Here is a 461,373-nt window from a genome sequence, read left to right as displayed (position 1 = left end):
GCAAGCCGCCCACCAGCGCCATGTCGATCAACGACAGCAGCACCAGGATCAGGTCGGACTCGGCCATGGAAAACACATTGGGAATGACGTGGAAGACTTCCTGGAAGAACTTCAATGCCAGCGCCAGCAGGCCCAGGGACAGGCCGAAGTAGATCGGCGCCAGCAGCCAGCGTGAGGCATACATTGTATTTTCGATAAAACGTTCCATTGAAATCTCGTACCTGATGTGAAAGCGGCGCCGAGTATATCAGCGCTCAAAAAGCCCATAAACCATGGCCCTACCGGTTTTTCCGGGCCGTTTTTCTGCTAGTGTCGGAACCATTCCTAGCACTCACCGACATTGGACAGGACGACTGGAAAATGGATTTGCGATTGCCTTTGGCAAGCCTTGGCTTGTGCCTGGCCGTACTGAGCAGCAGCGGCTGTTCGCCCAGCGAAGAAAAGAAAGAGGCCAATCTCAAGGACGAGGCCGCCCAGCTGGAAAAGTCCCTGGCGGCCATCCAGGACCCCAAGCTCAAGGACGCGTTCGCCGACCTCGGTGGCTCATTGCTGCTTCTGGAACGCGCCCAGCTCAAGCTCGCCAACAAGCCGATCGAGACCGAATACGCTGATGACGCGCTGGCCTTGCTCAAGCACTACCCGTCACCCCAAGCGTTGGTGGATACCTACGTCAACGGTCTGTTCGTACTGCGCAAGCAATCGAACTCGGACTACCTGACCGACCTGCAACCGGTCTTCCCGTTCAGCTTCAACATCCCGGGGCAGTTCCCCTTCCCCCATGATCTGCAATGGCAATCGGTGACCTTGAGCAACAAGAAGGTGGTTACCTTCCAACCAGAATGGTCGGAAACCGACTCGGGAATCCAGTTGAGCCCCTCCAGCGCCAACATGACCAACCCGGACGACCTGACCGTGGCCTACCCCTTTGTCGAAGGGCTGGAGATCGACAACAAGAGCCAACCGCAACCTGTCTCCCTGCAAGGCAAGCTGGAAGTGATCGCACCGGGACGGGTGTTGAATCTCGAACTGACCAAGGCCGACGTCGGCAAGCCTCGCAAGGATGGAAACATCACCCTGACCCTGCTGGCCCTGGAGAAAAACGTCGCCGAGATCGTCGTGGACAACAGCACAGCGCTTCCCGAAGAACTCAGCGATGCCTCCGCCACTCCGTTGCTGGCCCAGGCCCGCGATAGCACTGGGCAGGTTCTCTCACGCTCCGGCTCGATCAATGAAGATGCCGAGCAAATTGCCTTTTATCGACAGCAACTGGCCGAGATGCAACAACAGAAGGCCTGGAGCGATGCCTTCGAAAAACAACTGGAAGACGAACAGCAAGCCTTCGACCGAAAGCACACCCGGCACTATGCCAAGGTCTACTTCAACGGCCTGGTGGACAAACTGGAAGTCGCCGTTCTCGACTTCGCCCAGGCCCAGGTCACGCGCAAGGACCTGGACCTGCCCGTGCATCGTTTCGAGAGCAACACCACGGACAAGCTCATCCAACCATTGCCAATGCCGGTGGTGGTCTATGACGACCAGGCAGCCAGCTACCTCAAGGGCGCGCAACTGGACGAGGAATCACTGAAAAAATCAGTCAGCATCAGCCAATCGGTGGAGGATGCCAGTGCGGCTCGCATCGAATTCAACCACCCTCGCACCTTCAACGATGAGCTACTGGGCTCACAGTTCAACACTGGGGACACGCCGCTGACGTTCTTCACCCAGAACGACAAGGGCGAACGTGGCGAACCCATCGAACTGCCGGACGAGGCCATCGAGATCGACGCCATGCGCGGAGTCATCACCTACGACCTGAACCTGTTCCCGGAAACGCCAGCCTACGCCGTCGGCTCGGTTCCACTGTTTCTGGCCAGTATCGAGAAAAAGAGCATAGGCGCCGAACAATTGCCCAAGGGGCTCGAACTCAAGGGCAATGCCCTGATCGTCGACCAGAAGCTCTTTCCTTCAGACGCCTGGCGCTTCTATGCCAAGGACGCAAGCGGCCAGTACCTCAAGGAGATCCTGGCGGTCTCCCACAGCGCTCCGAATGCCGGTCCAGCGCTGTATGACGTGCACTACTTCTACGGCCAGCCAAGCCAACTGGAAACCTACAACCGCAGTGACCTGAACACCGTGGAATACGGTTTCGAGGTCAAGCTCGACAAAGTCGAGTCAGGACCTCCCGCGCCCTAGCCAAGCGACGGGACCTGTCCTTCAGTGCTCGGGGTGAAACTGGAAGTCACCGCCACTACGTCCCCGGTCCCCGTTCATCTGCCGCAACTGGGCCTGCAAGTGCAGGCACCAGATCTGTGGATCGTCGGCCAACTGGTAGCCATGGGTCGTCAGGCTTTCGACGATGGAGTCGAGGATGGACTCGGCGAGCACTGGACCACAGAACGGTCCCTGGGACTTGATTGCCGAAGGTTGTTCACCAGCCATTCCGGCCGCGAAGAGAAGGGTCCACATACCGTTGTCACCAGCCAGAGGGCGGACACTGCATTCGATACGGGTAACCAGGCCAAGGCATTGGCGAGTGAGGCAAAGGTTGCGCGACATGGCGGCGACCCTCGGTAGATCCACTATTCAGCCTTCAGCCGAAGACTGTTTCGATCCAGCGACGATTGTCGTTCTCCTTGCCCTGAGGATAGAAGAAAAGAGCGATAAACAAAGTTGCCCCATCCAACAGGCGCCGAATGGTCTATTTTGAAAAATTGGCGTCAGCGCATCGACGCCAATGGCGAGGGCACAGGCCCCCGCCATCCACTATCCTCAGGCCGGCTTGGCCTCGGACAGCGCCTCTTGCGCCGACTCCTTCTCCGCCTCCTTCAGGTCTTCCTCGCTGATCATCTCGGCGATGACCCGCAGGCGCTCCACCACTCGGGCATTGACGCTGCCCTCGGGAAACTGCCCATCGGCATCCGGCTCACCGGCAGGCTCGCCCACCAGCAGGCTCAGCGCCTCATCGGCCTGGCGCACCGCATAGACGTGGAACTGCCCATTGCGCACGGCCTGCAGGACCTTCTCGTCGAGCATCAGGGTGGCAACGTTGGCCTGGGGAATGATCGCCCCCTGCTCCCCCGTCAGGCCACGGGCCTCGCATAGGCGGAAGAAGCCTTCGATCTTCTCGTTGACCCCGCCAACCGCTTGTACTTCGCCAAACTGGTTGATCGAGCCGGTAATGGCAAAACACTGCTTGAGCGGCGTCCTCGACAACGCCGAGATCAGCGTGCAGGCCTCGCCCAGCGAAGCACTATCGCCATCCACGTAACCGTAGGACTGCTCCAGGGCGATGCTCGCGGAAATCGCCAGGGGGAACTCCTGGGCATAGCGACTACCCAGGTACCCGGTCAGGATCATCACCCCCTTGGAGTGAATCGGCTGGCCCAGGTTGACCTCGCGCTCGATATCGACGATGCCGCTGCCGCCAGGGTAGACCGTGGCGGAAATCCGCGCCGGCACCCCGAAAGCCGAGTCCCCCACCTCAAGTACGGTCAGGCCGTTGCACTTGCCCACGGCAGCCCCGTCGGTATCGATGAGGATGATGCCGGCCAGCATGTCGTCGAGAATCCGCGCCGAGACGCGCCCGGTACGAGTCGCCTTGGCCTTGAGCGCACGCTCGATATGCCCGGCATCGGTCATTTCGTCCGAGGCCAGGTGGCGGATGAAGTCGGCCTCGCTGACCAGTTGGAACAAATCACCGATTCGCGCCGACAAGCGCCCCTGGTGCTCGGCAAGGCGGGCACTGTAGGTGGCCAGGCGCGCCACCGCATCAGCGGTCAAAGGAGCCATGCCCTCTTCGGAGGTACGGGTCTTGAGCAGTTGGGCAAACTGTTCCAGGCTTTCGTCCACCATCGGGATGTCTTCATCGAAATCCACCAGCACCCGGAACATCTCCTGGAAGTCCGGGTCCAGGTCCTGCAGCGTGTAGTACAGCTGGCGGGCACCGATGATGATCACCTTGACCTGCAGCGGGATCATCTGCGGCGTCAGGGTCACCGTGGCCAGGCGGCCCATCTCCCCCAGGGGCGACTCCATCTTCAGCTTGCGCGACTGCAAGGCACGCTTGAGGGCATCCCAGACAAAGGGCTCGCTGAGCATCTTCTCGGCTTCCAGGATCAGGAAGCCGCCGTTGGCCCGATGCAGTGCCCCAGGGCGCAGCTGTCGATAGGTGGTGTAGAGCGCGCCCTGGTCGGTGCTGTACTCGATCCGCCCGAACAGGTTGTCATAGGTCGGATGGGGCTCGAACACCACTGGAGCACCGCCGCTGGCCGGATGCCCCACCACCAGGCTCGGGCAGTATTGTTCCTCCAGCAGCTTGCGCGCCACAGCGTCGGTCTTGCTGTCGTCCACCAGTTGCTCGACCACGGTCTTGAGCAGATACACCTGCATGGCCTGCAGGTAGCCGCAGACCGCTGCATTCTCCGCGTACTTCTCCGACAACGGCGACAGCAACGGTTGCAGGGCCAGGGTGATGGTCTCCTCGTTGAGCTGGCGCAGTTGGTTGCTCGATTCGCGCTTCCACTGCGGCAGGCTTGCCAGCTCTTCGTTGAGGCGCTCCTCCAGGGCGGAGATATCTTCATGGAAGCGCTCGCGGTCGGCTTCCGGCAACTGGGCGAATTCAGCTTCGTCCAGCGCCTTGCCCTCGTACATCGGCGTGAAGGCGATATTGCTGCTATCGCGGTACAGCGCCACGTCCTTCTCCAGGGCCAGGCGCTCGATCACGTCCAGGGCACGGTCATAGCGCTGGTTGAAAGCCCGATCGATGGCACTCTTTTTCTGCTGGTAGGACGGATGCTCGAATACCGCAGGGAAAGTCGCCAGCAAGTTATCGATCAGGACATTGATATCGGCGATGAAGCTGCCCGCCGCACCGGCCGGTAACTCCAGGGCCCGCGGCTCGCGCGGCTCATCGAAGTTATTGACATAGACCCAGTCCGACGGCGTCTGCAGGCGCTTGCCTTCGGCCTTGAGGTAGCGCTTGACGAACGAAAAGCGGCCAGTGCCCGGCTCGCCCATGACAAACACGTTATAGCCAGGGCGCGGCATGGCCACGCCAAACTGCAAGGCCTCTACAGCACGTTCCTGGCCAAGCACGCCGCGAAAGGGTTCCAGATCATTGGTGGTAGAGAAGCTGAACTGTTCAGCAGAAAAGGGGCGGGTCAGCGCTTCAGGCGCTAGACGCAAGCTGGCAGCAACAGGATCAGGCATCGGGCTTCCTTACATCAGGCGGGGCGGATGACGGCATTCTGGCGCCGGGTATGCCCGGCTGGCAAGGCACGCCTGGCGGCAAGGTTCAGGCCGCACAGGGACTGTCCCCCCATGCCGTGCACCCCCCGCCCCCAGGCATTGTTTTGTAAATTGTTACGGAACCCAAGGAATCTGCCTAAACTCCAACCTGTGCGGCTGGGTGATAACCGGCCCCCTGGTGCCGGTACGGACCAGTCCCCCTGTCCATTGGTATGCACACAAAGAGAACAACGCTATGAAACGGATCCTTCTCGGTACTCTTTTCACCGTCGTATCCCTCAACGCCATGGCCCAGGCCCCAGGCGGCCCGGATTGCGGCTGGGGCAACATGCTGTTCAAGGGCCAGCGCGGCACGCCGGCGCACTTCCTGGCGTCGACCACCAACGGCACCTCGGGTAACGCGACCTTCGGCATGACTTCCGGCACCAACGGTTGCTCCACCAACGCGGCACTGACCTACGGCGGTAAGTCCTGGTTCGCCATGAACGGGATGATGAACGAGCTCTCCGAAGACATGGCCAAGGGCCAGGGCGAAGCCCTGACCACCTACGCCGTAGTCCTGGGCGTGGCTCCCGAAGACCGCGCGCACTTCGCAGCGGTCACCCACGAACACTTCCAGCAGATCTTCAACAAGGCCGACGTAACGGCCGAAGACGTGCATACCAACACCCTGGCCGTCCTGAAGGGCGATTCGCGCCTGGCCAAGTACGCCACCCCGGTTTAAGTCCGGCTCGCCCGCTCCCCTTGGGAGCGGGCTTTTTTTATCGACCTTGCCCCACCTTGGGTCTTTGTATTTCCGACTTAAGTTGCCCGATATGCTCAAACGCCTTGCCTACCTGGCGCTCTGTGCCTGCGCCCCGCTGTACGCCGCGCCTCACATCGACCATCAACGTTTGCAGCAACTGGCCAACGACCCCTTCTGGATCTCCCTGGGCCACTACGAAACCGCCAAGCTGGGAGGCTGGCGCAGCTATGTCAGCGACCCGAAGTTCTTCCTGGCCGCCGACGGCGCCCATCACCCCGATGCCGAGTTGCAGGCGACCCTGGACGCCCTCTACGCGCCCGCCAGTGCCGGGGAACGACATGCCCAGTGCGTCTATCCAGCCCGTACCCGCTGGCTCAAGGCACAGCTGAAGCTGGACGACCTGCCCAAGGTCGAATGCGCCGAGTTCACCCAGTGGTTCAAGGACGTCGCGCCCCACAGCACGGTAATGATCTTTCCGGCCGCCTATCTCAACAGTCCATCGTCGATGTTCGGCCACACCCTGCTGCGTATCGACCAGGCCGACGTGCAAAGCAATCACACCGCCCTGCTCAGTTATGCCATCAACTTCGGCGCCTACATCGAAGGCTCCGACAACAGCATCCTCTATGCCTGGAAGGGCTTGATGGGTGGTTATCCCGGACTGTTCGCCCTGGTGCCCTACCAGGAAAAACTGGCGGAGTACCGCAGCCTGGAGAACCGCGACCTGTGGGAGTACCGGCTGAACCTCACCCAGGTGGAAACCGAGCGCATGGTGGAACATGTGTGGGAACTGAAGCAGATCAAGTTCGACTACTTCTTCTTCGACGAGAACTGTTCCTACCGCCTGCTGGAACTGCTGCAGGTCGCCCGCCCCAGCCTGCGCCTGACCGGCCAGTTCCCACTCACCGCGATCCCTACCGACACCGTCAAGGCGGTCAAGGACGCCGGATTGGTGGAACGAATCGACTATCGCCCATCCAGGGAGCGCGAGTTGCTCAGCCGCGCCCAGCCTTTGAACCCTGAAGAACAACAATGGGTACTCAAGGTCAGCGCCGACCAGAAACAACTGCAGGACCGCGATTTCAAGGCCCTGCCCCGGGACCGACAAGCCCTGATCGTGGACGCGGCCTATCGCCTGGAACGTTATCGAGCCAATGGCCAGGAGCGTGATGCCGAACGCTCCCAGCGCAGTTTCGAGCTGCTCAGGGCCATCAACCAGAACCCCGCTCCAGAGTTGCAGATCCAGCGGCCAGGCCTGCCGGAAGACGGCCACCAGTCCCGCACCTGGCAACTCGGGGTCGGCACACGCGACGACAAGGCCTTTGCCGAGTACGGCCTGCGCATGGCCTATCACGACCTCAATGACAACGCCGAAGGCTTCCCAATGGGCGCCCAGATCGAGATCCTGCAGATGAAGCTGCGCCAGTACGAAGGCAACCACTGGCAATTGCAGCAGCTCGACCTGGCCACCATCCGCTCCCTGACCCCACGTACGCAGTTGCTGCAACCCTGGTCCTGGCAAGTCACCGGCGGCCTGGAGCGGGTACCGGGCAAGCACGACGACGAAACCCTGGTCAGCCACGTCAATGGCGGTGCCGGCGGCACCTGGCAATTGGGCGAGGACACCCTGGGCTTTGCGCTGGGCACGGTACGGGTCGAGCACAACGCCGATTTCGCCGGTTTCATCGCTCCGGCAGCAGGCTTCAACTCCGGCCTGCTATGGAAGAATCCACTGGGCAACTTCAGCCTGGAAGCCAAGGGCGACTACTTCACCAATGGTGAAGTCCGCCGCAGCCTGAGCCTCAACCAGCAATGGGAGCTGTCGCGCAACCTGGGCCTGCGCCTGAGCGCACAGCGGGAGTTCAGCCAACTGGCCAGCCCGGCCAACGAAGTCATGCTCGAACTCAAGTGGTACCACTACTAACGGCAGCTGCGAGCGTCAAGCTGCTAGCGACAAGGTTTTCACGCGTCGCCGACAAATGCCCTTCTAGACTTCACTCATGTGAAGTCTGGGAGTTCCTCGATGTGGCGTTACGCTTGGGCATTGCTGGCACTGGCCCTGATCGGTGGCTGTGAATCAACCCACGAGCATCTGCTCGCGCAGGGCTATCCGCCAGCATTTGCCGACGGCTTCGATGCCGGCTGCGTCAGTGGCCGCCAGGCCGCGGGGTCCATCAGCGGAGAGTTTCGCAAGGACGTGCCCCGCTACCTCAAGGACCGGCAGTATGCCGAAGGCTGGGATGATGGTTTCCGCCAATGCCAGGCCATGCTGGAAAACCAGGACCGTAACGACTATCGAGGGCGGCACTGGGACGAGCGTGAGCGGGCCTGGCAACAGGAAAAGGACCGCGATGCCGCGCGGTCCTATCGCTCGCAATAGGTCGTTTTCAGCTAACTGCAGGGGGTAAAAGCCTGCAACCATGGCTCGACCCTCCAGCCAAGGAGCACACCATGAGCCGCGCTTTCGTCAACGAGGACCAGGCGGCCGCCCAGGCCGAGCAACCGATCGAGCGCCAGGTCAGCCCGCACCCCAACTATGTCACGCCCCAGGGCCTGGTGGAGCTTCAGGAGAAAGTCGCTCAGCTGCAACTCCAGCATCAGCAACAAAGTGACTTGCGCGATAGCGCCGATCCGCAGCGCCTGGCCGACCTGGAGCGAGACCTGCGTTACTTCTCCCAGCGCTTGCGCAGTGCCCAGGTGGTGACAGCCACCGCCACCGACAAAGTACAGATCGGCAGTCGGGTGACCTATGTCGATGAACAGGACGACCAGCACAGCGTGCAGTTGGTCGGCGAAGACCAGGCCGATGCCGCCCGCGGCCTGGTCAATTGGGCCTCGCCCCTGGGTCGGGCACTGTTGGGCGCGCAACCTGGGGACGAAGTTCTGTGGCAGCGACCGGCCGGGGACCGGCTGATCGAAATCATCCGTATCGAACCGGCCTGAGTCGCCTCAGACCACGCCCTGGGCGAGCATGGCATCGGCCACCTTGACGAAACCGGCGATATTCGCGCCCTTGACGTAGTTGACCCGACCGTTTTCTTCGCCGTAGTGGACGCAGGCGTGGTGGATCGACTGCATGATGGCGTGCAGCTTGCTGTCCACCTCGCCGGCGGTCCACAACAGGCGCATGGCGTTCTGCGACATCTCCAGGCCACTCACCGCTACGCCACCGGCGTTGGAAGCCTTGCCCGGGGCAAACAGGATGCCGGCGTCGATGAAGATATCCACAGCCTCCAAGGTGGTGGGCATGTTGGCCCCCTCGGCAACACAAGTGCAGCCGTTGCGCAGCAGGGTCCGGGCGGCCTCGGCGTCCAGCTCGTTCTGGGTCGCACACGGCAGGGCAATCTCGCAAGGCAGGTCCCAAGGCGTCTTGCCAGCCCGGAACTCCAGGCCGAAGCGACCAGCCAGCTCGCTGATGCGCCCGCGCTGGACGTTCTTGAGTTCCAGCACCGCTTGCCATTGTTCTTCGCTCAGGCCGGACTCGCAGTACAGGGTGCCTTCGGAGTCCGACAACGAGATCACCTTGCCCCCCAGGTCCATGACCTTGCGGGAGGCATACTGCGCGACGTTGCCGGAGCCGGAGATCGCCACGCGCTTGCCTTCGACCCGATCGCCCCGACGCTTGAGCATTTCCTCGGCGAAGTACACGCAACCAAAACCCGTGGCTTCCGGGCGGATCAGGCTGCCGCCGTAGCTGATGCCCTTGCCGGTCAGTACCGAGGTGAACTGGTTGCTCAGGCGCTTGTACTGGCCAAAGAGGAAGCCGATTTCCCGGGCACCGACACCGATGTCCCCGGCCGGTACGTCCACGTCCGCGCCGATATGCCGGTACAGCTCGCTCATGAAGGCCTGGCAGAAACGCATGACCTCGGCGTCGCTCTTGCCCTTGGGGTTGAAGTCCGAGCCGCCCTTGCCGCCGCCCATGGGCAGGGAGGTGAGGGAGTTCTTGAACGTCTGCTCGAAGGCGAGGAATTTCAGCACGCCCATGTTCACCGACGGGTGGAAACGCAGGCCGCCCTTGTACGGGCCGATGGCGCTGTTCATCTGGATACGGAAGCCGCGGTTGACCCGGACCTTGCCCTGATCGTCGACCCAGGACACGCGAAATACCACGGCGCGCTCCGGCTCGCAGATCCGTTCGAGAACACCGGAGTCCAGGTAATGCGGGTTGGCCTCGAGAAACGGCCACAGGCTACGCAATACCTCTTCCACCGCCTGGTGGAATTCGGGCTGGTCCGGATCGCGCTTTTTCAGGCGGGCGAGGAAGTCTTCGACGGATTCGATCATGGAAAGTCTCAGCAGATTTATTGTCGTTAAGGGGGAGATTTGCCAAGGACTGTATCAACTCAACCCGCACCGCGACAGCGCAAAATGTCGCAGATATGAATTTAAATGGTGCATTTAATATAAATTTGTTGATTTTACTGGGCTTGAGCGCACTGAATTGGTGACAAAAAGTCGCAGGTTTGCACTCACTTTGAACGTCATTCGCCCCACTGGATTTACCGGAAAACATCGTTCCGGGCATAAAAAAACGGAGCCCGAAGGCTCCGTTCTGTTCCAGCAGCGGCTCGATCAAGCCAGCTTCTTGTGCCGTACCCGGTGCGGTTGCGCCGCGGCTTCACCCAGGCGCTTCTTGCGATCGGCTTCGTACTCGGTGTAGTTGCCTTCGAAGAACACCGCCTGGGAGTCGTCCTCATAGGCCAGGATGTGGGTCGCCACACGGTCCAGGAACCACCGGTCGTGGGAAATCACGATGGCGGCGCCCGGGAAGTCCAGCAGGGCTTCCTCCAGGGAACGCAGGGTTTCGACGTCGAGGTCGTTGGACGGTTCGTCGAGCAGCAGGACGTTGCCGCCCTCCTTCAGGGTCAGGGCCAGGTGCAGGCGGCCACGCTCACCACCGGACAGGTCCTTGACGAACTTCTGCTGGTCGCCGCCCTTGAAGTTGAAACGACCGACATAGGTGCGCGACGGGATCTCGTAGTTGCCGATGCGAATCTGGTCGGAACCGTCGGAGATCTGCTGGAACACGGTCTTGCTGCCGTCCAGGTCCTCGCGGCTCTGGTCCACGCAGGCCAGCTGCACGGTTTCACCGATCTCGATGCTGCCCGAGTCCGGAGTCTCCTTGCCCATCAACATGCGGAACAGGGTCGACTTACCGGCGCCGTTGCCGCCGATCACGCCAACGATGGCGCCCTTGGGCATGGAGAACGACAGGTTGTCGATCAGCACGCGATCGCCATAACCCTTGGTGACGTTCTTGAACTCGATGACCTTGTCGCCCAGGCGCGGACCGGCCGGGATGTAGATCTCGTTGGTCTCGCTGCGCTTCTGGAATTCCTGGGACTGCATTTCCTCGAAACGCTGCAGACGAGCCTTGGACTTGGACTGGCGGGCCTTGGCGCCTTTGCGCACCCACTCCAGCTCTTCCTTCATGGCCTTTTCGTGGGCCGACTGCTGCTTGGACTCCTGGGCCAGGCGCGCCGACTTGGCTTCCAGCCAGCCGGAGTAGTTGCCTTCGTACGGGATGCCGGCGCCGCGGTCCAGTTCCAGGATCCAGCCGGCGACGTTGTCGAGGAAGTAACGGTCGTGCGTGATCGCAACCACGGTGCCCGGGAAGTCGTGCAGGAAGTGCTCCAGCCAGGCCACTGAGTCGGCGTCCAGGTGGTTGGTCGGTTCGTCGAGCAGCAGCATGTCGGGGGCCGACAGCAGCAGGCGGCACAGGGCCACACGACGCTTTTCACCACCGGACAGGTGCTCGACCTTGGCGTCCCAGGCTGGCAGGCGCAGGGCATCGGCGGCGACTTCCAGCTGGCGCTCCAGGTTATGGCCATCGCTGGCCTGCAGGATGGCTTCGAGCTTGGCCTGCTCGGCGGCCAGCTTGTCGAAGTCGGCATCCGGATCGGCGTAGGCAGCGTAGACCTCGTCCAGGCGCGCCTGGGCGTCCTTGATTACGCTGACCGCCTCCTCGACCACTTCACGCACGGTCTTGGCCGGGTCCAGCTGTGGTTCCTGGGGCAGGTAGCCGATGTTCAGCTCCGGCATCGGGCGGGCTTCGCCCTCGAACTCGGTGTCGACGCCGGCCATGATTTTCAGCAGCGTGGACTTACCCGAGCCGTTGAGGCCCAGTACGCCGATCTTGGCCCCGGGGAAGAATGACAGGGAGATGTTTTTCAGGATTTCCCGCTTCGGCGGAACAACCTTGCCCAGCCGATGCATGGTGAAAACGTATTGAGCCAAAATATGGACCTCGTGAAGAAGGTGAGAACAGGCCAGCTAAGCCTCATGGTGCGGTACACAGCACTCCCAACCTTCAAGGTTAACCTAACTGAGCGACGGCGGGCAGACTGCCGGGTGCTTTCAGCCCAGCTTTTTCTTGCTGTAGACCACGTAGAACAAGGTGCCCAGCAACAATCCCCAGAATGACGAAGACACATGGAAGAAACTCGGGAAATACACCGTGATCATCAAGGTGGCCACCGCCGGGTAATAAAGGTCGTGCCTGAGCGAATCCCGCAGGGCATCGGCCAGGGTGCTGAACAACGCCAGGGCCGCGAGCGCCAGGATCACCGGCGAGGGGATCAGCGACAACAGGCTCACCAGGCTGGCGGCAAATAGCGCCATGACCAGGTAACTGACACCTGCGGCACAACTGGCGATGTACCTCAGGGACTTGTCGCTGGACGCCAGCGGGCCTGCACACATCGCCGCCGTCAGCGCCGCCAGGTTGAGGTTATGGCAGCCCAGTAGCGAGGCACACGAGGTGGCCAGGCCGGTAACAAACAGCGTGCCCGGAAAATGCGTCGTGTAGCCATTGTTGCGCATGATCAGGTAGCCAGGGATGTTCTGGGAAAACAGGGTGACCACGAACAGCGGGATGGACAGGTTGATGAAGGACGAAAGCGTGAAGACCGGAACCACCCACTCGAAACGATAGGTCGACAGTTCGATGGCATATCCCGCTGGTTGCTTGAACAGGAAATAGACGAACAGCACTGCCAGGGAGGTCGGCAGGGCAAACAGCGGCTTGAAGATGAACAACAGCAACCAGACCAGCATTACCGCTCCAACGATCAGCGGATACTGCTCGAAGGCCGGCACGAAGGACTTGGCTAATGACAGCAGGACTCCCGCCAGCATCGCCGACGAAAGGCTGGCGGGAATCTTCTCGATGTACCGGGCGATCCTCGGCACCATGGCCAGTGCCAGCATCAGCATGCCGGACATACAGAACGCCCCGACCGCCTCGTCGAAGCCCCCCAGGGGCTGGCTATAGCCAAGCAGGATCGCCGATCCCGGCGTCGACCAGGCGAAGGCATAGGGCTTGCGGGTAGCCAGGGAGAACCCGATGCCCATCAGCCCCTGGAACAGGCACAACATTGCCAGCGCACTCACCGCCTGGCTGGCCGAGGCCCCAACGTTGTAGAAACCCTGCAACACGATGAAGAACGTGCTGATGAAACCGATCAGCGCAGCACTGGCCCCGGTGCTGATAAGACTCCACCACTCGCCGGACCAGCCGCCACCCGACACTCCCGCCCTGCTCAAAGCACCCATGTTGCCACCCCGTTCACAGAATCTGCGGCGAAAGAGCCAAGCCGCCTTGCATTCCCTAAAAGCTGGTGCTACAACCAATATCCATTGGATATTGGATACGCAAATTAATAGTAATGAGAAAGACTTGAAAAGCAAACGACTAAGCAACCTCGGTGAGATCCAACACAAAACAGCAAGTGAACAGATTGAACAGGTGTTAAAGCAGGCGATCCTTGAGGGGCGCCTTCCCCCCGGCGAGGTCCTGCGCCAGGAGGAGCTGGCGCAAACCTTCAATGTCAGCCGAATGCCGGTTCGCGAAGCACTGAAGAAACTGGAAGCACAGGCACTGGTGGACTTCGTTCCCTACAAGGGCGCGATCGTGACGCAGATATCCAAGGCCGACGGCCTGGACAACTACGCCATCCGGCTGGCCCTGGAACCTGCGGCCATCCGGTATTCGATTCCACACTTGACCAGTGCCGACCTGCAGCAGGCCAAGGACCTGATGCAGCAGATGAATGAAGAAACCGAGATGGACCAGCTAGGGGACCTGAACAAGCGCTTCCACATGTGTCTCTACGGGAAAACGCCCCACCTGAAATTACTGCAGTTGGTGGAGAAGCAGTTGTCCGTAGAGGACCGCTACTTGCGCTTTCACTTATCGGCCATGGGCCGTGAACACATGTCCCAGGATGAACACCTGGCGATGATCGAAGCCGCTACCGAACAGGACCTGGACCGGGCCGAAGCCCTGGTACGCAACCATTTGATAAAGGCCGCCAAGGCCCTGGAAGACTTTTTCGACCGCAAGACCTGAACGTACGCTCATCACACAAGGAGGTGGACCATGGCCCAAGTCATGTCGGCATCAGCAATCGACTCTGCACAGAACCTGGCAGGCAAATCGATTTTCCTGGAGATGGGCGCACGCCTCGGGGTCATCGACCTGCTCATGCAAGGCGAGCCTTTCGATGTCGAGCAGGTAGTGCGCATCAGCGGTGCCAACCGGCACTTCGTCGTGTCCTACCTGGCCGCCTTGTGCAAACTGGGGCTGGCGACCCAGGAGGCTCGTCCCGACCGCTACAGCGGCACGCCTGCCCTGCCGGTGGCCGTCAACAACTGTGGCTACCTGCTCTGGGCCCTGCAGTCCTGCGCCCCCTTGATCGAGCATCCGGTGCAGTTCGCCAACAACATGCCGGACGCCATCAACACCTATGTGCGCAACGGCGAACATGTGGCACGCACCTCCAAGTGGATGGGAGCCACCGACTTCTACCCCCATGCCGAACAAGAAATTCTCCAGGCCAATCCGAAGAAGATCATCGACTTCGGTTCAGGCACCTGCGGTTTGCTGATCCGACTGCTGGAGCGCCTGCCCCAGGCCACCGGGATCGGCATCGACCTGAGCGCCAGCGCCTGCCAGAAGGCCCGGGAAATCATCGAGGCAAAAGGCTTGAGCCACAGGCTCCAGGTGATTCATGCACCGGTGCAAAGCCTGATCGACGATCCGACCCTGCTCAAGGATGTCGATGTCGTCCATGCCGGATTCGTCTTCCACGATCTGGACCCCACCCAAAGCCAGGTCCTGCCGAGCCTGCTGGCCACCATCAAGGCCGCCTCGCCCCGGGCCAAGCTGGTCATCGCCGATGCCATACCCGACGATGCCCCCTGGGAAAACAACGCCTATTCATTGGCGTTCACGTTCCTGCACACCCACTTCATGGACCGCAAGTTCCCTTCGGAGGAAGGCTGGAAGGCCTTGCTCGAAAAGGCCGGGTTCATGGACGTGACCCTCTCTAAACCCGGCCTTTCCGGCAGTCGCCTGATCGTCGGTCACTAGAGCAACACCCAACTCCGAGCAGTAAGGAATCCTATGTAGCCGCCACTCATCGGGAGATCGATCATGCGCGTGGAAACCCTTGTAGAGCGTGTCAAGAACCATCGCTGCTATAGCCATCCGATTTTTCACAACTGGGCCCGGGTCAATCCCGGCACCGAAGCCATCGGCGCCCTGTTCCACCACATCCGCAGCTTTTGCGATGCCACCCGCCCAGGCTGGAACCTGCCCCAGGGGCTGAAGGAAATCGGCCTGTCCACGGAAAGCCACCTGTTGCAGGAGATCGTCGACAGCGAGGAAAACCATGGCCCTGAACTGGCGATGATGGCCGGGCACATCATCAACCGCTCGGTCCCCGGCAAGGCGATCTTCGACGACTTGAGCGACCAGATTCATATCGAATCCATGCTCAAGCGCTGCTCCGATGAATTGCTGGGCCAACTCCCCGGCTATGACTTCGCCACCGGCCTGATGCCCCAGACCAAAAGGGCTATCCACACCTTCGAGGCCCGCAAGTCGACAGCCGCCCAGGATGTCTACAAGAGCCTGGGGACCGCACTGGCCCTGGAGATCATCTCCAATCGCCAACTGATCCCCGGGGAAAAGGCCTGCCTGGTGGACAGCGGCCTGTACCGCGCCAGCTTCGACGAGCCGGCCATGCACTACCTACTGGAGCACTACGGCGAAACCGGAGCCGAATGCCAGCACGAGCAGAACGCCATCGAGGCGGTGGGCTCGGTACTCAACCCGCAGAACAGCGCCGCCATCGTCCAGGGCGCCGACGACTTCCTCGATAACCTGGAAGCCCTGTGGGACCTGCTGGACTCGACCCTGTTGCAGGCCGAGGGTGACCGCGCTGCAGCCTGACCCCTTCCCGGGCCGGGCAACCGGCCCTCTTCCCGACAACGAGGCAGGTCAATCATGAGTAGCGAAAAGCTCGACAAACTCTTCGAAGACGTCTTCCGCCGCCCGGTCGCCAATGACCAGGACATCTTCGAACTGGGCGCCAACTCGCTCACGGCCATCCAGCTGGTCAGCCAGGTGAACGAGACGTTCGGCGCGAACATCAACATGGAGCAGTTCTTCCTCAGCCCCTGCAAGCAAACCATCCTGGACCAGTTGCCCGCTGCCGCGACAGCGCGCTACGCCTGAAGAGGTGCTCCATGCACAGTCTGTTCACATCGACCTTGGATTTGCAGCGTGCCGGCAAGGTGATCTGTGTGCGGAGCCTGCCTTTTGATCCCACCCGCGAAACCCTGCTGCTGCTGGCGCCAGTGGGTACCCAGTGCTTCTACATGAAGAATGCGGCGCTGTTCCTCATCAGCCACTTCAACCTGGTCATTCTGGAAAGCGACGCCCTGCTGTCCTATGCCGCGGCAGCCGGGTTGGCGCCCAGCGAGGGCGTCGCCGACTTCGTCAGGCAACTGCACGCCGCCCTGCCCGAAGCCGTCAGCGTGGACGCCGTGGTGGGCTACTGCTCTTCGGCCCCCCTGGCGCTTCTGGCCGCCGCCCAAGGGGTGTGCAGCAAACTGCTGTTGCTCAACGGCGCTTACTTTCTCAAGGGCGACGACATCGCCAAGAGCCAGTACGAGCGCGATGTAGAACGCATGATGCAGTCGATTCCCCAGGGCAACTGGGCCCAGGTGTACGAGGCGGTCAGCCTGTTGCACGACAACAGCGGCCTGGCCCCCAGCGACTATCGCTACCAGCAGATCCGGCCCTTGCGCGAGCGACAGGCCTTTCATCAGTACCTGACCTTCCTCAACCACCTGGCGACCCTGGAAGTAGCCGCCACCGCCCAGGCCGTCGAGGCCCCGACCCTGGTCTGGTGCGGCGGCAACGACAGCTACACCGACACCGCATCCTCCCGATACGTTGCCAGATGGCTGCCCAACGGCGAGCTGGTCGAAGACCCGGCCGGGCACCACCATGACTTCGTCGATGGCCACGAACGGCTGTACCAGGCGATGATGCATTTCCTCACCCGCCATCAACCGAGGGCTGCCCGATGAATGCGCACACCTCGTCACCGACCAGGGTCTTTCGCAAGTTCCAGTCGATCTGCACGGTGACGCCCCATGCCCTGGCAGTGGTCGACAACGGCAATACGCTCACCTACCAGCAACTGCACGAGCAGGTACTGGGCTTGTCCCAGCAACTGGTCCGCCAGGGCCTGGCCGACAGTTCGTGCCTGCCGCTGGTCGCCAGTCGTTGCCTGCCCTACCTGGTCACGCTACTGGCCTGCTGCAAGCTGGGGATCGCCTATGTATCCATCGACCCGAGCACGCCAGCCCAACGCATCCTCGCGCAACTCGAACAACTCGACTGCCAGCACCTGCTGCTGATCGGCCAGGCCGAGGACCTGGAGATCGACCCGCGCCTCACCTACCTGCACCTGGACGCCAAGGGCCGCCTGCGCAGCCGGGGCCCGACCCTGCGCCGCACCAGCCAGCGGCGCCCTGCCGACGCCGACAGCCTCACCGTGATGTTCACCTCAGGGACCACCGGGGTGCCCAAAGGGGTCCGGGTGTGCCATGCCGGCCTGCTGAACCTGGTGGAAAACGTGCAAGGACAGGTCCAGGGCAAGGCCCACAACTATGTTCATCACTCCTCGATCAGCTTCGATGCCGCCTTGTTCGAAGTCTGGGTGCCACTGCTGACGGGCGCCTGCGTCACCCTCCACGCCCCGGCGTTCAACATCGAGAGCCTGGCCGACTGTGTAGGGGCGAGCCACTGCGATGTGCTGTTGCTGACCACTTCACTGTTCCACCTGGTGGCGCAACATCGCCTGCAAATGCTCGATGGCGTCCGCGTGCTGTATGTCGGCGGCGAAGTGCTCAAGCCCGCATACGCCAGGGCACTTTTGGCCGCCAACCGTGAGATCACGCTGGTCAACGGCTACGGCCCGACCGAAAACACAGTGTTTTCCACCTGGCACAGCATGAGTTCCCCCAAGGACATCGTCGGCGATGCGATCCCCATCGGCCGCCTGCTCAACCACGTGCACGCCAAGGTCGTCGATGCCCGGTTGCAGGAAGTGGAGCCCGGGGCTCCTGGCGAGCTATTGCTCGGCGGGCGCAACCTGAGCCTCGGTTACCTGGACGAAGAACTGACCCGCACGCGCTTCCTGCACCAGGCCGAGGGGGTCTACTACCGCACTGGCGACCTGGTGGTGGAAAACGAACAGGGGGTGTTCTTCTACCAGGGACGCCTGGACGAACAAGTGAAGATCCAGGGCTACCGCGTTGAAATCACCGAGGTCGAACAGGCATTGGGGCAGTTGCCCGGCATTGCCCAGGCCGTCGTACTGGCGCGCCCCATGAATGCCCTGGAAAACTGCCTGCATGCCTTCGTGGTGTTCCAGCATGGCTGGCCGGACATCGACGAAGGCAAGCTATTGAGCCTGCTGTCGGCTCGACTGCCCCACTACATGCTGCCCGCCCGTATCCACCGGTTGTTCGAATTACCGGTCACGGCCAATGGCAAGCTGGACAAACGCACCCTGCACTCCCTGGCAGGCGAGCAACCCAGGGCCCACAGGCCGTCACCACCTGCCGGTTCGGCCGTCCTGGAAGCCTGGTCAGGCATCCTCGGCACCCGCGACCTGCAATTGGAGCACTCGATCTATGCCTACGGCGCCTCATCCTTGAGCGTCGTCATGGCCCATACCCGGATCAACCAGAGTCTTGGCAAGAAAACCCCATTCGATGAAGTCGCCCGGTTGAACACCTTGCAGGAGTGGGTGCAGTACTACGTAACGCATGAAAACCTCAGTAACCTCTCGTAGGAGCCGACATGGACATCACTGACTTTTCGTTGACGGAACAGGAACTCCAGCAATTCGACCGGGACGGCTTCATCGGCCCTTTCACGCTCTACGAGCCTGAAGAAATGATGCAGATGCACAAGACCGTCCGGGCGCAACTGTTCAACCGGACCCATGCGCCCTATGACGCCCCCCTGGACGTGGCGATCACCAACTACGATCGCCACCTGGATGTCGAACTGCTGACCCGCCATGTGTTTCGCAAGGAGATCGTCCATCGGCTGCGGAGCATCCTCGGCCCGGACGTGATTTGCTGGCGCAGCGAGTTCATTCCCAAGTACCCCGGCAATGAAGGCACCGACTGGCACCAGGCCGACACGTTCGGCCATGCCTCGGGACAACCCCAGCTGGTATGGCCCCAGGACGAGGCATTCGGTGGCGCCATCAACGTCTGGACCGGCTTCACCGATGCCACCCAGGAAAACGGCTGCATGCTGTTCATCCCCGGCACCCACAAGAAGATGAACTACGACGAATCCATCGGCATGACGTTCGACCCGGTCGCCAACAAGGACGTGGTCAAGGGCCAGTACGCACGTGGTTTCAACGGCTATGACTACAGCACCCTGCAAAAGGACAAATCCTGGCGGCCGGATGAAGCCGCTGCGGTGCCGATCGTGATGAAGGCCGGGCAGTTCGTGATCTTCCGCTCGATGCTGATGCACTCCTCGCTGCCCAACTCGACATCGGACAAGACCCGCCTCGGCTATGTGGCGCGCTACGTGCCCGGGAGGGTGAAGGTCTATCCCGGCACCGACTACGTGAAAGAGTTCGGTGGTGAATATCGCCTGGACAAGTTCGGCGTGGTGCAGGTGGCCGGTACTCGCACCGACCAACAGAATCGGGTGGCGAGCCAGAGCCTTAGCGGCCTGGACCTCAAGCCCCTGGCCTGCAGCTGAGGAACGACCATGGAACAGCACTCCTACCTGGGGATCGACCACATCGCGTACGCCACGCGATCCACGCAGAAGACAGCCGCATTCTTCACGGCCCTGGGGTTCGAAGTGCTGTTCCATCGCCAACCGATCGACAAGTTCGGCGTGCTCATCACCAAGCTGCGCTCGCCGACCGGGGAGATCGTCGAGGTCGTCGAGCCCTTTCGCCCCGACAGCGTGGTCAGCCGCTTGCTGGTCAACGTCGAGGCCTGCATCTATCACGCTGCCTTCAGGGTCGACGACCTGGCGGCGACCCAGGCCTCGCTAGCCGGAATCGGGGGCGTGACGGTGACCAACGCCATGACCATTCCCTACCCCGCGACCGAGGAGCATCGCTCGCTGACCACCTCGCACATGTTCCATCCGGCGGTGGGCCTGTTCGAGATCACCGGATAGGAACCCCCCATGGCCACAGCCTCGATCACCCAGCCGCGCTGGCTCGCCCCACTGTCCACAGCCCCCTGCCGGGAGGGCCAGGACATACTGCTGTGCTTTCCCTATGGCGGCGGCGGCAGCTCGGCCTTCCACGGCCTGGAGGCGCTACGCTACGCCGGCATCACGCCCTGGGTGGTCAAGCTGCCCGGACGCGAGGAGCGAATCCAGGAGCCCGCGGCCACCTGCATCCACGGCCTCATCGATGCCATCGTCGAAGCGCTGCAGGCATTCACCCGGCCACTGGCCTTCTATGGCCACAGCTTTGGCGCGGGCCTGGCCCTGGATGTTGCCCACGCCCTGGTCGAACGTGGCTGCCAGCTTCCAACACGGCTGGTGCTGTCCGGGCGCATGCCTCCCCACACCGGGTATTCACCGCTACTGGGCGCCATGGACGACGAGCAGCTATGGCAGCACGTCTGTGCCGAAAGCGCGCTCCCCCTGCCCCGGGACGCCTCCTGCGGGTTTGCCCGGCAAGCCCTGGTCAAGCTCAAGGCCGACCTTGTACTCAATGCCCAGCTGACCTACAGGTTCATCCGCCCCCTGCCCATACCGCTGTATACCCTCAATGGCCTGGACGACCCGTTGATCGACACCCACCGCCTCGACGAGTGGCAGCGCTATAGCAGCATCCGCTACCAGGGGCAGTGCCTGCCCGGCGGGCATTTTTTCTTCGAAAAAGATTTCCAACGCTTCTACGCGACCCTCCTGACCACCCTCACAGAGCAAGACAGCTAAGCCCTATGGAACGTGCCTTCTGGAATACCCCGTATCTTTCGACCCTGGATGCCCGAGTGCTGAGCATCGAAGGTGCCGACGTCACGATCAGCCCGACGATCTTCTTCGCCGAATCCGGTGGCCAGGAATCGGACCGGGGCACCATCAACCGGATCGAGGTTGCCCAAGCCACGGTGGTCGACGACCGGATCGTCTATCGCCTGGCGACCGAGCCGGACTTCGCCGTGGGCGACCTGGTCAACGTGCAGATCGATTGGCCCCGGCGCTATGCCCTGATGCGCCTGCACTTCGCCGCCGAGATCGTCCTTGAGCTGTTCTACAAGAAATTCCCCGGGCTGGAGAAAGTCGGCGCCCACATCAGCCAGGGCAAGGCTCGCATCGACTTTGTAATGGAGGACAACGTCAGCCAGTACTTCCCTGAGATCCTCGAGCAGGTCGAGCGATTGGTGGCCGCCGACCTGCCGATCGAAAGCCGCTTCACCGATGCCGAACACCTGCGCCGCTGCTGGCACATCGAGGGGTTCTCCCAGGTGCCTTGCGGCGGCACGCACCTGCGCAAGACCGGCGAAGTCGGACGGATTCGCCTCAAGCGCAACAACATCGGGGCGCACAAGGAGCGCGTCGAGATCTATCTAGTGGACTAGCCATCGCCCGTTGATCGTGGCCCGGCGTGCTTCAGGAGACCGCCTGCATGCTGAACATCATGCCTGCACTTGGATTGTTGCTGTTGATGCCGGGACCGACCAATACACTGCTGTTGCGCTCGGGGGTGCTCAGCGGGTTCAGGCATGCCTGGCCGCTGAGCCTGCTGGAGTGCCTGGCCTACCTGCTGCAGATTTCATTCTGGGGCTACCTGCTGGGCCATATCGGCGACAACGCGCCCTGGTGCCTGAGGCTGGTGCAGTTCGCCTCGGTCTGCTACCTGGCCAAGACGTCGTACCTGCTCTGGCGCAAGCCCGACGGTAAACTGTCGCCCCCCGCGGAGGGCCGAGTGTCCAGGCTGCACTTCTTCCTGCTGACCCTGATCAATCCCAAGGGCTTGCTGGTGGTCTCGTTCATCGTTCCGGTACAGACCTTCACCGACCCTGGCCTCTACCTGCATTTTGTCGTGCAGTTCACCGCCGTGGTGATCCCGGTGGGGTGTGCCTGGGTGCTGTTCGGCGCCCGGATCAAGCGCAGCGGCCATGCCTGGCTGACGCCCCACGCCATCAACCGCACGGCCTCGGTGGTCATCTGCTGCTTCGCGGTGGCCATCCTCTCGCGACTGGCGGATTCCCTGATCAATAGCGGCCTGGCGCTGTAGTCAGCCAGGCGGGTCTGGCACTTTGCCACAACTCAAGGCATGCTAGCCGCCCTTCGGGCGTCCGGCTTATAGTGCACGTCGCGCCAGTCCAGCCAAACCGCAGGATCACAGCTTGTCCAACGTCACTTCGCCACAGCCCGCGCGCGCTAAGAACACTGCGCCGGCTTACCCTTTGCGAGGCACACTCAAAGGCGCACTGGCGACGCTGGTGCTGCTTCTCCTGGCCCTGCTGTTCTGGCAGTTGCTCGACCAACTGCAACAGAGCCGCCAGGACCAACGCCAGCATGCCATCGACTACAGCGCCGACCTGGCCGACCACTTGAGCCTGAACCTGGCACTCAATGCCCAGATCGCCCTCAATCTGCTTCCGATCGTCGAAGCCCCCCAGGACAGCCAGCAACAACAGCAATTGCTGCAAAAACTCCAGCGTTCCCTGCCAGATGTGCGCAGTTTCGCCCTGCTCGATACCCGGGGGCAGATCATCAGCGACAGTGCCACCGACAGCCAGGATGCCCTCTGGCTCGCCGACCTGATACAACGCAGCCGCTCCCAGCGCTTTTACTACAGCAACCCGGCCGATGGCTCGGTGGTGCATGTACTGCTGCACCAGGCCAGCGGCTCGACCCGCGGTTACTGGATCCTGCGGCTGGCCCCAGGCTTCCTCCAGACGCTGGTCCGCCAGAGCGAAGAAGGCAACAAGCCGAACTGGGTGATCGAGAATCGCCTGAGCCACCAGGTAATCACCCGGGACGAACACAGCACCGCGACGCCCGGCATGCTGGACCCCGACGAGATGGCCAGCAGCGTGCTGCTGGTGCCGCTGAACAACAGCGACTGGCAACTGCGCGGGTTGTTCGACCAGCGAGCGGTGATCGAACAACTGCTCCCGGCCTTCATCGGCAAGTGCCTGCTGGGCCTGGCCTTTTCCCTGCTGCCGGTGATCGCCCTGCTGAACATGCGCCGGCGCCAGCGCCAGTTGCATGAAGGCCGGCGCCGTTACCAGGATATTTTCGAAGGCACCGGTGTCGCCCTCTGTGTCCTGGATATCTCCGGTCTTCCGGGGCTGCTGGAAAAACACCATGTGCACAACAGCGATCAACTCAAGCGCTGGCAGGGCGAACACCCCCAGCAGCGGCGCCAGTTGCTCCAGGAACTGCGGATCACCGAGGTCAACCAGGTCGCCCTGCGCCTGCTCAACGTCGAGTCCAGCGAACAGGCCTGGCAACTGCTGATCGAAGGCCACCCGGACAGCAACAGCGCCATCGGCAACCAGTTGCTGCAGGCCCTGGTCAGCCAGCAGAAACAGCTGGAGCTGGAGATCAAGCTCGGCGATGCCCAAGGCAACGACCAGCACCTGTGGCTGGTCATGCGCCTGCCCGAGCAGAGCGAAGACTACGGCGCGGTGATCCTCAGCATCAGCGATATCACCAGCCGCAAGCTGATCGAGTTGTCACTGCTCGAGCGCGAGGGTTTCTGGTCGGACGTGGTGCGCACCGTGCCTGACCACCTGTACGTGCAGGATGTGATCAGCCAGCGGATGATCTTCAGCAACCACCATCTGGGGCAGACCCTGGGCTACAACAAGGCCGAACTGCAGCAGATGGGCGAATACTTCTGGGAGATCCTGCTCAACCCCGAGGACGCCGACCTCTACCACCGCCTGCGCCAGGAGCAACGGCACTCGGCCTACGCCCAACTGCTGCAATGCCAGCTGCGCTTCCGCCATCGTAGCGGCCAGTGGCGACGCTTCGAAATCCGTGAACAGGCCCTGGCCCGGGACCGCTACGACCAGGTGACGCGGATCATCGGCGTGGCCAAGGACATCACCGACCAGATCGAAGCCAGCGAATCCCTGCGCGACAGCGAGCAGCGCTACCGCATGCTCGCCGAAAGCATCAGCGACGTGATCTTCTCCACCGACAACAAGCTTTCGCTGAACTACGTCAGCCCCTCGGTGCAATCGGTGCTCGGCTACGACGTGGAGTGGGTGTTCCAGAACGGCTGGCAGTCGACCATCGCCAACCCGCACCAGCTGACCGGCATCTATGCCCTGATGGACCGGGTCAGCAAGGCCCTGGACAAGCCCGAGCAACTGGCACAACTGCGCAGCCAGGTGCAGACCCAGTTGTTCCTGTTCGACTGCCTGCGGGCCGACGGCCGCAAGATTCCCATCGAGCTGCGCCTGGTACTGGTCTGGGACGAGCACGGCGCCTTCGAAGGCGTACTCGGGGTCGGCCGCGATATCAGCCAGCAACGTCGTGCGGAAAAAGACCTGCGCATGGCGGCCACGGTATTCGAGCACTCGACCTCGGCGATCCTCATTACCGATCCGGCCGGCTACATCGTCCAGGCCAACGAGGCTTTCAGCCGGGTCAGCGGCTATGCGGTATCCCAAGTGCTGGATCAGTTGCCCAACATGCTCACCGTCGACGAGCAGCAGGAAGCCCACCTGCGCTACGTGATCAAGCAGCTGAACCAGCACAGCACCTGGGAAGGCGAGGTCTGGCTCAAGCGCCGCGATGGCGAGCACTATCCGGCCTGGGTCGGGATCACCGCGGTGCTCGATGATGAAGGCGACCTGGCCAGCTACGTGTGCTTCTTCAGCGACATCAGCGAGCGCAAGGCCAGCGAACAGCGGATCCACCGCCTGGCCTACTACGACGCCCTGACCCACCTGCCCAACCGCACGCTGTTCCAGGACCGCCTGCACACGGCCCTGCAATCGGCGGAGCGGCAGAAGTCCTGGGTGGTGCTGATGTTCCTTGATCTCGATCGCTTCAAGCCGATCAACGACTCCCTGGGCCACGCCGCCGGCGACCGCATGCTCAAGGAGATGGCCGTCCGCCTGCTCGCGTGCGTCGACGATGACGACACCGTGGCGCGCATGGGCGGCGACGAGTTCACCCTGCTGTTGCAACCGCGCGTGAGCCGGGAAATCGCCCTGAACCGGGCGATCCATGTTGCCGAGCAGATCCTTGCCAGCCTGGTCAAACCCTTCGTTCTCGAAGGCCGGGAGTTCTTCGTCACCGCCAGTATCGGCATCGCCCTGAGCCCCCAGGACGGCAACGAACTGAGCCAGCTGATGAAGAACGCCGACACCGCGATGTACCACGCCAAGGAGCGTGGCAAGAACAACTTCCAGTTCTACCAGGCGGACATGAACGCCAGCGCCCTGGAGCGCCTGGAACTGGAAAGCGACCTGCGCCACGCCCTGGAGCAGCAGGAATTCGTGCTCTATTACCAGCCGCAGTTCAGTGGCGATGGCAAGCGCCTGACCGGTGCCGAGGCGCTGTTGCGCTGGCGCCACCCACGTCGCGGGCTGGTGCCGCCGGGAGACTTCATTCCGGTGCTGGAGGAACTGGGCCTGGTGGTGGACGTCGGCGACTGGGTGATCAGCGAAGCCTGTCGCCAGCTCAAGGCCTGGCACATGGCCAAGGTGCGGGTGCCGAAGGTCTCGGTGAACATTTCCGCCCGGCAGTTCTCCGACGGCCAGTTGGGCATGCGCATTGCCACCATTCTCCGGGACACCGGCCTGCCGCCGGCATGCCTGGAGTTGGAACTGACCGAAAGCATCCTGATGCGCGAGGTCAGCGAGGCCATGCAGATCCTCGATGGCCTGAAGAACCTGGGCCTGAGCATTGCGGTAGACGACTTCGGTACCGGCTACTCGTCGCTCAACTATCTCAAGCAGTTCCCCATCGACGTGCTGAAGATCGACCGCACCTTCGTCGACGGCCTGCCGTCCGGCGAGCAGGACGCGCAGATCGCCCGCGCCATCATCGCCATGGCCCACAGCCTGAACCTGGCGGTGATCGCCGAAGGGGTGGAAACCCACGAACAGCTGGACTTCCTGCGCGAGCACGGCTGCGACGAAGTGCAGGGCTACCTGTTCGGCCGACCGATGCCGGCCAACCGCTTCGAGGCGCAATTCAGCAACGACGCCCTGTTCATGTTCGACTAGAAGCAGCGGCACGCTTCAAGCGACAAGCTGCAAGAGAAAAGCGATCCGCTTGCAGCTCGTCACTTGAAGCTGTTTTGCGTGCGACATGATGTCCTTTCATATGCCATCCAAAACCCATTGGGTTAGAATGCCTGCCTTTTCTGCCCCCGATCCTTGAGGACCGCCATGTTCAGCCGTGATTTGACTATTGCCAAGTACGACGCAGATCTCTTTGCCGCCATGGAGCAAGAAGCTCAGCGCCAGGAAGAGCACATTGAGCTGATCGCTTCGGAAAACTACACCAGCCCAGCGGTGATGGAAGCTCAAGGCTCGGTACTGACCAACAAGTACGCCGAAGGCTACCCAGGCAAGCGCTACTACGGCGGTTGCGAATACGTCGACGTGGTCGAGCAGCTTGCAATCGACAGAGCCAAGGAGCTGTTCGGCGCCGATTACGCCAACGTCCAGCCCCACGCCGGCTCCCAGGCCAACGCCGCGGTCTACCTGGCCCTGCTGCAAGGCGGCGACACCATCCTGGGCATGAGCCTGGCCCACGGCGGCCACCTGACCCACGGTGCGGCCGTTTCCTCCTCCGGCAAGCTGTACAACGCTGTCCAGTACGGCATCGATGCCAATGGCCTGATCGACTACGACGAAGTCGAGCGCCTGGCCGTCGAGCACAAGCCGAAGATGATCGTCGCCGGTTTCTCCGCCTACTCGCAGATCCTGGACTTCCCACGTTTCCGCGAAATCGCCGACAAGGTCGGTGCCTACCTGTTCGTCGACATGGCCCACGTGGCCGGTCTGGTCGCCGCTGGCGTCTACCCGAACCCGGTGCCATTCGCCGACGTGGTGACCACCACCACCCACAAGACCCTGCGCGGTCCACGTGGCGGCCTGATCCTGGCTCGCGCCAACGCCGACATCGAGAAGAAACTGAACTCCGCCGTATTCCCTGGCGCCCAGGGCGGCCCGCTGGAGCACGTGATCGCCGCCAAGGCCATCTGCTTCAAGGAAGCCCTGCAACCTGAGTTCAAGGCCTACCAGCAGCAAGTGGTGAAGAACGCCCAGGCCATGGCCGAAGTGTTCATCGAGCGCGGTTTCGACGTGGTTTCCGGCGGTACCCAGAACCACCTGTTCCTGCTGTCGCTGATCAAGCAGGACATCTCCGGTAAGGACGCCGACGCCGCTCTGGGCAAGGCCTTCATCACCGTGAACAAGAACTCCGTGCCAAACGACCCACGCTCGCCGTTCGTCACCTCGGGCCTGCGCTTCGGTACTCCAGCCGTGACCACCCGTGGTTTCAAGGAAACCGAGTGCCGCGAACTGGCCGGCTGGATCTGCGACATCCTGGCTGACCTGAACAACGAAGCGGTGATCGACGCCGTACGTGAGAAGGTCAAGGCCATCTGCAAGAAGCTGCCGGTATACGGCGCCTGATCAGCACCGCACCGCAACAGAAAAGCCCGGCCTAGTGCCGGGCTTTTTCATGTCCCCCAAAAACTTCCTCTAGCCGCTACTGCAGGCCGGCGACGCCCCTGCAAAATCCTCCAAGGCTCTGCAACGGCACTTGCACGCCCCCCCGAACGCCATCAAGCCAAAAGTCCGGGTCGACGACACAAGGTCACTGGTCAGACCGGTCAAGCCAATTTGCCCGCCCCCTCTTGTAAACCCCAAAAAACCGAGCGTAGACTGCGCCTGCACTGGACATACCGGTAAGACCACAATAATTAAGTCCGCCACCCGCTGCGCCCTCAAACGCACGGCAGGCAGGACACCGACCAGGACTCCTCCCATGCTCAGATGGTGCTCGCGTTCGATTTTTCTCCAGGTAGTGCTCGGGCTGATACTCGGCATCGTGTGCGGCCTCACCCTCCCCGAATACTCCTCGCAACTCAAACCACTGGGCGATGCCTTCATCAAACTGATCAAGATGCTGATCGGGCTCATCGTGTTCTGCGTAGTCGTCAGCGGTATCTCCGGCGCCGGCGACCTGAAGAAGGTCGGGCGCATCGGCCTGAAGTCGGTGATCTACTTCGAAATCCTCACTACCCTGGCCCTGGTGATAGGCCTGGTCATGGCCTTTGGAACAGGCATCGGCACAGGCGCCAACATCCACCTGGAGCAGCTATCCCAGGCAGACATGGGCGATATCGCCGAACGTGGCCAGCACCTGCACACCACGGCGCAGTTCCTCATGGGCCTGATCCCCTCTTCGGTCATCGGCGCCTTCGCTGAGAACAACATCCTCCAGGTCCTGCTGTTTTCGGTGCTGTTCGGCAGCGCCCTGAACCTGGTGGGCGAGGCCGCCTCGGGCATCTCACGCCTGATCAACGAACTGAGCCACGTGATCTTCCGCATCATGGGCATGATCGTACGGCTGGCCCCCATCGGGGTGTTCGGCGCCATTGCCTTCACCACCAGCAAGTACGGCCTGGACTCACTGCAGCACCTGGGCAGCCTGGTGGGGTTGTTCTACCTGACCTGCATCGCTTTCGTCGCGTTGGTCCTGGGCCTGGTGATGCGCCTGTCCGGGCTGCGCATGCTGCCTTTCCTCAAGTACCTGCGCGAGGAGCTCCTGATCGTCCTGGGCACCGCGTCATCGGACGCCGTGTTGCCGCAGATCATGCGCAAGCTGGAGCACCTGGGAGTGGGCAGCTCCACGGTGGGGCTGGTGATTCCCACTGGCTACTCGTTCAATCTCGACGGCTTCTCCATCTACCTGACACTGGCGATCGTCTTCATCGCCAATGCCACCGGCACGCCGCTGTCCATGGCGGACTTGCTGACCATCCTGCTGGTGTCGCTGATCACCTCCAAGGGTGCCCACGGTATTCCCGGGTCGGCCCTGGTGATCCTGGCGGCGACCTTGACCGCCATCCCGGCAATCCCGGTGGTCGGCCTGGTGCTGGTGCTGGCGGTGGACTGGTTTATGGGGATCGGCCGAGCCCTGACCAACCTGATTGGCAACTGCGTGGCCACCATCGCCATCGCCCGCTGGGAACAGGACATCGACCTGCAGCGCGCCGACAAGGTACTCAGCGGCCAGCAAGGCTATGCCTTCCAGGCACGCAAGACCACGGCCAGCCCCCAGCAACAGGAGTTCTGAGTACATCTTGTGCCAGCCGGCGACTGGCACAACAATCAGCGCGCAACAGCGCGCTACCTATAGCTTATGGAGTCGACAGTGATCAGCTCGTCAACGGTTGTGAACTCAGTGGTAGAAAAACTCCGCACCGCCCTGGCCCGCGGCCAATGGCGCTCGGGCGACATGCTGCCGGGGCAGCGCGAACTGGCCGAGCAGATGGGCATCAGCCGCCCCAGCCTGCGCGAGGCGGTCATCGTCCTGGAGACCCTGGGCCTGGTGCGCTCGATGCCTGGCAAAGGCGTGCTGGTACTCGACACTCCGCCAGACGAGATCCAGGGCGAGAACAGCGTGGCTGGGGCCAGCCTCGAGGACCTGCTGCAACTGCGCTATACCCTGGAGCCGTTCATCGTCGGCCTGGTGGCGCAATCCATCAGCAGCAAGGAAATCGGCCAGTTGCGCCTGACCCTGATGGACATGCGCGAGGCCCTCGAAGCCCGGGACGCCGAGGCAGGCGCCAATGCCTACATCGCCTTCCATGAGGAGCTGTTCGCCCTGACCAGCAACCCGATCTTCCAAAACGTGGTGCAACAAACCAGCAACGCCCTCAAGCAAAGCACGCAGATCCTGCGTAATTCGCCGGAACACCTGGCCGAGCGCCTGGAGGAGAACGAGGCCGTGGTACGGGCGATTCGCAACCGCAACAGTGCCCAGGCCAGCGCCGAGATGCGCCGGCATATCCTCCAGGAGGGACAACGCATGGGCATCGAGCTGAACATCCCGGACGACCACCTGGGTTAGCGCTTCTTGTAATCCCCTTTCATTCGAGCAACTGGACTGGAGACAGGCCATGGCCAGCCACGCCCTGGAAAACCCGCACTTCACCCCGGTGAGCCACCTGCCCCGGCGCCGGCGCAGCGAAAGAAAACTGTTGGTGGACGATGTTTATCCGCAGATATTCGATGCCATTCTCGAACAGCGCATCGCTCCGGGCAGCCGCTTCACCGAGGACAGCCTGGGCCAGGCATTCGGTGTCAGTCGCAGCATCATCCGCGAAGTGCTGGCACGCCTTTCACACCAGCAAGTGATCATCCTGCAGCCCCATCGTCGGCCACAGGTCGCCGCTCCGGACCTGGAGCACACCCGGCAGATCCTGCACGCCAGGCGCCTGGTGGAAGTCACCCTGGTGCGCCTGGCTTGCCAACAGCCCCGCAGCCGCCTGCAACCGCTACGACAGTGGGTGGCCCGGGAACGGGAGGCCATCGAGCACAACCAGCATGGAGCGGCGATCCGCCTGTCTGGAGAATTCCACCTGCAGCTGGCGCAGATCGCCGGCAACGCACCGCTGGGCCAGTTCCTTGGCAGCCTCGTGCCCCTGACGTCCCTGGCTATCGCCCAGTTCGCCGGGCGGGCCCGGCACCACTGCGCCTGGCAGGAACATTCGGCGCTGGTGGAAGCCTTGCAGGATGGCGATGCCAATCGGGCCGAGCAGTTGATGCAGCAGCACCTGGAACATCTGCAGCAACGCTTGCTGGATGGCTTGCAGGAGCGCCTGGAGAATCTTGCCCAGCCCCCGGGAAAACTCAGCCGGCGAGCATCCGCGCAAACCCCTCGCGGATCTTCTGCTCCGGAAGGTCATCGGCGATGAACACCATCACGCTCTCGCGTGTTTCGCCTTCGGCCCACTGGCTGTCCCAGTCAAAGCCGTACAATTTGAGTACCCCCTGGAACACCATGCGCCGGGGCTCGTCGATGACGTTCAGCACCCCCTTGTAACGCAACAGCTGCTTGCCATGGTCTTCCAGCAACTCGTTCATGAACTCGCTCAAGCGGTCCAGGTCCAGGGGCTGTTCGGTGCGCAGCACCAGGCTGGCGATACGGTCCACCGACGGTGCCTTGCTCACCGGGCGCAGGCTGATGCCGCCGCCCAGGTCGGCGTTGAGGTTGAAACCGCGCACATCGAGCAACTGCGAAAGCTCGATATTGCCGTGGTCCACCCCATGGATCGATGCCCGGCGGTTGATCCGCGTCAGGCGCTGGCAGAGTGCCTCGAAGGTGTCCTGGTCCACCAGGTCGCGCTTGCTCACCAGCAATCGATCGGCAAAACCGACCTGGGCCTGGGCGATGGTCTGGGTCAGGTGGAACTCGGCGTGCTTGGCATCCACCAGGGTGATGATGCCGTCGAGGATATAACGCTCGCGCAGTTCTTCATCGATGAAAAAGGCCTGCGCCACGGGTGCCGGGTCGGCCAGGCCGGTGCATTCGATCACCAGCCGGTCGAAGGCGATCTCACCGCTGTCCAGGCGCTCCAGCAACAGGTACAGGGCCTTGTTCAGGTCGGTGTGGATGGTGCAGCAGACACAACCATTGGACAGGGTCATGACTTGGACCGGTTCGTCCCCCAACAACTGGCTATCGATACCGGCATCACTGAATTCGTTTTCGATCACGGCGATCTTCAAGCCGTGCTCGGCCTTGAGCAGGTGACGCAGCAAGGTGGTCTTGCCGGCACCGAGAAAACCGCTGAGGACGGTGACGGGAACGGGATTGTGCAAAACGGGATCTCCCACGCCTGAAAGCGCAAGAGCCGGCGGGCCGGCTCTTGCATGGAGTGTTATCTAATCATCGTGCTTCAACAGCACTTCGGACCACCCTTGCCGCCATAGCGTGCCTCCTGGCGTTCGCGAAAGAACGCCTCGTAGGACATCACCGGCTTGTCCGGGTGCTTGGTCTGCATATGCTCGACGTAGTTGTCGTAGTCGGGCATGCCGACCATCAGGCGTGCGGCCTGACCGAGGTATTTACCGAGGCGACTCAAGTCATTGAACATCGCTGCATTCCTCTATTACGCGTCCGGTACCGCCTGGTATGGCGATTCCTTGTCCGTGCGTTCCTTGTTGCCCCAGGCGGCGACACCGACCTTGAGCGCATAGAACAGGATGCTGAATACCACCAGCAGGAACAAGGCCGTCAGGGTCGCATTGGTGTAGGCGTTGAAGATCACGTGCTGCATCTGCGTGATGTCCTTGGCCGGAGCGAGGATCTGGCCGGCGGCCAGGGCATCGTTGTACTTCTTGGCCAGCGACAGGAAGCCAATCGCCGGGCTTGGGTCGAACAGCTTGATGAAGCCTGCGGTAGTGGTGCAGATCAACAACCATACAGCCGGCAGCAGGGTGACCCAGATGTAGCGCTGGCGCTTCATCTTGATCAGGACCACGGTGCCCAGCATCAAGGCAATACCGGCCAGCATCTGGTTGGAGATACCGAACAGCGGCCACAAGGTATTGATGCCACCCAGCGGATCGATCACGCCCTGGTACAGCAGGTAGCCCCAGAGTGCCACGCAGCCGGCGGTCGCGATCAGGTTGGCAGTCCAGGACTCGGTGCGCTTGAGCGCCGGGACGAAGGAGCCCAACAGATCCTGGAGCATGAAGCGCCCGGCCCGGGTCCCGGCATCCACTGCGGTGAGGATGAACAGGGCTTCGAACAGGATCGCGAAGTGGTACCAGAACGCCATGGTGTTTTCGCCCGGCAGTACGTGGTGCAGGATCTGCGCGATCCCCACCGCCAGGGTCGGCGCACCGCCGGCACGGGCCAGGATGGTGTTCTCACCGATGTCCTTGGCCACGGCCTGCAGTTGTTCAGGGCTGATGACGAACCCCCAGCTGCTGACGGTCTGGGCCACGGATGCTACATCACCGCCGACGATCGCCGCCGGGCTGTTCATGGCGAAGTACACGCCCGGCTCGATTACCGAAGCGGCGACCATGGCCATGATGGCCACGAAGGATTCCATGAGCATGCCGCCGTAGCCGATGTAGCGGGCGTTGGTCTCGTTATCCAGCAACTTGGGCGTGGTGCCCGAGGAGATCAGCGCATGGAAGCCGGACACCGCGCCACAGGCAATGGTGATGAACAGGAATGGGAACAGGCCACCCTTCCAGACCGGGCCGGTACCATCGGTGAACTGGGTCAGGGCCGGCATCTTCAGCTCGGGCATGGTGATCAGGATGCCGATCGCCAGGGCGATGATGGTGCCGATCTTGAGGAAGGTCGACAGGTAGTCGCGCGGTGCCAGGATCAGCCACACCGGCAGCACTGCCGCGACGAATCCGTAGCCGATCAGCATCCAGGTGATCTGCACGCCGGTGAAGGTGAACATCTTGCCCCAGACCGGGTCGGCGGCCACCTGGCCCCCCAGCCAGATGGAGCCGAGCAACAGGACCACGCCGATCAGCGAGATCTCACCGATGCGCCCCGGGCGGATGTAGCGCATGTAAACGCCCATGAACACCGCGATCGGGATGGTCGCCATTACCGTGAAGATGCCCCAGGGGCTCTCGGCCAGGGCCTTGACCACGATCAGCGCCAGCACCGCGAGGATGATGATCATGATCAGGAAGCAGCCGAACAGCGCGATGGTGCCGGGGATCCGGCCCATCTCTTCGCGAACCATGTCGCCCAGGGAGCGACCGTTACGCCGGGTGGACAGGAACAGCACCATGAAGTCCTGCACGGCACCGGCCAGCACCACCCCGGCGATCAGCCACAGGGTTCCGGGCAAATAGCCCATCTGTGCCGCCAGGACGGGCCCCACCAGGGGACCTGCGCCGGCGATGGCTGCGAAATGGTGACCGAAAAGAATGTGCTTGTTGGTCGGCACGTAGTCCAGACCGTCATTATTGAGCACGGCGGGAGTGGCCCGGCGCGCGTCCAGTTGCATCACGTTATTGGCGATGAACAGGCTGTAGTAGCGGTAGGCCACCAGATAGATGGCTACGGCGGCGACCACGATCCACAGGGCGTTGATCGCCTCGCCTCGACGCAATGCAACGACGCCAAGGGCGCAGGCTCCGACTATCGCCAACAGCAACCAGGGTAGGTGGCGTAGCGGGCTATTATTGTTTTTCATTTTTATATTCCAGCCAGGGTGGACAGAAAGATAGCGTTTCGAGTTTAGCGCTACTGCACCCAAAGACCAGCCCCCACGTTGGTCTAGAGCCTTCTTTATAGCGACTCGAGGTGGCCCCGGGCTGCAACCAGGAGCGTGCTTGCCCTCGTCACGCCCCATTTGCCCATGCCCGCCATGCGCCCGCGTTGCGGCGACTGCTTCGCAACCTGCGGCACAGGCTGTAGCGGCAGTCATGCAGCGGGGTCTATAGTCAGTGCACCATGCAGAGGGCCAGCCCATGAGCGAGCAACACGACGACCGCCGACGCTTCAAACGTATCGCCTTCGATGCCAGGACCGAGCTCAGCCAAGGCACCTACCGCTGGCCAGTCCAGTTGCTGGACCTGTCCCTCAAGGGCTTGCTGATCGAACGCCCCACACCCTGGATGGGTGACCCCAAGCGCCCTTTCGAGGCCGACATCCACCTGGGCCAGGACGCCGACGTGCGCATGGATGTGCAATTGGCCCATGACAACAATGGCCAACTGGGCTTCGTCTGCCTGCACATCGGCCTGGAATCCATCGAGCACCTGCGGCGCCTGATCGAGCTGAACCTGGGCGACCCCGAGGAGCTGGAGCGCGAGCTGGGCGCGCTGATCGATATCTGACCAGCCGTACCAAATCAGGGAAACAGCGCGGGCTCGGGGAAGTCGTGCTCCATGTCCCAGTAGCCCGGCTGTTGTCGGGAAACCGCCGTCCACTGTCCATCGACATAACGGAAGGTGCGATAGGTGGTGATGAACTCATCGTCCACCATGGTCGAGGCCGACGAGACCTGCTGGATGGTTTCGGTCCCGCCGCCGCTGGCGGGCACTATCTGCCAGGCCGCCTTGCCGGTATGGCTGAACATCAGCGGCCGCTTCTCGCCACTCTCATCCTGGCACGGCACCGGGTCCAGGCGGTTCTGCGCCGGCACCAGGACCTCGGTGAGCGGACCACTGTAGCTGCCCAGGGGCGCGGTCTGGTCGATGGACAAAAAGAAGGTCGGCGATGGCAGGCCGCTGAGCGGAGCCTTCTTCACATTGGCCAGGGGATAACCCAGGGCCCGCTGCGCCAGCACCTGGCCACTGTCCGAAACCAGGCGCGCCTGGGCTTCCAACGGCTCCGCCGGCTGGCCGTCCGCAGCCTCTGGGAGATTGTCCGCGTCCATGCCGCTGCCCCAGTTTTCGTCATGGACCTCCTGGGTGATGCGTTGGTCTTCCAGCACCTGCAGCGTCGTGCCATCCCCCACCGGCAGTTGTTGCGCGATCCAGTAGCCTGGCGGCGCCTCGGCCTGCTGCGCCAGGGCCAGGCTGCAGCCACAGAGCAAGCCGATCCCCAGCAACCAGTCCTTCATGTGTGTCATGCCCATGTCGTGTGCGTCCCTTCAGTAACAGCCCGAGTTATTCGAAAAGTGCATCCAATGCCTGCTCCAGGCGGGTCACGGCGATGATCTTCAGCCCTGCCGGCGGCTCCTTCGGCGCATTGCCCTTGGGCACGATGGCCCGCTTGAAGCCGTGCTTGGCCGCTTCCTTCAAGCGCTCCTGGCCACTGGGCACCGGACGCACCTCGCCGGACAGGCCCACCTCGCCGAACACCAGCAGGTCATGGGGCAACGGCCGGTTGCGCAGGCTCGACATCACCGCCGCCATCAACGCCAGGTCGGACGCGGTCTCCAGGACCTTGACCCCGCCCACCACGTTGAGGAACACATCCTGGTCGTGGGTCGGGATACCGCCGTGGCGGTGCAATACTGCCAGCAGCATGGACAAGCGGTTCTGGTCCAGGCCCAGGGTCACCCGGCGCGGGTTGGCCAGGTGGCTGTCATCCACCAGCGCCTGGACCTCCACCAGCATAGGCCGGGTGCCTTCCCAAGTGGCCATGACCACGCTGCCCGGCACCTCCTCCTGGGCCCGGGTGAGGAAGATCGCCGATGGGTTGGAGACCTCCTTCAAGCCACGATCGGTCATGCCGAACACGCCAAGCTCGTTGACCGCGCCGAAGCGGTTCTTCACCGCCCGCAACAGGCGCAGGCGCCCATCGGACTCGCCTTCGAAATACAGCACCGTATCCACCATGTGCTCCAGCACCCGCGGACCGGCCAGGGCGCCTTCCTTGGTCACGTGGCCGACCAGGAAGATCGCCGTGCCGCTCTGCTTGGCATAACGCACCAGCAAGGCAGCACTCTCGCGTACCTGGGATACACCGCCCGGGGCCGATTGCAGCTGTTCGGTGAAGATGGTCTGGATGGAGTCGATCACCATCACCTTGGGCTTCTCTACCCGGGCCGTGGCAATGATGGTCTCGATGCAGGTTTCGGTCATCACCCGCAGCTGGTCCTGGGGCAGGCCCAGGCGCCGGGCGCGCATCGCCACCTGCTGCTGGGATTCCTCGCCAGTGACATACAGCGCCGGCATGCGCATAGCGATGTTGCACAAGGTCTGCAGGAGGATGGTCGACTTGCCGATCCCCGGATCACCGCCGATCAGCACCACCGAGCCATCCACCAGGCCGCCGCCGAGCACCCGGTCGAGTTCGCCGGATGCAGTGGAGAAACGCGGGATTTCCTCGACGCTGACCTCGGCCAGGGTCTTGATCTGCGCCTGCTGCCCGGCCCAGCCCGTACGCCCAGCGGGAGCCGCGGCACCGCCGCTTTCGATCATGGTCTCGGTCAGGGTGTTCCAGGCACCGCATTCACCGCATTGCCCGGCCCATTTGGGAAAGGTGGAACCGCACTCGGTGCAGCCGTACATGCGCTTGGCCTTGGCCATCTGAACCCCCGGCAAAAACCGCGATGATAGCTCAGCTGACGCCGATCAGCGCGGCGTAGCCGTGCGGATCTGCCCACTGGCCAGGCGCGTGGCGCTGTTGCCCAGCGGATCCTCGGCCTCAAGATCGGCGCCCTTGGCCGCCAGGGCCTGGAGCAGTTCGGTGCGCTTGAACAGGCCGGCATACATGGCTGCCGTCTGGCCCGCAGCGTTACGCTGGTCGGGGCTGCAATCGGCTGCCATCAGGCGCCGGGCAATCCGCACCTCACCCTTGAAGATCGCCCCCATCAGGGCGGTGTTGCCACGCAGGTCCTGGGCGCAAGCGTCGGCACCGGCGGCCAGCAGGCGCTCCACCGCCGCTCCCTGGCCGTGATAGGCGGCCAGGATCAACGCGGTATAACCCTTCTCGTCACGGGTATCGAGGGAGTAACCGGCCTGGATGAAGGTATCGAGGATCTCGACATCGCCGCGGCGAGCGGCATCGAAATAGTAGCTGGCCAGCTGGACCTTGACCGCTACCGGGTCGGCGGGGCCCGGTTGTTCCGCATAAGCCCCCAGGGAGCAGGCGGCCAGCAGCAGTGAAATGAACAGGCGCATGGTGCGACTCCCTTTGTTTCAAGAAACACCTACAAAGAAGGTGCGTCACGCCCGGGGCGTGACGCGGGTCGAGGTCAGTCCACCAGTTTGGCGGCCAGGGCCTTGACGCGGGCCAGATCGCCCTTGGCCACCTTGGCCACGCCAGTGCCGTACTCCGGATCGGCCTTATAAAGGAACGACAGCATGATGTGCTTGCTCTCGTCGTCGGTGTCGGCCAAGGACTGGCCAAAGCTCTCGATCAGGTCCTGGCGCTCCTTCTTGCTGTAGGAACGGTACAAGTCGCCGGCCTGCTTGAAGTTCTGCTCACGCTGGATCTTCGCCTGCTGGGTGCTGCCCGCCAGCGCTAGCTGGCTGTAGCGCGCGTCCTGTGGCTCTTCGCGAGGCAGCAGGCGGCTGGGCTGGTAGTTGACTCCACTGCTGGTGTGCCCCAGGTTCATGGCACCGTCCTGGTTGCCATTGTTCACCGCCACCTTCGGTGCGTTGATCGGCAGTTGCAGGGCATTGGCTCCCAACCGGTACATCTGGGTATCGGCATAGGAGAACACCCGGCCTTGCAGCAGGCGATCTTCCGAAGGCTCGATACCCGGTACCAGGTTGGCCGGAGCCATGGCGACCTGCTCGGTCTCCTGGAAGACATTGGCCGGATTACGATTGAGCACCATCTGCCCGACCTTGCGCTCGGCGATGCCGGGCCAGATCTTGGTAGCATCAAGCGGGTCGAAGTCGAACTTGGCCAAGTCTTCGGGTTTCACTACCTGGACATACAAGTCCCACTTGGGAAAGTCCCCTTTATTAATGTGGGATACCAAGTCATGGGTCATATGACTGTAATCGCGCCCTTGTACCTCGACCACTTGTTCAGGATCGAGATTCTTCACCCCTTGCAGACTCTTCCAATGGAACTTCACGTAGTGCACTTCGCCCTTGGCATTGACCAACTTGTAGGCATGCACGCCATTACCGTCCATTTCTCGATAACTGGCCGGGGTCCCGGAATTTGAATACAGCTCGGTCAAAGTGCGAGTGGCTTCGGGAACATGGGAGAAGAAATCGAAACGTCGCGAGTCATCGTCCAGGTTGGTACGCGGATCAGGCTTGAATGCATGGACCATGTCCGGGAACTTGATGGCATCACGAATGAAGAAGGTCGGGAAGTTGTTGCCCACCAGGTCCCAGTTGCCGTCCGCCGTGTAGAACTTGGTGGCAAAACCCCGTGGGTCACGCAGGGTTTCCGGTGAATGGTTGCCATGCACCACCGCCGAGAAACGCACGAACACCGGAGTCACCTCGCCAGCGGCGAACACCTTGGCCCGGGTCAGGTCGCTGAGGTTGTCAGTGACGGTGAAAGTGCCATGGGCGCCGGTACCGCGAGCATGCACCACCCGCTCGGGAATACGCTCGCGGTCGAAGCGCTGGAGCTTCTGGATCAGCTGAACATCCTGCAACAGCACCGGCCCAGTGGCGCCTGCGGTCTGCGAGTTCTGGTTGTCGCCCACCGCCGCGCCATTGTCGCGGGTCAGCGTGGCGGCCTGTACGGAAAGGGACAGCATACTGGCGGCGAGTACGCCCAGTACGCTTCGCTGGGAAAGACTCCCGAGGCCAAGAGAAGCAGTCATGTTGAATTCCTCTAGTTATATAAGGCGTATCTCGATACGCCTGCTAGAGGCTAGTGGCTAAACATTTGAAAGCTAAATAGAAAGCCCGCAAGCGCTTGATTGAGAGAATGTTCTGGTTATATCCCCGATGCCGGGGTATATGCGCGCGAAAATGATGGCACTTTGATTAAACTCTTGACCGATATATGGGTCATACCCGCGAGCTGTAGAAAGTTGAGTCGGCAAAATGCTTTTTGCTGACTTACACTGCTGTAACCAATCTCATCCGTAACAAGGGAATAACCTATGGGCGTGTTAAGTGAGTTCAAGGCCTTCGCGGTCAAAGGTAATGTGGTCGATATGGCCGTCGGTATCATCATCGGCGCCGCATTCGGCAAGATCGTCTCCTCCTTTGTCGGTGACGTGGTCATGCCACCCATCGGGCTGCTGGTCGGAGGGGTGAATTTCGCCGACCTGGCCGTCACCCTCAAGGCGGCCGCAGGCGATGCACCGGCGGTCGTTCTGGCCTACGGCAAATTCATCCAGAGCATCATCGACTTCATCATCATCGCCTTTGCCATCTTCATGGGCGTGAAGGTGATCAACCGCCTGAAGCGCGAAGAAGCCGTGGCACCAGCGGAGCCGCCGGTTCCGACCCAGGAAGAGGTCCTGCTGACCGAGATCCGTGACCTGCTCAAGGCCCAGAACGACAAGTCCTGAGGCACGCCGTAGCGACCCGTGGCCGCTCGAAGCAGCGGCCACGGGGGGGGCCTACCAATAGGTTTCCACTGCCACCTGTCCCGGGCGTCGGCTCAGGCTCAGGTTCATGCCCCGCTGCTTGAGCAGGGCCCGGGTGTCGTCGATCATCTGTGGGTTGCCGCAGAGCATCACCCGAGAGTGTTCAGGACTCAGTTCCAGACCCGCCGCACGCTCCAACTCACCGTTCTCGATCAACTGGGTAATGCGCCCGTTGAGGCTGCCCGGATGCTGTTCGCGGGTAACGGTGCTGATGAACTGCAGCTTGTGGGCAACTTCAGCCAGGTACTCGCGCTGGGGCAACTCGGCGAGCAGTTGCTGGTAGGCCAGCTCCTTGGCCTCGCGCACGCTGTAGACCAGGATGATCCGCTCGAATTTCTCCCAGACTTCGAAGTCCTGCAGGATCGACAGGAATGGCGCAATACCAGTGCCTGTGGATAACAGCCAGAGGTCACGCCCATCGACGAAACGGTCCAGGGTCAGGTAACCGAAGGCCTGGCGATCCACCATCAGTCTGTCGCCCACTTCCAGGCGACTCAATTCACTGGTGAACTCCCCACCGGGTACCACGATGGAAAAGAACTCGAGAAACTCATCGAACGGCGAAGACACCATGGAGTAGGCGCGCCACACCGTAGTGCCATCGGCCTTGGCCACCCCGAGGCGGGCGAACTGGCCGGAACGGAAGCGAAAACCCGGGTCCCGGGTGGTGCGCAGGGTGAACAGGCTGGGGGTCAACGGCTGGACATCGAGCAGGGTCTGGCGGGTGTACTTTTCTTCACTGGCAGTCATGACGAACTCCACAAAACCGATGCTCCTAGTGTCCCGCAAAGCGCCTTGCAGAAACACCGGCGGTTTGTAGTGGCATAGACCACGGGCAATCCTCGGCGAAAAACCGTAAAATCGCCGCACCTCACACAGCCGCCTGCGCTGCCCAACAGCGCTGTCCAAAGGCTCCTGTCAGCCTCCATGTCGCGCCGACAGGTTTTCACCGCTTATCCAGAGTTTGCCCCATGCCCCTGCTTGCCAGCCCCTTCGCCCAGCTCGACCTGATCCGCCAGCCCGAACAGCAGAACGAGCCGCTGCAAGCCTTCGACGCGGCAGACGAATACCTGCTCAACCACCTGGCCGAGCAGCAACCGGCCGAGGAGAGCCGCGTGCTGGTGCTCAACGACAGCTTCGGGGCCCTGGCCGCGAGCCTGCTGGGCAAGGTCCGGGTCACCAGCAGCGGTGATTCCTACCTCGGGGCCCTGGCACTGGAGAAGAACCTGGCACGCAATGGCCTGTCCTTCGATGCCCTGCGCGTGGTACCGGCCAGCGAGCCGCTGAATGGTCCTTTCGACCGGGTCCTGATCCGCGTGCCCAAGACCCTGGCGCTGCTGGAAGAACAACTGATCCGCCTGCAAGGCCAACTGGCGCCCGGGGCACAGGTGGTCGCCGCAGCCATGATCAAGCACCTGCCGCGGGCTGCCGGCGATCTGCTGGAGCGCTACGTCGGCCCGGTCCAGGCGTCGCTGGCGGTGAAGAAAGCCCGCCTGCTGATCGCCACCGTTGAGGCCAGGACGCCGCTGGCATCGCCCTACCCAACCCGCTATCGCCTGGACAAGCCGGCCATCGAGCTGCTCAACCACGCCAACGTGTTCTGCCGCGAAGGCCTGGATATCGGTACCCGCGCCTTCCTCCCGCACCTGCCACAGAACCTGGGCAATGCCCGGGTCGCTGACCTGGGCTGCGGTAACGGCGTACTGGCCATCGCCAGCGCCCTGGACAATCCACAAGCCCGCTACACCCTGGTGGATGAGTCGTTCATGGCCGTGCAGTCGGCCCGGGAGAACTGGCAGGCGCTGCTTGGCGAGCGCGAAGCCGTGATCCGTCCCGGCGACGGCCTGGCCGGCCAGGAGCCGCAATCCCTGGACGTGGTGCTGTGCAACCCGCCGTTCCACCAGCAGCAGGTGGTGGGCGACTTCCTTGCCTGGCGTATGTTCCAGCAAGCCCGGGAAGCCCTGGTGGTGGGCGGTGCGCTGTACATCGTCGGCAACCGCCACCTGGGCTATCACAGCAAGCTGGCCCGCTTGTTCCGCGGTGTTGAACAGGTGGCGGCCACACCCAAGTTCGTGATCCTCAAGGCCCGCAAGTAACCCCACCCTTCCCCGTGTAGGGGCGAAGCTTGCTCGCGATGAAGCCCCGCGAAATGCCTGCAGCACCGCGTTCTCGCTCATCGCGAGCCGAGCGGCTGCTCCTGTACAGAAAAGATGCAGCAAGCCCAGGTCAAAAAAAACCCTCCAATGGAGGGTTATAAACCGCGCCGCAAGACACGGGATGGGATGAGCGGTGATGAAAATCAGTGCGTGGTCAGGCCCGCGGCGTTCATGAACATGCGCATCAGGCTGGCCACCAGGAACAGGGCCAGGACGCTACCGCCCCAGATCATGGCCAGCCAACCCAGGCGCTGCCAGAGCGGCTTCTTCTCGGCTTCTTCGATTTCCTGCAATGAATGTTTACCAGCCATCATCGAATGCTCCTTTCAAAAGGGAGTCGATGGCGCCTGCAAGGGCGCCATCGCGAGCAAGCTTCGCTCCTCTCGAGGAGCGGTGCCTGGCTAGTGATAGCCGTCCTCGTGGGTGACCTTGCCGCGGAACACGTAGTAGCTCCAGAAGGTGTATCCCAGGATGAACGGAATGATGAACAAGGTGCCCACCAGCATGAAGCCCTGGCTCTGCGGCGGTGCGGCGGCGTCCCAGATGGAGATCGACGGCGGCACGATGTTCGGCCACAAGCTGATGCCCAGGCCGCTGTAGCCGAGGAAGATCAGTACCAGGGTCAGCAGGAACGGCGTGTAGTGAGCGTTGCGCGCCACGGCCCGGAGCAGCCCGTACAGGGTCACCAGCACCAGGATCGGCACCGGCAGGAACCAGAACAGGTTCGGCAGGGTGAACCAGCGCGCGGCGATCTCGGCATGGGCCAGGGGCGTCCAGATACTGACCACGCCGATCACCGCCAGCAGGACGAAGGCCAACGGCCGCGCCAGGTCGTGCATCTGCAGCTGCAGCTTGCCTTCGGTCTTCATGATCAGCCAGGTGCAACCGAGCAAGGCATAGGCCACCACCAGCGCCAGGCCGCAGAACAGGGTGAAGGGCGTCAGCCAGTCCATCGAGCCGCCGGCGAACTGGCGGTTGACCACTGGCAGGCCATCGATGAAAGCCCCCAGGGCCACGCCCTGGAAGAAGGTGGCCGCCGCGGAGCCGCCGATAAAGGCCTTGTCCCAGATATGGCGCTTGGCTTCCTTGGCCTTGAAGCGGAACTCGAAAGCCACGCCACGGAAGATCAGCCCCACCAGCATCAGGATCAGCGGCATGTACAGCGCCGAGAGCACCACCGAGTAGGCCAGCGGGAAGGCGCCGAACAGCGCCGCCCCGCCCAGTACCAGCCAGGTCTCGTTGCCGTCCCAGACCGGGGCGACGGTGTTCATCATTACGTCACGGTCGCGGCTGTCCTTGACGAACGGGAAGAGAATCCCGATCCCCAGGTCGAACCCGTCCATGACCACGTACATCATGATGCCGAAGATGATAATCACGGCCCAGAGCAGCGGAAGATCGATACCCATGACTCAATTCCCCTTGTTCAGGCTGGTGCTGTGGTCGTCATCGTCGGCCGCGGAGAGCGGACGGGCCGGCGTGCGTTTGCGGCCAGGGCCACCGTGGCTGGTCTCGGCGCCTTCGTTGGTCACAGGTCCCTTGCGTACCAGGCGCATCATGTAGCCGATACCCACGCCGAACAGCGCGAAATACACCACCACGAACAACGCCAGGGTGATGCTCATCTGCACCAGGCTATGCCCGGAAGATGCATCGGCGGTGCGCATCAGGCCGTAGACCACCCAGGGCTGGCGACCGATCTCGGTGGTGAACCAGCCCGCGAGGATCGCGATCAGGCCGGACGGTCCCATCCACAACGCCAGGTACAGGAACGGCCGCGAGGTGTAGAGGTTGTCACGCTTACGCAGCCAGAGGCTCCACAGGCCGGTGAAGATCATCAGCATGCCCAGGCCGACCATGATCCGGAACGACCAGAAGACGATGGTCGAGTTGGGCCGGTCCTCGGGCGGGAACTCCTTGAGCGCCGGCACCTGCTTGTCCAGGGAGTGGGTGAGGATCAGGCTGCCCAGGTAAGGGATTTCCACGGCGAACTTGGTTTTCTCGGCCCTCATGTCCGGCCAGCCGAAGAGAATCAGCGGGGTCGGCTCATTGCCGACGTTTTCCCAGTGGCCTTCGATGGCGGCAATCTTCGCAGGCTGGTGCTTGAGGGTGTTGAGGCCATGGAAGTCGCCGATCACAGCCTGTACCGGAGCCACGATCAGGGCCATCCACATGGCCATGGAGAGCATGCGCCGGATCGCCGGGTTGTCCCGCCCGCGCAGCAAGTGCCAGGCCGCCGAGGAGCCGACGAAGAACGCCGTGGCCACGAACGCGGCAACGGCCATGTGCGCCAGGCGATAGGGGAAGGACGGGTTGAAGATCACTGCCAGCCAATCCACCGGGATCACCTGGCCATTGACGATTTCATAGCCCTGTGGAGTCTGCATCCAGCTGTTGGACGAGAGGATCCAGAAAGTCGAGATCAGGGTGCCGATAGCCACCATGACCGTGGAGAAGAAGTGCAGCTTGCGCCCGACCTTGTTCCAGCCGAACAGCATTACCCCAAGGAAGCCGGCCTCCAGGAAGAACGCCGTCAGCACCTCGTAGGTGAGCAAGGGGCCGGTGACAGACCCGGCAAAATCGGAGAATCGACTCCAGTTGGTGCCGAACTGGTAGGCCATCACCAGGCCGGACACCACGCCCATGCCGAAGTTGACGGCGAAGATCTTCGACCAGAAGTGGTAGAGATCGCGGTAGGTATCGTCGTGGGTCTTGAGCCACAAGCCCTCGAGCACCGCCAGGTAGCTCGCCAGGCCGATGGTGATCGCCGGGAACAGGATGTGGAACGAGATGGTGAATGCGAACTGGATTCGGGCGAGATCAAGAGCCTCTAAACCGAACATAAGCTTTCCTCTGTCAGGTAATACCGGCTGCCGGCCAGAGGCCTGCACCCACTGCCCCCACGGATATGGAGTGCGGCGAATTCGGATTCGTTCTTTTTAAACCATCGCTACGCAGGGATTCTGGCCTCGCGGCCGCCACACCAATCCTCGAAAAAGGCCTTGATCTGGATCAATCAACGTTAAAAGAGTAGTCCTAAATTCGCTGCGCAACTGTGTGGTTATTTGCCGCGTGACAGCTTGCCTCACCCTCTCAAGACCGGGGTTTCCCGACGCTTCTCCAGCACACATCATCCCTGTAGCCGCTGCTGAGCCCGCGAAGCTGCGACAAGGTCCGCAGGACCTTCGGCGTCCAACCGATCAGCCGGAACCTGCACCGTGGCAACAGGGACTCTCATCGAAAAAAGGAGCCAGGAACGAGATAGATGCGCGGCTAACGATTTCCCCTAGACCGCAACTATTGGTTACATCTTGATGGTAACCTCGCTGCACTCCCCGCTCAGATTTACCTGCCGATGCCCAGCCCAGAACCTTTGCTGCTCCGTCACCACCGCCCGTTCATCGCTTTCTGGATAGCCCGGATCTTCACCGCCAGTGGCTTCCAGATGCTCACCGTGGCCATTGGCTGGAATCTCTACCAACTGACCGGGAACGTCCTCGACCTGGGCCTGGTGGGGCTGGTGGAGTTCGCCCCACGGGTGCTGTTCATGCTGCACACCGGGCACGTGGCCGACCGCTACGACCGGCGCCGCGTGGCCGCCATCTGCCAGTCGCTGCAAGCCTTGATCGCCCTGTCCCTGGCCATCGGCAGCCTGACCGACAGCGTCACCCGGGAAATGATCTTCATCCTGGCCTTCCTGCTCGGGGGCGCGCGCTCCTTCGAGATGCCCACCACCCAGGCCCTGCTGCCAAGCATCGTGCCCGCCGCGCTGTTTCCCAGGGCAGTGGCCGCCGCGCAATCCGCCCAACAGTCGGCCACCATCGTCGCCCCGGCCCTGGGCGGCTTGCTCTATGCCTTCGGCAGCGCCTGGGTCTATGGCCCGACCGTGATCCTGTACGTGATCGCCTGCCTGTTGATGCTCAACCTGCCTGCCCGCCAGGCCGCCCTGAACAAAAGCAAGGCCACCCTCGACTCGCTGCTGGCAGGCATTCGCTTCATCCGCAGCCGCCCGGATATCCTCGGGGCCATTTCCCTGGACCTGTTCGCCGTATTGCTCGGTGGCGCCACCGCGCTGTTGCCGGTATTCGCCAAGGACATCCTGCTGACCGGCCCCTGGGGCCTGGGCCTGCTGCGTTCGGCGCCGGCGGTGGGTGCCTTGCTGATGTCGCTGTGGCTGGCGCGCTTCAGTGTCGAGCGCAAGGTCGGGCGGGTGATGTTCACCGCCGTCGGGGTGTTCGGCGTGGCAACCATCGCCTTCGGCCTGTCCACCTCGTTCTGGTTCTCTTTGGCAGTGCTGGTGGTATTGGGCGCGGCGGACATGATCAGCATGGTGATCCGCGCCTCCTTCGTACAACTGGAAACCCCGGATGAAATGCGCGGTCGGGTCAGCGCGGTGAACGGCCTGTTCATCGGCGCCTCGAACCAGCTGGGGGAGTTCGAGTCCGGGCTAACGGCCCACTGGTTCGGCACCGTGCCGGCGGTGGTGCTGGGCGGGGTCGGTACGCTGGTGGTGACCGGGACCTGGATCAAGCTGTTCCCGACCCTGGCCAGGCGCGACCGGATGCACGAGCCGCAAACGGAGCCAACCCGGGCGGGTTAGGTGACTGAGCCAGCCGATCTGAACCTGCCCGGCTGGAGTACGCCGGAACAGGCAAAGCCCGGATCGGGTTGGCAGCCAAGGCCAAATGCAATACCTGGAGCCAACCATCGAGCCCGTCGTCGGCTGCGACCTACTTGATGTAGATCTGCGCACTCATGGTGTTGCCCGGCGCATTGATCGAGGTGTTGGTGAAACGGAAGGTGCCTTCCTGCTTGTCGGCCAGGTCGAAGATATAGAGGTAGCCGGCGGTGATCCCACCGGTCTCGCAGGGCACATAGGTGGAGCCGTCTTCGCACACCGGGGTCCGGGTCCCGTCGACCTCCAGGCCGTCCAGGGTCACGTAGGGCTCGCGGCCGTAGCCGATCTCCAGCACGTAGACCTTGATGCCCGGCCCGTGATGCTCGCACTGGGTCCGCTCGCGACCGTCGGAGACATCCTCCAGCCCGCAGGCTGGCGACAGCACCTTGAGGATTTCCACCTGGCTCAAGGGCGGAGCCGAGCGGGCCATGGCCGAGCTGGCGAACCAACAGGCCGCGGCTCCCAGCAGCGCCAAGGCGGTCATTTTCACTGTACTGCGCATAAATCCCCCTCGAAATCAGGCCGCAGTATGCGCTACTTGCCAGCCCGGCAAAACATCGACGACGATCGCAGCCATTGGCCCACGCTGCTGGTATGATGCGCGGCTTTTCCCGACCCAAGGCAAATCCACAGGCGCATCAGGCAGTCTGTGCTTTGCTGTTGGAGTCGATACATTCACGGCGCCTGGCGGCGCCACGGGGAGCAGACATGCTGGAAAGGCTGTTTCAACTCAAGGCACACAACACCAACGTGCGCACCGAGATACTTGCGGGCGTTACCACCTTCCTGGCCATGGCCTACATTCTTTTCGTCAACCCGAGCATCCTCGGCGAGACCGGCATGGACAAAGGCGCGGTGTTCGTTGCCACCTGCCTGGCGGCGGCCATCGGCTCCACCGTCATGGGCGTGATCGCCAACTACCCGATCGCCCTGGCACCCGGCATGGGCCTGAACGCCTTCTTCACCTACACCGTGGTCCTGCACATGGGCCATACCTGGCAAGTGGCGCTGGGTGCGGTGTTCATCTCGGCGGTGCTGTTCTTCCTGTTGTCGATCTTCCGCATCCGCGAATGGATCATCAACAGCATCCCCCTGCCCCTGCGCTCGGCGATTGCCGCCGGTATCGGCCTGTTCCTGGCGCTGATCGCCCTGCATAACGCGCAGATCGTGGTGGGCAACGAGTCGACCCTGGTCGGCCTGGGCGACCTGAGCAAACCGGCCCCTATCCTCGCGGCCCTGGGTTTTGCCCTGATCGTCGCCCTGGAAGCCCTGAAAGTGCGTGGCGCGGTGCTGATCGGCATCCTCGCGGTGACCGTGGTGTCCATCCTGCTGGGCGTTACTCCGTTCGGCGGAGTGACCTCGATGCCTCCGTCCCTGGCCCCAACCTTCCTGCAACTGGACATCAAGGGCGCCCTGGACATCGGCCTGATCAGCGTGATCTTCGCCTTCCTGTTCGTCGACCTGTTCGACAACTCCGGCACCCTGATCGGCGTGGCCAAGCGCGCCGGCCTGATGGGCAAGGACGGCCACATGCCGAAAATGGGCCGGGCCCTGATCGCCGACAGCACCGCGGCCATGGCCGGTTCCCTGCTGGGCACCTCGACCACCACCAGCTACATCGAATCCGCAGCAGGCGTGAGCGCTGGCGGCCGCACCGGCCTGACCGCCATCGTGGTGGCGATCATGTTCCTGCTGGCACTGTTCTTCTCGCCGCTGGCGGCCAGCGTTCCAGCCTTCGCCACCGCACCGGCACTGCTGTTCGTCGCCGTGCTGATGACCTCGGGCCTGGCGGAAATCGACTGGGAAGACATCACGGTCGCCGCTCCCGTGGTGGTCACCGCCCTGGCCATGCCGTTCACCTATTCCATCGCCAATGGCATCGCCTTCGGTTTCATTGCCTGGACCGTGATCAAGCTACTGTCGGGCCGTGCCCGTGAGCTGAACGCGCCCCTGGTGATCCTGTCGATCCTGTTCGTGATCAAGCTGGGCTACCCCGCATGACTTTCGACGCCGCAAGCTACAACACCCAGTTGCAGGAAAAGGTCACGCGCTTGCGTGGCCTGCTGGCCCCCTTCGATGCGCCCGAGCCCCAGGTCTTCGACTCGCCGCTGCAGAACTTCCGCCTGCGCGCCGAGTTCCGCCTGTGGCGCGAAGCGGGCGAGCGCCACTACGCGATGTTCTCCCAGGAGGACAAGCGCACGCCGATCCTGATCGAGCAGTTCCCCATCGCCAGCCAGCGCATCAACCAGTTGATGCCGCAGCTCAAGGCCGCCTGGCAAGCCAGCCACGCCCTGAGCCACAAGCTGTTCCAGGTGGAGTTCCTCACCACCCTGGCCGGCGATGCGATGATCACCCTGTGCTACCACCGCCCGCTGGACGAGCACTGGCACCAGGCCGCGAGCCAGCTGGCCGCCGAGCTGAAAGTCAGCGTGATCGGCCGCTCCAAGGGCAAGCGTGAAGTCATCGGCCAGGACTACGTGGTGGAACGCCTGGAAGTCGGTGGTCGCAGCTTCAGCTACCGCCAGCCCGAAGGCGCCTTCACCCAGCCCAACGGCACGGTGAACCAGAAGATGCTCGACTGGGCCTACGCCGCCCTGGGCGAACGCCAGGATGACCTGCTGGAGCTGTACTGCGGCAACGGCAACTTCACCCTGCCCCTGGCCACCCGGGTGCGCAAGGTGCTGGCCACCGAGATCAGCAAGACCTCGGTCAACGCCGCCCTGAGCAACCTCAGCGAAAACGCCGTGGACAACGTCACCCTGGTGCGCCTGTCCGCCGAGGAGTTGACCGAGGCCCTCAATGAAGTGCGGCCGTTCCGCCGCCTGCAAGGGGTGGACCTGAAGAGCTACGCGTTCGGCAGCGTGTTCGTCGACCCACCACGGGCCGGCATGGACCCGGACACCTGCGAGCTGACCCGGCGCTTCGACAACATCCTGTACATCTCCTGCAACCCGGAAACCCTGGCGGCTAACATTGCCCAGTTGCACGACACCCACCGGATCGAGCGCTGCGCGCTGTTCGACCAGTTCCCCTGGACCCACCACATGGAATCCGGGGTCCTGCTGACCCGCCGCTGATCCATAGCCCCACCAACGGCCGTCCTCGTGACGGCCGTTTTCATTCTGTCAGCGGCCGTCATTGAAGGCCCTGCGGGCCTTGTCGCAGCCTCGCGGGCTCGACAGCGGCTACAGGGTCGGGTGGAAGTAGTCGGCCAGTTGCACCATGTCCTGCTCGTTGAGCAGGCCAGCCTGGTACTTGAGCTGGATACGCGCCAGCAGGTAGGCATGCCGGGCATCGGCCAGGTCGCGGCGGGCGCTGAACAGTTGCTGCTCGGCGTCCAGCACATCGAGGTTGACCCGTTCACCACCGCGCACGCTTTTCTGGGTCGCGGCCACCAGGGCCTGGGCCGAGTCCACCGCCATCTCATAGGCCTGGACCCTCGCTGCGGCACTGGTATTGAGGTTGAACTGCTTGCGCAGTTCGTTAAGGGTAGTGGCCGTCTGCGCATCCAGCTCGTACTGCGCCTGGGACAGCTGGCTGGCCGCCTGGCGGGTCGAGGCCGACACCGAGCCTCCGGCGAACAGCGGCAGGCTGACCTGGATACCGACCGTGTTGGTGTCGTACTGCTGGTTGTAGGAGCTCTCGGAGTCGGAGCGGGTCTGGCGGCTGCTGGCGTACAGGCTGACCTTGGGCAGGTGCCCGGCACGCTTGCGCTCCACCTCATACTCGGCCGCCCGCAGGGCCTGCTGCTGGGAGGCCAGCTGCGGGTTGTTGGCCATGGCCAGCTCACGCCAGGTCTCGAAGCGGTTGGGCAGCAACGGCCGGATCTGGAACTGGCGGACCAGTGGGTCCAGCTCATCGATCTGCAACGGCTCGCCAACGATGGCCTGCAACTCGCGCAGGGCGGCATCCTGCTGGTCCCGCGCCTCGATTTCCTCGGCCAGTGCCAGGCTCAGGCGGGCCTGGGTTTCCAGCGCATCGGTCCGGGTACCTTCACCACTCTTGAGCAACCGTTGGTTGAGCTGCAAGCGCTCGGCAAAGGCGCGCTTCTGCGCGCCACTCAACTCGATACGCTCCTGGGCCAGCAATGCCTGGCTATAGGCACCCAGCAGGCGTACGGCCAACTCCTGGCTCTTGCTACGAAAGCGCTCGTCGGCGAACAGTGCCTGGGCCGCGCCCTGACGAAAGCGCGCATAGGCTTCGTAGTCCAGCAAGGGTTGCTGCAAGGTCAGCGTCGAAGCGTAGCTGCGATAGTCACGGTTGCTGGTGAGATCACCACGCAGGGTTTCCTGGGTCACCTGCGAGCGGTTGCGCGAATTGTTGTAGTTCCAGGACAGGCTCGGCAGCAGCCCGGCCCGACCAATGGCGCGATTCTCCTCCCCGGCATCGCGCTCCTTGATCGCCGCCTGGAAGGTCGGGTCATTGCGCAAGGCCAGGTCGTAGGCTGCCAGCAGCCCCAGCGCCCGGACTTCAGGCGCCAGCAGCAGCCCCAGCAGGAGCAGGTATCGTCCAGCGCGGCTCATTCTTCCACCAGCGCCATGTGGCTACGGTCCAGCAAGGGCTTGAACAGGTAGTTGAGCATCGAGCGTTCGCCGGTACGGACAAAGGCTTCCACCGGCATCCCCGGGCGAACCTGCAGGCCTTGCAACTGCTGCATGCCCTGGCTGCTGACCGTGGCGCGCAAGGTGTAGTAAGGCTCCTCGGTACGCTCATCCACCTGGCGATCGGCGGACACCAGGGTCACCTCCCCCGCCACCCTTGGCGTGGTGCTCTGGTTGAACGCCGGGAACATCAATTCCACCGCCAGCCCCGGATGCACCTTATCGATCAGTTGCACCGGTACCCGCGCCTCCACCAGCAGCGGTTCGTCCTGGGGCACGATGTCCATCAACGGCTGGCCCGGCTTGATCACCCCGCCCTCGGTATACACCTCAAGGCCCACCACTACACCGGCAGCCGGCGCCCGGACCAGGCTGTTGGCCAGGTCGAACTCCGCGGAGGCCAGCCGATTGCGCAAGTCCTCGGTGCGGATACGGGTATCGGCCAACTGGCTGCGCAGGTCTTTCTGGAAGTCCTCGCCGACCTGGCGGATGCGCAGGCGCAGTTCGAGGATCTGGCGCTGCAGCAAACCGATCCGGCCAAAGTCTTCTGCAATCGCCCCCTCGACCTGGGCATACAAACGCTCGCTGTCCAGCAGCCGGTTACGCGGGATATAGCCATCCCGGGCCAGCTCGCGCAAACCTTGCAGCTGCTCGTTCAAGGCTTGGCGCTGCTGCACCTTGCTGGCCTGGGAATCCCGGGTACCGCGCAGCTGCGCCTCGGAGCCGGCGATGGTTTCGGCAATCCCCTGCTGCTCCATGGCCAGGGCCTGGCGCCGGCTGTCGAACAACTGCCGTTGCAGGGTCAGGCTGGCGGCTACTTCCGGCTCGCCCGCCAAGGCCAGTAGCTGGGGGTCGAAGGTGATCTGGGGCGTACCCTCGCGCTCGGCGTTGAGGCGCGCCTCGCTGGCCAGGGACCCCAGGTACTGGCTGCGCAAGGACTGCATCTGGGCACGCAACGGGGTTTCGTTGAGCCGCAGCAGGACTTGCCCGGCACCGACCCGCTGCCCCTCCTTGACCTCGATGCGCTCGACGATCCCGCCGCTCTGGTGCTGTACGGTCTTGCGATGCCCCGAGACCATGACCTTGCCCGACACCGCCACCCCCTTGTCCAGGGGCGCCAGTGCGGCCCAGCCGAGGAAACCGACGAAACCGGCCAGCACCAACAGCCAACCCAGCCGGGAGTATTTCCTGTCGTCCAGCACCAGCACCTTGCCGGCCACCAAGGGTTCGCCTGCGCTGGCATGGCCTGTGGATAACGCTGCCTTCATGCTTTTCTACCTTCCCCGCCGGCCATGCCCAGGCGATAACTCATGTTCAGATTGGCCACCGGATTGCTCACAGGTGACGCCGGTGGGGCGGCCTTGGCCTTGTGGCTGGCTTCCAGCACCCGGGCGGTAGGGCCGAATGCTTGCAACTGCCCCTCGCGCAGGATCATCAACTGGTCGGTCAGGGTCAGCACATTGGGTTTATGGGTGATCAGCACCAGGGTCCGGCGCAACTGCTTGAGCTGGGCGATGGCTTGCAACAGTGCCTGCTCGCCGGCCTCATCCAGATTGGAGTTGGGCTCATCGAGCACGATCAATGCCGGCAAGCCGTACAAGGCACGGGCCAGGCCGATACGCTGGCGCTGCCCCCCGGACAGGCCGGCTCCCCCTTCACCCAAACGCGTGTCGTAGCCCTGGGGCATCTGCAGGATCAGTTCATGCACCCCGGCCATCTGCGCCGCTTGCAGTACCTGGTCCGAGTCCACCTGGGCAAACCGTGCGATGTTTTCGGCAATGCTGCCGGCGAACAGCTGGATGTCCTGGGGCAGGTAGCCGATATGCGGGCCCAGTTGCCGCTTGTCCCATTGAGCGAGGTCCGCACCATCCAGGCGCACCTTGCCGGTCAGCGGCGTCCAGGCCCCGACCAGCAAGCGGGCCAACGTGGATTTACCGCAACCAGAGGGGCCGATCACCCCCAGGACCTGGCCTGCCTCCAGGGTGAACCCGAGGTTGGCCAGGGCCGGGCGCCGTCGCCCCGGGGCACAGGCGCTCAACTGCTCGATATCCAGTTGCCCCTTGGGTGCCGGCAGGCTCATGCGCACGGGGCGCGGCGGATTTTCCTGCAGCAACTGCGCCAACCGTTCGTAGGCCAAGCGCGCCGAGCTCCACTGCTTCCATACCGCAATCAACTGATCGATGGGGCTGAGCACCCGGCCCATCAGGATCGAGCCGGCGATCATCATCCCCGGAGTGATCTGCCCCTGCACCGCCAGCCAGGCACCCAGGCCCAGGACCAGGGATTGCAAGGCCATGCGCACGCCCTTGGACCAGGCACTGATGGTCGCGGTCTTGGCGCTGGCCAGGTTCTGCTGGGCAAGAAACGCCTGGTGCCCGGCAAACCAGCGCTCGCGCAAGGCCGCGAGCATCCCCATGGCCTCGATGGCATCGGCGTTGCGCAGGTTGGCCGAAGCCTGCTGGCTGGTCAGGATGGACAACTGGCTGGCCTCGGCCAACGGTGCCTGGCAGATACGCTGGTTGATCCAGGCCAGCGCCACCAGCAGCAGCGCGCCGCCCAGGGCCAGCAACCCGAGCCAGGGATGAAACAGGAAGATCACCAGCAGGTACACCGGGAACCACGGGGCATCGAAGAAGGCGAACAAGGCGTTGCCGGTGGCGAATTGGCGCAGCGCCGTCAGGTCGTTCAGCGCCTGCCCGGCCGCCTGCGGGCTGCCCTTGAGCTGGGCCTCGAACGCCGCGTCGTACACCCGCTGGTTCAAGCGCATGTCCATCTGCGTACCGAGGTGGATCACCACCTGGCTGCGCACCCACTCCAACGCCCCCATCAAGCCGAACAGGCCGAGGATCATCAGCGTCAGCATCAGCAGGGTCATCTGGTTGCCCGAAGCCAATACCCGGTCATAGACCTGCAGCATGTACAGGGCCGGCGCCAGCATCAGCAGGTTGATCACTGCCGAGAACAGGCCAATGTTGAAAAAGCCGCTCTTGTAGGCCGCCAGGGCCGCCAGCGTCTCGGAAGCGGCAAGTGAGTTCGGCCTGCTCATCCAGATGTCCTGTGGAAAGTTAAAGGAGAGGTGGCCCTCCACCCCGACAGGATGGAGCGGCAAGAGGCGCGCCCGGTACGTTGACAGGCACCGCGGCGCTCCCCAGAATTTGCCACCGCCGTCGCCCTGGCCTTCGAAAACTCGGGCGACGACGGTGAGTTGAAACAGCGAATGGAGGAGCGATCCTGCATTCGCTTTTTTATTGCCTCAGGCCTGCACTCAGGCCGCCAGCGCCCAGTCGTGGGCCACATCCTGTACGCCCACCAGGCCGATATCGGCGGCAGCAGGTAGCGGATTGGCGTGGGCAACACCGGCCGCTGCCAGGTCGTCGAACGTCGAGTTCACCGACAGGTTCGGGTTGATCGCCTTGAGCAGCGCATCGATTTCGCCTGCCAGTGCCGAGCTGTCGCCGCTCATCAGGCCATAGACCACCTTGTGCACCTCACCCGCACGGCCCTCTTCGCGCAGGCTGTTCAGGCCCAGGTTGGCGAAGCTGACTTCCTGGCTGACCAGGCTGTAGTTGCTGCCCGAGCCACCGGCGAGGGTGTCGCCCAGGGAGACTTTATCCAGCGAGCCCCACAGGGTATGGCTCGGGTTGTTGAACAGGGTGTAGTGCAGGTTGCCATCGGCCACGAAGGCGGCATCGCTGGCCGTGCTCTTGATGGCGTATTGGGTGCCGTCGAACGGCCCCGGATTGAAGCCTCCGGTGTTGGTGCCGTCCACCACCTGGCCCGGACGATGGTTGACGTCGCCGAAGTAGGCCGACCAGTCGTTCAGGTATTGCGCGACAGTGTTACCGCCATAGGTAGCGCTGTAAGAGATCGAAATGCTCATGCAAAACTCCAATACATAGGTGGGTCATGTCCGCAGCACGCCTGTGCCTGCTGCGGTTTTGCCCGTCACTGGGCAAAAGCGGTCAGAACTGATATTCCACGGTGCCTTGCAGGGTCCGGCCACGGCCGAGGGTGAAGGCCAGGACATCGCCAAGGGGAACCAGGTAGGCGCGATCGGTGACGTTCTCCATGGCCAGGCGCAAGGTCAGCTCCTGGGTGGCCCGGTAGCTGCCATAGAGGTCGTAGACGGTGTAGGGCTTCCAGTCGGCCGGATAGACGCCCGACTGGCTGACCGTCATGTTGGCCGAGTCGGAGATCGAGTAGCCGGCGCTGTATCGGGCGCGGGCGCCGATATCCAGCCTGCGGTCGAAAAAGCGCGCGCCCAGGGTCAAGGTGCCGCGATCCATGGGCATATGCTCGGCCGAACCCAGGATGGCAGCCTTGCATTGGGTGGCGTTGTTGGCGGCGTCATCGGGGCGCATGCCGGTAACGACCGCCCGGCGCCCGGTACCGCTCTTCACCGGCTGGGTCACGCCGCCCAGCCATGCGGTCTTCATGCAGAAATCGTTGTCGCCGATCATGCGGGTGTAGTTCAACTGGCCATAGGCCCCGCCGGTGTCATAGTCGAGTTGGTATTCGATGCCCTTGAACCGGGTGCCGCTCATGTCGTTGACATAGGCGCTGTTGCCGATACCGGCCATGCCATAGCCCGGAGGCTGGACGCCCATGGCCATGTAGATGAAGTCATCGACCCGGGTATCGAAGTAGGCCACCTTGACCCCGAGGCGGTCGTCGTCGAACCAGAGGTTTTCCTTGAAGATGTTGAACCCCGCCTCCCAGGTGGTGGAACGCTCAGGCTTGAGGAACGGATTGGGGTACATGCTTTCCGAGCCACCGCCATGGGGGCGACCGGTGATCATGGTTTCGGTCACCGCTGGCGGACGCCAGCCCTTGCCGTAACTGGCGAACAATTGCAGCCATTCCACCCCTGGCTTGACCGACAGGCCGAAGGTCGGCGAGAACCGCCCTTCCTGGTCGTCGATGTCGTAGGCCACGGGCACCGAGACTTGCTGCGGCGTCTTGCCAATCACGAAGGTCCGGGTATTGATCCCGGTTTCACCGCGCAACCGATAACGGTCATAGCGCAAACCCGCGTTGAGGTTCAGCCAACCGTCATAGTCGTAGTCCAGGCGGGTGAACAGGCTGCCCAGGGCCCGGTCGCCCTCGGGCGTCATGCTGGCCGCGGGCGAGGCACTGACCGCCGAGCCCTTGGGGACTGGCTGGCTGGAGTCCGGGCGAACCTTGTCGTAGAAGAACTCCAGGCCGTAGTTGGCCTTGACCGTGGAGCGCTCGCTCAGGGCGAAGGTCGAGGTGTTCTGTGCCTGGGCGCCATAGGTATCGGTCTGGTAGGTGATCGAGTAGCCAGGATTGATACCGCGCTGCAAGGTGCTCTGGTCGTTGCGATTATCGACGTAGTACAACTTGGCCTTGAAGTCGATCAGCGGGTTGTCCGGCGCGTAGCTGTAGTCGAGGCCAAAGTTCTGCGAGCGCACGTCGCTGCTGCCGAGCTTCTCCCACAGCTGGCCGGTTTTCTCGACGTTCATCATGTTGGCATCGTCGTAGTCGACCTGGGTGCTCAGGTAGCTCAGTTGCAGGCGCTGGTCCTCGGGCAGGTTGAGTCCCAGCTTGGCCAGGCGCGAGCGCATCACCGAGCCGGAGTAGGCAACCGGGGAGTTCTTGACCCGCTCGCTGACCGCCGGGTTCTTCGCGGCGCCGGTGCGCAACTCGCCGATACCGCCCTTGGTTCCAGGATCGTAATCACCCAGGTGGCGTTCGCTGGCCGCCAGCAGCATGTCCCAGGCCTGCGTGCCGATGGCGAAGGCCGAGCTGCCAATGAAGTGAGTACCGTTGCGGCGTCCACCCAGGCCGCTGGTCACACGGATCCGACCGCCGATTTCCTGGCCGGGCTTGAGCAGGTCACGGGCATCGAGGGTGCGAAAGTTGGCGACCCCGCCGATCACCCCGGCACCGCCCATGGTCGAAGTGGCGCCCTTCTCCACCACGACTTCGGACAACAGCTCAGGGTCGATGTAGAGGGTGCCGTTGCGTTGCTGGTGGCCGCTTTGCTGATAGTTCTGGCGCATGCCGTCCACCGACATGTTGACCCGGCCGTAGTCCTGGATCCCGCGGATGTTCACCGACAACCCCGGATCCTGCTGGCTGACTGCCGAGTACACGCCGGAGGTCTCCTCCAGCATGTCGGCCGCGTGCCGGGGCGGGTTGCGATCGAGTTGTTCGCGGGTGACCTGGCTCACCGAGCGTGGCGCGGTATAGGTCCAGTCGCGCGGGTGGCCTTCGAGGTGGCCGGAGATCGTCGTGGGAGACAGGGCCAGGGCGCCATCCTGCAAGGTCTCGACCCGGGTCAGGGTTACCTGGCGCTCACTGGTGAAGCGATACGTTACTGGCGCACTGCCCAGCAACCTCGCCAAACCGTCCTCGGCGCTGTAGCGCCCCTTGAGCGACGAACTCTGCAAGCCATGCAGGCGCTGGCTGTCGAACAATACTTGCACCCCTGCCTGCTCGGCAAAGGCCAGTACGGCGGTACCGAGGGCCTGGGCGGGAATATCGAAATCCAGCCCATGCTGGCGCTGCGTACCCTGCGCAACGGCGCCCACGACTTCCGCCGCCTGCAACACGCCGCTACCCGCCAACAGTCCCGCCACACCCAGGTGAATGGCCAGGGCCAAACGACTTGCGGCGTGAACTCCAGTGCGACTGCCTACCCTCATGTCCGTCATTCCTGCGCTGGCTATTTTTATTGATGCGAATGCATCTCAGTTAGCTAGACGTGCCACGCAGGAAAACTCAGTAAGGTTTTTTCCAAAAAATTTCAGAAATGTCAGGAAAGCTCCGCCAGCCCTAGTAAATCAGGCTGACGCCGGGCAGATCCAAACGCTGCATTTTCAGCTCCTGGGTCAGGCTGGCCAGGGCCGCATCCAGCATGTCCAGGTGGAATACCCCGCTGACCTGACGCTGGGCCAGGGCATCGTTGGCCAGTACCACCCGCCCGGGACGATAGTGGTTGAGGCGCTCGATCACCGCCGCCAGGGGCTGTCGGTCGAATACCAGGAACCCACGACGCCAACTGGTGGCCCGTTGCAGGTCGAGTCCGTCCAGGGCCACCACTCCCGAGTTCGAATCGTAGCGAGCACTCTGCCCCTCCTGCAGCACCTGCTCGCGGGCCCCTTGCCGCGCGGGATCATCCAGGCTCACCGCGACACTGTGCTGCAAGACGCCGACCCAGGCCTGCCCCGGGCCTTCCCGACCGACCACAAAGCGGGTGCCCAGGGCCCGGGCCTGACCACCTGAACTGCGCACCACAAAGGGACGTGTCTCGTCACCAGCCATCGGTGCGACATCGAATATCGCAGACCCTGCCAGCAGAACGACTTGCCGTTGGCTGGTGCTGAAATCAACCCGAATGGCACTGGTGGAGTCCAGTTCTACCTGGCTGCCGTCGGCCAATCGCACCGTACGCACCTCACCTTTGCCAGTCAGGTAGTCAGCCTCGAGGTACAGCAAGGCCTGGGGACCTTGTAGCCAGCCCAGGGCCAACGCCATGACCAGCATCGCGGCACTGGCGGCCCTCAGGATTCTGCGACGACGCGGCGGTCGCCGTGCAGCGCCTTTCGCTTGCCTGGCCCGGTGCAGCAATGGCGCGGTGCCCGTCGGCGCAGGCTCCAGGTGCAACGCTCCAAGGGCGTCCCACGTGCGCTGGGCGAACGCCAGGGCTTCGGGATGGCGAGGGTCGGCGGCCTGCCAGCGGGCAAGCTCGACCTGCTCGGCAGCGCTGAGCTCGCGCGCCTGCAAACGCACGGCCCAGTCGGCGGCGGCCTCGGTAATACTGTGCTCTTGCGAACCCTGGCTATTCACGTGTGAATCTCGATTTCTCGTTATGTATAAGCAGTGACGTCTGACCCCGGGATTTACGGTAATTCACTCGTCGGCTGGCCGCTCGTCATTGGCCTGCAGGCGCTGCATCACATAGGCCAAGGCCTTGGACAGGTGCTTTTGCACCGAGCTGTCGGAAATATCCAGGTGCCGGGCCACCTCGGCGTGGGTCATGCCTTCCATGCGGTTCAGGCGAAAGATTTCCCGAGTGCGTTCGGGCAATTCGGCCACTGCCTGTTTCAATGCCTTGCGCTGCTGCTGCGCCATCGCCTGAGCCTCCAGCCCGAGGCTTTCATCTTCGATCTCGGCCAGCATTTCATGAGGTACGGTTTCGGTCTTGCGCCGCGCCTCCTGCCGGACATGGTCGATCAGAAGATTGTTCGCCGTGCGGTAGAGATACCCCTGGGAGTTGTCGATGGGTTCGCCACGCGTCTGCTCAGCCAGCCGCAGGAAGCTCTCCTGCACCAGGTCAGCCGCCAACTGAGGGTCCCGTACTCGACGCGCCAGATAACCACGCAAGGTGGCGGCATGCTTGAGGAACAGTCCCTTGAGATCCACGTCCGACAAACCGACTCCCTGGAACATGAAGGAAATTTCCGGGCATCTTACGGCTAGTCGAGAATGATTTTCAATTAACAAGCGCGTTGTCGCCGCCCTGCACCCAGGGTACGAGCGACGACAGCGGCTACCGGCTCATTCGCCCTTGAGTTGCAAACGCGACAGCAGGCCGATCAGCAATACGTTGAAGAGGATCATCAGCAGGCTGCCGAAAATGCCTATCACGTTGATCACCTGGGTCGGCAACCAATCGAACAGACTCACGCCGGCAAGGGACAGCAGGCGTTCGCCAAACCAGAATGAGTCGACCACGATCATCAGGATCAGGATGATTTTCAGCGTTGGGACGGGGTTGCCCATGGTGCCTTCCTTGTCGAGGGAGAATGTCGCAGGAGCCGGTTGGATTCGGCTCGCGATGGCGATCTTAAGGGGCTTGCCATCGGCCTGCCAGCCCCTGCTGCCGAGTCAGGCTTGCAGGTAGCGCAGCACCGATTCGCAGATCATTTCCCGATGCCGTTGCTTGACGGTTTCATCGGGCAGATCGACCTGGAAGATCTCGCCAAAGGTGTGGCGATTCGAAACCCGATAAAAACAGAACGAACTGATCAACAGGTGGACATCCAGGGAGTCCAGGCCAGGGCGGAACAGCCCCTGTTTCACACCGCGCTCGAGGATCTCGTCCAGGGTGTGGAGGACGTTGTCTTTCATCGCCCTGATCACGCCGGACTGCTTCACGTACTCGGCGTTGTGGATATTCTCGATGCTGACGATCCGCACGAAATCGCCGTGGAGATCGAGATGATCGAAGGTGAATTCCACCAGGCGGCGAATAGCTTCCCGAGGGCCCAGTTCTGCCAGGTTCAAGCGACTCTCGATGTGGCGGATGTCGCCGTAGATTTTTTCCAGGACCTCGACATACAGCTGTTCCTTGCTGCCGAAGTAGTAATAGATCATGCGTTTGGAGGTGTGGGTACGCTCGGCGATAGCGTCTACTCGTGCTCCGGACAATCCCTGCTGCACGAACTCGACGATGGCCTCTTGCAGGATGTTCTCGCGGGTTTTTTCCGGGTTGTTCTTGCGACTCTTGCGTGGCTCGAAAACAGGCTCGCCAGGGGCGATTGAGCATTCATTGGTTATTGTCATTCTAGGTTCACGGCCGTCACTCACAAGCGGCCGATTATGGGCCGCTGCCTGTCGCGAAGAAAGCGCAGAGGAGGCCGTTAGTGCCCTCGGTTACAGATCTTCTACAACTTGGGGCACCTGGCTTGCCAAGGGCTCTCATCGATCGCCGGGAGCGGCTCGTGGCCGTGGCGGTAACAGCCAATCAGGCCAGCCTAGAAATCGAAGAACACCGTCTCGCCTTCGCCCTGGATGCGGATATCGAATCGATAGGCTCGCCCCCCCTCCACCTCACAGGGCTGGGCCAGCAGGGTCTCCCGGCGTTGTGGCTGCTCGATCAGGCCCAGCACTGGACACAGGCTGTTGGCCTGCGCTTCATCGGCGAAGTACAGCCGGGTCTGCAAATGGATATTGATCCCCCGGGCGAACAGCGCCAGGTTGATGTGCGGTGCCATGGGCAGGCCGGCGGCATTGTTCACCACCCCAGGCTTGATCGTGTGCACGGTCCACTCCCCGGTATCCAAGGCAGTGGCAGAGCGACCGAAGCAATTGAAGGTTTTTTCCGTATCCACCAGCGAATCGTAGAAGCCTTCGTGGTTGGCCTGCCAGAACTCCAGGAACGCATCGCGTACCAGGTGCCCGTTGCCATCGTAGACACGACCAAACAGCAGGATGTGTTCACCGGGGGCGTCGGGCCGAGCCATCCGCTCGCTGATTTCCTCGGGCCGTACGGGATTGCCCGCAGCCGCCAGGGCCAGGCCGATATGCACATAGGGACCGGCGGTTTGCGAAGGGGTTTCAGGCAGCAGTTGAACAGGCATGGCAGGCTCCTCAGCAGTTCTCGAAATGGGTCCGGCGCTGGCCGCGCAACACGATGTCGAAGCGATAGGCCAGGCAATCCATGGGGTTGGCAGCGCCCATGTCCAGGCGTGCGATCAGGCTCTGCACAGCCGCCGGATCGGCGATGGACTTGACGATGGGGCACAGCGGGATCAACGGGTCCCCCTCGAAATACAGTTGGGTAACCAGCCGCGTGGCGATTGACGGCCCGCTGATGGAAAAGTGGATGTGCGCCGGGCGCCAGTCGTTGGGACCATTGCGCCATGGATAGGGGCCGGGCTTGATGGTGCGAAAGCTGTAGTAGCCGTCTCGGTCGGTGAGCGTACGCCCAACGCCACCGAAGTTCGGGTCCAGGGGCGCCAGGTAGCGGTCGTTCTTGTGCCGATAGCGGCCTCCGGCATTGGCCTGCCACATTTCCACCAGGGTATGGGGCACCGGCTGGCCGTGTTGGTCGCAGACCCGCCCGGCGACGATGATCCGCTCCCCCACCGGCAAGCCGCCGTTGTCGAAGTTGCGCAGCAAGTCGTTGTCCAGGCGAGCGATACGCAGGTGAGAGAAATCCGGCCCCGTGGTTTCACTCAGCGATTGGGGAATGCTCACCAGCGCCTGGCGTGGCGAACGGGCAACCGAGGTCTTGTAGTCGGGCGTCAAGGCCTTGGGGTGCCAGTTACGGTCGCGAATCACGAAGCGACGGCTGTCATCGGACATGTCGGTCTCCTGTTGTTTGAATGTGTGGAGCGCAGCCCACGAAGTTTCAAACAGGCCAGGAGGATGGAAAACTGAAAAACCACCCCACATCCATAACCATATGGTTAAGGATAATGCCCCTCGCGATAGGCCTGCCCCACTTCTCGCAGCACCTCCACCGTCCATTGCGCCGCCAGGGGCAAGGCCAGGCTGGCATTGCTGGATATTCCCACCGAGCCACCGGGTTCGCGCAGTCCCAGGTCCAGTTCCAGCAAGTCACCGCTGGCCAGGTCCAGGCGCACGGCATCCAGCGGCGCGATCCACAGGGCATCACTGGACAGGGTGTAGCGCCGGCTCAAGGCCAGCGACAAAGTCTCCAGGCGCTGTTGTGCCTGGCGGATGCCGCACTGCACGAACAGGCTGTCGGCGTGCTTGCGGATGCTGGTGCCAGCCAGCGGCAGGACCAGGGGATAGGCGCTGACCGTGGCCCGATCCAGAGCCTTCGCCGCCAGGGGGTGCCCGGGCCGGGCCACCAGGGTCATGGATTCACTGTACAGGTGCTCGAAGCTCAGGCCCTGGATCTCCGGGCTCTCGGTCATGCGCCCCACCACCAGGTCCAGGTCGCCGACCCGCAACTGCGAAAGCAGATAGGCGCTGGGGCCCGTCACTACGCTGATCGTCAATGCAGCATGCCGCTGGTGCAGGCGGCGCAGCACCTCAGGCAACAGCAGGCTTTCCACGGTGGACAGCACCCCGATGCGCACTACCTTTGCTGCGTGCTCGCCACCGCGCAAGCTGCTCACCCCTTCGCGCAAGGCCTGCACCGAAGGCCCGGCGTACCGCAGGAAGGCCCTCCCGGCGTCAGTCAGGCTGAGCCCGGCCTTGCTGCGGACAAACAGTTGGGTGTCCAGCAGCACCTCCAGCTCCTTGAGGGTCTTGGACATCGCGGGCTGACTCACCGCCAGCACATCGGCGGCCCGAGCCAGGCTGCCCTGGCGAGCCATTTCAAGAAAACCCACCAGGTGACGGAATTTGATGCGGGTATCGATGTTCAATAGGGAGCCCCAAATGGTGTCTGGAACGAATCGGTCCGGCACCAGGCCATGGTAGCGTGGGCAAAAATCCCTGACGACCGGACTGGCGCCGGCTCGAGCCACCAGCAACACTGACCAGCAGAAAGAACGAGGACTCCCCCATGCTTTGGAAAAAAGGCCGGCGCAGCGACAACGTCGTGGATGTACGAGATGACAGCAGCGGCGGTGGAGGCGGCGGTGGCTTGCGCTTCGGTGGTGGCAAGGGATTGAGCCTGACGGCGATCGTGCTGATCGTCGGCATCGGCTGGGCCACCGGCCAGGACCCCATGCAGATCCTCGGGCAACTGCTCAGCCAGGGCGGTGGCCAGGTCTCGGCGCCGGCCACCACCCAGCAACGCAAGGCGCCACCGGCCAACGACGAACAGGCGGAGTTCGTCCGTGCGATCCTCGGCGACACCGAAGACACCTGGGGCCAGATCTTCCAGCAGGCCGGCCGCCAGTACCAGGCGCCCAAGCTGATCCTGTTCCGGGGCCGGGTCAACTCCGCCTGCGGCTCCGCGACCTCCGCCAGCGGCCCCTTCTACTGCCCTGCCGATCGCCAGGTGTACCTGGACATGGACTTCTTCCGGGAGATGGCCCAGCGTTTTTCCGCCGCGGGCGACTTTGCCCAGGCCTACGTGATCGCCCATGAGGTGGGCCACCACGTACAGACGCTGCTCGGGGTCTCGGCCAAGATGCAGGCGGCCCGCCAGCAGGGTCGGCAGATGGAAGGTGATGGCGGCCTGCTGGTACGCCAGGAACTGCAGGCCGACTGCCTGGCCGGGGTCTGGGCCTACCACGCCCAGAAACGCCTGAACTGGCTGGAACCCGGCGACGTGGAGGAAGCCCTGAACGCCGCCAACGCCATCGGCGACGACCGCCTGCAGCAGCAGGGCCAGGGCCGCGTGGTACCGGATTCCTTCACCCACGGCACCTCGGCCCAGCGAGTGCGCTGGTTCAAGACTGGCTTCAGCCAGGGCCAGGTCGGCCAGTGCGACACCTTCGCCGCCAAGAGCCTGTAGATGCGCCGCCTGCTCGCTGCACTGCTGTGCCTGGGTAGCCTCGGCGCCCAGGCCGGCGAGCATGGGGTCAAGGTCATCAGCCCCGGACGACTGGAACTGCCAGCCGGTGAGCTGGCCCTGGGCCTGAGCCAGGACTGGCGCCAGCCACTGCCGCAAGTGCAGCGGGTGCTGATCATCGTCCATGGCCGGCTGCGCAATGCCCAGACTTATCTGCACAGTGGCGAGACCGCCGCCAGGCAGGCCGGCAAAGACACCACGACGCTGGTGATCGCGCCGCAGTTCCTCAATCAGGATGACATTGCCCGCCATCACCTTCCCGACAGCCTGCTGCGCTGGCAAGGCAACGCCTGGATGGCGGGCGAACCTGCCGTCGGTCCCCATGCCTTGAGCTCCTATGCCGCGCTGGACGCCATCCTCCTGCGCCTGGGCGAGCGCCAGCGCTTTCCCGCCCTCAAGGAAATCGTGGTTGCCGGTCATTCCGGCGGTGCCCAAGTAGTACAGCGCTATGCCCTGACCTCAGGCAAACATGCCGAACTGCAACAGGCAGGGGTCGGACTGCGCTTCGTGATCGCCAACCCTTCGTCCTATGCCTACTTCGATGCCTGGCGCCCGGTTGCCTTCGACCCCGCCACCTGCCCGGGCTTCAATCGCTGGAAATATGGCCTGGAGCAGCGCCCCGCCTACGCCGCCCGACCATCATCGCAACAGTTGGAACGCAACTATGCCAAGCGCGACATTACCTATCTGTTGGGGCAACAGGACACCGATCCCCAGCACCCGGCCCTGGACAAGAGTTGCGCCGCCCAGGCCCAGGGAGCCTATCGACTGGTGCGCGGGCACAATTACTTCGACTACCTGCGCAAGCGCCATCCCCAGGGCTTGCACCAGCGCCTGGTAGAAGTGCCCGGGGTCGGGCATGACGGGGACAAGATGTTCACCTCTGCCGAAGGCCAGGCGGCGCTGTTCAGGTAGAACGGCTACCGCCTGCGGCACCAGGCATTCAGGGCTGGAGCAGGCGATGCAAGTGCGCGCAATCGCGTGCATGCCAGTCGGTCAGTTCCGGCCAGGGGTTGTCCGGCAGGTTCACCAGCACTGTGCGGGTACCGGCTGCGCGCCCACAGTCCAGGTCGAAACGATAGTCGCCGACCATCACCATGCGCTGCGGAGCCACGTTCCAGGCCTGGGCGAGCTTGAGCAAGCCACCGGGATGGGGTTTGGGCGCAGCTTCGTCGCGACCCAGCACATCGGCCTCGGCAAAGCAGTCGGCCAGGCCGATGGCCTGCAACGTCACATGGGCCAGCTCCCGGGCATTGCGGGTGAGAATGCCCAGGCGATAACCACGCCCGGCCAGGTCCCGCACCAGCTCCACCGCGCCCGGCGCCGGACGCGAACCCAGGGCCAATTCCCGCTCATGCTCCAGCAGCCAGGCATGCTTGGCGGCGGACTCATCCGCTGGCAGGGCTGCCAGATGCGTGAGGATGTCCGCGTCTGCCGGGATCGACAACGCCTGGCGGATCGCCGCGAAGTCATGCACGGCAATGGTCAGGGTGCCGTCCATGTCGAACACCCAATGCTCGATATCCGAAAGGCTCATGCCCAGTCCTTGCGATGCCGGATCAACCCTTCCTGGGTCACCGAGGCGACCAACTGGCCGGCGCGGTTGAACACGCTGCCGCGCGAAAAGCCCCGGGAGTTGCCAGCCCACGGGCTATCCATGACGTACAGCAGCCAATCGTCGGCCCGCAGGTCGGCATGGAACCACAGGGCGTGATCGAGGCTGGCCACCTGCATGTCCTTCTGCCAGACCGACTTGCCATGGGGCAGCAACGAAGTGACCAGCAGGCCGAAGTCCGAGGCATAGGCCAGCAGGTATTTATGCAACGCCGGGTTGTCGGCCAGGGTGCCGTCGGCGCGGAACCAGACGTACTTCACCGGGTCCATCGGCTGTGGGTTGTAGGGGTCCCTCTCGGTCACCGGGCGCACTTCGATGGGCTTGGGGCACAGCAGCTTTTCACGCATGTGCTCGGGAATCAGGTGCGCGCGCTGGGTGGCGATCTCCAGCTCCGAGGGCAGGTTTTCCGGGCCGACCACCTGGGGCATGCTGCTCTGGTGCTCGAAGCCCTGCTCGTCGTACTGGAACGAAGCGCTGCAGGTGAAGATTGGATGGCCCTTCTGGATCGCCGTCACCCGCCGGGTGCTGAAGCTGCCGCCATCGCGGACCCGGTCTACCTGGTAGACCACCGGCAGAGCAGCATCTCCCGGACGCAGGAAGTAGCCGTGCATGGAATGTACGTGGCGCGCCTCCTCTACCGTCTGGCTGGCGGCGGACAAGGATTGGCCAAGTACCTGGCCACCGAACAGCTGGCGAAAACCCAGGTCCTGGCTACGACCGCGAAACAGGTTTTCCTCGATCGGTTCCAGGGTCAAAAGATCGACCAGATCATCCAGCACATGACTCATTCAGACTCTCCTCACACAGAGCAAAACCGCGCAATCTCGGCTGCGGCGGTCAAATCAATCGGGGGCAAGCAACCTCATCGGCACATTCTAAACGTGCACGATTGCTATCCATGCAAGGTTTCCAACCATTGTTCACGGGTGATGCGGTACAGCACATGCTCGCGCAATGGGTGATCGGCGGCGAGCTTGGGATGTTCGAAATCCCCCTGGACGGCGTGCTGCATGCCGATGGCCTGCATCACTTTCTGCGACGGCAGGTTGGTCCGGGTGGTGAAGGCTACCACCTCGTCCAGGGCCAGGTGCTCGAAGGCGCAGCGTAAGGCTGTCCAGGCCGCCTCACTGGCATAACCCAGCCCCCAATGCTCACGGGCCAGGCGCCAGCCGATCTCCACCGCCGGAGTGAAAGGCGCGTCGAAACCCACCACGCCCAGGCCGGTAAAACCGATGAAGGCGCCGTTGTCCTTGCGCTCCAGGGCCCAGGTGCCAAAACCATGCTCGGCAAAATGCCCACGTATGCGGCCGATCAGGGCGGCACTTTCCAGGCGGCTCAAGGGCGCCGGAAAATAACGCATGACCTGGGGATCGGCACACATCGCCGCAAAAGCCTGCAAGTCATCGTCACGCCATTGGCGCAGCAACAGGCGCGCGCTTTCCAGTTGCAGTATCGGCTCCATCGGTGCCCTCCGTTTTCATGGGTGCAAGTCTACATCGCTGGTAGGATCCTTCACGGGTTCCTCTAAGAAAATGCCATGACACTGCCGCTGATCTACCACGACGACTACAGCCCGGAATTTCCCCCAGAACATCGCTTTCCCATGGACAAGTTCCGTCTGCTGCGCGACCACCTGGTGGACAGCGGCCTGGCTCGCGACGCCGATCTGCTACGGCCGCAGTTGTGCCCGGCCGAGGTGCTGGCCCTGGCCCACGACCGCAGCTACATCGAACGCTACATGAATGGCGAGTTGTCCCGGGAAGACCAGCGCCGCCTGGGCCTGCCGTGGAGCGAAGCCCTGGCCCGACGCACCGTGCGCGCTGTCGGCGGGTCGCTGCTGGCTGCCGAGCAGGCGCTGGAACATGGCCTGGCCTGCCACCTGGCGGGCGGCACCCACCACGCCCACTACGACTATCCAGCAGGGTTCTGCATCTTCAATGACCTGGCGGTGATCAGCCATTACCTGCTGGAAAGTGGACGCGTGGGCCGAGTGCTGATTTTCGACTGCGACGTCCACCAGGGCGACGGCACCGCGCGGATCCTGCGGCATACCACCGATGCAGTAACGGTCTCGCTGCACTGCGAAAAAAACTTCCCCGTACGCAAGGCCCAAAGCGACTGGGACATTCCCCTGGCCATGGGCATGGGCGATGCCGAGTACCTGGAGGTGGTGGACGATGCCCTGAACTACCTGCTGCCGCTCTACCAACCCGACCTGGTGCTGTATGACGCCGGGGTCGACGTGCATCAGGACGATGCCCTGGGCTACCTCAAGCTCACCGATGCTGGCGTCGCCGAGCGCGATGAGCGAGTCATGCGCCATTGCCTGGGTCGCGACATTCCGGTGATGGGCGTGATCGGTGGCGGCTACAGCAAGGACCGCCAGGCCCTGGCCCGGCGCCATGGCATCCTGCATCACAGCGCCCAGCGAGTCTGGGAGTCGTCCGGCTGCTACTGAGCCCCTGGCCTGATTACCCACATCCACTGTGGAACCGCTTGTGGATAACCTGGGAGAAAGCCTCTGCAGCCCTTGTGCCACGAGGGCTACGGCCTATCGTCTGTTTTTTGACCATTGACATCGGGGTGTCATGTTGCTGTGGATCGCTTACCCCCAATAGCTGTGGAATGGCTTGTGGATAACCTGCGCGAAACTCTCTACAGCCCTTTACTTTAAAGGGCTACAGCGCGATGTCTGTTTTTTGAGCAGCATTCGACAGCGCTCAGCCGGCGATCCGGTGTTTACCCCCAATCGCTGTGGAACCGCCTGTGGACAACCTGCGTGAAAGTCTCTGAAGCCCTTGCAGTCAAAGGCCTCCAGACAATCGGACATTTTTTGACCAGGTTCATCATGGCGTCATTTTCCCATGGGTCGCTTACCCCCAATCGCTGTGGAGCCGCCTGTGGACAACCTGCGCGAAAGTCCATCCAGCCCACGGTTTATAAGGCCCGCAGCCCCATGCTCAGTTTTTGACCAGGCATCATCGGGTCAGCAAGGCACTCGCGCCTCGGGTAGAATGCCCGGCCTATTCCTCCAGCCCATCCTTGCCATGACCTCATCGACCTCCCCCACGCCCCACCACGTCGCGATTATCGGCGGTGGCCCTGCCGGCCTGATGGCCGCCGAGGTCCTGAGTCAGGCAGGCGTGCGGGTCGATCTGTACGATGGCATGCCATCAGTGGGGCGAAAATTCCTCCTGGCCGGGGTCGGAGGCATGAACATCACCCACTCCGAGGCCTATCCGGCCTTCCTCTCCCGCTACGCGGAACGGGCACCGCAAATCGCCCCGCTGCTGCGCGAGTTCGGCGCCGAGGCGCTGTGCCAATGGATTCACGGGTTGGGTATCGACACCTTTGTCGGCAGCTCCGGCCGGGTCTTCCCCACGGATATGAAAGCCGCCCCACTGCTGCGTGCCTGGCTCAAGCGCCTGCGCGATGCTGGAGTGGTTATCCACACCCGTCATCGCTGGCTGGGCTGGAATGCCGATGGCAGCCTGCGCATCCAGCACCCGGCGGGTGAAAGTACGGTCCAGGCCGACGCGACCTTGCTGGCGCTGGGCGGTGGCAGTTGGGCACGCCTGGGGTCAGATGGCGCCTGGTTGCCGCTACTGGAACAACACGGGGTCCGGGTAGCGCCCCTGCAGCCGAGCAATTGCGGTTTCGAAGTCAGTGCCTGGAGCGAGTTGCTGCGCAGCAAGTTCGCCGGTGCGCCATTGAAGAACGTAGCCATCGGCCTGGACGACGACGTACCAAGGCTGGGGGAATGCGTAATCACCGCCAGTGGCATCGAGGGCAGCCTGGTCTACGCCCTCTCGGCATCGATCCGCGAAGCGATCAACCAGCACGGCCAGGGCACGATCCATATCGACCTGTTGCCCGGCAAGCCCCGGGACAAGGTCCAGGCGGCGCTGGCCAAGCCACGCGGGTCACGCTCCATGGCCAAGCACTTGCAGGGCCAACTGGGCATCGAGGGCGTAAAGGCTGCTCTGCTGCGAGAGCTGGCGCCCGCCGAGGCCTTCGACGACCCGGCCCGCCTGGCCGCCGCGATCAAGGCCCTGCCGCTGGTGCTGGTGAAGGCCCGTCCACTGGACGAAGCCATCAGCAGCGCCGGTGGCGTGTGCTTCGAGGCATTGGATGAGCGGCTGATGATCCAGCAGCGACCGGGGCTGTTCTGTGCCGGAGAGATGCTCGACTGGGAAGCGCCCACCGGTGGCTACTTGCTCACCGCCTGCTTCGCCAGCGGACGCCGGGCCGGGCGCGGCATCCTCCAATGGCTCGCCGAACGCCGCCAGTCCTAGGCCGGATACCAGGAGCGGCCAGGTTGAACCGGCCGCTCGCAACGTGTCGTGGTGCTTATGGCTTGCGCTTGCGCGGCCCGGTATTGAAGGCCGGTACCTTGCGCACCGGTTTCACCGCAGGCTCTGCGGCCACTTCCCCGCTATCGACCCAACGTCCCAGGTTGCGCTTGCCGGCGCCACCGGCGGCCTTGGGCTTCTTCGGTTTCTTCGGCTTCTTCACCACCTGGCCACTGGCGTCGGTCTCGGGCACTCGGTGCTCGGGCTCGAAATCCTGCTCTTCATGGCGCTTGAGGGTCTGGCGGGTCAGCATTTCGATTGCCGAGAGCAGGTTGACCTCGTCGGCGCAGACCAGGGAAATCGCCTCGCCGGTGGAACCGGCACGCCCGGTGCGGCCGATGCGGTGGACATAGTCCTCGGCCACGATTGGCAAGTCGAAGTTGACCACCAGCGGCAGGTCCTCGATGTCCAGGCCGCGGGCCGCCACGTCAGTGGCCACCAGGATCTGGACCTCGCCCAGCTTGAACCGATCCAGGGCGCGCTGACGCGTGGCTTGGGGTTTGTCGCCGTGGATACCGTCGGCATTCACGCCCTGGCCCTGGAGCTTCTCGACCAGGGCATCCACGCCGTTGCGGGTCTTGGCGAACACCAGCACCTGCTTCCAGCGGTTCTTGCGCAGCAGGTGGCTGAACAGCTCCGGCTTGCGCTTCTTGTCCACTGGCACCACCCATTGCTTGACCGTGCTGGCGGCAACGTTGCGCGGGCTGACTTCGATGCTCAATGGGTCGTTGAGCATCTGCCCGGCCAACAGGCGGATGGCATCGGAAAAGGTTGCGGAAAACAGCAAGGTCTGGCGCTTTTTCGGCAGGGCGGCGTAGATGCTCTTGAGCTCCTCGGAGAACCCCAGGTCGAGCATGCGATCGGCCTCATCCAACACCAGTGTCTGCAACTGGCTGAACTTCACCGCGTTCTGCCGGAACAGGTCCAGCAGGCGGCCAGGGGTCGCCACCAGCAGGTCGACACCCTTGCGCAGCTTCATCATCTGCGGGTTGATGCTGACTCCGCCATACACCGCGTAGGTGCGCAGCGGCAGGTGCTCGGCGTACTGGCGCACGCTGTCATGGACCTGCTCGGCCAGCTCGCGGGTCGGCACCAGGATCAGTGCCCGCACCGAGTTGCTGTCGACCTTCGGGCCTTCCAGGGTCAGCAATTGCAGCAGCGGCAGGGCGAAACCGGCGGTCTTGCCGGTGCCGGTCTGGGCTGCGGCCATCAGGTCGCGACCGGCCAGCACCGCCGGAACCGCCTGGGCCTGCACCGGGGTCGGGGTCTGGTAGCCAAGGGGTTCAAGGGCGCGCAGCAAGGGTTCGATCAGGCCGAGAGTGGCGAATGTCATGGGGATACCGTAGGAAAAAGTCAGCACAGGAATGCAATGGGCGGCAGTTTACCCTAATTCACAGCCCCACTTACGGACCATGCCCGCCGGCCCGGGAGCGTGTATGCTCGCCCCCAGCTGGCCCAAAAGAATGCACCGTGCGCCCCGCACCGGGTATCTTCACGGCCTTCCCCCCCTCAAGGAGTCTCACCTCGTATGGACCACGAAAATCCGTTCCAGCCCCCCGCTGCCGAACTGCGGACCGCACCGACCGCCGATCAGAACCTGCGCCTCTACAGTGTCGCGGCCATCGGCCTGAGCACCTTCATCGGCACCTCCATGGCGGGTGCCTATTTCATCAGCCAAAACCTCAAGGCACTGGGGCGCGAGGCCGAGGTGAAGAAGGTCTGGGGCATGGGTATCGGCGTCTTCCTGGCCATGACCCTGGCAGGTTTTTTCCTTCCAGAGAACATTCCCGCCGTAGTCTTCATCCTGCCGCAGATCTATGGGATGAACGCCTATGCACGCCAACTGTTCGGCCCCCAGGTGATAGAGCACAAGACCAACGGGGGGCCCTTCGTTTCGTTATGGCGCGTGGCGGGAATCAGCCTGCTGTTTGCCCTGGCCCTGGCGGCGGTGTTCTTGATAGTAGCGCTGCTTATCGGCCTCGAGTGATGCTCTCACGCTGAAACCACTACGCCGGGCAATGTCCGGCGTTCTTTGTCCATGGAGTCCCAATGCGCAATATTGCCCTGTCCGCACGGATGCTCGCGGGCCTGTTGCTGACCCTGTTCCTCCCCCTTGCCGGTGCCGCCGAACTCACCGCTTTGCGTGAAATCACTGTGACGGATGCCAGCGGCCAACGCCCCCTGCATGTCGCCCTCTGGTACCCCACCGAAACAACGGCTCCGCTGCTGATATCCGCAGAGAACCCGGTCTTCCAGGGCCTGCCCGCCATCAAGGATGCCTCGCCTACCGCCGTGGCCCACCCATTGGTGGTCCTGTCCCACGGCTATCGGGGCAGCTGGCGCAACCTCAGCTGGCTGGTACCGAGCCTGGTCAGCCGGGGATACGTGGTCGCAGCTCCTGACCACCCTGGCACCACGACCTTCGACCGACGCCCGGCAGAAGCGGCGAAGCTCTGGGAGCGTCCCCACGATGTAAGCCGGGTCATAGATGCGCTGAGCGCAGACCCGTCCCTGGCGGGCACGGTCGACCCACAACGTATCGCCGCCATCGGCCATTCCCTGGGTGGCTGGACAGTCACCGCGCTGGCCGGCGGGCGCTACAGTCCGCAACGCTTCCTCGAGCAGTGCCGGCAGCATCCCAACCCACGCCTGTGCGGGCTGGCTCCGGAACTGGGCATCGCAACGGACAACCAAGGTCCGCTAAGTGCCGATCTGCGAGACCCGCGAATCAAGGCCGTGGTGTCACTGGACCCGGGGCTGGTCCGCGGATTTACCCCAGAGAGCCTGGCAGCGGTGCAAACGCCGACCTTGATCCTGGGCGCCGGGGTGAACATTGCCGGCATGCCGGTGGAACAGGAATCGGGTTATCTGCAAGCCCACCTGCCGCCGGCCACCTCCAGCCTGTTGGTGATCGCCGATGCCAGCCATTTCAGCTTCATGCAACTCTGCAAGCCAGGAGCCACGGCCTTGCTCAGGGAGGATGACCCCGAGGATGAAATCATCTGCCGGGACGGTGACAAGCGCAGCCGTGAAGCGATCCACCAGCAAGCGGCCCAGGTCATCGACGGTTTTCTCGAGCGCAACCTGGCCAGCCAGGCACCGGGAAGCTGATCAGGCAGCCTCTTTCTGGACTACAGCCTTAGGCTTGCGCCATTGCGGCAGGCCGATCAACACCACGGCGCTGATGATCACCAGCATCGCCAGCGCCTCTTCCAAGCCGATGCTCTCGCCGACGAAGACGATACCCAGCAACACCGCCACCGCGGGGTTGACGTAGGCATAGCTGGTGGCCGCCGCCGGGCGTACGTGCTTGAGCAGGTACATATAGGCATTGAAGGCGATGATCGAACCAAAGCCTGCCAGGTAGGCCAGCGCCAGCCAGCCCTCCAGGGCCGGCATGGCTTCCAGGCGCTCGCCGCGCAGCAGGCTGCCCAGCAGCAGCACCACACCACCGACGAGCATTTCCGCGGCGCTGGCCATGGCGCCCTGGGGCAGAGGCAAGTGCTTGCTCCAGACCGAACCGAAGGCCCAGGCCGCTGCGGCGAACAACAGCAGGGCCGCGCCCAAGGGACTCGATTGCAGGTTGGACCCCAGGTTGAGCATGCCGATGCCGATCATCCCGAGGATGATGCCGGCCCACTCCAGGCGGGTGTTGCGGGTGCCCCAGAAGTAACCGCAGAGCAAGGTGAACAACGGCACCGTGGCCACCGCCAGGGCCGCGACTCCGGAAGCCACGCCCAGGTGCTCGGCGACCGTCACCGCACCGTTGCCGAAACTCAGCAGCAGGATGCCGATGATCCCGGCGGCCTTCCATTGTGCCCAGGTGGGCGCCGGGACCCCACGCCAGCGCAGGAAGGCATACATCAGGCTGCCGGCGAGCACGAAGCGGATACCGGCAAGCATCAAGGGTGGCCAGTATTCGACACCGATACGGATCACCAGGTAGGTCGACCCCCAGATCACGTAGAGGGCAAAGAATGCGGCGATCAACGGCAAAGGAAAGCGGCTTTGGCCAGGCATGGGGTACGACTCAGGAGGCAGGCAGGGAAGGCCCATTGTAGAAAGTCGAACGGGGTAAGCTTAAGTTACAAAACCTGTTTTTAAGAGCAGTACACTTTCAATAAAGTGGAGTTTTTACCTATATACCTTGCTTTCGAAAGCCAGGTTGTTTTGGAGCCTTCCATGGACAAGTATGACCGCATGCTCCTGGCCCAGCTGCTGGAAAACGGCCGGGCGAGTTATGCCGAGCTCGCGCGCAAGGTCAACCTCTCGGCACCTGCCGTGGCCGAGCGAGTCGCCAAGCTTGAAGCCAGCGGCGTGATCACCGGCTACCAGGCCAAGGTCGACATGAACAAGCTGGGGTTGCCGATCCAGTGCGTCATCGAGCTGCGCCTGGCCCAGCACGGCAACCAGAAAAGCTATGAAGAACTGATCAAGATCCCACAACTCACCGAATGCCATCGGGTCACGGGGGATCCCTGCGTGATCATGCAGGCGGCCGTGGGCTCGATGCAGGAGCTGGAAGAGTTGATCAACCGCGTCGCCCAGTTCGGCTTCAGCAAGACCTCCATCGTGCTCTCCAGTGCCATCGAACGACGCCTGCCCCTGGGGCACCTGGACAGCAACGGTAAACCGTCCATCTGATCCACCAACATCTGCGTGAAAACCCACGGGGCCTTGCTTGAAGACTCCCCAGGCCCTGTCCGATGGCGCCCGCGGCGTGTCAGCGATGGCGCCGCAAGTGCTCGGGCACCTTGGCCGCGGGAACCTTCTGCAACTTGCACAAAAAATCGTGGGACAGCCGGTGCAGGCCGTGGGTATCGCGCAGTTCGCCCGCCAAGTGCACCAGCAGGTTGGCCGCCATCTCGGCGTCGGCCATGGCTCGGTGAGCCTGGCCGGTATGCGGCAGGCCGGCATAGGTGGTCAGGGTGCCGAGCTTGTGGTTCGGCGCAGCGGGCATCAGGCGCCGGGCCAACAGCAGGGAGCAGGCGAAGTTCTGCAACCGGGTGCGCCGGATCCGCCCCAATTCGAAATCCCAGAACTTCTGGTCGAAAGCCGCGTTGTGCGCCACCAGCGGTGTAGTGCCAACGAACTCGTTGACCTCGTTCATCACCTGCTCGGCCGGTGGTGCGCTACGCAGCATGGCATTGCTGATGCCCGTCAGTTGCTCGATGAAGGCCGGTACCCGCACGCCCGCGTTCATCAGGCTCTGGTAACGCTCGACGATGCGTCCCTGCTCGAGGATCACCACGGCGATCTCCGTGGCCCGACAACTGCTGCTCGGGGAAATCCCGGTGGTTTCAAAGTCGATGACGGCAATGCGTTCCAAACCTGTTTTGCTCCGTATGAATCTGTTTTCAGCTTTTGAGCAGCAAGGTGCCTTCGATCGGCACATAGCGAGTGGCGGCACGAATCAGCGAGTTGGCCGTCAATCCAGGCACCCCATAGGCCACCGCACTGACACCGTGCTTGTGGATGATGCGCTCGAGCAACAGGTCGAAATCGCCATCACCGGAAGCCAGCACCACTTCATCCACCTGCGCAGCGGCGTCCATGATGTCGATGGTGATGCCCACGTCCCAATCGCCTTTGGCCGAGCCGTCGCTGCGCTGGATATAGGGTTTGAGTTTTACCGTGAAGCCCAGGTTGCGCAGGATCTGCTGGAACTGCTGCTGCTTGCTGTCACCACGATCGATGGCATAGGCATAGGCCTGGACGATCTGCCCCTGCTTGCTGACATCCGCCCACAGGGCGGCGTAGTTGAAGTGGCAACCATAAGCCTGGCGCACGGTGTAGTAGAGATTCTGGACATCGGCGAACACAGCGATTTTTTTCACCGCTAATCCTCATGGCACAGCAGCGTGGGAGCTCGATCGGCACTCAGGGCCGCAAAAGTGGCCCAGTATGCCAGCGCCAGGGATTGTTCCGCGAATTATCGGCCCGGGGCGGGTCTGCGCCCCAGGTCGATGATGGATTAGACGAAGGAATCGTCGTCGGAGAAGAACGAGCTGTCGTCGTTGTCGTAGCCCGCGTCGCTGAAGCCGCCCTGGTCGTTGCCACCCCAGGAGTCGTTGTTGGCATAACGCTGCTCATCGTTGCCCCAGCCGCTGTTGTCACTGGCCGGTGCCGGCTCTTCCTTGATGACCTCGACGACTTCCTGAGGCTGCTGGTTGCTGTGGAACAGGCTGCTGATACCTTGGGCCAGCATCACGCCGCCGGCGACGCCCGCTGCGGTTTTCAGCGCCCCCCCGAGGAAACTGCTGCCCGCTGCTGGCGCCTGTTGCGGGGCATAGTTCTGCTGGGGCGCAGCGCCGAACCCTTGCTGGGGTGCACCGAAGTTCTGCTGGGGTGCACCAAAGCCTGGCCGTGGCGGCTCGCGCCAGCCGCCACCGGAGGCGGGTGCCGGGTTCGCGGCCGGCGCCGGGGCCGGCTGCGACTCGCGGGAGCCCCCGAAGATACTCGACAGGAAGCCACCGCTGGATGCGGGGGCCGGGGCTGCCTGGGACTTGGCCTGCTGCAAGTCGGCCTGCAGTTGCTGTACCTGCTGGGTCAATTGCTTGTTCTGTTCATCGAGGCTCTTGAGGGCAGCCTCCTGCACCAGGATCGCCTGGGTCATGAAATACCCGGCCGCAGGCTGGCGGGTCAGATGCTCCTTGATCCGCGCCTCGGCCTGGGCATCACGCGGGGCTGAATCCGTTTCGGCTTGCTGCAACCGTGAAAACAGTCCATCGATCAGGGTTTGCTCTTCGTTATTCATGGCGACCTCTTTAGATTGCCGGTAAAAATCCGCTCTACCGCCGGATGAGACGGCGTTACGCACCAGTTATGGGGCTGGCGCGCAGACTTTCAATGGTCTTTACGCAAGGTTTACGTTTGCTCCGCAGGGGGCGTGATCGGTTAAAGTGTCCAACCGCTTCGCCACTGCGACCCCATCGATGAATCCGTTAGATGTCCTGCGTGACTCCCTGTATTTCTTTCGACGCAACCTGGGGCGCATTGCCCAGTTGTGCCTGCCCCTGGTGATATTCGAGGCCTTGTTGCAGCAAGGCGTGGGACAGATCCTGGGCCCGAATGCCTTTCCCGGATACAGCGTGATCGTCGGCCTGCTGGTGTATCCGCTGTACACCGGCGCGCTGATCCTGCTCCTCGATGCCCGTACCCGTGGCGAATCGCCACGTACCCGTGACCTGCTAGCCATGAGCCTGAGCCTGTGGCCACGCTTCGCCCTGCTGACGGCGGTCAGCACCCTGCTGATCCTGCTGGGGCTGTCGCTGTATTTCCTGCCGGGCCTGTGGCTGATGGTGGTCCTGGCCTTCGCCGAGTACCTGCTGGTACTCAAGGGGGCATCGCCGCTGAATGCCATCACCGAAAGCTTTCGCCTGAGCCGCGGGCATTTCCTGCGCATCCTGGCGTGCATCCTGTGCGTGATGACCCCGCTCTGGCTGCTCAAGGGCATGAGCGAGGCCGCCTATCCAGACCCGACGCCGCTGCTATCGCTGACGCTCGACAGCGCCTACAGCTTCCTCCAGCTATTCACAAGCGTGGTGCTGTTTCGCCTGTTCATGCTGATCAGCCAGCAACCGGACAAACACTGAAGCCCCGGCGCGCCGCTCTACCCCTTGGGGGACGGCTGCGCACTCGGTTATGCTCGGACCCCATCCTGCAACGCCATAAGCCGAGCCGATGACCCGTCTATTGCGCATCACCCTGTTGAGCCTGCTGCTGATCAGCCTGGTGCTGGCCAGCCTGATCTACAGCCTGACCTGGCGTCCCGAGGCCAAGGAGACCCTGGCGGTATCCTGCAGCGCCAAGGCTGCGCCGCTGGTACCGGGGCAGGCGCTGAAGGTGATGACCTGGAACCTGCAATACCTGGCGGGCAAGCGCTACGTGTTCTGGAACGACCAGGCCCACGGCGAGGATGAGCGCCCGACCCAGGAAGACATGGCCTTCAGCCTGGATGAAGTCGCCCGGATCATTCGCGACGAACAACCGGACCTGGTCCTGCTCCAGGAAGTGGATGACAACGCCAAGGCCAGTGCCTACCAGGACCAGCTCAAGCTCCTGCAGGAGCGTCTCGCCGACCTCTATCCCTGCAGCACCCAGGCCTATGACTGGAAGGCCGACTTCGTCCCCTCCCCGCACATCTTCGGCAGCGTCGGCCGAAAGCTGGCAACGCTCAGCCGCTACCAGATCGAACACGCCGAGCGCCTGCAATTGCCGCTACCGGCCAGCAACTTCATCAGCCGCCAGTTCCAACCCAGGGATGCCATGCTGCTGAGCTACCTCCCCCTGAGCGACGGCGGGCAAATGGCCGTGCTCAATACGCACCTGGAGCGTGCCGAACACCCTGGCGACACCCAGCCAAGGCAGGTCGCGGCCATTGCCAAGGTACTGGACAAGCTGGAGGGCCGCGGCACGCCGTGGCTGATCGGTGGCGACTTCAACCTGCTCCCCCTGGGCCAATACCGGCGCCTGGATGAAAACCAGCGCGCGCCCTACAGCGCCGACAGCCCGCTACACCTGCTGTGGGACAAATACCCGATGATTCCCAGCAATCCCCAGGCCAGTGGCATCGATCGCGCGCACTGGTTGACCCACTACCCCAACGATCCCACTCTCGACGGCCCGGATCGTACCGTCGACTACCTGTTCCACAGCCCGCGCCTGAAGCGGGTCGAGTCCCGGGTCCGCCAGGACGACACCCTGCGCATCTCCGACCACCTGCCGGTGCTCGCACGCTTCCTGTTGCCGGCCCAGTAGATGGCCGCTCTGGGGCTTGGCGATGATGGTGAAAGTCAGGGTGTTGCTGTAGATACCGCCCTTGGCGGTCTGGGCGGTGGAGACATCAAAGGTCGTGCCCCCTGGCCGCTTTCCGGTCGATAGTGACAGTTACAGTACGGATGCCATTGCCGCTGTCGATATAGGAACAACCGCTCTAGCCATTGCTCAAGGGATCAAGGTCCAGGGCGGCAGAAGCCTGGTTGGCGAAGAAGCAGGCCGACATCGCAACCATTGCCACCAGACACGCGCAACCTGTTCAGGACTCGCGAAGGCGACAGGTACATGATTACTCCCCAGCGTCTGGCAGGTACTATCGAAGACAGGCCCATTGAGGTCGGAACCCGTGGGGTGAACCGAGCGGTATCGATTTTCCCCTTCGCTTCTTCACCGAAAACAAGACGAACAGTCAATAACTCTTCTGGTTTCAGACAAAGCGACACCCGGCATCAGAACAGCTTCACCAACCGCAGATTCAGCCGCCCGCGTTCCTTGAAGCCTTGCTCCACCGCCATGTCGCGACCCAATTGCACCTGGACCTGCACGTCAGGCACCAGAAAGTGAGTCAGGGTCAGGCGTGCATAGGAGGTCCTGAGCTCATCGCCCTGGTCATCACCGGCCACCGAGCTACGCGCCCCCGTGACATATCCGCCGCCTATGCCCAGGCTGGTGGCCGGTGCCCACTGGTAGCGCAGGAAAGTCTGGTATTCGTAACGGGCCTTCTGCCTCTGCGTCGAGCCGTTCGGACCGAAGTCATCATTGCGGCTGAACCCGCTGACATCGGCCACCGTATCCAGCGACCAGCGCTCATCGAAGTGATGCACGTAGGCGCCTTGCAGCACCAGGCGCCAGCGATTTTCCCCCAGGTTCAGGGCATCGTCCCGGTCGTAGCTCCCGGTGGGCGCCTGGACAAACACCCCCAGGCCCAGCATGTCGCCATGGCGGGTGGGCAGGCGGATCTTGACCACCGACCCCAGGTTCAAGTCCCCCACCCCCGACTCATTCCCCAGTACCCGGGCATCGCCCCCTGTACGCAAGTGGCCGAAAGGCAGGATCGCCTGGGGCTCCCAATAGAGCCCGTCGCTCAACGGCACCGACTGCACCAGGCGCAGCAGGCCCATGTCGGAGCGCAGGCGGAAATCGTCCGAAACTCGATGACCAGAACGGTAGAACGACGCGCTCCGGGCATGCTGGTAGTACATCAACAAGGCCGTCTTGCCGGCAGGCACCGGCTCATAATCGCCTGGCGCGGTCTCCAGGGCGCAGGTCGCGTCAACGAAGGCGAATGGCAGGCAGAACCCCGCCGCAATGGACTTTTTCATAGCGCGCTCCCGCCCGAAGTTCAGCCACGTAGCAGGCCTGTCTGGCCATGGCAGTTGATGTACTCGAACCACTGGGCGCTGGCAGGAATGACTGCCACCTCGTGGTACAGCCGCAACGCGATCTGGAAATCGAGCGCCTGGGTGTAGCGCATGAAGCGTCCGAAGATGGCGAGGTGTGTCGGATGGGACCTGGCCCAGGTTTCGAGCCGGGCCAGGTCCTCGAAATGCACAAGCCCGAAGCTCTTCTCCAGCGGGGCACCGGAGCAGGCATCCAGCACCTGCATCAGACGGCAGCTGCGACAGCCGATGCTGCGCCCCTCGTCCCTCAGGAAATCCATCCCGGCACGCAACACCGGCTGGATATCGCTCACGTAGAGCTCCCGCTCCTGCTGCGAGGTGGCCGACCAATCCTGGCCGGAGCGGATCAGGCACAGGTTCTCTCGTCCTGGCACCCGAACCCGAGCGCCGGCCTCGACCGCTGACGGCACTTCGCCACACTCCCCGAGCAACTTGTCCACCTGGGCCCGAGGCAGCCGATCCCGGGCGCTGCCCCAATAGCCGTGCTCACGGACCACACCACTCATTCCACTGGCGAGATGGGCAATACCCTCGACGCCATCTGGCGAAGAAAACAGCGTCTCGAACCATTCCTGGCCCGGTGTCACGATCTCGACGAACCGGCCAATGGCCTCGGTCTCCCGCTCCGGCGCCTGCCACCACTGATCGAATCCGCTGTTGCTCCGCCAACGCTCGAAAGCGGCCACATCGGCCCAATAGGCGATGGCCACCAGGTTATGCGCGCCCGTTGCGTCCTGGCATTGCGCCGGGTCCCAGTACAACGGTCCATCCGCCAGGGCAAACCGCTTGGTATACGGTGCCAGGCTCTCCAACCCCAGGATCGTAGGAGCCTGGACGCCAAAACAGGCCATCACCACCTGCTTCACCAGGGGGGTGAAACGAGCGGTCCAGGCCGGAAACGGTGCCTGGTAATCGCGCGGGGTACTGACCGGTTCAAGGCGCGGGCACACCAGGTGCTCGGGAATAGCCGATTCGATACTCACAAGACTTCCTCCGCTGCCTGACCCAGAACCTCGCCAAGGGTGCTGGCGTCACACTCCACCACGGGGGTATAGGCATTGCGGTTGAACAGCAGCCGGGTCACATCGGGCCGCGAGTAATGCCCCACCGGATCGGCCGCGAGCTTGGCGCCGACGAGCGCGGCCGGATCCAGCGTCGCATACAGAATGCCTTCTTCATGCTCGCCCAGGGGACTCGCCAGGTCCGCACCGTCGGGGCCGAAGATTCGTGCATGACCACCACCCGCTTCCAGCAGCGCGCGCTGCTCGTCGGTGGCGCAGAGCAGGTCGAGCATGTCCGGGGTCACCACGGCGCAGGACGCCAGCACGAAACACTGGCCTTCGGCGGCGTACAGCCGGGAAGCCGCCAGGTTGACCTCCGGCCCCAGTGCCGCGGTGCCACGCCGATAGAGGCTAAAGCTCGGCCAGGCGGCGACATGAATCTGCTCGTGCTGGGCGTACATCGCATAACGGCTGAGTGGTTGCAGGTGCTCCCAGCAGCACAACGCCCCCAGCTTGCCCAGTTGGCTGTCGAAGGTGGCCAGGGAGGAACCATCGCTTTCCCCGAACAGCACCCGCTCCACATGGGTGGCCTTGAGCTTGCGCCGGATACCGAGAGTGTGTCCCTGATCATCGATCAACCATTGGCCGATGTAGAGCGAGCCGTGATCACGCTCGCTGTAGCCCAGCACCACGTGGATGGCGTGCTGGCGCGCCGCTGCGCTGATCCGTCTGGCCTGCTCGCTGTCCAGTACCAGGGAGTTCTGGTGGTAGCGCTGCACCAGCGGCATGTAGTGGGCCGGCGCCTGCAACCACAGGAACCAGGGATAGCCGGGGATCCAGGTTTCTGGAAAGGCGATGAGCCGAGCACCCTGGCTGGCCGCTTCCTCGATCAGCGCCAGGGTCTTGTCCACCGTACCTTGCAGATCGAGAAAAACCGGGGCCGCCTGGACACAGGCAACCTTGATCTTCGCTTGCATGAGGCTTGACCTCCATTGAGTGATGGCCAGAGGTTAAGCGCCGCCCCAAGTGCAGTATTAGGACCTCAGGGAAGCAATGCTTGACTGCGAGGGAACTGCCATTTTTGGCCTTCGAATTGCATTCCAGCTCCAAGTTCTCCCTTGCCGCGTGACATCAAGCCATGCTCACTCGATTCGATACCGGCGATATCAGGCCCCATGAGCGCCAAGCCTTCTGGCAGGAAGTGGTGTGCGCGACCTTCGTGCCGCTGGAGTGCCAGATTGGTGCGGGGGTGGATTTCGATGGGCAGTTGCAAGCCCATGATCTGGATGGACTGACCGTGGTCGATATTCGCGCCAGCAGCCAGCAGGTGCGTCGCAATCAACATTGCATTGCACGCAGCCCGGATGAATATGTGCTGATCAACCTGGCACAGGAGGGGCACTCGCAGGTTATCCAGGACGGTCGCGAGGCCTTCCTGGAACAAGGGGACTTCGCGATCTACGACACTCGCCAGCCTTATGAGCTGCGTTTCTGCGGGGACTTTCGCCAGACCGTACTGCAAATTCCCTATCAGGCCCTGCGCGAGCGCATCAGTAACATCAAGCAATTGACCGCCCTGTCGCTGTCACGAAAAGACCCAGTGGCCCGATTGGCCTTCGACTACCTGACCGGTTTGGCCGGGATCGATGACAGCATCGATGTCGAAACCAGGCGCCGGTTGACCCATCAGGGCCTGGACCTACTGGCCACGGTCCTGGCCGAACGCGGCAAGGGGATCGTCCAGCCCTCCGCGCGACGTACGTCCCTGCTCTATCGCATCAAGAATCATGTCAGGGCCAACCTCGCGGACAGCGATCTGTCCCTGGCCGGTGTCGCTGGTGCCTTCGGCGTCACGTCGCGCTACATCAACAGCCTGTTCCAGGATGAGCGGACCTCATTCGGGCGCTTCCTGCTCAGTACCCGCCTGCAAGCCTGTGCCGACCAGCTACGCAGCCACTCTCAGCAAGGCGCCTTGATCAGCACGTTGGCCTATCGCTCGGGTTTCACCGACATGACCTATTTCAGCCGAGTGTTCAAGGCACGCTTCGGTTGCAGCGCCAGGGACTTCCGACATGCCGCCATGCTCGGCATCGACACGCCCCTGGGCTGACTCATGGGTAGCAACTGGAAATGGAGCTACCGAAAAAAGACTATCCAGCCTGCACCGGAACCGGCAGCGGCGCATCGTCGTTCCAGGCCGTCGTCGGCCGGCTGAACAGATTCTCGGTCTGGAAGTGAGCGATCCGCCAATGCCCCTCCTCCAGGGCGAAGCACACCGTCAACCTGGCTGCATTCAAGTGCGAGGCGCCCTCGGCGAAGGTACTGGCTTGCAACATCATCCAGCTACCACGCCCCTCATCACCCTCCACCTCAATGACCTCACTGGCCAGGAAATGTGCGTTCAAGGCAAAGTGCGCCGGGGTCCTCATATAGGTGGCGAACATTGCGCGGATTGCCTCGCGACCACGGTAACCACCGAAGCTTGTGGCGTACCGGACACCCTTGCCTTCCCAGACCGCCTCACGGGTGAACAGGCCAGCCAGCTCATCCAGGGGGGTATCGGCATCGAGGCTGTCGCACAACGTCATGTAGCGATTGATGCAGGCCCTGATCGCCTGCTGGTTTTCGAAGAACTGCAGCCGGGCCTGCAACTGGGAAATATCAGGCATGTTGACCTCGTAATCAGTACCAGGAATGCAACGCAGCAGGATCAAAGCCCACTGGCGTCATGGATGCCGAGCAACAGGCGCTGCGCCACCGCTAGCAGCTTGGCGTCCGCGCCCTTGGCCGCCACCAATTGCAAGCCCACCGGCAAGCCTTGCGCGCTGCCCAACGGAATGCTCAGCGCCGGATGCCCGGACAGGTTGAATGGCCGTACCAACGAAGTCATGCCCAGCACCGCCCGGGTATCGGCGGCCTCCTCCACGCGCAAGGGAAAGTCGGGCATGGTCGGCAGTGCCAGCACATCGCAGCTAGCCAACGCCTGGTCGACCTCGGCGGTAAAGCGCCGACGCACCTCCTCGGCCTCGGCGAGAGCGTGATCGCTGGTCTGACCCGCGACAGCCAGTCGGTCGGCAACGTCCGTGCCCACCTGGCCACTGGCCAACAGATGGCCACAGCCTTCGAAGGTCTCGCGATTGATAACCACCAGGCCGGCATCATAGGCCGCGGTGAAATACTCGAGCTCGACATCTAGCAGGGTCAGGCCGCTGGCCACCAGCGTATGCTGGACCACCTCGAGGATCGCCGGCGCAGCAGGAACGGGCAATACCCCGACCCGGGCCTGGAAGGGTACCTGGGCGGCGGCGAACGTCGGATCGATCATGCCCATGGCGCGAATCAGCATGGGTAGGCTCGCGGCCAAAGGGCCGACACAATCCAGGCTGCTGCGCGCCGGCATCACGCCGTGGCGGCTGACCCGGCCGAAGGTCGGCTTGAGGCCGAATACCCCGCAACAACAGGCCGGGACCCGAATCGAGCCACCGGTATCAGTGCCCAGGCTGAAATCTGCCAGGCCGGCGGCCACTGCGGCGGCCGAACCGCTGGAAGAGCCGCCGGGGATACGCCCCGGGAACCGCGGATTGGCCGCCGTCCCTAAGTAGCGGTTGATGCCAGTGGTACCAAACGCCAATTCATGCAGGCTCACCTTGGCGGTCAGGCGAGCGCCAGCGGCCAACAGGTGATTGACTACTTCGGCATGCTGCTCGGCCAGCGGCGCCTGCTCCAGAGCCCGGCTGGATGCACGGGTGGCGGTGCCGGCGACATCGATGGTGTCCTTGAGCATGACCCGGGGGCCGCTGCCGCCCAGGTCCAGTGACTCAACTATGATGGTCATTTTCACCCCCCTTTTTTCAGGATCGGCCTGCAGCCCCTTAGCCACAGGATCGCCTGACAACTAGTTGAACAATCAACTGAATATTCCAGTAAAATCGTCGCATTCCCCAGCCCTATACCAGGCTGTTCGCGCCATATGGCGCAGAACCTCGAACTGGCTATGATGGCGTGACCCTCCACGGACAAGCAGCGAATCGATGAGCAACTCGAAGAACACCGGTCAGCTCCACCACGACCCTGCCAGCAGCGACTTTCGCAAGGAAGACTTCCCTTTCTACTGGCTGGCCCGGACCCATGGCCGCTATACCCAGAACATGGAACGCCTGCTCAAGAAGGTCGATCTCGACGTGCCGCGCTGGCGCGTGTTGTGGATCCTCAAGGAAAACGGCGAATCGAGCATTTCCGAGATTTCCACTCATGCCATCGCCAAGCTGTCGACTATCACCAAGATCGTCTACCGCATGAAGGACGATGGCCTGGTGGACACCGCTCCCAGCCCTGAGGATGGTCGCGTCACCCAGGTACGCATCACCGAGACCGGCCAGCGCGCCGTCGAACGCATGCAGGACATCACCCACGAGTTGTTCCAGCGCAGCTTCAAGGGCCTGACCCAGGCCCAGGTGCAGCGGCTGAACCAGATGCTGGAAGTGGTGTTCCACAATCTGGAGAGCCTGTAGCTACCGTCAGCGCACAACGCACCCAAGACTCAGCAGGCCTTGGACGCCTCGCACACCCGGTGATAAGCCCGGTTGAAGTACACCAGTCCATCATCTCCGGCACCGTGACGGATGCCCTGGATCTGACAGTAGAAAATGCTGTGGGACCCCACCTCGTGCACTTGGGCGATAAGGCAATCGAAGTTCACCAGGGCCTCCTGCATCACCGGCGCGCCGCTTTCCAGCACCGTCCAGTCGGTGGCGGCAAAGCGCTCCTCCATGCTCAGTGCTTTGTTAGCGAAAGCCCCCGACAGTGCCTGGTGGGCACCGCCCAGGACATTCACGCACAACGCGCCGTTGGCCTTGAACTGGGCATTGGAGTACGAAGAACGGTTCATGCATACCAGCAAGGTGGGTGGTACGTCGGTCACACTGCATACCGCCGATGCCGTGAAGCCGAAGCGGCCAGCAGGACCATCGGTGGTGATGACGGTCACCGCACCACCGAGCAGGGCCATCGCATTGCGAAATTGGTTGATCTCTACCATGGTCATTGCCCTCAGATATCCAGCACCAGTTTTTTCGATCGAGCCCGTGAACAGCACACCAGGATCTGGTCGTTGGCGGCTTTTTCTTCATCGGTCAGGTACACATCGCGGTGATCGGGCTCGCCTTCGAGCACCTCGCACAAGCAGGTTCCGCATACCCCCTGCTCACAGGAAATCTCGATCTTGATCCCCACTTGGACCAAGGCATCGAGGATGCTCTGACCGGCAGCCACCCGGACACTCTTGTTGCTGCGGGCAGCGACCACCTCGAAGCCCTCGCCACGGGTATCCACTTCCACCTGGAAATACTCCTTGTGGATATGGTCCTCGGTATAACCCTGCCCCTGGGCACCAGCGATCACCCAATCCATGAAGCCCGCCGGGCCACAGACATACAGGTGGGTGCCGACCGCGCCAGGCCCCAGCACCCGCGTCAGATCCAGGCGCTGCTCCAGGCCCTCGTCATCGAAATGAGTCTGTACGCGATCGGCGAACGGCGCGCTGGCCAGTTCCGCGAGGAAGGCACTGCGGCTGCGCGAGCGACCGCAGTAGTGCAGTTCAAAGTCGGCTCCTTGTAGATAAAGGGTGTGGGCCATGGCAATCATCGGCGTGATGCCGATCCCGCCCCCCAGCAGGACACTGCGCCCGGCACCCGGTGCCAGCGGGAACAAGTTGCGCGGCACGCTGATCTGCACTTCGCGTCCCTCGAGCAGAATTTCGTGCACGCCTTGCGAACCACCCCGGGAAGCCGGGTCCTTCAGTATCCCCAGGCGATACACCGCGCCATCGGCCGGATCGCCGCACAGCGAATACTGGCGCACCAGGCCGGGAGCGATATGGATATCGACATGGGCACCCGCCTCGAATGCCGGCAACGCCGCACCATCGACACGTCCCAGGTCGAGGACGACTACATCGTGCCCCTGGATCTCGCGCTTACGCACGACGACCTTCAGTAACTGTTCATTCATGACCGCATTCCTCATCACGACAAGGCGAACTGGCGCCCCGGAAAATCAACGCATGAACAGGCCGCCGTTCACGTCCCAGGTGGCGCCAGTGGTGAAGTAGGCCTCGGGCCGCGCCAACTGCGCGATCAGGTCGCCGACGAAGTCCGCATCCCCCAGGCGCTGCACCGGGACACCAGCCAGCAGGCCGGCGATGCGTTCGGCCGGAATCGCCGCGTGCACCGCCGGCGAATCGATGGGCCCTGGGGCAATGGCGTTGACGGTGACCCCACGGGCGGCGAATTCCTTGGCGAAGATCTTGGTCAAGGTAATGATCGCGCCCTTGCTAGCCGCGTAATGCGCGCCCGTGGCGGTACCGCCGTTCTGCCCGGCCAGGGAAGCCATGTTGATGATCCGGCCGTAGCCGGCCTCGGCCAGGTACGCACCGAACACCTGGCAACCGAGGAACACGCTGCGCAGGTTGAGCCCAACCACGGCATCGAACTCCTCGGGGCTGATCTGCATCAGTGGTGTGGTCCTGGTCACGGCGGCGTTGTTGACCACCACCTGCAAGGCGCCAAAATGCTCCAGCACCCGGGCCAGGCCCCGCTGGAAGTCGGCCTTGCTGCCGACATCCAGCTCAAGTGCCAGCAGCCGTCCGCCCGCCCCTTGCAACTTTGCGACGCTAGCCTTGGCGAGTTCCAGGTCGCGGTCGCTGACCACCACATCGAAGCCCGCCGCCAACAGGCGCGCGCAGGTGCGCTGGCCCAGCCCCTGGCCTGCACCGGTTACCAATGCGACTTGGTTCATGGTCGACTCCTCAAAGGATGTAGCCGATACCGGCGAGAGTATCGTCGCTGTTGATCAGGCTGATCACCTTGCGCTGGATGCGCCATCCGCCCTCGGCCCTGACCAGGGTGTAGGTCAGGTCGGCGCTGTAGTGCTTGAGCGTGTCCTTGCGGAACTCCCGCAGGTTCTGCGCACAGCGCACCGTGACCTGGTCGCCGTCATCGTCAAGCACCCGAAAGCGCGAAAGCGTGCGCACCGTGCGTGGCCGCGGGCTGGTGGAGATCGACTCGCCGCCGACCAGGCGCTGCACCCGCAGGCCGCGCATGTGGTGGTCGTCATAGGCATAGTTGAGGCTGTTCTCGTAGTCGCCTTCCCCGGGCCTGATCGGAATGATGTAGGTGCCTTTTTCCGTCCATTGCGCCAGCCAGGCTTCGTATTCGCCATGGTCGAGCATGTCGCCTTCCTGCCAGATGAAAGCGCTCACTTCTTGCAGCAGTTGCAGATTCATGGGGTTCTCCAGGTTCAGGCCGACATCAGTTTTTTCCATTGCCGGTAGGCAGCGCGCATACCGGTCTCGGCGCTCACGTCCGAAACCAGGCCATCGGCGCTGGGTCTCTCGCCCGGCAGGCCACGGTTGAGCATGATCCACAGGTCTTCGCCGGCGCTGGCGCCCTTCTGCACACGCTCCCAGGCTTCGGAGTCGTCCGGAGTGCCGAAGCCCAGCGGCCCCTGGAAGTGCTCATGCAGGCGCAGGCGATAACGGTTGGCCGAGGCCGGTCCACCGTCCATGGTGATCACGGCATGGTGGATCTCGGTCTCGGTCACCGAGATCGGCTGCAGCACCCGGAAAAAAGCCATCGAGCAGGCAATGTTGGGAAACAGGTTGAGGTTGAAACCCGAGCCGCCCACGGCTCGAACGATGCGGCGCACCTGGGGTTCGTCGATGCCCTCGTCACGCAGCTCGGCGGCCAGGCCCGCGAAGCGCTCGGGGATGGGTTTGTCGAGGTCGGCCTCCAGATCCACCAAATCGGGAATCATCACCATCACGCTGTGCCCGTTGCCCAGGTCCTCGACGTAGCCCGGGCCTTCGGCGAAGTCGAACAGTTTCAGGGTCTGCTCGTCGACCGAGGACAAAAAACTCTTGTGCACCAGGGGGAAGTGATAGGCGTCGGTAGTGTTTTCCAGCTGGATTTTCCAGTTGCCGGGAAAACGGAAACGATGCTCACCGGGTACCTTGATGCCATAGCCGGCACCTTGCTTCATGAACAGGTCCATCCATTTCTTCGCCGCACCGAGGAAGTCCTCCAGCGGCTCAATGCCATCCTTGAAAGTGGCGAAGACCATGCCGGCATAACTCTCCACCCGTAGGCTGACCAGCGGTAGTTCGGACTTGTCCAGGCATTCGCCATAGCTCTCTGGCTGAGGAATGCCCCGCAGTGAGCCATCAAGGGCATAACCCCAGCCGTGATAGGGGCAGACGAAGCTGTTGGTCTTGCCCTTCTTGTGTTCACAGACCGTGGCCCCGCGATGCCGGCAGCGATTGAGCAGGACGTGAATGGCCTGCTTGCGATCCCGCACCACGATCACTGGTTGCTTGCCGATGTAGGTGCTCTTGTAGCTGCCGGCGTCCGGAATTTCGCTTTCATGGGCGACCCAGACCCAGGTGCTGTAGAAGATCTTTTCCAGTTCGGCATCGAACAACGCCGGATCGGTGTACATGGAGGTATGGACGCGGTCGTCCTGCACCAACCCGGCAGGATCGAGCGCCAGGTTGACGGCTGGAATCAGGTTGTTCACGGCGTACTCCTTGCCAGCGTCGAAGGCTGGGCATTCTCGTTGTAGAGGGGCTCGGGGGACTTCAGGCACGCTGGATCACCAACTCGCGACCGATTCGCGCCTCGACTTTGGCGTAGCGCCACAGCTTGTAGGGTCCCTGGCCCACTGAGGTGGTGCGAAACAGGTTGCAGGCGTCGTGCACGGTCTCGATATCCGGGACATCGGCCAACAGGTAGGTGGTCCAGGGATAACCGTCGGACGGCCCGACCATGCCCTGGTCGTCATCCATGTTGCCCAGTACCTTCACTCCAGGCAGATCGTGGATACCGTTCCACATCGCGCTGAAGGCCGCCCATACCTGGAGCTGCTCTTCGCGCGGCGCATCGAAGAAGTTCTGGTTGATGCCCATGCAGAACAGCACGCGCAAGGTCTTCCGGTTGCTCATGGGATTTCTCCTCGATGGTTACAGGTAGCCCGGCAGGGGCTGCTTGCCGAAGAACATCGCTCCGGCGTTCTGATAGGTGACATCGCCCATGAAGGCGTGCTGGGTGACCACCTGGGCGTCGTTGACGCAGCGAGCCAGGGGGCTGTCGTGGTAGATGCCGGTCATACCGGAGAGCATCTGTGCGTTGCGCGCCACCTCAGCGGCGATGCGCGTGGCATGGGTAGAAGACAGGCGCAGCAGGTTGGTGGCCTCCTGCGGCACAGGATCACCAGCCAGCACATGGTCCCAGGCGCGCTCGATGGATTCGTAGAAGAAGGCCCGGGCCGAACGCAGCGCCGCCTCGGCCTTGGCCACGTCTACCTGGGCCAGCGGACGGTCGGCCAGCGCAGGGGCCCCAGTCACCGATATTCGCCCGCTGGCCATGGCCGACAACTCGTCCAGGGCGGCACGGGCGACTCCCAGGCCGACCACCGACAGTACCTGTGTGGCGAAGGCCAGCGATGGATAACGAAAAAATGCCTCGTCCAGGTTGGGCAGGCCGCCACGGACGAATGTCCAGTCCTCGTCCACCCGCACGTCCTCCACCACCAGGTCATGACTGCCCGTGCCCAGCAAGCCCACGGTGTCCCAGGTTTCCTCGATACGTGCCTGAGCTTTGGGCAGCACGGCCAGGCGCGGCAGGTCGAGCTTGTCGCCGTGGCACGGAGCGATACCGACACCGACGATATCGGCGCCCAGCGAACCGCTGGAATACTTCCAGCGCCCGTTAACCCTGAAGCCGCCCGCCACCACTTCAGCCGGTTGCGGTGGAAAGATACCTCCGGCAAATACCGTATCGGGGTTGTCGCCATAGATTCGGGCGATGGTCGCCAGGGGCAGCGCCGCCAGGTACACCGGGCTCATGCCGAAGCTGGCCACCCAGCCCGCCGAACCATCGGCGTGGGAGATACGCTCGATCATCTGGCAGAACTCCCCGGGCGAGCATTCCAACCCGCCGAATCGACGGGGCACTAGGGCACGGTAGACACCGTGGGCCTTGAAGCCGTCGATCACGTCTCGGGAGATATGGCGCTGACGATCGAACTCTCCCAGGCGGGCACGATCACGAATAGTCTCAAGCAAGGCCTCGAAGGCCGGTCCGGAGGCCAGCGCCGAAGCAGGCGCCGAATGCAGGCAAAGCGAATCCATGGACTTTCTCCGTCTCAGGTGCGGTTGAGTACTAGATGGCAGGAGGGAAAACGCCGCTTGCGCAGCAAGGATGGGCACCAGCGAAAACCGCTGGAGAGATGTCAGGGCTGGCCGAAGGCAAGCGCCAGGCGTGCGCAGGGGCATGGATCGAGCAAGGCGGCATGGGCTGTCTCTCTTGTTATGGGTGCCGATGGCCAAGAATCGTGATTTTTTACATGAAATGTCAATTGAATATTCACGGTAAAAGTACCGAAAAATATTTTCAAGATAACCACCAGGATCACGGCAAATACTTATCCAATTGATTTAAATCAAATTAATTGACCCTTCCACGTTCAAAAATCGCATAAAAAGCTTAAAACAAATTCCTAAATGTTATTTATTCACAAGCAAATAAACATGAAATATCCATTAAATTCCAAGCAAAATCCTCCTTGTCGATAGCCGTGAGCCGCGGACAATCAGGATGTTTTCCAGGTGACCCAGCGGATATCGAGGCGAAACACCGCCGCAGGTAATCGTGCGCAACGATCACCTTTAAAGGCATTGGTAAAAAACAGGCAGCACGAACCGCTCCCGCTGTCGACGGGAGGAGGCCAGGCAGTGACGAAAAATGGCTGGGCAGGACGGCTTGCGGTGCCCCCGCTGTTCGGCGGAGGCTTCGGGGCGGCCTGTCAGGTCCCCCTGGGCTTGGCCCGGGCGGTGGCTTCGGCGATCAGCGGATCATCCGGCCAGTAGTGCTTGGGGTAGCGCCCCTTGAGGTCCTTCTTGACCTCGGCGTAGGTGCTGCGCCAGAAGTTCGCCAGGTCCTGGGTCACCTGCACCGGGCGGCGGGCGGGGGACAGCAAGTGCAACTTGACCGCCTGGCGGCCGTCGGCGATGCGTGGGGTTTCGGCCAGGCCGAACAACTCTTGCAGGCGCACCGCGAGAATCGGCGGCTGCTCGCTGTAGTCCAGGCGGATCGAAGAGCCGGATGGCACCTTCAGGTGCTGCGGGGCCAGCTCGTCCAGGCGCTGGGGCAAGGGCCAGGGCAGCAAGCCGAGCAGGATGCCGGCCAGGTCCAGGTTGGCGAAGTGGGCCAGGCGCGAGACCTTGCCCAGGTACGGCGCCAACCAGTGTTCCAGCCCCTCAAGCAAGGCCGCATCGCTGACATCCGGCCACTGGCTTTCAGCCTTGGCGGCCAGTTCCAGCTGGCGCAACAGGGCCACCCGGGCCTGCCACTGGCGCAGCTCGGCGGTCCAGGGCAACAGCTCCAGGCCCTTGCGCCGCACCAGCTGGACCAGGGCCAGGCAGCGGGCGCTTTCATCCAGGCCCGGCAGCGGCTCGCGGCTGAGCACCAGTTCGCCCACCTTGCGTTGCCTTTCTGCCCGCAACAGGCCTTCACGCTCGTCCCAGTCCAACTGGTCGACGTTACGCACCTGCTCGGCCAGCACCGTTTCGAACAGCGCTGGATCGAAATCCGCAGCCAGGTAGATCCGCTCCTCACGCTGGCCCTGGCGGCTGCCCAGGTCGGCGATCACCAGCCAGGGTTGTTTCATCAGGTTGTCGGGCTCGCTGAACAGGGCCGCACGGCCATTGGCCAGGCGGTACTCGGCGCCACCCGGGCGCCGTTGCTGGGCCACCCGGTCGGGATAGGCCAGGGCCAGCAAGGCACCGAGCCAGCGTGGATGCTCGGGATCGGCTACCGCCGCATCGGCTTGGCCGCGCAGGTAGCCGCGGTATTGGCGCGCCAGTTGCCGGGCCCGCTGCACGCCACCCTGGGCGCCACGGGCAGCCCGCGCCTCACCCGAGAGCAGCACCAGGCGGCTGTGCAGGTCGGCGTCGGCTCCCCGCAGGATGTCCCGCTCGCCAAGCAAGGCCGCAACATCGCAAGCCATCGGCGCCAGCCCCAGGGATTGGCCGCGCAGCAACAGATGGGCGATCCGCGGGTGGGCCGGCAACTCGGCCATGGCCTGGCCGTGACGGGTCAGGTTGCCTTCCCCGTCGAGCGCGCCCAGGCGCATCAACAGGTCCTGGGCCTGGGCGTAGGCGGCGCTGGGCGGCGCATCCAGCCAGGCCAACTGGTCTGGCGCCACGCCCCAACGCGCCAGTTGCAACGCCAGGCCGGCCAGATCGGCCTGGAGTATCTCCGGGCTGGCGTGGGCGGCCAGTTGTTCTTGCTGGTCCGCCGACCACAGCCGGTAGCACACCCCTGGCTCCAGCCGCCCGGCGCGACCGGCACGCTGGGTGGCACTGGCCCGGGAGATGCGTTGGGTATCGAGGCGGGTCATGCCGCTGCCGGGATCGAAGCGCGGCACCCGCGCCAGCCCGGCATCCACCACCACCCGCACCCCGTCGATGGTCAGGCTGGTTTCGGCGATGTTGGTGGCCAGCACCACCTTGCGTTTGCCCGGCGGCGCCGGATCGATGGCGGCACGCTGGGCGGCAAGCTCCAGTTCGCCGTGCAACGGGCACAGCAGGATCTCGTCACGCTCGCCCAAGGCCTCGCTCAATTGCTGGTGCACCCGGCGAATCTCCGCCTGGCCCGGGAGGAACACCAGCAGGCTGCCGCTCTCGTCATGGATCGCCTCCAGGACCGCCTGCACCACCCGCGGCTCGATGAACTCACCAGGCTGGAACGGCCGGCCCCAGCGCTGGGCCACCGGAAACATGCGCCCCTCGCTGCGCAGGATCGGCGCAGCGTCCAGCAACGCCGACAGGCGCTCGCCCTCCAGGGTCGCCGACATCAGCAGGATCTTCAGCGGTTGCTCGTCACGGAACAGTTCGCGGCCATTGAGGCTCAGGGCCAGGGCCAGGTCGGCATCCAGGCTGCGCTCGTGGAACTCGTCGAAGATCAGCAGGCCGACACCCTCCAGGGCCGGGTCGTCCTGCAGGCGCCGGGTGAGAATGCCTTCGGTGACCACTTCGATACGGGTACGCGGACCGACCTTGCTGTCCAGGCGGATGCGATAGCCCACGGTTTCCCCGACCTTTTCCCCCAGTTCGCTGGCCAGGCGCTCGGCGGCGGCACGGGCGGCCAGGCGCCGGGGTTCGAGCATGAGGATGGTTTGCCCGGCCAGCCAATCCTGGTCCAGCAACGCCAGGGGCACGCGGGTGGTCTTGCCGGCGCCGGGCGGGGCTTCGAGCACCGCTTCGTGGCGCGTCGCCAAGGCGTCACGCAGTGCAGGCAAAACTTCATCGATCGGCAAGGATTTCATGCTGGCTCCAAAACAGAGGCGCGAGTATAACGGCGAACTGCCCGGGGCTGATCATGGTCTGAGTGCTGATCGACAAGACTCGCCCCACCGCACCATTTGTCCGGGCCTTCATGCCTGTTAGGAGATATCCATGCGTATTCCCCACCGTGTCATCGGCGGCATCCTGGTGACCACCCTGCTGACCCAGCTCACCGCCTGTGGCTCGATCTTCTTCCCCGACCGGCGCGGCCAGATCGACGGCAAGATCGATCCGGTGATCGTGGCGCTGGATGCCGTGGGCCTGCTGTTCTACGTGATCCCGGGGCTGATCGCCTTCGGTGTCGATTTCGCCACTGGCGCCATCTACCTGGAGCCGGGCAAGACCGCACAGGTCGCACCGGAGAAACTCCAGCAGGCCATCGGCGCCGACGGTACAGTCGACAAGCGCAAGTTGCAGGCCATCCTCGAACAGGAACTGGGGGGCCACTTCCCACTGGACGATCCACGCCTGATCCAGCACAAGGGCAGCGTGCAACAACTGGCCCTGTACGGACTGCAACCGGCCGCTTGAACGCGCCACACAAGGAAACCCCATGATCGGTAGCCCGGAACACGCTCGCCTCCTGCGCCTAGCCACCCGCGCCTCGGTCACCGTGGCCGGTATCCTGATCCTGACCAAGGCCGTGGCCTGGTGGCTCAGCGGCTCGGTGAGCATGCTCGCCGGCCTGACCGACTCGGTGCTCGACGGCTTCACCTCGCTGCTCAACCTGCTGGCCGTGCACTACGCCCTGCGCCCGGCCGACGATGACCATCGCTATGGCCATGGCAAGGCCGAATCCCTGGCGGGCATGGCCCAGGCCCTGTTCATCGCGGGCAGCGCGGTACTGATCGCCTTCCAGGCGGTCGAGCGCCTGCACCACCCGGAACCGGTCGGGGCGCCCTGGCTGAGCATCGGGGTGATCGTCCTGTCGCTGGTGCTGACCAGCGCCTTGCTGGTGTTGCAGCATCGGGTGATCCGGGCCACCGGCTCCAACGCGGTACGGGCGGACTCACTGCACTATCGCTCCGACCTGATGCTCAACGGCAGCATCCTCCTGGCCCTGGCCCTGGCGGCCTTCGGCTGGCAGCAGGTGGACGCCTGGTTCGGCTTGGGGATCGCCGTGTACATCCTCTGGAGCGCGATCCAGATCGCCCGGGAAAGCTTCTCGGTGCTGATGGACGAAGAACTCCCTCCCGAGGTCAGCCAGCGCATGCTGGAACTGGCCTGCGCAGTACCTGGAGTGTTGGGCGCGCATGATTTGCGGACGCGGATTTCCGGCAGCCGCTGGTTCGTCCAACTGCACCTGGAGCTACCCGGCGACCTGACTCTGAGGGTGGCCCACGGCATCAGCGACCAGGCCGCCGATGCGATCCACGCCGCCTATCCACGGGCCGAAGTGCTGGTGCACGCCGACCCGCAGGAAGTGGTCAAGGCCGCCAGGGCTCAGTAGGTCACCTGGTAGCCCCGTGAGCTCAGGCAATTGCCCTGGGCCTGGCGATAGGCCTGGACCACTTCGGGCGCCGGCTGGTAGGTCACACTGGCCGGATCGAAACCACTCTGCTGCACCGCCCAGCGATAACAGTCATAGCGGTCCTGATCGACCTGCTGCGGCGGCTGGCCGTTGACCGGATAGGCCATGACGTCATAGCCATTGCCAACCGGTTGCGGCGCAGGTGGCGCGACGCCTGCCGGCGGCTCCACCACCACGTACTCCTGGGTGTTGGCCTCATAGGTGTAGTAGGCACCGGCGGCAAGGAAGAACAGCGCGCTGCCGATCCACACTTCACGCGCGTAATCGGGCAGGTAGCCCACGCGGATGCCATAGGGCGGGGTCACCACCACATAGCGCGTGCCCTGGGGGCGATACCAGTAGCCACCCGAGAAGAAGTAGTCGTGGCCACGATACGGCACGCGAAAATTGCGCTCGGGAAAACGGTCGATCACATAACCCGGGCGGTATTGCGGCCCCGGGCCCCAACCGTTGCCACGACCGTCAGGACGACCCGGCCAGCGATTGTCATTGGGGTGGCGATTGTCTGGGCGCCAACCCGGATTGCCGGCCTGCCAATGCGGGTTGTAATCGTTGCGCCGGGGGATGTCCTGGTAATAGCCACGTTGTGGCTCCTGGGTCTGGCGCACAGTATCCGGGCGCGGCTGGATCGGCAGGTTCGGGGCCGGTTGTGGCGCTGGCCGCCCCTGCTGCTCGGCCTCATGGCGGGGGCGTTCCTGCCACTGCCCTTCCTGATGTTGAGGGCTGCGCTCGAACTGACGGCTGTTGTCGCCACGGATGATTTCGTTCTGCACACGGGGTTGCTGCGGGGGCTGCTGGTACGCCGGATGGCCCTGGTTGTTCTCCCTGCGGCCTTCAGGAGCATGTTCGCGCTGGCCCCCGGCCTGCTCTCCCTGCTGGGGAGGGCGCCTCTCGTCTCGCTCATCGGCGAACACCTGCGCGCTGACGCTCACGCACAACACACCAACACCTGCCATACGCCAGATGCGCGACTTCATGCTATTCCTCACTGCGAATTGGGGGACCTGAACATAAGACTGGCAAAAGCCCAGGGCGGTTCTGCTAGAGATTATCAGTCACGAAACTTATTTCGCAGGCAATAAAAAAGGGCGGCCCGTCGGCCACCCCTTGAGATTTTGTCCGTGCTCGGCGCTTGTGGCACCGGCTCACCTCACTCCGTCTTCTGGACAGGGTGCAGCCCGGGGGCCTGCCCAACCCTGTGGGGTTGGCGGCCGCGGCAGGCCTGATTCGGCGGGCCGCAGTGGACTCTATGTCCGGGCAGTGATTCTGGTGATAAGCATAGGCTTGGGCCTGCGACAGGGGATTGCGAAGATTGCTTTCAAAAACAACTCTTGCGCAATTTTTAACCCAAGATAGATAATTCGACGCAATAGTTAAGACAAAGGCCTGAACAATGAGCAAACTCGACCGCTACGACCTGAGCATTTTGGCGGAATTGCAACGCGACGCCCGCATCTCCAACCAGGAACTGGCCGAACGCATCGGCCTGTCGCCTTCGCCTTGCTCGCGCCGGGTCAAGCAGCTGGAAGACGACGGCTACATCTCGCGCCAGGTCGCGCTCCTGGACCGCAAGATGCTCGGCCTGAGCCTGACGGCCTATGTGCTGATCGGCATGGACCGGCACACCCCGGAACGCTTCGAGAATTTCGAAGCGGCGATCCGCAACCTGCCCCAGGTGCTCGAGTGCAGCCTGGTCACCGGGATCGACGCCGACTACCAGCTCAAGGTCGTGGTACCGGACATGGATCACTACCAGAAGCTGCTGCTGGGCCACCTCACCCGCATCGAAGGGGTCACCAGCGTCCGCTCCAGCTTCGTGCTCAACCAGGTGCTCAATAGCACCGAATTGCCCCTGACCCACCTGCGCAACTGACGACCCCCTGCGGATTCGGCCAGGCTCTGCGCCCGATTGTCGCTGTGGCGACGTAACGCATGCAGATCAATGCCTGGCCCAGGTCGCTTGGCGTATACTCGCCCGGCTTTTTTATCCTGCCTGCACTGGAGATGATCGATGGATCCAGCAGTATTCGAAGAATGGATGATGACTGGCCTGGTCAGCATCCTGATCATTTTCATGGGTTTCATCGTCTGGGACCTGGCCAAGAAATCCAAGGCCGGACGTTTCGGCTCGTTCATCCTGTTCTTCGTCCTGGGTCTTGGCGTGGCCGCGTTCATCATCAAGAGCGTGGTGATCGGCCTGATCGAAACCGGCGCCCTATAGCCGCGCTGGCACTTCCTTCCACTGGCCTTGATCGAGGCCATCCAGGGTCCAGTCACCGATCCGCACCCGTACCAGGCGCAAGGTCGGCAAGCCCACTGCCGCCGTCATGCGCCGTACCTGGCGATTGCGCCCTTCGCGGATCACCAGCTCCAGCCAGCTGGTCGGTACGCTCTTGCGAAAACGCACCGGCGGATTGCGCGGCCACAATTGCGGTTCTTCGAGTTGGCGAGCCTGGGCCGGCAAGGTCATGCCGTCGTTAAGCTCCACGCCGTCGCACAAGCGCTGCAACTGCTCGGCGCTGGGCTCGCCTTCCACCTGCACCCAATAGGTCTTGGCCAGCTTGTGCTTGGGATCGGCGATGCGCGCCTGCAACTGGCCGTCGTTGGTCAGCAGCAACAGGCCCTCGCTGTCGCGGTCCAGGCGCCCGGCGGGATAGACCCCGGGGATGGCGATGAAATCCTTGAGCGTCGCCCGGCCCTCGCCGTCGCTGAACTGGGTCAGCACGTCGAACGGCTTGTTGAACAGGATCAACCGTGGCTCGGCGGGCGGCGCCTTGGCCACGCGCTTGGCGGGGGATGCAGAAAACGGCTTCGCGCCGGGGCGGCGGGAAGCAGGACGAGGCGGACGAGACATAGAGACGGGAACATTCAGCGATCAGGACCGACCATGCTAGTGGCCTGATCGCCAAATGACCATGGGCGAGGTGTCAGCGGAACGGCGGCTCGTCGAAGCTGCGCAGTTTGCGCGAGTGCAGGGAGTTGAGCTCGCTGCGCAGCAGGTCCACGGCCTCGATGCCGATCTTCAGGTGCTGGCTGACTGCGCGCTCATAGAAAGCGTTGGCCGATCCCGGCAGCTTGATCTCGCTGTGCAGGGGCTTGTCCGAAACACACAACAAGGTGCCGTAAGGCACCCGCAGGCGATAGCCCTGGGCAGCGATGGTGCCGCTTTCCATGTCCACCGCCACAGCCCGGGACAGGTTGATCAGCGGCCGCTCCTCGGCCCAGCGCAATTCCCAGTTGCGGTCGTCGTAGGTCAGCACGGTGCCGGTGCGCAGGCGCTTCTTGAGTTGCTCGCCCTTCTCCCCCGTGACATTGGCCGCCGCTTGTTGCAGCGCCAGCTGGACCTCGGCCAGGGCTGGAATCGGGATATTCGGCGGCACCACGCGATCGAGAATGCCGTCGCGGCGCATGTAGGCGTGGGCCAGCACGTAGTCGCCAATGGTCTGGGACTGCCGCAGGCCGCCGCAGTGGCCAATCATCAGCCAGCAATGAGGACGCAGTACTGCCAGGTGGTCGGTGATGTTCTTGGCATTGGACGGACCGACCCCGATGTTCACCAGGGTCACGCCGTGGCCATCGCTGGCCTGCAGGTGGTAGGCCGGCATCTGGTAGCGGTGCCAGACCACGCCGGCGGCAATGGCCGAGGCCTCGCCGTGGTCCATGCCCTTCTCGATGATCACGTTGCCCGGCAAGACCATGCGCACGAAACGCGGGTCGCTGCGCAGTTGCTCCAGGCCATGGACGATGAACTGGTCGACATAGCGGTGGTAGTTGGTCAGCAGGATCCACGGCTGCACATGGCGCCAGTCGCTGCCGGTGTAGTGCACCAGGCGACGCAGGGAAAAATCCACCCGTGCGGCATCGAACAGCGCCAGGGGCAGTGGATCGGTGTTTTCCCAGTCGTAGAGCCCATCGGCGATGCCATCGGTGGCGGCCGACAGGTCGGTGCTCGGGAAGACCCGGGCCAGGGCCGCGGCAGTTACACCGGAGCCAGCCAGCTCATCGCCCTGCTCGACGACATAGGGATAGGGAATGTTCTGCTCGCTGACACCCACTTCCACCGTCACGGTGAAATCGTGCATCAACGGCACCAGCTGCTCGAGCAGGTAATTGCGAAAGGCCGCAGGGTGAGTGACGGTGACACTGTAGGTACCCGGCAGCTGGACCTTGGCATAGGCCCGGGTGGTCTGGGGTACTTCGCCCTGGCAGTGATAGGTCAGGCGCAGCTCGGGGTAGCGGAACAACGCTCGTTGTTCGGCATCCGGTTCGACGCGGTCCTTAAGGTAACGCTTGAGCGCCTGGCTCAGCGCCGTGGTGGCCCGCTCGTGCAGAGCAGCCAGCCGGTCCACGGCTTGTTCGGCGGATTGAACGACAATAAAAGCTTCGGTCACGATGAGCACCCTGTGTTCTGATCTTGCAGGCATCCATCTTGCCTGCAACCTCGTCCCACGGGAACAGTGGCATCACAGTCGGGGCCGGCGAACCGACCCCGGCCACGCCTCAGAAGCCCTGTGGAGTGGAGCGGGCAACGATGGCGGCTACGTCCAGCCCGCGCGGCAGGGTGCCGTAGACCCGCCCGGACTGGCCACCCAGGCGACTGGCGATGAAGGCATCGGCGACCACCTGGTTGCCGGCCTCCAGCAATAGCTTGGCCTGCAGGCCCAGGGCAATGTCCTCGGTCAGCTGGCGAGCGCGGTACTGGATGTCATCGGTGTCCTTGAAACCCGCCTTCAGCCCGGCGATATGGGCGGCCAGGTGCTTGTCGCCATGGCCATCGCCCAACTCGGCGAACAATGCATCGAGCACGCCTGGCTCCTTCGACAGGGCCCGCAGCACATCCAGGCACTGGACGTTGCCGGAACCTTCCCAGGTGGAATTCACCGGCGCCTCGCGGTACAGCCGCGGCAGGATGCTGTCCTCGACATAACCGGCGCCGCCCATGCATTCGGCGGCTTCGTTGATCATGGCCGGGGCCCGCTTGCAGATCCAGTACTTGCCCACCGCCGTCACCAGGCGCGAGAACTTCGCTTCCTGGGCATCGTCCTGGTGATCCAGGGCCCGGCCCATGCGCATGCTCAGGGCCAGGGCGGCCTCGCTCTCCAGGGCCAGGTCGGCCAGCACGTTCTGCATCAGCCGCTGCTCGCCGAGCACCCGGCCACCGACGCTGCGATGGGCACAATGATGGCTGGCCTGGGTCAGGGCCTGGCGCATCAGCGAGCTGGAACCGACCATGCAGTCGAAGCGGGTCATGGCCACCATCTCGATGATGGTCGGCACCCCTCGCCCCTCCTCTCCCACCATCCAGGCCAGGGCGCCGCGAAACTCCACTTCGCTGGAAGCGTTGGATTGGTTGCCCAGCTTGTTCTTCAGGCGCTGGATATAGAACTGGTTGCGACTGTCATCTGGGCGATGGCGCGGCAGCAGGAAACAGGTCAGGCCCTTGTCGGTCTGGGCCAGGGTCAGGAAGGCATCGCACATCGGCGCCGAGCAGAACCACTTGTGCCCGACCAGCTCATAGGCCTGCCCCGGCCCTGTGGCCCCTACCGGGTAGGCCCGGGTGGTGTTAGCGCGCACATCGGTGCCGCCCTGTTTCTCGGTCATGGCCATGCCGATGGTCAACCCGGCCTTGTGCTGCATGCCGACGTTGCGCGGGTCGTACTCGGTGGCGAGGATCTTCGGCAACCACTGCTCGGCGATATCCGGCTGTAGCTTCAAGGCCGGTACACAGGCGAAGGTCATGGTCAGCGGGCAGCCGCTGCCGGCCTCGGCCTGGCTGTGCAGGTAGGTCATGGCGGCCCGCGCTACGTGGGCGCCAGGCTGGGGATGGGTCCAGGGCAAGGACGTGAGGCCGCCCTCGATCGCCGCCTGCATCAACTGATGGTAGGCCGGGTGGAACTCCACCAGGTCGACCCGGTGGCCGAAGCGATCATGGCTGTTGAACACCGGCTTGTTCTGGTTGGCCAGGAACCCCGCTTCCATCAACGGACCACCCGCCAGGGCCCCGTAGGCCTCGACCCGGGACTCGGCCCAGCCGGCATCGAACCGGCGCATCCATTGCTGCAACGGCAGGTCGATCCGATAGAGGTTGGCGCCATCCAGGGCAGGCGGCTGGTTGGTCACTTCGTGGGTTTCAGCGAACTGGTGGAGGTTCATCACAGGGCTCCTTCAGGGTGTGCCAAGCCCCCAGTTAAGCACCCACCCCAGCCCGAACAAAGTGGCATATACGCCTAAATGTCGGCGCTTTCGCCCTGTTCCACGCGCAATACGCATGTGGCCAGCACAGCCTGCAACTCCTCGAACTTCACCGGTTTGCCCAGGTAATCGATGGCGGGGCCCGCGGCACATCCCTCGGAGCCTGGCGTACAGGCCAAGAGAATCGGCAGGTGTGCATAACCCGGTAACGCCTGGACCTGAAGACGAAATGCGCCCAGCTGGGCAGTGCTGATATCGCCATCCACCAGCACCCCGCTGATAGCCTCGCGCCCCAGGGCCTGCAAGGCATCCGTGGGCCCGGCAACGGTACGCACCCGGTACCCCAACTTGAGCAGCATGCCTCGCAGTACCAACTGATTGACGTCGTTGTCATCCACCAGCAGCACGGTGCAATCCTGGGGGCGGCGTCGCTGGGCAATCTCAGGAGCGCGAGCCAGTGGCTCCTGGGAGTCCAGCTCCACATGCAGGCGGAAACAACTGCCCTGGCCAGGGCTGGACTCATGGGTCAACTGCCCGCCCAGCAGTTCCACCAATTGCCGGCAGATCGCCAGGCCGATGCCCAGGCCACCGTACTCACGGGTCATGGTGCCATCGAGCTGGAAGAAGCGTTGGTACAAGGTGGCCTCGTCCAGATTGACGAAACCTATCCCGCTGTCGACCACCTCGAAGATCAGGCTCACTCGACCTGCCCGTGCAGGCCTGCTGATCACTCGCAAGGTCACGCCACCGCTAGGGGTGAACTTGACCGCGTTTTCCAGCAGGCACTCCAGGCAATGGCTGAGCTTGCAGCGGTCTCCCAGGAGGCGGTCAGGCATGTTCGCACCCAGGTCGACCTGGAAAGACAGGGACTTGTTGGCGGCACTGGCCCCGAACTGGGTCTGCAGGGTGCTCAACAGCGAGCGCAGGCTGAATGGCTGGAGTTGGGCTGTGAGCTTGCCGGCCTGCAGCTCGGTCAGGGTCAGAATGCCATTGACCATGCGCATCATGTCCCGTGCAGAGCCGGCGGCGGTCTGCTGGTATTGCTCAAGCTCCGGGTCCAACTCCAGGGTCTGCATCAACTCCAGGGAGCCGATGACCCCGTTCATCGGGGTCCGCAGTTCATGGGTCAAGGTGGCCAGGAACTCATCCTTGAGCCGGTTGCTGTGGGCCAGTTGCTGGTTCAGCACTTCCAGTTTCTGTCCGGTCTCCAACAGGGTCTGGGCCTGTTGCTCGCGCATCGAGTTGATGCGGTCGGCCAGGGCCAGGGAGAGCAGTGCCACCTCGATCGCCGAGCCGATCTGACTGGCATACATGGTCAGGAATACGTTGGGCAGATAGCCCAGCACCATCAGCGTGTTGATCACGCCTCCGAACAGGAAGGCCGACCAGGCGATGATGAAGTAGCGCGCCACCCGCAAGCCACGGCACCAGGCGACGATTCCCGCCACATAGATCACCACGGTGAAGACCAGGGCCAGGGTCGTGGCCAGGCGCAGCGCCAGGGCATAGCTGGTCATCAGCGACAGGGCCATGACCACGGCCCCGAAGGCCATCAACGCCAGCAAGACACGATCGACCCAGGGGCTATGCCGGGCCGTTTGCAGGAAACTACGGGCGAACTGGCTGCCGAACAGGCCGGCAGAACCGATGAAGAAAGGTGTCGCGGCGTTGGCCCACCAGGGGTTGTCGGGCCAGAAGTACTCCACCGCAGCACCATTGACCGATAACTGGTAGAGACCGAAAGAAGCGATATAGACGATGTAGTAGAGGTAGCTGGTGTCGCGGACGCTGAGGTAGATGAACAGGTTGTATACCAGCATGCCCAGCAACACCCCGTAGATCAGCCCGAGCACGTACAACCGCATGGGCTGTGCCTCGAGATAAGCGGTGCTGGACCAGAGGCTCACCGGCGCCTGGATCGACCCCTCACTGGCCAGGCGCAGGTAGACGGTCTTGTGTTCGTGGGGCGAGAAATTCAGATGGAACAGGTAGTTGTTCTGGCGAATCTGCCGACTGTCGAAGGGCAAGGCATCGCCGGTGTGCCCGGCCAGGCGATAACCGCCAGCTTCGTCGGGAAGATACAGGTCCAGGCGATCCAGCGGCGGATAGGCCAGCTCCAGCAACCAGCTGCGTTGCGCTGCGGGGTTCGCGGGGCGATAGTCCAGATCGATCTTCAGCCAGAACGCCGAACGCGAATAGCCGGCATTGAGGGTGTCTTTTTCGTGGGGCTTGAATAGTGCGGCCAGGGGGCCTGAGCTGACATCGGCGATCGTGGCCTCGCCACCGGCATCCTCCAAGACTTGCATCACTCGGCCCAGGGGCAGGTGCGAAGTGAACTCGTCGAACTCGACGGCACCAGCCAGCATCGGCAAGCTCAACAGCAACATCAGCAAATAGCGCATTAAAGCCCCGGCGTGGCTTGTCCGGTTGTGTCAGGAAGTCCCCCATATCCCTTTGAGTAGACGTCAACCAGCATGACCTGTTATTGGTTTGAATCCACTCTAGCATAGCCGCTGATGGCCATTGAGCACCATTGAAAATTTTAGGCTAAAGGCTCTAGGACGGGCGTTTCAGCGCAATCGCGCGAGCTAGAGCTGTTGCATCGGTCAGGATCGTGATCCATATCGCCAGCGCCACGCCAAGCACCGCGCTCCAAAGCGTTTGGTGGTAAGCTCGCCGCCCATGAATATCTATAGCTCCCGCCCCGTTGTCCTCTGTCTCTCCGGCCACGACCCCAGTGGCGGCGCCGGCTTGCAGGCAGATATCGAAGCCCTGCTGGCCCAGGGTTGTCATGCAGCTCCGGCTGTCACCGCCCTGACCGTGCAGGACACGGTCAACGTCAGCGATTTCCGCGTCCTGGATCGCGAGTGGGTATTGGCCCAGGCCAATGCCGTGCTCAACGACTCCACCGTCGCCGCGGTCAAGCTGGGCATGCTCGGTTCCCTGGAGATGGTCGACACCGTGGTCGAACTGCTCCAGGCGCACCCGCACCTGCCACTGGTCTGCGATCCGGTGTTGCGCGCCGGCGGCGGTGGCCGCCTGGGCAAGGATGAAGTGGGCTACGCCATGCGCGAGCGCTTGTTGCCCCTGGCGACCATTGCTACCCCCAACCTCCCTGAAGCCCGGATCCTGGCGGAACTGCCCGAAGGCACCGCCGACCAATGCGCCGAAAAACTCCTGCCCTACATCAAGTACCTGCTGATCACCGGCGGCCACGGCGACGAACACGAAGTGCACAACCGCCTGTACGGCCGCGACGGCCTGCGCGCAACCTATACCTGCCAGCGCCTGCCCGGCAGCTACCACGGCTCCGGTTGTACCCTGGCCAGCGCCCTCGCCGGTCGCCTGGCCCAGGGCGAGCATCTGGCCAGCGCGGTACAGACAGCCCTGGACTACACCTGGCGTACCCTGCGCGACGCCGAACAACTGGGCCGCGGTCAATTCGTCCCGCGCCGCTTGCCATTGGATTTCTGCTCGTAATGCCCTGAGGCCCGCCCAATGAAGCTACGTGGTCTATACGCCATCACCGACAGCCAGCTGATGGCTGGCAAGCTCCTGGAATACGTGGAGGCCGCGCTCGATGGTGGCGTCACCCTGTTGCAGTATCGCGACAAGAGTACCGATCAAGCCCGACGTCTGCGGGAGGCCGAGGCCCTGCTCGGCCTCTGCGAGCGCTACAAGACCCGCCTGATCATCAACGATGACGCCGAGCTGGCCGCGCGCATCGGTGCCGGCGTGCACCTGGGCCAGACCGACGGCCCGCTGACCCCGGCGCGGTCCCTGCTGGGACGCCAGGCGATCATCGGCGCCACCTGCCACAGCCAGTTGGAGCTGGCCGAGCAAGCGGCCAGCGAAGGTGCCAGTTACGTCGCCTTCGGCCGCTTCTTCAATTCCACCACCAAACCGGGCGCACCTGCTGCCAGCCTCGAGCTGTTGGACCAGGCCCGGGCCAGCCTGCAACTGCCGATCTGCGCGATCGGCGGCATCACCCTGGATAACGCCGCACCGCTGGTCAGCCATGGCGCCGACCTGCTGGCCGTGGTCCACGGGCTGTTCGGCGCCGACAGCGCCGAGCAGGTGACCCGTCGTGCCCGCGCCTTCAATGCCTTGTTCGATCTTTGAAACTTTTTGAGAGCCCTGCCATGTCTCGTTCCGAAACATTGTTCGCCAACGCCCAGAAACACATCCCCGGTGGCGTCAACTCGCCGGTCCGCGCTTTTCGCAGCGTGGGTGGCACCCCGCTGTTCTTCAAGCACGCCGAAGGTGCCTACGTCACCGACGAAGATGACAAGCGCTATGTCGACTACGTCGGCTCCTGGGGCCCGATGATCCTCGGCCACAGCCACCCGCAAGTGCTGGACGCCGTTCGCGAGCAGCTGGTGCACGGCCTGTCCTACGGCGCGCCGACCGCCATGGAGACCGAGATGGCCGACCTGGTGTGCTCCATCGTGCCGTCCATGGAGATGGTGCGCATGGTCAGCTCGGGCACCGAGGCCACCATGAGCGCCATTCGCCTGGCCCGTGGCTACACCGGCCGCGACGCCATCATCAAGTTCGAAGGCTGCTACCACGGTCACTCCGATAGCCTGCTGGTCAAGGCCGGCTCCGGCCTGCTGACCCAGGGCGTACCAAGCTCGGCCGGGGTACCGGCCGACTTCGCCAAGCACACCCTGACCCTGCCGTTCAACGACATCGCCGCCGTCGAGAAGACCCTCGCCGAAGTCGGCCAGACCGTGGCCTGCATCATCGTCGAGCCAGTGGCTGGCAACATGAACTGCGTACCACCCGCGCCAGGCTTCCTCGAAGGCCTGCGCGAGCAGTGCGACAAACACGGCGTGGTGCTGATCTTCGACGAAGTGATGACCGGTTTTCGCGTCGCGCTCGGTGGCGCCCAGGGCCACTACGGCATCACCCCCGACCTGTCGACCTTCGGCAAGATCGTCGGCGGTGGCATGCCGGTAGGCTGCTTCGGTGGCAAGCGCGAGATCATGGGTTGCATCGCCCCACTGGGCCCGGTCTACCAGGCCGGCACCCTGTCGGGTAACCCACTGGCCATGGCCGCCGGCCTGACCACGCTGAAACTGATCAGCCGCCCGGGCTTCCACGCCGAGCTGAGCGACTACACCAGCCGCCTGCTCGAAGGCCTGCAACAACGCGCCGATGCCGCCGGCATCCCGTTCGTCACCACCCAGGCAGGCGGCATGTTCGGCCTGTACTTCAGCGGCGCTGACGACATCGTCACCTTCGACGATGTGATGGCCAGCGACGCCGATCTGTTCAAGCGTTTCTTCCACCTGATGCTCGAAGGTGGCGTGTACCTGGCGCCAAGCGCCTTCGAAGCCGGCTTCACCTCGATTGCCCACGGCGAGACCGAGCTGAAGCTGACCCTGGATGCCGCGGAACGCGCATTTGCCGCGCTCAAGTAAGCGCTAGCCGGCGGGCGCAGCCATCGACTGTGCCCGTCGCTGCCTTTACACAGGCATTGCCCCGGTCAATCCGGGATATGCTGGACAAACCAGCAGATATCACGCCCATGCAGCAGAAAAACGAGTAAAGACTTTGTAAGGTGGGCCCTGCTTATTTCATAATGCGCGCTTATTGGGCCCCACGCTGGGCCGCGCGCCCCTCAGAGGTAAGTCGATTCCCATGAACCGCACCGGCCGCGCCCTGACACTGGGCTGCCTGTTGCTCCTTCAACCCCTGCTCGCGCATGCACAAGCAGGCGGCAACTCGTTGTTGATCCCTGCGCTGGGGCGCTGCACTCTCGATCCCCAGGCCCAGGAACAAGCCGAGGCGCTCGCTGCGTGCCAGAAAGCCGCCGATGAAGGGGATGCACAGGCGCAATACGAGCTGGGCGAGTTCTACTACGAAGGCAAAGCCACGCCGCGCGACCTCAACCAGGCCCTGAGCTACTTCGAGAAAGCCTCGCTGCAAGGCCACGCCCAGGCACAGTTCAAGCTGGGCACCATGTTCTTCCATGGCGAAGGCGTACCGGCCAACAACGTCCAGGCCTACATCGTCTTGAAGATGGCGGCAGTCAATGGCGCCGAGGATGCCCTGGATACTGCCGATGAAGTCGCCGAGCACATGCAGCGCGACGAGCTGGAAGTCGCCACCCAGGTATTGGGTCAGATCTTTCGCAAATACCTGCTCGAACTGCAGAGCGCCGATGGGCGTTCGCCCTTCTCCCCCCTGCCCTGACAACCCTTGCCAGCCATTGGCCGGCAAAGAAAGACAGGCGCTTGCGCAAGCGCTATCGAACGACGTTACTTCTCGGGCATCGGCATCGGGAATGGCATGACGTTGCTCACGCCCCGGGCTTCACTGATCTTTGGCGTACCCAGGCGCTCCACTTCGTCGATACGCACGATCGAATGCATCGGCACGAAACTGCGCACCACGCCTTCGAACTGCGCCTTGAGCTTCTCTTCGCTGGGATCGACCACCACCTGCGTACGCTCGCCAAAGACGAACTCCTCAACCTCCAGGAAGCCCCACAGATCGCTCTGATAGATCTGCTTGGCGTACATCTCGAACACCTGGCCCTGGTTGAGGAAAATCACCTTGTAGATTGGAGCTTCGCGTTTGGTCATGGTTGGCCGGTAGTACATCGGGGGATAAAAAAGGGGCGCGAACTATAGCATAGCTACCCGATGCACAACCCTAGGAACCTGTAGGCATGGCCCCTATAATGCGCGGTTCTTTGAATCACGTGATGACCCGTCCATGGCCAAGAAGCTTTACATCGAAACCCACGGTTGCCAGATGAACGAGTACGACAGCTCGCGCATGGTGGATCTGCTGGGTGAACACCAGGCCCTGGAAGTCACGGCTCGCGCCGAAGACGCGGACGTCATCCTGCTCAACACCTGCTCCATCCGCGAACGCGCCCAGGACCGGGTCTACTCCCAACTGGGGCGTTGGCGCGAGCTGAAACTGGCCAACCCGGAAATGGTGATCGCCGTGGGCGGGTGCGTAGCCAGCCAGGAAGGCGCGGCCATTCGCGATCGGGCGCCGTACGTTGACGTGGTCTTCGGCCCACAGACCCTGCACCGCCTGCCGGAAATGATCGATATCGCCCGCGTCACCAAGCTACCGCAGGTGGATGTCTCGTTCCCTGAGATCGAGAAGTTCGACCACTTGCCCGAGCCACGGATCGACGGCCCCAGTGCCTATGTCTCGGTGATGGAAGGTTGCAGCAAATACTGCACCTTCTGCGTGGTGCCCTACACCCGTGGCGAGGAAGTCAGCCGGCCCTTCGACGACGTGATCGCCGAGATCATCCACCTGGCGGAAAACGGCGTCCGCGAGGTCACCCTGCTGGGCCAGAACGTCAATGGCTACCGCGGCCAGACCCATGAAGGGCGTACAGCGGACCTGGCCGAACTGATCCGCGTGGTGGCCGCCGTCGATGGCATCGAGCGGATCCGCTACACCACCTCGCACCCCCTGGAGTTCTCCGACAGCCTGATCCAGGCCCACGCCGAAGTGCCGGAACTGGTGAAACACCTGCACCTGCCGGTCCAGTCGGGCTCCGACCGTATCCTGGCGGCGATGAAACGCAACCATACCGCCCTGGAGTACAAGTCCAAGTTGCGCAAGCTGCGCGCTGCGGTACCGGGGATCTGCATCAGCTCGGACTTCATCGTCGGCTTCCCCGGCGAGACCGAGAAGGACTTCCAGCAGACCATGAAGCTCATCGAAGATGTGGGCTTCGATTTTTCCTACTCCTTCGTCTACAGCCAGCGCCCGGGGACTCCGGCCGCCGACCTGGCGGACGATACTCCCGAGGCACTGAAGAAAGAGCGCCTCAATGCCTTGCAGCACCGACTGAACCAGCAGGGGTTTGAAATCAGCCGACAGATGGTCGGCTCCACCCAGCGCATCCTGGTAACCGACTACTCGAAGAAGGACCCGGGTGAACTGCAGGGGCGGACCGAGAACAATCGAATCGTCAACTTCCGCTGCGATGATCCCAAGCTGATCGGCCAGTTCGCCGATGTCCACATCGACTCGGCGCAGCCTCACTCACTGCGTGGCTCGCTGCTATCGTAAAACCATGACCCCGACCCTGGACGGAGCTGGCTCTCCAGTGCACGCACTCTTCGAGACACCAGGCTCCATCGGTCGAACACAGGAGAAAGACGCCAGCAACCACCCCGGCGCATAAGAGCTTTCGCACCCAGGCTGCTGGCGTTATCCTTGAATTCATCTTAATTGCCGTTGGGCGGCTAAAAACGACCTTGAACGCACCCATAGAACCTCATCGTTTCATCCTCGAGCCTTTCGAGGCTCGCCGCTTCGCCAATCTGTGCGGGCAGTTCGACGAGCATTTGCGCTTGATCGAGCAGCGCCTGACGATCGAGATCCGCAATCGCGGCAACCAGTTCGAACTGATCGGCGAACCCAAGCACACCACCTCCGCGGAAAACCTCCTGCGCCGCCTGTACCGGGAAACCAAGGGTACCGAGCTGTCGCCGGACCTGGTGCACCTGTTCCTCCAGGAGTCGGCCGTGGAACAGCTGGACAATCCTTCGGTGGCCGATGCCGCGGTGGCCCTGCGCACTCGCAAGGGCATGATCCGTCCCCGTGGCCTGAACCAGCAGCGCTACGTCAAGGAAATCCTGGCCAACGACATCAACTTCGGCATCGGCCCAGCTGGCACCGGCAAGACCTACCTGGCGGTAGCCTGTGCAGTGGATGCCCTGGAGCGCGAGCAGGTGCGCCGCATCCTGCTGGTCCGCCCGGCGGTGGAAGCTGGCGAGAAACTGGGCTTTCTGCCGGGCGACCTGGCACAGAAGATCGACCCGTATCTGCGCCCCCTGTACGACGCGCTGTATGAAATGCTCGGTTTCGAGCATGTGGCCAAGCTGATCGAGCGCCAGGTCATCGAGATCGCGCCCTTGGCCTACATGCGCGGCCGTACCCTGAACAACAGCTTCATCATCCTCGACGAAAGCCAGAACACCACCGTGGAACAAATGAAGATGTTCCTCACCCGGATCGGCTTCGGCTCCACCGCGGTGATCACCGGCGACATCACCCAGGTCGACCTGCCCAAGGGCACCAAGTCTGGCCTGGCCCATGTGATCAAGGTGCTTGGCGACGTACCGGGAATCAGCTTCACTCATTTCATGCCCAAGGACGTGGTGCGCCATCCACTGGTGCAACGCATCGTCGAAGCCTACGAGCGCTTTGAACTGCTCAGTGCCGACGAAGCCGCCAAGACCGCTGCCGACAGGGGCAACCGCCACGATGCTTGAGCTCGACCTGCAGCGCGCCAGCCAACAGCCGGCCCCCAGCGATGAACAGTTTCGCCAGTGGTGCGAGCTGGCCCTGCGCCAACGCACCGCTGATTCGGAACTGACCATCCGCCTGGTGGACGAAGCCGAAGGCCGCGAGCTGAACCACACCTGGCGTCATAAAGATTACGCCACCAATGTGCTGTCATTTCCCGCGGAAGTGCCGGATGAACTGCTGGATATCCCACTGCTGGGAGACCTGGTGATCTGCATCCCGGTGGTCGAGCGCGAAGCGGCCGAGCAAGGCAAGGCACTCGAGGCCCATTGGGCCCACCTGGTGATCCACGGCTGCTTGCATCTGCTGGGCTACGACCACATAGATGACGAAGAAGCCGAGGAAATGGAAGCACTGGAACGAACGTTGCTTGCAGAATTGGGTCATCCCGACCCTTATGCCGATGACGAAGACTGATCAACATCCACTTGTAACAACCTAAGGATTCAGAGCAATCGCTATGAGCGAAGATCGATCGAGCAACGGGCAAAAGTCATGGCTGGGCAAACTGACCCAGGCTTTTGCCCATGAGCCGAAAAACCGCCAGGAGCTGCTGGAGCTGCTGCGCGAAGCCCATCAGAACAAATTGCTGGACAGCGAAGCGCTGGCCATCGTCGAAGGCGCCATCCAGGTGGCTGACCTGCAAGTCAGGGACATCATGGTCCCGCGCTCGCAGATGATCAGCATCAAGGCGACCCAGACCCCTCGGGAGTTCCTGCCCGCGGTCATCGACTCTGCGCACTCGCGCTACCCGGTGATCGGCGAAAGCCATGACGACGTGATGGGCGTCCTCCTGGCCAAGGACCTGCTGCCGCTGATCCTCAAGGAGAACGGCGACAGCTTCAACATCAAGGACCTGCTGCGCCCGGCCACCTTCGTGCCGGAGTCCAAGCGCCTGAACGTGCTGCTGCGCGAGTTCCGCGCCAACCATAACCACATGGCCATCGTCATCGACGAATACGGCGGCGTGGCGGGCCTGGTGACCATCGAGGACGTGCTGGAGCAGATCGTCGGCGACATCGAGGACGAGCATGACGTCGAGGAAGACAGCTACATCAAGCCCCTGCCCAGCGGCGACTTCCTGATCAAGGCGCTGACACCGATCGAGAACTTCAACGAGTTTTTCGACAGTGACTTCTCCGATGACGAGTTCGATACCGTGGGCGGCCTGGTAATGAGTGCCTTCGGCCACTTGCCAAAACGCAACGAAATCACTGAAATCGGCGCCTATCGCTTCCGCGTACTCAATGCCGATAGCCGACGGATCCATCTGCTGCGCCTGACCCCCGTTTCCCGCTGAGGAACAGAGGTCACCGACCTGCCCCGCATGGACCAGCGCCCCAAGCCCGAAAAACCGGTCTTGGGGTGCTGATCTTGCGGGGCAGGTCGGTCGTGGAGTGCTGCGTGTCTCGACGCTCATCCGAATCAACCCGAACCCACTCCTCGCGCCATGCCCGACGCGACACAGGAAAGAGCTGATGAAACGCCTCTTGCAGCGCTCGACACGCCCCGGCTGGCCCGGCAACCTACTGGCCATGGTAGCTGGCGCGATTACCACCCTGGCCCTGGCCCCCTACGATATCTGGCCGCTGGCACTGCTGGCGGTCGGCTTGTTCTACGCCGGCCTGCGGGAACTGACTCCGCGCCAGGCGCTGGGTCGAGGCTGGTGCTTCGGCTTCGGCCTGTTCGGCGCGGGCACCAGCTGGATCTACGTCAGCATTCATACCTACGGTGGCGCTTCAGCCTTGCTTGCCGGCCTGCTGATGCTGGCGTTCATCGCCGCCATTGCCTGGTTCTTCGCCCTGCCCGCCTGGCTCTGGGCCCGCTGGCTACGGCGCAACGAAGCGCCTCTGGCCGACGCCCTGGCATTCGCCGCCCTATGGGTGGGGCAGGAAGCCTTCCGCGGCTGGTTCCTCACCGGTTTCCCCTGGCTCTACTCTGGTTACAGCCAGCTCGACGGCCCGCTGGCTGGATTGGCGCCCCTGGGCGGCATCTGGCTGATTTCCTTTGCCCTGGCCCTGACTGCCGCGCTGCTCTACAACCTGCCACGCCTGGCCAGGAATGGGCGTAAAGGGTTCATCGCCGCCGGCCTGGTGCTGCTGGCAGCACCCTGGGCAATCGGCCTGGCGCTCAAGGGCCATGCCTGGACCAGCCCATCGGGAGACCCGCTGTCGGTAGCGGCCATCCAGGGCAATATCGAGCAAAGCATGAAGTGGGACCCGGCGCAGCTCAACGCCCAGCTGGCGCTGTACCGCGACATGAGCATGAGCAGCAAGCGCGTGGATCTGCTGGTCTGGCCGGAAACCGCCGTGCCCGTGCTCAAGGAGTCCGCCGAAGGCTACCTGGCGATGATGGGCAACTTTGCCGCCGATCGTCACTCCGCGCTGATTACCGGGGTTCCGGTACGCCAGCTGGTGCACCATGAGAAACGCTTTTTCAATGGCATCACCGTCACCGGCGAAGGTGATGGCACCTACCTCAAGCAAAAACTGGTGCCCTTCGGCGAGTACGTACCGCTACAAGAGGTGCTGCGTGGGCTGATCGACTTCTTCGACCTGCCCATGTCCGACTTCGCCCGCGGTCCAGCCGACCAGCCATTGCTGCAGGCCAAGGGCTATCAGATTGCGCCATTCATCTGCTACGAAGTGGTCTATCCCGAGTTCGCCGCTGGCCTGTCGGCTCGCAGCGACCTGTTGCTGACCATCAGCAACGACACTTGGTTCGGCACCTCCATCGGCCCCTTGCAACATCTGCAAATGGCCCAGATGCGGGCCTTGGAGGCTGGTCGCTGGATGATCCGCGCTACCAATAACGGCGTTACCGGCCTGATCGATCCATTCGGCAGGATCACCGCGCAGATCCCCCAGTTCGAACGCGGCATCCTCTACGGCGAAGTCGTGCCCATGCACAACCTGACGCCCTACCTGCATTGGCGTTCGTGGCCACTGATCGTGCTGTGCGCCCTGCTGTTTGGCTGGGCGCTGCTGGCCAGCCGCATCGCCAAGACCGTCTGATACCTTTGATCCAGCCGGCTCCTGGGGAGCCGGCCCTCAACGGTAGAAAAGCCGGTAACCCAATTGGCCCGCCGCTTCATTGAGCAACTGGCCACTTTGCCAGATGGACTTGAACTCCGGCATCCAGCCGCCCAGTGGCCGGGCATTGTCCACTCCCAGGAAACCCACCGGCGCCGGCACCACCACGAACCCCGCACGCTCGAAACTCCAGGCCGAGCGCGGCATATGCCAGGCCTGGGTCACCACCACCACGCGCTTGATCCCCAGGGGCTGCAAGACTTCGGCAGTGAACTGGGCATTCTCCCAGGTCGTGCGGCTACGCCCCTCTTGCCAGCGCACTGTCACCCCAAAATCATTGAGCAATGACTCTGCCATGAGTGCCGCTTCGGTAGGTGGCGTGCCGTAGTGCAGGCCGCCACTGGTCAGCACCGGCAGGCCTGAGGCCTTGGCCAGGCGCGCAGCATAACGCTCACGCTCCAGGCCCACGCCGGTAGGCTGGTCGCTACCCCAGGCCGGGTCACCGCGCTCGCGACCGGAGCCCAGGACCACGATTGCATCTGCCTGCCCGGCCAGGCTGGCCCACTGGCTCTGTGGCAACGCAGGCAATTGCTCCAGGGCACGAGCCCCCCACTCCACCATCACTGGCAGGCTCATCAGCCAGAAACCACCCAGCCCCAGGACAAAGCAGCAGCGCGCCAGCCGCGGCCTGGAGCGGCGCAATAGCCAGGCGAGCAGAAGCAGAAGCAGGAGAATACCGGGGGGCAGCAGTAACTGTTTGATGAAATAGCGAAAAGGCATCGAGCATCTCCAAAAGATGCCCGAAGCCTATAGGGGATGCCTGTCCGGCAACAACCAATACCAACCACTTTCGCTTGCAAGGTCCTCGACAACGACCTTTATCGCCCAATGAAGGGCCCATGGGGCCTACTTGAACTGCCGGGACCGGACTTTCAGCGGATCCCGTACCGGCGCCTGGTCCTTCAGCCAGATGATCTCGGCCGAACGGGGCGCGCCCTGTTGCTGCAGACTGCCCAAAGCATTGATCTGCATGTCACGTTGACTGCGAGCCAGATAGGCCTTGATCAGTTCGAGCTCCGCAGGGCTCAAGCCCCGCAATTCCAACTCGACGGCGCGCTCGTCGCGCAACCGATCCGCGGTTCTTGCCGCGTCCAGGGCCAGAGCCAATCGATTCAGCAGCCGTTCGTACACCTCCGTATCTGTTGCTTTGCGCTGCGACTCAAGCATCCGTTCACCTCATTGAAGATAAGACTCACTCCCCTTTTTGAGCTTAGTCGGGCAGCCGCAGGCAACGCGCTGCCGCGACCAACGGCCCGCCTGCGTAATCAGGGTTTCCCTCGGTAGAGCACGGTCATGTATGCTACGACGCTTCCTGTAACTCCACTTCCAGCTCAATCGGGCAGTGAAAAACGCCTTATCCCGGCGCCTTCATCACCCGACGTTGCGTTGAAGAGGATTAGGCCACCCTTATCCAATACATAAAGTAGCCATGCACGAACATTACCAACCCCGTGAAATCGAAGCCGCCGCCCAGTCGTTCTGGGACGCGCAAAAGTCGTTTGAAGTCAGCGAACAGCCAGGCCAGGAGACTTACTACTGCCTATCGATGTTCCCGTACCCGAGCGGCAAGCTACACATGGGGCACGTGCGCAACTACACCATCGGCGACGTGATCGCCCGCTACCAGCGCATGCTCGGCAAGAACGTCCTGCAACCCATGGGTTGGGATGCTTTCGGCATGCCGGCGGAAAACGCCGCGATGAAGAACAACGTCGCTCCGGCCAAATGGACCTACGAAAACATCGCCTACATGAAGAGCCAGCTGCGTAGCCTGGGTCTGGCGGTGGACTGGTCCCGGGAAGTCACTACCTGCAAGCCGGACTACTACCGCTGGGAGCAGTGGCTGTTCACGCGCCTGTTCGAAAAGGGCGTGATCTACCGCAAGAACGGGACCGTGAACTGGGACCCGGCCGACCAGACCGTACTGGCCAACGAGCAAGTCATCGACGGCCGCGGCTGGCGTTCCGGCGCGCTGATCGAGAAGCGCGAAATCCCGATGTACTACTTCCGCATCACCGACTATGCCGAAGAACTGCTGCAAAGCCTCGACGACCTGCCCGGCTGGCCCGAGCAGGTCAAGACCATGCAGCGCAACTGGATCGGCAAGTCCCGCGGCATGGAAGTGCAGTTCCCCTATGACCAGGCCAGCATCGGTCACGAAGGCACACTGAAAGTCTTCACCACCCGCCCTGACACCCTGATGGGTGCAACCTACGTTGCCGTGGCCGCGGAGCACCCGCTGGCCACCCAGGCAGCCCAGGGCAACCCTGCATTGCAGGCGTTCATCGAAGAATGCAAGAACGGCAGCGTTGCCGAAGCCGACATGGCCACCCAGGAAAAGAAAGGCATGGCCACTTCCCTGCTGGTCGAGCACCCGCTGACCGGTGAAAAACTGCCGGTCTGGGTCGCCAACTACGTGTTGATGCACTACGGCGACGGCGCGGTGATGGCTGTTCCGGCGCACGACGAGCGTGATTTCGAGTTTGCCCAGAAGTACCAGCTGCCGATCAAGGCCGTGGTGCGCACCAGCGCTGGTGATGAAGTCGGCAGCGAGTGGCAGGCCGCCTATGGCGAGCACGGCCAGTTGATCAACTCCGGCGAGTTCGATGGCCTGGATTTCGCCGGCGCATTCGACGCCATCGAGGCCGCGCTGATCCGCAAGGAACTGGGCAAGTCTCGCACCCAGTTCCGCCTGCGCGACTGGGGCATCAGCCGCCAGCGCTACTGGGGCTGCCCGATCCCGATCATCCATTGCCCATCCTGTGGCGACGTCCCGGTACCGGAAGACCAACTGCCGGTCAAGCTGCCGGAAGACGTGGTGCCGGACGGCGCTGGTTCGCCGCTGGCGCGCATGCCCGAATTCTACGAATGCAGCTGCCCGAAATGCGGTACTGCGGCCAAGCGCGAAACCGACACCATGGACACCTTCGTCGAGTCGTCCTGGTACTTCGCCCGCTACGCCTCGCCCAACTACGAAGGTGGCATGGTCGATCCGAAGGCCGCCAACCATTGGCTGCCGGTCGACCAGTACATCGGCGGCATCGAACACGCGATCCTGCACCTGTTGTACGCACGCTTCTTCCATAAGCTGATGCGCGATGAGGGCCTGGTTACCTCCAACGAGCCCTTCAAGAACCTGTTGACCCAGGGCATGGTGGTCGCCGAGACCTACTACCGCGTGGCCAGCAATGGCGGCAAGGACTGGTTCAATCCGGCCGACGTCGAAATCGAGCGCGATGCCAAGGCCAAGATCATCGGCGCACGCCTGAAGACCGACGGCTTGCCGGTGGAGATCGGTGGCACCGAGAAGATGTCCAAGTCCAAGAACAATGGCGTTGATCCTCAGGCGATGATCGACCAGTACGGCGCCGACACCTGCCGCCTGTTCATGATGTTCGCCTCGCCGCCTGACATGAGCCTGGAGTGGTCCGATTCCGGCGTCGAGGGGGCAAGCCGCTTCCTGCGTCGCGTCTGGCGCCTGGCACAAAACCATGTTGGCCAGGGCCTGCCGGGCAAGCTGGATGTCGCCGCACTGGACGACGCACAGAAGGTCATCCGGCGTGCTATCCACGCTGCGATCAAGCAAGCCAGCACCGATGTAGGCCAGTTCCACAAGTTCAACACTGCCATCGCCCAGGTGATGACGTTGATGAACGTGCTGGAGAAAGCCCCGCAAGCTACTGAACAGGACCGCGCCCTGCTGCAGGAAGGCCTGGAAGCCGTCACCCTGCTGCTGGCTCCGATCACGCCACACATCAGCCACGAACTGTGGACCGAGCTGGGTCAGGCCGGCGCGGTCATCGACGCCGGTTGGCCAGCCGTGGACGAAAGCGCCCTGGTCCAGGACAGCCTGCAACTGGTGATTCAAGTCAACGGCAAGCTGCGCGGCCAGATCGAGATGCCGGCCAGCGCCAGCCGTGAAGAGGTCGAGGCCGCCGCACGCGCCAACGAGAACGTGCTGCGCTTCACCGATGGACTGACCATCCGCAAGGTCATCGTGGTGCCAGGCAAACTGGTCAACATCGTCGCCAGCTAATTGGATCAGGCACCCGGTCCGGGACCGGGTGCCGAACAAGACCTTCCGGGCCGCAAGGCGGGCCCACATGGTTTCAAGGGGAGCAAGACATGATCAAACGTAACCTTCTGGTGATGGGCATGGCCCTGGTGCTGAGCGCCTGTGGCTTCCATCTGCGTGGCACAGGAACCCAGGAGCTGACCCTCAAGGAGCTCGACCTGAGCGCTCGGGACGCCTATGGCCCGACCGTGAAATTGCTGCAACAGCAACTGGAAAACAGTGGCGTCCAGGTCCATTCCGGCGCACCTTACAAATTGGCACTGGTGAACGAACAAAACTCCCAGCGCATCCTGAGCTATAGCGGCGGTGGCAACTCTGCCGAATATGAAATCAGTACCAAACTGAGCTACGAAATCCTGACTCACGACAACCTGTCCCTGCTGAGCGACAAGCTGGAAGTACAGAAAGTCTTCGTTCATGACGGCAACAACATCACCGGTTCAGGCCAGGAGTCGTCCCAGACCTACCAGGAAATGCGCCGCGACCTGGTCCAGCGCATGCTGATCCGCCTGCAGTTGCTGACGCCTGATCAGTTGGCCAAGCTCCAGGCCACCGCCGAAGCCAAAGCCAAGGCAGAAGCCCAGGCCCTGGAAGCGGCACGCAAGGCTGAAGCGGAAACCCCGCAACAGTCGCCGATGGAACTGCCCAACCAGTAAGCCTTGTGGGGCGCTTCGGCGCCCCACCGACCCACGCCTATGAAACTCGCCCCCGCCCAACTCGGCAAACACCTGCAAGGCACCCTCGCTCCGGTCTATGTGATCAGTGGCGACGACCCACTGCTGTGCCAGGAAGCCGCCGACGCCATTCGCTCCGCCGTGCGCCAGCAGGGCTTCGATGAGCGCCAGGTATTCAGTGCCGACGCCAACTTCGACTGGGGCAGCCTGCTGCAAGCCGGTGCCAGCATGTCGCTGTTTGCGCAAAAACGCCTGCTTGAACTGCGCCTGCCTTCGGGCAAGCCCGGGGATAAAGGCGCCGCTGCGCTGATCGAGTACTGCTCGCGCCCCGCCGAAGACACGGTGCTGTTGATCAGCCTGCCCAAGCTCGACGGTAGCGCACAGAAAACCAAGTGGGGCAAAGCCCTGGTCGAAGGAAACCAGACCCAGTTCATCCAGATCTGGCCCGTGGATGCCAACCAGCTACCACAGTGGATCCGCCAACGCCTGTCGCAAGCAGGGTTATCGGCCAGCCAGGATGCAGTGGAACTGATTGCCGCCCGGGTCGAAGGCAACCTGTTGGCCGCAGCCCAGGAAATAGAAAAACTCAAGCTGATGGCCGAAGGCGGGCAGATCACCGTTGAAACGGTCCAGGCTGCCGTGGCCGATAGCGCACGCTTCGATGTGTTCGGCCTGGTCGATGCGATCCTCAATGGTGAAGCCGCTCATGCCTTGCGCATGCTCGAAGGACTCAAGGGCGAAGGCGTGGAACCTCCAGTGATTCTCTGGGCCTTGTCCCGGGAGTTGCGATTGCTGGCCAACCTGGCGCTGCAATTCAGCCAGGGAGTGCCGTTGGACAAGGTTTTCAGCCAAGCCCGGCCTCCTGTCTGGGACAAGCGCAAGCCGCTGATGAGCAAAGCTCTGCAACGCTACTCTGCGCAGCGCTGGGGGCAGTTGCTACTCGATGCACAGCGCATCGATGCCCAGATCAAGGGCCAGGCCAGTGGTTCTGCCTGGAGCAGCCTGAGCCGCCTGTCGCTCCTGATGGCCGGCCAGCGCCTGGCCTTGCCTGCCGAGTAAGCAGGCCGGCAAGGCCTGTTGACCTCGCCCCGAACTAAAGAGCACTGGACAGCGGCAGCGCTCTGGCCGATGATCTGCGCCGCACAACCCACCCAGCCAGCGAGGCTCTCCATGAGCAAGCCATCCAAGCATGGTCCCAACAAGGCCAAATCCATCATTGCCCAACCACTGTTCCGCAGCCGCCAGGAACGCCCGGCCAAGGGCAAAGGCAGCTACCGCCGCGAAGCCTTCCAGTCTAAAAGCTGGGAGGCTTCTTACTTTCTGGCTGCTTGAAGCCCCGGACCCCATTGGCATGATAAGGTCTGCACCTGATTGTTATTCACTCTGGACCTGTGCATGCCCTCTTGTATTCCCCGTCGTTGGCACTTGCGCCAACTGATCGCTGCCTCCAGCCTGATTCTGTTGGTCGCCTGCGCGGAAAAACCCACCGCCGCCGACGCCCAGCCGCTGCCCACCCTCCAGGCAGCTCCCATTGCGGCACCTGCCACTGTCGCGCCACTGAGCGTCGACAACCTGGATATCCAGCCCCCCCAGACGTTCGATGAATGGCTCAGAGCCTTTCGCATCGAGGCCTTGAACGCCGGGATCCGTGCCGAAGTATTCGACCGCGCCTTTGCTGGCATCACCCCGGACATGAGCGTGATCAAGGCCGATCGCAGCCAACCCGAGTTCACTCGCCCAGTATGGGAGTACCTCGATGGAGCCCTCTCCGCAGTACGAGTACGCAAGGGCCAGGCACTGCTGGTCCAGTACAGTGACATCCTGCAACGGATCGAACAGCGCTATGGAGTGGACCGCCAGGCCCTCGTGGCCGTCTGGGGCATGGAAAGCAACTTCGGTGACTTCCAGGGCAACAAATCGGTGATCCGCTCGTTGGCCACCCTGGCCTATGAAGGCCGGCGCCCAGCCTTTGCCAATAGCCAGCTGATCGCCGCCCTGCAGATCATCCAGCACGGCGACATCCAACCCGAGAAAATGCTGGGGTCCTGGGCCGGCGCCATGGGCCAGACGCAGTTCATCCCCACCACCTATAACACCCATGCCGTGGATTTCGACGGCGATGGCCGCCGGGATATCTGGAACAGCCCCGCCGACGCCCTGGCTTCGACCGCCCATTACCTGCAAAGCTCAGGCTGGCAGAAGGGACAACCCTGGGGGCTGGAGGTCAAGCTCAACAGTGGATTCGACTATGCCCTGGCCGATGCCTCCACACGCAAGAGCGTTGCCGAGTGGATGCGCCTGGGGATGCGGCCAGTCAATGGCCAGGCATTGCCCTACGGCTCAGAACAGCTATCGGCTTCACTGCTGCTGCCCGCGGGCTATCGGGGCCCTGCCTTCCTGATCCTGGATAACTTCCGCGCCGTGCTCAAGTACAACAACTCATCGTCCTATGCCTTGGCGGTGAACCTGTTGTCCGAACGCTTCAACGGTACCGGGCTGATCAGTGGCAGCTGGCCCAAAGACGAATTGCCATTGAGTCGCTCCGAGCGTATCGACCTGCAAACCCTGCTCAGCGCCAGGAACTATGATGCTGGCAATCCTGACGGCATCATCGGCGCCAACACCCGCAAGGCCATTCGCAGTGCCCAGCAAGCCTTGGGCTGGCCCGCAGATGGCTATCCGACCCGCAAGCTGCTGGACAGCCTGCGCAATCCTTGAGCAGCAACCTGGCGCCAGGGACAGCCCCTGCGCCAAGCCTTGGCTACTTGAAGACCACGTCCTGGGCCAGGGTCAACGTCCTGGCCCCTGCGTCGAGCTTGACCAGGGCGCCCATGGGCAAGGTCAAGTTAGGATCGCAATGACCACTGCGCCACCCAGCCAGCACGGGAATCCGAAATGGCTCGAAGGTCTGCTTGAGCAGCCCGCAGAGCGCGCTGAAATCCACTCCGGCCACATCTCCCACCAACACCCCTCGTAGCTTGTCGAGCTTGCCCGCCAGGCGCAGGTGATTGAGCAAGCGGTCAATGCGGTACAACGGTTCGTTGACATCCTCGATGAACAGAATGGTGCCATCGGTAACGATTTCGTAAGGGGTACCCAGGGTGCTGGCGATCATCGATAGGTTGCCTCCCAGCAGCGGGCCCTGCGCGATGCCCGGCTCGATGGTCGTCAGCGCAAAGGCCACCGGATGAGGCAGCGGACTGCCCGCCCTGACCTGTCCCCTGAGCAGATTGAAGAGGGACGCCTCGGTCGGTGGCTGCTTGCCGCCCAGCAGATCGGCATTGAGCATCGGCCCGTGGAAACTGACAAAACCCGCATAACGATTTATCGCCAGATGCAGCGCCGTGATATCGCTGTAGCCGATGAAAGGCTTGGGATGTCGGCGCAGCAGGTCGAAATCGATCTTGTCCAGCAGTCGCGGGCTGCCATACCCTCCACGCAAGCACAAGATCGCGTCGACTTCGGTATCGGCGAAGGCTGCATGCAGGTCGTGCAGGCGCACCTCATCACTACCGGCCAAATAGCCATCCTGCTGCCCAACCCCGGGAAAGATTCGCAGCCCATACCCTCTGGAGCGCATCCATTGAAGGGCTTTTTCAGTATCCAGCGCCGCCGGGCCAGCCGGCGCGATAAGGCCGATGACGCCTTCGGCTGCCAATGCCGGAACTGGCAGATGGGCATGAAGAGCAGCAGTCGGTTGAGTGGGCATGCAGAGTCTCCCTGTGTGAGTTCACTCAAGCACAGTAGCCATGAATGCCAGGAAACAGAAGGGGAAATCGCCCGCCAGAGACACAAAGGAGGGGGATTGGTAGACCGCCCGCAAGAATCAGCTCTTGCGGGCGGAACGAATCAGGAAACCAGGCCTTCTTTGGCCAGCTTCGCTTGTTCGTCGGCGTGGTACGAGGAACGCACCAGCGGGCCGGATGCCACGTTCTTGAAGCCCATCCGATAGCCTTCCTCGGCGAACCAGGCGAAGGTGTCCGGGTGCACGAAACGCTGCACCGGCAGGTGGTTACGCGACGGCTGCAGGTACTGGCCAAGGGTCAGCATGTCGATGTCATGCTCGCGCATGCGCTTCATCACTTCGATGACTTCGTCGTCGGTCTCACCCAGGCCCAGCATCAAGCCTGACTTGGTCGGCACGTGGGGTACCAGCTGCTTGAACTTCTGCAGCAGGGTCAACGACCACTGGTAATCCGAACCCGGGCGCGCGGCCTTGTACAGGCGCGGTACGGTTTCCAGGTTGTGGTTGAACACATCCGGTGGAGTGGCCGCGGTAATTTCCAGGGCAATGTCCATGCGGCCGCGATAGTCGGGGACCAGGGTTTCCAATTGCACATTTGGCGACAGCTTGCGGATTTCGCGGATGCAGTCGGCAAAGTGCTGGGCACCGCCGTCGCGCAGGTCGTCGCGGTCCACAGAGGTGATTACCACATACTTCAGGCGCAGGTCGGCGATGGCCACGGCCAGGTTCACCGGCTCATCGACATCCAGGGGTTTTGGACGACCATGGCCAACATCACAGAAGGGGCAACGGCGGGTGCAGATATCGCCCATGATCATGAACGTCGCGGTACCACCAGAGAAACACTCACCCAGGTTCGGGCAGGATGCCTCTTCGCAGACGCTATGCAGCTTGTGCTTGCGCAGCAACTGCTTGATCCGATCGACCTCTGGCGATACCGGGATCCGCACGCGGATCCAGTCCGGCTTCTTCGGCAACTCGGTGGTCGGGATGATCTTCACCGGAATACGCGCGACCTTCTCTGCACCGCGCAACTTGACGCCGGTTTCAACTTTCGCACGGGCCGGCCGCTCGGAAACATCCAGCGTCGGGATCAGGGTTTGAACAGCGTCTTGTTGCGCAGTAGTCATATCAGTCGATTCCGCCCGTTAGGGTCGTCTGCTCAGCATAGTCGAGGTGTTTGACGAGCTGCGCACGCAGCCGGGCACTTACCTCGGCAAATTCAATCGGTCCTGCATGGTCGCTCAGCTGGGTCATTGCCAACCCGGCGTAACCACAGGGGTTAATCCGTCGGAACGGCTGCAAGTCCATGTCCACGTTCAATGCCAGGCCATGGAAGGAGCAGCCGTGGCGAATACGCAAGCCCAGGGAGGCGATTTTCGCCCCGTCTACATAGACGCCTGGCGCATCGGGCTTGGCCGCCGCCGAAACGCCGTAGCTGGCCAGTAAATCGATCAGGCAACGCTCCATGCGGCTGACCAGTTCACGTACGCCGAAACCCAGCCTGCGCACATCCAGCAAGAGATAAGCCACCAACTGGCCAGGCCCGTGATAAGTCACCTGGCCACCACGATCAGCCTGCACCACGGGAATATCGCCCGGCACCAGCAGATGCTCGGCCTTGCCGGCCTGCCCCTGGGTAAAGACCGGAGGATGCTGCACCAGCCAGACTTCGTCCGGTGCCTCGGTACCGCGTTGGTTGGTGAAGCGCTGCATGGCCTGCCAGACCGGCTCATAGGCCATCAGGCCAAGCTCACGAAAGCCCAGCGTCTGCGACATCACAGCACCATGTGGACGACACCGGTAGCACGCAGGGCACTATTGATATCACGCAGTTGGTCTTCACCGGTGGCGGTGATGTGCAGTTGTACAGTGGTGTACTTGCCATTGCTGCTCTGGCGCTCGGCCAGGGACTTGATGTCCAGGGTGGCGTACTTGGCAAGGATCTCGATCACGGTGTCCTTGAAGCCGACGACCGTGTCACCGATCACCTTGATCGGATAGTCATCGACGGGGAATTCAATCTTGTGCGACTTAACGTCAGTGTCTGTCATGGCAGTAACGGCCTCGTAAGCCGTGGCGACGGACATGGCCCCCGCACCACTAGGGAGCGAGGGCCATGCAGGTCGACAATATCAGTTGAACAAGCCGTAGAAGAATAGACGGATGCTATCCCACATGCGACGGAAGATACCACCTTCCTCGACCGCGTCCAGAGCGATCAGGTCGGCGCTGTGCACCACTTTATCGTCCAGTTTCACTTCGACCTTACCGATCACGTCACCCTTGGCGATCGGAGCGACCAGCTGCGGGTTCATGGTCATGCTGGCTGCCAGCTTCTTCAGCTGGCCCTTGGGCATGGTCATGGTCAGGTCTTCGGCCAGGCCGGCCTTGACTTGATGGGTCGTGCCCTTCCAGACCGGCGCCTGGGCCAGTTCGGTGCCCTTCTGGTAGAAGGTCTGGGTTTCGAAGAAGCGGAAACCGTAGGTCAGAAGCTTCTGGGTCTCGGCTGCGCGGGCCTGTTCGCTGTTGGTACCGAATACCACGGCGATCAGGCGCATGCCATCACGTACCGCCGAGGACACCATGCAATAGCCCGCTTCGTCCGTGTGGCCGGTCTTCAGGCCATCGACGGTCTTGTCACGCCACAGCAACAGGTTGCGGTTAGGCTGCTTGATACCGTTCCAGAAGAACTCCTTCTGCGAGTAGATCGCATAGTGAGCCGGGTCTTCATGGATGATCGCGCGGGCCAGCAACGCCATGTCATGGGCCGACGAGTAATGCTCGGGGTTCGGCAGGCCGGTCGGGTTCATGAAGTGGCTGTTGCTCATGCCCAGGTCGCCGGCAGTCTTGTTCATCATGTCGGCGAAGGCGTCTTCGCTACCGGCGATATGCTCGGAAATCGCCACGCTGGCGTCGTTGCCCGACTGGATGATGATGCCGTGCAGCAGGTCGCTGACGGAGACTTGCGACCCCACCTTGATGAACATCCGCGAACCGCCGGTACGCCAGGCGTTTTCACTGACGGTCACTGGATCGTTCTCGCCGATCTGGCCACGGCGGATTTCCAGGGTGGCGATATAGGCGGTCATCAGCTTGGTCAAGCTGGCCGGCGGCAGGCGCTGGTCACCGTTGTTCTCCACCAGCACGTTTCCGCTGCTGGCATCCATGAGCACATAGGATTTGGCGGCCAGCTGCGGTGGCGACGGCATCGCCTCTACCGCCCAGGCGGCGGGCGTGATGATCAGCGGGACAAGCAGGCACAGGCGTTTGGCAAAGGTGGTGATGTTCATCCGTCTCTCGAAGTCGCTAATGGAAACTTGCCCCAGGGGCAAAATTATTTCAGACAGCCATCTAAAGGGCTGTCGCGTGTAACGTTGTTCACTCACTGACCCTTGCCGGGCTTTTGTTGTACGACGAGCCAACAACCAGGATCGCCCCCCAGTACCGCAAGCGAACCATCATTTCTCAGCGTCCCTACTCTGCAGTGACCACGCTCGCCTGACCCAGGTTGGCCAGGCGCACGCTATTCTGCGCTTGCTGGGTTTCTCCCGGCGATCCGAACGGCCCCAGGCGTACCCGGTGCAGCGTCTGCTGATTACGTACGATCGAACTGATGAACACCGGGGCGCTCACCATTGAACTCAACTTCGACCTCAACAGCTCGGCCGCATCCGGATTGGCGAAGGCACCTACCTGCAGGTACTGGCCGGAGGCGGCCGCAGAACCGCTCTTGACCTGTACAGGAACCACCGCGGCCGCATGTTGCTGCGGTGGCGGAGTCCACTGCTCGACCGTACCGGCCGAACTGGTGATCACCGGCGCGCTATTCTGCGCCACTTGCGGCTCGTTGAGCATCAAAGGCGCCGGACGGCCACGCTGGGCCCACCATTGCTGAGGATCGATGCCCTCGACCTTGACTCGGGCAGTCCCGGTCTCGGCATAACCGAGCTTCTTGGCCGCCGCATAAGACAGGTCGATGATCCGGTCGGAATAGAACGGCCCCCGGTCGTTGACCCGCAGGATCACGCTGCGGTTGTTGTCCAGGTTGGTCACCCGTACATAGCTGGGCAATGGCAGTGTCTTGTGCGCGGCACTCATGCCGTACAAATCATAGACCTCGCCATTGGCGGTGTTCTGGCCGTGGAACTTGGTGCCGTACCAGGAAGCCGTGCCCGACGCCACGTAGTTCTTGGACTCCTGGATCGGGAAGTAGGTCTTGCCCAGTACCGTATAGGGATTGGCCTTGTACGGGCCGGTGTGCAGGGTTGGCGTGGCATCGGGAATGCGCGATACATCGACATCCCACCAGGGCGCGCCATCCTTGTGGGCGCGATTGATATCCAGGCCCGGCATCGAACGCACGGTATTGGTGGGTTTCTGCTGTGGCGCGCGGCTCGTCGAGCAACTGGCCACCAACAGCGACAATGCGGCAAAAGCCAGCAGCTTCAGGGGTTTGCAGATTGGCATTGCCAGCATTACTTGACGCCCCGTGCTTGGACCAGCTGTTCAGACAGCTGATGTACGGCCATGGCATACATCACGCTGCGATTATAGCGAGTGATCGCGTAGAAGTTCTTCAGGCCCATCCAGTATTCCGGACCGTTATCACCCTCCAGGCGGAAAGCAGTAACCGGCATATCATCGCGCAGCGCATCATGACTCGACCAGCCCAGGGCTCGCAACTCCCCGACGGTCTTCGTCGGCTCGATCCCGGTGGTCAGGCCCTCATCTACACGATCGCCGCGCACGTCGGCGCGACTGACCACCGGCTCGCCGGCGACCCAACCATGGCGCTTGAAGTAGCTGGCCACGCTGCCGATGGCATCGTCCGGATTGGTCCAGATATTGATGTGCCCATCGCCATCGAAATCCACGGCATAGGCCCGGAAGCTGCTCGGCATGAACTGCGGCAGCCCCATGGCACCGGCGTAGGAGCCCTTGAGACTCAGCGGATCCAGTTGTTCTTCGCGCGCCAACAGCAGGAACTCGCGCAGCTCCTTGCGGAAGAATTCAGCCCGCGGCGGATAATCGAAGCCCAGGGTCGACAAGGCATCGATCACCCGATAATTGCCCGTATTACGCCCGAAAAAGGTCTCGACGCCGATGATCGACACGATGACCTGGGCCGGTACTCCGTACTCCTGTTCAGCCCGGGCCAACACCGCCTCGTGCTGGCGCCAGAAGTCCACACCGCGGGCAATGCGCGCGTCGGTGATGAACATCGGGCGGTATTCCTTCCACTGCTTGACCCGCTCGGCAGGTCGCGAAATGGCATCAAGAATTGCTTGCTTGCGCTCGGCTTCGCGGAACACGCTCATGAGCTGCTCACCGGCAAAACCGTAGTCCCGGGTCATTTCCCCGACGAATTCGGCAACCTGGGGCGAGCCTTCGTAGGCACCAGCCGAAGCAGGTTCCACGGCCCCCAGGATGCTCGCCAGACCGACCCATGGAGCATACCGAGCGGTCCAGCCACGCATTACTTGCATTGAATTCTTCACCTTAATCAAACCTGTGCGATCCACTTGCGATGGGTATGGATCGACATCAAAACCCCAAACGCTGACAGTAGCGTCACCAACGAAGTTCCTCCGTAGCTAATGAAGGGCAACGGAACTCCCACCACCGGCAACAAGCCACTGACCATACCGATGTTGACGAAAACGTAAACAAAAAACGTCATGGTCAGGCTGCCTGCCAGCAACTTGCCGAACAGTGTCTGGGCCTGCGCCGTGATCACCAGGCCGCGCCCGATCAGCAGCAGGTAGATCAGCAACAATGCGCAGATCCCCACCAGGCCGAACTCCTCGCCCAGGACCGCGATAATAAAGTCGGTGTGGCTCTCGGGCAAAAAGTCCAGGTGCGATTGGGTGCCCAGCAACCAGCCCTTGCCGAACACGCCGCCGGAGCCGATGGCCGCCTTGGACTGGATGATGTTCCAGCCGGTACCCAAAGGATCGCTTTCCGGGTCGAGGAAGGTCAGGATCCGCTGCTTCTGGTAGTCGTGCATGATGAACATCCACATGGCAATCGCCACCGGCACCGCGGCCGCCAGCACACCGATGATCCAGCGCCAGCGCAAACCGCCCATGAACAGCACGAAGGTGCCCCCGGCCAGGATCAGCAAGGCCGTACCCAGGTCGGGTTGGCGCACGATCAGCATGAACGGCAAGCCGATCAGGATGAGGCTGATCGCCACGTGCTTGAGGTGCGGCGGCAAGGTGCGCTTGGACAGGTACCAGGCGATGGTCGCCGGCATGATGATCTTCATGAACTCCGAAGGCTGGAAGCGGATGACCCCGGGGACATTGATCCAACGGGTCGCCCCCATGGCGTTATGCCCCATCACGTCCACCACCACCAGCAGCACCACGCCGAACACATAGCCCAGCGGTACCCAGCGCGCCATGAAGCGCGGCTCGAACTGGGCGATGACAATCATCGACACCAGGCCGATACCGAAGGACGTGGCTTGCTTGGCCAACAGGTCCCAGCTCTTGCCGCTGGCCGAATACAGCACGAACAGGCTGCCGGCGGCCAGGGTCAGCAGCAGGATCAACAAAGGGCCATCGATATGCAGGCGTTGCAATAGCGTCGCCCGACGCCGCATCACATCCTCGCTGGACAGAATGCGGTCAAAATTACTCTTCACGGGCCGTAGCCTCCGTGCTGATAGGGCTGGCGAATTCTGGCTTGAGCTGGCCATCCGGGCCCAGGAGCCAGGCATCCATGACCTGGCGCACTACAGGTGCGGCGACACCGGAGCCCGACTCACCGTTCTCCACCATCACCGACACCACGATCTTCGGATTCTCGGCAGGCGCGAACCCCACGAACAAGGCGTGGTCGCGGTGGCGCTCCTGGACCTTGGAGCGGTCGTACTTCTCGCCCTGCTTGATCGCTACCACCTGGGCCGTACCACTCTTGCCGGCGATGCGATACGGCGAGCCGACCGCAGCCTTGCGTGCGGTACCCCGGGCACCGTGCATCACCTGTTGCATGCCATGGTTGACCCGCGTCCAGTCCGCGGGGTCGCGCAGCACGATATCCGGCATCGGATTGTGATCCACGGGTTTTTCGCCCTCGATGCTCTTGGCCAGATGCGGCCGGTTCCAGCGCCCCTTGCTGGCCACCAGGGCGGTAGCCTGGGCCAGCTGCAGCGGTGTCGACTGCATGTAGCCCTGGCCGATTCCGAGAATCAGGGTTTCCCCCGGGAACCAGGCCTGGCGCCGGGTCGCACGCTTCCACTCGCGGGTAGGCATCAGCCCTGGCGACTCCTCGAACATATCCAGGGAGACCTTCTGGCCGATACCGAACTTGCTCATGTAGGCCGAGAGCCGATCGACTCCCAGCTTGTGGGCCAGGTCGTAGAAGTAGGTGTCGTTGGACCGCATGATCGCCGTATCCAGGTCAACGAAGCCGTCGCCGGTGCGGTTCCAGTTACGGTATTTGTGATCGTAGTTGGGCAATTGGTAGTAGCCGGGGTCATAAACCCGGGTCGCCGCCGTGACGACCCCGGCATCCAGTCCGGCAATCGCCACCGCCGGCTTGATGGTCGAGCCTGGCGGGTAGAGTCCGCGCAGCACCCGATTGAACAGCGGCCGGTCGATGGAGTCGCGCAATTCGGCATAGGCCTTGAAGCTGATACCGGTCACGAACAGGTTGGGGTCGAAGCTTGGCTGGCTGACCATCGCCAGTACTTCACCAGTGTTCGGGTCCAATGCCACCACCGCGCCCCGTCGACCGCCCAGGGCCGCCTCTGCCGCTTCCTGCAACTTGATATCCAGGCTCAGGACAATGTCCTTGCCTGGAATCGGATCGGTACGCTTGAGCACGCGCAACACACGATTTCGAGCATTGGTCTCGACCTCTTCGTAACCGACCTGCCCGTGCAGTTCCGCCTCGTAGAAGCGCTCGATACCGGTCTTGCCGATATGGTGCGTGCCGCTGTAGTTCACCTTGTCCAGGGTCTTCTGTTCTTTTTCGTTGATCCGCCCCACATAGCCCACGGAATGGGCGAAGTGTGCTCCCTGTGGGTAATGCCGGACCAACTGGGCAACCACTTCCACGCCTGGCAGGCGGAACTGGTTCACTGCGATGCGGGCTATCTGTTCTTCCGTCAGCTCGAACAGGATCGGTACCGGTTCGAATGCCCGCGGCCCCTGCTTGACGCGCTTTTCGAACAGCACGCGGTCTTCGGGCGTCAGCTCCAGCACTTCGACGACCACATCGAGCACCTGCCGCCAGTCACCGGAACGCTCGCGCGTCATGCTCAGGCTGAAGCTGGGCCGGTTGTCAGCCACCACCACGCCATTACGGTCATAGATCAGGCCCCGGCTCGGAGGAATGGACTGGACGTGAACCCGGTTACTCTCCGACTTGGTCGAGTGAATTTCGTACTGGATCACCTGCAGGTAGTACAGGCGGGCAATCAGCACGCCGATCAGACAGACCACCAGAATGGCGCCGAACACCACCCGGTTACGCACCAGGCGGGCGTCTTTTTCATGGTCCTTGATACGGATCGGCTGAGACATGAGGGGCGTGGGCTACTTGTGGTAGGGGTGGCCAGACAGCACGGTCCAGGCACGATACAGCTGTTCGCCGATGAGAATCCGCACCAGGGGGTGCGGCAGGGTCAGGGGCGACAACGACCAACGCTGGTCGGCCCGCGCACAGACCTCCGGTGCCAGCCCTTCCGGGCCACCGACCATGAAGTTCACAGTACGCGAGTCGAGGCGCCAGCGATCCAGCTCCACCGCCAACTGCTCGGTGCTCCAGGGCTTGCCGTGCACCTCGAGGGTGACGATGCGCTCGTTATGCCCGACCTTGGCCAGCATGGCCTCGCCTTCCTGACGGATAAAGCGGGCCACGTCGGCATTCTTGCCTCGGGTATTGAGCGGTATTTCCACCAGTTCAAGCGCCAACTCGGACGGCAGACGCTTGGCATACTCATGCCAACCCTCTTCCACCCATTTGGGCATGCGTGAACCGACAGCGATCAGACGCAGGCGCACAGCCGTCCCTTATTGCTGGTCTTTGTTGAGCTTGGCGAAGTGCTCATGGGTGTTTTCCGGGCTGTGGTGCTTGCCGTCGGCCGCACGACTCTGCTCAGCGCCCTGCCACAGGCGCTCCAGGTCATAGAACTGGCGGGCAGAGGCGGTCATCATGTGCACGATCACGTCGTCCAGGTCCAGCAGGACCCAGTCGCTGTCGCCCTTGCCTTCTTCACCCAGAGGGCGTACGCCCTGGGCCTTGACCATCTCGCGGACCTTTTCCAGCATCGCGCCGATCTGGCGGTTGGAGGTACCGGTGGCGATCACCATGTAGTCGGTGATGCTCTGCTTGTCGCGCACATCGATCACCAGGATGTCCTGGGCCTTGACGTCTTCCAGCGCGGCAACAGCCACCTTGACCAGATCTTCGCCTTTCATTACTTGGTTAGTCATATAAAACTCGTTCAGCTCGTATGTACGGAACGCCGCACGGCCTGGGCCGGCAGCATTCCTTCAGTTCGGCGCACGGTAAAGTCCGTGAGCATCGATATAGGCCAGGACCGCGTCAGGCACCAGGAAACGTACCGACTTACCGCTGGCCAGCAGTTGACGGATCTGGGTGGCAGACACCGCGAGCGGTGTCTGCCAGACGAATGCAATATGTCCCCCCGGCCCTGCCAGGGCCAGCGGATCGCTCACCGAGCGGGCCGCCAACAGGTTGCGCAGGGCATCCGGCGGCTCGCTATCGGCATCCGGGCGTTGCAGCACCAGGATGTGGCAATGCTGGAGCAACTCCTCCCAGCGATGCCAGGTGGGCAGGCCGCAAAATGCGTCCCAGCCCAACAGCAGGAACAACTGGTCGTCAGCAGCCAGTTCGGCACGCATCTGCTCCAGTGTGTCTATGGTGTAGGACGGTTTGTCCCGTTTCAGCTCACGGTCGTCCACCACCAGGGGTGAGACGCCCGCCACCGCACGCTCGACCATCGCCAGACGATCGAGCGCCGACACCTGCGGTGTATCCCGATGAGGCGGCCTGGCACTGGGTGCCAGGCGCAGCTCGTCGAGTCGCATGGATTCGGCCACTTCCAGTGCGCCACGCAGGTGGCCGATATGCACTGGATCGAAGGTGCCACCCAGCAGGCCGATACGTTTGCCCATCAAGTACGCACGTGACCGTCGCCGAACACCACATACTTCTCGCTGGTCAGGCCTTCCAGGCCCACAGGACCACGGGCGTGCAGCTTGTCGGTGGAAATGCCGATCTCCGCGCCCAGGCCATACTCGAAACCATCGGCGAAACGCGTCGAGGCATTGACCATCACCGAACTGGAGTCCACCTCGTTGAGGAAGCGCCGGGCATCGGTGAAGTTCTCGGTGACGATGGAGTCGGTATGGTGCGAACCATAGGTATTGATGTGCTCGATGGCCTGCTCCAGGCCATCCACTACACGAATAGAAAGGATCGGCGCGGTGTACTCGGTACGCCAGTCTTCTTCGGTGGCTTCCAGTACATCGGCCCCAAGGATCGACCGCGTCTGCTCGCAGCCTCGCAGCTCGACCCCCTTGTCGCGATAGATCGCGGCCAAAGGCGGCAGGACGCGCTCGGCGATGGCCCCGTGAACCAGCAGCGTCTCCATGGTGTTGCACGGAGCGTAGCGCTGGGTCTTGGCGTTGTCGGCGATACGAATGGCCTTGTCCAGGTCCGCTGCCACATCGATGAATACGTGGCAGACCCCATCCAGATGCTTGATCACCGGCACCCTGGCATCGCGGCTGACCCGTTCGATCAGGCTCTTGCCGCCACGAGGCACGATCACGTCGACGAACTCGGGCATGGTGATCAACGCGCCGACCGCTGCGCGGTCGGTGGTTTCCACCACCTGCACCACATGGGCTGGCAGCTCGGCCGCCGCCAACCCCTGCTGGATGCAGGTGGCGATGGCGCGATTGGAATGAATGGCTTCGGAGCCACCACGCAGGATGGTGGCGTTACCGGACTTCAGGCACAGGGCCGCCGCGTCGATGGTCACGTTGGGACGCGATTCGTAGATGATGCCGATCACACCCAACGGCACACGCATCTTGCCCACCTGGATCCCTGAAGGCAGGTAGCGCATGTCACGGATTTCACCGATGGGGTCAGGCAGCTTGGCCACCTGGCGCAAGCCTTCGATCATCTCGTCGATGCGCGCGGGAGTCAGTGCCAGGCGGTCCAGCAGGGCCGGCTCCAGACCATTGGCCCGACCATTGGCCAGGTCCTGTTCGTTGGCCGCGGCCAGTTCCGGTCGCGCGGCGTCCAGCGCATCGGCGGCCGCCAGCAGCGCACGGTTCTTCTGCGCGGTGGTGGCACGGGCGATGACCCGGGAAGCTTGGCGGGCAGCGCGACCCAAACGGGTCATGTAGTCAAGAACGGACTCAGTCATGGTCTGGTGTGGTCTTGGCAAAGAGGAAAGCGGCTGATTATAGCTGTCGCGCCCGCCCACGGACAGCGGTCACGGGCGGATGGTCGAAATACTCGCAGTTCAGCCTGAATTAAGCCTGGAGTTGTTATCATCCCGGCACTTTTCTGACCACATCTCATCACCACCATGTCCATCCTGACCTCTGCGAAACTGCCCAAAGCCCTGCCTGATGGCTTTTTCGACCGTGATGCTCAGCTCCTGGCCCGTGAGCTGCTGGGCAAGGTCATCCGCCATAAAGTCGGCGACCTGTGGTTGTCCGTGCGCATTATCGAGACTGAAGCCTATTACTGCGAGGAAAAAGGCAGCCATGCCTCCCTCGGCTTCACAGAAAAACGTAAGGCGTTGTTTCTGGATGGCGGCCACATCTATATGTACTACGCCCGGGGCGGCGACTCACTGAACTTCAGCGCCCAAGGCCCGGGCAACGCCGTGCTGATCAAGTCCGCCTACCCCTGGGTCGACGAGATTTCCGGCCCTGCCAGCCTGGCGCAAATGCAACTGAACAACCCGGACGCCAGCGGCCAGCCGCGCCCCTCGCAGAAGCTCTGCGCCGGCCAGACCCTGCTATGCAAGGCCCTCGGCCTGAAAGTCCCAGTATGGGATGCGAAACGCTTCGATCACGAAGCCCTCTTTGTCGAGGATGTCGGTGCCGCCGTACCGCAGATCATCCAAAGCACCCGCCTGGGCATACCCAAGGGCCGCGATGAACACCTGATGTACCGTTTCGTCGACGCTGCCTACGCGCCGTACTGCACCCGGAACCCGTTGCGCCGGGGCCAGGTCGAGGGCCGCGACTACCTCATCCTCGGCTGACCCCATCACCGCTCGATACTGACAATGGAGTTGAATCTATGGGCCCATGGCTCGACAGCGTGACCGCCTGGCTAAGCGGCAACCCACAGTGGCTGGCAGCCGCGGTATTTATCGTCGCGTTCGTGGAGTGCCTGGCCATCGCCGGCCTGATCGTCCCCGGCACCGTACTGTTGTTCGCTATCGCGGTATTGGCAGGCAATGGCGCCTTGTCGTTGGGCGAGACCCTGCTGCTGGGCTTCGCCGCCGGCATCCTGGGCGATGTCACGTCCTACCTGCTGGGACGTCGCTTCCACCAGCGCATCCGCCGCTTGCCAGGGCTGCGCCAGCACCCTGAATGGATCAACGGCGCCGAAGCCTATTTCCAGCGCTATGGCATTGCCAGCCTGCTGGTTGGACGCTTCATCGGCCCCCTGCGCCCAATGCTGCCGATGGTGGCGGGCATGTTCGACATGCCGTTCCCGCGGTTCTTCGCCGTCAGCCTGCTGGCTGCGGCAGGCTGGTCGGTGGCCTACCTGCTGCCCGGCTGGGCCACCGGCGCAGCCATTCGCCTGCCTCTGCCCGAAGGGTTCTGGCCCCAGGCCGGCGTGGTCATCGGCAGCCTCGCGGTATTGATCGGCCTGAGCGTCAACAGCAGCCTGCGTCGCCATCGCCGGGCGACCCTGTTGATGTCCGGCCTGAGCCTGGCGCTACTGCTGGGGCTATTCATCGGTTACCCCCACCTGGCCCAGTTCGACCAGGGGCTGATAGCCCTGGTGCAGGAACACCGCGACCCGGCACTGGACAGGATCATGGTGATGGTCACCCAGATCGGCGAGTTTCGCGCCATGTTCATCATCAGCGCGGCCCTGACCCTGTTGCTGGTGCTGCTGCGCCAGTGGCGCCATGCGTTGTTCGCCGGCGCCACGCTGCTGTGCACTGCACTGGCCAATACCGCCGGCAAGTGGTTCTTCGCCCGGATACGCCCGGAAGTGCTGAGCGAGCCGCTGGCCAGCTTCAGCATGCCCAGCGGTCACGCCTCCGGATCCTTTGCCCTGTTCCTGACCCTCGCGGTGCTGGCTGGCCGCGGTCAACCGCCGCGGATGCGCTTGACCTGGCTGCTGCTGGGCTGCCTGCCGGCAATGTCGATCGCCCTGTCACGGGTTTATCTGGGAGCTCATTGGCCGACCGACATTTTTGCCGGGGCAATGCTCGCAGCCTGCGTCTGTGCCGCCAGCCTGACCCTGGTCCAGTGGCAGGCCCCGCTCAAGCCGATGCCGGCCAAGGCCTGGTGGCTGGTGCTGCCAGTGATGGTGCTGCTGTGTGCCTTCATGTCGATGCGACATTTGCCGCAAGCGCTGCTGCGCTACGCCTATTGAGTCGCCGGGAAAGTGTGGCTCAGGCGAAGAGCTCACCTTGCAACTCATCCAATAGCAGTTGAATGGCATCCAGACGCTGCTGTGGATCGTCCAGTTGCAGCAGATCGATCTTGTCCAGTTCGGAAAAGGGCAACAGGTACGCCAGTTGATTGGCCAGTGACTGTTGCCCTGCGGCCTCGACGCCCATGTCCAGGGCCTCGACCATCGGATGCTCGGCCAGGGCCTTGAGCAGCGCCACCAGGTCGGCGTCGTCTTCCTTCAATGGCTGCTCCGCTGCCTCATCCAGCCAGCGGACCTGGGCCACGACCAACTGATCCTTCTGCACCTCGCTACCAAGGACACGAAAGCGCCGCCCGCCCTTGACCCGAATGCCCAGCAAGCCATTGTCCTGCTGGTGGAAGTCGGTAATCAGTGCCTCGCAACCTACCTGGGCATAACCTGGGGCAGCCACACCAGTTTCCGCGCCCTCCAGGATGCACACCACACCGAACCCGCTCCCCTGCTTCATGCAGCGGCCGATCATGTCCAGGTAGCGAGCTTCGAAGATCTGCAAGTCCAGAATGCAGTCGGGAAACAGCACGGTATTCAAGGGGAACAGCGGCAGACTCATGACATCCATCCTCAAACCAGCAACGACACCGCCAATGGCAGCAGGACTGCCGTGGCCACGCCCATCAGACTCATCGCCAGCGCGGCAAAGGCGCCGCACTCCTCACTTTCTTGCAGGGCCACCGACGTGCCCACGGCGTGTGCCGTCATGCCCAGCGCCATGCCCCGGGCCTCGGGTGCCCGGACTCCCAGGCGATCGAGCAGGCCGGGGCCGAAAATCGCACCAATCACGCCCGTGATCAGCACGAACACCGCGGCCAGTGCCGCTACCCCGCCGATCTGCTCGGCCACCAGCATGGCGATCGGTGAGGTAACCGACTTGGGTGCCATGGTCATGAGGATCATGTGCTCGGCACCGAACCACCACCCAAGCAACACGCCCAGGCTAGTGGCCAGAACCCCACCCACCACCAGCGTAGTAAATATCGGCCAGAACAACTGGCGGATACGTCGCAGGTTGAGGTACAGCGGCACCGCCAGGGCGACTGTAGCCGGCCCCAGGAGAATGCTCAGGATCTCGGTGCTCTTGCGGTACTCGGCATAGCTCAACCCACAACCGAGCAGTACCCCGATCACCAGCAGCATCGATACCAGCACCGGCTGCAGGAACATCCAGCGAGTCTTTTCGAATGCCGCCAGCACCAGTTGATAGGCCCCGAGGGTGATACCGATGCCAAACAGCGGATGGTGGATGACCGCGGCCCAGGCCCCCTGCCAATCGAAACTCATGGGCGCTCCTCCCGGCGAGCCTGGCGCTTGACCAGGCGCTGCATCAGCACTCCGGCAAAGGCCATGGAAAGCACCAGCGACAGCACCAGCGCCCCGGCGATGGCCCAGAAGTCCGCAGCGATATCCCGGGCGTAGACCATCACCCCGACAGCAGGCGGTACCAGCAACAGTGGTAGATAACGCAACAGACTGCCGGCCGCCTGGTTCAACGGCTCGCCCACTTCACCGCGCACGACCAGGAACACCAGCAGCAATAGCAGGCCGATGATCGGCCCCGGCAATACGGGCAACAGCAGATGATTGAGCGCCGTCCCGAGCAGTTGGAACAGCACCAGCCATGTCAAACCGCGTAACAACATACCGCCCTCTCCAGCCAGATCCCGTCGCGCATTATAAGCACGCAGGCGCGATGAACCGGCATTCGCCAAAAGCATGGATCTTTACCGAGCCGGATCACCATGATGATCTACAGTGGAAGTTTCGGACCGTGAAACACCGCATCGATCACCAAAAATCGTTGAACCAAGGAGAGTGTCAATGCCCTATGTTCCTGTTGCAGAGCTCAAGGATTATGTTGGAAAGGAACTGGGTCGTTCCGCATGGCTCACTATCGACCAGGAGCGTATCAACCTGTTTGCCGAAGCCACCGGTGACTTCCAGTTCATTCACGTCGACCCGGCCAAGGCCGCACAGACGCCATTTGGCAGCACCATCGCCCACGGTTTCCTGACCCTGTCGCTGATTCCGAAGCTGATGGAGGACATCCTGGTACTGCCCCAGGGGCTGAAAATGGCGATCAACTATGGCCTGGACAGCGTGCGTTTCATCCAGCCGGTGAAGGTCGACTCCAAGGTGCGGCTCAAGGTCGACCTGGTGGACGCGACCGAGAAGAAACCCGGCCAATGGCTGCTCAAGGCCAGCGTCACCCTGGAAATCGAAGGCCAGGAAAAACCGGCCTATATCGCTGAGCCCCTGTCACTCTGCTTCGTCTGATGCACCCCTGAGCGAAACGCATCACGCTGTTTCGCTCAGGCTCTCTATATATAAGGCACACGGCTACGGCATACTCGGACCCCTAATCATCCGGAACCCGTTATGCGCCCATTTGTCCCCCTGGTTTTGACCCTCCTGCTCAGCGCTTGCGGTGATGGCGAATCACTGTTGCCGCCCGATGCCCGCCTACCGGATGGCGGACGCTATCGTGGCGACCTGGTCAACGGTCTGTTGCAGGGCCAGGGCCGCATCGACTACCCCAATGGCAGCTGGTATGCCGGTCAGTTCGACAAGGGGCAATGGCACGGGCAAGGGGAATGGCACGGTAGCAACGGCGAAGTCTATCGAGGCCTGTTCCAGCAGGGGTTGTTCCATGGGCAAGGCACCCTGACCACCAAGAACAGCAGCTACAGTGGCGGCTTCAAGCTCGGGCGCCGTGACGGCGAAGGCACCCTCAAAGAAGACGGCATGACCTATCGGGGCGAGTTCAAGGCCGACCTGTATTCGGGCCTGGGGCGCCTGGAACTGGACGACGGCAGCCAGTACCAGGGCCAGTTCGCCAAGGGCAAGCCCAATGGCGAAGGCCAGCGCAGCGACTCCAGCGGCAACCAGTTCAGCGGCCACTTCGTCGACGGTCAACTCGAAGGCAATGGCACGTTCAACAGTGCCGAAGGCGATATCTACGTCGGCGGTTTCAAGCACAACCAGCTCAATGGCAAAGGCCGCTATGAAAACTCCGACGGCGATGTATGGATCGGTCAGTTCAAGGACGGAGCCTTGGGCGGCAAGGGTGAGCTGATCGGCGCCGATGGCAGCCACTACCTCGGTACCTTCAGCGACTGGCGTTTCAGCGGCGAGGGGCGCCTGAACCTCAGCGATGGCAGCTTCTATGTCGGTGGATTCGACAGCGACAACTATCAGGGGCACGGGGTCCTGGTGCTACGCGACGGCAGCGTGCAAAGCGGTGTGTGGAACAACGGCCTGCGGGTTCGCGATGCCGATGGCAAGCTGCTCCCCGACCCCCTGGAAACGGCCCTGCTGAACCAGGGCCGCCTACTCAAGGAAGCCCTCGATGCCGTGCCGGCCTCGACCCCAGCCATCGAGCTCTACAGCCTGACCCTGGCCGGCGATGGCAAGCAGAGCGTATTCCTGCGTGAAGCCGACTATGTCAGCAACATGCTCGCCAGCCGTTTCGGCGCCTATGGCCAGATCCGCCTGGTGAACCACCGCGACCACATGATGAACCGCCCCATGGCCACCCGGGAAAACCTGCGCCGCGCGGCCCAGGTCCTGGCCGAACGCAGCGGGCCCGAAGACCTGGTATTCATCTACCTCACCAGCCACGGCACCAGCGAACATGAACTGGTGCTCGACCAACCACGCCTGGAGCTGGCCGACCTGCCCGCCGACGAGCTGGCCAATGCCCTGGCGCCCTTGAAGAATCGCGACAAGATCGTGGTCATCTCGGCTTGCTACTCTGGCGGTTTCATCCCGGCCCTCAAGGATGAACGAACCCTGGTCATGACCGCCTCAAAGGCGGACCGGGTATCCTTCGGCTGCTCGGAAGAAGCCGACTTCACCTACTTCGGAGACGCCCTGTTCGCCCAGGCGCTGAACCAGACCGATGACCTGGAGCACGCCTTCATGCTGGCCAAGGCGAGCGTGGCCGAGCGCGAGCAGGCGGACAACTTCGACCCGTCCGAGCCACAGATCTGGGCCCCCAAGGGGGTCATCGCCCACTGGCAGCAACTACGCAAGCAGCAGGCACGAAAAGCCCTGCAGAGTGTCTCTATCAGCAGCAAGGAAGCACAAGGCAACTAAGCTGGAAAGTATCAAGGGGGAATGACTATGTACTTGACGCCACAGCACATCCTGCTCGCCGGCGCCTCTGGCCTGACCGGGGAGCAATTGCTCGACCGCCTGCTCAACGAGCCCACCATCAGCCGGGTCCTGGCCCCCAGCAGGCGCCCGTTGAGCGAGCACCCACGACTGGAAAACCCGGTCGGCGACCCTGCAACCGTCCTGCCGCAGCTGACCGGCAAGGTGGAAATCGCCTTTTGCTGCCTGGGCACCACCATCAAGCAAGCCGGCTCCGAAGCCGCCTTTCGCGCCGTGGACCTGGACCTGGTCGTGACTTTCGCCAAGCGCGCCCTGGAAATGGGTGCGCGACACCTGGTTGTGGTCAGCGCCCTGGGCGCCGATCCCAAGTCGTCGATTTTCTACAACCGGGTCAAGGGCGAGATGGAAGAGGCGCTGAAGCGCCAGGGCTGGCCGCAATTGACCATCTGCCGGCCTTCCCTATTGCTCGGAGACCGGGTCGAACCGCGTCTTGGCGAGCAGTTGGTCGGTCCACTATCGCGGCTGATCCCGGGCAAATATCGCGGCATCGAAGCCTGCCAGTTGGCTCGAGCCATGTGGCGCCTGGCCCTGGAAGAACAGAGTGGCACCCGGGTGGTGGAGTCCGACGAGTTGCGCAAGCTGGGCAAATGATCGGCTGCGCCAGGCAAGCTCCGCAGGAGGCGGCCTGGCAACTCCCCCTACAACCCGCCGGTAGCCCTGAACCCCACGCCCAACACCGTCAGCACCGACAGCGGCAAGAGCAACGTATCGAGCACAGCGCTGGCCGGCAGGTCCAGGCCCGGATACCTCGGCGCCTCGGCACCAAAGCGATCCTGGGGACAGCATCCGCCCTGCAGGGCATACAGATCCAGGCGCGTCCCCGAGTACACCACCGCAGCCCCGGGCTTCGCCGCATCCAGGGTCCGGGCCGTGGCGCAGCCGCCCAACTGCAGGGCGGCCAGCAACAGCAGCAGGGCTCTACTCATCACTGCTCAAGTGATGTTCGCCCCAGCGGGGCAGCATGTCCTGGGGAATATTCAGCAGGTTGAGAATCCGCGCCACCACGAAGTCCACCAGGTCATCGATGGTCTGGGGCTGGTGATAGAAACCCGGCGAGGCCGGCAGGATGGTCACGCCCAGGTTCGACAGCTTGAGCATGTGCTCCAGGTGAATACTGGAGTACGGCGCCTCGCGCGGCACCAGGATCAGCTGACGGCGCTCCTTGAGCGTAACGTCCGCAGCCCGTTCGATCAGGTTGTTGCAGGCGCCGGTGGCAATCGCCGACAGGGTGCCGGTAGAGCAAGGCACCACCACCATCGCGGCCGGTGAGCCGGAGCCCGAAGCCACCGGCGACATCCAGTCCTCCTTGCCGTAGACCCGGATCTGCCCCGCCGCCGCCCCGGTGTACTCGGTCAGGAACGCCTGCATCAGCTGCGGCTTGGCCGGTAGGGTGACATCGGTCTCGGTGGCCATCACCAATTGCGCGGCCTTGGAGATCAGGAAATGCACCTCTCGGTCCTCGCGCACCAGGCAGTCGAGCAGGCGCAGGCCATACTGGGCACCAGAGGCGCCAGTCATGGCCAGGGTGATGCGTTCCGGGCCGTTGCTCATTGCAGCGCCTCGGCCAGCTTGCCGTGCAGGCCGCCAAAGCCGCCATTGCTCATGATCACCACCTGGGTCCCGGGCTTGGCCTGGCTCTTCACTCGCTCGATGATGCCGTCCAGCGAATCGCTGACGATCGACGGCACCGTGCACTGGGCCGCCGTGGCCGCCAGGTCCCAGCCCAGGTTGGGTGGCGCGTACCAGATCACCTGGTCGGCCTGGTTGACGCTTTCCGGCAGGCCATCACGGTGGGCGCCCAACTTCATGGAGTTGGAGCGCGGCTCGATGATGGCGATCACCGGCGCCTCGCCGACGCGCTTGCGCAAGCCATCCAGGGTGGTGGCGATGGCCGTCGGGTGGTGGGCGAAGTCATCGTAGATGGTCACGCCATGCACCTGGGCGACTTTCTCCATACGCCGCTTCACACTCTTGAAAGCGCTCAGCGCAGCGATGCCCATGGCCGGCACCACGCCCACATGACGGGCCGCGGCCAGGGTCGCCAAGGCGTTGGCGACGTTATGCTGGCCGGTCAGTTCCCACTCGACCACACCCTGGCTCACACCCTCGAACAGCACTTCGAAGGCCGAGCCGTCTTCGCTGTGCAGCTTGACCTGCCACTGGCCGCCGGCGCCGGTGGTCTGCACCGGGGTCCAGCAACCCATCTCGATCACCCGCTGCAAGGCGGGCTCGGTGGTGGGATGGATCACCAGGCCTTCGCTGGGGATAGTCCGCACCAAGTGGTGGAACTGCCGCTCGATGGCCGCCAGGTCCGGGAAGATGTCCGCATGGTCGAATTCGAGGTTGTTGAGGATGGCTGTGCGCGGACGGTAATGGACGAATTTCGAGCGCTTGTCGAAGAAGGCGCTGTCGTACTCGTCGGCCTCGATCACGAAGAACGGTGTGCCGCCCAGGCGGGCCGAGACCGCGAAGTTCTGCGGCACGCCGCCGATCAAAAAGCCCGGGCTCATCCCGGCATGCTCCAGCACCCAGGCCAGCATGCTGCTGGTAGTGGTCTTGCCATGGGTGCCGGCCACCGCCAGTACCCAACGCCCTTGCAGCACATGGTCCGCCAGCCATTGCGGGCCGGACACATAGGGCAAGCCCTTGTTCAACACATATTCCACCGCCGGGTTGCCCCGGGACATGGCGTTGCCGATCACCACCAGGTCCGGTGCGGGGTCCAGCTGGGCCGGATCATAACCCTGGGTCAGCTCGATGCCCTGGGCTTGCAGCTGGGTGCTCATCGGCGGATAGACGTTGGCGTCGGAGCCGGTGACGTGGTGGCCGAGTTCTTTGGCCAGAACCGCCATCGACCCCATGAAAGTGCCGCAGATACCGAGAATATGGATGTGCATAGTCGACCTCATAAAACATCGGCGCAGGGTAGCCTAGAGGGCTGCAATTCGCACCCTTTAGCTGACGGGGAGATCCAGCCACGGCCTGACGCCATGGCTGGTCGGAAACAAGCGAAGGCTCAGCGCGCGATACTGTGCTTGCGCAGCTTTCTATACAGGGTGTTGCGGCTGATCCCCAACTGCTCGGCGGTGTGGGTCATGTGCCAGCGCTGCTGCTCCAGCGCTGCCAGCAGGGCCACCCGTTCGGCATCCTCAAGAGGCCGCTCCGGCTGATCATCGAGGGGTTCGCTGGGCGCTATCGGGCGGTTGCCCTGGCGAATCAGCGGTGGCAGGTCCTGCACACCGATCCGACCGTCCTCGCACAGCGCCGCCAAGGTCCGCAGTACGTTTCGCAATTGCCGCACGTTACCCGGCCAGGAGTAGGCCAGCAGGTTCTGGCGCGCCGCCTCGTCCAGCACCACCGGTTGCGAGCCCGCCTCTTCGGCCAGGAGAAAATCCAGCAACTGGGACTTGTCGCTGCGCTCGCGCAAGGCTGGCAGGGCAATCTCCAGGCCATTGAGCCGGTAGTACAGGTCTTCGCGAAAACTACCGTCGCCGACTCGCTCCAGCAGGTTGCGGTGGGTGGCGCTGATGATCCGGACATTGACCGATTGCGGCTCGCCTCCAATCGGCACCACCAGTCGATCCTCCAGCACCCTCAGCAAACGAGTCTGCAAGGCCAGGGGCATGTCACCGATTTCATCGAGGAACAAGGTACCGCCATCGGCCTGCTGCAACTTGCCGCGCATGCCTTCCTTGCGTGCCCCGGTGAAACTGCCACCGCGATAACCGAACAGTTCGCTCTCGATCAGGCTCTCCGGAATGGCCGCGCAGTTGAGGGCGACGAAGGCCTTGTCCGCCCGGGCACTGGCCTGGTGCACGGCCTTGGCGAAGGCCTCCTTGCCCGAGCCGGTCTCACCATTGATCAGCAGCGGCACGTCGCGCTCGAAGACCCGCGATGCCCGGCGAAAATCGCCTTGCAGGCCAGCATCGCCAAGGCAGATGCCCGAAGCCTTAGGCACCGCCACATTCACCGGGGCTCGCAGCATGGGTTGTACAACGGCAGGTGGCGCGCCTCGCAGCAGGGCGAACAAATGCCGCCCATCCCGGGTGCGTAATGGCCAACTGGCACTGGCGTTCAGGCTGGCGCGCCCGAACAGCTCGTCCAGGGAGCACTCGAAGAAACTGTCCACCGGCTTGCCCAACAGGCCGCCGCGGATATGCCCCAGCAGGTTCAGCGCACTCTGGTTCACCGCGCAGATCCGTCCTTCGCCGTCGAAGGCCAGCAGCCCCTCGCTGAACAGGCCCACCGATTCGGCCTGCAAATGAAAGCGCAGCAACCACTGGTTCTCGAAGTAACGCAGGAAGTAGCAACTCTCGATCATCTTCGCCGAGAGGTTGACCATGGCCATGGTGTGGAACTGGCTCTGGCGGGAAACATCCTGGCGAGCCGACGACACATCCAGCACCGCCAGCAACTCGCCATGGGGATCGAACACCGGACTGGCCGAACAGGTCAGGCCGGTGTGCCGGCCACGAAAATGCTCGCCCTGATGAATCGTCAGCGACTGGCGCTCGACCAGGCAGGTACCGATACCGTTGGTGCCCTCCCGGGCCTCGCTCCAGTCAGCCCCCAGCCACAACCCGGCATGTTCGAAGATCTTGCGCTCGCTGGGAGCGGTGATGCAGTTGAGGATCACCCCACGGGCATCGGTCAGCAGTACCGCATGGCCAGCGCCAGACAACTGCTGGTGCAGGTTGGCCATTTCGGTGCCGGCGATCTGCAGGACATCCTTCAAGCGCTCCCGGCTCTCCAGCAGGCGACCGTGCTCGAGCACCGTGGGGGCCATGGAAAGAGCCGGGTCGAGGTGATAGTCCTCCAGGCAGCGCAACCAGGAGCGGGCGATGGAAGGATCGCTGCCGGGCCCCTGCAGATGAGCCTTGCCCCGGGCTACCGTCAGCACTTGCTGGGCATGGCGGGTGAGATGATTACTGCTGTGCATTTCTTATTGTTCTCCTGCTGTGCTGTCACACGCGGGCGCGATCCTGCGCCACCGAAGGTCTGGAGATCAGGGTCCATCGACGAAAACACCGATGGGCCGACGGATTTGTCCGACAGGATTCGACATTCGAGCCAGCATCCTCCAGGCGTCGTCGCATTGCAACGCCAGCTTGTCCCCTGAGCCACAGCTTGTGCCATCCAGGTTACAAACTGTCACTCAATGCTGCGCCAGATTTGTCACACGCCAGGGGCCGACAGCCCCTGCTACCTGCGCAAACGCTTGATTCACATGGCTCGCGCTACGCTGGCCCGGGCTTTGCTCTACGCTTGCCATGCGCTACAGCGCGTCCTCCCCCATAAGCATAAAAGCCAGGAGATACCCCATGCGTTACGCACACCCCGGTACTGAAGGCGCTATCGTTTCGTTCAAGAGCAAGTACGGTAACTACATCAACGGCGAATTCGTCGCGCCCATCAAAGGCCAGTACTTCACCAACACCTCGCCGGTGAACGGCAAGCCGATTGCCGAATTCCCGCGCTCCACTGCCGAAGACATCGAAAAAGCCCTGGACGCCGCCCATGCCGCCGCCGATGCCTGGGGCGCGACCTCGGTCCAGGCCCGTTCGCTGATCCTGCTGAAGATCGCCGACCGCATCGAGCAGAACCTCGAACTGCTGGCCATCACCGAAACCTGGGACAACGGCAAGGCCGTACGCGAGACCCTGAACGCCGACATCCCCCTGGCCGCCGACCATTTCCGCTACTTCGCTGGCTGCCTGCGGGCCCAGGAAGGCAGTGCCGCCGAGATCGACGGCAACACCGTGGCTTACCACATCCATGAGCCACTGGGCGTGGTCGGCCAGATCATCCCGTGGAACTTCCCGATCCTGATGGCCGCCTGGAAACTGGCCCCGGCCCTGGCCGCCGGCAACTGCGTGGTGCTCAAGCCCGCCGAGCAGACCCCGTTGGGCATCACCGTGCTCATGGAAGTGATCGGCGACCTGCTGCCAAAAGGCGTGCTCAACGTGGTGCAAGGTTTTGGCCGCGAAGCCGGCGAGGCCCTGGCCACCAGCAAGCGCATCGCCAAGATCGCCTTCACCGGCTCGACCCCGGTGGGCTCGCACATCATGAAATGCGCCGCCGAGAACATCATCCCGTCCACCGTGGAGCTGGGCGGCAAGTCGCCGAACATCTTCTTCGAAGACATCATGCAGGCCGAGCCGAAGTTCATCGAGAAGGCCGCCGAAGGCCTGGTGCTGGCGTTCTTCAACCAGGGTGAAGTCTGCACCTGCCCATCCCGCGCCCTGGTGCAGGAGTCGATCTACGACGAATTCATGCAGGCGGTGATGAAGAAGATCGAGCAGATCAAGCGTGGCGACCCGCTGGACACCGACACCATGGTCGGCGCCCAGGCTTCCGAACAGCAGTTCGACAAGATCCTGTCCTACCTCGACATCGCCAAGAACGAAGGTGCGCAGCTGCTCACCGGCGGCAAGGTGGAGAAACTCGAAGGCGACCTGGCAACCGGCTACTACATCCAGCCGACCCTGCTCAAGGGCACCAACAAGATGCGCGTATTCCAGGAAGAAATCTTCGGCCCAGTGGTGAGCATCACCACCTTCAAGGACGAAGCCGAGGCCCTGGCGATCGCCAACGACACCGAGTTCGGCCTGGGGGCCGGGGTCTGGACCCGCGACATCAACCGCGCCTACCGCATGGGCCGTGGGATCAAGGCCGGTCGCGTGTGGACCAACTGCTACCACCTGTACCCGGCGCACGCCGCGTTCGGTGGCTACAAGAAATCCGGCGTGGGCCGCGAGACCCACAAGATGATGCTCGACCACTACCAGCAGACCAAGAACCTGCTGGTGAGCTACGACATCAATCCGCTGGGCTTCTTCTGATCGACCCTCCCGGCGGCCCCAGGGTCGCCGGGAGTTTTTTCGCGGCCCTGCCGCACATCTATACCTTCGTGGTCCGGTGCCACTGGCTTGCCGGACGGGACGCTGCTGTCGGAAGTTCTGAGTCAACGACCTCGCGCGCACAGCCCCGGGCTCGAACAAGAGCCTTGAAAAACAATAAGACAAGGGAGCAAAGCAATGGACCAGATCGGCAACTACGTGCTCTACCTCATCATGCTCTGTGCCGTGCTCGGCGCCCTCGCTGCCATCTATGACAGCGATCGCGGGCTGGGCAAGGAGTTCATGGAAGGCATCCACGCCACGGGCTACATCTTCGTGCCGGCGGCAGGGATCATGGCTTCCATCCCCTATCTCACCGTATTGATCGAATCGGTCTTCGGGCCCTTCTTCGAATCCCTGGGCGCCGACCCGGCCCTGGCGGCGACGATGATCATCGCCTCGGACATGGGCGGCTACCACCTGGCCTCGGCCCTGGCGGCCAGCAAGGAAGCGCTGGTGATGGCGTTGATCACCGGCTTCATGGGTGGCGCCACCATCGTCTTCTCGATTCCCATGGGCCTGGCGATGCTCGACAAGCGCGACCACAAGTACATGGCCCTGGGGATCATGTCCGGCATCCTGACCATCCCGGTCGGGGTGATGGTGGCCAGCCTGATCCTGGCCTTCAGCAACCCGATGGTCCGCGAACTGGTCAGCACCAACTCCGAGGCCAGCTACCAACTGGCCCTGGCCGTGGGAGGCCTGTTCGCCAACCTGCTGCCGATCCTGATCTTCGTCGTGGCCCTGGCCCTGGGCCTGCGGTTCCTGCCGGACCTGATGATCAAGGGCTTCATCATCTTCGGCCGGACCCTGGACGCAGTGATCAAGCTGGTACTGGTGGCCTCGATCGTCCAGCACTTCACCGGCGTGTTCACCACGGTCTTCGGCAGCTGGGGCTTCCACCCGATCATCGCCGACGCCGAGGACCAGACCCGCGCGCTGGAGACTGCCGGCTACATCGGCATCATGCTGGCCGGGGCCTTCCCCATGGTCTACCTGCTGCGCAAATACCTGGGCAAACCCCTGGAGAGCCTGGGTGGCAAGGTCGGCCTGAGCGCTGTGGGCAGCGCCGGCATGCTGGCCACCATCGCCAACATCCTGGCGATGTTCCGCCTGGTGCGCTACATGCCGCCAAAGGACAAGGTGATCAACATTGCCTTCGGCGTCTGCGCGGCGTTCCTGCTGGGCGACCACCTGTCCTTCACCGCCAACTTCCAGCCGACCATCATCCTGCCGGTGCTGATCGGCAAGCTCAGCGCCGGTTTCGTCGCGGTAGGCCTGGCCTACTGGCTGTCGGTGCCCAAGGCCCTGCAACTGGAAGCCCAGGACCGTGCGGCCGGGATCATCGCCGAGGGCGAGTACCTGGGCGATAGCGTGCAGGAAGCGCCAGTAGGGCCCGGGCAAAAGGCCACAGCCTAAGCCCGGCACGACAAGGAACGCCTGCATGCCAGCCATCACGGGCGGCGCACCGGTATTGCTGCTGGGGCTGGACTTCGGTTCCACCACCAGCAGCGCGCTGATCGCCCAGGCCAGCCTCAGCAGCCAGTGCGTCACCGGACGCATGGCCCTCAATGAACCCCGCGTGCTGTTTCGCGGCGACCCGGTGTTCACGCCGTTCAAGGACGACATCATCGACACCGGGGCCATCGGCGACTTGATCGAAGGCTGGCTGGAACAGGCCGGAGTCCGCCCGCAGCAGCTGTTTTCCGGCGGGGTGATCATCACCGGCCTGGCCGCTCGGCGACACAATGCCCAGGCCCTGGCGCACCAGGTAGGGCAACTGCTCGGCAACGCCCTGGTGACCCGGGCCGACGACGGCGGCCTGGAATCCTGGCTGGCCTTCATGGGCAGTTGCTCGGCCCTGAGCCGTTTCCATCGCCAGCAGCCACTGCTCAACCTGGACATTGGCGGCGGTACCACCAACGCCGCCTGGGGCCTGGATGGCAATGTCCTGGCCACTGGCTGCCACTTCATCGGCGCCCGGCACCTGCAATTCGAGCCCGGTAGCTATCGGCTCAGGGAGCTCTCGGCGTTCGGCCGGGCCCTGCTCCAGCACCTGGGCATCGCCAGGGAGCCCGGCCAGGAGCTGATGCCCCTGGAGCGGGACGCTGTGCTCGCCTGGTACATCGCGGCGTTGCTGGCGATCGCCGAGGGCGACCGGGCGTTCTTCGCCACTGCGCTGGGCCGGCTGGTCGAGCAATTGCCGTTGCTCTTGCCCCAAGGCCATGCAAGCGCCGCACTGACCTTTTCCGGCGGCGTCGGCGAGCTGCTCTATCGCCACCTGCAAGGCGAAACGCTGCCCGGCACCACCTTCTATGGCGACCTGGGCATCGACCTGGCCCTGGCCATCGCTCGCCAGCCCCGGCTGGTGGGGGATGCCAACCGACTGCTGCCGGAAAACCGCGGGCGAGCCACGGTCTATGGCCTGACCCTGCACAACACCGAGATTTCCGGCAGCACCCTGTTCTTGCCACGACCGCAGGCGCTGCCGCTCAAGGACCTGCCCATCGTCGCGCGCCTGCCCATCGATGCCAGCGAGCGCCAACTGGGCGACGCCCTGGACCTGGCCCTGGGCAGCCGCGACGGGGCCTGCCTGCAATTGCTCGATGGCGGCCAGGTTCCCCGGCTGGAGCAGGTCCGCCAACTGGGCACGCGCCTGGCCCAGGCCCTGCAAGCGGCGGCGCCGCAGCCGCAGTGGCCTCTGGTGCTGCTGCTGGAAAGCAACATCGGCAAGGTCCTGGGCAACTACGCCACGGACTGGGGGCGCAGTGCTTGCAACCTGATCGTCATCGACGAGGTACGCGAGCGCTCGGCGCACTTCATCAACCTGGGAAAACCCCATCAGCACATCGTGCCCGTCGCCTTCTACGGCGTGCACTGAGGCGATGCGAACCAAGGAGAGTCCTGCCATGCCACTCACCGAACTCCAGCACATCCGCCTGCCCGAGGTGCCCGCCGAGCGCAGCTACGGCACCCGGGTCCTGGATCGCGAGATCCACTTCGCCAACCTCAAGGCGGTGCTCGGCGCCGCCGACATCAGCAAGGCCGGGGACCGCGTGGCTGGCCTGGCGGCGGCCGACGAAATCACTCGCGAAGCGGCCCGCAAGGTGCTCTCGGAGCTGACCCTGGGCCACTACTTCGAGCACCCTCTCACCGACCGCCATGGCCGTATCGACAGCGTCATGCAGGTCAACTACGACATCGACCACCAGGTGTTCGCCGAGATATCCGGGTTGACCCTGGGCGCCCTCAAGGACCGCCTGCTGCGCAGCCACGGCACGCAGATCCGTCGCATCGGCACGGGCCTGACCGGAGTGATGGTCGCCGCCCTGGCCAAGCTCCTGGACGTGCACGAGCTGATCCTGCTGTCCAAGAAGCTCAAGAGCGGTGCGGCCGCCAAGGCCCGGACCCTGGTGGGCCTGCCTGGCACCCTGTCGTCACGCTTGCAGCCCAACCACCCCACCGACAACCTCAGCGGCATCACCCTGCTGGTGTACACCGGGCTGAGCATGGGCTCGGGCGACGCGCTGATCGGCCTCAACCCGGCCATCGACACCGTGGACAACATCAGCGCCACCCTGCGCCACCTGGACAAGCTGCGCCGGGAAACCGGGGCCCCCACGCAGATCTGCGTGCTGTCGCACATCAAGACCCAACTGGCCTGCCTGGACCAGGGCGCGCCGGTGGAAATCATGTTCCAGAGCCTGGCTGGCACCGAGCGCACCCTGACCGACGAGTTCGACGTCACCGTGCAACTGCTCGACCAGGCCTGGCAGGCCATGGCCGAGCGGGGCCCGCTCAGGGACGTGGCGGAAAACTTCATGTACTTCGAGACCGGCCAGGGCAGCGAGCTGACCTACGGCAAGCACGAAGGCATCGACATGACCACCTGCGAGGCGCTGTGCTACGGCCTGGCCCGGCGCTATCGGCCGTACATGGTCAACAACGTCACCGGGTTCATCGGCCCGGAAACCCACCTCGACAACTTCGAGATGACCTACGCCTGCCTGCAGGACCAGTTCATGGGCAAGCTGCTGGGCCTGCCCATGGGCATGGCGCCCTGCTACACCCTGCACTCCCAGGTGACCCTGGAAGGCCAGCAGATGGCCACCGAGCTGCTGACCGCGGCCGGCGCCAACTTCTTCATGGACGTGTACCTGAGCACCGACCGCATGCTCGCCTACTTCGATACCAGCGCCCACGACAACCAGACCCTGCGCGAAGTCCACGACCTGGCCCCAGCGCCGGAGTACCTGCGCTGGGCCCTGGCCAAGGGGATCTTCCAGGAGGATGCCCATGGCAACGTCGAGCGTGGGCCGAACTGGGGCAACCCGCGGATCTTCTGCGAGTCGGACATCGACTTCCAGCGCCTGCTGGAGTCCACCCCGGCCACCTACGGCTTCGATAACGCCGGGCCGCGCCCGGCCAACACTGTCTCGCGCATCGTTCGGGCCAACCTGGCGGTAGCCCGGGAGGCGATCTACGTCGACCTGCGACCGGCCGAGATCGGCGAGATTCCCCTGCGCGAGCTGCGCACCGCCGCCCCGGACAAGCTGGCCCACCTGCAGGACCCGGAACTGGGGGCACGCCTGACCGAAGAGGTACTGCGCCAACTGCAACCGGAACACAACGACGTGCAGATCGTGATTTCCGATGGCCTCAGTGCCGAGGCCATCCATCACAACATTCCCGAGCTGCTCCCGGTGCTGATGGACGGCCTGCGCAGCCGCCAGCTGCGTATCGGCCAACCGATCCTCGCGCCCTACGGCCGGGTCAAGCTGGCGGAGTCGGTGGGTGAGGCGCTGCAACCGCAGCTGATCATCGTGTTGATCGGCGAACGCCCCGGTGGCGATGCCCTGGCCTCGCGCAGCATGTCCGCCTACCTGGGCTACCGCCTGCCGGACGACCAGGCCCGGCGCGCCGCCGCTCAGTTCAGCGGCAACCCGGATATCGGCTACGAATACACCGTGATCTCGAACATCTACAGCGGTGGCCTGCCGCCGCTGGAAGGCGGCAGCCTGGTGGCGGAAAAGGCCTTTGCCATCCTCCAGCACCGGGCTGCCGGCAACCGTCTGGAAAACCTGCTGAAGAAGGTGGCATCCTGATGATCCGCCAGCACTCGGCAACGCCCCTACATCGTTGAAACGGAGACTGAGATGGCCCAATTTTCCCACAGCGTAGGTACTCAGACCTATCGCTTCGACAGCCTCAAGGAAGTCATGGCCAAGGCCAGCCCGGCCCGCTCCGGGGACTTCCTGGCCGGAGTCGCCGCCCTCAACGACGGCGAGCGGGTGGCCGCGCAGATGACCCTGGCGGACATCCCCCTCAAGCACTTCCTCGAAGAGGTGCTGATCCCCTACGAATCCGACGAAGTTACCCGGTTGATCATCGACAGCCACGACAAGGCGGCCTTCGCCCCGGTCAGCCACCTGACCGTCGGTGGTTTTCGCGACTGGCTGCTCAGTGACGCTGCCGACGAGCAGAGCCTGCGCGACCTGGCCCCGGGCCTGACCCCGGAAATGGCCGCCGCGGTATCGAAGATCATGCGCCTGCAAGACCTGGTGCTGGTGGCGCAGAAGATCCGCGTGGTGACCAAGTTCCGCGGCACCCTGGGCCTGCGTGGGCGCCTGTCCACCCGCCTGCAGCCCAACCACCCCACCGACGAGCCGGCCGGTATCGCCGCGAGCATTCTCGACGGCCTGCTGTACGGCAACGGTGACGCCATGATCGGCATCAACCCGGCCACCGACAGCATTGCCTCGATCTGCGCCATGCTGGAAATGCTCGATGCCATCATCCAGCGCTACGAGATCCCCACCCAGGCCTGCGTGCTGACCCACGTCACCACCTCCATCGAGGCGATCAACCGTGGCGTGCCCCTGGACCTGGTGTTCCAGTCGATCGCCGGCACCGAAGCGGCCAACGCCAGCTTCGGCATCAACCTCAACATCCTCAAGGAAGGCTACGAAGCGGGGCTGAGCCTGAACCGCGGCACCTTGGGACAGAACCTGATGTACTTCGAGACCGGCCAGGGCAGCGCGCTGTCGGCCAACGCCCACTTCGGCGTCGACCAGCAGACCTGCGAGACCCGCGCCTACGCCGTGGCGCGGCACTTCAAGCCGTTCCTGGTGAACACCGTGGTCGGTTTCATCGGGCCGGAGTACCTGTACAACGGCAAGCAGATCATCCGCGCCGGCCTGGAGGATCATTTCTGCGGCAAGCTGCTGGGCGTGCCCATGGGTTGCGACATCTGCTACACCAACCACGCCGAGGCCGACCAGGACGACATGGACAACCTGCTGACCCTGCTGGGGGTGGCCGGGATCAACTTCATCATGGGCATCCCGGGGTCCGACGACATCATGCTCAACTACCAGACCACGTCCTTCCACGACGCCCTCTACGCCCGCCAGACCCTGGGCCTGAAGCCCGCGCCCGAATTCGAGCAATGGCTGGCGCGGACCGGGATCTTCACCCAGGCCGACGGCAAGGTGCATTTCGGCAACAACCTGCCTCCGGCCTTCCGCCAGGCACTGGCCCAGTTGGGATAAGGAACAGGCTCATGCAAAAACACCCGAGCGACTCACAAAACCCCTGGCTGGAACTGCGCCGCCTGACCCCGGCGCGTATCGCCCTGGGCCGCACCGGCACCAGCCTGCCCACTGGCGCCCAGCTGGATTTCCAGTTCGCCCATGCCCAGGCCCGGGATGCCGTGCACCTGCCGTTCGACCATGCCGGACTCAGCGCCCAGCTGGCCGAGCGGGGCCGCGACAGCCTGCTGCTGCACAGCGCCGCCACCGACCGCCACAGCTACCTGCAACGCCCTGACCTGGGGCGCCGGCTCAGCGACGAGTCGGCCCAGGCCCTGCGTGAGTACGCCCAGGCCCACCCCGGCGGGGTCGACCTGGCGGTCGTGGTGGCCGATGGCTTGTCGGCGCTGGCCGTGCATCGCCACACCCTGCCGTTCCTGGCGCGCATGGAAGAACAGACCGCCGCCGAAGGCTGGTCGCTGTCGCCAGTGGTCCTGGTGGAACAGGGCCGAGTGGCGGTGGCCGACGAAATCGGCCAGCTGCTGGGCGCCAAGATGACAGTCATCCTGATCGGCGAACGCCCGGGGCTCAGCTCTCCCGACAGTCTGGGGCTATATTTCACCTACCAGCCGAAGGTCGGGCTCACCGATGCCTACCGCAACTGCATCTCCAACGTACGCCTGGAGGGCCTGAGCTACGGCATGGCCGCCCATCGGCTGCTGTACCTGATGCGCGAAGCCTGCCGCCGGCAATTGTCGGGGGTGAACCTCAAGGACGAGGCGCAGGTCCAGACCCTGGACAGCGACTCGCCCGCGGACATGAAGGGCAACTTCCTCCTGGGCCCGCCCCAAGTGTGATTTTGCAAGACGATTGCGCTTTTTAACCGCTTTGGGCAGCATCGCAACGCGGCTGCCCCGAGTCATCCAACTTGTGCCGTCACATCCACTTGAAGTTGAGAGCCATCATGCGGATTACTCAAGCAACCCTCGAGCACCTGGATCTGTTGACCCCGCTATTCGTCAAGTACCGCGAGTTCTATGGCGCCCTGCCTTACCCGGACTCTTCCCGGGCGTTCCTGGAAAAGCGCCTGCGGCGCAAGGAGTCGGTGATCTACCTGGCCCTGGCCGATGATGACAACAGCAAGTTGCTGGGTTTCTGCCAGCTCTATCCGAGCTTTTCGTCCCTGTCCCTCAAGCGGGTCTGGATTCTCAACGACATCTACGTCGCCGAGGACGCCCGACGCCAGCTGGTGGCCGACAACCTGATGCGCACTGCGAAGAAGATGGCCAAGGAAACCAATGCCGTGCGCATGCGGGTTTCCACCAGCAGCGACAACGAAGTGGCGCGCAAGACCTATGAATCCATGGGATTTCGCGAAGATACCGAGTTCAAGAACTACATCCTGCCTATCAGCGAAGACTGAAAGCGCCCCCGGGCCTAATGCCAATCAGTCAAGCGAGGTGATTCTCTGTAGGAGCAACCGGTCGATGCTCGTTAACGGTAGCGCGTATCGACTGGATAAACGCAGCGCTCTGAAGTCCCTCGCGCCTACCCTGTCCTTAACTGATCGGCATTAGTCCCCGATCCCAGACTGCGGAGTCTGTCAGCGTGCCGACAGGTTGCGGATCGACATGTGCCGCTACAATCTGAACACGCATTTCACCTCCCAGCCTTTATAATGCCGACCTTTTCCGCTTCCCAGAAAAGTCGCACACCCTTTAAGTCCTTTTCTCAAAGCTATCGCACAGGCCTGCCGAGCCAGGCCACCACTACAGGTGCCTCAATGGATTTCAACCCGATCGACCTAATCCTTCATCTCGACGTCTATCTCGACATGTTGGTGACCAACTACGGGCCCTGGATCTACGCCATCTTGTTCATGGTGATTTTTTGCGAGACAGGACTGGTGGTCACTCCCTTCCTGCCAGGGGATTCACTGCTGTTCATCGCCGGTGCGGTAGCGGCCGGTGGCGGCATGGACCCGGTATTGCTGGGCGGGCTGCTGATGCTTGCGGCGATCCTGGGCGACAGCACCAACTATGTGATCGGACGAACGGCTGGGGAGCGTTTGTTCAGCAACCCCAATTCGAAGATCTTCCGTCGCGACTACCTGCAGAAAACCCACGATTTCTATGAAAAACACGGTGGCAAGACCGTAACCCTGGCGCGCTTCCTGCCCATCATCCGGACTTTTGCGCCCTTCGTTGCCGGCGTCGCCAGAATGCCTTATGCACGTTTCTTCGCCTTCAGCGTGGCCGGCACCATCCTCTGGGTCGGCGGCCTGGTGACCCTGGGTTATTTCTTCGGCAACGTACCGTTCATCAAGAAAAACCTGTCGCTGCTGGTGGTAGCCATCATCCTCCTGTCCCTGGTACCGATGATCATCGGTGTGTTGCGCAGCCGTTTCGGCCGTAACGCGGAAAAAGCCGAGACCCGCTGACCAGCATGTGGTCCTTGAGCGCCTGGCGCCGCAAGCGCCGCCTGGCCAAACATCCGGTCAGCGACCAGACCTGGCAGCAGGTCCGCCAGCAATTGCCCTTCCTCGACGGCATCAGTGCCGCCGAGGACCAGTGGTTGCGCGAAGCCAGCGTGCTGTTCCTGGACGACAAGCACCTGACAGCCCTGCCGGGAGTCGAGCTGCACCAGGAACAGCGCCTGCTGCTGGCCGCCCAGGCCCAACTGCCGTTGCTGCACCTGGGCGACCTGAACTGGTACCAGGGTTTCCACGAAATCATCCTCTACCCCGACGATTTCCTCAGCCCCCAGCGCCATCGCGATGCCAGCGGTATCGAGCACGAATGGGACGGCGAACACAGCGGCGAAGCCTGGCAACAGGGGCCGGTCATCCTGGCGTGGCCCGGGGTTCTGGCCAGCGGTGGCTGGGAGGCCTACAACCTGGTCATCCACGAACTGGCCCACAAGCTGGACATGCTCAATGGCGATGCCAACGGCCTGCCGCCGCTGCACAGCGACATGCGGGTCAGCGACTGGGCCCAGGTCATGCAAAGTGCCTACGACGACCTCAATCGCCAGCTCGATCATGATCCGGACGTCGAAACCGCCATCGATCCCTATGCCGCGGAAAACCCGGCGGAGTTCTTCGCCGTGACCAGCGAGTACTTCTTCAGCGCCCCGGACCTGCTGGTGGCGGCTTATCCGAAAGTCTACGAGCAACTGCAGCTGTTCTATCGGCAAAATCCACTGGCCAGGCTGCAGCAACTTCAGGCGCATGATCCGGTCTATCAAGCGCAACACTAATGTCTTGCCGGGCCATTACGTTGTTCATCTGAAGACGTGCCAGCAAGACACTGCAACCGGGGACCTACGACCCCTGGTACGTGGCATCGGTAGCGGAGTGTGTCTATAATCGCCGCCACTTTTTGGTCAATCCGGCCAAGTCATTTGGTCAACTAACGGGGGCAATGCCCAATGAGCTACAGCAAGATTCCGGCGGGCAAAGACCTGCCGAACGACATCTACGTCGCGATCGAAATCCCGGCCAACCACGCGCCGATCAAGTACGAAATCGACAAAGACAGCGACTGCCTGTTCGTTGACCGTTTCATGGCCACCCCGATGTTCTACCCGGCCAACTACGGCTTCATCCCCAACACCCTGGCTGACGACGGCGATCCCCTGGATGTGCTGGTCGTGACCCCATACCCAGTGGCTCCAGGCTCGGTGATCCGTGCTCGTCCGGTCGGCATCCTGAACATGACCGACGACGGCGGCGGCGACGCCAAAGTGATCGCGGTTCCTCACGACAAGCTGTCCCAGCTGTACGTGGACGTGAAGGAATACACCGATCTGCCACCGCTGCTGCTGGAGCAGATCAAGCACTTCTTCGAGAACTACAAGGACCTCGAAAAAGGCAAGTGGGTGAAGATCGACGGTTGGGGCAACGCTGATGCGGCCCGTGCCGAGATCCTGAAGTCGGTTGCTGCCTACAAAGGCTAAGAAGCCGCTACAAGCTTCGAGCGACAAGCTTCAAGAAAAGCCCCGAGTGATCGGGGCTTTTTTGTATCTGCCAGCACCCACACGGGTCGCTTGTCGGTGAAGAGGCCCACCCGGCCATGCATCCTGCAACAGCCTCCTGGGCACTATTTTCGCCCTCAAGGCCTCTGGATCGCGCTTCGCACTGGGAATTCCCGGCGAACATGCGTATGCTGCGCCCCATCTTTGCGCATCGGCCCTCCAGCGGCCAGATCGCCCGGCAAAGCGGATGATTTTCCCGCCTAGCCCCACAGCCAGCCGCAAGAGCTGGGTGTACGTTTTGCAGGCTGGTGCGGTTTACCAAAAATAAGCCAAGCCAGTCCCCGAGAAGCCGGCCACAAGCCGGCTTTTTAATACCTGGAATCCAGGTAGCGCTCCCCCAGACGACAGGTGCAGGATGCACGACCCACGCAAATGCTCTTCCCCTCGCAATCCCAAGTACCTGGGCTCGGCCACTATCAAAGGCCTGCTTTGCACATTGATCGTCCTCGGACTGTCCGGTTGTGTCGGCGCCTGGGTAGATATGCCTGAGAAGCAGGAATCGACGACAGTGGCTTACCAGCAGCTCGTCAAGAACGGGACTCCCCCCGTAATCACCCACACGGAGAAGACCTCGCCCCAACGCCGATGGTGCGGCACCACGATCTGGGCGGTCATTCTTCCCATCCCCTTGAAACTACCGGTTTGCGAGTCCTACGACAGCGCCATTTCCTACGGTAATGATGCGCACGGGACACCAACCCCGTTACTGCGCTCCAGCCAGACCCTGGGCTCGACGTTCCATGCCTGTGGCCCATTGATGTTCATGGCTCCCATCCTCCACGGCTACCAGGGCAATGCGCTCTGCGGGACATTCAGATAAGCCCCTGCCACTCGCGGCATTCCCGCCATGCAAGGCCAGCCATGACCGAACTCACCAACTGGCCTGCACCGTATCTGCGGGTGATTTTCAGTTCTTGCACCAACGTTCCACAGTTCTCGTACAATCCCGCCCATTAATGGCAATTTGCCGCAACCGGCTCACGAGAACTCAGGACATGGCTCTGCACATCCCCACTTTGCTCGTGGTGTCTGTGTTCATCTTCTCCTTGATGGGGCTGCTGACGTTTCATGCCTGGCTGCGTGAGCGCCGCGAACGGCCACTGGCCTACCTGGGCGGCATGATGTTACTGGCGGCGATTGGCATGGTGCTGGTGAGTTGGCGCGACCAGGGGGTGGACTTCGTGCCGAAGATCCTCGGCAACATGGTCCTGCTACTGAGCGCGGCGCTCAACTGGACGGCGATGCGGGTCTTCGCCGGGCGTGCGCCCCATGCACTCGGCCTGCTGGCCGGCGCCGGCCTCTGGCTGGCACTGTGCATGATTCCGGCTTTCTACCACTCGATGACAGTGCGCGTTACCGTGTACTCGCTCCTGGTCGGTGGCTATGGCGCGGTGACAGTGCTGGAGTTCTGGCGCAGCCGGCAAAGCCTCGAGGTAGCCTGCACCCCAGCTCTGGTGCTGACGGTGCTGCACACCGTTTTCTATATCGTGCGCAGCATCACGGACCAGGGCGTGGGTATGTCCCAGGCCCTGAAAGGCCAGGGCGTGGGGGTTCCGTTTTTCTCGTTCATGCTGTTCGAAGCGATGGTCTACGTGATCGGCATTGCCTACGTGACCCTGGCCATGGTCAAGGAGCGTGTCGAGCTGCGCTTCAAGGCGGCGGCGTTCTGCGATGCCTTGACCGGCATCGGCAATCGGCGGGCCTTCATGGTCCATGGCGATCACCTGCTGCTCAAGGGCCGGGACCAAGACAAACCGGTCGCCCTGCTGCTGTGCGACCTGGACAACTTCAAGCGCCTTAACGATGCCTTTGGCCATCAGACAGGCGACCAGGCCTTGATTGCCTTCAGCCAAGTGCTATCGCAGACCCTGCGCAAAGACGATGTGTTCGCTCGCATCGGTGGGGAAGAGTTCGCCTGCCTGTTGATCGATACCGATGAAGAAGAAGCGGTACAGGCGGCCGAGCGGATCCGTGAGTCCTTCGCCCACCTGCCACTGCTGGCTCCGGGGCTGCTCAGCGTCAGCATCGGGGTCGTGACCAGCCAGGCCCTGGGCTATGACCTGTCGCGCCTGCTGTCCCAAGCCGACGAGGCGTTGTATGACGCCAAGGACAAGGGGCGCAATCGAGTGCATACCCGGTCCTGGCGGGCCCCTGCGCGACAGTTGGGCTGAGGCTTCGTAGTCCCCCGCAACGCCCGCCCAAGATCTGTGAACCACCGCCCAAAGCCCAGCAACAAGGCATTTCGCCAGTATTTCCGAGCCGCTTCGGCACGCATAAAATCGCCGCTCTCAGGACTCTCGGATGACAAGGAATGTGGAATAAAGAAGCCGCTATCAGTCACTTGAACAACCACGCCCACGCCGGTAGTACCGGACGCTGTGCGGCCTACACGCGCCAGGCGATCGAAGCCGGCGGTGGTGGCGTGATCCTGCACCGCAGGCACTCGGCCAAGGACTTTGGCTCATCGTTGACCGCCGTGGGTTTTGTCGAGCAACCAGCCGGCCAGGCGCCACAAGCTGGCGACGTGGTGATCATCCAGCCCATCCCCGGCCACCCTCACGGCCACATGGCGATGTTCAACGGCAAGCTCTGGGTGTCAGACTTCAAGCAGATGCACGGTTTCTACCCTGGGCACTCCTATCGGGTACAGAAACCTGAATACAAAATCTACCGTCATCCGTAAGGGGCTCACCATGAGAATGCTCTTCTGTTCGCTGCTCGCGGCCATGGCGCTGCACCAGCCCTTGGCACTGGCCGATTGCGCCAGCTCGCCCAAGCCGGCAACCCAGGCGTTTTACAGCTGGTACCTGCAAACCTACAGCCAGGACAAGGACCCGGTGACCGACAATGCCGCCGAGATGAAGAAGTACGTCTCGGAGTCGCTGGTCGCCAAGATCAAGAAACAGATGGCCAGCCCCGATGGCCTGGAAGAGGACTATTTCCTCAAGGCCCAGGACTACATGGATGAGTGGCTGACCCAGATCCAGGTCAGCGAACCGCAGATCCAGGGCTCCACCGCCAAGGAGCAAGTGACCCTGGGCAGCACCCCCGACACCACCCAGGTCGTCGATGTGCGCATGGTCAAGGACAAAGGCTGCTGGAAGATCGACGAAGTACTCTCCACCGCCGACCAGAGCGACTGATCCACCCTCCCCTCATCGCCTGGCCAGCATCATCGCTGGCCGGACATGACCGCGGCCCCAGTGGCTATTTCCCTGCCGATGAACGCTGGTTCATGGCAGGGATCGATCACGGATAGCTGAAGCTGCGTACCAGGGTCAGTTCCCCTGGGGCACGCATCGGCACGATGAACGATTCACTCTTCTCATTCGCCGTCCCCTCCTCGGTGATCACCGTCACCTGGGCGCTGGTCAGGGGCTGCACGGCGTTATCCTGGCCGCCATCCCCGTCGTCGTCCGAGCGATAACCGCCACCGTAGTAGTTCACATACACCAGGTACTGGCCCTTGAGCGGTGCAGGCATGGAGAAGATCTCCGGGCCATAGCCGGTGGTCACGTCCACGTCCAGCGCCGCGCCATTGGGAGCCACTCGGTCGCCGTACCAGATATGCGCACCATCCGGAGTCACCAAGTGCAGGTCCAGGTCAGTGTTGTCGCTGTCCCAGGACAACAGCACCCGCAGCTTGGGCGGCGTGGTGCCACCACCGGTATTGAGGAACTGCACGCGCTTGCGCTGCTGGCCATCGGGGCTGCGTACTTCGACGCTATTGCTACCGTTGGGAAACGAATAGGGTCGGTCGAAACCGCCATCCTCGTCGACCTTGAGCGGCATGCTGATGCCATTGATGATGAGCTTGCCCGGCTGCGAAGCCTTGGGCGAACCCTTGATCTGGCCACGGATACGCGCGGTATCGGCCTGGCCTTGCGGGGTGTTCACCGACGAGGCCGGATAATTGACGCTCTGGCGATACTGCTCGCCGTCGTCGGCGCGGGTGCGCCACCCGCCTTTGGGGGTGTCGAGCTGGATGCCGCTGTCGGCCAGGGCCGCGGGCAGGCTGAACATTCCACAAAGGAACAGGAGCACAGGGGTAGCAGGAAATTTCATGGCCTATTCCAATAAAAGATGGCGGGCAAGCCCTTCGATGTAGGTTTCATCCTGGCCATTGGGATGGGCTTCAAAGGCCAGGTGCAGGTATTCATGGGTCAGGTCGAGGCGGTCCTGCAGCGACAGCACGCCACGCACGTAGATCCGTTGCCGTTCGCGGTCCACATAGGGCCGACCGAAGCCCAGGCGACAAACCGCGAACTGGCTGATTTCGTTGTAGCCCACCTCTTGCTCCAGCGGTTGGCGCCAGCGCCGCCGCTGCTTCATCAACCAGTCCTGGGCCGCTGGCAAGGGCTCGCAGGACGCCACCGGGTTGTCCCAGCGACTGAGGCTGGCACGTGGGTAGGCATGCAACAGGATGGCGTCGTAGCGTTGGCCAGCGCCGGCCTGCTCCACGGCCTGCTGCCAGGACAGCTTGTCCGGTGCCTGCAAGTCCGAGTGATAGGTGACCTGGGTCCCCGCCAGCACCAGCCCATCGGTCCAGGCGGCAACCGCCCGGGCCTCGGTGGTCGCCGGACGCGGGGCGACCCGCTGGCGGCTGCTGCTGTCGTCGATGCTCAGGCATTCGCCACTGCGCTCGGCGTTCTGCAGCAGGTAGGTACGGATCGCCACCGCCAGGGCCTTGGCCGCTTCCCGTGGCTCGCTGCTGGCTTCGCGCTGCAATACCCGGGCTACGTACTCTTCACGGTCCAGGCGCGCCACCAACCGTTGCGCCAAGCCCTCCTGTTGCAGGAACAGCTCGCCGGCGCTGTGGATATCCAACTGGTTGCCGTTGGCAAACACCACCCGGTAATCCCCTTGCAGGGCACCGGGCCCGACCGGCTGGCCATTGCGGCTGACGCTTTTCAGCGGGTAACGGGAGAACAGGCTGACTTGCACGCAACGATCCTTGTCCACAGGCGGATTGTCCGGCAGCACCTGGTCCAAGGCCTGCGCGTAGTCCTTCAACACCCGCTGGCTGGTGCCACGTCCGCCGACCCACAGCGGTGTACCGTCCACCAGCCAGCCGGCAAAGCCGCCTTGGCGCGACTGCGGATCATGCTCCGCCAGCCAGCTCCAGGTCTTGACCCGCAACCGCCCGCCGAGGGCGCCCACCACACTGCCGTCACCGGCGTTGAGCACCACATCCAGCAGTACCCGGCGAGCGGTGTCCTGGGCCGGTAGTTGGGCAAGCACCTGCAGCAGTTGCGCAACGGGCACCCGGGTTTGGGGTTGCAGTCGGTCCAGGTCTTGCAGCCAGTCGGGGGCCTGTCGTGCCTGCCAGTAATCGCGCCATTGCCCAGCCGACAGCTGCAGGCGCGCAGGCTCGAAGTACAGGCCGCAGGAACGTACCAATGCCTGATCCCGGGCAATGCTGCCGCCTGCCGAGCAACAGTACACCTCGTCCCTGGACTTGCCCTGGCAGGCGTACGCCGGCTCCTGGGCGCCGGTGTCCACCAGCCAGGCATAAACGAAGAGTTTCCAGATGCTGCCCAGGGGCGCCTGCAGTTCTGGCGACAGGGGCTCACGCGCCACAACCTGGGTCCTGGAAAGACTCACCAGCTCACTGTCCGGAGCGGTTTTCCAGGCCAGGTGCAGAGGCTCGTCCTGGGCCGTCGCCAGCCCAGGAAGCAAACACAAACACAGCCAGGTCCAACGTCGCAGCATGTTACTTGACCGAAACCTGGCCCAAGGCCGGAGTACGCTCCTGGGCCTGATGCTCCGGTGCATAGACCTGGTAGAAGCGTGCCGGCGGCAGGTTGAACTGGCCTTTCTGGGAGAAACGGACCAGATGGCGCAGGCGTACTTCGCTGCTGTCGTTCAGCGCATCCAGCGGCACCCGGTAGCTCATCTGCCCCGGCTCGGCACGGGCCTTCTCCAGCGATGCAGCTTCGCTGCCCGCAGGGCCGGCCAGCTTGATACCCCAGGTAGTGCGCTCCACGTCGGCGCCCGGCGGCAGCGGTACCTCCAGCATGCCGTACAGCAGCGGCCGCTTGCCTTCGTTGGCGATGATCACCTCATCCAGGTACAGGCCATCGCTGGCGATCGGCTTGTTGCCCACCGGTTCCAGCTTGAAGGTGAAGGCCTCGTCTCCTGGCACCAGGCGCAGCAGGCGCCGAGTGATATTCACCGGCGCAGGCGTGCCACCCTCGACCTTGCTCAGGTAGCTCAGCGACGCTTGCAGTGGACGCTCCGGTACGGCATTCAATGCCAGCACCGCAGGCGGTTGCGCGCCCTGCCACTGCCAGTAGCTTTCGCCGCTGGCGCCCTGGCGCTGCTTCCAGCCCTGCCCCGGGTTCAACGCCACGGCCGGAGCCGATTGAGCCACGCTGCGTTGCAGCCAGGTCAGGGCCAAGGCCCGTTCCAGGGTCGATTGCGATGGCAGCAGGCGTTGCAGCAAGGCCCGCGCAGCCGCTTGATCGAATGGCTTGAGCGACAGGTTCAAGGCTTGGGCGAACGGCTGGGAACTGAGCTCCACTTGCTGTTGTGCCGATTCCAGCTGGGCGACGAACGCCGGCGGTGGCGTGACCTTGGCATCCCGTGCCAGGGCCGCCGCCAGCACCCGGGCACTGGCCAGGCCCAGGGCGGAATCAGGATCATCCATCACCAGGCTGGCGCTATCGTCATCCTGCACGCTGGCTTGCGCACCCTCCCCGGCCTTGGCCAGGTCGTCCATCAGGCCGCTGACCAGGGTATTGATCGGCAGTTTCATCTCACGGGCGAAAGACAGGATCAGCGCCCGTTGCAGCAATGGCGTATTCCCGGCCTGCTTGGCGTAGACCTCCAGGACCCGCTGCCAGTGCTCCGGTGGCAGGTTCAGGTCCATGACCTTGCTGGCGTTCCAGTCGGCGTAATAGGCATAGGCCGTGAGGAAGGCATCCGGGTCGGCGTCCTCGCCCCACCAGGTGAATGCCGCTTCCGGCCCGGCCATGTGCACCAGGCGCAGGCGGCTGTTCTGCATCATCAGGCGCAGGCGATCACGGATCTGCGGATTGCCCGCCAGTGCCGGATAGGCAACGCTCAGCGGCAACAACTGGCTGGCCGTCTGCTCAACACCGCCATAGGGGTACTCCAGCAGATCGTCCAGGGCCGTACGGAACAACGCCTGTGGGCTGTCATCCAGGCGCAGGCGGATCTCCCCGGCATCGGCCGGCAGGCCCAGTGGCGTGCTGGTGGTCACCACATCCAGGCTCTGGGTCTGCACGGTCTGCCAGCCAGCGGCGTTGCTTGCCAGGCGCACGGCCAGGGTGTCGACGGTCTTGCCGCCCTGCACCAGCTCGGCGCTCCAATCGCCATTGCCCGGGGCAATGGCCGGCAGGGCCACGTAGTTGATGCCGTTATTGAGGGTCACCGGCAGGCGCTGGGACTCACCGGCGTAGTGCACCACCAGCTCGGCCTTGACCGGCTGCTCGGCCTGGCTGAACGCAAAGACCCCGAGGTCCGGTTTGTCGCCATTGCGGAAACGGGTCGGGCCGCTCCACTTCAGGTACAGGGCCTTGTCGGAACGCACGAACTGCTTCTTCTGGCCCACCTGGCCATCGTCGGCGATGGCCCGGGCGGTGATGCGCCAGCGGGTCAGCGAGTCGGGCATGCGGAAGGTGAAACGTGCCTTGCCGCTGCCGTCGGTCACCAACTCCGGCTGCCAGGCAGCGGTGTCGACGTCTTCGCGGCGCGGACGCTCCAGGACCTTGACCCCACGCTCGCTGCGATTGGCCTTGCCCGGCGCCGTCGGGCTGCCCGGCAGGGCCACGTCGTAGCTGATGAACGACAGGCTGGCACTGGTGCGCACGTTGTTGCGCCGTGGATGGTAGAAGAACTGATCGATGCTCGGCGCCACTTCCGGCTGCAGCGCGTAGACCATTTCGTCCACCACGCTGACCGTCAGGTGGGCCGGCACCGGCTTGCCGGCGAACTGGGTGGAGAGGTCCACGGTGACGGTGTCACCCGGCTGGTATTTCTCCTTGTCGGTCTGGATGGCCACGTCGATCTGCGGCGTCAGCACCTTGATCCCAGCGTTCTGGAAGCTGTATTCGCCACCCTTGGTGTAGAGCACGGAGAAGGTCAGGTTCGGCGCGAAGCTGTCCTTGACCGGCACTCGGGCGCGGTACTGGGTCGGGCTGAGTTTTTCCACCTTCAGCCAATCACCACCCTGGGACAGCAGTGCCGTGCCCTCGACCTTGTCACGCTCCAGCGACAGCAGCGCGTCGTTGATCGGCTCGGGGAAGGTGATCAGCGCCAGGGCTTCATCGCCAGCCTTGTACTCGGGCTTGTCGAGGACGATCTCCACGGTACCCGGCACGGCCTTGACCCCTTCGCCTGTAACCGAATGGCTGGTGCCCCCCACGACCCGGTCATGCTCGTCGCGCAGGGTCAGGTTGTAGGTACCGGGACGTTCGAAGGCCAGGGCGAAGCCGCTGTCGCCAGCGGCCAGCTTGCCCTCGCCGGTGGACTGGTCTTCCATGCGCACCCAGCTGTAGCGGCTGGGCAAGACGTTCTTGCTCTGCTCGCTGGTGTTCTGGTTGGCGTAGCTGAACTGCACCTTGTCGCCCACCGCGCTGAAGCGCTGCGGGGCGCTGAGGCTGAAGCTCGCGGCGCCACGCTCGATGAGGATTTCCTTGGTGGTCTTGACCCGATAGGCGGCGCCATCGCTGGCGAACACGGTGAGCATGTAGCGGCTGGGCTTGTCCGCCGCCGGCAGATCGAGGCTCGCGCTACCCTTGGAGTCGGTGGTCAGTTCGGCGCTGGTCAGTTCCACCGGGAACTGGCCCATGTACTGCAGTTCGTTGTCCACCATGGACAGCTGCTGGGCCCGCAGGCTCAGTTGCAGGCGCGCATTGGCCACCGGCTTGCCATCAGGATAGAGCAGCACCAGGTTGCCCTTGACCGCCTCGCCGGTCTTGAAGTCCGGCTTGGCCAGGCTCAGGGACACCTCGAAGTGCGGCTTGATGTACTCGGCTACGCGAAAGGCGCTGCTGTAGACCTGGTCCTTGTAGCGCAGGCGCAACTCATAACCGCCCGCCACCGCATTCTCCGGCAGCTGGAAGCGGCCCTGGGTACCGGACTTGGAGTCCAGGTTCAGGGTCAGGTTCTGCAGGGCGGTGCCTGCGGCATCCAGCACACTGACATTCACCGTACCGGCACCGGGCAACACCGAGTCCCGGGCGTTCTTGAACTCGCGACCGACGACCTTCAGCGATACCCAGTCGCCCGGACGGTACAGCGGCCGGTCGGTGAAGGCATAGAGCTTGGTGTCGTAGATCTCGCTGTCGTAGTAGAAGTTCTCGGAGACGAACACCCCGCCTTCCTGGTCTTCACCGATCACATAGGAACGCTCGGGGCTGACGTGCTTCAAGCGCACCAGGCCCTGCTCATCGGTGGCGCCGCTGTTCATCACGCCCAGGCCGTCGGTCCACAGCACATTGACCTTGGGCACCGAGTTGCCTTCATGCTTGCCCGCTGCCCAGACCAGCAGCTCGTCACCGGCAATCTTGCTCACCGCCACGGTATTGGAGACGAACACCATGGTGGTGGCGCGGTACTTGCCCACCAGGGCTTCGACCAGGTACAGGCCTGGCTTGAGCTGCCCCAGGGGAATGTAGACGTTGCCCGGGGCGACGTTGATGAAGTCACTGGAAGACCCGGCCAGGTTGACCCCGGCCGGCGGCTGGATCGGCTTGGCCTGCCACAGCGGATAGCGGAACTGGGTCACCAGCGGCAAGCCCGGGACCAGGCCAAACTGCGGCTGGGCGTCATAGGGCGTCGGCGCCAGCAACGAGTTGCCGACCTTCAGCTCCGGAACCTCTTCGGTCACCTGCTTGCGCGACTCGTAGGAGAAGGCGCGTTGCATCACCCGGCGCGACTTGCGATACCAGTTGTCCCAGAGGTAGGCCAGGGTGTTGGACAACCCTTCGCCCTTGAACTGGCCATCGCTGACCACCCGATGCAGGTTCTTCTGGCGCTTGAGGAAGTCCAGCGGCTGGTTGATCCGGTAGACCCGGATGTCCGCGCCGCCATAGGGCTCCATGCGAAAACGCCGATAGTCGCGACCCGGGGCCTCGAGGCGCACCATGGCCTGCTCGTCGCTGGCAAAACTGCTGTCGGACAGCAGGAAGAAACTCTCCCCGGCGACCGCTGCGTAATCGCTGGCGGGCACGGAGTCCTCGGCGTTGACCAGGGCCACGGGAGCCACCAGGGTCAAGGCCAGGGTCAGGCGAAACAGAAAACGGGACATACGCGATTCGCTCATTGGGTGAGGAAGTTCAGTCGATAGATGCCGATGAAGTTCGGGTTGGCGGGGTCGGGTATCCATCGGGTGTCCTTCCATGTCATCAGTTGCTGCACGCTGGCCGAGCGCATGCCGTTATCGGTGGGGGTGGTGGTGCCGGTGTGATAGGCAATGTTGCGGCCCATCCAGATCATCAAGTGCTGGTCGTCGCCCTGGTCGAAGAACAACAGGTCGCCGGGGCGCGCCTGGCCCAGGTCGCGGCTCACCAGATGGCTGTTGAACTGGATCAGCTTGATCGCATTGACGTAGGGGCCGACCTTGCCGCCGCCCTGCTGCCACTGCTGGGCCAGGGCGCGCTGGCCTTCGCTCAGTTGCAGCTCCGGGGGCAGGTAGCGGTTGGACAGGCCATTGGCCCGCAGCCATTTGCTGTCGTGGTTCTTGAGCGCTTCATTGGCGGCAAAACGCACCAGCCCCGCGCAGTCCTGCTGGTACCAGCGCGGGCTCGGGCCCTGGCTCAACTGCTCCTGGGCGATGCGCACGAACCAGGCACGAAACACCTGGGACTGCTGCACATCCAGCGGCGCAACCGTGGTCGCGCCCACTGCACTGCTGAGCAGCAGGGCCAGCAGGCCAAGACGGTTCAGGCCATGGCGCAAGGCGTTCACAGGGCTTGCCATTGCAGCGGCAGCCATTGCCAATGGCCATTGGGCTCGCTGCCTTCGGGCAGGGTCAGGGCGTATTTGCCATAACCGCCGAGGGTGCGCAGCTTGGGCACCAGGTAGGTCTGCGCGGCGTTGTTGAATACCGGCTCCATGTCCTGGGGCAGGCTGTCGAAGGTTTCCTGCTGGATCAACTGCGCCAGGGACTGAGGCCCCAGGTAGATCGGCATCAGGGCATTCTTCGGCGCCACGTCGGCCAGGGGCGGGAAGCGCTTGTCCAGGGTGCCCAGGGCCTTGGTCACCAGCTTGTCATCCAGGGAGAACACCAGGGTCGAGCCATGGCGGGCCAGGCTGACCTGCATGAAGGCGCGGCCAGTGATGGCTTGCGGGTCCTTGGCCTGCTTGGCCGGGTACGGGCCGAAGTTCGAGCTGACCTGGCGCTGCCACTGGTGCACGTTGCCGTCCTGCTGCTCGACCACCGGGAAGATCCGCTGCGCCACCTTGCTCTCGCGGGAACCCACCATGGAGCCGAACAGTTTGCCCAGGTCGGCGTCGAGCTTGGCGCTGTCCTTGTCCTTGAGGCTGGCCACCAGCAACGGCGTGTACAACCGCGAGTCGGCGTACCAGCACAGTCCGGCGCTGCCGGACATGTGTTCGGTCAGGGCCTGGGCCACCGACTCCTCGGCGCCGAGCTTGACCAGCAACGGCTTCTGTTGCTGCGCCGCCAGGGGCAGCGCCACGCAGGCACTGGCACCCATGGGCATGGCCTGCCAGATCGGCTTGAAGTCGAAGTCCGGTTGGTCTTCTTGTTCTTCCATGGCCAGGTAGCTGTGCCAGCCCTTGTCGTCCATGTCGAAGCGCAGGCCAGCGAAGTTGGGGATAAAGCGCTGGTAACCCATGGCCAGGACGCTGGAGTTGACCGCCAGGCGCTGCTGCACCTCAGGCTTGCGCGCCTCCAGGCCAAAGGCCTCGGGAAACAGCTTGTCGCCGTTGAGCAGCGCCTCCAGGGCCTTGGTGGAAACCGCGCCATGTACATCGCTGACGCCAGAGTCCAGGTCATACAGCTGGGTCGGGTTGGACAGCACCACCAGCTTGTCGCCATGGGAAGCGAAGGCCAGGGACTTGTTGGCGTTGAAGTTCAGTTGGTACAGGGTCACCGCATCGCCGCCGACCTTGAGCTCCGCCAGCTTGCTCAGCTGGCTGTCATCCAGGGCAGCCTTGGCCAGGGGCTCGAGCAGCTTGGCCAGGCCGCCACGGTCCATCACCAGCAGGAAGTCCTTGAGCCGGCCGTCGACGCCGCGCCACAGGGCGATGTCCGCTGGCTGGTCGAGCAGTTGCTCGATCAGGTTGTCCTGCAGCTTCAGGTCATGCTCGTAGATGATTCGCCGCAGGCTGCCGATCAGGCCCAGGCGGTCGGCATGGGCCTGGTAATAGAAGACGAAGTCCTCGGTCAGGGTTTCACGCAGGAACGGTACGGCCAGCAGGTCCTTGGGCAACTGCGCCAGGGAGTGGGTCTCCAGCAGGCCATCGGGGCGGCTCAGGCCCAGCTTGTCGCCGGGCAGCTCGGCCACCGAGGTCTTGGGCTTGCAGCCCACGCCGGTGGCGACGGCCGCCGCCAGGCACAGGCCCATGACCAGGGCTGGCCAGCGCCGCTGGCTGCCGGGTTGTTCAGTGCCGGGGACGCCGGCCGCCGGGGATGCTGTGTTTTCGCTCATGATTCACAAAGCCCAATTCATCCGTGGTGCGGGATGTTCAATAGTTGAAAGACTTGACCAGCAACAGGTCGCCGATGGCCCGCATGGGCACGATAAAGGTCTCGCGTTTCTCATCGACGGTGTTTTCGTTAAGGATCAGGTTGATCTGCGAGGTGATCACTTCGTTCTGGTTGCTGCCTTCGTCGAAGTTGTAGCCACCACTGCCGAAGTTGCCCCAGTAGTTGACGTAGATCAGGTAGGTACCGCGCAGCGGCGCGGTCATGGTGAACATCTCCGGCCCCGGGCCATCGACCCCGTCCGGGTCCAGGCCACCGCCATTGGTCAGGCCCGGATGGCCGAAGTACGCATGCTGGCCATCGGGCGTGATGATGTGCATGTCCAGCTCGGCCTTGGGGTCGTCCCAGCCGAGCACCACGCGGATACGTGGCGGGGTCTTGTTCGGGTTGGATTCGTAGAACTGCACGCGCTTGAGCGACTTGCCCTCGGAGCTGCGCACTTCGACGCTGTTGGAGCCAGCACCAAAGGCATAGGGACGACCGAAGCGCCCCTGTTCGTCGGTGTAGAGATTGAGCGGATTACCGTTGACCGACAGGCTGTGGGGTTGGCGCAAATGGCCAATGGCCTTGAGCTGGCCCTCGATCATGGTGCGGTTGCGCTGGATGCCGCGATCGATGGGCGGTGTCGGATAGGCCACGCGGTCCTGTTCGGTGCGGTCGAGCAACCCGGAATAGCGCCAGCCGCCCAGGGGCTCCTGCAGCTCGGCCGAAGGTTCGGCCCGTGCGCCAACGGACACCAGCAGGGTCAACAAAAGGAAGGATAGAGCGCGCATGTAGTGCGTCCTGCCATGCATGGGAAAACCCTGGCGCCAGATCCTCGGCGCGGCTGCGAAACATTCGGAAGGTCGCCCAATGATGATGGGCGCTCAAAGGGCGCAGATTATCGATTTGCCGTCTGTTGCACAATTGGGGAAAAGGGATTTTGCGAGGGAGTCGGCATCGGCCTGGAAGCCACGCCAGCCGTGCCATTACGGTGACATCACCCTTCAAGAGCAAGGGGGTAAACACCTCAATATTTGCGTCACTTCGCCTTCGCTCCCGGATGCTGCCCGCCCTCGTATCCGGCCCATCCCGCAAGGTTTCATCCTGCCGCTCGGCAGCGGATTTTCATCCTGTGCGCACTGGCCTGCCCAGCGTGCCAGCGAGCGCTTCTCATTTGCCCGAAACCCCAGTGTCTGCTAGTGTCGCGCCGGTTTAACGTCACCCGGGATAGCCGCCATGGCCCGCAAAAAAGCTGCCTTAGATTTCGAACAATCCCTCGCCGACCTGCAAACCCTGGTCGAGCGTCTGGAGAACGGCGAGCTGTCGCTGGAAGACTCGTTGACCGCCTTCGAACAAGGCATCGGCCTGACCCGTGATTGCCAGGCCGCCCTGGCCCAGGCCGAGCAGAAGGTGCAAATCCTGCTGGAGCGCGATGGCGAGCTGGCCGAGCAACCCTTTTCGGCGGAACAACCAGAATGATCGCCACCTACCAGGCCAACTGCCAGGCCCGTGTCGATGCGGCGATGCAGTCGCTGTTCAGCGCGCCCAGTCCCGAACTTGCCCGCCTCTATGAGGCCATGCGCTACAGCGTGATGAATGGCGGCAAGCGCGTCCGCCCACTGCTGGCCTACGCCGCTTGCCAGAGCCTGGGCGGCAAGCCGGAGCAGGCCAACGGTGCGGCCTGCGCGGTGGAGCTGATCCACGCCTATTCCCTGGTGCACGACGACCTGCCGGCCATGGACGACGACGATCTGCGCCGCGGCCAGCCCACTACCCACAAGGCGTTCGATGAGGCCTGCGCGATCCTCGCCGGCGATGGCCTGCAGAGCCTGGCCTTCAGCGCCCTGCTGGACCCGCGCCTGAGCGATGCCAGCGCCGAGATCCGCCTGCACATGGTCACCACCCTGGCCCAGGCCGCAGGCCCGGCGGGCATGGTCGGCGGCCAGGCCATCGACCTTGGTTCGGTGGGGCTCAAGCTCGACCAGAAGGCCCTGGAATACATGCACCGGCACAAGACCGGCGCGCTGATCGAAGCCAGCGTCATCCTCGGTGCCTTGGCCAGCGGCCGGGCCGAAAAGGATGAACTCAAGGCCCTGCAAACCTATGCCCAAGCCATCGGCCTGGCGTTCCAGGTCCAGGACGACATCCTCGACGTCGAGAGCGATACCGCTACCCTGGGCAAGCGCCAGGGTGCCGATATCGCCCGGGACAAGCCGACCTACCCGGCGCTGCTGGGCCTGGCAGCGGCCAAGGAGTACGCCCTGGAACTGCGAGACCAGGCCTTGCATGCCCTGCGTCCGTTTGACGCGGCAGCCGAACCCTTGCGGGAGCTGGCGCGGTATATCGTCGAACGCCGCAACTGATCGAAGGCCGGGCAAAGGACCGCATATCGGCCAAGTTCAGTGCTCTGCGTGGGCAGCTTGCGATGCATAAGGTAAACTGCCGCCTCTTTCTACACCTATAACGATTCGCCTGATGCCCACGACGTTTCATGAGATTCCCCGCAAGCGCCCGACCACGCCATTGCTCGACCGTGCCCAGACGCCGGACGGCCTGCGCCGGTTAGGCGAAGCCGAGCTGGAAACCCTGGCCGATGAATTGCGCCTGGAATTGCTCTATACGGTCGGCCAGACCGGTGGGCATTTCGGTGCCGGCCTCGGCGTCATCGAGCTGACCATCGCCCTGCACTACGTGTTCGATACCCCGGACGACCGGCTGGTATGGGACGTGGGCCACCAGGCGTATCCGCACAAGATCCTCACCGGTCGCCGCGAGCAGATGGCCACCCTGCGCCAGAAAGACGGCCTGGCTGCCTTCCCCCGGCGCTCGGAGAGCGAATACGACACCTTCGGCGTCGGTCATTCCAGCACCTCCATCAGCGCCGCCCTGGGCATGGCCATCGCCGCCCGCCTGCAGAACAGCGAGCGCAAGGCCATCGCCGTGATCGGCGACGGCGCCCTGACCGCGGGCATGGCCTTCGAGGCCCTGAACCACGCGCCGGAAGTGGACGCCAACATGCTGGTGATCCTCAACGACAACGACATGTCGATCTCGCGCAATGTCGGCGGCCTGTCCAACTACCTGGCCAAGATCCTCTCCAGCCGCACCTACGCCAGCATGCGCGAAGGCAGCAAGAAAGTGCTGTCGCGCCTGCCCGGTGCCTGGGAAATCGCCCGCCGCACCGAAGAGTACGCCAAGGGCATGCTGGTGCCCGGCACCCTGTTCGAAGAGCTGGGCTGGAACTACATCGGCCCGATCGACGGCCACGACCTGCCGACCCTGATCGCCACCCTGCGCAACATGCGCGACCTCAAGGGCCCGCAGTTCCTGCACGTGGTGACCAAGAAGGGCAAGGGCTTCGCCCCGGCGGAAGTCGACCCCATCGGCTACCACGCCATCACCAAGCTCGAACCCCTGGACGCTCCGGCAGCCGCACCGAAAAAAGCCGGCGGGCCGAAGTATTCCGGCGTGTTCGGTGAGTGGCTGTGCGACATGGCCGCCGCCGATTCGCGCCTGGTGGGCATCACCCCGGCCATGAAGGAAGGCTCGGACCTGGTGGCCTTCAGCGAACGCTTCCCGCTGCGCTACTTCGACGTGGCGATTGCCGAGCAGCACGCCGTGACCCTGGCAGCCGGCATGGCCTGCGAAGGCGCCAAGCCGGTGGTGGCGATCTACTCCACCTTCCTGCAACGCGGCTACGACCAGCTGGTCCACGACGTGGCGGTGCAGAACCTCGACGTCCTGTTCGCCATCGATCGCGCTGGCCTGGTGGGCGAAGACGGCCCGACCCACGCCGGCAGCTTCGACTTGTCCTACCTGCGCTGCATTCCCGGCATGGTGGTGATGACCCCCAGCGACGAGAACGAACTGCGCAAGATGCTCACCACCGGCCACCTGTACAACGGCCCGGCAGCGGTGCGCTATCCACGTGGCACCGGCCCCAACGCACCGATCGACAAGGACCTGGAGCCGATCGAGATCGGCAAGGGCGTGATCCGTCGCCAGGGCAAGCAAGTGGCGCTGCTGGTATTCGGCGTGCAACTGGCCGAAGCCCTGAAGGTGGCCGAGAAGCTCGACGCCACCGTGGTCGACATGCGTTTCGTCAAACCCCTGGACGAAGCCCTGGTGCGCGAGATCGCCGGCAGCCACGAGCTGCTGGTGACCATCGAGGAAAACGCCATCATGGGCGGCGCCGGCAGTGCCGTCGGCGAGTTCCTGACCCAGGAAGGCATTCTCAAGCAGCTCCTGCACCTGGGCCTGCCGGATGCCTACGTCGAACACGCCAAGCCAGCGCAGATGCTCGCCGAGTGCGGCCTCGACGAAGCCGGCATCGAAGCCTCGGTGCGCCAGCGTCTGCAGCTGCTAGGCCTGGCGTGACTCACAGCGGCTCGCTGTAGCCGCTGCAACAGGTTGTGAGCGCCCGCCCTGCGGGCGTTCCTGCATCTGGCGCCCTGGCCGCGCGCCCCCCAACGGACTGGACCTGCCATGAAACACTCTCGCCTCGCCCTGCTCCTCCTGCTCCCGGCTAGCGACTTGCTGGCCGACACTGCCAGCCGTGACCAGGCATTGAAACTGCCGGATACCCTGATCAGCGCCAACCGCCAGGTTGAAGCCCGCAACGACAGCAGCGCAGCCAACACGGTGTTCACCCGGGAGGACATCGATCGCCTGCAACCCACCAGCCTGACCGACCTGCTGCAACGGGTGCCGGGAGTGCAGATCGCCCAGACGGGGGGCCGCTCAAGCCTGCCAGGCGTGTACATTCGCGGCACCAATTCGTCACAAAGCCTGGTCCTGGTGGACGGCCAACGCATCGGCAGTTCATCCAGCGGCGACAGCAACCTGCAATTCATCAATATCGAACAGATCGAACGCGTAGAGGTGCTGCGCGGCTCACGCTCGGCGATCTATGGCAGCGACGCCATTGGCGGAGTGATCCAGATCTTCACCCGGCGTGGCGCCCAGCAGGGACTGCAAGGCAGGATGCACCTGGGCTTTGGCAGCAACCAGACCTGGCAACGCAGCCTGGGACTGTCCGGCGGCGATCAGCAGACCCGCTTCAGCCTCGGCGCCAGCCTGGATGAAACTGCCGGGATCAATTCGACCCGGACGTCCTTTCCCAGCGACAACGACCATGATGCCTACCGGAACCAGTCCCTGAGCCTGAGCTTGAGCCATGCCTTCGACGACAACCTGGAAGCTGGCCTGAACCTGCTGGATAACCGTGGTCGCAGCCAGTACGACAGCCCTTTTGGCTATTTCGACATGGCCACTAACAATACCTATCAACAGCAGCCCTATACCGACTTCACGGTCAGCAGCATCAGCAGCTTCATCGATGCCCGTCTCAATGACAGCTGGAAGTCACGCCTGGAACTTGGCCATGCCGAAAATCGGGACGCCAAACGCGACAAGCTCACCGTGGAACGCAGCACCTTCAATACCTATCGCGACACGCTGAACTGGCAGAACGACCTGAGCCTGGACGAACGCAACAGCCTGATCCTCGGTGGCGACTGGTATGAGGATCGACTCAACACCAGCGCGGCCTACGGTGAGGACAGCCGCTGGAATCGTGCAGCGTTCATCCAGCACCGCTTTCATGGCGATAACTTCTCCACTGAGTTGGGCCTGCGCCATGACCGTAACCAGCAATTCGGCAGCCAGAACACCTGGAGCGGCAGCCTCACCGTGCCGGTGAACCCGGACAACGACCTGCTGTTGTCCTACAGCGAAGGCTTTCGGGCTCCGACCTTCACGGATCTGTATTACCCAAACAGCAGCAACCCGCAGCTCAAACCGGAGCACTCCAAGAGCTATGAACTGCAGTGGCGTAGCCAACTGACCCCAGATAGCCGCCTGGAAACTTCTCTTTATCGCATCGATCTCAAGGACGCGATCATCTACAACACCAGTGCACGGCGACCAGAAAACATCGGTTCGGCACGGATCAATGGCCTGGAAACGGCCCTGAAACAGGAATGGTTCGGCTGGCAGACCAGCGCAGGTGTCGCCATCATCGATCCACGTAATCGCCAGAGCGGGGAGCAACTACCACGCCGGGCCAAGCGCACCCTGAACCTGGACCTGGACCGTCAGTTCGAGCGGCTGGCATTCGGTGCCAGCTGGCAACTGGTGAGCAGCAGCCGTGAAAATCGCTTCGGACAGAAGCAGGCACAGCTTGGCGGTTATGGGCTGCTCGGCCTGCGCAGCAGTTGGGCAGTCAACCAGGAGCTCAAGCTGGACCTGAAGCTCGACAATGTCTTCGACAAGTCCTATTCCCGTGCGCTCTACAGCCACCAGGGCAGCGACTACGGCTACCGCGAAGAAGGTCGGACCTGGATGCTCGGGGTGACCTGGACCCCTGAGCTGTAAAGCTTGCTCAGCGCTCGGGCGCAATCAAGCCGCACAGCTTGGCCACTGCGCCGACCATCTGCCCGCTGGGCCGCTCCAGGCCCTTGTCCGTCACCAGCAACAAACGCCCCTGCTTGACCGCGGCAATCTGCGGCCAGGCCTTCCAGGCATCCAATTGCCCCTGGGCCGTGGCGAGGATCGCCTGCGGGTTGCGCTGCAACACCGCCTCGATACTGACCTGGGGCGCCGGCAGCGGTTGATCGGCAAATACATTGCGCGCCCCGCAGACCGCCAGGGCGTCGCTGATGATCTGGCCACCACCCACCGTGTATAGCGGACGATCCCAGACCTGGTAGAACACCGGCAGGGGCAACTCGCGGCGATAGCGCTGACGCAGTTGCGCAAGTTGTTGGTCCAGCTGGGTCGCCAATGCCTGGCCGGCTTGCGCTCGCCCCAGGCGCTGGCCGATCTCAGCGATCTGGGCGGTCAGCTGCGCAAGGTCATGGGGTTCGGCAACCAGGGTGGGAATGCCCAGGCGCGCCAATTGCTCCTTCTGGGCCGGTCCGACACTGCCCGGCCAGAGCAGCAGCAAGTCCGGCCGCAGGCTCAGCAAGCGCTCGATATCCAGCTGGCCGTAGCGCCCTACCGAAGGCAGGTCCTTGAGGGGCACCGGGCGCTCACCGGCATCCAGCACGCCCACCAGCAGGTCGGCGGCGCCCAGTTCGACGACAATTTCCGAGAGCGATGGCGCCAGGCTGACGACCCGCTCGGCGGCCAGCGCCTGGCCGCACAGAGCCAGCAGCAAGACGGCCAGCCAGCGCTGCATCAACCGAGTTGGCGTGGGATGCGGTAGAGGTAGAACAACACCGCCGTGGACAGGGCCAGGAGCATCAGCGGCACGGCCTCAAGGCCGACGAACACCGCCAGGGCACCGATCCAGGCTGGCAACGCTGCCACCAGCAGGGCCGTGCGCCGCCGCGCTGCCAGGTCGATCCAGGCCGCTGGTTCTTCTGGGGTATCGAGGGCTTTCTGGGTGGCGATCAAGCCGTGCTTGTAGGCGCCGAAAAAGCGCAGGCTGACGAACATCGACGCCACCCCGGCAATGAAGAACGGCATCGCCAGCACCGGCAGGATCGGCTCGCCCTGGCCGAATACGGCGTTGAGCACGAACAGCGGCAGCACCGCCAACGCCAAGTACTGCCACCAGCTGACGGCCAGGCGCCGCCTCACTTGGCCCCGGGTCACGCGCGGTCGACCTCGCCCTGGTGCTCGTTACCCATCATGTGGTCGAGCTTGCTGGCCTTGGTCGCCAGGTAGAGTTTGTTGTGCGGGTTATGGCCGGTATGCAGAGGTACGCGCTCGGCGACCTGGATGCCCATCTCGGTCAGGGCCTTGACCTTGCGCGGGTTGTTGGTCATCAGGCGCAGGGCCTTGACGCCCAGGTGCTCGAGCATCGGCAGGCACATGGCGTAGTCGCGCTGGTCGGCGGCGAAACCCAGGCGCTCGTTGGCCTCCACGGTATCGGCACCGCCATCTTGCAGTTCATAGGCGCGGATCTTGTTCAGCAGGCCGATACCCCGACCTTCCTGACGCAGGTACAGCAGCACCCCACGGCCTTCACGGGCGATGGCCCGCAGGGCGGCTTCGAGCTGCGAACCGCAGTCGCAACGCTGGCTGAACAGGGCATCGCCGGTCAGGCATTCGGAGTGCAGGCGACCGAGCACCGGCGCGCCGTCGGCGATATCGCCCAGGCTGAGCACCACGTGCTCGCGACCGGTGGCTTCGTCGAGGAAACCGTGCATGGTGAATTGCGCAAAGGGGGTGGGCAGCTTGGAAGCGGCAACAAAAACAACGGGCACTGTTGTGCTCCTGATCTGTATGGGGACTGGAGATTCGCAGAGGCGGCATTGTAACAGCAGCCTCCACTGGACGCTTAGGCTGAATTATCGTGGATAAAGATCGATAAGTTTGATCACCGGACCACCGGCTAGCGCTTCTCGTCAAAGGGATAAGGTTGCTTCCAGCGCTGGAAGATCGGCCGCAGGCCACCACTCTTCACCAGTTGTTCCATGCGTTGGTCATACAACGAAAGCAGGGCGCGCCCGCGCGCGGTATCGGCAAAGCCCAGGTACAGGGGCAATTCCACCAGGTGCGAACGCTTGAAGCGGGAAGGGTCTTCGGCCTGCCCAAGCACGTAGTCGACTTCGGTCTGGCCATCGATGTAAAAGTCGGCGCGGTGGTACAGCAGCATCGGCAGGATCCCGACACGACGCCGGATCTCGTTGTAGATACCGATGTTGGGCAGGTAGTCCTGGTACTTGTAGCCACGCACCCAGACCAGCCGGTAGCTGGCCAGGTTGGCAAGGCTCAATTCGGGACCGCCGGCCAGGCCCAGGGCGTAGATATGGTCGTTGTCGTAGTTCCAGCGCGGATAGAGCACGCCAGGCGATTCATTGTGGTAGGCACCGGCCTGGGCATCCACCTCGCCACGTTGCACCAGCCCGACCGAACGGGTGTAGGGCACGCTGCTGCGCTCGACCTTTACCCCCTGGGGCTCGAAGACCTCTCGCAGGATGTCCCAGGACAAGCCTTGGCCGTCGGCCTCGCTGTACTGGTCCCACTCCTCGCTGGCAATGCGAATCTGCCTGGGCAACGACGCTTGTTCGCCGGCCCATGCGTTACAACAGTTCCAGAGGACCAGCAACGCCAGTAGCCCGCGACAGACACCCATGCCTTGCCCCTCAGCTGAAACACCACACCAGCCCTTGCATCGCGAGCCAGGCGAAAACCCCGGCCAGGACATCATCGAGCATGATGCCGACACCGCCATGGACATGCCGGTCGACCCAACGGATGGGCCAGGGCTTGAGAATATCGAAGAAGCGGAACATCAGGAATCCCGCCAGCAACCACTGCCAACCGGCGGGCACCAACCACAAGGTGATCCACATGCCGACCATCTCATCCCAGACGATGCCTTCATGGTCATGCACCCGCAGATCGTCGGCTACCTTGCCGCACAGCCAGAAGCCGAACAGCATGGTGATGCCGAGCATCAGCCAGTAGCCCCAGTCCGGCAACATCTGCCAAAACGGAATGAAGGGTAGCGCAACCAGCGAACCCCAGGTGCCCGGGGCCTTGGGCAGGGTGCCCGAGCCAAAACCGAACGCGAGGAAATGCCAGGGGTTACGCCAGACCGACGGGGGTACGAACTCCGCCGGAACCTGATTGGGATGATCTGTCACGGTGTCTCCGGAAAGTGTTGGTAGCCCCGGATGCCCGGGGTGATGTCCTGCCCTGCGGCATCCAGCAAGGCCACGCCCTGCCCCGCCACCACCTGCCCCACCACATGCACGGGCCAACCCGCGGCCTGCAATGGCGTCAAGTCGGCAGGTGGCAGGGTGAAGGCCAGCACATAGTCGTCACCGCCACTCAAGGCCGCAGCACGAGCGCCCTCCAGGCCGAGAAAGTCCACCAGGGGCCTGGACAGGGGCAGCGTGTCCAGCACCACTTGCAACCCGACCGATGACGCCGCGGCGATATGCCCGCAATCGGCCAACAGCCCATCGGAGATATCCAGGGCTGCCGTGGCCTTGCCACGCAACGCCTGGCCCAGGGCCAACTGCGGTTGCGGCGACCAGTAGCGGGCCAGCAACGGCTCGGCCACTGCCGGCGCGGCCTGGCGCTGGCCTAGCACCAGTGGCAGGGCGCCAGCGGCATCGCCCAGCGGACCGCCGACACACAGCAGGTCACCAGGCCGCGCGCCGCTGCGGGTCAGGGCCCGGCCTGCGGGTACGCGGCCGAACACCGTCATGGTCAAGGTCAGGGGGCCCCGGGTGGTATCGCCGCCGATCAAGCGCACGGCGCAATCCTGGGCCATGGCATTCAAGCCACGGGCATAGGCGGCGAGCCAATCGGTGGCTACCGTTGGCAAGGTCAGGGCAAGGGTAAAGGCCAGCGGTGTGGCGCCCATGGCGGCCAGGTCGCTGACAGCCACCGCCAGGGAGCGTTGGCCAAGAAGGAAGGGATCGCAGGGATCGGCGAAATGCACACCCGCCACCAGGGTGTCGGTGGAAATCGCCAATTGCTCGCCAGGAGCAACTGCCAGCAAGGCACAATCATCGCCGATCCCCAGGGCAACGCCCTCGCCGCCCTGCGCACAAGGCGCGGCAGCGAAGAAGTTACGGATCAGTTCAAACTCGCCCATGGCAGCTACAAGCGCGGATCAGCGCTTGAACGCCTTCACTTCTGCTGCACGCAGGCGTGGGGCCAGCTTGTCGAGTACGCCATTGACGAACTTGTGGCCATCGGTGGAACCGAAGACCTTGGCCAGTTCGATACCCTCGTTGATCACCACGCGGTATGGCACGTCGACACGCTTGAGCAGTTCCCAGGTGGACAGGCGCAGGACGGCCAGTTCTACCGGGTCCAGCTCATCGATGGCCAGGTCCAGGCAAGGCACGAGCGCATTGTCGATCTCGTTCTTGTTGGCCGGGACCCCGTGCAGGATTTCACGGAAGTAGGCGCCGTCGATGTCGGTGAAATCGTTGTCGACCCGAAACTGCGCTTCGATCTCGTTCAGCGAATGCTTGGCCATGTGCCATTGGTACAGCGCCTGGGTCGCGAGCTGACGGGCTTCGCGACGCTTGGCGCTCTTGGATGGCTTGCCGGCACTGGCAGGCTTGGGATCGCGCGGGTTGAAACGATCGCTATCGTCGCTAATCACTTGGCCTCCAACTGCGCCAGCAGGCTGACCATTTCCAGGGCGGACAAGGCAGCTTCAGCCCCTTTGTTGCCGGCCTTGGTGCCGGAACGCTCGATGGCTTGTTCGATCGAGTCGACGGTCAGCACGCCAAAGGCTACCGGCACGCCAAACTCCATGGACACCTGGGCCAGGCCCTTGGTGCATTCGCCAGCAACGTATTCGAAGTGCGGGGTACCGCCACGAATGACCGCGCCCAGGGCGATGATCGCCGCGTATTCACCCTTCTGCGCGACCTTCTGGGTCACCAGGGGAATCTCGAAGGCGCCGGGAGCGCGGATGATGGTGATGTCGCTTTCGCTCACGCCATGGCGAACCAGGGCGTCAACCGCGCCGCTGACCAGGCTTTCGACGACGAAGCTGTTGAAGCGGCCGACCACCAGGGCATAGCGGCCTTTAGGGGCGATGAAGGTACCTTCGATGGTCTTCAGGGTCATTCGACAAATCTCTTAAAGAGCCGGAGCGTGTCTAGTACACGCTCCTGAGTGATATTTGAACCGCGAATTTCAAGCTGGCAGCGGCCGGCTTTTATTCGGAGGGCACGTATTCTACAACTTCCAGGTCGAAACCGGATATCGCATTAAACTTCATCGGTGCGCTCATCAGGCGCATCTTGCGCACGCCCAGGTCACGCAGGATCTGCGAGCCGGCGCCCACGATGCTGTAGGTGGTCGGCTTCTTCGCAGGCGCGTGCTCGGCGGTTTCCCGGATGTGCGCCAGCAATACGTCGCCATCCAGCGGATGACCCAGCAACAGCACCACGCCACTGCCGGCCTCGGCCACGGTAGCCATGGCCGCGCGCAGGCTCCAGCGCCCCGGTTGCTTGACCATCAGCAGGTCGCGCAGCGGGTCCATGTTGTGGACCCGCACCAGGGTCGGCTCCTCGGCACAGATCTCGCCCAGGGTCAGGGCCATGTGCACGTCGCCTTCCACGGAATCACGATAGGTCACCAGGTTGAACTGGCCCAGTTCGCTGTCCAGGGGCTGCTCGGCAATCCGCTGAACGGTACGTTCGTGGATCATCCGGTAGTGGATCAGGTCGGCGATGGTGCCGATCTTGATGCCGTGCTCGGTGGCAAACGCCTCGAGTTCGGTGCGCCGGGACATGGTGCCGTCGTCGTTCATGACCTCGCAGATCACGCCACTGGGCTCGAAGCCCGCCATGCGCGCCAGGTCACAGGCTGCCTCGGTGTGGCCGGCACGGGCCAGGGTACCGCCGGGCTGTGCCATCAGTGGGAAGATATGGCCTGGGCTGACGATGTCCTCGGCCTTGGCGTCCTTGGCCGCGGCGGCCTGCACGGTACGCGCCCGGTCGGCAGCGGAGATGCCGGTGGTCACGCCTTCGGTGGCCTCGATGGACACGGTGAACTTGGTACCGAAGCCACTACCGTTGCGGGGCGACATCAGTGGCAGCTTGAGCATTTCGCAACGCTCGCGGCTCATGGGCATGCAGATCAGGCCACGGGCGTGCTTGGCCATGAAGTTGATGTGCGCAGCCGTGCAGCACTCGGCGGCCATGATCAGGTCGCCTTCGTTCTCGCGGTCTTCGTCATCCATGAGGATGACCATCTTGCCTTGGCGGATGTCTTCGACCAGTTCTTCGATGCTGTTGAGCGCCACTCGGCACCCCCCTTCTTTCAAAATTTGAGGTTCAGGATTTGAGATAGCCGTTAGCGGCCAGGAAGCTTTCGGTAATGGTGCTGCCCGAGGCCTCGGCGGCCTTGTCACCCAGCAGCAAGCGCTCCAGGTAGCGCGCCAGCAGGTCGACCTCGAGGTTGACCTGACGGCCCGGCCGGTAGTCGGCCATGATGGTTTCCGCCAGCGTGTGGGGCACGATGGTCAATTCGAACTCGGCGCCATTCACCGCGTTGACCGTCAGGCTGGTGCCGTCGACGGTGATCGAGCCTTTATGGGCGATGTACTTGGCCAGCTCCTTGGGAGCACGGATGCGGAACTGGATGGCCCGGGCATTCTCTTCCCGGCCCACGACCTCGCCGACACCATCGACGTGACCGCTGACCAGATGGCCGCCCAGGCGAGTGGTCGGGGTCAGGGCCTTCTCCAGGTTGACCCGGCTGCCGGCCTTCAACTGGTTGAAGGCGGTGCAATCCAGGGTCTCGCGACTGACATCGGCCCAGAAACCATCGCCGGGCAATTCGACGGCGGTCAGGCAGACGCCGTTCACCGCAATGCTGTCGCCCAGCTTGACGTCGGCCAGGTCGAGCTTGCCGGTTTCTACATAAACCCGCACATCTCCGCCTTTTGGGCTCAATGCGCGAATGCTGCCGATGGATTCGATGATGCCGGTGAACATGGAGTCCTCCTCGAGAACAGGGCCGCCGGATAGGCGAAAGTCGGGAATTATACGCTCGCTGGCGGGGCCGGGATGGCAGTGACTCGCCAGTCATCGCCCACTGCGCGCATTTCGATGATCTTGAGCAATGGCGCCTCGCTCATCCGCGCCAGGGGCCAGTCCAGCAAAGGCCGGGCCGTGGACCCCAGGAACTTGCCAGCGACGAAGATCTGGTACTCATCCACCAGCCCTTGCCGGGCGAACGCTCCAGCCAGGCGCGGGCCGGCTTCCACCAGCACCTCGTTGACGCCGCGAGCGGCCAGCTCCTGGAGCAGGCGGCGCAAGTCCACCTGGCCATCGGCGCCAGGTACATTCAGGCACTCGGGACCATTGGCATGTTGCTCCTCGACAGCCGCACAGGTGGCTACCAGGGCGGGCCCGGCCTTGAAGAACGGAGCCCCCAGCGGCACTCGCAGGCGACCATCGACCAGGACTCGCAGCGGCGGCCGGCTCATGGCCAAGGCCGTCTGCTCGGGGTCCAGGCCCAGTTCGGCAGCGCGTACAGTCAACCGGGCATCGTCTGCCAGCACCGTGTCGGCACCGGTCAAGACCACGCTGGACTCGGCCCGCAGGCGTTGCACCGCCGAGCGTGCCGCGGCTCCGGTGATCCACTGGCTTTCGCCGCTGTCCATGGCAGTACGACCATCCAGGCTCATGGCCAGCTTGACTCGCACATAAGGCAAGCCATGCTCCATGCGCTTGAGGAAGCCCTTGTTGATCGCTCGCGCCTCACTCTCCAGCACACCGCTCTGGACGGCAATGCCGGCCTCGGCCAGGCGTCGCATGCCACGACCGGCGACTTGCGGGTTGGGGTCTTGCATCGCCGCGACCACCCGCGCAACCCCGGCACCGACCAGGGCATCGGCACAAGGCGGGGTACGACCGTGGTGGCTGCAGGGTTCGAGGGTCACGTAGGCGGTGGCGCCACGGGCCTTTTCCCCGGCGGCGCGCAAGGCATGCACCTCAGCGTGAGGTTCACCGGCCCGCACATGCCAGCCTTCGCCCACCACTTCGCCGTCGCGCACGATGATGCAACCGACACGAGGATTGGGATGGGTGGTGTACAAGCCCTTGCGCGCCAGTTCCAGCGCGCGGGCCATGTAGTGGGCGTCGAGGATCGCTTGTTCCGCTGGCTGGCTCATTGCTTGGCCGGCTCACGGGCAAGGCGATCGATCTCTTCGCGGAATTCGTCGAGGTCCTGGAAGCGCCGGTATACCGAGGCGAAGCGGATGTAGGCGACTTCGTCGAGCTTTTGCAGCTCGCCCATCACCAGTTCACCCACGACCAGGGACTTCACCTCGCGTTCGCCAGTGGCACGCAGCTTGTGCTTGATATGGGCCAGCGCCGCTTCCAGGCGCTCGACGCTCACCGGGCGTTTTTCCAGGGCGCGCTGCATGCCCGCGCGTAGTTTGTCTTCGTCGAAGGGCTGGCGGCTGCCATCGGTCTTGATCAGACGCGGCATCACCAGTTCGGCAGTTTCGAAAGTAGTGAAACGTTCACCACAGGCCAGGCATTCACGCCGGCGACGAACCTGTTCGCCCTCGGCGACCAGACGCGAGTCGATGACCTTGGTGTCGTTGGCACCGCAGAAGGGACAGTGCATGGTGGCAGGCAACAAAAAAAGGGAGGGCCATGGTAGCGCATCCCACTGGCAAGACAAGCCATAGCCTTTACGGTATACAGACCGACTATTATGTTTCGCACATGGAAACCTGCCTTGTTGGAGCTTCAAATGCCGCTCAGACCGCTTGTTCTGCTCAGTCTTGTCAGCCTGCTGGTCGCTTGCAGCAGCGATGCCCCGAAACCCGCGGCGCCCACTTCCTCGCAGCAACAGTCGGTGAAAAAGAACCAGGAACCTGTCGATCTCGGCCCCTTGCCGGCCTATCAGCGCGAGTTGAGCGGCAGCCTTGACGGCGTACCAGCCGGCGCCGATGTCGAGCTGGCCCTGCTGGTGATCGATGAGCGCGGGCGTCCGCAACGCCTGCTGGCCAGTAGCAACCTCACCGGCACCAGCCAACCCCTGCCATTTCGCCTGCGCTTCGCTCCCGAGGCCTTTCCGGCCGGCGCCAGGGTCGAGCTGCGTGGCCGTGCCAGCCAATCCGGGCAGTTGATCCTGCACCTGCCGGCACGCCGCATCGACCAACCCACCACCCAGGCCCTGGGGCAATTGCAGCTCGTCAAAGCCCCATGAACGTACCGCTCGACCTGCAAGACGCCCTCGGCGAGCTGCTGGGTGACGCACGATTGGTAGCTTGCGAATTGCCCGAGACCGAGCTCCGGCTCTGGCTGATCGATGCCCAGAACATGGACCGCGCCTTCACCCCCGAGGAGACCCGGCGCATCCTTCACGAACCGCCCTACTGGAGCTTCTGCTGGGCCAGCGGCCTGGCCCTGGCCCGCTACCTGGCGGCCCACCCGCATTGGGTGCAAGGCAAGCGGGTGCTGGACTTCGGTAGCGGCTCCGGCGTAGCGGCAATCGCCGCGGCCAAGGCTGGCGCGCTGGAAGTGGTGGCTTGCGATCTCGACCCCCTGGCCATTGCCGCCTGCCGGGCCAATGCCGAGCTCAATGAGGTGGTACTGGGCTACAGCACCGACTTTTTCAACGAAGCCGATCGCTTCGACCTGATCCTGGTGGCCGACGTGCTCTACGATCGCGCCAACCTGCCCCTGCTGGATGAATTCCTCAGTCGTGGCCGTGAGGCCCTGGTGGCGGACTCCCGGGTCAGGGACTTCCAGCATCCGCTGTACCAACGCCTGGAAATGCTCAATGCCCTGACCCTGCCGGACCTGGCCGAGCCCTGGGAATTTCGCAATGTGAGCCTGTACCACGCACAACGGCCATTGGCCCGGGCAACGGTCGCGCCAGCGATGGCGATCACCCCCGAGCACGCTTTATAGTGGCGCCATAACCGCATATTCGAGAGACCCAATGAGTCAGGACACGCCGTACATCTTCGATGCCCATACCGCTGATTTCGACCAGTCGGTGATCGAGAACTCCTTCCACAAGCCGGTCCTGGTGGACTTCTGGGCCGAGTGGTGTGCGCCCTGCAAAGCGCTGATGCCGATGCTGCAGCAAATCGCCGAGAGCTATCAGGGCGAACTGCTGCTGGCGAAGGTCAACTGCGACATCGAGCAGGACATCGTCGCCCGCTTCGGCATCCGCAGCCTGCCCACCGTGGTGCTGTTCAAGGATGGCCAGCCAGTGGATGGTTTTGCCGGTGCCCAGCCCGAATCGGCGGTCCGGGCCATGCTCGAGCCTCATGTGCAGATGCCCCCACCGGCGGCGGCCGATCCGCTAGAACAGGCCGAGATCCTGTTCAGCGAGGGCCGTATCGGCGACGCCGAAGCCCTGCTCAAGGCACTGTTGAGCGAAGACAACAGCAATGCCAAGGCCCTGATCCTCTACGCCCGCTGCCTGGCCGAGCGCGGGGAGCTGGGCGAAGCCCAGACCGTGCTCGATGCGGTCAAGAGCGATGAGCACAAGGCCGCCCTGGCCGGGGCCAAGGCGCAGATCACCTTCCTCAAGCAGGCCGCAAGCCTGCCGGATGCCGCCGACCTCAAGGCACGCCTGGCCAAGGACCCTCAAGACGACGAAGCGGCCTACCAACTGGCCATCCAGCAACTGGCCCGCCAACAGTACGAGGCCGCCCTGGAAGCCCTGCTCAAGCTGTTCATGCGTAACCGCAGCTACAGCGAAGGCATTGCCCACAAGACCTTGCTGCAAGTCTTCGACCTGCTGGGCAACGATCACCCGCTGGTGACCACCTACCGGCGCAAGCTGTTCGCCGCGCTGTATTGATCCTGCCGGGGCCGACCGGCCAGCTGAAAGGCCTGGCCGGCCCGGTAATCCATACCCTTAGGGTACCCAATGGTAGATCGGGGTATCCGCGCCGCTGATCACCTTCACCTGGGCACAGTGGCGCAGGCGTACCAGCAAACGCTTGCCTGCCGCCGCGCTGCCAGTCAGCCCCTCCAGTTGCTCCAACAACTCCGGCCCGCTCATCTGGCCGGCCTGGCACAGCAGGTCCTTGGCGGTCTGCCACAGGGTGTCATCCTGGCTCGCAGGCTTGCTGGCCATGCCAGTGGCCACCGGTTGGGCCGCACCGCCGGCCTGCAATTGCCCTCCCAACTGCCCGGCCAGTCGCGCCCAGTCGTCCTCGTCCAGCTCCAGGGTCAAATCCACCGGCCAGTCGCCGATGCTTCCGTGAATCCGCACCATCGCTGTGCTCCCAAAATTTTCTGACGAGCATGCTCCCACGCGTCTTGCGCAACGCCAAGCGGGCAGTCAAACTCTGCCGGCAATATCGTTATAAGATTACATAACATTTATTTCATCTTCGCCTCGGAGACTCGCCATGCGCCGCCTGCTACTCGCCTTGCCGTTCGCCCTGTTGCCACTGGTCGCTGCCCAGGCCGCGCAAGCCCATGAACACGAGCATGAACACGGCAGCCTCGGAACCCACGAACATGGCGTGGCTCGCTTGAACGCAGTACTCGACGGCCAAGCCCTGGAGCTGGAACTGGAAAGCCCGGCGATGAACCTGGTGGGTTTCGAACACGCCCCGAGCACCGACGCCGACAAGGCCAAGGTGGCCGCCGCTCGCAAGCAACTGGAACAACCGCTGGCCCTGTTCAACCTGCCCTCCGCAGCCAGTTGCAGTGTGGCCAAGCAGGAGCTGGAAAGCCCGTTGTTCGGCGACCAGCCCGCCGCCGATCATGATGATGACGAGCACGAAGAAACCAACGACGGCCACGCTCATCACCATGAACACAGTGAGATCCACGCCCATTACCAGTTCACCTGCACCCAGCCGGGAGCCCTGAAGGACCTCGACCTGGCACAGGTCTTCAAGACCTTCCCCGCCACCCAGAAAATCCAGGTACAACTGATTTCGCCAAGCGGCCAGCAGGGGGTCGAAGCTACCGCCAAGGCCGCTACGCTGAAGTTCTGAGCGCCACTCCCGGCGATATCCACTTGCTGATCGGCTGAACATGACCCAAGCACTCATCGAACTGTCCGACCTGGGCTTCAACTGGCCCGGGCATCCACCACTGCTGGATATCCCGGCCTTTGCCCTGGAGGTCGGCGAAACGCTGTTTCTCAAGGGCCCCAGCGGGAGCGGCAAGACCACCTTGCTGGGCCTGCTCGGTGGCGTGCAGAAACCCAGCCGGGGCAGCATTCGCCTGCTGGGCCAGGAGTTGACCGAACTGTCCGCCGGCGCCCGCGACCGCTTTCGTGTCGATCACACCGGCTACATCTTCCAACAATTCAATCTGCTGCCCTTCCTTTCGGTGCGCGAGAACGTCGAGTTGCCCTGCCACTTCTCCAAGCTGCGGGCCAGCCGCGCCGTGCAGCGCCACGGCAGTGTCGACCAGGCCGCAGCCACCCTGCTGGCCCACCTGGGCCTGAGCGATCCTGGCCTGCTCGGCCGCCGCGCCGATTCGTTGTCCATCGGCCAGCAGCAACGGGTCGCGGCGGCCCGGGCATTGATCGGCCAGCCAGAACTGGTGATCGCCGACGAACCCACCTCGGCACTGGACCATGACGCCCGCGAGGCCTTCATCCAGTTGCTGTTCACCGAATGCCGCGAGGCCGGCGCCAGCCTGCTGTTCGTCAGCCACGACCAGAGCCTGGCTCCCCTGTTCGATCGCAACCTGTCGCTGGCCGAACTCAATCGCGCCGCCAAGCCCGCCGAGGTCTGAGATGTATCTGTTCCGCCTAGCCATGGCCAGCCTGGCTAACCGCCGTTTCACCGCATTCCTCACGGCCTTCGCCATCGCCCTTTCAGTCTGCTTGCTGCTGGCGGTAGAACGGGTGCGCACCGAAGCCCGGGCCAGCTTCGCCAGTACCATCAGCGGTACCGACCTGATCGTCGGCGCCCGCTCGGGCTCGGTGAACCTGCTGCTGTACTCGGTGTTTCGTATCGGCAACGCCACCAACAACATCCGCTGGGACAGCTTCGAGCACTTCGCCAGCAACCCGAAGGTGAAATGGGCAATCCCGATTTCCCTGGGCGATTCCCATCGCGGCTATCGGGTCATGGGGACCACCGAAGCCTACTTCCAGCACTACCAGTACGGCCACCAGCAGAACCTGCAACTGGCGGTGGGCCGGGCCTTCGCCAGCGATCCATTCGAGGTGGTGCTGGGAGCCGAAGTCGCCGAGGCGCTGCACTACAAGCTGGGGGACCAGCTGGTACTGGCCCATGGCGTAGCGGCCATCAGCCTGGTCAAGCACGATGACAAGCCCTTTACCGTCGTGGGCATCCTCAAGCGCACCGGCACCCCCGTGGACCGTACCCTGCACATCAGCCTGGGCGGCATGGAGGCCATCCACATCGACTGGCACAACGGCGTGCCCGCTCGCGGCGAAGGACGCATCAGTGCCGACCAGGCTCGTAACATGGACCTCACGCCCCAGGCCATCACCGCGTTCATGCTTGGCCTGAACAGCAAGATCTCGACCTTCGCCCTGCAACGCGAGATCAATGAGTTTCGTGGCGAACCCATGCTGGCGATTCTCCCCGGCGTGGCCCTGCAGGAACTCTGGAGCCTGATGGGGACCGCCGAGAAGGCCTTGTTCGTGGTCTCGCTGTTCGTGGTTCTCACGGGCCTGATCGGCATGCTCACGGCGATCCTCACCAGCCTCAACGAACGCCGTCGGGAAATGGCCATCCTGCGCTCGGTGGGCGCCCGCCCCTGGCATATCGCGACCCTGCTGGTACTGGAAGCCTTTGCCCTGGCGCTGGCAGGCGTGCTGGCCGGGCTGGGCTTGCTCTACCTGGGCATCGCCCTTGCCCAGGGCTACGTGCAGTCGAACTACGGCCTGTACCTGCCGCTCTCGTGGCCGACCCAGTATGAGTGGACGCTACTGGGCGCTATCCTGATCGCCGCGCTGCTGATGGGTTGCGTGCCGGCATGGCGCGCCTACCGGCAATCCCTGGCCGATGGCCTGTCGATTCGTTTGTGAGCACCGATTGATGAAGAACCAACGCCTGTCGGGCCTGCTGCTTGCCCTGTCCTTGCTGGTCAGCCCACTGCTATGGGCAGGCGCCCCGCGGGACCTGACCTGGGTGGAAATGATCCCGGCCGACGCCCCGCCGGAAGTACCGAACATGAAGCCCCTGCATGACCTGTCCCAGATGAGCGATGCGCTGTCTGCCGAGTCGGCGCCCGCCGCCAAGCAGGAGTTGCCCGACGCCCCGGTGGTCAAGAGCCTCGATGGCCAGTCAGTGCGCCTGCCCGGCTACATCGTGCCCCTGGAGGTGAACGAAGAAGGCCGCACCACGGACTTCCTGCTGGTGCCGTACTTCGGTGCCTGCATCCATGTACCACCGCCCCCGTCGAACCAGATCGTCCACGTCACCAGCGAACTGGGGGTCAAGCTCGATGAGCTGTACCAGCCTTACTGGATCGAAGGCGCCATGCAGGTCAAACCCTCCACCAGTGAACTGGCGGATGCCGGTTACCAGATGGCGGCACAGAAAATCTACGTCTACGAACTTCCGGAGTGACTACAACGGCGTCAAGGGCGAACGGCAAAAGAGTGCGGGGCAAAAGAATAGTTCAGGCGCTGGCTGGGGGTTCGCAATTTCATTGAGCTGAGTCAAGGCGATCAACTTGACGGTCCTTACCATTGGACATAGCCAATTTGAATCGTCCTTTGGAGCTCCCATGCACAAGTCACTGCTTAGCGCTTCCCTGATTGCGCTCGCACTCGCCGCCCCGATTGCCAACGCCCACGATGCTGGTGACATCATCGTTCGTGCCGGTGCGATCACCGTCAATCCAAAAGCCAACAGTTCCGACGTCAAGGTCGACAGCGGTCCCCTGGCCGGTGCCAACCTGGGCGGCAAGGCGACCATGAGCAGCGACACCCAGCTGGGTCTCAACTTCGCCTACATGGTGACCAACAACATCGGTATCGAACTGCTGGCCGCGACTCCGTTCGAACATGACGTGAAAATCAAGGACACTTCCCTGGCCCCGGCCAACGGCAAGCTCGGTACCCTCAAGCACCTGCCACCTACCTTGAGCGTGGTGTACTACCCACTGGACCACAAGTCGGCGTTCCAGCCTTATGTCGGTGCCGGTATCAACTACACCTGGATCTATGACGAACACGTCGGCAGCCGTGCCCAATCCGCAGGCTTCGACAACTTCCGCGCCAAGAACTCCTGGGGCCTGGCCTGGCAGGTCGGTGCCGACTACATGCTGACCGACAACATCATGCTCAACGCCCAGGTGCGCTACATCGATATCGATACCCGGGCCTATGTGGATAACAATGCCCTGGCCGCCGGCACTCGTGCCAAAGTCAACGTCGATGTCGACCCTTGGGTCTACATGGTGGGCCTGGGCTACAAGTTCTAAGCCCGCCAGACACAAAAAAGGCGCCTTTGCAGGCGCCTTTTTCATGACTGCGAAAAACCTCAGCGCCCGAGCAAGCGGGCCAGGCCGACCTTCATCGGAGTGGGCTCGGCAAAGGTAAAGCGCTGTAGCAACCGTTGGTTGTTGGCTCGCGAATGCCGAATATCGCCGGAGCGGGCCGGACCGTAGCTGATCGGGGGCAGCTCACCCACGACCTCGGCCAGGGCCGCGAGCATCTGCTTGAGGCTCAGCGCCTGGTTCAAGCCGACGTTGACGGCCCCCACTTCCAGCCGCGGAGCCTCGATGGCCTGCACCAGTACATCCACCAGGTCACCCACATAGACAAAGTCCCGGGTCTGCTCGCCATCGCCGAACACGGTGATCGGCAGGCCCTGCTCGGCCCGTTCGCTGAAGATGCTGATCACCCCGGAATACGGCGACGATGGGTCCTGGCGCGGGCCAAAGATATTGAAGAAACGGAAGACCGCAGGCTCCAGGCCGTGTTGGCGCCGGTAGAAGTCGAAGTAGTGCTCACTGGCCAGCTTGTCCGAAGCATAAGGCGTCAACGGTGCCTTGGGCGTGTCTTCATCGATGGACTGGCCTTCGCCATTGTTGCCATAGACCGCCGCGCTGGAAGCGAACAACACCCGTTTCACACCATGCTGGCGCATGGCCTCGCACACATTCAGGGTGCCGATGAAGTTGCTCTGGTGAGTCTGTACCGGATCGTCCACCGAAGCCTGTACCGAAGCCACGGCAGCCAGGTGGGCCACCGCACTGCAGCCCTGCATGGCCCGGTTCACCAGGGCCGCATCGGCGACATCGCCTTCGATCAGTTCAACCCGCGGGTTATCCAGCGGCAAGTTGCTTGGTTTGCCAGTGGACAAGTCGTCCAGCACCCGCACCCGATAACCCTTGGCCAACAGGGCGTCGGTCAGGTGCGAACCAATGAAGCCGGCACCGCCGGTGATCAATACAAGGCCATCAGCCATGACGATAGAACCTATCCAGTAAACTCGGGAGCGCGGCACGCCAGGCCCGCGGCTTGATTCCGAAAGTGTGAAGAATCTTCTTGCAGGCCAGCACCGCATGCTGCGGCTCTTCGGCAGCATCGGCGAACGCGGCGTGGGCCTGCGCGGTGGGCGCCTCCACAGCCAGCGGACGCAATTGCCGTGCCTCGCTGAGCACCGCCTGGCCCAAGGCCAGGGGCGTGGTCGCTTCCTGGCCCGCGTAGTGGTAGGTGCCCCACAGAGGCGCAGCGCAGTCGAGTTGCTTGAGCACCGAAATGATCACCCTCGCAGCGTCGTCCACCGGCGTCGGATTGCCCCGGCGGTCATCGGCCATGGGCAACGCCTGCGGCGACTCGGCCAGGGCCAGGAAACGCCCGAGGATACCCTCGGCACTGTCATCCAGCAGCCAGCCGAAACGCAGCAGTACATGCTGCGGGCAGGTGGCGCGCACGCTTTGCTCGATGCGCCACAAGGCCTGGCCGTGCAACCCCAGGGGTACGGGCTCGTCCTTCTCGCTATAGGCCGTGGCCCGGGAACCATCGAATACCCGGTAGCTGGAAGGCTGCACAAGGATGATGTTGTGATGCTGGCAAAGCTCGGCCAGCCGTTCGACCGCCCGTTCCTGGCCGCCCAGGCGCTCCTCGCTCACGGCCTCCGCCTGAAACCAGTCGAAGTAGTAAGCCAGGTTGATCAAGGCATCCGGGCGGGTGTCATCGAGCAGTTGCGTGAGACTCGCGGCGTCCCAACCGTCTTGCGGGGGACGAGGCGCGAGGAAGTTGATGTCTTCCTCCGCACCCAGGCGAATCAGCGCCTGCCCAAGGGCATTTCCGCCGCCCAGTAACATAAGGCGCATTCGCATAGAGTCAGCAGGCCCAGTCTGTTCAGAACGATGGTTTGGATTGGCCGATCTTAGGGGATCGGCCGTCAAGAATTGCCAGAATCGTTGCATTTTGCGGGTTTGTGGCGCAACCGTCACTGAGAATGTGTCGATGCCTCCCAACGGCGATAGCCGCCGCTTGCAAGTTGCCCTGGACGGCCGCATAACTTCTGCCATGAACCTTGCCGAATCCGCGAACCTGGCACTGGACGGTTTTCACCCGGCCGTGCGTGCCTGGTTCCAGCATACTTTCGCCGCCGTGACCACGGCCCAGGCCCAGGCCTGGCCGCTGATCGCCCAACGGCGCTCGACCCTGATCGCCGCACCGACCGGCTCGGGCAAGACCCTGACCGCCTTTCTCGCGGTCATCGACGAGCTGGTGCGCCAAGGCCTGGACGCGGGCGGCCAACTGCCGGATGCCACCCTGGTGGTCTACGTCTCGCCGCTCAAGGCCCTGAGCAACGATATCCAGGTCAACCTGCAAGCGCCCCTGGCCGGGATCACCGAACAACTGCGCCTGATGGACCTGCCACAACTGGCCATTCGCACTGCCGTACGCACCGGCGACACCCCGCAGAAAGAGCGCAGCGCGATGCGCAAGAAGGCTCCGCAGATCCTCGTCACGACCCCCGAATCCCTCTATGTCCTGCTGGGCTCGGACTCCGGACGACAGATGCTGGCCACTACTCGCACCGTGATCGTCGATGAGATCCACGCGCTGGCCGACAGCAAGCGCGGCAGCCATCTGGCCCTGAGTCTGGAGCGCTTGCAGGCGCTCTGTAGCGAACCCTTGTTGCGCATTGGCCTGTCTGCCACGCAAAAACCCATCGAGGCAGTCTCGCGCTTTCTCGCCGGCCAGGGGCGACCCTGCGAAATCGTCGATATCGGCCATGCCCGTCCCCGGGACCTGGCGATCGAAGTACCACCGGTGCCGCTATCGGCGGTAATGGCCAACGATGTCTGGGAGCTGGTCTACGAGCGCCTGTGCAGCCTGGCCCGGGCACATCGCACCACCTTGATCTTCGTCAACACCCGGCGCCTGGCCGAACGCCTGGCCCGACACCTGAGCGAGCGCCTGGGCAAGCAGGCGGTAGCCGCGCACCACGGTAGCCTGGCCAAGGAACAGCGCCTGGAAGCCGAGCAACGGCTCAAGTCTGGAGACCTGCAAGTGTTGGTCGCCACGGCCTCCCTGGAACTGGGCATCGACATCGGCGATGTCGACCTGGTGTGCCAGATCGGTTCGCCGGGCTCGATTTCGGCGTTCCTGCAACGGGTCGGGCGCTCCGGGCACCAGGTAGGCGGCACGCCCAAGGGCCGCCTGTTCGCCCTGACCCGGGACGACCTGGTCGAATGCACCGCCCTGCTCGATTGCGTGCGCCGGGCAGAACTGGACAGCCTGTCGATCCCCCGGGCGCCGCTGGACGTACTGGCCCAGCAAATCGTCGCCGAGGTCAGTTGCCAGGAATGGCCGGAAGCCGCCCTGCTGGACATGCTGCGCCGAGCCACGCCCTACGCCGACCTGGACGCGCAGCACTACCAGGCGCTGCTGCGGATGCTCGCCGAAGGCTTCAATGCCCGCCAGGGCCTGCGCAGCGCCTACTTGCATCGCGATGCCCGGGCCCGGACCCTGCGGGGCCGTCGAGGCGCCAGGCTGACCGCCGTCACCAGCGGCGGGACCATCCCCGACAATGCCGACTACAGCGTCTTGCTCGAACCCCAGGGCCTGAACATCGGCAGCGTCAACGAGGACTTCGCGGTAGAAAGCAGTGCCGGCGATGTGTTCCAGCTGGGCAATACCTCCTATCGCATCCTGCGGGTGGAATCCGGCAAGGTGCGGGTCGAGGACGCCCATGGGCTGCCACCGAACATCCCATTCTGGCTGGGCGAGGCACCAGGGCGCAGCGCCGAACTGTCCAGTGCCGTGGCGCGCCTGCTGGCCAAGCTGGACGCCCTGCTCGACGCGACCCCAGGCCAGTTGCAGGGAGCCATCGACTGGCTACGCGGCGAACCTGGGCTGGACCCTGCCAGCGCCGAGCAACTGGTGGATTACCTGGCCCAGGCGCGCCAGGCCCTGGGCGCCCTGCCCTCCCAGGACACCTTGATCATGGAGCGGTTCTTCGATGAGTCCGGCGGTACCCAGCTGGTGATCCACAGCCCCTTCGGCAGCCGGATCAACCGCGCCTGGGGCCTGGCCCTGCGCAAGCGCTTCTGCCGCACCTTCAATTTCGAACTGCAAGCGGCCGCCAGCGAAGACGCGATTGTCCTGTCGCTGTCCACCAGCCACAGCTTCGCCCTGGACGAGGTCTGGCGCTATTTGCACAGCAATAGCGCCGAGCACATCCTGGTCCAGGCACTCCTGGATGCCCCGCTGTTCGGCGTGCGCTGGCGCTGGAATGCCGGTGTAGCCCTGGCCCTGCCGCGCTTCAGCGGCGGACGCAAGGTGGCGCCGCAGATCCAGCGGATGAAAAGCGAAGACCTGATCGCCAGCGTGTTTCCCGACCAGATCGCCTGCCTGGAAAACCTCGCCGGCGAACGACAGATTCCCGACCATCCGCTGGTGGAGCAAACCCTGGACGACTGCCTGCACCAGGCCATGGACTGTGAAGGCTGGCTCGGACTCCTGCGTCGCATGGAACAGGGCCAGGTCCGCCTGCTCAGCCGCGAACTGCCTGCTCCTTCGCCGCTGGCGGCCGAGATTCTCAACGCCAAGCCCTATACCTTTCTCGACGACGCCCCTCTGGAAGAACGCCGGACCCAGGCTGTGCTGGCGCGGCGCTGGAGCGATCCACAAGCCAGCGACGACCTCGGCGCCCTGGATGCCGACGCGATCAAGGCCGTGGCCGCCGAGGCCTGGCCGACACCAGGCAGTGCCGATGAAATGCACGAAGCCCTGATGAGCCTGGGTTGCATCAGCGCCACCGAGGTCCAGGCCAACCCCGGTTGGAGCCAGTGGCTGGAAAGCCTGGCCAGCCAGGGCCGCGCCTGCGCCCTGCAACCGGACCCCGAGCACAGGCTATGGCTGGCCCTGGAGCGCATCAACTGCCTGCAAGCGGTCTATCCAGGGCTCCCTGTGCAACCGTCACTGCAACCGCTAGCGGGTTTCGACCAGGCCTGGGACGCGCAAGACGCGCTGGTGGAGGTGGTCCGCGCGCGGCTCAGTGGCTTCGCCCCACTGACCCTGGAGCAGATCGCCACGCCCCTGGGCCTGGCAGCCGGGGAAATCAGCCAGGCCCTGGTCCAGCTCGAGACTGAAGGCTATGTGCTGCGCGGTCGCTTCAACCCCGGCAGTCGCCAGGAACAATGGTGCGAGCGGCACCTGCTGGCGAGGATCCACCGCTATACGGTGAAGCGCCTGCGCCGGGAGATCGAGCCCGTGGCCCTGCAAGACTTCATGCGGTTTCTGTTCGACTGGCAACGCCTGTCCCCGCACACCCAGGGCCAGGGCAGCGCCATGCTGGCCGAAGTGGTCGGCCAGCTCGAAGGCTATCCGGCCGCTGCCTCGGCCTGGGACAGCGACCTGCTGCCCATGCGCCTGAAGGACTACAGCAGCCGTTGGCTGGATGAGCTGTGTCGCAACGGCAAAGTGGCCTGGAGCCGGATCAACGCCAGTGGCAAGCCTGCCAGTGCGGCCTTGCGCAGCACGCCGATCGTGCTCCTGCCCCGGGCCCAGGCGCCTCTCTGGAACAGCCTGGCCAACCCCACCGGCGCCACGCTGTCGGCCAAGGCACAAAAGGTTCACGACGTGCTCGGCCAGCAGGGCGCGCTGTTCTTCGATGAACTGCTGCATGAAAGCCACTTGTTGCGCAGTGAACTGGAAAACGTGCTGCAGGAGCTGGTGGGCGCAGGCCTGGTCAACGCCGATAGCTTCGCCGGCCTGCGGGCCTTGATCACGCCCGCGAGCAAACGCCAGAGCCGCAGCGGCCGGCGTGGCCGTGGAGCCTTGATCGGCGGCATGGACGATGCCGGGCGCTGGGCGCTGCTACGCCGCTCATCGAACCAGGACCCGGCGATCACCCTCGAGCATGTGGCCATGACCCTGTTGCGGCGCTACGGCGTGGTGTTCTGGCGCCTGCTGGAGCGCGAGGCCGATTGGCTGCCCACCTGGCGCGAACTGCTGCGCACCCTGCATCGCCTGGAGGCCCGGGGAGAAATCCGCGGCGGGCGTTTCGTCAGTGGCCTGGCCGGCGAACAGTTCGCCCTGCCAGAGGCCATTCCAGTGCTGCGCCAAGTACGCCACCGCCCCCACGATGGCAGCCTGGTAGCGGTGTGCGGCGTGGACCCGCTGAACCTGGCCGGGACCCTGCTGCCGGGCCCCAAGGTCCCGGCCTTGAGCGGCAACCGCCTGGTGTACCGCGATGGCCTGCCGGCCGCTGCCGAGATCGCCGGAACCCAGCACTTCTGGCTGGAACTGCCCCCCCAGGACGCCCAGGCCCTGCGCAACAAGCTGGTACGGCACGCCCTGTAGCCTCACCACCAACGGGGGCCAGGGCTCACTGCGGACGCGGTGCCTCGGGCAACAGCAGGGCCGACTCCTCCTGCTCCGGTTCATCCTCATGGCTGCGTCGCGCTGGCAACATCACCTGCTGTGGATAAGTCTGGGCGAAATGCACCCAGGGCGAGTTATCCACAAGCTTCTTCAAGCGCTGGTTGAACGCCCGGGTCACCGCGTACTGGCCGCCGGACACCGTACGAAACTGCGCCGTCAGCACCACGCCGTTGAGGTCCATCTTGTCCACCCCGAACACGTCCAGGCCGCCTTGCAGGCTGTACTTGAGGAATGGATCGTCGCTGATGGAGCGGCCAGCCTCGCGGATCAGCTCGATGGCCTTGTCGACATCGGAGTCGTAGGTGAACTGCACCGAGAAGAAGGCGAAGGCGAACTGCCGCGATTGATTGGTGACCGCCTTGATCTGACCGAACGGCACCGAGTGCACGAAGCCCTTGCCATCGCGCAGGCGCAGCGTTCGGATGGTCAGGCCCTCCACCGTACCGGCATGGCCGGAATCCAGCACCACCCAATCACCGATGGACAGCGTGTCCTCGATGATGATGAACAGGCCGGTGATCACGTCCTGTACCAATTGCTGGGAACCGAAGCCAATGGCCAGGCCGACCACCCCGGCACCGGCCAGCAATGGCGCCACGTTGATCCCCACATTGGCCATGGTGGTGATCGCGCAGATCACCACCAGGATGATTTTGATCGCGTTGCGCAGCAACGGCAGGATGGTCTTGACCCGGGTGCTGGGCTGGCGCGCGGCGCGTTTGTTGAGGGGCGGCTTGAGGGCCTCCTGGATCGCGGTATCCAGCACCACCCACAAAAGCCAGGTCACCAGGAAGATCAGGCCGATGCTGCTCAACGAGTCGCTGATGGCGCGGCCCACGGCGTTGCGTTGGGCGAACTCGAACAGCGAGAGCCCCCAGATGCGCCCGAGTATTTCAATGAAGGCAATCGCCATGACGATCCTGAGCAAGGCGTGTAGCAGGCTGAGGAAGCGCTCCTTGTAGGCGCTGCTGCGCTGGATCGCCGCGGCACTGCGCGACTTGAACACGTGTTGCAGCAGGGTGCTGAGAAAGACCGTGGCAATCAGCAAGGCGGTGGTCAGCAAGGCGCAGCGCAAGGTCTCCTGGCTGTCCTCTCCGGCGCCGATCAAATTGACCGCCGAGACCAGCACCATCAGCAGGATCGGCCAGTACCAGAGCCCGGAAAAGATCCGCAGCGACTCCTGCAATGCAGGTTGGCCAAGACGCTGGGACAGCGGACGGTTGCGAATCAGCTGCGCCACCGGTCGGCGCAAGCGGACCACCAGCATGGCGAAGAACACCGAAGCCAGGAGGCCGGTGGCCACCGCCACGCTGCTGGTGATGTTGCCGCCCAGTTGGCGAGCGATCTGTGGACTGGCCAGGGCATCGCTGAGGGCCGCAAGGAACCCCATGAGAAACAGCGGCTTGGGACAGTAGCCGCGGATCACCCGGACCGCCGGGCGCTTGTGCCCCACGTTGAACAGCACGATCAGGCACAACAGCACCGAGGTGGAGACGATCCCGCTGCTGGTGGCATAGGCCAGGCACAGCGCCAGGGCGCGCCCCACCGAACCTGCCAGTGAATGGCTGGCGTACAGCGTCAACGGCAGGCTGATCAACGCCGGCAAGGTGTAGGGCAACAGGTACTCCAGCAAGGCCCGGCCCCGTGGGCGCGCCAACAGCCAGTGCTGCTGCGCCAGCCGTCGTACCAGCCATCCTCCCGACAGGGTGAGCAGGGCGAAACTGGCCAGCCAGGCTCCGGACAGCACCAGGAAATCCCAGGCCACGCTCCAGCCCGAGCGGTCCGATGGCTGGCTGACCAGGCGCCCCACCTCATCGGCGGCACGGTCGGCCCGCAAACGCCAGGCATCGATCAGGTTCTGGTTGAGATCGAGCTTGTCCTGGACTTCATCGATGCTCGAACTGATGGCCCCCAACAGCCCGCCCTCCACCAGCAGCTCCGGCTTCTGCGGGGCTGGTACCGGGTCGGTTGCCGCAGGAGCGGCATCCAGCTCGCTGCTGCCCAGCAAGAGCAGCACCCCGAGCAGAATCGCGGTCTTGAAATTCAACACGACGCGGGGCTCCTTCAGCAGGGTCTGTAAGGAGCTGATCAAGAAATGGCCAGCAAGTTCGCATTTTTTTGCCCGGCCAAGTTCACCCCGGCATCACCGCCCCAGGGAAATACTTGATCAAGACGCAAATATCTTGTGCTGATAGGGCTATTTTTCCGCACGAGTCAAAACCGGACACTGCGCGCCATTCAACTTCAACCGGAGTCGCAGTGATGCCCATTGCCTTGCTCGCGCTGACCCTCAGCGCATTCGCCATCGGAACGACCGAGTTCGTCATCGTTGGCCTGTTACCCACTATCGGCGCCGACCTTGGGGTCAGCCTGCCATCCGCCGGGCTGCTGGTGAGCCTCTACGCCCTGGGAGTGGCCATCGGCGCCCCGGTGCTCACCGCGCTGAGCGGCAAGGTTGCGCGCAAGCTCCTGCTGCTGTCGCTGATGGTGCTCTTCACCCTTGGCAACCTGTTGGCCTGGAAAGCCCCCAGCTATGAATCCCTGGTGCTGGCGCGCATCGTCACAGGCCTGGCCCATGGGGTGTTCTTCTCCATCGGCTCGACCATCGCCACCAGCCTGGTGTCCAAGGAAAAGGCCGCCAGCGCCATTGCCATCATGTTCACCGGGCTGACGGTGGCCCTGGTCACCGGTGTGCCCCTGGGCACCTTTATCGGCCAGCACTTTGGCTGGCGCGAAACCTTCCTCGCCGTTTCCGCCCTGGGGGTGATCGCCTTTGTCGGCAGCCTGCTGTACGTGCCGAAGAACATTGCCCACAGCCGCCCGGCCTCGTTGGTGCAGCAGTTGCAAGTACTGAAACAGCCACGCCTGCTGCTGGTGTATGCCATGACGGCGGTGGGCTACGGCGGTTCGTTCATCGCCTTCACCTTCCTGGCGCCGATCCTCCAGGACATCTCCGGCTTCAGCGCCAGCACCGTCAGCCTGGTGCTCCTGATCTACGGTGTCTCGGTAGCGGCAGGCAATATCTGGGGCGGCAAGCTGGCCGACCGTCGCGGTCCGATCGGCGCGCTGAAGATCATCTTCACCCTCTTGGCCGGCGTATTGCTGTTACTCACCTTCACCGCCGGCAACCCGTGGCTGGCGCTGCTCACCGTGCTGGTATGGGGGGCAGTGGCCTTCGGCAACGTGCCTGGCTTGCAAGTCTATGTCGTGCGCCAGGCCGAGCATCACACGCCGCAAGCGGTGGACGTGGCCTCGGGCTTGAACATCGCGGCCTTCAACCTGGGGATCGCTGGCGGTGCCTGGCTGGGTGGCCTGATCGTCGCCCACCTGGGACTGATCCATACCGCCTGGATCGGCGCACTGGTGGTACTGGCGGCCCTGGCCCTCACCGCCCTGAGCGGGCGCCTGGATCGCCAGGACCCGGCATTCACCGCAACCGCCGACAACGCCCGGGGCCTGGCCAGTCACTGAGGCTGCAGGCCGGTCACTGGCCCCGGCTGGCGCCGAAGCGATTGCGGTATTCGCTGGGCGCCAGGCCGGTGATCTTCTTGAACAGACTGCGAAAGGTCGCCGGGTCCTGGTAACCCACGGTCCAGGCGATATGGTCGATAGTACCGTTGCTGAACTCGAGCATTTCCCGCGCCTTGCCCACCCGCAGGTGCTGGCAGTACTGGGTGGGCTTGAGGCCAGTGGCGGTGCGGAAACGCCGCAGCAGGGTGCGCTCTTCAAGTCCCGCCTCCCGGGCCATCGCCGCCAGCGAAACATCCACCGCACCGTTGGCCTGCAACCAGTGCTGCAGCTTGAGAATGGCGGCATCGCCATGGTTGAGGATCGGGGCGAAGTTGCTACCGCACTGGCTGGCGCTGTCGCTGTGCTCCATCACCAGAAAACGCGCCGTGGCCCTGGCCACACCCGGACCCAACAGGCGATCCACCAGGCGCAACCCCAACTCCGCCCAGGCCATCAGCCCGGCCGTAGTGATCAGGTCGCCATCGTCGACTATGGGTTGGTCAGCCTCCAGCCGCACCTGTGGATAACGCTCGGCAAAAGCCTTGGCCGAGGTCCAGTGGGTGGTGGCGCTGCGCCCGTCGAGCAGGCCGCTTTCGGCCAGCAGGATCGAGCCCACGCACACGCCGCCCAAGGTCGCCCCGGCGGCATGTTGCTGGCGCAGCCAGGTGGCCAGCCCCACGCCGGACTGGCTGGTGCAAAAGCCGCCCAGCGAAGGAGGAATCACGACCGCCAGCAGACTTCCAGGAGGATGCACCAGGCTATCGTAGACCCGTACCGGAGCGTGCTCGCCGTCGGCCTGCCAATGGCTGACCCGCAACCTCGGCAATGGTGCCTCGGCTTGTTCGGCGGCCACGCGATTGGCCACTTCGAACAGATCGGTCAAGCCATGCACCGCCGCCATTTGCACACCTGGATAAAGCAGTACGCCCAGTTCGGCGACCGTACCGTGAATGCCCACTGTCAGTTTTCCCCCTGTTTATGTCGGTGCGGCCAATCCTCGAAGCCACACGAGGTGCCGATACTGGCCTCCACATCGAACACTCACTTGGAGGCAACATCCATGGCCAGACAGGCGCTCATCGTAATCGATATCCAGAACGACTACTTCGCCGGCGGCAAATGGCCGCTGGTCGGGGTCGAGGCGGCGGCGGACAACGCCGCCCGGCTGATCCAGGCCTTCCGGCACAGGAGCACACCGGTGGTGCATATCCGCCACGAGTTCGGCTCCGACGACGCGGCCTTTTTCACCCCCGGCTCCGTGGGGGCGCAATTGCATGCCAAGGTCCGCAACCAGGGAGATGAGCCGGTGGTGCTCAAGCATTTCGTCAACGCGTTTCGCGAGACCGAACTGCAAGCGATCCTCCAGCAAAGGGAAATCGAGGAACTGGTGATCGTCGGCAACATGAGCCACATGTGCGTGGAGGGGACCGCCCGGGCCGCCGCCGACCTTGGCTACCCGGTCCGGGTGATCCATGACGCCTGTGCCACCCTGGACCTGGAGTTCAATGGGCAACGAGTACCGGCGGCCCAGGTCCAGGGCGCCGTGATGTCGGCCCTGGCCTTTGCCTATGCCAGCGTCCAGTCCACCGAGGAATTCCTCGCAGCGAATTGAACCGGCACGTCCTGCCGCTCAACTTGCCACACGCTTCGAAGGTTGCCTGGTAGTCGACGGGCAACCTGGCTCGAACACTCTCCCAACGCTCCTTGAACCGTCACTGGTCTAATGCTCATTGAACGCGCGATCAACTAACCGCAAACATTGCGAATGCTTCGCATTTATTTGAAGTGCAACTATAAACCAACATATTAGTTGGCAAATGTTTTCCAAAAAAATCAATCGAATAGAGTAAATACAAACAACAAACTCAATAGCCGACTAATAGTTAGTTAGGCCTTAATTCGCTATTTTAAAACTATCATTTGAATTCACTCCCCTCTGCCAAGCCAACAGGCCCAAGGCACTTGTAACACTGGTGATACACTTTCCCAACAGGCCAGAAAAGTGCATTACGAGCCAGGTAGCGTGGCTCACTTGCAAAACCCGATGCCTTGACTAACTTGATAGCTACTCGCCACTGAAGTGCTCTTCAGCCGCCAGAAAACCAATAAAAAAACAGTCGAGGGCTCAACTAACCACACGCCTATCCGCCTTACTACGCTGACACCGACACGGAACTTGTCATATCAATCAAGAGGGATACTTGATGAAGCGCAGTGCGTTGCTTCGTGCCTTTTCGTTGAAGGGTACAGCCGAGAACTATTGGCTCTCGTTATTATTATTTACAGCACTGGTCATCAGCAGTTTCCTGCTGTTCGAACAACAGATCCAACAGTTGCTCGAACACTTGGCCAACTTCCTTCCCAGCGATCCCCTGCAACGCACCAGCCTGGCCTTGCTCCTGGTCACTTTGTTGGCACTGGATGTACTGCTGCCAGTGCCATCCAGCCTGGTGGCCTTGCTGGCCGTCGCCGCCCTGGGTGCCGTTGGAGGTTATCTGGTGATCTTCGTCGGCCTGTGCCTGGGTGCCATCCTGGGCTATTGGCTGGGGGCCGGGTACTTCCGCTTGCTGTCCAACTGGCTCGGCCTGCGGAGTTGGCAACCCGGGCAGCTGGCTTATCGCCTCAGCACCCTGTCGCTGATCTGCCTGCGTGGTGTTCCGGTCCTGGCGGAAACCTCGGTGCTGGCCGCCGGCATGCAGCGCTATCCACTGCGCCAGTTCCTGTTGGTCACCACCCTGGCCAATGCCGGTCTGGCCCTGGCCTACGCGGCCATCGGCAGTCTTTTGGTGGAACAGGACGCCCTGCTGGCAACCCTCCTGGCGAGCATGGTGCTACCGGGGTTGTTCCTCGGTGCCCGCAGCCTGCTCAAGCCTCGCGCCGCACGCCTCTGCGCCGACCAGACACAGGCACTGCAGGGGCGCTTCGAAGTCAGCTACCACTACCCGGTGCTGTTCACTGAGCACATTTTCCAAGTCGATAACCCCTGCCTGTATCGCCAACTCCTGCAGCCCTCCGGGCAGGCCACGGTGCTGGTCTTCGCCGATGAGCAACTGCTGCTCTGCTGCCCACAATTGTCCCAACAGATCGACGACTACTTCGCCGCCCATGCTGGCGAGCTGCACCTGAAGGCAGCGCCGATCCCGGTTCCGGCGGGCGAGCTGAGCAAGACTCCCGAGGTGCTCCAGCAACTGTATGCACAGATGCTCGAACACGGCCTGGATCGCCACTGCCATGTCCTGGCCCTGGGGGGAGGCGCCGTGCTCGATGCCGTGGGTTATGCCTGTGCCACCTTCCACCGGGGCATGCGCCTGATCCGCATCCCCAGCACGGTCCTGGCGCAAAACGACGCGGGCATCGGGGTGAAGAACGGCATCAACGCCTTCGCCCAGAAGAACCTGCTGGGAGCCTTCTACCCAGCCACCGCCGTGATCAACGACTTCCAACTGCTGCGCAGCCTGGGGCAACGCGACCAGATTGCCGGCCTGGCCGAAGCGGTGAAGGTCGCGGTGATCAAGGACGTAGACTTCTTCCAGTGGATGGAGCAACACGCCACCGCCCTGGCAAGCTTCGAACATGAGGCCAGCCGCTACGCCATCCACCGCTGCGCCGAGTTGCACCTGGGCCATATCACCGGGGCCGGCGACCCCTTCGAACGCGGTAATGGCCGCCCCCTGGACTACGGCCATTGGGCCGCCCACAAACTGGAGAATCTCAGCCAGCACCGGTTGCGCCACGGCGAGGCGGTAGCCGTGGGCATGGCCCTGGATGCGCTCTACGCCAACGCCATCGGCCTGCTGAGCGACGGTGAGGCCCAGCGCCTGCTGCGACTGCTCGAACGACTGGGCTTCAACCTGTGTCCTCCGGAACTGGGCCTGCGGGACACCCAGGGTCGCTCGCTGGTCCTGCAAGGGCTGGAGGAGTTCCGCCAGCACCTGGGAGGGCAACTATCGATCCCGATGCTCAAGCGCCTGGGGCAATCCATCGACCTGCACCAGATCGAGTTGCCAGTGATGGAGCAGGCGTTGCTGCGCCTGGCCAGTTTCGGCGGGCCGGATTTCATCTGGACCCAGGAGTGCGCGCGATGAGCCATGCCTCGCTGAACACCTGGCTAACCCTGGGACGGGTCTCCAACTTGCCGACGGTGTGGACCAATGCCATCGCCGCCGCCCTGCTGGCCAGCAGCGCCACCACCCTGGCACCGCCCTCTCCGCTGGTCTGGACCCTGCTGCTGGTAGCACTCTCGGCGTTGTACCTGGCGGGCATGTTGCTCAACGACCTGCTGGACGCCGATTGGGATCGACGCCATCAGAATCCACGCCCCATCGTGCTGGGCCTGGTCAGCCATGCCCAGGTACGCCTTGCCACCCTGGCCCTGCTGTTGCTGGCGAGCCTGTCGGTGCTCGGGCTCAGCCAGTTGATCAGCCAGCCCCACTGGTTGCTGGCCAGCGCCGGGTTGCTGTTGCTGTTCATCCTGGCCTACGACCTGCTGCACAAGAAGTACCCCCACAGCGTATGGCTGATGGGTGGCTGCCGCTCCGCCCTGTACCTGACCGCCGCCGCCAGCCTGGCCATGCCGCCCCAGCCGCTGTGGCTGTGCGCCGCCTTGTTGGGCACCTACATCGCCGGCCTGACCTACCTGGCCCGGCTCGAGCATCGCAATCAATTGCTCAGCCGCTTGCCGCTGCTGCTGATGCTCAGCCCACTGGCCCTGGCCGCCTATGCCGACAACGGCGCGTTCTGGCTGGTGCTGCTGCTTTGGCTGGGCTGGCTGGGCTGGCACTACCAGCGCCACCTGGCCAACCCGCGGGAACGGCAGATCCGCGCCTTCATCGGGGCAGGCCTGGCGGCCCTGCCGTTGTTCGACGCCCTGGTGCTGGCCCTGGCCAACCAACCGCTGGGCAGCCTGCTGTGCGTACTGGTGTTCTTCCTGCTTCCCCACCTTCAACGCTGGATCAAGCCGACATGACCATGGACGTCACCGCCCCCTCGCCAACCCTCGTCATTCGCCATGAGGCCTTTGCCGAGCGTCGCCGGCTGCTGGAGCAGCCGTTGGACACCGATACCCGCGCCTGGTGGCAGCAGGCTCTGGAGCAACTGGCCGCCCAGCCATCGGCCAATACCCTGGTACTGCTCAGCAGCCAGTGCCGGCGCCGCCTTGGCGATATCCCTGTCAGCCCCGGCTGGAACCGCACCCAGCTGGCTCGCGCGGTACTGCTGGCCGAACTGCTGGAACACCAAGAGGTTGCCGGGCAACAGCCGCTGCTGCGCCAGCTGTTCCTGTGGGGCGACGATCAGGAAAAGTGCGTCCTGCTCAAGGTCCTGGACGACCTCGACAGCCAGGGCTGCTGCCTGGAGCTGGCTTTGCAGGCCGGGCGCACCAACAACCGCGAGGTGTTCGCCGCCATCGCCCTGGACAACCCCTTCGTCGCGCACCACTACCAGGACCGGGCCTTCCACCAACTGCTGCTCAAGACCCTGGGCATGGGCCTGGACTGCGGCCGCATCGCCGGCCTGGAGCAGCGGCTGAGCGTCGACCTCAACCAACTGGCCCTGGAACACATGGAAGAGCACCTGGCAGCAGGGCGCAGCGTCAGCGACAGCCTGCCCCAGGCCATCGCCTTCGATTTGCTGAGCCAGGCCCAGCACCAGCGCCTGCGCGGGTTGTGCCAGCAACAACGCTTGCCGGCGCACTGGCTCGGGCATCTGCAACCCGGCACTTGAAACGCTCGCACCCGCGTTCAACGACATTCCACTACCACTAGCGCAAGGACTCACCATGGCGAAGTACTTCGATCCGCATATCCATATGGTCAGCCGTACCACCGACGACTACCAGAACATGGCCGCCGCCGGAATCACCGGTGTAATCGAGCCCGCCTTCTGGCAGGGCCAGGCGCGTACCAGCGTTGGCAGCTTCATCGATTACTTCGACACGCTGCTGGGCTGGGAGCGCTTTCGCGCCAGCATGTTCGGCATCCACCATTTCTGCACCATTGGCCTGAACCCCAAGGAAGCCAATGACCTGTCGGTGGCCAACGAGGTGCTGGAGATCCTGCCGCGCTATCTGGTCAAGGACGGCGTGGTGGCGGTTGGGGAAATCGGCTACGACGACATCACCCCGGAAGAGGACCGTTTCCTCGCCGCACAGCTGGAGCTGGCCAGGCAATTCAACCTGCCGGTACTGGTGCATACCCCGCACCGCGACAAGATCGGCGGCACCAAGCGCACCCTGGCGGTGATCCGCGAGGTAGGCATCGCCGAACACCTGGTGATCATCGATCACCTCAACGAACTGACCTTGCCGCTGGTACTGGACAGCGACTGCTGGCGCGGACACTCCATCTACCCCAACACCAAGATGTCCGAGCAGCGCATGGTGGCCCTGCTGCAGCAGTACGGCACCGAGAAGATGGTGGTCAACAGCGCCGCCGACTGGGGCATCAGCGACCCGCTGAAGGTGCCCAAGACCGGGCAGGCGATGCTCGCGGCGGGCTTCAGCGAAGCCCAGGTGGAACAGGTGCTGTTCCATAACCCGGTGGACTTCTTCGCCCAGAGCGGACAGTTGGACAAGCAACTGGTAGGCACTGCGCTGCCCATCGACCAGCGCCGCCAGTGGCAGGACAACTCGGCCCTGCGCGGCCAGGAACCGGTGGTCAAATGAGTCCCCAGGCTGGCTGGAGCGCCGCACAACTGGGCTACTGCGGCAACGTGCACCCGGCCCGGGACGTAGCGGCACTGCGCGCCTCGATCCAGGAGCAGTTCCAGGCCGTGCGCCGCCAGCGTGGGCTGGCGGTCCAGGACAGCGGCCTGTGGATCAGTGCCCAGGCGGCCGCCGAGTTGCAGCAGCCGGAGGTCCGCGAGGACTTCCTCGATCTGCTGCACGATTGCGGGTTGCGCCTGACGTCCCTCAATGGCTTTCCCTATGGCCAGTTCCATGAGGGCGCGGTCAAGGCCGAGGTCTACCGACCAACCTGGGCCGAACCACAGCGCCTGGAATACAGCCTGCAATTGGCACATCTCTTGGCCGCGGCCCTGCCCCTGGACTGCCACCAGGGGGTGATCTCCAGCGTGCCCCTGGGGTATGCCGCCACCTGGGATTCGACCCAGCAGCGGCTGGCCGAGGAGCAGCTGCGCCAACTGACTGCACAGCTTGCCAGCCTGCACCAGCAGACCGGCAAGAAGATCCAGGTGTGCCTGGAGATGGAGCCGGATTGCGTGCTGGAGAATACCGCGCAGGCCATCGCCTTTTTCAAGCACTGGCGAGCCAGCGATCCCCACCACGGCTACCTGGCCTTGTGCTTCGATGTCTGCCACCAGGCCGTCATGTTCGAGGACTGTTTCCAGTCCCTGAAACAACTGCTGGAAGCCCGGGTCCCGGTGGGCAAGATCCAGCTGTCCAACGCCCTGATCTGCCAGTTGCCATTCGCCGACCGCCAGCGCCGCCGGCAGGTGCTGCAAGCATTGGGCACCTTCGCCGAGGCCACCTACCTGCATCAGGTCAAGGCCCTGGATGCCCAGGGCCGGTTGCAGGCCTGGGACGACCTGCCCACGGCGCTGATGGCCGTGCAGGAGCACTGCGCCGAACTGCGGATCCACTTCCATGTGCCGCTGTTCAGCGAACAGTTCCTCCTGGACGAACTCAGCGGCAGCCAGCAGGCGCTGCTGCAAACCTTCGACTTCCTGGCCAGGCACCGGTACTTCCAGCCAGTGCTGGAGGTCGAGACCTATAGCTGGAACGTGCTACCCGGCAACCTGCGTCCGGACACCCAGCAAGCCCTGCTGCGGGGGATCGCCGCCGAGCTGCAGTGGGTCGAGGAACAGTTGCGCCAGCGCCATTTGCTGCGCACGCAGAACACCACCCTGGAGGCGTCTGCCCATGTCTACTAGGACCGTGCGCCAACCGTTGCTGCTGATCAACGTGGTCGGCCTGACCCCCAGCCTGCTGGGAGAGGCCACGCCGCGAATCAACGCCCTGCTGCAACGGGCGCAGATGGCCAGGCTGCTGCCGGTGTTCCCGGCCGTGACCTCGACGGTACAGGCCTCGATCCTCACTGGATTGCCGCCTTCGCAGCATGGCATCGTCGGCAATGGCTGGTACTTTCGCGACCAGGCCGAGGTGCGCTTCTGGCTGCAACCCAATGCCCTGGTCCAGGGTGAGAAAGTCTGGCAAACCCTGCAGCGAGAAATCCCCGGCCTGCGCTGCAGCCAGTTGTTCTGGTGGTTCAACATGTACGCCGGGGTGGACGCAGCGATCACTCCGCGCCCCCACTACCCGGCCGACGGTCGCAAGCTGTTCGGCCTGTACTCCTCCCCCGCGGACCTGCACCAGCGCATCGAACAGCAGATCGGCGAATTCCCCTTCCCGGGCTTCTGGGGACCGGCCGCCGGGATCGCCTCCAGCCGCTGGATCGTCGACTGCGCCATGGCCGAGTTCCAGATCACCCGCCCCGACCTGCAACTGGTCTACCTGCCGCACCTGGACTACAGCCTGCAACGGGTAGGCCCCGAACATCCGTCCATCGCCGATGAAGTACGGGCCATCGACCATGAGGTCGGGCGTTTGCTGGACTTCGCCCAGGCCCAGGATGCGGCAGTGATGCTGATCTCCGAATACGGCATCGAGGCGGTGCAGCAGTCGATCTCCATCAATCGGGTGCTGCGCGAGGAAGGCTTGCTGCAAGTGCGCCACTCCGTGGCCTGGGAGCTGCTGGACCCCGGCGCCAGCGCCGCCTTTGCCGTGGCCGACCACCAGGTCGCCCATGTGTATGTCCGCCGTCCCGAAGACGTGGCCCGGGTCAAGGCCCTGCTCCAGCGCCAGCACGGTATCGAGCAGGTCCTGGACAAGACCGAACAACGGGCCTGGCAGCTCGACCACCCGCGCAGCGGCGAGCTGGTGGCGGTGGCCGCAGCGGGGTTCTGGTTCGATTACTACTACTGGTTCGACGACCGCCTGGCTCCCGACTTCGCCCGCACCGTGGATATCCACCGCAAGCCGGGCTACGACCCGCTGGAGCTGTTCGTCGATCCGGCAATCCGTTTTCCCAAGCTGCGAGTGGCGCGCCGCCTGCTGCAGAAGAAGCTCGGCTTTCGCTACTACATGGACCTGATTCCCCTGGACACCGGACTGATTCGCGGCAGCCATGGACGCTTGCCGAGCCACGCGCAGGTCGGGCCCCTGTTGATCACCGATTGCGATTTACCACTGCCGGAGCAGTTACCGGCCACTGCGGTAAAGCACCTGCTCCTAGCGCATTTCCTAGGGCGCCTCTATGACGATACGGCTCAGGCCAAGGAGATTCCATGCGGCGAACCATCCCTATAGCAGTGCTCGGTATGTTGGGTTGCCTTGCGCAAACCCAGGCAGCGAGCGCCTTCGACTGCAACGACTTCCTCAACTTCTCAGGTGACACGGCGGGCACCTACAAGAGCTTCCAGCAGAACCCGGACGCCATGGCCTGGAACTGGTTTGTATGCCTCAACAAACCCAATCCGTCGAAGAGCTCGCAAGTGGTCTGGGAGTCCTTCAAGCCGTCCGATGAGGTGTACCTGAGCAACGGCGGGCCACCCCTGCCGTACAACATGCCTGCCACCGTCCCGATCCAGGTGACCCAGGCAGCCCAGGGCATCCCTGGAATGGACCCCAATGGGCTGTTCCTGAACCTGGGCGACGACCGCGACGGCAGCACCAACAACGGTGTCCAGCAGGTCGATGGCCTGGCTCTCCACATGGGCAACAAGGTGCCGCCGGCACAGAATGGCCAGCCGGTGCGCTTTCACTTGTTGATGGGCGAGCAGACCTACGACTACATCCTCAAACAGAAGGTCTACAACCGTAACGGCCTCTCCGAGCTGACCCACGAACTGAGGTTCCCCGACACCGCTTGGGAGCTGAAGACCTCCTGGTTGTGGATCGGTAGCGACGCCGCCTTCAAGCAGCAGTTGATCGACCAGGGTTACTACATTGCCCAGGGCTATTACATCGACAAGGACAACAACTATCACACGGGGTTTGCCGGGCTCAGCGGCATGCATGTGATCAACCGGCTGACCGAAGGCTGGGTTTGGACCACCTTCGAAAACCGCCACAACCCCGACTACACCGTGACCAACCAGCCCAAGCCCCAGCCGATGACCAACAGCACCGGTCCGACCGAGGCCGCCAGCAAGGTGAACCCGCAGTTCCAACAGCAGAATCCGACCCTGGCCAACTACGAGCTCATCGGTGTGCAGTACAACCCTGACCAGCCAGCGCCCAAGCTGCTGGCCAACTCGCAGTTGGAATCGGCGTTCCAGGACAGTTCGTCGTGCCTGGCCTGCCACAACACCGCGGCCTATTCGCCGAAGAGCAACAGGTTCTTCTCCTTCAACCTCGATCAAAACGGCGGAATCCTTTACCCCACCACCGTACTGCCGGAATCCAACTTCATCGGTTATCAGAAACTGGACTACGTCTGGTCGCTCAAACGCGCCCAGTGGAAACGCTAAGGAGAGCAGATCATGAGCGTCTTGAACTTTCCCCGGATCTACCTCAACGGGTTCATGTACTGGAACCCACCGACCTTCAACAACAACGATTTACTGCCGCTGTACGACGCGGTGCAGATGCAGATGAACTGGCGCTTCCTGAACAAGTACGGGATCAACGAGCTCAATGCCTCCGAGACATTGATGCCGTGGGCCATCACCCCACTGGCCTATGACCAGATCCCGGACTATGTGCTACAGGTGCCGACCAACGGCAAGAAAGGCAACTTCCCCATGTTTCCCGCCGAATGGGACCTGTTCGGCGACAACTCCTGCGGCACCATCAACTACCAGCAGGCCCGCTCGGTGATCATTGGCGGTGAGACCACGGTCAACAGCTACATCGACACTGATCCACTGGTGAACAAGACCTACCAATTGCTGGGCAATCCGTTCGGCAACCCGGCCCCCACTCCGGCACGCTTTGTCGATATAAGCCCCTGGCAGAACAACTTCACCGCGCTGTACTTCGACAAGATAGTGCTGGGCGATGCCGCCTGCGGCGTGACCCTGAAAAACGGCTGTCGCATGCTCAACCGCTTCCTGGACTTCAACTGGGCGGCGACATTCCACGGCCTGGTCTATGTAACGTGCACCTGGCAGTCCTGCTTTACCAAGGACCAGGTGGACTGGGTGATTGGCGGCTCACAGTTGCTGCAGAGCCTGCAGGATGAAATGAACAGTAATCCGGATGCCCAGGGGCTGATGCTCAGGTTCACCACTTACCTGACCGTCTATGACAAGAACGGTGTGTTCAATGACTACAAGGTGGTCGATAGCCACTCCCAGGCGCCCTGGGACATGTCCAGGCTGCAGATGCTGTACCAGATGGGCCTGGATAAGCCGACCGAGATTTTCTACAACCCGGCCCATAGCCGTACCTCCGGCATCCTGGGCCTGTGGCTGAAAAACGAGTTCCCCACTGCGCCAGCCGGCCAGCGCCTTGCGCCCAACAAGGATGTGAAGGTGCCGTACTGCAAGGTGAAACAGGGAGACATGGGGGGGACTCCCGACAATCCGGCCACGGTCAACCTGGGAGTACTCAGCGCCGAGCTGCATGGCAATACCCTGTCCCTGGACCTGGGCAATACCTTTCCGATCTACCCGACGCCCCATGACGGGGCGGTCGACCCTGATCCGCAACGGTTGAACACCGGCCTTCCGGTGGCGGGCAAATTCAACGTTGGCGACTATGAACTGGGCGTACTGGCCTCGGACGACAAAACGTTCACCCCCCTTGCCCGCTTCGGCTTCGAGCAGTATCAGCAGACGGCGTTCGACAAACGTTCCGGCCTGCTGGACCTGCCCCTGGACGCCGCGGCCCAGGCCAAGCTGCAACAGGGCAACCTGGCGCTGCGCCTGCAAGACACCGACACCATCGCCGCCAAGCAGCAGCTGTGGACCGCTGAAGTGATGGAAAGCGGCAGCTTCATCGATGTGGGTGACAGCCGCACGCTGAACATCATGGTGCAGAAAAATGGCCAGCCCGCCCCGGCCGGGACCACCTTGTGGGTCGCTGAGTACAACAACGCCTACATGCTGACCACCAGCGACTATTACCTGGCGTTCAGCAACAAGGCGGACTTCTACCTGTTCAAAAACTATCCGGAGGACATGGGGCTGAACGAGTCGATCAAGCCGCAGTTCGTCGGAGCCCCACCGCAGGCCAATGTGCATCGGGTGGGCAGCGGCCGGACCCTGAACACCATCACCCGGAACCTTGCAAAGGCAGACCCACCGGGCATGGAGCCTGTCAGCTACCAAAGCTACCTGTCATGTGCGGCGGCGGTGAATCTGCGACCCTGCCTGGCGTTCGATCAGGCCCAGGACAAGATCGGCAAGATCAATGACGATCTGGGCAGTACCGTCAGCTACACCGTGACCAGCATCCAGACCAACGCCGCCGGCATCGCCCAACTCACGGTGAGGGCGGTGGCGGCAGGTTTCCCCACCGTGCGTTTCTTCATCCAGGAAAACTCGCAGAACCCACCGCCCATTCCGTTCAGCTTCTCCTACACCGACGCCTTCACCGACTTCCTGTCGCCATTGCGGGTGCTGCCGCAGGATCCGCTGATACTTGCGGACTTCATCAGGACCTGGAACCAGATGTGCAAGGAAACTAACGCCAGTACGCGGATCTGGAACGAGTTCATCTTCCCGAAAATCCTCCGGCCCTTCTATTACCTCTACCCGATCATGAACAAGTTCATGCCGCTCGATTCCCTGCTACGCATCGAGGGCGCCATCGGACAGTTCATCACCCTGATCAGCAAGGAATACCAGGAGGCCAGCACCCTGGCCATGCCCATCACCCGGGACCTGCCACAGAGCCGTCGGCAAGTACTGGAGATCTGGGCCAAGGACCTGGTGAGTGCTGGTTACCCACCCATGCCGCTGGATATCAACAACTACTCACACAGTTGAGCAACCGCCCTGTAACGGCACGCCGGACGCCCCATGGCGCCCGGCTTTGGCCAAGGAGAGTCAGATGAACGCCAGTTTCCTCAAGCGCCTGCTGCTATCGGCCCTGCTGCTGTGCAGCAGCCAGGTACTGTGGGCCGACCAGAACAGCGACAACGTGTATTTCACCATGGGCGTGCACAACGACAAGGGGTGCACCATCGCCAACAACTATTGCGTCGCCAAGCGCAAGACCGGCGAGCCTAGCGATCCGTCGTTCCCGGCCACCTGGATCAGCGACTGGACCATGTACCGGGTCTTCAACAACTACAAGGACAATCCACCGCCCTACAGCAACCCGCCCAGTACCCTGAAGCCGGCCGACTACACCGTGTCCAAGGGCAGCACCTACTACGACATCAACTATGTGCCCAAGGACGGCGACGGCCAGGGCGCGATGATGGAGCACTACGAGAAGTATTGCCTGCCGATCTTCCCGATCAAGGACAACAACTACACCTGCTCCTTCGTCTCCCTGGGCAACAAGGCCTACTTCCTGACCTATCCCGAGGACCGTCCGAAGGACATGCCCGCCTGCTGTATGTTCTCGCCCATGAACCATCCGCCAGCCCAGGACTTCATCAGGCACCTGCCCTACGACGCCCGCCGCAGCCAGAACATCGGCGCCAGCGTGCAGGCCTATGCACTGGAGATCCCGGCCAAGAACAGTGCCCCCGTCCTGTTCGGCTATGCCTTCAACAAGCAGGCCACCAGCGACGGTTCCGGCCAGCCGGCGTTCCGCCACCCGCAGTCGTTCTATTTCTCCGGCGATGTCAGCGATGCCAATGCGCCGATCATCAGCCAGAACTACGTGAACTTCCGTGTCGCTAAGCCAGACCCGGCGACGACCTGGGACCAGGTGGCACAGATGTGCCCGAACAATCCCCCGCCCTGCAAGTTGTTCAACCCACCTTCCTCGCTGAGCAACGGCAAACGCGCCCAGTGGAACCAACTCACGCCCGAGGGCAAGTGACAGGAGCCTCCTCATGAAGAACTGGAGCCGTTGCACCGCCCTGTTGCTATTGGGTGCGGCCAGCTTGCCGGCCATTGCCCTGCAACCCACGGCAGCGACCTCGCAGACCGTCGGCCAATGCCCACCGCTCCCAATGGTCCCTGCGGCCGGAGCGTCGCAGCAGGCCTTCGATCAATACAGCTGGCAGATGTTCATCGCCTTGAACTGGCCGGCCCTGGCCGGGCAGCGCGGCTCCCCGGATTGCAACAAGCCCTTGGGCAGCGCTGGCGATACCGTGTGGCAGAGCTACAAGAGCATCGCCGAGACCTTCCTGCCCGAGGGCCAGGACCCAGGCCCCTGGAACACTCCGTCCAAGACCCGGAACCTGAGCCTGATCAACATCGCCGCGGTGAAGAACAACCAGGTGGTGCAATCGGACCTGCAGGCCGTGGGCGGCTGGCTGATCGACCAGCGCCAGAACCCGACCTACTACGACATCGCCACCAACCAGGTGTCCTACAGCTACATCGTCGACAACCAGTTCTACAACGCCGATATCGTCGAGGCGGCCCAGAGCATCAAGTTCCCCAGCAACGCCACGGAGGTCAAGTCCAGCTGGCGCATCATGACCGCCAACGACGACACCAGCCGCTACCTGACGATGCAGGCCCAGGTCACGAAGTTCGACGACCAGGGCAAGCCCATTGGCGTGATGGACGCCAACCTGGGGCTGGTGGGGCTGCACATCATCACCAAGGTGGATGGCTTCCCGCAGTGGGTCTGGTCGACCTTCGAGCAAGTCGACAACGTGCCGCCCAAGGTCCAGCAAGGGAACCAGTGGGTGGATCAGCCGGCAGCCGGCGTCTTCTACTCCTACTACGATGCTTCGGCCCCGGCGGACAAGGTCAACCAGTCGCCCTGCAATTGGCAACCGGTGAGCTCGGGCATGGTGTGCCAGCCCAAGCCCGGCGCCAGCTTCAAGACCCCGGACCCGCTGAACCGCTACACCCCGATCACCGCTGATACCCAGCAGGTCAACGGCCAGTTCCAGAGCAGCCCGCCTGTGCAGTCCAGCGTGTTCAAGCACTACCAGCTGATCACTACCCAACGGCCGCAGCAGCCCAACAACCCGGGTAACCCGCAGGGCTCACCGACGCCGTCGCTGTCGGCCAACGTCACCATGGAGGCCTATATCCAGCCCAGCAGCAGTTGCATGAACTGCCACACCATGGCGACGCCGCTGAACAGCCTCAGCAAGAGCGATTTCTCCTACGTGTTCCGTTTCGCCAAAGCCCCTGCAACCGCCAGCCACCAGGCCAAGGAATAGACCATGAGCATATTGAACGGACCCCGGCTGAACTTCTGGGGCGGCATTTCCACCGATGTCAGCGTGCCCAACAACTCACCGACGTTGCCCACCGGCGCGACCAGCACGATGGATCTGTTCGACCTCACGACCTCGATCATGTCCCCCGCCGCCAAGGACTACAGTGACGATCAGTTGTATGCGTTGATCAACGCCCCCGATCCCGAGATCGGTCCCCAGAGCCGCTACACCGCGGGCGGCTGGAATCACTACGGCGACCATGTGGTGAGCCTGCAGAATGCACGGATCAGCTCCCAGGGCACCCCGGGCAACATCGAGCCCAGCGGCGACCTGGTCGGCCAACCGGTGTACCTGCTCGGCTCCCTGGTCCCCGGCACCGGGCAAGGCCCCTACTCGGGGCCGATGATGGTCGACCTGGACCCGACGGCGACCACCACCACGCAGATTTTCGTCGGTGGCCTGCAGATCGGCGATGGCGACACCCCTCAACTGCTGATTCGCTGGGACAGCGTGTGCAGCAGCTTCGACGTCAACACCCGGGTACTGCTGCCGCGAACCATGGACTCGCCCGGCTCCTTCCATGGCAGCGGCACCTTCCAGCTGACGTTCCCCCTGAGCAGCATCGTCAGCTACAACCACGCCAGCCCCGGGCTCAAGGCGCTGATCGAGGATCCACGCGCCACCGGCCTGGTCCTGCGCTTCGTGATGTTCGAAATGTGCCCGACCTTGACCACCGCGCAACTGAACGCCGACTACGCGGCCAATCAGTTCAGCCCCAACCCGAGCATTGGCCGGGTCATCGGCACGCTGGCCACCGCCTATGCCAACGAGCCGCAGATCTGCCCGCCAGGCCGGCAACTGGTCAATGCCGATGAGAACATCGGCAGCGTCGCCTATGCCGAGGTCGCCAACGACCTGCTGAGCCTGGACATGGTCAACCTGATCCCCAAGCAGACCTTCAGGGCCCGACGCGACGACATCACCAGCCCCATAGGTCCCAATGTCAACTACGGCACCGTCACCATCGCGGCGGGCAACACTTCCCTGGCCATCTACCAGCCCGATGATCCAATGCTGCTCGACTACTACCTGTACGGGGGCATCATCGACGTGCCCCTGAACGCCACCTTGTTGCAGCAGGTCCAGAGCAATCCCTTGAACATCTCTGCCCCCGGGACGGCCGGCAGTGGAGCGCTGTCCGCCCCCGAGATTGCCTATCGGGTCTACACCGATCAGCGCAACAGCTACTTCGATCCCAACGACCGCAGCATCCAGGTCACCTTGCAAGCCCGCTATCTTGGCGGCCCGATGCCGGAGGACATTCAGATCGGCATCACGGCGGCGGCGACCAACACTTACCAGGGCAAGCGGTACTGGGATTTCCTGCAGTTCCCGAATTCGTTGACGGTTCCGGCTGGCCAGTCCTCGGTGAGCTTTAACATCAGTCCACAGAGCGGCTCCAGCGGCCTGGCCGGCTTCACCACGCTGACCTACATCATCAACAACGACACCACCTATCCGACCTACAGCAACTTTCGCAAATACTCGCGCACCGATTTCGGCATCCCGGCCGGCAGCCAGGTCACCTGGGACCAGGTGTACGAAAACGTACTGCGCTTCCATTACCTGGCCTTCCCGGCCATGTCGCGCTACATCCAGCTCAACCAGCCCGACGCGGTAATGGGGGCCAAGCAGGCGATCCTCGCGCGGATCTCTCCCGACTACCAGAACACCACGCTGTACATGTCGGTGGTGCGCTCGATGTCGCCGAGCCAGCGCGCGTTGCTCACCGCCTGGCTCAACGGCACCCCATGGCAGCCTTGAAGGAGAAGACGCCCATGCCCGTTGCCCTGCATATCCCCGCACAGCCGGAACAGCATCTGCGCCCCAGCCGCATCGTGGCCCAAGGCCTGCTCAACCCTCGTGGCGCCTGCCTGCAGAAAGATGGCAGCCTGCTGCTGGCCGAAGCCGGCTCGGGGTTGCCCGAGCAGCCCTTCAGCGGTCGAATCAGCCGTCTGCGCCCGAACCCGCAAGCTCCCGGCGAATACTTGCCACCCGAGATCCTGGCCCAGGGCTTTCGCTCGATGAACATGCAATCGCGCATGTTGCGCGATGAAATCATGGGCATGTCGGACATCGCCCTCGGAGCCGGCCGCTGCCTGGCCAGCCAGACCGACTACGTCGCCGGCTCGAAGCTCATCGACCTGCAATACAGTCCGCCCGAGCCACTGTTCCACAGTCGCGGCAACCTCAACTCACTGTGTTATCACCCCGGCCGCCAGAGCTGGCTGTCGGTCAAGCCCGATACCAACCAACTGGTGGAGTTCGCCGGTGATGGCGAACAGGTACTGGCCCAATTGCCCGACCTGGACCAGGGCCAGGAAGCGGTGCCTGTGACCCTGGTGTACGAACCACAGACCGGGGCGGTACTGATCAGCCTGTTTTCCGGTGAACTGCGCCGCGATCCGGCACGCCAGGGGATCGAGTTCGCCGACAAGGCCGGCCAGGTGATCCGGGTATGGCCTGAAAACGGGCGGATCGAGGTGCTGGTACGCGGGCTGCAACTGCCCACCGGCCTGGCCCTAGACCCACAGGGACGGGTCCTGGTACTGGAGTTGTGCGACCGGTTGTTGCAGCCATTGCAGCCCGACTGGGCAGGCGAGGCCTTGCATGGCGGGTTCGCCCGTTTCAGTGGGCGCCTGCTGCGCTGCGACCTGCGACAGCGCAGCGTGCAGGTACTGGCCAGCGGCCTGGATACACCCTCCAACCTGTGTTGTGTCGAGGGCGCGGTGCTGGTCAGCGAAGGCATGGGACTGAGTGGGCGGGCGATTCCCACGCCGGACCAGCGGGTGGTCGCACTGGATGGGCGCCTGCGGCGGGTGGCGTTATAGGGGCCCGGTCGGGCACCCGGGCTGGCCAAAGCCGTAAGCTGGCTGTGCGCTACGGTCGTCTTCAGGGGACCGTAGCGCACAACGCATCAACAAACTCCAGCGGCGATGGTCATCGCCCGTCGGCGTCAATCCACGAACGCCTTGGGGTAGAGGTCGCTGTAGGCATTCCTGATCTGTTCATCACTCATGCCCAGCACCCGGACCAGTGCCCCACTGAACAGGCAGGGCATGACGGCCAGGATGATCAGCAAGCCGAGCAATGCCATGGCGGTGCTCGCGCCCAGCAGGCCGGAGAATGTGCCACCGACCAGGGCACCAAAGGGAATGACCATGCCGGAAATGAACGAGGTGGCCGCACCGATGCGGTTTCGATAGTGATCCGGCGTGGCCAGCATGCGCACCGTGGAAGTATTGACCGTGACCATGACCAGGCCCGTACCACCGATGAGCAACAAGGGCAGCGTCAGGCAGGCGAACCACCCTGGCTGCAGCTCGAAAAAATGCGTGAGCAGTCCACAGCCCGACATGCTGGCCCCCAGCAGCAGGAATCCCGCGAAGACCACCACCGCCCGCCCCCAGCGTCGGTTGGCGCGCTTGACCAGCAGCAGGCTGCCCAGCAGCAGCCCAATGGCAAAGGCCCCTTCGGTCACCGCCAGCAGCCATGCAGCTTTCGGGTAGTGGCGATTGATCAGCACTGGGAGCAAAACCGCGAACAAGGGATACAACGCAAAGTTGACGATGAACGCCAGCAGGCTCAGGTGCCATTCGGGCTTGATCCGGTACAGCGCGGTGAAACCCGCTCGGGTGCGCCAGTACCAGGTGGCGAGGTCGCGAGGTCGCGGTCCATCCGCATTACGCGGCGAAACCGGGCTGCGCACCAGCGCGGTCAGGATCAAGGCCAGGATCACGGCGACGGCATTGAGCCAGAGCGTGCCCAGTACACCGAGCGGCCCCAACAGGGTGCCGGCGGCCAGCGGTCCGATCAGTGCCGAGGAGGAGCCGACGATGCTTCTCAGGCGCACGGCATCCGTGATTCGTTCAGCGGCGACCAGGCCGGGGGTCAGGCTCATCTGGACCGGCTCGCGAATACCGATGCTGATACCGGAAATCGCCAGGCAGATACCGATCGCCAAGGGCTGGTAGAGATCCAGCGTCCCCAGGCCTGCCAGCACCAGCGTCACGGCCGTGCTGACGGCGTAACAGCCAACCAGCAGGCGCTGGCGGTCATACTCATCGCCCAGCCAGCCGCACAAGGCCCGGGACAACACATCGGCGAAGGTGGCAATGGCAACGAAGACAGAGAACAGCAGCGGATCGCCCGTCTTGTCCAGGACCCACCAGGCAATCGCCAACTGGCCGCAACGGGCCCCCACGGCATTCAGCAAGGCCGCGAGCTGGAGCAAATAGAAGCTGCGCCCCAGGCCACTGAACGACGACGCGGTCATCGCGCCTGGCGTCCGAGGGCGATACCGGTGTCCAGGCCAATCGCCAGATGGTGGCCTGACGGCCCACCCACGATGCCCCCAGGCAGCCGCTTGCAGCGCCTCATGTAAGGCCTCCATCCATAGTGTCTTGCTCAAGCCCCCGGAACACCTTGCCAGGTGCCGCAGGTTGTATATCGGGCAGAAATGAAAACCCCCGCGAGGCGGGGGTTTCGTAGGAGACTTCAGTGAGAAGTTCCGGGGAGCGGCTTAGAACGGAATATCGTCATCAAAGCTGTCGAAGTCCGGTGCTGGCTGCGGCGCAGGCTGTTGTGGCGCTGGACGCTGTGGAGCCTGTTGCGGGCGTGGCGCCTGCTGGCGAGGTGCGGACTGCTGGTAGTTGTTGCCGCCGCCCTGTTGGTCGCCCTGTTGAGGACGGCCGCCCAGCAGCTGCATGGTGCCCTGCATGTCGACGATGATTTCAGTGGTGTAGCGCTTGATGCCGTCTTTTTCCCACTCGCGGGTCTGCAGCTTGCCTTCGATGTAGACCTGGGAACCCTTGCGCAGGTACTCGCCGGCGATCTCCGCGACCTTGCCGAACATCGACACGCGGTGCCATTCGGTGCGCTCGACCTTCTGGCCGGTTTGCTTGTCGGTCCACTGCTCGCTGGTGGCCAGGCTCAGGTTGGTCACCGCGTTACCGTTAGGCAGGTAGCGAACTTCGGGATCCTGGCCGCAAGTGCCGACCAATATGACTTTGTTAACCCCACGGGCCATAACGTTCTCCTAGGCTTCGCGCGGCGACGGAGCTGAATTGACCAGCTGCTCGAGGGTCGCGCGATCCAATAATTCGGTATCCAATTTGATGTAAATGGCAGCCTCTTCGGCCACCACCACGGCATCTGTTACTCCAACGACGGCCTTCAGGCGCTCGACCAGGCCGGCTTCGCGGATCGCTTCGGGCGATAACGGCAAGCGCAGGCTCGTCACATACGGAGGCTCGCGCATGGTAACAGCAAAGGTTAGCCAGAGTGCAGCCAGAGCTGCGCATCCGAGGAACACAACCGACAAACCGCCATGCTGGAACAACCAACCGCCGAGGATGCCGCCCAGCGCGGAACCCAGGAACTGGCTGGTGGAATACACCCCCATCGCCGTGCCCTTGCCGCCTGCCGGCGAAACCTTGCTGATCAGCGACGGCAGGGAGGCCTCCAACAGGTTGAAGGCGGTGAAGAACACCACCGTGCCGATCACCAGCGCCTGCAAGCTGTTGCCGAACTCCCAGAAGAATAGCTCGGTGAGCAGCAGCGTACTGACCGCACCCAGCAGAACTCGTTTCATTTTGCGTTTCTTCTCGCCATAGATGATGAACGGGATCATGGCGAAGAAGGAAATCAGCAGCGCGGTCAGGTACACCCACCAGTGCTGGTCCTTGGGCAGGCCGGCTTTCTCCACCAGGGCCAGGGGCAAGGCGACGAAGCTCGACATCAGCATCGCGTGGAGCACGAAGATGCCCAGGTCCAGGCGCAGCAGGTCGGGGTGCTTGAGGGTAGGCAGCAAGGCCTGGCGGGCCACGCCGGACTCTCGATGCTGCAACGTACCGGTAGAGCGCGGAACCATGAAGGCGATGATCAGGATGCCCACCAGGGCCATGGCCCCCGTGGCCAGGAACAATCCAGAGAGACCGAAGCTACGGGTCAGCAGTGGACCGACCACCATCGCCACCGCGAAGGACAAGCCGATGGTCATGCCGATCATCGCCATGGCCTTGGTCCGGTGCTGCTCGCGCGTCAGGTCCGACAACAGCGCCATCACCGCCGCGGAAATGGCTCCTGCCCCCTGCAGGATACGTCCGGCAATCACGCCCCAGATCGAATCGGCGTTGGCCGCCAGCACGCTACCCAGGGCGAACACGATCAGCCCGAGGTAAATGACCGGGCGCCGACCGATGCGGTCGGAAATGATCCCGAAGGGAATCTGGAACAGCGCCTGGGTCAGGCCGTAGGCGCCAATCGCCAACCCGATCAGGGCCGGGGTCGCTCCTGCGAGATCCATTCCATAGGTTGCCAGGACCGGCAGGACCATAAACATGCCAAGCATACGGAAGGCGAACACCAGGGCCAGACCGCTTGCTGCGCGGGTCTCGCTACCGCTCATGCGTTCGCTGTGGGGATCGTGCATGGAAAAACCTCGTGTGAACCGGCGGCGATTCTACCAGTCCCATCGATAGAGGGGATATATGGCGACGCTTTGCCGCGCAGCCCCTTCCAGTGATCGAAAAAGCACCGCCAATAGTGTGCATCCATCCAGTATTTAGTTTTATACTCCTGCCTTTACGCCCGCCGATCGAGGCCTCTTTTGGACAAGATTCTGATTCGTGGGGCCCGTACCCACAACCTGAAGAACATCGACCTGACCCTGCCCCGGGACAAGTTGATCGTCATCACCGGGCTGTCTGGGTCCGGCAAGTCGTCCCTGGCCTTCGACACGCTCTATGCCGAGGGCCAGCGCCGCTATGTCGAGTCGCTATCGGCCTATGCCCGACAGTTCCTGTCGATGATGGAAAAGCCCGATGTAGACACCATCGAAGGGCTCTCTCCGGCGATTTCCATCGAGCAGAAATCCACCTCCCACAACCCTCGCTCCACTGTCGGCACCATCACCGAGATCTACGACTACCTGCGCCTGCTCTATGCCCGCGTCGGTACTCCACGTTGCCCGGACCACGACATCCCACTGGAGGCGCAGACCGTCAGCCAGATGGTCGATCTGGTATTGGCCCAGCCCGAGGGTAGCAAGCTGATGCTGCTGGCGCCGGTGATTCGCGAACGCAAGGGTGAGCATCTCTCGGTATTCGAAGAACTGCGCGCCCAAGGCTTCGTTCGTGCACGGGTCGACGGCAAGTTGTTCGAGCTGGATGAAGTGCCGAAGCTGGATAAGCAGAAGAAGCACTCGATCGATGTCGTGGTCGATCGCTTCAAGGTCAGGGCCGACTTGCAGCAGCGCCTGGCCGAATCCTTCGAGACGGCGCTGGGCCTGGCCGACGGTATCGCCCTGGTGGCGCCGATGGATGATGAACCTGGGGAGGAGATGATCTTCTCTGCGCGCTTTGCCTGCCCGATCTGCGGTCACGCCATCAGCGAGCTGGAACCCAAGCTGTTCTCCTTCAACAACCCTGCCGGCGCCTGCCCGACCTGCGATGGCCTGGGGGTCAAGCAGTTCTTCGACGTCAAGCGCCTGGTCAATGGCGAGCTGACCCTGGCCGAAGGCGCGATCCGAGGCTGGGACAGGCGCAACGTCTATTACTTCCAGATGCTCGGGTCACTGGCCGCCCACTACGGCTTCAGCCTGGAAGTGCCGTTCAACCAGCTACCTGCCGACCAGCAGAAGGTCGTCCTCAACGGCAGCGGCACGCAGAATGTCGACTTCAAGTACCTGAACGACCGGGGCGATATCGTCAAGCGCTCCCATCCGTTCGAAGGCATAGTGCCGAACCTTGAGCGCCGCTATCGGGAAACCGAGTCGGCTACCGTGCGCGAGGAGTTGGCCAAGTTCCTCAGCACCCAGCCTTGCCCGGATTGCCGTGGGACTCGCCTGCGGCGTGAGTCGCGACATGTCTGGGTCGGGGAGAAAACCCTGCCGGCGGTCACCAGCCTGCCCATCGGCGACGCCACCGATTACTTCGCCACCCTCAAGCTCACCGGGCGCCGTGGCGAGATCGCCGACAAGATCCTCAAGGAAATTTGCGAGCGCCTGCAGTTCCTGGTCAATGTCGGGCTCGACTACCTGACCCTGGACCGCAGTGCCGACACCCTCTCCGGCGGCGAGGCCCAGCGGATTCGCCTGGCCAGCCAGATCGGTGCCGGCCTGGTAGGGGTGATGTACATCCTCGACGAGCCTTCCATCGGCCTGCACCAGCGAGACAACGATCGCCTGCTGGGAACGCTCAAGCACCTGCGTGACATCGGCAACACCGTGATCGTGGTCGAGCACGACGAGGATGCCATCCGACTTGCCGACTACGTGGTGGATATCGGCCCGGGCGCCGGCGTGCACGGCGGCCAGATCGTCGCCGAAGGTACTGCCGCCGAAGTCATGGAGCATCCCGATTCCCTGACTGGCAAGTACCTGTCGGGCCGGGTGAAGATCGTGGTCCCGGCCAAGCGCACGCCACGCAACAAGAAGCTGTCCCTGACCCTCAAGGGTGCGCGCGGCAACAACCTGCGCAATGTCGACCTGGAGATTCCGATCGGCTTGCTGACCTGCGTCACCGGGGTCTCGGGCTCGGGTAAATCGACGTTGATCAACAACACCCTGTTCCCGTTGAGTGCCACTGCGCTGAACGGCGCCACCACCTTGGAGGCGGCTGCACACGACAGCATCAATGGGTTGCAACACCTGGACAAAGTGGTGGACATCGACCAAAGCCCGATCGGTCGTACGCCTCGCTCCAACCCAGCCACCTATACCGGGCTCTTCACGCCTATTCGCGAGCTGTTCGCCGGGGTACCGGAATCGCGCTCCCGTGGTTATGGCCCGGGGCGCTTCTCCTTCAACGTCAAGGGTGGTCGTTGCGAAGCTTGCCAGGGCGACGGCCTGATCAAGGTGGAGATGCACTTCCTGCCGGACATCTACGTGCCTTGCGACGTCTGCAAGAGCAAGCGCTACAACCGCGAAACCCTGGAGATCAAGTACAAGGGCAAGAGCATCCACGAGGTCCTGGAAATGACCATCGAGGAAGCGCGTGAGTTCTTCGATCCGGTACCGGCCCTGGCGCGTAAGCTGCAGACGCTGATGGATGTGGGCCTGTCCTACATCAAGCTCGGCCAATCGGCCACGACCTTGTCCGGCGGTGAGGCACAACGGGTCAAGCTGTCCCGCGAGCTGTCCAAGCGAGACACTGGCAAGACCCTGTATATCCTCGATGAGCCGACCACCGGCCTGCATTTTGCGGATATCCAGCAGTTGCTGGACGTCCTGCATCGACTGCGCGACCACGGCAACACCGTGGTGGTGATCGAGCACAACCTGGATGTGATCAAGACCGCCGACTGGCTGGTGGACCTGGGGCCGGAAGGCGGCTCCAAAGGCGGCCAAATCATTGCGGTAGGGACACCGGAACAAGTGGCTGAGATGCCTCAGTCGCACACCGGGCATTATCTCAAGCCATTGCTGATCCGCGATCGGGCCTGACGGCCATGAAAAAGCCCCTGGTACCGTATGGCGCCAGGGGCTTTTTTGTTTCTGGCATCCGTTGGGGATTCGCCAATGCGGCCTGCGATCAGAACTGCGATTGCAGGTAGTTCTCAAGGCCGATGGACTTGATCAGGCCCAGCTGCTTCTCCAGCCAGTACGTATGGTCTTCCTCGGTGTCCGCCAGCTGGACCCGCAGGATGTCACGGCTGATGTAGTCCTTGTGTAGCTCGCACAGCTCAATGCCCTTGCACAGTGCGGCACGCACCTTGTATTCCAAGCGCAGGTCACTGGCCAACATGTCAGGCACCGTGGTGCCAGTATCCAGATCATCAGGGCGCATGCGCGGCGTACCTTCGAGCATCAGGATACGTCGAATCAAGGCGTCGGCGTGTTGCGCCTCTTCCTCCATCTCGTGGTTGATACGCTCATAGAGCTTGGTGAAGCCCCAATCTTCGTACATCCGCGAATGAATGAAATATTGGTCACGTGCTGCCAGTTCGCCCGTCAGCAACGTGTTGAGGTAATCGATTACGTCCGGGTGACCTTGCATCGCCCTACATCTCCCTGCTTGAAAGTGGATAGTTTGAACCAAGCTGACTCGCAGGTCACTTAAAAACAGCATGAAAAGTGAAGATTATCTGAGAAAAGCAGTACAAATAACGCAAAAACCGCCCAAATGAGGGCGGTTCTGCTTCTTATTTAGACTTAGTTGATCGATACACCCAAGGCCTTGGCGATACCTTCGCCATAAGCTGGGTCCGCCTTGACGAAGTGCTGCAACTGGCGCTGCACCACATCGGCGGTCACCCCGGCCATGGCGCCGGCGATATTGCTGATCAGCAGGGCCTTTTGCTCATCGTTCATCAGGCGAAACAGGGCTCCGGCATGGCTGTAGTAATCGCTGTCTTCACGATGGTCATAGCGATCGGCTGCGCCACTGAGGGCCAAGGCCGGCTCGGCGTAGCGTGGCGCCTGCTTTGGTGCATCGCTGTAGCTGTTGGGTTCATAGTTCGGAGCTGCACCACCATTGGCACCAAAGGCCATCGCACCGTCTCGCTGATAGCTGTTCACCGGGCTCAGCGGGGCGTTCACCGGCAATTGCTGGTGATTGGTACCAACGCGGTAGCGATGAGCATCGGCATAGGCAAATACCCGGCCCTGCAGCATACGGTCGGGCGACAGACCCACACCCGGAACCATATTGCTTGGACCAAATGCCGCCTGCTCGACCTCGGCGAAATAGTTCAGCGGGTTGCGGTTCAATTCCAGCTCACCAACCTCGATCAGTGGGAACTCTTTTTGCGACCAGGTCTTGGTCACATCGAAGGGGTTCTCGTAATGCGCTGCAGCCTGAGCCTCGGTCATGACCTGAATGCAAACGCTCCACTTGGGGAAGTCGCCACGCTCGATGGCACTGAACAGATCGCGCTGGGCATAGTCCGGATCGGTACCAGCCAGACGAGCAGCCTCTGCCGGAGCCAGGTTCTTGATCCCTTGCTTGGTCTTGTAGTGCCATTTGACCCAGTGCCGCTCGCCCTTGGCATTGATCAGGCTGTAGGTGTGGCTGCCGAAGCCGTGCATATGACGGTAGCCATCTGGAATACCCCGATCAGAGAAGAGGATGGTGACCTGGTGCAGGGCTTCTGGCGAATGCGACCAGAAGTCCCACATTGCCTGGGCGCTCTTCAGGTTGCTCTGAGGGAGACGCTTCTGGGTGTGGATAAAATCCGGAAACTTCAGCGGGTCGCGAATGAAGAACACCGGTGTGTTATTACCGACGATGTCCCAGTTGCCTTCCTCGGTATAGAACTTGAGAGCAAAGCCACGAGGATCGCGCTCGGTATCAGCCGAACCCCGTTCACCACCCACAGTAGAGAAGCGCAAGAAGGTAGGAGTCTTTTTACCTACTGACTCGAACAGCTTGGCACTGGTGTACTGCGTGATGTCTCGGGAAACCGTGAAGGTGCCATAGGCACCCGAGCCCTTGGCGTGTACACGGCGCTCAGGAATGTTTTCGCGGTTGAAATGGGCAAGCTTTTCGATCAGGTGGAAATCATCGAGAAGCAGCGGGCCACGTGGGCCGGCAGAGCGGGAATTCTGGTTGTCAGCGACAGGAGCGCCACTTGCGGTCGTAAGAATTTTGGTCTGGCTCATGCTCAATATTCCTCTGTCAGTCTGGGAACTGCCGGCTAATCGGCTGACAAAGAGTATTGACCATCAACATTACAACATCCAATGCATTACATTTCGAAACTCAATAGAAATTAGCAATGGATATAGAAACAAAAAACCGGGCACTAGGCCCGGTTCTTTGTTTCAGACTGACGTCTTACTCAGCGGATACAGCTTCGCCGCCGACAGCACGATCAACCAGTTCAACGTACGCCATAGGAGCGTTGTCACCAGCGCGGAAACCGCACTTGAGGATGCGCAGGTAGCCACCCTCACGGGTAGCGTAACGCTTGCCCAGGTCGTTGAAGAGCTTGCCAACGATAGCTTTCGAACGAGTACGGTCGAAAGCCAGACGACGGTTAGCAACGCTGTCTGTCTTGGCCAGAGTGATCAGCGGCTCGGCAACGCGGCGCAGTTCTTTGGCTTTTGGCAGAGTAGTTTTGATCAGCTCGTGCTCGAACAGCGACACCGCCATGTTCTGGAACATGGCCTTGCGGTGCGAGCTGGTGCGGCTCAGGTGACGCCCACTTTTACGATGACGCATGGTTCATTCCTTACCAAACACAACGTTCGGTGATTACGACGATCAGGCAGTCGCCTTGTCGTCCTTCTTAAGACTTGCAGGCGGCCAGTTATCGAGGCGCATGCCGAGGGACAGACCGCGGGAGGCCAGAACATCCTTGATTTCAGTCAGGGATTTCTTGCCCAGGTTCGGAGTCTTCAACAGTTCTACTTCGGTACGCTGAATCAGGTCGCCGATGTAGTAAATGTTTTCCGCCTTAAGGCAGTTAGCCGAACGTACAGTCAGTTCCAGATCGTCAACCGGGCGAAGAAGGATCGGATCGATCTCGTCTTCCTGCTCGACTACCACTGGCTCACTGTCACCTTTGAGGTCGACGAACGCAGCCAACTGCTGTTGCAGGATGGTTGCAGCACGACGGATAGCCTCTTCAGGATCCAGGGTACCGTTGGTTTCCAGATCAATAACCAGCTTGTCCAGGTTGGTACGCTGCTCGACACGGGCGTTTTCCACCACGTAGGCGATACGGCGAACCGGGCTGAACGAAGAGTCAAGCTGCAAGCGACCAATGCTGCGGCTTTCGTCTTCATCGCTTTGACGCGAGTCGGCCGGCTCATAACCACGACCACGAGCTACTACGAGCTTCATGTTCAGAGCGCCGTTAGACGCCAGGTTAGCGATTACGTGATCGGGGTTAACGATCTCGACATCATGATCCAGCTGAATATCGGCAGCGGTAACCACCCCCGAACCCTTCTTCGACAAGGTCAGCGTAACTTCGTCACGGCCGTGCAGCTTGATAGCCAGACCTTTAAGGTTCAACAGGATTTCAATTACGTCTTCCTGTACACCTTCGATGGCGCTGTACTCGTGGAGCACACCGTCAATCTCGGCCTCGACTACTGCACAGCCGGGCATTGAGGACAACAGGATGCGGCGCAGCGCGTTGCCCAGGGTGTGGCCAAAACCACGCTCGAGAGGCTCGAGGGTGATCTTGGCGCGGGTTGGACTGACAACCTGCACATCAATATGGCGGGGTGTCAGGAACTCATTTACCGAAATCTGCATGGATGCACCTATTTTCTAGCCCTTACTTGGAGTAGAGCTCGACAATCAGGCTTTCGTTGATGTCGGCGGACAGATCACTGCGAGCTGGAACGTTCTTGAAAACGCCCGACTTCTTCTCAGTGTCTACTTCTACCCATTCTACGCGGCCACGTTGGGCACACAGATCGAGAGCTTGGACAATGCGAAGTTGGTTTTTTGCTTTCTCGCGAACAGCAACCACGTCACCAGCACGAACCTGGTAGGACGGAACGTTAACGGTCTGACCGTTTACGCTGATCGACTTGTGCGATACCAGCTGACGGGATTCGGCACGAGTAGAACCGAAGCCCATGCGGTACACAACGTTGTCCAGACGGCATTCAAGCAGTTGCAACAGGTTTTCGCCGGTTGCGCCTTTCTTGCCAGCTGCTTGCTTGTAGTAGCCGCTGAATTGACGCTCCAGAACGCCGTAGATACGACGAACTTTTTGCTTTTCACGCAGCTGGGTACCGTAGTCGGATTGACGACCACGACGCTGGCCGTGGATGCCAGGAGCTGCTTCGATGTTGCACTTGGATTCGATAGCGCGCACGCCGCTCTTCAGGAAGAGATCGGTGCCTTCGCGACGAGCCAGTTTGCATTTTGGACCAATGTAACGAGCCATTCTTTACAATCTCCTGGATTACACGCGGCGCTTCTTCGGCGGACGGCACCCGTTGTGCGGGATTGGCGTCACGTCGGTGATGCTGGCGATCTTGTAGCCACAGCCGTTCAAAGCGCGGACTGCGGATTCACGACCTGGACCTGGACCCTTGACGTTAACGTCGAGGTTCTTCAGGCCATATTCCAGCGCAGCTTGGCCAGCACGCTCAGCAGCTACTTGAGCAGCGAACGGGGTGGACTTACGAGAACCGCGGAAACCCGAACCACCGGAGGTTGCCCAGGAAAGAGCGTTACCTTGACGGTCGGTGATGGTCACGATGGTGTTGTTGAAAGACGCGTGGATATGGGCGATGCCATCAACCACTGTCTTTTTGATTTTCTTACGAGGACGAGCAGCAGGTTTTGCCATGACTAAATTCCTGTCGATTCGCTGGTGCGATTACTTGCGGATCGGCTTACGCGGACCTTTGCGAGTACGCGCGTTGGTCTTGGTACGCTGACCGCGTACTGGCAGACCACGACGATGGCGCAGACCGCGGTAGCAGCCCAGATCCATCAAGCGCTTGATTTTCATGTTGTTTTCGCGACGCAGATCACCTTCAGTGGTGAACTTCGCCACTTCGCCACGCAGCTGTTCAATTTGCTCGTCGCTCAGATCCTTGATCTTCGCAGCTGGGTTTACCCCAGTCACTGCACAGATTTTGTGTGCAGTAGTGCGACCAACACCATAGATGTAGGTCAGCGAGATAACAGTATGCTTGTTATCTGGAATGTTAACGCCTGCAATACGGGCCATTCAGTGGGACTCCAATTGACAGCTACCTACGCCCCGGAAGCCAAGAAATAGGGCGCGAGATAATATCGCTGTAATAACAAATAATCAACCCGGCAGCGCACTAGCTGCCGGGCTTGAAGCACAATCACACTCAGCCTTGGCGCTGCTTGTGACGTGGTTCCGCGCTGCAAATTACTCGAACAACACCTTCGCGGCGAATAATCTTGCAGTTACGGCACAGCTTTTTCACCGATGCACGAACTTTCATCACCAACTCCTCGAACCTTATGGATTAACGCAGCATGCCGCTACCGTAACCCTTCAGGTTGGCTTTCTTCATCAGGGATTCGTACTGGTGGGAAACGAGGTGCGATTGTACTTGCGACATGAAGTCCATAACAACCACGACCACGATCAGCAACGAGGTCCCGCCAAGGTAGAACGGAACGTTTGCAGCAACCACCAGGAACTGTGGCAACAGGCAGACGGCCGTCATATATAGAGCACCGAACATGGTCAAGCGGGTCAGAACGCCATCAATGTAGCGCGCCGACTGCTCACCTGGACGGATACCCGGAATAAAGGCACCGGACTTCTTCAGGTTTTCCGCTACGTCTTTCGGATTGAACATCAACGCCGTATAGAAGAAGCAGAAGAAAATAATCCCTGCACTAAACAGCAGAATATTCAACGGCTGACCAGGAGCGATCGACTGCGAGATGTCCTGCAACCAGCCCATACCTTCAGACTGACCGAACCAGGCACCCAACGAAGCCGGAAACAGCAAAATGCTGCTCGCGAAAATAGCAGGAATAACACCGGCCATATTCACTTTCAGCGGCAAGTGGCTGGTCTGCGCAGCAAACACCTTACGGCCCTGCTGACGCTTGGCGTAGTGAACAGCAATACGACGCTGGCCACGCTCAATGAACACCACAAAACCGATAATCGCTACTGCCAGCAAACCGATCGCAACCAGGGCAAAGATATTGATATCACCCTGACGTGCAGACTCGAAAGACTGCCCGATCGCTCTCGGAAGACCGGCGACGATACCTGCGAAAATCAACATCGAGATACCGTTGCCAACACCACGCTCAGTAATCTGCTCACCCAGCCACATCATGAACATCGCACCAGCCACAAAAGTGGATACCGCGACGAAATGGAAGCCAAAGTCACCAGTGAACGCAACGCCCTGCCCTGCCAGACCAACGGACATGCCGATGGCCTGAACCAGAGCTAGGACGACAGTGCCGTAGCGGGTGTACTGGCTAATCTTACGACGGCCAGATTCACCTTCCTTCTTCAACTGCTCCAGCTGTGGGCTGACAGCGGTCATGAGCTGCATGATGATCGATGCCGAAATGTACGGCATGATCCCCAATGCAAAAATACTCATGCGCTCCAGCGCACCGCCGGAAAACATGTTGAACAAGCTAAGAATGGTCCCCTCACTCTGTCGAAACAGGTCTGCGAGTCGATCAGGGTTGATACCTGGAACCGGGATGTGTGCGCCAATCCGATAGACGATAATCGCCATGAACAGAAAACGCAGACGAGCCCAGAGTTCAGACATACCGCCTTTGCCGAGCGCAGAGAGAGCACCTTGCTTAGCCATTTATTCCTCGAACTTGCCGCCAGCTGCTTCGATAGCCGCACGCGCACCTTTGGTGGCTGCGATGCCCTTGATGGTCACAGCGCGAGTAACTTCGCCGGACAGCATGATTTTCACACGCTGAACGTTCTGGTTAATCACGTTGGCATCTTTCAGGGACTGCACGGTAACGATGTCGCCTTCCACTTTAGCCAGCTCGGACAGACGCACTTCTGCGCGATCCATGGCTTTCAGGGAAACGAAACCGAACTTCGGCAGGCGACGATGCAGCGGCTGTTGACCGCCTTCAAAGCCTGGAGCAATGGTGCCACCGGAGCGGGAAGTTTGACCTTTGTGACCACGGCCACCAGTCTTACCCAAACCACTACCGATACCACGGCCCGGACGATGCTTTTCGCGACGGGAACCCGGCGCTGGACTCAGATCATTGAGTTTCATCGATTAACCCTCGACACGCAGCATGTAGTAAGCCTTGTTGATCATCCCGCGGTTCTCGGGAGTATCCTGGACTTCTACAGTGTGACCGATGCGACGCAGGCCCAGACCCTTAACGCACAGCTTGTGGTTAGGGATACGGCCGGTCATGCTTTTGATCAGCGTTACTTTAACGGTAGCCATGATCAGATGATCTCCTGGACGCTTTTGCCACGCTTGGCGGCAATGGATTCAGGGGACTGCATTGCTTTCAAACCCTTGAAAGTGGCGTGAACCACGTTTACTGGGTTAGTCGAGCCGTAGCACTTGGCCAGAACGTTCTGAACGCCAGCAACTTCGAGAACAGCACGCATAGCGCCGCCAGCGATGATACCGGTACCTTCAGAAGCAGGCTGCATGTACACCTTCGAAGCGCCATGAGCGGACTTCATTGCGTACTGCAGAGTAGTGCCATCCAGATCAACCTGGATCATGTTGCGACGAGCAGCTTCCATTGCCTTCTGGATCGCAGCAGGCACTTCACGCGACTTGCCACGGCCGAAGCCAACACGGCCCTTACCATCACCAACCACGGTCAACGCGGTGAAAGTGAAGATACGGCCGCCTTTAACGGTTTTGGCTACGCGGTTAACTTGAACCAGCTTCTCGATGTAGCCTTCGTCGCGCTTTTGGTCGTTATTGGACATAACTTAGAACTCCAGCCCAGCTTCACGAGCAGCCTCAGCCAGCGCCTTGACGCGGCCGTGGTACTTGAAGCCAGAGCGGTCGAAAGCCACCTGCGAGACGCCAGCGGCTTTTGCACGCGTAGCGACCAGCTGGCCAACCTTAGTGGCCGCGTCGATGTTGCCGGTGGCACCATCACGCAGTTCTTTATCCAAAGTCGAGGCACTTGCCAGGACTTTGTTGCCGTCGGCCGAAATGACCTGGGCGTAGATGTGCTGCGAAGAGCGGAACACGCAGAGACGCACGACTTCGAGTTCGTGCATTTTCAGGCGTGCTTTGCGAGCGCGACGCAGTCGAGTAACTTTTTTGTCGGTCATTTGCTATGCCCTACTTCTTCTTGGCTTCTTTACGACGGACGACTTCGTCCGCGTAGCGCACACCTTTACCTTTATAAGGCTCTGGTGGACGGAAGTCGCGGATCTCAGCGGCCACTTGACCTACCAGCTGCTTATCGATGCCCTTGATCAGGATATCGGTCTGGCTAGGAGTCTCAGCGGTAATGCCTGCCGGCAGTTCGTAATCCACTGGATGCGAGAAGCCGAGGGCCAGGTTCAGCACTGTGCCTTTTGCTTGTGCCTTGTAACCAACACCGACCAGCTGGAGCTTACGCTCGAAGCCTTGGCTTACGCCTTGGACCATGTTGTTTACCAGTGCACGGGTAGTACCGGCCATTGCGCGAGTTTGTTGGTCGCCGTTGCGAGCAGCGAAACGCAGCTCACCAGCTTCCTGAACAATTTCAACGGAGGCGTGTACGTTCAGTTCGAGAGTACCCTTGGCACCCTTCACCGAAAGCTGTTGGCCGGCGAATTTTACTTCGACGCCAGCTGGCAGCTTAACGGGGTTCTTAGCGACGCGAGACATGCTTATCCCCCCTTAGAACACAGTGCAAAGAACTTCGCCGCCGACACCGGCAGCGCGCGCAGCACGATCAGTCATCACACCTTTGTTGGTGGAGACGATAGACACGCCAAGGCCGCCACGTACTTTCGGCAGCTCTTCAACGGACTTGTACTGACGCAGGCCTGGACGGCTAACGCGCTTCACTTCCTCGATGACCGGACGGCCTTCGAAGTACTTCAGCTCGATGGACAGCAGAGGTTTGATTTCGCTGCTGATCTGATAACCCGCGATGTAACCTTCGTCCTTCAGGACTTTTGCTACAGCCACCTTCAGCGTGGAAGACGGCATGCTTACGACGGACTTTTCAGCCATCTGGGCATTACGGATTCGAGTTAGCATGTCCGCTAACGGGTCCTGCATACTCATGGGCTAGATGCTCCTGATACAAAAAGAATTAGCCTTGCGGCTACAACTATCGCCGAGAAATCCCGGGCAAAAAACACGGGCTCAGGCGAGCCGGTCATTCTAGACACACCCCAGAAATGAATCAAGCCCCATAAGGGGCTTGATTCACACTCAAGACCACCGGCGATCGGGTTCTCTCGACCCCGACCACGGCAGCTTTGATGTCATTACCAGCTGGCTTTGACCAGACCTGGTACGTCACCACGCATGGCAGCTTCACGCAGCTTGTTACGGCCCAGGCCGAACTTGCGGTAAACGCCGTGCGGACGACCGGTCAGGCGGCAGCGGTTACGCATGCGCGATGCGCTAGCGTCACGTGGCTGCTTCTGCAGAGCGACAGTAGCTTCCCAACGGGCTTCTGGACTTGCGTTCAGATCCACGATGATAGCTTTCAGCGCTGCACGCTTGGCGGCGTACTTGGCAACGGTGAGCTGACGCTTCAGCTCACGGTTCTTCATGCTCTTCTTGGCCATTTTCCTACTCCAATCAGTTGCGGAACGGGAATTTGAAAGCACGCAGCAGAGCGCGGCCTTCGTCATCGTTCTTGGCAGTGGTGGTCAGGGTAATGTCCAGACCGCGGAGAGCATCGATCTTGTCGTAATCGATTTCCGGGAAAATGATCTGCTCTTTCACGCCCATGCTGTAGTTGCCACGACCGTCGAAGGACTTGGCATTCAGGCCGCGGAAGTCGCGAACCCGAGGCAGGGAGATCGACAGCAGACGATCCAGGAACTCGTACATACGCTCACGACGCAGGGTCACTTTGACACCGATCGGCCAGCCTTCGCGGACTTTAAAGCCAGCGATGGATTTACGAGCGTGAGTCACAACGACTTTCTGGCCGGTGATCTTTTCCAGGTCAGCAACAGCGTGTTCGATGACTTTTTTGTCGCCGATCGCTTCGCCCAGACCCATGTTCAAGGTGATCTTGGTAACGCGCGGAACTTCCATCACGTTCGAAAGCTTAAGTTCTTCCTTAAGTTTCGGAGCGATTTCCTTCCGGTAAATCTCTTGTAGTCGTGCCATGGTCTTCTACCTAGCAGTGTTCAAGCATCAACCGCTTTTTGGGTCGACTTGAAGACACGAATTTTTTTGCCATCTTCTACTTTGAAACCAACGCGGTCAGCCTTGTTGGTTTCGCTGTTGAAAATAGCGACGTTGGAAGCGTGCAGTGGCGCTTCTTTCTCGACGATACCGCCCTGTACGCCCGACATCGGGTTAGGCTTGGTATGGCGCTTGACCAGGTTCAGGCCACCAACGACCAGACGGTCGTCAGCCAGAACCTTAAGCACTTTACCGCGCTTACCTTTGTCTTTGCCGGCGATCACGATGATCTCGTCGTCACGACGAATCTTTTGCATGTCGGATCTCCTTACAGCACTTCTGGGGCGAGCGAGACGATCTTCATGAACTTCTCAGTACGAAGTTCACGGGTCACTGGCCCAAAGATACGGGTGCCGATCGGTTCTTGCTTGTTGTTCAGCAGAACAGCAGCGTTGCCATCAAAGCGGATGATCGAGCCATCTGCACGGCGAACGCCGTGACGAGTGCGGACTACGACAGCAGTCATCACTTGGCCTTTTTTCACCTTACCGCGAGGAATTGCTTCCTTGACGGTAACCTTGATGATGTCACCGATACCAGCGTAACGACGATGGGAGCCACCCAGCACCTTGATGCACATAACGCGGCGAGCGCCGCTGTTATCGGCCACATCGAGCATGGATTGAGTCTGAATCATATAATTTCTCCGACCCCTAGCCCTTAGACTTCCACAGCGCGTTCGAGAACATCAACCAGGGCCCAGGACTTGGTCTTGGCCATCGGACGAGTTTCACGAATAGTGACCTTGTCGCCGATGTGGCACTGGTTGGTTTCGTCGTGCGCGTGCAGCTTAGTCGAACGCTTAACGTATTTACCGTAGATAGGGTGCTTAACGCGACGCTCGATCAGAACGGTGATGGTCTTGTCCATCTTGTCGCTGACAACACGGCCAGTCAGCGTACGGACAGTTTTTTCGGCTTCAGCCATGATTACTTACCTGCCTGCTGGTTGAGCACAGTCTTCACGCGAGCGATGTCACGCTTAACTTGCGAGAGCAGATGAGACTGCCCCAACTGGCCAGTTGCTTTCTGCATACGCAGATTGAACTGGTCGCGCAGCAGGCCGAGCAGTTGCTCGTTCAGCTGCTGTGCGGATTTTTCACGAAGTTCATTCGCTTTCATCACATCACCGTCCGCTTAACAAAGGAGGTGGCGAGCGGCAGCTTTGCAGCAGCCAGGGCGAAAGCCTCACGCGCCAGCTCTTCAGAAACACCCTCGATTTCATACAGGACTTTGCCTGGCTGAATCTGGGCAACCCAGTATTCGACGTTACCCTTACCTTTACCCATCCGAACTTCGAGTGGCTTCTTGGAAATAGGCTTGTCCGGGAATACACGGATCCAGATCTTACCGCCACGCTTTACGTGACGGGTCAGGGCACGACGTGCCGACTCGATCTGACGAGCGGTGAGACGACCACGAGCAACAGACTTCAGCGCGAACTCGCCGAAGCTGACTTTGCTACCGCGCAGCGCCAGACCACGGTTGTGGCCGGTCATTTGCTTGCGGAACTTCGTACGCTTTGGTTGCAACATTTGGCGTACCCCTTACTTAGCAGCTTTTTTACGAGGCGCTGGTGCTTGTGGCTTCAGCTCTTCTTGGCGACCACCAATTACTTCGCCTTTGAAGATCCAAACCTTCACACCGATCACACCGTAGGTGGTGTGAGCTTCGTAGGTGGCATAGTCGATATCGGCACGCAGGGTGTGCAGTGGCACACGACCTTCGCGATACCATTCAGTACGTGCGATTTCAGCACCGCCGAGACGACCGCTCACTTGGATTTTGATGCCTTTGGCACCAATGCGCATGGCGTTCTGTACGGCGCGCTTCATAGCGCGACGGAACATTACACGACGCTCCAGCTGCTGAGCTACGCTCTGGGCAACCAGCATACCGTCGAGCTCCGGCTTGCGGATCTCTTCGATATTGATGTGCACAGGCACACCCATTTGCTTGGTCAGGTCCTGACGCAGTTTTTCAACATCTTCACCTTTCTTGCCGATCACGATGCCGGGACGAGCGGTGTGGATGGTGATGCGTGCAGTTTGAGCCGGACGATGAATATCGATACGGCTTACGGACGCGCTTTTTAGTTTGTCTTGGAGATACTCACGCACATTCAGATCTGCGAGCAAATAGTCCGCATAAGTCCGACCGTCTGCGTACCAGACGGAGGTGTGCTCCTTGACGATTCCCAGGCGAATGCCAATGGGATGTACTTTCTGACCCATCTCTTCGACTCCGTTACTTGTCAGCAACCTTGACAGTGATATGGCAAGACCGCTTGACGATGCGATCAGCACGGCCTTTGGCACGTGGCATGATGCGCTTCAGCGAACGCCCTTCGTTGACGAAAACGGTGGAGACCTTCAGGTCATCAACGTCTGCGCCTTCGTTATGCTCGGCGTTGGCTACGGCCGACTCCAGCACTTTCTTCATGATCTCGGCGGCTTTCTTACTGCTGAAAGCCAGCAGGTTGAGCGCATCGCCCACCTTCTTCCCGCGGATCTGGTCGGCGACCAAGCGGGCTTTCTGGGCGGAGATTCGAGCGCCCGACAACTTAGCGGCTACTTCCATCGTTCCTTACCCCTTAACGCTTGGCTTTCTTGTCAGCCACGTGCCCGCGATATGTACGGGTACCGGCGAACTCGCCCAGTTTGTGGCCGACCATGTCTTCGTTCACGAGAACTGGAACATGCTGACGACCGTTATGCACAGCAATGGTCAGACCGACCATTTGTGGCAGGATCATGGAACGGCGCGACCAGGTCTTAACTGGTTTGCGATCGTTCTTTTCCGCCGCCACTTCGATCTTCTTCAGTAGGTGAAGATCAATAAAAGGACCTTTTTTCAGAGAACGTGGCACTGTCGTATCCCTCTATTTACTTGCGACGACGGACGATCATTTTGTCGGTACGCTTATTACCACGAGTCTTCGCGCCCTTAGTCGGGAAGCCCCATGGCGATACCGGATGACGACCACCGGAGGTACGACCTTCACCACCACCATGTGGGTGGTCAACCGGGTTCATGGCAACACCACGAACGGTTGGGCGAACGCCACGCCAGCGTTTGGCACCAGCTTTACCCAGCGAACGCAGGCTGTGCTCGGAGTTCGAGACTTCGCCCAGGGTCGCGCGGCACTCAGCCAGCACTTTACGCATTTCACCAGAGCGCAGACGCAGGGTCACATAGACACCCTCGCGAGCGACCAGCTGAGCCGAAGCACCAGCGGAACGAGCGATTTGCGCGCCTTTACCCGGCTTCAGCTCGATGCCGTGTACGGTGCTACCAACTGGAATGTTACGCAGCTGCAGAGCGTTGCCCGGCTTGATCGGTGCCAGAGCACCTGCGATCAGCTGGTCGCCAGCGCTCACGCCTTTAGGGGCGATGATGTAGCGACGCTCGCCATCTGCATAGCACAGCAGGGCGATGTGAGCAGTACGGTTTGGATCGTATTCGATACGCTCGACGGTGGCAGCGATGCCATCCTTATCGTTGCGACGGAAGTCGACCAGACGGTAATGCTGCTTATGACCACCACCAACGTGACGAGTAGTGATACGGCCATTGTTGTTACGACCACCAGACTTCGATTTTTTCTCGATCAGCGGTGCGTGAGGAGCGCCTTTATGCAGCTCCTGGTTGACCACCTTGACCACAAAACGGCGGCCAGGGGAAGTCGGTTTGCATTTAACGATTGCCATGATGCGCCCCTTCCTTACTCAGCACTGCTGCTGAAATCGAGATCTTGGCCTGGCTGAAGGGAGATAACTGCCTTCTTCCAGTCATTACGCTTGCCCAGACCGCGAGCGGTACGCTTGCTCTTACCCAGAACATTCAGGGTAGTAACGCGTTCCACTTTCACGCTGAACAGGCTTTCGACGGCCTTCTTGATTTCCAGCTTGGTTGCATCGGTAGCAACCTTGAAAACGAACTGGCCTTTCTTGTCTGCCAGAACCGTAGCCTTCTCGGAAACGTGCGGGCCAAGCAGAACTTTAAATACGCGTTCCTGGTTCATCCCAGCAGCTCCTCGAATTTCTTCACGGCCGACACAGTGATCAACACTTTGTCGTATGCGATCAGACTAACTGGATCGGAACCTTGCACATCACGAACATCAACGTGCGGCAGGTTGCGAGCAGCCAGGTACAGGTTCTGATCAACAGCGTCAGACACGATCAGAACGTCGGTCAGACTCATGCCGTTCAGTTTGCCCAGCAGATCTTTGGTTTTTGGAGTTTCAACAGCGAAATCCTGAACCACGACCAGACGATCAGTACGCACCAGCTCAGCAAGGATGGAACGCATTGCTGCGCGATACATCTTCTTGTTCAGCTTCTGGGAGTGATCCTGTGGACGAGCTGCGAAAGTGGTACCGCCGCCACGCCAGATTGGGCTACGGATAGTACCGGCACGAGCACGGCCAGTACCTTTCTGACGCCATGGGCGCTTGCCGCCACCGGAAACGTCGGAACGGGTCTTTTGCTGCTTGCTACCCTGACGGCCGCCGGCCATGTAGGCCACGACTGCTTGGTGAACCAGCGTCTCGTTGAATTCGCCGCCAAATGTCAGTTCGGAAACTTCGATCGCTTGAGCGTCATTTACATTTAATTGCATGTCAGCTTCCCCTTAACCGCGAGCCTTGGCAGCCGGACGCACAACCAGATTGCCGCCAGTAGCGCCAGGAACGGCACCCTTGACCAACAACAGATTGCGTTCAGCGTCGACGCGCACTACTTCCAGGGACTGTACGGTCACGCGCTCAGCGCCCATGTGACCGGACATTTTCTTGCCCTTGAATACACGACCAGGAGTCTGGCACTGGCCAATAGAACCCGGGACGCGGTGGGAAACGGAGTTACCGTGGGTGTTATCTTGACCGCGGAAATTCCAACGCTTGATGGTACCGGCGAAGCCTTTACCTTTCGACTGACCGGTAACATCTACCAGTTGGCCAGCAGCGAAGATTTCTGCATTGATCAGATCGCCAGCTTGGTACTCGCCTTCTTCAAGACGGAATTCCCAAACGCCACGACCGGCAGCAACGTTCGCTTTAGCGAAGTGACCTGCTTGAGCAGCAGTCACGCGCGAAGCACGACGCTCACCTACAGTGACTTGCACTGCACGATAGCCATCGGTTTCTTCAGTTTTGAACTGGGTGACGCGATTCGGCTCGATCTCAATGACCGTGACCGGAATGGAGACACCTTCTTCGGTGAAAATACGGGTCATACCGCATTTACGACCGACTACACCAATAGTCATGTTGTAAACCTCATGAGTGTACGGGGCTTTCACCCGCTATGGCCGCCCATTTCAGAGCGTTACACGACTAAGACCGAGTCTTAGCCGAGGCTGATCTGCACTTCCACACCTGCCGCAAGATCAAGCTTCATAAGAGCATCAACGGTTTTATCCGTTGGCTGGACGATGTCCAGTACACGCTTATGAGTACGGATCTCGTACTGGTCGCGCGCGTCTTTGTTGACGTGCGGAGAAACCAGAACGGTGAACCGCTCTTTACGAGTAGGCAGTGGAATTGGACCACGCACTTGAGCACCAGTACGTTTCGCGGTTTCCACGATTTCCTGGGTGGATTGGTCGATCAGGCGATGGTCAAAAGCCTTCAACCTGATACGGATTTGCTGATTTTGCATTGGATTTCAGACTCCAGGCTGCTATTCCCACCGGGCGCAATACGCCCGTTAAAAGGAGGCGCAATTCTATAGACGGCCCCACAGAGTGTCAACCCAATAAAAAAGCCCCCGCAAGCGGGGGCTTCTTTATGAGTCGTCGATTACTCGATGACTTTGGCTACGACGCCAGCGCCGACGGTACGACCGCCTTCACGGATAGCGAAACGCAGACCATCTTCCATCGCGATGGTTTTGATCAGAGTGACAGTCATCTGGATGTTGTCACCTGGCATTACCATTTCAACGCCTTCTGGCAGTTCGCAGTTACCGGTCACGTCAGTAGTACGGAAGTAGAACTGTGGACGGTAGCCTTTGAAGAACGGAGTATGACGGCCGCCTTCTTCTTTGCTCAGAACGTAAACTTCAGCGGTGAACTTGGTGTGCGGCTTAACGGTGCCTGGCTTAACCAGAACCTGGCCACGCTCAACGTCGTCACGCTTGGTGCCACGCAGCAGAACGCCACAGTTCTCACCAGCACGACCTTCGTCCAGCAGCTTACGGAACATCTCAACGCCGGTGCAGGTAGTTTTCTGAGTATCGCGCAGACCAACGATCTCAACTTCTTCCTGGATGCGAACGATACCACGCTCAACACGGCCAGTTACCACGGTGCCACGACCGGAGATCGAGAACACGTCTTCGATTGGCATCAGGAACGGCTTGTCGATAGCACGCTCTGGCTCTGGGATGTAGGTGTCCAGAGTTTCTACCAGACGCTTAACAGCGGTGGTACCCATTTCGTTGTCGTCTTGGCCGTTCAGAGCCATCAGAGCCGAACCGATGATGATCGGAGTGTCGTCACCTGGGAAGTCGTAAGTGCTCAGCAGGTCGCGCACTTCCATCTCAACCAGTTCCAGCAGCTCAGCGTCGTCAACCATGTCAGCCTTGTTCAGGAAGACAACGATGTACGGAACGCCTACCTGACGGGACAGCAGGATGTGCTCACGAGTTTGTGGCATCGGACCATCGGCAGCCGAGCAAACCAGGATCGCGCCGTCCATCTGGGCAGCACCAGTGATCATGTTTTTTACGTAGTCGGCGTGACCTGGGCAGTCAACGTGCGCGTAGTGACGAATGTTCGAATCGTACTCTACGTGCGCAGTGTTGATGGTGATACCACGAGCCTTTTCTTCTGGGGCGCTGTCGATCTTGTCGAAGTCAACACGAGCCGAACCGAAAACTTCGGAGCAAACGCGAGTCAGAGCAGCGGTCAGAGTGGTTTTACCGTGGTCAACGTGACCGATGGTGCCAACGTTGACGTGCGGTTTGTTACGTTCAAATTTTTCTTTAGCCACGACAATTAACTCCTAGCCTAAAGGGGAGGCTGAATCAGCCTTGTTTTTTAACGAGAGCTTCGACGATGTTCGACGGAGCTTCGGCGTATTTGGAGAATTCCATGGAGTAGCTCGCGCGACCCTGAGACATGGAACGAACGTCGGTTGCATAACCGAACATCTCACCCAGTGGCACTTCGGCACGAATCACCTTGCCGGACACCGAGTCATCCATACCCTGGATCAGACCACGACGACGGTTCAGGTCACCCATCACGTCACCCATGTAGTCCTCTGGGGTTACTACTTCAACCTTCATGATCGGCTCAAGCACAACACCGCCACCCTTCTGGGCCAGCTGCTTGGTCGCCATGGAGGCCGCTACCTTGAACGCCATCTCGTTGGAGTCGACGTCGTGGTAGGAACCATCAAACACGGTAGCCTTCAGGCCGATCAGCGGATAGCCGGCAACGACGCCGTTCTTCATCTGCTCTTCGATACCCTTCTGGATAGCCGGGATGTATTCCTTAGGAACCACACCACCAACAACTTCGTTGGTGAAGACCAGGCCTTCGGTAATGTTGCCGTTCGCATCGACGTCTGGCTCCGAGAAACGGATCCAGCAGTGACCGAACTGACCGCGACCGCCGGACTGACGAACGAACTTGCCTTCGATCTCAACGTTGCTCTTGCTGATCTTCTCGCGGTACGAAACCTGCGGCTTGCCGATGTTGGCCTCGACGTTGAACTCGCGCTTCATGCGGTCAACGAGGATGTCCAGGTGCAGCTCACCCATACCCGAGATGATGGTTTGACCAGTCTCTTCGTCAGTCTTGACGCGGAACGACGGGTCTTCCTGAGCCAGCTTGCCCAGTGCAATACCCATCTTCTCCTGGTCCTGCTTGGTTTTCGGCTCTACAGCTACCGAAATCACAGGCTCAGGGAAGTCCATACGCTCAAGGATGATCTGCTTATCGAGATCGCACAGAGTGTCACCGGTGGTGACGTCCTTCATGCCGATCAGAGCAGCGATATCGCCTGCACGTACTTCCTTGATCTCTTCGCGTTGGTTGGCGTGCATCTGCACCATACGACCAACGCGCTCTTTCTTGCCCTTGACCGAGTTGATCACGGAGTCGCCCGAGCTCAGGAAGCCCGAGTAAACGCGCACGAAAGTCAGAGTACCAACGAACGGGTCAGTGGCAATCTTGAACGCCAGAGCAGAGAACGGCTCAGCATCGTCTGCGTGACGCTCGTCGTAATCCGCGTCAACCAGCTCGTCCTTCGGCTTCTCAATGAGGTCCGGATGGATACCTTTGATCGCAGGGATCTCGGTAGGAGCAGGCAGGAAGTCGATGACAGCGTCGAGAACCAGGGGAACACCCTTGTTCTTGAACGAAGAACCGCAGACAGCAGGAACGATCTCGCTGGCCAGGGTACGAGCACGCAGACCGGCCTTGATTTCTTCGGCGGTCAGGTCACCTTCTTCAAGGTACTTGTTCATCAGCTCTTCGTTGGCTTCGGCAGCAGCTTCAACCATGTTGGAGCGCCACTCGTTGGCCAGGTCCAGCATATCGGCAGGAATTTCTTCCTCGCGATAGGTAGTACCCTTGTCGTCGTCGTTCCAGTAGATCGCCTTCATCTTGATCAGGTCGACCTGACCCTGGAAGTTATCTTCCGAGCCAATAGCCAACTGAACCGGAACCGGGGTGTGACCCAGGCGGTTCTTGATCTGGCCAACTACACGCAGGAAGTTGGCACCGGCGCGGTCCATCTTGTTCACGTAAACAACACGTGGAACACCGTACTTGTTGGCTTGACGCCATACGGTTTCAGACTGAGGCTCAACACCGGAAGTACCACAGAACACAACGACCGCGCCGTCGAGTACGCGCAGAGAGCGCTCTACTTCAATGGTGAAGTCTACGTGACCAGGGGTATCGATAACGTTTACACGATAGTTATCGTATTGGCCGCGCGACCCTTTCCAGAAGGTAGTAACAGCAGCGGAGGTAATGGTAATACCACGCTCCTGCTCCTGTACCATCCAGTCTGTAGTAGCCGCGCCGTCATGCACCTCACCCATCTTGTGGCTGAGACCTGTGTAAAACAGGATCCGCTCGGTAGTGGTAGTCTTGCCCGCGTCAACGTGGGCACAGATACCGATGTTACGGTAGCGGTTGATTGCTGTAGTACGAGCCATAAAGCCCTCGCAAATTGAATGATGCCGATATTAGAAGCGGTAGTGCGAGAAAGCCTTGTTGGCTTCAGCCATACGGTGAACGTCTTCACGCTTCTTAACTGCAGCACCTTTGCCTTCGGCAGCGTCCAGCAGTTCGCCAGCCAAACGCAGAGCCATAGACTTCTCGCCGCGCTTGCGCGCGAAGTCTACCAACCAGCGCATTGCCAGAGCGTTACGACGGGACGGACGAACTTCGACCGGAACCTGGTAAGTAGCACCGCCTACACGGCGCGACTTCACTTCGACCAGCGGAGCGATGGCGTCGAGAGCTTTCTCGAAGATTTCCAGGGGATCGCTGTTCTTGCGTTCTTTAACTTTTTCCAGCGCGCCATAAACGATACGCTCGGCAACGGCTTTCTTGCCGCTTTCCATTACGTGGTTCATGAACTTGGCGAGGATCTGGCTTCCGTATTTCGGATCGTCCAGAATCTCACGCTTGGCTGCTACGCGACGTCTTGGCATTGATAAGCCCTCAAACGGTCTTCAGGTTAGCTCGGGACAGCTACCAACAAAGGAGACGTGCCCGACCTTACTCTTATCGACTCAATATAAATAAAATCTGCAAAACGACCGATTACTTCGGACGTTTGGTACCGTACTTCGAACGACCCTGGTTACGACCTTTAACGCCGGAGGTATCCAGAGAGCCGCGAACGGTGTGGTAACGAACACCTGGCAAGTCTTTTACACGGCCGCCGCGAATCAGTACGACGCTGTGCTCTTGCAGGTTGTGGCCTTCACCACCGATGTACGAGGAAACCTCGAAACCGTTGGTCAGACGCACACGGCATACTTTACGCAGTGCCGAGTTAGGTTTTTTCGGCGTAGTGGTGTACACGCGAGTGCACACGCCACGACGCTGCGGGCAGTTCTGCAGCGCAGGCACGTCGGATTTCTCGACGATGCGCTTACGCGGCTGACGTACCAGCTGGTTGATAGTTGCCATCTACTAGCTCCACTGTTGTCTTTCGACATAAACAAAATGGCGAAGCATACACTCCACCAATTTTAGGGGTACAAGAGTCTAAAGAGGATCTTACCCCCAGTCAAGACAAGGCCCCGAACTCCCCGATCAGTGAACCTCAACAAGAATGTCGAGGTTCTCAGTCGGAGAAATCGGGGCCTAGTCTCAATCTATTACTGGCATCAGCTACCGCTGGAGTTCAGCGCTTCTGTCAGTGCTGCTTCGACTTCACTTGCACTTACGCGCAGAGGTTTGTCGGCATCACGACGACGCTTACGCTCGCTGTGGTAAGCCAAACCAGTACCGGCCGGAATCAAGCGACCCACGACCACGTTTTCTTTCAAGCCGCGCAGATAGTCACGCTTGCCAGTTACCGCTGCTTCAGTCAGTACACGCGTGGTCTCTTGGAAAGAGGCCGCCGAGATGAACGACTCGGTAGACAAGGACGCCTTGGTAATACCCAGCAACACGCGGGTGAACTTGGCGATGAACTTGTCTTCGGTGCTCAGGCGCTCGTTTTCTACCAGTACCTGAGTCAGCTCCATCTGGTCGCCCTTGATGAAGCTGGAATCGCCAGATTCAGCGATCTCAACTTTACGCAACATCTGACGCAGAATCGTCTCGATGTGCTTATCGTTGATCTTCACGCCTTGCAGACGGTAAACGTCCTGGATCTCGTTAACGATGTACTTGGCCAGCGCACTGACACCCAACAGACGCAGGATATCGTGCGGATCGCTTGGACCGTCGGAGATAACTTCGCCGCGGTTCACTTGTTCGCCTTCGAAGACGTTCAGGTGGCGCCACTTTGGAATCAGCTCTTCATACGGATCGCTACCGTCGTTCGGGGTAATGACCAAGCGGCGCTTGCCCTTGGTTTCTTTACCGAACGCGATGGTACCGCTGACTTCTGCCAGGATCGACGCCTCTTTCGGACGACGAGCCTCGAACAAGTCGGCAACACGCGGCAGACCACCGGTGATGTCACGGGTCTTCGAGGTTTCTTGCGGGATACGAGCGATAACATCACCGATCGCAATCTGCGCACCGTCGGCAACACCAACCAGGGCGTTAGCCGGCAGGAAGTACTGGGCCGGTACATCGGTACCTGGCAGCAGCAGATCCTTGCCATCCATGCCAACCATCTTCACAGCAGGACGAATGTCCTTACCGGCAGCTGGGCGGTCTTTGACATCGAGCACTTCGATGTTGGTCATACCGGTCAATTCGTCGGTCTGACGCTTGATCGTGATGCCTTCTTCCATGCCCACGTAGGTCACGGTACCTTTCATTTCGGTAACGATTGGGTGAGTGTGCGGATCCCACTTGGCGACGATGGCGCCAGCGTCGACCTTGTCACCCTCTTTAACCGAAATAACAGCACCGTATGGCAGTTTGTAACGCTCACGCTCACGACCGAAGTCGTCGGCGATCGCCAGTTCACCGGAACGGGACACCGCAACCAGGTGACCGTCGACACGCTCTACGTGCTTCAGGTTATGCAGGCGCACAGTACCGCCGTTCTTCACCTGGACGCTGTCGGCCGCCGAGGTCCGGCTTGCCGCACCACCGATGTGGAACGTACGCATGGTCAGCTGGGTACCCGGCTCACCGATGGACTGGGCAGCGATAACGCCGACCGCTTCACCGATGTTCACCTGATGACCACGAGCCAGGTCACGGCCGTAGCACTTGGCGCAGATGCCATAGCGAGTTTCGCAGCTGATCGGCGAACGCACGATCACTTCGTCGATGCTGTTGAGTTCGATGAACTCGACCCACTTCTCGTCTACCAGGGTGCCGGCAGGAACGATGACGTCCTCGGTACCTGGCTTGAATACGTCACGGGCGATAACACGACCCAATACGCGCTCACCCAGAGGTTCTACTACGTCACCGCCTTCAATGTGCGGAGTCATCAGCAGACCGTGTTCGGTGCCGCAATCGATCTCGGTTACAACCAGGTCTTGCGCTACGTCTACCAGACGACGAGTCAGGTAACCGGAGTTCGCAGTTTTCAACGCGGTATCCGCCAGACCTTTACGAGCACCGTGAGTCGAGATGAAGTACTGGAGTACGCTCAAACCTTCACGGAAGTTCGCAGTAATCGGCGTTTCGATGATGGAGCCGTCTGGCTTGGCCATCAGACCACGCATACCGGCCAGCTGACGGATCTGTGCTGCGGAACCCCGCGCACCCGAGTCGGCCATCATGTACATCGAGTTGAAGGACTCTTGGTCGACTTCGTCGCCATTGCGGTCGATGACCTTCTCTTTCGAGAGGTTGGCCATCATCGCCTTGGATACTTCGTCGTTGGCCTTCGACCAAAGGTCGATCACTTTGTTGTACTTCTCGCCCTGGGTTACCAGGCCGGAGGCGTACTGGCTCTCGATCTCTTTCACTTCGTCGGTGGCAGCACCGATGATGCGGGCTTTTTCATCCGGGATAACGAAGTCGTTAACACCGATGGAAACGCCGGAAATGGTCGAATAAGCGAAACCGGTGTACATCAACTGGTCAGCGAAGATAACGGTCTCTTTCAGACCAACCACGCGGTAGCACTGGTTGATCAGCTTGGAGATCGCCTTCTTCTTCATCGGCAGGTTGACGACGTCGAACGACAGACCCTTCGGTACAACCTGGAACAGCAGCGCACGACCGACAGTGGTGTCGACGATACGGGTGGCGCTCACGCTGCCACCATCACGATCGTTGACGGTTTCGCTGATACGAACCTTGATCTTGGCGTGCAGAGCAGCTTCGCCGGCGCGGAATACGCGGTCGACTTCCTGCAGGTCCGCGAACACACGACCTTCGCCCTTGGCGTTGATCGCTTCACGAGTCATGTAGTACAGACCCAGTACAACGTCCTGCGACGGAACGATGATTGGCTCACCGTTGGCTGGCGACAGGATGTTGTTGGTCGACATCATCAACGCACGCGCTTCCAGCTGGGCTTCCAGCGTCAGCGGTACGTGCACGGCCATTTGGTCGCCGTCGAAGTCGGCGTTGTACGCAGCACAGACCAGAGGGTGCAGCTGGATAGCCTTACCTTCGATCAGTACCGGTTCAAACGCCTGGATGCCCAGACGGTGAAGGGTCGGTGCACGGTTGAGCAGCACGGGGTGTTCGCGAATCACTTCAGCAAGAACGTCCCAAACTTCCGGCAGCTCGCGCTCGACCATCTTCTTGGCGGCTTTGATGGTGGTGGCCAGGCCACGCATTTCCAACTTACCGAAGATGAACGGTTTGAACAGCTCGAGAGCCATCTTCTTCGGCAGACCGCACTGATGCAGGCGCAGGGTCGGGCCTACGGTAATTACCGAACGACCAGAGTAGTCAACACGCTTACCGAGCAAGTTCTGACGGAAACGACCCTGCTTACCCTTGATCATGTCAGCCAGGGATTTCAGAGGACGCTTGTTCGAACCGGTGATAGCACGGCCACGACGGCCGTTGTCGAGCAATGCGTCGACAGCTTCCTGCAACATACGCTTTTCGTTGCGCACGATGATGTCCGGAGCGGACAGGTCCAGCAGGCGCTTCAAACGGTTGTTACGGTTGATCACTCGACGATACAGATCGTTGAGGTCGGAAGTCGCGAAACGACCGCCATCCAGCGGAACCAGTGGACGCAGATCTGGCGGCAGAACCGGCAGAACGGTCAGCACCATCCACTCTGGCAAGTTGCCGGAACCCTGGAAGGCTTCCATCAACTTCAGGCGCTTGGACAGCTTCTTGATCTTGGTTTCCGAGTTGGTTTGCGGAATCTCTTCACGCAGACGGCCAATCTCGTGCTCCAGGTCGATAGCGTGCAGCAGCTCGCGGACAGCCTCGGCACCCATACGGGCGTCGAAATCATCACCGAACTCTTCCAGCGCTTCGAAGTACTGCTCGTCGTTCAGCAGCTGGCCCTTTTCCAGGGTGGTCATGCCTGGATCGATAACGACATAGCTCTCGAAGTAGAGAACGCGTTCGATATCACGCAGGGTCATGTCCATCAGCAGGCCGATGCGGGACGGCAGCGATTTCAGGAACCAGATGTGGGCAACCGGCGAAGCCAGTTCGATGTGCGCCATGCGCTCACGACGAACCTTGGCCAGTGCGACTTCAACGCCGCACTTCTCGCAGATCACGCCGCGATGCTTCAAGCGCTTGTACTTACCGCACAGGCACTCGTAATCCTTTACTGGGCCAAAGATCTTGGCGCAGAACAGGCCGTCACGCTCAGGCTTGAACGTACGGTAGTTGATGGTTTCCGGCTTTTTAACTTCACCGAACGACCACGAACGGATCATCTCAGGCGAGGCCAATCCGATACGGATGGCGTCGAACTCTTCGACTTGACCCTGGTTTTTCAGCAAATTCAGTAGGTCTTTCAAGGCCTTTCCTCCTGGCGGAGCAGGAAGCGGGCAATACCTGCCCCGCTCCCCTTCGCGTCACGTGTTATTCGGTTTCCAGATCGATATCGATGCCGAGGGAACGAATTTCCTTGATCAACACGTTGAAGGACTCGGGCATGCCCGGCTCCATACGGTGATCGCCATCCACGATGTTCTTGTACATCTTGGTACGGCCGTTCACGTCGTCCGACTTCACTGTGAGCATTTCTTGCAGAGTGTATGCAGCACCGTATGCTTCCAGTGCCCAGACCTCCATCTCCCCGAAACGCTGACCACCGAACTGCGCCTTACCACCCAGCGGCTGCTGGGTAACCAGGCTGTACGAACCGGTAGAACGGGCGTGCATCTTGTCGTCTACCAAGTGGTTCAGTTTCAGCATGTACATGTAGCCAACGGTAACTGGACGCTCGAACTTGTTGCCGGTACGACCGTCGGTCAGCTGCATCTGGCCGCTTTCTGGCAGGTCCGCCAGTTTGAGCATGGCCTTGATTTCGCTTTCCTTGGCACCGTCGAACACCGGAGTGGCCATTGGCACACCGCCGCGCAGGTTGTTCGCCAGGTCCAGGATCTCCTGGTCGGAGAAGCTGTCCAGATCTTCGTTACGACCGCCGATCTGGTTGTAGATCTCGTCCAGGAAGGTACGCAGTTCAGCAACCTTGCGCTGCTCTTCGACCATACGGTTGATCTTCTCGCCCAGACCTTTGGCCGCCAGGCCCAGGTGAGTTTCGAGAATCTGACCAACGTTCATACGCGAAGGTACGCCCAGCGGGTTGAGGACCACATCGACCGGGGTGCCATTGGCATCGTGCGGCATGTCTTCAACCGGCATGATCACGGAGACCACACCCTTGTTACCGTGACGACCGGCCATCTTGTCGCCCGGCTGGATGCGGCGACGGATTGCCAGGTAGACCTTGACGATTTTCAGCACGCCTGGAGCCAGGTCATCGCCCTGCTGCAGTTTGCGCTTCTTGTCTTCAAACTTGTCGTCCAGCAGGCGACGGCGATCAACGATATAGGCCTGGGCCTTCTCGAGCTGCTCGTTCAGAGCATCTTCAGCCATGCGCAGCTTGAACCACTGCCCATGCTCAAGACCATCGAGCACTTCATCGGTGATTTCCTGACCTTTCTTCAGGCCGGCACCGCCTTCCACCTTATGACCGACCAGAGCGGAACGCAGACGTTCGAAGGTTGCACCTTCAACGATACGGAACTCTTCGTTCAGATCCTTGCGGATCTCGTCCAACTGGCTCTTCTCGATCGACAGGGCACGCGAGTCACGCTCTACGCCGTCACGGGTGAATACCTGTACGTCGATGACAGTACCTTTGGTGCCGGTTGGCACGCGCAGGGAGGTGTCCTTAACGTCGCTGGCCTTCTCACCGAAGATTGCGCGCAGCAGCTTTTCTTCCGGAGTCAGCTGGGTTTCGCCTTTTGGCGTGACCTTGCCGACCAGGATGTCGCCAGCACCAACTTCAGCACCTACGTAAACGATACCGGCTTCGTCCAGCTTGTTCAGTGCAGCTTCACCCACGTTCGGGATGTCCGCAGTGATTTCCTCTGGGCCAAGCTTGGTGTCACGCGCCACACAGGTCAGTTCCTGGATGTGGATGGTGGTGAAGCGGTCTTCCTGAACCACACGCTCGGAGAGGCAGATGGAGTCTTCGAAGTTGAAGCCGTTCCACGCCATGAACGCGATGCGCATGTTCTGACCCAGTGCCAGTTCACCCATGTCGGTGGACGGGCCGTCGGCCATGATGTCGCCACGCTGGACCTTGTCACCCTTGCTCACCAGCGGACGCTGGTTGATGCAGGTGTTCTGGTTCGAACGGGTGTATTTGGTCAGGTTGTAGATGTCGACACCAGCTTCGCCGGTTTCAACTTCATCATCAGCAACCCGAACAACGATACGGCTGGCATCGACGGAGTCGATCACACCACCACGGCGAGCCACGACGCACACGCCGGAGTCACGAGCAACGTTGCGCTCCATGCCGGTACCCACCAGCGGCTTATCGGCACGCAGAGTTGGTACAGCCTGACGCTGCATGTTGGAACCCATCAACGCACGGTTGGCGTCGTCGTGCTCGAGGAACGGAATCAGCGACGCTGCAACCGACACTACCTGCTTCGGCGAAACGTCCATCAAGGTGACGTCTTCCGGCGCCTTGACGGTGAATTCGTTCAGATGACGTACAGCTACCAGCTCGTCGATCAGCTGACCCTTGTCGTTCATGGTCGCCGAAGCCTGGGCGATCACGTGGTCAGCTTCTTCGATGGCGGACAGGAACACGATCTCATCGGTTACCAGGCCTTCTTTCACCACACGATACGGGCTCTCCAGGAAACCGTACTGGTTGGTGCGAGCGTAGGCAGCCAAGGAGTTGATCAGACCAATGTTCGGACCTTCAGGCGTTTCAATCGGGCATACACGGCCGTAGTGAGTCGGGTGTACGTCACGAACTTCGAAGCCTGCGCGCTCACGAGTCAGACCACCTGGGCCCAGTGCAGACACACGGCGCTTGTGGGTAATCTCGGACAGCGGGTTGTTCTGGTCCATGAACTGGGACAGCTGGCTGGAGCCAAAGAACTCCTTCACTGCCGCAGCCACGGGCTTGGCGTTGATCAGGTCCTGCGGCATCAAGCCTTCGCTTTCAGCCATCGACAGACGTTCCTTGACCGCGCGCTCTACACGCACCAGGCCCACACGGAACTGGTTCTCGGCCATCTCGCCTACGCAACGTACGCGACGGTTACCCAGGTGGTCGATGTCATCGACGATGCCCTTACCGTTACGGATGTCGACCAGGGTCTTCAGAACAGCAACGATGTCTTCTTTGCACAGCACGCCCGAACCTTCGATCTCGGTACGACCGATACGACGGTTGAACTTCATCCGGCCAACGGCGGACAAGTCATAGCGCTCTGGGCTGAAGAACAAGTTGTTGAACAGGGTCTCGGCAGCATCCTTGGTTGGCGGCTCGCCAGGACGCATCATGCGATAGATCTCGACCAGAGCTTCCAGTTGGTTGCTAGTGGAGTCGATCTTCAGCGTGTCGGAAACGAATGGACCACAGTCAATGTCGTTGGTGTACAGAGTTTCAATGCGAACAACCTGGGCCTTGGCGATTTTTGCCAGCAGCTCGGTGTTCAGCTCGGTGTTGCACTCTGCCAGGATTTCACCAGTCGCTGGATGCACGATAGCCTTGGCGGTAGTGCGACCCAGAACATAGTCCAGAGGCACATCCAGCTCTTTGATACCGGCTTTTTCCAGCTGATTGATATGACGAGCAGTAATACGACGTCCTTGCTCGACAATAACCTTGCCCTTGTCATCCTGGATATCCAGAACGGCAACTTCACCGCGCAGGCGCTGAGGCACCAGCTCCAGGCTCAGGCTCTCGCCCTTCACGTGGAATACGTTGGTGGTATAGAACGCGTCCAGTACTTCCTCGGTGGTGTAACCCAGGGCGCGCAGCAGAACCGACGCTGGAAGTTTGCGACGACGGTCGATACGGACGAATACACAGTCTTTCGGGTCGAACTCGAAGTCCAACCACGAACCGCGGTAAGGAATGATGCGCGCGGAGTACAGGAGCTTACCGGAGCTGTGCGTCTTGCCACGGTCGTGGTCGAAGAATACGCCAGGGGAACGGTGCAACTGGGAAACGATTACACGTTCGGTACCATTGATTACGAAGGTACCGTTCTCAGTCATCAGGGGAATTTCACCCATGTAGACTTCTTGCTCTTTGATGTCCTTGATCGCTTTATTCGACGACTCTTTGTCGAAAATGATCAGACGAACTTTTACCCGCAAAGGTACGGCGTAAGTCACGCCACGCAACACGCATTCTTTGACATCAAACGCCGGTTCGCCCAGGCGATAACCGACATACTCCAACGCAGCATTGCCGGAGTAGCTGATGATCGGGAAAACGGATTTGAAGGCCGCATGCAGGCCCACGTCGCGGAACTGATCTTTAGTCGCTCCCGCTTGCAAGAATTCACGATACGAATCCAGCTGGATGGCCAGGAGGTACGGCACATCCATGACGTCCGGCAACTTGCTAAAGTCCTTGCGGATACGTTTTTTCTCAGTGTATGAGTAAGCCATCAGCGTTCCCCAGCTTGGTCACCTGCTTATTCGGCTCCTCCCGACGGGAGCAGCCAGAAAATCGTGCAAACCCTTTGGTTTGCGCCACCACTCAGGGTGGATTACAGCACGTTAAAGACGCCGACTCGATCGGTCGCCAATAACGGAAAAAGGCCGGTGGCAAAAGCCACCAGCCATCAGCCGTTCGCTCAACGCTTGGGCTGGAGACACAAAGTCGATGCTTACTTGAGCTCGACTTTAGCGCCTGCTTCTTCCAGAGCGGCTTTGGCTTTGTCAGCGGCTTCTTTAGCAACGCCTTCCAGAACCATGCCAGGAGCGCCGTCAACTACTGCCTTGGCTTCTTTCAGGCCCAGACCGGTCAGTTCACGTACTGCCTTGATCACGTTCACTTTCTTATCGCCAGCGTCAGCCAGGATAACGTTGAACTCGGTTTGCTCTTCAGCAACAGCAGCAACAGCAGCTGGGCCAGCAGCGGCAACAGCAGCGGTAACGCCGAAGGTTTCTTCCATCGCTTTGATCAGCTCAACAACTTCCAGAACGGTTTTCTGGCCGATAGCTTCGATGATTTGCTCGTTAGTCAGAGACATGACTATGAATTCCTGTATTGGGGTGACAGCTTACGCAGCCATCAAATTAAACATATGATTTTGAAAGGGCTTGCGGTGCCTTAGGCAGCAGCAGCTTCTTTCTGGTCGCGAATAGCCGCCAGAGTACGAGCCAGCTTGCTGGTAGCGCCTTGAATCACGCTCATCAGCTTCGCAATAGCTTCGTCGCGAGTTGGCAGCGAAGCCAACACGTCGATCTCGTTTGCTGCGAGGTACTTGCCCTCGAACGCAGCTGCCTTGATCTCGAACTTGTCCTGACCCTTTGCGAATTCCTTGAAAATACGAGCAGCAGCGCCCGGATGTTCTTTGGAGAATGCAATCAGGGTAGGGCCGACGAACGCGTCGTTGAGCACGTCATATTGAGTGCCTTCAACTGCGCGCTTGAGCAGAGTGTTACGTACGACACGTACATAAACACCAGCTTCGCGGGCCTCTTTACGGAGTCCGGTCATAGCGCCTACTGTCACACCACGGGCATCAGCCACAACAGCGGACAGGGCAACTTTGGCAGCCTCGTTGACTTCAGCGACGATGGCCTTCTTGTCTTCGAGTTTAATTGCCACGGGTTTAACTCCTGCTTGTTACCGTTTCATCCAACCTAGGCTGGATGTCGTTTTGGTGTCTGATTCGGTAAGGAACCGGGAGCACCATCTGCGTAGGCTTGTGGTTTAAGACTTACGTCGCCTACGGTCTTGGATAGCCCCCGCCAGGCAGGGACCCCAATTTTTTCAACAGGCGCAATTGCTTGCGCCCGCTCATGCTTATACGTCCAGCGAACCCTGGTCGATAACCAGACCTGGGCCCATGGTGGTGCTCAGGGTAACGCGCTTGACGTAGATACCTTTCGAAGAAGCAGGCTTGATACGCTTCAGATCAGCGATCAGGGCTTCAACGTTTTCCTTCAGCTTGACGGCATCGAAGCCGACCTTGCCAACGGAGGTGTGGATAATGCCGTTCTTGTCGGTACGATAGCGAACCTGACCAGCCTTGGCGTTCTTAACTGCCGAGGCTACGTCTGGAGTCACGGTACCAACCTTCGGGTTAGGCATCAGGCCACGAGGACCCAGCACCTGACCCAGCTGACCTACAACGCGCATTGCATCCGGAGAAGCAATAACAACGTCATAGTTCAGATCGCCGCCTTTCATTTCGGCAGCCAGATCGTCCATGCCTACGCGGTCTGCACCGGCAGCCAGGGCAGCTTCAGCAGCTGGGCCTTGGGTAAACACGGCCACGCGAACGGTCTTGCCAGTGCCATGCGGCAGCACGGTAGCGCTACGAACGACCTGGTCAGATTTACGTGGGTCTACGCCAAGGTTTACAGCAACGTCTACGGACTCGCTGAACTTAACGGTCGACAGCTCGGTCAGGAGAGCAGCGGCTTCTACGAAGTTGTAGGCTTTGCCTGCTTCAATCTTGCCGGCGATAGCCTTTTGGCGCTTGGTCAGCTTAGCCATTACACACCCTCCACGTTAAGGCCCATGCTACGAGCAGAACCGGCGATAGTACGCACGGCTGCATCCATATCAGCTGCAGTCAGATCCGCGTTTTTGGTTTTCGCGATCTCTTCCAGCTGAGCACGGGTAACGGTGCCAACCTTAACGGTGTTCGGACGAGCGGAACCGCTAGTCAAACCAGCAGCCTTCTTCAGCAGAACCGAAGCAGGGGTGCTCTTGGTTTCAAAAGTGAAGCTACGGTCGCTGTAAACAGTGATGATCACAGGAGTCGGCAGACCTGGTTCAAGACCCTGGGTACGGGCGTTGAAAGCCTTGCAGAATTCCATGATGTTCACACCGTGCTGACCCAGAGCTGGACCAACGGGCGGGCTTGGGTTGGCCTGGGCGGCCTTAACTTGCAGCTTGATGTAAGCAGTAATTTTCTTAGCCATGAGGCACTCCAATTACGGGTTCAGACGCCTAAAAAGGCTCCCCGGTTACTTGCGCGTTTATCCCAGTGACGACAAAACCCCACAGCCTAAGGCTGCGGGGTTGGGATCTTCGTCCAGTTATGCCTTCTCGACCTGACTGAACTCTAGCTCTACAGGCGTAGAGCGACCGAAAATAAGCACGGCCACTTGGATCCGGCTCTTTTCGTAGTTAACTTCTTCGACCGTACCGTTAAAGTCAGCAAATGGACCATCAGTAACACGGACCACTTCACCCGGCTCAAACAGCGTCTTAGGCTTGGGCTTGTCACTACCATCAGCGACCCGACGCAGAATCGCTTCTGCTTCCTTATCAGTGATAGGTGCCGGCTTATCAGCAGTACCACCAATGAAACCCATGACTCGAGGGGTATCCTTGACCAAGTGCCAAGTACCCTCATTCATATCCATCTGAACCAGCACATAGCCTGGAAAGAATTTACGCTCACTCTTGCGCTTCTGGCCGTTACGCATCTCAACCACTTCTTCAGTGGGGACCAGAATTTCGCCGAAGCCATCTTCCATGCCTGCCAGCTTCACACGCTCGATCAACGAGCGCATTACATGCTTCTCGTAACCCGAGTAAGCATGCACAACGTACCAACGCTTAGCCACGGGACACCCTTAGCCAACAATCAAGGAAACAAGCCAACCGAGCAGGGAATCTAGCCCCCACAGCAGCAATGCCATAACCAGGACCACAGCAACAACGATCAGCGTGGTTTGAGTGGTCTCTTGGCGAGTCGGCCATACGACTTTACGAATCTCAGTACGAGCTTCCTTCACCAGCCCGAAGAACGACTTGCCCTTTGCAGTCTGCAAGCCAACAAAGGCAGCAACAGCAGCAATAACAAGCAACGCCAACACGCGATACAGGATCGGCAAACCAGAGTAATACTGATTACCAACAACACCAACAACCACCAACGCGACCACAACGAGCCACTTCAGCAGATCGAAGCGAGAACCTTGAGCTTCAGCCTTAGGAGTCATCTATGAAGATCCTGTGAAAAGAAAGCCAGATACATTGAGAGAATCTGGCAGGTCAGGAGGGAATCGAACCCCCAACCTACGGTTTTGGAGACCGTCGCTCTGCCAATTGAGCTACTGACCTAAAACAAAATCAGGCCGACCATTATGCCGGCCCGATGGAGATATTGCAAGAACTTACTCGATGACTTTGGCTACGACGCCAGCGCCGACGGTACGACCGCCTTCACGGATAGCGAAACGCAGACCATCTTCCATCGCGATGGTTTTGATCAGAGTGACAGTCATCTGGATGTTGTCACCTGGCATTACCATTTCAACGCCTTCTGGCAGTTCGCAGTTACCGGTCACGTCAGTAGTACGGAAGTAGAACTGTGGACGGTAGCCTTTGAAGAACGGAGTATGACGGCCGCCTTCTTCTTTGCTCAGAACGTAAACTTCAGCGGTGAACTTGGTGTGCGGCTTAACGGTGCCTGGCTTAACCAGAACCTGGCCACGCTCAACGTCGTCACGCTTGGTGCCACGCAGCAGAACGCCACAGTTCTCACCAGCACGACCTTCGTCCAGCAGCTTACGGAACATCTCAACGCCGGTGCAGGTAGTTTTCTGAGTATCGCGCAGACCAACGATCTCAACTTCTTCCTGGATGCGAACGATACCACGCTCAACACGGCCAGTTACCACGGTGCCACGACCGGAGATCGAGAACACGTCTTCGATTGGCATCAGGAACGGCTTGTCGATAGCACGCTCTGGCTCTGGGATGTAGGTGTCCAGAGTTTCTACCAGACGCTTAACAGCGGTGGTACCCATTTCGTTGTCGTCTTGGCCGTTCAGAGCCATCAGAGCCGAACCGATGATGATCGGAGTGTCGTCACCTGGGAAGTCGTAAGTGCTCAGCAGGTCGCGCACTTCCATCTCAACCAGTTCCAGCAGCTCAGCGTCGTCAACCATGTCAGCCTTGTTCAGGAAGACAACGATGTACGGAACGCCTACCTGACGGGACAGCAGGATGTGCTCACGAGTTTGTGGCATCGGACCATCGGCAGCCGAGCAAACCAGGATCGCGCCGTCCATCTGGGCAGCACCAGTGATCATGTTTTTTACGTAGTCGGCGTGACCTGGGCAGTCAACGTGCGCGTAGTGACGAATGTTCGAATCGTACTCTACGTGTGCAGTGTTGATGGTGATACCACGAGCCTTTTCTTCTGGGGCGCTGTCGATCTTGTCGAAGTCAACACGAGCCGAACCGAAAACTTCGGAGCAAACGCGAGTCAGAGCAGCGGTCAGAGTGGTTTTACCGTGGTCAACGTGACCGATGGTACCAACGTTGACGTGCGGCTTATTACGTTCGAACTTTTCCTTAGCCATCGAAATCACCCCTAGGAGAAGAATTAAGCAAGTCACCCAAGCCATTAAAACAAAGGCAGATATTTTCATATCTGCCTTGTTATATGGAGCTCTTGAGCGGATTTGAACCGCTGACCTCACCCTTACCAAGGGTGTGCTCTACCAACTGAGCTACAAGAGCGTAACACTTTGCAAAACCTGCAAACTTGGAGCGGGTAGCGGGAATCGAACCCGCATCATCAGCTTGGAAGGCTGAGGTTCTACCACTAAACTATACCCGCGGAGCCTGCAGCTCTCGCTAAATCTGGTGGAGGGGGAAGGATTCGAACCTTCGAAGTCGTAGACGTCAGATTTACAGTCTGATCCCTTTGGCCGCTCGGGAACCCCTCCTAAGCGAGGCAGCATTTTATACTAAGCTACCCTTCTGTCAAGCATTTTCTCAATTAAATCTTGAGGTTAGCTGCATGACGCTGCTCTTTCACTTTGACTTCAAGAAGTCTTCGCTTCGGAGCGGGCGCCATTCTATGCAACCTAATCACCAGTTGCAACCCCCTCACAGGGCATTATTTTATGTTTTAACTCATTGAATTCCTTAGCAAGGTTTTGAAGCTGAACATCATCCAGTAAATGCCTGCTTTCAGGAGATATGCGCAACCAAAAACCGGGGGCTGATCCCGCACCCAAAGATTGCAACCGCGTCTCGACCCCGCTTCCCTTTAGCCGCTGCTCAAGCTGCTGAGCGACCTCTCGACGCAGGAAGCCTCCTAAATAGATACAACTAGCCTCAGTCTCCTCACCAACGGCGGCGATATCACGCCTTGCCACGGACTCAACGGACTCGCTCAATAAACGAATATCCTGCTGGGAACCACGATAGAGCGACAAAGGCATCACCTCTTTCGCGCGAAGCGGCGCTTCTTGCTGATGCCAGACATAATAGAAACCATTGAGAACCAACAACAAAAGAAACAGCCAGCGCATATTCACCTCAGCACAGGGACAAGCCAGAGATAGCCAAACGAAGGCCAGACCAGGAACAATCCGCATCCGCAGCAACATCATTCCAGCAGGCAGGCCAGCGCTTCCCTTCGGTTATGAGGGAAGGCATGCCCCGCTCCCGATGGATATTCATCACCCTTAATTGAATCGTGAAGCAATACTCCACGGCCTCAGTAACGATCGCGGGCTACTCAGCAGGGAGCCTATAGCTCACTGGCCAAGCAACTGCGCGTAATGCCGCCTGAAGCTCCTATCTAAACTGTTACCACCCCAGGGGGGGGCTTTGACCGTCACAGCCGCGACATCGAGAAATAACCGGGCAAAAACCGCCCACACAGCTTCAGCCACCACCTAAACAGCACCACAACTCACCTGAACGAAAGCACCCACAGCTGCCCTGGACAGCCCCCTAGATCAACAGCCGCTCTCCTCACTCAGGATCATTGCGCAACCTCAGGCTGAGCTCGCCGCCGCTGTATACCTTTTCCTCACCATCGACGCTCAGGCGCAATGCCCCTCGATGATCAATGCCCAATACCACTCCATCAATATTGCTCGCACCCGCAATCAAGGAGACTGCACACCCCTGCCAAAGATGACTCTCCTCCCATTCTTTTTGGATAGCAGAGAATCCTTGCAGGCGATGACGCTCCAGATAGAAAGCCAGGCAGTCATTGAGACGCGCAATCAACTGGTTGCGATCAACTGACTTACCGGATTCCAGCCTTACAGAGGTCCATGCCTGGTCGACTTCTTCGGAAGTTTGCATGTTTACGTTGATCCCAATACCGAGAACCACATGGCATACATCTGCAGGATCACCCACCAACTCCAACAGGATTCCTGCAATCTTCTTCTGAGCGACCAGAACGTCATTTGGCCATTTCAGCCCCGCTCCAGGAACGCCACTCTCCCTGAGAGCACGCATAACGGACAGACCTACCACCAGACTAAGCCCCTCCAACTGGCGCATGCCACCGTCTATGCGTAGGACTAGGCTGTAGTAGATATTCTCCGCGAAAGGACTGGTCCACTTGCGACCTCGCCGACCACGCCCTGATGTTTGGCGCTCCGCCAAAACAAGAAGCGGGATAGAGGATCCACGCTCAACGGAGCGCAAGGCTTCGGCATTAGTCGAATCAATCGAGTCGTGGACCTGGATAAGCCAGGTCTTCTCAGATGACTGTCGGGCAATCTCTGCAGCATCCAATAAGGCAATAGGGGCAGCCAATTGATATCCACGCCCCCGAACCTTGTGAATGACCAGCCCCAGGTCAGCCTCAAGAAGCTGTAGCTGCTTCCAAACGGCACTACGACTGATACCCAGGATCTCCCCGAGGGCTTGCCCCGAGTGAAATCGTCCATCTTTAAGAAGCTCTAACAACGCTGACATGCTGATTCCGCCTCACAATGAGGCAGGAATGATAGCCATGCCCAGAGTCATTGCATAGAAACCGGCATGTATGACTACAAAGGCAGCTCCGAGCAAAAAGCTCAATGTTTTCGCCAGCGCAAAGACAAAACCCCAACTGCTTTCGCAATTGGGGTTTCGGAATTTAATCTTGACGATGACCTACTCTCACATGGGGAAACCCCACACTACCATCGGCGATGCATCGTTTCACTGCTGAGTTCGGGATGGGATCAGGTGGTTCCAATGCTCTATGGTCGTCAAGAAATTCTGTAGCTGAGCCGTTGTTTGGGCAACGTTCCAGCGAATGGGTATGTAATAGGTTTGTGTGCTGCAAACTTTCGGTTCGTGCGTCTTCACACACCGCAACTCGCTCTTAAGCAAATTGCTTGGGTGTTATATGGTCAAGCCTCACGGGCAATTAGTATTGGTTAGCTCAACGCCTCACAGCGCTTACACACCCAACCTATCAACGTCGTAGTCTTCGACGGCCCTTTAGGGGATTCAAGATCCCAGTGAGATCTCATCTTGAGGCAAGTTTCCCGCTTAGATGCTTTCAGCGGTTATCTTTTCCGAACATAGCTACCCGGCAATGCCACTGGCGTGACAACCGGAACACCAGAGGTTCGTCCACTCCGGTCCTCTCGTACTAGGAGCAGCCCCTCTCAAATCTCAAACGTCCACGGCAGATAGGGACCGAACTGTCTCACGACGTTCTAAACCCAGCTCGCGTACCACTTTAAATGGCGAACAGCCATACCCTTGGGACCGGCTTCAGCCCCAGGATGTGATGAGCCGACATCGAGGTGCCAAACACCGCCGTCGATATGAACTCTTGGGCGGTATCAGCCTGTTATCCCCGGAGTACCTTTTATCCGTTGAGCGATGGCCCTTCCATACAGAACCACCGGATCACTAAGACCTACTTTCGTACCTGCTCGACGTGTTTGTCTCGCAGTCAAGCGCGCTTTTGCCTTTATACTCTACGACCGATTTCCGACCGGTCTGAGCGCACCTTCGTACTCCTCCGTTACTCTTTAGGAGGAGACCGCCCCAGTCAAACTACCCACCATACACTGTCCTCGATCCGGATAACGGACCTGAGTTAGAACCTCAAAGTTGCCAGGGTGGTATTTCAAGGATGGCTCCACGCAGACTGGCGTCCACGCTTCAAAGCCTCCCACCTATCCTACACAAGCAAATTCAAAGTCCAGTGCAAAGCTATAGTAAAGGTTCACGGGGTCTTTCCGTCTAGCCGCGGATACACTGCATCTTCACAGCGATTTCAATTTCACTGAGTCTCGGGTGGAGACAGCGCCGCCATCGTTACGCCATTCGTGCAGGTCGGAACTTACCCGACAAGGAATTTCGCTACCTTAGGACCGTTATAGTTACGGCCGCCGTTTACCGGGGCTTCGATCAAGAGCTTCGCTTGCGCTAACCCCATCAATTAACCTTCCGGCACCGGGCAGGCGTCACACCCTATACGTCCACTTTCGTGTTTGCAGAGTGCTGTGTTTTTAATAAACAGTCGCAGCGGCCTGGTATCTTCGACCGGCATGGGCTTACGGAGCAAGTCCTTCACCCTCACCGGCGCACCTTCTCCCGAAGTTACGGTGCCATTTTGCCTAGTTCCTTCACCCGAGTTCTCTCAAGCGCCTTGGTATTCTCTACCCAACCACCTGTGTCGGTTTGGGGTACGGTTCCTAGTTATCTGAAGCTTAGAAGCTTTTCTTGGAAGCATGGCATCAACCACTTCGTCACCTAAAAGGTAACTCGTCATCAGCTCTCGGCCTTAAGATCCCGGATTTACCTAAGATCTCAGCCTACCACCTTAAACTTGGACAACCAACGCCAAGCTGGCCTAGCCTTCTCCGTCCCTCCATCGCAATAACTAGAAGTACAGGAATATTAACCTGTTTTCCATCGACTACGCTTTTCAGCCTCGCCTTAGGGACCGACTAACCCTGCGTCGATTAACGTTGCGCAGGAAACCTTGGTCTTTCGGCGTGCGAGTTTTTCACTCGCATTGTCGTTACTCATGTCAGCATTCGCACTTCTGATACCTCCAGCAAGCTTCTCAACTCACCTTCACAGGCTTACAGAACGCTCCTCTACCGCATCACTTACGTGATACCCGTAGCTTCGGTGTATGGTTTGAGCCCCGTTACATCTTCCGCGCAGGCCGACTCGACTAGTGAGCTATTACGCTTTCTTTAAAGGGTGGCTGCTTCTAAGCCAACCTCCTAGCTGTCTAAGCCTTCCCACATCGTTTCCCACTTAACCATAACTTTGGGACCTTAGCTGACGGTCTGGGTTGTTTCCCTTTTCACGACGGACGTTAGCACCCGCCGTGTGTCTCCCATGCTCGGCACTTGTAGGTATTCGGAGTTTGCATCGGTTTGGTAAGTCGGGATGACCCCCTAGCCGAAACAGTGCTCTACCCCCTACAGTGATACATGAGGCGCTACCTAAATAGCTTTCGAGGAGAACCAGCTATCTCCGAGCTTGATTAGCCTTTCACTCCGATCCACAGGTCATCCGCTAACTTTTCAACGGTAGTCGGTTCGGTCCTCCAGTCAGTGTTACCTAACCTTCAACCTGCCCATGGATAGATCGCCCGGTTTCGGGTCTATACCCAGCGACTAAACGCCCTATTAAGACTCGCTTTCGCTACGCCTCCCCTATTCGGTTAAGCTTGCCACTGAATATAAGTCGCTGACCCATTATACAAAAGGTACGCAGTCACAGAACAAAGTCTGCTCCCACTGCTTGTACGCATACGGTTTCAGGATCTATTTCACTCCCCTCTCCGGGGTTCTTTTCGCCTTTCCCTCACGGTACTAGTTCACTATCGGTCAGTCAGTAGTATTTAGCCTTGGAGGATGGTCCCCCCATATTCAGACAAGGTTTCTCGTGCCCCGTCCTACTCGATTTCACTTCTAAGATCCTTTCGCGTACAGGGCTATCACCCACTATGGCCGCACTTTCCAGAGCGTTCCGCTAAAATCAAAGAAGCTTAAGGGCTAGTCCCCGTTCGCTCGCCACTACTAAGGGAATCTCGGTTGATTTCTTTTCCTCAGGGTACTTAGATGTTTCAGTTCCCCTGGTTCGCCTCTTACACCTATGTATTCAGTGTAAGATAACCATCTTATGATGGCTGGGTTCCCCCATTCAGAGATCTCCGGATCAAAGTCTGTTTGCCGACTCCCCGAAGCTTATCGCAGGCTACCACGTCTTTCATCGCCTCTGACTGCCAAGGCATCCACCGTATGCGCTTCTTCACTTGACCATATAACCCCAAGCAATCTGGTTATACTGTGAAGACGACATTCGCCGAAAGTTTGCAATTATTCACAAACTTTACCTTAGCCTGATCCACTACCAGTGAAAGTAGTGTTCAGTCTATCTTTCTATCACATACCCAAATTTTTAAAGAACGATCTAATCAAAAGACTAGAAATCAACATTCGATTTGAATGCTCATTTCTAAGCTTTCAGAAGCAGTTTATGGTGGAGCCAAGCGGGATCGAACCGCTGACCTCCTGCGTGCAAGGCAGGCGCTCTCCCAGCTGAGCTATGGCCCCATAACAAAATTGGTGGGTCTGGGCAGATTCGAACTGCCGACCTCACCCTTATCAGGGGTGCGCTCTAACCAACTGAGCTACAGACCCAATTTCGAGCTTGTAACTGTTAGCTTGGAGCTATCAGCTTGGAGCTTAAAGCTGCTTCTATCGTCTTCTTCAATGAATCAAGCAATTCGTGTGGGAGCTTATGAAGCAGCTGATGTCGTCGATTAAGGAGGTGATCCAGCCGCAGGTTCCCCTACGGCTACCTTGTTACGACTTCACCCCAGTCATGAATCACACCGTGGTAACCGTCCTCCCGAAGGTTAGACTAGCTACTTCTGGTGCAACCCACTCCCATGGTGTGACGGGCGGTGTGTACAAGGCCCGGGAACGTATTCACCGCGACATTCTGATTCGCGATTACTAGCGATTCCGACTTCACGCAGTCGAGTTGCAGACTGCGATCCGGACTACGATCGGTTTTGTGGGATTAGCTCCACCTCGCGGCTTGGCAACCCTCTGTACCGACCATTGTAGCACGTGTGTAGCCCAGGCCGTAAGGGCCATGATGACTTGACGTCATCCCCACCTTCCTCCGGTTTGTCACCGGCAGTCTCCTTAGAGTGCCCACCATAACGTGCTGGTAACTAAGGACAAGGGTTGCGCTCGTTACGGGACTTAACCCAACATCTCACGACACGAGCTGACGACAGCCATGCAGCACCTGTGTCAGAGTTCCCGAAGGCACCAATCCATCTCTGGAAAGTTCTCTGCATGTCAAGGCCTGGTAAGGTTCTTCGCGTTGCTTCGAATTAAACCACATGCTCCACCGCTTGTGCGGGCCCCCGTCAATTCATTTGAGTTTTAACCTTGCGGCCGTACTCCCCAGGCGGTCAACTTAATGCGTTAGCTGCGCCACTAAAGTCTCAAGGACCCCAACGGCTAGTTGACATCGTTTACGGCGTGGACTACCAGGGTATCTAATCCTGTTTGCTCCCCACGCTTTCGCACCTCAGTGTCAGTATCAGTCCAGGTGGTCGCCTTCGCCACTGGTGTTCCTTCCTATATCTACGCATTTCACCGCTACACAGGAAATTCCACCACCCTCTACCATACTCTAGCTTGCCAGTTTTGGATGCAGTTCCCAGGTTGAGCCCGGGGCTTTCACATCCAACTTAACAAACCACCTACGCGCGCTTTACGCCCAGTAATTCCGATTAACGCTTGCACCCTCTGTATTACCGCGGCTGCTGGCACAGAGTTAGCCGGTGCTTATTCTGTCGGTAACGTCAAAACAGCAAGATATTAGCTTACTGCCCTTCCTCCCAACTTAAAGTGCTTTACAATCCGAAGACCTTCTTCACACACGCGGCATGGCTGGATCAGGCTTTCGCCCATTGTCCAATATTCCCCACTGCTGCCTCCCGTAGGAGTCTGGACCGTGTCTCAGTTCCAGTGTGACTGATCATCCTCTCAGACCAGTTACGGATCGTAGCCTTGGTGAGCCATTACCTCACCAACTAGCTAATCCGACCTAGGCTCATCTGATAGCGCAAGGCCCGAAGGTCCCCTGCTTTCTCCCGTAGGACGTATGCGGTATTAGCGCTCCTTTCGAAACGTTATCCCCCACTACCAGGCAGATTCCTAGGCATTACTCACCCGTCCGCCGCTGAATCCATGAGCAAGCTCACTTCATCCGCTCGACTTGCATGTGTTAGGCCTGCCGCCAGCGTTCAATCTGAGCCATGATCAAACTCTTCAGTTCAATACTGCTTGGGTTTTTAAGAAACCCTAAACTTGGCTCAGCAATCTCAAATGACTATTTGATTTCTCGAATGGTCACTTGTGATGCTGATAATCTTTTTGACTATCAGTCTAACTACACAAGCACCCACACGAATTGCTTGATTCAGTTTTTAAAGAGCGGTTGGTTAAGATCTTTCGTCTCAACCGAGGCGCGCATTCTACAGCAGCCTCATTTGCTGTCAAGTGATTTTTTTAAGAAGTTTTCAAAGTTTCCTTTGTAACTTCAACCACTTGCGCTTTCGATCTCTCGTTAGCGGGAGGCGAATTCTACAGCGTTACACGCTGCTGTCAACACCTCTTTTTAACCGCTTTCGATCGAGAGGATCGAAACGCTAACAAGGCCACTTTCGCTGCCTTATCAGCTCCTTTCGGGCTTCGATGAACTGAAGCGTGACCGCTGTCGAAATCCTGGTAACTCATTGAATCTCAAGGAGTTTTCCGTTTCGACTGCGCCGGAAGTGGGGCGAATTATAGAGACATTAAACTCGCCGTCAACACTTATTTTCAGTTTTATTCGGCCTTAAGCGTAATGCGTGCAAAAGCCTTCTTGCCGGCCTGGCAAACATAGGTCGAACCCACTGTACATATAAAGGCACGATCTACTACCTGAGCATCAACACGCACACCACCAGAGCTCAGAAGGTCTCGAGCCACTGCCGAGTTCTTCACCAACCCTGCCTTATTAAGAACTGCAGCGATGGGCATGTCCTCGGCAACAACCAACTCGACCTCTGGCAGATCATCCGGCAACTCACCTTCCTTCATACGGTTGCCCGCAGCACGATGAGCATTCGCAGCAGCCTCTTCACCATGGAAACGAGCCACGATCTCTTCGGCCAGCTTGATCTTGATATCGCGCGGATTCGCTCCCGCCTCTACATCAGCCCTGAAGGCATTGATCTCGTCCATCGAGCGGAAGCTGAGCAACTCGAAGTAACGCCACATCAGAGCATCAGGGATAGACACCAGCTTGCTGTACATCACCCCCGGGGCTTCCTGAATACCAACGTAGTTACCCAGGGACTTGGACATCTTCTTGACACCATCCAGCCCTTCGAGCAGAGGCATGGTCAAGATGCACTGAGCCTCCTGGCCATAACCACGCTGCAGTTCACGCCCCATCAGCAGGTTGAACTTCTGATCAGTCCCTCCCAGCTCAACATCCGCATGCAGAGCGACCGAGTCATAACCCTGCACCAGCGGATAGAGGAACTCATGGATCGCGATCGGCTGGTTGGTAGAGTAGCGCTTGTCGAAGTCATCTCGCTCCAACATGCGCGCAACGGTGTACTGGGAAGTCAGGCGAATGAAGTCTGCCGGCCCCATTTTGTCCATCCAGGTGGAGTTGAACGCCACCTCGGTCTTGGCCGGGTCCAGGATCTTGAAGACTTGACTCTTGTAGGTTTCGGCGTTGTCCAGGACCTGCTCACGAGTCAGCGGCGGGCGCGTAGCACTCTTGCCACTGGGATCACCGATCATGCCGGTGAAATCGCCAATCAGGAAGATGACCTGGTGCCCCAGGTCCTGGAACTGACGCAGCTTATTAATAAGCACGGTATGCCCGAGGTGCAGATCCGGCGCAGTCGGATCGAAGCCCGCCTTGATACGCAGCGGCTCGCCGCGCTTGAGCTTCTCGATCAGCTCGGATTCGACCAACAACTCTTCCGCACCACGTTTGATCAGCGCTAGCTGTTCTTCAACCGACTTCATAACAGACCCGTAAGGCTCAGACTCAAAAAGGAACCAACCATACAAGATCACGCACTAATTACAAGTTTTGCCCGGCGTACGGAAACGACAGGGGAAGGGAGCGACCGCGCGCTTGCGTCACAGATGATTTGGTTATATTTTATACAGTTATTTCATCTTCATCATGTCATTCATCTTTTCCATTTCATCTTTTTCAAAGTCAAATTACCTATGAGCACCGAACCGCCTAAAGCGCCACCGCTTTATCCGAAGAGCCACCTGCTCGCCGCAAGTGGCATCGCCGCCCTTCTCAGCCTGGCCTTGCTGGTATTTCCCTCCAGCGATGTAGAGGCCAAAAAAACGACATTGAGTCTTGATCTGGAAAGTCCGATCGAACAACTGCGACAAGATCAAGACGCCGCATCTACCGAACAAGCCACAAATGAAGCGGTTGCCCCGCCATTCGCTCAGATCGATGACGCAACCCCAGCGCCTACAGAAAAAGCAGAGGTCGAATCGACTCCTGCCGTCGCAGAAGAGCCCAAGGCTCCAGGTCATCGTGAAGTCCTTGTCGCCAAGGGCGATACTCTCTCGACGCTGTTCGAAAAAGTTGGCCTGCCAGCAACCGCCGTCCACGAAGTACTGGCCAGCGACAAGCAGGCCAAGCAGTTTTCTCAGCTAAAGCATGGCCAGAAGCTCGAATTCGAACTGACCCCCGATGGCCAGCTGAACAAACTCCACAGCAAGGTCAGCGACCTTGAGACCATTACCCTCACCAAGGGCCCGAAAGGCTTCGCTTTCGCCAAGGTCACCACCAAGCCGGTGGTCCGCTCCGCCTATGTCCACGGGGTCATCAACAGCTCCTTGTCACAATCGGCCGCTCGCGCAGGGCTCTCCCACAGCCTGACCATGGATATGGCGAACGTCTTCGGCTACGACATCGACTTCGCCCAGGATATTCGCCAGGGTGACGAGTTTGACGTGATCTACGAGCAGAAGGTCGCCAATGGCAAGGTAGTAGGTACCGGCAACATCCTTTCTGCACGCTTCACCAACCGCGGCAAGACCTACACCGCCGTACGCTATACCAACAAACAAGGCTCCAGCAGCTACTACACCGCTGATGGCAACAGCATGCGCAAGGCGTTCATCCGTACCCCGGTAGACTTCGCCCGCATCAGTTCGCGTTTTTCGGCCGGTCGCAAACACCCGATCCTGAACAAGATCCGCGCCCACAAAGGCGTCGACTATGCGGCCCCACGGGGCACGCCGATCAAGGCAGCCGGCGATGGCAAAGTCCTGTTGGCAGGTCGTCGCGGCGGTTATGGCAACACCGTGATCATTCAGCACGGCAACACCTATCGCACTCTCTACGGCCATATGCAGGGCTTCGCCAAGGGCGTCAAGACAGGTGGTTCGGTGAAGCAGGGCCAGGTGATCGGCTACATCGGCACCACCGGCTTGTCCACCGGACCGCACCTGCACTATGAATTCCAGGTCAACGGCGTCCATGTCGACCCGCTGGGTCAGAAACTGCCAATGGCCGACCCGATCGCCAAGGCAGAGCGCCCACGCTTCCTCCAGCAGAGCCAGCCATTAATGGCCCGGATGGACCAGGAAAAGGCCACCATGCTGGCCTCGAGCAAGCGCTAAGCCATGGCGCTCTATATAGGCGTGATGTCCGGGACCAGTCTTGATGGGCTGGACATCGCCCTGATCGAGCAAAGCCCGGCGATCAAGTTGGTCGCCACCCACTACATCCCCATGCCCTCATCCCTGCGCGCCGAGCTCCTGAGCTTGTGCGCCAGCGGCCCCGATGAGATCGCTCGCTCTGCCATTGCCCAGCAACATTGGGTCCGACTGGCAGCCGAAGGTATCCACAGCCTCCTGCAACGCCAGCACCTACAAGCCCGTGATATCCGCGCCATTGGTAGCCACGGGCAGACCGTACGCCACGAGCCGAGCCGTGGTTTCACGGTGCAGATAGGCAACCCGGCACTGCTCACCGAACTCACGGAAATCACTGTCGTCAGTGATTTCCGTAGTCGCGACGTAGCCGCAGGCGGACAAGGCGCCCCCCTGGTTCCTGCATTTCACGAAGCGCTGTTCGAACAACGCCCCGGCAACCGTGCGGTGTTGAATGTCGGAGGCTTCAGCAACCTGAGCCTGATCGAGACTGCCAAGCCAGTCGCAGGCTTCGACTGCGGCCCGGGCAACGTCTTGCTCGATGCCTGGATCCAGTTGCAACGAGGGGAAAGCTTCGATCGTGACGGTCAATGGGCGGCCAGCGGCCAAGTTGATGCCCCGCTACTGAAGACCCTGCTCAACGATCCGTTCTTCGCGACCCAGGGCCCCAAAAGTACCGGACGCGAAGTCTTCAATCTCCAGTGGCTGCAACAACATCTGGTACGGCACCCGGCAGTTCCGGCCGCGAACGTACAAGCCACCCTACTGGAGTTGACGGCCTTGACCATCGTCGAATCCCTACAGGCAGCCCAGGCCGAAACACAGGAACTGCTGGTGTGTGGCGGCGGGGCCCACAACGCAGCCCTGATGCAGCGCCTGGCGGCGCTATTGCCTGGAGCCCAGGTCAGCAGTACGGCGCTCTATGGTGTCGATCCAGACTGGGTCGAAGCCATGGCATTCGCCTGGCTAGCCCATTGCTGCCTGGAAGGCATAGCAGGCAATCGCCCCAGCGTTACTGGAGCCCGGGGCCCACGTATCTTGGGCGCGATCTATCCAGCTTGAGTGCCAGACAGCAAAACGCCGCAGGACCCTGGGTCCTGCGGCGCTAGAGAAAGCTTTTGCTGCCTGACTAGATCGAGAACGAAGACCCGCAACCACAAGTAGTCGTGGCGTTAGGATTCTTGATCACGAAACGCGAGCCTTCCAGGCCTTCCTGATAATCCACCTCGGCACCTGCCAGGTACTGGAAACTCATCGGGTCGACAACCAGGCTCACACCTTCGCGCTCAACGATGGTGTCATCCTCGGCTACTTCTTCATCGAAGGTGAAACCGTACTGGAACCCCGAACAACCGCCGCCCGTAACGAATACGCGCAGCTTCAAGCGATCATTCCCCTCTTCATCGACCAGGGTCTTCACCTTGTGCGCTGCACCTTGAGTGAATTGCAAAGCCGTGGGGGTGAAGGATTCAACGCTCATGCTGACTATCTCCCGGCGTTACGCCGCCATACTGCGTGATGACGCGCATTATCCGCTTCTCCCAGAAAAGCGGTCAACTATTGTTACGGTATATCAATAGTCGTACAGCAATGCCCATGACGCAAAAAGGCCCGTCAAACGGGCCTTTTTTCCAGCGCAACAGCAACCTTAAGGCAGCATGCCCGCATGGGACAGCCCCAGGCGCTCATCCAGGCCGAACAGGATGTTGAGGTTCTGCACCGCCTGGCCAGAAGCTCCCTTGACCAGGTTATCGATCACCGACAGCACCACTACCAGGTCGTCACCCTGCGGCCGGTGCACGGCAATACGGCAGACATTGGCACCCCGCACGCTACGGGTCTCCGGGTGGCTGCCCGCGGGCATGACATCGACGAACGGTTCATTGGCGTAGCGCTTCTCGAACAGGGCTTGCAGATCGACCGACTTGTCCACGACGGTGGCATAAAGCGTGGAGTGGATACCACGGATCATGGGTGTCAGGTGCGGCACGAAGGTCAGGCCGACATCCTTCCCCGCCGCACGGCGCAGGCCCTGGCGGATTTCCGGCAGATGGCGATGCCCTTTGACGGCATAGGCCTTCATGCTCTCGGAGGTTTCGGAATACAGTGAGCCCACGCTGGCACCACGACCTGCTCCGCTGACACCCGACTTGCAGTCGGCGATCAGGCGGGACGTATCAGCCAGGCCGGCTTCCAGCAGAGGCAGGAAACCCAGTTGGGTCGCCGTTGGATAGCAACCCGGCACCGCAATCAGGCGCGCCTGCTTGATCTTTTCGCGATTGACTTCCGGCAACCCATAGACCGCCTCGTCCAGCAGCTCGGGAGCGCCATGAGGCTGGCCATACCACTTGGCCCACTCATCGGCGTCTTGCAGGCGAAAGTCTGCCGACAGGTCGATGACCTTGGTTCCCGCCGCCAGCAGCTCGCCAGCCAAGGCATGGGCGACACCGTGGGGGGTGGCGAAAAACACCACGTCACAAGCGCCCAGGGTCTTGATATCCGGCACGCTGAAGGCCAGGCCGTCATAGTGACCGCGCAGGTTCGGGTACATGTCGGCAACGGCCAGGCCCGCTTCGGATCGCGAGGTGATGACCTCTACCCGTGCCTGTGGGTGTTGTGCCAACAGACGCAACAACTCGACCCCGGTGTAACCCGTGCCGCCGACGATACCGACCTTGACCATAAACCTTGCCCTCAACGAACCCACTGGAAAGCTGCCGATAATAGGGGCGGTAACCCCCTGCGACAACCGTCAAGGTGACGTATGGACGCTCTAGCCTCTACTATCGCGCCACCGTGAATCTGGGGGATAACCAAAAATGCTCTATCTATGGCTCAAGGCCTTTCATATCGTCAGCGTGGTCTGCTGGTTTGCCGGCCTGTTCTACCTGCCGCGCCTGTTCGTCTATCACGCCCAAAGCGAGGACAGCATCAGCCGCGAGCGTTTCTGCGTCATGGAGCGCAAGCTCTATCGCTTCATCATGGGCCCGGCAATGATCGCGGCACTGGTCTTCGGCATCGGGCTGATCAGCCTCAACCCCGGAGCCTATTTCAGCCAAGGCGGCTGGATGCACGCCAAGCTCACCCTGGTCGTGATCCTGATCGGCTACCACCACATGTGCGGCGCGCAGGTTAAGCGCTTCGCCCGTGGCGAAAACGCCCGCAGCCATGTCTTTTATCGCTGGTTCAATGAAGTACCGGTTCTGCTATTGCTGGCTATTGTAATTCTGGTCGTCGTCAGACCGTTCTAACTCTATCTAGCTGCTTTCCCGGGGGTATACCGATGTCTCTGCCCGCTTTGCTCGAACAACGCTTGCGCCTGCCCGTGGTGGCGGCTCCGATGTTCCTGATCTCCAATCCGGAACTGGTCCTGGCCTGCTGTCGCAACGGCGTGGTCGGTAGCTTCCCGGCACTCAACCAACGCGAAAGCAGCGGTTTCAAGGCCTGGCTGGAGGAGATCGAAGCGGGCCTGGCCATCCTGGAGAATCCCGCGCCCTATGCCGTGAACCTGATCGTGCACAACAGCAACCCACGGCTGCAGGCAGATCTGGAAATCTGCATCGAGCACAAGGTACCAATCGTCATCACCAGCCTCGGGGCAGTCAAGGAGGTGGTGGATGCCGTACATAGCTACGGTGGCCTGGTATTCCATGACGTCACCACTCGCCGCCATGCCGAGAAGGCCGCACAGGCCGGAGTCGATGGTCTGATCGCCGTAGCCGCCGGTGCCGGTGGCCACGCCGGAACCTGGAGCCCATTCTCGCTGGTGGCCGAGATCCGCCAGTTTTTCGATAAAACCCTGCTACTGGCCGGCTGCCTGAACCACGGCCACGAGATTCTCGCCGCCCAGGTCCTCGGCGCCGACCTGGCCTACCTCGGTACCCGCTTCATCGCCACCACCGAGAGCCACGCCCCCCAAGGCTACAAGGACATGCTGTTGGGCTCACAAGCCGCCGATATCGTGCACACCGCCGCAGTCTCCGGGGTGCCCGCCAGCTTCATGCGTCAAAGCCTGGAGAACGCCGGCTTCGATATGGCCGCACTGCAAGGCAAGGGTGAAATCAACTTCGGTTCCAAGCTCAAGCCCATCAGCGATGAAGCCAAGGCCTGGAAAACCGTTTGGTCAGCCGGCCAAGGCGTCGGTGAAATCGGCGACCTGCCCAGCGTCGACCAGTTGATCCAGCGGCTGGACAAGGAATATCGCAACGCCCTGGAACGCTCGGCACAGCTACCCAAACGCTGGCCACGATAACCAGTTCTCATAGTTTTTTGGCCAGCCAGGGGGCGCTGGCCTTAAACTACGTGTCTTTGCTGTAAGCCTTCATTTCAAGTGACAGGGATGCCCCCATGAGCGAAACCCGCTACAAAATCGTCTTCGACGGCACATTGTTGCCAGGTGTCGAAAAAACCACGGCACAACTGAACCTCGCCGAGCTGTTCAAAACCGACACGGCCGCAGTGGAACGCCTGTTCAACGGGCAACCGGTAGAGCTCAAGCGCGACCTGACCCAGGCCGATGCACAGCGCTATCTGGAAGCCCTGAAAAACGCAGGGCTCGATGCCCGGATCGAAGCCGAACCGACCCTGGAGCTGAGCCTGGAAGCGGTCACCCCGGCAGCTCCTCGTCCAGCCACCGTGGCGGACTCGCCTTATGCACCACCACAAGCCTCGGTCGGCGATGCCATCCCTCAATACGCGATGCTCAACGTCTTCAGTTTCGAAGGGCGCATCGGTCGCCTGCGCTACCTGGCCTGGACCCTGGTACTGACCGTCGCCTTGCTGGCCGTGATCGGGGTCGGCGCGCTGTTCGGAGCGATCACCGCGACCCTGCTCAACTCCACGCTGCTCATGGGGCTGGGCATTTTCGCCGGGGTAATCGTATTCATCGGTTTCATCGTCGTCAGCATCCAGATCAGCGTTCAACGCCTGCATGACCTGGGCTGGTCGGGCTGGCTGTGGCTGCTGAACTTCGTTCCCATCGTCGGCAGCATCTTCCCTCTGGTACTGATGGTCAGCCCCGGCAGCAACGTGGCCAACCGCTATGGTGCCCCGCCGCCGCCCAACACCACGGCAGTGAAAGTCCTGTCCTGGATGTGGGTAGTACTGCTGCTGGTGATCATCCTCGGCATGGTGGCCGGCGGCCTGAGCTCCCTGGAAGACCGCTATAGCGAAACCAGCTACAGCGAGTCCTACGACTCCAGCAGTGACGAGGCCGAAAGCGCTGCGACTGATGCAGCAGCGGCCGCCGCAGAAGCCGCCGAGGCCGCGAGCCCTGTAGAATCCGACGAAGAATAGACGCGTCCAAGCCTGCGACCCTCCCTGTCGCGGGCCGTCGGCCGTTGCGATGGAGAACTGCATGACCCGTTACGCTCTGATCACTGGCGCTTCCAGCGGCATAGGCCTGGCCATGGCCGAAGCCCTGGCCCGGCGCGGCCGCAACCTGCTCCTGGTGGCCCGCCAGCGTGATCAGCTGGAAAGTATTGCCCTGGAACTGACCCAGCGCTTCGGCGTCGAGGTTCTGTTCCGCGCCTGCGACCTGGGCGAACCCCTGAGGCTGTCCGGCTTCCTGCTGGAACTGGAAGAAGGCGACCGGCAGATAGACCTGCTGGTCAACTGCGCAGGCATAGGTACCAGCGGCCCGTTCCTGGCCCAGGACTGGATGACCGAGCAGGACCTGATCGAGGTCAACATCCTAGCCCTCACCCGCCTCTGCCATGCGTTGGGCAACAGCATGGCACTGCTGGGCGGTGGCCAGATCCTCAACGTCGCCTCGGTCGCGGCCTTCCATCCGGGCCCCTGGATGAGTACGTACTACGCCAGCAAGGCCTACGTCCTGCATTTCTCCGAAGGACTGCGTGAAGAACTGAAAAAGTGCGCGGTAAAGGTATCGGTGCTCTGCCCTGGGCCGACCCGCACTGGCTTTTTTCATAACGCGCACATGGATACCCAGAAGCTCAAAGACAGCAAATTGCTCATGAGCCCCGAGGAAGTCGCGCTGTATGCAGTACGAGCCCTGGAAAAGGATCGCGCCATCATTATCCCGGGGCGCTTGAACCGCTGGATGAGCCTGGCCAACCGCCTGAGCTCGCGCTGGCTGACCCGCAAGATCGTCGGCTACGTCAACCGGGCCTACTGCCCACGCTAGAGACCATCCGGGCTGGGCGCAGGGCTTGCGCCTGAGTAAACTCAGCCCGGACCAACCCAATGGAGAAACAGCTGTGGATACTCTGTTCACCAAGATCATCAACAGAGAAATACCCGCGAAGATCATCTACGAGGATGACCAGGTTCTGGCCTTCCACGACATCGCCCCGCAAGCGCCGGTGCATTTCCTGGTCATCCCGAAGAAACCCATCCGCACCCTCAACGACCTCACCGAGGACGACAAGGCCCTGGCCGGACATATCCTGTTCACCGCACAGCGCCTGGCCAAGGAGCAAGGTTGCGAGGACGGCTTCCGAGTGGTGATGAACTGCAATGAAATGGGCGGCCAGACCGTCTATCACATTCATATGCACGTCCTGGGTCAACGCCAGATGAGCTGGCCTCCGGGCTGATCGACCCTTCCGGCGCCCTTTCGCCCAACCGAGGCGAAGGTGCGCTGATCCAGCGCAGGTTTCACCCCATCGATTGGAGTAAACTGGCCGCCGTAATACTTCCCGGAGATAAGCATGACTACCCAACGTCACTACTCGCCGATTGACCGCCTGCTGCTGCAGGCCGACATGGCCATGCGTACGCTGCTGCCGTTCAGTGGCCAACCTTATCGCCCGTCGCCGGCCATCGTGCAGCCGGAAGCGCAGATGAGTGACGAGGATACCCGGCACGTCGCCGGCCTGATGCGCATCAATCACACCGGGGAAGTCTGTGCCCAGGCGCTTTACCAGGGCCAGGCCCTGACTGCCAAACTGCCGCAGGTGCGCCAGGCCATGGAACATGCCGCCGAGGAAGAAATCGACCACCTGGCTTGGTGCGAACAACGCATTCGCCAATTGGGCAGTCATCCCAGCGTGCTCAACCCGCTGTTCTACGGTCTCTCATTCGGGATCGGCGCTGCCGCCGGCCTGATCAGCGACAAGGTCAGCCTGGGGTTCGTCGCCGCCACCGAGGATCAGGTCTGCAAGCACCTGAACGATCACCTGGAGCAATTGCCTGCGGAAGATGAAAAGTCCCGGGCCATCCTCGAGCAAATGCGCATCGACGAGGAACACCACGCCGAAACGGCCCTTGAGGCTGGCGGCTTCCGCTTCCCGGCACCGGTGAAGTTCGGCATGAGCCTGCTGGCCAAGGTCATGACCAAGAGTACCTACCGCATCTGAAGCCGCACTCCGGACACAAAAAAGGGCGCTTGAGCGCCCTTTTATTTTGTCCACGAAACCTGCCGGCGCTCAGCCCAGCTCGACAATCTCGTAATCGTGGGTAATGGCGACGCCCGCAGCACCAAGCATGATCGAGGCCGAGCAGTACTTCTCGGCGGACAGCTCAACGGCGCGCTTGACCTGGGCCTCTTTCAAGCCACGGCCCTTGACCACGAAATGCAAGTGGATCTTGGTAAAGACCTTCGGATCCTCGGTGGCACGCTCGGCCTCGAGGAAGGCCTCGCAGCTTTCAACTGCCTGGCGCGACTTCTTCAGGATGCTGACCACATCGAAGTTGCTGCAACCACCTACGCCCAGCAGAAGCATCTCCATCGGACGAACACCCAGGTTACGCCCACCGGCTTCGGGCGGGCCATCCATGACTACCACATGGCCACTGCCCGACTCCCCGAGGAACATGGCTTCGCCAGCCCATTGGATGCGTGCCTTCATCGCCCAGACTCCACTGCTTTAAAAAAGGGTCGCCAGCTTAGCACAGGGTTTTGCACTGGCTGTGAGCTCCATCGTGATGCCAAAAGCAGCCCACATGTAAGAAAATTCTTAAATCTGCATGGGATGTGTCTGTTAAGCTGACGCCAAATGAATGGCGCATCGCCAGCTTTCGACGCCGATGCTTTCCGCCCCATAAGAAAACCACCCATACCGTGCAGGCTTTCCGGGATACAACCATGGTTGCCATTACCCCTACTCCCAAGATTAAAAATCTCGACAAGCTGCTGATGCATTGCCAGCGCCGTCGGTATCAGGCCAAAAGCAACATCATCTGCGCCGGTGATGTGGCCGACAGCCTGTACTTCATCATCAAGGGGTCGGTGACCATCCTCATCGAGGACGATGACGGTCGGGAAATGATCATCGCCTATCTCAACGCCGGGGACTTCTTCGGAGAGTTGGGGCTGTTCGAAGATCCCGGGCATGAACAGCTGCGCAGTGCCTGGGTGCGAGCCAAGGTGGAATGCGAAGTCGCCGAGATCAGCTACGCCAAGTTCCGCGAGCTGTCACAGAACGACCCCGACATTCTCTACGTCCTCAGCGGGCAGATTGCCCAGCGCCTGCGCAATACCACGCGCAAGGTCGGTGATCTGGCCTTCTTCGATGTAACTGGGCGAGTCGCCCGTTGCCTGCTGGAATTGTGCAAGCAACCGGACGCCATGACTCACCCGGACGGCATGCAGATCAAGGTCACCCGCCAGGAGATCGGCCGGATCGTCGGCTGCTCTCGGGAAATGGTCGGTCGCGTCCTCAAGGACCTGGAAGAACGCAACCTGGTACACGTCAAGGGCAAGACCATGGTGGTCTTCGGCACCCGCTAAACCGGCAGGAAGCCCCTGAGCATTTGCCGGTAGAGGCTGTCCAGGCGTGCGATCGCATCCGGGGCGGCAAAAGCCTCATGCAAAGCGATATGACTCTCGGCCCGACAACGCTGCTCCAGGCCGTAAGCCTGATTGAATGTATTGACAGCGCCCACCATCGACTCGCGCTCGTTCTCCAGCAGCAGCGCACCATGCACCAGGCCCACCGGCCTCTGGCCACCTTTGCTCTGGCGCCAGCGCTGGGCTGTACCGACCATCTTGCGGCCATCGAGATTGACGTTGAAGCGTCCGTCACAGAAGGCGCCGTCTACCTCTCCCAGCGAGGGGGTACCGCCCAGCTCACTGAGCAGGTCGCAGATCGGCTGGCACAAGCGGCGATAAGCGGTTTCGATCCGGCCCTGGTCCCCCTCGCTACGAGGCGGGGCATAGACCAATGCGATGTTCACCGTGGCGGCTGACTGAGGCACAGGCTCACCGCCGGTCTCGCGTAGCAAAACCGGCCAACCGTTAGCCTCCGAGGCCAGGCAGGCCTGTTCGAAACCGGTCAAGCGACTCAGGCGTCGAGGCATGACCAGCGCCCGATCGATAGGCTGCCAGAACAGCAGGCCGAACTCCTGTTCGCCGGCACATACCTGGGCCAGCAGATCCTGCTCGGCCTGCAGGCCGGCTTCGACGCTAAGGGCAGTGGGTTGGATCATGGCAATGCAGATTCCTTGGCAATGGATATGAAAAAGCCGGCATCGCCGGCTCATTCATCGTCACAGTTTCAGTCCAGGGTCGACCCCGTGACCGGCAAACCACGCTCCGGGAAAAACAGGCGCTGCAACTCAGTGCCCGGGTTCTCGGCACGCATGAAGGCTTCGCCGACCAGGAACGAATAGACATCGCTGATTTCCATCAGCTCGACATCGGCCCGGTTGAGAATACCGCTCTCGGTGATCACCAAGCGGTCGCGAGGAATCCGCGGCAGCAGGTCGAGAGTGGTTTCCAGATCGACATCGAAGGTGTGCAAGTTGCGGTTGTTGATCCCGACCAGCGGCGTATCCAGGGTTTTCAAGGCCCGTTCCAGCTCATCGCCATCATGTACTTCCACCAGTACGTCCAGGCCAACGCCCTTGGCTACTGCCGCCAGCTCCGCCATCCGCACATCGTCCAGCGCAGCAACGATCAGCAGCACGCAGTCGGCACCCAGCGCCCGGGCCTCGACAATCTGGTACGGATCGATCATGAAGTCCTTGCGGATCACTGGCAGCTTGCATGCCGCCCGAGCCTGCTGCAGATAGCTATCAGCGCCCTGGAAGTAGTCCACATCGGTAAGCACCGACAAACAGGTGGCGCCGCCCTTCTCGTAGCTCCTGGCGATCTCGGCGGGAACGAAGTCCTCACGGATCACGCCCTTGCTCGGCGAGGCTTTCTTGATCTCGGCGATCACCGCAGGGTGCTTGAGCCTGGCCTGCTCTTGCAGGGCCCTGGCAAAACCTCGCGGGGCATCGGCCGCCCGCGCCAGGCTCTCCAGTTCGGCCAGGGTAGTGCGCGCGCTGCGCTCGGCAACCTCTTCGACCTTGCGGGCGAGGATCTTTTCCAGAACTGTCGGCACACTCATCCTTCATTCTCCTGCTTGAACACCGCGGTAAAGGCGCCCAGTTCCTCGAGCTTTTCCCGGGCCAGACCGGTGTGCAAAGCGTCGTGGGCCAGGGCGACCCCTTCTTTGAGGCTACTGGCATGGTCCGCCGCATACAGGGCGGCGCCGGCATTGAGTACGATCATTTCAGCGGCCTTCTGGCCATGCTCGGTCTTGCGCCGCCCCAGGGCATCACGAATCAGCTCCAGGGACGCCGCCGGGCTTTCCACCACCAGGCCGAACAGGCTCTGGCTCTTGATGCCCAGGTCTTCCGGCTGCACCCAATACTCGGTGATCTGGTCGTTTTTCAGCTCCGCGACATAAGTCGGCGCCGCCAGGCTGAACTCATCCAGGCCATCCTGGGAATGCACCACCAGTACATGCTTGCTGCCCATGCGCTGCAACACTTCGGCCAACGGCCGGCACAGGGCTTGGGTGAACACGCCCACCACCTGGTGCTTCACACCGGCCGGATTCGTAAGCGGGCCGAGCATGTTGAACAGCGTGCGCAGGCCCAGGTCCCGGCGCGGGCCGGCGGCATACTTCATGGCGCCATGGTGGGATTGGGCGAACATGAAGCCGATGCCGACGTTATCGATGCAGCGTGCCACCTGCACGGGCGTCAGGTTCAAATAGACCCCGGCCGACTCCAGCAAGTCGGCGCTGCCACTCTTGCCGGATACGGCACGGTTGCCGTGCTTGGCAACGGTGCAGCCCGCGGCCGACACCACGAAGGCCGACGCGGTGGAAACGTTGAAGATGTTGGCACCGTCGCCACCGGTACCGACCACATCCACCACACCGTCGAGGGTCTTGAGCTCGACCTTGTCGGCCAGCTCGCGCATCACCGATACGGCACCGACGATCTCGTCGATGCTTTCGCTCTTCATGCGCATGGCCATCATGAAAGCGCCGATCTGTGCATCGGTGCATTGACCGGTCATGATCTGGCGCATGACATCGCGCATCTCATCGGTACTCAGGTCCAGGTGGCCGACGATACGGCTCAGGGCAGTCTTGATATCCATGAAAAGTCCTTAGCGCGTGCCGCCGCTCTGTTTGAGGAAGTTGGCGAACAGCTCGTGGCCCTGCTCGGTGAGGATAGATTCAGGGTGGAATTGCACACCCTCGATATTCAGTGTCTTGTGGCGCAGGCCCATGATTTCGTCGACCGAACCATCTTCCAGCTGGGTCCAGGCAGTGACTTCAAGGCACTCGGGCAAGGTCTCGCGCTTGACCACCAGGGAATGGTAGCGAGTCACGGTCAACGGCATGTTCAGGCCACCGAACACGCCCAGGTCGCGATGGAATACCGGGCTGGTCTTGCCATGCATCACTTGCCGGGCCCGCACCACCTGGCCACCGAAGGCCTGGCCGATGGACTGGTGGCCCAGGCAAACGCCCAGGATCGGCAGCTTGCCGGCGAAATACTTGATCGCCTCGAGGGAAACGCCAGCCTCGGTCGGCGTGCAAGGGCCAGGCGAAACCACGATGCGCTCGGGCTTGAGCGCTTCGATCTCGGCCACGGTCAGCTCATCATTGCGCACCACCTTCACCTCGGCTCCCAGCTCGCCCAGGTACTGCACGACGTTGTAGGTAAAGGAGTCGTAGTTATCGATCATCAGCAACATAAGTGGAAACTCCTCAAGCCTTGGATGCGGGGGATTGTTCAGCCAGTGCCACGGCACGGAACATTGCTCGACGCTTGTTCAGCGTCTCTTCCCACTCCAGGGTCGGTACCGAGTCGGCGACGATGCCGCCACCGGCCTGCACATGCAGCTCGCCATCCTTGATCACTGCCGTACGGATGGCGATGGCGGTGTCCATGTTGCCGTTCCAGGCAAAGTAACCCACGGCACCGCCGTAGACCCCGCGCTTGACCGGTTCCAGCTCATCGATGATTTCCATGGCGCGGATCTTCGGCGCGCCGGACAGAGTGCCCGCCGGCAGGATCGCCCGTAGTGCGTCCATCGCCGTCAGGCCTTCCTTCATTTGACCGGTGACGTTGGAGACGATGTGCATCACGTTGGAATAACGCTCGATGACCATCTTCTCGGTGAGTTTCACCGAACCGATCTCGGAGACCCGCCCGGTGTCATTGCGGCCCAGGTCGATCAGCATCAGGTGCTCGGCGATTTCCTTGGCATCCGACAGCAGATCCTGCTCCAGGGCCTGGTCGGCTTCTTCGGTAGCACCCCGCGGGCGAGTACCGGCGATCGGGCGCACGGTGATCAGGTTGTCCTCGACCCTGACCAGTACCTCCGGCGAACTGCCCACAACGTGGAAGTCGCCGAAGTTGAAGAAATACATGTACGGCGTCGGGTTGAAGCAGCGCAGGGCCCGGTACAGGTCGATGGGCGCGGCCGTGAAGTCGATGGACATGCGCTGGGAGGGCACCACCTGCATGCAGTCACCAGCCAGGATGTATTCCTTGATGGCCTCCACCGCACGCTCGTAGTCGTCCTGGGTGAAACTGGAGCGAAACACCGGTTCGCCGGCAGGCGGTCGGTCCAGGTCCAGCCCACGGCGCGGCGCGATTGGCTGGCGCAGCTGCTCGAGCAGTTCTTGCAGGCGTGCCTGGCCAGACTCAAAGGCATCGTCCTGGCTCGGGTCGGCCAGCACGATCGTGTGCATCTTGCCCGCGAGGTTGTCGAACACCACCACGGCATCGGAGACCATCAGCAGGATATCCGGCACGCCAAGCGGATCAGGGTTCGGGCACTGGCCCAGGCGCGGCTCCACATAGCGCACGCAGTCATAACCGAAATACCCCACCAGGCCGCCATTGAAGCGTGGCAGGCCGGCGATGGTCGGTACGTTGTAGCGCGCCTTGAATTCTTCGACGAAGGCCAGCGGATCAGCTACTTCGCGGCTTTCGATCTCGACGCCATCATGGGTCACGCTGATCCGGTAGCCGTGCACCCGCAGCACGGTGCGGCACGGCAGGCCGATAATCGAATAACGCCCCCATTTCTCGCCCCCCTGCACCGACTCCAGGAGATAGGAGTTGGGCTGGTCGGCCAGTTTCAGGTAGATCGACAACGGGGTGTCGAAGTCGGCAAGGGTTTCGCAGGCCAGCGGGATACGGTTGTAGCCGGCTGCTGCCAGGCGCAGGAATTCTTCGCGAATCATGGGATGCCTCGTGGCTGAGGGTCTAACAGTCAGGTATGCAAACGTGCCGGCAGGGCCGGCCAGACAAAAATCAGGCGCGCCAACGCCAACGGGCCAAGGCCTTGATGACTTTCATCCAGAGTTTGCGAGTGACCACCACGATGGAATTTCCAGAAGGGGATGGAACAGCGTCGGGCAACGTTATCTCAGCGGCAGGTTCTAAGCAACCGGGGATCAGCGCCCGCAGATCGTCGATCACCAGAGCCGGCGACTCCTCGGCGATAGGCCGCCCGTGGTTGTAGCCGTAGCTCAGGGCCACGCACTTGACCCCAGCCGCCTTGGCCGCCAATACATCACTGCGCGAGTCGCCGACGAACAGCGATTGCGAAGCCGGGATACTGGCCATTTTCATGACGAAAAACAGCGCCGCCGGGTCGGGCTTCTTCTGTGGCAGCGTATCGCCGCCGATGATCCAGCGGAAATAGCGACCGATGCGCATCTGATCCAGCAAGGGCGCGACGAAGCGCTCCGGCTTGTTGGTGATCAGCGCCAGCTCGACCCCTTGCTTGTACAGCCACTTGAGGGTTTCCCGGGCACCGGGATAGACCACCGTCAGCTCGTGGCTCCCCTCATAAGCTGCATTGAACAGCTCCAGGGCATGCTCGGCCTCAGCATCATCGATCCCCTGGGGGTCCAGGCTATTGGCCAAGGCCCGGCGGACCAGCATCGGAGCACCGTTGCCGACCCAGTTGCGCACGGCCTCGACTCCCGCCGGAGGCCGCCCCAGCTTGAGCAGCATCTGATCCACGGCGGCAGCCAGGTCAGGCACCGAGTCGACCAGGGTGCCATCCAGGTCGAACATCACCAGCCGTGGCAGGTTCCCGCAGAACAGCTGCTCGAATGCACTCATGATCGAGCCAGCGCCAGCTCGGCGCGCATTTTCTCGATCACTTCCTGGTAGTTGGGCGCATTGAAGATCGCCGAACCGGCGACGAAGGTGTCCGCGCCGGCTGCGGCGATCTCGCGAATGTTGCCGACATTCACGCCGCCGTCGATTTCCAGGCGGATATCCCGACCGGAGGCATCGATCAGCGCTCGCGCTTCACGCAGCTTGTCCAGGGTGCCAGGGATGAACTTCTGCCCGCCAAAGCCCGGGTTCACGCTCATCAACAAGACCATGTCGACCTTGTCCATCACATACTTGAGTACATCCAGCGGAGTCGCCGGGTTGAACACCAGGCCGGCCTTGCAACCGCCTTCGCGGATCATTTGCAGGGAACGATCCACATGCAGCGTGGCCTCCGGGTGGAAGGTAATGTAGGTGGCGCCCGCCTCGATGAAGTCGCCAATGATGCGATCCACCGGACTCACCATCAGGTGCGCATCGATAGGGGCGGTGATCCCATACTTGCGCAATGCCGCACAGACCATCGGGCCGATGGTCAGGTTCGGCACGTAATGGTTGTCCATGACATCGAAGTGGACGATATCGGCCCCGGCGGCCAGGACATTGTCCACTTCCTCGCCCAGGCGGGCGAAGTCGGCGGAAAGAATCGACGGAGCAATAGCGAAGGGCTGCATGACGCACCTTTGTTGAGCAGAATCACGATGGCGCGCATTGTATACCTCATGCTTTGGAGCGCACACCGTAACCTCGATGATCAGTAGGCCGATCGATAGATCTGCTCGATATCGGCGGGACTCAGCTTGCGCGGGTTATTGCGCATCAGCCGCTCGATACCCGCAGCCTCCTGGGCCATGCTCGCAAGTGCCTCCTCGGGCACGCCGAAACTACGCAAGCCCCTGGGTATCTCCACCGCGGCACACAGGGCACTCATCGCCTCCACCGCCCGGTCAGCCGCCTCGCTGGCACTCAAGCGCGCTGTACGCACCCCCATGGCTGCGGCGATATCCTGCATGCGCTCGACACAAGCCACCTTGTTCCAGGTCATGACATAGGGCAGCAGCAAGGCGTTGCTGACCCCATGGGACACGTGAAAACGCCCGCCCAGGGGATAGGCCAGGGCATGCACCGCGCCCACTCCAGCATTTCCGAAGGCCATGCCGGCCATCAAGCTGGCGGTCGCCATGTCTTCCCGAGCCTGCAGGTTGGAAGGATTGGCAAAAGCCTTGGGCAGGGCCTTGGCGATCAAGCGAATGGCGCCGATGGCCAGGGAGTCGGTGATCGACGAAGCATTGAGTGAAAGGTATGCCTCGACAGCATGCACCAGGGCATCGACACCACTGGCTGCGGTCACGCTGCGCGGGCAGGTCAGGGTCATCTGCGGGCTGACCAGGGCCACGTCCGGCAGCAGATAGTCACTGACGATGCCCTTTTTCAACTGCGCGGCCTTGTCCGAGAGGATCGCCACGTTGGTCACCTCCGAGCCGGTGCCGGCCGTGGTGGGAATGGCGATCAGCGGCGGCCCCTTGCGTGGCACCTGGTCGACCCCGAACAGATCCTGCAAGGCGCCGTGATACCCGGCATAGGCCGCGACACTCTTGGCGATATCGATGGCGCTACCGCCCCCCAGGCCGATCAGGCCGTCATGTCCCCCTTCGCGATAGACCTGCATGCAGTCCTCGACGATGGCGATTTCCGGATCAGGCCGCACCCGGTCGAAAATCTCGTAGTCACGCCCTCCCAGGTGCGCCAGCGCCAGCCCCACCGTGCCGGACTCAAGCAGGATGGCATCGGTGACGATCAAGGGGTTATCCACATCCAGGCGGGTCAGTTCGGCGCCCAACTGTTCAATGGCGGTACTGCCGGTGAGCAGCTTATGGGCAATCTTGAAAGAGGAAATACTCATGTGCGCAGCCTCTTATATAAAGATGAAAGCTGGCACAAGCGTAGCTGGGGATTGCAAAACCGGGTCGCCGTGATGCCCGATCGGCATCACGACAGGGAAAGCCGGTGGTTCCTCGCTACGGCACGAGCCCTCACCATGGTCGGGCTGGAATGCCCCGCGCCCTTGCAGGCATCAGGCAATCCAGGTCCTTGGATGGAGCCATTGTGGTTTTCGGCGGCAACCAAACCCTTGCCGCAGATCAGGTTATCGCTCGGCCCAGGACTCAAACCTGGGCCGTACGCAGTTTTTCGCTGCGCCCACGCAGCCACTCCAGGGTCAGCAGCAGGATCACCGAGAAGGCGATCAGCAGCGTGGCCGCGGCGGCGATGGTGGGGCTGAGGTTCTCGCGAATACCACTGAACATCTGCCGGGGCAGCGTCGCCTGCTCGGGGCCGGCGAGGAACAGGGTCACCACCACTTCATCGAACGAGGTGGCGAAGGCGAACAACGCGCCACTGATCACCCCCGGGGCGATCAACGGCAGGGTCACCCGGCGGAAAGTGGTCAGCGGCGAGGCGCCCAGGCTGGCTGCCGCCCGCACCAGGTTGTGGTTGAAGCCCTGCAAGGTCGCCGAGACGGTGATGATCACGAACGGCACCCCGAGCACCGCGTGCACGATGATCAGCGACAAGAAGCTGTTACCCATGCCCAGCGGGGCGAAGAACAGGTAGCTGGCGACCCCGATGATCACCACCGGCACCACCATCGGCGAGATCACCAGGGCCATGACCAGCGACTTGCCGGGAAAATCGCCACGGGTCAGGCCGATGGCCGCCAGGGTGCCGAAGACCATGGCCAGCACTGTGGCCGCCGGGGCCACGATGATGCTGTTCTTCAGGGCGCGCATCCATTCGGCGGAAGCGAAGAAGTCCTGGTACCAGTGCAGCGAGAAGCCCTGCAGCGGATACACCAGGAAGCTGCCCGAGTTGAACGACAACGGGATGATCACCAGCACCGGCAGCACCAGGAACAACAGGATCAAGCCGCAGAGGATCCGCAAGCTGTAGAACCAGACCCGCTCGACGGGCGACATGTAGGGGCTCAGCATTTCGATTCTCTCCTTAGCTCAGGCGCAGGCGACTGGCGCCCACCAGCCAGCTGTAGATCAGGTACAGCACGATGGTCGCCAGCAACAGCAGGCCGCCCAAGGCAGTGGCCATGCCCCAGTTGATGCTGGTGTTGGTGTAGAAGGCCACGAAGTAGCTGACCATCTGGTCGTTCGGGCTGCCCAGCAGGGCCGGGGTGATGTAGTAGCCGATGGCCAGGATGAACACCAGCAGGCAACCGGCGCCGACCCCGGCATAGGTTTGCGGGAAGTACACCCGCCAGAAGCTGGCGAACGGATGGCAGCCCAGGGAAATCGCCGCGCGCATGTAGGTCGGCGAGATGCTCTTCATCACGCTGTAGATCGGCAGGATCATGAACGGCAGCAGGATGTGCACCATGGAGATGTAGACCCCGGTGCGGTTGAACACCAGCTCCAGGGGCTTGTCGATCACGCCCATGGCCAGCAAGGCGCTGTTGATCAGGCCGCCGGACTGCAGGAGCACGATCCAGGCCGCCACCCGCACCAGGATCGAAGTCCAGAACGGCAGCAAAACCAGGATCATCAGCAGGTTGCTCTTGCGCGCCGGCAGGTTGGCCAGCAGGTACGCCAGGGGATAGGCCAGCACCAGGCAGATGGCAGTGATCACCAGGCCCATCCAGAAGGTCCGGGCGAAGATATCCAGGTAAATGGACTGGTCCGGGGTCGCCGGGGCCAGCTCGCCCAGGTCGTCGATCCGGTGGTCCAGCGCCGCCAGCAGGTAGTAGGGGGTCAGGTTGCTGGTATTGCGCCGGATCGCCTGCCAGTAGGCCGGGTCGCCCCAACGCTCGTCCACCCCTTCCATGGCTTCTTTGTAGGATTCGGGCTCGGCCTTGAACGGCAAGGCGCGGGCAGTCTTGGTCAGTAGGCTGCGATAGCCGGCCAGTTCCATGTTCAGGCGCTTGGACAGGTCGCCCAGGCCCTGGTTCTTGCGAGCCTCGGCCAGGTCTTCGCTCAAGGCCTTGTAGGCGGCCTCGCCGGGCAGGCCACGGCCGTCCCAGGCATTCACGGCCACCACCGTGCGCGGCATACCGCCGACCACTTCCGGGTTGCCGACGCTCTTGTACAGCAGCGCCACGATCGGTACCAGGAACACCAGCAGCAGGAACAGCACCAGCGGCGCGATCAGGGCCTGGGCCTTCCAGCGGTTGACCCGCTCGGCACGGGCCAGTCGCTGCTTGAGGGTCGGGCCGGCGACCGCGTCCAGGGGAACGGTGATGGTCATGACAAACTCCGCGAATCGATCTTTCGAATACACCACCGACAGGAGCGGGCCAGCCCGCCCCTGCCACTAGCGATGGTTACTTGGCCGCCCAGGCGTTGAAGCGCTGTTCCAGCTGCTCGCCGTTGTCAGCCCAGAAGCTGACGTCGATCTGCACCTGGTTGGCGATGTTCTCCGGAGTGGTCGGCATATCCTTGAGGATGTCCTTGGCCAGCAACGGCACGGCCTGGGTGTTGGCCGGGCCATAGGCGATGTTTTCCGAGTAGGTCTTCTGCTGCTGCGGTTGCACCGAGTAGGCGATGAACTTCTTCGCCGCTTCGGCACGGGCCTTGTCCAGGCCCTTGGGGATGGCCCAGGCATCGAAGTCGTAGATGCCGCCGTTCCACACCACCTTCAGGTTGCTCTCCTTTTGCACCGCGGCGATCCGGCCGTTGTAGGCCGAGCTCATGACCACGTCGCCCGAAGCCAGGTACTGCGGCGGCTGGGCGCCGGCTTCCCACCACTGGATGTTGGGCTTGAGCTCATCGAGCTTCTTGAAGGCACGGTCCTGGCCATCCTTGCTCGCCAGCACCTTGTACACATCCTTGGGCGCGACGCCGTCGGCCATCAGGGCGAACTCCAGGGTGTACTTGGCCCCCTTGCGAAGGCCGCGCTTGCCCGGGAATTTCTGGGTGTCCCAGAAGTCAGCCCAGCTGCCTGGCGGCGCCTTGAGCTTGTCGGCGTTGTAGGCCAGCACCGTGGACCAGACGAAGAAGCCCACGCCACACGGCTGGATGGCGCCCTTGACGTAGTCTTCGCCCTTGCCGAACAGCGCCGGGTCGAGGGGTTCGAACAGGTCCTCGTCGCAACCGCGGGACAGCTCGGGGGACTCTACTTCCACCAGGTCCCAGGACACGCTCTTGGTGTCGACCATGGCCTTGACCTTGGCCATCTCGCCGTTGTATTCGCCGGCGACGATCTTGCCGTTGCCCGCCGCTTCCCACGGAGCGTAGAAGGCTTTGACCTGGGCCGCCTTGTTCGCCCCACCAAAGGACACCACGGTCAGGTCCGGTCCCGCCGCCAGGGCGTGCGCCGCCCCCAGCATGCCCAGCGTCAGGGCTGTGAGTTTCAGGGATCTCAGCATTTTATTGTGTTCTCCACGTGCAGGTTGGTGTTGCAGGGGGGCGATCAATTCGCCTCTAGAAGCGGGTCGAGCGCACGAACGTGCTCGACTTGCCAGCCAAGCGGTACCACGTCACCCACCGCCAGCGCGGGATCGAGCTCGGCGATCGGCTGTTTCACGAAGAAGTCGCTCTTGCCGCAGACTTCCAGGCGTACCCGGACGTGGTCGCCCAGGTAGATGAACTCCGCCACCCGCCCGGAAAAGCGGTTGGCGCAGTGTTCGCTGGAACCGTTGAGGCTCACCCGCTCCGGGCGGATGGACAGGGTCACCGGGCCGCCGACCTGGCCGACGTTGACCGCCAATGCCTCGACTTTCTCGCCACGCCCCAGCTCCACCAAGCAGCGCTCGCCGTCGTGGCTGTGCAGGCGGCCGCTGAGGCGGTTGTTCTCGCCGATGAAGTTGGCGACGAAGGTGTTCTTCGGTTCTTCGTAGAGGGTCCGCGGCGGGGCGATCTGCTGGATCTCGCCCTGGTGGAACACCGCCACCCGGTCGGACATGGTCAAGGCTTCGCCCTGGTCGTGGGTCACGTAGACCACGGTCACGCCCAGGCGCTGGTGCAGGTGCTTGATCTCCATCTGCATGTGCTCGCGCAGCTGTTTGTCCAGCGCCCCCAGGGGCTCGTCCATCAGCACCAGCTGCGGCTCGAACACCAGGGCCCTGGCCAGGGCCACCCGCTGCTGCTGGCCACCGGACAACTGCGCCGGATAGCGCTGGGCGAAGGAGTCCAGCTGGACCATGCTCAGCACGCGCTTGACCCGCTCGCTGATGTCGGTCTTGCCCAGGCCCCGTACCGACAGCGGGAACGCCAGGTTCTCGGCCACGGTCATGTGCGGGAACAGCGCGTAGTTCTGGAACACCATGCCGATATCGCGCTTGTGCGGCGGCACATTGTTGATCGAGCGTCCGGCCAGCTGGATCTCGCCGGCAGTCGGGGTCTCGAAACCGGCCAGCATCATCAGGCTGGTGGTCTTGCCGGAGCCGGACGGCCCGAGCAGGGTGAGGAACTCGCCCTTGCGAATTTCCAGGTTGAGGTCTTTGACGATCAGGTTTTCGCCGTCGTAGCTCTTTTGCACACCACGAAAGCTGACCAGAACATCATTGGCCCCAGCGCTTGAATCGACCTCGCTCATACCCGCACCTTTTTGTTTTAGACGGCTGTAGGGCAAGCCTAGTGCAGCCCACAAGGCCCGGAAATCGGGGGGTAGGAGAGATTCGCCTCAGCCGCCTGGAAGGTCGCCTGTAGGGATTGCCCTACAAGAATGGCGGAAACAGACAAGAGCAGAGGCCAGCTTGAAGCAACAAGCCGCAAGAACAGGCAAAGGCCGGGAAGTGGCGATGTCGTAAACGGATATGCCCCGCCAATGCCTTGGCCAGGACCATCGAGCTCGAGGCGTATCCATTGTGGCGGGGGAGCTGGCTCAGAGCAGCTTGTGCTCCATGGCGTACTTCACCAGTTCGGCCAGGGAGGTGACGTTGAGCTTTTGCATCAGCCGCGCCTTGTGGGTGCTGATGGTCTTGTTGCTCAAGGCCAGTTGCTGGGCGATGTCATTGACATTGGCACCCTGGGCCAAGCGCTCGAACACCGAGAACTCGCGCTCGGACAACAGCGAATGCAGTGGCCGGGCATCGGTGAGGCCGACCTCGAAGACCATGCGGTCCGCCAGTTCCGGATCGATGTAGCGCCCACCGGCGGCGACCTTGCGGATTGCAGTCAGCAGCAACGAAGGATCACTGTCCTTGGTGGCGTAGCCAGCGGCGCCGATCTTCAGGGCTCGGGCGGCCATCTGCGCCTCGTCATGCATCGACAGCACCAGGATCGCCGGCGGATCGCTCAGGGCGCGGATCCGTGGGATAGCTTCCAGGCCGTTCACCCCGGGCATGGAGATATCCAGCAGCACCACCTCGCAAGGCACCTGGCGCAGGGTCTCCAGCAGTTGCTCGCCATTGCTCGCCTCCCCCACGACCGTCAGGTCCTTGGCCAGGCCGATCAGTTGCTTGATGCCTTCGCGGACAATGGTGTGGTCTTCGGCTACCAGTACACGAATCACGCGGTTCTCCTCGTTATTGTTGTAGGTCCAGGGGCACACGGACGGTCAGGCTGGTGCCCTCCCCCGGCTCGCTGTGCAGCGCCAGGCTACCGCCCATGATCAGCACCCGCTCGCGCATGCCCACCAGGCCAAAGGAGGTCGGGCGCGTGGCCTTGGTATCGAACCCCAGGCCATCGTCGCTGATGCTCATGCACAACTGAGGTCCGTCCAGCACCAGGGACAGCTCCACAGTATGCGCCTGGGCATGGCGCATAACGTTGGTCAGGGCTTCCTGGAGAATCCGGAACAGGCCGATGGCCTTGGCGTCGCTCAGGCGCGGCAGGTTCTCCGGCACGTCCACCAGGCATGGAATCTGCGTGCGCGCCTCGAAACGCCGGGCCTGCCATTCAATGGCCGAGGCGATGCCGGCATCCAGGATCGGCGGGCGCAAGGCCGTGGCCACGTCCCGCACCAGTTGGAACAGTTGGGTGATCAGGCGCTTCATGCTGTTGAGGCGCTCATTCAGCCCAGGGTCGAGCTGGGCGTAGGCCAGCTCGCACATGGAGGTCTCCAGCTTGAGCACAGTGAGCATCTGCCCCAGTTCGTCATGGACCTCCCTGGCAATGCGGGCCTTTTCCTCTTCCCGCACGCTCTCCAGGTGCGCCGACAGCTCACGCAGCTGCTCGCGGGAACTGGCCAGCTCCAATTCGATGCGCTTGCTCTCGCTGATGTCCCAGACAATGCCGTCCCAGACGTAAGTGCCGTCATCCAGTTGCCGGGTGATCGCCTTGATCTCGGCCCAGCGCTGCTGGCCCTGGCGGGTGAGGATGCGCCCCTGCCAGGACCAGTCACTGTCGGTGTCCAGGGCCTGGTCCTGGGTCTGGTGGTAACTGGCCTTGTCGTCCGGGTGCACCAGGCTGCGCAAGCCCTTGTCCCGGTGGGCCAGCACCGCAGGCGAATAGCCCACCAGAGTCTGGCTGCCCTCGCTGATGTAGGCGAAGTCGATCTGCCCGCTGACCGGCGCCCGCTCCAGGCGGAACACCAGGCCCGGTACGTTGGCCGCGATGCCCTGCAGGCGCGCTTCGCTCTCACGCAACGCGGCCAGGGCGCGACGGCGCTCGGTGACGTCGGTGAGATAGACCACCAGGTACTCGCTCTGGCGAAAACGCAGGAAGCTCAGGGACACATCCGTCGGCAGGATGCTGCCGTCGGCCCGCACGCATTGAGTCTCGAAACTCTGAGCACCCTCCGCGCTGGCCCGGGCACGCCTCCAGAGATTGAGCCAACGGTCCATGTGCAGGTTGGGCTCGAAATCGATCAGTGGCCGGTCGATCACCGCCCCCGGCGGATAACCGAGCATCTCCTCGGCGGCGCGATTGGCGTAGCGTATGTGGCTGTCCCAATTGACCCAGAGAATGCCCACGGTGCTCTGGTCGATGGAAAACTGGGTCAGGCGCAGCGCCTCTTCACTGGCCGCACGCAGGGCAATGTCTTCGCGCGCGGCCAACAGCCGTTGCTCCAGCCCGCGCTGCTGGCGCCGCTGCCAGAACACCGCCGCCAGGCTGGCCAACAGGCACAACGCCAGCAACAGGCTGAGACTACGCCAGTTGCCTGGAGACTCGCCCAGGCGCGAGTACTTGGGCTGCAACCAACGGTTATGCACCTGCTCCAGCTCCTTGGCCGGAATCGTCCGCAGGGCGATTTGCACGATGCTGGCCAGCTCCGGCCAATCGCGACGGGTGGCGACCCGCAGCAACTGCGGCAGGCCGATATCCCCTACGACCGTCAACCCGGCGAACTCCGCTTGTGCCGATAAACGGCTGAGCTGGGCCTCATCCACCACCGCATAGCGGGCCTGCTGGCTGAACAGCAACTGCAACGCCTGGCGCTCCTGGGGCACGCCCTGCAAATTCAGGTTGGGGTAGGTCAGGCGCAGATAGTCAGCCACTGCACTGGGCATGCGCACCGCTACCCGGGCCTGGGCGTCGAGTTTTTCCAGCTCCACCGCACCGGAACCCTTCTGCTCCCCCACCACCAACTGCGGGACGCGCATGTAGGGATCGCTGAATAACCACAGGCGCAGCCCCGCCGGGGTCTGGGTCAAGCCCGGGGCCATATCGATCTCGCCATCGTGCAGGGCTTGTTCCAGCTGGGCCTGGTCGGGAAAGTTACGCCAGCTCAGCTCGATGCCCAGGGTCCGGGCCAGGGCCTGCATCAGTTCGACGTTGGCCCCGGACAACCGCTGCAGGCGCCGGTCGTATTGGGCGAAAGGCGCTTGCAGCACCAAGCCGACACGCAACTCGGGGTGCTGTTCCAGCCACTGGCGCAGCTCGTGGCCAAGCGGCGCGGTCGGCCCATGGGGCGCGGGTGCGGCCTTGCCTATCAAGGGAAGGCACAGGCAGCCGATAAGCAAAAGGCAGCGAAAGCGCATCATCCGAAGTCTCACACCCTGACAAATACTGACCAACCCATTAGGCTGCCGGAATTAATTCTGGCCTGGAATATCCGATGTCCCTTGTCCACCGCTCGGCACTGTCCGCATTGTGCCTGTCGCTGATCCTGCCTTGGACCTTTTCTGCACAAGCCGCCGATCCGGCTGAGCAGGCCAAGCCCACCGAGCCACAACCCGAGCAGCGCCAGCCGTTGCCCGAACGCAGCCTGGAAGAGGCCGCAGCCCTGGAACGCCAGCTACCGGCCCAGGAACAACAGCAGTTGCAGGCTGGCGCCAGCAGCTTCCTGGCACTCTGGAAACCGGCCAATACCAGCGAACCCAAGGGCGTGGTGATCATCATTCCCGGGGCCGGCGAAAGCGCAGACTGGCCGCAAGTCATTGCGCCGTTGCGCAACAAGTTGCCGGATACCGACTGGGGCAGCCTGAGCCTGACCCTGCCGGACATGCAAAGCGAAGCAGCCCAGCCACGGATCGTCGAGACGACGCCTGCGCCGGTCGATACAGCCAATACCGCCAAGGACGCCAGCACCGAAGCCAAACCCATCGAGCAAGTCGCCGGCGGTGAAGCCGAGGTGGCCGATCATCCGGTCGCCGAAACCACCGAGGAGCAGGTCAAGGCCGACGCCGAGCGTATCTTCGCCCGGGTCGACGCGGCCCTGGCCTTCGCCGAACAGCAGAATGCCCGCAGCATCGTGCTGCTGGGGCATGGCACCGGTGCCTACTGGGCCGCTCGCTACTTGAGCGAAAAACAACCGTCCCAAGTGCAAAAGCTGGTGATGGTGGCCGCACAGTCACCGGCCAATGGCAAACCGCAACTGGTGGAGCTGACCCAGACCTTGAAGTTGGCCACCGCCGACTTTTTCTATGTCGACCAGGCCTCCGCGCGCAAAGCGGCCCTGGAGCGCCTGCAGGCCAGCAAGCGCCTGAAGCACTCGAACTTCAGCCAGATTGCCCTCAAGGCCCTGCCTGGCAACAACAGCGCCCAGCAAGAACAGCTGTTCCGCCGGGTGCGTGGCTGGCTCAACCCACAAAACAGCGAGAGCTGAAGACGCCGGGCCGCTGCCGGACAGGCAGCGACCCTGGTGCATCGACCCTCAGCGAAAATCCCGGCGCTGGCGTACCAGCGCATAGGCGCTGTGCAGCTCCCGGGTCTTCTCCGTAGCCTCCCGTACCTGCTCCGGCGTAGCACCGCTGCCGGCGACCTTGTCGGGGTGGTGGCGGCTGAGCAACCGCCGGTAGGCACGCTTGATCTGCGCAGGCTCGGTGGTCGCCGCGACACCCAGCAGGCGTAGCGCCTCTTGGTAAGTCATGGCGCTTTCGACCGGATGTCTCCTGGCGGGACCATAGTCCTGGGCCAATGCCTGGATCTGCTCGCTGGTCCAACCCAGCCATTTGCCCCAGAGCTGGATCAGCTCGCGCTCCGCCGTACCCACTCGACCGTCGGCCCAGACCATGCGCCAGCAAGCACGCAACACGCCTTCGGCGGCATGGGGCTGCTCTCCCAGGCGACGCAAATAACCGCGCAGGCGGTCATTGCCCGACTTGCCCCGATTGAATGCAGCAATCGCCCGGCGTTGCGCGACTTCGCTCATCTCCAGCGAGCGCATCTCCTGGCGCGCCTGCTGGATATGCCCGTCGCCCACTCGGCCGTCGCTTTTCGCCAGGCGCCCAAGCAGTACGAACAGCAATTCATCGTTGCGCAGCGCCGGTCGACCACCCAGGCGCTCGCGTACATGGGCCCAGTTGTACAGTTGCAGGCGCCGATCCAGCGCCTGCCCCAATAACGCACCGAGCATGGCCCCCGGAATGCTGGCAATGGCAAAGCCCGCCCCGGCTCCTATCAGAGTCCCTGGCCACCACATATCAGCGCCCCGCTTGCAGCAGGTCTTCGACCTGCGCCAGGCGCTCGACGGTTCCTACATCGATCCATTGGCCGTGCATGTGCTCGCCGCTGACCTGGCCCTGGGCCATGGCTTCACGCAGCAGGGGCGCCAGCTTGAAAGCACCGCCAGCGCAATCCCGGAACAGTTGAGGATGCAGTACCGATATACCGCTGTAGGTCAGGGTCGCCGCTCCTGGCTGGCCATCGTGCAGCAGGCCGTTCTCCAGGCAGAAGTCGCCCCCCGTAGGGTGATGCGCCGGGTTGTCCACCATGACCAGATGGGCCAGGCCGACCAGGGGGCGACGCAGGGTGGCGAAGTCATAATCGGTCCAGATGTCGCCATTGACCACCAGGAAAGGCTCCTCGCCCAACAACGGCAACGCCTGGAAGATCCCGCCGCCGGTCTCCAGCGGCTGGCCTTCGGCCGAGTAACGGATGCTCAAGCCCCAGCGCTGGCCGTCGCCAAGAGCCGCCTCGATCTGCTCGCCGAGCCAGGCGTGATTGATGACGACCTCGCGAAAGCCCGCGGCCGCCAGGGCCCGCAGGTGATACTCGATCAGCGGTACGCCCGCCACCGGCAGCAAGGGCTTGGGCGTGGTCAGGGTCAAAGGGCGCATGCGCTCGCCCTTTCCAGCGGCCAGGATCATTGCCTTCATGCTTGCCCCCCCCTTGGCTGCTCCAGGCTGCGCAGCAGTTGCCCCAACTCCGCCAGCTCGGGGCGACGGGCCAGAACAGCCTCTATATAAGCCAGGAAGCGGGGAACATCGGCCAGGTAGCGGGGCTTGCCGTCACGGTGGCAGATCCGCGAGAAAATACCGATCACCTTCAGGTGACGCTGCACCCCCATCAGGTCGCTGGCCCGCAGGAACTCCTCGAAGTCTTCCTGGACCGGGATACCCGCTCCCCGCGCCTGGCTCCAGTAGGTGTCCAGCCAGCCGCGCACACGAGGTTCCGGCCAGCTGAGGAATGCATCCTTGAACAGGCAGGTGATGTCGTAGGTGACCGGGCCGTAGACCGCGTCCTGGAAGTCCAGCACCCCTGGGTTCGGCTGGCTGAGCATGAGGTTGCGCGGCATATAGTCACGGTGTACCAGCACCTTGGGCTGGGCCAGGGCGCTGTCGATCAGCAGGTCGCTGGCTCGCTGCCACTGCTGGCGCTGTTGCTCATCCATGACAATCCCCAGCTCACGGCCGACATACCATTCGGGGAACAGCTCCAGTTCGCGGCGCAGCAGGGCGACATCGTAGCTGGGCAGTGGCGCGCTCATGGGCAACTGCTGAAACGCCAGCAACGCCTGCAATGCATCCTCGAACAACCCATCGGCATTGTGCTCGTCGATCACATCCAGATAGGTCTGGTTGCCCAGATCGTTGAGCAGAAGGAACCCGCGCGTCAGGTCCTGTGCATAAATTTTCGGCACGTTGATGCCGGAACTCGCCAGCAAACCGGCGATATCGACGAAGGGCTTGCAGTTTTCCTGGGGGGGCGGAGCGTCCATCACCACAAAGCTGCGGTCAGCGCCCTGCCAACGGAAATAACGGCGGAAACTCGCGTCGCTGCTGGCCGCGACCAATGTAGCCGGGGGGACTTCACCCCAGCCCTGTGCTGCATAAACGATCGCCAACTGCTCATCGAGCCAAACTTTCAGGTGTTGCAAGCGTACATCTTGGTCAGGCATTACAAGGGTCTCCGACGGCCCTAGCCGTCAAGCGGGTCATGCTTTATTATCCAGCATCTTTTTCAGACCATCGAGAGGCGTGCGGCCCACACCGCGGGCAGATGGCACGCAGGAAGCCCGGACTAATAAGATGGCATTGAAATCCCCCGCGTTTCGTAAAAAATTCCCGTTGCTGGTTACCGGCAGTTTGCTGGCCCTGCAACCTCTAGCCACTTCCTTCGTGGTCGCCGCGGAACAGTATGACTGCTCGGTCTCTGCGTCCGGCGGCTGGGCCTGTGCGCCAAAAACCAGTGCAGCCCAACTGCCTCCGCGCCCGGTCCATGACGCCAATGCCATCAGCTCCAGCGAAAGCGGGACTGCAGGCGAGGTTGCCGGCGACAAGCCGGTCCTGGTGACCGAAGCCAAGGGCCGCGGCCTGAAGTCCCGCAGCGCGGACTACAGCCACCTCGACTGGGTACCGCGCGAGAAGCTCACCGCAGCGCAACTGGCCGAGACCGGTCCTTACTGCTCTGGTGCCTATATCGAACCAATTCGTCCTGGCATGAATGATTCGACGAAGAAAAGTGATGCTCCGACCTTCATCGGCGCCAAGGCTTCGCGTTACCAGCAGGAGCAGCAGGTGGCGACCCTGGCCGGCGACGTGGTCATGCGCCAGGGCAGCATGCAGGTCGAGGCCGACGAGGCCAACCTGTACCAGGCGGAGAACCGTGGCGAGCTGAGCGGCAACGTACGCATCCGCGACAACGGTACGCTGATGGTCGGCGACCACGCCAACGTGCAGCTGGACACCGGTGAGGCCAAGGTCGACAACGCCGAATACGTGATGCACAAGTCGCGGGTACGCGGTAGCGCGCTGTACGCCAAGCGTGCGGAAAACGCCATCATCCGCCTCAAGGACGGTACGTACACCACTTGCGAACCGAACAGTAACGCCTGGCAGCTCAAGGGCAACAACATCACCTTGAACCCGGCCACCGGCTTCGGTACCGCGACCAACGTGACACTGCGAGTCAAGGACTTCCCGGTCCTCTACACCCCGTACATCTATTTCCCGATCGACAATCGTCGTCAATCCGGCTTCCTGCCACCAAGCTTCAGTAGCGACAGCGATAACGGCTTCACCCTGGTGACTCCGTATTACTTCAACCTGGCACCAAACTACGATGCCACGTTGTACCCACGCTACATGGCCAAGCGCGGCATGTTGATGGAAGGCGAGTTCCGCTACTTGACCAAAAACAGCGAAGGCCAGTTCGGCGCGGCCTACCTGAACGACGACAACGACGATCGGAGGAAGCAGACCGACTCCGAAAAAACCCGCTACATGCTCAACTGGCAGCATAAGGGCGGCCTCGATTCGCGCCTGATGACCGAAGTCGACTACACCAAGATCAGCGACCCGTACTACTTCCAGGACCTGCAGACCGACCAGATCGGCGTGAAGTCCGCCGACTACGTCAACCAGCAAGGCGCCGTGACCTATCGTGGCGACAGCTACGTTGCACGCCTGAATGTGCAGGCGTATCAGTTGGCTAGCGTCTCCAACATCACACCGTACGATCGGTTGCCACAAATCACCTTCAGTGGCGCCCTGCCTTACCATCCCCAAGGCCTGGACTTCACTTATGAAACCGAAGCGGTACGCTTTGAGCGGGACCTGCTCAAAGGCAGGTACTTCGACAAGGATGGCGGTCCGTTTGACGCAGCTGGAAATCCAATAGGCGCTGCCCGCCTGGACGAAAACGTAACCGGTCTGGCTCGAGCCAATGGCAACCGCCTGACCCTCAAGCCTGGCGTCAGCCTGCCGCTGAACTGGAGCTATGGCTACCTGACGCCGTCCCTCAAGTACATGTACTCCCAGTACGACCTAGACTTGGACAGCCAGGGCAAACAAGGCATTGTCGCCGCGCGTACCGAAGCAGCCCGAACCGGAGCTCGCTATGTCGGTGGAGACTACAGTCGCAACCAGAACCGCGGCGTACCGATCGCCAGCATCGATGGAGGCTTGTACTTCGACCGCACGACCCAATGGTTTGGCAAGAACTACAACCAGACCTTGGAACCGCGCCTGTTCTATCTCTATGTTCCAGAGAAGAACCAAGAAGACATTCCGGTATTCGATACTGGCGAATACACCTTCAACTATGCATCGCTGTTCCGCGACAACCGTTTCTCCGGCGCCGACCGCGTCGGCGACGAGAACAAGTTGTCCCTGGGCGTGACCAGCCGCTGGATCGAAGACAACGGCTTCCAGCGCCAGCGCATCAGCGTGGGCCAGGCCCTGTACTTCAAGGACCGTACCGTTCAATTGCCAGGTGTGGACTATCGCACCCGCGACGATGCCACTGCGAACGTTTCGCCCTACGCACTCGAGTATGAATATCGCTATAACCGCGACTGGCGCACCACTGCCGAATACAATTGGGATCCGGACAGCCGCAGCCCACGTTCCGGTAGTGCCATGCTCCATTACCAGCCGGAGGACAACCCGAACAAGGTGGTCAACGTCGGTTATCGCTATCGCAACGACCAGGTTCGTTACAACCAGAACACCGGCAAATGGGAAATGGGCGGTGACTACGGAACCCCAGGCCAACCTGGCTACGTGAAGGACTACTACAAGATTCAACAGCACGACTTCTCGGTGATCTGGCCGATCGTGCCGCAGTGGAACGTCATCAGCCGCTGGCAGTACGACTACAACCGCAACCGCACGCTTGAGGCCTTCGGTGGCTTCGAGTACGACAACTGCTGCTGGAAACTGCGCCTGATCAACCGTTACTGGGTCAAGTACGACGAGTTCAGTCAGAACGCTCCACAAAACGAAAGTGGCGACCGCGGCATCTTCCTCCAAATTGTCCTGAAGGGTCTGGGCGGCGTCATGGGCTCCCAAGTAGAGACCTTCCTCGACAAAGGCATCCAAGGTTATCGTAAACGTGAAGACCAAGCTTTCTGATTGTCTGCGCCCGCTGATGCTGGGCGCGCTGTTCCTGAGCATGAGCACTGCGGCCAGCGCTGCGGTGCAGTCCATCGACAAGGTGGTGGCGATCGTCGACAACGATGTCGTCATGCAGAGCCAGCTGGATCAACGGGTGCATGAAGTCCAGCAGACCATCGCCAAGCGTGGCGGTGGTGTGCCGCCTACCAGCGTCCTGGAACAGCAGGTCCTGGAGCGCCTGATCGTCGAGAACCTGCAATTGCAGATTGGCGAGCGCTCCGGCATCCGCATCACCGACGAAGAGCTGAACCAGGCCATCGGCACCATTGCCCAGCGCAACAGCATGAGCATCGAGCAGTTCCGCGCCGCCCTGGCCCATGATGGCTTGTCCTATGACGACGCCCGTGACCAGGTCCGCCGCGAGATGATCATCAGCCGTGTGCGCCAGCGCCGTGTGGCCGAACGCATCCAGGTATCGGAACAGGAAGTGAAGAACTTCCTGGCCTCGGACCTGGGCAAGATGCAGCTCTCCGAAGAACTGCACCTGGCCAACATCCTGATCCCGACCCCGGAGAGCGCCAGCTCCGAAGCGATCCAGAGTGCTGCCCGCCAGGCCATGGAGGTGTACCAGCAGCTCAAGCAGGGAGCCGACTTCGGCCAGCTGGCAATCGCCCGCTCCGGTAGCGACAACGCCCTGGAGGGCGGTGACATGGGCTGGCGTAAAGCCGCGCAACTGCCACCGCCCTTCGACCGCGAACTGAGTGCCATGGCCGTGGGTGACATTACTCAGCCAGCCCGTACTCCAGGCGGTTTCATCATCCTCAAGCTGCTGGACAAGCGTGGTGGCGGCAATCAGGTGCGCGATGAAGTGCACGTACGCCATATCCTGATCAAGCCAAGCGAGATTCGCAGCGAAGAAGAGACCAAGCGCCTGGCGCAGAAACTCTACGACCGCATCAGCTCCGGTGAAGATTTCGCCGAACTGGCCAAGAGCTACTCGGAAGACCCGGGCTCGGCGCTCAACGGTGGCGACCTCAACTGGATCGATCCGAACGCCCTGGTGCCGGAGTTCCGCGAAGTGATGGCCAAGACTCCACAAGGCCAGCTGTCCAAGCCGTTCAAGAGTCCTTACGGCTGGCACGTCCTGGAAGTCCTTGGCCGTCGCGCTACCGACAGCACCAGCCAGGCTCGTGAACAGCAAGCCATGACCGTCCTGCGTAACCGCAAGTACGACGAAGAGCTGCAGACCTGGTTGCGGCAGATCCGCGACGAGGCCTACGTCGAGATCAAGCTGCCTGGCGCTGAACAGGCCGCGCAGTGAACCCCAGACGTTTTGCCCTGACACCCGGCGAACCGGCGGGTATAGGCCCTGACCTATGCCTGCTGCTCGCCTCGCAACCCCAGCCGCACCCCCTGATTGCCATTACCAGCCGCGACCTGCTCACCGAGCGGGCCGCGCAACTGGGAGTGGCCGTCAACCTGCTACCGGTGGACCCGAACCATCTACCGGATGCCCCCGCTCCGGCAGGCAGCCTGTACGTCTGGGATACCCCACTGGGCAAGCCGGTGGTCAGCGGCCAGCTGGACCAGGCCAATGCGGCCTTCGTCCTGCAGACCCTGACCCGTGCCGGCCAGGGCTGCCTGGAAGGGCACTTTGCCGGAATGATCACCGCGCCAGTACACAAGGGCGTGATCAATGATTCCGGGATCGCCTTCTCCGGGCACACCGAGTTTCTCGCGGACCTGACCCACACCCAGCAAGTGGTCATGATGCTGGCCACCCGAGGCCTGCGCGTCGCCCTGGTGACGACTCACCTGCCGCTGCGGGACATCGCCGATGCGATCACCAGCGAGCGCCTGGAACGGGTCACGCGGATCCTGCATGCCGACCTGCAGCAAAAATTCGGCATCGCCCAACCGCGCATCCTGGTCTGCGGGCTCAACCCCCATGCCGGCGAAGGCGGCCACCTGGGCCGCGAAGAAATCGACATCATCGAACCCACCCTGGAGCGTCTGCGCCAAGAAGGCATGGACCTGCGCGGTCCGCTGCCGGCCGACACTCTGTTTACCCCCAAATATCTGGAGCATTGCGACGCAGTGCTGGCGATGTACCACGACCAGGGCCTGCCTGTACTGAAGTACAAAGGCTTCGGCGCGGCCGTCAATGTGACGCTCGGGCTGCCGATCATCCGCACCTCGGTCGACCATGGCACTGCCCTGGACCTGGCCGGCAGCGGCAGGATCGATACCGGCAGCCTGCAGGTCGCCCTGGAAACCGCCTACCAGATGGCCGAGAACCGTATATGACCGAGCAATACCAGCACCGGGCGCGCAAGCGCTTCGGCCAGAACTTCCTGCACGACGCCGGCGTCATCGACCGCATCCTGCGGGCCATCAACGCCAAGCCCCTGGACCGCATGCTGGAGATCGGCCCGGGCCAGGGCGCCCTGACCGAAGGCCTGCTGGGCAGCGGTGCACAACTGGACGTGGTGGAACTGGACAAGGACCTGGTGCCCATCCTCAACCAGCAGTTCGCTGGCCGGGACAACTTCAAGCTGCACCAGGGCGATGCCCTGAAGTTCGACTTCAACACCCTGGGTGCCGCTCCCGGCAGCCTGCGGGTGGTGGGCAACCTGCCCTACAACATCTCCACCCCGCTGATCTTCCACCTGCTGCATAACGCCGGCCTGATCCGCGACATGCACTTCATGCTGCAGAAGGAAGTAGTCGAGCGCCTGGCCGCCGGACCGGGCGGTGGCGATTGGGGCCGCCTGTCGATCATGGTCCAGTACCACTGCCGCGTGGAACATCTGTTCAACGTCGGCCCTGGCGCCTTCAATCCGCCCCCGAAAGTCGACTCGGCCATCGTGCGCCTGGTGCCCCATGCAGTGCTGCCGCATCCCGCCAAGGACCACAAGCTGCTGGAGCGTATCGTCCGCGAAGCCTTCAACCAGCGTCGCAAGACCCTGCGCAACACCCTCAAGGCGCTCCTGAGCAGCGCCGAAATCGAGGCCGCCGGCGTCGATGGCAGCCTGCGTCCCGAGCAGCTCGACCTGGCAGCCTTCGTGCGCCTGGCCGACCAGTTGGCCGATCAGGTCAAGCCCGCCGCCAACTGACAATTACCGGCAAGCGACAGCGGGCAGAACGCCAGCCAGGATGGCTGGTCTACTACCCGCTACTTGACCTAGACTGACCGGCGTCAGCTTCTATCCCGCGTCCGCTTTGCTCTAAAGGCCCTTTGCATGTCCGATCCTCGCTATCAGGTCGACGTCAGCGTCGTCACCCACTTTCTGGCCGACCAATCGCAACCCGAACAGAATCGCTTCGCCTTCGCCTACACCATCACCGTCCAGAACAACGGCTCGCTACCCGCCAAGCTGCTGTCCCGGCACTGGGTGATCACCGATGGCGACGGCCATGTGGAAGAAGTGCGCGGCGCCGGCGTGGTCGGCCAACAGCCACTGATCGCCGCCGGCAAGAGCCACACCTACAGCAGCGGCACGGTGATGACCACCCAGGTTGGCAATATGCAGGGCAGCTATCAAATGCTGGCCGAGGACGGCAAGCAATTCGACGCCATCATCGCGCCGTTCCGCCTCGCGGTCCCCGGAGCGCTGCACTGATGGCCACCTACGCCGTTGGCGACCTGCAAGGCTGCCTGGAACCGCTGCAGTGCCTGCTTGAGCAGGTGGCGTTCGACCCTGCTCGGGATCGGTTGTGGCTGGTCGGGGATCTGGTCAATCGCGGCCCGCAGTCCCTGGAAACCCTGCGCTACCTGTACTCCATCCGCGACTCGCTGGTTTGCGTGCTGGGCAACCACGACCTGCATCTGCTGGCCGCCTGGCGCAATGTCGAGCGCCTGAAAAAGTCCGACACCCTGCGAGAAATCCTCGAAGCCCCGGACTGCGAGGAGCTGCTGCAATGGTTGCGCCAGCAAAAGCTGATGCACTACGACGAAGCACGCAAGACCGCCCTGGTACACGCCGGCATCGCCCCCCAGTGGTCACTGAAGAAAGCACAGAAATACGCCACCGAGGTCGAGCTCGCCCTGCAGGACGACAGCCTGTTCGAACCCTTCCTGGAGGGCATGTACGGCAACGACCCGGCGAAGTGGGACAACGACCTCAAGGGCATCACCCGCCTGCGAGTCATCACCAACTATTTCACTCGCATGCGCTTCTGCACCAGCGAAGGCAAACTCGACCTCAAGACCAAGGAAGGCCTGGACACGGCACCACCGGGCTACGCCCCCTGGTTCAGCCACAAGGAGCGCAAGACCCGGGAGATCAGGATCATCTTCGGTCACTGGGCAGCCCTCGAAGGCCAGAGCAACGAACCCGGGATCATTGCCCTGGATAGCGGCTGCGTCTGGGGCGGCTCCATGACCTTGATGAACGTCGACACCGGACTGCGCCTGAACTGCGACTGCGACGCCCATGGCCATGTGGCGCCCGCCTCCACCCAATCCCTGCCCGTCTGCTAGACGGAGCCGACCGACAAACCAGGAGTCCGCCATGAGCGAATTCAAACGTATCCCCCCCGAACAGGCCCAGGCACTGCGCGAACAAGGCGCCGTTGTAGTGGATATCCGCGACCCGCAAACCTATGCCCTGAACCACATCAGCGGCTCGGTGCACCTGGACAACCACTCCATTTCCGATTTCATTCGCGCAGCCGACCTGGATGCACCGCTAGTGGTCGTGTGCTACCACGGCAACTCCAGCCAGAGCGCCGCAGCCTACCTGGTCAGCCAGGGTTTCTCAGACGTTTACAGCCTCGATGGAGGCTTCGAACTGTGGCGCAACATCTACCCGGCCGAAATCGCCCAGGGCAACGCCGAATAATTTTTTTCTACCGCTCTAGCCCGTGATCTACGCGGGCTGACGCAACACCAGACGAACGGTAGCGCGCAACTAATCCGCCATCCGCCCTTGACCTCTGCGATTCCGAACTATCCTTAGCCACAGGCCATCCAAATCAGGGGAGAGCCGGTACACCGGCGAGCGGGTCATCGGTACTAGCTTTCAAGCTCGATAGCTTTGAAAGTGTTCTGGGGGGTAAACAGCAACTGGAACTTCATCAGTTGCATGCCAGCACTTGACTGACTGATCCGTAGCCGGCTCCACGTATCGAGCGAGGTGACGTCATGAGTATTTTTAGCCACTTCCAACAACGCTTCGAATCCACGCGCCAGGAAGAGTTTTCCCTGCAGGAATACCTCGAACTGTGCAAGAAGGACCGCAGCGCCTATGCCTCGGCCGCAGAGCGCCTGCTATTGGCCATTGGCGAACCCGAACTGCTGGACACCTCGACCAACTCGAGGCTGTCGCGAATCTTTTCCAACAAGGTGATCCGGCGCTACCCGGCCTTTGAAGACTTCCATGGCATGGAAGAGTGCATCGACCAGATCGTTTCCTACTTCCGCCATGCCGCCCAGGGCCTGGAAGAGAAGAAACAGATCCTCTACCTGCTGGGCCCGGTGGGTGGCGGTAAATCGTCCCTGGCCGAAAAACTCAAGCAGCTCATCGAGAAAGTCCCCTTCTATGCCATCAAGGGCTCACCCGTCTTCGAATCGCCACTGGGGCTGTTCAACGCCACGGAAGATGGCGCCATCCTCGAGGAAGACTTCGGCATTCCCCGGCGCTACCTGAACACCATCATGTCGCCCTGGGCGACCAAGCGCCTGTCGGAGTTCGGTGGCGACATCAGCCAGTTCCGGGTGGTGAAGCTGTATCCGTCGATCCTCAACCAGATCGCGGTGGCCAAGACCGAACCTGGCGACGAGAACAACCAGGACATCTCGGCCCTGGTGGGCAAGGTGGATATCCGCAAGCTCGAGGAATTCCCGCAAAACGACGCTGACGCCTACAGCTATTCCGGGGCACTGTGCCGGGCCAACCAGGGCCTGATGGAGTTCGTCGAGATGTTCAAGGCGCCGATCAAGGTGCTGCACCCATTGCTGACCGCAACCCAGGAAGGCAACTACAACAGCACCGAGGGCCTGGGGGCGATCCCGTTCACTGGCATCCTGCTGGCCCACTCCAACGAATCGGAGTGGCACACCTTCCGCAACAACAAGAACAACGAGGCCTTCATCGACCGGATCTATATCGTCAAGGTGCCGTACTGCCTGCGCGTGACCGACGAAGTGAAGATCTACGACAAGCTGTTGTTCAACAGCTCCCTGGCCAAGGCCCATTGCGCCCCGGATACCTTGAAGATGCTGGCGCAATTCACCGTGCTCTCGCGCCTCAAGGAGCCGGAGAACTCCAACATCTACTCCAAGATGCGCGTCTATGACGGGGAGAACCTCAAGGACACCGATCCGAAGGCCAAGTCGATCCAGGAGTACCGCGACAGCGCCGGGGTCGATGAAGGCATGAACGGCCTCTCGACCCGCTTTGCCTTCAAGATCCTGTCCAAGGTCTTCAACTTCGACCCCCATGAAGTGGCGGCCAACCCGGTACACCTGCTGTACGTACTGGAACAACAGATCGAACAGGAGCAGTTCCAGGCCGAAACCCGCGAGCGCTACCTGCGCTTCCTCAAGGAATACCTGGCACCGCGCTACATCGAGTTCATCGGCAAGGAAATCCAGACGGCCTACCTGGAGTCCTACAGCGAGTACGGCCAGAACATCTTCGACCGCTACGTGCTGTACGCGGACTTCTGGATCCAGGACCAGGAATACCGCGATCCGGAAACCGGCGAGATCCTCAACCGCGTGGCGCTCAACGAAGAACTGGAAAAGATCGAAAAACCGGCGGGCATCAGCAACCCGAAAGACTTCCGCAACGAGATCGTCAATTTCGTGCTGCGCGCCCGGGCCAACAACAACGGCAAGAACCCCACCTGGCTCAGCTACGAGAAGCTGCGGGTGGTGATCGAGAAGAAGATGTTCTCCAACACCGAGGACCTGTTGCCGGTCATCAGCTTCAACGCCAAGGCCAGCAAGGAGGATCAACAGAAACACAACGACTTCGTCACCCGGATGGTGGAGCGTGGCTACACCGACAAGCAGGTACGCTTGCTGTCGGAATGGTACCTGCGGGTCAGGAAATCGCAGTAAAGCAGCTGCAAGCTTCTAGCTACAAGCTGCAGGAGAAAGGCCGTGAGCCTCGACTCGGGGATCTGACGGTGCTTTCACTTGCAGCTTGAAGCTTACGACTTGAAGCTCCCCGGAGGGGTCTATGAGCTACGTAATCGACCGACGCTTGAACGGTAAGAACAAGAGCACCGTGAACCGCCAGCGGTTCCTGCGGCGCTATCGCGACCACATCAAGAAAGCCGTCGAAGAAGCCGTCAGCCGGCGCTCCATTACCGACATGGAGCATGGCGAGCAGATCAGCATTCCCGGGCGCGATATCGACGAGCCGGTGCTGCATCACGGCCGCGGCGGCAAGCAGACCGTGGTCCATCCAGGCAACAAGGAGTTCACCGCCGGCGAACATATCGCCAGGCCCCAAGGCGGTGGAGGGGGTGGAAGTGGTCGCGGCAAGGCCGGCAACTCCGGCGAGGGCATGGATGAATTCGTCTTCCAGATCACCCAGGAGGAGTTTCTCGAGTTCATGTTCGAGGACCTGGAGCTGCCCAACCTGGTCAAGCGCAACCTGACGGGCACCGATACCTTCAAGACAGTGCGGGCCGGGATCAGCAACGAAGGCAACCCATCGCGGATCAACATCATCCGCACCCTGCGCTCTGCCCATGCGCGACGCATCGCCCTGTCCGGCAGCAGCCGCGCCAAACTGCGCGAGGCCAAGGAGGAGCTGGCTCGCCTGAAACGCGAAGAACCGGACAACTTCGGCGACATACAAGAACTTGAAACAGAAATCGAACGCCTGAGCGCGCGAATTCATCGCGTGCCATTCCTCGACACCTTCGATCTGAAGTACAACCTGCTGGTCAAGCAACCTAATCCCAGCTCCAAGGCAGTGATGTTCTGCCTGATGGACGTTTCCGGCTCCATGACCCAGGCCACCAAGGACATCGCCAAGCGCTTCTTCATCCTTTTGTACCTGTTCCTCAAGCGCAACTACGACAAGATCGACGTGGTCTTCATCCGCCATCACACCAGCGCCCGGGAAGTGGACGAGGAAGAATTCTTCTACTCGCGGGAAACCGGCGGGACCATCGTCTCCAGCGCCCTGAAGCTGATGCAGGAGATCATGGCCGAGCGTTACCCGAGCAATGAATGGAACATCTATTCCGCCCAGGCCTCCGATGGCGACAACTGGAATGACGACTCACCCATCTGCCGCGATATCCTGATCAACCAGATCATGCCGTTCGTGCAGTACTACACCTACGTCGAGATCACGCCTCGGGAACACCAGGCCCTGTGGTTCGAGTACGAACGTATCGCCGAAGCCTTTCCCGAGACGTTTGCCCAGCAACAACTGGTTTCGGCCGGAGATATCTATCCGGTCTTCCGTGAACTCTTCCAGCGCAGGTTAGTGACATGACCGCCAGAGAGCAGAAGCGCCAGCCCATCTCCACCGGCTCGGAATGGACCTTCGAGCTGATCCAGGCCTACGACCGCGAAATCAGCCGTATCGCGGCTCGCTATGCCCTGGACACCTACCCCAACCAGATCGAAGTGATCACCGCCGAGCAGATGATGGACGCCTATGCCTCGGTGGGCATGCCGCTGGGCTACCACCATTGGTCCTATGGCAAGCACTTCCTCAGCACAGAAAAATCCTACAGCCGTGGCCAGATGGGCCTGGCCTACGAGATCGTCATCAACTCAGACCCCTGCATCGCCTACCTGATGGAGGAAAACACCATCTGCATGCAGGCCCTGGTGGTGGCCCATGCCTGCTATGGCCATAACAGCTTCTTCAAGGGTAACTACCTGTTCCGCACCTGGACCGACGCCAGTTCGATCATCGACTACCTGGTGTTTGCCAAGCAGTACATTTCCCAATGCGAGGAACGCCACGGCATCGACGCCGTGGAGGATCTGCTCGACTCCTGCCATGCCTTGATGAACTACGGCGTCGACCGCTACAAGCGCCCTTATCCGATCTCCGCCGAAGAGGAACGGCGCCGGCAGAAGGATCGCGAAGAGCACCTGCAGAAGCAGATCAACGATCTGTGGCGCACCATTCCCAAGGGTGCGGACAAAAATAGCGACAAGGACAATGCGCGGTTCCCGGCAGAGCCCCAGGAAAACATCCTCTATTTCATCGAGAAACACGCTCCGCTGCTCGAGCCCTGGCAACGGGAGATCGTGCGGATCGTGCGCAAGATCGCCCAGTATTTCTATCCACAACGCCAGACCCAGGTAATGAACGAAGGCTGGGCCACCTTTTGGCACTACACGCTGATGAACGACCTGTACGACGAAGGCCTGGTCACCGACGGCTTCATGATGGAGTTCCTGGCCTCCCATACCAGCGTGGTGTTCCAGCCGGGATTCGATAGCCCCTACTACAACGGCATCAACCCCTACGCCCTGGGCTTTGCCATGTACCGGGACATCCGCCGCATGTGCGAAGAGCCCACTGAGGAAGACCGCCGCTGGTTCCCGGAACTGGCCGGCACCGACTGGCTGTCGAGCATCAAGTTCGCCATGAGCAGCTTCAAGGACGAGAGTTTCATCCTGCAGTACCTCTCGCCCAAGGTGATCCGTGACCTCAAGCTGTTCAGCATCATGGACGACGATCAGAAGGACGACCTGCTGGTCCCGGCCATCCATGACGAAAGCGGCTACCGCGTCATCCGCGAGACCCTGGCCGCTCAATACAACCTGGGCAACCGTGAACCCAACGTGCAGATCTGGAGCATCGACCGGCGCGGCGACCGCTCGCTGACCCTGCGCCACCAGCAACACGACCGCAAACCACTGGGAGAATCCACCGACGAGGTACTCAAGCACCTGCATCGGCTATGGGGCTTCGACATCCACCTGGAAACCCTGCAAGGCGACCAGGTGATGAAGACCCACCACGTGCCGCCCAAGAACGACCACGGGGAAAACGACTACGGGCGCCTGGACCTGGCAGTCATCCACCTCTAGGCGGTCCCACAAGCCTCCGTTAGGCCGCCACAAGGGGTATCCTGTCGCGCTAACGGAGGTTTTTTATGCGGATTTACAAAGTCGGCGGTGCGGTACGTGATCGCTTGCTCGGCAGGCCGGTTACCGATATCGACTGGGTCGTGGTCGGTGCGAGCGCCGAGGAAATGATCGACAAGGGCTTTCGCCCGGTCGGTGCGGACTTCCCGGTGTTCCTGCATCCCAAAAGTGGCGAGGAATATGCCCTGGCCCGGACCGAGCGCAAGAGTGGGCGCGGTTACGGCGGGTTCACCTTCCATGCCAGTCCCGAGGTCACCCTGGAAGAGGACCTGATCCGCCGCGACCTGACCATCAACGCCATGGCCGAGGACGAGCAGCAGGCCATCACTGACCCCTACAACGGCCAGAAGGATCTAGAAGACCGACTGCTGCGGCATGTTTCCCCGGCGTTCGCCGAAGACCCCCTGCGGGTTCTACGGGTTGCCCGCTTTGCTGCGCGCTATGCCGGGCTGGGTTTTCGCGTCGCGCCAGAGACCCTCGAACTGATGCACCAGCTCAGTCGTTCAGGCGAATTGCAGGCCCTGACGGCAGAGCGCAGCTGGAAAGAGATCTCCCGCGCCCTGATGGAGGATCAGCCCCAGGTCTTTATCCAGGTCCTGCATGATTGCAGTGCCCTGGCAGAACTGATGCCAGAGATCGATGCACTATTCGGGGTTCCCCAGCCGGCGCTTCACCACCCGGAGATCGACACCGGGCTGCACACCCTGAGCGTCCTGCAACAAGCGGCCCTGCACCGGCAACCGCTGAGCGTGCGCTGGGCCTGCCTGCTGCACGATCTGGGCAAGGGTGTTACGCCGCAGGAAGAATGGCCGCGGCACATCGGTCATGAGCAGGCCGGCCTGGAGCTGATCAAGGCAATCAACAAACGCTTCAAGGTGCCCAGGGAATGCCAGGAGCTGGCAATGCTGGTGGGCCAATACCACACCCACGCTCACCGCGCCCAGGAACTCAAGGCCTCGACGCTGCTGGAGCTGCTGCAAAGCTTCGACGTCTTCCGACGCCCGCAACGCTTCGAGGAGTTCGTTGCCGCTTGCGAGATGGACGCACGTGGCCGGCTCGGCCTCGAATCCCGCCCCTACCCGCAAGCCGACTACCTGCGTGGCGCAGCCAGCGCCGCTCGTGCGGTAGCGGTGCAGCCCTTGTTGGAACAAGGCTTCAAAGGGCCACAATTGGGAGAAGCACTGCGACTGGAGCGCCTGAAAGCACTCAAGGCCTACAAAGAGCAGTTCGCCTCTTGAAGACATGCGGACAAGGTTGCCTTGTCCGCATGGAATAAACCCCGGCCTAGAGGTCTGCCGGAGTCAATTGCACGCCACGCCACTCAAAAGCCACAGGCGCCAACACCTGGTCGATCTGCGCCTCTTCCCAGAGAGCCCCCAGGCTCTTGCCTGCTAGGGGATGCACTCGCTCTGGGGCCATCAGCGACAAAGGCCACAGCACAAAGGCGTTCTTCAGGATTTCCGCACGCGGCAAGACCAAGCCATCGAAGTTGCCGGTCAGGTCACCGTAGAGCAGCACATCGATATCCAGCGGCAGCCCCTTGCGATCGGGGGCGTAGCGCCCGTTATCGGCCTCGATGAACTTCAAGCGACGATCCAGTTCGATCAGGGGCAGGTCGGTAAAAGCCGAGACCACCAGATTGAAGAATGGCCCGCTCTTGATTCCGACCGGTTGGCTTTCGAACACGGCCGAACAACGCATGTCCACCAGGAAGCCAGCCAATGCATCGAGTCCGGCCCGCAAATGGACTTCACGCTCGATATTGCTACCAAGTCCTAGAAATACCTGAGTCAGCGACATCCGCGCTCGATCTCCACGCCAACGCCCTTGGCGGCCGGGACGGCGCCGGGCTTGGTCAGCTTCAAATGCAGCCAGGGAATATTGAATTCGCCCATCAGCACCTCGGCCAGGCGCTCGGCAAAGGTTTCCACCAACTGATACTGGGCCTGCTCGGCAAACGCCTGGATCCGGGCCGATACGCTGGCGTAGTCCAGGGCCAGCGTCAGGTCGTCGCCAGCGGCGGCCGGGCGATTGTCCCAGGCAAAACTCAAGTCAAGGCGCAGGCATTGGCGAATGCCGCGCTCCCAGTCGTAGGCGCCAATCACGGTGTCGACTTCCAGTCCCTCGATAAACACTCTGTCCAAGCACTCTTCTCCGCAGCACGACAAGGGCGCAATGCGCCGTTAGAATCAGGGCGTCCTCGCCCGGAATAGTTAGCATGTTTTGGTCACTGGCGATTCTCGCCTACCTGCTCGGCTCTCTGTCCTTCGCTATCTTGCTCAGCCGCGTCACGGGCAATCCCGATCCGCGCATGAGCGGCTCCGGTAATGCCGGCGCCACCAACATGCTACGCCTGGCCGGCAAGAAGCTCGCGATCCTGACCCTGCTGGGGGACCTGTGCAAAGGCCTGGTCCCCGTGCTGATCGCCCATCTTGCCGGGCTGTCACTGCAACAACAGGCCTGGATCGGGCTCTACGCCGTGCTCGGGCACCTGTTCCCGCTGTACTTCCGCTTTCGTGGCGGCAAGGGTGTCGCCACCGCCGCCGGCATGCTGCTGGGGCTCTATCCCCCGGCCGCCCTGCTGGCCATCGCCGCCTGGGGACTGACCTTCTACCTGACCCGCACCAGCTCATTGGCCGCCTTGATCGCTACGCCCCTGACCCTGCCACTGCTGGCTTGGCAGGAACCCGAGGCGCTGTTGCCGATGAGCGTACTCACGCTGCTGATCGTCTGGCGCCACCGCGGCAATCTACGCGACCTGTTCGCCGGGCGCGAACGGCATTTTTGAATCCCACCAATGAAACGCTTCAGCGGGCGACCTCGGCGCTGGGCCCTCACAAGGCCGACAATTGCTCCATGGGCCAGCGAGCCTGGACGCTGATCGCCAAGTCTTCCTTTTGCCCCGCCTGCAACCGCTGGCAGCCAGCGTAGGCAATCATCGCCCCGTTGTCGGTACAAAACTCCGGCCGGGCGTAGAACACATGACCCTTCATCTCGGCGAGCATGTTTTCCAGGGAAGCCCGCAAGGCCTTGTTGGCACTCACGCCACCGGCGATCACCAGGCTCTTGAGGCCAGTCTGCTTCAGGGCACGCTTGCACTTGATGGTCAGAGTGTCCACAACCGCCTGCTGGAAGGCGAGAGAGATGTCGCAACGGGTTTGCTCACCGTCGTCTCCAGCGCTGACACATTGCTGCCAGGTGTTCAAGGCAAACGTCTTCAGGCCGCTGAAACTGAACTCCAGGCCTGGGCGGTCGGTCATCGGGCGCGGGAAGACAAAACGCCCCGGCACGCCCTGGGTCGCCAGGCGCGCGATCTCGGGACCGCCAGGGTAATTAAGGCCGATCAGCTTGGCGGTCTTGTCAAAAGCCTCGCCAGCAGCATCGTCCAGGCTCTCGCCCAACAGTTCGTATTGGCCGATACCGTCGACCCTGACCAGCTGGGTATGTCCACCGGACACCAACAAAGCGACGAACGGAAACTGTGGCGGTTGTGCCTCCAGCATCGGCGCCAGCAAATGCCCCTCCATGTGGTGCACCCCCAGGGCCGGAATCCCCCAGGCAAAGGCCAGTGCCTGGGCACAGGAGGCACCTACCAGCAGGGCCCCCACCAGACCGGGACCGGCGGTGTAGGCGATGGCATCGATCTCTGTGGGCACGCAGTCGGCTTGCGCCAGGACCTGGCGAATCAGGGGCAGCATGCGCTTGACGTGGTCACGGGACGCCAGTTCCGGCACCACGCCGCCATAGACGCGATGCAGGTCGATCTGGCTGAATAGCGCATCGGCCAACAGGCCTCGCTCGCTGTCGTAAAGCGCGACGCCGGTTTCGTCGCAGGAAGTTTCTAATCCCAGTACTAGCATGGGTTTGCGCCTTGCAGGGGCTGAATTCGAAGGCGCGCATGATAGTCGCCACTCCCTCGCCCGACCAGCGGTTTTCGATCAGAGGCTTTGCATTCCTGGCGGCGAGGGGTTAACATCCGCAACCCTTAAAAACCGACGATCTTAGCCGCGATTTTTTCACGACGAGAACGTTGACCCCGGTAATGAATGAAGGTAGCTCTGGATGCCAGCCGTCAAAGTTAAAGAGAACGAACCCTTCGACGTAGCTCTGCGTCGTTTCAAGCGCTCCTGCGAAAAAGCCGGTGTTCTGGCTGAAGTTCGTAGCCGCGAATTTTACGAGAAGCCGACTTCCGAGCGTAAGCGCAAAGCAGCTGCTGCTGTTAAGCGTCACGCCAAGAAAGTTCAGCGCGAACAGCGCCGCGCCGTACGCCTGTACTAATACACAGACGTTCGCTGCAAGCTTCTGCCAAGCCCGGCCTTCAGCCGGGCTAATGGCATTTGCGGATCACGCTTGATGCTTCACTGCCAAAGTCACCCTGGTGACCCAGGCAAATCTGCTTCATCACGTCAGACCTGGCTCTTGCCAGCGGTGCACGTCTTTTCTGACGAGCCTTCCAAGGCTACTGACGAGCACGCCCTTACTGAGTTCCTGCGCCCAAGGCGCCCTCCCCGGTACTGGCCTGGTGAGCTTTGAAGCCCACTCGACGCTTGCTGCCGGAGCAACATCTTTCAGATACTCGAATACTGATTGAAGCTAACGTCAGTGGACGTTCGGCAGATACACTTCCCGACTGCGACCACGCCGAAGAACCGGGTCGAACCGCGCACTCCTCACGCCTCGCCCTAGATCTTTCGACGACATCGCCAGGGCTATTTTTCCCCGCAGTGATGACGAGAACGCCATGGCCGGGCTTATTCCCCAGAGCTTTATTGACGACCTTCTGAACCGCACCGACATCGTCGATGTCGTCAGCTCGCGCCTGCAGATCAAGAAGGCTGGCAAGAACTACACCGCCTGCTGCCCGTTCCACAAGGAAAAGACCCCCTCCTTCAGCGTCAGCCCCGACAAGCAGTTCTATTACTGCTTTGGTTGCGGCGCCGGCGGCAACGCCCTCGGCTTTATCATGGACCACGACAACCTGGACTTTCCCCAGGCCGTCGAGGAACTGGCGAAAGCCGCCGGCATGGAAGTGCCGCGCGAGGAAAGCGGCCGTGGCCAGCGCAAGCCTCGCCAACCCACCGACTCGCCCCTGTACCCACTGCTCACCGCCGCCGCCGACTACTATCGCCAGGCCCTGAAAAGCCACCCCGCACGCAAGGCAGCAGTGGATTACCTGAAGGGACGCGGGCTCACCGGCGAGATCGCCCGGGATTTCGGCCTGGGCTTTGCCCCTCCCGGCTGGGACAACCTGTTCAAGCACCTGAGCAGCGACACCCTACAACAGAAAGCCATGATCGATGCTGGCCTGCTGATCGAGAATGCCGAGACCGGTAAACGCTACGACCGTTTTCGCGACCGGGTCATGTTCCCGATCCGCGATACTCGCGGCCGGATCATCGCCTTCGGCGGCCGCGTGCTTGGAGACGACAAGCCCAAGTACCTGAACTCCCCGGAAACCCCGGTGTTTCACAAGGGACAGGAACTCTACGGCCTGTTCGAGGCCCGCAAGAACAATCGCAACCTCGACGAAATCATCGTCGTCGAGGGCTACATGGACGTGATCGCCCTGGCCCAGCAGGGCCTGCGCAATGCCGTCGCGACCCTGGGCACCGCCACCAGCGAAGAACACCTCAAGCGCCTGTTCCGCATCGTGCCCAATGTGCTGTTCTGCTTCGACGGCGACCAAGCTGGGCGCAAGGCCGCCTGGCGTGCCCTGGAGGCCACGCTATCCTGCCTGCAGGACGGACGTCGGGCGCGCTTCCTGTTCCTTCCGGAAGGAGAAGACCCCGATACCCTGGTTCGCTCGGAAGGCACCGACGCGTTCCTTGCCCGGATCAACCAGCACGCACAACCGCTGGCCGACTATTTCTTCCAGCAACTGATCGAGGAAGCCGATCCACGCTCGCTGGAAGGCAAGGCTCACCTGGCAACGCTGGCAGCACCGCTGATCGAAAAGATTCCAGGGGCCAACCTGCGCATCCTGATGCGCCAGCGCCTCACCGAGATCACGGGTCTTAGCAACGAGACAGTCAATCAACTGGCTCACAATCCCGTGCCGCAAGCCTCGCCGAACTACGACGCAGGCATCGACTACGACGGCATGCCGGACTACGCCGACTACAATGAGCCGCACCAGGAAGCGTACGTCCCACAGCAGGAGTGGACGCCGAAGAAGAGCGGCGGCAAGAAATGGGAAAACAAGCCCTGGGACAAGAACGGCAAGGGCAAGCGCCAGGGCGATCGCGACCAACCCCGCGGCCCGCGAACGCCTGCAACAGTGGAGCCGCCCATCCAGTCAGCCCTGCGAACCTTGCTGCACCATCCTCAGCTGGCAAAAAAAGTTGAAGATGCCGGGCACTTTGCCGATGACGACAACACCAATACACAGTTGCTGGTAGCCCTGATCGAAGCCGTGCAGAAAAATCCTCAGCTACGCTCTATTCATCAGCTGATGGCGCGCTGGCACGGCACCTCGCAAGGAAATCTACTTAACGCACTGGCGGAAAAAGAGTGGTTAATCGACGGAGATAACCTTGAACAACAGTTTTTCGACACCATTAACAGCTTGTCAGCTCGCCAACGCGAGCGTGTTTTAGACCAACTTCTCAGGAAATCGCGTCAAAGCGAGCTCAGCAGCGATGAGAAAAAACAGCTGGTTGAGCTTCTAAAACGCAATGTTCCCGCATCAAACCCGACCTCAACTGGCGCGTGAGGTCATAGCTCGGGTATAATCCTCGGCTTGTTTTTTGCCCGCCAAGACCTTCAGTGGATAGGGTGTTATGTCCGGAAAAGCGCAACAGCAGTCTCGCCTCAAAGAGTTGATCAGCCGTGGACGTGAGCAGGGTTACCTGACTTACGCGGAGGTCAACGACCACCTGCCGGAGGATATTTCAGATCCGGAACAGGTGGAAGACATCATCCGCATGATCAACGACATGGGGATCAACGTATTCGAGAGTGCTCCGGATGCGGATGCCCTTTTGTTGGCCGAAGCCGATACCGATGAAGCAGCAGCTGAAGAAGCCGCCGCTGCGTTGGCGGCTGTGGAAACCGACATTGGTCGCACTACCGACCCAGTGCGCATGTACATGCGCGAAATGGGTACCGTAGAGCTGCTCACACGTGAAGGCGAAATCGAAATCGCCAAGCGTATCGAAGAAGGCATCCGTGAAGTGATGGGCGCGATCGCGCACTTCCCTGGCACGGTAGACCATATCCTCGCCGAATACGCTCGCGTCACCAGCGAAGGTGGCCGCCTGTCTGACGTCCTCAGCGGTTATATCGACCCGGACGACGGCATTACCCCGCCCGCTGCCGAGATTCCTCCACCTGTCGACACCAAGTCGGCGAAAGAGGACGACGACAGCGAAGACGAAGACGGTGAAGCTTCCGAAGACGAAGAAGAAGCCGAAAGCGGTCCGGATCCGGTCGTCGCCGCACAGCGTTTCGGCGCCGTCGCCGATCAGCTGGAAGTCACTCGCAAGGCCCTGAAGAAGCATGGCCGCGAGAACAAGCAGTCTATCGACGAAATGCTGGCCCTGGCCGAGCTGTTCATGCCGATCAAGCTGGTACCGAAGCAATTCGAAGGCCTGGTCGAGCGCGTACGCAGCGCCCTGGATCGTCTGCGCCAGCAGGAACGCGCCATCATGCAGCTTTGCGTGCGTGATGCCCGCATGCCGCGTGCCGACTTCCTGCGCCAGTTCCCCGGCAACGAAGTGGATGAAAGCTGGACCGAGGCCCTGGCCAAAGGCAAGAGCAAGTACGCCGAAGCCATTGCCCGCCTGCAGCCGGACATCGTCCGTTGCCAGCAGAAGTTGACTGCGCTTGAGACCGAAACCGGCCTTAAGGTCGCCGAGATCAAGGAAATCAACCGTCGCATGTCGATCGGCGAGGCCAAGGCCCGTCGCGCGAAGAAAGAGATGGTTGAAGCCAACTTGCGTCTGGTGATCTCCATCGCCAAGAAGTACACCAACCGCGGCTTGCAGTTCCTCGACCTGATCCAGGAAGGCAACATCGGCTTGATGAAAGCGGTGGACAAGTTCGAATACCGTCGCGGCTACAAGTTCTCGACCTATGCCACCTGGTGGATTCGCCAGGCGATCACCCGTTCGATCGCCGACCAGGCTCGCACCATCCGTATCCCGGTGCACATGATCGAGACGATCAACAAGCTCAACCGTATTTCCCGGCAGATGCTCCAGGAAATGGGTCGCGAACCGACCCCGGAAGAGCTGGGCGAGCGCATGGAAATGCCTGAGGACAAGATCCGCAAGGTATTGAAGATCGCCAAAGAGCCGATCTCCATGGAAACCCCGATCGGTGATGACGAAGACTCCCATCTGGGCGACTTCATCGAAGACTCGACCATGCAGTCGCCAATCGATGTCGCCACCGTGGAAAGCCTCAAGGAAGCGACACGCGAAGTACTCTCCGGCCTCACCGCTCGTGAAGCCAAGGTATTGCGCATGCGCTTCGGCATCGACATGAATACCGACCACACCCTCGAGGAAGTTGGTAAGCAGTTCGACGTCACCCGTGAGCGGATTCGCCAGATCGAAGCCAAGGCGCTGCGCAAGCTGCGCCACCCGACGCGAAGCGAGCATCTGCGCTCCTTCCTCGACGAGTAAGCCCAAGACCCCCAGCCCTGCTGGGGGTTTTGCTTTTTGCCGCCCCTTCACCTTTCCCCGCCAAATACCCCGTCTACACTCGAAGCATTCATCCGCTCCATAACGAGACGGTTATGCCCAGACTGTCGGCCATGCTCCTGCTGGCGCTGCTTACCTGGACCGCAACGGCTGGCGCACTGACTCTCACCGACGAAGAACGTAGCTGGCTCAAGACTCACCCGGAACTGCGCCTGGGCGTGGATGCCTCCTGGCCACCTTTTGAGTTTCGCGACGAAGAAGGCCGCTACCAGGGCCTGGCGGCCGACTATATCCAGCTGATCCAGGAACGCCTGTCCATCAGCCTCAAGCCTATAGAACCTGCCAGCTGGACCGCCGTTCTCGAAGACGCCAAGCAAGGCAAGCTGGACCTGCTACCGGGGATCATGTCGATCCCCGAACGCCAGAGCTACATGGCCTTCACCCGCCCCTACCTCGACTTCCCCATCGTGATCCTGGCCCACAAAGGCGGGGCACAGCCCCGAAATCTCGATGACCTGTACGGCCTCAAGATTGCCGTAGTGGAGAACTACGCCCCTCACGAGCTGTTGCGCTCCCATCACCCGGACCTGAACCTGGTGGCCATGCCGAACGTCAGCTCGACCCTGCAAGCCCTGGCCACCGACAAGGTCGATGCCGTGGTCGGCGACCTTGCCTCCAGTGTCTGGAGCCTGCGCCAGCTCAAGCTCGAAGGCCTCTACGTCAGCGGCGAGACGCCCTACCGCTACCAGCTGGCCATGGGCGTGCCTCGGGACAGCAAGATCCTGGTAGGCATTCTCGATAAGGTCCTGGCCGATCTCAGCCCGGACGAAATCAGCACGATCCAGCAACGCTGGGTGGGCAGTGTGCTCGATCACCGGACATTCTGGCGGGACGTACTGGTCTATGGCCTGCCTGGCCTACTGCTGCTGGTCACCGTGCTGGCCGTGGTCATTCGTATCAACCGTCGCCTGAGCTCGGAAATCTCCCGCCGAGTCGCCCTGGAGCAGGAGTTGCGCAGCAGCGAATACCACTACCGCAGCCTGGTCGAAAGCCTCTCTGCCATCGCTTGGGAAGCCAATATCAGCGACTTCACCTACAGCTACGTCTCGCCCCACGCCGAGCCGCTGCTGGGTTACCCCCTGGCCCATTGGTTGATCCCCGGGTTCTGGCGCAACATCATCCACCCCGCCGACCTGACCCGCGCCCAGGCGTTTTGCGATCTGGCGGTACAATCCGGACGCGACCACAGCCTCGATTACCGGGTGATCACCGCCGATGGCCGCTGCCTGTGGGTCCGCGACATCGTCAGCCTGATCGAGCACGGCCATGAGCCGGTAATGCGCGGCCTGATGATCGATATCAGCGAAGCCAAGCACACCGAAGAGGCCCTGCGCCTGTCCGAACAAAAGTTCGCCTCGGTGTTCCAGCAGTGCCCGGACATCCTGGTCATCGCCCGCTTGTCCGATGGCTGCCTGCTGGAGGTCAACAAGGCATTCGAGGAACAGATCGGCCTAAGCGCCGCCCAGGTGATCGGCCAGACAGCCACCCAGCTCAATATCTGGGGCATCCCGGACGTCGGCCCCAGCCTGTTGCAGCGCCTGCAAGCCGGGAGTATCCGCAACCTGGAAATGTCCTTTCGGCGCCACAACGGCCAATTGTTCACCGGGCTGATTTCCGCCGAACCTTTCGACCTGGACACCACGGCGGCGCTGGTGGTGGTGGTCCGGGACATCAGCCAACTCAAGGAAACCCAGCAGCGGCTGCAGACCTCGGAAGAAAAGTTCGCCAAAGCCTTCCACGCATCGCCGGACGGACTGCTCCTGAGCCGGCAGCAAGATGGCCTGCTGCTGGAGGTCAACGAGGGCTTCGGGCGCATCACCGGCTTCAACAGCGTCATGTCCCTGGACCGCTCGACCCTCGACCTGGGAATCTGGGTCAACCTCAACGAACGCAAGCGCATGCTCGAACTCTTGCAGCGGGACGGTTTCGTGCGTGACTTCACCTGCCATATCCGCCGCAGCGATGGCCAGATCCGCCTTTGCGAGCTCTCCAGCCGGCCGCTTCCCATCGGCGATGACGACTGCATGCTGACCATCGCCCGGGACATTACCGATCGCCAGCTGATGCAGGAGAAACTGCAACTGGCTGCCACCGTCTTCGAAAGCACCGCCGAAGGCGTCATGATCACCGACACCCAGCAACGCATCAGTGCAGTCAACCGAGCCTTCAGTGAAATCACCGGCTACAGCGAGAAAGAGGCCCTGGGACATACTCCGCGCCTGCTGGCGTCAGGGCTGCATGACAGCGCCTTCTATGCGGCGATGTGGCACCAGCTGACCCTGGAAGGACACTGGCAGGGGGAGATCTCCAACCGGCGCAAGAACGGCGAACTCTATCCCAACTGGCTGACGATCAACGCCGTGCGCAACCAGGAACAGCAGATCACCCACTTCGTCGCGGTGTTCGCCGATATCTCCAGCCTCAAGCACGCACAGGCAAGGCTCGACTACCAGGCCCACCACGATCCGTTAACGGGCCTGCCCAACCGCACCCTGTTCGAAAGCCGGTTGCTGGCCGCACTCAATAACCAACAGGACAACGGTGGCCAGGGTGCGGTGCTGTTCCTCGACCTGGACCGCTTCAAGCACATCAACGACAGCCTTGGCCACCCCGTGGGGGACCTGCTGCTCAAGGGCATTGCCGTACGCCTCAAGGAGCAGCTGCGTGACATCGACACGGTGGCCCGGCTGGGCGGGGACGAGTTCATCATCCTGCTGCCAGGCCTGCACCAAGCCAGCGACGCCGACCACATCGCCGGCAAGCTGCTGAACTGCTTCAACGCACCGTTCCAGGCCGGGGAGCACGAGTTCTTCATCAGTGCCAGCATCGGCACCAGCCTTTACCCCAAGGACGGCAGCGATGTCGCCACCCTGATCAAGAACGCCGATGCCGCGATGTACCGCTCCAAGGCCAAGGGGCGCAACCGCGTGGAACGCTACACCCGCGACCTGACCGCCCAAGCCAGCGAGCGCGTGGCCCTGGAACATGAACTGCGCCGGGCGATCGAGCGCAATGAACTGACCTTGTACTTCCAGCCCAAGATCAGCCTCCTCAACCACGAGCTGGTGGGCGCCGAAGCACTGATCCGCTGGCGCCACCCCAGCTTCGGCGAAGTACCGCCGGAACACTTCATCCCCCTGGCCGAAGAAAACGGCATGATCCTGCCAATCGGCGACTGGGTCCTGGAGCAGGCCTGCCAATACCTGCACGACTGGAACCAGCGCTACGAGAACTTCGGACCGCTGTCGGTGAACCTGGCCGGCGCACAACTGCGCCAACCCAACCTGCTGGGGCGCATCGAGCAATTGCTGGACGACTACGACCTGCAACCTGGCCTGCTGCAACTGGAAATCACCGAAAACTTCATCATGAGCCAGGCCGAGGAAGCCCTGGAGGTCCTGCATCAGCTCAAGCGCCTGGGCGTGCAACTGGCCATCGACGACTTCGGCACCGGCTACTCGTCCCTGAGCTACCTCAAGCGCCTGCCCCTGGATTTCCTCAAGATCGACCAATCCTTCGTCCGCGGCCTGCCGGACGACCCCCACGACGTGGCGATCGTGCGCGCCATCATCGCCCTGGGCCGCAGCATGCAATTCACGGTGATCGCCGAAGGCGTGGAAAACCAGGAACAACAGACCTTCCTCACCCTGGAAGGCTGCGAACAGATCCAGGGCTACATCGTCAGCCTGCCCCTGGAAGCGGAGGAGTTCTGCGCCAGCTTCCTGCAGATCCGCGTTTCCGATTTTTCGGATAGCACAGCCGAGAAACCATCGTTATAATCCGCCGCCTACTGAGGGCCTATAGCTCAGTTGGTTAGAGCAGAGGACTCATAATCCTTTGGTCCACGGTTCAAGTCCGTGTGGGCCCACCATCTTCGAAGCCGCGCATTGCGCGGTTTTTTCATGCCTGAAATCTGCCTGCTTCACCCATGGCCATTGAATTGCCAGCTTAAATCCCGCTGTTTTCCCGCCGTCATATCGATGTCCAACCAGGACAAAAGACGCCTCGGGGTCTTTCACGATAAGAAAGGGATTTATCGATGGTTGAGATTACGCGCCGATCACTCATGGGGCTGGCATCCGCCCTGCCGCTGCTGTCACTGCCAGGCTGGAGCCAGGCTGCCGAACCCGCCCCATCGTCGGTATCGCCACCGGCCACCGATGTCCTGATCAACTTCAACGAGAGCCCCTGGGGCCCCTCTCCTGCCAGCCGCCAGGCCATGCAGCAAGGCATCGCCCTCAGCGGTCGCTATCCCTACAAGATCCAGTACCGGCTCAACGCGCTGTTCGCCCGCCAGCAGGGCATTCCCGAGGATCATGTGCAGAGCTTCTGCGGCTCCAAGGCCGCATTGCAGCACGCGGTCGTGGCTTTCACCCAGGATGCGAGCCTGGTCATGGCCACCCCCTCCTACGAGGCTCCCAGGGAAGCTGCCGAGGGGCGCCAGGCCAAGGTGCATGAGGTGCCTCTGGACGCCAACCACGCCCACGACCTGCAAACGATGCTCGCCGTCGACCCGGCGCCGGGCCTGATCTACCTGTGCAACCCCAACAACCCCACCGGCACCCTGACGCCACGCCAGGCCATCGAGCAGGCCCTGGCGCGCCTGCCCAAGGGGGCGGTCATGCTGATCGACGAGGCCTACATCGACTTCTCCACGGCCAGCACCTGCATCCCGCTGGTCAAGGAGCACCCGCAGCTACTGGTGCTGCGCACCTTCTCCAAGATCTACGGCATGGCCGGGGCTCGCTTGGGGCTAGCCGTGGGCCAGCCGGCGCTGCTCGAGCGCCTGGAAACCTACGGCGGCTACAACGTGCCGGCGGCGTCGACCTTGCTGGGAGGGCTAGCCAGCCTGGAAGACCCGCACCTGCTGGCCGAGCGCAAGCGACACAACCAACAATTGCGCGACGCGACCATCGCCTGGTTGCAGCAACGCGGGTTCAACTGCACCGCCTCCCAGGCCAACTGCTTCATGGTCGATGTCCAGCGCCCGGCCCAGGACGTGGTGGATGCCCTGGCGGCACGCCAAGTGAAGATCGGTCGGGTCTGGGACAGCTGGCCGAACTGGGCACGGGTCAGCATCGGCGACGAGCAGGACATGCAGCGCTTTCGCCACGCCTTCGCCCAGGTCATTCCCGCCTGAGCCCGCGTCGCCCAAAGGCAGCTCCCGGCGACGAGCGGCGGGCCGTGGGAGGCGCTAACATGTGCGCTCCCCGACCACCGCGCTGGAGCCCATCTTGTCCGATAGCCGTCCTCCCGTTCTCGACGAAGTCGACCGTCAGCTGATCGCCGCCCTGCAAATCAACGCACGCGAAAGCGTGGCGATGCTGGCCCGGCAACTGGGCATCGCCCGTACCACCGTGACCTCGCGCCTGGCGCGCCTGGAAAAGGCCCGGGTCATTACCGGCTATGGCGTACGCCTGGGCCAGCGGGTGATCGATGGCGGGTTGCAGGCCTATGTCGGCATCAAGGTCCAACCGCGCTCCGGCAAGGAAGTCCTGCGCCGCTTGAGTGGCATGGCCCAGGTCCAGCAACTGTGCGCGGTCAGTGGCGAATTCGACTACGTGGCCTGGCTGCGCACCGAATCCCCGGAACAGCTGGATCAACTGCTGGACCAGATCGGCAGTGTCGACGGCGTGGAAAAGACCACCACCTCGATCATCCTCAGCAGCAAGATCGATCGCGGGCATGCGCTCTAGGGCCTGGCAAGATTTCGTCAACATGCTCGAATAATTCGTCATATTGATAAATAACAATGCATAACGACGACAATTTGCGTCTTATTTACGAGCACACCCCTCTCTAGAATGGCTGCCACCTTTTCCTATACTCAGCATTTCGCTGAGCCGCCCGCCAAGGTCAGCCATGAACAAGAACAATCGCCATCCTGCAGACGGCAAGAAACCGATCACCATCTTCGGCCCGGATTTCCCTTTCGCCTTCGATGACTGGATCGAGCACCCCGCCGGCCTGGGCAGCATTCCCAAGGCCCAGCACGGCGCCGAAGTGGCGATCGTCGGCGCCGGCATCTCCGGGCTGGTTGCAGCCTATGAATTGATGAAGATGGGCCTCAAGCCAGTGGTCTACGAAGCATCGAAAATGGGCGGCCGCCTGCGTTCGGAAACCTTCGAAGGCGCCGACGGCATCATCGCCGAGCTGGGTGGCATGCGCTTCCCGGTGTCCAGCACCGCCTTCTACCACTACGTCGACAAGCTCGGCCTGGAAACCCGTCCTTTCCCCAACCCGCTGACGCCAGCCTCGGGCAGCACCGTGGTCGACCTGGAAGGCACCAGCCACTACGCCGAGAAGATGGACGATCTGCCGGAAATCTTCCGCGAAGTGGCCCGGGCCTGGGCCGATGCCCTGGAAGACGGTGCACGCTTCTCACAGATCCAGGACGCCATCCGCGAGCGCGACACGCTCAAGCTCAAGGCCCTGTGGGACGAGCTGGTGCCCAAGTGGGACGACCGCACCTTCTATGACTTCGTCGCCACCTCCAAGGCGTTCTCGCAGTTGTCCTACCGCCACCGCGAAATCTTCGGCCAAGTAGGCTTCGGCACCGGCGGCTGGGACTCGGACTTCCCCAACTCCATGCTGGAAATCTTCCGCGTGGTGATGACCAACTGCGACGACCACCAGCACCTGGTGGTGGGCGGCGTCGAACAAGTGCCCCGCGGCATCTGGAGCCACATCCCGGAACAATGCGCCCACTGGCCGGCCGGTACCTCCCTGGCCAAGCTGCACAACGGCGCACCGCGCCCCGGCGTGAAGAAGATCGCCCGCGCCGCCGATGGCACCTTCGCCGTTACCGACTACTGGGGCGATACTCGCCACTACGCGGCGGTATTGGCCACTTGCCAGACCTGGCTGCTGACCACCCAGATCGAGTGCGAGGAAGCGCTGTTCTCGCAGAAGATGTGGATGGCCCTGGACCGCACCCGCTACATGCAATCGTCGAAGACCTTCGTCATGGTCGACCGGCCATTCTGGAAGGACAAGGACCCGCAGACCGGTCGCGACGTGATGAGCATGACCCTCACCGATCGCCTGACTCGCGGTACCTACCTGTTCGACAACGGCGACGACAAGCCAGGGGTGATCTGCCTGTCCTACTCCTGGATGAGCGATGCCATGAAGATGCTGCCGCACCCGGTGGAAAAACGTGTGCAGCTTGCGCTGGACGCATTGAAGAAGGTCTACCCGAAGGTGGACATCGCCGGCCACGTCATCGGCAACCCGATCACCGTCTCCTGGGAGGCCGACCCGCACTTCCTCGGTGCCTTCAAGGGCGCGCTGCCGGGCCACTACCGCTACAACCAGCGGATGTATGCACACTTCATGCAGGACGACATGCCGGCCGAGCAGCGCGGTATCTTCATCGCTGGCGACGATGTGTCCTGGACCCCAGCCTGGGTCGAAGGTGCGGTACAGACCTCCCTCAATGCGGTGTGGGGCATCATGAAACACTTCGGCGGCGCCTCCCATCCGGAGAATCCGGGACCGGGCGATGTGTTCAACGAGATAGGCCCTATTGCCCTGGCCGATTGAGCCACACCGGGGCCGGCCGACCCGGCACCTGCAAAGGCGCCAAACGGGCTTGGCCCGAGCCTGTGGTAGCGGCGAAGATAGCCGCCACCGCAAGTCAGAGGAGTGAAGAACATGCGTGTCGCCCTGTATCAGTGCCCTCCACAGCCGCTGGACGTAGCCGCTAACCTGCATCGGCTGCAGCAGGTGGCCACGCAGGCCAGCGCAGTCGACCTGCTGGTGCTGCCGGAAATGTTCCTCAGCGGCTACAACATCGGCCTGGAGGCCGTCAGTGCGCTGGCCGAGCCCCAGGACGGCCCGGCGGCCCAACGTATCGCCGCCATCGCCCAGTCCACCGGGATGGCCATTCTCTACGGTTATCCGGAGCGCAGCGCCGATGGCCAGATCTACAACTCCGTGCAATTGATCGACGCCAGCGGCCAGCGCCTGTGCAACTACCGCAAGACCCATCTGTTCGGCGACCTGGACCATTCGATGTTCAGCGCCGGCGCAGACGACTTCCCCCTGGTGGAGCTCAACGGCTGGAAGCTCGGCTTCCTGATCTGCTACGACATCGAGTTCCCGGAGAACGCCCGGCGCCTGGCCCTGGCCGGCGCCGAACTGATCCTGGTGCCGACGGCGAACATGATTCCCTACGATTTCGTCGCTGATGTCACGATCCGTGCCCGGGCCTTCGAGAACCAGTGCTACGTGGCCTATGCCAACTACTGCGGCCAGGAAGACCAGATCCGCTACTGTGGCCAGAGCAGCATCGCGGCCCCGGATGGCAGCCGCATCGCCCTGGCCGGGTTGGACGAGGCCCTGATCATCGGCACCCTGGACCGAGCACTGATGAACGAATCCCGGGCGCTGAATCGCTACCTGGCCGACCGTCGTCCCGAGCTTTACACGGCGCTGGGCAAGCGCTGATCCCGGGATATCCGCTAGCATGGGCACCTCTCTGTCCTGGATGTGCCCATGCCCGCGCCGAACCACCCCCTGCCCCACCTGGAAACCCTGGCCAACGGCCTGCAGGTTTCCGTGCGCCATGCCCCTCACCTCAAGCGTTGCGCCGCAACGTTGCGGGTCGCCGCTGGCAGTCATGACGTACCACCGGCCTGGCCGGGCCTGGCGCACTTCCTGGAGCACCTGCTGTTTCTCGGCACCGAGCGGTTTCCTGCCGATCAGGGGTTGATGGCCTATGTTCGCGCCCAGGGCGGGCAACTGAACGCCAAGACCTGCGAGCGCAGCACCGAGTTCTTTTTCGAACTGCCGGCCAATGCCTTCGCCGCAGGACTGGAGCGCCTGTGCGACATGCTCGCCCGGCCCCGCCTGGACCTCGCCGAACAACGGCGCGAGCGCGAGGTGCTCCATGCGGAATTCCTCGCTTGGTCCCGCGATGCCACGGCCCAACGCCAGTTCGCCTTGTTCGACGGCCTGTCCGCGGCCCATCCGCTGCGGGCCTTCCATGCGGGCAATCGCTACAGCCTGAACCTGGCCAGCCCCGCCTTCCAGCAAGGCCTGCGGCAATTCCATGATGATTTCTACCAGGCCGGGCAGATGACCTTGAGCCTGGCCGGGCCACAGCCTGTGGCCGAACTCAGGGCCCTGGCCGAACGCTACGGCGCTGGCTTGCCAGCGGGCCAACGCCGGGAGCAAGCGCCCCCACCGCCTTTGCTGGCCACTGGACCCAACCCTTATCAACGATTGGACGGCCAGCGCCTGGACCTGGTGTTCGCCCTTGAAGAGTTGCCGCAGGGCGCCGATACGGCGCTGGACTTCCTCTGTACCTGGCTGCAATCGGGCAAACCCGGCGGATTGCTCGCCAAGCTCCAACAACAGTCACTGGCCCACAGCCTCAAGGCCCAGGCGCTGTATCAGTTTGCCGGCCAGGGGCTGCTGCACCTGGAATTGCAGTTGAACCAGGCAAGCCGCGAAGCGCAGCAACAGGTTCGCCAATTGTTGCTGGACTGGCTGGGGTTCTTCACCGCCCAGGGCGACTGGCCGCCATTGCGCGAGGAGTACGCCCTGTTGCAACAACGTCGCGTGCAGGTCGGCAGCGCCCTGGAACTGGCACGCCGGGATAGCGGCCATACCGCCCAGGACCTGGACGACTGCGGGCTTGCAGCCCTCCAGGCCTTGCTGCGGCAATTGCAGCCCCAGGCTGTGGACAGTTTCAGTGGCGATTGGCAGCTGCCACCTGCCAACCCCTTCCTGCGCAGCCCCACAGAGGCGCCCCCGGCGGGCCTGATTCGCGGACAGAGCAGTAAACACCGCGGGTTGCGCACCTTCGCCCAGGACCGTAGCCGGGGCCGACGCGAGCACTCGGCCCTGAGCTACAGCCAGGCATTGCCCGCCGATAGCGGCGAAGGGCAATTACTGTTGCGCTGGCGCCTGGCCACAGCAATCCCGAGCGGCTGGCACCAGCGCTTGCAGCGCAGCCTGGGGGCTCTGGCCGACGATGCCCGGCAAGCCGGGGTGGAGCTGAGCTTCACAGCCTCTGGCACAGACTGGCTACTGCAACTGCGCGGCCTGCACCAGCCCATGCCCGCAGTGCTGCAACAGGCCTTGCAGCAGTTGGCACAACCCGCGCCGGCGTTCTGGCAAGCAGGCCAAGGCAACGAAGAGGCGCCGCCAATGCCCCTGCGCCAACTGCTCAAGGCCTTCGCCGAACAACCCCTGCCCGACAGGGGCGAAGCCTTGACCGCCGAGGCCCTGCAAGCACTGTGGGACCAGACCCGCTGGGACGGATTGGCGGTCGCCGTGCCGGCCCACATGCAAGATGCACTGGCCCGATCTCTACAACGAATGCCCGGCACCGCGGATACCCAGCTGAGCCAGGCGCTGCTGGCGCAAACCGGCCATGCCTGGCAGACGGTGTCCATGGACAGCGCAGAGCAGGCACTGCTGCTGTTCTGCCAAAGCCCATCGAGCCTGCTGGCCGACGAAGCGGCCTGGCGCCTGCTGGGGCAACTCTGCCAGACCCCGTTCTACCAGCGCCTGCGGGTCGAGCTGCAACTGGGCTACGGCGTCTTCAGCGCGGTGCGTCAACGCGATGGCCGCACCGGCCTGCTGTTCGGCGTGCAGTCGCCCAACAGCAGTCTCGTCGAGATCCTGGGCCACCTGGAACAGTTCCTCCAGCAATTGCCCGAACGCCTGCAGGCTCTCGATGCCCAGGCCTGGGTCGAACAGCGCCAGGCCCTGGCCCAGCAGTTGCAGCCAGCCCAGCTGCCCCTGGAACAGGCGGCACAACTGCTGTGGCAAGCACGCCTGGCTGGCCATCCGTCGGACTATCTGCAACAACTGCAGGCCAGCATCGAAGCCCTGACGCCCACCGCGGTGATCCGGGCCGCCCAGCAATTGCAGCAGGCGGCCGGAGGCTGGAGGGCCCTGGCCAACGGCCCTTGCCCGGGTTCGCCCTGGCAAGCGGCAACATGATCATTACCGGCGTTGCAATAAGCTTTCTTGAAGAATTGCGGACAACCCATTATGGGAATTTAGTAAGATAGCCGCCTAAGCATCTGAACATCTCCGCCCGGAGGTGGACTATATGTATAGGCAGCACCCGTCCCACCCACCTCAATGGAGCACTTTCATGACTTGGTCCAAACCTGCTTACACTGATCTGCGCATCGGCTTCGAAGTCACCATGTACTTCGCCAGCCGCTGATTTCTGACCTCGGTCGGAACATCCAGCGCAACGCCTCGGCCCGTCCGGGGCGTTTTCATTTTCAGTCGTCCACAATCTTCAAGTCACAGCCCAGGGAGCGTCCATGTTTGTCCAGATTCTAGGTTCCGCCGCCGGCGGTGGTTTTCCGCAGTGGAACTGCAACTGCGTGAACTGCGCGGGATTTCGCGACGGCAGCCTGCGCGCCCAGGCCCGTACCCAGTCGTCCATTGCAATCTCCGATGACGGGGTGAATTGGGTGCTGTGCAACGCCTCCCCGGATATTCGCGCCCAACTGCAGGGCTTTGCCCCCATGCAACCCGGCCGAGCCCTGCGTGATACCGGGATCAGCGCCATCATCCTCATGGACAGCCAGATCGACCACACCACCGGCCTGCTCAGCCTGCGCGAAGGCTGCCCGCATCAGGTCTGGTGCACCGACATGGTCCACGAGGACCTGAGCACCGGCTTCCCGCTGTTCAAGATGCTCAGCCACTGGAACGGCGGCCTGCAATGGAACCGCATCGAACTGGACCAGAGCTTCAGCGTGCCTGCCTGCCCCAACCTGCGCTTCACCCCGCTGCCCCTGCGCAGCGCCGCACCGCCCTACTCGCCCCATCGCTTCGACCCGCACCCGGGCGACAACATCGGCCTGGTCGTCGAGGACCTGCGCACCGGCGGCAAGCTGTTCTACGCACCGGGCCTGGGCAAGGTGGACGCGCCGCTGCTGCAGATCATGGCCGCCAGCGACTGCCTGCTGGTGGACGGCACCTTGTGGGAAGACGACGAAATGCAGCGCCGTGGCGTCGGCACCCGTACCGGCCGGGAGATGGGCCACCTGGCGCAGAACGGCCCCGGCGGCATGCTCGAAGTGCTGGAACAGCTGCCACGCCAGCGCAAGGTGCTTATCCACATCAACAACACCAACCCGATCCTCGACGAAGACTCCGCCGAACGTGCCGAACTGGTACGCCGAAAGGTGGAAGTGGCTTACGACGGAATGAGTATTGAGCTGTAGGGCCGATCCCATACAAGCTCGGCCCCAGCGCCCTGGGGCCGTTTGCGCAACCGCGGGCCCGCCCGCGACCAGGCCAAGCCCCGGAGAACCCAGATGACCGACACCCCGCTGTCCCCCGCCGAATTCGAACAGGCCCTGCGCGCCAAGGGCGCCTATTACCACATCCATCACCCCTACCACGTGGCGATGTACGAAGGCCGGGCCAGCCGCGAGCAGATCCAGGGCTGGGTCGCCAACCGCTTCTACTACCAGGTGAACATCCCCATGAAGGATGCGGCGATCCTCGCCAACTGCCCGGACCGGGAAGTACGCCGCGAGTGGATCCAGCGCCTGCTGGACCATGACGGCGCCCCCGGCGAGGACGGTGGCATCGAGGCCTGGCTGCGCCTGGGCCAGGCCGTGGGCCTGGACCCGGACCAGTTGCGCTCCCAGGAGCTGGTATTGCCGGGGGTGCGCTTCGCCGTGGATGCCTACGTCAACTTCGCCCGGCGCGCCAGTTGGCAGGAAGCCGCCAGCAGCTCCCTGACCGAACTGTTCGCCCCGCAGATCCACCAGTCGCGCCTGGACAGCTGGCCCCAGCACTATCCGTGGATCGACCCGGCCGGCTACCAGTACTTCCGCACGCGCCTGGGCCAGGCCCGGCGAGACGTGGAGCACGGCCTGGCCATTACCCTGCAGCACTACACCACCCGCGCGGGCCAGGAGCGCATGCTGGAAATTCTCCAGTTCAAACTGGACATTCTTTGGAGCATGCTCGATGCCATGAGCATGGCCTATGAACTGAACCGCCCGCCTTATCACAGCGTCACCGAGCAGCGGGTCTGGCACAAAGGGATCACCTTATGAGTTTCGATCGCAGCAAAACCCCACGCTGGCGCCCCGGCTACCGCTTCCAGTACGAGCCGGCGCAAAAGGGCCATGTCCTGCTGTACCCCGAGGGCATGATCAAGCTCAACGACAGCGCCGCCCTGATCGGCGGCTTGATCGATGGCGAGCGCGACGTGGCAGCGATCATCGGCGAACTGCAGGTGCAGTTCCCCGGGGTCGCCGAGCTCGGTGACGATATCGAGCAATTCATGGAGGTCGCCCGTGCCCAGCACTGGATCGAACTCGGCTGATTCCAACGTGCCCGCCAAGCCGGAGATCGGCCTGCCGCTGTGGCTGCTGGCCGAGCTGACCTATCGCTGCCCGCTGCAATGCCCGTACTGCTCCAACCCGCTGGACTTCGCGGCACAGGGCAAGGAGCTCGATACTGCCCAGTGGCTCAAGGTGTTTCGCGAGGCCCGGGAGATGGGCGCCGCGCAGCTGGGCTTTTCCGGCGGCGAACCGCTGGTGCGCCAGGATCTGGCCGAACTGATCGGTGAGGCACGCAAGCTGGGGTTCTACACCAACCTGATCACCTCCGGCATCGGCCTCACCGAGCAGAAGATCAGCGACTTCAAGAAGGCTGGCCTGGACCATATCCAGATCAGCTTCCAGGCCAGCGACGAGCAGGTGAACAACCTGCTGGCCGGCTCCAAGAAGGCCTTCGCGCAGAAGCTGGAGATGGCCCGAGCGGTGAAGGCCCACGGCTACCCGATGGTGCTGAACTTCGTCACCCATCGGCACAACATCGACAAGATCGACCGCATCATCGAACTGTGCATCGCCCTGGAAGCCGACTTCGTCGAATTGGCCACCTGCCAGTTCTATGGCTGGGCCCAGCTCAATCGTGTTGGCCTGCTGCCGACTCAGGAGCAACTGGTGCGCGCCGAGCGCATCACCAACGAATACCGCGCCAAGCTGGAGGCCCAGGGGCATCCGTGCAAACTGATCTTCGTCACTCCGGACTACTACGAAGAACGCCCCAAGGCCTGCATGAACGGCTGGGGTAGCCTGTTCCTCACCGTGACCCCGGACGGTACGGCCCTGCCGTGCCATGGTGCTCGCCAGCTGCCGGTGCAATTTCCCAATGTGCGCGAGCACAGCATGCAGCACATCTGGTATGAATCCTTCGGCTTCAACCGCTTTCGCGGCTACGACTGGATGCCCGAACCGTGCCGCTCCTGCGACGAAAAGGAACAGGACTTCGGCGGCTGCCGTTGCCAGGCCTTCATGCTGACCGGCGACGCCAGCAATGCCGACCCGGTATGCAGCAAGTCGCCGCACCACGGAATGATCCTCAAGGCCCGGGAAGAGTCCGAAACCGCCACCCAGACCATCGAGCAATTGGCATTTCGCAATGAACGAAACTCACGCCTCATCGCCAAGGGTTGAACCCTTCAGTGCCAGCCAGGCCACCGCCGCTGGCGTCGACTTCGCCGAACTGCAACTGACGCCCCAGGGCCTGTTCTGGAACGAATATCGCCCAGAAGATGCCAGTTGCCGGATCTGGCACTGGCATCAGGGCCAGGCTCGTTGCCTGATCCCACCCGGCTTCAGTGCCCGCAGCCGGGTCTACGAATACGGCGGTGGTGCCTTCTGCATCGGCGCCGACAGCCTGCTGTTCGTCAACGACGAGGACCAGCAGCTGTATCGCCAGCCGTTGGCCGGTGGCACTCCCGTGGCGCTGACCCGGGGCGACTGCCGCTATGGAGATGTCCAGCATTACGCCGGCCAGGTCCTGGCCGTGGAGGAATGCGATGACCGCCATCGCTTGCTGGCCATCGATATCGAAACCGGGCACCAGCAGCTGCTGGCCGCCGGTGCCGATTTTTATGCCGCGCCCACCCTGAGCCCCAATGGCCAGCGCCTGGCCTGGATCGAATGGGACCGCCCCCATCAGCCCTGGACCAGCACTCGCCTGATGCTCGCCGAACGCCAGGCCGACGGTCGCTGGGGGGCGCCGCGTTGCATGGCGGGTGACAACGCCCAGGAGTCGTTGCAGCAACCGCGCTTCGACCGCGATGACCGACTGTGCTGCCTCACCGATCGCCAGGGCTTCTGGCAACCCTGGATCGAGTCGGGCAACGGCCTGCGAGCCTTGCCCTGTGCAGCGGCGGACCATGCCCCGGCCCCGTGGCAATTGGGTGGCTGTACCTGGCTGCCCCTCGGCGAAGAGACCTGGCTGGCCAGCTGGACCGAAGCAGGCTTCGGCCGCCTCGGCCTGCACCAAGCGGATGGCTCGCACGATGACTTCACTGGCGACTACAGCCGTTTTCGCAGCCTGGCGGTGGATGCACACCACATCTATTGCATCGCTGCCTCGCCCATCAGTCCCTCGGCGGTGATCGCCATCGACCGCGAGACTCACCAGGTCCAGGTGCTGGCCGGAGGCGTCGCCCCCTTACCGGCACACAGCATCAGTCGGCCGCAAACACTGTGCTACGCCAGTGGCGATGGCCAGGCCCATGGTTTCTTCTATCCGGCCATGAATGGCGTACAGCGCCCACCCCTGGTGGTGTTCATCCACGGTGGCCCGACGTCGGCCTGCTATCCGATGCTCGACCCTCGTATCCAGTTCTGGACCCAGCGTGGCTTTGCCGTAGCCGACCTGAATTACCGGGGCAGCACGGGTTATGGCCGTGCCTACCGCCAGGCGCTGCACCTGCGCTGGGGCGAAGTGGACGTGGAAGATGCCTGCGCCGTGGTAGCTCACCTGGCCGAGCAGGGCCTGATCGATCCGCGGCAGGCATTCATTCGTGGCGGCAGCGCCGGGGGCTATACCACCCTCTGCGCCCTGGCCTCGCGCCAGGTCTTCTGTGGCGGCGCCAGCTTGTATGGCGTCAGCGATCCCCTGGCCCTGGCCCGCACCACCCATAAGTTCGAAGGCGACTACCTGGACTGGTTGATCGGTGATCCCGAGCAGGATCGCGAGCGCTACCTGGCGCGTACGCCGTTGCTGCACGCCGGTCAGATCCGGGTGCCCGTCGTGTTCTTCCAGGGCGAGCTGGACGCCGTGGTGGTCCCCGAACAAACCCGGGTCATGCTCAAGGCCCTGCAAGAGCAGGGGCTTGCCGCCGAGGCCCATTACTACCCGGAAGAACGCCACGGTTTTCGCAAGGCCGCAAACCAGGCCCACGCCCTGGAACAGGAGTGGCTGTTCTACCGCAAGGTGTTGCAGGCGCAGCACTGAATATCAGGCCCGCCTGGAGCGGGCCTGATGCTTTCTAGCGCTTGGCGATGATGTACACCGCATGCACGATACCGGGGATGTATCCGCACAAGGTCAACAGGATGTTCAACCAGAAGGCGCCGCCGAATCCCACTTGCAGGAACACGCCAAGGGGCGGCAACAGGATGGCGAAGATAATGCGGATCAGATCCATGGATGACTCCTGACAGAAATGGCTCGGATGAGCCCTACCTGCAATCGACCCTGGCCTCTGGCCAGGGTTCAGCCCAATTGCCAACCGGCCTATGGCCCGCTCAAGCGAGGATCTCGACTCCGTGTTTGTGCACGGTGCCCAGCAGCTTGAGGGCCAGGCCGCTGGGGTGTTTATTGCCATTCAGGTCTGGAAAAAACAGAGACAAAAAAACGCCCCGTGCGAAAGATCGGACACGGGGCGATGCGTTATACCGCGAGACGGTTCAGGAATGCTGTTAGCGCAGGGTTGGGTGAGGTCCGGACAAATAGTCCAGCACCCGGAATAACGTCGGGGCCAGGCCGCTGCAATGAGGGATGCCAGCGAGGATCGCCTGGCGATCTTCGACACTCTCGGGGCCTGCATCCTGTTCGGCGCTCAACCACCCCTTGGGGCGCGACTGCAAGAGCGCCTCGATGCTTTGCAGGTCGCTCTGCAGCAAGCATTGCAAGCCAATGGCGCGCTCCTGCCAGATGAACCCCTGGTTGGCACAAGCCGCAGAGCGATACAGCGGCAAGGCGCCCTTGGGCAGATCGAAGCTCTCACCATGCCAATGGAACGCCATCAAGCGTTCCGGCAACGCCAGTCCCAGGGGCGAGTCCTGGGCGCTGGGGTACTTCTCCACGGGCCACCAGCCAATCTCGCTAGCAGCGCAGGGGCGGACCTGGGCGCCCAGGGCCTGGGCCAGGAGCTGGCCACCCAGGCCGATGCCCAGCACCCGTTTGCCGGCAGACAATGCCTTGCGCAGCAGGCGCTTTTCCGCAGCCAGCCAGGGCGCCTTCACCTCGTCATGGACACTCATGGGGCCACCCAGGAGGATCAGCAGGTCGAAGCTGTCCAGTCGCGGCAAACGGGCATGGGCATGCAGGTGGCAGATGTGTACCGCCGTGGCTCGCTCCAGCAGCCACTGACTGATACGGCCCGGGCCAGCGGCCGGGGAATGCTGCAGGATCAGTACACGCATCAGACGGCCACTCCCTTGCGACATTGCAATTGTGCGGTGCGGACCCGGGCAAAGGCCCTGGACAGGCGCAGCAGCATCTCGTCGATATTGCCCTTGCTCACGGTCAGCGCCGGAGTGAAACGCAGGCAGTCCGGTTGCACGGCGTTGAGCAGCAGCCCTTCCTGCAATGCAGCCTTGACCACCGCCTGCGCCGAATCGTCTGCCAGGCTCATGCCCCAGAGCAGTCCCTGGCCACGGACCTGACCCTGGGCGTAACGGCTGGCCAGGCGAGCCAGCCCCTGCCCCAGATACTGGCCATGGCTGCGTACCTGTTGCAGGAACCCCTGCTCCTGGAGGCAATCGAGCACCGCCAGGCCGGCCGAAGTCATCAGGGCATTACCGTGATGGGTGCCGTCGAGTTCGCCATGTTCGAAACAGCAGGCCTTGCCCCGGGCCAGCAGTGCCGCCAGCGGCACTCCACCGCCCAGGCCCTTGCCCAGGGCGATAATGTCGGCACGCACGCCATACAACTGCTCGGCGAGCAAGGTGCCGCAACGGCCGATACCGGTCTGGACTTCGTCGAAGATCAACAGGATGCCCAGCTCACGGCACAGCCGCTCCACGCCCTTGAGGTAATGCTCGGTGGCCGGTACGACCCCGGCCTCGCCCTGGATCGGTTCGAGCATGATCGCCACGGTTTGTGCGTCCACCGCCGCATGCAGGGCTGGCAGGTCATTGAACGGCACCTGGCTGAAACCCGGCAGGCGCGGTTCGAAACGATTACCCGCGGCGCCACCGCCTGCCGCCGACAGCGCGGCAAAACCTCGACCATGGCAGGCCTGGCTGGCCGTGATGATCCCCGCCGCTCCACCACGATGGAGCTGGCCCCACTTGCGGGCCAGCTTGATCGCCGCCTCGCAGGCCTCGCTACCACTGCCCAGCAGATAGGCCTGGTCGCTGCCGGTGCTGCGGCACAAGCGAGCGGCCAGCTTGAGCATGCCGCGGTTGTAGAACCCGGAGCCCGGGTTGATCAACGATTGCGCCTGGGCCGTCAGCGCATTGACCAGCACCGACGGGCTGTGGCCAAGGCTGTTGGCGGCTCCGGCCTGGGTGAAGTCCAGGTAGGTACGATCGTCGCTGTCCCAGAGCCAGGACCCCTGCCCCCGGACAAATACCGGCTGGGGGCGCTGGACGCTGGGCATCAGGCAATCGCTGGACAAGCTGTCGGCCATGGCGGCCGGGCTGGGGGCGATGGCCAGGTCGTCCAGGCTGGGCGGGGAACGGCGCAGGCTGAACAGGTTCATGCCGGCAGCCCCTGGAGCCACATCCCAGGTCGGCTGGCAACTGGACGTTTGTCGCGGTTACCGAGCTGAGCACGGCCCGTATTTTTTGCCTTGCCTATGTAAATGCCATCGACCCGAACGGTACTCATCGCCTTGCGCGGCCCTGTAAGCCTTGTGAATAGGCGCTAGACTAGGCTTCCACGGGGCTTCGGGCCATTTCGATTTTTAAGCTTTTTCGATAAGAAATACTTATGGATTTTAAGCAACTGCGTTACTTCGTCGCGGTGTATGAAGAAGGCCATGTAGGGCGTGCCGCCGAGCGTCTTTCGATCTCCCAACCGGCGCTCTCCCAGCAGATCCGCCAGCTGGAACAGCACCTGGATGTCAGTCTGTTCGAACGCAGTAGCAAGCGCCTGTTGCCGACCCTCGCCGCCCATACCCTGTACAATCACGCGCTGCCCCTGCTCGATGGCCTGCAACAGGCTCGCGAGGCCCTGCGCAACTTCAAGGGCCAGGCCCTGCGCACCCTGGCCATCGGCGTGCTGCAAACCGTGCACAGCAGCCTGGTACCACAAATGCTGGAACGGGTGCGCAAGGCCCAGCCACACCTGGTGGTGCAGATCTACGAATTGACCGGGCTGGAAATCGAACGGCGCCTGCTCAACGGTTCGCTGGACATCGGCATCAGCTATCTGCCACCGCGGCAACCGGGGCTGCATGGCGTTGCACTGTACGAAGACGAGCTGACCCTGGTCATCCCCGAGCAGCATCCCCTGCGCGAATTCAAGAAAGTATCCATGAGCCAGGCGGCCGAGCTACCGATGCTGTTGCTCGGGGAGGAATTCCAGATCCGCCAGATCTGGCAGGCACAACTGGCCAACCTGGGACGGCGTCCGCAGGTGCAAGCGGAATTGAATAATATGGCGGGGATTCTCGACAGCCTGCCTCATACCCGGCTGGCCACGGTCTTGCCGGGACGCTCCCAGCAGCAGCACGGCAACCGGGAATTGCTCTGGAAGCCCTTGAGCGAGCCCAGGGTGCCGCTGAAAGTCGGATTGGTGTGCCGTGACCTGCAGCGTCAGCAAGGAACGCTGGAATTGCTGCGTACGCTATTGGAGGACCCGCTGCATACCCAGGACGGACGCCTGAGTGGCCCGGTGCTGCCGGAAACCCTGGGCTGAAACAGCGAGAGGAAAAAATCCGGGCAAAAGAAAACCCCGCCGAAGCGGGGCTTTGCAGACTGTTTCCCTGACATCCATTTCACTCCACCATCCTGGCGGAATCCTACGTGTCCGTGTTGTTGCTTTGCGCTTCCTGCGCGACGTCCATGTAACGTAGATTAGCTGTACCCCTTATCCACCGATATGGGCGAACTGCAGCACGTGATGTAAGAGATGACTTACAGGCACTTTGCCCGATCAAAACTGCTCCGCAGGCAACAGGAACAGTGATTCGCTACCGGCCTTGACCGAAGCGCTCAGGGAATGAATACGCGGCAGCAGGCGAGCGAAGTAGAAACGCGCCGTTCCCAGCTTGCTGGCATAAAAATCATCGTTCTGCTCCTTGCCCAGGGCCGCCTTGGCCATCAGTGCCCACATGTAGGCATAGGCCGTGTAGCCGAATACCTGCAGGTACTCCACGGACGCTGCGCCAATCTCGTTGGAATTGGTCGCCGCGCGATCCAGCACCCAGGTGGTCAGCTCATCCAGGTTGTCCAGTGCCGCATTGAGCGGACGGACGAACTCACCCAGCGTGGCATCGGCGGTCGCGGTGAAGTGGCGGATCTCCTCGGCAAACAGCTTGTAGAACGCACCGCCGCTACCAACGATCTTGCGCCCTACCAGGTCCAGGGCCTGGATACCGTTGGTGCCCTCATAGATCTGGGTAATGCGCACGTCACGCACCAGTTGTTCCTGACCCCACTCGCGGATGTAACCGTGGCCACCAAAGATCTGCTGGCCATGGACCGTGGTTTCCAGGCCCAGGTCCGTAAGGAATGCCTTGGCGACGGGGGTCAGCAGGGCCACCAGGCTCTCCGCACGCTTGCGGGTGTCGGTATCCTCGCTGAACTTGGCGGTATCCAGTTGCATCGCCACATAAGTGGAGAATGCCCGACCGCCTTCGTTGGCCGCTTTCATGGTCAGCAGCATGCGGCGCACGTCCGGGTGGACAATGATCGGATCGGCAGGCTTGTCCTTGGCTTGCGGGCCGGTCGGTGCACGGCTCTGCAGGCGGTCACGGGCGTACTCCACCGCGTTCTGGTAGGAACGCTCGCCAGTGGCCAGGCCCTGGATGCCCACCCCCAGGCGCTCGTAGTTCATCATGGTGAACATGGCCGCCAGGCCCTTGTTCGGCTCGCCCACCAGGTAACCCAGAGCCTGGTCGAAGTTCATCACACAGGTAGCGGAAGCCTGGATGCCCATCTTGTGCTCGATCGAACCGCAGCTCACCAGGTTGCGCTCGCCCAGGCTGCCATCGGCGTTGACCATGAACTTGGGCACCAGGAACAGCGAGATGCCCTTGGGACCAGCCGGTGCATCCGGCAGCTTGGCCAGCACCAGATGGATGATGTTTTCCGTCAGGTCGTGTTCGCCACCCGTGATGAAGATCTTGGTCCCGGTGATCGCATAGGCGCCATCGGCCCGTGGCTCGGCCTTGGTGCGGATGATCCCCAGGTCGGTGCCGGCGTGAGGCTCGGTCAGGCACATGGAACCGGCCCAGACACCGGCATACATGTTCGGCAGGTAAGTGGCCTTGAGCTCTTCGCTGGCGTGGGCGTTGATCGATAGGCACGCCCCGGCAGTCAGCATCGGGTACAGGCCGAACGCGAGGCTGGCGGAGTTGACCATTTCCTCGACCTGGGCCGATACCACCTTGGGCATGCCCATGCCACCGAACTCGGGATCACCACCGACCCCGACCCAGCCGCCCTCGGCGTAAGTCTGGTAGGCCTGTGGAAAACCTTCTGGAGTGGTGACCGCAGTATCGTTCCAGCGGCAGCCCTCTTCATCGCCACTGCGGCTCAGCGGGCCGATGCTCCTGGCGGTGACTTTGCCCGCTTCTTCCAGGATCGCCTCGACGGTCTCGGCATCCACCGTTTCTGCCAGCGCCGGCAACTGGCCCCAGAGTTTGTCGACCTCGAAGACTTCATTGAGGACGAAGCGCATATCGCGCAGGGGCGCTTTGTAGTCAGCCATGGCAAACCTCGCAAGATCTAAAGACAAGCGGGCCGGAGTGGGCCCATTTACGGAGAGTCGAGTGTACCCGAACAACTTTTGAGACACATAGGGTCATCTGGTGACCGTTTTGTAATTTTTAGTCAATAACTGGCAATAGCATGACAAGGCCGGCCGAGAGCGGGGCTTTTGACAGATGTGACCGTTTGTCTAACCGCTGAAAAGTGCTACCGGCAGACGGACCTTGGCCCCTGGCAGCAGTCGATGGAAATCAAGAAACGTGGGGGCCGGCCTGGCCAGCGCACGGTGGTGCTGGGCGCACCGGCATCGGCGTTTGCGGCAACAGGTCATTGCAACCTACTGCCGCCATCCAGGCCTGCCAATGATCGTACGGGCGCTGAATACGCCGCCATCACCTAACCTGCGGCCGCGTCCATCCGCACTGCGCCGCGTCGGTTCTGCCCAAAGGCCATCACGCAGTTACGCCCCGCGCCCTTGGCGCTATAGAGCGCCTGGTCGGCAGACTTGAGCACTTCCTCGGGAGTCCGGTGCTCCATCAGCCGCTCGGCAACGCCGATACTGATGGTCACCGACACGCTGGAAGCCCCTGCGGCGCCACGGCGCTGGCGACCTTGCTGGTCGTCCTGGGGACGATTTTCCTGGTTGCGCAACTGGATGTTATAGCCGGCGATGATCTCGCGGATCATCTCCAGGTGCGGCATGCATTCATCCAGGCTCTTGCCGGCGAACACCACGGCGAACTCCTCGCCACCATAACGATAGGCCCGGCCGCCACCGGTGACCTTCGACAACTTGCTGGCCACCAGGCGCAGCACCTGGTCACCCACGTCATGGCCATGGGTGTCGTTGAATTTCTTGAAGTGGTCGACGTCGGTCATGGCCAGCACGTAGTTGCGCCCCAGCCGCTGCATGCGTTCGTTCAGGGCACGGCGCCCCGGCAGCCCGGTCAACTCATCGCGAAAGGCCATCTGGTAGGCCTCGTGGGCCACCGCAGAGGCAATCATCAACATCACCTGGCTGCACATGATGTTCAGGGTGAAGGGCAGGATGAACGTCTTGGGCAGCATCCAGAACAGCCCGAGCAAGCCCACCAGTTGTGCCGCATGCAGCGGCCGTGGGCTGCGCCAGTACTGGATCGCCAACAGCAGGAAGGCGGCGAAGAACACCGGATAGGACAACTGGATCAGGCTCATCCAGCTGCCATGCAGGGCTGGCCAGCGAATCTCTGCCAGCCAGGCCAGCAGCGCCTGGGGATAACTTTGCTCCAGGCCCAGGGCCACGCTGCCGAAGGCGAGCAACACGGCGAAGCGCGCCACCATGTCCTGGAACAGATGCGTGCGCTCCTGCCAGGCAGCGAACAAACCGAACAGCAAGGGCAGCAACAGGCAGCACAGGTGGAATACCACCGCGGCATCCTCACGGACCCGGCCATTGTCCCGGTAGAAGTCGGTCTGGGTATCGAGCAGGAAGTAGGCGATGTACACCGTGACCATCAGGAACAGCTCGCGCTGGCGTCGATACACCGCGCAATACGCCCCGCCGAGCAACAGCACCAGGGTCGGCAGCACGTTGAACAGCGAAGTGAAGAATACGTTGAGGTCCTTGACGTAGGCGGCCGCCAGCCCAGCAAGCAGAAGCAGTAAAGACGGAAGAAAGTGACTGAAACGTACAGCGGAAGAACGCGGCAAGGGTAAAACTCCAACCCGGCTTATCAGTAGATGGCATTGTGCCTTCATTGCAGAAGTTAAGCACATGCGATGTGACAGGCGTCACATTGCCACCTCTGTAACGGCAGGGAATCGCTTCAGCTTAGCGTTTTAGTCGGGAATTTTTACCGAAGGTCCGCAGATGCAAAAAAGCCGCTCGCCCCGAGGGGCGAGCGGCTTCGCAGTGGAGCCGGACAGGCTTAGTAAGCCAGGCCGAAATCCTCTTCCTTCATGTCCATCAGGTTGTTGGCGCCCGACAGCATGGTGGCGACATGAGTGCGAGTACGCGGCAGGATGCGCTGGAAGTAGAAGCGCGCGGTCTGCAGCTTGGCGGTGTAGAAGGCCTCTTCGGTGGTGCCGGCAGCCAGCTTCTCGGCCGCCAGGCGTGCCATGTCGGCCCAGAAGTAGGCCAGGCAGGCATAACCGGAGTACATCAGGTAGTCCACCGAAGCAGCACCGACTTCTTCACGGTCCTTCATCGCGGCCATGCCCACTTTCATGGTCAGCTCGCCCCATTCCTTGTTCAGTGCCGCCAGCGGTGCCACGAATTCCTTCACGGCTTCGTTGCCTTCGTTGTTCTGGCAGAACTTGTGGACGATCTTGGTGAACCCCTTCAGCGCCTCGCCCTGGGTCATCAGCACCTTGCGGCCCAGCAGGTCCAGGGCCTGGATACCGGTGGTGCCTTCGTACAGCATCGAGATACGGCTGTCGCGAACGTTCTGCTCCATGCCCCACTCGGCGATGAAACCGTGGCCACCGTAGATCTGCACGCCGTGGTTGGCGGATTCGAAGCCCACCTCGGTCATGAAGGCCTTGGCGATCGGGGTCATGAAGGCCAGCAGGGCATCGGCCTTCTTCTTCTCTTCTTCATCCACACCGTACTTGACGATGTCCACCTGCTTGGCGGTGAAGTAGACCATGGCGCGGTTGCCTTCGGCGAACGCCTTCATGGTCAGCAGCATGCGACGCACGTCCGGGTGCACGATGATCGGGTCGGCAGCCTTGTCCGGTGCTTTCGGGCCGGTCAGCGAGCGCATTTGCAGGCGGTCGCGAGCGTATTTCAGGCCACCCTGGAAACCGATCTCGGCGTGGGCCAGGCCTTGCAGCGCAGTACCCAGGCGAGCGGTGTTCATGAAGGTGAACATGCAGTTCAGGCCTTTGTTCGCCGGGCCGATCAGGAAACCGGTGGCCGCGTCGAAGTTCATCACGCAGGTGGCGTTGCCGTGGATACCCATCTTGTGTTCCAGGGAACCGCAGCTCACGGCGTTACGCTGGCCGACAGAGCCATCGGCGTTGGGCAGGAACTTGGGCACGATGAACAGCGAGATACCCTTGGTGCCGGCCGGGGCGTCCGGCAGGCGAGCCAGTACGATGTGGACGATGTTGTCGGCCATATCGTGTTCACCGGCGGAGATGAAGATCTTGGTACCGGTGACTTTGTAGGAACCGTCGGCCTGAGGCTCGGCCTTGGTGCGCAGCATGCCCAGGTCGGTGCCGCAATGTGGCTCGGTCAGGCACATGGTGCCGGTCCACTCGCCGGTCACCAGCTTGGTCAGGTAGGCGTCTTGCTGCTCAGGCGTACCGTGGGCGGAAATGGTGTTCATCGCGCCATGGGACAGGCCTGGGTACATGCCCCACGACCAGTTGGCCTCACCGACCATTTCGCTGACCGCCAGGCCCAGCGACTCAGGCAGGCCCTGGCCGCCGTGTTCGACGTCGTGGGCCAGGCTTGGCCAGCCGCCTTCGACGAACTGCTTGTAGGCTTCCTTGAAGCCGGTTGGGGTCTTAACGCCGGATTCACTCCAGGTGCAACCTTCCAGGTCGCCTACACGGTTCAGCGGCGCCAGCACCTGCTCACAAAACTTCGCACCTTCCTCGAGAATGGCGTCAACCATGTCCGGAGTGGCGTCCTGGCAAGCCGGGAGGCTCTGATAGTGCGCCTCATAACCAAGCAGCTCGTCACGAACGAAGCGAATATCACGCAAGGGGGCCTTGTAGTCAGGCATAGCGATAAACCTCTGCTGATGTAACCGGGAATGAACAACCGCGTTGAGTTTTTATAGCGGTCAAACAGTTGTTTGAAACATACGTTTACGCCCAAATCTTGTCAAGCGTCGGACAAATACCTTTCGTCATCGCCATGTAACACCCGCGTAGGCCAAGGCCCACGGCACTGCCATGAAGTGTAGAAGCCGGCTAGTCGGCAATCAGTCAGCGCAAGAATTCAGCCGAGGACATGGCATAAAGACAGGCATGAAAAAGCCCGGCCCCCGAAAACGGGGGCCGGGCTTCGACGAAAGGACAATCAGGCGTAGGTGTCGATCAGCGTACCGAGGGCTTCATCCGAGGCCTTGGCGACCTTGACGCCCAGTTCCACCTGGAACTTGCCGGCGGACATTTCCACCACGCTGCTGGCCACGTCCGACTCCTGGCTGCGGTCCACACCGCGCAGGCGGTTGACCTGAAGCTCCGACGACTGACTGCCCGCGGAGCGGTCGACAGCGGTGCTGGCAATCTGGCCAGCGGCTTGATCGACACGATTCTGCCCGGCCTGAATCGCGTTCAGCCCGGCGTAGAAAGCGCTGTTCCCGGAAATTTCCATGAGAGAACTCGACCTGGAAAATGAATGACGGGTGTCATTGAAGCAGACCCGTCAAGAAAACGCCCGTCAAAAACACTAATGGCCAAATGCCCTGCCATAGGCAAAATCTAGTCCAGCAGATCCAGTTGCAGGTGTTCGGCCACTGCCTCGGCCCCAGCCAGCCGGAGCCAGGGCACCTTACCCAGGCACGGCGCAGGAAGACGCTCGGCCAGGGTCGCCAGGTTCTCTTCCAGACGAGAGGTCTTCGGATCGACGATATTGGCCACCCAACCCGCCAGTTGCAGGCCATCCCGGGCAATGGCTTCGGCAGTCAGCAAGGCATGGTTGATGCACCCCAGCCGCACCCCCACCACCAGGATCACCGGCAACCCCAGGGCCATGGCCAGGTCCGAGAGATTGTCCTGGCCCGCCAGGGGTACGCGCCAACCACCTGCACCTTCGATCAGGGTGAAATCCGCGCCCTTGGCCAGGATGTGGCGCATGGGCAGCAGCAACGACTGCACCGTCAATGCCACGCCCGCCTCGCGTGCGGCCAGGTGCGGAGCGATGGCCGGCTCGAAGGCGATCGGGTTGACCTCCTCATAGCTCAGTGGCAACGACGCCTGCGCTTGCAACGCCAAGGCATCGGCATTGCGCAGGCCCTTGGCCGTCAGCTCGCAACCGGACGCCACCGGCTTGCCCGCCGCCGTGCTCAGCCCGGCCAGGCGCGCGGCATGCAGCAGGCCAGCGGCGATGGTGGTCTTGCCCACCTCGGTGTCGGTGCCGGTGATGAAATAGGCAGGACTCATAGTGGTTTCTCCAATACGGCATGGACTACCTGGTAAGTCGCCGGCAACCCCTTGGCCTGGCGAAAGCCCTCATAGGCCGCGATCAACCCTGCGATCCGTGCCCGCCCAGTCAGGCCACCAGGGCGACCAGGATTGAGGTTGTGCGCGCCCAGGGCCTTGAGTTCATGGGTCAGGCTGCGCACGTCCGGGTAGTGCAGGACATGGGGTACCCGCTCCAGGCTCCGCACTCGCAAACCGCTGGCGTCGCACAATTGGCGATAGCGCTCGAACTCGCGAAAGCGATTGACGTGCACCTGCCCATCCACCTGTGCCCAGCTCTCGCGCAGCTCGTGCAAGGTGCCCACGCACAGGCTGGCGAAGGCCAGCACACCACCGGGCTTGAGGACTCGTCGCGCCTCCCTGAGCACCGCGGCGAAATCAGCGCACCACTGCACCGCCAGGCTGGAAAAGATCAACTCACAGCTGTCCACCCGCAACGGCAGGCGCTCGGCGTCTCCCGCTATAAAATGCTCAGCGCCGCCCAAGGGCCTGGCATGCTCGAGCATACCCTCGGCAATATCCAGGGCCAGGCCCTGGCCATCAGGAAAGCGTGCGCCCAACGCCCGGCTGAAGTGCCCGGTGCCGCACCCCATGTCCAGCCAGCGTGCAGGGGCCCAGCCAGTGGGCAAGCGCTCCAGCAATTGCTGGCCAACCGCTCGTTGCAACTCGGCAACGCTGTCATAGCTGGCGGCGGCACGGGAGAACGAGGCCGCAACCCGGCGCTTGTCAGGCAGGCCTGTAGGTGGGACGGGAACAGACAGGTCAGTCATCGCCGGACTCATGCAAGAAAGCCTGGATCGCACCCGCCACTCCATGGGGGTCCTCCAGGAGAAAACCATGGCTGGCCTGTTCAATCAGGCCAACCTCTACATCCGGCAACAATGCCAGCAACTCACTCGCCGCCTCGGCAGGCACCAGGCCATCGAGCCCGGCGAACAGATGCAACTGCGGCCCACGAAAACCCTGCAAGGCCTCACGGGTGTCGAGCTGCGCCAGCAACTCCAGGCCAGCCATCAACACCTCGGGCTGGGTGACCGGCGCGCCACCGAGCAGCAACCGGGACAAACCTCGCGGGTCGCCAGCACCCTGGGCGCAAAGCAGCGAGAAGCGCTTGAGGGTGGCACGCGGGTCGCCAGCGCAGCCCGCCAGGAACCCATCGAAGGTCTCCCCGGCCATCGCGCTGGCCCAGTGCTCATGGGCGACAAAACTGGGATTGCTGGCCAGGGTCAGCAGGCCGCAACAACGCTCGCCACGCCGTGCCGCCAACTCCGAGGCGAGCATGCCTCCCAAGGACCAGCCGCCCAGCCAGGCGTTATCGGGCAGGGCGTCATCGAGTTCATCCAGCCAGTCCGCCGGATCGCTGGATACCAGTTCCGGCAACGGCTCGATCTCCACCCTCAGGTGCTCATCCAATCCTTGCAATGCCGCCGCCAGGGGCTCCAGGGGTGACACGCCCAGGCCCCAGCCGGGCAACAGAATCAGTCGATCACGCATGGCTTGGTCCCGCCTGCCGTTCACTGAAGCAATCTGCCAATACGTCTAACAATAGCTGTACCTGACTTTCGCTGTGAGCGGCGGACAAGGTCACGCGCAACCGCGCGCTGCCGGCCGGGACCGTCGGCGGGCGAATGGCGGTGACCAGGATCCCGCGCTCGCGCAGGCTCTGTGACAGGCGCATGGCCCGGGCGCTGTCGCCGACCAGGATGGGCTGGATCGGAGTGAAGCTGTCCATCAGCGCCAGGCCGATCTGCTCGGCGCCCCGGCGGAACTGGCGGACCAGGCTTGCCAGGTGCTCGCGGCGCCAGTGTTCGCTGCGCAGTAGCTCCAGGCTCTTCAAGGTGGCACAGGCCAACGCTGGCGGCTGGCTGGTGGTATAGATGTAGGGCCGGGCGAACTGGATCAGGCTCTCGATCAATTCCTCGCTCCCTGCGACAAAGGCCCCAGCGGTTCCGAAAGCCTTGCCCAGGGTCCCCACCAGCACCGGCACCTCATCCAGGCCCAGGCCGTAATGTTCTACCAGGCCCGCGCCGTTGGCACCCAGGGGACCGAAGCCATGGGCGTCGTCCACCATCAGCCAGGCGCCTCGGGCCTTGGTTTCACGGGCCAGGGCCGGCAGATCGGCCACATCGCCATCCATGCTGAATACCCCGTCGGTGACCACCAGGGTATTGCCGGTAGCCTTTTCCAGGCGCTTGGCCAGGCTGGCCGGATCGTTGTGCAGGTAGCGGTTGAAACGCGCGCCACTGAGCAGCCCGGCATCCAGCAGCGAAGCATGGTTGAGACGGTCTTCCAGCACCGTGTCGCCCTGCCCCACCAGGGCCGTGACCGCCCCGAGATTGGCCATGTAGCCGGTACTGAACAGCAACGCCCGAGGGCGGCCGGTGAGTTCTGCCAAGGCCTCTTCGAGGGCGTGATGCGGGCCGCTATGGCCCACCACCAAGTGCGAGGCGCCACCGCCCACGCCCCAGCGACTGGCACCGGCGCGCCAGGCTTCGATCACTTGCGGATGATTGGCCAGGCCCAGGTAGTCGTTGTTGCAGAACGCCAGCAATGGCTGGCCGTCAACCACCACTTGCGGCCCCTGGGGGCTGTCGAGCAGGGGACGCTGGCGATACAGATGTTCGGCACGGCGCGCAGCGAGGCGCGCGGCAAGATCAAAAGACATGCAGGCCTCGATGATCAAAAGATGAGCCGTCGCCTCTGCCCCTGGCCGCGACAGGTGTACGAGATCGGGATGCACTCCTGATCCTCGCCCCCTTTCGGGTCGGTCGCGGCCTGTGGCAGCGGGCTACGGGTGGTCGGTCGCTCAGACGACAGCGTTGTAGAACTGCTCGCTGCTCTTTTGCTCCACCAGGGCCTGTTCGATGGCCGCCTGGTGCACTTCATCGGCATGCTCTTCGCGCGCTTCGGGCTGGATGCCCAGGCGGGCGAACAGCTGCATGTCCTTGTCGGCCTGCGGATTGGCGGTGGTCAGCAACTTGTCGCCATAGAAAATCGAGTTGGCGCCGGCGAAGAAGGCCAGGGCCTGCATCTGCTCGTTCATGGCCTCACGACCAGCGGAGAGGCGCACATGGGATTGCGGCATGAGAATCCGCGCCACGGCGAGCATGCGGATGAAGTCGAACGGGTCAACGTCATCGGCATTTTCCAGCGGCGTACCGGCCACTTTCACCAGCATGTTGATCGGCACCGACTCCGGGTGCTCGGGCAGGTTGGCCAGCTGGATCAACAGCCCGGCACGGTCGTCCAGGGACTCGCCCATGCCCAGGATGCCGCCGGAACAGATCTTCATCCCGGCATCGCGCACATAGGCCAGGGTCTGCAGGCGTTCGCTATAGGTGCGGGTGGTGATGATGCTGCCGTAGAACTCCGGCGAGGTGTCCAGGTTGTGGTTGTAGTAGTCCAGGCCAGCCTGGGCCAGGGCCTCGGTCTGCTCCTGGTCGAGCTTGCCCAGGGTCATGCAGGTCTCCAGGCCCATGGCCTTGACCCCTTTGACCATCTCCAGCACGTAGGGCATGTCCTTGGCGGAAGGATGCTTCCAAGCCGCGCCCATGCAAAAACGCGTGGAGCCGATGGCCTTGGCCCGGGCAGCCTCTTCCAGGACCTTCTGCACTTCCAGGAGTTTTTCCTTTTCCAGGCCGGTGTTGTAGTGACCGGACTGCGGACAATATTTGCAATCTTCCGGGCAAGCGCCGGTCTTGATCGACAGCAGGGTGGAAACCTGGACCCGATTGGCATCGAAATGCGCGCGGTGCACCGTCTGCGCCTGGAACAGCAAGTCGTTGAACGGCTGGGTGAACAGGGCTTTGACTTCAGCCAAAGTCCAGTCATGACGCAAGGTGGCGGTGGTGCTGGCGCTCATGGGCGGTTCCTTGATTATGCTTGGCAGGCGGTGCGGGACAGGGAAAGTCCACAGCCGCAACACGGATGTTCGGCATATTTAAGGAAGCCGCCATGCACTGTCAACCAGAAAGAAAAATACCGGTTTACATCTGGCTAAAAAACAAACAACCCTGTTTGCTCTGCGACGAACCCAGCGATTCAGCCATGGCCCTGTGCACGCCCTGCTTGCACGACCTGCCCTGGCTCGGGGCCCAGTGCCCGGTCTGCGCCCTGCCGTTGCCGGTCGCGGGATCGACCTGCGGCCAATGCCTGCAACGACCTCCGGCGTTCACCAAGGTCATCGCCCCTTGGCGCTACGACTTCCCGATAGACAGCCTGGTCAGCCGCTTCAAACACCATGAAAAGTGGCCTTTTGGCCGCCTGATGGCCGAGCTTCTCGGGCAGTTCCTGCATTATCGTTTCGACGAGGGGTTACCCCGGCCGGACTGCCTGGTGCCGGTGCCACTGTCCCGGCGCCGCCTGCGCCAGCGCGGTTTCAACCAGGCCGGCATGCTGGCCCACTGGTTGGGTCGGCAACTGCAACTACCGGTCGAGCCACAGTGGGTCCGGCGCACCCAGGACACGCCTGCACAACAAGGCCTGGGGGCACGGGCTCGCCAGGGTAACTTGCGCCGGGCGTTCACCCTGGCAAGCGATGCCCAGGTCAGGGGCCGGCACCTGGCGCTGGTGGACGACGTCCTGACCACCGGCGCCACCGCCCAGGCCCTGGCTCGCCTGCTACTGGCAGCCGGAGCCCGCCAGGTGGACGTCTATTGCCTGGCCCGTACTCCCAGGCCCAAGGCCCCGGACTGACTTGACTCTCGTCGCTCAAGCCGCAAACTCCCAGTCCATCTTCCGTGCCCGAAGCGTCCCAGCCATGTCCCTGCCCACCCTGTTGACCCAACACATCGCCCGTCGCCCGCAGCGCATCGCGCTGTTGCAGCACATCGCCGAGCAGGGCTCCATCACCCGTGCAGCGAAAAGTGCCGGCCTGAGCTACAAGGCGGCCTGGGACGCCATCGACGAGCTCAACAACCTGGCCCAGAACCCGCTGGTGGAGCGCAGCGTTGGCGGCAAGGGCGGTGGCGGCGCCAGGCTGTCCGCCGAAGGTGAACGGGTCTTGCGCCTCTATCAGCGCCTGCAGGTGCTGCAGGCCCAGGTATTGGAAGCGGCTGAAGACGCCAGCGATTTCGACCTGCTGGGGCGCTTGATGCTACGCACCAGTGCGCGCAACCAGTTGCACGGCAAGGTCCATGAAATTGTCCCGCAGGGTTGCAACGACCTGCTCAGCCTGGAACTGCCCGACGGGGTCCAGCTCAAGGCGCAGATCACCCACGACAGCACCCAGCGCCTGGAACTGGCCCCCGGCACCGAGGTCGTGGCCCTGATCAAGGCGGGATGGCTGGACGTGCAGGCCGTCGGGGCCCCGGTAACAACTGGACACAATTGCCTCACAGGCACCATCGAGCGAATTCTCGATGCCGAGGACGGCCCTTGCGAAGTCCGGATCGCCCTGCCCAATGGCCAGGTTCTCTGTGCCCTGGCCGAGCCGCTGCTGTTGAAAACCCTGGGGCTGGCGCAAGACCGGCCGGTCCAGGTGCAGTTCTCCCCCTCCCATGTGCTCCTGGGAACTCCGCTCTGACCCTGGCCCCAAGCTCCCGGACGCCCCTTTTCAAGGTCTTGGGCCTGCAACAAATTCGTCATCGGTGCTCATTAAGGTGGCTGCAAAAACCCGCAGGGAGCCTGATATGAGCCTGTTAGAAGAAGACCAACCCACCGACCTGGAACAGATCGTCGGCCTCAGCCGCCGGGGCTTCATCGGTGCCGGCGCCCTGTGCGGCGCAGCCCTGTTCCTGGGCGGCAGCCTGCTGAGCCGCAGCGCCCTGGCTGCCGGTGTCAGCGCCGGCAACGGCCAACTGCTGGGTTTTGCCAGCATCCCCAGTGCCACCAGCGACACCATCACCCTGCCGCCGGGCTACAAGTCCTCGGTGCTGATCAGCTGGGGCCAGCCGTTGCACAAGAACGGCCCGGCCTTCGACCCGAGTGGCAATGGCACCGCCCAGGCCCAAGAAGTGCAATTTGGCGACAACAACGACGGCATGAGCCTGTTCGCCTTCCCGGATGACCGCAACCGGGCCCTGATGGCGATCAACAACGAATACACCAACTACCGCTACCTCTTCCCCCACGGCGGCCTGCCACAGTCGGCCGAGGACGCACGCAAGGCCCAGGCCAGCGAAGGCGTTTCAGTGATCGAGGTGCAACGCAAGAACGGCCAGTGGCAGTTCGTCCAGGGCTCGCGCTACAACCGGCGTATCCACGGCAACACGCCGATCCGCCTCAGCGGCCCCGCCGCCGGCCACGCGCTGCTCAAGACCAGCGCCGACCCCAAGGGCAAGAAAGTCCTCGGCACCTTCCAGAACTGCGCCAATGGCAAGACCCCGTGGGGCACCTACCTGACCTGCGAAGAGAACTTCACCGACTGCTTCGGCAGCAGCAACGCCGAGCACAAGTTCGACGCCGCCCAGAAGCGCTATGGCGCCTCGGTGGCCAGCCGCGACATCAACTGGCACCTGCACGATCCGCGCTTCGACCTGGCCAAGAACCCCAACGAGCTCAACCGCCACGGCTGGGTGGTGGAGATCGACCCTTTCGATCCGCAATCGACCCCGATCAAGCGCACCGCCCTGGGCCGCTTCAAGCATGAGAACGCCGCCCTGGCGCAAACCCGCGATGGCCGCGCCGTGGTCTACATGGGCGACGACGAACGCGGTGAGTTCATCTACAAATTCATCAGCCGCGACCGCATCAACCACCGTCATCCCAAGGCCAACCGCGACCTGCTGGACCACGGCACGCTGTATGTGGCGCGTTTCGATGCAGGCGATGGCAACCCGGACCACCCCAAGGGCCAGGGCCAGTGGATCGAGCTGACCCATGGCAAGAACGGCATCGACGCCAGCAGCGGTTTCGCCGACCAGGCCCAGGTGCTGATCCAGGCTCGCCTGGCCGCCAGCGTGGTCCAGGCCACACGCATGGACCGTCCCGAGTGGATCGTGGTCAGCCCCAAGGATGGCCAGGTGTATTGCACCCTGACCAACAACTCCAAGCGCGGTGAAGACGGCATGCCGGTGGGCGGCCCCAACCCGCGGGAGAAAAACGTCTATGGGCAGATCCTGCGCTGGCGCACCGGTGGCGACGACCATGGCTCGCTGAACTTCTCCTGGGACCTGTTCGTGGTCGCCGGCAACCCTGGCGTGCACGCCGGCAAGCCCAAGGGCGGCTCCTCCAACATCACCCCGCAGAACATGTTCAACAGCCCCGATGGCCTGGGTTTCGACAAGGCCGGGCGCCTGTGGATCCTCACCGACGGCGACTACAGCAACAGCGGCGACTTCGCCGGCATGGGCAACAACCAGATGCTCTGCGCCGATCCCGACAGCGGCGAGATCCGCCGTTTCATGGTCGGACCGGTGGGCTGCGAAGTCACCGGGATCGCCTTCGCCCCGGACCACAAGACCCTGTTCGTGGGCATCCAGCACCCGGGGGAAAACGGCGGTTCGACCTTCCCTGAGCACTTGCCCAACGGCAAGCCGCGGTCCTCGGTGATGGCCATTACCCGGGAAGATGGCGGCATCATCGGCGCTTGATCCAAGCGCGTGCCGAGCCGGCGCCTGCCTCTGGCCGAGGCAGGCGCCATAGCGCCCTCCACCGGCCTGCCCGTCTGCGTTACCATGCTGGGCCGGACGCGGCAGCCTGCTGCGCGCAGGAGTAAGCATGTCGCACCCGTTTGATACCCTCACCCCCGACCTGGTCCTGGACGCCGTGGAAAGCATCGGCTTTCTCAGTGATGCCCGGGTCCTGGCCCTCAACAGCTACGAGAACCGCGTCTACCAGGTCGGCATCGACCAGGGCGAGCCGCTGGTGGCCAAGTTCTACCGCCCCCAGCGCTGGAACGACGAGGCCATCCTCGAAGAACACAGCTTCACCTTCGAACTGGCTGAGTGCGAGGTGCCGGTGGTGGCGCCGATCGTCCATGAAGGGCGCAGCCTGTTCGAGCATGCGGGATTTCGTTTCGCCCTGTTCCCAAGGCGTGGTGGCCGCGCCCCGGAACCGGGCAACCTCGACCAGCTCTATCGCCTCGGGCAACTGCTGGGCCGCCTGCACGCCGTCGGTGCCAGCCGCCCGTTCAGCCACCGCGAGGCCTTGGGCGTACAGAACTTCGGCCACGACTCCCTGGCGACTCTGCTGCAAGGCAACTTCATTCCCAAGAGCCTGTTGCCGGCCTATGAGTCCGTCGCCCGCGACCTGCTCAAGCGCGTGGAAGCCCTCTATCAGTCCACTACGCACCAGAACATCCGCCTGCATGGCGACTGCCACCCGGGCAACATGATGTGCCGCGACGAGGTGTTCCATATCGTCGACCTCGACGACTGTCGCATGGGCCCTGCGGTGCAGGACCTGTGGATGATGCTCGCGGGGGACCGCCAGGAACGCCTCGGCCAGTTGTCCGAGTTGATGGACGGCTACAGCGAGTTTCACGATTTCAACCCTCGCGAACTGGCACTGATCGAGCCGCTGCGGGCCCTGCGCCTGATGCACTACAGCGCCTGGCTGGCCCGGCGCTGGGATGACCCGGCGTTCCCCCGCAGCTTCTCCTGGTTCGGTAGCGAACGTTATTGGGGCGACCAGGTACTGGCCCTGCGCGAACAATTGGCGGCGCTCGACGAAGAACCCCTGCGGCTGTTCTGAAGCCCCGGACGGGAACGGCAGGCCATGCACGGAAAAGCCAGGACAGGTATAGACAATTATCCTTACAATCGCGCCTTTGATAGTTGCCTAAGCAAGGATTCTCCATGCAAGCCGCCAACCCGCGCCGCGGGTACATCCTGGGCCTGACCGCCTACATCATCTGGGGTCTGTTTCCGCTCTATTTCAAAGCCATCGCCAGCGTGCCCGCCGTGGAAATCATCGTCCACCGGGTGCTCTGGTCAGCGCTGTTCGGCGGCCTGCTGCTGGTGGTCTGGAAGCACCCCGGCTGGTGGCGGGAACTGCGGGACAACCCACGGCGCCTGGCGATCCTGGCCCTGAGCGGCACCCTGATCGCCGCCAACTGGCTGACCTATGTCTGGTCGGTAAACAACGGGCGCATGGTCGAGGCCAGCCTGGGCTACTACATCAACCCGCTGATCAACGTACTGATGGGCATGCTGATCCTCGGCGAGCGCCTGCGCCGCCTGCAGTGGCTGGCGGTGCTGCTGGCGGCGGTCGGGGTGGCCCAGCAGGTCTGGCAGTTGGGTAGCCTGCCCTGGGTCTCGCTGGCCCTGGCGCTGAGCTTCGGTTTCTATGGCCTGATCCGCAAGCAGGCTCCAGTGAAGGCCTTGCCGGGACTGGTGGTGGAAACCTGGATGCTGGTGCCCATCGCAATGGCCTGGTTGCTGTTGCACCCGGACGCCAGCAGCGCCCATGCGGCCTTCTGGACCAGCTCAGAAGCCTGGTGGCTGGTGGCGGCCGGCCCGGTGACGCTGATCCCGCTGGTGTGCTTCAACGCCGCCGCCCGGGACCTGCCCTACACCACCCTGGGGTTCCTGCAATACCTGGCCCCGACCCTGGTGCTGCTCCAGGCCGTGCTGCTGTTCGGTGAGCAACTCTCTTCCAGCACCCTGGTGGCTTTCATGTTCATCTGGGCGGGCCTGGCGGTGTACAGCGTGGATGCCTGGCTGAGCCTGCGCGGACGTAACTGATCAATAAACAATCAATCATCTGCAGGCCACGTCCCCTGTGGCCTGCGGCGGTTCTTCCCAAGCTTATCCACAGGCTGGTCCCCGCCGTTTGTGCACAAGCCCTTGAAATTGCCGGTTTTTTGATCAATTCACGGGAAGCCGCGACATCCCTGGGCCAGCGACGGGTCTCTACAGGTTATCCACAGGCGCATGCACGCTTTACTGGGATAACCCATCCAACGGCCCTCAGCCTTCGCTGCGTAGCACCAACTCCACCATCAGGTCGTCCGCCAGGGTTTCCAGGCGTGCCTGCAAGACCTCAAGGGACAGGGTCAGGGGCACTGCCAGGATGGCCTCGGCATGGAACAGCGGCTCGCTGCTCATGGGCGCCGGCCGCACTTCCGTCACCAGCCGCTCCAGATTGACCCCCTGCTCCGCCAGCAAGCGGGTGATGTCCCGGACAATCCCCGGTCGGTCGTTACCCACCAGTTCCATGGCAATGGGTTTCCAGGTGCAAGATTGCTCGATGCCGCTTTGCGCGATCAACACGCGGATGCCCTGGGCCGAAAGCCCCTGCAAGGCGTCCACCAGCTCATCGTAGGCTTCGGCCGGCACCGCCACCCGGAGAATGCCGGCGAACTGCCCGGCCATGCGCGACAGGCGGCTTTCCAGCCAGTTGCCACCGTGGGCGGCGATGCACTGGGCAATGCGTTCGACCTGCCCGGCCTTGTCCGCAGCGAATACCGTGAGAACGAGATGGTCCATGGCACAGCCCTCTTTTACGGGTGGAAGAGCAATTATAGGCAGCCTCGCCAGCAGCGCCCGGTGCCCCTGGTCGAGGCCAGGCAAATGGGCCGGTAGCCCAAAAATACAAATCGTGTACAACTTTTTGTATTTATATGGAACAATCCATCGGCTTTTTGCGAACACCAAGCTTCCCAGCGTGACCGCACTGCATTATTGAGTCGCGAAACGACGTATTTAGTCTAATTTTCACAACCGCAATTCATCATGTAGTATGCCGCAGCGCGCACTACATAATGTTGGAACGATGTCTGCCAAGGCTTGATCACAACCCCCGCAATCCCCGTCAGCAAGGCTCCGCCGTTGATTGGAAGCACCCAGCCGCCAGCGATGGCATGTACTGGTGATCAGGGTTGTGCTTTAAATGGCCGCCGGCTTCATTGTTAATTTGAAGAGCTGAAAAGCGAAATAGCTGAGCAGAGTGAGGCAAGCAATGACTGAACACGTTCAAGTCGGTGGCCTGCAGGTCGCCAGAGTCCTGTTCGACTTCGTGAACAACGAAGCCATTCCCGGTACCGGCCTCACCGCCGACGCGTTCTGGGCCGGTGCCGACAAGGTCATCCACGACCTGGCCCCGAAGAACAAAGCCCTACTCGCCAAGCGCGACGACTTCCAGGCCCGGATCGATGCCTGGCACCAGTCTCGTGCCGGCCAGGCGCATGACGCCGTGGCTTACAAAGCCTTCTTGCAAGACATCGGTTACCTGCTGCCAGAAGCAGCGGATTTCCAGGCGACGACCCAAAACGTCGATGAAGAGATCGCCCGCATGGCCGGCCCGCAGCTGGTAGTGCCGGTGATGAACGCCCGCTTCGCCCTCAACGCCTCCAACGCCCGCTGGGGCTCGCTGTACGACGCGCTGTACGGCACCGACGCCATCAGCGAAGCCGATGGGGCGCAAAAGGGCAAAGGCTACAACAAGGTCCGCGGCGACAAGGTCATCGCCTTCGCCCGCGCCTTCCTCGATGAATCCGCCCCCTTGACCGCTGGCTCCCACGTGGATTCGGTGAGCTACAAGATCGTTGGCGGCAAGCTGGTGGCAGGCCTCAAGGGCGGCAGCAACATCGGCCTGCGCAACGATGCCCAACTGATCGGCTACCAGGGCGATGCCGCGGCACCGACCGCGATCCTGCTCAAGCACAACGGCCTGCACTTCGAGATCCAGATCGACGCCGCAAGCCCCGTCGGCCAGACCGACGCCGCCGGGGTCAAGGACCTGCTGATGGAAGCGGCCCTGACCACCATCATGGACTGCGAAGACTCAGTCGCCGCGGTCGATGCCGACGACAAGGTAGTGATCTACCGCAACTGGCTGGGCCTGATGAAAGGCGACTTGGCCGAAGAAGTGGCCAAGGGCGGCAAGACCTTCACCCGCACCATGAACGACGACCGCGAGTACACCGGCGCCGACGGCAAGTCCGTGAAGCTGCATGGTCGCTCGCTGCTGTTCGTGCGTAACGTCGGCCACCTGATGACCATCGACGCGATCCTCGACCAGCACGGCAACGAAGTGCCGGAAGGCATCCTCGACGGCCTGGTCACCAGCCTCGCGGCGATCCACAACCTCAACGGCAACACCTCGCGCAAGAACAGCCGCACCGGCTCGGTGTACATCGTCAAGCCGAAGATGCACGGCCCTGAAGAAGCCGCGTTCACCAACGAGCTGTTCGGCCGCATCGAAGAGGTGCTGAACCTGCCGCGCAACACCCTGAAAGTCGGGATCATGGACGAGGAGCGCCGTACCACGGTCAACCTCAAGGCTTGCATCAAGGCGGCCAGCGAGCGCGTGGTGTTCATCAACACCGGCTTCCTCGACCGCACCGGCGACGAGATCCACACCTCCATGGAAGCCGGCGCCATGGTGCGCAAGGCCGACATGAAGGCCGAGAAATGGATCGGCGCCTACGAGAACTGGAACGTCGATATCGGTCTGAGCACCGGCCTGCAAGGTCGTGCGCAAATCGGTAAAGGCATGTGGGCGATGCCCGACCTGATGGCAGCGATGCTCGAACAGAAAATCGCCCACCCGCTGGCCGGTGCCAATACTGCCTGGGTGCCGTCGCCGACTGCCGCCGCCCTGCACGTGCTGCACTACCACAAGGTCGACGTATTCGCCCGCCAGGCCGAACTGGCCAAGCGCGCCCGTGCTTCGGTGGATGACATCCTGACCATCCCGCTGGCAGTCAACCCGAGCTGGACGCCGGAGCAGATCAAGAACGAACTGGACAACAACGCCCAGGGCATCCTTGGTTACGTGGTGCGCTGGATCGACCAGGGCGTGGGCTGTTCCAAGGTGCCGGACATCAACGATGTCGGCCTCATGGAAGACCGCGCCACCCTGCGGATCTCCAGCCAGCACATCGCCAACTGGCTGCGCCATGGCGTGGTGACCCAGGAGCAGGTGCTCGAAAGCCTCAAGCGCATGGCTCCAGTCGTTGACCGGCAGAACGCCGGCGACTCGCTGTACCGCCCACTGGCCCCGAACTTCGACAGCAACATCGCCTTCCAGGCTGCCCTGGAACTGGTGATCGAAGGCACCAAGCAGCCCAACGGCTACACCGAGCCGGTCCTGCACCGTCGGCGCCGTGAGTTCAAGGCCAAGAACGGCCTGTAACGGCGCAGCACCAGCAACAAAAAAGCCCCGGTCCATGACCGGGGCTTTTTCATTTCGGCTCGCTGCCCCCTTGGCGCTACAGCACCACGCCCAGCTCGTGCTTGACCAACGCCAACAGCTTGCCGGTGTCGATGGGCTTGAGCAGGAAGTCCACCACGCTCAGGTGCATGGCGGCGATGGCGTCGCGCACATCGGCATCGCCGGAAATGATGATGATCGGCAACGCCGCCCGTTCCGATTCACGCACCTGGCGAATCAGGTCCAGGCCACTGCAAGGTGCCATGCGCAGGTCAGTGATCAACAGGCCGATGGACTTGTTCGACTCGAGCATTTCCAACGCAGCCTTGCCACTGGCCGCGGTCATGCAACGAATGCCATCAAGACCGAGGATCTCCGAAAGCAATTCGCGGGCATCCTTGTCGTCATCGGCGATCAACACCCGCTGCGCCGGCAGATCGGGCTCCAGCATGACGGCACTCAGCGCCTCGCGCTCGGCATCGCTCAAGATATCGTGGTCGGACATACAGTTCTCTACAGGATCGAATCACCTAGCACAGTGGTCAGACATCGCCAGGCAGGCCTCCAATGTGCACTTCGTCGGAAAAATTGCCAAGAGTCTTGATCAGAGCTTTTTTGCATCGATGGCCTGTGGCTCAAAGCCAAATGTCCGGCCCCCGGTAGCCGAACCGGCCAAGCCCGAAGCAACGCGACCCAAGAGCACGGCAATAGCGAGGCGCCTCCTAGACTTACGTCCAATGGGCACCTGCCAGTCCCTGGGCCGACCATTGCCCTGATCCGAACACAACAAATCCAAAAAGCTTGCGGTAATCGTCATGAGTAAAGCGGACGCCTTCATCCAGGCAGGGAAGACCGCGGTGTTGCAGAACATCCAGGGCACTGTGCAGTTCCTGCAACGTTTCCCCCCTTTCAACCAGATGGAAAACCTGCACCTGGCCTATCTGGTAGAACAGTGCCAACTGCGCTTCTACGGCCCCGGCGACAGCATCATCAAGCCCGCCGACGGCCCGGTGGAGCACTTCTACATCGTCAAGCAGGGCCGTGTGGTGGGTGAGCGCACCCACGCCGCCAAGGGCAGCACCGAAACCACCTTCGAGATCACCACCGGTGAGTGCTTCCCCTTGGCCGCGCTGCTGGGCGAACGCGCCACCCGTACCGAACACCGGGCCGCCGAAGACACCTTCTGCCTGCAATTAAACAAGGACGCCTTCATCAAGCTATTCGCCCTCTCGGCGGAGTTTCGCGACTTCGCCCTGCGTGGGGTCAGCAGCCTGCTCGACCAGGTCAACCAGCAGGTCAAGCGCAAGGCTGTCGAAACCCTCGGCACCCAATACTCGCTGAACACCCGCCTGGGTGAGCTTGCCATGCGCCACCCCGTGACGTGCTCCCCGGCCACGCCGCTGCGCGAAGCCGTGGCGCAGATGCATGAACAACAGGTAGGCAGCATCGTGGTGGTGGACGAACGCAAGGCGCCCCTGGGGATCTTCACCCTGCGCGACCTGCGCCAGGTGGTGGCCGACGGCAGCCAGGACCTCAACCAGCCTATCGAACGCCACATGACCCAGGCGCCGTTCTTCCTCAGCCCGGACCACAGCGCCTTCGACGCCGCCATCGCCATGACCGAGCGCCATATCGCCCACGTCTGCCTGGTCAAGGAGCAACGCCTGTGCGGCGTGGTGTCCGAGCGCGACCTGTTTTCCCTGCAACGGGTCGACCTGGTGCACCTGGCACGCACCATCCGCAACGCGCCGCGAGTGGAACACCTGGTGGCGCTGCGCGGCGAGATCGGCCAACTGGTGGAACGCATGCTGGCCCATGGCGCCTCATCGACCCAGATCACTCACATCATCACTCTGCTCAACGATCACACCGTGTGCCGGGTGATCGAGCTGACCCTGGCCGACAAGGGCGACCCCGGCGTGCCCTTCAGCTGGCTGTGCTTCGGCAGCGAAGGCCGGCGCGAACAGACCCTGCACACCGACCAGGACAACGGCATCCTGTTCGAGGCCCGGGACGCGGCCCACGCCGCCGAGATCCGCGGCAAGCTGCTGCCCATCGCCCAGCAGATCAACCAGAGCCTGGCTCTGTGCGGCTTCACCCTGTGCAAGGGCAACATCATGGCCGGCAACCCCGAGCTGTGCCTGTCCCGAGCCGAATGGGCCCGGCGCTTCGCCGCCTTCATCCGCGAGGCGACCCCGGAGAACCTGCTGGGCTCGAGCATCTATTTCGATTTGCGGGTGGTCTGGGGCGACGAGCAAGGTGCCGAGCAGTTGCGCCGCGGCATCCTCGACCAGGTGGCCGACAATCGCCTGTTCCAGCGCATGCTGGCAGAAAACGCCCTGCGCCAGCGCCCGCCGGTGGGGCGCTTTCGCGAGTTCGTACTGGCCAAAAAGAACGGCGAGAAAGCCACCCTCGACCTCAAGGTCCAGGGCCTCACGCCCTTCGTCGACGGTGCCCGGCTGCTGGCCCTGGCCAACGGCATCGGCGCCATCAACACCTTGGAGCGCCTGCGCCAACTGGTGTCCAAGCAAGTCATCGAGCCGCTGGACGGCGCCGCCTATGAAGAGGCCTACCACTTCATCCAGCAAACCCGCATGCAACAGCACCAGCGCCAGACCCGGGACAACCAGCCCTACTCCAACCGGCTCGACCCGGACAGCCTCAACCACCTGGACCGGCGCATCCTGCGCGAGTCCCTGCGCCAGGCCCAGCGCCTGCAGAGCAGCCTGGCCCTGCGGTACCAGCTATGAGCCTGTTCAACTGGTTTCGCCCTGCCGCCAGCGTCCTGGACAGCACCCAGCAACAGCGCCGCGATCGCCTGCCGGCATTCACCCCGCTGGATGAGCGCAGCCTGCGCGAACAACGCTGGGTGGTGGTGGACGTCGAGACCAGCGGCCTGAACCTCAATCGCGACCAGGTGCTGTCCATCGGGGCCGTAGTGATCGAGGACGGGGCCATCGACTTCAGCCAGCAGTTCGAACGCACCCTGCAGCGCGAGGGGCACAAGCTCAGCCCCAGCGTACTGATCCACGGCCTGGGCCCCAGCGCCATCGCGGCCGGCAGCGATCCGCTGGAGGCCCTGCTGGACTTCATGGAGTTCGTTGGCGACAGCCCGCTGCTGGCCTTCCACGCCCCGTTCGACCAGCACATGCTTGGCCGCGCACTGAAGGACAGCCTGGGCTACCGCTTGCAGCACGACTTCCTCGATGTGGCGGACATGGCCCCGCTGCTCTGCCCACAAGCGCCTATCCGCGAGGCCGGCCTGGATGACTGGGTCGACTGGTTCAAGCTACAGGTGGTGGAACGCCACCATGCCGCGGCCGATGCCCTGGCCACTGCCGAACTGGCGCTGATCCTGTTCAACCGCGCGCAACAGCAACAAATCCACAGCCCCTTGAGCCTGCAACAGCGCCTGGGCCAGTGGAGACGCCGCCGGCAGGCTCCCTCCTTCTAGGTTTCGCGGGTGAGGGAGCTCGCTACCTCACCGCAACCGGCCCCACCCCATGGATCGATTGCCGACCAGCGTCAATTGCGCCACTGTTTCGCCTCTGCCACAATCGCGAATAATTCTCGTTATTTGAAACTTCCCCCTGGTGATTCCCGTTGTCGTCAGTCCAAAGTCCCCGCAATGAGCTGGTTGATACCCTGTATCGCGACCATCGTGGCTGGCTGCTGGCCTGGCTACGGCGCAACGTGGCCTGTGCACAACGGGCCGAAGACCTGAGCCAGGACACCTTCGTGCGCCTGCTGGGGCGCGATGAACTCAAGGCCCCCCGTGAGCCCCGGGCCTTCCTGGCGGCCATCGCCAAGGGCCTGCTGTTCGATCATTTCCGCCGTGCCGCCCTGGAGCAGGCCTACCTCAACGAGTTGCTGCTGATCCCCGAGGCCGAACAACCCTCGCCGGAAGAACAGCAAATGATCCTCGAAGACCTCAAGACTATCGACCGCCTGCTCGATAAACTGTCGAGCAAGGCCCGCGCGGCCTTTCTCTACAACCGCCTCGATGGCCTGGGCCACGCCGAGATCGCCACCCGCCTGGGGGTCTCCGTACCCCGGGTCCGCCAGTACCTGGCCCAGGGCATCCGCCAATGCTACATCGCCCTCTACGGGGAGCCGACATGACCCCCATCAGTTCCAAGCCGGTGTCCGCCCGGGTGCTGGACGCCGCCATCGCCTGGCAACTGTCGCTGGACGGCGGCGCCAGCGCCCTGGAGCACGAAGAGTTCGCCAAGTGGCACTGCGCCCATGAAGAACACGCCCGTGCCTGGCGCCAGCTGGGCATGCTCGACCAACGCTTCAACCTGGCTCCGGGCCCGGCCCGCAATGCCCTGGTGCAATCGCGCGAAGGCCTGCGCCGGCGCGTGCGCAAGCTGGGCCGCGGGATCGCCAGCGTGGTGCTGGTGGGGGGCCTGGGGCTGTTCCTCGAGCAGCACTACCTGCCGCTGGACTATTGGCTGGCCGACCAGCGCACCGGCACCGGCGAGCAACTCATGCTGCGCCTGTCCGACGGCACCCTGATCAACCTCAATACCCACAGCGCGCTGGACGTACGCTTCGACGACAAGCAGCGGCGCCTCATCCTGCAGGAAGGCGAAGTCCTGATCGAGACCGGACACGGCGACAGTCGCCCGTTCATCGTCGAGACCCGCGACGGCCGGCTACGGGCCCTGGGTACGCGGTTCCTGGTCAAGCGCGAGGACCAGGGCACGCGCCTGGGCGTGCTGCAGTCGGCGGTGGCGGCGCGGCCCCAGGAAGGCCAGGACGAAAAAGTCTTCAAGGAAGGCCAGCAGGTGCTGATGCAGCGCGATGGCCTGCAAGCGCCGCAGGCCCTGGCCATGGGTGCCGATGCCTGGAGCCTGGGCATGCTGGTGGTGGACAACGCCCGCCTGGGCGACCTGATCAAGGAACTGGGCCGCTATCGCCACGGCTACCTGGGTGTCGCCCCCGAAGTGGCCGACCTGCGCATCACCGGCAGCTTCCCGCTGCACAACACCGACCTGGCGCTCGACGCCCTGCTGCCGACCCTGCCAGTGCAGATCGAGCGGCGTACCGACTGGTGGGTCAACGTCGTCGCCAAGGCCGATCCCAAGCCCTGACATCCCCTTTCCCCGCCGACTCCAACCTGCCTTGGAGCCGGCGGGCGACTGCCCTTCTTTCGCAAATCTAAATTATTTTCAATTCGCCCTATCACTTTTCGAATCTCATCCGGCTCATAGGCAATTGCGAAACATTTCCATCCAGGAGCCGCCGTATGTCCCGCCCGCTAGACACCCTGTTGCGCCCCAGCCTGCTGGCCATTGCCATTGCCCTGAGCGCCCCCCTGGCCAGCCCGTTGCTGATGGCGGCCGAGCAGTCCTCCAGCGTGCGCGCCTACAACCTGCCGGCGGCGCCCCTGGCCAGCACCCTGAACCAGATCGCCAGCCAGGCCGGCCTGGCCCTGAGCCTGAATCCGTCCCTGGCCGCCGGCAAGACCTCGGCCCCGGTCCAGGGCCAGTTCGACGCCGCCGGCGCCCTGCGCGAAGCCCTGCGCGGTACTGGCCTGCAACTGGAGCACAGCGGCGCCGGCACCTACAGCCTGGTGGCTGCACCGGACGGCGTCGTGGCCCTGCCGGAAACCAATATCAGTGGCCAGCAGGCCTATGAAAGTGCCTGGGGACCGGTGGAAGGCTATGTCGCTACCCGTACTGCCGCTGGCACCAAGACCGATACCTCGCTAGTAGAGGCGCCGCGTTCGATTTCCGTTGCTACCCGCCAGCAGATGGAGGACCGCAACGTCCAGAACCTCGACGACGCGGTGCGCTACATGCCCGGCATCGTCTCCGCCAGCTACGGCAGTGACACCCGTTACGACTGGATGCTGGTGCGCGGCTTCGAACCCACCCAGTTCCTCGACGGCCTGCCACTGCCACGGGGCGTGTACGCCAACCCGAAAGCCGAGACCTGGAACCTAGACCGCCTGGCCTTGCTGCGCGGCCCGGCATCCTCGGTCTATGGCCAGACGCCTCCGGGCGGCTTGCTGGACATGGTCAGCCGGCGCCCCAGTGCCGAAGCCAGCCACTCCATCCAGTTGCAATACGGCAGCGACAACTATCGCCAGCTCAACTTCGCCAGCACCGGCAAGATCGATGACGAAGGCCGGTTCCTGTATGGGCTCAGCGGTGTCATCCGCGATGCCGGGACCCAGGTCGACCACATCGATAACAAGCGCTACAACATCGCTCCCAGCCTGACCTGGAACATCGACACCGACACCAAGCTGACCCTGCTGTCGCAGTTCACCCGCGACGATACCGGCGCCACCAGCCAGTTCATGCCGATCCAGGGCACCAAGATCAAGTCACCGCTGGGCAAGGTCTCCCACCACAAGAACCTGGGCGATCCGGACTACGAGTTCTACGACCGTACCTACTACGCCTTGGGCTACGCCTTTGAACATCGCATCAACGATGTCTGGCAGTTCCGCCAGAACCTGCGCTACACCAAGTCGGAGCTGTCCTTCCAGCAACTGACCGTGGGCTCCTACGCCTACTCGCCAGCCGACGCGGCGGGCAACATCAGCCGGATCTCGACCAACGTCAACGAGGACATCGGCCAGTTCGCCGTGGATAACAACTTCCAGGCCGACTTCACCACCGGCGATATCAGCCACACCGTCCTGCTCGGGCTGGACCACCAGCGCTCCGACACCTCTTATCTGTCGATCTACGGCGACGGCGGCAAAACCAACATCTTCAACCCGATCTACGGCCAGCCGATCGTGCGCCCGGCGCGCTCCGGCGCCTATTACGACTACAACCAGAAAACCGTCCAGACCGGCCTCTACGTGCAGGACCAGATGGCCCTGGACAACTGGCGCCTGAGCCTCGGGGGGCGTGAAGACTGGGTTCACCAGGGCACCACCTACTTCAACAAGAAAGACGTGACCAACACGGATCGCAGCAAGAACTTCAGCGGCAACGCGGCGCTCAGTTATGTATTCGATTCAGGTTTCGTGCCGTACCTGTCCTATGCCGAATCCTTCCAGCCGGCGAGCAATGCCAGCGCCGACCCGCTCGAGTCGTACAAACCTACCGAAGGCAAGCAGTGGGAGCTGGGCATCAAGTATCAGCCGCCAGGCTCGAACACCCTGCTGAGCGCAGCGGTCTATGACCTGACCCAGAAGAACGTCCAGGTAACCAGTATCGGGGCAGGTGGCGAGTCGATCACCAGCCAGACCGGTGAAGTGAAGGTCAAGGGCCTGGAGCTGGAGGCGGTCTCCGACGTGACCGACAACCTCAAGGTCATCGCCGCCTATAGCCTGGCCAAGTCCGAGATACAAAAAGGCATCTACAAGGGCAACCGCCTGCAACGGGTACCGAACCAGCAAGCCTCGCTGTGGGCCGACTACACCTGGCACGACGGCGTACTGGATGGCTTCGGCATCGGTGCCGGTGCGCGCTATACCGGCAATACCTACGGCGACCAGGAAAACACCTGGCTGGGCAAGGCCAACGCCTACACCGTGTTCGATGCCGCCGTGCACTACGACCTCGGCCGCCTGGACAAGAGCCTGAAAGGGGCGTCGTTGAAACTCAACGCCACCAACCTGTTCGACAAGGACTACATCTCCACTTGCGATGGGTCGTACTGCTACTTCGGCGATCAGCGCAGCGTGGTCGCCAGCGCCACCTACCAGTGGTAACCCGCTGAGTTAACGACCGGGCCGTCCACCAGGACGGCCTTCGCGTGTCTGAAGGCTAATGAATGAAAAGCACAACCATCCGCCGCTGGTCCTTCATCCACACCTGGACCAGCCTGATCTGCACGGTGTTCCTGCTGATGCTGGCGCTCACCGGGCTGCCGCTGATCTTCCACCACGAGATCGACCACCTGCTGGGCAATGCCCCCGAGTTGCGGGAGATGCCCGCCGATACGCCGCGCCTGGACTTGCAGCAACTGGTCAAGGCCGCCGAGGCCCATCGGCCGGGCGAGGTCCTGCAGTACTTCGGCTGGGAAGATGACGAGCCCAACGGCGTGACCACCATCATGGCCAAGACCGCCGGCACCGACCCCAACCTCTCCTATACCTTCATGCTCGACGCCCGTACCGGCGAGGCACTGGAGACGCCCTCGGCCAACGACGGCCTGATGATGTTCATCCTGCGCCTGCACGTGGACATGCTCGCCGAGTTGCCGGGCAAGTTGCTGCTGGCCTTCATGGGCGTGCTGTTCGTGCTGGCGATCGTCTCCGGCACCGTGCTCTACCTGCCGTTCATGCGCCGCCTGAAATTCGCCACCGTGCGCCAGGACAAGTCCCGCCGCCTGCGCTGGCTCGACCTGCACAACCTGATCGGCGTGGTGACCCTGACCTGGGCCCTGGTGGTGGGAGTGACGGGGGTGATCAGCGCCTGTGCCGACCTGATCATCGCCGCCTGGCGCAACGACAGCCTCGCGGCGATGGTCGCGCCCTATCGCGATGCGCCGCCGCTGCAAACGCTGGCGCCGGCCAGTCGCCTGCTGGACATCGCCCGGGACGCAGTCCCAGGCATGCAACCGGACTTCATCGCCTTCCCCGGCACGCGCTTCTCCAGCGAGCATCACTATGCAGTGTTCCTCAAGGGCGACAGCCACCTGACCTCGCACCTGCTGACCCCGGTGCTGATCGACGCCAGCACCCTGAAAGTCACTGCCGTGGCCGGCCGTCCCTGGTACATGGATGCCATGGGCATGTCGCAACCGCTGCACTTCGGTGACTACGGCGGCATGCCGATGAAGGTGCTGTGGGCCGTAATGGACGTGCTGACCATCATCGTCCTGGGCAGCGGCCTGTACCTGTGGATCGTCCGCCGTCGAGCCGCCAGGCCGTTACCGGAGGCGCGCCCATGAAACGCCGTCAAGCGAGCTTCTGGAAGGTCTTCGCCGCGCCCCTGGCCATCGGCCTGCTCAGCGCCGCCGGGCTGTTCGCGGCATTGTTGGGCGACGGCCTGTGGGACAGCCTGAGCTGGATCGGCCTGGGCCTGCCGGCGCTGATCGCCCTGCGTGGCCTGTTCAAGCGCCAGGGCGCGGCTTGACCCCGGCAGCCGGGAAACCGCGCCACAGGTACATGGACAGCACCAGGCCGACCAGCATCACCGGGATGAACCCGTGGTTTTCCTGCAGCGCCTCGATGGCCACCAGCACGCTGAACAGCGCCAGCCCCAGCAACGGTACATAACTGGCCGCCAGGCCCCAGCGCCAGGGGCGGGTCACCCGGGCCGGGCCGCGCAGGCCCAGCAGGGCACAGCCCAGGGCCGGCAGCGTCAGCGCCGGCAAGGCCCAGTACCAGGCCATGTAGGCGAATGCCATGATCAGCTCCGGTTCGCCCTCGCCCTTGCGGCGAAACTCGTACTGCAGGGCCAGGTACACCGCCAGGGCCCCTAGCAAGGTCAGGGCCAGGCTGATCAGCCCGTGCCGAAGATAAGACCTGCGCATCCACTACTCCTTGTCCATAGCCCATGCACACCTGTGGCCTGTGCCACCGGCTGCGCTAAGATCCTCGGGCGAGAGCCTGTGCTCCCCTATCCACGAGGAATATTCATGTCCACCCCAAGCATGACGCTGTTCCACAACCCGGCATCACCCTATGTACGCAAAGTCATGGTGCTGCTGCATGAAACCGGGCAGTTGGATCGAGTCGCCCTGCACGACTGCCAGCTGACCCCGGTCAAGCCCGATGCCACGCTGAACCAGGACAACCCCCTGGGCAAGATCCCCGCCCTGCGCCTGGCCGACGGCCAAGTGCTGTACGACAGCCGGGTGATCCTCGACTACCTCGACCAGCAGCACGTCGGCAACCCGCTGATCCCCCGCGAGGGCTCGGCCCGCTGGCGGCGCCTGACCCTCGCGGCCCTGGCCGACGGCATCATGGATGCTTCGCTGCTGGTGCGCTACGAACTGATCCTGCGTGCGCCCGAACAGCAGTGGGAGCCATGGATCGAGGGCCAGCGCGACAAGATCCGTCGGGGCCTGGCAGAGCTCGAGGCCCACGCCATTGCCGAGCTGGCCAGCCACTTCGACATCGCCGCCATCAGCGTCGCCTGTGCCCTGGGCTACCTGGACTTCCGCCACCCCGACCTGGAGTGGCGCCAGGCCCAGCCCCGGCTCGCCGCCTGGTACGCCGAGGTCAGCGAACGCGCCTCGATGCTCGACAGCCAGCCGCGCTAATCGGTCAACCGGTCCGAACGGTAGCGGTGCCTTGCCATACGCACCGCCGGTTTGCCTAAGCCTGCCTGCTGGCGCTCCAGCCAGCAGGCATCCGGTACGAACAGGCCGGCAATCCGCAGCGCCAGGGTCTGCCCCAGGCGCTGGTCCTCACGCAAACCCAGCGACCTACTCACGGATCACCCCCAGGTCGAAGTGCAGCGGTTGCGCCTCCTTGCGCTGGCCAACGCCATACCAGTCCAGCTTGCGGGTCAGCACCATGAACACCCCCAGCAGGCCGAACAGCAGCAACGAGCCCATCAGCAGCGCGTAGTCCTCGGCGCTCAGCAAGCCGTAGAGCAGGCCGTACAAGGCAGCCAGGGCGCCTGCGAACATCGCGCCGTTACGCCAACTGCGCAGCACATGGCTGACATAGAAACCGATCAACCCCACACAGGCCGCAGCCGACACGCCATAGGCCAGCTCGAAGCCCAGGTGCTCGGACAACGACAGCAGCAACAGGTAGAAGAACGCCAGCGCCACGCCCACCAGGCCGTACTGTATCGGGTGCACCGCCAGGCTCTTGAGCACTTCGAAGAGGAAGAAGCCGGCGAAGGTCAGGCCGATGAACAGCAAGGCGTATTTGATCGCCCGGTCGCTCTTGAGGTACTGGTCCACCGGATCGATGAAACTCACGCCGAAGCTGCGGCTGTTGAAACCCTGGCACTGCGTGCCGGATGCGCAACGCTCCATGGCCTGTTCCAGGTTGGTGGAGAAGAACGAGGTCTGCCAGATGGCCGAGAAGCCTTTCTCGGTGACTTCCCGACGTACCGGCAGGTAGTTGCCGATGAAACTCGGGTGCGGCCAGTTGGCCGTCAGCAGGACCTTGCTGGTCTTGCCCACCGGCAGCACCGTCAACTGGCCGGTACCCTGCAGGCGCAGGTCGAAGGCGAAGTCCAGGCGACTGGCCTTTCTCAGGTCCAGGGGCGGCAGCATCACATGCACCCCTTCATCCAGCCAATTGACGAAAGTGCCCGGGGCAAAGTCCAGGACCTGGCCGTTGAGTTGCAGTTGCAGGGCATTCTCGATCCCACGGATATCACTGATGCCCACGGCCAGGAATGGCTGGTCGAACTGGTAGTCGGCAAAATCCTCCTTGATCCCGTATTGCTCGGGCACCACGAACTGGCCGCTGATGTGGTTGTCGGCGTGGAACAGCCGCGCCTCGTAGATACCCCGGGCGCGCAGCTCGGTCTGGACCTTGCCGTCCAGCTCGAACTGCTCCGGCAGGAAGAACAGGCGCCCCTGCTCTTCGCCCACCTCCTGATAGCGCTTCTTGGTCTTTTCGTCGGTCTTCCAGGTGCGCACGGTCTTGCGATAGTCCACCACCAGCACCGGCCCGCGAAGCTGCTGCTGGGTGCTGGAACTGCGGGCGATATCCTCGAGCACGCCATCGCGCAATTGCTGGCGTTCGCTGATCAGCCCGCTGATCATCAGCAGCGGTATCAGCAACAGCATGATCAAGAGGCCGATGGCCCCGAGCTTGAAAGTCAGATTGCGGTTCATGGGGCTCTCCGTGTGTGAATGCAGGAGAGTCTGGGCCCCCACCATGGGGGTTTTATGGAGCCCGTGTGGAGACTCTGTGGAGAATCCCCAAGGCCTTTGTGGCAAGAGGGCTTGCTCCCTCGCCACATCCGCAGGTCAAGGCAGGCGCAACGTCACCTGGACACCACCGGGCACGTTGTCGATCCGTAGCTGGCCGCCATGCAGCTGCACCACCTCGTCGACGAAGTTCAGCCCCAGGCCCGTGCTCTTGCGCCCGCTGTCCGGGCGCGGCAGGGAGTAAAAGCGCTCGCACAACCGTGGCAGGGCGTAGTCAGGAATCGGCTCGCCCTGGTTGAACAGCACCAGCTCCACACCCTCCTCCGTGTGCCGGGCCGCAAAGCGCAACACACCCTGGGCCGGGCTGAAGTCCAGGGCGTTGGCCAGCAGGTTGCCCAGGGCCTGGCGCAGCAGGAAGGGTTCGCCGGACCAGGCCAGGTCCGCCGGCACCTGTTGCTCCACCTGCAACTGCTTGCCTTCGATACGCCCGTGCTGGCTGTCGAGCAAGTCCTGGACCAGGGGCGCCAGCGGCACCTTGACCCGCTCCTCCAGGCCCTGGCGTTGCTCCACCTGGGCCAGGTTCAGCAGGCGCTCGATCAATTGCTGCATGCGTGCGCTTTCGCTATCGATATTGCCGACGAAGCGCTGGCGCTGGGCCTGGGGCATGTCTTCCTGGAGCAGTTCCGCCGCGCCACGGATCGCCGCCAGCGGGCTTTTCAGTTCATGGGTCAGGGTGTGCACGTAGCGCTCGACGTAGGCCTTGCCCTCCAGCTGGGTGCGCATGCGCTCCACCGCCGTGGCCAGTTGCTCCATCTCGCCGCCGCGATAATGCGGCAACTCGGCCCGCCGCCCTTCGCTTACCGCCAGCGCATAACCGGTCATGCGCCGCAGCGCAGCACTCAACCACCACGACAGCAAAGCACCGAACAACAGGCCCATGGCGATCAGCCCGGCGCCGTACCACAGCAAGCGCCGCTCGGTACGGTCGACATAGGGCTGCAACGAACTGTTGGGCTTGGCCACCGTCACCACGCCGATGATCTGGCCGTTGTCGCGAATCGGCGCGCCCACGTGCATCACCGAAGAATTCGGGTCATCGGCCACCGCCCGTGACGAACGTGCGCCGTACTGCCCGCGCAGGGTCAGGTAGACGTCGTTCCAGCGTGAATAGTCCTGGCCCACCGCCAGGCCGCTGGAGTCCAGGACCACGATGCCCCGGGCATCGGTCACGTAGATCCGGTGGTTGACCTGGTTCTTCGGCAGGCCCCAGATGGTCGCCGCCGGCTGGCGCTCGCCGTAGGCCCGCAGCAGTTGCGGCCAGCGATTCTCGCTGAGGGTGCCGGCCTTGAAGTCGTCGCGCAGGATCTCCGCCAGCAGGTTGGCGGTGTCCACCAGGGTTTCCTCGGTGGATTGGCGCACCCCGGGACGGATCTCCTTCATCACCGTACTCAGCACGAAATAACCGGTGAAGCTGATGAACAGCAGGTAGACCAGGAAGATCCGCAGGCCCAGGGTCATCAGGCGTGACTCGGGCTGTAGCTGTAGCCCAGGCCGCGATGGGTCTGGATCGGTTCGGCCTGGGGCGCCACCAGGCGCAGCTTGGCCCGCAGGCTCTTCACATGACTGTCGATGTTGCGCTCGTAACCCACGTCCGCCATCACCCCCAGGGCATCGAGCAGTTGCTCGCGGCTGAACACCCGCTCGGGTTGCTCCAGCAGGCATTGCAACAGGCGGAACTCATGCCGGGTCAGGCTCAGGGCCTGGCCGCGATAGCTGATCTGCACCCGCTCGGGATCGATGGTGAACAAGGCCGCCGCTTCCGGCTCCGGTGCCGGGCGCGGCGCCATGCGCTTGAGGATGGCCTTGACCCGGGCCGCCACTTCCCGCGGGCTGAAGGGCTTGACCACGTAGTCGTCGGCGCCGATCTCCAGGCCCACCACCCGGTCGATCTCGCCGTCCCGGGCGCTGAGGAACATCACCGGCACTTCGCTGAAGCGCCGCAGTTGCTTGCAGGTTTCGAAGCCGCTGATATCCGGTAGGCCGATGTCGAGGATGATCAGGTCCGCCGGGGTCGCCTGCTGGTACTCCAGGGCGGCCTGCCCAAGGCTCAGCCAGGTGGTGCTGAAGCCTTCGCCCTGCAGGGCAAAAACCAGGGTGTCGGCAATCGCCGCTTCGTCTTCGACAATCAGGATATGGGGCATGGCATCCAAGCACGCAAATTCAATGGGCGAACGGTGCCGGATGCCTTATGGACAGTCAATCGGAGCTTGCACCGCCGCGCGCGGCAGCCCCATCAGCAGTCAGGCTTGTCGGCGGTGTAGCGCCGTGCCGGGTTCACTGCCGCGCCGAATTCACGCAGGGCCTTGGCGCCGATCAGCAGCGGATAGTTGAAGCTGCTGCGGTCGGTGAGGTTGACCTCCACCGTGCGCTTGACGTTGCCCAGGCACATTTCCAACTCCACCACCGGGCGCTTGGCCGCCTGGGGCTCCTCACGCTCGTCGTCTTCGTCGGAGCGGCTCTTGATCTTGCTGATCCGCGCCACCTTGTGTTCGTAGACCTTGTCGCCGGCATCCTTGGTGGCCAGGCGGAAGCGCACCCATGTCTGGCCATCGCGGGTGAAGGTCTGGATGTCCCTGGCCGACAGCGACGCAGTCAGGGCCCCGGTATCCATCTTGGCCTGCAAGGTTTCGCCGATCTCCGGCAAACGGATGTTTTCGTAGCGACCGTACAGGGTCGGTTCGGCGGCCAGGACCGGCAACGCCACCAGAGACAGCAGAGCAAGGACGGATTTCACGACGCAGGATTCCTCGAGGAAAGGGACAGCGGGATTTTAGACCGCCGCCAAGTAATTGGTTCGCACGATATCGCGCTATCGCGGCAAACGTCTGTAGCCCCAGCCTGGGACTCTGCGGACAACGACTCCCCACCCACCGGATAGCCCGTCCCCCACCCCCGGCGCACCATTGACTGGCGCCGGCCAGCGCGTCCCGCTGCCTCGCCCACTCAATCGCAAAGGAGCGACACCATGCAGACCGTGCACCTGAACGATGTCCTGATGACCTATACCGAAACCGGCGACTCCGAAGCCCCGAGCCTGTTGCTGCTCAGCGGCTGGTGCCAGGATCGCCGGCTGTTCAAGAGCCTGGCGCCACTGCTGGCCGAGCGCTTTCATGTGATGTGCCTGGACTGGCGCGGCCACGACCCGAAGCAGACAGACGGCGGCGACTTCAGCGCCCTGGACCTGGCCGACGACTTGCTGGCCTTCATTGACTTCAAGGGCCTGGACTCAGTGCGCCTGGTCTCCACGTCCCACGGCTGCTGGGTCAACCTGGAGGTCTGCGAACGCCTGGGTAGCAAACGCCTCCCCAAGACCGTGGTGGTCGACTGGCTGATGCATCCCCATGAGGGCTTCTGGCAGCAGCTCGCCCAAGGCCAGCACCCCACCGACTATGCCACCGGTCGCCAGAGCTTCTTCGACGAGTGGGCCGCCAGCACCGACAACGCCGATGTGCTCCAGCACCTGCGCCACGAAATGCCCTGGTTCGACGGCACCATGTGGCGCCGCGCCTGCCGCGAGATCGAGATCTGCTACCGGCGCTGGGGCAGCCCGCTGGAGCGCATGTCGAGCATCGCTGACAAGCCCCTGGTGCGGCATATCTATTCGCAACCGCTGGACCCGGGCTACCGGCGCATGCAGCAGGACTTCGCCGCCGAACACAGCTGGTTCGACCCCTGCCACATCCCCGGCAATACCCACTTCCCGACTCTGGAGAACCCCCAGGCCGTGGCCCGGGCCATCGATGATTTCTTCTGCGCTTGAATAGGAGCGATCCCATGAACAAGGGTTTCAACGCGATCATCGCCGGCGGAGGTTTCGGTGGCCTCGCCGCCGCCACAGCCCTGGCGCAGCGAGGTTGGTCGGTGACCATTTACGAACGCCAGGCCGAACTGCGGGCCCAGGGTTCGGGCATCTACATCTGGGAAAACGGCCTGCGTATCCTCGAGGCCCTGGGCGTTAAGGCGATTGCCGCCGATGCCTTCCATGGCCGGGCCATGGAGCAGCGCGACGGTGCCGGACGAATACTCGAGGCAGGCCAGCTACCGTCCGGGATACGCCTGGTGACAGTGGCCCGTAGCGCCTTGCTGGCGGGCCTGAGGGACGCGGCACTGGCCGCCGGGGTAAATATCCGCACCGGCTGCGAAGTGCTCGGCGCCAGCGCTGCTGGCGAATTGTTGTTCGCCGGTGCCCGACACGAGCAAGCGGACCTGGCCATCGGTGCCGATGGCGTGTGGTCGGTGGTACGACGAACGCTGGGGCTGGAACAGTTCCACCAGCAGACCGACGAAGGCGCCCTGCGCGCCATCATTCCCGGTACCCAGCAGGAGCTCGGCCCGGACGGCCAGGGCAAGTACCTCGAGTGCTGGAGCGGCAACCGCCGCCTGCTGATCACCCCGCTGGACGGAAAACGCATCTACCTGGCGTTGACCTGCCAGAAGGACGACATCCGGGGCAAGGCCTCGCCGCTGGATCATGCGACCTGGTGCGAGGCCTTTCCGACCTGGGCGCACCTGATCGAACGGGTGGACGAAGTGCTGCCCTGGGCGCAATACAGCATCGTCAAGGTCCGAGCCTGGTCGGCGGGGCACACGGCGCTGATCGGCGATGCCGCCCATGCCCAGCCACCGCACCTGGGCCAGGGCGGCGGCATGTCGATGCAAACCGGGCTGGCCCTGGCCCATTACCTGGAAGGCTTGCAGGATCGCCGCGATATCCCGGCGCGCCTGGCGGCCTGGGAAGCCGGCGAGCGGGAGCTGGCCGAGCACTGCCAGCGCTGGTCGTGCCTGTACGGCGAGGTCTCGACCCTACCGGACGAAGCCCGGCAACGGGTGCTGCAACATGGCATGGGGGATGAGTGGGTACGCCGGCAGTTCCTGCGGGCCGCGTGCAGCCAGCCAACGGGCACCCCGAGCTAGAAGCCCATCTGCCAGCGCGGCGCGGCGTTAGTGGCCGCCCCGCCGCGCCACCAGGCGTTGCAAGGTCGCGCTGGGCGTCTCGCCGAACAGCTTGCGGTACTCGCCAGAAAACCGCCCCAGGTGGAAAAATCCCCAAGACATGGCAATCGCCGAGATATTGCCCGGGCAACCGTCCTCCAATAGTTGCTCGCGCACGCCATTCAAGCGATAGCGCTTGAGGTAGATCATCGGCGGTACCCCCAGGTACCGGCCAAAACACTCGAACAACTTGGAGCGCGACACCCCAGCGGCCGCTTCGATCGCGTCCAGGTCCAACGCCTCCCGGGCATGGGCATGGATGAACTCCCGGGCCCGTACCAGGTAATGCGGCAGGTGGCGCTCCTGATCCTGGCGTAACCTGGCGCTGTAGTTGTTCGGCTGGGCCAGGAGCAGGCCCTTGATCAATGCATGCTCCAGGTCCCGGGTGAACCCGGGCTGGTCATACAGGGCGATGCTGGTGCGCAGGTCCTGTACCAGATGCTCGACCATGCGCCACCAACTGCCGGAGGCGCCCTGCACGGCATCGATCGAAGGCTCGAAGCGCAGCGGCTCCTGCATCGGTCGCTGCAGCAGATGCTCCAGGCCCTGCTCCATGGCCTGGCGCGGGATCGCTATGTGCAACTGCAGGCAATTGGCGGCGATATCCAGTTGCTGGGCCCCATAGGGCGAAAGAATTACCCCACGGTTGCGATCCGAGCCCAGGGTGCATCCGCCGACATTGACCTGCTGCTCGCCGCTCAAGGGCAGGCTCAGGCTGTAGCAGTCCAGGCCCACGCCATCTTCGATGCTGACACTGACCTCGGCACCGTGGTGCATCAGGCCCAAGGTCATGGCCGTCGAGCGCAGTACCGTACCGCGATGGCTGAAGCGCACCTGGCCGGGACCACGAGAGCTCAACTCATGGGGCCCGCAAATGGCGGTCATCCAATGCTGGGCGTAGGCAAGGTCGCGGCCCTCAGTGCAAATGTCTCGAATGGAATTGATGGTGTTCATCGCACGGCACCTTGGAATGCAAGATCGGACGCACGCTCTTGTGGCGTACTCCAGGTCGCTGAGGCACGCTCCATGCCAGCTTGGCCGGCACCCGTCGGCCAGGGCAGCCGGTGGATAACATTGGCGGTTTTTCCGGATAACTCGCGGGCGGGCAGCCCGCCTGCCGCCCCTGGCTCCAGTCACCCGGCGTTACCGCCGGCAACGGGTGTTACCGCACGTCCAGCCCCATGAGCCGGCACAGCGCCTGGTAAAGTGGTGTACCGGGCTGGCCCAGTTCGAGCACCACATCGAAGTGGTTCTTATCGGGCGCCGGTACCATCCGCCCGGTAAATCCGCTATCCCTCCAGGCCTTGAGAAAGCTTGCGGACTGCCAGGCGAACTCCGCGCTTTCCAGGCCCCCGTGGCTGATCACCAGCTCCCCTGCACCACTGCTTGGCAAATGGAACAGCGGGCTGTTGCGCCGGGCATCCTCGACGCTCAACTGCATCCACTCATTGATATGGGTACTGCGCAGCGGCTCCAGGTCGAACAGCCCGCTGATCGGCAGCGCACCACGCAGCACATCGTCCGGTACGCCCAGGCCAGCCTGCCAGCCTCCGGCCATCAGCATGCCCACCAGATGGCCACCCGCCGAACTGCCACTGGCATAGAGCCGCTGAGGATCGCCACCGAATTCGCTGGCGTGCCGGTAGAGCCAGGCCAATGCACGGCGGGCCTGGTCGACGATCTGGTCCAGGGTCACGGCGGGCGCCAGGTCGTAGTCCAGCACCACCACACAGGCCCCGGCAGCGGTGAGTGCCGGAGCCATGAACGCCGAGTCGGCCTTCGACAGCGCGCGCCAGTAACCGCCATGGATGAACAGCAGCACCGGTGCCCCGCTCTGCGCTGCCGGAAAGATATCCAGTCGCTCGTTGGCTCCACTGCCGTAGGCCACATCGCGATGACAAGGTGTACGGGCATGGGCGGCGTCCGATAGCGCTCGGTACAGGCGCGGGTACTGGGCATAATCGGCGACGCTGGCCCGGGCGTTGTATTGGCTATCGAAATAGGCCGCCAGGGCGGCTGGGTCCAGGGGGCGGTTCATGGGACAGGCTCCGATTGAGGGTATCGGCCGATTAGGCGCCTGTGGCGAAACAGGGAAAATCCGTAAAGTCGGCAAAGGCTATCCGCTTCCTCGGGCACGATCGGCCCGTTCCGAGCGTTACTGTAAAAAGCTTGTCATAGCGCAGGTGAAACATTCGCCAGCACACTAGAATTTGGCCTGCTCGCCGAAGCTGCTTATCATTACGCGCCCCAAAAATTGTAAAGAGTGCCTTATGCGCCGACTGCTCACCGGCTGTCTCGTCACCCTGCTGCTTCTGCTCAACACCCTGGTGCTGTTCGGGCCCCTGATGGTGTTCGCCCTGCTCAAGCTGGTCCTGCCGGGCCGCCTGCGGGACTATGCCTCCGGCGCGGTGATGTGGATCGCCGAGACCTGGGCCGAGATCGACAAGCTGATCTTCGCCTCCTGCATCCCCACCCGCTGGGACATTCGCGGTGGCGAAGGCCTGCGTGAAGACACCTCGTACCTAGTGGTCAGCAACCACCAATCCTGGGTCGACATCCCGGCCCTGATCCAGACCCTCAACCGGCGCACGCCGTTCTTCAAGTTCTTCCTCAAGAAGGAACTGATCTGGGTGCCGTTCCTGGGCCTGGCCTGGTGGGCGCTGGACTACCCCTTCATGAAGCGCTACAGCAAGGCCTTCCTGGCCAGGCACCCGGAACTGCAAGGCAAGGACCTGGAGATCACCAAGGCCGCCTGCGAGCTGTTCAAGCGCCAGCCGGTGACCGTGGTCAACTACCTGGAAGGCACCCGCTTCACCCCGGCCAAGCGCGAGCAGCAAGCCTCGCCCTTGCGCCACCTGCTCAAGCCCAAGGCCGGCGGCGTGGCCTTCGTCCTGGCCGCCATGGGCGAACAGCTGGACGCCATGCTGGACGTCACCGTGGTCTACCCCCAGGAACGCATTCCCGGCTTCTGGGACTTGATCAGCGGCAACGTGCCCAAGGTGATCATCGATATCCGCACCCGTGAGCTGGACCCGGCTCTGTGGCACGGCGACTACGAGAACGACCCGGCGTTCCGCCAGCAGGTCCAGGACTGGGTCAACCAGCTGTGGACCGACAAGGACCAGCGTATCGACGCGTTGCTGGCCGGGGCCGACTGAGCCCCATCCCGCTACCCTGGGGGCGCCGCCCCTAGGGCTTGAGCACCTGCCCGAGGATCAACAGCCCGGGAATCCAGCCGGTACCGATCGCGCACACCAGGGTCAACAACGCCACCTGGCGCTGGATCTTGCGCGACAGCCCCAGCAGCAGGAAGAAGGTGAACCACAGCAGGGTCCAGGCCAGCCAGTTGAGCGCGTTCCACACCCCGAAAGCCCCGCCCAGATCGCCCAGCGCCTGGATCGCCACCGTGGCCGCGGTGAGGCTGACGAATAGGCAGAACCAGCCTAGCCCCCGACCGTCGTTGCCCAGCCACTGGTTGGCCGCCACCCACAGGTAGGTGAACGCGAACAGCAGGGTCAGCGCCCCGCCCCGCACCTCGCCGGCGAGAAAGATCATGTACAGGGCCACCAGCAGGCTCAGGCTGCCGACCAGGGCATTGATCACCGCGACCTCCCTGCCACTGATGCGCTCCATCAGCCAGATGCCGTTGACGAACAGCACGGCGCCCACGTACAGCAGAATCAATCCAAGCAGCATGACGATACCCTCGCGTTATTGTTGTTCTTGGTTCATTTGTCCGGGTGCTGGCGCAGCAGGTCCTGGGCGACCTTGAGAATCGGCTCCCGGGTCTTCATCGCCTCCTGGCAGAGGAATCCATGGGCCTGGCCTTCCTCCCAGCCGTGCAGTTGCATCAACAGCACCTTGGCCCGGTTGATATCCACCTGGCTGGCCAGGCGTTCCTGCAACTGCGCGTGCTTCTGCTTGAGCTTGAACAGCTCTTCGCTGACCCGGCGCGCGGCGACCAGCGCCGGCAGGATCTTGTGCGCGTCCAATAGCTGGAGGATCACCCCGTGGCACTCCAGCTCGATGATCTGCGACAGCACCGCCGGGCTCTCGTACTCCACCAGGGCCACCACGGTGGTGCGCGGCGAGCCGCTGCCGACCAGCGCACTGATCTGCTCGTGGTGATGGTTCTGGAAGATACCGGTGAAGATCACATCCACCGGCACGTCGAAGTGCTTGGGTGGCGGCCAGATCTGGCGCACCGAACAACCGATGCGGATCAGCTGCAACACCAGGGCATCGCTCAAGGCCCCGGGCGGGTTCAGCACCATCACCTGCAGCTCGCGCAGGGAACCGAGGATCGAGTTGGCGCTCATCGGTGCGAGCCCTCGCCCATGCTGGCGGACCAGTCGTCCAGGTTGTGCACCACCACGTAGGGGTCCGGCCGGATGGGCTCGGGGGATTGCCAGCGCACCTGGAACGTCCCGCGTGAATCGATCTCGGCGATGCGCGAGGTCAGGTGGCTGTGGTTGTTCTGCTGCTCCACCCAGATCGGTCCCTGGGGGGCGTCCAGGCGCTGGCGGTAAAGCTCGGGCTGCACCTGCTCCACCCGCCAGCCCTGGGCCGCCTGCATGGCCCGGCCGAGCATCAGGGTCTGGCAGTAGGCCGCCTCGGTCCACGCGGTGATGCTGACGTCCTCGGGAAAGAAGGCATTGCAGGCGCGGACGAACTCGCGGCTGGCCGGGGTATCGATGCTGGAGAAATACGGCGCGACCACCACATGCCCCTCGGCCACCTCGCTGCCCATCTTGGCGATCTCCGCCTCGCTGGTGGTCAGGCTGGCGATCCGGGGCCGGGGCGCGTCGCCATAGCGCCGGGCAATGGCCCGGTACAGCTCGGCGGTGCCGGTGCCCACCACGGTGGAGAACACCACGTCGGCCTGGGCCTTGACGATCAGGTCCACGGCTCGCGCCAGGTCCTCGTCCGAGGGATACAGCGGGATGTAGATCTCCTCCAGCACTGTGCCGCCATGCTGGCGGTACAGGTGGCGCATCACATGGTTGCTCTCCCGGGGGTAGATGTAGTCCGAGCCGATGAACACCACCCGTTCCCCATAGTGGCGGATCAGGTAGGCCGCCAGCGGCGCGCTGTTCTGGTTCGGGGCCGGGCCGCCGTAGATGATGTTCGGCGAATATTCGAAACCCTCGTAGGGCGTCGGGTAGCAGAGCAGCGCGTCGGTGCGCTCCACCACCGGCATCACCGCCTTGCGCGTGTGGGACATGTAGCAGCCCACCAGCAGGCGTATCCCGTGGTTGCGGATGAACTCATCGGCGTACAGCCGATAGCGGTCCGGGTCGCCGCCGGGGTCCCGCGCCAGTGCCTGGATCGGCTGGCCGGCCACGCCGCCCTGGCGGTTCAGTTGCTCGATAGCCAGCAAGGCGCCGTAGCGCTGCGAACGCTCGATGTCGGCGGTGACGCCGGTCTCGGAAAACAGCAGCCCGATCTGGGGCTGGTCCGGATGTGAAACCATGAATGACATCTCCTAATTCAACGCAGCTACTGGCGGCTGAACCCGATCCTGCCCTGCGCCATGTGCGCCGCATAGACCACCGGCGGCTCGCCCATGACCGGAGCGTGGTACTCCAGGAGGAATTCGGCCAGGGGCACTTCCAGATGCTGGCGCACGCTGCGGCGCAACGCACGGGCGCCGAACTGCCGGTCGAAACCGGCACGGGCCACATGGGCCAGCACCTGGGGCGTGGCCACCAGGCTGCAGCGGTGTTTCTCCAGGCGCCGGTTGAGCCGCTGCACCTCAAGCGCCACCAACTGCTCCACCAGGCCGCGCTCGATCCAGTTGAAGGTAATGATGTTGTCGATACGGTTGACGAACTCCGGGGCGAAAGCCTTGAGCAAGCGGGCCCTGACCAGCTTCTCCACCGCCCGATGCCGTGAAGCCGCGGTGGAGGGCAACAACCAGCCCAGCCAGCCCTTGCGGCGCTGGTCGTAGCCCTGGATCTCCCGGGCCGCGAGGTTGCTGGTCATGAAGATCAGGCTGTTGCGAAAACTGTAGCTGCGCTCGCCCGAGGCCACCGTGAGCATGCCGTTGTCCAGCACGTTGAGCAGGGCCTGGACCACCTGCGGGCTGGCCTTTTCCAGCTCGTCGAAGAGCACGATGCCGGGGCGCCCGAGGCTGCCGTCGAGCTTGTCCTGGTCGAACAGGGTGTTGCCCTCCTTCGCCCCCACGTAGCCGGGCGGCGCCCCGGTGAGCGCGGCGGCATAGTGCTCCTGGGACAGGGTGTTCATGTCGATGCGGCAGAAGGCATCGGCATCGCCATGCAGGGCCCTGGCCAGGGCCCGCACGATCTCGGTCTTGCCCACCCCGGTGGGCCCCAGGAACAACGCGGTGTAGAGCGGGCGGCGTGGATCGGTGATGTCTGCGCGCACCACCCGGAGCATGTCCTGGACACTGCGCAAGGCTTGGTCCTGGCCGAGGATCTCGGCGCGCAAACTGGCCATGATGGCCTCGATATCGAAACGGTAACGGCTGTGCAGCGCCGCCTGGCTGGCCAGGTGGGCCTGGGCCAGCGGCGCATCGGCGCGGTTCTCGCTGGCCAGGGCCTGGTCCTGGGCCTGGCGACGCTGCGACTGCTCCAGCATGTCGGTCAGGAAGGGCATGGGAATGACTCCATCTTGCGCTGGGAAGAAAAGGACGCGGGCCGCCCGGCAGCAGCCCGCCGCTCAACCTGCAGCGCAGGTCAGGCCTCTTTCTCCAGCCCCTCGTAGGGCAGCCGCCCCACCGGGCACTGCGCAACGCCCGAGGTCGAGCGAGTGATCTTCTCGACGTTTTCCCGGGCCTTCTCGGCGTCGGTCACCCAGGTCTTGTAGAACTCGAAGGGGCACTCGGCCAGGCCACGATCGCCCTCGCCGGAGTTGTTCAAGCCGGTGTAGCCGCGATGGAGAATCTTATACAGGTGGTTCTGCGACTGGTCGTTGGCCCGGGCATCGCGGATCTGCGAGATCGACAGCTGGGCGTACTGGATGCCCATTTCCTCCTCGCCGCATTCGCCGAGGGTACGGCCATCGAAGCCGATGATCGCCGAGTGGCCGAAGTAGGAATAGACGCCATCGAAGCCTGCGGCATTGGCCACCGCCACGTAGGTGTTGTTGGCCCAGGCCATGGCCTTGGCCATCAGCACCTGCTGCTCCTTGGCCGGGTACATGTAGCCCTGGCAGCGCACGATCAGCTCGGCGCCCTTCATCGCGCAATCGCGCCAGATCTCCGGGTAGTTGCCGTCGTCGCAGATGATCATGCTGATCTGCATGCCCTTGGGCCCTGTGCTGACGAAAGTCTGGCCGCCGGGGTACCAGCCCTCGATCGGGCACCAGGGGATGATCTTGCGGTACTTCTGGACCACCTCGCCCTTGTTGTCGATCAGCACCAGGGTGTTGTACGGCGCCTTGTTCGGGTGTTCTTCGTGGCGCTCGCCGGTCAGCGAGAACACCCCCCAGACGTTGGCCTTGCGACAAGCCCGGGCCAGCAGCTCGGTCTCGTCGCCGGGGATGGCGACCGCCGTCTCCATCATTTGTGCCGGGTCGTACATGATCCCCTGGAGGCTGTACTCAGGGAAAATCACCAGGTCCATGCCCGGCAGGCCCTGCTTCATGCCGACCACCATGTCGGCGATCTTCTGCGCGTTGGCCAGGACCTCGGCGCGGGTGTGCAGACGTGGCATCTTGTAGTTCACCACTGCGACGCCAACGGTATCGTTGCTACTGGAAATATCGCCATGACGCATATCTGATACCTCTATTTTTATTTTTTGCGGACGAAAAAAAGCCCTCCCGGGGATAACCCCGGGAGAGCTCATTTGCTCTTTGGCATGTACGACCTGGGTGGATCGGCGACATCGACGCTGATGCGCTTTTCCTGATGGGGCTTATCTAAGCGCCGCGCCAGAAACCTTGTCAAGCACCGCGCAACCCCCGGCGCGCCAGCAGGATCGGCCCATGCCAAAAAGAGCCCTCTAGCCCGGCACTTGCAGCGCCAGGCTTAGCGGGGATTTTTTGTAAGCGACGACACGTCCCCTGCGAGGCGGTATCGGACAGGGTTCAGTCGAGGATCACATGGGGCAGGAAACGGCTGCTGTCCTTGGTGATCGGCGAATTGTCCTCGCGAATGCCGATCCCCGCCGGCCGGTCGCCGATCACCCAGCTACCGATCACGGTGTGGTTGCCGGCGAAGTTCGGCAACGGCTGGAACTGCTGGCGAATGCTCGGGCCCGCGCCGTAGGGCCCGGCCTCGCTCAACCGTTCGCCAGCGTTTGTACGGATCTGCACATTGGCGCCCTCCCGGGAAAAGAACGGCTTGCGTACCCAGCCCGGTTGCAGGTCGCCGGTCGGCTGCTCGTCGATGAACGCCGGCAACAGGTTCGGATGCCCCGGATGACGCTCCCAGAGCAGGGCCATGGCGCCCTTGTTGGAGAGGATCGCCTTCCATGGCGGCTCGACGAAGCCGGTGCGGCTAGCGGCGATGGCCCGGCCATAGTCTTCGTTGAACATCTGCTCCCACGGATAGAGCTTGAACAGGTTGTCGATGGGCGTGCCCTGCAGGTCGACGAAACGCCCGCCAGCATCGAGGCCGATGTCCTCGATATCGATCATCCGCGTGCGCAGGCCAGCCTGGCGGGCGATGTCGCGCAGGTATTCGACGGTGCCCCGGTCTTCCACCGAGCCACGGACCGAGGAGAAGTACAACGGCGAGCCGAAGCCACCCTGCACGAAGGCTTGCAGCAGCTTGTCCTCGATGCTGTTGAACTGGTCGCAACCCGCCGGCAGTTGGCCACGCTGCATCTGCTGCTCGAGCCAGACGTACTGGAAGAAGCTCGCCTCGTACAGCGAGGTCGGGGTGTCGTAGTTGGTCTCCAGCAACTTGGCCGGGCCGTGGCCGTCGTAGCACAGGTCCATGCGTCCATAGAGGTGCGGATCGCGGCGCTTCCACGAGCTGCGGACCAGCTCGTGGAACGCCTCGGGAATGGCCAGGCGCTGCAGCAGCTCCTCGCTCTCCACCACCTCGGCCACCAGCTCCATGCACAACTCATGCAGCGCCTGGGTCGGGTCCTCCAGGTGCTCCTCGATCTGTCGCAGGCTGAGCTGATAGTAGGCCGACTCGTCCCAATAGGGCTCGCCATCGAAAGTGTGGAAGCCGAACCCCAGTCGCTGCGCCGTGGCCTGCCAGTCCGGGCGCGGCGTGCTGTGGACCCGCTTCAAGAACCGAACCCCCAGCTGCTGTGGCCGGAGCTGGAGCTGGAGCCGAAGCCGCCGCGACTGACCACCTCATGGGCACCGGAAAAGGAGCTGCCTGTGCTGGTGAAGTGCTCGGGGCTGGAGATAGCGAAACGGCCGCTGCTGGCGCCGGGGAAGCTCTTGCCGCCCTCGACCTGCTGGCCGAGGGTACTCAGGCGTTCACCGCCCTGGGCGTCACGCTCCTTGTACAGGCCTTCGGTGAAGTAGCGTGGCTCAGGCGTCGAGTCCAGGCCGATCCAGCGCCAGAAACTCGAACCCGAGGAGCTCGAACTGTGACCACCACCACCACCACCACCACCACCACTGACCGAGCTACTGCCACTACTGGAACCGGTGCTACTGGAGCTGCTGCTGGAACTATCGGTCGCCGCCTGCTGCTCTTCCTCTGGAGTAACCGGCACCGTGCGATCAGTGGTCAGGGCGAACCCGTAGAACATCGGCACATAGGCCCGGCCATCGCTGGAGAGGGTGCAAGCGCCCGGCAGGAAATCCGCCTCGCAACGCTTCAGGTCCCAATAACGCGGGCCGTCCTCTTGGCCATATGCCCAGGCATCGTGACGAGCGTCCAGGCAGATATCCATGGGAACCTGCGCCTGGGCGCACTCCTCTGGGGTGCTGAAATGCTGGACCTGGCGCACGACCCGGGTCGCCTGGGGTTGCCCATCACAGGCCGCCAGGGCGAACGGCACACTGCCCAGCAGAACCAGGCGCACGCTTCTACTGCGTTTCATCGCTGCGCCCTCAGGTCGATGGGGTCATGCAGGCCGCATTCAGCAGGCCGACACCGACGGAAACCGCAGCCACCAGGATCGCCGCGGCGTTCTCCTGGTCGACGATGCGCTGGGACAAGCCCTTGAGCGTCAGGCTCACGGCCAATAGCGCCAGCAGTTGCACCACGGCGGCAATCGCCGCCCAGAGCAGGAAGTCGATGATCGAGATGGAGTGGGAAATGGCGCTGGCCACCGGGATCGCGAAGCCCAGCAAGGCACCGGCCAGGGCGATAGCCGCCGCACTGTTGCCCTGGCGGATCAGGGCGAATTCGTTATGGGGCGTCAGGCGGGTGTAGATGAAGGCGTAGAGGGCGAAGACCAGGGCCGCGCCCAGCATGTAGAGGGTAAAACCAAGCACCGCATTGGCGGGCAGAGACATCTTCAGTGCATCCATGAACATCGCGTTCGGGCTTCCTTGGAAAACGGGGCGCGAGATATATCACAGGCCCGATTCGCCGAACACTGGAGGATTGGCCCCGGCGCGCTGGCACCGGGGCCCGTCGCCTTACTTGGCCACGCCCCAGATGCTGCTCAGGCTTTGCAGCAGCGAGCCGCCCACCCCTTGCTGGCCCAGGTACTGCAGGATCACCGGGGCGAATTGCCCGACCATGCCGCTGTCCATGCCCAGGGCGCCGAACGCATTGTTCAGGTCACTGGTGTTCTTGACGTTACCCAGTGCGCTGTCCAGGCCGGAGTTCTGCCCCGAAGACTGGCCGAGCACACCGCTCAAGGCCCCCAGGCTGCCCAGCGCATTGCTGCCCGACAGCTTGTCCAGGCCCGGGACGCTCTTGCTCAATTGCGAGTAGTCCGAGCCGCTCAGTTGATTCTTCGCCAGGCCGAGCATGGCGCCGGTACCACCGATGGCTTGTTGGGGCGTGACATTGAGCTGCGAGCCCAGGGCCCCCAGCAGGCCGGCGGTCTGCGAGGTTGGCGCCGTGGCGGCGGCCTTGTCGCCGCCTTGCATGCTGGAAATGGCATTGGCCGCATCATTCAGGCTGAAACCGCCGGCAAAAGCCGAACCGGCTGCCAGGGTCATCAGGGTAGCCAGGGCGAAACCGCGTGGAATATTCATCGAAACAACCTCATGGGGCGAGAAACCACCCGGAATCGAGTGGCGGGAAAACAGCCGTTGGACTCAGTGCAGCCACGAATGTTCCAAGCGACTTCAAGATCCATGGCTGCTTGAAATCTAGTCGAAAAAAGCTGCATCCAAGTGCCGGTGGTCTGCGTATACCCCACACGGGCAGAAATTGTCTGGCCGTACTCTCACAAGGATCACCATCATGAAGCGCCACTCGATCAAAGCCCCATTGATTGCCAGCCTGTTGAGCCTGACCTTGGGCACCGCCATGGGCCTGGCCAGCGTCCAGGCCGCCGAAATGAACCACGACACCGTCATGGTTGGCGGCCAGGCCATGCTGCCGACCAAGGACATCATCGACAATGCGGTCAATTCCGCCGATCACACCACCCTGGTAGCAGCGGTGAAAGCGGCCGGGCTGGTCCAGACCTTGAAGGGCAAAGGTCCGTTCACCGTGTTCGCCCCAGTCAATTCAGCCTTCGCCGCGCTTCCTGCCGGCACTGTCGACACCCTGCTCAAGCCAGAGAACAAGGCAGCCCTGACCCACGTGCTCACCTACCACGTGGTCGCCGGCAAGCTGGACATGATGGAGCTGTCCAAGCGGATCCAGGCGGGCGGCGGCAAGGCCGAACTGACCACCGTGTCCGGTGGCAAGCTGTGGCTGATGATGAATGGCCCGCACAACATCCAGATCAAGGATGAAAAAGGGGGTGTCGCCGACATCACCACCTATGACGTCAACCAGTCCAACGGCGTGATCCAGGTGATCGACAGGGTGCTCTTGCCCAAAGGCTGAGTCCCGAGTACCGGCCACGTCCGTCGGGACCGGTACAGCCATGAGGTGGACGAAGGTGAATGGAACAACGACCGACCCTGGACTAACCTCAGGCTGCATGCCCTGTCGTCGGTCGTCATTTGCCCTCTTCCCGCTTGTCTGGAGAACCGCCATTTCCAGCCTCGATCCTGATCCTCTCAGACACTTGCTGGCCCAGTGTTCACTGGGAGACCGCCACGCTTTCGAGACGCTGTACCACAGCGTTGCTCCGCGCCTGCATGGCATTGCGCTGCACTTCATGGGGCGGCGGGACCTGGCCGAGGAGGTTCTTCAGGAAAGCTTCGTACGCATCTGGAACAACGCCACCCACTATCAGCCGCACCTGTCGGCCCCCATGACCTGGATGATCAACATCACTCGCAACCAGGCCATCGACCAGCTGCGTAAACAACGTGAACGCCCCTTGCAGGATCACGAAGAACAACAGTTGCTGGACGAGACGGCCTCGGCCCTCGACCAACTGGACAGTGCCCGACAAGCCAAGGCCCTGAACCGCTGCCTGGAAAGCCTAGAGGGGATGCAGCGCCAGTCCATTACCGTGGCCTATTTCCGGGGCCTGTCCAGCTCGGAGCTGGCCGAGTACCTGGCTGCGCCCCTGGGCTCGGTGAAGTCCTGGATTCGCCGTGGCATGGAACGCCTGCGCCGGTGCCTGGAATCATGAACTACCAAACCCCTGAGCGACGTCGCGCCCTGGCTGGCGACTACGCCATCGGCCTGATGCGGGGCGCTGCCCGGCGGCGTTTCGAGACGCTGTTGCTGGACGGTCCGGCACTGCGCCAAGAGCTGGCGCAATGGCAGGAGAGCCTGGGCACGCTAACGGACGCCTTACCGGAGAAGGATGTGCCGGAGCGTGTGTGGCACAACATCCAGGCACGCATCGAACCACAAGTGCTGCACCTGCCGAAAAAGAATCCATTGTGGATGCGCCTGCGCCTGGCTCTTGCCGCCTGTGCCGTGCTGGCAACCTTGTACATCGGCTTTATCCAGCAGCACGACCAGGTGCGCTACAGCGCCACGTTGCTCAGTGCCGAGCAGCAACCGGCATTGCGCATCCTGGCCCACGCCCAGTACCTGCAAGTCGAGCCATTGACCCTCCCGGCGCTGGGTCTGGATCGTAGCCTGGAGCTGTGGGCGATTACCGCCGACGGCAAGCCAATCTCCCTTGGCGTGGTGCCGGTCGGAGGCAAGGGCAGGATCAACCTGAGCCAAGCCCAGCGCACTCTGCTGGGCGCGCCGATTGCCCTGGCCGTGAGCCTTGAGCCCTCAGGTGGCTCGCCGACCGGGCAACCGACTGGACCGGTGCTGTACCAGGGGCAGTTGGCAGCGCTCTGACGTGCCCCTGTACCGGCAGGGCCCCTTGTTGCATCCGGCTTGCCAGCAAAACGGCGCACGGTACACTTCGCACGCCAAAACCAGGGCCATGGTTCCATGTGCCTGGTTCCAGACTGGCCAACGCCGCACGGAAGCGCCCAATGAAACCCATGCTCTATTGCTGCACCCTGCTAGCCCTCACGGCCTGCGTGGCCATCTGGCGCATCGGCACCCCGGTCGATAGCGCCTCATGCCCGGGATCGCCCGTGGCCTCCGGCCCCTTGAGCGGCTTCATCGACCAGCATGTCAACGACAGCCAGGGCGCCGACTGGCGAGACGACGGCGGCCCCTTGGGCATTCTTCAAGACCCGGCGGCCCAGGCGATCGTCCAGCATCCCGAGGCCTATTACTGCGAAGCGCTGGCGCTGCTGGCCGATCCGCAGCGCAGCGAGACGCAAAAGGTGCATGCCACGGCCTTGATGCTCTCGCTGCCCATCGATCACTACCTGGGCTGGATGGACGCCACCCACGGGCTGTACCAGCGCGGCGCCATCGACCAGGCCGTCATGCAGCTGGTGGTGTTCCCAAGGAGTACGGCGCTCGACTATTGGTGGTTGCCGCAATGGCGTTCGCGTTTCCAGCGCGATGCGCCGGGCTTGTATGACCCGGCCTTCGTCAGCCAGGCGCTCAACGGACAACACTGGTTCAGCTATCCCGGCCAAGGCTATTGATCCTGTGGCCGGAATGAACTGGCGATAACCTCGCTTCGTGTAGCCGCTGCCGCAGGCTGCGCACGGGCCGCCAGGCCTGAGTCCAGGGTGTGACTGATGCAACGCGGGGGATGGTTGGCGGGCGCTGCGCACTCGTACGCAGCCTCGCTGGTGCTCGACAGCGGCGACAGGGTTCGGCAACGACAAAGGGCGACCGAGGGTCGCCCTTTGTCGCTATCGCAGGGTTCAGGCGGCGCTGAACAGCTTGTGCGGATCGATGACAAATTTCTTCGGCACGCCGGCATCGAACTCGCCGTAGCCACGTGGCGCGTCGTCGAGGCTGATGACCTGCACGCCCACCACTTCGGCGATGTTGATCCGGTCCCACATGATGGCTTGCATCAACTGGCGGTTGTACTTCATCACCGGGGTCTGGCCGGTATGAAAGCTATGGGACTTGGCCCAGCCCAGGCCGAAGCGAATGCTCAGGCTGCCCAGCTTGGCGGCGGCATCCACCGCGCCCGGATCTTCGGTGACGTACAGCCCGGGAATACCGATCTTGCCCGCCACCCGCACCACGCCCATCAGCGAGTTGAGCACGGTGGCCGGGGCCTCGTGCTGGGCACCGGCATGGCCATGGCCGCGGGCTTCGAAGCCCACCGCATCCACCGCGCAATCCACTTCCGGCTCGCCCAGCAAGGCGGCGATCTGCTCGTGCAGCGGGGTGTCCTTGGACAGGTCGGCGATCTCGAAACCCTGGGCCTTGGCATGGGCCAGGCGCACTGGGTTGACGTCACCGACGATCACCACTGCCGCTCCCAGCAGGCGCGCGGAAGCCGCCGCTGCCAGGCCCACCGGGCCAGCACCGGCCACATACACAGTGCTACCGGGGCCGACACCGGCGGTCACCGCGCCGTGGTAGCCGGTAGGCAGGATGTCGGACAGGCAGGTCAGGTCGCGGATCTTCTCCATGGCCTTGTCGCGGTCCGGCAGCTTCAGCAGGTTGAAGTCGGCATAAGGCACCAGTACGTACTCGGCCTGGCCACCGGTCCAGTCGCCCATGTCGACGTAGCCATAGGCACCGCCGGCGCGGGCCGGGTTGACGGTCAGGCAGACCCCGGTGTGCTGCTCCTTGCAGGAACGGCAGCGCCCGCAAGCCACGTTGAACGGCACCGAGACCAGGTCACCGATCTTCAGGTTCTCGACGTCGCTGCCCTTCTCGATCACCTCGCCGGTGATCTCATGGCCCAGCACCAGGCCGACCTGGGCGGTGGTACGGCCACGGACCATGTGCTGGTCCGAACCGCAGATGTTGGTGGAAACCACGCGCAGGATGACACCGTGCTCGATCTTCCTGCCGCGTGGGTCCTGCATTTTCGGATAGTCGATCTTCTGTACCTCGACCTTGCCGCTGCCCAGATACACCACACCACGATTACCAGACATGCTTGTCACCTCTGTAGTTGTTGTTGTGACGAAAGTGGAGCCAGCTTCAAGCGGCAAGCTTCGAGCCGCAAGAAGAGTACACACCGCGTTCTTGCGGCTTGGAGCGTGTCGCTTTTTTGCTTGTCGCCTCTCGCTTGCAGCTTGAGGCTTGCAGCTTGAGGCTTGTCGCTTGAAGCTTGTCGCTTGCTTCAAAGCACTACCGTGCGGTTGCCGTTGAGGAACACCCGGCGCTCGATGTGGTAACCCACCGCCCGGGCCAGGGTCAGGCATTCGATATCGCGGCCCTTGGCGATCAGGTCCTCGGGGTAGTAGCTGTGGTCCACCACCTCCACGCCCTGGGCGATGATCGGGCCCTCGTCCAGGTCATTGTTGATGTAGTGGGCGGTGGCCCCCACCAGCTTCACGCCCTTGTTGTAGGCCTGGTGGTAGGGCTTGGCGCCCTTGAACCCCGGCAACAGCGAGTGGTGGATGTTGATCGCCTTGCCGTCGAGCTTGCGGCACAGGTCCGGCGACAGCACCTGCATGTAGCGGGCGAGGATCACCAGCTCGGCGCCGGACGCCTCGATCACCTGCCACACCTGGCGCTCCTGGCCCGGCTTGTCGTTGGGGTCGAGGGGGAAATGGTGGTAGGGAATCTGGTGCCAGTCGGCCAGGGGCTTGAGGTCCGGGTGGTTGGACACCACCGCCACCACGTCCATGGGCAACTGGCCGATGCGCTGGCGATAGAGCAGGTCGTTGAGGCAGTGATCGGCCTTGGAGACCATGATCACCACCTTTGGCCGGTAATGCGGGGCTGTCAGCTCGAAGTTCATCTCAAAGGCCCTGGCGCGCTCGGCCAGACCCTCGCGAAAGCCCTCCTCGTCGAGGCCATCGGGCTGGCGGAACTCCACGCGAATGAAGAACCGCCCCGAGAGCCGGTCGTCGAAGGAGTGGTGCTCGGTGACGTAGCAGCCCTGCTCGAACAGGAAGCGGGTCACCGCGTCCACCGTGCCGAGCACGCTGGGGCAGTCGGCGGTCAAGATCCATGTGTCGGGGGCGCGGCTCATGCTGGACAACTCCTGTTCTTGATAGGCAACCGCTACGCGGTCGAATCGCGGGCAGCCTCGCTCCTACAATCCCGACGCAGGCGCGAGGCATGCTGGCGACAAGGGTTCAGGCCTGAACGCTGAGGCCGTATTCGGCCGCGGCATCCTGCAACCACAGCCACCAGTAGTCGGAGAAGCTGCGGCGCACCAGCAGCTCCCAGGTTTCCTCGCCGGTACGGCGGATCACCAGCTGCGACTTGGCGAACACCGTGCCCACAGCCTTGCCCACCGGGAAGTTGCTGGGGTGCACGTCGTAACTGGTGGATTTCATCAGCACCCGGCGCACATCGGGGCCGGACAGCTCGAGGATCTGCTGGCCACCGCTGACGTTGACGATCTGGATATGCAACTCGCCCAGGGCCTCGCGCAGCTTCTGCTCGGCAGCGAACTCCTCGCCACCGGGCACGATCAACAGCCACTCGTCCGGCCCCAGCCATTGCAGGCTGGTCTCGCCCTTGCTCACCAGGGTCAAGGCGGCCGGCAGTTCCAGGCCCAGGGCCTTGTGCACCCCCGCGGCGAAGGCCGGGTCATGGCCATCGCCACGCAGGGTCAGGTGACCGAGGAGTTTTTTCTCGCGCAGGATCACCCCGGCGTTCTTGCGGCCCTTGCCCACCAGGCTCGGCAGGTCGGCGTGGTGCAATGGCGATTGCGCCTTGGCTTCGTCGTTCGGGCGCTGTTGGTAAACGTTGACTGCGGTCATAGAGCACCTGTCTTCAAATTCTTGCATCACACCCGTAGGAGCGGAGCTTGCCAGCGATGAGCACAACGCGCTCTGGCTGAGGCGCTGCGCCTATCGTTTCGCGGGCAAGCCTCGCTCCTACGGGATCTGGTTAGACGTTCTGCCGATCGCCCTTGGGATCGAAGAACACCGAAGAAACGATTTCCGCCTCGATCACCCGGCCATCGGCCAGGGGCGCGAAGACCCGCTCGCCCAAGCGCTTGAGGCCACCCTTGACCACCGCCAGGGCAAAGGAATACCCCAGGGAGTTGTGGGCGTAGCTGGAGGTCACGTGACCGACCATGCTCATGGGGATCGCCTGCTTGGGGTTGAACACCAGCTGCGCGCCCTCGGGCAGCCACTGGGTCGGGTCCAGCGGCTTGAGGCCCACCAGTTGCTTGCGTTCCTCGCGCACGCAGTCCTCGCGGTTCATCCCGCGCCAGCCGATCCACGAGAACGGCTTGGTACGGCCCACGCACCAGCCCATGTTCAGGTCATCCGGGGTCATGGAGCCGTCGGTGTCCTGGCCGACGATGATGAAACCCTTCTCGGCCCGTAGCACGTGCATGGTCTCGGTGCCGTAAGGGGTCAGGTTGTACTTCTTGCCCGCCTCGACGATCTGCTCCAGCACGCCCATGGCGTAGTTGGCCTGGACGTTGACCTCGTAGGACAGCTCGCCAGTGAACGAAATCCGGAACACCCGGGCCGGCACGCCGCCCACCAGGCCTTCCTTCCAGGTCATGAACGGGAAACCGTCCTTGTCCAGGTCGATGTCGGTCACTTCGCTGAGCAGCTTGCGGCTGTTGGGGCCGGACAAGGTCAGGGTGGCCCAGTGGTCGGTGACCGAGGTGAAGTACACCTTCAGGTCCGGCCATTCGGTCTGCTGGTAGATCTCCAGCCATTGCAGCACCCGGGCCGCGCCACCGGTGGTGGTGGTCATCAGGAAGTGGTTGTCGGCCAGGCAGGCGGTGACGCCGTCGTCGAAGACCATGCCGTCTTCCTTGCACATCAGGCCGTAGCGGGCCTTGCCCACGTCGAGCTTGGTCCAGGCATTGGTGTAGATGCGGTTGAGGAACTCACGGGCATCCGGCCCCTGGATATCGATCTTGCCCAAGGTCGAGGCGTCCAGCAGGCCGACGCTGTCGCGCACGGCCTGGCATTCGCGCTTGACCGCGGCATGCAGGTCTTCGCCGTTCTTCGGGAAGTACCAGGGACGCTTCCACTGGCCGACGTCCTCGAACTCGGCGCCGTTCTGCACATGCCAGGCATGCAGCGCGGTAAAGCGCACCGGCTCGAAGATATGCCCGCAATGACGACCGGCCACGGCGCCAAAGGTGATCGGCGTGTAGTTCGGGCGGAACATCGTGGTGCCCATCTGCGGGATGCTGACGTTCAGCGAACGGGCGGCGATGGCCAGGCCGTTGACGTTGCCCAGCTTGCCCTGGTCGGTACCGAAGCCCAGGGCGGTGTAGCGCTTGACGTGCTCCACCGACTCGAAGCCCTCGCGGGTCGCCAGTTCGATGGCGGCAGCGGTGACGTCGTTCTGCAGGTCGACGAACTGCTTGGGCGCCCGTGCGGTGCCTTTTTCATGGGGCACCTGGAACAGCGCCAGGGTGGGCTCTTCATGCCGGGCCAGGGCCTTGGGCAACACACCCTCGACTACCTGGAACCCAGCCTCGCTGGCCGCGCGCACGCCGCCTTCGAAACCATCGGCCAGGGAGTCGCCCAGGCTGTAGACACCATTGATGCCGCCCACGCACACGCGTTTCTGCGGCGCTTCGCCCGGTACGAAACCGAGGATGTCTTCGCGCCATACCGGCTTGCCGCCCAGGTGCGAAGCCAGGTGCACCACCGGGCTGTAGCCGCCGGAGCTGGCGATCAGGTCGCAGTCGAGCCACTCGCCGGGGCTGGTGACCTTGTGCGCCTTGACGTCGATGGCCGCCACCCGGGCGCCGGTCACGTGCTTGCTGCCGCGGGCCTCGATCACCGCGCTGGACGTCAGGATACGAATGCCCTTGGCCCGTGCTTCCTCCACCAGGGCACCACGGGGGTTGTGCCGGGCATCGGCGATGGCCACCACGTTCAGGCTGGCGTCGAGCCAGTCCAGGGCCACGCGATAGGCATGGTCGTTGTTGGTGGACAGCACCAGTTTCTTGCCCGGGGCCACGCCGTAGCGACGCACGTAGGTGGAAACCGCGCCCGCGAGCATGTTGCCCGGTACGTCGTTGTTGCCGTATACCAGCGGCCGCTCGTGGGCGCCGGTGGCCAGCACCACACGCTTGGCCCGCACCCGGTGGATGCGCTGGCGCACCTGGCCGATGGGCGCACGGTCCCCCAGGTGGTCGGTGAGGCGTTCGTGAATGGTCAGGAAGTTGTGGTCGTGATAGCCGTTGACCGTGGCCCGCGGCAGCAGGATCACTTCCGGCAGGGCCTTGAGCTCGGCCAGGGCGCTGGCCACCCACTCGGCGGCAGGCTTGCCGTCCAGGCTCTCGCGGCTGTCCAGCAGGCTGCCGCCGAACTCTTCCTGCTCATCGGCGAGGATCACCCGCGCACCGCTGCGAGCGGCAGCCAGGGCGGCGGCCAGGCCCGCAGGCCCGGCACCGACCACCAGCACGTCGCAGTGGTGGTTCATGTTGTCGTAGCTGTCCGGATCGTTCTCGGTGGGCGAGCGGCCCAGGCCTGCGGCCTTGCGGATGTACTTCTCGTAGGTCATCCAGAACGACTGCGGATACATGAAGGTCTTGTAGTAGAAGCCCGGCGGCATCAGCTTGCCGCCGACCTTGCCGAGAATCCCCATCATGTCGTTGTTGACGCTGGGCCAGCCGTTGGTGCTGGTGGCCACCAGGCCCTGGTACAGCGCCTGCTGGGTGGCCCGCACGTTGGGGACCTGGGTCGCTTCGGTGGCGCCGATCTGCAGCACCGCGTTGGGCTCCTCGCAACCGGCGGCGAAGATGCCCCGGGGCCGCGAGTACTTGAAGCTGCGGCCGATGATATCGACCCCGTTGGCCAGCAGCGCCGAGGCCAGGGTGTCGCCCTCGAAGCCCTTGTAGCTCTGGCCGTTGAAGGTGAAGGTCAGGACCTTGTTGCGGTCGATGCGTCCGCCGTTGGACAGGCGATTGGTCTGGCTCATACCTTCTCTCCCGCAGCCTTGGCGGTGAATTGCGGCTTGGTACCGATCTTGTAGGTTTCGAGGATTTCGTAGGTCACGGTGTCGCGGGTGGCGTTGAAGTACTGGCGGCACCCGGCGGCGTGGATCCACAGCTCGTGGTGCAGGCCACGGGGGTTGTCACGGAAGAACATGTAGTCGCCCCACTGCTCGTCGGTGCAGGCATTGGGGTCCAGCGGCCGAGGGATATGGGCCTGGCCGGACGAATGGAATTCCTCTTCGGAGCGCAGCTCGCCGCAGTGAGGACAGAAGATATGCAACATGGGATTTTCTCCTCGGACCGCTGATTAGTGGGCGACGGCCGCAGCGCCATGTTCGTCAATGAGGGCGCCGTTGTGGAAACGGTCGATGGAGAACGGCGCGGCCAGCGGGTGCATCTCGCCCTTGGCCAGGCTGGCGGCAAAGACGTTGCCCGAGCCCGGGGTGGCCTTGAAGCCGCCGGTACCCCAGCCGCAGTTGAAGAACATGTTCGGCACCGGGGTCTTGGAAATGATCGGGCAGGCATCCGGGCTGGTATCGACGATGCCGCCCCACTGGCGGTTCATGCGCACCCGGGAAAGGATCGGGAACATCTCGACGATGGCCTGGATGGTGTGCTCGATCACCGGATAGGAACCGCGCTGGCCATAACCGACCCAACCGTCGATGCCCGCACCGATCACCAGGTCGCCCTTGTCGGACTGGCTGATGTAGCCGTGCACTGCGTTGGACATGATCACGCTGTCGATGATCGGCTTGATCGGCTCCGATACCAGCGCTTGCAGCGGGTGCGACTCGATCGGCAGGCGAAAGCCCGCCAGCTTGGCCATGTGCCCGGAGTTACCGGCGGTGACCACGCCCACGCGCTTGGCCCCGATGAAGCCCTTGGTGGTCTCGACGCCGATGCAGGCGCCGTTTTCCTTGCGAAAGCCGATCACTTCGGTCTGCTGGATCAGGTCCACGCCCAGGGCGTCGGCGGCCCGGGCGAAACCCCAGGCCACGGCATCGTGCCGGGCCACGCCGCCACGGCGCTGGACGGTAGCGCCGAGGATCGGATAACGGGTGTTCTTCGAGCAGTCCAGGTAGGGAATCTCGTCCGCCACCTGCTGGGTGTTGAGCAGCTCGCCATCGATGCCGTTGAGGCGGTTGGCGCTGACCCGGCGCTCGGAGTCACGGATGTCCTGCAGGGTGTGGCACAGGTTGTAGACCCCGCGCTGGGAGAACATCACGTTGTAGTTCAGGTCCTGGGACAGGCCTTCCCAGAGCTTCATCGCATGCTCGTAGAGCTGCGCCGACTCGTCCCACAGGTAGTTGGAACGCACGATGGTGGTATTGCGCGCGGTGTTGCCGCCGCCCAGCCAGCCCTTCTCCACCACCGCGACGTTGGTGATGCCGTGTTCCTTGGCCAGGTAATAGGCCGTGGCCAGGCCATGGCCGCCACCGCCGACGATGACCACGTCGTAGACCTTCTTCGGGGTCGGCGTGCGCCACATGCGCTGCCAGTTTTCATGGTGGCTCAGAGAGTGCTTGAAGAGGCCGAAGCCCGAGTAGCGTTGCATAGTCATTGCTCCAATGGCGGCTCTCAGCGGTAGACCGGGAAATCGGCGCACAGGGTCGTCACCTGGCGGGCGACATTGGCCTCGACATCGGCATCGCCGAGGTGATCGAGAATGTCGCAGATCCAGCCGGCCAGCTCGGTGCACTGGGCGACCTTGAAGCCACGGGTGGTGACCGCCGGGGTACCGATGCGCAGGCCGGAGGTGACGAACGGCGACTGCGGGTCGTTGGGCACGGCGTTCTTGTTCACGGTGATATGGGCGCGGCCCAGGGCGGCATCGGCATCCTTGCCGGTCAGGCCCTGGCGGATCAGGCTGACCAGGAACAGATGGTTATCGGTGCCGCCGGACACTACATCGTAGCCACGTTTGACGAACACGCCGGCCATGGCCTGGGCGTTGTCGATCACCTGCTTCTGGTAGGCCTTGAAGCCAGGCTCCAGGGCCTCTTTGAAACACACCGCCTTGGCCGCGATCACATGCATCAGCGGGCCGCCCTGGGCGCCGGGGAACACCGCGGCGTTGAGCTTCTTCTCGATCTCTTCGTTGGCCTTGGCCAGGATCAGCCCGCCACGGGGACCGCGCAGGGTCTTGTGGGTGGTGGTGGTGACCACGTCGGCGAACGGGATCGGGTTGGGGTACAAGCCGGCCGCCACCAGCCCGGCAACGTGGGCCATGTCGACGAACAGCAGCGCCCCGACCTTGTCGGCGATCTGCCGGAAGCGCGGGAAATCCAGGGTCTTGGAATAGGCCGAGAAGCCGGCGACGATCATCTTCGGCTGGTGCTCCACGGCCAGGCGCTCGACCTCGTCGTAGTCGATCAGCCCGGTGTTGGTGTCGATCCCGTATTGCACCGCGTTGTACAGCTTGCCCGAGGACGACACCTTGGCCCCGTGGGTCAAGTGCCCGCCGTGGGCCAGGCTCATGCCGAGGATGGTGTCGCCAGCCTGCAGCAAGGCCAGGTACACGGCGCTGTTGGCCGACGAACCGGAATGCGGCTGAACGTTGGCGTAGTCGGCACCGAACAACTGCTTGGCCCTCTCGATGGCCAGGGCCTCGACCTTGTCCACATGCTCACAACCGCCGTAGTAGCGCTTGCCCGGGTACCCTTCGGCGTACTTGTTGGTCAAGCCGCTGCCCTGGGCCTGCATCACTCGCTTGCTGGTGTAGTTCTCCGACGCAATCAGCTCGATGTGGTCTTCCTGGCGCTGCTCCTCGGCATTGATCGCCGCCAGCAGTGCATCGTCGTAGCCCTGGATCTGGTCTTGCTTGCTGAACATCACGTCTCTCCCAGCGGCGGCGCTGCGCCTTTCGTCTCGGTGAGGCCAGCCCTGAAGCTGCGCCCTTTGGATGCGATGGTATGACCGCCACGCAGAGCCCAGATGCCTATGGACGCCACGCAAAGATGCGTTTACGACATACCCCGGCGCCCACAGACAAATGCACCGGACAAAGGCTCTAGCCCCAGCCTCCCACCCCCACACCCCACGGCCACTACGCGCCCGTACGCAGCCTTCGGCAGCGGCTACACGAAGCGATGCCAAACACGCACACCCCACCCGCGATGCGCCGCCCGGTAGGGCGCGCCGTACGCTAGTGATCTTGATTCACCCGCCCCCTGGGAAGGCCGAGTGCAGGTGCTTATCAGGGGAATGGCGCGCAGCGCCCCTCGACGCAGTCGAGGACATCGCTGGAAGCGATGCCCCCTGAGAAGTACCGGAACGAGGGAACCCGAGCGCAGCGAGTGGCCGGACGTGGGGGCAAGCGTTTTTGGTTACTTTTTTGGCGTTTGAAAAAAGTGACCCGCCGTAAGGGCGGAACCATAAGCAAGCCACCCCACCGCCAACGGATATGTACTCCATCCCCAGGGCACCTGGCCGGCTACCAGGCCGCCAAGCCCCAAGGCCGATCCTACAAAACTTGCAGAACCGTCTGGCTTGCCGCCCACACCCCCTCCCCCCATGCTCCCCATTCGCCCAAACGGCGACCGGGTTTGGCGACCTGGAACTCAGCTAAGAGCAGACATGCTTGCACCGCTTACCGTCGAGCCTCTATGGTCGCGGCGATGTGTTATGGCGGCTGTACGCGGGAGATCTCCGGATCTGCCGATCCTACTGCTCGTAGCTGAGTCGGTTCGCCAACCCGCGTACAGCTGCCACCTTTTCGTTTGAAGACGACTGGGCAGCTCCTCTTATCTACGACGGAGCCTTCGCCATGACTCATCAATACATCCCCATCACCGGCATCGACTGCACCATCCCCTGCCTGTTCATCGACAAAACCGCCCCACTGGACGTCCTCCACGCCAACGGCACCACCCGCCTGCTGGCCATCACCCAGCTGTTCGAAAGCCTCTCGCGCACCGAGCTGAAACACGCCGACCACACCGACCTGCAACACATCGCCCACGTCGCCGCTATCCTCCTGCGCGACAGTTGCGACCTGCTAGGCGTGATGGGCTGGCGGCTCCAGGCCTGAACCGAATACGCTCCGCCCCCGACAGGGTGCGGAGCATCCTCATGGCGCAACGCCCTCCAACACCTGCCTCACCCCCAACAACAACAAAAAATGCCCCGGATACAACCAATAGGCCCACCGCCGCATCGCCGGCACCCACCCTCCACCACGCATCCCCCGCAACAGCCACATCCCCAGCCCCGGCGCCAGCAGACAAGCGACCAACCCCCAACCCGCCAGCGGATTACCCAGGCGCGCCGCCGCAAACAGCACCTCCCACTGATTGCCCGCCAGGCACACCACCCCCGTCAGCACGGCGAAATACCAACGCCGGCGCAACACCAACAGCAAGGCCAATGGCAGCAGCACCCCGAACGCACCGAACATCAGCCACCGCGAAAACCCCACCGCCAGCCCCAGGGCTACCACCCCCAAAACCAGGTCAAGACCACTACGCCGCTGCCAGCCCCGCGCCACCAGCAACCCCAGGGCCAGGGTCGGCAGCACGTTCAGGGTGTCGGGCTCGGGAACGAACAACCGGTAGGGAATTTCACTGAGCCCGCTGAAGGCCAGCAGCCAACCCAGGTAGCGCCACTGCCCGGGCCGCCGCGCAGCGCCAACGCGCCAAAGATTGGCCGCCATCGCCAGGCAGAACCAGGGAAACGCCAGGCGTCCGGGCACATACAGCCAGTCCAGCTCCAGGCCCACATAGCGCAAGTGGTCCAGGACCATGCTCAACAGCGCCAGCCACTTCAGCGCATCCAGTGCGCCGTCGCGGTTCGGGGGAACAGGGGTCAATATCGCGTCACGCATAAATCCTCATGTGCCATGCATTATTACGCGCTAACAGAGCGTGTGCGGGGCCGTTATTCTTGGGTAAAGTGCGCACCATAATCGACCACGGAACCCTCTCATACGGAAGCCGGCCATGACCGACAAGAGCCAACAATTCGCCAGCGACAACTACTCCGGTATCTGCCCCGAGGCCTGGGCCGCCATGGAACAGGCCAACCATGGCCACGACCGCGCCTACGGCGACGACCAGTGGACCGCCCGCGCGGCGGATCATTTCCGCCGCCTGTTCGAGACCGACTGCGAAGTGTTCTTCGCCTTCAACGGCACCGCCGCCAACTCCCTGGCCCTGTCGTCGCTGTGCCAGAGCTATCACAGCGTGATCTGCTCGGAAACCGCCCACGTCGAGACCGACGAATGCGGCGCCCCGGAATTTTTCTCCAACGGTTCCAAGCTGCTGATCGCCGGCACCGAGAACGGCAAGATCACCCCGGCTTCGATCCGCGAAGTGGCCCTCAAGCGCCAGGACATCCACTACCCCAAGCCCCGGGTCGTGACCCTGACCCAGGCCACCGAGGTCGGCAGCGTCTACACCCCGCAAGAAGTACGCGCCATCAGCGACACCTGCAAGGAACTGGGCCTGAACCTGCACATGGACGGCGCGCGGTTCTCCAACGCCTGCGCCTTCCTCGGCTGCTCGCCCGCAGAGCTGACCTGGAAGGCCGGGGTCGATGTGCTGTGCTTCGGCGGCACCAAGAACGGCATGGCAGTGGGTGAGGCGATCCTGTTCTTCAACCACAAGCTGGCCGAAGACTTCGACTACCGCTGCAAGCAGGCTGGCCAGCTGGCCTCGAAGATGCGCTTCCTCTCGGCGCCCTGGGTCGGCCTGCTGGAGAACGATGCCTGGCTCAAGTACGGCCACCACGCCAACCACTGCGCGCAACTGCTGGCCAAGCTGGTGGAAGACATCCCCGGCGTGGAACTGATGTTCCCGGTGCAGGCCAACGGCGTGTTCCTGCAACTCTCGGAGCCGGCCCTGGCCGCGCTGACCGCCCGGGGCTGGCGCTTCTACACCTTCATCGGCAAGGGCGGCGCGCGCTTCATGTGCTCCTGGGACACCGAGGAAGAGCGCGTGCGCGAGCTGGCGGCGGACATCCGCACCGTGATGAGCGCCTGACCCACGCGCCTGGCGAGGCAGCCCGCGCCTCGCTCAAAAGCCGGCCCCTGCGCGGGGCCGGCCATCAGTTCACAAATTCCTGAACTGATTATTTGCCTTCACTGATTCAACATCCGCGTCCTATATCAGAGACTCCGGGGTCGTCCTATAAAAACAAAGGCACCGCCCCATGACGACCACCTCCTGCGCTACCGCGAAAGCCCCGCCTGCGTCCCTCAAGATCGAAACCCGCTCCATCGACTATGTGCCGCGCAACGAGCGCCACGGCAAGGTCTGGCACCAGGGTCCGTTCTGGTTCACCGGCAACTTCGTACTCACCACCATGGTCACCGGCTTCACCGGCGCGGCCCTGGGCCTGGCCCTGCAATACGCGATCCTGGCCATCGTCATCGGCGTCTGCCTGGGCACCTTCTGCATGGCCTTCCATGCCAACCAGGGGCCACGCATGGGCCTGCCGCAGATGATCCAGTCCCGCGCCCAGTTCGGCCTGCGCGGCGCCATCGTGCCCTTCACCGCCGTGGTGTTCGTCTACATCGGCTTCAACGTGTTCAACGTGATCCTGGCCACCGATGCCATCAACACCGTGATCCCCGGCGCACGAGCGCCCTGGTACTCGCTGATGATCGCCATCGCGGTGCTGATCGCGGTGGTCGGCCACGACCTGCTGCACAGCGTGCAGCGCTGGCTGACCTACGTGATGATCAGCGTGTTCGCGGTGCTCACCGTCAGCGCCCTGATGACCCTGCAAGCCGACTCGGCGGTGGCCGATGCGCACTTTTCCTGGTCGGCATTCCTGATCCAGCTGTCGGCCGCCGCCGGCTACCAGATCAGCTATTCGGTGTACGTCTCCGACTACTCGCGCTACCTGCCGCACCAGACTCCGTCGCGCCAGGTGATCTTCTGGACCTACCTGGGCGCCGCCGGCTCGGCCCTGTGGCTGATGTCCCTGGGCGCGTTCCTGGCCTCGGCCCTGCCCTCGCCGGACGCCATCGCCAGCGTGCGCGACGTCGGCAACCGGTTGATCCCGGGCTTCGGCACCTTCACCGTGCTGATCGCGGTGCCGGCGCTGGTGGGCATCATGGCGGTCAACTGCTACGGCGCCATGCTCACCGGCATCAGCGCCATCGACGGCTTCAAGTCGATCAAGCCCGACCTCAAGAGCCGGGTCGCCGGAATCCTGCTGGTGGCGGCGGTGATCTTCCTGATCGCCCTGAACATTCCCGAGAGCTACCTGGGCAGCTTCAACACCTTCGTGCTGCTGATGCTGTACTTCCTGGTGCCCTGGACCGCCGTGAACCTGGCGGACTTCTACCTGGTACGCAAAGGCCACTACGCCATCAGCGACATCTTCAACCCCGCCGGCATCTACGGCCGCTGGTCCGCCGCCGGGCTCACCGCGTACTTCCTCGGCCTGCTGGCGATGGTGCCGTTCATGTCCCTGAGCTTCTACCAGGGCCCGCTGGCCCTGGCCCTGGGCGGCGCCGACATCGCCTTCGTGATCGGCCTGGCGGTGGCCGGGCTGATCTACTGGGCCCTGACCCGCAACCTGGACCTGGCCGCTGAAGAACGCGCCATCCAGGCCAGCGAACAAACCCTGGAAGGAGCGGCCCGATGAATACCCCGAGCACCTTGAAAGTAGCCTGCCAGCAACTGGCGCCACGCATCGGCGAGCTGGACTACAACCGCGAGCTCGGCGCCACGGCGATCCGCCAGGCCGCCGCCCGGGGCGCCCAGGTGGTGGTGCTGCCGGAGCTGGTGCAGAGCGGCTACCTGTTCCACGACCGGCAGGAGGCCCTGGCCCTCTCGGAGACCCTGGACGGCCCCACCCTTAGCCTGTGGAAGGCGTTGGCCGAAGAGCTGCAGGTGGTGATCGTCGGTGGCTTCTGCGAGCGCCTGGAGCAAGGCCAGGTGGCCAACAGCGCGGCCCTGGTCGAGCCGGAAGGGGCTGTCACCCTTTACCGCAAAGCCCACCTGTGGGATGGCGAGAACCTGATCTTCACCCCTGGCAACGAGCCACCGCCGGTGGTGGCCACGCGCTTTGGGCCGATCGCCGTGATGATCTGCTACGACCTGGAGTTTCCCGAGTGGGTGCGCCTGCCGGCCCTGGCCGGGGCGGCGCTGCTGTGCGCGCCGGTGAACTGGCCCAACGGGCCGCGACCGGCCGGCGAACGCCCGGCGGAGATGGTCCGGGTGCAGGCCAATGCGGCGGTCAACCGGATGTTCATCGCCGCCTGCGACCGCTGTGGCGAGGAACGTGGAGTGGATTGGGTCGGCGGCTCGACCATCGTCGACGCCGATGGCTATCCGCTGGCCGGCCGCGAGCGCCAAGCCAGTGCACAGTTGCTGCTGGCGGAGCTGGACCTGGGCCAGGCCTGGCACAAGTCCATCAGCGAGCACAACCATGTGCACCTGGACCGCCGCCCGGCGTTGTATTGAGCGCAAGGCCTGGTTGCGAGAGCAAGCTGCCTGTGGCGAGGCAGCTTGCTCCCGCGCCACGAAAGCCGATCAGAACTCCACGCGCACATCGCCCTTGGGCACGCTGCAGCACGACAGGATGTAGCCTTCGGCTTCGTCTTCCTCGGTGATCCCGCCGTTGTGCTCCATTTCCACCTCGCCCCCCAGCTTGAGCACCTTGCAGGTGCCGCAGATGCCCATGCCGCAGGCCTTGGGGATCATCAGGCCAAGCTTGGCCGCCGCCGCGTGCACGGTCTCCCCCGGGGCCACGCGGATGCTCTTGCCCGAGGCGGTGAACTCCACCTGGTGCAGGTCGGCGGCATCCACCTCCGGTGCCTCGGCGGCCTGTTCGGCCTGCTCCACCGCATCGGCCCGGGCATCGGCCGGCGTCGCGCCGAACGACTCCTCGTGGTAGCGGGTCATGTCGAAGCCGGCGGCCTCCAGCAGGCGCTTGACCGCGTGCATGTAGGGCGTGGGACCGCAGCAGAACACCTCCCGCTCGAGGAAGTCCGGCGCCATCAGCTCCAGCATCTTGTGGTTGAGATAGCCGCGATAACCGGCCCAGGGCTCGCCCAGGCCGTGGCGTTCGCAGATCAGGTGCAGGCTGAAGTTGTCGATCCGCGAGGCCATGTGCTCCAGCTCGCGGTGGTAGATGATGTCCTTGGGCGAGCGGGCGCTGTGGATGAACACCATGTCGACATTGGCGTTGGTGTCGTAGAACCAGCGCGCCATGGACATCACCGGAGTGATGCCGACCCCGCCGCTGAGGTAGAGGATCTTAGGGTTGGGGAAGTCGATGGCGTTGAACAACCCCACCGGCCCGTGTACCGCCAGCTCCTGGCCCTCGTGAAGGGTGTCGTGCAGGTGGTTGGAGACCTTGCCGCCGGGCACGCGCTTGATGGTCACCGAGAAGCTGTAGGGCACCGACGGCGAACTGGAGATGGTGTAGGAGCGCATCACCGGCTGGCCTTCGATCTCCAGCTCCAGGGTGACGAACTGCCCCGGCTTGAAGAAGAACATGATCGGCTGGTCGGCCATGAAGCAGAAGGTCCGTACGTCCCAGGTTTCCTGGATGACTTTGACGCAACGGACGATGTGACGACCATTGGCCCAGGTCTGGGTGGTTACCGGGTTGAGGAAGGTGTTGGACATGCTGTTCTCCACGGCCGACTGTCGGCGTCTTGCCAGCGATTCTGCGTAAGGCGCCCAGGGCCTGTTTACCTATCCGCGACATTCACATGCTTATCGCGACCAGGCCCCGGCTACAGGGCCTACGGCGTCGGGAACAGATTGGGCCATGTCGCCCATGGATAAGGTTCGCGGCGCCTGCGGACCCACACTCGGCCCCACGACAACAGCTGCTTTTTTCGTGACTTGCGTAGCACCGACCGTAGCCACTCCCTAATACGCCGGCCGCACCGAACGGCCATGAGGACCTGAACGATGGACGTCACCACCCTGAGCCTGGGCGATCCACTGGAACCCGCACGCAAGGCCACCGCGCAGATGCTGCAGGAACGCGAGCGGACCTTCTCCCTGCCGCAACCCTTCTACTGCGACCAAAGGCTGTTCGAAATCGACATGCAGGAGATCTTCCACAAGGAATGGCTGATCGCCGGCATGACCTCGGAGATTCCCACCAAGGGCAACTTCATCACCCTGCAAATCGGCAAGAACCCGATCATCGTCATCCGCGGCGCCGACGGCGTGGTCCACGCCTTCCACAACGTCTGCCGGCACCGTGGCTCGCGCTTGTGCACCAGCGACAAGGGCAAGGTGGCCAAGCTGGTCTGCCCCTACCACCAGTGGACCTACGAAGTGGACGGCCGCCTGCTGTTCGCCGGCACCGAGATGGGCGCCGACTTCGACATGAAGCAGTACAGCCTCAAGCCGGTGCAGGTGAAGACCGCCGGTGGCTACATCTTCATCTCGCTGGCCGAGAACCCGCCGGCCATCGATGACTTCCTGGCGACCCTGGCCCACTACATGGAGCCCTACGACATGGAGAACACCAAGGTGGCGATTACCACCACCTTGATGGAAAAGGCCAACTGGAAACTGGTGCTGGAGAACAACCGCGAGTGCTACCACTGCAATGCCTCGCACCCGGAGTTGCTCAAAACCCTGCTGGAATGGGACGACGTCACCGACCCACGGGCCGACCAGGCCTTCAAGGACCACGTAGCCGCCTCCGCCGCTGCCTGGGAAGCCGAGAAGATCCCCTACGCCCACGCCAGCTTCGGCCTGCGCAACCGTATCGTGCGCATGCCGCTGCTCAAGGGCACCGTGTCCATGACCCTGGACGGCAAGCAGGGCTGCAAGAAACTCATGGGCCGGATCAAGAACCCGGACCTGGGTTCGATGCGCATCCTGCACCTGCCCCATTCGTGGAACCACTGCATGGGCGACCACATCATCGTGTTCACGGTGTGGCCGATCAGTGCCCAGGAAACCATGGTCACCACCAAGTGGCTGGTGCACAAGGACGCCGTGGAAGGCGTGGACTACGACGTGGAGCGCATGCGCCAGGTGTGGGACGCCACCAACGACCAGGACCGGCGCCTGGCCGAAGAGAACCAGCGCGGCATCAACTCCACCGCCTACCAGCCCGGGCCCTACTCCAAGACCTACGAGTTCGGCGTGGTCAACTTCATCGACTGGTACAGCGAGCGCCTGCTCAACAACCTCGGCGCCGAACCGGCGCCCTACCTCAAGGGCGTACCGGTCACCGGCTGAACTGCACCCGAGCGCAGATCCTGACGGCCTGGCAAGCTCGGCAGCGGCTACATGAAACCCATCGGTAGCCGCTGCTGAGCACCAGTGAAGCTGCGCACGACCGCAACGCGGGCGCCAACCCGCGATGTCAGGCCTTGGGCTTGAGCTTGGGCCAGGGCACCCCACCCTTCTCGTTCACGAACTGCTCGGTGATCTGCGCCCCCAGCAGCCTCACCCGGGCATAACCGTTGAACACCCGTAACGGATAGTTGGCATCGCCGGCTCTCTGGGTTTCCGACCACAACACCCCGGGCGCGCCATCCAGCTCGCTGGCATCGCCATAGGGGATCGCCCCGTGGCCGACGCAACGCCCATTCATCACCCCCATGCCCTGGGGATCGGTCTTGGGCGCGTAGAAAATACCGTTGTGCAGGTGCCCCCAGTACCAATAGTCCGGCACGCGATTGCCCAGGGCCTTGCACACCTGGCCGTACAGCGCGGTCGGGGTCTTGCCGGTGATGTCCAGGCCCTGGTGATGGCTGAGCAGGATGATCTTGCGGCCCTGGCCGTGGCTGGCCATCAGGTCGCTGAGCCATTGTTCCTGGACGGCATTGAGGTTGCCGTCCATGTACAGCTGCATCTCATCGGAGGCGTAGGCGCTGTCCAGGCCGATGATCAGCCAGTGGGTGTTGAACAGGGCGAAGTAGCTGGTGTTCTGCTGGTCCGGGAACAGCGTCTGGATCTCGTCGAAGTAGCCATGGGCGCCGCTGTACATCTCATGGTTGGAGTTGAGACTGAACGAGGCCTTGCTGCCCATGGGCCAGGACGCCAGGTTGTTTCTCTCGTCACTGTCGGTACCGGCGTAGTACACATCGCCCAGGTGGATGGTCACGTGCGGCTGGTCCGCAGTGATCAGGTCGGCCACCCGCTGCGCCGCCGACTGGGGCTCGAAGTAGCCGGTGCCCCAATCCCCGGCCAGGTCCAGCAGGACCTCATCGGGGATCTGCAGCAACGCCGGGGTGGTGCCGAAGGTGGCGTGATCGCGCAGGTTCTCGATCCAGGCCACCAGGGCTTCGCTCCACTTCAGGTCCAGCAGTTCCCACTTGCGACAGCCCAGCAGGCTGCCGTCCTTGAGCACCTGGGTCGCCAGCTGGTCCACCGATTGCGGCAGGGGCTGGGCCGTGCCCAGGTGCAGCACCGACATGCCATGGGCCAGCTCCCAGGGCACCGGGGGCTGGCCCGGCGGCAAGTCGCCGTGGGCGATGGTGTATTGCGCCTGGTCGTGGGCGCGCTGTACCAGGTCGAGAATGGCTTGCAGCTCCTTGGGCTCGAGTTGGTTGCGCAGATTCTTCCAGGCCAGGTCGAACCGGGCGATCAGGCCATCGACCCGGGCTTTCACCCGGCCGAATTCCTCTTCCACACTACTTGCCAGTGACATAGCGGTGTCCCTCCTGATAGTCCTGCGGCGGCACGGGTTGCTCGCCTCACAGGGTCTTCATGTATTCGATCAACTGCCATTTCTGCTGCTCGGAAAGCTGCGTGCCATACAGGTGGCCGCCATTGCCGTTGCCTTCTTGGCGGGTGTCGTACTTGAAGTAGGCCGGCCCCTTGGGTGCCGGGCCGTTGGTGATGAACCCGACCTTCTGCGGGTCGTAGATATCCGAGCCGGTGTAGAACACCTGGGGCCGTTGCTCCGGCACCTGCAGCAGGTCCCACAGGCTGGGCACCGAGCCGTTGTGCAGGTAGGGCGCGCGCAGCCAGATGCCATCGGTGGGGGTGTTGCTGTAGCTCTGGGTCTTGCGATAGGCGCCAAAGTCGAAGGGCGGTTTCTTGAAGCCGTGGAAGGCCTGGACCAACCCGGTGGTGAAGGAGTCCAGGCGATGCGGGTCGGTGCCCAAGACCTGGATATCGGTGGTCACCTGGCCGGTGTCGGCCTTGCCGAAATCATGGCAGCCGGCGCAATTGGCCTCCCACAGCGGTTTGCCCTGGGCCACCTTGGCCTGGTCGATGGCGAAGGGCCAAGCCGGCGGCTTGTGCCCCAGCAGCCAGTTGGTGACCCGGTTGAAGCTTGCCGGCAACACCGACTCCGGCGTCGCCCCCACGGCCATCGCCGCGGCGTAGTTGCGCTCGCGGATCTGGTTGTTGTTGCCATCCCAGTGCAGGTACATCGACTCCCGGGGCTTCTGGTTCCAGATCTGCGGCAGGTCCACGGTGCCGATGGTGGAGTCGTCGGGGAAACCGAACACCACCATCTTGGTCGGGTTGAAGGTGTCGGTGCGCCCCGGCCCCTGCGCCGGCCGCAGCTTCTGCCAGGCATAGGCCTGTTTCTGCTTGAGCAGCGCGCTCTTGGCCATGGGCATGATCAGGTAGCGGTTGTACAGGCGCTCGACCAGGCCCAGCTGGAACTTGGCGTTGATCGCGTTCATCAGCGCATCGATGGTGAATTTCGGATCGCTGGCGCAATCGTAGGCGAACCACTGGAAGGCCTGGAGCTGCATCAGGTTGGCCGGGGCGGTGGGCACTACCTGGGACACATCGCCGGCACTGGCCCGGTAGGCCCCGGTATGGCACAGGGCGCAATTGGGCTCCACCGTCGGATAGCCCAGCTGCCGCTTGGCCATGCCCACCGGCAGGTCGCGGCCATGTTCATAGAGGAAGCCGAAAACCTCGTAGCCACCGGGCCGGGGCATCTTCTCCGGGCACAGCTGCGGCAGCACGGCGAACAGGTAGTAGGGAATCCGCGCCTCGATCCCCAGGCCGATGGCCGCGTACTTGAAGTGATCCTCGTCGGAGGCTTCCGGCGGTTGCGGCACCTCACGCAGCATGTTGACCCAGGTTGCATAACCCACCAGCCCCAGGGCCAGCAGCACCACCAAGGTCGCCACGCGAAAGCCCTGCCGCCGCCACCGACTCTCCCAGCCCTGGCACCCGGCGTGCAGCCCGGCCTTGAGCAGGGCCCAGGGCCGATTGGCCGGGGCACTGCCCAGGTACAGCAAGATGCCCAGCACCAGGAACATGCCCAGGTCGCCCATGAGCATGGGCACGAACACCTGGGACTGGTTGCTGGTGTCGATCAGGTAGATCCAGAACACCACCGCCACCAGCCTCGACAATACGCAGAGCCAGGAATGCACCACGTAGCGCGGCGCATTGAAGCCCGAGGGCATGTAGAACAGGCTGATGCCCACCAGCAGCATGCCGGCGTTCTCCAGCCAGGGATCGGACAGCACCGGCGGCAGGCCGACCACGGCAGTCAGCAAGGCCGGGGCGAACAGCGCTGGCAGGGCGAACACCATGTTCATGGCGATGCCCAGCCAGATGAAGCGTTGGAACCAGCGGATATATGCGTTCATCCCTCTCACCCTCGCCTGGATATCCCTGAAGCTGCCGTTGCCGAGCGTGCCGGGAGGCTCAACCCAGGGCGGTCTTCTCCAGGTGCGCGAGGATCAGCGGGTACACATCCACCACCGCGTTCTGGCCGAAGATGCAGTCGATATGCCCGTAGCCCGGCACCACATGCCGGCTGAACAGCTCGGGGCCATGCAGTTGGCACAGGCGCTCGTAGGTCTTCTGGGTACTCAGCGGCAGGTAGCACTGGTTGTCGGCGCCGCTGATGAAGCAGATCGGCAGCTTCAGCCGATCGAAATGCGGCATGTAGACGTCCTGTCCCTTGAAGTCCACCAGGTGGCCCTTGCGGCAGATCAGCGCCAGGTGCTCGAAGGTCTGGATATTGGACTCGCCGAACAGCTCGTGCAGGTTGTCGTGCAGGTTCTGGTTGAGGGTGTCGTGACGATACAACGAGGCGTACATGAAGGTGATGCGATGGCACACCGGGTTGGTGCAGTAGCCCTGGGCCTCGATCCGCGCATAACCGTTGAGCGCCTTGTCGTAGAGCTTGTTGAACCAGCTTTCCTTGCTGTCGGCATAGGCCGTCAGCGACTTGATGCCGATGGCGTCGAGCATGCCCGGCAAGTGCAACCCGGCCTTGATCCCGGTGGCGGTGGCCACCACGGTGTCGGCGGCGATCTGCGAGCAGACCACCGAGCGCACATGCTCCAGGCCCGCCAACAGCGACATGAAGAAGGTGGTGGCGCCATAGCAGTGCACCACGCATTGCACGTCCCGGGCGCCGGTGGCCTGGCGAACCTGGGCGATGGCGGCCTTGAAGTCGTAGGCGGCGATCTGGTCGCCATTGCATTCCTGCTTGCTGGCCGGCAACAGGATGCTGACCCGGAAATCCAGGAGCCAGACGTCATAGCCGTACTTGCACAGGTACTCCAGCAGGTTGGTCTGGATGGTGTCGGTGGAGAAGATGTTGGAACCCACGCCCAGGCCATGGACCAGCATCACCGGGCCCTTGCCGCCGGCCCGATAGCGGGTCAGGCGCAGTTGCACGTGGTCTTCGGTCTCGAAGAACTGCACGCTCGGCACCGGCGCAGCCAGCGGCCGCTTGACCCGCGGCGGAGCGTCGGGATTGAAGTAGATATCGCCGGCGAACACCCCGCCGTAGCTTTCCCAGAGAATCCCGGCGAAGAACTGGCCGAAACGCGCCAGGGCCTCGATGCGCTCACGCTCGTTGCGGGCGTTGAGCACCTTCATGGTGGTCATCTGCCGGGCGAAATCCGCGGGCTGGATGTGCATCACTCCCGAGCCCAGCACCGGCCCGCTCTTGTCCTGGCCCCGGTACAGGGTCACGTAGAGGGTGCTGGTATCGGGCCAGATGTTCAGCACGCCGTGGTCCTCGGGCACGGTCTTGAAGGCGCTGAAGTAGTAGTCGCTACCGTCCTCGGCGCAAAGGCGCATGTCGTAGTTCATGTGCCGCACGCCCACTTGCTGCTGGTATTGCTCGAACAGGTTGAACACCCCATGGCTGGCCACCAAAGGCTGAGGCGACAGCATCGGCGCCTCCAGGGTGCCCACCAGGGTCGCGGCGTGCTCGGGTTCCTTGATCATCCGGTTGAGATCGGCCGCGGTGATGGTCAGGGTGAACTCGATGGACGAGTTCTGTTCTTCGCCGCGCTTGGCCGCTGCTTGATAGAGCGCCAGGTCGGTGCCCTGGGGCTGGGTGAAGGCCGTGGAGAAGAAACCCTTCATGGTCTCGGTGAACTGCACGCCCAGGGTCGGCGCCGCAGCCGGCTTGCCAGGGGCCGAGGGCAGGCGGTAGTCGATCTTCCAGCCGCGATCCTCGGCCAGCAGTTGCATGGTGCGCTCGCTCACCGCCGAGATGGTCAGCAGTGGATTGACCGCCAGGGAGGTAGGGATCACCGCGCCATCGGCCACATAGAGCCCGGGATAGACATCGGTGCCCTGGGTGCCGCTGAACACCTGGCCCTTGTGGTTGACCACGCCCTGGCCCGCGTCCTCGCCCATCACGCAGCCGCCCAGGGGATGGACCGAGACGATGCTGTGCTTGAGCAGCTTGGTCCAGATCGGGTTCTCCACCCAGACCCCGCCCAGGGCCCGGGTGCTCTGGTGCAGGCGCTCGTTGCCCAGCACCACGTTGGGTTGCTCGCCCACCCCCGGCCAGTCGATGCGCAACTGGTCCTGGGCGTCCAGCAGCATGCGCCCGCGACCGTTGTCGTGGCTCATGATCAGGTAGGTCTGCATGTTGTGCAGGGCGCCATGGTAGGGCCCGCGCAGGAAGCTTTCGGCCTCGCGTTCCTTGTAGCCCAGCTTGCCGCTCAAGCTGTTGTCGGTGGCCTGGCCCAGGGTGCTGGCGAACAGCGCCATGCTCGGCACCATGGCCTGGCCAAGGGCGCCGGGGATCGAGCCCTCCTCGATGACCATGCGGCTGGTGCGGTCGCCTTCGGTGCGCATGTCGATCACCGAGGTGATGCATGGGCCCACGGGTTTCAACTCGCTGGCCGGATGAGTGCCGAAGCCGATGCCGTTGATCGGTTGCTCGCAGTTGTGACCAAAACCGAGGATGTCGCCGTTGCCGCTCATGTGCTCGCCCAGTTGGGCCGAAGTGGCCAGGCCCTTGGCCCGCGAACGCAGGAGGATCTCGGTGGAGCCCAGGGTGCCGGCGGACAGCACGACGATATCGGCCTTGACGAACAGGGTCGGCGCCGAGAACTTCTCGCGACCGCTGTCCAGGTACTGGAAGTGCACGATCCAGCCGTCGCCGTCGCGCTCCAGGTGGCGCACCTGGGCCTGGCAGAAAATCTCGGCGCCGTGGTTGCAGGCGTCGGGCAGGTAGTTCATCAAGGTGGTGTTCTTGGCCTTGTTGTTACAGCCCGAGACACAGTCGCCGCATTGGTTGCAGGGCAGTTGCTCGACCCCGACATGGTTGAGGTTGTTGGGCAGCTTGTCGAAGGTCACGTTGATCGGCGGCTTGTAGAAATGCGCGCCCTGCTTGAGGTAGTCCGCGGACTTGCGGTGGGCCTTGAGCTTGTCCAGGGCCGGCGCCGAATCGGGATAGGGATTGGGCTTGAGCATCTCCCGGGCCAGGGCGAAGCCCTGCTTGAGCAAGGTATCGCGGTGGTCGCGCACCGCCTGGGGCCAGCGTGGGTCGTCGAACACCCCGGGCTCGGGCTCCAGGGCGACGTTGGCGTTGATCAGCGAGGTGCCGCCCAAACCGCAACCCACCACCACGTTCTGCTGGGCGTTGACGTGCAGGTCGAACAGGCCGGTGCGCGAACCGATATGCCCATCGGGATCGTGCACCTGCAATTCCTCGGTGGCGCTGACCAGGGTGTTGGGAAACTCCCCGGGGCGAATCTCCCGCCCACGCTCCAGCAGGCACACCCGGCGCCCGGCCCGGGACAACCGCGAAGCGGCGATGCCGCCGCCATAGCCGGAGCCGATGACGACGACGTCGTAGTGTTCCTGGATCTCGCTGATGGGGGTGGCGATCCGAGTCATGGCGGGGTTCCTCTCAGGCAGATGGGGCGACTCTCATGGCCGCTTCCTTCAGGTGAAGCCGATCACGCAGGCAGCCGCACGGGCCGGCCGCTGCGCCAGAAACGCAAACCGTGGAAATCAGGGTCGGGATCGAACAGCCGCTGGGGCTATAGGCGTGCGCGCTGGTTGGCGGCACGGCGGCGGGTGCGCCGGGGGAAGGTCCCGCGGCTGGAAGCCTGTGATGAACGACAATCCATTGCCTGCGCTCCCTGGACCGGATGTGGATAAGTGACGAACCGGTCCCAGTGGAATCAGTCAAGTCAGGCCGCTTACCACTGTCAAGGCGGACATTAGAACTGTATGAAATTTGATCTATTGCCGTACACGCTATGAATTACAAGGCCTGTAGCGGTTGGCGAACAACTTATCCACATCTTGGCCCACAGCAATTGTGGGCAAGTGCACTGGGGATGGGGATATTACCCCGGGGATTCCCAGGAAAATCCGCGGGTTAGGCAAAAACAGCCGTTTGACGCGCGCTTGATCAATTATTGAACAAAACCCTGCAAGCCTTGCTACACATGGCCTACAGCGCGAGGCGAACACCTTATCCACAGATCGGCCAACAGACTTTGGGGGCAACTGCAGCCGCTACCCGCGGTTTCTGTGGAAAAGCCCTCCAGGCCAGGAAAATTCCGCCTTGCAAGCGCCCGGACAGCGCCAGAAGCAAGATTTGGGTGTTTTTTGATCAGATCGCGCCAAGCCTTGTCCTGCAAGGGCTACAGCCCTGAGCGAACATCTTATCCACAAAAGCGCCAACAGACTTTGGGGGCAACTGCTGTGCACAACTGCCCCCTTGAGGAGTTCGACACCGCGGAAAAAAGCCAGGAAAAACCACAAGTTAGCCTGATCAAATTTCGTACAGATGGCTACAGGCCTTGTTCTGCATGGGTTGGAGCAAGGCGCGAACATCTTATCCACAGAGCCGCGCACAGGGATTGTGAGTAACCGTGCAAACAGGACTGCAAGCCAGGCTCCCGCAGGAGCAGTCGGTCGACGCTCGATTGCTCGCGATAGCACTAGTACGACGGGGGCGGCTCTAGCGGAGCACCCCCTCCTCCACCAACAACTTGAAGATGGCCTCGGCCCCGGCTTGCGCGCTGACGTCCTTGAGCACCTGGCCGGTGCCGCCGCTGGCCTTGGCGGTGGCGGCCTTCATGCGGTCGGCGCCGCTCTTGGCCTTGATCACCTTCAAGCGCTTGGGCCGTGGCCTGGCCGGCTGCAGGCTGGCGCCGGTGAACAGCTCGTCCTCCACCACCATGACCTGGTCGGCGCGCAACATCCCGCGCCGGGCCGGGCCATAGGCACTCTGGCGGGGCTTGGGCGCAGCGTTATCCACAGTGGCCAGGAACGGCAGGCGCATCTTGAGCCGGCGCCGCTGGCCCCGGGGCAAGGCTTGCAGCACATGGGCCACGCCATCTTCCAGGGATTCCACCTCGGCCAGCCCCACCACCAGCGGCCAACCCAGGTTCTCGGCCAGCAGGAACGGCAGCATGCCCGAGCCTTCGCCGGTTTCCGCCTGGCTGCCGGTCAACACCACCTGGGCCCCGGCATGGCGCAGGTACTGGGCCAAGGCTGGCAAGGCATCGGCGCCGGCTGGCTGCTCCAGCACATGCAGTTGCTCCAGGCCCATGCCCAGGTAGGCGCGCAGGGCCGGCTCGGCGGCATCGCCGGCGTGCAGCACCTGCAGTTGTCCACCGGCCAGTTGCAGGCCCAGTTCCACGGCCCGGGCGTCCTGTTCGGCACGCCGTGGCCGACCGGAGGTCGGATGCGCGCCGATGGAGACCAGGCTGATTACATGACTGTTCATGAGTGCTCCCTCAAGCTGCATCGCGCTTGGCGGCGCTGCGGTAGGCTTCGACGGCGGCGATCAGCGCCTCGAGGATCGCGGCGCTGTCGCCGATCACCGCCAGGTCGGCGCGCTTGATCATGTCGCAGCCCGGGTCCATGTTGATCGCCACCACCTTGTCGCAGGCACCGATGCCCTGCAGGTGCTGGATCGCTCCGGAGATCCCCACCGCCACGTAGACCCGCGCGGTCACCCAGGTGCCGGTGGCGCCCACCTGGCGGTCGCGGGGCATGAAGCCGTCGTCCACCGCCACCCGCGAGGCGCCCTCGGTGGCCCCCAGGGCCTGGGCCGCGCGATGGAACAGCGCCCAGTCCTTGACCCCGTTGCCCCCGGACAGGATGAACTCGGCCTCGGCCATGGGAATCGCCGCCGGGTCCACCGCCACCGCGCCCAGATCCTCGATTCGTGCCAGGCTGCGGGCCACGCTTGTGGATAACTCCACCGGCAAGGCTTCGTGGCGGGTTTCGCTGACCGGCTCGGCACATTCGGCCGCCGCCAGGATCAGCCGTGGCAGAGGCCGTGCCAGATCCTCCAGGCCCGCACCGGCGCGGCCGATGCATTGCCCTTCCTTGACCTGCCAGACCCGGGTCGCCGGGCGTTCGCCCAGGGCCGCGGCAAAGCGCCGACCCAATTCGCCACCGCCGCTGCGGCTGTCGGGCAGCAGCCAATGGCGCGGGCTGAACTGGTTATCCACAGCCCGCAGGCCCTGGACCCGCTGCTCCGGTGCATAACCGTCGAACTCGCTGCCCGGCAGCACCAGCAGACGGTCGACCCCCGCCGTGGCGAAATTCGATTCCTTGTGCTCGCCGAACACCACCGCCAGCACCGCGCCGTCCTGGCCGGCCAGTTGCCGGGCCAGGCCCAGCAAGTCGCGGTCGTGGCTGCTCAGGCGACCACCGACCATGTCCGGCACCACGTTGATGTAGAACGTTGGCTGCGCCAGCTGGTGCAGCGGCAATTGCACCTCGACCGCCGCCGTGCGCTTGTGGCTGCTGCCACCTTGCTGGGCGCCGCTGCGATCGATGCGCTTGAGCCCGTTGGGACCGACAAAGCCCATGCCGTGGGGGTTCTTGCGCACCAGGCCATTGGGGCCCATCCAGCTGTGCTGCGCCGGTTGCATGGCCGCATGCAGCGGGTGCAGGCGGTTGCGGGCGATCCATTCGGCGCGGGGATCGCGGCGGATAATCTCGCTCATCAGTGCACCTCCGCAGGTTCGGCTTTCACCACTGGCGCCTTGCTCGGGGCCGCGCTTTCCAACAGGGCCTCGGCCACCAGTTCGGCGATGTCCTTGATCATCGGTCGGGGCTCCACCACCCCTTCGAGCATTGCCGTGCATTGCGGACAACCCACCGCCACCAGCTCGGCGCCGGTCTCGCGGATGTCTTCCATGCGCATGTCGGGAATCCGCTGCTTGCCGGGAATGTCGGTGATCGGCGCACCACCGCCACCGCCACAGCAGCGGGAGCGGAACCCTGCGCGCTGCATTTCCTTGACCTCGATCCCCAGGGCGCGCAGCACCTGGCGCGGGGCTTCGTACTCACCGTTGTAGCGGCCCAGGTAGCAGGGGTCGTGATAGGTCACGCTGCCACCCTTGTGCCGGCCAAGATCGAGTTGGCCGGCGGCGATCAGCTCGGCGATGTAGGTGCTGTGGTGCTGCACCTGGTAGTCACCGCCCAGGGCGCCGTATTCGTTTTTCAGCACATGGAAGCTGTGGGGATCGCAGGTGACGATGCGCTGGAACTGGTACTTGGCCAGGGTCTGGATATTGCGCCGGGCCAGTTGCTGGAAGGTCGCCTCGTCACCCAGGCGCCGGGCCACGTCGCCACTGTCGCGTTCTTCCAGGCCCAGCACGGCGAAATCCACGCCCGCGGCCTTCAGCACCTTGACGAAGGCCCGCAGGGTACGCTGGTTGCGCATGTCGAAGGCGCCGTCGCCGACCCAGAACAGCACCTCGGTGCTCTTCACTTCAGGCAGCAGCTTGAGGTTGAGGTCGGCCGCCCAGTTCATCCGCCCCCCGGGGTTGAAACCGCCCGGGTTGTCGGTGGCGATCAGGTTCTCCAGCACCTCGGCGCCCTTGTTCGGCGTGGCGCCTTTTTCCAGGGTCAGGTGGCGGCGCATGTCGACGATGGCATCGACGTGCTCGATCATCATCGGGCATTCCTCGACGCAGGCCCGGCAGGTGGTGCACGACCACAGAGTCTCGGCATCCACCAGGGCCTTGCCCTGCAGCGCGACGATCGGCAGGTGCGGGCCGCCGTGGTGTTCGCCCAGCGGCTGGCCGCGACCGTCGAGGGACGGATAGGGGCTGCCGGCGAAGTGGGCATCGCTGCCACCGGCCAGGCCGACGACCATGTCCTGGATCAGCTTCTTGGGGTTCAGCGGCTGGCCGGCGGCGAAGGCCGGGCAAGCCGCCTCGCACTTGCCGCACTGCACGCAGGCATCGAAGCCCAGCAGTTGGTTCCAGGTGAAGTCCACGGGTTTTTCCACGCCCAGGGGCGCGCTGGGGTCTTCCAGGTCCAGCGGCTTGAGGCCGGTGGAGCGGCCGCCGCCGAAGCGTTCGGCGCGGCGGTGCCAGGCCAGGTGCAGGGCACCGGCGAAGGCGTGTTTCATCGGTCCGCCCCAGGTCATGCCGAGGAACAGCTCCGACACGCCCCAGAGCACGCCCAGCGCGAGGATCGCCGCCAGCAGCCAGCCACCGAACTGCTCCGGGAGGATCCCGGCCACCGGCAGGGTCACCAGGAAGAAGCTCGCGGAAAACGCCAGCAGGCTCTTGGGCAGGCGCATCCACGGGCCCTTGGACAAGCGCGACGGCGGATTGCGCCGGCGCCGGTAGACGAAGATCGCCCCCACGAACATCAGCGCCGACATCAACAGCAAGGCATAGGCCAGCACGCGGTTGTGCAGGCCGAAGCCGTGCACCAGCAGCGCCAGGACGATGGAAGCCACCGCACCACCGGCGGTGGCCACGTGGGTGTTGGCGATGTACTTGTCGCGGGCCACCACATGGTGCAGGTCCACCATGTAGCGCCGGGGCATGGCCAGCAGGCCGCCGACCAGGTCGACCTTGGAGGCTCGCCCCCGGCGCCACATGGCCGCGCGCCGCAACGCGCCGAGGACCGCCAGGCCCAGGGCAGCGAACAGCAGGATGGGAAGAAGGGTATTCAACATCACAGTCACCTTAAGGTCAGCTGCAAGCGGCTAGCTTCAAGCGGCAAGAAAAAACAAGGCTGAGCATTCGCTCTCACTGGCCGCTCAAAACCTGCAACGGCGGCTAAAAGTCCTTACAGAACGCCAGGGGCAAGCGACAAGCAAAAGCACTGCCGAACACCTGCTTCAACTTGCCGCTTGCAGCTTGAAACTTGTCGCTGCCGTCAAAAGTCCTTGCACAGGCGCAGGGCGTCGTAGATCGCGGCATGGGTGTTGCGCTGGGACACGCAATCGCCGATGCGGAACAGCAGGTAGCCGTCGCCCGCTTCGCCCAGGCAAGGCTGCGGCTTGATCGCGAACAGCGCCTCGACGTCGATCTGGCCCTTGTTGCGCGAGCCGTCCTTGAGCCCGTAGTACAGCGCCTCGTCGGGACGCACGCCGTTCTCCACCACCACCTGGTCCACCACCCGCTCCTCGCGGGCGCCGGTGTATTCGTTCTCCAGTACCGCCACCAGCTTGTCGCCCTCGCGGTAGACCTTCTCCAGGGTCAGGTCCCCGGTCATGATCACTTCCTTGGGGTACAGGCTGCGGTAGTAGGTGGGGAACGAGGTGCCGCCGATGGCGATGCCGGGCTTGATGTCATCGGTGACGATCTCCACCTGCGAGCCCTTGTCGGCCAGGTAGTCGGCGACCGACATCCCGGTGAATTCGCAGATGGTGTCGTACACCAGCACGTTCTTGCCCGGGGCGACCCGGCCATCGAGGATGTCCCAGCTGCTGACCACCAACCCTTCGGCGGCGCCCCAGTGTTCGTTCTGCTCGATGAACGGATGGCCGCCCACCGCCAGCACCACCACGTCGGGACGCAGGTCGAGGATGGTCGCCGCGTCCGCCGCGGTGCCCAGGCGCAGGTCGACCTTCAGCCGCGCCAGCTCCAGTTGGTACCAGCGGGTGATGCCGGCGATCTGGTCGCGCTGCGGAGCCTTGGAGGCGGTGGTGATCTGTCCGCCGATCGCCTCTTTCTTCTCGAACAGGGTCACATCGTGGCCGCGCTCGGCCGCCACCCGGGCAGCCTCCATGCCCGCAGGACCGGCGCCGACTACCACCACCTTGCGCTTGGCGCCGGTGGTCTTCTCGATGATGTGCGGCACGCCCATGTATTCACGGGAAGTGGCGGCGTTCTGGATGCACAGCACGTCCAGGCCCTGGTACTGGCGGTCGATGCAGTAGTTGGCACCGACGCACTGCTTGATCTGGTCGATCTGGCCCATCTTGATCTTGGCGATCAGGTGCGGGTCGGCCATGTGCGCGCGGGTCATGCCGACCATGTCGACGTAGCCGCCCTCGAGGATGCGCGTGGCCTGGTTCGGGTCCTTGATGTTCTGTGCGTGCAGCACCGGGACCTTGACCACTTCCTTGATGCCTGCCGCCAGGTGCAGGAACGGCTCCGGCGGGAAGCTCATGTTGGGGATGACGTTGGCCAGGGTGTTGTGGGTGTCGCAACCGGAACCGACCACGCCGAGGAAGTCGAGCATGCCGGTGTCGTCGTAGTACTTGGCGATCTGCTTCATGTCCTCGTGGGACAGGCCATCGGGATGGAATTCGTCGCCGCAGATGCGCATGCCGACGCAGAAATCGTCGCCGACCTCGGCGCGCACCGCCTTGAGCACCTCCAGGCCGAAGCGCATGCGCTTCTCGAAGGTGCCGCCCCATTCGTCGGTCCGCTTGTTGACCCGCGGGCTCCAGAACTGGTCGATCATGTGCTGGTGCACCGCCGACAGCTCCACGCCGTCCAGGCCACCTTCCTTGGCGCGACGGGCGGCTTGGGCGTAGTTGCCGATCACCCGCCAGATTTCTTCCACCTCGATGGTCTTGCAGGTGGCGCGGTGCACCGGCTCACGGACCCCGGACGGCGACATCAGGGTCGGCCAGTTGAAGCCATCCCAGCGCGAGCGCCGGCCCATGTGGGTAATCTGGATCATGATCTTGGCGCCGTGCTTGTGCATGGCGTCGGAGAGGTTCTGGAAGTGCGGGATGATGCGGTCGGTGGACAGGTTCACCGAGCTCCACCATTCCTGGGGACTGTCGATGGCCACCACCGAGGAGCCGCCGCAAATCGCCAGGCCGATGCCGCCCTTGGCCTTTTCCTCGTAGTACTTCACGTAGCGCTCGGTGGTCATGCCGCCGTCGGTGGCGTAGACCTCGGCGTGGGCGGTACTGAGCACGCGGTTGCGGATGGTCAGTTTGCCGATCTGGATCGGCTGGAACATCGCTTCGAAAGCCATTGTCTTGAACTCCGCTTACAACGCTTTGACGACGAACAGGCCGTCGTCGTGCCCTTCTTCGGAACCACCGTAGACCTGCTCTGCCACGGTGCGGATCTTGCTGCCACGGGCCGCCAGGATCTGGTCCATGGCGCCGGCGAACCAGCCGGTGAACATGTAGTCCACCTTGCGCCCGCACTTGCCGTAGACGTAGACGAAGGCCGAGTGCTCGAGCTTGACGCTGGCGGTGCCCTGGTCGAGGTCGATGTCCTGGATCTTGAACAGGCCCCAGCCGCGCTGGGAGAGGCGCTTCATGTAGTGCTCGAACACCGCCACGCCTTCCAGGCCATGGCATTGGGCTTCTTTCTCGCACCAGTGCCAGGCGGACTTGTAGCCGGCCTTGTAGAGGATCTCGGCATAGGCGTCGGCGCCCAGCACTTCCTCGATGCCCATGTGGTTGTTGACGAAGAAATGCCGCGGCACGTACAGCATCGGCAGGGCATCGGACGTCCAGACGCCGGTCTCGCTGTCGACTTCGATGGGCAGTTGCGGGGCGATCTTGGCCATGGAAACTTGACTCCAGAAATTCATTCTTGGCTTGGCAAAGCCTTGGCTTTGCATGGAAAAAATTCGCGTGAATACCGCTGGAGCCGTCGCGAGCACACCGAGAGCAAGGAGACCCGCAGCGACAGGCGAGAGCAGTACGCATGTACGGCGAGCCTGTCGCGAGGACGCGACGCAGCTATCGGTGGGCGCAGCAGGCTCCGGGGATGTTCATCACTCGCCCCAGACGTCCTTGAGCACATTCACCCAGTTCTCGCCCATGATCTTGCGCACCACGCGCTCGGAGTGGCCGCGCCCCAGCAGGGTCTGGGTGAGGTTGGGGAATTCGCCCACGGTGCGGATGCCCAGCGGGTTGATGATCTTGCCGAAGTTGGTCAGGCGCCGGGCGTAGCCCTTGTCGTGGGTCAGGTACTCGAAGAAATCCTGGCCGTGGCCCTGGGTGAAGTCGGTGCCGATGCCGATGGCGTCTTCACCGACGATGTTCATGGTGTACTCGATGGCCTCGGCATAGTCGTCGATGGTCGAGTCGATGCCCTTGGCCAGGAACGGCGCGAACATGGTCACGCCGACGAAGCCGCCGTGGTCGGCGATGAACTTCAGTTCGGCATCGGACTTGTTGCGCGGGTGTTCTTTGAGGCCCGAAGGCAGGCAATGGGAGTAGCAGACCGGCTTCTTCGATTCGAGGATGACTTCCTCGCTGGTCTTGGAACCGACGTGGGACAGGTCGCACATGATGCCGACGCGGTTCATCTCGGCGACGATCTCGCGGCCGAAGCCCGACAGCCCGCCGTCGCGCTCGTAGCAGCCGGTGCCCACCAGGTTCTGGGTGTTGTAGCACATCTGCACGATGCCCACGCCCAGCTGCTTGAACACGTCCACATAACCGATCTGGTCCTCGAAGGCATGGGCGTTCTGGAAGCCGAAGAGGATGCCGGTCTTGCCCAGTTCCTTGGCTCGGCGGATGTCGGCGGTGGTGCGCACCGGCATCACCAGGTCGCTGTTCTCGCGGATCAGCTTCTGGCTGGCGGCGATCTGGTCGACCGTGGCCTTGAAGCCTTCCCAGACCGACACCGTGCAGTTGGCCGCGGTCAGGCCGCCCTTGCGCATGTCCTCGAACAGCTCGCGGTTCCATTTGGCAATGATCAGGCCGTCGATAACGATGCTGTCGGCGTGTAGTTCGGCTGGGCTCATCAGGCTGTCCCCTTTTATCTGGCGATTCCTGCGCCGAATCGTCTGCCGGCGCTTTGGGGCCAGCATATGCCTGAGGGCCAGGGCGCCCCGATGCAAAAACGACAGGGGGTTTGCCGAAAGCGTCAAGCGCCGACAAAGCAGCGGATAGAGGGTTATCCGGGCCTCTGTTCTTTACCGGGGCCTTGCGCCAGAATTCGCCGCTTCAACGAAAGCTTCATTGGATTTGGGGGCAGCGCTGCAATGAAGAAACCGATCTTCCTGGCCTTGGTACTCTTGGCGAGCGGCGCACAGGCGGCCGAAGAAACCGACAACTCTCCCTGCGATGGCGTCGAAAACGACGTGCAGACCCTGGAGTGCGCGACCTATAACAGGACCACCGCCGAGCAGTTGCTCAATGACAATGTGCAGAGCCTGCTGGAACGCCTGGGCACCGTGTATGGCAACGACAAGGCTCAGCTGGGCGACATCACCGCCAAGGTCAAGAACGCCCAGCAGCTGTGGCAGAAGCAGCGCGACGCCGACTGCGCCGTGGAATCCTTCCCGGCCAAGCCCGGCAGCAAGGCCTACAACATCGCCAGCAACGACTGCCTGGCGCGCATGAGCGACGAGCGTTCGGAGTTCATCGAGTCCATCGCCCAGGAGTGATCCACCCCTGGCGCCGATCCGGGGGCGAGCCCTCGCCCCCCTCCCCCATGGGCCGCCAAGGCTCGCCAGCCTGTGCTTGACTACCCTGCTAAGCCCGGCTGGCCATCGTTCTCAATGGTGGACCGGGTCACTTTGCCCAGGGATTGGGGGACGCCATGGATTTTTCGCTGGATCAATTGCAGATGTTCGTACAGGCCGCGCGGACCGGCTCGTTCTCGGCCGCCGCGCGTCGGCTGGGCAAGACCCAGTCCACCGTCAGCCTGGCCATCGCCAACCTGGAAGACGACCTGAAGGTGGAGCTGTTCGATCGCAGCACCCGCAGCCCGGCGTTGACCGCCACTGGTCGGAAAATCCTGCTGCAGGCCGAGGCAGTACTGGAACGCTGCCAGGACCTGCAAGCCAGCGCCGATGGCTTGTCCCAGGAGCCGGAGCCGCAACTGACGCTGGTGATCCAGGCACCGTACGGTCCGCTGCTGCCGCTGTTGCATGAGTTCGAACAGGCTTTCCCCCAGGTCGACCTGTTGCTGCGCCAGCCTCACTCCAGCAGTGCCAGCGAACTGGTAGCCCGGGGTGAGGCGGTTCTCGGCCTGGCCCCCTCAGCGCCTGGTTACCCCCAGGCGCTGGAGTTCCAGCAAGTGGGCCGCTTGCACCTGGTGCATGCCTGCCGCCCGGACCATCCCCTGGCGCAGCGCAACCCTCTGAGCGCCGACGACTTGCAGCAGCACCGGCGCCTGTGCGCCTCCAGCCTGCCCAGCCAGCAGCCCCCCAGCAGCGAGTACCTGCGTTGCCTGCGGCTGTGGCAGGTACAGGACCAACACGCACTGCTGGAGATGCTGCGTGCCGGGCTCGGCTGGGCCGCCCTGCCCCGACAACTGGTCCAGCGCGAGCTGGCCAGGGGCGAACTGGTGGAACTGCACCTGGCCGACCCGTTCCACGGCGACTGGCAGGTCGGCATCGACCTGCTCTGGGCACGCCAAAACACCTTGGGCCAGGCCGGTACCTGGCTCAAGGAACGCCTGCTGCACAGCCGGGTGTACGAAATGGACCGTCGCGGACCGCCGCCCGCCCGCTAGTGAGAGGGGCAACAAAGGGACAAGCTTCTGTCGTGGAGGAAATACAAGTCTCGGTCGCGCCGCGGCATTCGGCATTCGGCATTCGGCATTCGCGCCGACCAGCTGGAGCTGTAAGCTGCGCACCAGCCAACGACTTTCACAAGGATTCCCCATGAGCATTTGCGGTATCGAGATCAAGGGCAGCGAAGCCATCTTCGCCCTCGCCTCCCTGCAAGGCGGCACGCTTGAACACCAGGCCATCGCCGTGAAGAAGATCGCCCTGGAAGACGACGATGAAGCAGCCAACGTGCGCACCTTCGCCGCCCAGGTGCGAGATTTTGTTCGCGAGCAGGGCATCACCCGGATCGCCATCAAGAAGCGCAGCAAGAAAGGCGAGTTCGCCGGTGGCCCTACCACCTTCAAGATCGAGGGCGTGTTCCAGTTGCTGGAGAATTGCGAGGTGACCCTGCTGTCGCCCCAGACCCTCACCGCCCAGCACAAGAAGCACGGCTACGAGCTGCCAGCGAGCCTCAACAAGTACCAGCACGAGGCGTACAAGGCGGCCTGCGCGGCGCTGCTGAAAAAGTAGTCCGCGTATCTGTAGGAGCGAGCGGGCGGCGATCCGACTGGCCCGCGAGGCGTACGGCCTGACCCTATGGGTTGCCTGCAGCGCGAGCCAGTTTCGCTCCCACCAATAGGGCAGCTCAGAGCCTGCTCACGGTCTAGCGAGCGACGTTCAGGCCAGGCAAAAATGGCTGAGAAAGCGCAATTCAGGGTCCTGAATGAGCATTTCGAAGCCTTTTTTAACGCCCCATGGGCTAAGCGCAGCAGATCGTGAACAGGCTCTCAGGCCTTCTGGCTGTGTTGCCGATCCTCCCGTGGGCAGCGAGTGAACCGCGCGCGGTAGCTGCGGGTGAAATAGGACGGCGATTCGAAACCGCAGGCGATGCTCACTTCCAGCACGCTCAGGTCGCTCTGGCGCAATAGCTGGCGGGCCTTGTCCAGGCGCAGCCCGAGGTAGAAATTGCTCGGCGTGTCGTTGAGGTGCAGGCGAAACAGGCGCTCCAACTGGCGTCGGGTGATGTTGACCGACTCGGCCAGGGCCAGGGTGCTCAGGGGCGGCTCGCTGTGCTGCTCCATCTCGCCGATCACCTGCACCAGTTTCTTGTTGTTGATGCCGTAGCGGCTGGCGACCTCCATGCGCTGGTGGTCCTTGCGCGGACGGATGCGCCCCAGCACGAACTGCTCGCTGACCTGGATCGCCAGCTGCGGGCCGTGGGCCTGGCCGATCAGGTCGAGCATCATGTCGATGGACGCCGTGCCACCGGCCGAGCTGATGCGCCGCCGGTCGATCTCGAACAGTTCCTGGGTGACGCTCAGCTGTGGATAAGACTCCTTGAAGGCGTCGATCGCTTCCCAGTGCAGGGCCACCCGGTGCCCTTCCAGCAGGCCGGCCTCGGCCAGCACCACGCTACCGGTGTCGATCCCGCCCAGGGTCACCCCGTCCCCATCCAGGCGCCGCAGCCAGTGCTCCAGGGCCGCTCCGAAGGAGCGCAGCGGCTCGAACCCGGCCACCACCAGCAAGGTGGTGCCCTTCTTCAGCGGCTCCAGCGCGGCATCGGCGTTGACCGACATGCCGTTGCTGGCCAGCACCGCCCCGCCATCCACACTCAATACATGCCAGCGATACAGCCCGCCGCGAAAGCGGTTGGCCACCCGCAAAGGCTCGATGGCCGAGATGAAGCCGATGGCCGAGAACCCCGGCAGCAGCAAGAAGTAGAAATCCTGGGACATGGGACGCACTCGGAGGACGGGCGGCGTGGCCATTGTGATACGCCGTTTCCCGGGCGGCTTCAAGACACGAGGTCGCTGCAGTGCAAGAGCCGGTCGCCGCTGTGCGTTTTCGCAACCCGCCAGCTGCGTAACGTGGCATCACCGGCGCACGAAGACACCGGGCCCACAATAACGACCTGCCGAGGAAACCCTCATGAAACGACTGATCAGCCGTTGCGTCCTGGCTCTTAGCGGTACCCTCCTGTTCAGCTCCGGGGCCATGGCCGCCGATGCCGCCAGTTGCCAGAACGTGCGCCTGGGCGTGGTCAACTGGACCGACGTGATCGCCACCAGCGCCATGGCCCAGGTCCTGCTCGACGGCCTCGGCTACAAGACCAAGCAGACCAGCGCCTCGCAGCAGATCATCTTCGCCGGCATCCGCGACCAGCGCCTGGACCTGTTCCTGGGCTACTGGAACCCGCTGATGACCCAGACCATCACCCCGTTCGTCGAGGCCGGCCAGGTCAAGGTCCTCGACCAGCCCAGCCTGAAAGACGCCCGCGCCACCCTCGCCGTGCCCACTTACCTGGCGGACAAGGGCCTGAAGAGCTTCGCCGACATCGCCCGGTTCGAGAAGGAGCTGGGCGGCAAGATCTACGGCATCGAGCCCGGCTCCGGCGCCAATACCCAGATCAAGGCGATGATCGCCAAGAACCAGTTCGGCCTCGGCAAGTTCCAGCTGGTGGAGTCCAGCGAGGCCGGCATGCTCGCCGCGGTGGACCGCGCGGTACGGCGCAAGGAGGCGGTGGTGTTCTTCGGCTGGGCGCCACACCCGATGAACGTCAACGTGCAGATGACCTACCTCTCCGGCAGCGACAACGCCCTGGGGCCCGATGAAGGCCGGGCCACGGTCTGGACGGTCACCGCCCCCAGCTACGCCCAGCAGTGCCCCAATGTCAGCCGGCTGCTGGCCAACCTGACCTTCAGCGCCGAGGACGAGAGCCGCATGATGCAGCCGCTGCTGGACCACAAGGACGCCCTGGAATCCGCCCGGCAGTGGCTCAAGGATCACCCGCAAGACCAGCAGCGCTGGCTCGACGGGGTGACAACCTTCGACGGCAAGCCGGCCATCGAGCACCTGCAACTGACCCGCCAATAACCTGAATACCTGTGCCGTCGCGCCGCCCGCCAGGGTCGCGCACGGCAGCGCCACGCCCCCAGCAAACACGCCTGTAAGGAAATTGCACCATGAACCACGATGTCATCATCACTTGCGCACTCACCGGGGCCGGCGATACCACCGCCAAGAGTCCCCATGTACCCATCACCCCCAAGCAGATCGCCGCCGCCGCGGTAGAAGCCGCCAAGGCCGGGGCCACCGTGGTCCACTGCCACGTCCGCGATCCGCAGACCGGCAAGTTCAGCCGCGACGTGGCGCTGTACCGCGAAGTCATGGAGCGCATCCGCGAGGCCGACGTCGACATCATCGTCAACCTCACTGCCGGCATGGGCGGCGACCTGGAAATCGGCCCGGGGGAACGCCCCACCGAGTTCGGCCCCAATACCGACCTGGTCGGCCCGCTGGCGCGCCTGGCCCACGTCGAGGCGCTGCTGCCGGAGATCTGCACCCTGGACTGCGGCACCCTGAATTTCGGCGACGGCGACACCATCTACGTCTCGACCCCGGCCCAACTGCGGGCCGGCGCCAAGCGCATCCAGGAACTGGGGGTGAAGGCCGAGCTGGAGATCTTCGATACCGGCCACCTGTGGTTCGCCAAGCAGATGATCAAGGAAGGCCTGCTGGACGACCCGCTGTTCCAGCTGTGCCTGGGCATTCCCTGGGGCGCCCCGGCCGATACCACCACCATGAAGGCCATGGTCGACAACCTGCCGCCGGACGTGGTCTGGGCCGGCTTCGGCATCGGCCGCATGCAGATGCCGATGGCCGCCCAGGCCGTGCTGCTGGGCGGCAACGTACGGGTCGGCCTGGAAGACAACCTGTGGCTGGACAAGGGCGTGCTGGCCACCAACGGCCAGTTGGTGGAGCGCGCCAGCGAGATCCTCAGCCGCCTGGGAGCACGGGTCCTGACCCCGGCCGAGGGCCGCCAGAAGATGGGCCTGAACAAACGCGGATAACCACTCCGGCCTTGTACGAGGCTGCGCACGGCGGCAACACAGCCGCCACGACAGCAACCATGGGTTACCTGGCACACCGCGCCGTCCGGCTTCACGACGGCTACGCCGCCGGACGCAGCCTCGCAGGCTCGGCAGCGGCTACAGATACCTCCATTTTTTGACCATCAGGACATTGCCATGCGTTTTATCACCGACATCAAGACCTTCGCTGCCCTGGGCAGTGGCGTGATCGGCAGCGGCTGGGTAGCCCGCGCCCTGGCCCATGGCCTGGACGTGGTGGCCTGGGACCCGGCTCCAGGCGCCGAGGCGGCGTTGCGCCAGCGGGTGGCCAATGCCTGGGGCGCACTGCAGAAGAACGGCCTGGCACCCGGTGCCTCCCAGGACCGCCTGCGCTTCGTGGCGACCATCGAGGAATGCGTGCGTGACGCGGACTTTATCCAGGAAAGCGCCCCGGAACGCCTGGAACTCAAGCTGGAGCTGCACAGCAAGATCAGTGCGGCGGCCAAGCCCGACGCGCTGATCGGCTCCAGCACCTCGGGGCTGCTGCCCAGCGAATTCTACGAAGGCTCGACCCACCCGGAACGCTGCGTGGTGGGCCACCCGTTCAACCCGGTGTACCTGCTGCCGCTGGTGGAGGTGGTGGGCGGCAAGCGCACCGCGCCAGAGGCCGTGCAAGCGGCGATCCAGGTCTACCAATCCCTGGGCATGCGCCCGTTGCACGTGCGCAAGGAAGTCCCGGGGTTCATCGCCGATCGTCTTCTCGAAGCGCTGTGGCGCGAGGCCCTGCACCTGGTCAACGACGGCGTGGCGACCACCGGGGAAATCGACGATGCGATCCGCTTTGGCGCCGGCCTGCGCTGGTCGTTCATGGGCACCTTTCTCACCTACACCCTGGCGGGCGGCGACGCTGGCATGCGCCACTTCATGGCCCAGTTCGGCCCGGCGCTGCAACTGCCCTGGACCTACCTGCCAGCCCCGGAGCTGACCGACAAGCTGATCGACGACGTGGTCGAAGGCACCGCCGAGCAGTTGGGCACGCACAGCATTGCGGCCCTGGAGCGCTATCGCGACGACTGCCTGCTGGCGGTGCTGGAGGCGGTGAAAACCACCAAGGCCAGGCACGGCATGAGTTTCAGCGAATAACGCCTCCTGCAAGCCACTGCCGGGCGCCTTGGGGCCTTCGGCAGCGGCCCCGGGATTCCACTGCCCCTTGCCCGAGCCCCTGCCATGCCTGCACTGACTACCTACAACACCCGCATCGTCAGCGACTGGGTCGATTACAACGGCCATCTGCGCGATGCCTTCTACCTGCTGATCTTCAGCTACGCCACCGATGCCCTGATGGACTGCCTGGGGCTGGACAGCGACAACCGCGAAGCCAGCGGTCACTCGCTGTTCACCCTGGAGCTGCACCTGAATTACCTGCACGAAGTGAAGCTCGACACCGAGGTGCAAGTACGCACCCAGATCATCGGCCACGACCACAAGCGCCTGCACCTGTACCACAGCCTGCACCAGGTCGGTGATGCCCGGGAGCTGGCCGGCAACGAACAGATGCTGCTCCACGTCGACCTCGCCGGGCCGCATTCGGCGCCGTTCACCGACGCCGTGCGGCAACGGCTTGCGGCCCTGCAAGCCGCACAGGCGGACCTGCCACCTCCGGCCTGGATCGGCCGGGTGATCGGCCTGCCCGCGCAGAAGTAATCCCCAACCCGAAAAGGAGATCGCCGTGCACACCGCCGCCTTTGCCGACTACCGCAGCTATCCGTTGATCAGCGCGCTGGCCACCGTCCAGGCCTTGCCGGACCAGGTCCTGGTGCAGTGGGCGGACGGTCGCTGGAGTCCCTTCCACCACCCCTGGCTGCGGGACAACTGCTCCTGCCCCCAATGCGTCTATCCGGTGACCCGCGAGCAGGTGCTGGAGATCCTCGATGTGCCCGAGGACCTGGCGTGCTCCAGCGCGCAAATCGACCACCAGGGTTGCCTGCAAGTGATCTGGCAGGACGGCCACCAGAGCCGTTTCGACCCAGGCTGGTTGCGGGCCCACGCCTATGACCCGCAGTCGCGCGAGGAGCGCCGCGTGGCCAGGGCCCACAGCCGGTTATGGGACAGCAGCCTGCAACTGCCGGTCTTCGAATACCAGGCGGTGATGGACGATCCCCAGGCGTTGTTGCAATGGCTGCTGGCGGTGCGCGATATCGGCCTGACCCAGGTCCGGGGAGCACCGACCGAACCCGGCGCGCTGGCAGCGATCGCCCGGCGGATCTCGTTCATCCGCGAAAGCAACTTCGGTGTGCTGTTCAACGTGCAATCCAAGGCCGATGCCGACAGCAATGCCTACACCGCCTTCAACCTGCCGCTGCACAGCGACCTGCCCACTCGCGAATTGCAACCGGGCTTGCAGTTCCTGCACTGCCTGGTGAACGACGCGGCCGGCGGCGAGAGCATCTTCGTCGACGGTTTCGCCATCGCCGATGCCCTGCGCCGGGAAGACCCCGAGGCGTTTCGCACCCTGTGCGAAATCCCCGTGGAGTTTCGCAACAAGGACCGCCACAGCGACTACCGCTGCCTGGCGCCGATCATCGCCCTGGACGCCCTGGGCCAGGTGGCGGAGATCCGCATGGCCAACTTCCTGCGCGGCCCCTTCGACGCACCGCCAGAACAGATGCCGCCCCTGTACCACGCCTATCGAAGCCTGATCGCCCTGACTCGCCAGGCGCGCTTTCGCCTGGTGCGGCGCCTGGAACCGGGGCAGCTGTGGTGCTTCGACAATCGGCGCACCCTGCATGCGCGCAATGCCTTCGATCCGGCCAGCGGCGCTCGGCACTTCCAGGGCTGCTACATCGACCGCGACGAACTGCTCTCCAGAATCCTGGTGCTACAGCGCTGATCCTCACCCCTCCCGCCCCGGCTCCGCCGTAGGAGCCGGCTTGCCGGCTTGCCGGCGAAGCTTGCCGGAGAGCTTTCCACAGGCAAAAAAAAGCCCCGATCAAGCCGTGACAGGATCGAGGCAGGGACTACTTCTGAGGAGCTGCGGTGAGAAGGTGACCAAACCGACACGACGCGAGCTGGTTTCAGTCTGCCCACTCTGCCTTCCCGCGAGTTAGCCAAGAGCGACCTGCTCATAGGTAATAGGGCCACAGCCACGCCTTCAGATGTCCTCGGTATACAGCACCACCGTCACATAGAAATAGCCGATCTTGTGCCAATCCTGGCGCTGGTTGTAGGGCGTCTCTTCAGAGCCCATGCCAATCTGGTAATTACGCCCGGTCTTTTTATCCCTATAGGAAATGAAACCCTTCGTTTCCCAGCCGCAGCAGACAAACCTGAGCCCCTCCTGAACCCCCAACTCCCGCTGCAGATAGCGCTCTACCTCATGGGCATCCTTACCTTTGACCCGGTAACTGGCGGTCAGCGGTGCGCCCTGATCCTGGGGCTTCGACTCACAACGGAAAAACTCCAGGGACTTCGGTGGATCGGTCATGGCCTTCAGAAAATCGCCACACTCGGGAGCTGCCAGAGCAGCGCTGGAAACCATCAACAACAAACAGGCGAACCCCATTCTGAACATCACTTTCATCCACTCCAGCTCCATGGTTTGCCACTCGGCGGCCATCCTACCGAACACCCAGCGCTTGCACAGAGTGTCTTTGCGCGACAGGAGCGCTCATTACCCCACCCTTCAGGCAAGCCCGAAGCCTCACAAGCAAGCGCCGCAAGACTTGATTGCGCCGCCTTTTCCCAACGCTGTGGCAACCGGCCATGGTCATCGACTTAGCCGAAAACGACCTGTTCATAGGTAAACGGGCCATCGCGACAATCTGCCCTTGCCGCCATCGGGACGGCCTACCAGAATCGGCTGGCGACCCCACTCCCTGAACAAGGATAAGCGCCATGATGCACGCGGATTTGATTGACCAGGACGACCTGCTGGGGCAACTCCGGGCCCTGGGTTTCGAGATGCCCGCAGGCGCCAGTGCCGAGCAGGCCTGCGAATGCGCAGTCAGGGGCCTGAGCGATGCCCGGGCCAAGGCACTCAAGGGCATGGTCGAGCAGATGCTCACCGGCAACGCGACCATTCTTCCTGCCGTGCGCCAGGCCCTCGACCGCCAGCTGTTGCCGGCATTGGCCGAGTACCAGCAGCAAAAACGCGCCTGAATCGCCCCGGTGCCATGGGCCGGTTGCTAGAGTACGCACCTCTTTGTACTGCACAGGCGACCGCCCATGATCCGTATCCTGCCCGGCCAAGCCGCCGATCCCGGCCATTGGCTGCAATTGCGCCTGGGCCTGTGGCCCCACTGCCCCCCCGAGGAACACCGGGAAGAAATCCGCCAGATGCTCGCCGAGCCCGCTCGCTACGGCTGCTGGCTGGCCCAGGCCGCCAGTGGTGAAACGCTGGGCCTGGCCGAGGCGTCGTTGCGCCACGACTACGTCAATGGCACCGACAGCTCGCCGGTGGTGTTTCTGGAAGGTATCTACGTCGCTCCCGAACACCGGCGCCAGGGCATAGCCCAGCGCCTGATCGAACAGGTCAGCCAGTGGGGGCGGCAGCAGGGCTGCGTGGAGATCGCCTCGGACGCCAGCCTGGACAACCTGGTCAGCCACGCCCTGCACCACGCGCTCGGCTTCGAGGAAACCGAGCGCGTGGTGTATTTCAAGAAGGCGCTGTGACCGGGGCGGCCTGCGACCGCGCCTAGAGACGCACGCTGGCGAAGGTGGATTCGTTGCGCGCCTGGCTCAGGGCCGACAGTGGCCCGGACAGTGGCGCCAGGACCATGGCCTGGGGCAGCGGCATCATCGCCACCTGCTGGGTGGTGTTGGAACCGATGCGCTCGTCCCGTGGCGGAATGCCGAAATACTCGCGGTAGCACTTGGAGAAGTGCGGGGTGGAGACGAAACCGCAGACCGAGGCCACTTCGATGATCGACATCGGCGTCTGCTTGAGCAGTTGCCGGGCGCGGATCAAGCGCAGCTTGAGGTAGTAGCGCGATGGCGAGCAGTGCAGGTACTTCTGGAACAGGCGCTCCAGTTGCCGGCGCGATACCGCGACGTACACCGCCAGTTCGTCGAGGTCGATCGGCTCCTCCAGGTTGGCTTCCATCAGCGCGACGATTTCCTGCAGCTTGGGCTGGTTGGTGCCCAGCATGTGCTTGAGCGGTACGCGCTGGTGGTCCTGCTCGTTGCGGATGCGCTCGTAGACGAACATCTCCGAGATCGCCGCCGACAGCTCGCGGCCGTGATCGCGGCTGATCAGGTGCAGCATCATGTCCAGCGGCGCGGTGCCTCCGGAGCTGGTGAAGCGGTTGCGATCGAGGGTGAACAGGCGGGTGCTCATGGCCACCCGGGGGAAGGCTTCCTGCATCGCCGCCAGGCACTCCCAGTGCACGCTGCAATCGAAGCCGTCCAGCAGGCCGGCGCAGGCCAGCGCCCAGCTGCCGGTGCACACGGCGCCAAGGCGTCGGGACTGACGGGCCTGGCTCTGCAACCAGGACACATGCTCACGGGTCACGGTGCGCTGGATGCCGATACCGCCGCAGACGATCACGGTATCCAGGCTGGGGGCTTTGTGCATGGAAGCGTCGGGAGTGATTTGCAGGCCATCACTGGCCCAGACCTGGCCGCCATCGACGCTGAGGGTGGTCCAGCGATACAGCTCGCGGCCGGACAGTTGGTTGGCCATGCGCAGGGGTTCGACTGCGGAGGCCAGGGAAATCAGCGTGAAATTGTCCAGCAGCAAAAAGCCGATGGATTGAGGCGCACGGTTCTGGGGCTGGGCCCCGGAGTTGAACGACGTCATCGCGATATCTCCTCACACAAAGCGGGTGATGGCCTCAGGCGGAGGCTCTTTTTATTGGTGCCCTGTCACTCGAGGGAAACGGGCTTGGTCATCACAGAGCAATTGCCATGCCTAAAGTTGAATGGGCATTCAATAACTCCTGAAAACGACGTCGCGAAGCCTCTACATAGCCCTTGCCTGTGTGCGGATTAAAGACATGCAGAACGAAAGTCGCCGGCGGGCGCCGGCGAGGGTGAGCAGTTAGGTAGCACTCGTAGAGCCGTCGCGCGTGCAGGCCACAGCCGAGTGTCACTCAAAGCGCAACGCAGCGACGAACGGGAATGCCCGTCGGCTCCGTGGGCCACTTGTCTAATCACGACGCGCTAAAAGGTGGCGTCCTCCCGCGCCGATGGGCCGTTTGCGCGCAGCGGCGGGCGGCTCAGCATTCCACGGCGCTTACGGCCAGGCCGCCGCGGGAAGTTTCCTTGTATTTGTCATGCATGTCGGCCCCGGTATCGCGCATGGTGCGAATCACCCGGTCCAGGGAGATGAAGTGCTGGCCATCGCCACGCAGGGCCATCTGCGCGGCATTGATCGCCTTCACCGCGGCGATGGCGTTGCGCTCGATGCAGGGCACCTGGACCAGGCCGCCCACCGGGTCGCAGGTCAGTCCAAGGTTGTGTTCCAGGCCGATCTCCGCAGCGTTGCACAATTGTTCCGGGGTAGCACCGAGGATCTCCGCCAGTCCCGCCGCCGCCATGGCGCAGGCCGAGCCGACCTCGCCCTGGCAACCGACCTCGGCACCGGAGATGGAGGCATTCTTTTTACACAGGATGCCGATGGCCGCCGCACCGAGGAAGAAGTCCACCACATTGGCGTCGGTCACCTCCTCGCTGAACTTCATGAAGTAGTGCAGCACCGCCGGGATGATCCCCGCCGCACCGTTGGTGGGCGCGGTGACCATGCGCCCGCCGGCGGCATTCTCTTCGTTGACCGCCAGGGCATAGAGGTTGACCCACTCCATGGCGCTCAGGGTCGAGCCGATCACATTGGGCTTGTTCAGCTCCTGCAGGCTGCGGTGCAGCTTGGCCGCCCGGCGCCGTACATGGAGCCCGCCCGGCAGCGTGCCCTCGTGCTTGAGACCTTGTTCCACGCAGTCCTGCATGGCGCGCCAGAGCGCCATCAGCCCACTGCGGATTTCTTCCTCCGAGCGCCAGGTCTTCTCGTTGGCCAGCATCAGCTCGGCCACCCGCAGGTTGTGCCTGCGGCACAGATCCAGCAACTCCACCGCACTGGAGAAATCGTAGGGCAGCTCGCTGCGATCCAGGTCCGCCACGCCACTGTCGGCCTGGGCCTGGTCGACGACAAAACCGCCGCCGACCGAATAATAGGTGTCGCGATGCAGTTCCCCGCCCTCGCCTTCGGCCACCAGGGTCATGGCATTGGGGTGGAACGGCAGGTTCTCGTCGAGCAGGCGCATGTCCCGGGACCAGATGAACGGCACCGGCAGGCGCCCGTCCAGCAACAAGGTAGAGGTCTGTCGCAGCAGGTCGATGCGGGTGCCGATCAACGAGGGGTCGATCGCATCGGGCCACTCGCCCATCAGCCCCATGATCACCGCGTTGTCGCTGCCATGGCCGATACCGGTGGCCGACAGCGAGCCATAGAGCTGGACCTCGATCCGGCGCACCTGATCCAGCAGCTGTTTTTCACCCAGCGCCTGGGCGAACAGCGCGGCTGCGCGCATGGGGCCGACGGTGTGGGAACTGGAGGGGCCGATACCGATTTTGAACAAGTCGAAAACACTGATAGCCATGCCTGGGTGACTCCTCGATGAGCACAGTCCGGACGCCGAAAACGCCCACTGACGGAGCTGCTACGCTCAAGCTGCAATCCGCCGAGAAGGGCGCATCATCAGGCTTTTGCCGGGTTTGCCGACGTCTGACACCGACTCGTTCATGTCCACCAACGCCGCTTGGCGACAGGGCCTGATTCCGGGCGTTTTTTGCGCCCCGGATGAAGGAAAAATTGCGGAAAAACGCTGTAAGCGACGTCACCGACACTGGATGCGACCCTCCCTGTACTGGATACGACGCACCCCGTAGGCGACAGATTTTCACTGGTACATGATCAGTCTCGACTCGATTGCAAGGGGCTGTTGACGTTTGGTGGCAGGCCGCGACGGCGGTCCACTTGGCAAACGTCAACAGCCCCTGGGGTGGTAGAGCTGTTCCCGACACACCAACCGCCACACTTAATAAGCGCGGTCCAAACGCCGCCAAGAAGAACATCCAGGAGTCTCCCCTCTATGAAAGGTTCCCCCTCGTTGTTGCTGGCCGCCATGCTGGGTCTGCCGCTTCTGGCACACGCTGCAGAACCGGCACAGTGCGGTACCGTGAACTTCTCCGATGTCGGCTGGACCGACATCACCGTGACCACCGCCACCACCAGCGTCGTGCTCAACGCCCTGGGCTACAAGACCAAGACCACGATGATTTCCGTGCCGGTGACCTACAAGTCCCTGGCCGACGGCAAGAACATGGACGTCTTCCTGGGTAACTGGATGCCGACCATGGAAAACGACATCAAGGCCTATCGCGAGGCCGGTACCGTGGAGACCGTGCGCGCCAACCTGGAGAACGCCAAGTACACCCTGGCCGTTCCCGAGGCCTTGTATGACAAGGGCCTCAAGGACTTCGCCGACATCGTCAAGTTCAAGAAGGAACTGGACGGCAAGATCTATGGCATCGAGCCGGGCAACGACGGCAACCGCACCATCCAGAGCATGATCGACAAGAATGCCTTCGGCCTGAAGGACGCCGGTTTCAAAGTGGTGGAATCCAGCGAGGCGGGCATGCTCAGCCAGGTGGAGCGCGCCCAGCGCCGCGACACCGCGGTGGTGTTCCTGGGCTGGGAACCGCACCCGATGAACACCCGCTTCAAGATGAAGTACCTGACCGGCGGCGACGAGTTCTTCGGCCCCAACTTCGGCCAGGCGACCATCTACACCAACACTCGCAAGGGCTACGCCCAGGAGTGCAGCAACGTCGGCCAACTGCTGAAGAACCTGTCGTTTACCCTGAACATGGAAAGCACCCTGATGGGGAACGTGCTGGACGACAAGATGAAGCCCGACGCGGCCGCCAAGGCCTGGCTGAAGAACAATCCTCAAGTGCTCGATACCTGGCTCGCCGGAGTCACCACCATCGATGGCAAACCAGGCCTGGAGGCCGTCAAAGCCAAGCTGGCCCAGTAAGTTGCTTACGCCGGGCGGGTTCGCCTGCCCGGGCTGTTTTTCCATTGCATGCGGACGTTCAATACCATGCTCACTGATCAGAAAATCCCCCTGGGCCAGTACATCGCGGCCTTTGTAGAGTGGCTGACGAAACACGGCGCCAACATCTTCGATGCGATCGCCACCAGCCTGGAAGCCATGATTCACGGCGTGACGTTCGCGCTGACCTGGTTCAACCCCCTGGCCCTGATCGGCCTGATCGCCCTGCTGGCCCACATGATCCAGCGCAAATGGGGCCTGACCGTATTCGTCATCCTGTCCTTCCTGCTGATCCTCAACCTGGGGTACTGGCAGGAGACCATGGAGACCCTGGCCCAGGTGACCTTCGCCACTCTGGTCTGCGTGGTCATCGGCGTGCCGCTGGGCATCCTCGCCGCGCACAAGCCGATGTTCTATACCGCCATGCGCCCGGTGCTGGACCTGATGCAGACCGTGCCGACCTTCGTCTACCTGATCCCAACCCTGACTCTGTTCGGCCTGGGCGTGGTCCCGGGGCTGATTTCCACCGTGGTGTTCGCCATCGCCGCGCCGATCCGCCTGACTTACCTGGGTATCTGCGACGTGCCACAGGAGCTGCTGGATGCCGGCAAGGCCTTTGGTTGTTCACGCCGCCAGTTGCTGACCCGTATCGAATTGCCGCACGCGATGCCGAGCATCGCCGCCGGCGTGACCCAGTGCATCATGCTGTCGTTGTCGATGGTGGTGATCGCGGCCCTGGTGGGCGCCGATGGCCTGGGCAAACCCGTGGTCAACGCACTGAACACCGCCGATATCTCCCTGGGCTTCGAAGCAGGCCTGGCGATCGTGTTGCTGGCAATCATGCTCGACCGTATCTGCAAGCAGCCGGAACTGCCGGCAAGGGGTGAGGCATGAGCATCATTCGTTTCGAAGACGTCGACGTCATCTTCTCCAACAAGCCGCGCGAGGCCCTGGCACTGCTGGACAAGGGCCAGACCCGCGAGCAGATCCTCAAGCAGACCGGCCTGGTGGTCGGTGTGGAAAAGGCCAACCTGGACATCAACAAGGGCGAGATCTGCGTGCTGATGGGCCTGTCCGGTTCGGGCAAGTCGAGCCTGCTGCGCTGCATCAACGGCCTCAATACCGTGAGCCGCGGCAAGCTGTTCGTCGAGCATGAAGGCAAGCACATCGATATCGCCCACTGCTCCCCGGCCGAGCTGAAGATGATGCGCACCAAGCGCATCGCCATGGTGTTCCAGAAGTTCGCCCTGATGCCCTGGCTGACAGTGCGCGAGAACATCAGCTTCGGCCTGGAGATGCAGGGCCGCCCGGAGAAGGAGCGGCGCAAGCTGGTGGACGACAAGCTGGAGCTGGTGGGCCTGACCCAGTGGCGCAACAAGAAGCCGGACGAGCTGTCCGGTGGCATGCAGCAACGCGTGGGCCTGGCCCGTGCCCTGGCCATGGACGCCGACATCCTGCTGATGGACGAGCCCTTCTCGGCCCTCGACCCGCTGATTCGCCAGGGCCTGCAGGACGAGTTGCTGGAGCTGCAGCGCAAGCTGAACAAGACCATCGTGTTCGTCAGCCACGACCTGGACGAAGCCCTGAAACTGGGCAGCCGCATCGCCATCATGAAGGACGGGCGGATCATCCAGTACAGCAAGCCCGAAGAGATCGTGCTCAACCCGGCGGACGACTACGTGCGGACCTTCGTCGCCCATACCAACCCGTTGAACGTACTGTGCGGGCGCAGCCTGATGCGCAGCCTGGACAACTGCAAGCGGGTCAACGGTTCGGTGTGCCTGGACCCGGGTGGCGACTCCTGGCTGGACCTGGCCGAAGGCAACACCATCAAGGGTGCCCGACGCAACGGCTCGCAGCTGGACCTGCAGAACTGGGTGCCCGGACAGTCGGTGGAAGAGCTGGGCCGGCGCCCGACCCTGGTGGATTCCAATATCGGCATGCGCGAAGCCCTGCAGATCCGCTACCAGACCGGCAACAAGCTGGTGCTCCACGATAACCACAAGGTGGTGGGGATCCTTGGCGACAGCGAGCTCTACCACGCACTGCTCGGCAAGAACCTGGGCTGATGGACACAAACGACAACGCCGCGACCTGGGTCGCGGCGTTGTCGTTTGAGCGGGAATAGAGGTGCGAATTGCACCTGTTGCAGGAGCGGATGTGGCGGTACGCCACACATCGCTTCGCGGGCGACGCGGTACCCGGTGAGCCCGGGCCCGCGTCTACTTCAGGACTTAGCTATAAACCCGGCCCAGGAGCTGCCGATGGCTTTCGAACTGATCGAGCACGTCACGGGTGATCTGCTCTTGGGTGAAGCCCATCAAGTCGTATTCCTGGCTGCCGTTGTGCAGGTAGACCTCGGCGCGGTAGTAGCGTGCGCGCTCCTCCGGTGCATCGGCCGACTCGCTCGGCGCCGCCAGGTAACCGTCCAGGCTCACTTCATAGACGAAAGGGTTGCCCTCTTCCATCTCGATCCGCACACCCATGCAGCGCTTGGACTTGCCCAGCAGGGTTTGCACGTCCAGCCCCTGGTTGCGCAACTGGGTCGCGGCCTCTTCCAGGGCCGGGGTCACGTGCTTGTCCATGAAGCGCTGGACCACTGCCTGGGTCGGCTGCAGGTCCAGTTGGGTCAGGCGCTCGCTGAAACCGCGACGGCCACGGGCCGCCAGTTCCGCTTGTTCCTGCTCGACCCGGGTGTCCTGGGCCATGGCCTTGTACAGGCCGAACATGAAGCACACCAGCACCACCGAGAATGGCAGGCCAGCCAGCACCACCATGGTCTGCATGGCCTGGAAGTTACCGGCGAACAGCAGGCCGACGGTCACCAGGGTGATCACGACCGACCAGAAGATCCGCAGCCAGTGCGGGGCGTCTTCGTCGACGTTACCGCCCTTGCAGGACAGGTTGGCCATCATCACCGCGCCGGAGTCGGCCGGGGTCAGGAACAATACGAAGCCCACGAAGATCGACACACCGATGACGATCTTCGACGCCGGGTAATGCTCGAGCAATTGGTAGATCGCCATGGACGGCTGTTCCAGGGCGGTCTTGCCCAGTTCCACCGCGCCCTGGTTGAGCACCAGATCCAGCGCCGAGTTGCCGAAGATCGACAGCCAGGCCAGGGTGAAGCCCAGCGGGATCAGCAGTACGCCAGCCACCAGCTCGCGCACGGTACGACCACGGGAAATACGAGCGATGAACATGCCCACGAAAGGTGCCCAGGAAATCCACCAGGCCCAGTAGAACAGGGTCCACAGGCCCAGCCAGCGATCGGATTTGGCGCTGTCGCCTTCGTACACATAGAGGTCGAACGTCTTGAGCACCACGCCGTTGAGGTAGTCGCCGATGTTCTGCACGAAGCCGTTGAGCAGGTGCAGGGTCGGGCCGAACAGCAGGACGAAGATCAGCAAGCCGCTGAACAGCACGATGTTCAGGTTGGACAGGCGGCGAATGCCGTTCTCCACCCCGGACACCGCGGCGATGGTGGCCACCGTGCTCATGACGATGATCACGATCAGCAGGTTGGTGTTGCTGTGTTCCATGCCAAACAGGTTTTCCAGGCCGGACGATACCTGCATCGAGCCGATGCCCAGGTTGGTCACCAGGCCCAGCAGGGTCACGAACATGCCGAAACCGTCCACCGCGTGGCCGGCCGCGCCCTTGACCCAGCGCTCGCCCACCAATGGGTACAGCGCCGAGCGCAGTGCCAATGGCTGGTTATGCCGGTAGGCGAAGTACGCCACCGCCAGGCCCACCAGGGCATAGATCGCCCAACCGTGCAGGCCCCAGTGCAGGAACGTCAGTTGCAGCGCCTGGCGCGCGGCCTGGTTGCTGGCTGGCACGCCTTCGGGCGGATTGAAGTAGTGGTCCAGGGGCTCGGACGCACCGAAGTACAGCAGCGAGATGCCGATGCCGGACGAGAACAGCATCCCGGCCCAGGCGCCATAGCTGAAGTCCGGGGTGTCTTGCTTGGTCCCCAGCTTGAGCTTGCCGTAGGAAGAGAACGCCAGGCCCACCACGAACACCAGGTAGGCGGCGATCACCAGCATGTAGTACCAGCCGAAACTGCGGGACAACCAGGCCTGGGCAACGTCCAGCATTTTGCCGGCCTCTTGCGGGGCGATGATCAGGATCGCAGTCAACAACAGGATCAGCGCGGTCGAGGTGTAGAACACCCAACCGTTGACCCGCACCTTTTCCGGCGGGGTCTTTATAAGAGAGGCAGAACTCATTGCACAGATGCTCCAGGCAGTGCGAGAGAAGGACACAAGGCAACACGGCACCCGACCAATCGGTTAGTTGGCAGCCGATCGTCGGGTGATATAAAGACACCCCGAAAAAAGCCCGGACCCACGGCGGCTGCGTTGCGAACCAGCGTCCCCGACCTCGGCTCGAACCCATGGTTCGGCGTCAGGCCTGAAGCGTCTTGCCCATTCAACACGTCCGTCCTTACCGGTTCACGCCATGCCATCCCTGGGGTGCGGTCTTTTTCGGAGGTCGTTTTCCGCCGTCTACATGCGGGACGAATCCGTAGGCAGCGACGATTTGTCGCAGATCTTATTCTTTGTTGATTGAACGTTCAATCAAAACAAAATAGACTGGCCCGCAAGCCGACAGCCGTCATGCGTCTGCCGGCGGGCCTAAGGAGAGGTATCAGATGCCCAAGGTCGGTATGCAACCCATACGCCGCCAGCAGTTGATCGAAGCCACGCTACAAGCGGTCGATCAGGTCGGAATGGGGGACGCCAGCATTGCGCTGATCGCCCGTTTGGCCGGAGTGTCGAACGGCATCATCAGTCACTACTTTCGGGACAAGAACGGCCTGATCGCAGCGACGATGGGTTACATCATGAGCATGCTCAACGAAGGCGTCAGAGCACGCCGTCAGGCCCTGACGGACGACAGCCCGCGCGCTCACCTGAAAGTGATCATCGAGGGCAACTTCGATGCCAGCCAGGTGAACGGCCCGGCAATGAAAACCTGGTTGGCCTTCTGGGCTTCCAGCATGCACCAGCCCGATTTGCACAGGTTGCAGCGGATCAACGACCACCGCTTGTATTCCAACCTGTGTTGCCAGTTCCGCCGCGCCCTGCCGCTCTACCATGCGCGCAAGGCAGCCCGCGGCCTGGCGGCTTTGATCGACGGTTTGTGGCTGCGTGGCGCCCTGTCGGGTGATGCGTTCGACACCGACCAGGCGATACGGATCGCTTACGAATACATGGATTTACAACTGGCTAAGCAGGAGCGCTAGAGCACAACCAAGACGCTCGGCCTCTGCACGCCACTGATCAGCGTGCCCGAATCCAAGGGCACGCCCGGTGGACAAGCCCATTACTCAATGCACTTGCGAGGACACTATGGCCCGTTTTGAACTGCAAAAACTCTACATCGACGGCGGCTACACCGATGCCGGCAGCGACGCCACTTTCGATGCCATCAACCCGGCCAACGGTGAAGTTCTCGCACAAGTGCAGCGTGCGACCAAGGAAGACGTGGAACGCGCCGTGGTCAGCGCCGAGAAAGGCCAGAAGATCTGGGCCGCCATGACCGCCATGGAGCGTTCGCGCATCCTGCGTCGCGCCGTGGACATCCTGCGTGAGCGCAACGACGAGCTGGCCGCCCTGGAAACCCTGGATACCGGCAAGGCCTACTCCGAAACCAAGTATGTCGACATCGTCACCGGCGCCGACGTGCTGGAATACTACGCAGGCCTGGTACCGGCCATCGAAGGCGAGCAGATCCCACTGCGCGACACTTCCTTCGTCTACACCCGCCGCGAGCCACTGGGCGTGGTCGCCGGTATCGGCGCCTGGAACTACCCGATCCAGATCGCCCTGTGGAAATCCGCCCCGGCCCTGGCCGCTGGCAACGCGATGATCTTCAAGCCAAGCGAAGTGACTTCGCTGACCACCCTGAAACTGGCCGAGATCTACACCGAGGCTGGCGTACCGGCTGGCGTGTTCAACGTCCTGACCGGCAGTGGCCGTGAAGTCGGCACCTGGCTGACCGAGCACCCGCGCATCGAGAAAGTCTCCTTCACCGGCGGCACCGACACCGGCAAGAAAGTCATGGCCAGCGCTTCGAGCTCCTCGCTCAAGGAAGTGACCATGGAACTGGGCGGCAAGTCGCCGCTGATCATCTGCGACGACGCCGACCTGGATCGCGCCGCCGACACCGCGATGATGGCCAACTTCTACAGCTCGGGCCAGGTCTGCACCAACGGCACTCGCGTGTTCGTACCGAGCCACCTGAAGGCCGCCTTCGAAGCCAAGATCGTCGAGCGCGTTGCCCGCATCCGCGTTGGCAACCCAGAGAACGAGAACACCAACTTCGGTCCGCTGGTGAGCTTGGCCCACATGGAGAACGTGCTGGGCTACATCGCCAAGGGCAAGGAAGAAGGTGCCCGCGTACTGTGCGGCGGCGATCGCCTGACCGACGGCGAATTCGCCAAGGGCGCTTTCGTGGCACCGACCGTGTTCACCGACTGCACCGACGACATGACCATCGTGCGTGAAGAAATCTTCGGCCCAGTGATGAGCATCCTCACCTACGAGACCGAAGAAGAAGTGATCCGTCGTGCCAACGACACCGACTTCGGCCTGGCCGCCGGTATCGTCACTCGCGATCTGAACCGCGCTCACCGCATCATCCACCAGCTCGAAGCCGGTATCTGCTGGATCAACGCCTGGGGCGAATCCGACGCCAAGATGCCAGTCGGCGGCTACAAGCAGTCGGGCGTGGGCCGTGAGAACGGCATCAGCTCGCTGAACAACTTCACCCGCATCAAGTCGGTGCAGGTCGAGCTGGGCGACTACAGCTCAGTATTCTGAGCAGCGGCAAGTAGCTAGCTATCAGCGGCAAGCCAAGGCATTAGCCCGGCTTGCCGCCTGCCCCTCATTCAATGCCAAGCCCGCTTCGCTGCCTTTTCTCGCAGCTTGAAGCTTGAGGCTTGCAGCTCTCCACGGAGGCTCTAATGGCCCAAGAATACGACTACATCATCGTTGGTGCCGGCTCTGCCGGTAACACCCTGGCGACCCGTCTGACCGAAGACGAAGGCGTCACCGTCCTGCTGCTGGAAGCCGGCGGCCCGGACTACCGTTTCGATTTCCGTACCCAGATGCCTGCGGCACTGGCGTTCCCCCTGCAAGGCCGTCGCTACAACTGGGCCTATGAGACCGATCCAGAGCCGCACATGGACGGCCGCCGCATGGAATGTGGCCGTGGCAAGGGCCTGGGCGGCTCCTCGCTGATCAACGGCATGTGCTACATCCGCGGCAACGCCATGGACTACGACGGCTGGGCCAAGCTGCCAGGCCTGGAAGACTGGTCGTACCTGGACTGCCTGCCATACTTCCGCAAGGCCGAAACCCGCGACATCGGCCCTAACGACTACCACGGTGGCGAAGGCCCGGTACGAGTGACCACGCCCAAGGCTGGCAACAACCCGCTGTTCCACGCCATGGTCGAGGCCGGCGTACAGGCCGGTTACCCGCGTACCGAAGACCTCAACGGCTACCAGCAGGAAGGCTTCGGTCCGATGGACCGCACCGTGACCCCTGAAGGCCGTCGCTCCAGCACCGCCCGCGGTTACCTGGACGTGTCCAAGAAGCGCTCCACCCTGACCATCGTCACCCACGCCCTGACCGACAAGGTCCTGTTCGAAGGCAAGCGCGCCGTAGGCGTGAGCTACCTGCAAGGCAGCACCGAAGAACGCGTGGAAGCCCGTGCGCGCAAGGAAGTCATCGTCAGCTCCGGCGCCATCGCCTCGCCACAGCTGCTGCAACGCTCCGGCGTCGGCCCGCGTGCCCTGCTGGAAAGCCTGGACATCCCGGTGGTCCACGACCTGCCGGGCGTCGGTGAGAACCTGCAGGACCACCTGGAGCTGTACCTGCAATACGCGTGCACCCAGCCGGTATCGCTGTACCCATCGCTGCTGTGGTGGAACCAGCCGGCCATCGGCGCGCAGTGGCTGTTCAAGGGCACCGGCATCGGCGCCAGCAACCAGTTCGAAGCCGGTGGTTTCATCCGTACTCGCGAAGAGTTCGAATGGCCGAACATCCAGTACCACTTCCTGCCGGTAGCGATTAACTACAACGGCTCCAACGGCGTGAAGGAACACGGCTTCCAGGCCCACATGGGTTCCATGCGTTCGCCAAGCCGTGGCCGCGTGCAGGCCAAGTCGAAAGACCCGCGCCAGCACCCGAGCATCCTGTTCAACTACATGGCCACCGAGCAGGACTGGCAGGAATTCCGCGACGGCATCCGCCTGACCCGCGAAATCATGCAGCAGCCGGCACTGGACGCCTACCGCGGTCGCGAGATCAGCCCGGGCATCGAAGTGCAGACCGATGAGCAGCTGGACACCTTCATCCGCGAGCACGCCGAGACTGCGTTCCACCCATCCTGCTCGTGCAAGATGGGCACCGACGACATGGCCGTGGTCGATGGCCAGGGTCGCGTGCACGGCATGCAGGGCCTGCGTGTGGTGGATGCCTCGATCATGCCGATCATCACCACCGGCAACCTCAACGCGCCGACGATCATGATGGCCGAGAAAATCGCCGACAAGATCCGTGGCCGCCAGCCGCTGCCACGCAGCAAGGCCGCCTACTACGTGGCCGGCGAAGCTCCGGTACGTGGCAAGCCGGTACGCGACGTAGCCGCGAACGCGCAGTAAGCACCATTGGCGCCGACCGCAAGGGTCGGCGCCATTTCCACGATTCCCCCCGCCTCTCTTCTCTCCTCGACATTGCCTCCACGGCGTCCTTGATCGCAGTCGCAGGCTGCGGCTAAAGTTTCATCCGCCTTACCCCCTTCGCTCCACGGACTTTATCCCGAGCCCTGCGCGACCTATACCTGTAGGAGCCGGCCCGCCGTCGATAAGACCTGCAAGCCCCAGCTCTTCACACAAGGAGGTCATTCATGTTCGACTTTCACCCCCAGCTCAAGCAGCGCTTCGCTGCCTTGCGCACGGGCGCCGAATTCTTTTCCCTGCGTTATGTGCGCGAGTCCGACCAGTACCTGTCGGTGCGCAAGAACATTGCCGAGCCACCCTGCCTGGGCCGTGACGAAGGCGCGATGCTGACCGTACGGGTGCGTGGCGTGGAAACCTACGCCGCCACCAACGACCTGTCGCAAAGCGGCTTGCAGGCGGCCCTCGACCGCGCCGAACGGCAGGCCCGGGTGATCGCCGCCCACTCCCTGCTGGACCTGCGCGAGCAGCCGGTCTCCAGCCATCGCGCCGACTACCTGTCGCCCAACCTCGAACACGCCTTCCCATCCCTGAGCGACTGCTACCAGCTGCTGGGTGACGAATCGGCCTCGGTGCCCAAGGACGAGCGCCTGGTGAACTGGCAAGTGGGCATCGGCGTGACCCAGGTCGAGCAGATCTACCTCAACAGCGCCGGGGCCGAGCTGCGCCAGGCCCAGCGCTTCGTCTACCCGGGCCTGGACGTCACCGCCTACGACGGCAGCGACAGCCAGACCCGCAGCCTGGGCCGAGAGAATTTCGGCCAGCAAGGCGCCGGCGACGTGATCAGCCGCTGTGGCCTGCTGGGTGCCGCACCGCGGGTCGCCGACCAGGCCCTGCAACTGCTGCTGGCTCCCAATACGCCCCAAGGCCAGCGGGACCTGCTGCTGATGCCGGACCAGATGATGCTGCAGATCCACGAGTCCATCGGTCACCCGCTGGAGCTGGACCGCATCCTCGGCGACGAACGCAACTATGCCGGTACCAGCTTCGTCAAACAGGCGGACTTCGGCCATCTGCAATACGGCTCGCGGCTGCTCAACGTGACCTTCGACCCGGACATTCCCGAGGAGCTGGCCAGCTATGGCCATGACGACGAGGGCACCGCCGCCAGCAAGCAGTTCCTGATCCGCGAAGGGTTGCTGGTACGCCCCCTGGGCGGTGCCCTGTCGCAGTACCGCAGCGGCCTGGACGGCGTTGCCAACAGCCGCGCCAGCAGCTGGAACCGCGCGCCCATCGACCGCATGGCCAACCTCAACATCGAGCCGGGCGAGCAGTCCCTGGAACAACTGATCGGCGGCATCGAACACGGCATCCTGATGTCCACCAACCGCTCCTGGTCCATCGACGATGCGCGCAATAAGTTCCAGTTCGGCTGCGAATGGGGCCAACTGATCGAGAACGGCGAACTCAAGGGCGTGGTCAAGAACCCCAACTACCGGGGCATTTCCGCGCAGTTCTGGCGCAACCTCTGCGCCGTCGGCAACCGTGGCACCTTCCAGGTCCTGGGCACGCCCAATTGCGGCAAGGGCGAACCCAACCAGGTGATCCGGGTTGGCCACGCCTCGCCAGCCTGTGTCTTCAGCAAGATCGATGTATTCGGAGGAGATGCCTGATGACCAGGACGACCGATCAGGCCCAGCCATTCAAGGCGCTGGTGCAGTGGCTCAAGGACGAGATCCGCGAGTCGGAACAATTCACCCTCAGCTACGCCGCCGAATCTTCGGAATTCATCCGCTTCAACCACGCCAAGGTGCGCCAGGCCGGGCAGGTGCAGCAGGCCAGCCTGAGCTTCAAGCTGATCGACGACGGGCGCCACGCCGACCTCGGGATCACCCTGAGCAACGATCCCGAGGTGGATCGCCAGCGCCTGGCCGAAGGCTTGCAACAGCTGCGCGAAACCCTGCCGTTGCTGCCGGCCGACCCCTACCTGATGCTCAACCACACCCACTGGCAATCCCAGAGTGTGCAAGAACACCCGCTGCCGGACAGCGAACAGGTAGTGAATGAGATCGGCCACGCGGCCAGCGGCCTGGACCTGGTGGGCATCTATGCCGCCGGTTCCATCAGCCGCGGCTTCGCCAGCTCCAGCGGGGCGTTCGGCTGGCATCAGGCCAACAGTTTCAACTTCGATTTCAGCCTGTTCCACGACAATGGCGAAGCGGTGAAGGCCAGCTATGCCGGGCATGCCTGGAGCAGCGAAGCCTTCGCCCAGCGCTTCGACCAAGCCCGCCAGCAACTGGAGTTCCTCGGCAGGCCGCTGCGCACCCTGGCCCCCGGGCAGTACCGCGCCTACCTGGCCCCCGCGGCCCTGGAGGAAATCATGAGCATGCTGGCCTGGGGCGGGTTCTCGGCCCAGTCCATCGCCAGCAAGCACAGCGCCCTGCAGAAGCTCTATGCCGGCGACGCCGCCCTCAGCCCGTTAGTGTCCCTGCGCGAGCAGGTCAGCGGCTCGCTCAGCCCGGCGTTCTCCGACGAGGGCTACCCGCGCAGCGACCTGGCGCTGATCACCGCCGGCAACGCCGACGCCCGCCTGATCAACTCCCGCAGCGCCGCCGAGTATGGACTGGCCACCAATGGCGCCGGCAGCAGCGAGTACCCCAGCGCCTTGAACATGGCCGGCGGCCAGTTGGCCCAGCAGGACATCCTCAAGCAACTGGGCACCGGCCTGTACATCAGTAACCTGTGGTACCTGAACTACTCGGACCTGCCGGCAGCACGCCTGACCGGCATGACCCGCTTTGCCACCTTCTGGGTGGAAAACGGCGAGATCCAGGCACCGGTGAACACCATGCGCTTCGATGACAGTGTCTACAGCCTGCTGGGTTCGCAACTGGAGGCACTCACCGAGCAGCGCGAACTGCTGCTTTCGGCCAGTACCTACGGCCAGCGCCAGACGGCCTCGATGCATCTGCCCGGGGCCTTGGTCAGCCGCCTGACGCTGACCTTGTAAACCGGCCTCAAGTTGCGAGCCTGGAGCTTGCAACTTTCCGCTGCCCTTGTTGAGGTCCCATGCCCGAACGCACGCCACTCGACGCTACCACCACCCGCTGGCTGCCCTGGGTGGTGGCCATCGCCTTCTTCATGCAGTCCCTGGACGGCACCATCCTCAATACGGCGCTGCCGGCCATGGCCCAAGACCTGGCGGAAGACCCATTGCGCATGCAAGGCGTGGTCATTGCCTACATGCTCACCGTGGCGCTGCTGATCCCGGCTTCGGGCTGGATCGCCGATCGCTTCGGCACCAAGAAGATCTTCTTCGGGGCCATCCTGCTGTTCAGCATCGGTTCACTGTTGTGCGCCCTGTCCAGCTCGCTGGGCATGCTGGTCGGCGCACGGGTGATCCAGGGCCTGGGCGGCGCCTTGATGCTGCCAGTGGGACGCCTGGTGGTGCTGCGCGCCTACCCCCGCTCGGAGCTGGTACGGATCATGGGTTTCATCACCATTCCCGGACTGCTGGGCCCGTTGATCGGCCCGACCATGGGCGGCTGGATGGTGCAGTACCTGACCTGGCACTGGATCTTCCTGATCAACCTGCCGGTGGGGGCCATAGGCTGCTACGCGGTCTGGCGCTTCATCCCCGACCTGCGGGGCAGCGAGCGCACGCGCTTCGATGGCCTGGGCTTTTTGCTGTTCGGCGCGGCGATGGTGCTGATCACCATCGCCATGGAGGGCCTGGGCGAGCTGCACCTGCCGCACTTGCGGGTGATGTTGCTGCTGTTCGGCGGGCTGGCGTGCCTGGCGGCCTACTGGCTGCGAGCCGGGCACATCGACAACCCGCTGTTCGCCCCTTCGCTGTTCAAGGTACGGACCTTCGCCGTGGGCATCCTCGGCAACCTGTTCGCCCGCCTGGGCAGCGGTGCCCTGCCATTCTTGGTGCCACTGCTGCTGCAGGTCGCCCTGGGCTACTCACCGTCCCAGGCCGGGATGAGCATGCTGCCCCTGGCGGCGGCCGCCATGCTGGCCAAGTCCATTGCCCGGCCATTGATCGAACGCCTGGGCTATCGCATCGTGCTCACCGGCAACACCCTGGCCCTGGGCATCATGCTGGCAAGCATGGGCCTGGTCAGCGAGCAGACGCCTTATCCGCTGCTGCTGTGCATGCTGGCAGTGCTGGGGGCCATCAACTCATTGCAGTTCACCGCCATGAATACCGTGACCCTGATCGATCTGGACGATGCGGCCGCCAGCAGTGGCAACAGCCTGTTGTCGGTGGTGGCGCAACTGTCCCTGAGCCTCGGGGTCGCTTGCGCTGGCGCCTTGTTGGGCGGCTTCACCGCCTCCGTGGGCAACGACGGGGTCGACACGGTACTCGGCGCCTTCCAGCTGACATTCCTCACGGTCGGGATCATGGCGATGCTGGCAGCGGCGATCTTCCTCCAGCTGTCGCCCAACGATGGCCGCCGGGCGAGCAAGGTCGAGGAGCATATCGAGCACTGACTGAACATCTCCTACGTGGGGACTGGGAGATCCCTGGCGACTTTTCGTCCAGAAATTGCAGGAAGAGGAAGCGGGGCTGATACACTGCGCGACATTTTGTTTTGCAGGCCCGTCCCGTGACCACCATCGCCACCGCTTTCAACACCCTGCCCTTGTCCGCCGCCATGCTGGCCAACCTCGACTCCCTCGGGTATGCCCAGATGACGCCGATCCAGGCGCAAAGCTTGCCGGTGATCCTCAAGGGCCTGGACCTGATCGCCCAGGCCAAGACCGGCAGCGGCAAGACCGCCGCCTTCGGCATCGGCCTGTTGAACCCGATCAACCCGCGCTACTTCGGCTGCCAGGCCCTGGTGATGTGCCCGACCCGCGAACTGGCCGACCAGGTCGCCAAGGAGCTGCGTCGCCTGGCTCGCGCCGAGGACAACATCAAGGTCCTGACCCTGTGCGGCGGCGTGCCCTTCGGCCCGCAGATCGCTTCCCTGGAGCACGGTGCCCATATCATCGTCGGCACCCCGGGCCGCATCTCCCAGCACCTGGACAAGGGCACGCTGAAACTCGACGGCCTCAACACCCTGGTGCTCGACGAAGCCGACCGCATGCTCGACATGGGCTTCTACGATGCCATCGAGGCCATCATCGGCCAGACCCCGGCACGCCGGCAGACCCTGCTGTTCTCCGCCACCTACCCGGCGGGCATCAAGCAGTTGGCGTCGAAGTTCATGCGCGATCCGCAGCAGGTAAAAGTCGAGACGCTGCACAGCGACAGCCAGATCGAGCAGCACTTCTACGAAATCTCTCCGGAAGATCGCATGGATGCGGTGGTCAAGGTGCTCAACCACTTCCGCCCGCAGTCTTGCGTGGCCTTCTGCTTCACCAAGCAGCAGGTGCAGGAAACCGTCGACCACCTGACCGCCAAGGGCATGTCCGCAGTGGGCCTGCACGGTGACCTGGAACAGCGCGACCGCGACCAGGTGCTGGCGATGTTCGCCAACCGCAGTACGTCTGTGCTGGTAGCCACCGATGTCGCCGCCCGGGGCCTGGATATCGACGCCCTGGACATGGTGATCAACGTCGAGCTGGCGCGAGATTCGGAAATCCACATCCACCGGGTCGGCCGTACCGGTCGCGCCGGCGAGAAAGGCATCGCCATCAGCCTGGTGTCGCCGTCCGAGGCCCACCGTGCCCAGGCCATCGAGCAGTTGCAGAAAGCTCCGCTGAACTGGGAGCAGATCGACGGCCTGAAGAGCCAGGGCGGCGGCCCGCTGCTGCCAGCCATGAGCACCCTGTGCATCGCCGCCGGGCGCAAGGACAAGGTGCGGCCGGGCGATATTCTCGGCGCGCTGACCGGCGAGGCCGGCATCCCCGGCGCCCAGGTCGGCAAGATCGCGATCTTCGACTTCCAGGCCTACGTGGCCGTGGAGCGCGGCATCGCCAAACAGGCCCTGCAACGCCTCAACAGCGGCAAGATCAAGGGCCGTTCGCTGCGCGTACGTATCCTGTAACCCACCCGCTCGATCTGTAGCCGCTGCCGCAGGCTGCGAACGTCTCCGAAGGAGGCGCCGCTCTTGAGGCCGTGAAGCCCCTGGGGGCTTGTCGCAGCCTTCGGCAGCGGCTACAGGTTCATTTGCCTGCACTCTCGAGGACACCGTTTTGCGCTCTACCGAAGTCGTGATCATCGGCGCCGGCGCCGCCGGCTTGATGTGCGCCCTGACCGCCGCCGGCCGTGGGCGCCAGGTGCTGTTGCTGGACCATGCCAACAAGGCCGGGAAGAAGATCCTGATGTCCGGTGGCGGGCGCTGCAACTTCACCAACATGTACACCGAGCCGGCCAACTTCCTCTCGCAGAACCCGCACTTCTGCAAGTCGGCCCTGGCCCGCTACACCCAGTGGGACTTCATCGGCCTGGTGGCCAAGCACGGCGTGCCGTATCACGAGAAGAAGCTCGGCCAGCTGTTTTGCGACAACAAGTCCAGCGACATCCTCGCCATGCTCCTGGCCGAATGCGACCAGGTCGGGGTCGAACTGCGCCTGGACACCTCGATCCAGCAGATCGAGAAACTGGAGTCGGGCTACCTGCTGCAGACCACCCTGGGCCAGGTGCGCTGCCAGTCCCTGGTGATCGCCACCGGCGGCCTGTCGATCCCGACCCTGGGCGCCACCGGCTTCGGCTACCAGGTGGCCAGGCAGTTCGGCCATGAACTGCTGCCGACCCGTGCCGGGCTGGTGCCCTTCACCATCACCGACCAGCTCAAGGAACTGTGCGGCGAGCTGTCCGGGACCTCGGTGGACTGCCTGGTGAGCTGCAACGGCCAGAGCTTTCGCGAGAACATCCTGTTCACCCACCGTGGCCTCAGTGGCCCGGCGATCCTGCAGATTTCTTCCTACTGGCAGCCCGGCGACAGCGTCGAGATCAACCTGCTGCCGGACCACGACGCCCTGGGCTGGCTGCACCAGCAACAGGCCGAGCGCCCCAACAGCGAGCTCAAGACCCTGCTGGGGGAGATCTTCACCAAGAAGATGGCTGGCCTGCTGGCCGACCACTGGTTCGTCTCCAAGCCGATGAAGCAGTACACCCCCGCGGAATTGGCGGACGTCGCCGACAAGCTCGGCAACTGGCAACTGGTGCCGGCGGGCACCGAGGGCTACCGCACCGCCGAAGTGACCCTGGGCGGGGTCGACACCCGCGAAGTCTCGTCCAAGACCATGGAGTCGCTGAAAAGCCCGGGCTTGTATTTCATTGGCGAGGTGCTGGATGTCACCGGCCACCTGGGCGGTTTCAATTTCCAATGGGCCTGGGCCTCGGGCTACGCCGCCGCGCAATACGCCTGAAGCGGCGGCGCACCCACGGCGGATCGCCCCCTTGGCGGAACGACGGCACATGCCGATGAGCCTCGCCGGGAATAGAATTTGCTGTCGGATGTGACGGCGGCATTGCGCCGTCGTCAATACTGGCTCAATTTAGCTGCATCGCCCGGAAGGCTCGCCCCAATCCATGTCATCGACCTCTTTTCGCCAGTCCCTGCGTCGCCTCTGGGCGCTGGACAAGTTCAGCTACAGCGTGCGGGTGTTCGTCGCCCTGACCGGCAGCATGGCGCTGTGCTGGTACCAGGACGAAATGAGCCTGCTGATCCCATTATTCCTCGGCATCATCGCCAGCGCCCTGGCGGAAACCGACGACAGCTGGCAGGGCCGCCTCAATGCCCTGGCAGTGACCCTGGTGTGCTTCAGCATCGCCGCGCTGTCGGTGGAACTGCTGTTCCCCTACCCCTGGATCTTCGCCATCGCCCTGGCCCTGGCCAGCTTCGGCCTGACCATGCTCGGAGCCCTGGGCGAGCGCTACGGCGCCATCGCCTCGGCGACCCTGATCCTTTCGGTCTACACCATGATCGGCGTCGACCAGCGCGGCGGCGCGGTGATCGACTTCTGGCACGAACCGGTGCTGCTGGTGGCAGGGGCTGCCTGGTATGGCCTGCTCTCGGTGCTCTGGCAGGCGTTGTTCTCCAACCAGCCGGTGCAGCAGAGCCTGGCACGGCTGTTTCGCGAACTGGGCTATTACCTCAAGCTCAAGTCGTCGCTGTTCGAACCAATTCGCCAGCTGGACGTGGAAGCCCGGCGCCTGGAACTGGCACGGCAGAACGGCAAGGTGGTGGCCGCGCTCAACAGCGCCAAGGAGATCATCCTGCACCGAGTCGGCAACGGCCGCCCGGGGTCGAAGGTCAGCCGCTACCTGAAGCTGTACTTCCTGGCCCAGGACATCCACGAGCGCGCCAGCTCCTCGCACTACCCCTACAACGCCCTGGCCGATGCCTTCTTCCACAGCGACGTGCTGTTCCGCTGCCAGCGCCTGCTGCGCCAACAGGGCAAGGCCTGCCGGGCCCTGGGGGAATCGATCCAGTTGCGCCAGCCGTTCGTCTACGACACCGGGTTCACCGAGGCCCTGGGCGACCTGGAAGCCTCCCTTGAACACCTGCGTATCCAGAGCAACCCCGCCTGGCGTGGGCTCTTGCGCTCGCTGCGGGCACTGGCGGCCAACCTCAGCACCCTCGATCGCCTGCTCAGCGATGCCAGCAATCCCGATGCCCTGGCCGATGCTACCGATAGCAGCCTGCTGGACCGCTCGCCACGCAATCTCAAGGATGTCTGGACCCGCCTGCGCACCCAGCTGACGCCCACCTCGCTGCTGTTCCGCCACGCCCTGCGCCTGCCCCTGGCGCTGAGCATCGGCTATGGCATGGTGCACCTGATCCACCCCTCCCAGGGCTACTGGATCATCCTCACCACGCTGTTCGTCTGCCAACCCAACTATGGCGCCACCCGGCGCAAGCTGGGCCAGCGGATCGTCGGCACGGCCATCGGCCTGACCATCGCCTGGGCGCTGTTCGACCTGTTCCCCAGCCCGCTGGTGCAATCGCTGTTCGCCATCGCCGCAGGCGTGGTGTTCTTCACCAACCGCACCACCCGCTACACCCTGGCCACTGCCGCCATCACCCTGATGGTGCTGTTCTGCTTCAACCAGGTAGGCGACGGTTATGGCCTATTCCTGCCGCGACTGTTCGATACCCTGCTGGGCAGCCTGATCGCCGGCCTGGCGGTGTTCCTGTTCCTTCCCGACTGGCAAGGGCGGCGCCTGAACCAGGTACTGGCCAACACCCTGGCGTGCAACAGCATCTACCTGCGCCAGATCATGCAGCAGTACGCCGCCGGCAAGAGCGACGACCTGGCCTACCGCCTGGCCCGGCGCAATGCCCATAACGCCGATGCGGCGCTGTCCACCACTCTGGCCAACATGCTCATGGAACCTGGGCACTTTCGTAAGGAAGCGGACGTGGGCTTTCGCTTCCTGGTGCTGTCCCACACCCTGCTCAGTTACCTCTCGGGCCTGGGCGCGCACCGTGGCACCCAGCTGCCGGACGAGGTGCGCGAGCACCTGATCGGTGGCGCCGGCACCAGCCTCGCGGCCAGCATCGACGAGATCGCCCAGGGCCTGGCCAACAAGACTCCGATCGTCATCCACAGCGATGCCGAGGAGGCCTTGGCCAACGAGCTGGAGCAGATGCCGGACGAGATCGATGAGGGACAGCGCCTGGTGCAGACCCAACTGGGGCTGATCTGCCGCCAGCTGGGCCCCTTGCGAACCCTGGCGGCCCACCTGATCAAAGGGACCGAACAGCCGCAAGCCTAGCTTGCCGCTGCCCCTCCTACATGCCGTGCTGGCGCAGCAGCCGGGCGTAGCTGCCGTCGGCCTTCATGGCGGCGATCTCCCGATCGAACCTGGCGACGATCTGCGCATGCTCGGGATTCTTCAGGCTCACCAGGATATGCAGGCTGTTCTCGCTCAAGGGCTTGGGCAGGAACTCCACCGCATTGCGCACCCTGGGCGACTCCCGGGCCAGGTAGTAGCGGGCGACGTATTCATCCTCCAGGGTCAGCTTGACCCGGTCCGCCGCCAGCATGCGCACGGCCATGGCGAAGTTGTGCACCGGCACCTTCTGCAAGTCCGAGTCGTTGTCGAATTCAGAGGAGTAGGCGTAGCCGCGTACCACGGCAATCGGATACTCATGCAACTGCTTGAGGTTGTGGTACTCCAGGGGCGCGTCCTTGCGCTTGAGGAAGCGGATACGGTTGACCAGGTACTCGGAGGAGAACTGCCCAAGCCGGGTACGTTCATCGTTGTACCAGGCGTTGACCAGCACGTCGTAGCGCCCTTCGCCGATTCCCAGCAGCGCCCGGGCCCAGGGCACCTGCTCGAACTCACTGGCGTAGCCGGCGCGGGCCAGTGCGGTACTGACGATATCGGTGGCCACGCCGCCATTGACCAGGGTTGCGTCGGTAAACGGAGGCCAGGCATCAGCGACCAGCCGCAACTTCTCTGCAGAAGCGCCCTGGCCCAGCAACAGCAATCCGATCAAAGCCAAAGCCCGATGCAGTCGCAGCATGCTTAAAGATCCTTAGCGGGCACAGGGCCCAGCGCGTTCCAG

419 protein-coding genes, 7 tRNA genes and 3 rRNA genes (1 of these 429 only partly in view) are annotated in these 461,373 nt (G+C 62.6%); 191 read left to right on the top strand and 238 right to left on the bottom strand.

From position 1 onward, the window contains the following. Positions 1-208, bottom strand: the beginning of a protein-coding gene (locus C4K39_RS21360) for a TIGR00645 family protein (RefSeq protein WP_068581005.1). It extends 281 nt beyond the left edge of the window; only the first 208 of its 489 coding nucleotides appear in the window; it begins with the start codon at positions 206-208; its stop codon lies off the left edge, out of view. 152 nt (positions 209-360) lie between these two features. Here C4K39_RS21360 and C4K39_RS21355 point away from each other — a divergent pair, with 152 nt between their 5' ends. Further along, positions 361-2,193, top strand: coding sequence for a hypothetical protein (locus C4K39_RS21355; RefSeq protein WP_124347349.1), 1,833 nt, complete (start codon positions 361-363; stop codon positions 2,191-2,193). A gap of 21 nt (positions 2,194-2,214) precedes the next feature. On the opposite strand, the gene C4K39_RS21350 is transcribed toward C4K39_RS21355, so the two are convergent. Together C4K39_RS21350 and C4K39_RS21345 are read right to left on the bottom strand one after the other, a co-directional pair. Continuing rightward, positions 2,215-2,556: a PA4575 family protein gene (locus C4K39_RS21350; RefSeq protein ID WP_068581011.1), complete on the bottom strand. Its 342-nt coding sequence runs from the start codon at positions 2,554-2,556 to the stop codon at positions 2,215-2,217. 213 nt (positions 2,557-2,769) lie between these two features. After that, positions 2,770-5,208: a Lon protease family protein gene (locus C4K39_RS21345; protein WP_124347348.1), complete on the bottom strand. Its 2,439-nt coding sequence runs from the start codon at positions 5,206-5,208 to the stop codon at positions 2,770-2,772. 274 nt (positions 5,209-5,482) lie between these two features. Here C4K39_RS21345 and C4K39_RS21340 point away from each other — a divergent pair, with 274 nt between their 5' ends. The 4 genes from C4K39_RS21340 to C4K39_RS21325 all read left to right on the top strand — a co-directional run bounded on the left by C4K39_RS21340 (position 5,483) and on the right by C4K39_RS21325 (position 8,935). Then, positions 5,483-5,971, top strand: a complete 489-nt coding sequence (locus C4K39_RS21340) for a DUF3015 domain-containing protein (RefSeq protein ID WP_068581017.1) — start codon at positions 5,483-5,485, stop codon at positions 5,969-5,971. 91 nt (positions 5,972-6,062) lie between these two features. Then, positions 6,063-7,916, top strand: a complete 1,854-nt coding sequence (locus C4K39_RS21335) for an Lnb N-terminal periplasmic domain-containing protein (protein WP_124347347.1) — start codon at positions 6,063-6,065, stop codon at positions 7,914-7,916. 99 nt (positions 7,917-8,015) lie between these two features. Continuing rightward, positions 8,016-8,372, top strand: coding sequence for a hypothetical protein (locus C4K39_RS21330; protein ID WP_124347346.1), 357 nt, complete (start codon positions 8,016-8,018; stop codon positions 8,370-8,372). A 71-nt stretch (positions 8,373-8,443) separates the two neighbouring features. After that, entirely contained in the window at positions 8,444-8,935 is a 492-nt protein-coding gene (locus C4K39_RS21325) for a GreA/GreB family elongation factor (RefSeq protein WP_124347345.1), read from the top strand. A gap of 6 nt (positions 8,936-8,941) precedes the next feature. Here the strand turns inward: C4K39_RS21325 and gdhA are convergent, their stop codons facing one another. The 3 genes from gdhA to C4K39_RS21310 form a co-directional block, all read right to left on the bottom strand. Further along, positions 8,942-10,279: an NADP-specific glutamate dehydrogenase gene (gene gdhA / locus C4K39_RS21320; RefSeq protein ID WP_124347344.1), complete on the bottom strand. Its 1,338-nt coding sequence runs from the start codon at positions 10,277-10,279 to the stop codon at positions 8,942-8,944. A gap of 288 nt (positions 10,280-10,567) precedes the next feature. Then, positions 10,568-12,232 carry an energy-dependent translational throttle protein EttA gene (gene ettA / locus C4K39_RS21315; protein WP_068581800.1) on the bottom strand — a complete coding sequence of 555 codons (1,665 nt, stop codon included), beginning with the start codon at positions 12,230-12,232 and terminating at the stop codon, positions 10,568-10,570. A gap of 120 nt (positions 12,233-12,352) precedes the next feature. Then, the gene (locus tag C4K39_RS21310; RefSeq protein WP_068581803.1) at positions 12,353-13,549 is read right to left on the bottom strand and encodes a benzoate/H(+) symporter BenE family transporter; all 1,197 of its coding nucleotides are present in this window, start codon (positions 13,547-13,549) and stop codon (positions 12,353-12,355) included. Between the two features lie 91 nt (positions 13,550-13,640). Between C4K39_RS21310 and C4K39_RS21305 the strand changes: the two genes are divergently transcribed. The 16 genes from C4K39_RS21305 to C4K39_RS21225 all read left to right on the top strand — a co-directional run bounded on the left by C4K39_RS21305 (position 13,641) and on the right by C4K39_RS21225 (position 31,272). After that, positions 13,641-14,345, top strand: coding sequence for a GntR family transcriptional regulator (locus C4K39_RS21305; RefSeq protein ID WP_347141889.1), 705 nt, complete (start codon positions 13,641-13,643; stop codon positions 14,343-14,345). A 30-nt stretch (positions 14,346-14,375) separates the two neighbouring features. Beyond that, positions 14,376-15,368, top strand: coding sequence for a class I SAM-dependent methyltransferase (locus tag C4K39_RS21300; protein ID WP_068581808.1), 993 nt, complete (start codon positions 14,376-14,378; stop codon positions 15,366-15,368). Positions 15,369-15,431: 63 nt separating this feature from the next. Beyond that, complete coding sequence (locus C4K39_RS21295; protein WP_068581811.1) at positions 15,432-16,232, top strand: hypothetical protein; 801 nt, start codon at positions 15,432-15,434, stop codon at positions 16,230-16,232. 54 nt (positions 16,233-16,286) lie between these two features. Beyond that, positions 16,287-16,517, top strand: coding sequence for an acyl carrier protein (locus C4K39_RS21290; RefSeq protein ID WP_068581820.1), 231 nt, complete (start codon positions 16,287-16,289; stop codon positions 16,515-16,517). Between the two features lie 11 nt (positions 16,518-16,528). After that, positions 16,529-17,377, top strand: a complete 849-nt coding sequence (locus C4K39_RS21285; protein ID WP_124347343.1) for an alpha/beta fold hydrolase — start codon at positions 16,529-16,531, stop codon at positions 17,375-17,377. Continuing rightward, entirely contained in the window at positions 17,374-19,152 is a 1,779-nt protein-coding gene (locus C4K39_RS21280) for a non-ribosomal peptide synthetase (protein WP_124347342.1), read from the top strand. The genes C4K39_RS21285 and C4K39_RS21280 overlap by 4 nt, the downstream gene beginning before the upstream one ends. An 8-nt stretch (positions 19,153-19,160) precedes the next feature. Then, a complete protein-coding gene (locus tag C4K39_RS21275) occupies positions 19,161-20,090 on the top strand; it encodes a chlorinating enzyme (protein ID WP_068577365.1) in 930 nt (309 codons plus the stop codon). A 9-nt stretch (positions 20,091-20,099) separates the two neighbouring features. Beyond that, entirely contained in the window at positions 20,100-20,522 is a 423-nt protein-coding gene (locus C4K39_RS21270) for a VOC family protein (protein ID WP_124347341.1), read from the top strand. A 9-nt stretch (positions 20,523-20,531) separates the two neighbouring features. After that, complete coding sequence (locus tag C4K39_RS21265) at positions 20,532-21,296, top strand: thioesterase II family protein (protein WP_124347340.1); 765 nt, start codon at positions 20,532-20,534, stop codon at positions 21,294-21,296. Between the two features lie 5 nt (positions 21,297-21,301). Then, positions 21,302-21,940, top strand: coding sequence for an alanyl-tRNA editing protein (locus tag C4K39_RS21260; protein WP_068577359.1), 639 nt, complete (start codon positions 21,302-21,304; stop codon positions 21,938-21,940). A gap of 47 nt (positions 21,941-21,987) precedes the next feature. Next, positions 21,988-22,599, top strand: a complete 612-nt coding sequence (locus C4K39_RS21255; RefSeq protein WP_068577357.1) for a LysE family translocator — start codon at positions 21,988-21,990, stop codon at positions 22,597-22,599. A 112-nt stretch (positions 22,600-22,711) separates the two neighbouring features. Continuing rightward, on the top strand, positions 22,712-26,560 hold the full coding sequence (locus C4K39_RS21250) for a bifunctional diguanylate cyclase/phosphodiesterase (RefSeq protein WP_124347339.1): 3,849 nt from the start codon (positions 22,712-22,714) through the stop codon (positions 26,558-26,560). Between the two features lie 165 nt (positions 26,561-26,725). Beyond that, positions 26,726-27,979, top strand: coding sequence for a serine hydroxymethyltransferase (gene glyA, locus C4K39_RS21245; protein ID WP_068576407.1), 1,254 nt, complete (start codon positions 26,726-26,728; stop codon positions 27,977-27,979). A 355-nt stretch (positions 27,980-28,334) separates the two neighbouring features. Continuing rightward, positions 28,335-29,648 carry a C4-dicarboxylate transporter DctA gene (locus C4K39_RS21235; RefSeq protein WP_068576405.1) on the top strand — a complete coding sequence of 438 codons (1,314 nt, stop codon included), beginning with the start codon at positions 28,335-28,337 and terminating at the stop codon, positions 29,646-29,648. Positions 29,649-29,726: 78 nt separating this feature from the next. Further along, complete coding sequence (locus C4K39_RS21230) at positions 29,727-30,425, top strand: FadR/GntR family transcriptional regulator (RefSeq protein WP_068576403.1); 699 nt, start codon at positions 29,727-29,729, stop codon at positions 30,423-30,425. 49 nt (positions 30,426-30,474) lie between these two features. Beyond that, positions 30,475-31,272, top strand: coding sequence for a GntR family transcriptional regulator (locus C4K39_RS21225; RefSeq protein WP_124347337.1), 798 nt, complete (start codon positions 30,475-30,477; stop codon positions 31,270-31,272). Here the strand turns inward: C4K39_RS21225 and yjiA are convergent. The 3 genes from yjiA to C4K39_RS21210 form a co-directional block, all read right to left on the bottom strand. Further along, entirely contained in the window at positions 31,208-32,179 is a 972-nt protein-coding gene (gene yjiA / locus C4K39_RS21220) for a GTPase (protein WP_124347336.1), read from the bottom strand. The genes C4K39_RS21225 and yjiA overlap by 65 nt on opposite strands. 77 nt (positions 32,180-32,256) lie before the next feature. Continuing rightward, positions 32,257-32,454 carry a YbdD/YjiX family protein gene (locus tag C4K39_RS21215; RefSeq protein WP_007937254.1) on the bottom strand — a complete coding sequence of 66 codons (198 nt, stop codon included), beginning with the start codon at positions 32,452-32,454 and terminating at the stop codon, positions 32,257-32,259. Positions 32,455-32,469: 15 nt separating this feature from the next. After that, positions 32,470-34,536: a carbon starvation CstA family protein gene (locus C4K39_RS21210; RefSeq protein WP_068576401.1), complete on the bottom strand. Its 2,067-nt coding sequence runs from the start codon at positions 34,534-34,536 to the stop codon at positions 32,470-32,472. Between the two features lie 277 nt (positions 34,537-34,813). On the opposite strand from C4K39_RS21210, the gene C4K39_RS21205 reads away from it, so the two are divergent. Beyond that, positions 34,814-35,182 (top strand): PilZ domain-containing protein, encoded by a 369-nt coding sequence (locus C4K39_RS21205; protein WP_068576400.1) that lies wholly within the window; start codon positions 34,814-34,816, stop codon positions 35,180-35,182. Positions 35,183-35,196: 14 nt separating this feature from the next. On the opposite strand, the gene C4K39_RS21200 is transcribed toward C4K39_RS21205, so the two are convergent. The 4 genes from C4K39_RS21200 to katB all read right to left on the bottom strand — a co-directional run bounded on the left by C4K39_RS21200 (position 35,197) and on the right by katB (position 39,534). After that, complete coding sequence (locus C4K39_RS21200; RefSeq protein WP_068576399.1) at positions 35,197-35,925, bottom strand: hypothetical protein; 729 nt, start codon at positions 35,923-35,925, stop codon at positions 35,197-35,199. A gap of 31 nt (positions 35,926-35,956) precedes the next feature. Then, complete coding sequence (gene radA, locus C4K39_RS21195; RefSeq protein WP_068576397.1) at positions 35,957-37,324, bottom strand: DNA repair protein RadA; 1,368 nt, start codon at positions 37,322-37,324, stop codon at positions 35,957-35,959. A 45-nt stretch (positions 37,325-37,369) separates the two neighbouring features. Further along, positions 37,370-37,918, bottom strand: a complete 549-nt coding sequence (locus C4K39_RS21190) for an ankyrin repeat domain-containing protein (protein WP_124347335.1) — start codon at positions 37,916-37,918, stop codon at positions 37,370-37,372. A 74-nt stretch (positions 37,919-37,992) separates the two neighbouring features. Then, positions 37,993-39,534: a catalase KatB gene (katB, locus tag C4K39_RS21185; protein ID WP_068576392.1), complete on the bottom strand. Its 1,542-nt coding sequence runs from the start codon at positions 39,532-39,534 to the stop codon at positions 37,993-37,995. 285 nt (positions 39,535-39,819) lie between these two features. Here katB and mscL point away from each other — a divergent pair, with 285 nt between their 5' ends. Beyond that, on the top strand, positions 39,820-40,233 hold the full coding sequence (gene mscL / locus C4K39_RS21180; RefSeq protein ID WP_068576390.1) for a large-conductance mechanosensitive channel protein MscL: 414 nt from the start codon (positions 39,820-39,822) through the stop codon (positions 40,231-40,233). Between the two features lie 51 nt (positions 40,234-40,284). On the opposite strand, the gene C4K39_RS21175 is transcribed toward mscL, so the two are convergent. Then, positions 40,285-41,061: a ferredoxin--NADP reductase gene (locus tag C4K39_RS21175; RefSeq protein WP_124347334.1), complete on the bottom strand. Its 777-nt coding sequence runs from the start codon at positions 41,059-41,061 to the stop codon at positions 40,285-40,287. Positions 41,062-41,282: 221 nt separating this feature from the next. Between C4K39_RS21175 and C4K39_RS21170 the strand changes: the two genes are divergently transcribed. Further along, entirely contained in the window at positions 41,283-42,407 is a 1,125-nt protein-coding gene (locus C4K39_RS21170; RefSeq protein WP_124347333.1) for a methyltransferase, read from the top strand. A gap of 203 nt (positions 42,408-42,610) precedes the next feature. Here the strand turns inward: C4K39_RS21170 and C4K39_RS21165 are convergent, their stop codons facing one another. The 3 genes from C4K39_RS21165 to C4K39_RS21155 all read right to left on the bottom strand — a co-directional run bounded on the left by C4K39_RS21165 (position 42,611) and on the right by C4K39_RS21155 (position 45,310). Next, positions 42,611-42,778, bottom strand: coding sequence for a DUF2474 domain-containing protein (locus C4K39_RS21165; RefSeq protein ID WP_068576418.1), 168 nt, complete (start codon positions 42,776-42,778; stop codon positions 42,611-42,613). Positions 42,779-42,868: 90 nt separating this feature from the next. After that, positions 42,869-43,876, bottom strand: coding sequence for a cytochrome d ubiquinol oxidase subunit II (gene cydB, locus C4K39_RS21160; protein ID WP_022641127.1), 1,008 nt, complete (start codon positions 43,874-43,876; stop codon positions 42,869-42,871). A 3-nt stretch (positions 43,877-43,879) separates the two neighbouring features. Continuing rightward, a complete protein-coding gene (locus C4K39_RS21155; protein ID WP_124347332.1) occupies positions 43,880-45,310 on the bottom strand; it encodes a cytochrome ubiquinol oxidase subunit I in 1,431 nt (476 codons plus the stop codon). 512 nt (positions 45,311-45,822) lie between these two features. Between C4K39_RS21155 and C4K39_RS21150 the strand changes: the two genes are divergently transcribed. After that, positions 45,823-47,067, top strand: coding sequence for an MFS transporter (locus tag C4K39_RS21150; protein ID WP_068576383.1), 1,245 nt, complete (start codon positions 45,823-45,825; stop codon positions 47,065-47,067). A gap of 130 nt (positions 47,068-47,197) precedes the next feature. Here the strand turns inward: C4K39_RS21150 and C4K39_RS21145 are convergent, their stop codons facing one another. Then, positions 47,198-47,647: a DUF4879 domain-containing protein gene (locus C4K39_RS21145; RefSeq protein ID WP_068576381.1), complete on the bottom strand. Its 450-nt coding sequence runs from the start codon at positions 47,645-47,647 to the stop codon at positions 47,198-47,200. Between the two features lie 206 nt (positions 47,648-47,853). Between C4K39_RS21145 and C4K39_RS21140 the strand changes: the two genes are divergently transcribed. Both C4K39_RS21140 and trmA read left to right on the top strand, forming a co-directional pair. Then, entirely contained in the window at positions 47,854-49,146 is a 1,293-nt protein-coding gene (locus tag C4K39_RS21140; RefSeq protein ID WP_068576378.1) for an NCS2 family permease, read from the top strand. Further along, positions 49,143-50,222 (top strand): tRNA (uridine(54)-C5)-methyltransferase TrmA, encoded by a 1,080-nt coding sequence (gene trmA, locus C4K39_RS21135; RefSeq protein ID WP_068576377.1) that lies wholly within the window; start codon positions 49,143-49,145, stop codon positions 50,220-50,222. Before C4K39_RS21140 ends, trmA begins: the two co-directional genes overlap by 4 nt. 108 nt (positions 50,223-50,330) lie before the next feature. Here trmA and C4K39_RS21130 read toward each other — a convergent pair whose 3' ends face one another. From C4K39_RS21130 to pcaQ, 12 genes are all read right to left on the bottom strand, one after another. Continuing rightward, complete coding sequence (locus C4K39_RS21130) at positions 50,331-51,668, bottom strand: TolC family outer membrane protein (RefSeq protein ID WP_068576375.1); 1,338 nt, start codon at positions 51,666-51,668, stop codon at positions 50,331-50,333. Next, on the bottom strand, positions 51,665-53,014 hold the full coding sequence (locus C4K39_RS21125) for an HlyD family type I secretion periplasmic adaptor subunit (RefSeq protein WP_068576373.1): 1,350 nt from the start codon (positions 53,012-53,014) through the stop codon (positions 51,665-51,667). The genes C4K39_RS21130 and C4K39_RS21125 overlap by 4 nt, the downstream gene beginning before the upstream one ends. Further along, complete coding sequence (locus tag C4K39_RS21120) at positions 53,011-54,792, bottom strand: type I secretion system permease/ATPase (protein ID WP_124347331.1); 1,782 nt, start codon at positions 54,790-54,792, stop codon at positions 53,011-53,013. Before C4K39_RS21120 ends, C4K39_RS21125 begins: the two co-directional genes overlap by 4 nt. 219 nt (positions 54,793-55,011) lie before the next feature. After that, the gene (locus C4K39_RS21115; protein WP_068576369.1) at positions 55,012-55,626 is read right to left on the bottom strand and encodes a heme acquisition protein HasA; all 615 of its coding nucleotides are present in this window, start codon (positions 55,624-55,626) and stop codon (positions 55,012-55,014) included. Between the two features lie 82 nt (positions 55,627-55,708). Continuing rightward, the gene (locus tag C4K39_RS21110) at positions 55,709-58,414 is read right to left on the bottom strand and encodes a TonB-dependent receptor (RefSeq protein WP_124347330.1); all 2,706 of its coding nucleotides are present in this window, start codon (positions 58,412-58,414) and stop codon (positions 55,709-55,711) included. Positions 58,415-58,544: 130 nt separating this feature from the next. Next, positions 58,545-59,558 carry a FecR family protein gene (locus C4K39_RS21105; RefSeq protein WP_124347329.1) on the bottom strand — a complete coding sequence of 338 codons (1,014 nt, stop codon included), beginning with the start codon at positions 59,556-59,558 and terminating at the stop codon, positions 58,545-58,547. 63 nt (positions 59,559-59,621) lie between these two features. After that, complete coding sequence (locus C4K39_RS21100) at positions 59,622-60,143, bottom strand: RNA polymerase sigma factor (protein WP_068576415.1); 522 nt, start codon at positions 60,141-60,143, stop codon at positions 59,622-59,624. 126 nt (positions 60,144-60,269) lie between these two features. Beyond that, positions 60,270-60,494, bottom strand: coding sequence for a hypothetical protein (locus C4K39_RS21095; RefSeq protein ID WP_068576362.1), 225 nt, complete (start codon positions 60,492-60,494; stop codon positions 60,270-60,272). Positions 60,495-60,599: 105 nt separating this feature from the next. Next, on the bottom strand, positions 60,600-61,277 hold the full coding sequence (locus tag C4K39_RS21090; RefSeq protein WP_124347328.1) for a TetR/AcrR family transcriptional regulator: 678 nt from the start codon (positions 61,275-61,277) through the stop codon (positions 60,600-60,602). 191 nt (positions 61,278-61,468) lie between these two features. Further along, the gene (gene pcaG / locus C4K39_RS21085) at positions 61,469-62,074 is read right to left on the bottom strand and encodes a protocatechuate 3,4-dioxygenase subunit alpha (RefSeq protein WP_124347327.1); all 606 of its coding nucleotides are present in this window, start codon (positions 62,072-62,074) and stop codon (positions 61,469-61,471) included. Between the two features lie 10 nt (positions 62,075-62,084). Continuing rightward, on the bottom strand, positions 62,085-62,801 hold the full coding sequence (gene pcaH, locus C4K39_RS21080) for a protocatechuate 3,4-dioxygenase subunit beta (RefSeq protein ID WP_124347326.1): 717 nt from the start codon (positions 62,799-62,801) through the stop codon (positions 62,085-62,087). 104 nt (positions 62,802-62,905) lie between these two features. Next, entirely contained in the window at positions 62,906-63,835 is a 930-nt protein-coding gene (gene pcaQ, locus C4K39_RS21075; RefSeq protein ID WP_124347325.1) for a pca operon transcription factor PcaQ, read from the bottom strand. Between the two features lie 140 nt (positions 63,836-63,975). Between pcaQ and ypfJ the strand changes: the two genes are divergently transcribed. Continuing rightward, positions 63,976-64,875: a KPN_02809 family neutral zinc metallopeptidase gene (ypfJ, locus tag C4K39_RS21070; RefSeq protein WP_124347324.1), complete on the top strand. Its 900-nt coding sequence runs from the start codon at positions 63,976-63,978 to the stop codon at positions 64,873-64,875. After that, positions 64,876-65,847 carry an alpha/beta hydrolase gene (locus C4K39_RS21065; protein ID WP_124347323.1) on the top strand — a complete coding sequence of 324 codons (972 nt, stop codon included), beginning with the start codon at positions 64,876-64,878 and terminating at the stop codon, positions 65,845-65,847. Positions 65,848-65,875: 28 nt separating this feature from the next. On the opposite strand, the gene C4K39_RS21060 is transcribed toward C4K39_RS21065, so the two are convergent. The 3 genes from C4K39_RS21060 to C4K39_RS21050 form a co-directional block, all read right to left on the bottom strand. Continuing rightward, the gene (locus C4K39_RS21060; protein ID WP_068576349.1) at positions 65,876-66,469 is read right to left on the bottom strand and encodes an HAD family hydrolase; all 594 of its coding nucleotides are present in this window, start codon (positions 66,467-66,469) and stop codon (positions 65,876-65,878) included. Continuing rightward, positions 66,466-67,335: an acyl-CoA thioesterase II gene (gene tesB, locus C4K39_RS21055; protein WP_124347322.1), complete on the bottom strand. Its 870-nt coding sequence runs from the start codon at positions 67,333-67,335 to the stop codon at positions 66,466-66,468. Before tesB ends, C4K39_RS21060 begins: the two co-directional genes overlap by 4 nt. A 104-nt stretch (positions 67,336-67,439) precedes the next feature. Further along, entirely contained in the window at positions 67,440-68,009 is a 570-nt protein-coding gene (locus C4K39_RS21050; protein WP_124347321.1) for a GNAT family N-acetyltransferase, read from the bottom strand. 75 nt (positions 68,010-68,084) lie between these two features. On the opposite strand from C4K39_RS21050, the gene C4K39_RS21045 reads away from it, so the two are divergent. Both C4K39_RS21045 and C4K39_RS21040 read left to right on the top strand, forming a co-directional pair. After that, positions 68,085-69,005 carry a histone deacetylase family protein gene (locus tag C4K39_RS21045; protein WP_124347320.1) on the top strand — a complete coding sequence of 307 codons (921 nt, stop codon included), beginning with the start codon at positions 68,085-68,087 and terminating at the stop codon, positions 69,003-69,005. A 589-nt stretch (positions 69,006-69,594) separates the two neighbouring features. After that, on the top strand, positions 69,595-70,842 hold the full coding sequence (locus C4K39_RS21040; protein WP_068576411.1) for a TIGR03862 family flavoprotein: 1,248 nt from the start codon (positions 69,595-69,597) through the stop codon (positions 70,840-70,842). A 55-nt stretch (positions 70,843-70,897) separates the two neighbouring features. Here C4K39_RS21040 and rhlE1 read toward each other — a convergent pair whose 3' ends face one another. Next, positions 70,898-72,232 (bottom strand): RNA helicase RhlE1, encoded by a 1,335-nt coding sequence (gene rhlE1 / locus C4K39_RS21035; protein ID WP_068576339.1) that lies wholly within the window; start codon positions 72,230-72,232, stop codon positions 70,898-70,900. A 195-nt stretch (positions 72,233-72,427) separates the two neighbouring features. On the opposite strand from rhlE1, the gene C4K39_RS21030 reads away from it, so the two are divergent. Together C4K39_RS21030 and C4K39_RS21025 are read left to right on the top strand one after the other, a co-directional pair. Further along, positions 72,428-72,886, top strand: a complete 459-nt coding sequence (locus C4K39_RS21030) for a hypothetical protein (RefSeq protein WP_068576337.1) — start codon at positions 72,428-72,430, stop codon at positions 72,884-72,886. 62 nt (positions 72,887-72,948) lie between these two features. Further along, positions 72,949-74,010, top strand: a complete 1,062-nt coding sequence (locus C4K39_RS21025; RefSeq protein ID WP_124347319.1) for an alpha/beta hydrolase family protein — start codon at positions 72,949-72,951, stop codon at positions 74,008-74,010. On the opposite strand, the gene yedA is transcribed toward C4K39_RS21025, so the two are convergent. Next, entirely contained in the window at positions 74,011-74,919 is a 909-nt protein-coding gene (gene yedA / locus C4K39_RS21020; protein WP_068576332.1) for a drug/metabolite exporter YedA, read from the bottom strand. A gap of 162 nt (positions 74,920-75,081) precedes the next feature. On the opposite strand from yedA, the gene C4K39_RS21015 reads away from it, so the two are divergent. Next, positions 75,082-75,543 carry an Lrp/AsnC family transcriptional regulator gene (locus C4K39_RS21015; protein ID WP_124347318.1) on the top strand — a complete coding sequence of 154 codons (462 nt, stop codon included), beginning with the start codon at positions 75,082-75,084 and terminating at the stop codon, positions 75,541-75,543. Between the two features lie 79 nt (positions 75,544-75,622). On the opposite strand, the gene C4K39_RS21010 is transcribed toward C4K39_RS21015, so the two are convergent. The 3 genes from C4K39_RS21010 to C4K39_RS21000 all read right to left on the bottom strand — a co-directional run bounded on the left by C4K39_RS21010 (position 75,623) and on the right by C4K39_RS21000 (position 77,656). Further along, a complete protein-coding gene (locus C4K39_RS21010) occupies positions 75,623-76,228 on the bottom strand; it encodes a 3'-5' exonuclease (protein ID WP_068576328.1) in 606 nt (201 codons plus the stop codon). 28 nt (positions 76,229-76,256) lie between these two features. Next, positions 76,257-76,736 (bottom strand): LabA-like NYN domain-containing protein, encoded by a 480-nt coding sequence (locus C4K39_RS21005; protein ID WP_068576326.1) that lies wholly within the window; start codon positions 76,734-76,736, stop codon positions 76,257-76,259. Positions 76,737-76,873: 137 nt separating this feature from the next. Further along, positions 76,874-77,656: a DUF2076 domain-containing protein gene (locus C4K39_RS21000; protein WP_124347317.1), complete on the bottom strand. Its 783-nt coding sequence runs from the start codon at positions 77,654-77,656 to the stop codon at positions 76,874-76,876. A gap of 178 nt (positions 77,657-77,834) precedes the next feature. Between C4K39_RS21000 and C4K39_RS20995 the strand changes: the two genes are divergently transcribed. Beyond that, the gene (locus C4K39_RS20995; RefSeq protein WP_068576322.1) at positions 77,835-78,494 is read left to right on the top strand and encodes a YciC family protein; all 660 of its coding nucleotides are present in this window, start codon (positions 77,835-77,837) and stop codon (positions 78,492-78,494) included. Positions 78,495-78,582: 88 nt separating this feature from the next. Beyond that, the gene (locus tag C4K39_RS20990) at positions 78,583-79,659 is read left to right on the top strand and encodes an endonuclease/exonuclease/phosphatase family protein (RefSeq protein ID WP_124347316.1); all 1,077 of its coding nucleotides are present in this window, start codon (positions 78,583-78,585) and stop codon (positions 79,657-79,659) included. Positions 79,660-80,126: 467 nt separating this feature from the next. Here C4K39_RS20990 and C4K39_RS20985 read toward each other — a convergent pair whose 3' ends face one another. Genes C4K39_RS20985 through C4K39_RS20975 form a run of 3 tightly spaced genes read right to left on the bottom strand, consistent with a single transcriptional unit; the run spans position 80,127 to position 83,055 of the window. Further along, entirely contained in the window at positions 80,127-80,999 is an 873-nt protein-coding gene (locus C4K39_RS20985; protein WP_124347315.1) for a transporter, read from the bottom strand. A 20-nt stretch (positions 81,000-81,019) separates the two neighbouring features. After that, the gene (locus C4K39_RS20980; RefSeq protein WP_225926544.1) at positions 81,020-82,060 is read right to left on the bottom strand and encodes a phenylacetaldoxime dehydratase family protein; all 1,041 of its coding nucleotides are present in this window, start codon (positions 82,058-82,060) and stop codon (positions 81,020-81,022) included. Then, the gene (locus C4K39_RS20975; RefSeq protein ID WP_124347314.1) at positions 82,057-83,055 is read right to left on the bottom strand and encodes a nitrilase; all 999 of its coding nucleotides are present in this window, start codon (positions 83,053-83,055) and stop codon (positions 82,057-82,059) included. The genes C4K39_RS20980 and C4K39_RS20975 overlap by 4 nt, the downstream gene beginning before the upstream one ends. Positions 83,056-83,216: 161 nt before the next feature. Between C4K39_RS20975 and C4K39_RS20970 the strand changes: the two genes are divergently transcribed. Further along, a complete protein-coding gene (locus C4K39_RS20970) occupies positions 83,217-84,188 on the top strand; it encodes an AraC-like ligand-binding domain-containing protein (RefSeq protein WP_124347313.1) in 972 nt (323 codons plus the stop codon). A 40-nt stretch (positions 84,189-84,228) separates the two neighbouring features. Here the strand turns inward: C4K39_RS20970 and C4K39_RS20965 are convergent, their stop codons facing one another. Both C4K39_RS20965 and C4K39_RS20960 read right to left on the bottom strand, forming a co-directional pair. Further along, a complete protein-coding gene (locus C4K39_RS20965; RefSeq protein ID WP_124347312.1) occupies positions 84,229-84,747 on the bottom strand; it encodes a nuclear transport factor 2 family protein in 519 nt (172 codons plus the stop codon). Between the two features lie 41 nt (positions 84,748-84,788). After that, positions 84,789-85,913: an amidase gene (locus tag C4K39_RS20960; protein WP_124347311.1), complete on the bottom strand. Its 1,125-nt coding sequence runs from the start codon at positions 85,911-85,913 to the stop codon at positions 84,789-84,791. Positions 85,914-86,109: 196 nt separating this feature from the next. On the opposite strand from C4K39_RS20960, the gene C4K39_RS20955 reads away from it, so the two are divergent. Continuing rightward, positions 86,110-86,589: a MarR family winged helix-turn-helix transcriptional regulator gene (locus C4K39_RS20955; RefSeq protein WP_124347310.1), complete on the top strand. Its 480-nt coding sequence runs from the start codon at positions 86,110-86,112 to the stop codon at positions 86,587-86,589. A gap of 29 nt (positions 86,590-86,618) precedes the next feature. Here the strand turns inward: C4K39_RS20955 and C4K39_RS20950 are convergent, their stop codons facing one another. From C4K39_RS20950 to iacA, 7 genes are all read right to left on the bottom strand, one after another. Continuing rightward, positions 86,619-87,116 carry a flavin reductase gene (locus tag C4K39_RS20950; RefSeq protein WP_124348380.1) on the bottom strand — a complete coding sequence of 166 codons (498 nt, stop codon included), beginning with the start codon at positions 87,114-87,116 and terminating at the stop codon, positions 86,619-86,621. A gap of 11 nt (positions 87,117-87,127) precedes the next feature. Next, the gene (locus C4K39_RS20945) at positions 87,128-88,087 is read right to left on the bottom strand and encodes a PDR/VanB family oxidoreductase (protein WP_124347309.1); all 960 of its coding nucleotides are present in this window, start codon (positions 88,085-88,087) and stop codon (positions 87,128-87,130) included. Positions 88,088-88,132: 45 nt separating this feature from the next. Then, positions 88,133-88,873 (bottom strand): SDR family NAD(P)-dependent oxidoreductase, encoded by a 741-nt coding sequence (locus C4K39_RS20940; RefSeq protein WP_124347308.1) that lies wholly within the window; start codon positions 88,871-88,873, stop codon positions 88,133-88,135. A 10-nt stretch (positions 88,874-88,883) separates the two neighbouring features. Further along, positions 88,884-89,360: an aromatic-ring-hydroxylating dioxygenase subunit beta gene (locus tag C4K39_RS20935; protein WP_124347307.1), complete on the bottom strand. Its 477-nt coding sequence runs from the start codon at positions 89,358-89,360 to the stop codon at positions 88,884-88,886. A gap of 14 nt (positions 89,361-89,374) precedes the next feature. After that, the gene (locus C4K39_RS20930) at positions 89,375-90,649 is read right to left on the bottom strand and encodes an aromatic ring-hydroxylating oxygenase subunit alpha (RefSeq protein ID WP_124347306.1); all 1,275 of its coding nucleotides are present in this window, start codon (positions 90,647-90,649) and stop codon (positions 89,375-89,377) included. Positions 90,650-90,710: 61 nt separating this feature from the next. Beyond that, entirely contained in the window at positions 90,711-91,073 is a 363-nt protein-coding gene (locus tag C4K39_RS20925; RefSeq protein ID WP_124347305.1) for an IacB protein, read from the bottom strand. Between the two features lie 18 nt (positions 91,074-91,091). Then, positions 91,092-92,261, bottom strand: coding sequence for an indole-3-acetate monooxygenase (iacA, locus tag C4K39_RS20920; RefSeq protein WP_124347304.1), 1,170 nt, complete (start codon positions 92,259-92,261; stop codon positions 91,092-91,094). A gap of 35 nt (positions 92,262-92,296) precedes the next feature. On the opposite strand from iacA, the gene C4K39_RS20915 reads away from it, so the two are divergent. Continuing rightward, on the top strand, positions 92,297-92,566 hold the full coding sequence (locus tag C4K39_RS20915; RefSeq protein ID WP_124347303.1) for a hypothetical protein: 270 nt from the start codon (positions 92,297-92,299) through the stop codon (positions 92,564-92,566). Between the two features lie 369 nt (positions 92,567-92,935). On the opposite strand, the gene hrpB is transcribed toward C4K39_RS20915, so the two are convergent. Next, positions 92,936-95,458, bottom strand: coding sequence for an ATP-dependent helicase HrpB (gene hrpB / locus C4K39_RS20910; RefSeq protein ID WP_124347302.1), 2,523 nt, complete (start codon positions 95,456-95,458; stop codon positions 92,936-92,938). Positions 95,459-95,588: 130 nt separating this feature from the next. On the opposite strand from hrpB, the gene pmcY reads away from it, so the two are divergent. Continuing rightward, positions 95,589-96,008, top strand: a complete 420-nt coding sequence (gene pmcY, locus C4K39_RS20905; RefSeq protein WP_022641172.1) for a periplasmic Zn2+ metallochaperone PmcY — start codon at positions 95,589-95,591, stop codon at positions 96,006-96,008. Between the two features lie 22 nt (positions 96,009-96,030). After that, positions 96,031-96,927: a cation diffusion facilitator family transporter gene (locus C4K39_RS20900; protein WP_068579651.1), complete on the top strand. Its 897-nt coding sequence runs from the start codon at positions 96,031-96,033 to the stop codon at positions 96,925-96,927. On the opposite strand, the gene C4K39_RS20895 is transcribed toward C4K39_RS20900, so the two are convergent. Next, complete coding sequence (locus C4K39_RS20895; RefSeq protein ID WP_068579648.1) at positions 96,921-97,985, bottom strand: DUF6515 family protein; 1,065 nt, start codon at positions 97,983-97,985, stop codon at positions 96,921-96,923. The two genes, C4K39_RS20900 and C4K39_RS20895, sit on opposite strands and share 7 nt — an antisense overlap. Positions 97,986-98,401: 416 nt before the next feature. Between C4K39_RS20895 and C4K39_RS20890 the strand changes: the two genes are divergently transcribed. Both C4K39_RS20890 and C4K39_RS20885 read left to right on the top strand, forming a co-directional pair. Then, positions 98,402-98,881, top strand: a complete 480-nt coding sequence (locus C4K39_RS20890) for an Lrp/AsnC family transcriptional regulator (protein ID WP_068579645.1) — start codon at positions 98,402-98,404, stop codon at positions 98,879-98,881. Between the two features lie 138 nt (positions 98,882-99,019). Then, positions 99,020-99,229, top strand: coding sequence for a DUF2788 domain-containing protein (locus tag C4K39_RS20885; RefSeq protein WP_022641176.1), 210 nt, complete (start codon positions 99,020-99,022; stop codon positions 99,227-99,229). On the opposite strand, the gene C4K39_RS20880 is transcribed toward C4K39_RS20885, so the two are convergent. The 4 genes from C4K39_RS20880 to C4K39_RS20865 all read right to left on the bottom strand — a co-directional run bounded on the left by C4K39_RS20880 (position 99,224) and on the right by C4K39_RS20865 (position 105,602). Further along, positions 99,224-99,790, bottom strand: a complete 567-nt coding sequence (locus tag C4K39_RS20880) for a pseudouridine synthase (RefSeq protein ID WP_164485066.1) — start codon at positions 99,788-99,790, stop codon at positions 99,224-99,226. The genes C4K39_RS20885 and C4K39_RS20880 overlap by 6 nt on opposite strands. 145 nt (positions 99,791-99,935) lie before the next feature. Continuing rightward, positions 99,936-101,432, bottom strand: a complete 1,497-nt coding sequence (gene amn, locus C4K39_RS20875) for an AMP nucleosidase (protein WP_164487308.1) — start codon at positions 101,430-101,432, stop codon at positions 99,936-99,938. 76 nt (positions 101,433-101,508) lie between these two features. After that, complete coding sequence (locus C4K39_RS20870; protein WP_124347299.1) at positions 101,509-103,161, bottom strand: acyl-CoA dehydrogenase family protein; 1,653 nt, start codon at positions 103,159-103,161, stop codon at positions 101,509-101,511. 74 nt (positions 103,162-103,235) lie between these two features. Then, positions 103,236-105,602, bottom strand: coding sequence for a hybrid sensor histidine kinase/response regulator (locus C4K39_RS20865; RefSeq protein WP_068579628.1), 2,367 nt, complete (start codon positions 105,600-105,602; stop codon positions 103,236-103,238). A gap of 280 nt (positions 105,603-105,882) precedes the next feature. Between C4K39_RS20865 and C4K39_RS20860 the strand changes: the two genes are divergently transcribed. The 4 genes from C4K39_RS20860 to C4K39_RS20845 all read left to right on the top strand — a co-directional run bounded on the left by C4K39_RS20860 (position 105,883) and on the right by C4K39_RS20845 (position 109,401). Next, positions 105,883-106,680 carry a hydroxymethylpyrimidine/phosphomethylpyrimidine kinase gene (locus tag C4K39_RS20860; RefSeq protein ID WP_068579625.1) on the top strand — a complete coding sequence of 266 codons (798 nt, stop codon included), beginning with the start codon at positions 105,883-105,885 and terminating at the stop codon, positions 106,678-106,680. Positions 106,681-106,698: 18 nt separating this feature from the next. After that, the gene (gene thiE, locus C4K39_RS20855) at positions 106,699-107,322 is read left to right on the top strand and encodes a thiamine phosphate synthase (RefSeq protein ID WP_068579622.1); all 624 of its coding nucleotides are present in this window, start codon (positions 106,699-106,701) and stop codon (positions 107,320-107,322) included. 20 nt (positions 107,323-107,342) lie between these two features. Further along, positions 107,343-108,626, top strand: coding sequence for a glutamate-1-semialdehyde 2,1-aminomutase (hemL, locus tag C4K39_RS20850; protein ID WP_068579618.1), 1,284 nt, complete (start codon positions 107,343-107,345; stop codon positions 108,624-108,626). 220 nt (positions 108,627-108,846) lie between these two features. Beyond that, a complete protein-coding gene (locus C4K39_RS20845) occupies positions 108,847-109,401 on the top strand; it encodes a tetratricopeptide repeat protein (protein ID WP_068579613.1) in 555 nt (184 codons plus the stop codon). Positions 109,402-109,466: 65 nt separating this feature from the next. Here the strand turns inward: C4K39_RS20845 and C4K39_RS20840 are convergent, their stop codons facing one another. After that, positions 109,467-109,793, bottom strand: a complete 327-nt coding sequence (locus C4K39_RS20840; RefSeq protein WP_007927079.1) for a DUF1820 family protein — start codon at positions 109,791-109,793, stop codon at positions 109,467-109,469. 133 nt (positions 109,794-109,926) lie between these two features. Between C4K39_RS20840 and miaB the strand changes: the two genes are divergently transcribed. From miaB to lnt, 5 genes are all read left to right on the top strand, one after another. Next, positions 109,927-111,255, top strand: coding sequence for a tRNA (N6-isopentenyl adenosine(37)-C2)-methylthiotransferase MiaB (gene miaB / locus C4K39_RS20835; RefSeq protein WP_068579610.1), 1,329 nt, complete (start codon positions 109,927-109,929; stop codon positions 111,253-111,255). Between the two features lie 188 nt (positions 111,256-111,443). After that, positions 111,444-112,463, top strand: coding sequence for a PhoH family protein (locus C4K39_RS20830; RefSeq protein WP_068579607.1), 1,020 nt, complete (start codon positions 111,444-111,446; stop codon positions 112,461-112,463). Next, positions 112,456-112,914 (top strand): rRNA maturation RNase YbeY, encoded by a 459-nt coding sequence (gene ybeY, locus C4K39_RS20825; RefSeq protein ID WP_068579606.1) that lies wholly within the window; start codon positions 112,456-112,458, stop codon positions 112,912-112,914. The genes C4K39_RS20830 and ybeY overlap by 8 nt, the downstream gene beginning before the upstream one ends. 43 nt (positions 112,915-112,957) lie before the next feature. Continuing rightward, a complete protein-coding gene (locus tag C4K39_RS20820; RefSeq protein WP_068579604.1) occupies positions 112,958-113,797 on the top strand; it encodes a CorC family transporter in 840 nt (279 codons plus the stop codon). Between the two features lie 190 nt (positions 113,798-113,987). Further along, positions 113,988-115,511, top strand: coding sequence for an apolipoprotein N-acyltransferase (lnt, locus tag C4K39_RS20815; RefSeq protein ID WP_124348379.1), 1,524 nt, complete (start codon positions 113,988-113,990; stop codon positions 115,509-115,511). 36 nt (positions 115,512-115,547) lie between these two features. On the opposite strand, the gene C4K39_RS20810 is transcribed toward lnt, so the two are convergent. Both C4K39_RS20810 and C4K39_RS20805 read right to left on the bottom strand, forming a co-directional pair. Beyond that, positions 115,548-116,309, bottom strand: coding sequence for a YdcF family protein (locus C4K39_RS20810; protein ID WP_068579602.1), 762 nt, complete (start codon positions 116,307-116,309; stop codon positions 115,548-115,550). 126 nt (positions 116,310-116,435) lie between these two features. Next, positions 116,436-116,756: a hypothetical protein gene (locus C4K39_RS20805; protein ID WP_124347298.1), complete on the bottom strand. Its 321-nt coding sequence runs from the start codon at positions 116,754-116,756 to the stop codon at positions 116,436-116,438. 262 nt (positions 116,757-117,018) lie between these two features. Here C4K39_RS20805 and leuS point away from each other — a divergent pair, with 262 nt between their 5' ends. The 5 genes from leuS to C4K39_RS20780 all read left to right on the top strand — a co-directional run bounded on the left by leuS (position 117,019) and on the right by C4K39_RS20780 (position 123,056). Next, the gene (gene leuS, locus C4K39_RS20800) at positions 117,019-119,625 is read left to right on the top strand and encodes a leucine--tRNA ligase (protein WP_124347297.1); all 2,607 of its coding nucleotides are present in this window, start codon (positions 117,019-117,021) and stop codon (positions 119,623-119,625) included. Between the two features lie 89 nt (positions 119,626-119,714). Then, positions 119,715-120,320, top strand: coding sequence for an LPS-assembly lipoprotein LptE (locus tag C4K39_RS20795; RefSeq protein ID WP_124347296.1), 606 nt, complete (start codon positions 119,715-119,717; stop codon positions 120,318-120,320). 39 nt (positions 120,321-120,359) lie between these two features. After that, entirely contained in the window at positions 120,360-121,397 is a 1,038-nt protein-coding gene (holA, locus tag C4K39_RS20790) for a DNA polymerase III subunit delta (RefSeq protein WP_068579593.1), read from the top strand. A gap of 111 nt (positions 121,398-121,508) precedes the next feature. Further along, complete coding sequence (arfA, locus tag C4K39_RS20785; protein WP_007927093.1) at positions 121,509-121,670, top strand: alternative ribosome rescue factor ArfA; 162 nt, start codon at positions 121,509-121,511, stop codon at positions 121,668-121,670. A gap of 63 nt (positions 121,671-121,733) precedes the next feature. Further along, entirely contained in the window at positions 121,734-123,056 is a 1,323-nt protein-coding gene (locus C4K39_RS20780; RefSeq protein ID WP_124347295.1) for a lytic murein transglycosylase, read from the top strand. A 43-nt stretch (positions 123,057-123,099) separates the two neighbouring features. Here C4K39_RS20780 and C4K39_RS20775 read toward each other — a convergent pair whose 3' ends face one another. From C4K39_RS20775 to C4K39_RS20715, 13 genes are all read right to left on the bottom strand, one after another. After that, on the bottom strand, positions 123,100-124,047 hold the full coding sequence (locus C4K39_RS20775; RefSeq protein ID WP_068579574.1) for a S66 peptidase family protein: 948 nt from the start codon (positions 124,045-124,047) through the stop codon (positions 123,100-123,102). 140 nt (positions 124,048-124,187) lie between these two features. Then, entirely contained in the window at positions 124,188-125,213 is a 1,026-nt protein-coding gene (gene lipA, locus C4K39_RS20770) for a lipoyl synthase (RefSeq protein WP_068579572.1), read from the bottom strand. 1 nt (position 125,214) lies between these two features. Then, the gene (gene lipB / locus C4K39_RS20765; RefSeq protein ID WP_068579570.1) at positions 125,215-125,862 is read right to left on the bottom strand and encodes a lipoyl(octanoyl) transferase LipB; all 648 of its coding nucleotides are present in this window, start codon (positions 125,860-125,862) and stop codon (positions 125,215-125,217) included. Then, complete coding sequence (locus C4K39_RS20760; protein ID WP_025129297.1) at positions 125,862-126,137, bottom strand: DUF493 domain-containing protein; 276 nt, start codon at positions 126,135-126,137, stop codon at positions 125,862-125,864. The genes lipB and C4K39_RS20760 overlap by 1 nt, the downstream gene beginning before the upstream one ends. Before the next feature lie 81 nt (positions 126,138-126,218). Further along, positions 126,219-127,376: a D-alanyl-D-alanine carboxypeptidase family protein gene (locus C4K39_RS20755; protein ID WP_068579568.1), complete on the bottom strand. Its 1,158-nt coding sequence runs from the start codon at positions 127,374-127,376 to the stop codon at positions 126,219-126,221. A gap of 184 nt (positions 127,377-127,560) precedes the next feature. Continuing rightward, positions 127,561-128,562, bottom strand: a complete 1,002-nt coding sequence (locus C4K39_RS20750) for a septal ring lytic transglycosylase RlpA family protein (protein ID WP_124347294.1) — start codon at positions 128,560-128,562, stop codon at positions 127,561-127,563. Beyond that, positions 128,562-129,572 (bottom strand): lytic murein transglycosylase B, encoded by a 1,011-nt coding sequence (gene mltB / locus C4K39_RS20745; RefSeq protein ID WP_068579562.1) that lies wholly within the window; start codon positions 129,570-129,572, stop codon positions 128,562-128,564. Before mltB ends, C4K39_RS20750 begins: the two co-directional genes overlap by 1 nt. A gap of 17 nt (positions 129,573-129,589) precedes the next feature. Next, complete coding sequence (gene rodA / locus C4K39_RS20740; protein ID WP_068579663.1) at positions 129,590-130,693, bottom strand: rod shape-determining protein RodA; 1,104 nt, start codon at positions 130,691-130,693, stop codon at positions 129,590-129,592. Positions 130,694-130,724: 31 nt separating this feature from the next. Next, positions 130,725-132,620, bottom strand: coding sequence for a penicillin-binding protein 2 (gene mrdA, locus C4K39_RS20735; protein ID WP_068579560.1), 1,896 nt, complete (start codon positions 132,618-132,620; stop codon positions 130,725-130,727). A 12-nt stretch (positions 132,621-132,632) separates the two neighbouring features. Continuing rightward, positions 132,633-133,100, bottom strand: a complete 468-nt coding sequence (rlmH, locus tag C4K39_RS20730; RefSeq protein WP_011063671.1) for a 23S rRNA (pseudouridine(1915)-N(3))-methyltransferase RlmH — start codon at positions 133,098-133,100, stop codon at positions 132,633-132,635. A 9-nt stretch (positions 133,101-133,109) separates the two neighbouring features. Beyond that, on the bottom strand, positions 133,110-133,532 hold the full coding sequence (gene rsfS, locus C4K39_RS20725; RefSeq protein ID WP_083235698.1) for a ribosome silencing factor: 423 nt from the start codon (positions 133,530-133,532) through the stop codon (positions 133,110-133,112). 60 nt (positions 133,533-133,592) lie between these two features. Then, the gene (gene nadD / locus C4K39_RS20720; protein ID WP_068579553.1) at positions 133,593-134,237 is read right to left on the bottom strand and encodes a nicotinate-nucleotide adenylyltransferase; all 645 of its coding nucleotides are present in this window, start codon (positions 134,235-134,237) and stop codon (positions 133,593-133,595) included. Continuing rightward, positions 134,237-135,502, bottom strand: a complete 1,266-nt coding sequence (locus C4K39_RS20715) for a glutamate-5-semialdehyde dehydrogenase (protein WP_124347293.1) — start codon at positions 135,500-135,502, stop codon at positions 134,237-134,239. The genes nadD and C4K39_RS20715 overlap by 1 nt, the downstream gene beginning before the upstream one ends. Positions 135,503-135,667: 165 nt before the next feature. Between C4K39_RS20715 and C4K39_RS20710 the strand changes: the two genes are divergently transcribed. After that, complete coding sequence (locus C4K39_RS20710) at positions 135,668-136,354, top strand: DNA-3-methyladenine glycosylase (RefSeq protein WP_124347292.1); 687 nt, start codon at positions 135,668-135,670, stop codon at positions 136,352-136,354. 38 nt (positions 136,355-136,392) lie between these two features. After that, entirely contained in the window at positions 136,393-137,709 is a 1,317-nt protein-coding gene (locus tag C4K39_RS20705; protein ID WP_124347291.1) for a bifunctional DedA family/phosphatase PAP2 family protein, read from the top strand. Between the two features lie 19 nt (positions 137,710-137,728). Here the strand turns inward: C4K39_RS20705 and C4K39_RS20700 are convergent, their stop codons facing one another. The 3 genes from C4K39_RS20700 to C4K39_RS20690 are packed head-to-tail and all read right to left on the bottom strand — an operon-like array spanning position 137,729 to position 139,406. Beyond that, entirely contained in the window at positions 137,729-138,319 is a 591-nt protein-coding gene (locus C4K39_RS20700; RefSeq protein WP_124347290.1) for an LON peptidase substrate-binding domain-containing protein, read from the bottom strand. Between the two features lie 11 nt (positions 138,320-138,330). Further along, positions 138,331-139,047, bottom strand: a complete 717-nt coding sequence (locus C4K39_RS20695) for an LrgB family protein (protein ID WP_068579536.1) — start codon at positions 139,045-139,047, stop codon at positions 138,331-138,333. Further along, positions 139,044-139,406 carry a CidA/LrgA family protein gene (locus C4K39_RS20690; protein ID WP_068579533.1) on the bottom strand — a complete coding sequence of 121 codons (363 nt, stop codon included), beginning with the start codon at positions 139,404-139,406 and terminating at the stop codon, positions 139,044-139,046. Before C4K39_RS20690 ends, C4K39_RS20695 begins: the two co-directional genes overlap by 4 nt. Positions 139,407-139,584: 178 nt before the next feature. On the opposite strand from C4K39_RS20690, the gene C4K39_RS20685 reads away from it, so the two are divergent. The 3 genes from C4K39_RS20685 (at position 139,585) to C4K39_RS20675 (ending at position 142,530) form a co-directional block, all read left to right on the top strand. Then, positions 139,585-140,040 (top strand): MaoC family dehydratase, encoded by a 456-nt coding sequence (locus C4K39_RS20685; RefSeq protein WP_068579530.1) that lies wholly within the window; start codon positions 139,585-139,587, stop codon positions 140,038-140,040. A gap of 102 nt (positions 140,041-140,142) precedes the next feature. Further along, positions 140,143-141,861 carry a C13 family peptidase gene (locus C4K39_RS20680; protein ID WP_068579527.1) on the top strand — a complete coding sequence of 573 codons (1,719 nt, stop codon included), beginning with the start codon at positions 140,143-140,145 and terminating at the stop codon, positions 141,859-141,861. Between the two features lie 27 nt (positions 141,862-141,888). Next, entirely contained in the window at positions 141,889-142,530 is a 642-nt protein-coding gene (locus tag C4K39_RS20675) for an oxidoreductase (RefSeq protein WP_068579524.1), read from the top strand. Between the two features lie 47 nt (positions 142,531-142,577). On the opposite strand, the gene C4K39_RS20670 is transcribed toward C4K39_RS20675, so the two are convergent. From C4K39_RS20670 to C4K39_RS20655, 4 genes are all read right to left on the bottom strand, one after another. Then, positions 142,578-142,865 (bottom strand): YceK/YidQ family lipoprotein, encoded by a 288-nt coding sequence (locus tag C4K39_RS20670; protein WP_124347289.1) that lies wholly within the window; start codon positions 142,863-142,865, stop codon positions 142,578-142,580. Continuing rightward, positions 142,858-143,490, bottom strand: a complete 633-nt coding sequence (gene ubiX, locus C4K39_RS20665) for a flavin prenyltransferase UbiX (RefSeq protein WP_068579519.1) — start codon at positions 143,488-143,490, stop codon at positions 142,858-142,860. The genes C4K39_RS20670 and ubiX overlap by 8 nt, the downstream gene beginning before the upstream one ends. Further along, positions 143,487-144,836, bottom strand: a complete 1,350-nt coding sequence (mpl, locus tag C4K39_RS20660; protein ID WP_068579516.1) for a UDP-N-acetylmuramate:L-alanyl-gamma-D-glutamyl-meso-diaminopimelate ligase — start codon at positions 144,834-144,836, stop codon at positions 143,487-143,489. The genes ubiX and mpl overlap by 4 nt, the downstream gene beginning before the upstream one ends. Positions 144,837-144,955: 119 nt before the next feature. Continuing rightward, entirely contained in the window at positions 144,956-146,878 is a 1,923-nt protein-coding gene (locus tag C4K39_RS20655; protein WP_124347288.1) for a sigma-54-dependent Fis family transcriptional regulator, read from the bottom strand. 382 nt (positions 146,879-147,260) lie between these two features. Here C4K39_RS20655 and exaC point away from each other — a divergent pair, with 382 nt between their 5' ends. The 14 genes from exaC (at position 147,261) to C4K39_RS20585 (ending at position 162,546) form a co-directional block, all read left to right on the top strand. Continuing rightward, complete coding sequence (gene exaC, locus C4K39_RS20650) at positions 147,261-148,781, top strand: acetaldehyde dehydrogenase ExaC (protein WP_068595430.1); 1,521 nt, start codon at positions 147,261-147,263, stop codon at positions 148,779-148,781. 195 nt (positions 148,782-148,976) lie between these two features. Continuing rightward, entirely contained in the window at positions 148,977-150,257 is a 1,281-nt protein-coding gene (gene eutH / locus C4K39_RS20645) for an ethanolamine utilization protein EutH (RefSeq protein WP_068579677.1), read from the top strand. A gap of 25 nt (positions 150,258-150,282) precedes the next feature. Beyond that, positions 150,283-151,719, top strand: a complete 1,437-nt coding sequence (locus tag C4K39_RS20640; RefSeq protein ID WP_124347287.1) for an ethanolamine ammonia-lyase reactivating factor EutA — start codon at positions 150,283-150,285, stop codon at positions 151,717-151,719. Between the two features lie 28 nt (positions 151,720-151,747). Beyond that, positions 151,748-153,943 (top strand): ethanolamine ammonia-lyase, encoded by a 2,196-nt coding sequence (locus tag C4K39_RS20635; RefSeq protein ID WP_124347286.1) that lies wholly within the window; start codon positions 151,748-151,750, stop codon positions 153,941-153,943. Positions 153,944-153,994: 51 nt separating this feature from the next. Further along, the gene (locus C4K39_RS20630; RefSeq protein WP_068579687.1) at positions 153,995-155,389 is read left to right on the top strand and encodes an ethanolamine ammonia-lyase subunit EutB; all 1,395 of its coding nucleotides are present in this window, start codon (positions 153,995-153,997) and stop codon (positions 155,387-155,389) included. An 11-nt stretch (positions 155,390-155,400) separates the two neighbouring features. Further along, positions 155,401-156,225 carry an ethanolamine ammonia-lyase subunit EutC gene (gene eutC, locus C4K39_RS20625; RefSeq protein WP_068579689.1) on the top strand — a complete coding sequence of 275 codons (825 nt, stop codon included), beginning with the start codon at positions 155,401-155,403 and terminating at the stop codon, positions 156,223-156,225. Positions 156,226-156,332: 107 nt separating this feature from the next. Continuing rightward, on the top strand, positions 156,333-156,791 hold the full coding sequence (locus C4K39_RS20620; protein ID WP_068579692.1) for a GNAT family N-acetyltransferase: 459 nt from the start codon (positions 156,333-156,335) through the stop codon (positions 156,789-156,791). 360 nt (positions 156,792-157,151) lie between these two features. After that, positions 157,152-157,808, top strand: a complete 657-nt coding sequence (locus tag C4K39_RS20615) for a DedA family protein (RefSeq protein WP_068579694.1) — start codon at positions 157,152-157,154, stop codon at positions 157,806-157,808. Between the two features lie 5 nt (positions 157,809-157,813). Further along, a complete protein-coding gene (locus C4K39_RS20610; protein WP_124347285.1) occupies positions 157,814-158,626 on the top strand; it encodes a M90 family metallopeptidase in 813 nt (270 codons plus the stop codon). 171 nt (positions 158,627-158,797) lie between these two features. Beyond that, positions 158,798-159,325, top strand: coding sequence for an inorganic diphosphatase (ppa, locus tag C4K39_RS20605; protein ID WP_068579703.1), 528 nt, complete (start codon positions 158,798-158,800; stop codon positions 159,323-159,325). A gap of 433 nt (positions 159,326-159,758) precedes the next feature. After that, positions 159,759-160,223, top strand: a complete 465-nt coding sequence (locus C4K39_RS20600) for a hypothetical protein (RefSeq protein ID WP_225926545.1) — start codon at positions 159,759-159,761, stop codon at positions 160,221-160,223. Positions 160,224-160,398: 175 nt separating this feature from the next. Continuing rightward, positions 160,399-161,574: a GGDEF domain-containing protein gene (locus C4K39_RS20595; RefSeq protein WP_124347284.1), complete on the top strand. Its 1,176-nt coding sequence runs from the start codon at positions 160,399-160,401 to the stop codon at positions 161,572-161,574. A gap of 140 nt (positions 161,575-161,714) precedes the next feature. Continuing rightward, positions 161,715-162,086 (top strand): cytoplasmic protein, encoded by a 372-nt coding sequence (locus C4K39_RS20590; RefSeq protein WP_068579033.1) that lies wholly within the window; start codon positions 161,715-161,717, stop codon positions 162,084-162,086. A 10-nt stretch (positions 162,087-162,096) separates the two neighbouring features. Continuing rightward, positions 162,097-162,546 carry a DUF3828 domain-containing protein gene (locus tag C4K39_RS20585; protein WP_068579036.1) on the top strand — a complete coding sequence of 150 codons (450 nt, stop codon included), beginning with the start codon at positions 162,097-162,099 and terminating at the stop codon, positions 162,544-162,546. 106 nt (positions 162,547-162,652) lie between these two features. Here the strand turns inward: C4K39_RS20585 and C4K39_RS20580 are convergent, their stop codons facing one another. The 6 genes from C4K39_RS20580 to C4K39_RS20555 are packed head-to-tail and all read right to left on the bottom strand — an operon-like array spanning position 162,653 to position 172,876. Beyond that, a complete protein-coding gene (locus C4K39_RS20580) occupies positions 162,653-163,468 on the bottom strand; it encodes a YfaP family protein (protein ID WP_124347283.1) in 816 nt (271 codons plus the stop codon). Between the two features lie 3 nt (positions 163,469-163,471). Next, positions 163,472-165,115: a DUF2300 domain-containing protein gene (locus C4K39_RS20575; RefSeq protein ID WP_068579041.1), complete on the bottom strand. Its 1,644-nt coding sequence runs from the start codon at positions 165,113-165,115 to the stop codon at positions 163,472-163,474. 1 nt (position 165,116) lies between these two features. Further along, positions 165,117-169,694 (bottom strand): alpha-2-macroglobulin family protein, encoded by a 4,578-nt coding sequence (locus C4K39_RS20570; protein WP_083235619.1) that lies wholly within the window; start codon positions 169,692-169,694, stop codon positions 165,117-165,119. After that, positions 169,691-170,350 carry a DUF1175 domain-containing protein gene (locus tag C4K39_RS20565; protein ID WP_124347282.1) on the bottom strand — a complete coding sequence of 220 codons (660 nt, stop codon included), beginning with the start codon at positions 170,348-170,350 and terminating at the stop codon, positions 169,691-169,693. The genes C4K39_RS20570 and C4K39_RS20565 overlap by 4 nt, the downstream gene beginning before the upstream one ends. Then, positions 170,335-172,047, bottom strand: coding sequence for a DUF2138 domain-containing protein (locus C4K39_RS20560; protein ID WP_068579046.1), 1,713 nt, complete (start codon positions 172,045-172,047; stop codon positions 170,335-170,337). Before C4K39_RS20560 ends, C4K39_RS20565 begins: the two co-directional genes overlap by 16 nt. Before the next feature lie 37 nt (positions 172,048-172,084). Beyond that, positions 172,085-172,876, bottom strand: a complete 792-nt coding sequence (locus tag C4K39_RS20555; protein WP_124347281.1) for a YfaP family protein — start codon at positions 172,874-172,876, stop codon at positions 172,085-172,087. Positions 172,877-173,321: 445 nt separating this feature from the next. Here C4K39_RS20555 and C4K39_RS20550 point away from each other — a divergent pair, with 445 nt between their 5' ends. The 4 genes from C4K39_RS20550 to C4K39_RS20535 all read left to right on the top strand — a co-directional run bounded on the left by C4K39_RS20550 (position 173,322) and on the right by C4K39_RS20535 (position 178,460). Beyond that, complete coding sequence (locus C4K39_RS20550; protein ID WP_068579050.1) at positions 173,322-173,564, top strand: exodeoxyribonuclease VII small subunit; 243 nt, start codon at positions 173,322-173,324, stop codon at positions 173,562-173,564. Beyond that, entirely contained in the window at positions 173,561-174,448 is an 888-nt protein-coding gene (gene ispA / locus C4K39_RS20545; RefSeq protein WP_124347280.1) for a (2E,6E)-farnesyl diphosphate synthase, read from the top strand. Before C4K39_RS20550 ends, ispA begins: the two co-directional genes overlap by 4 nt. Before the next feature lie 112 nt (positions 174,449-174,560). After that, the gene (dxs, locus tag C4K39_RS20540; protein WP_068579054.1) at positions 174,561-176,462 is read left to right on the top strand and encodes a 1-deoxy-D-xylulose-5-phosphate synthase; all 1,902 of its coding nucleotides are present in this window, start codon (positions 174,561-174,563) and stop codon (positions 176,460-176,462) included. 108 nt (positions 176,463-176,570) lie between these two features. Continuing rightward, positions 176,571-178,460: a TonB-dependent receptor domain-containing protein gene (locus tag C4K39_RS20535; protein WP_124347279.1), complete on the top strand. Its 1,890-nt coding sequence runs from the start codon at positions 176,571-176,573 to the stop codon at positions 178,458-178,460. A gap of 7 nt (positions 178,461-178,467) precedes the next feature. Here C4K39_RS20535 and C4K39_RS20530 read toward each other — a convergent pair whose 3' ends face one another. The 12 genes from C4K39_RS20530 to nrdR form a co-directional block, all read right to left on the bottom strand. Beyond that, complete coding sequence (locus tag C4K39_RS20530) at positions 178,468-179,265, bottom strand: cobalamin-binding protein (RefSeq protein ID WP_124347278.1); 798 nt, start codon at positions 179,263-179,265, stop codon at positions 178,468-178,470. Further along, positions 179,265-179,684: an MFS transporter gene (locus C4K39_RS20525; protein WP_124347277.1), complete on the bottom strand. Its 420-nt coding sequence runs from the start codon at positions 179,682-179,684 to the stop codon at positions 179,265-179,267. Before C4K39_RS20525 ends, C4K39_RS20530 begins: the two co-directional genes overlap by 1 nt. Then, a complete protein-coding gene (ribA, locus tag C4K39_RS20520; protein ID WP_022641266.1) occupies positions 179,681-180,298 on the bottom strand; it encodes a GTP cyclohydrolase II in 618 nt (205 codons plus the stop codon). The genes C4K39_RS20525 and ribA overlap by 4 nt, the downstream gene beginning before the upstream one ends. Positions 180,299-180,426: 128 nt before the next feature. Further along, entirely contained in the window at positions 180,427-181,170 is a 744-nt protein-coding gene (locus C4K39_RS20515) for a substrate-binding periplasmic protein (RefSeq protein ID WP_068579059.1), read from the bottom strand. A gap of 10 nt (positions 181,171-181,180) precedes the next feature. Continuing rightward, positions 181,181-181,684: a phosphatidylglycerophosphatase A family protein gene (locus C4K39_RS20510; protein WP_068579061.1), complete on the bottom strand. Its 504-nt coding sequence runs from the start codon at positions 181,682-181,684 to the stop codon at positions 181,181-181,183. Beyond that, positions 181,681-182,646, bottom strand: coding sequence for a thiamine-phosphate kinase (thiL, locus tag C4K39_RS20505; RefSeq protein WP_124347276.1), 966 nt, complete (start codon positions 182,644-182,646; stop codon positions 181,681-181,683). Before thiL ends, C4K39_RS20510 begins: the two co-directional genes overlap by 4 nt. A gap of 18 nt (positions 182,647-182,664) precedes the next feature. Further along, positions 182,665-183,165: a transcription antitermination factor NusB gene (gene nusB / locus C4K39_RS20500; protein ID WP_068579066.1), complete on the bottom strand. Its 501-nt coding sequence runs from the start codon at positions 183,163-183,165 to the stop codon at positions 182,665-182,667. Continuing rightward, positions 183,162-183,638: a 6,7-dimethyl-8-ribityllumazine synthase gene (gene ribH / locus C4K39_RS20495; protein ID WP_022641271.1), complete on the bottom strand. Its 477-nt coding sequence runs from the start codon at positions 183,636-183,638 to the stop codon at positions 183,162-183,164. Before ribH ends, nusB begins: the two co-directional genes overlap by 4 nt. A gap of 91 nt (positions 183,639-183,729) precedes the next feature. Next, positions 183,730-184,821: a bifunctional 3,4-dihydroxy-2-butanone-4-phosphate synthase/GTP cyclohydrolase II gene (gene ribBA, locus C4K39_RS20490; protein ID WP_068579068.1), complete on the bottom strand. Its 1,092-nt coding sequence runs from the start codon at positions 184,819-184,821 to the stop codon at positions 183,730-183,732. Positions 184,822-184,852: 31 nt separating this feature from the next. Continuing rightward, complete coding sequence (locus C4K39_RS20485; protein ID WP_068579070.1) at positions 184,853-185,515, bottom strand: riboflavin synthase; 663 nt, start codon at positions 185,513-185,515, stop codon at positions 184,853-184,855. A gap of 47 nt (positions 185,516-185,562) precedes the next feature. Continuing rightward, positions 185,563-186,696, bottom strand: coding sequence for a bifunctional diaminohydroxyphosphoribosylaminopyrimidine deaminase/5-amino-6-(5-phosphoribosylamino)uracil reductase RibD (gene ribD / locus C4K39_RS20480; protein ID WP_124347275.1), 1,134 nt, complete (start codon positions 186,694-186,696; stop codon positions 185,563-185,565). Continuing rightward, positions 186,693-187,157 (bottom strand): transcriptional regulator NrdR, encoded by a 465-nt coding sequence (gene nrdR / locus C4K39_RS20475; RefSeq protein WP_031320603.1) that lies wholly within the window; start codon positions 187,155-187,157, stop codon positions 186,693-186,695. Before nrdR ends, ribD begins: the two co-directional genes overlap by 4 nt. A 129-nt stretch (positions 187,158-187,286) precedes the next feature. On the opposite strand from nrdR, the gene C4K39_RS20470 reads away from it, so the two are divergent. The 3 genes from C4K39_RS20470 to trxA are packed head-to-tail and all read left to right on the top strand — an operon-like array spanning position 187,287 to position 189,356. Next, entirely contained in the window at positions 187,287-187,745 is a 459-nt protein-coding gene (locus C4K39_RS20470; protein ID WP_068579073.1) for a YbaY family lipoprotein, read from the top strand. Then, positions 187,742-188,452 carry a class I SAM-dependent methyltransferase gene (locus C4K39_RS20465; protein ID WP_124347274.1) on the top strand — a complete coding sequence of 237 codons (711 nt, stop codon included), beginning with the start codon at positions 187,742-187,744 and terminating at the stop codon, positions 188,450-188,452. The genes C4K39_RS20470 and C4K39_RS20465 overlap by 4 nt, the downstream gene beginning before the upstream one ends. Positions 188,453-188,483: 31 nt before the next feature. Further along, complete coding sequence (trxA, locus tag C4K39_RS20460; protein WP_068579076.1) at positions 188,484-189,356, top strand: thioredoxin; 873 nt, start codon at positions 188,484-188,486, stop codon at positions 189,354-189,356. A 57-nt stretch (positions 189,357-189,413) separates the two neighbouring features. Here the strand turns inward: trxA and C4K39_RS20455 are convergent, their stop codons facing one another. After that, entirely contained in the window at positions 189,414-189,776 is a 363-nt protein-coding gene (locus tag C4K39_RS20455) for a hypothetical protein (protein WP_068579078.1), read from the bottom strand. A gap of 136 nt (positions 189,777-189,912) precedes the next feature. Here C4K39_RS20455 and C4K39_RS20450 point away from each other — a divergent pair, with 136 nt between their 5' ends. From C4K39_RS20450 to C4K39_RS20430, 5 genes are all read left to right on the top strand, one after another. Beyond that, on the top strand, positions 189,913-190,509 hold the full coding sequence (locus C4K39_RS20450) for a DUF2796 domain-containing protein (protein ID WP_124347273.1): 597 nt from the start codon (positions 189,913-189,915) through the stop codon (positions 190,507-190,509). 40 nt (positions 190,510-190,549) lie between these two features. Next, the gene (locus tag C4K39_RS20445; protein ID WP_068579081.1) at positions 190,550-191,260 is read left to right on the top strand and encodes an ABC transporter ATP-binding protein; all 711 of its coding nucleotides are present in this window, start codon (positions 190,550-190,552) and stop codon (positions 191,258-191,260) included. A 1-nt stretch (position 191,261) separates the two neighbouring features. Beyond that, complete coding sequence (locus C4K39_RS20440) at positions 191,262-192,527, top strand: ABC transporter permease (RefSeq protein ID WP_124347272.1); 1,266 nt, start codon at positions 191,262-191,264, stop codon at positions 192,525-192,527. A 10-nt stretch (positions 192,528-192,537) separates the two neighbouring features. Continuing rightward, on the top strand, positions 192,538-193,071 hold the full coding sequence (locus C4K39_RS20435) for a DUF3299 domain-containing protein (protein WP_068579086.1): 534 nt from the start codon (positions 192,538-192,540) through the stop codon (positions 193,069-193,071). Positions 193,072-193,231: 160 nt separating this feature from the next. Beyond that, positions 193,232-193,930, top strand: a complete 699-nt coding sequence (locus tag C4K39_RS20430) for an OmpW/AlkL family protein (RefSeq protein ID WP_068579088.1) — start codon at positions 193,232-193,234, stop codon at positions 193,928-193,930. A gap of 59 nt (positions 193,931-193,989) precedes the next feature. Here the strand turns inward: C4K39_RS20430 and C4K39_RS20425 are convergent, their stop codons facing one another. Continuing rightward, a complete protein-coding gene (locus C4K39_RS20425; protein ID WP_124347271.1) occupies positions 193,990-194,919 on the bottom strand; it encodes an NAD-dependent epimerase/dehydratase family protein in 930 nt (309 codons plus the stop codon). After that, the gene (locus C4K39_RS20420; RefSeq protein WP_068579091.1) at positions 194,912-195,796 is read right to left on the bottom strand and encodes a sugar nucleotide-binding protein; all 885 of its coding nucleotides are present in this window, start codon (positions 195,794-195,796) and stop codon (positions 194,912-194,914) included. Before C4K39_RS20420 ends, C4K39_RS20425 begins: the two co-directional genes overlap by 8 nt. 193 nt (positions 195,797-195,989) lie before the next feature. Between C4K39_RS20420 and C4K39_RS20415 the strand changes: the two genes are divergently transcribed. Next, entirely contained in the window at positions 195,990-200,279 is a 4,290-nt protein-coding gene (locus C4K39_RS20415) for a DEAD/DEAH box helicase (RefSeq protein ID WP_124347270.1), read from the top strand. Between the two features lie 25 nt (positions 200,280-200,304). Here C4K39_RS20415 and C4K39_RS20410 read toward each other — a convergent pair whose 3' ends face one another. Beyond that, positions 200,305-202,410, bottom strand: coding sequence for a mechanosensitive ion channel family protein (locus tag C4K39_RS20410; RefSeq protein WP_124347269.1), 2,106 nt, complete (start codon positions 202,408-202,410; stop codon positions 200,305-200,307). A gap of 212 nt (positions 202,411-202,622) precedes the next feature. On the opposite strand from C4K39_RS20410, the gene C4K39_RS20405 reads away from it, so the two are divergent. Continuing rightward, entirely contained in the window at positions 202,623-203,831 is a 1,209-nt protein-coding gene (locus tag C4K39_RS20405) for an MFS transporter (RefSeq protein WP_124347268.1), read from the top strand. A 13-nt stretch (positions 203,832-203,844) separates the two neighbouring features. On the opposite strand, the gene C4K39_RS20400 is transcribed toward C4K39_RS20405, so the two are convergent. Next, complete coding sequence (locus tag C4K39_RS20400) at positions 203,845-204,771, bottom strand: GlxA family transcriptional regulator (RefSeq protein ID WP_416220701.1); 927 nt, start codon at positions 204,769-204,771, stop codon at positions 203,845-203,847. 159 nt (positions 204,772-204,930) lie between these two features. Here C4K39_RS20400 and C4K39_RS20395 point away from each other — a divergent pair, with 159 nt between their 5' ends. The 13 genes from C4K39_RS20395 (at position 204,931) to C4K39_RS20335 (ending at position 222,024) form a co-directional block, all read left to right on the top strand. Beyond that, positions 204,931-205,482, top strand: coding sequence for a cysteine hydrolase family protein (locus C4K39_RS20395; protein ID WP_068579103.1), 552 nt, complete (start codon positions 204,931-204,933; stop codon positions 205,480-205,482). 592 nt (positions 205,483-206,074) lie between these two features. Continuing rightward, positions 206,075-207,955 (top strand): 3-dehydroquinate synthase, encoded by a 1,881-nt coding sequence (locus tag C4K39_RS20390; RefSeq protein ID WP_124347267.1) that lies wholly within the window; start codon positions 206,075-206,077, stop codon positions 207,953-207,955. Further along, complete coding sequence (locus C4K39_RS20385) at positions 207,952-208,836, top strand: UbiA family prenyltransferase (RefSeq protein ID WP_124347266.1); 885 nt, start codon at positions 207,952-207,954, stop codon at positions 208,834-208,836. The genes C4K39_RS20390 and C4K39_RS20385 overlap by 4 nt, the downstream gene beginning before the upstream one ends. After that, positions 208,833-209,591 (top strand): EboA domain-containing protein, encoded by a 759-nt coding sequence (locus tag C4K39_RS20380; RefSeq protein ID WP_124347265.1) that lies wholly within the window; start codon positions 208,833-208,835, stop codon positions 209,589-209,591. Before C4K39_RS20385 ends, C4K39_RS20380 begins: the two co-directional genes overlap by 4 nt. Before the next feature lie 55 nt (positions 209,592-209,646). Then, positions 209,647-210,531, top strand: a complete 885-nt coding sequence (locus C4K39_RS20375; protein ID WP_068577521.1) for a TatD family hydrolase — start codon at positions 209,647-209,649, stop codon at positions 210,529-210,531. Then, positions 210,528-211,757 carry a metabolite traffic protein EboE gene (eboE, locus tag C4K39_RS20370; RefSeq protein ID WP_124347264.1) on the top strand — a complete coding sequence of 410 codons (1,230 nt, stop codon included), beginning with the start codon at positions 210,528-210,530 and terminating at the stop codon, positions 211,755-211,757. The genes C4K39_RS20375 and eboE overlap by 4 nt, the downstream gene beginning before the upstream one ends. Further along, positions 211,747-213,192: an alkaline phosphatase family protein gene (locus tag C4K39_RS20365; RefSeq protein ID WP_124347263.1), complete on the top strand. Its 1,446-nt coding sequence runs from the start codon at positions 211,747-211,749 to the stop codon at positions 213,190-213,192. Before eboE ends, C4K39_RS20365 begins: the two co-directional genes overlap by 11 nt. Further along, positions 213,171-214,355: a hypothetical protein gene (locus tag C4K39_RS20360; RefSeq protein WP_068577526.1), complete on the top strand. Its 1,185-nt coding sequence runs from the start codon at positions 213,171-213,173 to the stop codon at positions 214,353-214,355. Before C4K39_RS20365 ends, C4K39_RS20360 begins: the two co-directional genes overlap by 22 nt. Before the next feature lie 12 nt (positions 214,356-214,367). Next, complete coding sequence (locus tag C4K39_RS20355) at positions 214,368-216,818, top strand: hypothetical protein (RefSeq protein WP_068577527.1); 2,451 nt, start codon at positions 214,368-214,370, stop codon at positions 216,816-216,818. Between the two features lie 64 nt (positions 216,819-216,882). Next, positions 216,883-217,827, top strand: coding sequence for a hypothetical protein (locus C4K39_RS20350; RefSeq protein ID WP_068577529.1), 945 nt, complete (start codon positions 216,883-216,885; stop codon positions 217,825-217,827). A 13-nt stretch (positions 217,828-217,840) separates the two neighbouring features. Further along, the gene (locus C4K39_RS20345; protein WP_124347262.1) at positions 217,841-219,133 is read left to right on the top strand and encodes a hypothetical protein; all 1,293 of its coding nucleotides are present in this window, start codon (positions 217,841-217,843) and stop codon (positions 219,131-219,133) included. 3 nt (positions 219,134-219,136) lie between these two features. Further along, positions 219,137-220,957: a hypothetical protein gene (locus C4K39_RS20340; RefSeq protein WP_124347261.1), complete on the top strand. Its 1,821-nt coding sequence runs from the start codon at positions 219,137-219,139 to the stop codon at positions 220,955-220,957. A gap of 14 nt (positions 220,958-220,971) precedes the next feature. Then, the gene (locus C4K39_RS20335; protein ID WP_124347260.1) at positions 220,972-222,024 is read left to right on the top strand and encodes a hypothetical protein; all 1,053 of its coding nucleotides are present in this window, start codon (positions 220,972-220,974) and stop codon (positions 222,022-222,024) included. A gap of 125 nt (positions 222,025-222,149) precedes the next feature. On the opposite strand, the gene C4K39_RS20330 is transcribed toward C4K39_RS20335, so the two are convergent. The 3 genes from C4K39_RS20330 to C4K39_RS20320 all read right to left on the bottom strand — a co-directional run bounded on the left by C4K39_RS20330 (position 222,150) and on the right by C4K39_RS20320 (position 225,626). Next, entirely contained in the window at positions 222,150-223,469 is a 1,320-nt protein-coding gene (locus C4K39_RS20330; protein WP_164487307.1) for an MFS transporter, read from the bottom strand. 246 nt (positions 223,470-223,715) lie between these two features. Further along, positions 223,716-224,222, bottom strand: a complete 507-nt coding sequence (locus C4K39_RS20325; RefSeq protein WP_022641321.1) for a single-stranded DNA-binding protein — start codon at positions 224,220-224,222, stop codon at positions 223,716-223,718. A gap of 9 nt (positions 224,223-224,231) precedes the next feature. After that, entirely contained in the window at positions 224,232-225,626 is a 1,395-nt protein-coding gene (locus C4K39_RS20320; protein ID WP_068577539.1) for an MFS transporter, read from the bottom strand. Positions 225,627-225,803: 177 nt separating this feature from the next. Between C4K39_RS20320 and uvrA the strand changes: the two genes are divergently transcribed. Continuing rightward, a complete protein-coding gene (gene uvrA / locus C4K39_RS20315; protein WP_124347258.1) occupies positions 225,804-228,638 on the top strand; it encodes an excinuclease ABC subunit UvrA in 2,835 nt (944 codons plus the stop codon). Between the two features lie 88 nt (positions 228,639-228,726). On the opposite strand, the gene bfr is transcribed toward uvrA, so the two are convergent. From bfr to tyrS, 55 genes are all read right to left on the bottom strand, one after another. Continuing rightward, positions 228,727-229,191 carry a bacterioferritin gene (gene bfr, locus C4K39_RS20310; RefSeq protein WP_022641324.1) on the bottom strand — a complete coding sequence of 155 codons (465 nt, stop codon included), beginning with the start codon at positions 229,189-229,191 and terminating at the stop codon, positions 228,727-228,729. Positions 229,192-229,346: 155 nt separating this feature from the next. Then, the gene (locus C4K39_RS20305) at positions 229,347-230,795 is read right to left on the bottom strand and encodes a catalase (RefSeq protein ID WP_124347257.1); all 1,449 of its coding nucleotides are present in this window, start codon (positions 230,793-230,795) and stop codon (positions 229,347-229,349) included. A 175-nt stretch (positions 230,796-230,970) separates the two neighbouring features. Further along, a complete protein-coding gene (gene rplQ / locus C4K39_RS20300) occupies positions 230,971-231,357 on the bottom strand; it encodes a 50S ribosomal protein L17 (protein WP_007955635.1) in 387 nt (128 codons plus the stop codon). Positions 231,358-231,399: 42 nt separating this feature from the next. After that, positions 231,400-232,401, bottom strand: coding sequence for a DNA-directed RNA polymerase subunit alpha (locus C4K39_RS20295; RefSeq protein WP_007970428.1), 1,002 nt, complete (start codon positions 232,399-232,401; stop codon positions 231,400-231,402). Between the two features lie 22 nt (positions 232,402-232,423). After that, a complete protein-coding gene (gene rpsD / locus C4K39_RS20290) occupies positions 232,424-233,044 on the bottom strand; it encodes a 30S ribosomal protein S4 (protein WP_011063772.1) in 621 nt (206 codons plus the stop codon). An 18-nt stretch (positions 233,045-233,062) separates the two neighbouring features. Next, complete coding sequence (gene rpsK, locus C4K39_RS20285; RefSeq protein ID WP_007924177.1) at positions 233,063-233,452, bottom strand: 30S ribosomal protein S11; 390 nt, start codon at positions 233,450-233,452, stop codon at positions 233,063-233,065. Positions 233,453-233,482: 30 nt separating this feature from the next. Continuing rightward, the gene (gene rpsM / locus C4K39_RS20280) at positions 233,483-233,839 is read right to left on the bottom strand and encodes a 30S ribosomal protein S13 (RefSeq protein WP_022641369.1); all 357 of its coding nucleotides are present in this window, start codon (positions 233,837-233,839) and stop codon (positions 233,483-233,485) included. Between the two features lie 130 nt (positions 233,840-233,969). Beyond that, positions 233,970-234,086: a 50S ribosomal protein L36 gene (rpmJ, locus tag C4K39_RS20275; protein ID WP_002555468.1), complete on the bottom strand. Its 117-nt coding sequence runs from the start codon at positions 234,084-234,086 to the stop codon at positions 233,970-233,972. Between the two features lie 24 nt (positions 234,087-234,110). Next, complete coding sequence (gene secY / locus C4K39_RS20270) at positions 234,111-235,439, bottom strand: preprotein translocase subunit SecY (protein WP_068577545.1); 1,329 nt, start codon at positions 235,437-235,439, stop codon at positions 234,111-234,113. Further along, positions 235,440-235,874, bottom strand: a complete 435-nt coding sequence (gene rplO / locus C4K39_RS20265; protein ID WP_007924183.1) for a 50S ribosomal protein L15 — start codon at positions 235,872-235,874, stop codon at positions 235,440-235,442. It lies immediately after the preceding gene. A gap of 3 nt (positions 235,875-235,877) precedes the next feature. After that, a complete protein-coding gene (rpmD, locus tag C4K39_RS20260) occupies positions 235,878-236,054 on the bottom strand; it encodes a 50S ribosomal protein L30 (RefSeq protein WP_003176408.1) in 177 nt (58 codons plus the stop codon). 2 nt (positions 236,055-236,056) lie between these two features. Then, positions 236,057-236,557, bottom strand: coding sequence for a 30S ribosomal protein S5 (rpsE, locus tag C4K39_RS20255; RefSeq protein ID WP_022641371.1), 501 nt, complete (start codon positions 236,555-236,557; stop codon positions 236,057-236,059). A gap of 3 nt (positions 236,558-236,560) precedes the next feature. After that, entirely contained in the window at positions 236,561-236,911 is a 351-nt protein-coding gene (gene rplR, locus C4K39_RS20250; protein ID WP_022641372.1) for a 50S ribosomal protein L18, read from the bottom strand. Between the two features lie 10 nt (positions 236,912-236,921). After that, the gene (gene rplF, locus C4K39_RS20245) at positions 236,922-237,455 is read right to left on the bottom strand and encodes a 50S ribosomal protein L6 (protein WP_068577548.1); all 534 of its coding nucleotides are present in this window, start codon (positions 237,453-237,455) and stop codon (positions 236,922-236,924) included. Positions 237,456-237,467: 12 nt separating this feature from the next. Next, on the bottom strand, positions 237,468-237,860 hold the full coding sequence (gene rpsH, locus C4K39_RS20240) for a 30S ribosomal protein S8 (protein ID WP_011063773.1): 393 nt from the start codon (positions 237,858-237,860) through the stop codon (positions 237,468-237,470). 206 nt (positions 237,861-238,066) lie between these two features. Further along, entirely contained in the window at positions 238,067-238,372 is a 306-nt protein-coding gene (rpsN, locus tag C4K39_RS20235; protein ID WP_022641375.1) for a 30S ribosomal protein S14, read from the bottom strand. A gap of 13 nt (positions 238,373-238,385) precedes the next feature. Continuing rightward, entirely contained in the window at positions 238,386-238,925 is a 540-nt protein-coding gene (gene rplE / locus C4K39_RS20230) for a 50S ribosomal protein L5 (protein ID WP_022641376.1), read from the bottom strand. Positions 238,926-238,945: 20 nt separating this feature from the next. Then, positions 238,946-239,260, bottom strand: coding sequence for a 50S ribosomal protein L24 (rplX, locus tag C4K39_RS20225; protein WP_010443924.1), 315 nt, complete (start codon positions 239,258-239,260; stop codon positions 238,946-238,948). A gap of 11 nt (positions 239,261-239,271) precedes the next feature. Then, positions 239,272-239,640: a 50S ribosomal protein L14 gene (gene rplN / locus C4K39_RS20220; protein WP_002555479.1), complete on the bottom strand. Its 369-nt coding sequence runs from the start codon at positions 239,638-239,640 to the stop codon at positions 239,272-239,274. Between the two features lie 23 nt (positions 239,641-239,663). Next, entirely contained in the window at positions 239,664-239,930 is a 267-nt protein-coding gene (gene rpsQ, locus C4K39_RS20215) for a 30S ribosomal protein S17 (RefSeq protein ID WP_003194644.1), read from the bottom strand. A 2-nt stretch (positions 239,931-239,932) separates the two neighbouring features. Beyond that, the gene (gene rpmC / locus C4K39_RS20210; RefSeq protein ID WP_002555481.1) at positions 239,933-240,124 is read right to left on the bottom strand and encodes a 50S ribosomal protein L29; all 192 of its coding nucleotides are present in this window, start codon (positions 240,122-240,124) and stop codon (positions 239,933-239,935) included. Then, positions 240,124-240,537 carry a 50S ribosomal protein L16 gene (gene rplP, locus C4K39_RS20205; protein WP_003228729.1) on the bottom strand — a complete coding sequence of 138 codons (414 nt, stop codon included), beginning with the start codon at positions 240,535-240,537 and terminating at the stop codon, positions 240,124-240,126. The genes rpmC and rplP overlap by 1 nt, the downstream gene beginning before the upstream one ends. Before the next feature lie 12 nt (positions 240,538-240,549). Next, complete coding sequence (rpsC, locus tag C4K39_RS20200) at positions 240,550-241,236, bottom strand: 30S ribosomal protein S3 (protein ID WP_007924192.1); 687 nt, start codon at positions 241,234-241,236, stop codon at positions 240,550-240,552. Between the two features lie 13 nt (positions 241,237-241,249). Further along, positions 241,250-241,582, bottom strand: a complete 333-nt coding sequence (gene rplV, locus C4K39_RS20195) for a 50S ribosomal protein L22 (RefSeq protein WP_003304070.1) — start codon at positions 241,580-241,582, stop codon at positions 241,250-241,252. A 13-nt stretch (positions 241,583-241,595) separates the two neighbouring features. Continuing rightward, the gene (rpsS, locus tag C4K39_RS20190; protein ID WP_002555486.1) at positions 241,596-241,871 is read right to left on the bottom strand and encodes a 30S ribosomal protein S19; all 276 of its coding nucleotides are present in this window, start codon (positions 241,869-241,871) and stop codon (positions 241,596-241,598) included. A 16-nt stretch (positions 241,872-241,887) separates the two neighbouring features. Then, a complete protein-coding gene (gene rplB / locus C4K39_RS20185) occupies positions 241,888-242,712 on the bottom strand; it encodes a 50S ribosomal protein L2 (protein ID WP_058436290.1) in 825 nt (274 codons plus the stop codon). A gap of 14 nt (positions 242,713-242,726) precedes the next feature. After that, positions 242,727-243,026 carry a 50S ribosomal protein L23 gene (rplW, locus tag C4K39_RS20180; protein ID WP_002555488.1) on the bottom strand — a complete coding sequence of 100 codons (300 nt, stop codon included), beginning with the start codon at positions 243,024-243,026 and terminating at the stop codon, positions 242,727-242,729. Continuing rightward, a complete protein-coding gene (rplD, locus tag C4K39_RS20175; RefSeq protein ID WP_068577550.1) occupies positions 243,023-243,625 on the bottom strand; it encodes a 50S ribosomal protein L4 in 603 nt (200 codons plus the stop codon). Before rplD ends, rplW begins: the two co-directional genes overlap by 4 nt. Positions 243,626-243,637: 12 nt before the next feature. Further along, positions 243,638-244,273, bottom strand: a complete 636-nt coding sequence (gene rplC / locus C4K39_RS20170; RefSeq protein WP_007924205.1) for a 50S ribosomal protein L3 — start codon at positions 244,271-244,273, stop codon at positions 243,638-243,640. A gap of 80 nt (positions 244,274-244,353) precedes the next feature. Beyond that, on the bottom strand, positions 244,354-244,665 hold the full coding sequence (rpsJ, locus tag C4K39_RS20165) for a 30S ribosomal protein S10 (protein WP_003186070.1): 312 nt from the start codon (positions 244,663-244,665) through the stop codon (positions 244,354-244,356). A 140-nt stretch (positions 244,666-244,805) separates the two neighbouring features. Further along, the gene (gene tuf, locus C4K39_RS20160; protein ID WP_011063776.1) at positions 244,806-245,999 is read right to left on the bottom strand and encodes an elongation factor Tu; all 1,194 of its coding nucleotides are present in this window, start codon (positions 245,997-245,999) and stop codon (positions 244,806-244,808) included. Positions 246,000-246,033: 34 nt separating this feature from the next. Beyond that, positions 246,034-248,181 (bottom strand): elongation factor G, encoded by a 2,148-nt coding sequence (gene fusA, locus C4K39_RS20155; RefSeq protein WP_068577551.1) that lies wholly within the window; start codon positions 248,179-248,181, stop codon positions 246,034-246,036. A gap of 30 nt (positions 248,182-248,211) precedes the next feature. After that, positions 248,212-248,682 carry a 30S ribosomal protein S7 gene (gene rpsG, locus C4K39_RS20150; RefSeq protein WP_007925959.1) on the bottom strand — a complete coding sequence of 157 codons (471 nt, stop codon included), beginning with the start codon at positions 248,680-248,682 and terminating at the stop codon, positions 248,212-248,214. A 112-nt stretch (positions 248,683-248,794) separates the two neighbouring features. Continuing rightward, complete coding sequence (rpsL, locus tag C4K39_RS20145) at positions 248,795-249,166, bottom strand: 30S ribosomal protein S12 (protein WP_003186084.1); 372 nt, start codon at positions 249,164-249,166, stop codon at positions 248,795-248,797. 200 nt (positions 249,167-249,366) lie between these two features. Further along, entirely contained in the window at positions 249,367-253,566 is a 4,200-nt protein-coding gene (gene rpoC / locus C4K39_RS20140) for a DNA-directed RNA polymerase subunit beta' (RefSeq protein ID WP_124347256.1), read from the bottom strand. Between the two features lie 64 nt (positions 253,567-253,630). Next, positions 253,631-257,704, bottom strand: coding sequence for a DNA-directed RNA polymerase subunit beta (gene rpoB / locus C4K39_RS20135; protein ID WP_068577555.1), 4,074 nt, complete (start codon positions 257,702-257,704; stop codon positions 253,631-253,633). A 221-nt stretch (positions 257,705-257,925) separates the two neighbouring features. Next, positions 257,926-258,291, bottom strand: a complete 366-nt coding sequence (gene rplL, locus C4K39_RS20130) for a 50S ribosomal protein L7/L12 (RefSeq protein ID WP_068577557.1) — start codon at positions 258,289-258,291, stop codon at positions 257,926-257,928. Between the two features lie 80 nt (positions 258,292-258,371). Continuing rightward, complete coding sequence (gene rplJ, locus C4K39_RS20125; protein ID WP_016968679.1) at positions 258,372-258,872, bottom strand: 50S ribosomal protein L10; 501 nt, start codon at positions 258,870-258,872, stop codon at positions 258,372-258,374. A 198-nt stretch (positions 258,873-259,070) separates the two neighbouring features. Next, positions 259,071-259,766: a 50S ribosomal protein L1 gene (rplA, locus tag C4K39_RS20120; protein ID WP_011063782.1), complete on the bottom strand. Its 696-nt coding sequence runs from the start codon at positions 259,764-259,766 to the stop codon at positions 259,071-259,073. Continuing rightward, a complete protein-coding gene (gene rplK / locus C4K39_RS20115; RefSeq protein WP_003176435.1) occupies positions 259,766-260,197 on the bottom strand; it encodes a 50S ribosomal protein L11 in 432 nt (143 codons plus the stop codon). Before rplK ends, rplA begins: the two co-directional genes overlap by 1 nt. A gap of 117 nt (positions 260,198-260,314) precedes the next feature. Further along, a complete protein-coding gene (gene nusG, locus C4K39_RS20110) occupies positions 260,315-260,848 on the bottom strand; it encodes a transcription termination/antitermination protein NusG (RefSeq protein WP_002555501.1) in 534 nt (177 codons plus the stop codon). 9 nt (positions 260,849-260,857) lie between these two features. After that, positions 260,858-261,226, bottom strand: a complete 369-nt coding sequence (gene secE / locus C4K39_RS20105; protein WP_068577560.1) for a preprotein translocase subunit SecE — start codon at positions 261,224-261,226, stop codon at positions 260,858-260,860. Positions 261,227-261,271: 45 nt separating this feature from the next. Continuing rightward, a tRNA-Trp gene (locus C4K39_RS20100) sits at positions 261,272-261,347 on the bottom strand. 53 nt (positions 261,348-261,400) lie between these two features. Beyond that, positions 261,401-262,594 (bottom strand): elongation factor Tu, encoded by a 1,194-nt coding sequence (tuf, locus tag C4K39_RS20095; protein WP_011063776.1) that lies wholly within the window; start codon positions 262,592-262,594, stop codon positions 261,401-261,403. A gap of 84 nt (positions 262,595-262,678) precedes the next feature. Next, a tRNA-Thr gene (locus C4K39_RS20090) sits at positions 262,679-262,754 on the bottom strand. Between the two features lie 26 nt (positions 262,755-262,780). Next, positions 262,781-262,854, bottom strand: a tRNA-Gly gene (locus C4K39_RS20085). Between the two features lie 24 nt (positions 262,855-262,878). Then, a tRNA-Tyr gene (locus C4K39_RS20080) sits at positions 262,879-262,963 on the bottom strand. Between the two features lie 141 nt (positions 262,964-263,104). After that, the gene (locus tag C4K39_RS20075; protein WP_068577565.1) at positions 263,105-263,554 is read right to left on the bottom strand and encodes a hypothetical protein; all 450 of its coding nucleotides are present in this window, start codon (positions 263,552-263,554) and stop codon (positions 263,105-263,107) included. A 448-nt stretch (positions 263,555-264,002) separates the two neighbouring features. Continuing rightward, positions 264,003-264,965, bottom strand: a complete 963-nt coding sequence (birA, locus tag C4K39_RS20070; RefSeq protein WP_068577562.1) for a bifunctional biotin--[acetyl-CoA-carboxylase] ligase/biotin operon repressor BirA — start codon at positions 264,963-264,965, stop codon at positions 264,003-264,005. Positions 264,966-265,132: 167 nt separating this feature from the next. Next, positions 265,133-265,248 (bottom strand): 5S ribosomal RNA (gene rrf / locus C4K39_RS20065). A gap of 135 nt (positions 265,249-265,383) precedes the next feature. Next, positions 265,384-268,275: ribosomal RNA gene (locus C4K39_RS20060) — 23S ribosomal RNA — on the bottom strand. A 219-nt stretch (positions 268,276-268,494) separates the two neighbouring features. Then, positions 268,495-268,570: transfer RNA gene (locus C4K39_RS20055), tRNA-Ala, on the bottom strand. 10 nt (positions 268,571-268,580) lie between these two features. Beyond that, a tRNA-Ile gene (locus tag C4K39_RS20050) sits at positions 268,581-268,657 on the bottom strand. A 123-nt stretch (positions 268,658-268,780) separates the two neighbouring features. Beyond that, positions 268,781-270,317, bottom strand: a 16S ribosomal RNA gene (locus C4K39_RS20045). Together the 16S, 23S and 5S rRNA genes with 2 tRNA genes alongside form the textbook arrangement of a ribosomal RNA operon. A gap of 551 nt (positions 270,318-270,868) precedes the next feature. Further along, positions 270,869-272,068 carry a tyrosine--tRNA ligase gene (tyrS, locus tag C4K39_RS20035; protein WP_124347255.1) on the bottom strand — a complete coding sequence of 400 codons (1,200 nt, stop codon included), beginning with the start codon at positions 272,066-272,068 and terminating at the stop codon, positions 270,869-270,871. Positions 272,069-272,278: 210 nt separating this feature from the next. Between tyrS and C4K39_RS20025 the strand changes: the two genes are divergently transcribed. Together C4K39_RS20025 and C4K39_RS20020 are read left to right on the top strand one after the other, a co-directional pair. After that, positions 272,279-273,700, top strand: coding sequence for a peptidoglycan DD-metalloendopeptidase family protein (locus C4K39_RS20025; protein WP_124348376.1), 1,422 nt, complete (start codon positions 272,279-272,281; stop codon positions 273,698-273,700). Positions 273,701-273,703: 3 nt separating this feature from the next. After that, positions 273,704-274,795 carry an anhydro-N-acetylmuramic acid kinase gene (locus C4K39_RS20020; RefSeq protein WP_124347254.1) on the top strand — a complete coding sequence of 364 codons (1,092 nt, stop codon included), beginning with the start codon at positions 273,704-273,706 and terminating at the stop codon, positions 274,793-274,795. A gap of 67 nt (positions 274,796-274,862) precedes the next feature. Here the strand turns inward: C4K39_RS20020 and erpA are convergent, their stop codons facing one another. Together erpA and argC are read right to left on the bottom strand one after the other, a co-directional pair. After that, positions 274,863-275,213, bottom strand: coding sequence for an iron-sulfur cluster insertion protein ErpA (gene erpA, locus C4K39_RS20015; protein WP_011063789.1), 351 nt, complete (start codon positions 275,211-275,213; stop codon positions 274,863-274,865). A 168-nt stretch (positions 275,214-275,381) separates the two neighbouring features. Then, positions 275,382-276,416, bottom strand: a complete 1,035-nt coding sequence (gene argC / locus C4K39_RS20010; RefSeq protein ID WP_068575543.1) for an N-acetyl-gamma-glutamyl-phosphate reductase — start codon at positions 276,414-276,416, stop codon at positions 275,382-275,384. Positions 276,417-276,552: 136 nt separating this feature from the next. Here argC and hemJ point away from each other — a divergent pair, with 136 nt between their 5' ends. The 6 genes from hemJ (at position 276,553) to coq7 (ending at position 281,052) form a co-directional block, all read left to right on the top strand. Then, positions 276,553-276,984, top strand: a complete 432-nt coding sequence (gene hemJ, locus C4K39_RS20005; RefSeq protein ID WP_053137565.1) for a protoporphyrinogen oxidase HemJ — start codon at positions 276,553-276,555, stop codon at positions 276,982-276,984. 32 nt (positions 276,985-277,016) lie between these two features. Then, the gene (locus C4K39_RS20000) at positions 277,017-277,985 is read left to right on the top strand and encodes an NAD(P)H-dependent flavin oxidoreductase (protein WP_124347253.1); all 969 of its coding nucleotides are present in this window, start codon (positions 277,017-277,019) and stop codon (positions 277,983-277,985) included. 95 nt (positions 277,986-278,080) lie between these two features. Continuing rightward, a complete protein-coding gene (locus tag C4K39_RS19995) occupies positions 278,081-279,028 on the top strand; it encodes a DUF805 domain-containing protein (protein ID WP_124347252.1) in 948 nt (315 codons plus the stop codon). A 61-nt stretch (positions 279,029-279,089) separates the two neighbouring features. Further along, on the top strand, positions 279,090-279,878 hold the full coding sequence (locus tag C4K39_RS19990; RefSeq protein WP_068575549.1) for an SDR family NAD(P)-dependent oxidoreductase: 789 nt from the start codon (positions 279,090-279,092) through the stop codon (positions 279,876-279,878). Between the two features lie 73 nt (positions 279,879-279,951). Continuing rightward, a complete protein-coding gene (locus C4K39_RS19985; RefSeq protein ID WP_124347251.1) occupies positions 279,952-280,290 on the top strand; it encodes a histidine triad nucleotide-binding protein in 339 nt (112 codons plus the stop codon). A 114-nt stretch (positions 280,291-280,404) separates the two neighbouring features. Further along, on the top strand, positions 280,405-281,052 hold the full coding sequence (gene coq7 / locus C4K39_RS19980) for a 2-polyprenyl-3-methyl-6-methoxy-1,4-benzoquinone monooxygenase (RefSeq protein ID WP_068575551.1): 648 nt from the start codon (positions 280,405-280,407) through the stop codon (positions 281,050-281,052). Positions 281,053-281,121: 69 nt separating this feature from the next. Here the strand turns inward: coq7 and C4K39_RS19975 are convergent, their stop codons facing one another. Further along, the gene (locus tag C4K39_RS19975) at positions 281,122-281,544 is read right to left on the bottom strand and encodes an OsmC family protein (RefSeq protein ID WP_058434063.1); all 423 of its coding nucleotides are present in this window, start codon (positions 281,542-281,544) and stop codon (positions 281,122-281,124) included. Between the two features lie 236 nt (positions 281,545-281,780). Here C4K39_RS19975 and crp point away from each other — a divergent pair, with 236 nt between their 5' ends. Next, positions 281,781-282,425, top strand: coding sequence for a cAMP-activated global transcriptional regulator CRP (gene crp, locus C4K39_RS19970; protein ID WP_068575553.1), 645 nt, complete (start codon positions 281,781-281,783; stop codon positions 282,423-282,425). On the opposite strand, the gene C4K39_RS19965 is transcribed toward crp, so the two are convergent. The 14 genes from C4K39_RS19965 to C4K39_RS19900 all read right to left on the bottom strand — a co-directional run bounded on the left by C4K39_RS19965 (position 282,422) and on the right by C4K39_RS19900 (position 297,935). Beyond that, positions 282,422-283,123: a lipoate--protein ligase family protein gene (locus C4K39_RS19965; protein WP_124347250.1), complete on the bottom strand. Its 702-nt coding sequence runs from the start codon at positions 283,121-283,123 to the stop codon at positions 282,422-282,424. The two genes, crp and C4K39_RS19965, sit on opposite strands and share 4 nt — an antisense overlap. 68 nt (positions 283,124-283,191) lie before the next feature. Beyond that, positions 283,192-284,028: an indole-3-glycerol phosphate synthase TrpC gene (trpC, locus tag C4K39_RS19960; protein ID WP_068575557.1), complete on the bottom strand. Its 837-nt coding sequence runs from the start codon at positions 284,026-284,028 to the stop codon at positions 283,192-283,194. Continuing rightward, positions 284,025-285,074 (bottom strand): anthranilate phosphoribosyltransferase, encoded by a 1,050-nt coding sequence (trpD, locus tag C4K39_RS19955; RefSeq protein WP_068575558.1) that lies wholly within the window; start codon positions 285,072-285,074, stop codon positions 284,025-284,027. Before trpD ends, trpC begins: the two co-directional genes overlap by 4 nt. A 9-nt stretch (positions 285,075-285,083) precedes the next feature. Beyond that, positions 285,084-285,677: an aminodeoxychorismate/anthranilate synthase component II gene (locus C4K39_RS19950; RefSeq protein ID WP_068575560.1), complete on the bottom strand. Its 594-nt coding sequence runs from the start codon at positions 285,675-285,677 to the stop codon at positions 285,084-285,086. Between the two features lie 13 nt (positions 285,678-285,690). Further along, the gene (trpE, locus tag C4K39_RS19945) at positions 285,691-287,178 is read right to left on the bottom strand and encodes an anthranilate synthase component I (protein WP_124347249.1); all 1,488 of its coding nucleotides are present in this window, start codon (positions 287,176-287,178) and stop codon (positions 285,691-285,693) included. Positions 287,179-287,248: 70 nt separating this feature from the next. Then, positions 287,249-288,067, bottom strand: coding sequence for a phosphoglycolate phosphatase (locus tag C4K39_RS19940; protein WP_068575564.1), 819 nt, complete (start codon positions 288,065-288,067; stop codon positions 287,249-287,251). Then, positions 288,064-288,738 (bottom strand): ribulose-phosphate 3-epimerase, encoded by a 675-nt coding sequence (gene rpe / locus C4K39_RS19935; RefSeq protein WP_022641405.1) that lies wholly within the window; start codon positions 288,736-288,738, stop codon positions 288,064-288,066. Before rpe ends, C4K39_RS19940 begins: the two co-directional genes overlap by 4 nt. An 80-nt stretch (positions 288,739-288,818) precedes the next feature. After that, positions 288,819-289,967, bottom strand: a complete 1,149-nt coding sequence (locus tag C4K39_RS19930; protein ID WP_124347248.1) for an iron-containing alcohol dehydrogenase — start codon at positions 289,965-289,967, stop codon at positions 288,819-288,821. Between the two features lie 262 nt (positions 289,968-290,229). After that, positions 290,230-291,054 carry an ABC transporter permease gene (locus C4K39_RS19925; RefSeq protein WP_068575567.1) on the bottom strand — a complete coding sequence of 275 codons (825 nt, stop codon included), beginning with the start codon at positions 291,052-291,054 and terminating at the stop codon, positions 290,230-290,232. A gap of 13 nt (positions 291,055-291,067) precedes the next feature. Further along, a complete protein-coding gene (locus C4K39_RS19920; RefSeq protein WP_022641411.1) occupies positions 291,068-292,315 on the bottom strand; it encodes an ABC transporter permease in 1,248 nt (415 codons plus the stop codon). Between the two features lie 76 nt (positions 292,316-292,391). After that, positions 292,392-293,435 (bottom strand): ABC transporter substrate-binding protein, encoded by a 1,044-nt coding sequence (locus C4K39_RS19915; protein ID WP_068575569.1) that lies wholly within the window; start codon positions 293,433-293,435, stop codon positions 292,392-292,394. A gap of 44 nt (positions 293,436-293,479) precedes the next feature. Continuing rightward, positions 293,480-294,604 (bottom strand): ABC transporter ATP-binding protein, encoded by a 1,125-nt coding sequence (locus tag C4K39_RS19910; protein ID WP_124347247.1) that lies wholly within the window; start codon positions 294,602-294,604, stop codon positions 293,480-293,482. A gap of 288 nt (positions 294,605-294,892) precedes the next feature. Further along, the gene (locus C4K39_RS19905) at positions 294,893-295,522 is read right to left on the bottom strand and encodes a response regulator (RefSeq protein ID WP_068575573.1); all 630 of its coding nucleotides are present in this window, start codon (positions 295,520-295,522) and stop codon (positions 294,893-294,895) included. 13 nt (positions 295,523-295,535) lie between these two features. Then, positions 295,536-297,935 carry a PAS domain-containing sensor histidine kinase gene (locus C4K39_RS19900; RefSeq protein ID WP_124347246.1) on the bottom strand — a complete coding sequence of 800 codons (2,400 nt, stop codon included), beginning with the start codon at positions 297,933-297,935 and terminating at the stop codon, positions 295,536-295,538. A gap of 74 nt (positions 297,936-298,009) precedes the next feature. On the opposite strand from C4K39_RS19900, the gene C4K39_RS19895 reads away from it, so the two are divergent. Then, the gene (locus C4K39_RS19895; protein ID WP_068575577.1) at positions 298,010-298,999 is read left to right on the top strand and encodes an alpha/beta hydrolase family protein; all 990 of its coding nucleotides are present in this window, start codon (positions 298,010-298,012) and stop codon (positions 298,997-298,999) included. A gap of 48 nt (positions 299,000-299,047) precedes the next feature. Here C4K39_RS19895 and C4K39_RS19890 read toward each other — a convergent pair whose 3' ends face one another. From C4K39_RS19890 to C4K39_RS19880, 3 genes are read right to left on the bottom strand one after another with little or no spacing between them, the layout of a single operon-like run. Next, a complete protein-coding gene (locus C4K39_RS19890) occupies positions 299,048-299,815 on the bottom strand; it encodes a TerB family tellurite resistance protein (RefSeq protein ID WP_068575579.1) in 768 nt (255 codons plus the stop codon). A 1-nt stretch (position 299,816) separates the two neighbouring features. Continuing rightward, a complete protein-coding gene (murU, locus tag C4K39_RS19885) occupies positions 299,817-300,491 on the bottom strand; it encodes an N-acetylmuramate alpha-1-phosphate uridylyltransferase MurU (RefSeq protein WP_124347245.1) in 675 nt (224 codons plus the stop codon). Further along, complete coding sequence (locus C4K39_RS19880; RefSeq protein WP_124347244.1) at positions 300,488-301,513, bottom strand: aminoglycoside phosphotransferase family protein; 1,026 nt, start codon at positions 301,511-301,513, stop codon at positions 300,488-300,490. Before C4K39_RS19880 ends, murU begins: the two co-directional genes overlap by 4 nt. A gap of 130 nt (positions 301,514-301,643) precedes the next feature. Here C4K39_RS19880 and C4K39_RS19875 point away from each other — a divergent pair, with 130 nt between their 5' ends. From C4K39_RS19875 to C4K39_RS19825, 11 genes are all read left to right on the top strand, one after another. Further along, positions 301,644-304,469 carry an LPS-assembly protein LptD gene (locus C4K39_RS19875; protein ID WP_124347243.1) on the top strand — a complete coding sequence of 942 codons (2,826 nt, stop codon included), beginning with the start codon at positions 301,644-301,646 and terminating at the stop codon, positions 304,467-304,469. Continuing rightward, a complete protein-coding gene (gene surA, locus C4K39_RS19870; protein WP_164487306.1) occupies positions 304,450-305,772 on the top strand; it encodes a peptidylprolyl isomerase SurA in 1,323 nt (440 codons plus the stop codon). The genes C4K39_RS19875 and surA overlap by 20 nt, the downstream gene beginning before the upstream one ends. Beyond that, complete coding sequence (gene pdxA / locus C4K39_RS19865) at positions 305,769-306,758, top strand: 4-hydroxythreonine-4-phosphate dehydrogenase PdxA (protein ID WP_124347242.1); 990 nt, start codon at positions 305,769-305,771, stop codon at positions 306,756-306,758. The genes surA and pdxA overlap by 4 nt, the downstream gene beginning before the upstream one ends. Next, the gene (gene rsmA, locus C4K39_RS19860) at positions 306,755-307,567 is read left to right on the top strand and encodes a 16S rRNA (adenine(1518)-N(6)/adenine(1519)-N(6))-dimethyltransferase RsmA (protein WP_068575591.1); all 813 of its coding nucleotides are present in this window, start codon (positions 306,755-306,757) and stop codon (positions 307,565-307,567) included. Before pdxA ends, rsmA begins: the two co-directional genes overlap by 4 nt. 126 nt (positions 307,568-307,693) lie before the next feature. Continuing rightward, positions 307,694-308,074, top strand: a complete 381-nt coding sequence (gene apaG, locus C4K39_RS19855) for a Co2+/Mg2+ efflux facilitator ApaG/CorD (protein ID WP_068575592.1) — start codon at positions 307,694-307,696, stop codon at positions 308,072-308,074. Continuing rightward, positions 308,074-308,934, top strand: a complete 861-nt coding sequence (locus C4K39_RS19850) for a symmetrical bis(5'-nucleosyl)-tetraphosphatase (protein WP_068575594.1) — start codon at positions 308,074-308,076, stop codon at positions 308,932-308,934. Before apaG ends, C4K39_RS19850 begins: the two co-directional genes overlap by 1 nt. A 31-nt stretch (positions 308,935-308,965) precedes the next feature. After that, entirely contained in the window at positions 308,966-309,295 is a 330-nt protein-coding gene (glpE, locus tag C4K39_RS19845) for a thiosulfate sulfurtransferase GlpE (RefSeq protein ID WP_068575596.1), read from the top strand. A 302-nt stretch (positions 309,296-309,597) separates the two neighbouring features. Further along, positions 309,598-311,520, top strand: coding sequence for a PrkA family serine protein kinase (locus tag C4K39_RS19840; protein WP_011063831.1), 1,923 nt, complete (start codon positions 309,598-309,600; stop codon positions 311,518-311,520). 121 nt (positions 311,521-311,641) lie between these two features. Continuing rightward, positions 311,642-312,916: a YeaH/YhbH family protein gene (locus tag C4K39_RS19835; protein WP_068575597.1), complete on the top strand. Its 1,275-nt coding sequence runs from the start codon at positions 311,642-311,644 to the stop codon at positions 312,914-312,916. Further along, positions 312,913-314,475 (top strand): SpoVR family protein, encoded by a 1,563-nt coding sequence (locus C4K39_RS19830; protein WP_068575598.1) that lies wholly within the window; start codon positions 312,913-312,915, stop codon positions 314,473-314,475. The genes C4K39_RS19835 and C4K39_RS19830 overlap by 4 nt, the downstream gene beginning before the upstream one ends. Before the next feature lie 65 nt (positions 314,476-314,540). Beyond that, a complete protein-coding gene (locus C4K39_RS19825) occupies positions 314,541-315,770 on the top strand; it encodes a multifunctional CCA addition/repair protein (RefSeq protein ID WP_124347241.1) in 1,230 nt (409 codons plus the stop codon). Positions 315,771-315,816: 46 nt separating this feature from the next. On the opposite strand, the gene folK is transcribed toward C4K39_RS19825, so the two are convergent. Both folK and folB read right to left on the bottom strand, forming a co-directional pair. Next, positions 315,817-316,332, bottom strand: coding sequence for a 2-amino-4-hydroxy-6-hydroxymethyldihydropteridine diphosphokinase (gene folK / locus C4K39_RS19820; protein ID WP_068575601.1), 516 nt, complete (start codon positions 316,330-316,332; stop codon positions 315,817-315,819). Then, complete coding sequence (folB, locus tag C4K39_RS19815; protein ID WP_068575603.1) at positions 316,323-316,676, bottom strand: dihydroneopterin aldolase; 354 nt, start codon at positions 316,674-316,676, stop codon at positions 316,323-316,325. The genes folK and folB overlap by 10 nt, the downstream gene beginning before the upstream one ends. A 74-nt stretch (positions 316,677-316,750) precedes the next feature. Here folB and plsY point away from each other — a divergent pair, with 74 nt between their 5' ends. Then, positions 316,751-317,320 carry a glycerol-3-phosphate 1-O-acyltransferase PlsY gene (plsY, locus tag C4K39_RS19810; RefSeq protein WP_068575605.1) on the top strand — a complete coding sequence of 190 codons (570 nt, stop codon included), beginning with the start codon at positions 316,751-316,753 and terminating at the stop codon, positions 317,318-317,320. Between the two features lie 46 nt (positions 317,321-317,366). Here the strand turns inward: plsY and tsaD are convergent, their stop codons facing one another. Continuing rightward, positions 317,367-318,392, bottom strand: a complete 1,026-nt coding sequence (tsaD, locus tag C4K39_RS19805) for a tRNA (adenosine(37)-N6)-threonylcarbamoyltransferase complex transferase subunit TsaD (protein WP_068575607.1) — start codon at positions 318,390-318,392, stop codon at positions 317,367-317,369. 202 nt (positions 318,393-318,594) lie between these two features. Between tsaD and rpsU the strand changes: the two genes are divergently transcribed. From rpsU to C4K39_RS19725, 16 genes are all read left to right on the top strand, one after another. Continuing rightward, entirely contained in the window at positions 318,595-318,810 is a 216-nt protein-coding gene (rpsU, locus tag C4K39_RS19800; protein ID WP_002551877.1) for a 30S ribosomal protein S21, read from the top strand. A 463-nt stretch (positions 318,811-319,273) separates the two neighbouring features. Continuing rightward, positions 319,274-321,244 carry a DNA primase gene (gene dnaG, locus C4K39_RS19795; protein WP_124347240.1) on the top strand — a complete coding sequence of 657 codons (1,971 nt, stop codon included), beginning with the start codon at positions 319,274-319,276 and terminating at the stop codon, positions 321,242-321,244. Between the two features lie 67 nt (positions 321,245-321,311). Continuing rightward, entirely contained in the window at positions 321,312-323,159 is a 1,848-nt protein-coding gene (gene rpoD, locus C4K39_RS19790) for an RNA polymerase sigma factor RpoD (protein WP_124347239.1), read from the top strand. Positions 323,160-323,272: 113 nt separating this feature from the next. Beyond that, positions 323,273-327,016, top strand: a complete 3,744-nt coding sequence (locus C4K39_RS19785) for a bifunctional diguanylate cyclase/phosphodiesterase (RefSeq protein WP_068575613.1) — start codon at positions 323,273-323,275, stop codon at positions 327,014-327,016. 15 nt (positions 327,017-327,031) lie between these two features. Next, a tRNA-Ile gene (locus tag C4K39_RS19780) sits at positions 327,032-327,108 on the top strand. Positions 327,109-327,276: 168 nt separating this feature from the next. After that, the gene (gene ptaA, locus C4K39_RS19775; protein ID WP_124347238.1) at positions 327,277-328,377 is read left to right on the top strand and encodes a pyoverdine biosynthesis transaminase PtaA; all 1,101 of its coding nucleotides are present in this window, start codon (positions 327,277-327,279) and stop codon (positions 328,375-328,377) included. 94 nt (positions 328,378-328,471) lie between these two features. Continuing rightward, entirely contained in the window at positions 328,472-328,933 is a 462-nt protein-coding gene (locus tag C4K39_RS19770; protein WP_068575617.1) for an Lrp/AsnC family transcriptional regulator, read from the top strand. Between the two features lie 166 nt (positions 328,934-329,099). Beyond that, on the top strand, positions 329,100-330,782 hold the full coding sequence (locus C4K39_RS19765; protein WP_068575619.1) for a flavin monoamine oxidase family protein: 1,683 nt from the start codon (positions 329,100-329,102) through the stop codon (positions 330,780-330,782). Between the two features lie 111 nt (positions 330,783-330,893). After that, positions 330,894-331,688, top strand: coding sequence for a carbon-nitrogen hydrolase family protein (locus C4K39_RS19760; protein WP_068575621.1), 795 nt, complete (start codon positions 330,894-330,896; stop codon positions 331,686-331,688). Positions 331,689-331,736: 48 nt separating this feature from the next. After that, a complete protein-coding gene (pqqF, locus tag C4K39_RS19755) occupies positions 331,737-334,196 on the top strand; it encodes a pyrroloquinoline quinone biosynthesis protein PqqF (RefSeq protein WP_124347237.1) in 2,460 nt (819 codons plus the stop codon). Positions 334,197-334,353: 157 nt separating this feature from the next. Then, on the top strand, positions 334,354-334,428 hold the full coding sequence (gene pqqA, locus C4K39_RS19750; protein ID WP_003194766.1) for a pyrroloquinoline quinone precursor peptide PqqA: 75 nt from the start codon (positions 334,354-334,356) through the stop codon (positions 334,426-334,428). A gap of 103 nt (positions 334,429-334,531) precedes the next feature. Further along, the gene (gene pqqB / locus C4K39_RS19745) at positions 334,532-335,443 is read left to right on the top strand and encodes a pyrroloquinoline quinone biosynthesis protein PqqB (protein WP_124347236.1); all 912 of its coding nucleotides are present in this window, start codon (positions 334,532-334,534) and stop codon (positions 335,441-335,443) included. Between the two features lie 93 nt (positions 335,444-335,536). Beyond that, positions 335,537-336,289: a pyrroloquinoline-quinone synthase PqqC gene (gene pqqC / locus C4K39_RS19740; protein ID WP_053137658.1), complete on the top strand. Its 753-nt coding sequence runs from the start codon at positions 335,537-335,539 to the stop codon at positions 336,287-336,289. Further along, complete coding sequence (pqqD, locus tag C4K39_RS19735) at positions 336,286-336,561, top strand: pyrroloquinoline quinone biosynthesis peptide chaperone PqqD (RefSeq protein WP_022641451.1); 276 nt, start codon at positions 336,286-336,288, stop codon at positions 336,559-336,561. Before pqqC ends, pqqD begins: the two co-directional genes overlap by 4 nt. Further along, positions 336,533-337,699: a pyrroloquinoline quinone biosynthesis protein PqqE gene (gene pqqE / locus C4K39_RS19730; protein ID WP_124347235.1), complete on the top strand. Its 1,167-nt coding sequence runs from the start codon at positions 336,533-336,535 to the stop codon at positions 337,697-337,699. The genes pqqD and pqqE overlap by 29 nt, the downstream gene beginning before the upstream one ends. Then, positions 337,665-339,497, top strand: coding sequence for a S9 family peptidase (locus tag C4K39_RS19725; RefSeq protein WP_124347234.1), 1,833 nt, complete (start codon positions 337,665-337,667; stop codon positions 339,495-339,497). The genes pqqE and C4K39_RS19725 overlap by 35 nt, the downstream gene beginning before the upstream one ends. A 34-nt stretch (positions 339,498-339,531) precedes the next feature. On the opposite strand, the gene C4K39_RS19720 is transcribed toward C4K39_RS19725, so the two are convergent. The 3 genes from C4K39_RS19720 to C4K39_RS19705 all read right to left on the bottom strand — a co-directional run bounded on the left by C4K39_RS19720 (position 339,532) and on the right by C4K39_RS19705 (position 341,973). Next, entirely contained in the window at positions 339,532-339,690 is a 159-nt protein-coding gene (locus tag C4K39_RS19720) for a YqaE/Pmp3 family membrane protein (protein WP_011063854.1), read from the bottom strand. Between the two features lie 274 nt (positions 339,691-339,964). Further along, positions 339,965-340,690, bottom strand: coding sequence for a type 1 glutamine amidotransferase (locus tag C4K39_RS19710; RefSeq protein ID WP_124347233.1), 726 nt, complete (start codon positions 340,688-340,690; stop codon positions 339,965-339,967). After that, positions 340,690-341,973 carry an aspartate aminotransferase family protein gene (locus C4K39_RS19705; protein ID WP_124347232.1) on the bottom strand — a complete coding sequence of 428 codons (1,284 nt, stop codon included), beginning with the start codon at positions 341,971-341,973 and terminating at the stop codon, positions 340,690-340,692. Before C4K39_RS19705 ends, C4K39_RS19710 begins: the two co-directional genes overlap by 1 nt. A gap of 230 nt (positions 341,974-342,203) precedes the next feature. On the opposite strand from C4K39_RS19705, the gene C4K39_RS19700 reads away from it, so the two are divergent. After that, the gene (locus C4K39_RS19700) at positions 342,204-343,133 is read left to right on the top strand and encodes a LysR family transcriptional regulator (protein ID WP_124347231.1); all 930 of its coding nucleotides are present in this window, start codon (positions 342,204-342,206) and stop codon (positions 343,131-343,133) included. Between the two features lie 237 nt (positions 343,134-343,370). Here C4K39_RS19700 and C4K39_RS19695 read toward each other — a convergent pair whose 3' ends face one another. The 9 genes from C4K39_RS19695 to bioB form a co-directional block, all read right to left on the bottom strand. Beyond that, positions 343,371-345,149, bottom strand: coding sequence for an acyl-CoA dehydrogenase C-terminal domain-containing protein (locus tag C4K39_RS19695; RefSeq protein WP_124347230.1), 1,779 nt, complete (start codon positions 345,147-345,149; stop codon positions 343,371-343,373). Positions 345,150-345,544: 395 nt separating this feature from the next. After that, complete coding sequence (locus C4K39_RS19690; protein ID WP_068575639.1) at positions 345,545-346,837, bottom strand: GGDEF domain-containing protein; 1,293 nt, start codon at positions 346,835-346,837, stop codon at positions 345,545-345,547. Positions 346,838-347,055: 218 nt separating this feature from the next. Continuing rightward, on the bottom strand, positions 347,056-348,861 hold the full coding sequence (locus tag C4K39_RS19685) for a phenylacyl-CoA dehydrogenase (RefSeq protein WP_053137672.1): 1,806 nt from the start codon (positions 348,859-348,861) through the stop codon (positions 347,056-347,058). Between the two features lie 299 nt (positions 348,862-349,160). Continuing rightward, on the bottom strand, positions 349,161-349,457 hold the full coding sequence (locus tag C4K39_RS19680) for a pyrroloquinoline quinone biosynthesis protein PqqE (protein WP_068575641.1): 297 nt from the start codon (positions 349,455-349,457) through the stop codon (positions 349,161-349,163). Between the two features lie 107 nt (positions 349,458-349,564). Continuing rightward, positions 349,565-350,245, bottom strand: coding sequence for a dethiobiotin synthase (bioD, locus tag C4K39_RS19675; RefSeq protein WP_124347229.1), 681 nt, complete (start codon positions 350,243-350,245; stop codon positions 349,565-349,567). Further along, positions 350,242-351,054 carry a malonyl-ACP O-methyltransferase BioC gene (gene bioC, locus C4K39_RS19670; protein ID WP_124347228.1) on the bottom strand — a complete coding sequence of 271 codons (813 nt, stop codon included), beginning with the start codon at positions 351,052-351,054 and terminating at the stop codon, positions 350,242-350,244. The genes bioD and bioC overlap by 4 nt, the downstream gene beginning before the upstream one ends. After that, entirely contained in the window at positions 351,047-351,778 is a 732-nt protein-coding gene (locus C4K39_RS19665; protein ID WP_068575648.1) for an alpha/beta fold hydrolase, read from the bottom strand. Before C4K39_RS19665 ends, bioC begins: the two co-directional genes overlap by 8 nt. Next, positions 351,771-352,949: an 8-amino-7-oxononanoate synthase gene (gene bioF / locus C4K39_RS19660; protein ID WP_124347227.1), complete on the bottom strand. Its 1,179-nt coding sequence runs from the start codon at positions 352,947-352,949 to the stop codon at positions 351,771-351,773. The genes C4K39_RS19665 and bioF overlap by 8 nt, the downstream gene beginning before the upstream one ends. Positions 352,950-353,090: 141 nt before the next feature. Continuing rightward, positions 353,091-354,146 carry a biotin synthase BioB gene (gene bioB / locus C4K39_RS19655; protein WP_068575651.1) on the bottom strand — a complete coding sequence of 352 codons (1,056 nt, stop codon included), beginning with the start codon at positions 354,144-354,146 and terminating at the stop codon, positions 353,091-353,093. A 92-nt stretch (positions 354,147-354,238) separates the two neighbouring features. Between bioB and C4K39_RS19650 the strand changes: the two genes are divergently transcribed. The 5 genes from C4K39_RS19650 to rarD all read left to right on the top strand — a co-directional run bounded on the left by C4K39_RS19650 (position 354,239) and on the right by rarD (position 359,910). Next, entirely contained in the window at positions 354,239-354,979 is a 741-nt protein-coding gene (locus tag C4K39_RS19650) for a ComFC family protein (protein ID WP_124347226.1), read from the top strand. A 64-nt stretch (positions 354,980-355,043) separates the two neighbouring features. Then, positions 355,044-355,808 carry a TOBE domain-containing protein gene (locus C4K39_RS19645; RefSeq protein WP_068575655.1) on the top strand — a complete coding sequence of 255 codons (765 nt, stop codon included), beginning with the start codon at positions 355,044-355,046 and terminating at the stop codon, positions 355,806-355,808. Between the two features lie 106 nt (positions 355,809-355,914). Further along, positions 355,915-357,816, top strand: coding sequence for a PhoX family protein (locus C4K39_RS19640; RefSeq protein WP_068575657.1), 1,902 nt, complete (start codon positions 355,915-355,917; stop codon positions 357,814-357,816). 127 nt (positions 357,817-357,943) lie between these two features. After that, on the top strand, positions 357,944-358,918 hold the full coding sequence (locus tag C4K39_RS19635) for a serine/threonine protein kinase (RefSeq protein WP_124347225.1): 975 nt from the start codon (positions 357,944-357,946) through the stop codon (positions 358,916-358,918). Between the two features lie 104 nt (positions 358,919-359,022). Further along, positions 359,023-359,910 (top strand): EamA family transporter RarD, encoded by an 888-nt coding sequence (gene rarD, locus C4K39_RS19630; RefSeq protein WP_068575660.1) that lies wholly within the window; start codon positions 359,023-359,025, stop codon positions 359,908-359,910. 225 nt (positions 359,911-360,135) lie between these two features. Here the strand turns inward: rarD and C4K39_RS19625 are convergent, their stop codons facing one another. Beyond that, positions 360,136-360,654, bottom strand: coding sequence for a glycine cleavage system transcriptional repressor (locus C4K39_RS19625; protein WP_124347224.1), 519 nt, complete (start codon positions 360,652-360,654; stop codon positions 360,136-360,138). Positions 360,655-361,126: 472 nt separating this feature from the next. On the opposite strand from C4K39_RS19625, the gene C4K39_RS19620 reads away from it, so the two are divergent. Further along, a complete protein-coding gene (locus C4K39_RS19620; RefSeq protein WP_124347223.1) occupies positions 361,127-363,304 on the top strand; it encodes a malate synthase G in 2,178 nt (725 codons plus the stop codon). Between the two features lie 76 nt (positions 363,305-363,380). On the opposite strand, the gene C4K39_RS19615 is transcribed toward C4K39_RS19620, so the two are convergent. After that, on the bottom strand, positions 363,381-363,827 hold the full coding sequence (locus C4K39_RS19615; protein WP_068575666.1) for a response regulator: 447 nt from the start codon (positions 363,825-363,827) through the stop codon (positions 363,381-363,383). A gap of 310 nt (positions 363,828-364,137) precedes the next feature. On the opposite strand from C4K39_RS19615, the gene C4K39_RS19610 reads away from it, so the two are divergent. The 7 genes from C4K39_RS19610 (at position 364,138) to C4K39_RS19580 (ending at position 372,372) form a co-directional block, all read left to right on the top strand. Further along, complete coding sequence (locus tag C4K39_RS19610) at positions 364,138-366,072, top strand: putative nucleotidyltransferase substrate binding domain-containing protein (RefSeq protein WP_302468283.1); 1,935 nt, start codon at positions 364,138-364,140, stop codon at positions 366,070-366,072. Further along, positions 366,069-366,776 (top strand): 3'-5' exonuclease, encoded by a 708-nt coding sequence (locus C4K39_RS19605; RefSeq protein ID WP_124347221.1) that lies wholly within the window; start codon positions 366,069-366,071, stop codon positions 366,774-366,776. Before C4K39_RS19610 ends, C4K39_RS19605 begins: the two co-directional genes overlap by 4 nt. Before the next feature lie 149 nt (positions 366,777-366,925). Then, positions 366,926-367,444: an RNA polymerase sigma factor gene (locus tag C4K39_RS19600; RefSeq protein ID WP_124347220.1), complete on the top strand. Its 519-nt coding sequence runs from the start codon at positions 366,926-366,928 to the stop codon at positions 367,442-367,444. Further along, on the top strand, positions 367,441-368,418 hold the full coding sequence (locus C4K39_RS19595; RefSeq protein ID WP_068575674.1) for a FecR domain-containing protein: 978 nt from the start codon (positions 367,441-367,443) through the stop codon (positions 368,416-368,418). Before C4K39_RS19600 ends, C4K39_RS19595 begins: the two co-directional genes overlap by 4 nt. Before the next feature lie 155 nt (positions 368,419-368,573). Beyond that, positions 368,574-371,003, top strand: coding sequence for a TonB-dependent siderophore receptor (locus tag C4K39_RS19590; protein WP_124347219.1), 2,430 nt, complete (start codon positions 368,574-368,576; stop codon positions 371,001-371,003). A gap of 62 nt (positions 371,004-371,065) precedes the next feature. Beyond that, positions 371,066-372,187: a PepSY-associated TM helix domain-containing protein gene (locus C4K39_RS19585; protein WP_124347218.1), complete on the top strand. Its 1,122-nt coding sequence runs from the start codon at positions 371,066-371,068 to the stop codon at positions 372,185-372,187. Then, entirely contained in the window at positions 372,184-372,372 is a 189-nt protein-coding gene (locus C4K39_RS19580) for a hypothetical protein (protein ID WP_022641477.1), read from the top strand. The genes C4K39_RS19585 and C4K39_RS19580 overlap by 4 nt, the downstream gene beginning before the upstream one ends. Here C4K39_RS19580 and C4K39_RS19575 read toward each other — a convergent pair. Beyond that, positions 372,350-372,772, bottom strand: a complete 423-nt coding sequence (locus C4K39_RS19575) for a hypothetical protein (RefSeq protein WP_068575683.1) — start codon at positions 372,770-372,772, stop codon at positions 372,350-372,352. The genes C4K39_RS19580 and C4K39_RS19575 overlap by 23 nt on opposite strands. 105 nt (positions 372,773-372,877) lie before the next feature. On the opposite strand from C4K39_RS19575, the gene C4K39_RS19570 reads away from it, so the two are divergent. Next, a complete protein-coding gene (locus C4K39_RS19570; RefSeq protein ID WP_124347217.1) occupies positions 372,878-373,504 on the top strand; it encodes a glutathione S-transferase in 627 nt (208 codons plus the stop codon). Here C4K39_RS19570 and C4K39_RS31555 read toward each other — a convergent pair. The 5 genes from C4K39_RS31555 to rloA2 all read right to left on the bottom strand — a co-directional run bounded on the left by C4K39_RS31555 (position 373,501) and on the right by rloA2 (position 377,876). After that, positions 373,501-373,677, bottom strand: coding sequence for a hypothetical protein (locus tag C4K39_RS31555; protein WP_164487256.1), 177 nt, complete (start codon positions 373,675-373,677; stop codon positions 373,501-373,503). The genes C4K39_RS19570 and C4K39_RS31555 overlap by 4 nt on opposite strands. Further along, the gene (creD, locus tag C4K39_RS19565; RefSeq protein ID WP_124347216.1) at positions 373,670-375,046 is read right to left on the bottom strand and encodes a cell envelope integrity protein CreD; all 1,377 of its coding nucleotides are present in this window, start codon (positions 375,044-375,046) and stop codon (positions 373,670-373,672) included. Before creD ends, C4K39_RS31555 begins: the two co-directional genes overlap by 8 nt. A 135-nt stretch (positions 375,047-375,181) precedes the next feature. Beyond that, on the bottom strand, positions 375,182-376,600 hold the full coding sequence (creC, locus tag C4K39_RS19560) for a two-component system sensor histidine kinase CreC (RefSeq protein ID WP_124347215.1): 1,419 nt from the start codon (positions 376,598-376,600) through the stop codon (positions 375,182-375,184). Then, positions 376,600-377,283 carry a two-component system response regulator CreB gene (creB, locus tag C4K39_RS19555; protein ID WP_124347214.1) on the bottom strand — a complete coding sequence of 228 codons (684 nt, stop codon included), beginning with the start codon at positions 377,281-377,283 and terminating at the stop codon, positions 376,600-376,602. The genes creC and creB overlap by 1 nt, the downstream gene beginning before the upstream one ends. A 92-nt stretch (positions 377,284-377,375) precedes the next feature. Then, the gene (gene rloA2, locus C4K39_RS19550) at positions 377,376-377,876 is read right to left on the bottom strand and encodes a retropepsin-like aspartic peptidase RloA2 (protein ID WP_068575691.1); all 501 of its coding nucleotides are present in this window, start codon (positions 377,874-377,876) and stop codon (positions 377,376-377,378) included. Positions 377,877-378,107: 231 nt separating this feature from the next. Between rloA2 and C4K39_RS19545 the strand changes: the two genes are divergently transcribed. Next, entirely contained in the window at positions 378,108-378,902 is a 795-nt protein-coding gene (locus tag C4K39_RS19545; protein ID WP_124347213.1) for an alpha/beta fold hydrolase, read from the top strand. 14 nt (positions 378,903-378,916) lie between these two features. Further along, a complete protein-coding gene (locus C4K39_RS19540; protein ID WP_068575694.1) occupies positions 378,917-380,056 on the top strand; it encodes an FAD-dependent oxidoreductase in 1,140 nt (379 codons plus the stop codon). Between the two features lie 27 nt (positions 380,057-380,083). Here the strand turns inward: C4K39_RS19540 and C4K39_RS19535 are convergent, their stop codons facing one another. Next, a complete protein-coding gene (locus tag C4K39_RS19535) occupies positions 380,084-381,088 on the bottom strand; it encodes an AraC family transcriptional regulator (protein ID WP_124347212.1) in 1,005 nt (334 codons plus the stop codon). Positions 381,089-381,296: 208 nt separating this feature from the next. Beyond that, complete coding sequence (locus C4K39_RS19530) at positions 381,297-382,172, bottom strand: alpha/beta hydrolase (RefSeq protein WP_124347211.1); 876 nt, start codon at positions 382,170-382,172, stop codon at positions 381,297-381,299. A gap of 232 nt (positions 382,173-382,404) precedes the next feature. Here C4K39_RS19530 and yihG point away from each other — a divergent pair, with 232 nt between their 5' ends. Then, positions 382,405-383,292 (top strand): 1-acylglycerol-3-phosphate O-acyltransferase, YihG family, encoded by an 888-nt coding sequence (yihG, locus tag C4K39_RS19525; protein WP_068575700.1) that lies wholly within the window; start codon positions 382,405-382,407, stop codon positions 383,290-383,292. Between the two features lie 31 nt (positions 383,293-383,323). Here yihG and C4K39_RS19520 read toward each other — a convergent pair whose 3' ends face one another. The 9 genes from C4K39_RS19520 to C4K39_RS19480 all read right to left on the bottom strand — a co-directional run bounded on the left by C4K39_RS19520 (position 383,324) and on the right by C4K39_RS19480 (position 391,222). Continuing rightward, positions 383,324-383,830, bottom strand: coding sequence for an AmiS/UreI family transporter (locus C4K39_RS19520; protein ID WP_068575702.1), 507 nt, complete (start codon positions 383,828-383,830; stop codon positions 383,324-383,326). A gap of 32 nt (positions 383,831-383,862) precedes the next feature. Continuing rightward, complete coding sequence (locus C4K39_RS19515) at positions 383,863-384,453, bottom strand: ANTAR domain-containing response regulator (RefSeq protein ID WP_068575704.1); 591 nt, start codon at positions 384,451-384,453, stop codon at positions 383,863-383,865. Continuing rightward, entirely contained in the window at positions 384,450-385,607 is a 1,158-nt protein-coding gene (gene amiC / locus C4K39_RS19510) for an aliphatic amidase expression-regulating protein AmiC (RefSeq protein WP_068575706.1), read from the bottom strand. The genes C4K39_RS19515 and amiC overlap by 4 nt, the downstream gene beginning before the upstream one ends. A 26-nt stretch (positions 385,608-385,633) precedes the next feature. Continuing rightward, positions 385,634-386,752 (bottom strand): AAA family ATPase, encoded by a 1,119-nt coding sequence (locus C4K39_RS19505; RefSeq protein ID WP_124347210.1) that lies wholly within the window; start codon positions 386,750-386,752, stop codon positions 385,634-385,636. An 80-nt stretch (positions 386,753-386,832) separates the two neighbouring features. Further along, positions 386,833-387,873 (bottom strand): aliphatic amidase, encoded by a 1,041-nt coding sequence (locus C4K39_RS19500; RefSeq protein WP_068575710.1) that lies wholly within the window; start codon positions 387,871-387,873, stop codon positions 386,833-386,835. A 313-nt stretch (positions 387,874-388,186) separates the two neighbouring features. Further along, the gene (locus C4K39_RS19495; protein ID WP_124347209.1) at positions 388,187-389,344 is read right to left on the bottom strand and encodes a glutathionylspermidine synthase family protein; all 1,158 of its coding nucleotides are present in this window, start codon (positions 389,342-389,344) and stop codon (positions 388,187-388,189) included. Continuing rightward, entirely contained in the window at positions 389,341-390,111 is a 771-nt protein-coding gene (locus C4K39_RS19490) for a DUF1190 domain-containing protein (protein WP_124347208.1), read from the bottom strand. Before C4K39_RS19490 ends, C4K39_RS19495 begins: the two co-directional genes overlap by 4 nt. Before the next feature lie 10 nt (positions 390,112-390,121). Continuing rightward, a complete protein-coding gene (locus C4K39_RS19485) occupies positions 390,122-390,550 on the bottom strand; it encodes a DUF350 domain-containing protein (RefSeq protein WP_068583169.1) in 429 nt (142 codons plus the stop codon). Between the two features lie 105 nt (positions 390,551-390,655). Further along, positions 390,656-391,222 carry a DUF2780 domain-containing protein gene (locus C4K39_RS19480; protein ID WP_068583170.1) on the bottom strand — a complete coding sequence of 189 codons (567 nt, stop codon included), beginning with the start codon at positions 391,220-391,222 and terminating at the stop codon, positions 390,656-390,658. Between the two features lie 211 nt (positions 391,223-391,433). Here C4K39_RS19480 and C4K39_RS19475 point away from each other — a divergent pair, with 211 nt between their 5' ends. The 4 genes from C4K39_RS19475 (at position 391,434) to C4K39_RS19460 (ending at position 394,108) form a co-directional block, all read left to right on the top strand. Beyond that, positions 391,434-392,027 carry a fasciclin domain-containing protein gene (locus C4K39_RS19475; protein WP_083235772.1) on the top strand — a complete coding sequence of 198 codons (594 nt, stop codon included), beginning with the start codon at positions 391,434-391,436 and terminating at the stop codon, positions 392,025-392,027. A gap of 55 nt (positions 392,028-392,082) precedes the next feature. After that, the gene (locus tag C4K39_RS19470; RefSeq protein WP_371857919.1) at positions 392,083-392,727 is read left to right on the top strand and encodes a sigma-70 family RNA polymerase sigma factor; all 645 of its coding nucleotides are present in this window, start codon (positions 392,083-392,085) and stop codon (positions 392,725-392,727) included. Continuing rightward, a complete protein-coding gene (locus C4K39_RS19465) occupies positions 392,724-393,398 on the top strand; it encodes an anti-sigma factor (RefSeq protein ID WP_124347207.1) in 675 nt (224 codons plus the stop codon). The genes C4K39_RS19470 and C4K39_RS19465 overlap by 4 nt, the downstream gene beginning before the upstream one ends. Before the next feature lie 140 nt (positions 393,399-393,538). Then, positions 393,539-394,108, top strand: coding sequence for a hypothetical protein (locus C4K39_RS19460; protein ID WP_068583179.1), 570 nt, complete (start codon positions 393,539-393,541; stop codon positions 394,106-394,108). 225 nt (positions 394,109-394,333) lie between these two features. Here C4K39_RS19460 and fdhA read toward each other — a convergent pair whose 3' ends face one another. The 7 genes from fdhA to C4K39_RS19425 all read right to left on the bottom strand — a co-directional run bounded on the left by fdhA (position 394,334) and on the right by C4K39_RS19425 (position 403,317). Next, complete coding sequence (fdhA, locus tag C4K39_RS19455) at positions 394,334-395,533, bottom strand: formaldehyde dehydrogenase, glutathione-independent (protein WP_031320644.1); 1,200 nt, start codon at positions 395,531-395,533, stop codon at positions 394,334-394,336. Between the two features lie 188 nt (positions 395,534-395,721). After that, complete coding sequence (purU, locus tag C4K39_RS19450; RefSeq protein WP_085599042.1) at positions 395,722-396,579, bottom strand: formyltetrahydrofolate deformylase; 858 nt, start codon at positions 396,577-396,579, stop codon at positions 395,722-395,724. A 106-nt stretch (positions 396,580-396,685) separates the two neighbouring features. Next, a complete protein-coding gene (locus C4K39_RS19445) occupies positions 396,686-397,318 on the bottom strand; it encodes a sarcosine oxidase subunit gamma (RefSeq protein ID WP_068583186.1) in 633 nt (210 codons plus the stop codon). A gap of 130 nt (positions 397,319-397,448) precedes the next feature. Beyond that, the gene (locus C4K39_RS19440; protein ID WP_068605451.1) at positions 397,449-400,466 is read right to left on the bottom strand and encodes a sarcosine oxidase subunit alpha; all 3,018 of its coding nucleotides are present in this window, start codon (positions 400,464-400,466) and stop codon (positions 397,449-397,451) included. After that, on the bottom strand, positions 400,463-400,765 hold the full coding sequence (locus C4K39_RS19435) for a sarcosine oxidase subunit delta (protein ID WP_022641500.1): 303 nt from the start codon (positions 400,763-400,765) through the stop codon (positions 400,463-400,465). The genes C4K39_RS19440 and C4K39_RS19435 overlap by 4 nt, the downstream gene beginning before the upstream one ends. A 24-nt stretch (positions 400,766-400,789) precedes the next feature. Next, positions 400,790-402,040 carry a sarcosine oxidase subunit beta gene (locus C4K39_RS19430; RefSeq protein WP_022641501.1) on the bottom strand — a complete coding sequence of 417 codons (1,251 nt, stop codon included), beginning with the start codon at positions 402,038-402,040 and terminating at the stop codon, positions 400,790-400,792. A gap of 23 nt (positions 402,041-402,063) precedes the next feature. Beyond that, on the bottom strand, positions 402,064-403,317 hold the full coding sequence (locus tag C4K39_RS19425) for a serine hydroxymethyltransferase (protein WP_124347206.1): 1,254 nt from the start codon (positions 403,315-403,317) through the stop codon (positions 402,064-402,066). 934 nt (positions 403,318-404,251) lie between these two features. On the opposite strand from C4K39_RS19425, the gene C4K39_RS19415 reads away from it, so the two are divergent. Further along, positions 404,252-404,515: a hypothetical protein gene (locus C4K39_RS19415; protein WP_053134083.1), complete on the top strand. Its 264-nt coding sequence runs from the start codon at positions 404,252-404,254 to the stop codon at positions 404,513-404,515. A 39-nt stretch (positions 404,516-404,554) separates the two neighbouring features. Here the strand turns inward: C4K39_RS19415 and C4K39_RS19410 are convergent, their stop codons facing one another. After that, complete coding sequence (locus C4K39_RS19410; protein ID WP_068583158.1) at positions 404,555-405,307, bottom strand: TraX family protein; 753 nt, start codon at positions 405,305-405,307, stop codon at positions 404,555-404,557. A gap of 115 nt (positions 405,308-405,422) precedes the next feature. Between C4K39_RS19410 and C4K39_RS19405 the strand changes: the two genes are divergently transcribed. From C4K39_RS19405 to C4K39_RS19395, 3 genes are all read left to right on the top strand, one after another. Then, positions 405,423-406,463 (top strand): threonine aldolase family protein, encoded by a 1,041-nt coding sequence (locus C4K39_RS19405; RefSeq protein ID WP_068583155.1) that lies wholly within the window; start codon positions 405,423-405,425, stop codon positions 406,461-406,463. 169 nt (positions 406,464-406,632) lie between these two features. Further along, positions 406,633-408,078: a purine-cytosine permease family protein gene (locus C4K39_RS19400; protein WP_124347204.1), complete on the top strand. Its 1,446-nt coding sequence runs from the start codon at positions 406,633-406,635 to the stop codon at positions 408,076-408,078. After that, a complete protein-coding gene (locus C4K39_RS19395) occupies positions 408,075-408,899 on the top strand; it encodes a nitrilase-related carbon-nitrogen hydrolase (protein ID WP_068583149.1) in 825 nt (274 codons plus the stop codon). Before C4K39_RS19400 ends, C4K39_RS19395 begins: the two co-directional genes overlap by 4 nt. A 69-nt stretch (positions 408,900-408,968) precedes the next feature. Here C4K39_RS19395 and gbcB read toward each other — a convergent pair whose 3' ends face one another. Next, positions 408,969-410,069: a glycine betaine monooxygenase reductase subunit gene (gene gbcB / locus C4K39_RS19390; protein WP_022641507.1), complete on the bottom strand. Its 1,101-nt coding sequence runs from the start codon at positions 410,067-410,069 to the stop codon at positions 408,969-408,971. 291 nt (positions 410,070-410,360) lie between these two features. Between gbcB and gbca the strand changes: the two genes are divergently transcribed. Beyond that, positions 410,361-411,653, top strand: coding sequence for a glycine betaine monooxygenase oxygenase subunit (gene gbca / locus C4K39_RS19385; RefSeq protein ID WP_022641508.1), 1,293 nt, complete (start codon positions 410,361-410,363; stop codon positions 411,651-411,653). 127 nt (positions 411,654-411,780) lie between these two features. On the opposite strand, the gene C4K39_RS19380 is transcribed toward gbca, so the two are convergent. The 9 genes from C4K39_RS19380 to C4K39_RS19340 form a co-directional block, all read right to left on the bottom strand. Beyond that, positions 411,781-413,070 carry a metallophosphoesterase gene (locus C4K39_RS19380; RefSeq protein WP_068583146.1) on the bottom strand — a complete coding sequence of 430 codons (1,290 nt, stop codon included), beginning with the start codon at positions 413,068-413,070 and terminating at the stop codon, positions 411,781-411,783. Between the two features lie 46 nt (positions 413,071-413,116). Then, positions 413,117-414,985 (bottom strand): c-type cytochrome, encoded by a 1,869-nt coding sequence (locus C4K39_RS19375; protein ID WP_068583143.1) that lies wholly within the window; start codon positions 414,983-414,985, stop codon positions 413,117-413,119. A 58-nt stretch (positions 414,986-415,043) separates the two neighbouring features. Further along, positions 415,044-418,496, bottom strand: a complete 3,453-nt coding sequence (locus tag C4K39_RS19370; protein WP_124347203.1) for an alpha/beta fold hydrolase — start codon at positions 418,494-418,496, stop codon at positions 415,044-415,046. Between the two features lie 1,078 nt (positions 418,497-419,574). Beyond that, entirely contained in the window at positions 419,575-420,345 is a 771-nt protein-coding gene (gene etfB, locus C4K39_RS19365; protein ID WP_124347202.1) for an electron transfer flavoprotein subunit beta, read from the bottom strand. A gap of 10 nt (positions 420,346-420,355) precedes the next feature. Next, positions 420,356-421,579, bottom strand: a complete 1,224-nt coding sequence (etfA, locus tag C4K39_RS19360) for an electron transfer flavoprotein subunit alpha (protein ID WP_068583133.1) — start codon at positions 421,577-421,579, stop codon at positions 420,356-420,358. Continuing rightward, a complete protein-coding gene (dgcB, locus tag C4K39_RS19355) occupies positions 421,579-423,552 on the bottom strand; it encodes a dimethylglycine demethylation protein DgcB (RefSeq protein WP_124347201.1) in 1,974 nt (657 codons plus the stop codon). The genes etfA and dgcB overlap by 1 nt, the downstream gene beginning before the upstream one ends. A 203-nt stretch (positions 423,553-423,755) precedes the next feature. Beyond that, positions 423,756-425,816: a dimethylglycine demethylation protein DgcA gene (gene dgcA, locus C4K39_RS19350; RefSeq protein WP_068583127.1), complete on the bottom strand. Its 2,061-nt coding sequence runs from the start codon at positions 425,814-425,816 to the stop codon at positions 423,756-423,758. Positions 425,817-425,831: 15 nt separating this feature from the next. After that, entirely contained in the window at positions 425,832-426,362 is a 531-nt protein-coding gene (locus C4K39_RS19345; RefSeq protein WP_022641515.1) for a DUF5943 domain-containing protein, read from the bottom strand. A 210-nt stretch (positions 426,363-426,572) separates the two neighbouring features. Continuing rightward, positions 426,573-427,550: a dipeptidase gene (locus tag C4K39_RS19340; protein WP_124347200.1), complete on the bottom strand. Its 978-nt coding sequence runs from the start codon at positions 427,548-427,550 to the stop codon at positions 426,573-426,575. 240 nt (positions 427,551-427,790) lie between these two features. Here C4K39_RS19340 and C4K39_RS19330 point away from each other — a divergent pair, with 240 nt between their 5' ends. The 3 genes from C4K39_RS19330 to C4K39_RS19320 all read left to right on the top strand — a co-directional run bounded on the left by C4K39_RS19330 (position 427,791) and on the right by C4K39_RS19320 (position 429,836). Then, positions 427,791-428,195, top strand: a complete 405-nt coding sequence (locus C4K39_RS19330; RefSeq protein WP_068583118.1) for a lysozyme inhibitor LprI family protein — start codon at positions 427,791-427,793, stop codon at positions 428,193-428,195. A gap of 155 nt (positions 428,196-428,350) precedes the next feature. Next, a complete protein-coding gene (locus C4K39_RS19325; protein WP_124347199.1) occupies positions 428,351-429,268 on the top strand; it encodes a LysR family transcriptional regulator in 918 nt (305 codons plus the stop codon). A 151-nt stretch (positions 429,269-429,419) separates the two neighbouring features. Then, positions 429,420-429,836 carry a DUF3010 family protein gene (locus C4K39_RS19320; protein ID WP_022641519.1) on the top strand — a complete coding sequence of 139 codons (417 nt, stop codon included), beginning with the start codon at positions 429,420-429,422 and terminating at the stop codon, positions 429,834-429,836. A gap of 257 nt (positions 429,837-430,093) precedes the next feature. On the opposite strand, the gene C4K39_RS19315 is transcribed toward C4K39_RS19320, so the two are convergent. After that, on the bottom strand, positions 430,094-431,041 hold the full coding sequence (locus C4K39_RS19315; protein ID WP_124347198.1) for a GlxA family transcriptional regulator: 948 nt from the start codon (positions 431,039-431,041) through the stop codon (positions 430,094-430,096). A 193-nt stretch (positions 431,042-431,234) separates the two neighbouring features. On the opposite strand from C4K39_RS19315, the gene C4K39_RS19310 reads away from it, so the two are divergent. From C4K39_RS19310 to C4K39_RS19290, 5 genes are all read left to right on the top strand, one after another. Beyond that, a complete protein-coding gene (locus C4K39_RS19310) occupies positions 431,235-432,179 on the top strand; it encodes a choline ABC transporter substrate-binding protein (protein WP_068583108.1) in 945 nt (314 codons plus the stop codon). 89 nt (positions 432,180-432,268) lie between these two features. Further along, entirely contained in the window at positions 432,269-433,156 is an 888-nt protein-coding gene (gene cdhC, locus C4K39_RS19305) for a 3-dehydrocarnitine:acetyl-CoA trimethylamine transferase CdhC (protein ID WP_068583106.1), read from the top strand. 177 nt (positions 433,157-433,333) lie between these two features. Further along, positions 433,334-434,299 (top strand): L-carnitine dehydrogenase, encoded by a 966-nt coding sequence (locus tag C4K39_RS19300; RefSeq protein WP_124347197.1) that lies wholly within the window; start codon positions 433,334-433,336, stop codon positions 434,297-434,299. A gap of 84 nt (positions 434,300-434,383) precedes the next feature. Further along, on the top strand, positions 434,384-434,860 hold the full coding sequence (locus C4K39_RS19295) for a thioesterase family protein (protein WP_124347196.1): 477 nt from the start codon (positions 434,384-434,386) through the stop codon (positions 434,858-434,860). Between the two features lie 25 nt (positions 434,861-434,885). Continuing rightward, positions 434,886-436,046: a gamma-butyrobetaine dioxygenase gene (locus C4K39_RS19290; protein ID WP_068583097.1), complete on the top strand. Its 1,161-nt coding sequence runs from the start codon at positions 434,886-434,888 to the stop codon at positions 436,044-436,046. A gap of 261 nt (positions 436,047-436,307) precedes the next feature. On the opposite strand, the gene C4K39_RS19285 is transcribed toward C4K39_RS19290, so the two are convergent. Then, positions 436,308-436,736: a DUF4952 domain-containing protein gene (locus C4K39_RS19285; protein WP_176719733.1), complete on the bottom strand. Its 429-nt coding sequence runs from the start codon at positions 436,734-436,736 to the stop codon at positions 436,308-436,310. A gap of 314 nt (positions 436,737-437,050) precedes the next feature. Here C4K39_RS19285 and C4K39_RS19280 point away from each other — a divergent pair, with 314 nt between their 5' ends. Next, positions 437,051-437,314 carry a hypothetical protein gene (locus C4K39_RS19280; RefSeq protein WP_068576789.1) on the top strand — a complete coding sequence of 88 codons (264 nt, stop codon included), beginning with the start codon at positions 437,051-437,053 and terminating at the stop codon, positions 437,312-437,314. Positions 437,315-437,380: 66 nt separating this feature from the next. Beyond that, positions 437,381-437,827, top strand: a complete 447-nt coding sequence (gene aac(6'), locus C4K39_RS19275; protein ID WP_124347195.1) for an aminoglycoside 6'-N-acetyltransferase — start codon at positions 437,381-437,383, stop codon at positions 437,825-437,827. 22 nt (positions 437,828-437,849) lie between these two features. Here the strand turns inward: aac(6') and gbdR are convergent, their stop codons facing one another. Together gbdR and C4K39_RS19265 are read right to left on the bottom strand one after the other, a co-directional pair. Next, positions 437,850-438,953, bottom strand: a complete 1,104-nt coding sequence (gbdR, locus tag C4K39_RS19270; RefSeq protein WP_022641528.1) for a choline metabolism transcriptional regulator GbdR — start codon at positions 438,951-438,953, stop codon at positions 437,850-437,852. A gap of 418 nt (positions 438,954-439,371) precedes the next feature. Further along, positions 439,372-440,748, bottom strand: a complete 1,377-nt coding sequence (locus tag C4K39_RS19265; RefSeq protein ID WP_124347194.1) for an L-serine ammonia-lyase — start codon at positions 440,746-440,748, stop codon at positions 439,372-439,374. A gap of 492 nt (positions 440,749-441,240) precedes the next feature. Here C4K39_RS19265 and C4K39_RS19260 point away from each other — a divergent pair, with 492 nt between their 5' ends. From C4K39_RS19260 to choV, 3 genes are all read left to right on the top strand, one after another. Continuing rightward, positions 441,241-442,188 carry a choline ABC transporter substrate-binding protein gene (locus C4K39_RS19260; protein WP_068576784.1) on the top strand — a complete coding sequence of 316 codons (948 nt, stop codon included), beginning with the start codon at positions 441,241-441,243 and terminating at the stop codon, positions 442,186-442,188. Between the two features lie 66 nt (positions 442,189-442,254). After that, on the top strand, positions 442,255-443,100 hold the full coding sequence (gene choW, locus C4K39_RS19255; RefSeq protein ID WP_068576781.1) for a choline ABC transporter permease subunit: 846 nt from the start codon (positions 442,255-442,257) through the stop codon (positions 443,098-443,100). Continuing rightward, positions 443,097-444,275 carry a choline ABC transporter ATP-binding protein gene (gene choV / locus C4K39_RS19250; RefSeq protein ID WP_068576779.1) on the top strand — a complete coding sequence of 393 codons (1,179 nt, stop codon included), beginning with the start codon at positions 443,097-443,099 and terminating at the stop codon, positions 444,273-444,275. Before choW ends, choV begins: the two co-directional genes overlap by 4 nt. A 165-nt stretch (positions 444,276-444,440) precedes the next feature. Here choV and betT read toward each other — a convergent pair whose 3' ends face one another. Continuing rightward, the gene (gene betT, locus C4K39_RS19245) at positions 444,441-446,438 is read right to left on the bottom strand and encodes a choline BCCT transporter BetT (protein WP_031320648.1); all 1,998 of its coding nucleotides are present in this window, start codon (positions 446,436-446,438) and stop codon (positions 444,441-444,443) included. A 425-nt stretch (positions 446,439-446,863) separates the two neighbouring features. On the opposite strand from betT, the gene betI reads away from it, so the two are divergent. The 9 genes from betI to yccS all read left to right on the top strand — a co-directional run bounded on the left by betI (position 446,864) and on the right by yccS (position 460,577). Next, positions 446,864-447,457, top strand: coding sequence for a transcriptional regulator BetI (gene betI / locus C4K39_RS19235; protein ID WP_011063941.1), 594 nt, complete (start codon positions 446,864-446,866; stop codon positions 447,455-447,457). 106 nt (positions 447,458-447,563) lie between these two features. Then, on the top strand, positions 447,564-449,036 hold the full coding sequence (betB, locus tag C4K39_RS19230) for a betaine-aldehyde dehydrogenase (protein WP_124347193.1): 1,473 nt from the start codon (positions 447,564-447,566) through the stop codon (positions 449,034-449,036). 143 nt (positions 449,037-449,179) lie between these two features. After that, a complete protein-coding gene (gene betA, locus C4K39_RS19225; protein ID WP_022641537.1) occupies positions 449,180-450,883 on the top strand; it encodes a choline dehydrogenase in 1,704 nt (567 codons plus the stop codon). 245 nt (positions 450,884-451,128) lie between these two features. Then, positions 451,129-452,571 (top strand): TldD/PmbA family protein, encoded by a 1,443-nt coding sequence (locus C4K39_RS19220; RefSeq protein WP_124347192.1) that lies wholly within the window; start codon positions 451,129-451,131, stop codon positions 452,569-452,571. Beyond that, positions 452,571-453,908 carry a TldD/PmbA family protein gene (locus C4K39_RS19215; protein WP_124347191.1) on the top strand — a complete coding sequence of 446 codons (1,338 nt, stop codon included), beginning with the start codon at positions 452,571-452,573 and terminating at the stop codon, positions 453,906-453,908. The genes C4K39_RS19220 and C4K39_RS19215 overlap by 1 nt, the downstream gene beginning before the upstream one ends. 59 nt (positions 453,909-453,967) lie before the next feature. Then, on the top strand, positions 453,968-455,395 hold the full coding sequence (mdtD, locus tag C4K39_RS19210; RefSeq protein WP_068576771.1) for a multidrug transporter subunit MdtD: 1,428 nt from the start codon (positions 453,968-453,970) through the stop codon (positions 455,393-455,395). A 164-nt stretch (positions 455,396-455,559) separates the two neighbouring features. Then, positions 455,560-456,897, top strand: a complete 1,338-nt coding sequence (gene dbpA, locus C4K39_RS19205; protein ID WP_235777334.1) for an ATP-dependent RNA helicase DbpA — start codon at positions 455,560-455,562, stop codon at positions 456,895-456,897. A gap of 148 nt (positions 456,898-457,045) precedes the next feature. Next, positions 457,046-458,224 (top strand): BaiN/RdsA family NAD(P)/FAD-dependent oxidoreductase, encoded by a 1,179-nt coding sequence (locus C4K39_RS19200; protein ID WP_068576769.1) that lies wholly within the window; start codon positions 457,046-457,048, stop codon positions 458,222-458,224. A gap of 163 nt (positions 458,225-458,387) precedes the next feature. After that, positions 458,388-460,577, top strand: coding sequence for a YccS family putative transporter (yccS, locus tag C4K39_RS19195; RefSeq protein WP_068576767.1), 2,190 nt, complete (start codon positions 458,388-458,390; stop codon positions 460,575-460,577). Between the two features lie 16 nt (positions 460,578-460,593). Here yccS and C4K39_RS19190 read toward each other — a convergent pair whose 3' ends face one another. Further along, positions 460,594-461,331: a substrate-binding periplasmic protein gene (locus C4K39_RS19190; protein ID WP_068576764.1), complete on the bottom strand. Its 738-nt coding sequence runs from the start codon at positions 461,329-461,331 to the stop codon at positions 460,594-460,596. Positions 461,332-461,373: the final 42 nt, after the last annotated feature.

It is taken from the genome of Pseudomonas sessilinigenes (genome assembly GCF_003850565.1).
In the GTDB taxonomy this organism is placed as follows: domain Bacteria; phylum Pseudomonadota; class Gammaproteobacteria; order Pseudomonadales; family Pseudomonadaceae; genus Aquipseudomonas; species Aquipseudomonas sessilinigenes.
This window is presented reverse-complemented; position numbering and strand designations above follow the sequence as displayed.

Bases quoted from the DNA above. Each gene is read 5' to 3' on its own strand.
- C4K39_RS21355 (WP_124347349.1), top strand. From the start codon at position 361: ATGGATTTGCGATTGCCTTTGGCAAGCCTTGGCTTGTGCCTGGCCGTA.
- C4K39_RS21350 (WP_068581011.1), bottom strand. From the start codon at position 2,556: ATGTCGCGCAACCTTTGCCTCACTCGCCAATGCCTTGGCCTGGTTACC.
- C4K39_RS21345 (WP_124347348.1), bottom strand. From the start codon at position 5,208: ATGCCTGATCCTGTTGCTGCCAGCTTGCGTCTAGCGCCTGAAGCGCTG.
- C4K39_RS21340 (WP_068581017.1), top strand. From the start codon at position 5,483: ATGAAACGGATCCTTCTCGGTACTCTTTTCACCGTCGTATCCCTCAAC.
- C4K39_RS21335 (WP_124347347.1), top strand. From the start codon at position 6,063: ATGCTCAAACGCCTTGCCTACCTGGCGCTCTGTGCCTGCGCCCCGCTG.
- C4K39_RS21330 (WP_124347346.1), top strand. From the start codon at position 8,016: ATGTGGCGTTACGCTTGGGCATTGCTGGCACTGGCCCTGATCGGTGGC.
- C4K39_RS21325 (WP_124347345.1), top strand. From the start codon at position 8,444: ATGAGCCGCGCTTTCGTCAACGAGGACCAGGCGGCCGCCCAGGCCGAG.
- gdhA (WP_124347344.1), bottom strand. From the start codon at position 10,279: ATGATCGAATCCGTCGAAGACTTCCTCGCCCGCCTGAAAAAGCGCGAT.
- C4K39_RS21310 (WP_068581803.1), bottom strand. From the start codon at position 13,549: ATGGGTGCTTTGAGCAGGGCGGGAGTGTCGGGTGGCGGCTGGTCCGGC.
- C4K39_RS21300 (WP_068581808.1), top strand. From the start codon at position 14,376: ATGGCCCAAGTCATGTCGGCATCAGCAATCGACTCTGCACAGAACCTG.
- C4K39_RS21295 (WP_068581811.1), top strand. From the start codon at position 15,432: ATGCGCGTGGAAACCCTTGTAGAGCGTGTCAAGAACCATCGCTGCTAT.
- C4K39_RS21290 (WP_068581820.1), top strand. From the start codon at position 16,287: ATGAGTAGCGAAAAGCTCGACAAACTCTTCGAAGACGTCTTCCGCCGC.
- C4K39_RS21285 (WP_124347343.1), top strand. From the start codon at position 16,529: ATGCACAGTCTGTTCACATCGACCTTGGATTTGCAGCGTGCCGGCAAG.
- C4K39_RS21280 (WP_124347342.1), top strand. From the start codon at position 17,374: ATGAATGCGCACACCTCGTCACCGACCAGGGTCTTTCGCAAGTTCCAG.
- C4K39_RS21275 (WP_068577365.1), top strand. From the start codon at position 19,161: ATGGACATCACTGACTTTTCGTTGACGGAACAGGAACTCCAGCAATTC.
- C4K39_RS21270 (WP_124347341.1), top strand. From the start codon at position 20,100: ATGGAACAGCACTCCTACCTGGGGATCGACCACATCGCGTACGCCACG.
- C4K39_RS21265 (WP_124347340.1), top strand. From the start codon at position 20,532: ATGGCCACAGCCTCGATCACCCAGCCGCGCTGGCTCGCCCCACTGTCC.
- C4K39_RS21260 (WP_068577359.1), top strand. From the start codon at position 21,302: ATGGAACGTGCCTTCTGGAATACCCCGTATCTTTCGACCCTGGATGCC.
- C4K39_RS21255 (WP_068577357.1), top strand. From the start codon at position 21,988: ATGCTGAACATCATGCCTGCACTTGGATTGTTGCTGTTGATGCCGGGA.
- glyA (WP_068576407.1), top strand. From the start codon at position 26,726: ATGTTCAGCCGTGATTTGACTATTGCCAAGTACGACGCAGATCTCTTT.
- C4K39_RS21235 (WP_068576405.1), top strand. From the start codon at position 28,335: ATGCTCAGATGGTGCTCGCGTTCGATTTTTCTCCAGGTAGTGCTCGGG.
- C4K39_RS21225 (WP_124347337.1), top strand. From the start codon at position 30,475: ATGGCCAGCCACGCCCTGGAAAACCCGCACTTCACCCCGGTGAGCCAC.
- C4K39_RS21215 (WP_007937254.1), bottom strand. From the start codon at position 32,454: ATGTTCAATGACTTGAGTCGCCTCGGTAAATACCTCGGTCAGGCCGCA.
- C4K39_RS21210 (WP_068576401.1), bottom strand. From the start codon at position 34,536: ATGAAAAACAATAATAGCCCGCTACGCCACCTACCCTGGTTGCTGTTG.
- C4K39_RS21205 (WP_068576400.1), top strand. From the start codon at position 34,814: ATGAGCGAGCAACACGACGACCGCCGACGCTTCAAACGTATCGCCTTC.
- C4K39_RS21200 (WP_068576399.1), bottom strand. From the start codon at position 35,925: ATGGGCATGACACACATGAAGGACTGGTTGCTGGGGATCGGCTTGCTC.
- radA (WP_068576397.1), bottom strand. From the start codon at position 37,324: ATGGCCAAGGCCAAGCGCATGTACGGCTGCACCGAGTGCGGTTCCACC.
- C4K39_RS21190 (WP_124347335.1), bottom strand. From the start codon at position 37,918: ATGCGCCTGTTCATTTCACTGCTGCTGGCCGCCTGCTCCCTGGGGGCT.
- katB (WP_068576392.1), bottom strand. From the start codon at position 39,534: ATGACTGCTTCTCTTGGCCTCGGGAGTCTTTCCCAGCGAAGCGTACTG.
- mscL (WP_068576390.1), top strand. From the start codon at position 39,820: ATGGGCGTGTTAAGTGAGTTCAAGGCCTTCGCGGTCAAAGGTAATGTG.
- C4K39_RS21175 (WP_124347334.1), bottom strand. From the start codon at position 41,061: ATGACTGCCAGTGAAGAAAAGTACACCCGCCAGACCCTGCTCGATGTC.
- C4K39_RS21170 (WP_124347333.1), top strand. From the start codon at position 41,283: ATGCCCCTGCTTGCCAGCCCCTTCGCCCAGCTCGACCTGATCCGCCAG.
- C4K39_RS21165 (WP_068576418.1), bottom strand. From the start codon at position 42,778: ATGGCTGGTAAACATTCATTGCAGGAAATCGAAGAAGCCGAGAAGAAG.
- cydB (WP_022641127.1), bottom strand. From the start codon at position 43,876: ATGGGTATCGATCTTCCGCTGCTCTGGGCCGTGATTATCATCTTCGGC.
- C4K39_RS21155 (WP_124347332.1), bottom strand. From the start codon at position 45,310: ATGTTCGGTTTAGAGGCTCTTGATCTCGCCCGAATCCAGTTCGCATTC.
- C4K39_RS21150 (WP_068576383.1), top strand. From the start codon at position 45,823: ATGCCCAGCCCAGAACCTTTGCTGCTCCGTCACCACCGCCCGTTCATC.
- C4K39_RS21145 (WP_068576381.1), bottom strand. From the start codon at position 47,647: ATGCGCAGTACAGTGAAAATGACCGCCTTGGCGCTGCTGGGAGCCGCG.
- C4K39_RS21140 (WP_068576378.1), top strand. From the start codon at position 47,854: ATGCTGGAAAGGCTGTTTCAACTCAAGGCACACAACACCAACGTGCGC.
- trmA (WP_068576377.1), top strand. From the start codon at position 49,143: ATGACTTTCGACGCCGCAAGCTACAACACCCAGTTGCAGGAAAAGGTC.
- C4K39_RS21130 (WP_068576375.1), bottom strand. From the start codon at position 51,668: ATGAGCCGCGCTGGACGATACCTGCTCCTGCTGGGGCTGCTGCTGGCG.
- C4K39_RS21125 (WP_068576373.1), bottom strand. From the start codon at position 53,014: ATGAAGGCAGCGTTATCCACAGGCCATGCCAGCGCAGGCGAACCCTTG.
- C4K39_RS21120 (WP_124347331.1), bottom strand. From the start codon at position 54,792: ATGAGCAGGCCGAACTCACTTGCCGCTTCCGAGACGCTGGCGGCCCTG.
- C4K39_RS21115 (WP_068576369.1), bottom strand. From the start codon at position 55,626: ATGAGCATTTCGATCTCTTACAGCGCTACCTATGGCGGTAACACTGTC.
- C4K39_RS21110 (WP_124347330.1), bottom strand. From the start codon at position 58,414: ATGAGGGTAGGCAGTCGCACTGGAGTTCACGCCGCAAGTCGTTTGGCC.
- C4K39_RS21095 (WP_068576362.1), bottom strand. From the start codon at position 60,494: ATGGGCAACCCCGTCCCAACGCTGAAAATCATCCTGATCCTGATGATC.
- C4K39_RS21090 (WP_124347328.1), bottom strand. From the start codon at position 61,277: ATGACAATAACCAATGAATGCTCAATCGCCCCTGGCGAGCCTGTTTTC.
- pcaG (WP_124347327.1), bottom strand. From the start codon at position 62,074: ATGCCTGTTCAACTGCTGCCTGAAACCCCTTCGCAAACCGCCGGTCCC.
- pcaH (WP_124347326.1), bottom strand. From the start codon at position 62,801: ATGTCCGATGACAGCCGTCGCTTCGTGATTCGCGACCGTAACTGGCAC.
- ypfJ (WP_124347324.1), top strand. From the start codon at position 63,976: ATGCTTTGGAAAAAAGGCCGGCGCAGCGACAACGTCGTGGATGTACGA.
- C4K39_RS21065 (WP_124347323.1), top strand. From the start codon at position 64,876: ATGCGCCGCCTGCTCGCTGCACTGCTGTGCCTGGGTAGCCTCGGCGCC.
- C4K39_RS21060 (WP_068576349.1), bottom strand. From the start codon at position 66,469: ATGAGCCTTTCGGATATCGAGCATTGGGTGTTCGACATGGACGGCACC.
- tesB (WP_124347322.1), bottom strand. From the start codon at position 67,335: ATGAGTCATGTGCTGGATGATCTGGTCGATCTTTTGACCCTGGAACCG.
- C4K39_RS21050 (WP_124347321.1), bottom strand. From the start codon at position 68,009: ATGGAGCCGATACTGCAACTGGAAAGCGCGCGCCTGTTGCTGCGCCAA.
- C4K39_RS21045 (WP_124347320.1), top strand. From the start codon at position 68,085: ATGACACTGCCGCTGATCTACCACGACGACTACAGCCCGGAATTTCCC.
- C4K39_RS21040 (WP_068576411.1), top strand. From the start codon at position 69,595: ATGACCTCATCGACCTCCCCCACGCCCCACCACGTCGCGATTATCGGC.
- rhlE1 (WP_068576339.1), bottom strand. From the start codon at position 72,232: ATGACATTCGCCACTCTCGGCCTGATCGAACCCTTGCTGCGCGCCCTT.
- C4K39_RS21030 (WP_068576337.1), top strand. From the start codon at position 72,428: ATGGACCACGAAAATCCGTTCCAGCCCCCCGCTGCCGAACTGCGGACC.
- C4K39_RS21025 (WP_124347319.1), top strand. From the start codon at position 72,949: ATGCGCAATATTGCCCTGTCCGCACGGATGCTCGCGGGCCTGTTGCTG.
- yedA (WP_068576332.1), bottom strand. From the start codon at position 74,919: ATGCCTGGCCAAAGCCGCTTTCCTTTGCCGTTGATCGCCGCATTCTTT.
- C4K39_RS21015 (WP_124347318.1), top strand. From the start codon at position 75,082: ATGGACAAGTATGACCGCATGCTCCTGGCCCAGCTGCTGGAAAACGGC.
- C4K39_RS21000 (WP_124347317.1), bottom strand. From the start codon at position 77,656: ATGAATAACGAAGAGCAAACCCTGATCGATGGACTGTTTTCACGGTTG.
- C4K39_RS20995 (WP_068576322.1), top strand. From the start codon at position 77,835: ATGAATCCGTTAGATGTCCTGCGTGACTCCCTGTATTTCTTTCGACGC.
- C4K39_RS20990 (WP_124347316.1), top strand. From the start codon at position 78,583: ATGACCCGTCTATTGCGCATCACCCTGTTGAGCCTGCTGCTGATCAGC.
- C4K39_RS20985 (WP_124347315.1), bottom strand. From the start codon at position 80,999: ATGAAAAAGTCCATTGCGGCGGGGTTCTGCCTGCCATTCGCCTTCGTT.
- C4K39_RS20975 (WP_124347314.1), bottom strand. From the start codon at position 83,055: ATGCAAGCGAAGATCAAGGTTGCCTGTGTCCAGGCGGCCCCGGTTTTT.
- C4K39_RS20970 (WP_124347313.1), top strand. From the start codon at position 83,217: ATGCTCACTCGATTCGATACCGGCGATATCAGGCCCCATGAGCGCCAA.
- C4K39_RS20965 (WP_124347312.1), bottom strand. From the start codon at position 84,747: ATGCCTGATATTTCCCAGTTGCAGGCCCGGCTGCAGTTCTTCGAAAAC.
- C4K39_RS20960 (WP_124347311.1), bottom strand. From the start codon at position 85,913: ATGACCATCATAGTTGAGTCACTGGACCTGGGCGGCAGCGGCCCCCGG.
- C4K39_RS20955 (WP_124347310.1), top strand. From the start codon at position 86,110: ATGAGCAACTCGAAGAACACCGGTCAGCTCCACCACGACCCTGCCAGC.
- C4K39_RS20950 (WP_124348380.1), bottom strand. From the start codon at position 87,116: ATGGTAGAGATCAACCAATTTCGCAATGCGATGGCCCTGCTCGGTGGT.
- C4K39_RS20945 (WP_124347309.1), bottom strand. From the start codon at position 88,087: ATGAATGAACAGTTACTGAAGGTCGTCGTGCGTAAGCGCGAGATCCAG.
- C4K39_RS20940 (WP_124347308.1), bottom strand. From the start codon at position 88,873: ATGAACCAAGTCGCATTGGTAACCGGTGCAGGCCAGGGGCTGGGCCAG.
- C4K39_RS20935 (WP_124347307.1), bottom strand. From the start codon at position 89,360: ATGAATCTGCAACTGCTGCAAGAAGTGAGCGCTTTCATCTGGCAGGAA.
- C4K39_RS20925 (WP_124347305.1), bottom strand. From the start codon at position 91,073: ATGAGCAACCGGAAGACCTTGCGCGTGCTGTTCTGCATGGGCATCAAC.
- iacA (WP_124347304.1), bottom strand. From the start codon at position 92,261: ATGGATTCGCTTTGCCTGCATTCGGCGCCTGCTTCGGCGCTGGCCTCC.
- C4K39_RS20915 (WP_124347303.1), top strand. From the start codon at position 92,297: ATGGCAGGAGGGAAAACGCCGCTTGCGCAGCAAGGATGGGCACCAGCG.
- hrpB (WP_124347302.1), bottom strand. From the start codon at position 95,458: ATGAAATCCTTGCCGATCGATGAAGTTTTGCCTGCACTGCGTGACGCC.
- pmcY (WP_022641172.1), top strand. From the start codon at position 95,589: ATGCGTATTCCCCACCGTGTCATCGGCGGCATCCTGGTGACCACCCTG.
- C4K39_RS20900 (WP_068579651.1), top strand. From the start codon at position 96,031: ATGATCGGTAGCCCGGAACACGCTCGCCTCCTGCGCCTAGCCACCCGC.
- C4K39_RS20895 (WP_068579648.1), bottom strand. From the start codon at position 97,985: ATGAAGTCGCGCATCTGGCGTATGGCAGGTGTTGGTGTGTTGTGCGTG.
- C4K39_RS20890 (WP_068579645.1), top strand. From the start codon at position 98,402: ATGAGCAAACTCGACCGCTACGACCTGAGCATTTTGGCGGAATTGCAA.
- C4K39_RS20885 (WP_022641176.1), top strand. From the start codon at position 99,020: ATGGATCCAGCAGTATTCGAAGAATGGATGATGACTGGCCTGGTCAGC.
- amn (WP_164487308.1), bottom strand. From the start codon at position 101,432: ATGCCTGCAAGATCAGAACACAGGGTGCTCATCGTGACCGAAGCTTTT.
- C4K39_RS20870 (WP_124347299.1), bottom strand. From the start codon at position 103,161: ATGAACCTCCACCAGTTCGCTGAAACCCACGAAGTGACCAACCAGCCG.
- C4K39_RS20865 (WP_068579628.1), bottom strand. From the start codon at position 105,602: ATGCGCTATTTGCTGATGTTGCTGTTGAGCTTGCCGATGCTGGCTGGT.
- C4K39_RS20860 (WP_068579625.1), top strand. From the start codon at position 105,883: ATGAATATCTATAGCTCCCGCCCCGTTGTCCTCTGTCTCTCCGGCCAC.
- thiE (WP_068579622.1), top strand. From the start codon at position 106,699: ATGAAGCTACGTGGTCTATACGCCATCACCGACAGCCAGCTGATGGCT.
- hemL (WP_068579618.1), top strand. From the start codon at position 107,343: ATGTCTCGTTCCGAAACATTGTTCGCCAACGCCCAGAAACACATCCCC.
- C4K39_RS20845 (WP_068579613.1), top strand. From the start codon at position 108,847: ATGAACCGCACCGGCCGCGCCCTGACACTGGGCTGCCTGTTGCTCCTT.
- C4K39_RS20840 (WP_007927079.1), bottom strand. From the start codon at position 109,793: ATGACCAAACGCGAAGCTCCAATCTACAAGGTGATTTTCCTCAACCAG.
- miaB (WP_068579610.1), top strand. From the start codon at position 109,927: ATGGCCAAGAAGCTTTACATCGAAACCCACGGTTGCCAGATGAACGAG.
- ybeY (WP_068579606.1), top strand. From the start codon at position 112,456: ATGCTTGAGCTCGACCTGCAGCGCGCCAGCCAACAGCCGGCCCCCAGC.
- C4K39_RS20820 (WP_068579604.1), top strand. From the start codon at position 112,958: ATGAGCGAAGATCGATCGAGCAACGGGCAAAAGTCATGGCTGGGCAAA.
- C4K39_RS20810 (WP_068579602.1), bottom strand. From the start codon at position 116,309: ATGCCTTTTCGCTATTTCATCAAACAGTTACTGCTGCCCCCCGGTATT.
- C4K39_RS20805 (WP_124347298.1), bottom strand. From the start codon at position 116,756: ATGCTTGAGTCGCAGCGCAAAGCAACAGATACGGAGGTGTACGAACGG.
- leuS (WP_124347297.1), top strand. From the start codon at position 117,019: ATGCACGAACATTACCAACCCCGTGAAATCGAAGCCGCCGCCCAGTCG.
- C4K39_RS20795 (WP_124347296.1), top strand. From the start codon at position 119,715: ATGATCAAACGTAACCTTCTGGTGATGGGCATGGCCCTGGTGCTGAGC.
- holA (WP_068579593.1), top strand. From the start codon at position 120,360: ATGAAACTCGCCCCCGCCCAACTCGGCAAACACCTGCAAGGCACCCTC.
- arfA (WP_007927093.1), top strand. From the start codon at position 121,509: ATGAGCAAGCCATCCAAGCATGGTCCCAACAAGGCCAAATCCATCATT.
- C4K39_RS20780 (WP_124347295.1), top strand. From the start codon at position 121,734: ATGCCCTCTTGTATTCCCCGTCGTTGGCACTTGCGCCAACTGATCGCT.
- C4K39_RS20775 (WP_068579574.1), bottom strand. From the start codon at position 124,047: ATGCCCACTCAACCGACTGCTGCTCTTCATGCCCATCTGCCAGTTCCG.
- lipA (WP_068579572.1), bottom strand. From the start codon at position 125,213: ATGACTACTGCGCAACAAGACGCTGTTCAAACCCTGATCCCGACGCTG.
- lipB (WP_068579570.1), bottom strand. From the start codon at position 125,862: ATGTCGCAGACGCTGGGCTTTCGTGAGCTTGGCCTGATGGCCTATGAG.
- C4K39_RS20760 (WP_025129297.1), bottom strand. From the start codon at position 126,137: ATGACAGACACTGACGTTAAGTCGCACAAGATTGAATTCCCCGTCGAT.
- C4K39_RS20755 (WP_068579568.1), bottom strand. From the start codon at position 127,376: ATGAACATCACCACCTTTGCCAAACGCCTGTGCCTGCTTGTCCCGCTG.
- C4K39_RS20750 (WP_124347294.1), bottom strand. From the start codon at position 128,562: ATGCTGGCAATGCCAATCTGCAAACCCCTGAAGCTGCTGGCTTTTGCC.
- mltB (WP_068579562.1), bottom strand. From the start codon at position 129,572: ATGCAAGTAATGCGTGGCTGGACCGCTCGGTATGCTCCATGGGTCGGT.
- rodA (WP_068579663.1), bottom strand. From the start codon at position 130,693: ATGCGGCGTCGGGCGACGCTATTGCAACGCCTGCATATCGATGGCCCT.
- mrdA (WP_068579560.1), bottom strand. From the start codon at position 132,620: ATGTCTCAGCCGATCCGTATCAAGGACCATGAAAAAGACGCCCGCCTG.
- rsfS (WP_083235698.1), bottom strand. From the start codon at position 133,532: ATGACTAACCAAGTAATGAAAGGCGAAGATCTGGTCAAGGTGGCTGTT.
- nadD (WP_068579553.1), bottom strand. From the start codon at position 134,237: ATGGGCAAACGTATCGGCCTGCTGGGTGGCACCTTCGATCCAGTGCAT.
- C4K39_RS20715 (WP_124347293.1), bottom strand. From the start codon at position 135,502: ATGACTGAGTCCGTTCTTGACTACATGACCCGTTTGGGTCGCGCTGCC.
- C4K39_RS20710 (WP_124347292.1), top strand. From the start codon at position 135,668: ATGTCCATCCTGACCTCTGCGAAACTGCCCAAAGCCCTGCCTGATGGC.
- C4K39_RS20705 (WP_124347291.1), top strand. From the start codon at position 136,393: ATGGGCCCATGGCTCGACAGCGTGACCGCCTGGCTAAGCGGCAACCCA.
- C4K39_RS20700 (WP_124347290.1), bottom strand. From the start codon at position 138,319: ATGAGTCTGCCGCTGTTCCCCTTGAATACCGTGCTGTTTCCCGACTGC.
- C4K39_RS20695 (WP_068579536.1), bottom strand. From the start codon at position 139,047: ATGAGTTTCGATTGGCAGGGGGCCTGGGCCGCGGTCATCCACCATCCG.
- C4K39_RS20690 (WP_068579533.1), bottom strand. From the start codon at position 139,406: ATGTTGTTACGCGGTTTGACATGGCTGGTGCTGTTCCAACTGCTCGGG.
- C4K39_RS20685 (WP_068579530.1), top strand. From the start codon at position 139,585: ATGCCCTATGTTCCTGTTGCAGAGCTCAAGGATTATGTTGGAAAGGAA.
- C4K39_RS20680 (WP_068579527.1), top strand. From the start codon at position 140,143: ATGCGCCCATTTGTCCCCCTGGTTTTGACCCTCCTGCTCAGCGCTTGC.
- C4K39_RS20675 (WP_068579524.1), top strand. From the start codon at position 141,889: ATGTACTTGACGCCACAGCACATCCTGCTCGCCGGCGCCTCTGGCCTG.
- C4K39_RS20670 (WP_124347289.1), bottom strand. From the start codon at position 142,865: ATGAGTAGAGCCCTGCTGCTGTTGCTGGCCGCCCTGCAGTTGGGCGGC.
- ubiX (WP_068579519.1), bottom strand. From the start codon at position 143,490: ATGAGCAACGGCCCGGAACGCATCACCCTGGCCATGACTGGCGCCTCT.
- mpl (WP_068579516.1), bottom strand. From the start codon at position 144,836: ATGCACATCCATATTCTCGGTATCTGCGGCACTTTCATGGGGTCGATG.
- C4K39_RS20655 (WP_124347288.1), bottom strand. From the start codon at position 146,878: ATGCACAGCAGTAATCATCTCACCCGCCATGCCCAGCAAGTGCTGACG.
- exaC (WP_068595430.1), top strand. From the start codon at position 147,261: ATGCGTTACGCACACCCCGGTACTGAAGGCGCTATCGTTTCGTTCAAG.
- eutH (WP_068579677.1), top strand. From the start codon at position 148,977: ATGGACCAGATCGGCAACTACGTGCTCTACCTCATCATGCTCTGTGCC.
- C4K39_RS20640 (WP_124347287.1), top strand. From the start codon at position 150,283: ATGCCAGCCATCACGGGCGGCGCACCGGTATTGCTGCTGGGGCTGGAC.
- C4K39_RS20635 (WP_124347286.1), top strand. From the start codon at position 151,748: ATGCCACTCACCGAACTCCAGCACATCCGCCTGCCCGAGGTGCCCGCC.
- C4K39_RS20630 (WP_068579687.1), top strand. From the start codon at position 153,995: ATGGCCCAATTTTCCCACAGCGTAGGTACTCAGACCTATCGCTTCGAC.
- eutC (WP_068579689.1), top strand. From the start codon at position 155,401: ATGCAAAAACACCCGAGCGACTCACAAAACCCCTGGCTGGAACTGCGC.
- C4K39_RS20620 (WP_068579692.1), top strand. From the start codon at position 156,333: ATGCGGATTACTCAAGCAACCCTCGAGCACCTGGATCTGTTGACCCCG.
- C4K39_RS20615 (WP_068579694.1), top strand. From the start codon at position 157,152: ATGGATTTCAACCCGATCGACCTAATCCTTCATCTCGACGTCTATCTC.
- C4K39_RS20610 (WP_124347285.1), top strand. From the start codon at position 157,814: ATGTGGTCCTTGAGCGCCTGGCGCCGCAAGCGCCGCCTGGCCAAACAT.
- ppa (WP_068579703.1), top strand. From the start codon at position 158,798: ATGAGCTACAGCAAGATTCCGGCGGGCAAAGACCTGCCGAACGACATC.
- C4K39_RS20600 (WP_225926545.1), top strand. From the start codon at position 159,759: ATGCACGACCCACGCAAATGCTCTTCCCCTCGCAATCCCAAGTACCTG.
- C4K39_RS20595 (WP_124347284.1), top strand. From the start codon at position 160,399: ATGGCTCTGCACATCCCCACTTTGCTCGTGGTGTCTGTGTTCATCTTC.
- C4K39_RS20590 (WP_068579033.1), top strand. From the start codon at position 161,715: ATGTGGAATAAAGAAGCCGCTATCAGTCACTTGAACAACCACGCCCAC.
- C4K39_RS20585 (WP_068579036.1), top strand. From the start codon at position 162,097: ATGAGAATGCTCTTCTGTTCGCTGCTCGCGGCCATGGCGCTGCACCAG.
- C4K39_RS20580 (WP_124347283.1), bottom strand. From the start codon at position 163,468: ATGAAATTTCCTGCTACCCCTGTGCTCCTGTTCCTTTGTGGAATGTTC.
- C4K39_RS20575 (WP_068579041.1), bottom strand. From the start codon at position 165,115: ATGCTGCGACGTTGGACCTGGCTGTGTTTGTGTTTGCTTCCTGGGCTG.
- C4K39_RS20570 (WP_083235619.1), bottom strand. From the start codon at position 169,694: ATGAGCGAATCGCGTATGTCCCGTTTTCTGTTTCGCCTGACCCTGGCC.
- C4K39_RS20565 (WP_124347282.1), bottom strand. From the start codon at position 170,350: ATGGCAAGCCCTGTGAACGCCTTGCGCCATGGCCTGAACCGTCTTGGC.
- C4K39_RS20560 (WP_068579046.1), bottom strand. From the start codon at position 172,047: ATGAGCGAAAACACAGCATCCCCGGCGGCCGGCGTCCCCGGCACTGAA.
- C4K39_RS20555 (WP_124347281.1), bottom strand. From the start codon at position 172,876: ATGCGCGCTCTATCCTTCCTTTTGTTGACCCTGCTGGTGTCCGTTGGC.
- C4K39_RS20550 (WP_068579050.1), top strand. From the start codon at position 173,322: ATGGCCCGCAAAAAAGCTGCCTTAGATTTCGAACAATCCCTCGCCGAC.
- ispA (WP_124347280.1), top strand. From the start codon at position 173,561: ATGATCGCCACCTACCAGGCCAACTGCCAGGCCCGTGTCGATGCGGCG.
- dxs (WP_068579054.1), top strand. From the start codon at position 174,561: ATGCCCACGACGTTTCATGAGATTCCCCGCAAGCGCCCGACCACGCCA.
- C4K39_RS20535 (WP_124347279.1), top strand. From the start codon at position 176,571: ATGAAACACTCTCGCCTCGCCCTGCTCCTCCTGCTCCCGGCTAGCGAC.
- C4K39_RS20530 (WP_124347278.1), bottom strand. From the start codon at position 179,265: ATGCAGCGCTGGCTGGCCGTCTTGCTGCTGGCTCTGTGCGGCCAGGCG.
- C4K39_RS20515 (WP_068579059.1), bottom strand. From the start codon at position 181,170: ATGGGTGTCTGTCGCGGGCTACTGGCGTTGCTGGTCCTCTGGAACTGT.
- thiL (WP_124347276.1), bottom strand. From the start codon at position 182,646: ATGGGCGAGTTTGAACTGATCCGTAACTTCTTCGCTGCCGCGCCTTGT.
- ribH (WP_022641271.1), bottom strand. From the start codon at position 183,638: ATGACCCTGAAGACCATCGAAGGTACCTTCATCGCCCCTAAAGGCCGC.
- C4K39_RS20485 (WP_068579070.1), bottom strand. From the start codon at position 185,515: ATGTTCACCGGCATCATCGAATCCATCGGCAGCATTCGCGCATTGAGC.
- ribD (WP_124347275.1), bottom strand. From the start codon at position 186,696: ATGAGCCAGCCAGCGGAACAAGCGATCCTCGACGCCCACTACATGGCC.
- nrdR (WP_031320603.1), bottom strand. From the start codon at position 187,157: ATGCACTGTCCCTTCTGCGGTGCCAACGACACCAAGGTCATCGACTCG.
- C4K39_RS20470 (WP_068579073.1), top strand. From the start codon at position 187,287: ATGCCGCTCAGACCGCTTGTTCTGCTCAGTCTTGTCAGCCTGCTGGTC.
- C4K39_RS20465 (WP_124347274.1), top strand. From the start codon at position 187,742: ATGAACGTACCGCTCGACCTGCAAGACGCCCTCGGCGAGCTGCTGGGT.
- trxA (WP_068579076.1), top strand. From the start codon at position 188,484: ATGAGTCAGGACACGCCGTACATCTTCGATGCCCATACCGCTGATTTC.
- C4K39_RS20455 (WP_068579078.1), bottom strand. From the start codon at position 189,776: ATGGTGCGGATTCACGGAAGCATCGGCGACTGGCCGGTGGATTTGACC.
- C4K39_RS20450 (WP_124347273.1), top strand. From the start codon at position 189,913: ATGCGCCGCCTGCTACTCGCCTTGCCGTTCGCCCTGTTGCCACTGGTC.
- C4K39_RS20445 (WP_068579081.1), top strand. From the start codon at position 190,550: ATGACCCAAGCACTCATCGAACTGTCCGACCTGGGCTTCAACTGGCCC.
- C4K39_RS20440 (WP_124347272.1), top strand. From the start codon at position 191,262: ATGTATCTGTTCCGCCTAGCCATGGCCAGCCTGGCTAACCGCCGTTTC.
- C4K39_RS20435 (WP_068579086.1), top strand. From the start codon at position 192,538: ATGAAGAACCAACGCCTGTCGGGCCTGCTGCTTGCCCTGTCCTTGCTG.
- C4K39_RS20430 (WP_068579088.1), top strand. From the start codon at position 193,232: ATGCACAAGTCACTGCTTAGCGCTTCCCTGATTGCGCTCGCACTCGCC.
- C4K39_RS20425 (WP_124347271.1), bottom strand. From the start codon at position 194,919: ATGGCTGATGGCCTTGTATTGATCACCGGCGGTGCCGGCTTCATTGGT.
- C4K39_RS20420 (WP_068579091.1), bottom strand. From the start codon at position 195,796: ATGCGAATGCGCCTTATGTTACTGGGCGGCGGAAATGCCCTTGGGCAG.
- C4K39_RS20415 (WP_124347270.1), top strand. From the start codon at position 195,990: ATGAACCTTGCCGAATCCGCGAACCTGGCACTGGACGGTTTTCACCCG.
- C4K39_RS20405 (WP_124347268.1), top strand. From the start codon at position 202,623: ATGCCCATTGCCTTGCTCGCGCTGACCCTCAGCGCATTCGCCATCGGA.
- C4K39_RS20400 (WP_416220701.1), bottom strand. From the start codon at position 204,771: ATGGCGGCGGTGCATGGCTTGACCGATCTGTTCGAAGTGGCCAATCGC.
- C4K39_RS20395 (WP_068579103.1), top strand. From the start codon at position 204,931: ATGGCCAGACAGGCGCTCATCGTAATCGATATCCAGAACGACTACTTC.
- C4K39_RS20390 (WP_124347267.1), top strand. From the start codon at position 206,075: ATGAAGCGCAGTGCGTTGCTTCGTGCCTTTTCGTTGAAGGGTACAGCC.
- C4K39_RS20385 (WP_124347266.1), top strand. From the start codon at position 207,952: ATGAGCCATGCCTCGCTGAACACCTGGCTAACCCTGGGACGGGTCTCC.
- C4K39_RS20380 (WP_124347265.1), top strand. From the start codon at position 208,833: ATGACCATGGACGTCACCGCCCCCTCGCCAACCCTCGTCATTCGCCAT.
- C4K39_RS20375 (WP_068577521.1), top strand. From the start codon at position 209,647: ATGGCGAAGTACTTCGATCCGCATATCCATATGGTCAGCCGTACCACC.
- eboE (WP_124347264.1), top strand. From the start codon at position 210,528: ATGAGTCCCCAGGCTGGCTGGAGCGCCGCACAACTGGGCTACTGCGGC.
- C4K39_RS20365 (WP_124347263.1), top strand. From the start codon at position 211,747: ATGTCTACTAGGACCGTGCGCCAACCGTTGCTGCTGATCAACGTGGTC.
- C4K39_RS20360 (WP_068577526.1), top strand. From the start codon at position 213,171: ATGCGGCGAACCATCCCTATAGCAGTGCTCGGTATGTTGGGTTGCCTT.
- C4K39_RS20355 (WP_068577527.1), top strand. From the start codon at position 214,368: ATGAGCGTCTTGAACTTTCCCCGGATCTACCTCAACGGGTTCATGTAC.
- C4K39_RS20350 (WP_068577529.1), top strand. From the start codon at position 216,883: ATGAACGCCAGTTTCCTCAAGCGCCTGCTGCTATCGGCCCTGCTGCTG.
- C4K39_RS20345 (WP_124347262.1), top strand. From the start codon at position 217,841: ATGAAGAACTGGAGCCGTTGCACCGCCCTGTTGCTATTGGGTGCGGCC.
- C4K39_RS20340 (WP_124347261.1), top strand. From the start codon at position 219,137: ATGAGCATATTGAACGGACCCCGGCTGAACTTCTGGGGCGGCATTTCC.
- C4K39_RS20335 (WP_124347260.1), top strand. From the start codon at position 220,972: ATGCCCGTTGCCCTGCATATCCCCGCACAGCCGGAACAGCATCTGCGC.
- C4K39_RS20330 (WP_164487307.1), bottom strand. From the start codon at position 223,469: ATGACCGCGTCGTCGTTCAGTGGCCTGGGGCGCAGCTTCTATTTGCTC.
- C4K39_RS20325 (WP_022641321.1), bottom strand. From the start codon at position 224,222: ATGGCCCGTGGGGTTAACAAAGTCATATTGGTCGGCACTTGCGGCCAG.
- C4K39_RS20320 (WP_068577539.1), bottom strand. From the start codon at position 225,626: ATGCACGATCCCCACAGCGAACGCATGAGCGGTAGCGAGACCCGCGCA.
- bfr (WP_022641324.1), bottom strand. From the start codon at position 229,191: ATGCAAGGTCACCCGGACGTAATCGATTACCTCAACACGTTGCTGACG.
- C4K39_RS20305 (WP_124347257.1), bottom strand. From the start codon at position 230,795: ATGAGCCAGACCAAAATTCTTACGACCGCAAGTGGCGCTCCTGTCGCT.
- rplQ (WP_007955635.1), bottom strand. From the start codon at position 231,357: ATGCGTCATCGTAAAAGTGGGCGTCACCTGAGCCGCACCAGCTCGCAC.
- C4K39_RS20295 (WP_007970428.1), bottom strand. From the start codon at position 232,401: ATGCAGATTTCGGTAAATGAGTTCCTGACACCCCGCCATATTGATGTG.
- rpsD (WP_011063772.1), bottom strand. From the start codon at position 233,044: ATGGCTCGTTACATTGGTCCAAAATGCAAACTGGCTCGTCGCGAAGGC.
- rpsK (WP_007924177.1), bottom strand. From the start codon at position 233,452: ATGGCAAAACCTGCTGCTCGTCCTCGTAAGAAAATCAAAAAGACAGTG.
- rpsM (WP_022641369.1), bottom strand. From the start codon at position 233,839: ATGGCCCGTATTGCAGGCGTTAACATTCCAGATAACAAGCATACTGTT.
- rpmJ (WP_002555468.1), bottom strand. From the start codon at position 234,086: ATGAAAGTTCGTGCATCGGTGAAAAAGCTGTGCCGTAACTGCAAGATT.
- secY (WP_068577545.1), bottom strand. From the start codon at position 235,439: ATGGCTAAGCAAGGTGCTCTCTCTGCGCTCGGCAAAGGCGGTATGTCT.
- rplO (WP_007924183.1), bottom strand. From the start codon at position 235,874: ATGAAACTCAATGATCTGAGTCCAGCGCCGGGTTCCCGTCGCGAAAAG.
- rpmD (WP_003176408.1), bottom strand. From the start codon at position 236,054: ATGGCTACCGTTAAAGTAACGCTGATCAAAAGCATGACCGGCCGTATC.
- rpsE (WP_022641371.1), bottom strand. From the start codon at position 236,557: ATGTCCAATAACGACCAAAAGCGCGACGAAGGCTACATCGAGAAGCTG.
- rplR (WP_022641372.1), bottom strand. From the start codon at position 236,911: ATGACCGACAAAAAAGTTACTCGACTGCGTCGCGCTCGCAAAGCACGC.
- rplF (WP_068577548.1), bottom strand. From the start codon at position 237,455: ATGTCTCGCGTCGCTAAGAACCCCGTTAAGCTGCCAGCTGGCGTCGAA.
- rpsH (WP_011063773.1), bottom strand. From the start codon at position 237,860: ATGAGTATGCAGGACCCGTTAGCGGACATGCTAACTCGAATCCGTAAT.
- rpsN (WP_022641375.1), bottom strand. From the start codon at position 238,372: ATGGCCAAGAAGAGCATGAAGAACCGTGAGCTGAAGCGTCAGCTCACC.
- rplE (WP_022641376.1), bottom strand. From the start codon at position 238,925: ATGGCACGACTACAAGAGATTTACCGGAAGGAAATCGCTCCGAAACTT.
- rplX (WP_010443924.1), bottom strand. From the start codon at position 239,260: ATGCAAAAGATTCGTCGTGACGACGAGATCATCGTGATCGCCGGCAAA.
- rplN (WP_002555479.1), bottom strand. From the start codon at position 239,640: ATGATTCAGACTCAATCCATGCTCGATGTGGCCGATAACAGCGGCGCT.
- rpsQ (WP_003194644.1), bottom strand. From the start codon at position 239,930: ATGGCTGAAGCCGAAAAAACTGTCCGTACGCTGACTGGCCGTGTTGTC.
- rpmC (WP_002555481.1), bottom strand. From the start codon at position 240,124: ATGAAAGCGAATGAACTTCGTGAAAAATCCGCACAGCAGCTGAACGAG.
- rplP (WP_003228729.1), bottom strand. From the start codon at position 240,537: ATGTTGCAACCAAAGCGTACGAAGTTCCGCAAGCAAATGACCGGCCAC.
- rpsC (WP_007924192.1), bottom strand. From the start codon at position 241,236: ATGGGTCAGAAAGTACATCCCATTGGCATTCGCCTGGGAATCGTCAAG.
- rplV (WP_003304070.1), bottom strand. From the start codon at position 241,582: ATGGAAGTAGCCGCTAAGTTGTCGGGCGCTCGAATCTCCGCCCAGAAA.
- rplB (WP_058436290.1), bottom strand. From the start codon at position 242,712: ATGGCAATCGTTAAATGCAAACCGACTTCCCCTGGCCGCCGTTTTGTG.
- rplW (WP_002555488.1), bottom strand. From the start codon at position 243,026: ATGAACCAGGAACGCGTATTTAAAGTTCTGCTTGGCCCGCACGTTTCC.
- rplD (WP_068577550.1), bottom strand. From the start codon at position 243,625: ATGCAATTAAATGTAAATGACGCTCAAGCGATCGAAGTTTCCGAACTG.
- rplC (WP_007924205.1), bottom strand. From the start codon at position 244,273: ATGACTATTGGTGTAGTCGGTCGTAAATGCGGTATGACCCGTATTTTC.
- rpsJ (WP_003186070.1), bottom strand. From the start codon at position 244,665: ATGCAAAATCAGCAAATCCGTATCAGGTTGAAGGCTTTTGACCATCGC.
- fusA (WP_068577551.1), bottom strand. From the start codon at position 248,181: ATGGCTCGTACTACAGCAATCAACCGCTACCGTAACATCGGTATCTGT.
- rpsG (WP_007925959.1), bottom strand. From the start codon at position 248,682: ATGCCAAGACGTCGCGTAGCAGCCAAGCGTGAGATTCTGGACGATCCG.
- rpsL (WP_003186084.1), bottom strand. From the start codon at position 249,166: ATGGCAACTATCAACCAGCTGGTACGTCAGCCGCGTAAGCGCATCGTC.
- rpoB (WP_068577555.1), bottom strand. From the start codon at position 257,704: ATGGCTTACTCATACACTGAGAAAAAACGTATCCGCAAGGACTTTAGC.
- rplL (WP_068577557.1), bottom strand. From the start codon at position 258,291: ATGTCTCTGACTAACGAGCAAATCATCGAAGCTATCGGCCAGAAAACC.
- rplA (WP_011063782.1), bottom strand. From the start codon at position 259,766: ATGGCTAAGCTGACCAAGCGCCAAAAGGCTATCGCCGGCAAGATTGAA.
- rplK (WP_003176435.1), bottom strand. From the start codon at position 260,197: ATGGCTAAGAAAATTACTGCTTACATCAAGCTGCAAGTTAAGGCCGCC.
- secE (WP_068577560.1), bottom strand. From the start codon at position 261,226: ATGACTCCTAAGGCTGAAGCTCAAGGTTCTCGCTTCGATCTGCTGAAG.
- tuf (WP_011063776.1), bottom strand. From the start codon at position 262,594: ATGGCTAAGGAAAAGTTCGAACGTAATAAGCCGCACGTCAACGTTGGT.
- C4K39_RS20075 (WP_068577565.1), bottom strand. From the start codon at position 263,554: ATGCGCTGGCTGTTTCTTTTGTTGTTGGTTCTCAATGGTTTCTATTAT.
- birA (WP_068577562.1), bottom strand. From the start codon at position 264,965: ATGTCAGCGTTGTTAGAGCTTCTTAAAGATGGACGATTTCACTCGGGG.
- tyrS (WP_124347255.1), bottom strand. From the start codon at position 272,068: ATGAAGTCGGTTGAAGAACAGCTAGCGCTGATCAAACGTGGTGCGGAA.
- C4K39_RS20025 (WP_124348376.1), top strand. From the start codon at position 272,279: ATGAGCACCGAACCGCCTAAAGCGCCACCGCTTTATCCGAAGAGCCAC.
- C4K39_RS20020 (WP_124347254.1), top strand. From the start codon at position 273,704: ATGGCGCTCTATATAGGCGTGATGTCCGGGACCAGTCTTGATGGGCTG.
- erpA (WP_011063789.1), bottom strand. From the start codon at position 275,213: ATGAGCGTTGAATCCTTCACCCCCACGGCTTTGCAATTCACTCAAGGT.
- argC (WP_068575543.1), bottom strand. From the start codon at position 276,416: ATGGTCAAGGTCGGTATCGTCGGCGGCACGGGTTACACCGGGGTCGAG.
- hemJ (WP_053137565.1), top strand. From the start codon at position 276,553: ATGCTCTATCTATGGCTCAAGGCCTTTCATATCGTCAGCGTGGTCTGC.
- C4K39_RS20000 (WP_124347253.1), top strand. From the start codon at position 277,017: ATGTCTCTGCCCGCTTTGCTCGAACAACGCTTGCGCCTGCCCGTGGTG.
- C4K39_RS19995 (WP_124347252.1), top strand. From the start codon at position 278,081: ATGAGCGAAACCCGCTACAAAATCGTCTTCGACGGCACATTGTTGCCA.
- C4K39_RS19990 (WP_068575549.1), top strand. From the start codon at position 279,090: ATGACCCGTTACGCTCTGATCACTGGCGCTTCCAGCGGCATAGGCCTG.
- coq7 (WP_068575551.1), top strand. From the start codon at position 280,405: ATGACTACCCAACGTCACTACTCGCCGATTGACCGCCTGCTGCTGCAG.
- C4K39_RS19975 (WP_058434063.1), bottom strand. From the start codon at position 281,544: ATGAAGGCACGCATCCAATGGGCTGGCGAAGCCATGTTCCTCGGGGAG.
- crp (WP_068575553.1), top strand. From the start codon at position 281,781: ATGGTTGCCATTACCCCTACTCCCAAGATTAAAAATCTCGACAAGCTG.
- C4K39_RS19965 (WP_124347250.1), bottom strand. From the start codon at position 283,123: ATGATCCAACCCACTGCCCTTAGCGTCGAAGCCGGCCTGCAGGCCGAG.
- trpC (WP_068575557.1), bottom strand. From the start codon at position 284,028: ATGAGTGTGCCGACAGTTCTGGAAAAGATCCTCGCCCGCAAGGTCGAA.
- trpD (WP_068575558.1), bottom strand. From the start codon at position 285,074: ATGGATATCAAGACTGCCCTGAGCCGTATCGTCGGCCACCTGGACCTG.
- C4K39_RS19950 (WP_068575560.1), bottom strand. From the start codon at position 285,677: ATGTTGCTGATGATCGATAACTACGACTCCTTTACCTACAACGTCGTG.
- trpE (WP_124347249.1), bottom strand. From the start codon at position 287,178: ATGATTCGCGAAGAATTCCTGCGCCTGGCAGCAGCCGGCTACAACCGT.
- C4K39_RS19940 (WP_068575564.1), bottom strand. From the start codon at position 288,067: ATGAGTGCATTCGAGCAGCTGTTCTGCGGGAACCTGCCACGGCTGGTG.
- rpe (WP_022641405.1), bottom strand. From the start codon at position 288,738: ATGCAGCCCTTCGCTATTGCTCCGTCGATTCTTTCCGCCGACTTCGCC.
- C4K39_RS19930 (WP_124347248.1), bottom strand. From the start codon at position 289,967: ATGAGTATTTCCTCTTTCAAGATTGCCCATAAGCTGCTCACCGGCAGT.
- C4K39_RS19925 (WP_068575567.1), bottom strand. From the start codon at position 291,054: ATGCTGAGCCCCTACATGTCGCCCGTCGAGCGGGTCTGGTTCTACAGC.
- C4K39_RS19920 (WP_022641411.1), bottom strand. From the start codon at position 292,315: ATGACCATCACCGTTCCCCTGGACGCGGTCGCCGGCCCGACCCTCAAG.
- C4K39_RS19915 (WP_068575569.1), bottom strand. From the start codon at position 293,435: ATGCTGAGATCCCTGAAACTCACAGCCCTGACGCTGGGCATGCTGGGG.
- C4K39_RS19910 (WP_124347247.1), bottom strand. From the start codon at position 294,604: ATGAGCGAGGTCGATTCAAGCGCTGGGGCCAATGATGTTCTGGTCAGC.
- C4K39_RS19900 (WP_124347246.1), bottom strand. From the start codon at position 297,935: ATGATGCGCTTTCGCTGCCTTTTGCTTATCGGCTGCCTGTGCCTTCCC.
- C4K39_RS19895 (WP_068575577.1), top strand. From the start codon at position 298,010: ATGTCCCTTGTCCACCGCTCGGCACTGTCCGCATTGTGCCTGTCGCTG.
- C4K39_RS19890 (WP_068575579.1), bottom strand. From the start codon at position 299,815: ATGTGGTGGCCAGGGACTCTGATAGGAGCCGGGGCGGGCTTTGCCATT.
- murU (WP_124347245.1), bottom strand. From the start codon at position 300,491: ATGAAGGCAATGATCCTGGCCGCTGGAAAGGGCGAGCGCATGCGCCCT.
- C4K39_RS19880 (WP_124347244.1), bottom strand. From the start codon at position 301,513: ATGCCTGACCAAGATGTACGCTTGCAACACCTGAAAGTTTGGCTCGAT.
- C4K39_RS19875 (WP_124347243.1), top strand. From the start codon at position 301,644: ATGGCATTGAAATCCCCCGCGTTTCGTAAAAAATTCCCGTTGCTGGTT.
- rsmA (WP_068575591.1), top strand. From the start codon at position 306,755: ATGACCGAGCAATACCAGCACCGGGCGCGCAAGCGCTTCGGCCAGAAC.
- apaG (WP_068575592.1), top strand. From the start codon at position 307,694: ATGTCCGATCCTCGCTATCAGGTCGACGTCAGCGTCGTCACCCACTTT.
- C4K39_RS19850 (WP_068575594.1), top strand. From the start codon at position 308,074: ATGGCCACCTACGCCGTTGGCGACCTGCAAGGCTGCCTGGAACCGCTG.
- glpE (WP_068575596.1), top strand. From the start codon at position 308,966: ATGAGCGAATTCAAACGTATCCCCCCCGAACAGGCCCAGGCACTGCGC.
- C4K39_RS19840 (WP_011063831.1), top strand. From the start codon at position 309,598: ATGAGTATTTTTAGCCACTTCCAACAACGCTTCGAATCCACGCGCCAG.
- C4K39_RS19835 (WP_068575597.1), top strand. From the start codon at position 311,642: ATGAGCTACGTAATCGACCGACGCTTGAACGGTAAGAACAAGAGCACC.
- C4K39_RS19830 (WP_068575598.1), top strand. From the start codon at position 312,913: ATGACCGCCAGAGAGCAGAAGCGCCAGCCCATCTCCACCGGCTCGGAA.
- C4K39_RS19825 (WP_124347241.1), top strand. From the start codon at position 314,541: ATGCGGATTTACAAAGTCGGCGGTGCGGTACGTGATCGCTTGCTCGGC.
- folK (WP_068575601.1), bottom strand. From the start codon at position 316,332: ATGTCGCTGACTCAGGTATTTCTAGGACTTGGTAGCAATATCGAGCGT.
- plsY (WP_068575605.1), top strand. From the start codon at position 316,751: ATGTTTTGGTCACTGGCGATTCTCGCCTACCTGCTCGGCTCTCTGTCC.
- tsaD (WP_068575607.1), bottom strand. From the start codon at position 318,392: ATGCTAGTACTGGGATTAGAAACTTCCTGCGACGAAACCGGCGTCGCG.
- rpsU (WP_002551877.1), top strand. From the start codon at position 318,595: ATGCCAGCCGTCAAAGTTAAAGAGAACGAACCCTTCGACGTAGCTCTG.
- dnaG (WP_124347240.1), top strand. From the start codon at position 319,274: ATGGCCGGGCTTATTCCCCAGAGCTTTATTGACGACCTTCTGAACCGC.
- rpoD (WP_124347239.1), top strand. From the start codon at position 321,312: ATGTCCGGAAAAGCGCAACAGCAGTCTCGCCTCAAAGAGTTGATCAGC.
- C4K39_RS19785 (WP_068575613.1), top strand. From the start codon at position 323,273: ATGCCCAGACTGTCGGCCATGCTCCTGCTGGCGCTGCTTACCTGGACC.
- ptaA (WP_124347238.1), top strand. From the start codon at position 327,277: ATGGTTGAGATTACGCGCCGATCACTCATGGGGCTGGCATCCGCCCTG.
- C4K39_RS19765 (WP_068575619.1), top strand. From the start codon at position 329,100: ATGAACAAGAACAATCGCCATCCTGCAGACGGCAAGAAACCGATCACC.
- C4K39_RS19760 (WP_068575621.1), top strand. From the start codon at position 330,894: ATGCGTGTCGCCCTGTATCAGTGCCCTCCACAGCCGCTGGACGTAGCC.
- pqqF (WP_124347237.1), top strand. From the start codon at position 331,737: ATGCCCGCGCCGAACCACCCCCTGCCCCACCTGGAAACCCTGGCCAAC.
- pqqB (WP_124347236.1), top strand. From the start codon at position 334,532: ATGTTTGTCCAGATTCTAGGTTCCGCCGCCGGCGGTGGTTTTCCGCAG.
- pqqC (WP_053137658.1), top strand. From the start codon at position 335,537: ATGACCGACACCCCGCTGTCCCCCGCCGAATTCGAACAGGCCCTGCGC.
- pqqD (WP_022641451.1), top strand. From the start codon at position 336,286: ATGAGTTTCGATCGCAGCAAAACCCCACGCTGGCGCCCCGGCTACCGC.
- C4K39_RS19725 (WP_124347234.1), top strand. From the start codon at position 337,665: ATGAACGAAACTCACGCCTCATCGCCAAGGGTTGAACCCTTCAGTGCC.
- C4K39_RS19720 (WP_011063854.1), bottom strand. From the start codon at position 339,690: ATGGATCTGATCCGCATTATCTTCGCCATCCTGTTGCCGCCCCTTGGC.
- C4K39_RS19710 (WP_124347233.1), bottom strand. From the start codon at position 340,690: ATGCGTGTACTGATCCTGCAGCATTCCCCGGCCGCTGGCCCGGGCCGT.
- C4K39_RS19705 (WP_124347232.1), bottom strand. From the start codon at position 341,973: ATGAACCTGTTCAGCCTGCGCCGTTCCCCGCCCAGCCTGGACGACCTG.
- C4K39_RS19700 (WP_124347231.1), top strand. From the start codon at position 342,204: ATGGATTTTAAGCAACTGCGTTACTTCGTCGCGGTGTATGAAGAAGGC.
- C4K39_RS19695 (WP_124347230.1), bottom strand. From the start codon at position 345,149: ATGGCTGACTACAAAGCGCCCCTGCGCGATATGCGCTTCGTCCTCAAT.
- C4K39_RS19685 (WP_053137672.1), bottom strand. From the start codon at position 348,861: ATGCCTGACTACAAGGCCCCCTTGCGTGATATTCGCTTCGTTCGTGAC.
- C4K39_RS19680 (WP_068575641.1), bottom strand. From the start codon at position 349,457: ATGGAAATTTCCGGGAACAGCGCTTTCTACGCCGGGCTGAACGCGATT.
- bioD (WP_124347229.1), bottom strand. From the start codon at position 350,245: ATGAGTCCTGCCTATTTCATCACCGGCACCGACACCGAGGTGGGCAAG.
- bioC (WP_124347228.1), bottom strand. From the start codon at position 351,054: ATGACTGACCTGTCTGTTCCCGTCCCACCTACAGGCCTGCCTGACAAG.
- C4K39_RS19665 (WP_068575648.1), bottom strand. From the start codon at position 351,778: ATGCGTGATCGACTGATTCTGTTGCCCGGCTGGGGCCTGGGCGTGTCA.
- bioF (WP_124347227.1), bottom strand. From the start codon at position 352,949: ATGTCTTTTGATCTTGCCGCGCGCCTCGCTGCGCGCCGTGCCGAACAT.
- bioB (WP_068575651.1), bottom strand. From the start codon at position 354,146: ATGAGCGCCAGCACCACCGCCACCTTGCGTCATGACTGGACTTTGGCT.
- C4K39_RS19650 (WP_124347226.1), top strand. From the start codon at position 354,239: ATGCACTGTCAACCAGAAAGAAAAATACCGGTTTACATCTGGCTAAAA.
- C4K39_RS19645 (WP_068575655.1), top strand. From the start codon at position 355,044: ATGTCCCTGCCCACCCTGTTGACCCAACACATCGCCCGTCGCCCGCAG.
- C4K39_RS19640 (WP_068575657.1), top strand. From the start codon at position 355,915: ATGAGCCTGTTAGAAGAAGACCAACCCACCGACCTGGAACAGATCGTC.
- C4K39_RS19635 (WP_124347225.1), top strand. From the start codon at position 357,944: ATGTCGCACCCGTTTGATACCCTCACCCCCGACCTGGTCCTGGACGCC.
- rarD (WP_068575660.1), top strand. From the start codon at position 359,023: ATGCAAGCCGCCAACCCGCGCCGCGGGTACATCCTGGGCCTGACCGCC.
- C4K39_RS19625 (WP_124347224.1), bottom strand. From the start codon at position 360,654: ATGGACCATCTCGTTCTCACGGTATTCGCTGCGGACAAGGCCGGGCAG.
- C4K39_RS19620 (WP_124347223.1), top strand. From the start codon at position 361,127: ATGACTGAACACGTTCAAGTCGGTGGCCTGCAGGTCGCCAGAGTCCTG.
- C4K39_RS19615 (WP_068575666.1), bottom strand. From the start codon at position 363,827: ATGTCCGACCACGATATCTTGAGCGATGCCGAGCGCGAGGCGCTGAGT.
- C4K39_RS19610 (WP_302468283.1), top strand. From the start codon at position 364,138: ATGAGTAAAGCGGACGCCTTCATCCAGGCAGGGAAGACCGCGGTGTTG.
- C4K39_RS19605 (WP_124347221.1), top strand. From the start codon at position 366,069: ATGAGCCTGTTCAACTGGTTTCGCCCTGCCGCCAGCGTCCTGGACAGC.
- C4K39_RS19595 (WP_068575674.1), top strand. From the start codon at position 367,441: ATGACCCCCATCAGTTCCAAGCCGGTGTCCGCCCGGGTGCTGGACGCC.
- C4K39_RS19590 (WP_124347219.1), top strand. From the start codon at position 368,574: ATGTCCCGCCCGCTAGACACCCTGTTGCGCCCCAGCCTGCTGGCCATT.
- C4K39_RS19585 (WP_124347218.1), top strand. From the start codon at position 371,066: ATGAAAAGCACAACCATCCGCCGCTGGTCCTTCATCCACACCTGGACC.
- C4K39_RS19580 (WP_022641477.1), top strand. From the start codon at position 372,184: ATGAAACGCCGTCAAGCGAGCTTCTGGAAGGTCTTCGCCGCGCCCCTG.
- C4K39_RS19575 (WP_068575683.1), bottom strand. From the start codon at position 372,772: ATGCGCAGGTCTTATCTTCGGCACGGGCTGATCAGCCTGGCCCTGACC.
- C4K39_RS19570 (WP_124347217.1), top strand. From the start codon at position 372,878: ATGTCCACCCCAAGCATGACGCTGTTCCACAACCCGGCATCACCCTAT.
- creD (WP_124347216.1), bottom strand. From the start codon at position 375,046: ATGAACCGCAATCTGACTTTCAAGCTCGGGGCCATCGGCCTCTTGATC.
- creC (WP_124347215.1), bottom strand. From the start codon at position 376,600: ATGACCCTGGGCCTGCGGATCTTCCTGGTCTACCTGCTGTTCATCAGC.
- creB (WP_124347214.1), bottom strand. From the start codon at position 377,283: ATGCCCCATATCCTGATTGTCGAAGACGAAGCGGCGATTGCCGACACC.
- C4K39_RS19545 (WP_124347213.1), top strand. From the start codon at position 378,108: ATGCAGACCGTGCACCTGAACGATGTCCTGATGACCTATACCGAAACC.
- C4K39_RS19540 (WP_068575694.1), top strand. From the start codon at position 378,917: ATGAACAAGGGTTTCAACGCGATCATCGCCGGCGGAGGTTTCGGTGGC.
- C4K39_RS19535 (WP_124347212.1), bottom strand. From the start codon at position 381,088: ATGAACACCATCAATTCCATTCGAGACATTTGCACTGAGGGCCGCGAC.
- C4K39_RS19530 (WP_124347211.1), bottom strand. From the start codon at position 382,172: ATGAACCGCCCCCTGGACCCAGCCGCCCTGGCGGCCTATTTCGATAGC.
- yihG (WP_068575700.1), top strand. From the start codon at position 382,405: ATGCGCCGACTGCTCACCGGCTGTCTCGTCACCCTGCTGCTTCTGCTC.
- C4K39_RS19520 (WP_068575702.1), bottom strand. From the start codon at position 383,830: ATGCTGCTTGGATTGATTCTGCTGTACGTGGGCGCCGTGCTGTTCGTC.
- C4K39_RS19515 (WP_068575704.1), bottom strand. From the start codon at position 384,453: ATGAGCGCCAACTCGATCCTCGGTTCCCTGCGCGAGCTGCAGGTGATG.
- amiC (WP_068575706.1), bottom strand. From the start codon at position 385,607: ATGGTTTCACATCCGGACCAGCCCCAGATCGGGCTGCTGTTTTCCGAG.
- C4K39_RS19505 (WP_124347210.1), bottom strand. From the start codon at position 386,752: ATGCCCTTCCTGACCGACATGCTGGAGCAGTCGCAGCGTCGCCAGGCC.
- C4K39_RS19500 (WP_068575710.1), bottom strand. From the start codon at position 387,873: ATGCGTCATGGCGATATTTCCAGTAGCAACGATACCGTTGGCGTCGCA.
- C4K39_RS19490 (WP_124347208.1), bottom strand. From the start codon at position 390,111: ATGAAACGCAGTAGAAGCGTGCGCCTGGTTCTGCTGGGCAGTGTGCCG.
- C4K39_RS19485 (WP_068583169.1), bottom strand. From the start codon at position 390,550: ATGTTCATGGATGCACTGAAGATGTCTCTGCCCGCCAATGCGGTGCTT.
- C4K39_RS19480 (WP_068583170.1), bottom strand. From the start codon at position 391,222: ATGAATATTCCACGCGGTTTCGCCCTGGCTACCCTGATGACCCTGGCA.
- C4K39_RS19475 (WP_083235772.1), top strand. From the start codon at position 391,434: ATGAAGCGCCACTCGATCAAAGCCCCATTGATTGCCAGCCTGTTGAGC.
- C4K39_RS19465 (WP_124347207.1), top strand. From the start codon at position 392,724: ATGAACTACCAAACCCCTGAGCGACGTCGCGCCCTGGCTGGCGACTAC.
- C4K39_RS19460 (WP_068583179.1), top strand. From the start codon at position 393,539: ATGAAACCCATGCTCTATTGCTGCACCCTGCTAGCCCTCACGGCCTGC.
- fdhA (WP_031320644.1), bottom strand. From the start codon at position 395,533: ATGTCTGGTAATCGTGGTGTGGTGTATCTGGGCAGCGGCAAGGTCGAG.
- purU (WP_085599042.1), bottom strand. From the start codon at position 396,579: ATGAGCCGCGCCCCCGACACATGGATCTTGACCGCCGACTGCCCCAGC.
- C4K39_RS19445 (WP_068583186.1), bottom strand. From the start codon at position 397,318: ATGACCGCAGTCAACGTTTACCAACAGCGCCCGAACGACGAAGCCAAG.
- C4K39_RS19440 (WP_068605451.1), bottom strand. From the start codon at position 400,466: ATGAGCCAGACCAATCGCCTGTCCAACGGCGGACGCATCGACCGCAAC.
- C4K39_RS19435 (WP_022641500.1), bottom strand. From the start codon at position 400,765: ATGTTGCATATCTTCTGTCCTCACTGCGGCGAGCTGCGCTCCGAAGAG.
- C4K39_RS19430 (WP_022641501.1), bottom strand. From the start codon at position 402,040: ATGCAACGCTACTCGGGCTTCGGCCTCTTCAAGCACTCTCTGAGCCAC.
- C4K39_RS19425 (WP_124347206.1), bottom strand. From the start codon at position 403,317: ATGTTCAGCAAGCAAGACCAGATCCAGGGCTACGACGATGCACTGCTG.
- C4K39_RS19415 (WP_053134083.1), top strand. From the start codon at position 404,252: ATGACTCATCAATACATCCCCATCACCGGCATCGACTGCACCATCCCC.
- C4K39_RS19410 (WP_068583158.1), bottom strand. From the start codon at position 405,307: ATGCGTGACGCGATATTGACCCCTGTTCCCCCGAACCGCGACGGCGCA.
- C4K39_RS19405 (WP_068583155.1), top strand. From the start codon at position 405,423: ATGACCGACAAGAGCCAACAATTCGCCAGCGACAACTACTCCGGTATC.
- C4K39_RS19400 (WP_124347204.1), top strand. From the start codon at position 406,633: ATGACGACCACCTCCTGCGCTACCGCGAAAGCCCCGCCTGCGTCCCTC.
- C4K39_RS19395 (WP_068583149.1), top strand. From the start codon at position 408,075: ATGAATACCCCGAGCACCTTGAAAGTAGCCTGCCAGCAACTGGCGCCA.
- gbcB (WP_022641507.1), bottom strand. From the start codon at position 410,069: ATGTCCAACACCTTCCTCAACCCGGTAACCACCCAGACCTGGGCCAAT.
- gbca (WP_022641508.1), top strand. From the start codon at position 410,361: ATGGACGTCACCACCCTGAGCCTGGGCGATCCACTGGAACCCGCACGC.
- C4K39_RS19380 (WP_068583146.1), bottom strand. From the start codon at position 413,070: ATGTCACTGGCAAGTAGTGTGGAAGAGGAATTCGGCCGGGTGAAAGCC.
- C4K39_RS19375 (WP_068583143.1), bottom strand. From the start codon at position 414,985: ATGAACGCATATATCCGCTGGTTCCAACGCTTCATCTGGCTGGGCATC.
- C4K39_RS19370 (WP_124347203.1), bottom strand. From the start codon at position 418,496: ATGACTCGGATCGCCACCCCCATCAGCGAGATCCAGGAACACTACGAC.
- etfB (WP_124347202.1), bottom strand. From the start codon at position 420,345: ATGAACAGTCATGTAATCAGCCTGGTCTCCATCGGCGCGCATCCGACC.
- etfA (WP_068583133.1), bottom strand. From the start codon at position 421,579: ATGAGCGAGATTATCCGCCGCGATCCCCGCGCCGAATGGATCGCCCGC.
- dgcB (WP_124347201.1), bottom strand. From the start codon at position 423,552: ATGTTGAATACCCTTCTTCCCATCCTGCTGTTCGCTGCCCTGGGCCTG.
- dgcA (WP_068583127.1), bottom strand. From the start codon at position 425,816: ATGGCTTTCGAAGCGATGTTCCAGCCGATCCAGATCGGCAAACTGACC.
- C4K39_RS19345 (WP_022641515.1), bottom strand. From the start codon at position 426,362: ATGGCCAAGATCGCCCCGCAACTGCCCATCGAAGTCGACAGCGAGACC.
- C4K39_RS19340 (WP_124347200.1), bottom strand. From the start codon at position 427,550: ATGAGCCCAGCCGAACTACACGCCGACAGCATCGTTATCGACGGCCTG.
- C4K39_RS19330 (WP_068583118.1), top strand. From the start codon at position 427,791: ATGAAGAAACCGATCTTCCTGGCCTTGGTACTCTTGGCGAGCGGCGCA.
- C4K39_RS19325 (WP_124347199.1), top strand. From the start codon at position 428,351: ATGGATTTTTCGCTGGATCAATTGCAGATGTTCGTACAGGCCGCGCGG.
- C4K39_RS19320 (WP_022641519.1), top strand. From the start codon at position 429,420: ATGAGCATTTGCGGTATCGAGATCAAGGGCAGCGAAGCCATCTTCGCC.
- C4K39_RS19315 (WP_124347198.1), bottom strand. From the start codon at position 431,041: ATGTCCCAGGATTTCTACTTCTTGCTGCTGCCGGGGTTCTCGGCCATC.
- C4K39_RS19310 (WP_068583108.1), top strand. From the start codon at position 431,235: ATGAAACGACTGATCAGCCGTTGCGTCCTGGCTCTTAGCGGTACCCTC.
- cdhC (WP_068583106.1), top strand. From the start codon at position 432,269: ATGAACCACGATGTCATCATCACTTGCGCACTCACCGGGGCCGGCGAT.
- C4K39_RS19300 (WP_124347197.1), top strand. From the start codon at position 433,334: ATGCGTTTTATCACCGACATCAAGACCTTCGCTGCCCTGGGCAGTGGC.
- C4K39_RS19295 (WP_124347196.1), top strand. From the start codon at position 434,384: ATGCCTGCACTGACTACCTACAACACCCGCATCGTCAGCGACTGGGTC.
- C4K39_RS19285 (WP_176719733.1), bottom strand. From the start codon at position 436,736: ATGAAAGTGATGTTCAGAATGGGGTTCGCCTGTTTGTTGTTGATGGTT.
- C4K39_RS19280 (WP_068576789.1), top strand. From the start codon at position 437,051: ATGATGCACGCGGATTTGATTGACCAGGACGACCTGCTGGGGCAACTC.
- gbdR (WP_022641528.1), bottom strand. From the start codon at position 438,953: ATGACGTCGTTCAACTCCGGGGCCCAGCCCCAGAACCGTGCGCCTCAA.
- C4K39_RS19265 (WP_124347194.1), bottom strand. From the start codon at position 440,748: ATGGCTATCAGTGTTTTCGACTTGTTCAAAATCGGTATCGGCCCCTCC.
- C4K39_RS19260 (WP_068576784.1), top strand. From the start codon at position 441,241: ATGAAAGGTTCCCCCTCGTTGTTGCTGGCCGCCATGCTGGGTCTGCCG.
- choW (WP_068576781.1), top strand. From the start codon at position 442,255: ATGCTCACTGATCAGAAAATCCCCCTGGGCCAGTACATCGCGGCCTTT.
- choV (WP_068576779.1), top strand. From the start codon at position 443,097: ATGAGCATCATTCGTTTCGAAGACGTCGACGTCATCTTCTCCAACAAG.
- betT (WP_031320648.1), bottom strand. From the start codon at position 446,438: ATGAGTTCTGCCTCTCTTATAAAGACCCCGCCGGAAAAGGTGCGGGTC.
- betI (WP_011063941.1), top strand. From the start codon at position 446,864: ATGCCCAAGGTCGGTATGCAACCCATACGCCGCCAGCAGTTGATCGAA.
- betB (WP_124347193.1), top strand. From the start codon at position 447,564: ATGGCCCGTTTTGAACTGCAAAAACTCTACATCGACGGCGGCTACACC.
- betA (WP_022641537.1), top strand. From the start codon at position 449,180: ATGGCCCAAGAATACGACTACATCATCGTTGGTGCCGGCTCTGCCGGT.
- C4K39_RS19220 (WP_124347192.1), top strand. From the start codon at position 451,129: ATGTTCGACTTTCACCCCCAGCTCAAGCAGCGCTTCGCTGCCTTGCGC.
- C4K39_RS19215 (WP_124347191.1), top strand. From the start codon at position 452,571: ATGACCAGGACGACCGATCAGGCCCAGCCATTCAAGGCGCTGGTGCAG.
- mdtD (WP_068576771.1), top strand. From the start codon at position 453,968: ATGCCCGAACGCACGCCACTCGACGCTACCACCACCCGCTGGCTGCCC.
- dbpA (WP_235777334.1), top strand. From the start codon at position 455,560: ATGCTGGCCAACCTCGACTCCCTCGGGTATGCCCAGATGACGCCGATC.
- yccS (WP_068576767.1), top strand. From the start codon at position 458,388: ATGTCATCGACCTCTTTTCGCCAGTCCCTGCGTCGCCTCTGGGCGCTG.
- C4K39_RS19190 (WP_068576764.1), bottom strand. From the start codon at position 461,331: ATGCTGCGACTGCATCGGGCTTTGGCTTTGATCGGATTGCTGTTGCTG.